General features: G+C 55.8%; 285 protein-coding genes, 9 tRNA genes, 1 other RNA gene, 1 pseudogene and 1 other annotated feature (1 of these 297 running past the window's edge). Of the genes and pseudogenes, 84 read left to right on the top strand and 212 right to left on the bottom strand.

The features are described from left to right. Positions 1-354: 354 nt before the first annotated feature. The 3 genes from clpB to rluD form a co-directional block, all read right to left on the bottom strand. A complete protein-coding gene (clpB, locus tag K5Y32_RS20315) occupies positions 355-2,928 on the bottom strand; it encodes an ATP-dependent chaperone ClpB (protein WP_222185597.1) in 2,574 nt (857 codons plus the stop codon). A gap of 126 nt (positions 2,929-3,054) precedes the next feature. Further along, positions 3,055-3,783, bottom strand: coding sequence for a purine nucleoside phosphorylase YfiH (gene yfiH / locus K5Y32_RS20310; protein ID WP_222185596.1), 729 nt, complete (start codon positions 3,781-3,783; stop codon positions 3,055-3,057). Next, a complete protein-coding gene (gene rluD / locus K5Y32_RS20305; protein ID WP_110868333.1) occupies positions 3,780-4,760 on the bottom strand; it encodes a 23S rRNA pseudouridine(1911/1915/1917) synthase RluD in 981 nt (326 codons plus the stop codon). Before rluD ends, yfiH begins: the two co-directional genes overlap by 4 nt. A 130-nt stretch (positions 4,761-4,890) precedes the next feature. Between rluD and bamD the strand changes: the two genes are divergently transcribed. The 4 genes from bamD (at position 4,891) to pheA (ending at position 7,641) form a co-directional block, all read left to right on the top strand. Continuing rightward, positions 4,891-5,631, top strand: coding sequence for an outer membrane protein assembly factor BamD (gene bamD, locus K5Y32_RS20300; protein ID WP_008109011.1), 741 nt, complete (start codon positions 4,891-4,893; stop codon positions 5,629-5,631). Positions 5,632-5,907: 276 nt separating this feature from the next. Then, complete coding sequence (gene raiA, locus K5Y32_RS20295; RefSeq protein WP_008109009.1) at positions 5,908-6,234, top strand: ribosome-associated translation inhibitor RaiA; 327 nt, start codon at positions 5,908-5,910, stop codon at positions 6,232-6,234. A gap of 96 nt (positions 6,235-6,330) precedes the next feature. Next, positions 6,331-6,455, top strand: a sequence feature (Phe leader region). Continuing rightward, a complete protein-coding gene (gene pheL / locus K5Y32_RS20290; protein WP_100703679.1) occupies positions 6,332-6,379 on the top strand; it encodes a pheA operon leader peptide PheL in 48 nt (15 codons plus the stop codon). It overlaps the preceding feature by 48 nt. Before the next feature lie 22 nt (positions 6,456-6,477). Then, a complete protein-coding gene (pheA, locus tag K5Y32_RS20285) occupies positions 6,478-7,641 on the top strand; it encodes a bifunctional chorismate mutase/prephenate dehydratase (RefSeq protein WP_222185595.1) in 1,164 nt (387 codons plus the stop codon). Positions 7,642-7,674: 33 nt separating this feature from the next. Here pheA and tyrA read toward each other — a convergent pair whose 3' ends face one another. The 7 genes from tyrA to ffh all read right to left on the bottom strand — a co-directional run bounded on the left by tyrA (position 7,675) and on the right by ffh (position 13,782). Beyond that, the gene (tyrA, locus tag K5Y32_RS20280) at positions 7,675-8,796 is read right to left on the bottom strand and encodes a bifunctional chorismate mutase/prephenate dehydrogenase (RefSeq protein ID WP_061719956.1); all 1,122 of its coding nucleotides are present in this window, start codon (positions 8,794-8,796) and stop codon (positions 7,675-7,677) included. Between the two features lie 6 nt (positions 8,797-8,802). Beyond that, entirely contained in the window at positions 8,803-9,882 is a 1,080-nt protein-coding gene (locus K5Y32_RS20275; protein WP_222185594.1) for a 3-deoxy-7-phosphoheptulonate synthase, read from the bottom strand. A 387-nt stretch (positions 9,883-10,269) separates the two neighbouring features. Then, the gene (gene rplS, locus K5Y32_RS20270) at positions 10,270-10,620 is read right to left on the bottom strand and encodes a 50S ribosomal protein L19 (RefSeq protein WP_007893316.1); all 351 of its coding nucleotides are present in this window, start codon (positions 10,618-10,620) and stop codon (positions 10,270-10,272) included. Positions 10,621-10,662: 42 nt separating this feature from the next. Beyond that, positions 10,663-11,427: a tRNA (guanosine(37)-N1)-methyltransferase TrmD gene (gene trmD, locus K5Y32_RS20265; RefSeq protein WP_192236546.1), complete on the bottom strand. Its 765-nt coding sequence runs from the start codon at positions 11,425-11,427 to the stop codon at positions 10,663-10,665. 35 nt (positions 11,428-11,462) lie between these two features. Next, positions 11,463-12,011 (bottom strand): ribosome maturation factor RimM, encoded by a 549-nt coding sequence (gene rimM / locus K5Y32_RS20260; RefSeq protein WP_222185593.1) that lies wholly within the window; start codon positions 12,009-12,011, stop codon positions 11,463-11,465. An 18-nt stretch (positions 12,012-12,029) separates the two neighbouring features. Beyond that, entirely contained in the window at positions 12,030-12,278 is a 249-nt protein-coding gene (gene rpsP, locus K5Y32_RS20255) for a 30S ribosomal protein S16 (protein ID WP_007893313.1), read from the bottom strand. Between the two features lie 142 nt (positions 12,279-12,420). Next, the gene (gene ffh, locus K5Y32_RS20250) at positions 12,421-13,782 is read right to left on the bottom strand and encodes a signal recognition particle protein (RefSeq protein WP_008108995.1); all 1,362 of its coding nucleotides are present in this window, start codon (positions 13,780-13,782) and stop codon (positions 12,421-12,423) included. A gap of 167 nt (positions 13,783-13,949) precedes the next feature. Between ffh and K5Y32_RS20245 the strand changes: the two genes are divergently transcribed. Beyond that, positions 13,950-14,744 (top strand): inner membrane protein YpjD, encoded by a 795-nt coding sequence (locus K5Y32_RS20245; protein WP_008108993.1) that lies wholly within the window; start codon positions 13,950-13,952, stop codon positions 14,742-14,744. A gap of 10 nt (positions 14,745-14,754) precedes the next feature. Next, positions 14,755-16,041 carry an HlyC/CorC family transporter gene (locus tag K5Y32_RS20240; RefSeq protein WP_176973518.1) on the top strand — a complete coding sequence of 429 codons (1,287 nt, stop codon included), beginning with the start codon at positions 14,755-14,757 and terminating at the stop codon, positions 16,039-16,041. A gap of 53 nt (positions 16,042-16,094) precedes the next feature. Here the strand turns inward: K5Y32_RS20240 and luxS are convergent, their stop codons facing one another. The 15 genes from luxS to tam all read right to left on the bottom strand — a co-directional run bounded on the left by luxS (position 16,095) and on the right by tam (position 26,894). Next, positions 16,095-16,610 (bottom strand): S-ribosylhomocysteine lyase, encoded by a 516-nt coding sequence (gene luxS, locus K5Y32_RS20235; RefSeq protein ID WP_007893307.1) that lies wholly within the window; start codon positions 16,608-16,610, stop codon positions 16,095-16,097. A gap of 150 nt (positions 16,611-16,760) precedes the next feature. Next, positions 16,761-18,365: a glutamate--cysteine ligase gene (gshA, locus tag K5Y32_RS20230; protein WP_176973519.1), complete on the bottom strand. Its 1,605-nt coding sequence runs from the start codon at positions 18,363-18,365 to the stop codon at positions 16,761-16,763. Positions 18,366-18,396: 31 nt separating this feature from the next. Further along, a complete protein-coding gene (locus tag K5Y32_RS20225; RefSeq protein WP_061719953.1) occupies positions 18,397-18,825 on the bottom strand; it encodes a YqaA family protein in 429 nt (142 codons plus the stop codon). Then, the gene (yqaB, locus tag K5Y32_RS20220; protein WP_008108985.1) at positions 18,822-19,388 is read right to left on the bottom strand and encodes a fructose-1-phosphate/6-phosphogluconate phosphatase; all 567 of its coding nucleotides are present in this window, start codon (positions 19,386-19,388) and stop codon (positions 18,822-18,824) included. The genes K5Y32_RS20225 and yqaB overlap by 4 nt, the downstream gene beginning before the upstream one ends. Positions 19,389-19,629: 241 nt before the next feature. Continuing rightward, a tRNA-Arg gene (locus K5Y32_RS20215) sits at positions 19,630-19,706 on the bottom strand. Positions 19,707-19,750: 44 nt separating this feature from the next. Then, positions 19,751-19,827 (bottom strand) — tRNA-Arg (locus tag K5Y32_RS20210). A 55-nt stretch (positions 19,828-19,882) separates the two neighbouring features. Then, positions 19,883-19,959, bottom strand: a tRNA-Arg gene (locus K5Y32_RS20205). Between the two features lie 85 nt (positions 19,960-20,044). Further along, positions 20,045-20,121: transfer RNA gene (locus K5Y32_RS20200), tRNA-Arg, on the bottom strand. An 8-nt stretch (positions 20,122-20,129) separates the two neighbouring features. Beyond that, a tRNA-Ser gene (locus K5Y32_RS20195) sits at positions 20,130-20,222 on the bottom strand. A 305-nt stretch (positions 20,223-20,527) separates the two neighbouring features. Further along, positions 20,528-20,713 carry a carbon storage regulator CsrA gene (csrA, locus tag K5Y32_RS20190; RefSeq protein WP_008104508.1) on the bottom strand — a complete coding sequence of 62 codons (186 nt, stop codon included), beginning with the start codon at positions 20,711-20,713 and terminating at the stop codon, positions 20,528-20,530. Between the two features lie 249 nt (positions 20,714-20,962). Then, the gene (gene alaS / locus K5Y32_RS20185) at positions 20,963-23,590 is read right to left on the bottom strand and encodes an alanine--tRNA ligase (protein WP_222185592.1); all 2,628 of its coding nucleotides are present in this window, start codon (positions 23,588-23,590) and stop codon (positions 20,963-20,965) included. A gap of 135 nt (positions 23,591-23,725) precedes the next feature. Continuing rightward, the gene (locus K5Y32_RS20180; protein ID WP_222185591.1) at positions 23,726-24,241 is read right to left on the bottom strand and encodes a regulatory protein RecX; all 516 of its coding nucleotides are present in this window, start codon (positions 24,239-24,241) and stop codon (positions 23,726-23,728) included. Between the two features lie 115 nt (positions 24,242-24,356). Beyond that, positions 24,357-25,427 carry a recombinase RecA gene (gene recA, locus K5Y32_RS20175; RefSeq protein WP_101762617.1) on the bottom strand — a complete coding sequence of 357 codons (1,071 nt, stop codon included), beginning with the start codon at positions 25,425-25,427 and terminating at the stop codon, positions 24,357-24,359. Positions 25,428-25,520: 93 nt separating this feature from the next. Then, positions 25,521-26,015, bottom strand: a complete 495-nt coding sequence (pncC, locus tag K5Y32_RS20170; protein WP_222185590.1) for a nicotinamide-nucleotide amidase — start codon at positions 26,013-26,015, stop codon at positions 25,521-25,523. Positions 26,016-26,117: 102 nt separating this feature from the next. After that, on the bottom strand, positions 26,118-26,894 hold the full coding sequence (gene tam / locus K5Y32_RS20165; protein WP_222185589.1) for a trans-aconitate 2-methyltransferase: 777 nt from the start codon (positions 26,892-26,894) through the stop codon (positions 26,118-26,120). Positions 26,895-27,060: 166 nt separating this feature from the next. On the opposite strand from tam, the gene K5Y32_RS20160 reads away from it, so the two are divergent. Further along, complete coding sequence (locus tag K5Y32_RS20160; protein WP_222185588.1) at positions 27,061-27,948, top strand: dihydrodipicolinate synthase family protein; 888 nt, start codon at positions 27,061-27,063, stop codon at positions 27,946-27,948. Between the two features lie 32 nt (positions 27,949-27,980). Here K5Y32_RS20160 and K5Y32_RS20155 read toward each other — a convergent pair whose 3' ends face one another. Together K5Y32_RS20155 and mltB are read right to left on the bottom strand one after the other, a co-directional pair. Then, complete coding sequence (locus K5Y32_RS20155; RefSeq protein WP_222185587.1) at positions 27,981-28,316, bottom strand: zinc ribbon domain-containing protein YjdM; 336 nt, start codon at positions 28,314-28,316, stop codon at positions 27,981-27,983. Between the two features lie 85 nt (positions 28,317-28,401). Continuing rightward, complete coding sequence (gene mltB, locus K5Y32_RS20150; protein WP_101762612.1) at positions 28,402-29,484, bottom strand: lytic murein transglycosylase B; 1,083 nt, start codon at positions 29,482-29,484, stop codon at positions 28,402-28,404. Between the two features lie 366 nt (positions 29,485-29,850). On the opposite strand from mltB, the gene mutS reads away from it, so the two are divergent. Then, positions 29,851-32,394 (top strand): DNA mismatch repair protein MutS, encoded by a 2,544-nt coding sequence (gene mutS, locus K5Y32_RS20145; protein ID WP_192236515.1) that lies wholly within the window; start codon positions 29,851-29,853, stop codon positions 32,392-32,394. 108 nt (positions 32,395-32,502) lie between these two features. On the opposite strand, the gene K5Y32_RS20140 is transcribed toward mutS, so the two are convergent. From K5Y32_RS20140 to cysG, 15 genes are all read right to left on the bottom strand, one after another. Next, entirely contained in the window at positions 32,503-33,249 is a 747-nt protein-coding gene (locus K5Y32_RS20140) for a GolD/DthD family dehydrogenase (RefSeq protein ID WP_222185586.1), read from the bottom strand. Positions 33,250-33,275: 26 nt separating this feature from the next. Further along, the gene (locus K5Y32_RS20135) at positions 33,276-34,529 is read right to left on the bottom strand and encodes an MFS transporter (protein ID WP_255602706.1); all 1,254 of its coding nucleotides are present in this window, start codon (positions 34,527-34,529) and stop codon (positions 33,276-33,278) included. 424 nt (positions 34,530-34,953) lie between these two features. Beyond that, positions 34,954-35,952 (bottom strand): RNA polymerase sigma factor RpoS, encoded by a 999-nt coding sequence (gene rpoS, locus K5Y32_RS20130; RefSeq protein ID WP_007893257.1) that lies wholly within the window; start codon positions 35,950-35,952, stop codon positions 34,954-34,956. Between the two features lie 48 nt (positions 35,953-36,000). Then, positions 36,001-37,116: a murein hydrolase activator NlpD gene (gene nlpD / locus K5Y32_RS20125; protein ID WP_222185584.1), complete on the bottom strand. Its 1,116-nt coding sequence runs from the start codon at positions 37,114-37,116 to the stop codon at positions 36,001-36,003. Positions 37,117-37,288: 172 nt separating this feature from the next. Next, the gene (locus K5Y32_RS20120; protein WP_008104533.1) at positions 37,289-37,915 is read right to left on the bottom strand and encodes a protein-L-isoaspartate(D-aspartate) O-methyltransferase; all 627 of its coding nucleotides are present in this window, start codon (positions 37,913-37,915) and stop codon (positions 37,289-37,291) included. Further along, entirely contained in the window at positions 37,909-38,670 is a 762-nt protein-coding gene (gene surE / locus K5Y32_RS20115; protein ID WP_222185583.1) for a 5'/3'-nucleotidase SurE, read from the bottom strand. The genes K5Y32_RS20120 and surE overlap by 7 nt, the downstream gene beginning before the upstream one ends. Further along, a complete protein-coding gene (truD, locus tag K5Y32_RS20110; protein ID WP_222185582.1) occupies positions 38,651-39,694 on the bottom strand; it encodes a tRNA pseudouridine(13) synthase TruD in 1,044 nt (347 codons plus the stop codon). The genes surE and truD overlap by 20 nt, the downstream gene beginning before the upstream one ends. After that, on the bottom strand, positions 39,691-40,173 hold the full coding sequence (gene ispF, locus K5Y32_RS20105; RefSeq protein WP_007893245.1) for a 2-C-methyl-D-erythritol 2,4-cyclodiphosphate synthase: 483 nt from the start codon (positions 40,171-40,173) through the stop codon (positions 39,691-39,693). Before ispF ends, truD begins: the two co-directional genes overlap by 4 nt. Further along, entirely contained in the window at positions 40,173-40,889 is a 717-nt protein-coding gene (ispD, locus tag K5Y32_RS20100; protein WP_137386339.1) for a 2-C-methyl-D-erythritol 4-phosphate cytidylyltransferase, read from the bottom strand. The genes ispF and ispD overlap by 1 nt, the downstream gene beginning before the upstream one ends. A gap of 3 nt (positions 40,890-40,892) precedes the next feature. Further along, positions 40,893-41,210, bottom strand: a complete 318-nt coding sequence (ftsB, locus tag K5Y32_RS20095; protein ID WP_101762604.1) for a cell division protein FtsB — start codon at positions 41,208-41,210, stop codon at positions 40,893-40,895. 171 nt (positions 41,211-41,381) lie between these two features. Continuing rightward, positions 41,382-41,702, bottom strand: coding sequence for a DUF3561 family protein (locus K5Y32_RS20090; RefSeq protein WP_222185581.1), 321 nt, complete (start codon positions 41,700-41,702; stop codon positions 41,382-41,384). Between the two features lie 55 nt (positions 41,703-41,757). Next, the gene (cysC, locus tag K5Y32_RS20085) at positions 41,758-42,363 is read right to left on the bottom strand and encodes an adenylyl-sulfate kinase (protein ID WP_008104549.1); all 606 of its coding nucleotides are present in this window, start codon (positions 42,361-42,363) and stop codon (positions 41,758-41,760) included. Beyond that, a complete protein-coding gene (gene cysN, locus K5Y32_RS20080) occupies positions 42,363-43,790 on the bottom strand; it encodes a sulfate adenylyltransferase subunit CysN (RefSeq protein WP_222185580.1) in 1,428 nt (475 codons plus the stop codon). The genes cysC and cysN overlap by 1 nt, the downstream gene beginning before the upstream one ends. Before the next feature lie 10 nt (positions 43,791-43,800). Continuing rightward, positions 43,801-44,709 (bottom strand): sulfate adenylyltransferase subunit CysD, encoded by a 909-nt coding sequence (gene cysD / locus K5Y32_RS20075; RefSeq protein ID WP_007893231.1) that lies wholly within the window; start codon positions 44,707-44,709, stop codon positions 43,801-43,803. A 9-nt stretch (positions 44,710-44,718) separates the two neighbouring features. Further along, a complete protein-coding gene (cysG, locus tag K5Y32_RS20070; RefSeq protein WP_222185579.1) occupies positions 44,719-46,134 on the bottom strand; it encodes a siroheme synthase CysG in 1,416 nt (471 codons plus the stop codon). Positions 46,135-46,382: 248 nt separating this feature from the next. On the opposite strand from cysG, the gene K5Y32_RS20065 reads away from it, so the two are divergent. Beyond that, positions 46,383-47,405: an aminopeptidase gene (locus tag K5Y32_RS20065; RefSeq protein ID WP_101762600.1), complete on the top strand. Its 1,023-nt coding sequence runs from the start codon at positions 46,383-46,385 to the stop codon at positions 47,403-47,405. A 9-nt stretch (positions 47,406-47,414) separates the two neighbouring features. Beyond that, positions 47,415-47,699, top strand: a complete 285-nt coding sequence (locus K5Y32_RS20060; RefSeq protein WP_137386343.1) for a YciI family protein — start codon at positions 47,415-47,417, stop codon at positions 47,697-47,699. Between the two features lie 225 nt (positions 47,700-47,924). On the opposite strand, the gene K5Y32_RS20055 is transcribed toward K5Y32_RS20060, so the two are convergent. From K5Y32_RS20055 to cysJ, 3 genes are read right to left on the bottom strand one after another with little or no spacing between them, the layout of a single operon-like run. Then, positions 47,925-48,659 carry a phosphoadenylyl-sulfate reductase gene (locus K5Y32_RS20055; protein ID WP_192236506.1) on the bottom strand — a complete coding sequence of 245 codons (735 nt, stop codon included), beginning with the start codon at positions 48,657-48,659 and terminating at the stop codon, positions 47,925-47,927. Further along, positions 48,656-50,380, bottom strand: coding sequence for an assimilatory sulfite reductase (NADPH) hemoprotein subunit (cysI, locus tag K5Y32_RS20050; RefSeq protein WP_222185578.1), 1,725 nt, complete (start codon positions 50,378-50,380; stop codon positions 48,656-48,658). Before cysI ends, K5Y32_RS20055 begins: the two co-directional genes overlap by 4 nt. Next, complete coding sequence (gene cysJ / locus K5Y32_RS20045; RefSeq protein ID WP_222185577.1) at positions 50,380-52,182, bottom strand: NADPH-dependent assimilatory sulfite reductase flavoprotein subunit; 1,803 nt, start codon at positions 52,180-52,182, stop codon at positions 50,380-50,382. Before cysJ ends, cysI begins: the two co-directional genes overlap by 1 nt. Positions 52,183-52,479: 297 nt before the next feature. Here cysJ and queD point away from each other — a divergent pair, with 297 nt between their 5' ends. Beyond that, on the top strand, positions 52,480-52,839 hold the full coding sequence (gene queD / locus K5Y32_RS20040) for a 6-carboxytetrahydropterin synthase QueD (RefSeq protein WP_167391191.1): 360 nt from the start codon (positions 52,480-52,482) through the stop codon (positions 52,837-52,839). A 54-nt stretch (positions 52,840-52,893) separates the two neighbouring features. Here queD and queE read toward each other — a convergent pair whose 3' ends face one another. The 6 genes from queE to rlmD form a co-directional block, all read right to left on the bottom strand. Beyond that, positions 52,894-53,565: a 7-carboxy-7-deazaguanine synthase QueE gene (queE, locus tag K5Y32_RS20035; protein ID WP_110868307.1), complete on the bottom strand. Its 672-nt coding sequence runs from the start codon at positions 53,563-53,565 to the stop codon at positions 52,894-52,896. 149 nt (positions 53,566-53,714) lie between these two features. Next, positions 53,715-55,013 carry a phosphopyruvate hydratase gene (gene eno / locus K5Y32_RS20030; RefSeq protein ID WP_101762594.1) on the bottom strand — a complete coding sequence of 433 codons (1,299 nt, stop codon included), beginning with the start codon at positions 55,011-55,013 and terminating at the stop codon, positions 53,715-53,717. A gap of 75 nt (positions 55,014-55,088) precedes the next feature. Continuing rightward, positions 55,089-56,726: a glutamine hydrolyzing CTP synthase gene (pyrG, locus tag K5Y32_RS20025; RefSeq protein WP_007891723.1), complete on the bottom strand. Its 1,638-nt coding sequence runs from the start codon at positions 56,724-56,726 to the stop codon at positions 55,089-55,091. A gap of 241 nt (positions 56,727-56,967) precedes the next feature. Further along, positions 56,968-57,759 carry a nucleoside triphosphate pyrophosphohydrolase gene (mazG, locus tag K5Y32_RS20020; protein WP_222185576.1) on the bottom strand — a complete coding sequence of 264 codons (792 nt, stop codon included), beginning with the start codon at positions 57,757-57,759 and terminating at the stop codon, positions 56,968-56,970. 112 nt (positions 57,760-57,871) lie between these two features. After that, positions 57,872-60,103 (bottom strand): GTP diphosphokinase, encoded by a 2,232-nt coding sequence (gene relA, locus K5Y32_RS20015; RefSeq protein ID WP_101762592.1) that lies wholly within the window; start codon positions 60,101-60,103, stop codon positions 57,872-57,874. Positions 60,104-60,135: 32 nt separating this feature from the next. Then, positions 60,136-61,452 (bottom strand): 23S rRNA (uracil(1939)-C(5))-methyltransferase RlmD, encoded by a 1,317-nt coding sequence (gene rlmD, locus K5Y32_RS20010; RefSeq protein ID WP_222185575.1) that lies wholly within the window; start codon positions 61,450-61,452, stop codon positions 60,136-60,138. Between the two features lie 90 nt (positions 61,453-61,542). On the opposite strand from rlmD, the gene barA reads away from it, so the two are divergent. After that, positions 61,543-64,272 (top strand): two-component sensor histidine kinase BarA, encoded by a 2,730-nt coding sequence (barA, locus tag K5Y32_RS20005; RefSeq protein WP_222185574.1) that lies wholly within the window; start codon positions 61,543-61,545, stop codon positions 64,270-64,272. Between the two features lie 95 nt (positions 64,273-64,367). Here barA and K5Y32_RS20000 read toward each other — a convergent pair whose 3' ends face one another. The 6 genes from K5Y32_RS20000 to K5Y32_RS19975 all read right to left on the bottom strand — a co-directional run bounded on the left by K5Y32_RS20000 (position 64,368) and on the right by K5Y32_RS19975 (position 71,360). Next, on the bottom strand, positions 64,368-65,507 hold the full coding sequence (locus K5Y32_RS20000; RefSeq protein WP_222185573.1) for a glycerate kinase: 1,140 nt from the start codon (positions 65,505-65,507) through the stop codon (positions 64,368-64,370). 84 nt (positions 65,508-65,591) lie between these two features. Then, on the bottom strand, positions 65,592-66,476 hold the full coding sequence (gene garR, locus K5Y32_RS19995; RefSeq protein WP_064738030.1) for a 2-hydroxy-3-oxopropionate reductase: 885 nt from the start codon (positions 66,474-66,476) through the stop codon (positions 65,592-65,594). A gap of 19 nt (positions 66,477-66,495) precedes the next feature. Beyond that, positions 66,496-67,263, bottom strand: a complete 768-nt coding sequence (gene garL, locus K5Y32_RS19990; protein WP_101762587.1) for a 2-dehydro-3-deoxyglucarate aldolase — start codon at positions 67,261-67,263, stop codon at positions 66,496-66,498. A gap of 52 nt (positions 67,264-67,315) precedes the next feature. Beyond that, a complete protein-coding gene (gene gudD / locus K5Y32_RS19985; protein ID WP_222185572.1) occupies positions 67,316-68,647 on the bottom strand; it encodes a glucarate dehydratase in 1,332 nt (443 codons plus the stop codon). 16 nt (positions 68,648-68,663) lie between these two features. After that, positions 68,664-70,004 (bottom strand): glucarate dehydratase family protein, encoded by a 1,341-nt coding sequence (locus tag K5Y32_RS19980; protein WP_222185571.1) that lies wholly within the window; start codon positions 70,002-70,004, stop codon positions 68,664-68,666. A 9-nt stretch (positions 70,005-70,013) separates the two neighbouring features. Then, on the bottom strand, positions 70,014-71,360 hold the full coding sequence (locus tag K5Y32_RS19975; RefSeq protein ID WP_101762584.1) for an MFS transporter: 1,347 nt from the start codon (positions 71,358-71,360) through the stop codon (positions 70,014-70,016). Between the two features lie 509 nt (positions 71,361-71,869). Here K5Y32_RS19975 and garD point away from each other — a divergent pair. Then, positions 71,870-73,429 carry a galactarate dehydratase gene (gene garD / locus K5Y32_RS19970; RefSeq protein WP_222185570.1) on the top strand — a complete coding sequence of 520 codons (1,560 nt, stop codon included), beginning with the start codon at positions 71,870-71,872 and terminating at the stop codon, positions 73,427-73,429. Positions 73,430-73,499: 70 nt separating this feature from the next. On the opposite strand, the gene K5Y32_RS19965 is transcribed toward garD, so the two are convergent. From K5Y32_RS19965 to syd, 4 genes are all read right to left on the bottom strand, one after another. Beyond that, entirely contained in the window at positions 73,500-73,946 is a 447-nt protein-coding gene (locus tag K5Y32_RS19965; protein ID WP_222185569.1) for a flavodoxin, read from the bottom strand. A 12-nt stretch (positions 73,947-73,958) separates the two neighbouring features. Continuing rightward, positions 73,959-74,738, bottom strand: coding sequence for a tRNA pseudouridine(65) synthase TruC (gene truC, locus K5Y32_RS19960; protein ID WP_222185568.1), 780 nt, complete (start codon positions 74,736-74,738; stop codon positions 73,959-73,961). Continuing rightward, positions 74,738-75,064, bottom strand: coding sequence for a YqcC family protein (locus K5Y32_RS19955; protein ID WP_101762014.1), 327 nt, complete (start codon positions 75,062-75,064; stop codon positions 74,738-74,740). Before K5Y32_RS19955 ends, truC begins: the two co-directional genes overlap by 1 nt. A 591-nt stretch (positions 75,065-75,655) precedes the next feature. Next, positions 75,656-76,204, bottom strand: a complete 549-nt coding sequence (gene syd, locus K5Y32_RS19950) for a SecY-interacting protein (protein ID WP_222185567.1) — start codon at positions 76,202-76,204, stop codon at positions 75,656-75,658. A gap of 62 nt (positions 76,205-76,266) precedes the next feature. Between syd and queF the strand changes: the two genes are divergently transcribed. The 3 genes from queF to xni all read left to right on the top strand — a co-directional run bounded on the left by queF (position 76,267) and on the right by xni (position 79,456). After that, complete coding sequence (gene queF / locus K5Y32_RS19945; protein WP_222185566.1) at positions 76,267-77,112, top strand: NADPH-dependent 7-cyano-7-deazaguanine reductase QueF; 846 nt, start codon at positions 76,267-76,269, stop codon at positions 77,110-77,112. Positions 77,113-77,294: 182 nt separating this feature from the next. Continuing rightward, complete coding sequence (gene ppnN / locus K5Y32_RS19940) at positions 77,295-78,659, top strand: nucleotide 5'-monophosphate nucleosidase PpnN (RefSeq protein WP_101762010.1); 1,365 nt, start codon at positions 77,295-77,297, stop codon at positions 78,657-78,659. Between the two features lie 38 nt (positions 78,660-78,697). After that, positions 78,698-79,456, top strand: coding sequence for a flap endonuclease Xni (gene xni, locus K5Y32_RS19935; protein WP_222185565.1), 759 nt, complete (start codon positions 78,698-78,700; stop codon positions 79,454-79,456). A 185-nt stretch (positions 79,457-79,641) separates the two neighbouring features. Here xni and rlmM read toward each other — a convergent pair whose 3' ends face one another. The 4 genes from rlmM to K5Y32_RS19915 all read right to left on the bottom strand — a co-directional run bounded on the left by rlmM (position 79,642) and on the right by K5Y32_RS19915 (position 82,655). Next, the gene (gene rlmM, locus K5Y32_RS19930) at positions 79,642-80,742 is read right to left on the bottom strand and encodes a 23S rRNA (cytidine(2498)-2'-O)-methyltransferase RlmM (RefSeq protein ID WP_222185564.1); all 1,101 of its coding nucleotides are present in this window, start codon (positions 80,740-80,742) and stop codon (positions 79,642-79,644) included. Next, entirely contained in the window at positions 80,735-81,130 is a 396-nt protein-coding gene (locus tag K5Y32_RS19925; protein ID WP_008109570.1) for a DUF423 domain-containing protein, read from the bottom strand. Before K5Y32_RS19925 ends, rlmM begins: the two co-directional genes overlap by 8 nt. Positions 81,131-81,179: 49 nt before the next feature. Beyond that, positions 81,180-82,097, bottom strand: coding sequence for a transcriptional regulator GcvA (locus K5Y32_RS19920; RefSeq protein ID WP_222185563.1), 918 nt, complete (start codon positions 82,095-82,097; stop codon positions 81,180-81,182). 333 nt (positions 82,098-82,430) lie between these two features. After that, positions 82,431-82,655 carry a YgdI/YgdR family lipoprotein gene (locus tag K5Y32_RS19915; RefSeq protein ID WP_008109575.1) on the bottom strand — a complete coding sequence of 75 codons (225 nt, stop codon included), beginning with the start codon at positions 82,653-82,655 and terminating at the stop codon, positions 82,431-82,433. A 206-nt stretch (positions 82,656-82,861) separates the two neighbouring features. On the opposite strand from K5Y32_RS19915, the gene csdA reads away from it, so the two are divergent. Continuing rightward, positions 82,862-84,067, top strand: coding sequence for a cysteine desulfurase CsdA (gene csdA / locus K5Y32_RS19910; RefSeq protein WP_222185562.1), 1,206 nt, complete (start codon positions 82,862-82,864; stop codon positions 84,065-84,067). Between the two features lie 4 nt (positions 84,068-84,071). Beyond that, entirely contained in the window at positions 84,072-84,527 is a 456-nt protein-coding gene (gene csdE, locus K5Y32_RS19905) for a cysteine desulfurase sulfur acceptor subunit CsdE (RefSeq protein ID WP_110867956.1), read from the top strand. Here the strand turns inward: csdE and tcdA are convergent. Beyond that, the gene (tcdA, locus tag K5Y32_RS19900) at positions 84,515-85,321 is read right to left on the bottom strand and encodes a tRNA cyclic N6-threonylcarbamoyladenosine(37) synthase TcdA (RefSeq protein WP_176973561.1); all 807 of its coding nucleotides are present in this window, start codon (positions 85,319-85,321) and stop codon (positions 84,515-84,517) included. The genes csdE and tcdA overlap by 13 nt on opposite strands. A gap of 28 nt (positions 85,322-85,349) precedes the next feature. Beyond that, complete coding sequence (mltA, locus tag K5Y32_RS19895) at positions 85,350-86,498, bottom strand: murein transglycosylase A (protein ID WP_101762003.1); 1,149 nt, start codon at positions 86,496-86,498, stop codon at positions 85,350-85,352. 204 nt (positions 86,499-86,702) lie between these two features. Between mltA and K5Y32_RS19890 the strand changes: the two genes are divergently transcribed. The 3 genes from K5Y32_RS19890 to K5Y32_RS19880 all read left to right on the top strand — a co-directional run bounded on the left by K5Y32_RS19890 (position 86,703) and on the right by K5Y32_RS19880 (position 87,037). Beyond that, positions 86,703-86,779, top strand: a tRNA-Met gene (locus K5Y32_RS19890). Between the two features lie 53 nt (positions 86,780-86,832). Further along, positions 86,833-86,909 (top strand) — tRNA-Met (locus tag K5Y32_RS19885). A 51-nt stretch (positions 86,910-86,960) separates the two neighbouring features. Further along, positions 86,961-87,037 (top strand) — tRNA-Met (locus K5Y32_RS19880). A 73-nt stretch (positions 87,038-87,110) separates the two neighbouring features. Here K5Y32_RS19880 and amiC read toward each other — a convergent pair. After that, entirely contained in the window at positions 87,111-88,346 is a 1,236-nt protein-coding gene (amiC, locus tag K5Y32_RS19875; protein ID WP_222185561.1) for an N-acetylmuramoyl-L-alanine amidase AmiC, read from the bottom strand. A gap of 233 nt (positions 88,347-88,579) precedes the next feature. Here amiC and argA point away from each other — a divergent pair, with 233 nt between their 5' ends. Then, the gene (gene argA / locus K5Y32_RS19870; RefSeq protein ID WP_007891884.1) at positions 88,580-89,908 is read left to right on the top strand and encodes an amino-acid N-acetyltransferase; all 1,329 of its coding nucleotides are present in this window, start codon (positions 88,580-88,582) and stop codon (positions 89,906-89,908) included. Positions 89,909-90,108: 200 nt separating this feature from the next. Here the strand turns inward: argA and recD are convergent, their stop codons facing one another. The 12 genes from recD to rppH form a co-directional block, all read right to left on the bottom strand. Beyond that, positions 90,109-91,947 (bottom strand): exodeoxyribonuclease V subunit alpha, encoded by a 1,839-nt coding sequence (gene recD, locus K5Y32_RS19865; RefSeq protein ID WP_222185560.1) that lies wholly within the window; start codon positions 91,945-91,947, stop codon positions 90,109-90,111. Then, positions 91,944-95,483 (bottom strand): exodeoxyribonuclease V subunit beta, encoded by a 3,540-nt coding sequence (gene recB / locus K5Y32_RS19860; RefSeq protein ID WP_222185559.1) that lies wholly within the window; start codon positions 95,481-95,483, stop codon positions 91,944-91,946. The genes recD and recB overlap by 4 nt, the downstream gene beginning before the upstream one ends. Further along, on the bottom strand, positions 95,480-98,377 hold the full coding sequence (gene ptrA / locus K5Y32_RS19855; protein ID WP_222185558.1) for a pitrilysin: 2,898 nt from the start codon (positions 98,375-98,377) through the stop codon (positions 95,480-95,482). Before ptrA ends, recB begins: the two co-directional genes overlap by 4 nt. 107 nt (positions 98,378-98,484) lie before the next feature. Continuing rightward, on the bottom strand, positions 98,485-101,865 hold the full coding sequence (gene recC, locus K5Y32_RS19850) for an exodeoxyribonuclease V subunit gamma (protein ID WP_222185557.1): 3,381 nt from the start codon (positions 101,863-101,865) through the stop codon (positions 98,485-98,487). A gap of 69 nt (positions 101,866-101,934) precedes the next feature. Beyond that, a complete protein-coding gene (locus tag K5Y32_RS19845) occupies positions 101,935-102,276 on the bottom strand; it encodes a prepilin-type N-terminal cleavage/methylation domain-containing protein (RefSeq protein WP_110867962.1) in 342 nt (113 codons plus the stop codon). Further along, positions 102,209-102,631: a DUF2509 family protein gene (locus K5Y32_RS19840; protein ID WP_222185556.1), complete on the bottom strand. Its 423-nt coding sequence runs from the start codon at positions 102,629-102,631 to the stop codon at positions 102,209-102,211. The genes K5Y32_RS19845 and K5Y32_RS19840 overlap by 68 nt, the downstream gene beginning before the upstream one ends. Further along, the gene (locus tag K5Y32_RS19835; protein WP_222185555.1) at positions 102,628-103,167 is read right to left on the bottom strand and encodes a prepilin peptidase-dependent protein; all 540 of its coding nucleotides are present in this window, start codon (positions 103,165-103,167) and stop codon (positions 102,628-102,630) included. The genes K5Y32_RS19840 and K5Y32_RS19835 overlap by 4 nt, the downstream gene beginning before the upstream one ends. After that, a complete protein-coding gene (locus K5Y32_RS19830; protein ID WP_222185554.1) occupies positions 103,158-103,628 on the bottom strand; it encodes a prepilin-type N-terminal cleavage/methylation domain-containing protein in 471 nt (156 codons plus the stop codon). Before K5Y32_RS19830 ends, K5Y32_RS19835 begins: the two co-directional genes overlap by 10 nt. Positions 103,629-103,840: 212 nt before the next feature. Further along, positions 103,841-104,635: a thymidylate synthase gene (gene thyA, locus K5Y32_RS19825; protein WP_222185553.1), complete on the bottom strand. Its 795-nt coding sequence runs from the start codon at positions 104,633-104,635 to the stop codon at positions 103,841-103,843. Further along, a complete protein-coding gene (gene lgt, locus K5Y32_RS19820) occupies positions 104,632-105,513 on the bottom strand; it encodes a prolipoprotein diacylglyceryl transferase (RefSeq protein ID WP_222185552.1) in 882 nt (293 codons plus the stop codon). The genes thyA and lgt overlap by 4 nt, the downstream gene beginning before the upstream one ends. Before the next feature lie 94 nt (positions 105,514-105,607). Then, positions 105,608-107,854, bottom strand: coding sequence for a phosphoenolpyruvate--protein phosphotransferase (gene ptsP, locus K5Y32_RS19815; RefSeq protein ID WP_110867966.1), 2,247 nt, complete (start codon positions 107,852-107,854; stop codon positions 105,608-105,610). Positions 107,855-107,866: 12 nt separating this feature from the next. Next, positions 107,867-108,394, bottom strand: coding sequence for an RNA pyrophosphohydrolase (gene rppH / locus K5Y32_RS19810; RefSeq protein ID WP_007890933.1), 528 nt, complete (start codon positions 108,392-108,394; stop codon positions 107,867-107,869). A gap of 682 nt (positions 108,395-109,076) precedes the next feature. Here rppH and mutH point away from each other — a divergent pair. From mutH to K5Y32_RS19795, 3 genes are all read left to right on the top strand, one after another. Then, positions 109,077-109,763: a DNA mismatch repair endonuclease MutH gene (gene mutH, locus K5Y32_RS19805; protein ID WP_217549448.1), complete on the top strand. Its 687-nt coding sequence runs from the start codon at positions 109,077-109,079 to the stop codon at positions 109,761-109,763. Positions 109,764-109,867: 104 nt separating this feature from the next. Beyond that, complete coding sequence (locus K5Y32_RS19800; protein WP_101761992.1) at positions 109,868-110,086, top strand: YgdI/YgdR family lipoprotein; 219 nt, start codon at positions 109,868-109,870, stop codon at positions 110,084-110,086. A 144-nt stretch (positions 110,087-110,230) separates the two neighbouring features. After that, positions 110,231-111,271: an NADP(H)-dependent aldo-keto reductase gene (locus K5Y32_RS19795; RefSeq protein WP_222185551.1), complete on the top strand. Its 1,041-nt coding sequence runs from the start codon at positions 110,231-110,233 to the stop codon at positions 111,269-111,271. A gap of 47 nt (positions 111,272-111,318) precedes the next feature. Here K5Y32_RS19795 and lplT read toward each other — a convergent pair whose 3' ends face one another. The 12 genes from lplT to K5Y32_RS19735 form a co-directional block, all read right to left on the bottom strand. After that, a complete protein-coding gene (gene lplT / locus K5Y32_RS19790; RefSeq protein ID WP_192412026.1) occupies positions 111,319-112,509 on the bottom strand; it encodes a lysophospholipid transporter LplT in 1,191 nt (396 codons plus the stop codon). Further along, complete coding sequence (gene aas, locus K5Y32_RS19785; protein WP_222185550.1) at positions 112,506-114,656, bottom strand: bifunctional acyl-ACP--phospholipid O-acyltransferase/long-chain-fatty-acid--ACP ligase; 2,151 nt, start codon at positions 114,654-114,656, stop codon at positions 112,506-112,508. Before aas ends, lplT begins: the two co-directional genes overlap by 4 nt. A gap of 487 nt (positions 114,657-115,143) precedes the next feature. Beyond that, positions 115,144-116,547, bottom strand: coding sequence for an efflux transporter outer membrane subunit (locus K5Y32_RS19780; protein ID WP_370635121.1), 1,404 nt, complete (start codon positions 116,545-116,547; stop codon positions 115,144-115,146). Further along, positions 116,548-119,652, bottom strand: coding sequence for an efflux RND transporter permease subunit (locus K5Y32_RS19775; protein ID WP_222185549.1), 3,105 nt, complete (start codon positions 119,650-119,652; stop codon positions 116,548-116,550). It lies immediately after the preceding gene. Then, entirely contained in the window at positions 119,649-122,801 is a 3,153-nt protein-coding gene (locus K5Y32_RS19770) for an MdtB/MuxB family multidrug efflux RND transporter permease subunit (RefSeq protein WP_222185548.1), read from the bottom strand. The genes K5Y32_RS19775 and K5Y32_RS19770 overlap by 4 nt, the downstream gene beginning before the upstream one ends. After that, entirely contained in the window at positions 122,798-124,045 is a 1,248-nt protein-coding gene (locus K5Y32_RS19765; RefSeq protein WP_222185547.1) for an MdtA/MuxA family multidrug efflux RND transporter periplasmic adaptor subunit, read from the bottom strand. Before K5Y32_RS19765 ends, K5Y32_RS19770 begins: the two co-directional genes overlap by 4 nt. Positions 124,046-124,187: 142 nt before the next feature. Continuing rightward, positions 124,188-125,588, bottom strand: a complete 1,401-nt coding sequence (locus K5Y32_RS19760; protein WP_222185546.1) for an efflux transporter outer membrane subunit — start codon at positions 125,586-125,588, stop codon at positions 124,188-124,190. After that, a complete protein-coding gene (locus tag K5Y32_RS19755) occupies positions 125,575-128,712 on the bottom strand; it encodes an efflux RND transporter permease subunit (RefSeq protein WP_222185545.1) in 3,138 nt (1,045 codons plus the stop codon). Before K5Y32_RS19755 ends, K5Y32_RS19760 begins: the two co-directional genes overlap by 14 nt. A 9-nt stretch (positions 128,713-128,721) precedes the next feature. Then, complete coding sequence (locus K5Y32_RS19750; protein WP_222185544.1) at positions 128,722-129,858, bottom strand: efflux RND transporter periplasmic adaptor subunit; 1,137 nt, start codon at positions 129,856-129,858, stop codon at positions 128,722-128,724. Positions 129,859-130,149: 291 nt separating this feature from the next. Then, a complete protein-coding gene (locus K5Y32_RS19745) occupies positions 130,150-130,338 on the bottom strand; it encodes a hypothetical protein (RefSeq protein ID WP_061719884.1) in 189 nt (62 codons plus the stop codon). A 405-nt stretch (positions 130,339-130,743) separates the two neighbouring features. Next, complete coding sequence (locus tag K5Y32_RS19740) at positions 130,744-132,474, bottom strand: penicillin-binding transpeptidase domain-containing protein (protein ID WP_222185543.1); 1,731 nt, start codon at positions 132,472-132,474, stop codon at positions 130,744-130,746. Between the two features lie 273 nt (positions 132,475-132,747). Beyond that, positions 132,748-135,009, bottom strand: a complete 2,262-nt coding sequence (locus K5Y32_RS19735; RefSeq protein WP_222185542.1) for a molybdopterin-dependent oxidoreductase — start codon at positions 135,007-135,009, stop codon at positions 132,748-132,750. Between the two features lie 196 nt (positions 135,010-135,205). Here K5Y32_RS19735 and galR point away from each other — a divergent pair, with 196 nt between their 5' ends. Then, a complete protein-coding gene (gene galR / locus K5Y32_RS19730; protein WP_036649453.1) occupies positions 135,206-136,207 on the top strand; it encodes an HTH-type transcriptional regulator GalR in 1,002 nt (333 codons plus the stop codon). A 151-nt stretch (positions 136,208-136,358) separates the two neighbouring features. Here the strand turns inward: galR and K5Y32_RS19725 are convergent, their stop codons facing one another. Then, positions 136,359-136,808, bottom strand: coding sequence for a GNAT family N-acetyltransferase (locus K5Y32_RS19725; RefSeq protein WP_222185541.1), 450 nt, complete (start codon positions 136,806-136,808; stop codon positions 136,359-136,361). Further along, positions 136,808-138,061 carry a diaminopimelate decarboxylase gene (lysA, locus tag K5Y32_RS19720; RefSeq protein ID WP_222185540.1) on the bottom strand — a complete coding sequence of 418 codons (1,254 nt, stop codon included), beginning with the start codon at positions 138,059-138,061 and terminating at the stop codon, positions 136,808-136,810. The genes K5Y32_RS19725 and lysA overlap by 1 nt, the downstream gene beginning before the upstream one ends. Positions 138,062-138,171: 110 nt before the next feature. On the opposite strand from lysA, the gene K5Y32_RS19715 reads away from it, so the two are divergent. Then, positions 138,172-139,092 (top strand): LysR family transcriptional regulator, encoded by a 921-nt coding sequence (locus K5Y32_RS19715; protein WP_222185539.1) that lies wholly within the window; start codon positions 138,172-138,174, stop codon positions 139,090-139,092. Here the strand turns inward: K5Y32_RS19715 and K5Y32_RS19710 are convergent. Beyond that, on the bottom strand, positions 139,089-140,252 hold the full coding sequence (locus K5Y32_RS19710) for an MFS transporter (RefSeq protein WP_101761973.1): 1,164 nt from the start codon (positions 140,250-140,252) through the stop codon (positions 139,089-139,091). The genes K5Y32_RS19715 and K5Y32_RS19710 overlap by 4 nt on opposite strands. A gap of 362 nt (positions 140,253-140,614) precedes the next feature. Between K5Y32_RS19710 and K5Y32_RS19705 the strand changes: the two genes are divergently transcribed. Beyond that, on the top strand, positions 140,615-141,241 hold the full coding sequence (locus K5Y32_RS19705) for a hypothetical protein (RefSeq protein ID WP_101761972.1): 627 nt from the start codon (positions 140,615-140,617) through the stop codon (positions 141,239-141,241). Positions 141,242-141,399: 158 nt separating this feature from the next. Here K5Y32_RS19705 and K5Y32_RS19700 read toward each other — a convergent pair whose 3' ends face one another. The 9 genes from K5Y32_RS19700 to prfB all read right to left on the bottom strand — a co-directional run bounded on the left by K5Y32_RS19700 (position 141,400) and on the right by prfB (position 149,498). Beyond that, the gene (locus K5Y32_RS19700; RefSeq protein ID WP_222185538.1) at positions 141,400-142,071 is read right to left on the bottom strand and encodes a DUF1989 domain-containing protein; all 672 of its coding nucleotides are present in this window, start codon (positions 142,069-142,071) and stop codon (positions 141,400-141,402) included. Positions 142,072-142,084: 13 nt separating this feature from the next. Further along, complete coding sequence (locus K5Y32_RS19695; RefSeq protein WP_222185537.1) at positions 142,085-142,750, bottom strand: amino acid ABC transporter permease; 666 nt, start codon at positions 142,748-142,750, stop codon at positions 142,085-142,087. Further along, positions 142,750-143,400, bottom strand: coding sequence for an amino acid ABC transporter permease (locus K5Y32_RS19690; RefSeq protein ID WP_192412037.1), 651 nt, complete (start codon positions 143,398-143,400; stop codon positions 142,750-142,752). The genes K5Y32_RS19695 and K5Y32_RS19690 overlap by 1 nt, the downstream gene beginning before the upstream one ends. 3 nt (positions 143,401-143,403) lie before the next feature. Then, positions 143,404-144,051 carry an urea carboxylase-associated family protein gene (locus K5Y32_RS19685; protein WP_101761968.1) on the bottom strand — a complete coding sequence of 216 codons (648 nt, stop codon included), beginning with the start codon at positions 144,049-144,051 and terminating at the stop codon, positions 143,404-143,406. Further along, on the bottom strand, positions 144,035-144,667 hold the full coding sequence (locus K5Y32_RS19680) for a DUF1989 domain-containing protein (protein WP_101762022.1): 633 nt from the start codon (positions 144,665-144,667) through the stop codon (positions 144,035-144,037). The genes K5Y32_RS19685 and K5Y32_RS19680 overlap by 17 nt, the downstream gene beginning before the upstream one ends. Before the next feature lie 2 nt (positions 144,668-144,669). After that, positions 144,670-145,506 (bottom strand): transporter substrate-binding domain-containing protein, encoded by an 837-nt coding sequence (locus K5Y32_RS19675; RefSeq protein WP_137386385.1) that lies wholly within the window; start codon positions 145,504-145,506, stop codon positions 144,670-144,672. 262 nt (positions 145,507-145,768) lie between these two features. After that, complete coding sequence (locus tag K5Y32_RS19670) at positions 145,769-146,620, bottom strand: MurR/RpiR family transcriptional regulator (protein WP_192236472.1); 852 nt, start codon at positions 146,618-146,620, stop codon at positions 145,769-145,771. A gap of 249 nt (positions 146,621-146,869) precedes the next feature. Next, positions 146,870-148,390 carry a lysine--tRNA ligase gene (lysS, locus tag K5Y32_RS19665; RefSeq protein WP_101761966.1) on the bottom strand — a complete coding sequence of 507 codons (1,521 nt, stop codon included), beginning with the start codon at positions 148,388-148,390 and terminating at the stop codon, positions 146,870-146,872. Between the two features lie 9 nt (positions 148,391-148,399). Continuing rightward, positions 148,400-149,498 (bottom strand): peptide chain release factor 2 gene (gene prfB, locus K5Y32_RS19660; protein WP_110867985.1). Its coding sequence is split into 2 segments (ribosomal slippage): positions 148,400-149,422 and positions 149,424-149,498, totalling 1,098 coding nucleotides; the frame shifts between segments, so codons are not numbered across the junction. A 554-nt stretch (positions 149,499-150,052) separates the two neighbouring features. Here prfB and K5Y32_RS19655 point away from each other — a divergent pair. Then, complete coding sequence (locus K5Y32_RS19655; RefSeq protein ID WP_222185536.1) at positions 150,053-152,815, top strand: autotransporter domain-containing protein; 2,763 nt, start codon at positions 150,053-150,055, stop codon at positions 152,813-152,815. Positions 152,816-153,589: 774 nt separating this feature from the next. Here the strand turns inward: K5Y32_RS19655 and recJ are convergent. Genes recJ through xerD form a run of 3 tightly spaced genes read right to left on the bottom strand, consistent with a single transcriptional unit; the run spans position 153,590 to position 156,953 of the window. Then, the gene (recJ, locus tag K5Y32_RS19650; RefSeq protein ID WP_222185535.1) at positions 153,590-155,317 is read right to left on the bottom strand and encodes a single-stranded-DNA-specific exonuclease RecJ; all 1,728 of its coding nucleotides are present in this window, start codon (positions 155,315-155,317) and stop codon (positions 153,590-153,592) included. A gap of 6 nt (positions 155,318-155,323) precedes the next feature. Continuing rightward, positions 155,324-156,037 (bottom strand): bifunctional protein-disulfide isomerase/oxidoreductase DsbC, encoded by a 714-nt coding sequence (gene dsbC / locus K5Y32_RS19645; RefSeq protein WP_101761962.1) that lies wholly within the window; start codon positions 156,035-156,037, stop codon positions 155,324-155,326. A 22-nt stretch (positions 156,038-156,059) separates the two neighbouring features. Then, positions 156,060-156,953 (bottom strand): site-specific tyrosine recombinase XerD, encoded by an 894-nt coding sequence (gene xerD / locus K5Y32_RS19640; protein WP_008108233.1) that lies wholly within the window; start codon positions 156,951-156,953, stop codon positions 156,060-156,062. 100 nt (positions 156,954-157,053) lie between these two features. On the opposite strand from xerD, the gene fldB reads away from it, so the two are divergent. Continuing rightward, positions 157,054-157,572, top strand: coding sequence for a flavodoxin FldB (gene fldB / locus K5Y32_RS19635; RefSeq protein ID WP_101761960.1), 519 nt, complete (start codon positions 157,054-157,056; stop codon positions 157,570-157,572). Here the strand turns inward: fldB and K5Y32_RS19630 are convergent. Together K5Y32_RS19630 and sdhE are read right to left on the bottom strand one after the other, a co-directional pair. Then, entirely contained in the window at positions 157,569-157,928 is a 360-nt protein-coding gene (locus K5Y32_RS19630; RefSeq protein ID WP_354467272.1) for a protein YgfX, read from the bottom strand. The genes fldB and K5Y32_RS19630 overlap by 4 nt on opposite strands. A 34-nt stretch (positions 157,929-157,962) precedes the next feature. After that, entirely contained in the window at positions 157,963-158,229 is a 267-nt protein-coding gene (gene sdhE, locus K5Y32_RS19625) for an FAD assembly factor SdhE (protein ID WP_101761958.1), read from the bottom strand. Between the two features lie 218 nt (positions 158,230-158,447). Here sdhE and ygfZ point away from each other — a divergent pair, with 218 nt between their 5' ends. Further along, positions 158,448-159,431, top strand: a complete 984-nt coding sequence (gene ygfZ / locus K5Y32_RS19620) for a tRNA-modifying protein YgfZ (protein ID WP_101761957.1) — start codon at positions 158,448-158,450, stop codon at positions 159,429-159,431. Between the two features lie 60 nt (positions 159,432-159,491). On the opposite strand, the gene K5Y32_RS19615 is transcribed toward ygfZ, so the two are convergent. From K5Y32_RS19615 to K5Y32_RS19575, 9 genes are all read right to left on the bottom strand, one after another. Further along, the gene (locus K5Y32_RS19615) at positions 159,492-160,145 is read right to left on the bottom strand and encodes a hemolysin III family protein (RefSeq protein ID WP_222185533.1); all 654 of its coding nucleotides are present in this window, start codon (positions 160,143-160,145) and stop codon (positions 159,492-159,494) included. Between the two features lie 207 nt (positions 160,146-160,352). Next, entirely contained in the window at positions 160,353-161,096 is a 744-nt protein-coding gene (locus tag K5Y32_RS19610) for an SDR family oxidoreductase (protein ID WP_222185532.1), read from the bottom strand. A gap of 185 nt (positions 161,097-161,281) precedes the next feature. Further along, the gene (gcvP, locus tag K5Y32_RS19605) at positions 161,282-164,155 is read right to left on the bottom strand and encodes an aminomethyl-transferring glycine dehydrogenase (RefSeq protein ID WP_222185531.1); all 2,874 of its coding nucleotides are present in this window, start codon (positions 164,153-164,155) and stop codon (positions 161,282-161,284) included. A gap of 99 nt (positions 164,156-164,254) precedes the next feature. After that, the gene (gene gcvH, locus K5Y32_RS19600; RefSeq protein ID WP_192236450.1) at positions 164,255-164,641 is read right to left on the bottom strand and encodes a glycine cleavage system protein GcvH; all 387 of its coding nucleotides are present in this window, start codon (positions 164,639-164,641) and stop codon (positions 164,255-164,257) included. 23 nt (positions 164,642-164,664) lie between these two features. Continuing rightward, the gene (gene gcvT, locus K5Y32_RS19595) at positions 164,665-165,762 is read right to left on the bottom strand and encodes a glycine cleavage system aminomethyltransferase GcvT (RefSeq protein ID WP_110867992.1); all 1,098 of its coding nucleotides are present in this window, start codon (positions 165,760-165,762) and stop codon (positions 164,665-164,667) included. Positions 165,763-166,184: 422 nt separating this feature from the next. After that, positions 166,185-167,387 (bottom strand): FAD-dependent 2-octaprenylphenol hydroxylase, encoded by a 1,203-nt coding sequence (gene ubiI / locus K5Y32_RS19590; RefSeq protein ID WP_222185530.1) that lies wholly within the window; start codon positions 167,385-167,387, stop codon positions 166,185-166,187. A gap of 20 nt (positions 167,388-167,407) precedes the next feature. Beyond that, entirely contained in the window at positions 167,408-168,586 is a 1,179-nt protein-coding gene (gene ubiH, locus K5Y32_RS19585) for a 2-octaprenyl-6-methoxyphenyl hydroxylase (protein WP_222185529.1), read from the bottom strand. Beyond that, positions 168,583-169,905, bottom strand: a complete 1,323-nt coding sequence (gene pepP / locus K5Y32_RS19580; RefSeq protein WP_222185528.1) for a Xaa-Pro aminopeptidase — start codon at positions 169,903-169,905, stop codon at positions 168,583-168,585. Before pepP ends, ubiH begins: the two co-directional genes overlap by 4 nt. Positions 169,906-169,955: 50 nt before the next feature. Beyond that, positions 169,956-170,537 carry a YecA family protein gene (locus tag K5Y32_RS19575; protein ID WP_222185527.1) on the bottom strand — a complete coding sequence of 194 codons (582 nt, stop codon included), beginning with the start codon at positions 170,535-170,537 and terminating at the stop codon, positions 169,956-169,958. A gap of 170 nt (positions 170,538-170,707) precedes the next feature. Between K5Y32_RS19575 and zapA the strand changes: the two genes are divergently transcribed. The 3 genes from zapA to K5Y32_RS19560 all read left to right on the top strand — a co-directional run bounded on the left by zapA (position 170,708) and on the right by K5Y32_RS19560 (position 171,937). After that, on the top strand, positions 170,708-171,037 hold the full coding sequence (zapA, locus tag K5Y32_RS19570) for a cell division protein ZapA (RefSeq protein ID WP_007890288.1): 330 nt from the start codon (positions 170,708-170,710) through the stop codon (positions 171,035-171,037). 39 nt (positions 171,038-171,076) lie between these two features. Further along, positions 171,077-171,260, top strand: a non-coding RNA gene (gene ssrS, locus K5Y32_RS19565) — 6S RNA. Positions 171,261-171,340: 80 nt separating this feature from the next. Beyond that, entirely contained in the window at positions 171,341-171,937 is a 597-nt protein-coding gene (locus K5Y32_RS19560) for a 5-formyltetrahydrofolate cyclo-ligase (protein ID WP_222185526.1), read from the top strand. Between the two features lie 38 nt (positions 171,938-171,975). Here K5Y32_RS19560 and serA read toward each other — a convergent pair whose 3' ends face one another. After that, positions 171,976-173,214, bottom strand: a complete 1,239-nt coding sequence (serA, locus tag K5Y32_RS19555; RefSeq protein ID WP_222185525.1) for a phosphoglycerate dehydrogenase — start codon at positions 173,212-173,214, stop codon at positions 171,976-171,978. 279 nt (positions 173,215-173,493) lie between these two features. Continuing rightward, positions 173,494-174,153 carry a ribose-5-phosphate isomerase RpiA gene (gene rpiA, locus K5Y32_RS19550; RefSeq protein ID WP_222185524.1) on the bottom strand — a complete coding sequence of 220 codons (660 nt, stop codon included), beginning with the start codon at positions 174,151-174,153 and terminating at the stop codon, positions 173,494-173,496. Between the two features lie 181 nt (positions 174,154-174,334). On the opposite strand from rpiA, the gene K5Y32_RS19545 reads away from it, so the two are divergent. Next, the gene (locus K5Y32_RS19545; protein WP_008108259.1) at positions 174,335-175,240 is read left to right on the top strand and encodes a LysR family transcriptional regulator ArgP; all 906 of its coding nucleotides are present in this window, start codon (positions 174,335-174,337) and stop codon (positions 175,238-175,240) included. A gap of 87 nt (positions 175,241-175,327) precedes the next feature. Here the strand turns inward: K5Y32_RS19545 and K5Y32_RS19540 are convergent, their stop codons facing one another. Next, a complete protein-coding gene (locus K5Y32_RS19540) occupies positions 175,328-176,056 on the bottom strand; it encodes an oxidative stress defense protein (RefSeq protein WP_222185523.1) in 729 nt (242 codons plus the stop codon). Between the two features lie 217 nt (positions 176,057-176,273). Here K5Y32_RS19540 and K5Y32_RS19535 point away from each other — a divergent pair, with 217 nt between their 5' ends. Beyond that, a complete protein-coding gene (locus K5Y32_RS19535) occupies positions 176,274-177,581 on the top strand; it encodes an MFS transporter (RefSeq protein ID WP_222185522.1) in 1,308 nt (435 codons plus the stop codon). Here the strand turns inward: K5Y32_RS19535 and K5Y32_RS19530 are convergent. Next, complete coding sequence (locus tag K5Y32_RS19530) at positions 177,568-178,266, bottom strand: transcriptional regulator (RefSeq protein WP_101761942.1); 699 nt, start codon at positions 178,264-178,266, stop codon at positions 177,568-177,570. The genes K5Y32_RS19535 and K5Y32_RS19530 overlap by 14 nt on opposite strands. Before the next feature lie 57 nt (positions 178,267-178,323). Here K5Y32_RS19530 and K5Y32_RS19525 point away from each other — a divergent pair, with 57 nt between their 5' ends. Continuing rightward, positions 178,324-180,582: an FAD-dependent oxidoreductase gene (locus tag K5Y32_RS19525; RefSeq protein ID WP_370635124.1), complete on the top strand. Its 2,259-nt coding sequence runs from the start codon at positions 178,324-178,326 to the stop codon at positions 180,580-180,582. On the opposite strand, the gene argO is transcribed toward K5Y32_RS19525, so the two are convergent. From argO to tkt, 6 genes are all read right to left on the bottom strand, one after another. Continuing rightward, the gene (gene argO / locus K5Y32_RS19520; RefSeq protein ID WP_222185520.1) at positions 180,579-181,202 is read right to left on the bottom strand and encodes an arginine exporter ArgO; all 624 of its coding nucleotides are present in this window, start codon (positions 181,200-181,202) and stop codon (positions 180,579-180,581) included. The two genes, K5Y32_RS19525 and argO, sit on opposite strands and share 4 nt — an antisense overlap. A 128-nt stretch (positions 181,203-181,330) precedes the next feature. Beyond that, entirely contained in the window at positions 181,331-182,206 is an 876-nt protein-coding gene (gene mscS / locus K5Y32_RS19515; protein ID WP_222185519.1) for a small-conductance mechanosensitive channel MscS, read from the bottom strand. Between the two features lie 189 nt (positions 182,207-182,395). Next, the gene (gene fbaA / locus K5Y32_RS19510) at positions 182,396-183,475 is read right to left on the bottom strand and encodes a class II fructose-bisphosphate aldolase (protein ID WP_222185518.1); all 1,080 of its coding nucleotides are present in this window, start codon (positions 183,473-183,475) and stop codon (positions 182,396-182,398) included. 104 nt (positions 183,476-183,579) lie between these two features. Beyond that, on the bottom strand, positions 183,580-184,743 hold the full coding sequence (gene pgk / locus K5Y32_RS19505; protein WP_101761937.1) for a phosphoglycerate kinase: 1,164 nt from the start codon (positions 184,741-184,743) through the stop codon (positions 183,580-183,582). A gap of 51 nt (positions 184,744-184,794) precedes the next feature. Then, a complete protein-coding gene (gene epd / locus K5Y32_RS19500; RefSeq protein ID WP_192236435.1) occupies positions 184,795-185,814 on the bottom strand; it encodes an erythrose-4-phosphate dehydrogenase in 1,020 nt (339 codons plus the stop codon). 340 nt (positions 185,815-186,154) lie between these two features. Further along, complete coding sequence (tkt, locus tag K5Y32_RS19495; protein ID WP_222185517.1) at positions 186,155-188,146, bottom strand: transketolase; 1,992 nt, start codon at positions 188,144-188,146, stop codon at positions 186,155-186,157. 273 nt (positions 188,147-188,419) lie between these two features. Between tkt and K5Y32_RS19490 the strand changes: the two genes are divergently transcribed. After that, positions 188,420-189,172 carry a M48 family metallopeptidase gene (locus K5Y32_RS19490; RefSeq protein WP_101761934.1) on the top strand — a complete coding sequence of 251 codons (753 nt, stop codon included), beginning with the start codon at positions 188,420-188,422 and terminating at the stop codon, positions 189,170-189,172. A gap of 145 nt (positions 189,173-189,317) precedes the next feature. Here K5Y32_RS19490 and K5Y32_RS19485 read toward each other — a convergent pair whose 3' ends face one another. The 8 genes from K5Y32_RS19485 to speA all read right to left on the bottom strand — a co-directional run bounded on the left by K5Y32_RS19485 (position 189,318) and on the right by speA (position 215,547). Then, positions 189,318-189,722, bottom strand: a complete 405-nt coding sequence (locus K5Y32_RS19485; RefSeq protein ID WP_222185516.1) for a YidB family protein — start codon at positions 189,720-189,722, stop codon at positions 189,318-189,320. Positions 189,723-189,776: 54 nt separating this feature from the next. Further along, positions 189,777-190,697, bottom strand: coding sequence for an agmatinase (speB, locus tag K5Y32_RS19480; protein ID WP_128601689.1), 921 nt, complete (start codon positions 190,695-190,697; stop codon positions 189,777-189,779). A gap of 146 nt (positions 190,698-190,843) precedes the next feature. Next, positions 190,844-192,070, bottom strand: a complete 1,227-nt coding sequence (locus K5Y32_RS19475; RefSeq protein ID WP_222185515.1) for an HlyD family type I secretion periplasmic adaptor subunit — start codon at positions 192,068-192,070, stop codon at positions 190,844-190,846. Beyond that, the gene (locus tag K5Y32_RS19470; RefSeq protein ID WP_222185514.1) at positions 192,067-194,238 is read right to left on the bottom strand and encodes a type I secretion system permease/ATPase; all 2,172 of its coding nucleotides are present in this window, start codon (positions 194,236-194,238) and stop codon (positions 192,067-192,069) included. The genes K5Y32_RS19475 and K5Y32_RS19470 overlap by 4 nt, the downstream gene beginning before the upstream one ends. Beyond that, positions 194,235-195,686: a TolC family outer membrane protein gene (locus K5Y32_RS19465; RefSeq protein WP_137386416.1), complete on the bottom strand. Its 1,452-nt coding sequence runs from the start codon at positions 195,684-195,686 to the stop codon at positions 194,235-194,237. Before K5Y32_RS19465 ends, K5Y32_RS19470 begins: the two co-directional genes overlap by 4 nt. A gap of 74 nt (positions 195,687-195,760) precedes the next feature. Next, entirely contained in the window at positions 195,761-211,855 is a 16,095-nt protein-coding gene (locus tag K5Y32_RS19460; RefSeq protein ID WP_222185513.1) for an Ig-like domain-containing protein, read from the bottom strand. Positions 211,856-212,163: 308 nt separating this feature from the next. Then, positions 212,164-212,853: an EAL domain-containing protein gene (locus tag K5Y32_RS19455; protein WP_176972868.1), complete on the bottom strand. Its 690-nt coding sequence runs from the start codon at positions 212,851-212,853 to the stop codon at positions 212,164-212,166. A 714-nt stretch (positions 212,854-213,567) separates the two neighbouring features. Next, positions 213,568-215,547, bottom strand: a complete 1,980-nt coding sequence (gene speA, locus K5Y32_RS19450) for a biosynthetic arginine decarboxylase (protein ID WP_101761914.1) — start codon at positions 215,545-215,547, stop codon at positions 213,568-213,570. A 782-nt stretch (positions 215,548-216,329) separates the two neighbouring features. Here speA and metK point away from each other — a divergent pair. The 8 genes from metK to ruvX all read left to right on the top strand — a co-directional run bounded on the left by metK (position 216,330) and on the right by ruvX (position 223,611). Then, positions 216,330-217,484 carry a methionine adenosyltransferase gene (metK, locus tag K5Y32_RS19445; protein WP_222185512.1) on the top strand — a complete coding sequence of 385 codons (1,155 nt, stop codon included), beginning with the start codon at positions 216,330-216,332 and terminating at the stop codon, positions 217,482-217,484. Positions 217,485-217,948: 464 nt separating this feature from the next. Further along, entirely contained in the window at positions 217,949-219,343 is a 1,395-nt protein-coding gene (locus K5Y32_RS19440) for a sugar porter family MFS transporter (RefSeq protein ID WP_101761913.1), read from the top strand. An 82-nt stretch (positions 219,344-219,425) separates the two neighbouring features. Further along, positions 219,426-219,938, top strand: a complete 513-nt coding sequence (locus tag K5Y32_RS19435) for a SprT family zinc-dependent metalloprotease (RefSeq protein WP_222185511.1) — start codon at positions 219,426-219,428, stop codon at positions 219,936-219,938. Between the two features lie 75 nt (positions 219,939-220,013). Beyond that, positions 220,014-220,721 (top strand): deoxyribonuclease I, encoded by a 708-nt coding sequence (endA, locus tag K5Y32_RS19430; protein ID WP_192236412.1) that lies wholly within the window; start codon positions 220,014-220,016, stop codon positions 220,719-220,721. A 74-nt stretch (positions 220,722-220,795) separates the two neighbouring features. Next, positions 220,796-221,527, top strand: coding sequence for a 16S rRNA (uracil(1498)-N(3))-methyltransferase (gene rsmE / locus K5Y32_RS19425; protein ID WP_008107252.1), 732 nt, complete (start codon positions 220,796-220,798; stop codon positions 221,525-221,527). 77 nt (positions 221,528-221,604) lie between these two features. Next, positions 221,605-222,549 carry a glutathione synthase gene (gshB, locus tag K5Y32_RS19420; protein WP_222185510.1) on the top strand — a complete coding sequence of 315 codons (945 nt, stop codon included), beginning with the start codon at positions 221,605-221,607 and terminating at the stop codon, positions 222,547-222,549. An 82-nt stretch (positions 222,550-222,631) separates the two neighbouring features. Then, positions 222,632-223,195 carry a YqgE/AlgH family protein gene (locus K5Y32_RS19415; RefSeq protein ID WP_008107249.1) on the top strand — a complete coding sequence of 188 codons (564 nt, stop codon included), beginning with the start codon at positions 222,632-222,634 and terminating at the stop codon, positions 223,193-223,195. After that, entirely contained in the window at positions 223,195-223,611 is a 417-nt protein-coding gene (gene ruvX, locus K5Y32_RS19410; protein ID WP_061720236.1) for a Holliday junction resolvase RuvX, read from the top strand. Before K5Y32_RS19415 ends, ruvX begins: the two co-directional genes overlap by 1 nt. 112 nt (positions 223,612-223,723) lie before the next feature. Here ruvX and K5Y32_RS19405 read toward each other — a convergent pair whose 3' ends face one another. After that, positions 223,724-224,716, bottom strand: coding sequence for a type IV pilus twitching motility protein PilT (locus K5Y32_RS19405; RefSeq protein ID WP_222185509.1), 993 nt, complete (start codon positions 224,714-224,716; stop codon positions 223,724-223,726). 16 nt (positions 224,717-224,732) lie between these two features. Between K5Y32_RS19405 and K5Y32_RS19400 the strand changes: the two genes are divergently transcribed. From K5Y32_RS19400 to hemW, 4 genes are read left to right on the top strand one after another with little or no spacing between them, the layout of a single operon-like run. Then, complete coding sequence (locus K5Y32_RS19400) at positions 224,733-225,440, top strand: YggS family pyridoxal phosphate-dependent enzyme (protein WP_222185508.1); 708 nt, start codon at positions 224,733-224,735, stop codon at positions 225,438-225,440. 12 nt (positions 225,441-225,452) lie between these two features. Further along, positions 225,453-226,007 (top strand): YggT family protein, encoded by a 555-nt coding sequence (locus K5Y32_RS19395; RefSeq protein ID WP_008107240.1) that lies wholly within the window; start codon positions 225,453-225,455, stop codon positions 226,005-226,007. Between the two features lie 20 nt (positions 226,008-226,027). After that, a complete protein-coding gene (locus K5Y32_RS19390; RefSeq protein ID WP_210081180.1) occupies positions 226,028-226,621 on the top strand; it encodes an XTP/dITP diphosphatase in 594 nt (197 codons plus the stop codon). After that, positions 226,614-227,756 (top strand): radical SAM family heme chaperone HemW, encoded by a 1,143-nt coding sequence (gene hemW / locus K5Y32_RS19385; RefSeq protein WP_222185507.1) that lies wholly within the window; start codon positions 226,614-226,616, stop codon positions 227,754-227,756. The genes K5Y32_RS19390 and hemW overlap by 8 nt, the downstream gene beginning before the upstream one ends. Positions 227,757-227,785: 29 nt before the next feature. On the opposite strand, the gene K5Y32_RS19380 is transcribed toward hemW, so the two are convergent. The 3 genes from K5Y32_RS19380 to trmB all read right to left on the bottom strand — a co-directional run bounded on the left by K5Y32_RS19380 (position 227,786) and on the right by trmB (position 229,705). Then, entirely contained in the window at positions 227,786-228,502 is a 717-nt protein-coding gene (locus K5Y32_RS19380; RefSeq protein WP_222185506.1) for a DUF2884 domain-containing protein, read from the bottom strand. Between the two features lie 157 nt (positions 228,503-228,659). Next, on the bottom strand, positions 228,660-228,986 hold the full coding sequence (locus K5Y32_RS19375; protein WP_008107231.1) for a YggL family protein: 327 nt from the start codon (positions 228,984-228,986) through the stop codon (positions 228,660-228,662). Further along, complete coding sequence (trmB, locus tag K5Y32_RS19370) at positions 228,986-229,705, bottom strand: tRNA (guanosine(46)-N7)-methyltransferase TrmB (protein WP_008107230.1); 720 nt, start codon at positions 229,703-229,705, stop codon at positions 228,986-228,988. Before trmB ends, K5Y32_RS19375 begins: the two co-directional genes overlap by 1 nt. A gap of 154 nt (positions 229,706-229,859) precedes the next feature. On the opposite strand from trmB, the gene mutY reads away from it, so the two are divergent. The 3 genes from mutY to mltC are packed head-to-tail and all read left to right on the top strand — an operon-like array spanning position 229,860 to position 232,351. Then, positions 229,860-230,945 carry an A/G-specific adenine glycosylase gene (gene mutY / locus K5Y32_RS19365; protein WP_222185505.1) on the top strand — a complete coding sequence of 362 codons (1,086 nt, stop codon included), beginning with the start codon at positions 229,860-229,862 and terminating at the stop codon, positions 230,943-230,945. Next, positions 230,945-231,217 (top strand): oxidative damage protection protein, encoded by a 273-nt coding sequence (locus tag K5Y32_RS19360; RefSeq protein WP_007890330.1) that lies wholly within the window; start codon positions 230,945-230,947, stop codon positions 231,215-231,217. The genes mutY and K5Y32_RS19360 overlap by 1 nt, the downstream gene beginning before the upstream one ends. Positions 231,218-231,271: 54 nt before the next feature. Beyond that, positions 231,272-232,351 carry a membrane-bound lytic murein transglycosylase MltC gene (mltC, locus tag K5Y32_RS19355; RefSeq protein WP_176971521.1) on the top strand — a complete coding sequence of 360 codons (1,080 nt, stop codon included), beginning with the start codon at positions 231,272-231,274 and terminating at the stop codon, positions 232,349-232,351. A gap of 94 nt (positions 232,352-232,445) precedes the next feature. Here the strand turns inward: mltC and K5Y32_RS19350 are convergent, their stop codons facing one another. After that, positions 232,446-234,593 carry an ornithine decarboxylase gene (locus tag K5Y32_RS19350; RefSeq protein ID WP_222185504.1) on the bottom strand — a complete coding sequence of 716 codons (2,148 nt, stop codon included), beginning with the start codon at positions 234,591-234,593 and terminating at the stop codon, positions 232,446-232,448. Between the two features lie 302 nt (positions 234,594-234,895). On the opposite strand from K5Y32_RS19350, the gene K5Y32_RS19345 reads away from it, so the two are divergent. Then, on the top strand, positions 234,896-235,879 hold the full coding sequence (locus K5Y32_RS19345; protein WP_222185503.1) for an MDR family oxidoreductase: 984 nt from the start codon (positions 234,896-234,898) through the stop codon (positions 235,877-235,879). 83 nt (positions 235,880-235,962) lie between these two features. Here the strand turns inward: K5Y32_RS19345 and K5Y32_RS19340 are convergent, their stop codons facing one another. The 5 genes and pseudogenes from K5Y32_RS19340 to K5Y32_RS19320 all read right to left on the bottom strand — a co-directional run. Beyond that, entirely contained in the window at positions 235,963-236,742 is a 780-nt protein-coding gene (locus K5Y32_RS19340) for a heme ABC transporter ATP-binding protein (protein ID WP_222185502.1), read from the bottom strand. Next, complete coding sequence (locus K5Y32_RS19335) at positions 236,735-237,736, bottom strand: iron ABC transporter permease (protein WP_222185501.1); 1,002 nt, start codon at positions 237,734-237,736, stop codon at positions 236,735-236,737. Before K5Y32_RS19335 ends, K5Y32_RS19340 begins: the two co-directional genes overlap by 8 nt. Before the next feature lie 95 nt (positions 237,737-237,831). Further along, on the bottom strand, positions 237,832-238,674 hold the full coding sequence (locus tag K5Y32_RS19330) for a hemin ABC transporter substrate-binding protein (protein ID WP_222185500.1): 843 nt from the start codon (positions 238,672-238,674) through the stop codon (positions 237,832-237,834). Continuing rightward, positions 238,671-239,693, bottom strand: coding sequence for a hemin-degrading factor (locus K5Y32_RS19325; RefSeq protein WP_222185499.1), 1,023 nt, complete (start codon positions 239,691-239,693; stop codon positions 238,671-238,673). The genes K5Y32_RS19330 and K5Y32_RS19325 overlap by 4 nt, the downstream gene beginning before the upstream one ends. Positions 239,694-239,741: 48 nt before the next feature. Further along, positions 239,742-241,964, bottom strand: a pseudogene (locus K5Y32_RS19320) (TonB-dependent receptor domain-containing protein); the annotation flags it as partial. A 331-nt stretch (positions 241,965-242,295) separates the two neighbouring features. On the opposite strand from K5Y32_RS19320, the gene K5Y32_RS19315 reads away from it, so the two are divergent. Further along, positions 242,296-242,583 carry a SelT/SelW/SelH family protein gene (locus K5Y32_RS19315; RefSeq protein ID WP_192412075.1) on the top strand — a complete coding sequence of 96 codons (288 nt, stop codon included), beginning with the start codon at positions 242,296-242,298 and terminating at the stop codon, positions 242,581-242,583. Between the two features lie 59 nt (positions 242,584-242,642). On the opposite strand, the gene K5Y32_RS19310 is transcribed toward K5Y32_RS19315, so the two are convergent. The 3 genes from K5Y32_RS19310 to K5Y32_RS19300 form a co-directional block, all read right to left on the bottom strand. Then, positions 242,643-243,182, bottom strand: coding sequence for a PadR family transcriptional regulator (locus K5Y32_RS19310; RefSeq protein WP_222185497.1), 540 nt, complete (start codon positions 243,180-243,182; stop codon positions 242,643-242,645). An 89-nt stretch (positions 243,183-243,271) separates the two neighbouring features. Continuing rightward, positions 243,272-244,054 carry a siderophore-interacting protein gene (locus tag K5Y32_RS19305; protein ID WP_222185496.1) on the bottom strand — a complete coding sequence of 261 codons (783 nt, stop codon included), beginning with the start codon at positions 244,052-244,054 and terminating at the stop codon, positions 243,272-243,274. A 250-nt stretch (positions 244,055-244,304) separates the two neighbouring features. Beyond that, positions 244,305-244,448: a hypothetical protein gene (locus K5Y32_RS19300; protein ID WP_162129952.1), complete on the bottom strand. Its 144-nt coding sequence runs from the start codon at positions 244,446-244,448 to the stop codon at positions 244,305-244,307. Between K5Y32_RS19300 and K5Y32_RS25075 the strand changes: the two genes are divergently transcribed. Next, positions 244,449-244,505: an SEC-C metal-binding domain-containing protein gene (locus K5Y32_RS25075; protein WP_137386906.1), complete on the top strand. Its 57-nt coding sequence runs from the start codon at positions 244,449-244,451 to the stop codon at positions 244,503-244,505. A gap of 195 nt (positions 244,506-244,700) precedes the next feature. Here the strand turns inward: K5Y32_RS25075 and K5Y32_RS19290 are convergent, their stop codons facing one another. The 4 genes from K5Y32_RS19290 to K5Y32_RS19275 form a co-directional block, all read right to left on the bottom strand. Continuing rightward, a complete protein-coding gene (locus K5Y32_RS19290; RefSeq protein ID WP_101761886.1) occupies positions 244,701-245,567 on the bottom strand; it encodes a helix-turn-helix domain-containing protein in 867 nt (288 codons plus the stop codon). Positions 245,568-245,789: 222 nt separating this feature from the next. Further along, a complete protein-coding gene (locus K5Y32_RS19285) occupies positions 245,790-245,957 on the bottom strand; it encodes a DUF2474 domain-containing protein (RefSeq protein WP_101761885.1) in 168 nt (55 codons plus the stop codon). A 1-nt stretch (position 245,958) separates the two neighbouring features. Further along, positions 245,959-246,963, bottom strand: coding sequence for a cytochrome d ubiquinol oxidase subunit II (gene cydB / locus K5Y32_RS19280; RefSeq protein WP_064738586.1), 1,005 nt, complete (start codon positions 246,961-246,963; stop codon positions 245,959-245,961). A gap of 1 nt (position 246,964) precedes the next feature. Further along, on the bottom strand, positions 246,965-248,386 hold the full coding sequence (locus K5Y32_RS19275; RefSeq protein WP_101761884.1) for a cytochrome ubiquinol oxidase subunit I: 1,422 nt from the start codon (positions 248,384-248,386) through the stop codon (positions 246,965-246,967). A 565-nt stretch (positions 248,387-248,951) separates the two neighbouring features. Here K5Y32_RS19275 and yghX point away from each other — a divergent pair. After that, positions 248,952-249,842 carry a YghX family hydrolase gene (gene yghX, locus K5Y32_RS19270; protein WP_137386438.1) on the top strand — a complete coding sequence of 297 codons (891 nt, stop codon included), beginning with the start codon at positions 248,952-248,954 and terminating at the stop codon, positions 249,840-249,842. 33 nt (positions 249,843-249,875) lie between these two features. Here the strand turns inward: yghX and K5Y32_RS19265 are convergent, their stop codons facing one another. Further along, entirely contained in the window at positions 249,876-250,238 is a 363-nt protein-coding gene (locus K5Y32_RS19265; protein ID WP_222185495.1) for a helix-turn-helix domain-containing protein, read from the bottom strand. Positions 250,239-250,335: 97 nt separating this feature from the next. Between K5Y32_RS19265 and K5Y32_RS19260 the strand changes: the two genes are divergently transcribed. Together K5Y32_RS19260 and treF are read left to right on the top strand one after the other, a co-directional pair. Next, positions 250,336-251,190 (top strand): SDR family oxidoreductase, encoded by an 855-nt coding sequence (locus K5Y32_RS19260; RefSeq protein ID WP_222185494.1) that lies wholly within the window; start codon positions 250,336-250,338, stop codon positions 251,188-251,190. Between the two features lie 323 nt (positions 251,191-251,513). After that, on the top strand, positions 251,514-253,172 hold the full coding sequence (gene treF, locus K5Y32_RS19255) for an alpha,alpha-trehalase TreF (protein WP_222185607.1): 1,659 nt from the start codon (positions 251,514-251,516) through the stop codon (positions 253,170-253,172). Between the two features lie 83 nt (positions 253,173-253,255). On the opposite strand, the gene K5Y32_RS19250 is transcribed toward treF, so the two are convergent. Next, positions 253,256-254,203, bottom strand: a complete 948-nt coding sequence (locus K5Y32_RS19250) for a sensor domain-containing diguanylate cyclase (protein ID WP_222185493.1) — start codon at positions 254,201-254,203, stop codon at positions 253,256-253,258. Between the two features lie 329 nt (positions 254,204-254,532). Between K5Y32_RS19250 and K5Y32_RS19245 the strand changes: the two genes are divergently transcribed. The 4 genes from K5Y32_RS19245 to K5Y32_RS19230 all read left to right on the top strand — a co-directional run bounded on the left by K5Y32_RS19245 (position 254,533) and on the right by K5Y32_RS19230 (position 260,243). Then, entirely contained in the window at positions 254,533-257,775 is a 3,243-nt protein-coding gene (locus tag K5Y32_RS19245) for a transporter substrate-binding domain-containing protein (RefSeq protein WP_222185492.1), read from the top strand. Positions 257,776-257,779: 4 nt separating this feature from the next. Then, complete coding sequence (locus K5Y32_RS19240; protein ID WP_222185491.1) at positions 257,780-258,484, top strand: response regulator transcription factor; 705 nt, start codon at positions 257,780-257,782, stop codon at positions 258,482-258,484. A 118-nt stretch (positions 258,485-258,602) separates the two neighbouring features. Then, a complete protein-coding gene (uxuA, locus tag K5Y32_RS19235; RefSeq protein WP_222185490.1) occupies positions 258,603-259,667 on the top strand; it encodes a mannonate dehydratase in 1,065 nt (354 codons plus the stop codon). Positions 259,668-259,829: 162 nt separating this feature from the next. After that, a complete protein-coding gene (locus K5Y32_RS19230; RefSeq protein WP_222185489.1) occupies positions 259,830-260,243 on the top strand; it encodes an ester cyclase in 414 nt (137 codons plus the stop codon). Here K5Y32_RS19230 and K5Y32_RS19225 read toward each other — a convergent pair. From K5Y32_RS19225 to K5Y32_RS19170, 12 genes are all read right to left on the bottom strand, one after another. Beyond that, the gene (locus K5Y32_RS19225; protein ID WP_222185488.1) at positions 260,226-260,648 is read right to left on the bottom strand and encodes a MarR family winged helix-turn-helix transcriptional regulator; all 423 of its coding nucleotides are present in this window, start codon (positions 260,646-260,648) and stop codon (positions 260,226-260,228) included. The genes K5Y32_RS19230 and K5Y32_RS19225 overlap by 18 nt on opposite strands. Positions 260,649-260,691: 43 nt before the next feature. Next, positions 260,692-261,954 (bottom strand): beta-ketoacyl-ACP synthase II, encoded by a 1,263-nt coding sequence (gene fabF, locus K5Y32_RS19220; protein ID WP_222185487.1) that lies wholly within the window; start codon positions 261,952-261,954, stop codon positions 260,692-260,694. A 42-nt stretch (positions 261,955-261,996) separates the two neighbouring features. Continuing rightward, positions 261,997-262,542 carry a helix-turn-helix domain-containing protein gene (locus K5Y32_RS19215; RefSeq protein WP_222185486.1) on the bottom strand — a complete coding sequence of 182 codons (546 nt, stop codon included), beginning with the start codon at positions 262,540-262,542 and terminating at the stop codon, positions 261,997-261,999. A 172-nt stretch (positions 262,543-262,714) separates the two neighbouring features. Further along, positions 262,715-263,407, bottom strand: a complete 693-nt coding sequence (locus K5Y32_RS19210) for an amino acid ABC transporter permease (RefSeq protein ID WP_192412085.1) — start codon at positions 263,405-263,407, stop codon at positions 262,715-262,717. Positions 263,408-263,422: 15 nt separating this feature from the next. Further along, positions 263,423-264,109 carry an amino acid ABC transporter permease gene (locus K5Y32_RS19205; RefSeq protein ID WP_154155525.1) on the bottom strand — a complete coding sequence of 229 codons (687 nt, stop codon included), beginning with the start codon at positions 264,107-264,109 and terminating at the stop codon, positions 263,423-263,425. Between the two features lie 111 nt (positions 264,110-264,220). Next, positions 264,221-265,036, bottom strand: a complete 816-nt coding sequence (locus tag K5Y32_RS19200) for a transporter substrate-binding domain-containing protein (RefSeq protein WP_101761871.1) — start codon at positions 265,034-265,036, stop codon at positions 264,221-264,223. A gap of 20 nt (positions 265,037-265,056) precedes the next feature. Then, the gene (locus K5Y32_RS19195) at positions 265,057-265,794 is read right to left on the bottom strand and encodes an amino acid ABC transporter ATP-binding protein (RefSeq protein WP_154155227.1); all 738 of its coding nucleotides are present in this window, start codon (positions 265,792-265,794) and stop codon (positions 265,057-265,059) included. 10 nt (positions 265,795-265,804) lie between these two features. After that, complete coding sequence (locus tag K5Y32_RS19190; protein WP_222185485.1) at positions 265,805-266,371, bottom strand: peroxidase-related enzyme; 567 nt, start codon at positions 266,369-266,371, stop codon at positions 265,805-265,807. Further along, complete coding sequence (locus K5Y32_RS19185; protein WP_222185484.1) at positions 266,368-266,850, bottom strand: hypothetical protein; 483 nt, start codon at positions 266,848-266,850, stop codon at positions 266,368-266,370. The genes K5Y32_RS19190 and K5Y32_RS19185 overlap by 4 nt, the downstream gene beginning before the upstream one ends. Continuing rightward, positions 266,847-268,301 (bottom strand): NAD(P)-binding domain-containing protein, encoded by a 1,455-nt coding sequence (locus K5Y32_RS19180; protein WP_222185483.1) that lies wholly within the window; start codon positions 268,299-268,301, stop codon positions 266,847-266,849. The genes K5Y32_RS19185 and K5Y32_RS19180 overlap by 4 nt, the downstream gene beginning before the upstream one ends. A 296-nt stretch (positions 268,302-268,597) precedes the next feature. Next, the gene (locus tag K5Y32_RS19175) at positions 268,598-269,557 is read right to left on the bottom strand and encodes a LysR family transcriptional regulator (RefSeq protein ID WP_222185482.1); all 960 of its coding nucleotides are present in this window, start codon (positions 269,555-269,557) and stop codon (positions 268,598-268,600) included. Positions 269,558-269,716: 159 nt separating this feature from the next. After that, entirely contained in the window at positions 269,717-270,625 is a 909-nt protein-coding gene (locus K5Y32_RS19170; RefSeq protein WP_222185481.1) for a LysR family transcriptional regulator, read from the bottom strand. 130 nt (positions 270,626-270,755) lie between these two features. Between K5Y32_RS19170 and K5Y32_RS19165 the strand changes: the two genes are divergently transcribed. The 7 genes from K5Y32_RS19165 to K5Y32_RS19135 all read left to right on the top strand — a co-directional run bounded on the left by K5Y32_RS19165 (position 270,756) and on the right by K5Y32_RS19135 (position 278,713). Then, on the top strand, positions 270,756-272,066 hold the full coding sequence (locus K5Y32_RS19165; protein ID WP_222185480.1) for an MFS transporter: 1,311 nt from the start codon (positions 270,756-270,758) through the stop codon (positions 272,064-272,066). Positions 272,067-272,080: 14 nt separating this feature from the next. Then, positions 272,081-273,169: a tartrate dehydrogenase gene (locus K5Y32_RS19160; protein ID WP_222185479.1), complete on the top strand. Its 1,089-nt coding sequence runs from the start codon at positions 272,081-272,083 to the stop codon at positions 273,167-273,169. A gap of 158 nt (positions 273,170-273,327) precedes the next feature. Next, entirely contained in the window at positions 273,328-274,734 is a 1,407-nt protein-coding gene (locus K5Y32_RS19155; protein ID WP_222185478.1) for an MFS transporter, read from the top strand. A 413-nt stretch (positions 274,735-275,147) separates the two neighbouring features. Next, on the top strand, positions 275,148-275,330 hold the full coding sequence (locus K5Y32_RS19150) for a general stress protein (RefSeq protein ID WP_110867269.1): 183 nt from the start codon (positions 275,148-275,150) through the stop codon (positions 275,328-275,330). A gap of 70 nt (positions 275,331-275,400) precedes the next feature. Continuing rightward, on the top strand, positions 275,401-275,913 hold the full coding sequence (locus K5Y32_RS19145) for a ferritin-like domain-containing protein (protein WP_222185477.1): 513 nt from the start codon (positions 275,401-275,403) through the stop codon (positions 275,911-275,913). 129 nt (positions 275,914-276,042) lie between these two features. Then, positions 276,043-276,660: a glutathione S-transferase family protein gene (locus tag K5Y32_RS19140; protein WP_222185476.1), complete on the top strand. Its 618-nt coding sequence runs from the start codon at positions 276,043-276,045 to the stop codon at positions 276,658-276,660. Positions 276,661-276,670: 10 nt separating this feature from the next. After that, the gene (locus K5Y32_RS19135) at positions 276,671-278,713 is read left to right on the top strand and encodes a pyridoxamine 5'-phosphate oxidase family protein (protein ID WP_222185475.1); all 2,043 of its coding nucleotides are present in this window, start codon (positions 276,671-276,673) and stop codon (positions 278,711-278,713) included. Positions 278,714-278,719: 6 nt separating this feature from the next. Here the strand turns inward: K5Y32_RS19135 and K5Y32_RS19130 are convergent, their stop codons facing one another. Next, positions 278,720-279,202, bottom strand: a complete 483-nt coding sequence (locus K5Y32_RS19130) for a GNAT family N-acetyltransferase (RefSeq protein ID WP_370635120.1) — start codon at positions 279,200-279,202, stop codon at positions 278,720-278,722. Between the two features lie 29 nt (positions 279,203-279,231). On the opposite strand from K5Y32_RS19130, the gene K5Y32_RS19125 reads away from it, so the two are divergent. Beyond that, positions 279,232-279,735: an STY4534 family ICE replication protein gene (locus K5Y32_RS19125; RefSeq protein ID WP_222185474.1), complete on the top strand. Its 504-nt coding sequence runs from the start codon at positions 279,232-279,234 to the stop codon at positions 279,733-279,735. Positions 279,736-279,758: 23 nt separating this feature from the next. On the opposite strand, the gene K5Y32_RS24930 is transcribed toward K5Y32_RS19125, so the two are convergent. Next, complete coding sequence (locus K5Y32_RS24930; RefSeq protein WP_255602701.1) at positions 279,759-281,870, bottom strand: P-loop ATPase, Sll1717 family; 2,112 nt, start codon at positions 281,868-281,870, stop codon at positions 279,759-279,761. 1,122 nt (positions 281,871-282,992) lie between these two features. On the opposite strand from K5Y32_RS24930, the gene K5Y32_RS19115 reads away from it, so the two are divergent. The 3 genes from K5Y32_RS19115 to K5Y32_RS19105 are packed head-to-tail and all read left to right on the top strand — an operon-like array spanning position 282,993 to position 284,245. Continuing rightward, positions 282,993-283,511, top strand: a complete 519-nt coding sequence (locus tag K5Y32_RS19115; RefSeq protein ID WP_222185473.1) for a DUF2778 domain-containing protein — start codon at positions 282,993-282,995, stop codon at positions 283,509-283,511. Beyond that, positions 283,489-283,749, top strand: a complete 261-nt coding sequence (locus K5Y32_RS19110; RefSeq protein ID WP_222185472.1) for a hypothetical protein — start codon at positions 283,489-283,491, stop codon at positions 283,747-283,749. Before K5Y32_RS19115 ends, K5Y32_RS19110 begins: the two co-directional genes overlap by 23 nt. A 4-nt stretch (positions 283,750-283,753) precedes the next feature. Beyond that, positions 283,754-284,245 carry a type VI secretion system tube protein TssD gene (locus K5Y32_RS19105; RefSeq protein WP_222185471.1) on the top strand — a complete coding sequence of 164 codons (492 nt, stop codon included), beginning with the start codon at positions 283,754-283,756 and terminating at the stop codon, positions 284,243-284,245. Positions 284,246-284,378: 133 nt separating this feature from the next. Here K5Y32_RS19105 and K5Y32_RS19100 read toward each other — a convergent pair. Beyond that, a tRNA-Phe gene (locus K5Y32_RS19100) sits at positions 284,379-284,454 on the bottom strand. A 194-nt stretch (positions 284,455-284,648) separates the two neighbouring features. On the opposite strand from K5Y32_RS19100, the gene K5Y32_RS25000 reads away from it, so the two are divergent. The 5 genes from K5Y32_RS25000 (at position 284,649) to K5Y32_RS19075 (ending at position 288,983) form a co-directional block, all read left to right on the top strand. Further along, positions 284,649-285,971 carry a PAS domain-containing methyl-accepting chemotaxis protein gene (locus K5Y32_RS25000; RefSeq protein ID WP_222185470.1) on the top strand — a complete coding sequence of 441 codons (1,323 nt, stop codon included), beginning with the start codon at positions 284,649-284,651 and terminating at the stop codon, positions 285,969-285,971. 126 nt (positions 285,972-286,097) lie between these two features. Then, the gene (locus K5Y32_RS19090) at positions 286,098-287,321 is read left to right on the top strand and encodes a SpoIIE family protein phosphatase (protein WP_222185469.1); all 1,224 of its coding nucleotides are present in this window, start codon (positions 286,098-286,100) and stop codon (positions 287,319-287,321) included. A gap of 9 nt (positions 287,322-287,330) precedes the next feature. Continuing rightward, positions 287,331-287,882: a SiaB family protein kinase gene (locus tag K5Y32_RS19085; protein ID WP_222185468.1), complete on the top strand. Its 552-nt coding sequence runs from the start codon at positions 287,331-287,333 to the stop codon at positions 287,880-287,882. 7 nt (positions 287,883-287,889) lie between these two features. Next, positions 287,890-288,276: a DUF1987 domain-containing protein gene (locus K5Y32_RS19080; protein WP_222185467.1), complete on the top strand. Its 387-nt coding sequence runs from the start codon at positions 287,890-287,892 to the stop codon at positions 288,274-288,276. Beyond that, positions 288,273-288,983 (top strand): GGDEF domain-containing protein, encoded by a 711-nt coding sequence (locus K5Y32_RS19075; RefSeq protein ID WP_370635119.1) that lies wholly within the window; start codon positions 288,273-288,275, stop codon positions 288,981-288,983. Before K5Y32_RS19080 ends, K5Y32_RS19075 begins: the two co-directional genes overlap by 4 nt. On the opposite strand, the gene mrdA is transcribed toward K5Y32_RS19075, so the two are convergent. The 11 genes from mrdA to K5Y32_RS19020 form a co-directional block, all read right to left on the bottom strand. Then, a complete protein-coding gene (mrdA, locus tag K5Y32_RS19070; RefSeq protein ID WP_222185466.1) occupies positions 288,984-290,858 on the bottom strand; it encodes a penicillin-binding protein 2 in 1,875 nt (624 codons plus the stop codon). Positions 290,859-291,045: 187 nt separating this feature from the next. Next, a complete protein-coding gene (gene deoD, locus K5Y32_RS19065) occupies positions 291,046-291,759 on the bottom strand; it encodes a purine-nucleoside phosphorylase (RefSeq protein WP_008103284.1) in 714 nt (237 codons plus the stop codon). Between the two features lie 33 nt (positions 291,760-291,792). Then, positions 291,793-293,016, bottom strand: a complete 1,224-nt coding sequence (gene deoB, locus K5Y32_RS19060) for a phosphopentomutase (protein ID WP_222185465.1) — start codon at positions 293,014-293,016, stop codon at positions 291,793-291,795. 94 nt (positions 293,017-293,110) lie between these two features. Then, positions 293,111-294,433 (bottom strand): thymidine phosphorylase, encoded by a 1,323-nt coding sequence (gene deoA, locus K5Y32_RS19055; RefSeq protein WP_222185464.1) that lies wholly within the window; start codon positions 294,431-294,433, stop codon positions 293,111-293,113. Positions 294,434-294,495: 62 nt separating this feature from the next. Continuing rightward, a complete protein-coding gene (deoC, locus tag K5Y32_RS19050; protein WP_222185463.1) occupies positions 294,496-295,275 on the bottom strand; it encodes a deoxyribose-phosphate aldolase in 780 nt (259 codons plus the stop codon). Between the two features lie 291 nt (positions 295,276-295,566). After that, the gene (locus K5Y32_RS19045) at positions 295,567-296,346 is read right to left on the bottom strand and encodes a TatD family hydrolase (RefSeq protein WP_222185462.1); all 780 of its coding nucleotides are present in this window, start codon (positions 296,344-296,346) and stop codon (positions 295,567-295,569) included. Further along, positions 296,343-297,395 (bottom strand): patatin family protein, encoded by a 1,053-nt coding sequence (locus K5Y32_RS19040; RefSeq protein ID WP_110867276.1) that lies wholly within the window; start codon positions 297,393-297,395, stop codon positions 296,343-296,345. Before K5Y32_RS19040 ends, K5Y32_RS19045 begins: the two co-directional genes overlap by 4 nt. A gap of 179 nt (positions 297,396-297,574) precedes the next feature. Then, positions 297,575-297,736 (bottom strand): DUF1328 domain-containing protein, encoded by a 162-nt coding sequence (locus K5Y32_RS19035; RefSeq protein WP_007893192.1) that lies wholly within the window; start codon positions 297,734-297,736, stop codon positions 297,575-297,577. A 93-nt stretch (positions 297,737-297,829) separates the two neighbouring features. Continuing rightward, the gene (osmY, locus tag K5Y32_RS19030) at positions 297,830-298,444 is read right to left on the bottom strand and encodes a molecular chaperone OsmY (protein WP_101761824.1); all 615 of its coding nucleotides are present in this window, start codon (positions 298,442-298,444) and stop codon (positions 297,830-297,832) included. Between the two features lie 261 nt (positions 298,445-298,705). Beyond that, entirely contained in the window at positions 298,706-300,295 is a 1,590-nt protein-coding gene (gene prfC, locus K5Y32_RS19025; protein WP_101761823.1) for a peptide chain release factor 3, read from the bottom strand. 258 nt (positions 300,296-300,553) lie between these two features. Further along, positions 300,554-301,657 (bottom strand): M20 peptidase aminoacylase family protein, encoded by a 1,104-nt coding sequence (locus tag K5Y32_RS19020; RefSeq protein ID WP_222185461.1) that lies wholly within the window; start codon positions 301,655-301,657, stop codon positions 300,554-300,556. 238 nt (positions 301,658-301,895) lie between these two features. Between K5Y32_RS19020 and ftnA the strand changes: the two genes are divergently transcribed. Next, positions 301,896-302,402, top strand: a complete 507-nt coding sequence (gene ftnA / locus K5Y32_RS19015; protein WP_101761821.1) for a non-heme ferritin — start codon at positions 301,896-301,898, stop codon at positions 302,400-302,402. Positions 302,403-302,462: 60 nt separating this feature from the next. On the opposite strand, the gene K5Y32_RS19010 is transcribed toward ftnA, so the two are convergent. From K5Y32_RS19010 to K5Y32_RS18990, 5 genes are all read right to left on the bottom strand, one after another. Further along, the gene (locus tag K5Y32_RS19010; RefSeq protein ID WP_222185460.1) at positions 302,463-305,306 is read right to left on the bottom strand and encodes a bifunctional diguanylate cyclase/phosphodiesterase; all 2,844 of its coding nucleotides are present in this window, start codon (positions 305,304-305,306) and stop codon (positions 302,463-302,465) included. A 200-nt stretch (positions 305,307-305,506) separates the two neighbouring features. Further along, positions 305,507-307,243: an iron ABC transporter permease gene (locus K5Y32_RS19005; protein WP_222185459.1), complete on the bottom strand. Its 1,737-nt coding sequence runs from the start codon at positions 307,241-307,243 to the stop codon at positions 305,507-305,509. A 2-nt stretch (positions 307,244-307,245) separates the two neighbouring features. After that, a complete protein-coding gene (locus tag K5Y32_RS19000; RefSeq protein ID WP_255602717.1) occupies positions 307,246-308,211 on the bottom strand; it encodes an ABC transporter substrate-binding protein in 966 nt (321 codons plus the stop codon). Positions 308,212-308,260: 49 nt separating this feature from the next. Continuing rightward, positions 308,261-309,328, bottom strand: a complete 1,068-nt coding sequence (locus tag K5Y32_RS18995; RefSeq protein ID WP_222185457.1) for an ABC transporter ATP-binding protein — start codon at positions 309,326-309,328, stop codon at positions 308,261-308,263. Positions 309,329-309,894: 566 nt separating this feature from the next. Beyond that, positions 309,895-311,595, bottom strand: coding sequence for a lysophospholipid acyltransferase family protein (locus tag K5Y32_RS18990; protein ID WP_222185456.1), 1,701 nt, complete (start codon positions 311,593-311,595; stop codon positions 309,895-309,897). Between the two features lie 276 nt (positions 311,596-311,871). Between K5Y32_RS18990 and K5Y32_RS18985 the strand changes: the two genes are divergently transcribed. Beyond that, positions 311,872-312,492: a response regulator transcription factor gene (locus tag K5Y32_RS18985; RefSeq protein WP_222185455.1), complete on the top strand. Its 621-nt coding sequence runs from the start codon at positions 311,872-311,874 to the stop codon at positions 312,490-312,492. 35 nt (positions 312,493-312,527) lie between these two features. On the opposite strand, the gene K5Y32_RS18980 is transcribed toward K5Y32_RS18985, so the two are convergent. From K5Y32_RS18980 to K5Y32_RS18915, 14 genes are all read right to left on the bottom strand, one after another. Continuing rightward, on the bottom strand, positions 312,528-313,232 hold the full coding sequence (locus K5Y32_RS18980; RefSeq protein ID WP_222185454.1) for a proteasome-type protease: 705 nt from the start codon (positions 313,230-313,232) through the stop codon (positions 312,528-312,530). Positions 313,233-313,249: 17 nt separating this feature from the next. Beyond that, on the bottom strand, positions 313,250-314,050 hold the full coding sequence (locus K5Y32_RS18975) for a transglutaminase family protein (RefSeq protein WP_101761813.1): 801 nt from the start codon (positions 314,048-314,050) through the stop codon (positions 313,250-313,252). Further along, the gene (locus K5Y32_RS18970; RefSeq protein ID WP_222185453.1) at positions 314,047-314,976 is read right to left on the bottom strand and encodes an alpha-E domain-containing protein; all 930 of its coding nucleotides are present in this window, start codon (positions 314,974-314,976) and stop codon (positions 314,047-314,049) included. Before K5Y32_RS18970 ends, K5Y32_RS18975 begins: the two co-directional genes overlap by 4 nt. After that, entirely contained in the window at positions 314,970-316,409 is a 1,440-nt protein-coding gene (locus tag K5Y32_RS18965) for a circularly permuted type 2 ATP-grasp protein (protein ID WP_101761811.1), read from the bottom strand. The genes K5Y32_RS18970 and K5Y32_RS18965 overlap by 7 nt, the downstream gene beginning before the upstream one ends. A gap of 111 nt (positions 316,410-316,520) precedes the next feature. Continuing rightward, a complete protein-coding gene (locus K5Y32_RS18960; RefSeq protein WP_222185452.1) occupies positions 316,521-317,135 on the bottom strand; it encodes a cupin domain-containing protein in 615 nt (204 codons plus the stop codon). A gap of 278 nt (positions 317,136-317,413) precedes the next feature. Further along, on the bottom strand, positions 317,414-318,334 hold the full coding sequence (locus tag K5Y32_RS18955) for a flagellar motor protein MotB (RefSeq protein ID WP_222185451.1): 921 nt from the start codon (positions 318,332-318,334) through the stop codon (positions 317,414-317,416). Next, positions 318,334-319,197: a flagellar motor stator protein MotA gene (gene motA, locus K5Y32_RS18950; RefSeq protein ID WP_222185450.1), complete on the bottom strand. Its 864-nt coding sequence runs from the start codon at positions 319,195-319,197 to the stop codon at positions 318,334-318,336. The genes K5Y32_RS18955 and motA overlap by 1 nt, the downstream gene beginning before the upstream one ends. A gap of 6 nt (positions 319,198-319,203) precedes the next feature. Next, positions 319,204-319,902, bottom strand: coding sequence for a FliA/WhiG family RNA polymerase sigma factor (locus K5Y32_RS18945; protein WP_222185449.1), 699 nt, complete (start codon positions 319,900-319,902; stop codon positions 319,204-319,206). A gap of 9 nt (positions 319,903-319,911) precedes the next feature. Beyond that, complete coding sequence (locus tag K5Y32_RS18940; protein ID WP_222185448.1) at positions 319,912-320,379, bottom strand: flagellar basal body-associated FliL family protein; 468 nt, start codon at positions 320,377-320,379, stop codon at positions 319,912-319,914. Positions 320,380-320,383: 4 nt separating this feature from the next. Next, the gene (locus tag K5Y32_RS18935; RefSeq protein WP_222185447.1) at positions 320,384-321,409 is read right to left on the bottom strand and encodes a flagellar hook-length control protein FliK; all 1,026 of its coding nucleotides are present in this window, start codon (positions 321,407-321,409) and stop codon (positions 320,384-320,386) included. Next, complete coding sequence (locus K5Y32_RS18930; RefSeq protein WP_222185446.1) at positions 321,409-321,711, bottom strand: hypothetical protein; 303 nt, start codon at positions 321,709-321,711, stop codon at positions 321,409-321,411. The genes K5Y32_RS18935 and K5Y32_RS18930 overlap by 1 nt, the downstream gene beginning before the upstream one ends. Then, positions 321,708-322,091 carry a flagellar export chaperone FliS gene (gene fliS, locus K5Y32_RS18925; RefSeq protein ID WP_222185445.1) on the bottom strand — a complete coding sequence of 128 codons (384 nt, stop codon included), beginning with the start codon at positions 322,089-322,091 and terminating at the stop codon, positions 321,708-321,710. The genes K5Y32_RS18930 and fliS overlap by 4 nt, the downstream gene beginning before the upstream one ends. Before the next feature lie 12 nt (positions 322,092-322,103). Continuing rightward, positions 322,104-323,396: a flagellar filament capping protein FliD gene (gene fliD, locus K5Y32_RS18920; protein WP_222185444.1), complete on the bottom strand. Its 1,293-nt coding sequence runs from the start codon at positions 323,394-323,396 to the stop codon at positions 322,104-322,106. Positions 323,397-323,583: 187 nt separating this feature from the next. Further along, positions 323,584-324,423: a flagellin gene (locus K5Y32_RS18915; protein ID WP_370635123.1), complete on the bottom strand. Its 840-nt coding sequence runs from the start codon at positions 324,421-324,423 to the stop codon at positions 323,584-323,586. A gap of 477 nt (positions 324,424-324,900) precedes the next feature. On the opposite strand from K5Y32_RS18915, the gene K5Y32_RS18910 reads away from it, so the two are divergent. Next, the gene (locus K5Y32_RS18910; RefSeq protein ID WP_222185442.1) at positions 324,901-325,836 is read left to right on the top strand and encodes a transcriptional regulator; all 936 of its coding nucleotides are present in this window, start codon (positions 324,901-324,903) and stop codon (positions 325,834-325,836) included. Further along, positions 325,811-326,275 carry a hypothetical protein gene (locus tag K5Y32_RS18905; protein ID WP_222185441.1) on the top strand — a complete coding sequence of 155 codons (465 nt, stop codon included), beginning with the start codon at positions 325,811-325,813 and terminating at the stop codon, positions 326,273-326,275. Before K5Y32_RS18910 ends, K5Y32_RS18905 begins: the two co-directional genes overlap by 26 nt. 2 nt (positions 326,276-326,277) lie before the next feature. On the opposite strand, the gene K5Y32_RS18900 is transcribed toward K5Y32_RS18905, so the two are convergent. The 12 genes from K5Y32_RS18900 to K5Y32_RS18845 form a co-directional block, all read right to left on the bottom strand. Next, positions 326,278-327,306, bottom strand: coding sequence for a hypothetical protein (locus K5Y32_RS18900; RefSeq protein WP_222185440.1), 1,029 nt, complete (start codon positions 327,304-327,306; stop codon positions 326,278-326,280). Positions 327,307-327,311: 5 nt separating this feature from the next. After that, on the bottom strand, positions 327,312-328,220 hold the full coding sequence (locus K5Y32_RS18895; RefSeq protein ID WP_222185439.1) for a flagellin/flagellar hook associated protein: 909 nt from the start codon (positions 328,218-328,220) through the stop codon (positions 327,312-327,314). A gap of 10 nt (positions 328,221-328,230) precedes the next feature. Further along, on the bottom strand, positions 328,231-329,601 hold the full coding sequence (gene flgK / locus K5Y32_RS18890; RefSeq protein ID WP_222185438.1) for a flagellar hook-associated protein FlgK: 1,371 nt from the start codon (positions 329,599-329,601) through the stop codon (positions 328,231-328,233). A 64-nt stretch (positions 329,602-329,665) separates the two neighbouring features. Next, entirely contained in the window at positions 329,666-329,959 is a 294-nt protein-coding gene (locus K5Y32_RS18885; RefSeq protein WP_222185437.1) for a rod-binding protein, read from the bottom strand. Positions 329,960-329,961: 2 nt separating this feature from the next. After that, positions 329,962-331,026: a flagellar basal body P-ring protein FlgI gene (locus K5Y32_RS18880; RefSeq protein WP_255602716.1), complete on the bottom strand. Its 1,065-nt coding sequence runs from the start codon at positions 331,024-331,026 to the stop codon at positions 329,962-329,964. Between the two features lie 61 nt (positions 331,027-331,087). Then, positions 331,088-331,768, bottom strand: a complete 681-nt coding sequence (gene flgH / locus K5Y32_RS18875) for a flagellar basal body L-ring protein FlgH (RefSeq protein WP_222185435.1) — start codon at positions 331,766-331,768, stop codon at positions 331,088-331,090. 54 nt (positions 331,769-331,822) lie between these two features. Continuing rightward, positions 331,823-332,608 (bottom strand): flagellar basal-body rod protein FlgG, encoded by a 786-nt coding sequence (flgG, locus tag K5Y32_RS18870; protein WP_222185434.1) that lies wholly within the window; start codon positions 332,606-332,608, stop codon positions 331,823-331,825. A 14-nt stretch (positions 332,609-332,622) separates the two neighbouring features. Next, positions 332,623-333,354 (bottom strand): flagellar basal body rod protein FlgF, encoded by a 732-nt coding sequence (locus K5Y32_RS18865; protein WP_222185433.1) that lies wholly within the window; start codon positions 333,352-333,354, stop codon positions 332,623-332,625. Positions 333,355-333,356: 2 nt separating this feature from the next. After that, a complete protein-coding gene (flgE, locus tag K5Y32_RS18860; protein ID WP_222185432.1) occupies positions 333,357-334,544 on the bottom strand; it encodes a flagellar hook protein FlgE in 1,188 nt (395 codons plus the stop codon). Between the two features lie 11 nt (positions 334,545-334,555). Next, on the bottom strand, positions 334,556-335,266 hold the full coding sequence (locus K5Y32_RS18855) for a flagellar hook capping FlgD N-terminal domain-containing protein (RefSeq protein WP_222185431.1): 711 nt from the start codon (positions 335,264-335,266) through the stop codon (positions 334,556-334,558). A 2-nt stretch (positions 335,267-335,268) separates the two neighbouring features. After that, positions 335,269-335,694 carry a flagellar basal body rod protein FlgC gene (gene flgC, locus K5Y32_RS18850; protein ID WP_222185430.1) on the bottom strand — a complete coding sequence of 142 codons (426 nt, stop codon included), beginning with the start codon at positions 335,692-335,694 and terminating at the stop codon, positions 335,269-335,271. A gap of 2 nt (positions 335,695-335,696) precedes the next feature. Next, the gene (locus K5Y32_RS18845; RefSeq protein ID WP_222185429.1) at positions 335,697-336,047 is read right to left on the bottom strand and encodes a flagellar basal body protein; all 351 of its coding nucleotides are present in this window, start codon (positions 336,045-336,047) and stop codon (positions 335,697-335,699) included. Positions 336,048-336,132: 85 nt separating this feature from the next. On the opposite strand from K5Y32_RS18845, the gene flgA reads away from it, so the two are divergent. Beyond that, positions 336,133-336,542, top strand: the 5' portion of a protein-coding gene (flgA, locus tag K5Y32_RS18840; protein ID WP_222185428.1) for a flagellar basal body P-ring formation chaperone FlgA. It continues 355 nt past the right edge of the window; 410 of the gene's 765 nt are visible here — the first part of the coding sequence; the start codon lies at positions 336,133-336,135; its stop codon lies off the right edge, out of view.

Raw genomic sequence — 336,542 nt, 5'->3', positions numbered from 1 at the left:
CCTGCGAGTGCCCACACAGATTGTCTGATAAATTGTTAAAGAGCGTTGCGAACAGCGGCTGAACCGTCTGTCGCGAGGTGGCGTATACTACGCTACTCTCCTTCGGAGTCAAACACTTTTTTCAGCGTTTTCATCCGGCGGGATGAATTTCTTCACTCCCTGCTGAGCCGTCTGCGTTGCCGCTTTGCCGTCTCAGTGGTGGCGCATTATAGGGAGTTATTCGGAGCTGACAAGTGCAAATTTCAAGTTTTCGTGCGACCGCTCACTTTCCAGGCTATGCGTTGTAAAAAGCAGCTAATTCTTGCGATAAGGCCAAAAAAAACGGGCCCGCAGGCCCGTTTTAATCAGAAGTGATTACTGATGAGCAACAATCACATTGTCTTTTACATCCATTTCAATGGTTTTTCCCGGAACCAGAGCACCAGAAAGAATCTGCTGCGCCAGCGGGTTTTCAATCTGCTGCTGAATAGCACGTTTCAATGGACGCGCACCATAAACCGGGTCGTAGCCATTCTCGCCGAGCAGTTTGAGCGCCTCATCGGAGATATGCAGCTGATAGCCACGCTCCTCAAGACGTTTATACAAACGTTGCAGCTGAATCTGCGCAATTGAAGCAATGTGTTTTTCGCCCAGCGGGTGGAACACCACCATGTCATCTATACGGTTGATAAATTCTGGGCGGAAATGCTGCCCAACAACCGTCATCACCACCTCTTTCATCTCCGAATAATCCAGAGAACCGAAACGTTCCTGAATAAGATCGGAGCCAAGGTTCGAGGTCATGATCACCACGGTGTTGCGGAAATCGACCGTACGGCCCTGTCCATCGGTTAAGCGACCATCATCCAGCACCTGCAACAGAATGTTGAACACATCAGGATGCGCCTTCTCGACTTCATCCAGCAAAATCACTGAGTAAGGCCGACGACGTACCGCTTCGGTCAGATAACCGCCCTCTTCATAGCCGACATATCCCGGAGGTGCACCCACCAGCCGCGATACCGAGTGTTTTTCCATAAACTCGGACATATCAATACGCACCATCGCGTCATCGCTATCGAACAGGAAGTTAGCCAGCGCTTTACACAATTCGGTTTTACCGACGCCAGTTGGTCCGAGGAACAGGAAGGAACCAATTGGACGATTAGGATCCGATAAGCCGGCACGGCTACGACGAATCGCATTCGAAACCGCTTCTACCGCTTCGTTCTGGCCGATAACGCGTGAGTGCAGTTCCTGCTCCATACGCAGCAACTTGTCGCGCTCACCTTCCATCATGCGTGCGACAGGGATTCCGGTCCAACGCGCCAGTACATCGGCAATCTCCACATCCGTTACGCGATTACGTAACAGCTTCATGGTTTTACCTTCAGACTGCGTAGCGATGGCTAACTGTTTCTCCAACTCCGGAATTTTACCGTACTGTAATTCAGACATCTGACCCAGGTCGCCAACGCGACGCGCTTGCTCCATCGTCAGGCGCGCTTGTTCCAGCTCTGCTTTGATGTTCTGTGTGCCGGTTAATGAGGCTTTTTCCGCTTTCCACTCCTCTTCCAGCTCAGCGTATTCACGCTCTTTCTGGTCAAGTTCACTTTCCAGCATTTCCAACCGCTTCAGGCTGGCGTCATCAGACTCTTTCTTCAGCGCCTGCTGCTCCAGTTTTAACTGGATGATGCGACGCTCAAGGCGATCGAGTGATTCTGGTTTCGAATCCATCTGCAGACGAATACTTGAAGCCGCTTCGTCTATCAGATCGATGGCCTTATCCGGCAACTGACGATCGGAGATATAACGATGCGACAACGTCGCCGCAGCCACAATTGCCGGATCGGTGATCTGCACATGGTGGTGCAGCTCATAGCGTTCTTTCAGTCCGCGCAGAATGGCAATGGTATCTTCAACACTCGGCTCAGCAACAAAGACTTTCTGGAAACGACGTTCCAGCGCCGCATCTTTCTCAATGAATTGACGATACTCATTCAGCGTAGTTGCGCCGACACAGTGCAACTCACCGCGCGCCAATGCGGGTTTCAGCATGTTACCCGCATCCATTGCACCATCGGCTTTACCGGCGCCCACCATGGTATGCAGTTCGTCGATAAACAGAATGACGTTGCCTTCCTGCTTCGCCAGATCGCTAAGCACGCCTTTAAGCCGCTCTTCAAATTCACCGCGATATTTGGCGCCCGCTACCAGCGACCCCATATCAAGAGCCAGCACGCGACGGCCTTTCAGCCCTTCCGGCACTTCGCCATTGATGATGCGCTGTGCTAAACCTTCGGCAATAGCCGTTTTACCGACGCCGGGTTCACCAATCAGCACCGGGTTATTTTTGGTACGACGCTGCAACACCTGAATGGTGCGGCGGATTTCTTCATCACGACCAATAACCGGATCCAGCTTGCCGAGTTCGGCACGCTCTGTAAGGTCGATGGTGTATTTTTTTAATGCCTGACGCTGATCTTCAGCCCCTTGATCGTTCACGCTGTCTCCTCCCCGTATTTGCTCGATGGCCTTAGAGAGTTTTTCCGACGTCGCGCCAGCTGATTTCAAAAGATCAGCCAGCGAGCCACGTGAATCGAGGGCCGCCAATACAAATAATTCAGATGATATAAAGTTATCGCCGCGCTTTTGCGCCAGCTTGTCGCACAGGTTGAGTACCCGAATCAGATCGGTGGATGGCTGTACATCACCATCAGTACCTTCAACCTGCGGTAGTCGATTAATCGCTTGTTCAATGCTGGTACGCAGGCCAGCTACGTCGGCACCCGCTGCGCTGAGCAACGGACGCACCGATCCGCCTTCCTGATTGAGCAATGCGCTCATCAAATGAAGGGGTTCAATGAATTGATTGTCATGTCCCAGAGCAAGGGACTGTGCATCGGCAAGTGCCAGTTGAAATTTATTAGTAAGACGATCCAGACGCATAATTCCTCCCATTACAGGTCAAAATGCTACTGGAGATTAAATGAGGTCATCCCTCAAATTTTTCAAGGTTAATGACCTGAGTTGTGAGCAAAAAATACGCTAACTGGACCGTCTTGTGGCGTAAGGTTATCTCAGCCAAATCAAAGTTGCCATACGCCCGGTGATTCCGTCGCGTCGGTAGGAGAAAAAAACATCGCGCTCATGGAAGGTACAACGCATTGAACCAGTGATGGAATGCACGCCGGCGGCCTGCAGACGCTGACGAGCCAGCAGCCAAATATCGGCGAAGTATTTGTTACCCGCCGGACGGAAAGCCGCTTCCGCTTGTAAATCATGCGCCATAAATGCCGTTCTGACTTCCGGCCCAACTTCAAATGCCTGCGGCCCAATTGCCGGACCAAGCCATGCATGAATGTCATTTGGCGCGCAGTGAAACTGCGACAAGGTCTGTTCCAGCACGCCATTACAGAGTCCACGCCAACCTGCATGCGCTGCCGCGACTTCACTGCCATCCTTGCTACAAAACAGCACCGGCAAACAATCCGCCGTCATCACCGCGCAAACAACCCCGCTTTTACGCGTGATTGCGGCATCAGCGCGTGGTAGCGGATCGTTGGCGGGTAAACGTGCAATCACTTGACCATGGATCTGATCAAGCCATTGTGGCATCGCAGGTAGCGCCAGTTGTTCAACTAAGCGCTGACGATTCTGAGCAACATGCGCCTCAGCGTCGCCAACATGCCCACCAAGATTCAACGAATCCCATGGGGCGGCGCTGACGCCGCCGTAACGCGTGGTGGAACATGCCCGAACATGCTGCGGCGCAGGCCAATCCGGGATGATCCATTCACTCATAGCCAATCCATCTGATCGCGGAATTCGAGGGTATCGGCTTTCAGCGCATCAATTAAATCAACCATATCCTGCGGCAACGGCGCATGCCATTCCATCTCAATACCGGTGATTGGGTGATAGAGACGTAACATCGTGGCATGCAGCGCCTGGCGATCAAAACCTCGTAGCGTAGTGATGAACGCTTCTGACGCACCTTTTGGCGGACGCGGACGGCCGCCGTACAGAGGATCGCCCACCAGCGGATGGTTGATATGCGCCATATGCACACGAATCTGATGCGTACGACCGGTTTCGAGACGCAAACGTAAACGCGTATGGGCACGGAAGTGCTCCATGATGCGATAGTGCGTGGTTGCCGGTTTGCCCATCGGGTGCACCGCCATATGCGTGCGTTTGGTTGAGTGGCGCGCCATGGGCTGATCCACAGTACCGCCCGCAGTCATGGTGCCGATAGCCACCGCTTCATATTCACGCGTGATTTCGCGTAGCTGCAGCGTTTCAACCAGGTGCGTTTGCGCAGGAACGGTTTTCGCGACCACCATCAAACCGGTTGTATCTTTATCCAGACGATGAACAATACCCGCACGAGGTACGTCAACGATTGGAGGATAGTGATAAAGCAGTGCGTTAAGCACCGTGCCATCAGGATTACCGGCGCCAGGATGGACCACCAAACCGCGAGGTTTGTTAATGACCAGAATGTCATCATCTTCATAGACGATATTCAGTGGGATGTTTTGCGCTTCCCAGCGTTGCTCTTCTTCGATCTCAGCATCAATCGAGACATGCTCACCGCCAAAAACTTTTTCTTTTGGTTTATCGATGATAGTGCCGTTGACGCTTACTCGGCGCTCAAGAATCCATTCTTTTATGCGAGAACGTGAATAATCAGGGAACAATTCTGCCAAAGTCTGATCTAAGCGTTGTCCAAGCTGTGCTTCGGACACCGTTGCGGTGAGTTGAACTTGTTGTGCCATATACAGCTTCTTCGTTAACGTTGGGTTTTCACGGCGATGCCGTTTAATATAATGTGCTATCGTACCTGGTCATAACTGGGAGCTATACGGACAGCTTCTGCTACAACACTTTGAGGATAATCATTTCGTCATGACGCGTATGAAACATCTGGTGGCTGCTGCCACACTGAGCCTGAGCCTGGCGCTTGTGGGTTGTTCTGGCTCATCAGATCCAGTCCCGGACAGCCCGCCGTCTGAAATTTACGCCACGGCCCAGCAAAAGCTGCAGGACGGTAACTTTAAAGCGGCGATTAAGCAACTGGAAGCACTGGATAACCGCTATCCGTTTGGTCCTTACTCGCAGCAAGTACAGCTGGATTTGATCTACGCGTATTACAAAAATGCCGATCTGCCACTGGCGCAAGCCGCAATATCTCGCTTTATGCGTCTGAATCCAACCCATCCGAATATCGACTATGTCATCTATATGAAAGGTCTGACGGATATGGCGCTGGATGATTCTGCACTGCAGGGCTTCTTCGGTATCGATCGTTCCGATCGTGATCCGACGCACGCTCGTGATGCTTTCCGTGACTTCTCGCAATTACTGCGCGGTTATCCAAACAGCCAATATGCTGCGGATGCGCAGAAACGTTTGGCATTCCTGAAAGAGCGCCTGGCGAAGTATGAACTCTCGGTGGCGCAATTCTATACCAAGCGCGGTGCCTATGTCGCTGTTGTTAACCGCGTGGAAACAATGATGAAGGATTATCCGGATACTGAGGCGACTCATGAAGCGTTGCCGTTGATGGAAAATGCATACCGCCAGCTGCAATTGACGGCTGAAGCCGACAAAGTGGCAAAAATCATTGCGGCGAATAATCAGTCCTGATTATTACACCCACAAAAAAGCAGCCCACGAGGCTGCTTTTTTTATGTCACTTTGTGGATAACTCAGCAGTTTTAGAGATTTATCGCTGCGGTTATCCTGTCAATCATGCGCCCTTCCCCAGCCGTCTTCAAGCATTTCCCGCCACTTTCCCGGCCTTTCTCACAATTAAGCGGCATTGACAAAAAGTGACATTTCAATGTGATTTAGATCACACATTTTCTTAATATCCGCGGTATGCTGGACCTACCCACACGGAAATGACAGAGAGGTTTAACTATGATTCTGAACATTACCAGCAAACAAATGGAAATCACCGAGGCCATCCGTAACCACGTTGAAGAGCGTCTCGCCAAGCTGGAAAAATGGCAAACACATCTGATAAACCCTCACATTGTGTTATCGAAAGAGCCGAAGGAGTTTGTGGCTGATGCCACCATTAATACGCCCAACGGCACGCTGGTTGCCAGCGCGAAACATGATGATATGTATACGGCCATCAATGACTTGATTGCCAAGCTGGAGCGACAACTCAATAAAGCGCAACATAAACCCGAAGCCCGTCGCGCCAACAGCAGTGTGAAAGATTTTCTTCCTACTGAATAAACAAACATCTTTAGTAACGCGCCTCCGGGCGCGTTTTTTATTGACAGCTTTAAATCACTGCGGTTACTCTCAAGCCACTTCATATATGGAAACAGCCATGAAACATCTGCCGTTCTTCTTCGCATTCTTTTTTACCTTCCCCTGATTGGGAGGCGATTCGTCATGTGAAAATGAATGCGAAGACGAACAACAAAGCCTCCCAAATGGGAGGCTTTTTTATTGGACATTTTACAGGTGAGCCCTATGAATCCCGAAAATCCGCTGCTGGCATTACGCGATAAAATCAGCGCCGTTGATGAAAAACTCTTAGCGCTTTTGTCGGAGCGTCGAACACTGGCCGTTGAAGTTGCGCAGGCCAAACTGGCAACGCATCGCCCTATCCGCGATGTTGAGCGTGAGCGCGCTCTGCTTGAAAACTTAATTTCACTGGGTAAAAAGCATCAGCTTGATGCGCATTACATCACTCGCCTGTTTCAGTTGGTGATTGAAGATTCAGTTCTAACTCAGCAAGCCTTGTTGCAAAAGAATCTCAACCATCCACATGCTCACGCACCGCGCATTGCATTCCTTGGTCCGAAAGGTTCTTACTCACATCTCGCGGCGCGCAAATACGCTACCCGGCATTTTGATTCAATGGTTGAGATCGGCTGCCTGAAATTCCATGACATCATTCATCAGGTGGAAAGTGGACAAGCGGACTACGCGGTGATGCCGATTGAAAATACCAGCTCTGGTTCGATCAACGACGTTTACGATCTGCTTCAGCAAACCACGCTATCGATTGTGGGTGAACTGACCATTCCAATTGAGCACTGTGTGCTGGTCAACGGCAGCACCAATTTGCAGCAGATCGAAACGGTATACAGCCATCCTCAGCCATTCCAGCAGTGCAGCCAGTTCATTAATCGCTTCCCGCAGTGGAAAATCGAATACACCGAAAGCACCGCTGCAGCGATGGAGAAAGTGGCAGCGATGAATTCACCAAAGGTTGCCGCATTAGGTAGCGAAGCGGGCGGTGAGCTGTATGGATTGCAGGTACTGGAGCGCAATCTGGCCAATCAGCAGCAGAACCATACGCGCTTCATCGTGCTGGCACGTAAAGCGATTGAGGTTTCAGGTCAGGTTCCGGCGAAAACAACGCTGATCATGGCGACGGGTCAACAAGCGGGCGCATTGGTTGAAGCGCTGATGGTATTACGTAACCACGGCCTCATCATGAGCAAACTGGAAAACCGTCCAATCAACGGCAATCCATGGGAAGAGATGTTTTATATTGATGTGCAGGGCAATCTGCAATCAGAGAGTATGCAGTTGGCGTTAACCGAGTTGAGCGGCTTAACCCGTTCATTAAAGGTTCTCGGCTGTTATCCAGGCGAGAATGTGGTACCGGTTGAGCCGCGCCTCTAAGCAAAAAGGCATCCTTACGGATGCCTTTTGTTTTTACTGTCGGCTATCGTTCGCCGATCGCAGCATACTTCTGCTTTCTACCAGGAAGCGTTTCGCGTAATCACCAAACCAGTGTTCGACGCGCTCGAAGCTATCGATAAAGGCCTGCTTATCGCCCTGCTCGAGCAATTTGATCGCATCGCCAAATCGTTGGTAGTAACGTTTAATCAGCGCCAGATTACTCTCCGAGGACATGATAATGTCCGCGTAAAGCTGTGGATCCTGCGCAAACAGACGTCCAACCATTGCCAGTTCAAGGCGGTATATCGGTGAAGATAGCGCCAGCAGCTGATCCAGATTAACGTTCTCTTCCGCCAGATGCAGTCCGTAAGCGAAAGTTGCAAAATGACGCAGTGCCTGAATAAACGCCATATTCTGGTCGTGCTCAACGGCACTGATACGATGCAGCCGCGCGCCCCAAACCTGAATCTGCTCGAGGAACCACTGATAAGCTTCCGGCTGACGGCCATCACACCAAACCACAACCTGCTTTGCCAGGCTGCCGCTGTCCGGGCCAAACATCGGATGCAAGCCCAGAACCGGTCCGGTGTGCGCGGCTAGCATCGCCTGCAGCGGGCGATTCTTCACCGAGGCCAGATCGACCAGAATGCAGTCTTCTGGCAATTTCGGCAACTCACCGATGATTTGCTCGGTCAGATGGATTGGCACGCTGATGATCACCATGCCCGCGTCTTTCAGCAGCTCGTCTGAGCGTTCCCAATCGCCTTTATCCAGAATGCGGACCTGATAGCCAGAAAGCGTCAGCATCTTTTCAAACAGACGCCCCATCTGGCCGCGGCCACCTACAATCACCACCGGACGCAGCGTCGGACACAGCGTTTTGAAGCCTTTGTCATTTTCATGCGCATAGGATTCACGCATCAAACGACGCAATACATCTTCAATCAAGTCCGGCGACACGCCGAGCGCTTCAGCTTCCTGGCGGCGTGAAGCCAGCATGCTGGCCTCACGCTCAGGAACATAGATCGGCAAACCGTAGCGGCTTTTAACTTCCCCTACTTCGGCTACCAGCTCCAGTCGTTTTGCCAGTAACCCAAGCAGTGCTTTATCTACTTCATCGATTTGATCGCGTAGCGCGGTCAGTTCAGCCACCATGACTTATTACACCTCGTGTGACAGACGCGCCGACAGCACTCCCTGCAGATCCTGATGGATTTCACGCAGCAGCGTTTCAGTGGTTTCCCAGTTGATGCAGGCATCAGTGACGGACACACCGTATTTCATTTCGCTACGTGGCTGTTCAGAAGACTGGTTGCCTTCATGAATGTTGCTTTCCAACATCAGGCCAATGATGGAACGGTTTCCATCTTTAATCTGCGCGATAGCCGATTCGGCTACGCCAGGCTGGCGACGATAGTCTTTGTTAGAATTACCATGGCTGCAATCTATCATTAAGGCCGGACGCAGTCCCGCTTTCAGCATCTCTTTTTCACACTGAGCGACATCTTCTGGACCGTAGTTTGGTGCTTTACCGCCGCGCAGAATCACGTGTCCATCTGGGTTGCCCTGCGTTTGCAGCAAGCAAACCTGGCCAGCCTGATTGATGCCGACAAAACGGTGCGGCATTGCGGCGGCGCGCATGGCGTTAATCGCGGTGCCGAGGCTGCCATCCGTGCCATTTTTAAAACCAACCGGCATGGAAAGGCCTGAAGCCATTTCACGGTGGGTTTGTGATTCGGTGGTACGCGCACCGATCGCTGACCAGCTAAACAGATCGCCAAGGTATTGTGGGCTATTCGGATCCAGCGCTTCGGTCGCCAGCGGTAAACCCATCTCCACGAGATTAACCAGCAGCTGACGCGCGATATGCAGGCCAGCTTCCATATCAAACGAGTTGTTCATGTAAGGATCGTTGATTAACCCCTTCCAGCCGACGGTGGTTCGAGGTTTTTCAAAATAAACGCGCATAACGATGTACAGCTGATCCTTCAACTGTGCAGAGAGAGATTGCAACTGACGGGCATAGGCAAGTGCGGCTTCAGTATCGTGAATCGAACAAGGACCACAAACCACCAACAGACGCGGATCGCGGCCCGCAATAATGTCGGCAATGGTTTGGCGAGAAGACGCAATTTGCGCTTCCTGCGCCACAGTGAGCGGGAATTTGGCTTTCAGCTCTTGCGGGGTAATCAAAATTTGTTCGTCGGCGATATGCACATTGTTCAGCGCGTCTTTTTGCATGATTGCGATCCTTTTTACTCGTTTATGCGGTTTGGGATCCTCACTGAGGATGGCGCTTACTTTATCACACCCTGTACAGGTTGCAATCCACCTATGTACACATTTATTACCACATCAAATAAAAATCACAGAAAACATTAAAATATCCATTAAAATCATACGAATAACAGAAATGGTGACAAAATGGCAATGTAAACTAAAGGTTACACCTAATTATGTTCTGATGATGCTCTCAACTAAAATTTTGGTATAACATTTTGATTTTCATTATTTTCAGGAAACATACACTGCCCACCCTGGATATTATCCTGCGCCCTTTTACGCTCATAAAAAAAGGGGCTGGCCAAATGGCCAACCCCTTGTTTGCTATTAACTTTGAGAAGTCGCTTACGCGCCAAGACGCTCTTTGATACGAGCTGACTTACCGGTACGCTCACGCAGGTAATACAGTTTGGCTTTACGCACAGCACCACGACGTTTAACAGCAATGCTGTCAATTACTGGAGAGTGAGTCTGGAAGACACGCTCAACACCTTCGCCGTTAGAAATCTTACGAACAGTGAATGCAGAATGCAGACCGCGGTTACGAATAGCGATAACCACGCCCTCGAATGCCTGCAGACGCTTCTTAGAACCTTCTACGACCCATACTTTCACTTCCACGGAATCACCCGGACGGAATGAAGGTACGTCCTGCTTCATCTGCTCTTGTTCAAGTTGCTTGATAATGTTGCTCATAATTAAATCTCTTATCCTGGGTAAACTGATAGTGAGGGAAGATTACTCTCCCGCCTCATCGTTTTGTTGCTGCTGATGTTCACGCTGGAACTCATTTAGCAACCGTGCTTGCTCTTCAGTCAGAGCCAGGTTTTCCAGAAGTTCAGGTCTTCTTAGCCAGGTACGGCCCAACGACTGTTTCAGGCGCCAGCGGCGAATATCGGCATGGTTGCCCGACAGTAAAACTGGCGGAACTTCCATCCCTTCTAACACTTCAGGTCGGGTGTAGTGCGGGCAATCCAGCAAACCATCCGAGAACGAATCCTCATCGGCTGACGCCTGTTTTCCCAGTACGCCGGGTATAAACCGGGCGACCGAGTCAATCAACGTCATGGCTGGCAGCTCACCGCCACTGAGAACGTAATCACCGATTGACCATTCTTCATCAATCTCAGTGTGAATCACGCGCTCATCTATCCCTTCGTAGCGACCACACACCAGAATCAACTTCTGATGGGTCGCCAGTTCGCAAACGCCCTGTTGGTCCAGTTTGCGTCCCTGAGGTGAAAGATAAATCACCTTAGCACCTTCTCCCGCCGCTGCTTTCGCTGCGGAGATGGCGTCCCGTAAGGGTTGCACCATCATCAACATTCCCGGTCCGCCGCCGTAAGGACGGTCGTCCACGGTACGGTGCCGGTCATGCGTGAAGTCACGAGGACTCCAGCTTTGAATGTCGAGCAGGCCATTTTTTACTGCCCGGCCAGTTACCCCGTACTCGGTAATAGCGCGAAACATCTCTGGAAACAGGCTAATAACACCAATCCACATCGCGTTCGCCGTTACGTTACCGGATTGTCCGGAGCTCAAAAACCAGGATCCCAATCTACTTCAATAAGGCCAGTAGAGAGATCGACTTTCTTGATAACCTGTTCATCAAGAAACGGGATTAACCGCTCTTGCGCACCGAATGCATCCTTCAGGTTTGCCTTAACGACGAGAACGTCGTTCGAGCCGGTTTCCATCAAATCAATGACTTTGCCCATCTCGTAGCCTTCGAGGTTCACTACTTTCATACCCATAAGGTCTTTCCAGTAGTAATCGCCTGCTTCCAGCGCTGGCAGCCGCGTGGAGTCGACCGTAATTTCGCAATTGGTCAACTGTGCCGCAGCATCCCGATCGTCAATGCCTTTGACTTTGATGATCAGGTCCTGATTGTGGTGCTTCCAGCCCTCGAGTTCGACCTGCTGCCATTTACCGGCGCGCTGGATGAACCAAGGTTGGTAGTCGAAGATGCTTTCAGCGTCTTCAGTGGAGGAAAACACTTTGAGCCAACCCCGAATTCCGTAAGCCGCGCCCATTTTTCCCAATACAATCGGGTTAACGGGAGGCTGCCCGGCAGGTTTAATGCTCATGCTCACCACCGTGACAGATTAAGCTGCTTTCTTTGCTTCTTTGATCAGCGCGTTAACGCGATCAGAAAGCGTTGCGCCCTGGCCAACCCAGTGCTCAATACGGTCCAGATCCAGACGCAGACCTTCAGCCTGACCAGAAGCGATCGGGTTGAAGAAACCTACGCGCTCGATGAAACGACCGTTACGAGCATTGCGGCTGTCAGTGACGACGACCTGATAGAACGGACGCTTTTTAGCGCCGTGACGTGCCAAACGAATTGTTACCATAACATCCTCATTAGTTAATAAAGCGCTCGGGCCCCATCGAGGAACGGGGCCCGAGCGCGATATAAAAAGCCCGAAAATTTTACTCATTTTGGCGCAAAAAGCAACCTAAGCGTGCCAAATTTCCGGCTTTTAGACGGCCGCCTTAGCGACCAGGGAATCCAGGCGGCATCATACCTTTCATGCCACGCATCATTTTGGCCATGCCGCCTTTCTTCATTTTCTTCATCATGCGCTGCATATCATCGAACTGTTTTAGCAGTCGGTTGACGTCTTGCACCTGCATGCCTGAGCCCAGCGCAATACGACGTTTGCGCGAACCCTTGATAATTTCTGGCTTCTCACGCTCTTTACGCGTCATCGAGTTGATGATGGCTTCCATGCGAACCAGCACTTTATCATCCATCTGCGATTTCACGTTGTCAGGCAGTTGCCCCATGCCCGGCAGTTTGCCCATCAGGCTCGCCATGCCGCCCATGTTGCGCATCTGCTTCAACTGCTCAAGGAAGTCGTTGAGATCAAAACCGTCGCCGGTTTTCAGTTTCTTCGCCAGTTTCTCCGCCTGATCGCGGTCAACTTTGCTCTCAATATCTTCGATCAGCGACAGAACATCGCCCATGCCGAGAATGCGCGACGCGATACGCTCTGGATAGAAAGCTTCCAGCGCTTCGGTCTTCTCGCCCATCCCCATAAATTTGATTGGCTTGCCGGTAATGTGACGAATCGACAGCGCCGCACCACCGCGCGCATCACCATCGACTTTAGTCAGGATCACACCGGTCAGCGGCAGCGCTTCGTTGAAGGCCTTCGCAGTGTTCGCGGCATCCTGACCGGTCATAGCATCGACCACAAACAGGGTTTCCACCGGATTGATCGCGGCGTGTACCTGTTTGATTTCGTCCATCATTGCTTCATCGACGTGCAAACGACCGGCGGTATCCACCAGCAGCACATCGTAGAATTGCACTTTGGCTTGTTTCAGCGCGTTCTGAACAATATCGACCGGCTTTTGGCTCAGATCAGACGGACAGAAATCCACGCCGACCTGCTCAGCCAGAGTTTCCAGCTGTTTGATCGCCGCAGGGCGATAAACGTCAGCAGAAACTACCAGCACTTTCTTCTTGTGCTTCTCGCGCAAGAATTTACCCAGTTTCGCCACGCTGGTGGTTTTACCGGCACCTTGCAAACCGGCCATCAGCACCACGGCTGGCGGCTGAGCATTCAGATTGAGCGCATTATTTTCAGCGCCCATCGCCGCAACCAGTTCGTTGCGCACGATCTTGATGAACTCCTGGCCTGGCGTCAGGCTTTTGTTCACATCGTGGCCAACGGCGGCCTCTTTCACGCGATTAATAAATTCACGCACGACCGGCAGCGCAACGTCGGCTTCCAGCAGCGCCATGCGTACTTCACGCAGCGTGTCTTTGATGTTGTCTTCGGTCAGCCTTCCGCGGCCGCTGATATTGCGCAGGGTTTGCGACAAACGATCGGTTAAATTATCAAACATGCTCTCTCACTTAGAACCGTAGCGAGGCCGCCATAGGCGACACAATGCGGCGGATTATAACACGAAGAAGAAGCGATCTCTGCAATTGACCGTCAGATCGTTTGGAGCCTGCTGCTGCTGGCGCTATACTGCTTTTTTCCTTATCTGACCGATACCTGAAAGGATCTATGTTCGTTTTCGCGATCGTGGCGCTGTTCGCCTACTCCCTCAGCCTTGCATTGATCATTCCCAGCCTGCTTAAACGCAACGGTGGCTGGCGTCGTTTTGCTGTGCTTTCTGCCTGCGTGGCGCTGATTGCGCACGCCGTTGCTCTGCAGCAGCGCATTTTTGCTGTTGATAACGGGCAAAATCTCAGCCTGCTTAATATCGGCTCGCTGGTTAGCCTGCTGATCTGCGCCATCATGACGATTGTCGCCTCGCGCAATCGTGGCTGGCTGCTGCTGCCGATTGTTTACAGCTTTGCATTGATTAATCTGGCCTTTGCCACCTTTGTGCCCAATGCCTTTATTACGCATCTGGAAACCACGCCGGGCATGATGGTTCACATCGGTCTGTCGCTGTTTGCCTATGCCACGCTGATCATCGCGGCACTGTATGCGCTGCAGCTGGCGTGGATCGATTACCAGTTGAAAAATAAGAAACTGGCTTTCACTCAGGATATGCCGCCGCTGCTCAGCATTGAGCGCAAAATGTTCCACATCACGCAGATTGGCGTTGTGCTGTTGACGCTGGTGCTGTGCACCGGTTTGCTCTTCATGCATAACCTGTTTAGCGCTGAGAATGTGGATAAAGCGGTTCTCTCCATCATTGCCTGGTTTGTCTACATCGTTCTGCTTTGGGGACACTATCGTGAAGGCTGGCGCGGACGCCGCGTCGTGTGGTTTAACTGTGGCGGCGCATTGCTGCTAACCATGGCCTACTTCGGCAGTCGCGTGCTTCAGCACCTGCTCACCTCTCACTAAGGATTTTGTGTTGGAACACGTTTCAACCACCACGCTGATCATTACGCTGGTCATCATGGTGCTGGTCTCTGCGTATTTCTCCGGTTCAGAGACCGGCATGATGACGCTCAATCGTTACAAACTGCGCCATAAAGCTAAAAGCGGCAATCGCGGCGCGCGTCGGGTAGAAAAACTTCTGCGTCGTCCCGACCGCCTGATCAGCCTGGTTTTAATCGGCAACAACCTCGTTAATATTCTCGCTTCCGCACTCGGTACGATTGTCGGTATGCGCCTGTATGGCGATGCCGGCGTTGCGATTGCCACCGGTATTCTGACTTTTGTGGTGCTGGTATTTGCTGAAGTGCTGCCGAAAACGGTCGCGGCGCTCTATCCGGAAAAAGTGGCCTATCCCAGCAGCGTATTACTGGCTCCACTGCAGTATGTGATGCTGCCGCTGGTGTGGCTGCTGAATACCATTACCCGCATTTTGATGCGCATGGTGGGCATTAAAACCGACGGTTCTATCAGTTCGGCGTTAAGCAAAGAAGAGTTGCGCACCATTGTGCATGAGTCGCGCTCGCTGATGTCGCGGCGTAATCAGGACATGCTGCTATCGGTGCTTGATCTGGAGAAAGTCAGCGTGGATGACATCATGGTGCCGCGCAATGAGATCGTCGGCATCAACGTCAATGATGACTGGAAATCGATTGAGCGCCAGCTAAGTCATTCGCCGCATGGGCGCATCGTCCTGTTCCGCGATTCACTGGATGACTGTGTTGGCATGCTGCGCGTGCGTGAAGCCTGGCGCATGATGACCGAGAAGAAAGAGTTCAACAAAGATCGCCTGCTGCGTGCTGCTGATGAAATTTACTATGTGCCGGAAGGCACGCCGCTTAACGTGCAGCTGGTTAAATTTCAGCGTAACAAAAAGAAAGTCGGCATGGTGGTTGATGAATATGGCGATGTTAAAGGCTTAGTGACGATCGAAGATATTCTGGAAGAGATCGTCGGCGATTTCACCACCTCCATGTCGCCGTCGCTGGCCGAAGAAGTGATGCCGCAGAATGATGGTTCCGTATTGATCGAAGGCAGCGCCAATGTGCGTGAAATCAACAAAGCCTTTAACTGGACGCTGCCGGAAGAGGATGCGCGCACCATTAACGGCATGCTGCTGGAAGCACTTGAAGAGATTCCGCTGGTCGATACCCGCGTTACGATTGGCGCCTACGATATCGATATCCTTGATGTGCAGGACAATATGGTGAAGCAGGTGCGCATCACGCCGCACCACGCACTAAAATCCTCCATCGGCTCCTGAAGCCTGCAAACAAAAACGCCGCGATAATCGCGGCGTTTTTCATTGTGTCTCAACTAGATGTGCAGCTCTTTCAGCTTTTCAGCTGGTAACTTCAAATCTTCGTTGCGGTTCACGCCAATGTCGTGAGCCAGCACATTGCGCGCGATCTGCTGCGCTTCATCCAGTGAGTGCAACTTGTAGCTGCCGCACTGATATTCGTTCAGCTCTGGAATCTGGCCCTGCTCTTTGACTTTCAGAACATCTTCCATCGCGCCTTTCCAGGCTTTCGCTACACGCTGCTCGTCAGGCGTACCAATCAAACTCATGTAGAAGCCGGTACGGCAACCCATTGGAGAGATGTCGACGATTTCAACACCATCACCATTCAGGTGATTACGCATGAAGCCAGCAAACAGGTGCTCCAGCGTATGAATGCCACGCTCAGTCAGAATTTCAATATTCGGACGGCAAAAACGCAGGTCGAAAACGGTGATGGTATCGCCATGCGGAGTTTTCATGGTTTTTGCTACGCGTACTGCAGGTGCGCCCATGATGGTGTGATCAACAGTAAAACTATCCAGTAGTGGCATACGTCACCTCCTGTTTTGAGATTTTTTTTAAAACGATGAAACTTTTCTGTTCGTCCAGCGTCTGAATATATGAAAGACGCGCATTTGTTATCATCATCCCTGACAACAGAGATGTTTATTTTGGCCACATTGATGTGGCCATTTTCTTTTCTAGCCTTCGCGACCCGCAAGGTAGCTTTCGAAATCCAGCGTATCGCTCTGTTCCAGCTTCTCTTGTGCCTGCACCGACTCCAGCGCCTGACGACTAAAATCTTCTTCAGTCAGAATCTCTAACGACTCTTCACACAGCAGATGACGATATTGCTCTGCTAATGCCACGCCCGCGCCGGTCAAACCGTTTTCTTTGATCGCATGCAGGATGCGCGCCGAATAGGTTAGCTCAGGATCGTCGAAAGATGCCACCAGTTGATCGCAAACCTGTTGATATTGCGTGTTGCCGTGATTGCTGTCGAGCACTTCCGCCACGCGACGCAGATCGGCAAACAGCGCTTTACCCACTTCAACTAGCGTATGTTCTTTTTCGCTGCAACCTACAGCAATGACCTGGCCAGGCTTACGCCCTTCCATCACCACGCGATTCCAGTTTTTACGCGTACACAGCAGCTCATCCGCGCTCATTTCTGGCGCATCCGCCAGCGTACACCAAATCAGGAACAGATCGAGGAAGCGCGCCTGATCGGCATCTACGCCAATCGCGGAGAATGGGTTGATATCCAGCGAACGCACTTCGATATACTCAATACCGCCGCGCAGCAGCGCATCAGAGGGTGCTTCGCCTGAACGCGTAACGCGTTTCGGACGAATCGGCGCATACAGCTCATTTTCAATCTGCAGCACGTTGGTGTTCAGTTGCAGCCAGTTGCCATCGGCATCTTTGGTGCCCATAGCGGCATACTCTTCCGACGGCGTTTTAATCGCCGCTTTCAGCGCTGCAACATAACCTTCCAGCGAGTTAAAAGTGATACCCAAACCGCTCTGCGATTTGTTGGTATAACCGAGGTCGCTCAGACGCAGTGAAGTGGCGTGAGGCAGCCACAGCGTGCCCTTGCCATCACTTTCAAACGGCAGATTGCTCTCGCGCCCTTGCAGGAACGAGGAGCAGATCGCTGGCGATGCACCGAACAGATACGGAATAACCCAGCCGAAACGATAGTAGTTGCGAATCAGACGCAGATAGCCGGCAGAGATGGTCTCTTTACCGCTTTCGGCATCTTTCACATCCGCCCACTCCTGCCAGAACGACAGCGGCAGCGAGAAGTTGTAGTGCACGCCAGAGATAATCTGCATCAGCGCGCTATAGCGATTCTTCAACCCCTGACGATACAGCGTTTTCATTTTGCCGATGTTGGAGCTGCCATACTGCGCCAGCTCTATGCTATCAACGTCATCAATGAAGCCCGGCATGCTGAAAGGCCACAAGCGCTCCTCGCCTAACTCACGCGCCACATGGCGGTGAATATCGCGCAGAAACGCCAGTGAACGATCGATGCTCTGATCAACCGGCGTGATGAACTCCATCAGCGTTTCGGCAAAATCGGTGGTGATCCAATCATGCTTGAGCGCTGAACCGAGTGACTCAGGATGTCCTGTGGTTGCCAGGTGACCATCGGGTTTTACGCGTAATGATTCGCGCTCAATACCACGGCCGATACCCTTTAACGCGTCAGGATGCGCCTCCAGCCAGGAAAGTGCCTTAGATACGTCCGGGATCACGTTAACCTCCCGCTGTGTTAATAATTTATTTTTGTTCAGCATAATGTTAGCCGTAGCCTCGAATCTGTGCGAATCAATGCCACCATTGCATTGTTTGCAATGTGGCGGTCGCGATAACGATATAACGCAGCGTTTTACCAATGGCGAGGAACAGCACTGAAGGCAGCCAGGCAAAGCGCAACCAGCCTGCGAGTACGCAGAGCAAGTCGCCCACTACCGGCAGCCAGCTAAAAATCAGTGCTGCAGGTCCTAATCGGTGTAACCACGTCATTGCTGTGTCGTGCCATCGCCCTTGCCCTTTTGGCGGCATCAGGCGACCAAGAAGAATGTTGGTCAGGCCACCCAGCGTGTTTCCCACTGATGCAGCCAATAACAATCCATAAACCGAACCTTTTTGGGCGATCAGCAGTGCAACCAGCACCGCTTCCGAGCTTCCTGGTAACAGAGTCGCGCTAAGAAAGCTGCTGCCGAATAACGATCCATAGGTCAGAAATTCATTCACAGTAAACGGACATCAACCACGTCCATGCCTGCTGCTTTGGCGGCTTGTACGCCGAAGTCAGCATCCTCAAACACAACACAGCGCTCGGGCGCGATACCCATTAATTCAGCGCAACGTAAAAAGGTATCCGGCTGCGGCTTATGACGCTGTACGTCATCCGCTCCGACCACCGCATCAAACAGGTGGTAAACACCTAACTCTTCGAGTAGGGCTTTTGCCAGGCTGTGTTCACTGCCGGTGCCCACCGCCATCGGACGGCGACCATGATAAGCCTTTACCACGTCCATCAACGGCAGCGGACGCACGTCATCCAGCAACATAGCTTTCAGTGCAGCGGTTTTTTCCGCCGCCAGCAGATGCGGATCGTGCGTTGCATTGTTCTGCTCAAGAATGAACTGCGCCAGTTGCCAGGTTGGAGCGCCATTGAAGCCCACCATTTTTTCTTCATCCATGGTGAAACCATAGCGGCCAAGCACCTGCTGCCAGGCTTTTCGATGTGTCGGCTCAGTATCCAGAATGGTGCCGTCCATATCGAAAATCAGGGCGTCATATTGGTCGTACATTGTCACTCCATCGAGCACCACAAAATGAGCCATTACTTTAGCGTAATGCGCTCAGGTTGTCGCCAGGCGCGCTTAACCGCAAATGCTTTGAAAGCATTAGTTTTTTTCGTTTTCAGAAAAAGGTCAGAGTGCAATGCCGTGGATAAACGCCGGTAAATTCAGCGATTTTTTTACAAGTTGATTTGATTGCTGCAGGATTTAGAAACTGAGAGTCAAAAACAGAAAGGTATCGAAGAAGAGATGGTGCACCCAGGAGGATTCGAACCTCCGACCGCTCGGTTCGTAGCCGAGTACTCTATCCAGCTGAGCTATGGGTGCATTGAGTTACTGCTGAAGAAAATTTTGAGAAGTTTGAAGAGGAATGGTGCATCCAGGAGGATTCGAACCTCCGACCGCTCGGTTCGTAGCCGAGTACTCTATCCAGCTGAGCTATGGATGCATTGAGGTTTTCTTACGATGGACTAACTGAAACAACCTGAGGATGATACGAAGAATGGTGCATCCAGGAGGATTCGAACCTCCGACCGCTCGGTTCGTAGCCGAGTACTCTATCCAGCTGAGCTATGGATGCATCGAGTTAATTCTTGTACAACGCAGGGTGCTAACAACTCACCATGAAAGGAACTGCTCGTTCACTCTTACTTCACCATTCCGAATGGTGCATCCAGGAGGATTCGAACCTCCGACCGCTCGGTTCGTAGCCGAGTACTCTATCCAGCTGAGCTATGGATGCATCGGAAATGGCGGTGAGGCGGGGATTCGAACCCCGGATGCAGCTTTTGACCGCATACTCCCTTAGCAGGGGAGCGCCTTCAGCCTCTCGGCCACCTCACCTTACGCGTTCTTCCGAACCGTGCTTCTGAACTTGTTTCTGCTCATCGGCACTGCGTGGCGCACATATTACTTTCCCGGACTTATAAGTCAAACATTTATTTCCAGCCTTTTGTTTGATTGCACAAATGACACTCAATTCGGATGCTTTAGCGACAAAAAGAGTGATTTATCAACAAAGAAAGCCTGCTGGAGAACACAAATGGGCGTTAAAAGATTTGGGGGATTGAGAAAGGAAAGCGGGAGATGTGCGGGACTGGAGGGGAAAAACCGGTAGCGCCTCGCTCAGGAGCGAGGCGCTGAATCCGTTAGTAACTCGAGGCTTGAGTTTTTTCGGCTTGAATACGCTGATAGATCTCTTCGCGATGTACCGAAACTTCTTTAGGCGCGTTAACCCCAATGCGGACCTGGTTACCTTTTACACCCAGCACCGTTACAGTCACCTCATCGCCAATCATGAGGGTTTCACCAACTCGACGAGTTAGAATAAGCATTCTTTGCTCCTTGAAAGATTAAAAGAGTCGGGCTTGTTCGGTCTCCCGGCCGTATCCATCATATAACGCTGAACAATGCCTATGACAAATACACCATTGTGCTTCGCCATGCCAATACATTCTGCTGATAGTTAGTTTAGCCGAAATACACTACATCAACCGGACTTTGTCATTACCTGGTGTGCACCGCGTTAAAAAAGCGCCAGAAAACGGGCTTCTGGCGCTTATCACAATGCGAAGTTTTATACGTTACAGTCGGTTACTTACCCATTCCTGCACGCCTGCCAGCGCGCCAGCCAGCGCCTGCGGATTGGTACCGCCGGCCTGAGCCATATCTGGACGACCACCGCCTTTACCACCAACCTGAGAGGCAAGTTCGCCAATCAGCTCGCCGGCTTTTACACGGTCAGTGAGATCTTTGGTCACACCCGCAATCAGTGAAACTTTGCCATCATCAACCGTTGCCAGAACGATAATGGCAGACGTTAACTGGTTCTTCAGGTCGTCAACCATGGTACGCAACATTTTCGGCTCAACGTTGCTCAGTTCACTGACCAGCAACTTCGTGCCTTTAACGTCAATCGCCTTACTGCTTAGTGACGCGCTTTCCTGCGCAGCTTGCTGATCGCGCAGTTGCTGCAACTCTTTTTCCAGCGCGCGGACGTGATCAACGAGGCCGCGCACTTTCTCATTCAGGTTACTGCTATTGGCTTTCACCAATTGCGCCACATCCAGCAACTGTTGGCTCTGCGCATTCACTTGTGCCAACGCACCTTCGCCGGTTACGGCTTCAATGCGGCGTACACCTGCAGCAGTGCCCGATTCAGACTGAATGCGGAACAGGCCAATATCACCGGTACGCAGCGCGTGAATACCACCACAGAGTTCGGTAGAGAAATCACCCATGGTCAGCACACGTACGCGCTGATCATATTTCTCACCAAACAGCGCCATTGCGCCCTTCTGTTTTGCGTCATCGAGATCCATGATTTCGGTCTCAACGACAAGGTTACGGCGAATCTGCGCGTTAACAATATCCTCAACCTGACGGATTTCCTGCGGTTTCATGGCTTCAAAATGAGAGAAGTCGAAACGCAGATATTTATCGTTAACCAGCGAGCCTTTCTGTCCTACGTGATCACCCAACACCTGACGCAGTGCTGCATGCAGCAAGTGCGTAGCGGAGTGATTCAAACGGATGCGTGCGCGACGCGTTTCATCAACCTGCGCATGCAAACGGTCACCAACGCGTAACTGACCGCTGCTCAGCTTACCGATATGACCAATCGCTTTACCATACTTCTGCGTGTCCTGAACGCTAAATTCAGCATTCTGCCCAGCCAGCACGCCGGTATCGCCAACCTGTCCACCTGACTCGCCGTAGAACGGCGTTTCGTCCAGAACGACCACCGCGTCCTGACCTGCGCTGATCTGCTCAACTTGCTGACCGTCGACGAACAGTGCTTCGACTGTCGCGTTCAGTTCCAGATGGTCATAGCCTTTAAAGTCGGTTGCGGCATCGATGCGAATGACATTGTTATAGTCGGCACCAAAACCACTGGCTTCACGCGCACGCTGACGCTGCTGCTCCATCGCGGCTTCAAAACCCGCTTCATCGATCTTCAGATTGCGCTCACGGCACACGTCAGCGGTCAAATCCGCCGGGAAACCGAAGGTATCGTACAGACGGAACACCGTTTCGCCATCAAGCGTATCGCCCTGCAGCTTGGCCAGTTCTTCATCCAGCAGCGCGAGTCCACGCTCCAGCGTTTTAGCAAACTGCTCTTCTTCGTTCTTCAGCGCGTTTTCAACATGCTTCTGCTGACGCTTCAGGTCTTCGCCTGCAGCACCCATCACCTCAATCAGTGGCGCAACCAGCTTGTAGAAGAAGGCTTCTTTCGCACCCAGCATATTGCCATGACGCACCGCGCGACGAATGATGCGACGCAATACATAGCCGCGGTTTTCGTTCGATGGGATTACGCCATCAGCGATCAGGAAGGCACAAGAGCGAATATGGTCAGCGATAACGCGCAGCGACTTGTTATTCAGATCGATTGCGCCCGTTACCTGCGCAACCGACTTGATCAATTTGGCAAACAGATCGATTTCATAGTTGGAGTTAACGTGCTGCAACACCGCAGCAATACGCTCCAGACCCATGCCGGTATCCACTGACGGTTTCGGCAGCGGATCCATGGTGCCGTCGGCCTGACGGTTGAACTGCATGAAGACGATGTTCCAGATCTCAATGTAACGATCGCCATCTTCTTCCGGGCTGCCCGGCGGGCCACCCCAGATATGATCACCGTGATCGAAGAAAATTTCGGTGCATGGACCGCAAGGACCGGTGTCGCCCATCTGCCAGAAGTTATCTGATGCGTAGGCGCTACCTTTGTTGTCACCGATACGGATAATGCGCTCACGCGGCACACCAATATCGTTAGCCCAGATTTCGAAGGCTTCATCGTCTGTTTCATAGACGGTCACCCACAGGCGCTCTTTAGGCAGCTTAAACCACTGCTCACCCGTCAGCAGTTCCCATGCATAAGCGATCGCTTCTTTCTTGAAGTAATCGCCAAAGCTGAAGTTGCCCAACATTTCAAAGAAGGTATGGTGACGTGCCGTGTAGCCCACGTTTTCGAGGTCGTTATGCTTGCCGCCGGCACGCACACAACGCTGAGACGTCGTTGCACGCGCGTAGTCGCGCTTATCCTGACCGAGGAAAACGTCTTTAAACTGGACCATCCCGGCATTTGTAAACAGTAAAGTCGGGTCGTTGTTCGGTACGAGGGAGCTGCTGGCTACAACCTGATGTCCCTTGCTATGAAAAAAGTCGAGAAACGCTTGACGGATCTCAGCAGTGCTCTTGCTCATAAAATTCCTGGAATCACGCTAACGAACGTTCCCTTTCGCTGGCAAACCCTATCCATCCGGCCTGCCGCTGACTGAGGAACAAAAAGTGGGAATAAGATAAATTTTCTTCAGTGGGAAGTAAAATCACATCGCCTTTCAGTCGTCACTATTTCTGAAAACAGCCTGAATATCTTCCATCATAAAGCCTTTCGACATCAAAAAACGCTGAACCTTGCTTTTCTCGGCCCAGGTTTGCGGCAAGGGTTCGCCAAATTTGCGTTTGGCAAGATCGGCTGCGCACTGGCTCCAGTCCACTTCGGTATCGAACAGCGCTTGATTGATCTCATCGCGCCCAATGCCTTTTTGCTGCAACTCCATCCGCACGCGCTGTGGCCCATATCCCTTACGCGCACGGCTCTGAATAAAGCGCTCGGTAAAGCGCTCATCGTTGAGCCAACCGCTCTCCTGACACCAGTCGAGTACTTTTTCCAGTAACTCGCCGGGGATTGGCGTGTTTTCCTGCTGCTGCAGATAGGCTGCACGTTGGGAAGATAGCTGCAACTTACGCTTCAGCTCTTCTCGGCTATGATCGCGCTGCGAAAGGATGCGCATAGCGCGGTCGAGTAAACGGGAATATGTTGGCACCGGTGCCGCAGATGGTGATGATGACATAGGATCAACCTTGTTCTAACAGTCGTGCAGGGTCGCAGAGTAAAGCAAGAAGGCAGAGAGGAAAAGCGCTGGCGGGAAAAAGCAAAACGGGAGCATTTCTGCTCCCGTTAATATTTTAGAAATCTTCGTTGGTTTCGCTGGCTTCTTCGCGATCATCCGCGGAGATTTTCGCGGTGTCTGCGGCGGCGACATCACCACTTAGCAGTAAGTCACGCAGCTTCTTGTCGATTTCATTCGCAATCGCCGGGTTCTCTTTAAGGAAGTTGGTGGAGTTAGCTTTACCCTGACCAATCTTCTCACCGTTGTAGCTGTACCACGCGCCGGCTTTCTCAACCAGTTTGTGCTTCACGCCAAGATCCACCAGCTCGCCAAAGGTGTTGATACCTTCGCCGTACATGATTTGGAATTCAGCCTGCTTAAACGGTGCCGCAACTTTGTTCTTCACGACTTTCACGCGGGTTTCGCTACCTACCACTTCGTCGCCCTCTTTAATCGCACCGATACGGCGGATATCCAGACGAACAGAAGCGTAGAATTTCAGTGCGTTACCGCCTGTTGTGGTTTCCGGGTTACCGAACATCACACCAATCTTCATACGAATCTGGTTGATGAAAATCAGCAGCGTGTTGGACTGCTTCAGGTTACCCGCCAGCTTACGCATTGCCTGGCTCATCATACGAGCGGCCAGACCCATGTGCGAATCGCCAATCTCGCCTTCGATTTCCGCTTTCGGCGTCAGCGCCGCCACGGAGTCGACGATGATGACGTCAACCGCGCCTGAACGCGCCAGCGCATCACAGATCTCCAGCGCTTGCTCACCGGTATCCGGCTGTGAACACAGCAGGTTATCAATATCAACGCCCAGTTTTTTCGCGTACACCGGATCCAGTGCGTGCTCAGCATCGATAAAGGCACAGGTTTTACCTTTGCGCTGTGCAGAAGCAATAACCTGCAGCGTCAGCGTGGTTTTACCGGAAGATTCCGGTCCGTAAATCTCAACGATACGGCCCATCGGCAAGCCACCCGCGCCCAGCGCGATATCCAGTGACAGTGAACCGGTAGAGATGGTTTCGACATCCATTGAGCGGTCTTCACCCAAGCGCATGATGGAGCCTTTACCAAATTGCTTCTCAATCTGGCCCAGTGCGGCAGCTAAAGCCTTCTGTTTGTTCTCGTCGATCGCCATTTCCACTCCTAATCATGCTGGGTGAGTCGACATCAAGTATGTCGCTCGTTCTGTTGCCGCTAATTATACTGTATGGTCATACAGTATCAAGTTTTAATTTATCAGAAATTCATCAAGCAGCGTTTGCAGCGCCCAAGCCACTGACTGACGGCGTACCGCATCACGGTCGCCAGCAAAGATCTGCCGCTGCGCTAGTACGCGCCCCTCTGGACCCACAATCGCAAACCACACGGTGCCCACCGGTTTATCGGGCGTGCCACCTTCAGGACCGGCAATGCCGCTTACAGCGATGGCGTATTCTGCCGCTGCCGCTTTAGCCGCACCGTTAGCCATCTCACGCACCGTCTGTTCACTTACGGCGCCATGCTGCTGCAGCGTTGTCTCCTGTACGCCGACCATCTGCTGCTTAGCTTCATTGCTGTAAGTGACGAAACCGCGCTCAAACCAGGCTGAGCTGCCGCTGATATCAGTAAATACTTTCGCAATCCAGCCGCCGGTGCAGGATTCTGCAGCGGTCACCGTGGCCTGACGTCTCTTCAGCTGTTCGCCAATGCGGTGACTTAGCTGCTGTAACTGTTCATCGTTCATCGCCTTCTCCCGTTGTGGCGCTTCACGTTAGCAGTAAATGGTGCGCTGAAAAGCCCTTTTCAACCTTCAGCCATCATTTCTGCGTAGTGGCTTCCAGATACCTCAACCCGTTTTCACTGCAACCATAAACAGACGCGGGAAGGCTAACAAAACCTTGCCGTTACTGCGTGCGGGGTAAGCCGGAATGAGTGCCTGATGATAATCATGGAGAAATGCTGCCTGCTGCGTTTCATCCAGCCCCGCGAGGAAAGGACGCAGCCCAGTGGCACGCAACCAGGTAATGATGCCCTGCGCATCTGCCATCGGGTGATAATAAGTAGTGCGCCAGATATCAACCTGGCAACCCGCCTCGGTCAGCAGATCGTAATAGCGATCGGTGGTTAGCAGACGTTTGCGATCCGCCGCTTGTGGCGAAATCAGCGCCTGCCATTTTTCATTCGCCGCCACTTCACGCATCAAACGGTGTGACGGTTCTTCAAGATTATCGGGCATCTGAATCGCTAACGCGCCACCGATGCCCAATTGATCAACCAGATGCGGCAGCAAGGTGTGATGCTCGGTCAACCACTGCAGCGAGGCGTTAGCATAGATGACCTGCTGCGGCTGTTCGGCCTGCCAGCGACGAATATCGGCCTGCAGGAAATGGCAATTGGGGAGACGTTCGCGCGCCTGCTCTAACATTGCGGCAGAACTGTCAATGCCGGTTATCTGCGCCTCCGGCCAGGCTTGTGCCAGTAGCTCGGTGCTGTTGCCGGGTCCGCAACCAAGATCAGTGGCAAAGCGCACATCATCGAGCGGAATGCGCTCCAATAGCTCGTGCGCCGGGCGGGTTCGCTCGGATTCGAATTGGCGATACAGCTGTGGATTCCAGTCTTGCATGGCAATGCTCCTGTCTTGGCTGAGGGGCTAAACACTACCTGCTTTTCCCGCCTTTATAGAAAGAGAAAAGTGCGATATCTCACCTTTTTACCCTCGCTAGCTGGTTAGCCAGCGCAGATGCCATTAAGTTAAAACGATGTTTCATTTTCCAAATAAGGAGCTTGATATGTCTGCACAACCCGCATTGCCCGGCGTATGGTGTCCGTCAGTAACTCCCTTTGATAGCAACAATAATCTGGATATTGATGCGCTAGGACGCCATTTTGCGCGCCTTAGCCAATCAGGCATTGATACCTTGCTGCTGATGGGCAGCATTGGCGAATTTGCATCGCTCTCGCAGCAGGAGCGCCTGTTAATGATTCGCGAGGCGCGCCAACTCTCACCACTGACCATGGTGGCAAATGTCTCCAGCACCTGTATTGCGGACATGCTGCAACTGGCAGATGCGGCCTGGCAAAACGGATTTGATGCTGTGATGGTGCTGCCTCCTTACTATTACGGGCAGACACAGAAACAGCTGCTGAGCTATTTCAAAGCGCTGGATGCACAGCTGGGCGGCAAGTGGTTCGCCTACAATTTCCCCGCACGAACCGGCTGCGATTTAACGCCGGCGCTGGTCGCAGAACTGGCGGCAGAGCTGCCCAACTTTATCGGCATCAAAGACACCATGGATTGCTTGTCGCACAATCGCGCAATGATTGAAGAAACGAAGCAGGTGCGCAGCGATTTCACCGTGCTTTCCGGCTATGACGAATATCTGTTGCCCAATCTACTGGCTGGCGGTTCAGGTGTGATTTCCGGCTTGAACAATATTGTACCGGAGCTATTTGCCCGTGCGATGCAGGCCTGGCGGGCGGGCGATGTAGCGCAGCTCAGTGAGATTCAACAACGTATTGGTAAACTGATGGCGATTTACACTATCGGCGATGATTTTGTTACCACCATAAAAACGGCTGTTGCACGTCGATTTGATTCAATGCGCAGCGACTCGCGCAATTATGGTGGCGAGCTAACAGTGGAACAGTGCGAGGAAGTGGATCGTTTACTGAGTTGAAACAAACAGGACGGCGCAAAGCCGTCCCATAATTAGTTCTTTTTGACGAACTCAGATTTGAGTTTCATCTGGCCAAAACCATCAATTTTGCAATCAATGTTGTGATCGCCTTCGACCAGACGAATGCTTTTGACTTTGGTACCAATTTTCAGCGTCGAAGAGCTGCCTTTAACCTTAAGATCTTTAACGACAGTCACGCTGTCGCCATCCGCTAACAGGTTGCCGTTGGCATCGCGTACCACCAAACCGTCAGCTACATCATCGGCGCTTGCCGTCCAGATATGGCCGCAAGATGGACAATTCAGGTTCTCGCCATCTTGCCAGGTGTAATCAGCCTGGCATAAAGGACAGGCAGGTAAGGTACTCATAAGCGCTCCTCAGAAGTCGGATGCGGTGAAGATGGCACCGCAAAAGGGGCGCCATCTTATACCCTCACACTTTATATGGACAGCATTAAAACAGGCTGCCCTGACGTGCTTTAGCGACGGCTTCACCCAACTGCCACACCGCCATTGCATAGTGGGTGCTGTGGTTGTAGCGCGTAATGGCGTAGAAATTCGGCAGGCCATACCAATATTGATAGCTGGTGCCGAGATCCAAACGCAGCAGACTGACCTGAGTATTGCCGTCCAGCGATCCCTGCGGCGTTAACCCACTCGCGGCTAAGGTGCTGACCGGGTACTTGGTTTTAAAGCCATTCTCCAATGCCGGAGCCTGCCCGCTGGCTGGCACCGCAACGTTCTCGCCCGCACGCCAGCCATGTTCTTTGAAGTAGTTGGCTACGCTGCCAATCGCATCAACCGGATCCCAAAGGTTGATATGACCATCGCCATTAAAATCGACTGCGTATTGCTTATAAGAGGATGGCATGAACTGTCCATAACCCATCGCACCGGCAAAGGAGCCGCGCAGATCCAGCGGATCGTCTTGCTCTGTGCGCGCCATCAGCAGAAAGGTCTCCAGCTCACCGCTGAAGTAAGCTGCACGACGCGGATAGCTAAATGACAAGGTTGCCAGCGCATCCAGCAAGCGCGTTTTGCCCATTACCCTGCCCCAGCGCGTCTCAACGCCGATAATGCCAACAATGATTTCCGGCGGCACGCCGTAAACCTGCTGCGCACGCTGTAGCGCATCCTGATACTGATTCCAGAATGCCACGCCGTTTTGCACGTTATCCGGCGTAATAAACTTGTTGCGATAGCGAATCCACGCGCCATTCGGTCCGGTTGGCGGCGTATAGCTCGGGGCTTGCTGATCCATCAAACGCAGCACGTAATCCAGACGCTTCGCCTGGCCGATAACCGCATGCAATTGCTCACGGTTAAAACCGTGTTTTGCCACCATTTGATCAATGAACTGTTCAGCGGCGGGGTTACCCGCAAAATCGCCAAACATCGGTTGAACCGCGTGCGAAGGTTCCAGCAAAAAGCCGCCTTTCGGTGCAGGCACAACGGCGGGCTGCTGATGGGATGCAGGCTTACTGCTGCAGGCAGCAAGCAGAGTAATAAGCGGAAGAAGAGCAACCTTAAAACGCATTGGATATCCATAAGCCAGGTGAAACCGGAAGCACTCATGGTAATCGTTCATCGGGGTGACATACAGAGCAATATCTTAAAATTTAGCCGTTTCCCGCCCGTTTCAGCCGGTTGCAACGCGAATTTGCGAAACCGCTCCACACTTTACCTTTTTCATTAAATTTTGCTTTTTACCGTTTGCGGCAATTTGTTAAGGTCGGCAGCCATAAAGCCCCGCAGGCGGATGAAGGTTACGCGGCAAAAATGGTAATATCCCGCTTTCGTTATCCGTCCACGTGATAACGACACTTCCGGGCTGCATTGACCCAGCCTCAGGTAATTAAAAGAATGAATGTTGAGTGAGAATGAGATGAAAGGAGCAGAGCAAATGGACTTTAGTGGCCATACGCCGATGATGCAGCAATACCTGCGCCTGAAGGCCGATCATCCTGACATCCTGCTGTTTTATCGCATGGGCGATTTTTACGAGCTGTTTTACGATGACGCGAAACGCGCCTCGCAACTACTGGAGATCTCTCTGACCAAACGCGGCGCCTCTGCTGGGGAACCGATTCCGATGGCGGGCGTGCCTTACCATGCGGTTGAAGGCTATCTGGCGAAACTGGTCCAGCTCGGCGAATCGGTGGCGATCTGTGAGCAGATTGGCGACCCAGCTTTGAGCAAAGGCCCGGTTGAGCGAAAAGTGGTGCGTATCGTTACACCCGGCACCATCAGCGATGAAGCGTTGCTGCAAGAGCGCCAGGATAACCTGCTCGCCGCCATCTTCCAGAGCCAGCGCGGTTTTGGTTATGCAACGCTGGACATCAGTTCTGGCCGCTTCCGCCTGAGTGAACCCGGCGATCTGGAGACGATGGCAGCAGAACTGCAGCGCACCAATCCGGCTGAACTGCTCTATCCCGAAGATTTCCAGGCAATGACGTTGATCGATCAACGCCGTGGCCTGCGTCGCCGCCCGCTGTGGGAATATGAAATCGATACGGCGCGCCAGCAGCTCAATCTGCAATTTGGCACCCGCGACTTAAGTGGTTTTGGCGTTGAGCAGGCGCATCTGGCGCTACGCGCTGCAGGATGTCTGCTGCAATATGTTAAAGACACGCAACGCACGTCGTTACCGCATATTCGCTCGCTGAGCATGGAGCGTCAGCAGGATAGCGTGATCATGGATGCTGCTACGCGCCGCAACCTGGAGATAACGCAAAACCTGGCCGGCGGCATCGAGAACACACTGGCGGCGATACTGGATAAAACCGTCACGCCGATGGGCAGCCGTATGCTGAAACGCTGGCTGCATATGCCGCTGCGCGATGTCACGACCATTGCTCGGCGTCAGGAGTCTATCGCAGAACTGCAATCGCTTAGTCAGGAGCTGCAGCCGGTGCTGCGCCAGGTGGGCGATCTGGAGCGTATTCTGGCGCGACTGGCACTGCGCACCGCGCGCCCACGCGATTTGGCACGTATGCGCCATGCCTTCCAGCAGTTGCCAGCGTTAAATCAACAACTTGAAGGCGTTGAAGCCACGCAGTTAATTAATCTGCGATCTCAGATGGGCGAATTTACCGAACTGCGTGAGTTGCTGGAACAGGCGATCATTGAATCGCCACCGGTGCTGGTGCGCGACGGTGGCGTGATCGCTCCGGGATACAACGCTGAACTCGACGAATGGCGTGCACTGGCTGATGGCGCCACCGATTATCTTGATCGTCTGGAAATCCGTGAGCGCGAGAAACTCGGGCTGGATACGCTGAAAGTCGGCTTTAACGCGATTCACGGCTACTACATTCAGGTCAGCCGTGGTCAAAGCCATCTGGTGCCGATTCATTACGTTCGCCGCCAGACGCTGAAGAATGCTGAACGCTATATCATCCCTGAACTAAAAGAGTATGAAGATAAGGTTCTGACGTCGAAAGGCAAAGCGCTGGCGCTGGAGAAAGGTCTCTACGATGAGCTGTTTGACCGCTTGCTACCGCATCTTGAAGCCCTGCAAATCAGTGCGGCTGCACTCTCTGAGCTGGACGTGCTAGCGAACCTGGCCGAACGTGCATGGACGCTGAATTATTGCCGCCCGGTGCTGCAAGAAAAAGCTGGCATCCGTATTACTGCAGGCCGCCATCCGGTGGTCGAACAGGTACTAAAAGAGCCGTTTATCGCTAACCCGCTGTCACTCTCACCGCAGCGTCGCATGCTGATCATTACCGGGCCCAATATGGGCGGTAAAAGTACCTACATGCGTCAGACAGCGTTGATCGCACTGATGGCGTGGATTGGCAGCTATGTGCCAGCGGAAGAGACGGTCATCGGCCCAATCGATCGCATCTTCACGCGCGTCGGTGCTGCTGATGATCTGGCTTCCGGACGCTCAACCTTTATGGTGGAGATGACAGAAACCGCCAATATCCTGCATAACGCTACCGAAAATAGTCTGGTATTGATGGATGAGATCGGGCGCGGCACCTCAACTTATGATGGCTTGTCGCTGGCATGGGCCTGCGCTGAAAGTCTGGCGAATCGCATTAAGGCCATGACGCTGTTTGCCACCCACTATTTCGAGCTGACCACGCTGCCGGAAAAAATGGAAGGCGTAGTAAATGTGCATCTGGATGCGGTCGAACACGGAGATACTATCGCTTTTATGCACAGTGTGCAGGATGGCGCTGCGAGTAAAAGTTATGGTCTCGCGGTGGCAGCGCTGGCGGGCGTGCCGAAGGAAGTGATTAAGCGCGCGCGTAACAAGCTGAAGGAGCTGGAAGCGTTATCTGGCAGCTCTGCCGCATCCACGGTGGAAGGTTCGCAAATGCAGTTGCTGGTGGCAGAAACCTCACCGGCGGTTGATGCTCTTGAGGCACTGGACCCAGATAGCTTAACGCCGAAGCAAGCGCTGGAATGGATCTATCGCTTGAAAACGCTGGTGTAGTTATTCGCCCGCCCAGAAGCAACGTTCTGTGCGGGCCATTTTTTCTGTCTTACAATTTCCTGGTGTTAAGCAATTTTAGCGGGCTTATTCCAATCAACTCGCCCGGCGTTAAATCACGCTATATCCCCCATCGATCACTAAATTCTCGCCATTGACCATTGCCGCTTCATTGCTGCTGAGATACAGCACCGTACTCGCGACTTCGTCAGGCGTGGCGAAACGTCGTGATGGGATTTTTGATTTCATCTGCTCCGCTCGCTCCCCATGCCAGTAACGCTTACCTAATTCCGTCTCAACCACCGTTGGTGAAATGGCATTGGCGGTAATGCCAAACGGCCCCAATTCTGCTGCCAACACGCGCGTGAAAGAAACCATGCCTGATTTGCTGGTGCAGTATGCTGCGTGCTCATTGAGTGCAATGACGCTGGCCTGTGAGGCGATGTTAATCAGGCGGCCAAAACCTTGTTCTTTCATATAGTGGGCACAATGCTGAGCGAGGAAGAATGGCGCGGTCATGTTAATCAACATCGTGGTATTCCAGCTGGCGAGTTGCACTTCGCTCACGGATTCCAGCATGCCAATACCGGCGTTATTGACCAGGATGTCAATGCGGCCAAAATCATGGTGAATCTGCTCAACCAGTTCGCCAAGCGCTTCGACGTTAGCCAGATCGAAAACGTAACCTCGCGCAGGGTTGTCCATCTGGCTGGCAACCGTTTTTACCTCTTCTGCGCGATCGATCATCGCCACTTGGGCACCCGCAGCACTTAAACAGCGGGCAATGGCGTAACCAATTCCCGATGCGGCGCCGGTGACGATGGCGACCTTATTTTGCAGTGAAAATGGTGTTGTCATGTTGTGGTCCTTTTCATTGAGGGTATTTATTCGGATTCGCTGGCCGTGGTCTTGAAAGGAGCGTTATGCTCTATTTTTGGTTGGGGATCACGAATAAAGAATGTCATGACGCCGCCAGCAAAATAGAGAACGGAGAAAGTAATAATCACATGCTTGATTTCAAATGACAGGCCGAACATTAGTGCGGCAACCGCCGGACCAATTAGATTACCAAAACCACCACCCAGATTTTGCACCGAAACCGCAGCGCCTTTATGCTGCGGCGCCAGCATCGGGAAAATAGCCCCCATTGGCACAAAGGAGGTGAGCGTTAAGGCTAATAACAGCGCGCAGACAATGGCTAACGCCAGATTACCTGGGAAAAATGAGGGTAAATAATAGAAAGCGGCAGTGGTAATCGTGCATCCGAAGAAACCAAACCAGCGCATCTGAAAAATCCAGCCAATACGATCGCCAATAATGCCCCAAAGCACATTGGTTATTGGTTGAACCAGGAAAAATACGCCCCAGATAGTCGCCCACTCTTTAGTAGAAAATCCTAATTCACGGGTGAAATAGATCGGCATAAATACCGGCAGGCCAAATAATGCCACATTACATAAGATGCGTGTTATCAGCGCAAAGAACATACTGCGGTCTTCGAAGATCAAGGTTATTCCGCGCGATATTTCGCGTAATTTTTCTTTGTGACTGACGCCGTCACTATTTAGATTATGTTCATTCTTATTTTTTACCATGAGCAATATAATTACACCGCCCACCGCAGCAAACAGCAGTGAAAGCCAAAGCGTATTGATGAACCCAATTTCAGGCACCAGAAGGCCGGAGAGGAAGGAAGCTGTAATGCCATAACCAATGGTAAACATCGACCATATCCAGCCGGTTGCGGAGGCAAGTCGATGCTCAGGCGTGCGCTGCACTACTAATACATAGAATCCATAAAAGAACAGCGGATAAGCGAAGCCGCGCAACGTATAACTCACCAACATCCAGGTAAAGTTATTTTCACTTACGCCAAAATAAACAAATACGGCATGTAACACCATCCACCAAATAGCGCCGGTGAGCATAATTTTCTTCGGACCATAAATTTCACTGACGGCACCGGAAAGCCAACTTGAAACTGCGGCCGTTAACGCATAAGCGGTGAAAACTAATGAAACTTGTTTTTCTCCATAGCCGAGATCGTAGAGATATCGGGAGAGATGAGCCAGTTCGATGCCATCGCCGGTCATGAAGGTGGCCATCGCAATATATCCCCATAGCAGAGATATTGGCATTCCGAAAACCACTCTGGAGTATTGTGACTTTGTACTGCTGCTTTGCACACGCATTGTTTTTCTCACTCCCTTTTAGTTATTCATTGCTTGAATATCCTGGTGATACAGCGAGCAAGAAAATGGCATAGCACTGTGTTAAAAACTTTTATCAGAGTGACACGGAGAAAGGAAATAAGGCAAAATTGCAAAGAAAGTCGTGCGCAACATTACAATTCTCTAAATGAGAGCAAGATAAATTGAGCATTTATTAGATGTTTAATTAACATCTAATGGATTTAGTTTACGTTTATCTATTTAGGTGAGGATTTAAGTGATAGCGTTAAAAGATTTTACTTCGATGAATTAACAAGTGCTGTCTGCATATTTTAACCAATAAAAAAGCGGTGGTTTTCACCACCGCTTCTTGTATTAACCACGTATTCTGTTATTCACGAAACAGTGCTTCGATGTTCAAACCTTGCGTCTGCAGAATCTCACGCAGACGACGCAGTCCTTCCACCTGAATCTGACGTACGCGTTCACGGGTCAACCCGATTTCACGACCGACATCTTCAAGCGTTGCCGCTTCGTAGCCTAACAGGCCGAAACGACGCGCCAGCACTTCACGCTGCTTGGCATTCAGTTCAAACAACCACTTAACGATGCTCTGTTTCATATCATCGTCTTGCGTGGTGTCTTCCGGACCGTTGTCTTTCTCATCGGCCAGGATATCCAGCAGCGCTTTTTCGGAATCGCCACCCAAAGGTGTATCGACCGAGGTAATGCGCTCATTGAGACGCAGCATACGGCTCACGTCATCAACAGGCTTGTCTAGCTGCTCGGCAATCTCTTCAGCACTTGGCTCATGATCAAGCTTGTGCGAAAGTTCACGCGCGGTACGCAGGTAAACATTTAACTCTTTAACGATGTGAATTGGCAGACGGATGGTACGGGTTTGATTCATAATCGCCCGTTCAATTGTCTGACGAATCCACCACGTGGCGTAAGTTGAGAAACGGAACCCACGTTCTGGGTCAAACTTCTCTACGGCGCGAATCAAGCCGAGATTACCCTCTTCAATCAGATCCAGCAGCGCCAGACCACGATTGCTATAACGACGGGCAATCTTTACTACCAAGCGTAAGTTACTTTCAATCATGCGGCGGCGAGATGGAATGTCACCCCGCAGTGCACGGCGCGCAAAGAAGACTTCTTCTTCTGCCGTCAGCAGCGGTGAATAACCAATCTCTCCGAGGTAAAGCTGCGTCGCATCCAAAACGCGTTGCGTCGCACCCTGTGACAACAGCTCTTCTTCCGCTACGTCGTTGTTATCACCAGGTTCGTTCTCAACGAGAGCCTTCTCATCAAAAACCTCAGCTCCGTTGTTTTCCTCGAATTCCGCATCTTCATGTAAATCGTTAACTTTCAGCGTATTCTGGTTCATTAGCGGCTCCTACCCGTGATCCAAGGGCAGAACCAAGGTTCTGCCGGATTATCGCTGCGGTAAATAACGCAACGGGTTTACGGATTTCCCCTTGTAACGAATTTCAAAGTGCAATCGTACTGAACTGGTACCGGTGCTACCCATAGTAGCGATTTTTTGCCCCGCCTTAACTTCCTGTTGTTCCCGGACCAGCATAGAGTCGTTGTGGGCGTAGGCGCTCAGGTAGTCATCATTGTGTTTGATGATGATTAAATTACCGTACCCACGGAGCGCGTTGCCTGCGTACACCACTCTTCCCGAAGCTGTGGCGACAACAGGTTGTCCACGCGAACCGGCGATATCGACCCCTTTATTTCCGCCTTCCGCAGCGGAGAAGTTATCGATGATCTTCCCATCAGTCGGCCAACGCCAGCTTCCCACTGGAGTTGTGCTATTAGTCGTGCTGCTGACTGTAGGTGGTGCGACAACCGGAGCTGTGGTCGTTGCCACATTATTTGCTCCTTTCGACGGCAGCAATTTGCTACCCGACGAATTACCCGAATCATCAGAATACGTAATAACAGGTTGCTGTGCAACAGGGGTGGATTTAATTTGCGTCTGGCTCGGTGTAACTGGCACGCCGCCCTGCGTTGCATCGGCTACAGTAATCGCGTTTCCGCCGGTAATGGTCTGGCCGTTACCGTTGCCAACCTGCAGCGTTTGCCCGGCGTTCAAGCCATACGGGGCTGCGATGTTGTTTCGCTGTGCCAGATCGCGGAAATCGTTGCCGGTAATCCAGGCAATGTAGAACAAGGTATCGCCACGTTTTACGGTATAGGTTTCACCACCGTAGCTACCTTTAGGAATATTCCCATAATTGCGATTGTACACAATGCGACCATTTTCCGTGGCCACATTGTTATTGTCACTTACCATTCCACCTGACGGTTGTGTCGATGGTGTGCCGCCGCTTAACATTCCGCCACGTGGCATCGCGGGCACAGCGCTGTTTTGCGAAGAGATCATGCCGCCGCCTGGGGCTGAAGCCATACCGCTATCGCCGCTATTACCACCAATCTGGCTAATGGGTGCCTGTGTATTATCGCCAGAACTACAGCCCGCCAGCCAAAAACCTACCAAAGAAAGTGCCGCCAAACGGCGTAATTGAAATGCTGTGCTTCCCATGCTCACTGATCCCCCGTGATGGCAACCCTGAATATAAATGTGTAACGGCGTTAACCGCATTATCCACTGCGCGTAACGTTAAAAACGGTTTTTAGCATTGATAAACAAGGATAGTAACAATATCAACTGTGCCGTGCCATGTAACAGTTGTGAAGAATTGCGTAATGATGTCCTAGGCCAGATCGCCCTGAACCAACGGCACAAAGCGCACGGGTTCGATGATTTCTTCAATCAATTCATCGCCCTGACGACGCAAACGCTTCAACACCTGCTGATCCTCGCCAACCGGCAGGACCATTTTGCCGCCGTCACCTAATTGCGCTATCAGCAAAGTCGGAATTTCAGGCGGTGCGGCGGTCACGATAATGGCATCAAACGGACCACGCGTCGCCCAGCCCTGCCAGCCATCGCCATGCCGGGTAGAGATATTATGCAGATCAAGTTGCTTGAGGCGACGCTTAGCCTGCCACTGCAAGCCCTTGATGCGTTCGACGGAATAAACATGATTAACCAGATGCGCCAGAATCGCGGTCTGATAGCCAGAGCCGGTGCCGATTTCCAGCACGCGCGATTCCGGCGTGAGCTCTAACAAGGCGGTCATGCGCGCCACCATGTAAGGCTGAGAGATGGTCTGGCCGTTGCCAATCGGCAGCGCAACGTTTTCCCACGCTTTATGCTCAAACGCCTCATCGATAAAACGCTCACGAGGCACATCGGCAATGGCTTTCAGCAGGTGTTCATCATGAATGCCCTGCGCGCGCAGCTGCTCCAAAAGCGTTTCGATGCGGCGATTCACCATGCGAGTTTTACCTCTGCCTGGGTTAGCCAGTCACTCAATACTTCTTGTGCCGCATGCGCGGTCAAATCCACATGCAGCGCGGTCAACGAAACGTAGCCCGCATCCACCGCCGCGAAATCGGTATCCGGGCCTGCATCCAGCTTTTGCCCCGGCGGGCCAATCCAGTAAAGCGGCTGGCCGCGCGGGTCTTCGGTGCAGATAACCTGATCGGCGGGATGGCGGCTGCCGCAGCGGGTCACGCGGAAACCTTTGATCTCCGCTAACGGCAAATCAGGCACGTTGATATTAAGAATACGGCCGGTACGCAGCGGAGCGCGCGACAGCGCACGTAACAGCGTACAAGTGATGGATGCGGCGGTGTCGTAATGCTGATGTCCATTGAGTGAAACAGCGAGCGCAGGCAAGCCAAGATGGCGCCCTTCCATTGCCGCAGCGACGGTACCGGAGTAAATCACATCGTCGCCAAGATTTGGACCGGCGTTGATGCCGGAAACCACGATGTCGGGCCGCGGCTGCATCAGCTTGTTCACGCCGAGGAACACGCAGTCGGTCGGCGTGCCCATCTGCACCGCGATATCGCCGTTTTCATGTGTAAAGGTACGCAGCGGCGTCTCCAGCGTGAGCGAGTTAGATGCGCCGCTACGATTGCGATCGGGCGCGACAACCTGCACCTCGGCAAACTCACGTAAAGCACGCGCCAGCGTCTGAATTCCCGGCGCATGAATTCCATCATCGTTACTCAGCAATATCCGCATCGTTACCTTCTTGTTGGAGAAGCTCACGCACCACGCTGGTGGCAAAACTGCCGGCGGGCAGCCAGAACTGCATCTCCAGCGTCACATCGTCCCACCATTCCCAGCGCAGATCCTTTGGCACCACCAGCATTGCACGACGCGCGGCATCAACGCGCTCGCGCTCAAGCAGTGTAATCAATTCTTCTGCGCCTGCCAGGCTCTGCTGCTCAAAAAGCAGCGCATCGCCTTGTGGACCCGGATCGCCGCGACCTGGCAGTGGCGCAGTGATGCGCAGTTGGTGATTATCAACACGCTGCTGTACGTCAGGCAACTCTTCCGCCTGCGCCACAAACCAGCTGCCGCGACCGGCCAGCTGCACCGCATCGCCTACCTGAACCACATCCAGAGCGCCATCACGCTGCAAACGCGCGCTGGTCACCTGATTAAACAGATGACTGCGGGTCGCTGACAACAGCAAACCTTTCATATTGCGATCGCGCGGACGGAATGTCTCCTTCGCCCACTGTTTCGCCTGCGTCAGGTTGTTGCCGCCGCGACCAAAGCGCTGCTCACCAAAGTAGTTCGGCACGCCGCGCTGTTGAATCTGCTGCAAACGTGCGTCGACTTCACGGCGATCGGAGATCTGACGCACCACTAAGCGGAACGCATTGCCCGCCAGCGCGCCGGTACGCAGTTTGCGTTTGTGGCGAATTACCTGCAGGATTTCAACGCCTTCCAGCTGGAATCCGGCCAGATTCGGCATGCCATTGCCCGGTACGCGGAAACACAGCGTTTGCTCGGTGACTGCATGACGATCTTTCATGCCGGCATAGCTAAGGTCGCGCACCGGCACGCCGAGAAATTTGGCGATGGCTTCAGCGACAAAGCGCGTATTGCAGCCAATTTTGCGGATGCGCACCAACAGCTGTTCACCTTCGCCATCATAGGGATAGCCAAGATCTTCAATCACCACGAAATCTTCGGGATTGGCTTTGATGACGCCGGTGGCAGTCGGCACGCCGTGCAGGTAATGCAGTTCACTCATGCCCGATCGGCCTTTATCAGCAGCGCAACCGCTTCACAGGCAATGCCTTCGCCACGCCCGGTAAAGCCCAGCTTTTCGGTGGTGGTGGCTTTGACGTTGACGTCATCCATATGGCAACCGAGATCTTCGGCGATATTGACGCGCATCTGCGGCACATGCGGCAACATTTTCGGTGCCTGCGCAATGATGGTCACATCAACGTTACCGATGCGATAGCCTTTCAGCTGAATCCGACGCCAGGCTTCGCGCAGCAAACCGCGGCTGTCAGCGCCTTTAAACGCCGGATCGGTATCCGGGAACAACTTGCCGATATCGCCCATCGCCACCGCGCCGAGCAAGGCATCCGTCAACGCATGCAGCGCCACATCACCATCAGAATGGGCAATAAAACCGTGTTCGAAGGGAATACGCACCCCGCCAATCACTAACGGACCTTCGCCGCCAAAAGCGTGAACGTCAAAACCGTGACCGATACGCATCATGCGCTCTCCTGTAACTGAATCTGGGTAAGATAGAAGGCCGCCAGCGCCAGATCTTCTGGCCGCGTCACCTTAATATTGTCGCTGCGTCCACTCACCAATTCCGGGTGATAACCGCAATACTCCAGCGCCGACGCTTCATCGGTAATGGTAGCGCCTTCATGGAGTGCGCGCGTCAGGCAAGCGGTGAGCAGTTGATGCGGGAAAAATTGCGGCGTTAACGCGTGCCATAAATCCTCGCGTTCAACGGTGTGAGCGATGGCGGTTTTGCCCGGTTCGGCGCGCTTCATGGTGTCGCGCACCGGCGCCGCCAGAATGCCGCCAACCTTGCTGTACTCACGTACCGCCAGCAGGCGTGCTAAATCGTCCGGATGCAGGCAAGGACGCGCGGCGTCATGCACCAGCACCCATTCGCTGTGGTGAATGGCGTTTAAGCCCGCCAGCACCGATTCGGCGCGCGTGTCGCCACCGGTCACGCGAAGAATACGGGAATCCTGCGCCAGCGGCAGTGAATCGAACCAGCCATCATCATTGCTGACCGGCACAATCACCTGTTTTACCGCAGGATGTGCCAGCAGACGTGCGACGCTGTGTTCAAGAAGGGTGAATTGACCAATGGTCAGATACTGTTTTGGGCAGGCAGCCTGCATTCGGCTGCCCACACCTGCGGCGGGCACCACGGCAATCACATCCGCAAGGATCGGGCGCTTGTTCATGGCTTATCGTTGTTGATTTTGCGCAGCTTGTTGCGCGTTACGTTTGTTCTGGTCTGGCACCAGACGATAGAAAGTCTCACCGGGCTTAATCATGCCCAGTTCATTACGTGCGCGTTCTTCGATCGCTTCAGAGCCGCCATTGAGATCGTCAATTTCGGCGAATAGCTGATCGTTACGCGCTTTAAGCTTGGCGTTATTCGCCTGTTGTGTCGCGACGTCTTCGTTGACGCGCGTATAGTCATGAATACCGTTCTTACCCAGCCACAGGGAATATTGAAGCCATCCCAGCAGCACGAGTAGCAGTAACGTCAGTTTTCCCATCCCCGCCCCCTGAAAAACGGCCCAATCATCCCATAACTTGACGCTGGACTCCACTGCGACGGCGAAAATGCCGCGCACGGGCGTTTAGCCGTGCAAATAATGCCAGAGTGGGAGGCGAGACGGCAGGTAAAGTTTTGTAACCTGCCGATGCGTTTGCACATCAGCTGGGCGTTACCAACCGGAGAGAAATGAGAACAGCAGCCAGAACAAGCACACCACCACAATCGCCGTGGCGATCCCGCTCAAGAATAAGTGAGTGCGGATCATCAGGCTGAGCACGATACCAATCAGTACCGAAACCGGCAGCAGCGCGAGGAAGAATGGCCAGGTGTAGAGGAAGAAGAACAGCGTGTTGGAGCCGTAGAGCATGAACGGAATCGCCAGTGCGCACCAGTACGAGAGAAAGCCAAACACGCCGCCCGGCAGTGATGAGCGAGACTCATCCGGGGTGCGTTCATCTTTACGGGCTAGCATGGGCGTTACGTTCTGCATAGAGATCCTGTTGACGCTAAGCGCGGCAAACCCAAAGGGATTTGCCGCTGTCGGTTCAGGATCTGATGATATCGCGGTGACGCAGCAGGTCTAACAATTGGCCGGCGAGTTTTGTAACCAATTGTTCGCCATCAAGGTGGATTTCCGGGGCGTCTGGCGCCTCGTAAACGCTATCGATACCGGTGAAATTGCGCAGCTCACCGGCACGAGCTTTTTTGTATAAACCTTTGGGATCGCGCGCTTCGCACACGGCCAACGGCGTATCGACAAACACTTCGATAAACTGCCCTTCAGCCAGCAGATCGCGCACCATGTTGCGTTCCGCGCGATGTGGCGAGATAAATGCGGTCAGCACTACTAAACCGGCATCGACCATCAGTTTCGCCACTTCGCCGACGCGACGAATGTTCTCTTTACGATCGTCATCGCTGAAGCCGAGGTCACGGCACAAACCGTGACGCACATTGTCGCCATCCAGCAGATAGGTGTTCACACCGGCCCGATGCAGCGCCTGCTCCAGCGCGCCGGCCACGGTGGATTTCCCGGACCCGGAAAGCCCGGTGAACCACAGCACCACGCCTTGATGGCCGTGCTGCTGTTCGCGCTCCTCGCGCGTTACCGGATGATCGTGCCACACCACGTTTTCATCGTGTTGCGCCATTACTTGCCACCCAGCAGATCGCGCGCGTTCCAGTGTGGGAAGTGACGACGCACCAGCGCGTTCAGCTCCAGCTCGAAATCGCTGAACTGGCCCGCTTGCGTACGCACATCGGTCAGCGGCTGATTAATCATGCCCGCGCCAACCGTCACGTTGCTCAGACGATCGATAAAGATCATGCCGCCGGTCACCGGATTCTGGCGATACGCGTCCAGCACCATCGGTTCGTCAAAGGTCAGTTCGACCAGGCCAATGCCGTTAAGCGGCAGACTGTCCACGGTGCGCTTCTCCAGCGAGTTGATCTCCACCTGATGGATCACTTTCTCAACGCGCGCGCGGGTTTTCTTACCGGCGATCTTCACTTCGTAACTTTGCCCAGGCTGCAGCGGCTGTTCCGCCATCCACACCACGTCAACGGTGGCGGATTGCACCGCTTGCAGATCGGCTTCTGCATCCACCAGCAGATCGCCACGACTGATGTCGATCTCATCTTTCAGCACCAGCGTAATCGCTTCACCGGCACCCGCTTCAGGCAGGTCGCCATCGAAGGTGACGATGCGCGAGATGGTCGATTCCACGCCCGATGGCAGTACTTTCACGCGCTGACCGACGTTGACCACACCCGAAGCCAGCGTACCGGCATAACCACGGAAATCGAGGTTAGGACGGTTCACATACTGCACCGGGAAACGCATTGGCTGATGATCCACCACGCGGTTCAGTTCAACGGTTTCTAATACGTCGAGCAGCGTTGGGCCGCTGTACCACGGCATGGTGACGCTGGGCGTTGCCACGTTATCGCCTTCCAGCGCCGACATCGGCACAAAGCGAATATCAAGGTCTTCCGGCAGCTGCGCGGCGAAATCGAGGTAATCCTGTTTGATCTGCTCGAAGGTCTCTTGCTTGTACTCCACCAGATCCATCTTGTTGATGGCGACCACCAGATGCTTGATGCCCAGCAGCGTGGAGATAAAACTGTGACGACGCGTCTGATCCAGCACGCCTTTACGCGCATCGATCAGCAGGATCGCCAAATCGCAGGTCGATGCACCGGTCGCCATGTTGCGGGTGTACTGCTCGTGTCCCGGCGTGTCGGCAATAATAAATTTGCGCTTCTCAGTGGAGAAATAGCGATACGCCACATCAATGGTGATGCCCTGCTCGCGCTCGGCCTGCAAGCCATCAACCAGTAACGCGAGATCCAGCTTCTCACCCTGCGTCCCGTGACGTTTGCTGTCGTTGTGCAGCGAGGAGAGCTGGTCTTCATAAATTTGACGCGTGTCGTGCAGCAGGCGACCAATCAGCGTACTTTTGCCGTCGTCGACGCTACCGCAGGTCAGGAAACGCAGCAGGCTTTTATGTTGTTGCGCGGTCAGCCAGGCTTCTACGCCGCCCTGATCGGCAATCTGTTGTGCAATAACGGTATTCATCTGCGTCTCCTTAGAAATAACCCTGACGTTTCTTCATTTCCATCGAACCGGCCTGGTCGCGGTCAATCACGCGTCCCTGGCGTTCACTGGTGGTGGAGACCAGCATCTCTTCAATAATTTCCGGCAGCGTCTGCGCCTCGGATTCCACCGCGCCGGTCAGCGGCCAGCAGCCGAGCGTACGGAAACGCACCATGCGCTGCTTGATCACTTCACCTGGCTGCAGATCGATACGGTCGTCATCGATCATCATCAGCATGCCATCACGCTCCAGCACCGGACGCGGCGCGGCGAGGTAGAGCGGCACGATCTCGATATTCTCGAGGAAGATGTACTGCCAGATATCCAGCTCGGTCCAGTTGGAGAGCGGAAACACGCGGATGCTTTCGCCTTTGTTGATCTGGCCGTTATAGTTGTGCCACAGCTCAGGACGCTGGTTTTTCGGGTCCCAGCGGTGGAAGCGATCGCGGAAGGAGTAGATACGCTCTTTCGCGCGCGACTTCTCTTCATCACGACGTGCGCCGCCAAATGCCGCATCAAAACCGTATTTGTTCAGCGCCTGCTTCAGGCCTTCGGTTTTCATGATGTCGGTGTGCTTGGCGCTGCCGTGCACGAATGGGTTGATGCCCATCGCCACGCCTTCCGGGTTGCGATGCACCAGCAGCTCCGCGCCCATCGCTTTCACGGTGCGATCGCGGAACTCGTACATTTCACGGAATTTCCAGCCGGTATCAACATGCAGCAGCGGAAACGGCAGCGTGCCCGGATAGAAGGCTTTACGCGCCAGATGCAGCATTACCGAGGAGTCTTTACCGATGGAGTACATCATCACCGGATTGCTGAACTCGGCCGCCACCTCGCGGATGATATGGATACTCTCTGCCTCCAGCTGGCGCAGATGAGTAAGTCGATTTTGGTCCATAATTTTTCCTCAAGCCAAATTGACAACGGCGGACTCGCGAGCCCCCTGCTGTGCCGAATGTTGGAACCAGGCCAATTGCCCGTGCAAATTTACGACTTCGCCAATCACTAACAGTGCTGGCGTGGGCGCGGCCGCAGCCAGCGCCTCCAGTTGATCCAATGTGCCGGTCAGCACCTGCTGATCCTGACGCGTGCCGCGCCCAATCACCGCCACCGGTGTGGAGGCGGCGCGGCCATGTTCGATAAGCCCGGCAGCGATTTCCGCCGCTTTCACCGTGCCCATATAAATCGCTAAGGTTTGACGTGCGCGCGCCAGCGACGGCCAATCAATGCCGTCGCCATCCGCGCGACAGTGACCGGTAATAAACAGCACGCTCTGCGCGTGGTCGCGATGGGTCAGCGGAATACCGGCATAGGCGGTTGCGCCCGCCGCAGCGGTGATGCCCGGCACCACCTGGAACGGAATGCCCGCGGCCTGCGCCGCCTGCAGCTCTTCGCCGCCGCGACCAAAAATAAACGGATCGCCGCCTTTCAGACGCACCACGCGTTTACCCTGTTGCGCCAGCGTCACCAGCATCTTATTGGTCTCTTCCTGCGGCACCGAATGCGCACCGGCGCGTTTGCCGACGCAGATGCGGTCGGCATCGCGACGCACCAGCTCAAGCACTTCGTCGCTGACCAGATGGTCATACAACACCACATCGGCCAGCTGCATCACCTGCAAGCCACGCAGCGTCAGCAAACCGCTGTCGCCCGGGCCGGCGCCTACTAGCGTGATTTCGCCCTGATTGTCGCTATCGTTTTCCAGTTCGTGATCCAGCGTACGCCGCGCTTCATGGACGTTACCCGCCGCCATCTGGCTGGCGAACAAACCGTTAAAGGCGCGCTCCCAGAAGCGACGGCGGTCAGACATGCGGTGATAGCGCTGCTTCACCTTGTCGCGCCACTGCCCAGCCACTTCCGCCATCTGTCCGAGATTGGCCGGCAGTAACGCTTCAATTTTTTCACGCAGCAGACGCGCTAACACCGGCGCGGTGCCACTGGAGGAGATCGCCACCACCAGCGGTGAACGATCGACAATCGACGGGAAGATAAAGCTGCACTTCGGCTGATCGTCCACCACGTTCACCAGCTTGTGGCGCGCATTGGCGGCATCGAACACCTGCGCGTTAAGCGCGTTGTCATCGGTAGCGGCAATCACGAGGAACACGCCATCCAGCTGCGCCGGATCAAAGCGTTCAGCGATCCATTCAATCGCCTCAATTTCCAGCAGCGCCTGCAGCTCATGACCGAGTTCGCGCGCGGCGACCAGCACGCGCGCACCGGCACGCCGCAGCAGTTCAATTTTGCGCGCCGCGATGTCGCCACCGCCGACAACCAGCACCGGACGGCTTTTGAGATCGGCAAAGAGAGGCAGATAATCCACGTTAACCTTGCTAGTTTTACAATAAGTTAACGCGACTATACGTCCCGCCCTTCCAGCAGATGAAATTACGAATTGGAATGAGTAGTTACCGAATGGAATAACGACCCAGGATTGCTGATAACATTTTGTGCTTAACAAATGATATTGCTGGTGTTTCGGAGCAAATCAAATTGTGCAAGTTTCGTCACAGTTTCATACTAAGTCGGAATTTTTTTAGCATGACCGGATGTCAGAAAAGGACGCTAACTATGTTTGCCACTCTCCGCCGCACTGTGCTGGCTGCACTGCTCGCGGGCGGTTTGCCTTTCTTTGTTCAGGCTGCGAGCAACAACACGCCAGGACATTTTGCCGAACAGCAGCTTCGCCATATCGCCACCTATTTCCCCGGCCGCATGAGCGGCAGTCCCGCCGAGTTGCTGACTGCCGATTATCTGCAACAGCAGTTCAGCCAGCTGGGATATCAGAGTAATACCCGCCAGTTTAAAACCAGCTATAGCTGGCTGGAGAAAAAGGGTGAGAGCCGCACCCACAAAGTTACGGCCACGTCGGTGATTGCCGCGCGGGCCGGTGAAGTGCCGCAGGAGATCCTGATCGTTACGCATCTGGATACCTGGACGCCGCTCAGCCGCCACGAAGCCGATAACAATCTCGGCGGCCTGCGTTTGCAGGGCGTGGATGACAATGCCTCCGGGCTTGGCGTGATGCTGGAGCTGGCGCAGGCGCTAAGCAAAACGCCGCTGCACTACGGCGTGCGCTTTGTGGCGCTGAGCGCCGGTGAAGCGGGTTTGCACGGCATGGATGATTATCTGGCGCGCATGAGCGCGCAGGAGAAGAAGAACACGCTGCTGGTGATCGATCTGAATAGCCTGATTGTCGGCGATCATCTCTACTTTAACAGCGGCATGAATACGCCAGCGGCAGTGCGCAAACAGACCAGCGCGCGTGCCGTGCAGTTGGCGCACCGTTACGGTATCTCCGCCGCCAGCCACGCGATGACCGCACGCGATTATCCCGGCGTCAATCCGTTCGACAAAGCCGGCATGCCACTGATGGATGTCACCGCCGCCAACTGGACGCTGGGCAACAAAGATGGGCAGCAGCAGCGCGCGCGTTCCAGCCACTTCCCGGAAGGCAATGTGCGCCATCAAACCGAGCGCGATAACCTCAACTACCTCGATCACTGGCTGCCTGGCCGCATCACCCAGCGCACGCATGACAGCGTGAAGATTCTGCTGCCGCTGCTGACCGAGCTTGCTAATCCGACAACCTGAGGATTCCCTATGTACGTGGTATATCTAGACTATTTTCGTCCGGTAGAAGAAGTGGAAGCGTTACTGGAACCGCACATTAGCTGGCTGGATCGCTATTTCGCTAACGGCGTGTTTATTGCGGCGGGACGCAAAGATCCGCGCACCGGCGGCGTGCTGTTGGTGAAGGATATTGATCGTGCGCGATTAGATACCATCCTGGCGGAAGATCCGTTTGTGGCGGTGGCGCATTATGAAGTGACGAAAGTGAATGTGACGCGTGCGGCGGAAGAGTTTGCGGGGTTGCAGGGGGTTTGATTGTGCTGGCAGTCCTCTACTCGATTGTGCTGGCTGTCCCCCATCCCGGCCTTCCCCCGCTAGCGGGGGAAGGAGATGCTGCCACATGCAGCTTCAGAACTCACATATGGCAGCATCTTCCTCCCCCATTTATGGGGGAGGACCGAGGAGGGGGACAGCAAGCACCAACCGAGGAGGGGGAATGCGAGCACAAACCAAGGATGGGGGACAACGAGCACCTACCAATCAACCTTCATGCAACCCGCACTCGCGCTTCAGGCCGAAGAAGCGTGTCTCTTCCTCTGCCATGCCCGGTTCCCACTTTTTGGTGGTATGCGTATCGCCCACTGACAGATAACCTTCATCCCACAGCGGATGATATTTCAATCCATGTTGGGTCAGATACTGATGCACCTGACGGTTATCCCAATCAATGATCGGCAGAATCTTGAACACGCCGCGCTGCACCGCCAGCACCGGCAAACTGGCGCGACTGCCAGACTGATCGCGGCGCAGGCCAGCAAACCAGGTTTGCGCGCCCAGTGTTTCCAGCGCGCGGTTCATCGGTTCCACTTTGTTGATCTGGTTATACTGCTCAATCCCTTCGACGCCCTGCTCCCACAGTTTGCCGTAACGCGCTTCCTGCCATGCCGCTGAGGTCTCCGCACTGAAGATTTGCAGGTTGAGATTGAGCTTGTCGGTCAGCTCATCAATAAAGCGGTAAGTTTCCGGGAACAGATAACCGGTATCGGTCAGGATCACCGGAATGTCCGGCTTCTGCTGCGTCACCATATGCAGCAAAACCGCTGCCTGAATCCCAAAGCTGGATGACAGCACAAATGCGCCTGGCAGCTGTTCTAATGCCCAGCCCACACGTTGTTCAGCGGAGAGTTTCTCCAGCTGCACGTTGCTTTCAGCCAGCGCCATGATGCGGTCAACTTTTGATGAACCATTCAGTGCTGCGAGATCGAGTACCGTCATACTGCCTCCGAGTCCCAGAAATCACGGGCGGGATCAACCACGGCTTTAATGATGCCGGTGCGAATCACGAAGTCGCCGAAGCCTTCGTTAGCGTGACGCTCGGTTGCCCAGCGCGCCACCAGCTCATCAATGCTGGCGAGGATTTCGCCTTCGTTGATGTTCTCGCGGTACATGCGTGGAATGCGCGTACCTTCGCGGTTGCCGCCAATGTGTAAGTTGTAACGGCCCGGCGCTTTGCCCACCAGACCCAACTCCGCCAGCAAAGCACGGCCACAACCATTTGGGCAACCGGTAACGCGTAACACTATGTGCTCTTCGCCGACGCCATGCTTGTGCATGATCTCTTCCACTTTGGTCACGAACGACGGCAGGAAGCGCTCGGCTTCGGCCATCGCCAGCGGACAGGTCGGGAACGCCACACACGCCATCGAGTTCTCACGCTGCGGCGTGACCGCTTCCATCAATCCGTGTTCACGGGCGATGGCTTCGATCTGCGCTTTTTGCTTCTCCGGCACGCCAGCCACAATCAGGTTCTGGTTAGCAGTCAGACGGAAATCGCCCTGATGGATTTTGGCAATTTCGGCGATGCCGCGCTTCAGCGGACGGCCAGGATAATCCAGCAGACGGCCGTTCTCGATGAACAGCGTCAGGTGCCATTTCTTATCGATGCCTTTCACCCAGCCAACGCGATCGCCGCGCGAGGTGAACGCATATGGACGAATCGGTTCGAAGGTCAGACCGGCACGCTTTTCCACCTCCGCTTTGAAGGTTTCAACGCCGACGCGTTCCAGTGTGTATTTGGTCTTGGCATTTTTACGATCGGTACGATTACCCCAGTCGCGCTGCGTGGTGACCACTGCGGCCGCCACGTCGAGGATCTTCTCGACCGGCAGAAAGCCGAATTCGCTTGCGGTGCGCGCATAAGTCGCTTTGTTACCGTGATCGATCGACAAACCACCGCCCACCAGCAGGTTAAAGCCAATCAGCTTGCCCTGCTCGGCGATGGCGATGAAGTTCAGGTCATTGGCGTGCAGATCGACATCGTTATGCGGCGGTACCACAACCGTGGTTTTGAATTTACGCGGCAGATAGGTTTCGCCAAGAATCGGCTCTTTATCGGTGGTCGCAACCTTCTCTTTATCCCACCAGATTTCCGCGTAAGCACGGGTTTGCGGCAGCAGATGCTCTGACAGCTTTTTCGCCCACTCGTAGGCTTCCTGATGCAGCTCTGATTCCACCGGGTTCGAGGTGCACAGCACGTTACGGTTAACGTCGTTGGCGGTCGCCAGCGCATCCAGCCCGACTTCGTGCAGCATCTGGTGCGTCGGCTTGACGTTCTTCTTCAGAATGCCGTGAAACTGGAAAGTCTGACGGTTGGTCAAACGGATGCTGCCGTAAATGGTTTTATCGGTGGCGAATTTATCAATCGCCAGCCACTGCGTTGGCGTGATGATGCCGCCCGGCAGACGGCAGCGCAGCATCATGGCGTGGCGCGGTTCGAGTTTCTGCGCTGCACGCTCGGCACGAATATCGCGGTCATCCTGCTGGTACATACCGTGGAAACGGATCAGCAGGAAATTGTCGCCGGTGAAGCCGCCGGTCAGGCCATCGTCGAGATCGTCGAGGATGGTGCCGCGCAGGTAGTTGCTCTGTTTTTTCAGACGCTCAGCGTCGACCAGCTTGCCTTCAACGACCAGCGGTCCAGGATGTTTTTCGCTCATTAGTAAACGTCTCGCTGATAACGGCGCTCAATGCGCAGCTCACTTAAAAATTCGTCAGCCGTTTCACGATCCATGCCGCCGTGTTCGACCACCACATCCAGTAATGCCTGCTCAACGTCTTTCGCCATACGATTGGCGTCGCCGCAGACGTAAAGGTGCGCGCCTTCCTGTAACCAGCTCCACACCTCCGCACCTTTGGCGCGGATTTTATCTTGTACGTAAACCTTCTCAGCCTGATCTCGCGACCATGCCAGATCAATATGGGTCAGCAGGCCATCTTTGACATACTTCTGCCACTCCACCTGATAGAGGAAATCATCGGTGAAATGCGGGTTACCGAAGAACAGCCAGTTTTTACCGCCTGCGCCATCGTTATCGCGCTGCTGCATAAAGGCGCGGAACGGCGCGATGCCGGTGCCCGGACCAATCATGATCACTGGCGTTTCCGGGTTAGCCGGTAAACGGAAGTTATCGTTGTGCTCGATGAAGACGCGAATTTCGCCTTCTTCCTCAATACGATCCGCCAACCAGGTTGAAGCACCGCCGCCGCGCTGACGACCGTCGATTTCAAAGCGCACCGCACCTACGGTGATGTGCACTTCGGTTTCGTTCTCCGCCTGCGATGAGGCGATGGAGTAGAGGCGCGGCGTCAGCGGACGCAGCAGGCCGGTTAATTGTTCGGCATTCAGTTCGGTCGGTGCCTGACGCACCATATCGACAATCGGGAAGCTCTGCGCATAACTCTGCAGCTTCGGCTTGTCACCGGCCAGCGCCAGCAGCGCGTCATTACGGGACAGCGCCGCATACTGTTCGACGATTTGTGGCGTGTTGACCGTCAGTTCGAAATGGGTTTTCAGCGCCTCGGCCAGCGGCAGGGTTTTGCCCTGCACGTCTACCTGCTCGTCACCTTTCAGCCACACCAGCTGCAGCAGTTCCTGCACCAGCTCGTCATCGTTTTCAAACCACACGCCGAGTGCGTCGCCCGGCTGGTAGCGCAGGCCAGAATCGCCAAGATCGATCTCAATGTGACGCACATCTTTATCCGAATCGCGTCCGGTGATCTTCTGGTTGGCCGCCAGGCTGGCCACCAGCGGCTCTTCTTTGGTGTACGGGCTGCTGTCGACCAGGTTAACGCTGCCCGCCGCGGTGATGGCGGCCTGTGCTGGCGATTCGCTCGGCACACGCGCTTTCAGAATCTCGGTGATCTGCTGACGCCAGGCGTTCGCCTGCTCTTTGTATTCAACATCGGCATCCACACGATCCAGCAGACGTTCTGCACCCAGCTCAGCCAGACGTTCATCGAAGTCTTTACCGGCTTTGCTGAAAAACTCATAAGAGGTATCGCCGAGACCGAACACCGCAAACGCTGTGCCTGCAAACTTCGGCGCTTTCTTCGACAGCAGGAATTTATGCAGCGCCACGGCCTCTTCCGGCGGCTCGCCCTCGCCTTGGGTGGAAGTCACCACCACCAGCAGCTTTTCCTGACCGATCTGCTTGAATTTATAATCGCCGGCGTTAACCAGATTGACGCTCAGCTTGGCAGCCAGCAGGTCATCACGCAGTTGCTCAGCCAGGCGACGCGCGTTACCGGTCTGCGAGGCGGAGATCAGCGTGATGGTCGGGGTTTCTGCCTGCACAGGCGCTGGCGCGGCAGCCGCACCCGGCGTCTGATTGACCATGCCCCAGAAATAGCCGGAGAGCCAGGCCATCTGAGTGGTGTTGAAATCCGTGGTCGCCGCCTGTAAGCGCGCGAGTTGCTCCGGTGATAACGGTAGCAGTGAACCTGGTGCCTGAGTCGTCATTGCGTTAAAAATTCCAGTGTCAGAAGTCCGGATCAATATGTTGCGAAAGAGTGCGTAGGTTACCGGGCTGTATATTAACGATTAAATACGCCTTCGACATATTAAATAACCAAAATGACTAAGTGGTTTTTCGGGTAAAGTTAACCAGCAAAAGTGGTAAATGAAGGCGATATGATTCAATGAGTTAATTAGGCGTTTTGCTTGCGGGATGGCGCAAAATGCCCTTTTCGTTGCCAGCGGGTGCGAAAAATCTGCAATTCAGGTAGACTTCAGCGGTTTTTAAGTCTGAGAGCCATTATGTCTACCACGTTATTTAAAGAGTTCCAGTTTGAATCTGCCCACCGCTTACCTCACGTGCCGGAAGGCCATAAATGTGGGCGTTTGCACGGCCATTCATTCCTGGTGCGATTAGAAATTACCGGCGAAGTGGATGCGCATACCGGTTGGGTGATGGATTTTGCCGAACTGAAGGCGAAGTTTAAGCCGCTGTATGAACGCCTCGATCATCACTATCTGAATGACATTCCGGGTCTGGAGAATCCTACCAGTGAAGTGCTGGCGAAATGGATTTGGGATCAGATGAAGCCGATTCTGCCGGAATTGAGTGCGGTAATGATTAAAGAGACCTGCACCGCCGGCTGCGTTTATCGCGGTTGAGGTCAGTGAAGCCGTAACCGTGAGTGAGGTCGCCATGCATGGCGACCTTAGAACTCAGGCGATATTCAGATATTTGTGCGTCTGCATCGAAAGACGCCAGTTGCGGGCGATACAGGTTTCAATACAGAGTTTAGTTGCTGCATCACCACGGCTGATCGGTTGCAGTGCCACAATGCGCTTTTTATCGTCGTGTAATCCTGCCAGCAACGCATCTAACGCTTCCACATCACGTTCACGCGCCACCGGATGTTTAATCTCATCTGCACGCTGCAGTGCCTGCGGTAAAACATCATAGCCACCGCGCATGTTCACCTTGGGTGAAACCGTCACCCATGTTGCGTCGGAACACTGCACGTCGTGCGTGCCGCTGGTTTCGATCTGGCAGGCAAAACCCGCCGCTTCTAATTGTTCCGTCAAAGGGCGCAGATCAAAAATCGCCGGTTCGCCGCCGGTGATCACCACATGACGTGCGGTCCAGCCCTGACGTTGGATGGTGTCGATCAACATGGCCGCATCGGCGCTGCCCCACGCATCGCTTTCCACGGTTTTGACCAGAATATCACCCAGCGAGGTCTCCCGATCCGCCCGCTTTTCCCAGGTATGTTTGGTATCACACCAGCTACAGCCCACCGGACATCCTTGTAAGCGGATGAACAGCGCCGGAACACCGGTGTAAAAACCTTCGCCCTGCAGCGTCTGGAACATTTCGTTAATCGGGTAGAACATTATTTACTCACGTCTAAAATTCGAGGCGCAGATTATGGCAGATCTTCTGCGCTGAGTAACAGCTGCTTCGTGCCAAATAAAAGCAAAAGCCCCGCACAAGGCGGGGCTTCATTCAGACGATGCTGCCCGCAGGCAGCATACTCAGGCGATTAAGCCTGGCCTTTAACTTCTTTCAGACCGTTGAACGGTGCTTTGCTGCCTAGCGCTTCTTCGATACGAATCAGCTGGTTGTACTTAGCAACACGGTCAGAACGGCTCATAGAACCGGTTTTGATCTGGCCAGCCGCCGTACCTACCGCCAGGTCAGCGATGGTTGCATCTTCGGTTTCACCTGAACGGTGTGAAATCACCGCGGTGTAACCAGCATCTTTCGCCATCTTGATTGCAGCCAGAGTTTCGGTCAGTGAACCGATCTGGTTGAATTTGATCAGGATGGAGTTAGCGATGCCTTTATCGATACCTTCTTTCAGGATCTTGGTGTTAGTTACGAACAGATCGTCACCCACCAGCTGGATTTTGTCGCCCAGCACTTTGGTCTGGTAGGCGAAACCAGTCCAGTCAGATTCATCCAGACCATCTTCGATAGAAACGATTGGGTATTGTTTGGTCAGGTCTTCCAGGAAGTGGGTGAACTCTTCTGAAGAGAAGGCTTTGTTGCCTTCGCCAGCCAGCACATATTTGCCGTCTTTGTAGAATTCAGATGCCGCGCAGTCCATCGCCAGGGTGATGTCTTTGCCCAATTCGTAGCCTGCTGCTTTTACCGCTTCAGCGATAACAGCCAGCGCTTCGGCGTTAGAACCCAGGTTTGGCGCGTAGCCACCTTCGTCACCAACTGCAGTGCTCATGCCTTTAGACTTCAGCACTTTCGCTAGGTGATGGAAGACTTCAGAACCCATGCGAATCGCTTCTTTCAGGGTTGGCGCGCCAACTGGCTGAATCATAAATTCCTGGATGTCGACGTTGTTGTCGGCGTGCTCACCACCGTTGATGATGTTCATCATTGGCAGCGGCATAGAGTATTTGCCTGGGGTGCCGTTCAGTTCAGCGATGTGTGCGTACAGCGGCAGGCCTTTAGAGGCAGCAGCAGCTTTAGCAGCAGCCAGTGAAACCGCCAGAATGGCGTTAGCACCGAAGTTAGATTTGTTCTCAGTACCGTCCAGCTCGATCATGATCTTATCGATGTTCGCCTGGTCTTTGGCATCTTTACCGGTTACAGCGTTAGCGATTGGACCGTTAACAGCCGCAACCGCTTTGGTTACGCCTTTGCCCAGGAAACGAGATTTGTCACCGTCACGCAGCTCCAGAGCTTCACGAGAACCGGTTGATGCACCTGATGGCGCAGCAGCCAGACCAACGAAACCGCCTTCCAGATGCACTTCTGCTTCTACAGTTGGGTTGCCACGGGAGTCGATGATTTCGCGACCGATGACTTTTACGATTTTGGACATTCGATTTTCCTCAGTACAAGTTAGTCAATCCTAAGACAAACAACGCGCGAAAAGTTCGCGCGTTGTTCGTGAAACTTACTTCGCTAAACGCTTCTGGTGTTCCTGCGCGGCTTTCACAAAGCCAGCGAACAGCGGATGACCATCGCGTGGTGTCGACGTGAATTCCGGGTGGAACTGACAGGCAACAAACCACGGGTGGTTCGGGATCTCAATGATCTCAACCAGCTGATCGTCGCCAGAACGACCGGCAATATGCAGACCCGCCGCTTCAATCGGCTTCAGCAACATATTGTTTACTTCGTAACGATGACGGTGGCGTTCGGTAATGATTTCAGAACCGTACAACTGACGCACTTTGCTTTCCGGCGTCAACTGGCACTGCTGGCTGCCCAGACGCATGGTGCCGCCCAGATCGCTCTGCTCAGTACGCTGTTCAACGTTGCCCTCTTCGTCACGCCATTCGGTGATAAGCGCAACCACCGGATACTTACAGTCTGGCACAAATTCCGTAGAGTTCGCGCCTTCCATACCGGCAACGTTGCGGGCGAATTCCATCAGCGCAACCTGCATGCCCAGGCAAATTCCCAGGTAAGGCACGTTGTTCTCACGGGCGTATTGCGCCGTCATCATTTTGCCTTCCACACCGCGGTAGCCGAAGCCGCCAGGGATCAGAATAGCATCCAGATCTTTCAGTAATTCGACACCGCGCGTTTCAACATCCTGCGAGTCGATCAATTTGATATTCACGGTAACGCGATTTTTCAGGCCACCGTGTTTCAAGGCCTCAATCACTGACTTATACGCATCCGGCAGTTCGACATATTTGCCGACCATACCGATGGTCACTTCGCCGCCCGGATTGGCTTCTTCGTAAATAACCTGTTCCCATTCGGCCAGGTTCGCTTCCGGCGCGTTCAGATTGAAACGCTTGCAGATGTAATCATCCAGACCTTGCGATTTCAGCATGCCTGGAATCTTGTAGATGGAATCCACATCTTTCAGGGAAATAACCGCTTTTTCTGGCACGTTACAGAACAGCGCGATTTTAGCGCGTTCATTCGCCGGCACCGCGCGGTCAGAACGGCAGATCAGCACGTCTGGCTGAATCCCGATCGACAGCAGCTCTTTCACTGAATGCTGGGTTGGCTTGGTTTTCACTTCGCCTGCGGCCGCCATATATGGCACCAGCGTCAGGTGCATATACATAGTGTGTTCACGACCGACATCGACCGCCATCTGGCGAATCGCTTCGAGGAACGGCAGAGATTCGATATCACCCACGGTACCGCCGATCTCGACCAGAACCACGTCATGACCTTCGCCGCCTTCAATAATGCGTTCTTTGATGGCGTTGGTGATGTGTGGAATAACCTGAATCGTGGCGCCCAGATAGTCACCGCGACGCTCTTTGCGCAGCACTTCTGAATAGATACGACCGGTGGTAAAGTTGTTACGGCGCGACATTTTAGTGCGGATGAAGCGCTCGTAGTGACCTAAATCCAGATCGGTTTCGGCCCCATCATCGGTAACAAATACTTCACCGTGCTGCGTTGGGCTCATGGTACCCGGATCGACGTTGATGTACGGATCGAGTTTCATGATGGTCACATTCAGACCACGTGCTTCAAGGATGGCTGCGAGGGAGGCTGCGGCAATGCCTTTGCCCAGAGAGGAAACGACCCCGCCGGTCACAAAAATATAATTCGTTGTCATGCTGAACCTGAGAGTTTAGGTTTAAAGACGGTGGAATAACCAAGACGGGAAAATAGTATACTTGAAGTCGTCTTAAGCCACAATTGATGAATCACACCATCGTCCTCCACAGGTAAGCCGGTAACATAGCGGATAGCATGGTGCGAAATGTTGATGTACGTCACAAAGTCGCCGCAAGGCTGAATCGAGTAAGCTCAAGCGGCGAATTTATGCGCAGCGCTGGAATAATCGCCAGATTCGCTTACTGTTTGTTCTCTTTCACTTTCACCTGCTGCCAGGCGGCTTCCATTTGATCCAAGGTAGCATCGCTCATGGCTAACCCATGTGAGGCGATGATGGCTTCAACTTCGCGGAAGCGGCGCTCAAATTTATCGTTGGCTTTCTGCAACGCGACTTCCGCTTTGCTGCCTAAATGGCGCGACAAATTGACGGTCGCGAACAGCAAATCACCGATCTCCTCTTCCAGCTTGTCATTATCCACCACCGCTTGCTGCGCTTCGTGCATCACTTCATCGATCTCTTCATGCACTTTATCCAGCACCGGGCCGATATTATTCCAGTCGAAGCCCACCGTGCTGCAACGCTTCTGAATTTTGTGCGCGCGCATCAATGCCGGCAGCGCTTTAGGAATGTCGTCCAGCGCGGAGTGCTGCGATTTTTCTGCGCGTTCGCTGTGCTTGATGGCTTCCCAGTTTTTCAGCACTTCTTCGCTGGTTGCAGCCTGAACATCGCCAAAAATGTGCGGATGACGGCGCTCAAGTTTGTCGCTGATGGCGTTGCAGATGTCATTGAAATTAAAGCGCTGCTGCTCATCGGCCATCTGCGCGTAGAACACCACCTGAAACAGCAGATCGCCAAGTTCACCGCGCAGATCGGCAAAATCTTCACGCTGGATGGCATCGATCACTTCGTAGGTCTCTTCCAGCGTATAAGGCGCGATCGAGGCGAAGGTTTGCTGACGATCCCACGGGCAGCCGCGCTCCGGGTCGCGCAAGGTTTGCATGATGGTGAGCAGGCGATTTAAGGGCGTCATAAAAGGATCCTTTGGGAAAATTTTGGCAGAGACTGCGCCGGTTACACATACGGCAGCGTCCCCTTCCCCCGCGAACGGGGGAAGGTCGGGATGGGGGACAAACGGCTCTGAATCAATGCAAACGGCGCGCGTCGATAATATCCGGCACCTGATTGAGACGTGCCAGCACGCGGCCAAGCACTTGCTGGTTATAGATCTCAATATCCATATCAATGGTCGCCAGCTGCTTTTTGGTGTCACTGCGGCTGGAGACGCCGAGCACATTGACCTTCTCGTTAGCCAGAATGGTGGTGATATCGCGTAGCAGGCCGCTACGATCGTTGGCGGTAACGCGTACCACCAGCGAGTAACCGCTGGAGTAATCCTCGCCCCACACCGCATCAACGATACGTTCTGGTGCGTGCGAAATCAGCTCGGTTAACTGGTCGCAGTCGGCGCGGTGAATCGAAATGCCGCGCCCCTGGGTGATAAAGCCCACGATATCGTCGCCTGGAATCGGCTGGCAGCAGCGGGCGATGTGGTGCAGCAGATTGCCTACGCCTTCCACCACCACGCGACCGCTCTCTTTGCGCGCGGACGGCGCATGTGACTTCTGCGTCAGCAGGCGCAGCGCCTCGCGATCTTCCTCTTCGGCGCTCGGCTTGTTGAGCTTGCCCTGCAGGAAATTCACCATCTGATTGAGGCGAATATCGCCGCCGCCAATCATCGCCAGCAGCTCATCCTGCGAACTGACGTTATAGCGCGGCAGCAGCAGTTTTTCCGCTTCGCGCATGCTGATATCCATCTGATTTAGCTCGCTTTCGAGGATCTGACGGCCAGCAATGATATTTTTGTCACGATCCTGTTTGCGGAACCAGGCATGAATTTTCGAGCGTCCGCGGCTGGTGGTGATATAGCCGAGATTCGGGTTCAGCCAGTCGCGGCTTGGGTTTGGCTGTTTCTGGGTGATCACTTCAATCTGATCGCCCATCTGCAACTGATAGGTAAACGGCACGATGCGCCCGCTGATTTTGGCGCCAATGCAGCGGTGGCCGATATCGCTGTGAATGTGGTAGGCGAAGTCGAGCGGCGTTGATCCCGCCGGCAGATCGACTACGTCACCTTTCGGGGTAAACACATACACGCGGTCGTCGAATACCTGGCTGCGCACCTCTTCCAGCATCTCGCCGGAATCAGCCATCTCTTCCTGCCAGCTAATCAGCTTACGCAGCCAGGCGATGCGCCCTTCATGTCCCGCCGCGCCGCGCGCATTGCTGGAGGTTGGACCTTCTTTGTACTTCCAGTGTGCGGCGACGCCCAGCTCGGCATCTTCATGCATCTGGCGCGTACGAATCTGGATTTCCACCGTTTTGCCCTGCGGACCCAGCACCACGGTATGAATCGATTGATAGCCGTTAGGCTTGGGATTGGCAACGTAGTCGTCAAACTCACTCGGCAGATGGCGAAACAGCGTATGCACCGTACCAAGCGCGCCGTAGCAATCCTGCAGCCGTTCCGCCACGATACGCACCGCGCGCACGTCAAACAGCTCATCGAACGCTAACGACTTCTTCTGCATCTTGCGCCAGATGCTGTAGATGTGTTTCGGACGGCCATACACTTCGGCACGCACGCCCTCTTTCTGCATCTCGGCGCGCAGATTGGCAACGAAGCTTTCAATATAGCCTTCGCGGTCAATACGGCGTTCATGCAGCAGCTTAGCAATGCGTTTGTATTCATCGGGATGCAGATAGCGGAAGCAGTAATCTTCCAGCTCCCATTTGAGCTGGCCGATACCCAAGCGGTTGGCCAGCGGCGCGTAGATATTGGTGCTCTCTTTCGCCGCGAGCACGCGCTCATCTTCTGGCGCGTCTTTCATTTCTCGCAGATGGGCGATACGTTCCGCCAGCTTGATAACCACGCAGCGAAAATCTTCCACCATCGCCAGCAGCATGCGGCGCACGTTATCCACCTGCTCGGAGGCCATCGAATCGTTGTGAATCGCTTTCAGCTGGCGAATGGCATCCATGTCGCGCACGCCGTGCACCAACATCACAATCTCTTTGCCAAAGGCTTTTTCGAGATCCTCTTCGCTCACCACATCGGCGTTGGCGAGCGGGAACAGCAGCGCCGCGCGCAGGCTGTCAATGTCCATGCTGAGCATGGTGAGAATTTCCACCATCTCAATACCGCGCCACAGCAGCAGAGCTTGATCAGGATGGTTGTGCGTTTCGGCTTCACAGTAGCGCCACGCATCCGCCAGTCGCTGACAGGATTGCGGATTGTTGATACTCAAACTGGCGATCCACTGGTCGAGGGCAAATTCGCCCGCCGTATTTAAATGCGCACTTCTAACCGCAACCATATCCTCTCCTGCCACAGCGATGTGGACATCGCTTATGCTTTGCTAAACAGCACCATGGATTCGAGATGACTGGTATGGGGAAACATATCCAGCATCGCGACCCTTTCCAAATGGTAGCCCGCTGACAGCAATGTCTGACTGTCACGCGCCAGCGTTGTAGGGTTACAGGAAACATAGACCACACGTTGCGGCGCAAGTTTAACCACATGCGCCATTACGCCCGCGGCCCCAGCACGCGCTGGATCCAGTAACACCTTGTTAAATCCCTGCGTCGCCCACGGCTGACGCGATACATCTTCCTCCAGGTTATGCTGGAAAAAGCGAACATTCTTGAGATTAGTCTGCTCAGCATTATACGCTGCCTGCTGCACTAATGCTGCAACGCCCTCCACACCTACAACATTTTGTACGAACTTTCCTAATGGCAAGGTAAAGTTTCCCATGCCGCAGAACAAATCCAGCACACGATCCTCTGGCTGCAAATCCAGCCATTCAATGGCTTTGGCGACCATCTGCTGATTCACACCATCGTTGACCTGAATAAAATTCTGCGGGCTAAAGGATAGCGGCAAATTCAACGAGTGATAAAAAGGTTCGCGCGCATTCAGCGCCTGCAAACTTTCACTGCCATCAGCCAGATAGAGCGACAGTTGCTGCTCATGCGAAAAGCGTTCCAGTTTTGCGCGGTCGCCGGCAGATAATGCATCAAGATGACGCAGCACCATCAGCGGGCCATTATCCGCCAGCACCAATTCTACGTGGCCTAACCGTTTAACCGCCTGTAAATCGCTGAGGCACTGGTGCAGCGGCTGCAGCAACGCTTCAAGTTCGGGCACCAAAACCGGGCATTGCTTCAGTTCAACCAGATCGTTGCTGGCGGCCTGACGGAACCCCATTTGCAAACGCTGCTGTTTTGGCTGCCACTGCAATCCTAAACGTGCCCGGCGACGATAACCCCACGCGCTGCCGCTGATGATCTCATCCACCTTCACCGGCAGCGGCGCTTCGCGGCTTAACATGCGGCTTAATGCGCGCGCTTTACTCTCATGCTGCAAAGCCACCGAGGCATGTTGCTGCTGGCAGCCGCCGCACACCCCAAAATGGACGCAGCGCGGTTTTTCCCGCTGTGGGCTGGGATTGAGGATCTTATTGGCTTTGGCGCGCGCGTATTTGCTTTTATCCTCAAACACCATCACTTCCGCCTGTTCACCGGGCAGCGCGCCGCTAACAAACATCGCCTTGCCTTTATGGCGCGCAACACCTTGTCCGAAAGGATCGAGGTCTTCAATGGTGACGGATATGCGAGCCTTCGTCGTCACACGCTGTTTTGCGGAGTAAAATTGCGCCATAGTATTGTGAAATCTCTACGTTAATTGGGTGTGCAGCCAGTAACCGTGCTCGCACAGGGAAAAAATGCCAGGAGTCGCCAGGCCACAATTATGACCAAATACAGCCTGCGGGCGCGAATGATGATTTTGATACTGGCGCCAACGCTGATGATTGGTCTGCTGCTCAGTACCTTCTTTGTGGTGCACCGCTACAATGAATTACAGCATCAGGTGCACGATGCGGGAGCGAACATCATCGAACCGCTGGCGGTCTCCAGTGAATACGGCATGACGTGGCACAACCGCGATGCGATTCGCGAGTTAGTCAGTCTGCTACATCGCCGCCACTCCAATATTGTCCGTGCCATCACCATTTTCGACAACAACAATCACGTCTACGTCACCTCGAATAACAATCAGAATCTGGCGCTGCTGCAAAAAGAGGACATCTCCACGCTGGAAGATGGTGTCTCGGTGGAGCGGCAAGGCACGATTATGATTCTGCGCACGCCGATCATCTCTGAACGCTATTCGGTAGATGAGTTGCCGGGCGAAGATGCCAAACCTGCCGGGAATCCGCTGGGTTATGTGGCGATCGAGCTGGATCTGCAATCGGTGCGGCTGGAGCAGTACAAAGAGGTGTTTGTCGCCACGCTGCTGCTGCTGTTCTGCCTGTGCATCGCCATGCTGTTTGCCTATCGCCTGATGCGCGACGTCACCGGCCCGATTCGCAACATGGTTACCACCGTGGACCGCATTCGTCGCGGCCAGCTAGACAGTCGCGTGGATGGCTACATGCTGGGCGAGCTGAGCATTCTGAAAAACGGCATCAACGCGATGGCAATGTCGCTCACCGCCTATCACGAAGAGATGCAACAGAACATCGATCAGGCGACTTACGATCTGCGCGAAACGCTGGAACAGCTGGAGATTCAGAACGTGGAGTTGGATCTGGCGAAGAAGCGCGCGCAGGAAGCGGCGCGTATCAAATCGGAGTTCCTCGCCAACATGTCGCATGAGCTGCGTACGCCGCTAAACGGCGTAATTGGCTTTACCCGTCAGATGCTAAAAACCGGGCTGAGCACCAACCAGCGCGACTACATGAGCACCATCGAGCGTTCGGCGAATAACCTGCTGAGCATCATTAATGACGTGCTCGATTTCTCGAAACTGGAAGCCGGCAAGCTGGTGCTGGAGTCGATCCCGTTCCCGCTGCGCGCCACGCTGGATGAAACGCTGGTGCTGCTGGCGCCGTCCGCCCATGACAAAGGGCTGGAAATTACCGTGTGCCTGGAAAAACAGGTGCCGGACAATGTGATTGGCGATCCGCTGCGCCTGCAGCAGATCATGATCAACCTGATTGGTAACGCGATTAAATTCACCGAACACGGTCATATCGATCTGCGCGTTGAGCTGCGTAGCATCAGCACCATGCGCGTCGAGCTGGAGATTCAGGTGCATGACACCGGCATCGGTATTTCCGAACAGCAGCAGTCACAGCTGTTCCAGGCGTTCCGTCAGGCCGATGCCAGCATTACGCGCCGTCATGGCGGCACCGGTTTGGGGTTAGTGATCACGCAGAAACTGGTGAGCGAAATGGGCGGCGAAATTGCCTTCCACAGCCGCCCGAATCAGGGTTCGACCTTCTGGGTGCATATTCATCTCGATCTCAATCCGAACGCGCCAGCCATTCCGCGCATGCTGGATGATTTGCGCGCCACGCCGCTGGCTTATATCGAGCCACATCCGGCGGTGGCGAAAGCGGTGCAGGAGATGTTGAGCATCACGCCGCTGCAGGTGCAGCACTTCTCCAGCCTGGATGAGATGCCCGATACACACTTCCCGCTGCTGCTGATGGGTTTGCCGGTCACCGAGCCACATCCTGCGACGCTGCCGGATGCGTTGATTAAGCATCTGCATGCGCGTGCCGACTCGGTGCTGCTGGCGCTGCCGAGTGAAATGATGCTGTTTGCCGATGACTTACGGGCGCGCGGCATTGCCGGGTGTATCGCCAAACCGGTTTCGTTGACGCGCTTGCTGCCGATGCTGCTGGACTTACATGACTGGCAAAGCGATGCGCTGCCGCGCGGCGCACGTCAGCCGCTGACGGTAATGGCGGTGGATGACAATCCCGCCAACCTGAAACTGATTGGCGCGCTGCTGGAGGAGCAGGTGCAGCACATCATTCTCTGCGATAACGCCGAGCAGGCGATTCGCCAGGCACGCCTGCATAAGCTGGACGTGATTCTGATGGACATTCAGATGCCGGATATCGATGGCATTCGCGCCAGCGAAATCATCCGCAGCCTGCCGCTGCACGCCACCACACCGATTGTTGCCGTTACTGCGCATGCGCTGGATGGCGAACGTGCGCAGCTCATCAACGCTGGCATGAATGACTATCTGGCGAAGCCGATTGATGAGGACAAACTGAGCCAGCTGCTGCAGCGTTACGCGCCGAACCGGGTCATGCCACAGCCGCAACAGCCGCATGTGGCGCCGTCACTGGACTGGATGCTGGCGCTGCGTCAGGCCGCCAATAAACCCGATTTAGCCCGCGATTTGCTGCAAATGCTGCTGGATTTCTTGCCGGAAGTGGAAGAGCGCGTGGAGAGTGCCATGGCGAGTAATGATGTGGTGGGATTGCGCGAGATTATTCACAAGCTACACGGCAGCGCCAGCTACAGCGGCGTGCCGCGCCTGAAGCAGCTGTGCCAGCAGCTGGAGAAGAGTTTGCATCAGGAGAGCGATATCGACGCGCTGGAGCCGGAGCTGCTGGAGTTGAGTGATGAGATGGCGAACGTGGCGCGAGAGGCAAGAAAGTTGTTGGCGTTGGGTTAGTGCGGTGCGGTGATGAACCAGGTCGGCATAAATGCCGACCCTACTACGTCATTATGCGTGCTCATTTGTAGGGTCGCCATTCATGGCGACCAGGCTTACCACGCTTTCCCAACTTTAATCACCGCCGCCACATTACGCGCCGTCAGGCGCACGTTCTGCGCCGCGTTGGCCAGCGCGTCGTCCAACGTGCAGATGCTAAACAGCACGCTGAACACCGCATCCAGCCCGTGTTGATGCACCACGCCGACATCCGCGGTTAAACTTCCGGCAATGCCAATCACCGGCTTATTAAACTGCTTCGCGACTTTTGCCACACCAATCGGCACCTTGCCGTTGATGCTCTGGCTATCAATGCGCCCTTCGCCGGTAATCACCAGATCGGCATCTTTCACCTGCTCGGCCAGGCCCAAGGCTTCAGTGACAATTTCAATGCCGCTGCGTAACTCGGCCTGACAAAACGCATGCAGCGCCGCGCCCATGCCGCCCGCCGCGCCGCCGCCATCAATGTGTAAAACATCAATATCCAGATCGCGATGAATCAGGGTGGCGTAATGTTCCAGTGCTTTGTCCAGCTGCTGCACCAGTTCCGGCGTCGCGCCTTTCTGCGGACCGAAGATCGCCGAAGCGCCCTTATCACCGGTGAGCGGATTACTGACATCGCAGGCGACTTCAAAGCGACACTGCTTAATACGCGTATCCAGCTTTTCGATATCAATGCGCGCCAGCTGCGGCAATGCACCGCCGCCGTAGGCGATTTGCTTGCCGTGCTCATCCAGCAGTTGCGCGCCCAGCGCCTGCATCATGCCGGAACCGCCATCGTTGGTGGCGCTGCCGCCAATGCCAATGATGATGTGATCGACACCGCGATCGAGCGCATCTTTGATCAGCTCGCCGGTACCGAACGAGGTGGTAATCAGCGGATCGCGCTGTGCAGCAGGCACTAACTCCAGCCCGCTGGCCGCCGCCATTTCGATAAACGCGGTTCGCTCATCACCTGACAAACCGTAGAACGCCTCCACTGGCTTGCCGAGCGGTCCAGTAACCGTCAGCCGGACAATGTTTCCCTGCGTTGCCGCCACCATCGCTTCAACCGTGCCTTCACCACCGTCGGCAACCGGTATTTTCACGTACTCAGCTTCGGGAAAGATCTCGCGGAATCCCGCTTCAATCGCCGAAGCCACTTCCAGGGCGGATAAACTCTCTTTATATGAATCCGGTGCGATGACAATTTTCATAGGCAATCCAGCGCGGTTGATGACGGACATCCGTCCTGCGAAGGCAGCGAGCCGCCCGACATCCGTAGACGCCGGACGATTGCACTACCGGGTGATCTCAACTTTCGCTAATTTTTCATAATAGCAGGCCAGCGCGCTATGGTCGGAAGTGCCCTGTCCATCCACTTTCAGGGCCTGCATCATCTCCATCACTGCGGCAGTCAGCGGCAGATGCGCACCGATCTCGTGCGAGGTATCCAGCGCATTGGCCAGATCTTTGATATGCAGATCGATGCGGAAGCCCGGTTTGAAGTTACGATCCAGCACCATCGGCGCTTTGGCATCCAGCACGGTGCTGCCTGCCAGACCACCACGAATCGCCTGATAAACCAGCTCAGGATTAACGCCCGCTTTGGTCGCCAGCGACAGCGCTTCTGACATCGCCGCGATGTTAAGCGCCACAATCACCTGGTTCGCCAGCTTAGTCACATTCCCCGCACCAATGTCACCGGTGTGGACCACCGAACCCGCCATCGCTTTCATGATGTCGTAGCACTGATCAAACACCGCTTTATCGCCGCCCACCATCACCGACAGCGTGCCTTCAATCGCTTTCGGCTCGCCGCCGCTGACTGGCGCATCGAGCATTTTGATGCCTTTCGCCGCCAGCGCATCGTGCACTTCGCGGCTGGCCAACGGCGCAATGGAACTCATGTCGATAACAATCAGGCCCGGCTTCGCGCCTTCGATGATGCCGTTAGCGCCGAGGCACACCTCTTTAACCTGTGGCGAGTTCGGTACCATGGTGATCAACACATCCACCTGTTCAGCCACCTCTTTTGGCGTCTTGGCCACGGTGGCGCCCAGCTCCACCAACTCTGCTTCGTTACTAACATTATGGTCGCGCACCACCAGCGAATAACCGGCTTTCACCAGGTTTTTACTCATCGGTTTGCCCATGATGCCGAGGCCGATAAATCCAATTTTCATTGCCTTTCCTCTCAGTCAGTTATTTTTTAAATTTGTCACACAGCGCCTGCGTGGCGTTACGGAACACACCCAGATCGCTGCCTACCGCCACAAAGCTGGCGCCCCACTCCAGATAGCGGCGCGCATCGGCTTCCACCGGCGCCAGAATGCCGCTCGGTTTCCCCGCCGCTTTGGCGCGTTCGAAGACGTGTTTAATCACTTTCAATACTTCGGGATGCGCAGGCTGGCCCAGATAGCCGAGCGCGGCCGAGAGATCGCCCGGCCCAACGAAGATGCCATCGACGCCCTCCACCGCGGCGATAGCATCAATGTTGTCCACCGCCTGTTGCGTTTCGATCTGCACCAGCACCGTGATGTTGTCGTTAATGGTGCTGTTGTAATCCGGCAGCGTGCCGTACATGTTGCTGCGGTGTGAAACCGACACACCGCGAATGCCCGCCGGTGGATAGCGAGTAGATGCCACCGCGCGAATCGCTTCTTCCTCGGTTTCCACAAATGGCACCAGGAAGTTGTAGAAGCCGATATCCAGCAAGCGCTTGATGATGATCGGTTCGTTGCACGGCGGACGCACCACCGGCGCGCTGTGGCTGCCCTTCAGTGCCATTAGCTGCGGCACAAAGGTGGTGATGTCATTCGGCGCGTGTTCGCCATCCAGCACCAGCCAGTCAAAGCCCGCCAGGCCCAGCACTTCAGTGGTAAGGGGATTAGCCAGCGCGCACCAGCTGCCAATCAGGGTTTCTCCTGCCAGCAAACGGCGACGAAAAGGGTTCGGCCAGGCATTGCTCATTGTCTTCACTCCTGTCGGTTACAGCAGGCTCCCGCGCGGGGAGCCGGAAAAGTTAGCGCACCAGGCACGGACGCTTGTTATCAAAGGTCCAGTTCGGTACGAGGAACTGCATGGCTTGCGCATCATCGCGCGCGCCCAAACCGTGTTTCTGATACAGCGCGTTGGCCTGCATCACCTGATCCATATCCAGCTCGACGCCGAGACCCGGTTTTTGCGGCACCTGCACCATGCCGCCTTTAATCTGTAGCGGCTCTTTGGTCAGGCGCTGATTGCCTTCCTGCCAAATCCAGTGGGTATCGATAGCGGTAATCGCGCCCGGTGCGGCGGCGGCAACGTGGGTAAACATCGCCAGCGAGATGTCGAAGTGGTTGTTAGAGTGCGAGCCCCACGTCAGGCCGAAGTCGTGACACATCTGCGCCACGCGCACCGAACCCTGCATCGTCCAGAAGTGCGGATCGGCCAGCGGGATATCGACCGATTGCAGCGACAGCGTGTGGCCCATTTGACGCCAGTCAGTGGCGATCATGTTGGTAGCAGTCGGCATGCCGGTGGCGCGGCGAAATTCCGCCATCACTTCGCGACCGGAATAGCCTTGCTCAGCGCCGCACGGATCTTCCGCATAGGCCAGCACGCCTTTCAGCTGCTTACCGAGCAGAATCGCTTCGTTCAGCGACCAGGCACCGTTAGGATCAAGCGTAACGCGCGCCTGCGGGAAGCGCTTCGCCAGCGCCGTCACCGCTTCAGCCTCTTCGCCACCGCGCAGCACGCCGCCTTTCAGTTTGAAATCGTTAAAGCCATATTTTTCATAGGCCGCTTCCGCCAGGCGCACCACCGTATCCGGCGTCAACGCTTCTTCGTGGCGCAGGCGATACCAATCGCATTTATCATTTTCCTGGCTCTGATACGGCAGCGAGGTTTTCTTACGGTCGCCGACATAGAACAGATAGCCGAGCATTTCTACCCGGTCGCGCTGCTGACCATCGCCGAGCAACGAGGCGACGTTCACGCCTAAATGCTGTCCCAGCAGATCGAGCAGCGCCGCTTCGATGCCGGTGACCACGTGAATGGTGGTACGCAAATCAAAGGTTTGGTTGCCGCGCCCGCTGGAATCGCGGTCGGCAAAGGTGCTGCGCACCAGGTTGAGGATGTTTTTGTATTCGCCAACGGTTTTCTGCACCACCAGCGCCGCCGCATCCTCCAGCGTCTGACGAATCTTTTCGCCGCCCGGAATCTCACCCACGCCGGTATGTCCGGCATTGTCTTTAATGATGACGATATTGCGGGTGAAAAACGGTGAATGCGCGCCGCTCAGGTTGAGCAACATGCTGTCGTAACCGGCCACCGGAATGACCTGCAGCGATGTAATTTTCGGTGTCTGACTCATTTCCTGCTCCTTAGACTTAGCCGCGACCAAATGCTGGACGCTTGCGGTCGAATGACCAATTGGGAACCAGATACTGCATCGCGGTGGCGTCATTACGTGCGCCCGCCGGCAGCGATTTGTACAAAGCGTTGGCCTGATGCAGGCGGTCCCAATCCAGCTCGACGCCAAGGCCCGGCTTATCCGGCACGGCGATTTTGCCGTTACGGATCTGCAGCGGCTCTTTGGTGAGGCGCTGATCGCCCTCCTGCCAAATCCAGTGCGTATCAATGGCGGTCGGTTTACCCGGTGCAGCTGCACCTACGTGGGTGAACATCGCCAGCGAAATGTCGAAGTGGTTGTTGGAATGACAGCCCCACGTCAGGCCCCAGTCGTCACACAGCTGTGCCACGCGCACCGCGCCGCTCAGCGTCCAGAAGTGCGGATCGGCCAGCGGGATATCGACGGAATTGAGCATCACCGCGTGGTTCATCTCGCGCCAGTTGGTGGCGATCATGTTGGTGGCGACCGGCAACCCCGTCGCACGGCGGAATTCGGCCATGACTTCGCGGCCAGAATAACCCTGCTCGGCACCGCACGGATCTTCGGCGTAGGTCAGCACATCGCCCATGCCTTTACACAAGCGAATGGCTTCATCCAGCGTCCAGGCACCGTTGGGATCGACGGTGATGCGCGCATCGGGGAATCGTTTTTTTAGCGCCACCGCCGACTCAATCTCCTGCTCGCCCGGCAGCACGCCGCCTTTGAGTTTGAAATCTTTGAAGCCATATTTGTCCTGCGCCGCTTCCGCCAGACGCACCACAGATTCCGGCGTCAGCGCCTCCTGATGACGCAAGTGATACCAGTCGTGGCTGGCATTTTCGCCGGTCAGATACGGCAAATCGGTTTTGCGACGATCGCCGAGATAGAACAGATAGCCGAGCACCGTGACCTCATCGCGCTGCTGGCCCGGACCGAGCAGTTCCGCCACCGGCACGCCGAGACATTGGCCGAGTAAATCCAGTAGCGCCGCTTCCAGCGCGGCCACCGCATTGACGCGCAGCTCGAAGGTCCACGCGCCCTTGCCGAAGGTATCGAAATCCGCCGACTGATTGCCTTTGTGCACCTGCTGCACCAGACGATTCATGCGGGCAACCTGCTGACCTTTTACCTGCGGAATCGCCTCAACTAGCGTTTGGTAGATGGTTTCCCCGCCCGGCGCTTCACCGACGCCGGTGTGTCCCGCGCTATCCGTGAGCACCACGATATTGCGGGTGAAGCAGGCGCTGTGCGCGCCACCGATGTTGAGCAGCATGCTGTCGTAACCGGCAACCGGAATCACCTGCATGTCGGTGATGACCGGCGTGCTTTGCGTAGTCATATTCCGTCCTTATGGCCTGGTTTTCAGTTCAACGCGTTTGATATCGCCGGCAATCACCAGGAAACTAAATGCGGCGACAAAGGCATGGATACCGACATAAATCAGCGCGCCCTCGAAGGATCCGCTGGTGGCGATGATGTAACCGATGGCAATTGGCGTGACGATGCCGGAGAAGTTACCGAACATGTTGAACAAGCCGCCGCTCAAACCGCTGATCTCTTTCGGGGCGGTATCTGCCATCACTGCCCAACCCAGCGCACCAATGCCTTTGCCGAAAAATGCCAGCGCCATAAAGAACACCACCACCCATTCGGTGTCGGTGTAGTTACACATCACCATCGAGATGGAGAGCAGCATACCGAGCACAATCGGCGTTTTACGCGCGATGTTCAGCGAACCGGTTTTACGCATCAGGTAATCAGAAATCACGCCGCCCAATACGCCGCCGAGGAAGCCACACACCGCGGGAATCGAGGCAATAAAGCCGGCCTTCAGAATCGACATGCCGCGCGCCTGCACCAGATACACCGGGAACCAGGTAATAAAGAAGTAGGTTAAGGCGTTGACGCAGTATTGGCCGAGATAGATGCCCAGCATCATGCGTGAGGTCAGTAGCTGTTTGATCTGGAACCACTTCTCGCTCCAGCTCACTTTGCGGTCATCCTTTTTGACGTCCATGTTGATCAGCGCGCCGCCCTGCTCCATGTACTCCAGCTCGGCTTTGTTAACGCCCGGATGATCGGTGGGATCGTGGATCACTTTCAGCCAGATAAAGCTGAGGATGATGCCCAATCCGCCCATGAACCAGAACACGTGCGCCCAGCCCACTTCGGAGACCAGCCAACCCATGATCGGCGCGAAGATTACCGTGGCAAAGTATTGCGCCGAGTTAAAGATTGCGACGGCGGTGCCGCGCTCCTGTGCCGGGAACCAGGCCGCAACAATGCGGCTATTGCCGGGGAAGGATGGCGCTTCAGCCAGGCCGACCAGGAAGCGCAACAGGAACAGCGAAATGATAATGCCAAAACCGCTGAACAGATCGACGAAGCCTTGCAGCAAGGTAAACAGCGACCAGAGGAAGATGCTCCAGAAGTAGACGCGTTTTGAGCCGAAGCGGTCGAGCAGCCAGCCGCCCGGAATCTGCCCAATCACGTACGCCCAGGAAAAGGCGGAGAAGATATAGCCAAGGCCGACCGAATCAAGGCCGATCTCTTTGGACATCGCCGAACCGGCAATCGAAATGGTTGCGCGGTCACCGTAGTTGAACGAGGTGACGATAAATAACATCACCACAATCCAGTAACGGGCATTAGTGCGCTTTTGCACTGCTTCCGCTGTCTGGCTGAAACTATTCATGATGCACTCCTGAAATATAGCGAACGCTACATCCACTCTGACTGCATACACATCGCGTTGGGTATCAGAATGAAGTCGGGTTAAACACGGCGATTTTTATATTTGGCAATACGATGATGCGTCGTGACGAATAACCTAACGTTTAAGAACGAGAATCAGTATAGGAACAGCCTGGCGGCGAAACATTGGAAGAAAGCATGAGGATTAAGGTCAAATGATAATGATTTTATGGCATCTGCACATAACGCTGCGGCTTGGCTCACGGAACGCTTTTTTGCTCCCTGATTTTGCCTGGTTAACGTACAGGACAACGGCAGTTTGTGAGTCCCTTCACTTGTGTTTGGATAAACGAACCAAATTCCCCTGATAAATCTCCTTAAAGCCAGTCAGTTGCACAATGCATACGGCAAATACCCCTGCATATACTGAGGCTGGCAAAAAACGATGACGTGATGGACGTATTTTAAACCGCGCTGCTACGTACGGTGCGACGAACTGGAAGGTGAGCAATGAACCGTCCTCTGACAGAAAAACCGCTCTATATCAAAGTGCACGATGCCGATAACGTGGCGATCGTGGTCAACAATCAGGGATTACCGTCCGGCACCCGTTTCGACGACGGACTGCAACTGACTGAGCATGTGCCGCAGGGACATAAAGTCGCACTGAGCGACATCCCACAAGCGGGCGCGATCCTGCGCTACGGTGAAGTGATTGGCTACGCGCTGCGCCCCATCCCACAAGGTAGCTGGATTGAAGAATCACTGGTAGCGCTGCCCGAAGCGCCGCCACTCAACAGTTTGCCGTTGGCAAACAATGTGCCGCCCGCGCTGCCGCCGCTGGAAGGTTATACCTTCGAAGGCTATCGCAACGCGGATGGCAGCGTGGGCACGCGTAACCTGCTCGGCATCACCACCAGCGTTCACTGCGTAGCGGGCGTGGTGGATTATGTGGTGCAGATCATTGAGCGTGATTTGCTGCCGCGCTATCCCAACGTCGATGGCGTGGTGGCGCTGAATCATCTGTATGGCTGCGGCGTGGCAATCAATGCGCCCGCTGCGGTGGTGCCGATTCGCACCATTCATAATCTGGCACTGAATCCCAATTTCGGTGGCGAAGTGATGATCGTCAGCCTCGGCTGCGAGAAGTTACAGCCGGAAAGACTGCTGACCGGCACACCCGACGTGCAGGCAATTTCGCTGGATGACAACGATATTGTGCGGTTGCAGGATGAGCGACTGGTGGGCTTCGGCGCGATGGTGGATGAAATCCTGCAGGTCGCCGAACGCCATTTGAAAAAGCTGAATCAACGTCAGCGCGAAACCTGTTCGGCTTCAGAGCTGGTGATCGGCACGCAGTGCGGCGGCAGCGACGCCTTCTCGGGCGTAACGGCGAACCCCGCCGTGGGATTTGCTTCTGATTTGCTGGTGCGCTGCGGCGCAACGGTGATGTTCTCGGAAGTGACCGAAGTGCGTGATGCCATCCATCTGCTGACACCGCGCGTGGTGGATGAAGCGGTCGGCAAACGGCTGCTGGAAGAGATGGCGTGGTATGACGATTATCTCAGCCAGGGCCAAACCGATCGCAGCGCCAATCCTTCGCCGGGCAACAAAAAAGGCGGGCTGGCGAATGTGGTGGAGAAAGCGCTGGGCTCGATTGCGAAGTCAGGTCGCAGCCCGATCGTTGAAGTGTTGTCGCCAGGACAGCGCCCCACCAAACGCGGGCTGATTTACGCGGCCACGCCAGCCAGCGATTTCGTGTGTGGCACACAGCAGATGGCATCAGGCATTACCTTGCAGGTGTTCACCACCGGGCGCGGCACGCCTTACGGTTTGGCGGCCATTCCGGTGATCAAGATGGCAACGCGCAATGCGCTGGCCGAACGCTGGCATGATTTGATGGATATTAATGCCGGGACCATCGCGACGGGTGAAGAGAGTATTGAACAGGTCGGTTGGCGACTGTTTGAATTGATTCTGGATATTGCCAGCGGGCGCAAGCAGACGTGGTCGGATCGCTGGGGGATTCGTAATCAGCTGGCGGTGTTTAATCCGGCGCCGGTGACGTGATGACCAGGTTGGCATGAATGCCAACCCTATAACGCTTCTGTAGGGTCGCCATTCATGGCGACCTCACTCATTACAGCAACTTACCCCAGCTCTCCACCCAAGGTGAGGTCACTGATTCTGGCTCCGGATCTTCCGTCGCATCCACCAGCAGCACCTCGCCGACACGCTGCGCGCTCTGCTCCTGCAAGGTAGCATCGAAGGTTTTACCGGCACCGCAGAAATTGTCATAGCTGCTGTCACCCAAGCCAATCACGCCGTAACGCAATTCTGGCTGATAACCCAGCTCATCGCGCACCGCAACATACAGGCGGGCGATGTTATCCGGGAAGTCACCTTGGCCGGTGGTTGAGGTGACAATCAACACCACCTCTTTGCTGTATGCCTGCCAATCCGCCATCGACGGATCTTCAAACACCTTCACGTCGTGGCCCTGCTCTTCCAACACCGTCTGTGCTTCTTCCGCTACCAGCAGCGCATTGCCGTAAACCGTACCTGTAAAAATGCCAATCTTTGCCATCTTGCCGCTCCTTTATTCTGTCGGCTTATCCTGGACTGCATCATTGGCAAACTCAACCCTGGGAACATCAGGGATCTGATCCTGCCAGCCAAACTGCTCAAGCATCTGCTGCCAGACGCGATCCAACCCGGCGCGAATCACTAAGGGCTCGCCGGTAACGGGATGGGTAAAGCTGAGTGCGCTGGCGTGCAGCATCAGGCGATTTAGGCCAAAATGTGCCGCCGCACCGCGATTCTGGCGCAGATCGCCGTGCGCGCTGTCGCCAATAATTGGATGACGCAGATGCACCATGTGGCGACGCAGCTGATGTTTACGCCCGGTGTGCGGCGCCATCTCCACCAGCGTATAGCGCGCGGTGTTATAGCGGCTGATGGCGACCGGCATCTCAACGTGTGCCAGCGCCTGGTAATCTGTCACAGCCGGTTGGGCAACAGGTTCCTGGGTGGCAAATTTGTCGGCAATCTTATCCAGCTCTTCCACCAGCGGATAATCCAGCGTCGCGCCGCCTTCCAGCCAGCCGCGCAGCACCGCATGATAGGTTTTCTGCATCTGGTGCTGTTCAAACTGCTGCGCCAGTAAATGGGCGACTTCACTCGATAAGGCCATCAGCAACACGCCGGACGTTGGGCGATCGAGGCGGTGCACAGTAAACACATGCTGGCCAATCTGATCGCGCACCGTTTGCATCACCACCACTTTTTCATTGCGATCGAGCCAGCTGCGATGCACCAGCCAGCCGGCCGGCTTATTCACCGCGACCAGCCACGCATCTTGATAAAGGATTTCGAGCATTAGGCGGAAGGTTCCTGGAACAGCGCATCAAACTTGTTGAGCGTCAGCAATAGCACCGCATAGCCCGGCGTGTCGGCTGGCAATGCGACTTCATAATAGGGAGCGATGGCAAAATTCTGCGGCAACGGCGCGCCGCTTTCGAGCAGCGCATAAAAACGTGGCATGAATACCCATTGCAGCCATTGCAGCGGCTCCATGGTATCAAGACAGAAAGGTTCGGTACTGGCGAAGGCGCCCGCCTCGGGCGATTGTGACTGCCAATGGCCGTGTTCACGCATCACCGCTTCGACCTGCTGCAGGCGCTGAAAAATCATTTGCGACGACATGCGCCACCTCCAGAGAAAAATTGGGCGGCAAGCATACCATCAGTCACGCCCGGCGTAAAAATGGCATAAAAAAGGGAGCACTGTGATTACAGTGCTCCCGGTTTTCGTTTGCAGCATTCCAGCTACTGCTGTGCTCCCTGCTCATCCATGACAACTTTTCCTGCGCTTTCCGTCGCTTGTCATCATGACATTGGTCCTTAGCATCCTGGCCCACCACGTTCCGCGTGGCTCTCATTCTCCGTCCTGGAGGTGTCCTTTATACTCAATCCTGAGTGTCCTGCTTCGTCCTGAAGCCTTCCTTGTGCCGTAAACTCCGTTACGTTCCCGCCTCATGGCTGACATTCTCCTGAACGTCTCTTAATCCCCAGCATCCTGCCAGTGGTGACTATTCTCCCAGAAACCATCGCAATAACAAGCCAGTAAGAAGCGTTAATGGATTGAGTCCTGTCTTAATTTTCAGATTGATGCCATAAGTTCATGATTCACAATATTTTTACATTTAGGGCTGCCGCAAGTCTGCGCAATGATCTAGCGATCTCTCACACGTAACGTGAGAGATCTCTCACAAATCGCAGCCTAAAAATCTGCAAATCACTGAGTAACCGGTTGTAAAGCATTAAGAAAATTCTCAACCGATATTGCCAGGACTTCACGCTTTTTAGTGCCAGGCTCCTCAATAATGACCTCGCCGGTAAGATTGCACAGCGCAATCACATCATTCTCTGAGTCGGTGGTGGCAATAAACAGCGTTGGCGCTTGTCTTAAGCGGCGCTTCATAACCAAATGACCAATCAGGTTTTCCTGCAGGCGAGTGAAATCCGCTTCACTCCATACCTGCAGCAGGGTAATCGGCTGCTGTTCAAAGGTTGCCGTCATATCACCTGCAAACTGGCTGGTATAAAACGCACTGATTTCTGGTTGCAGTTGCAGATCCAGCGCACGCTCTACCGCTTCAAGCGTGGCCGGTAACGTAAACGGCTGCGGCTGCCACAACACGCGGTCATCCAGCGTGCTGATAATGCAGTCGGAGGGCACGCCAAGCAGATCGGCGCTGGCGGGAAAATGTCCGGTTTGTTGCTGCCAATGTTCAACGTAGCGGGCGGTAAACTCACGCAGAGCATCTACGGTTTGCTGCATCATTCATATTCTCGCAAGTGTTAGGTTACACTTAACCACTTTGATGAAATTTAGTGGTAACTGTTATGTCTTCTGAAAACCGGGATCAGGCATTAAGCGGCCTGACCTTAGGTAAGCCCACGGCTTATGTTGATCGCTACGATAACACGCTGCTGCAATCCGTGCCGCGCAGCCTTAACCGTGAGCCGCTGGGGCTGTATCCCGATAGTCTGCCGTTTACTGGCGCAGATATCTGGACGCTGTACGAACTCTCCTGGCTCAACAGCAAAGGCGTTCCGCAGGTGGCGGTGGGCGAAGTGGTGCTTAGCGCCGATAGCCAAAACCTGATCGAGTCGAAGAGTTTCAAGCTCTATCTTAACAGTTTTAATCAGACAGTTTTCGCCGACTGGGGCGAAGTGCGCCAGACGCTGGAGCGCGATCTCAGCGCCTGCGCGAAGGGTCAGGTCAGCGTGGCCCTGTTTCGTCTCAGCGAAGTGGAAGGCCAGCCGATCGGCCACTTCAGTGGCGAAGTGATTGATGAGCAGGATATCGAAATCCACGATTACGCCTTCAATGCGGATTATCTCGCGCAGGCTGCAGGCCGCGAAATCGTTGAAGAAACGCTGGTTAGTCATCTGCTGAAATCGAACTGCTTAATCACCAATCAGCCCGATTGGGGCTCGGTGATGATTCGCTACAAAGGCCCGCGTATCAATCGAGAAGCGCTGCTGCGTTATCTGATCTCATTCCGTCAGCATAATGAGTTTCATGAGCAGTGCGTTGAGCGCATTTTCAACGACGTTCAGCGATTTTGTCAGCCAGAAGCCCTGAGCGTCTATGCACGTTACACCAGGCGCGGCGGTCTGGATATCAATCCGTGGCGCAGTAACGTGCCCTTCTCTCCGGGATTTTCTCGCCTGGTTCGCCAGTAATAGTTTGCGAGACGCCTCGCAGGCCGCTGCACGGATGCGCGGTTCCCCTTGAGCATTCACAGCGGACAACGTTACTCTGTTGAAGGCGCGATCGAAGCATGCGCGACCAGGGATTTTCGTCGCTGCGTTAATAAGTTAAGCGCAGCGTCATCAGCCACGCATTTGCGTGTAAAGGAGTTCTCTTGATTACACATATCAGCCCGCTTGGCTCGATGGATCTGCTCTCCCAGCTTGAAGTCGACATGCTGAAGCGCACCGCTAGCAGCGACCTTTATCAGCTGTTTCGTAACTGTTCTCTTGCGGTACTCAACTCCGGTAGCCAGACCGACAGCAGCCAGGAATTGCTTTCGCGTTTTGAAAACTTCGACATCAACGTGTTGCGCCGTGAGCGCGGTGTGAAACTGGAGCTGATCAACCCGCCGGAAGAGGCATTTGTTGATGGCCGGATTATTCGTTCGCTGCAGGCAAACTTGTTTGCCGTGCTGCGCGACATTCTGTTTGTAAACGGACAACTGGCGGCAACAGAACGCTACCAGAACGAGGAGCCGGAAGACTCTGCGCATATCACCAATCAGGTGTTTTCGATTCTGCGTAACGCGCGTGCACTGCACATCGGCGAATATCCGAATACCGTGGTGTGCTGGGGCGGCCACTCAATCAATGCGGTGGAATACCAATATTGCCGCAACGTCGGCACACAAATGGGCCTGCGCGAACTCAACATCTGTACCGGTTGCGGACCTGGCGTGATGGAAGCACCGATGAAAGGCGCGGCGGTGGGTCATGCGCAGCAACGTTATCATGACAGCCGTTTTATCGGCCTGACTGAACCCTCAATCATTGCCGCCGAGCCACCGAATCCGCTGGTCAATGAGCTGATCATCATGCCGGATATCGAAAAACGCCTTGAAGCCTTTGTGCGTATCGCCCACGGCATTGTGATCTTCCCTGGCGGCGTGGGCACCGCAGAAGAGCTGCTCTATCTGTTGGGTATTCTGATGAATCCGCACAACAGCGATCAGGTATTGCCGCTGATTCTGACCGGACCCAAAGAGAGCGCCGACTACTTCCGCGTGCTGGATGATTTCATCGTCAACACCTTGGGCGAAGCCGCACGCAAGCACTACAAAATCATCATTGATGATGCCGCTGAAGTGGCGCGTCTGATGAAAAAAGCCATGCCGCAGGTGAAAGAGTATCGCCGCGAAACCGGCGATGCCTACAGCTTCAACTGGTCGATTCGTATCGCACCCGAATTGCAGGTGCCCTTCCTGCCGACGCACGAGAATATGGCAAACCTGAAGCTTTTCCCGGATCAGCCTGCCGAACTGTTGGCGGCGGATCTGCGTCGCGCCTTCTCCGGTATTGTGGCGGGTAACGTGAAAGAGATCGGGATTCGTGAAATTCGCGAGAAAGGCCCGTACAAACTGCACGGCGATGCCAATCTCATGCACCGCATGGACGAACTGCTGCAGGGCTTTGTTGCGCAGCAGCGCATGAAGCTGCCGGGCAGCGCCTACACGCCTTGCTACGAAATCATCAAATAACCCATCAGGAAGGCAGCCTGCGGGCTGCCGCTATCGCTATGTCGCTTCATCTTCTTATCATTGATGCACTCAATCTGATTCGCCGTCTGCACGCTGTTCAGGGTTCGCCATGCCGCGACAGCTGCGTTGCCGCCTTGCATCAGTTATTGGGACATACACAACCCACGCACGTGGTGGCGGTGTTTGATAGCCATGAGCGTCAGCCCGGTTGGCGCCATCAGCTATTACCGGATTACAAAGCGGGTCGCCCACCGATGCCGGAGGATTTGCATCTGGAGATGCCCGCGTTGCAGGACGCCTTCCGCGCAGTAGGCGTGAGCTGCTGGGTGGCCGATTTAGACGAAGCCGATGATCTCGCCGCCACGCTGGCGGTGAAAATGGCTGACGCCGGTCATCAGGCAACCATTGTCTCGACCGATAAAGGTTATTGCCAGCTGCTGGCACCCAACATTCGTATTCGTGACTATTTCCAGAAGCGCTGGCTGGATGTGCCTTTTATCGAGCAAGAGTTTGGCGTAACGCCCGCCCAGTTGCCCGACTATTGGGGATTGTGTGGTATCAGCAGCAGCAAAATTCCCGGCGTGCCCGGCATTGGCCCGAAAAGCGCCCGCGAGTTGTTGATGCAGTTTGGCTCGCTGGATGCGATCTATCAGCAATGGGATCAGGTACCAAGCAAGTGGCAGGGAAAATTGCAGGAACAGCGGGAAATTGCAGAAATTTGCCGGAAAGTCTCGACGTTAAAGCGGGATTTGGTATTGCAGGGCAATCTCAATACTTTGAGATATCAAACGAAATAGCGGTCGCCATAAATGGCGCCCCTACAACAATGTCCTGCGAAATAATTTGCGCTACAGCAAGGCGGCAAGTGCGAGAGTCCCCGGGAGCATACATCAGTATGTGACCGGGGCGAGCAAGCGCAGCCAACGCCGCTGTAGTGCAAAGTATGAAGCAGGACCGCTGTAGCGGAAAGTACGAAGCAGGACTAGCGCTCGTCGCGACGGCCGCCAACCGCCGCCCACAGTCGACGTACGTGAACGGTGACTTCTTCGCGGTCGTGATACAGCTGACGCGCCTGAATCTGGGCATTAATGCCCTGCGCTTTCAGCGCGTCATCAATCATCGCCAAGTTCTGCGTCACTTCTTCGTAGCGCTTTTTCATAGGCAGCTTGAGGTTGAAGATCGCCTCACGGCACCAGCCGTTCACCAGCCATTCGGTCATCAGGCTCGCTACGCGCACCGGTTTTTCCACCATGTCGCACACCAGCCAACTGATATTGGTACGCGGCGGACGGAATTTAAAACCATCTTCGCGGCAGTGCGTGACTTGTCCGGTATCCATCAGGCTTGGTGCCATCGGGCCGTTATCCACCGCAAAAACCCACATGCTGCGTTTCACCAGTTGATAGGTCCAGCCGCCAGGGCAAGCGCCGAGATCGACGGCGTACATGCCGCTGGCTAAACGCTCATCCCACTCATCCGCAGGCACAAACACGTGAAACGCCTCTTCCAGCTTGAGCGTAGAACGGCTCGGCGCATCGGAGGGGAATTTCAGGCGCGGAATGCCCATGTAGAATGGCGAGTTGTTTTCCGGCAGCGAAAAGCCGACGTAACAGGTGCCCGGCGCGATAAAGAACACGTGCACCACTGGACGCTTCGGCGTTTCGTAATTAAGCAGGATTTTGCTTTCACGCAGGCTGGCACGCAGCGGCACGGTTAATTTACGGCAGAACTTGGTGAGCTCTTTCGCTTCATTGGTATCCGGCACTTCAACCCGCAGTTCACCGCCCTTCTCCACCACACCGGTCAGCATGCCGACAATCGGCGTGATGCGGTCTTCTGGTGGCAGATCGCGCAGCAACTCTCCCACCACCAGCATCTGCCGCGCAAAGATCAGTTCGGCAAACGGCAGCGTTTGGATCAGCTTTTCAGCATCTTGCTGCTGATAGCACTCAAACAGCACGTAACCCGAGTCATCTTTGACACGCGGGAAGCCGTAAATCTCGCGCTCAGCCGCTTTCGCGCTGATTTCTGCCGCGCACTCTTTCTCAAATCCTGGACGGCAATAGAGTAAAACTTTATTCATGGCGATCTGCCTTTCGTTTCAGACGCAGTGCGCCAATCAACATCAAGAACCAGCCAATAAGGAAGCACAAGCCTCCAACTGGCGTAACAAAAACCCAAAACTTCATGTGCGACAGCGCCAGACAATAGAGACTGCCACTGAACAACACGGTACCGAGCGCCATCGCGGCGCTACTCCAGTAAAACCAGATATTGGCGCGACGCAGCATAGCGGCACCCAGGCCAATCACCGCCAGCGTGTGATACGCCTGATATTCCAGGCCGGTATGTATCCACGCCATTTCGGCTGGGCCGAGCGATTTGCTCAGCACATGCGCGCCGAAAGCACCAAACGCCACCAGCAGAAATCCACTAATGGCAGCAAAAACAAACATGGCACGACTGGACATTAAACAATCCTCAAGGTAATGCGCACATCACTGTGCAGCCAGCAACGCATTAGTGATCGTAGCGAAAGCGGAATTTTTCTTGTTCATTGGCCGCTTTTTCCAGGATCCACTGACGAAAGGCGGCTATTTTACCCAGTTCTGCCTGGCTGTCATGACAAACCAGATAAAAAGCATTTTTACTGACCAATACGTCATTAAAAGGACACACCAGACGACCGGCTTCAATTTCACTCTGCGCCATCACATTATTCGCCAGCGCCACGCCCTGACCATGAATTGCCGCCTGTAATACCATGGCGCTGTGGCTGAAGATCGGGCCCTGTTGCACATTAATGTGCTGCACGCCCAGCTGACGCGTATAGGATTGCCAGTCGCGGCGCGATGCATCATGCAGCAGCGTGCAATGCACCAAATCGGCCGGCGATTTGAGTGGATTATCGCCCGTCAGCAACATCGGTGAGCAGACCGGCAGCAAATATTCGGCATACAATTTCTCAACCCTAAGGCCTGGCCAGTTGCCGCGACCGTAGAAAATCGCCACGTCAACATCGTCCGCCAATTTCTCCTCATCACGGTCCACCGCCTGGATACGCACGTCGATGCCCGGATAAGCCATATTAAAGCTGGAAAGGCGAGGCACCAGCCACTGAATGGCGAAACTCGGCAGCAAACTGACGGTCAGCGCACCCTTAGCGCTGCGCGCCTGCAACTTGCGCGTCGCATCGTTCAGGGCGGAGAAAATCTCCTTAATATCTAAATAGTAGCTTTGACCGTCTTCTGTCAGTAAAAGCGAACGATTCCTCCGGCGGAACAGCTTTAGACCGAGGAAATCTTCCAGAGATTTGATCTGATGGCTGACAGCAGCCTGGGTAACAAACAGCTCTTCAGCGGCTTTGGTGAAGCTCAAATGACGGGCAGCAGCATCGAAGACGCGTAAAGCATTAAGCGGCGGAAGGCGTTTAGACATGGTTTTCCGTATCCGGATTGACAAGGTAATACTTCAACTTATACAAAGTCGCTACGTATTAGTTTTTTTAATCCGAGACATTATAATTTGTCCGTTGAGGAAGCTCCAGCAAATACCTATAGTTGCCGCACTTCCTGAGCCGGAACGAAAAGATTTCTGGAAACGTGCGAGAGATCGCAGACTTTTGGAGAACTTTTGGCTTGTGGTCGTGATGTTGTGTTTGCATTTTGATCTGACGCTTGCAGATCAAGCTTTTAATTCCTGTAGATTTACCCTGTCTGTCCATAGTGATTTTAAATAGCACCGCAAATTGCGGTGCTTTTTTTTATATCTTTACTGCCCCATCTCCACCATCTCTTTGACGTCAGAGCGGTTAATCTGCTGCTTGTTGCCATTGGCATCCTGATAGCTGATCATACCGGTTTCGTCATCAACTTTAGGTTTGCCATCGGCGACGATGGTGCGACCATCGTTAGTGTGCATCACGTAATTGCTGGAACAGGCGGACAGGGTAAAGGCCAGAGTACACACGGCCAGCACTGCGGTGAGTTTATTCATCTTCTATCTCCTTGCAGATTGATTGCATTAAACCACCCGCATGCGCTCACCAAAGGTAGCGCCAGTGAAATCGACTATGAATAGCGACGCGTTATGCGGGTTTCGGTTCAAACCTTGCAATAATTAGCATAACGCGCTTTTCCAGCTTTGCCAGGCAACGGGCCAGCTTTCAGCCTGGTCCTAACATGATTAACAGTGGGCTGAGTATGACCATTTTTTCTCCAGGCGCCTTTCGCCAGCAGTTTCCCGCGCTGAGCGATGCCGGTATCTACCTTGATAGCGCGGCCACTGCGCTCAAGCCGCAGGCGGTGATCGACGCAACGGCACAGTTCTACAGCTTAAGCGCTGGCACCGTGCATCGCAGCCAGTTCGCTGCCGCCCGCGCATTAACGGAAAAATACGAACAGGCGCGCGGATTAGTGGCGCGCTGGCTCAATGCTGCGGACGATCGGCAGATTGTCTGGACGCGCGGCACCACCGAAGCTATCAATCTGGTGGCGAACAGCTGGGTGGCCCCGCGACTGCAGGCTGGCGATGAAATCGTGGTTAGCGAAGCCGAACATCACGCCAATCTGGTGCCGTGGCTGATGGTGGCAAAAGCGGCGGGCGCGAAAGTGGTGAAATGGCCGCTGGGCACCGATCGTTTGCCGGATATCGCGCAGCTGCCAGCACTGCTCAATTCACGCACCCGATTGCTAGCCGTTGGCCAGATGTCGAACGTCACCGGCGGCTGTCCGGATCTGGCGCAGGCGATCCGTTTAGCCCATGACGTCGGCGCCAAAGTGATGGTCGATGGTGCACAAGGCATGGTGCACTGCCCGCCGGATGTACAGGCGCTGGATATTGATTTCTATGCTTTTTCCGGCCATAAGCTTTACGGTCCAATGGGCATTGGCGTGCTGTATGGCAAAGCGGAATTGCTGGAAGCGATGGATCCGTGGCAAGGCGGCGGCAAGATGCTGACGCAGGTCGATTTTAACGGTTTCACACCGCAGCCGGTGCCGTGGCGTTTTGAAGCCGGAACGCCTAACGTTGCGGGCGTGGTGGGTTTAAGTGCCGCGCTGCAGTGGCTGGCGCAGCATGATGGCAAAAAGGCCGAAATGTGGAGCCAGCAGCTGGCGAGCCTCGCCGAGGAGCAACTGAGCGAGATCCCCGGTTTTCGCAGCTTCCGCTGTGGCAATGCCAGCCTGCTGGCGTTTGATATTGCCGGCATTCACCACAGCGATATCGTTACGCTGCTCGCCGAGCATGGCATCGCATTGCGCGCCGGGCAGCACTGTGCGCAGCCGCTGATGGCGGCGCTGGGCGTCACCGGCACGCTGCGCGTTTCGTTCGCCCCCTATAATAATTTGCAGGACGTGGATGCGCTGGTGCGCGCCATGCGCCATGCCGTCGACTTACTGAGTGAATAAGCCCATGACATCAACCCTGCTCGCCCCGCATCCGTTCGGCGATCTGATTACCGCCGCCAGCCTGACGGAAAAATTCACCCATTTTCATCAGTGGGAAGATCGCTATCGTCAGCTGATCCAGCTCAGCCGCCAGCTGCCTGCGTTAGCGGAAGAGTTAAAGACGCCAGATATTGAACTCACGGGCTGTGAAAATCGCGTGTGGCTTAGCAGCCAGTTGCTGAACAACGGCACGCTGCACTTTTATGGTGACAGCGAAGGACGCATCGTGCGCGGATTGCTGGCGGTGTTATTGACGGCGGTGGAAGGCAAAACGCCAGCCGACTTGCTGCAGCAAGATCCGCTGGCGTTGTTTGATACGTTAGGTCTGCGCGCACAGCTCAGTGCGTCGCGCAGCAGCGGTTTACAGGCGCTGGCGGATGCGGTGCAACGCGCTGCACGTCAGCACGCTCAGGCCGTTTGACGCGCCGCCTTCGCCAGAAACTTCTTCAATGCATGAGACACCGCCACAAACCCGAACGTGGCGGTAACCATGGTCGCCGCGCCAAATCCGGCGGCACAATCCATGCGTTTCGGGCCTTCTGCGGTGGAGCGTGAAGTGCACACGCTGCCGTCCGGCTGCGGATACATCAGCGCTTCCGTCGAGAATACGCAGTCGATGCCGAGCTTGCCTTTACTGTTCTTCACCACGTTAAAATCCCCTTTCAATCTCTCACGCAGCTTGGCCGCCAGCGGATCCTGAATGGTTTTTGCCAGATCGCTCACCTGGATCTGCGTGGGATCGATCTGGCCGCCCGCGCCGCCGGTGGTTATTAGCGGGATCTTGTTGCGACGACACCAGGCGATCAACGCGGCTTTGGGGCGCACGCTGTCAATCGCATCAATCACGTAGTCAAAACCCGCCGATAACAGTTCAGCGGTATTTTCCGGCGTGATGAAATCATCGATGCAGATCACTTCGCATTCCGGATTGATGGCGCGCATACGTTCCGCCATCACTTCGGTTTTCGCCTGGCCCACTTTGCCCTGCAGCGCGTGAATCTGGCGGTTGGTATTGGTGATGCAGACATCGTCCATATCAATCAGGGTGATTTTACCGATGCCGGTGCGCGCTAAGGCTTCCGCCGCCCACGAACCCACGCCGCCAATACCGATCACGCAAAAGTGCGCGTCGGCAAAACGCTGCAGCGCGTCCTGGCCATAGAGACGCGCCGTGCCGCCAAAACGTTGTCGCCAAGCGTCGCTTACTACTGTCATAACCAAACCTTTCCGGGAAAACGGGACATTAATTAGAACCTAACAGCAGCGAACCGTTGTTGCCATTTTGTGGGTTGCTAAACAGCGGCTGACCGGTGCCCGGCGCGGCTTTCAGCACCCAGACGCGGCCATAATGGTTGTAGAAGCCGGCCAGATGCGCCGCATCCGGGCCAACGCCCTGATAGATATCGAAGTGCTGGCCTTTAATCGCGCCACCCACGTCTAACGCCACCATCAGACGCATTTCATATTTGCCATTAAACTTGCCCTTCTCGTTCAGTTGCGGCACTTCGGCTAACAGCACGGTTCCGGCCGGAATCAGTGAACGATCGGAGGCAACGGAAGCCTTGGCAATCAGCGGCACCGCGCTGGCACCGCGCACCGGCACATACTCTTCCGGTTTAAAGAAGACAAAGGATTGGTTGGTTTCCAGCACCGAACGCACTTCCTGTGGCGAATGCTCTTGCGCCCACTGACGAATCGCCTGCATCGACATATCTTCGCGCTTCACTTCACCGCGATCGATCAGCTCTTTACCGATGCTGTGGTAAGCCCAGCCATTTTTGCCGCCATAACCAAAGAAGCGCAGCGGACGACCATCACCAAAATCAACGTAGCCGCTGCCCTGCACATCCATCATGAAGTTATCGATCAGCGAGTTGCTGTAGGCAATGATGTAGCGATCGTCGAGCCCACCATTATAGATAGAAGCGCGGCTCGGCAGTTTCTGTCCACGCGGACGCGGTGGCATACGATAAATCGGATACTGGAACTCGCCCTGACGGGTATAACGCGCTTCCACAACCGGCGTGTAGTAACCGGTGAACTGCACGTTGCCGTAATTGTCAGTGCCTTCCATCTGATAAGCATTCAAACCAAACTGGTTGAGCTGGCGCGTATCCGCGCCGGACAGCAGCCAGTTTTGCACTGCGCTGTAAGTACCGTTGTTGCGCCCGAACAGGCCGGATGAGGCGGTTTGAATCTGCACCACCTGATCGCTAAAGTCTTTGCCGTTCACCGGACGCCCTTTAGCATTCGGTTGGTTGACCAGCCCAAGCGGTTGCTCCAGCTTGCCATCGATATACTGTTGACCGCGGTCGGTCGGTTTAGAACTACAGCCCGCTAGCAGCGCGATAAATGCGCCAGTAAGTGCATACTTCGCCCAATGTCCTTTCATAACCTTCTCTTTTTATCGATTGTTTGCCCGGCGACGATAGCAAAGGGGCAGAGAGAATGAAATCTGCCATAAGCGGTCACGCTCACATCTGTACAATAATCCACCCAATGGCGAGTTAATTCATCAACTGACTGTAAATTTGGCGTTTTGTCTCAAAAAGGGGTTGCATCGCCGCGCGTCCAGAGTATAGTGCGCATCCACGGACGCGGGGTGGAGCAGCCTGGTAGCTCGTCGGGCTCATAACCCGAAGGTCGTCGGTTCAAATCCGGCCCCCGCAACCAATTCTTCTTAAATGAAGAGACAATGTGAAGTGTCGTGTAACGCGTCAGTCGGACGCGGGGTGGAGCAGCCTGGTAGCTCGTCGGGCTCATAACCCGAAGGTCGTCGGTTCAAATCCGGCCCCCGCAACCAATTGTCTTAAGAAGAATACAATGTGAAAAGTCGCTTAATGCGACAGACGGACGCGGGGTGGAGCAGCCTGGTAGCTCGTCGGGCTCATAACCCGAAGGTCGTCGGTTCAAATCCGGCCCCCGCAACCAATCATTTAAACACCTTAACGGGTGTTTTTTTGTTTCTGGCGTCCGGAAAAAAGCGGCATTGCTGCCGCCCTCCTCAGCGGTGCGCTAGTGCCGCACCCTTATCAAAATACGCCTTAATCCCATGCAGAATCGCCTCAGCCACCTGATGCTGATAGCGCGCCGTGCGCAGCTTGCGCTCCTCTTCGACATTACTGATAAACGCGGTTTCCACCAAAATCGAGGGAATATCCGGCGCTTTCAGCACCGCAAATCCCGCCTGATCGACGGTGCGCTTGTGCAGGTGATTGATATGTCCCATGCGTGACAGCACTTCTTTACCAAACTTCAGGCTGTCGCTGATGGTTTGCCGCTGCACCATGTCGAACATGGTGTGGTCGAGATAACGATCGCCGCTCATGCTGACGCCGCCAATCAAATCGGCTTCATTCTGCGTTTGTGCGAGGAAGCGCGCCGCCGCTGAGGTAGCGCCGCTGGTCGAAAGGGCAAACACCGACGAACCGCGCGCGGCCCGACTGGTGAAGGCATCAGCATGGATCGAAATAAACAGATCCGCACGCTGCTTTCGCGCCTTCGCCACGCGGACACGCAGCGGGATAAACACATCCTCATTGCGCGTCATATAAGCTTTCATGTTGCGCTCTTTGTCGATCAACGCCTTCAGATAGCGACCGATCTTCAACACGATATCTTTCTCACGCGTTTTGTATTTGCCATGCGCGCCGGGATCTTCACCGCCATGGCCAGGATCGATCATGATGATAATCGGTCGATCGCGCCCCGCTTTGCCCGGCAGCGCCGCCTGCACCGGCTGATCGCGTTCTAAATCGCCCTGATTGTAATTCTGCAGTAATGCCAGTAGCGGATCCTCTTCCCGTGATTGCTGATTAGGATAGAGATCGACCACTAAGCGATGCTTGATACCTGCCACTGGCGCAAGAGTAAATGTCTTGGGCGCAATGCTGCGCTTGAGTTCCAGCACCAGTCGCACCGTGTTAGCGTCAAACTGACCGACGCGTGCGGTTTTGATATAGGGATCGTCCACGCGCACCAGCTTATCGACTCCTTTCAGGACCGGGTTGATGTGCATATTTTCGATGTCAATAACCAGACGATCGGGATTACTCAGCGTGAACTGTTTGTACTTGAGGGGAACATTTGATTCCAGGGTTACGCGGGAGTAAGTCGATGAGGGCCAGATGCGCACCGCCACAATATGCTGGCTGGCAGCCAGCCCGGTACGCGTCACGCTTAGCATTAATAATGCGCCAGCGCCCTGTAATAATCGTCGTCGTGTAAAAGCTTCGGACATGCCGCTCCAACTGCTGTGTTATGTCTAAAAAATCATCACTCGATGGCAAGAAAGTGAAAACTTTACTCGATGAGAATTGTCTTGTCTTGCCGGAAAAACCAGATAATGCAGTCTGTTAGCGCGTGTTGCATCATGAAAATCGTAAAGTAACGTCAGGCCCGGCGCTTGCAATAAAGAGTAAAAGAGCATAAAAATACGAAAATTACGAATAAACATGCATAGAGGGCTTTGCCGTGAAGGAACGCAGTACAGAACTGGTTCAGGGTTTTCGCCACACCGTTCCCTATATAAATACCCATCGTGACAAGACGTTTGTCATCATGTTGGGTGGCGAAGCCATCGAGCATGAGAACTTCTCAAGCATCGTTAATGACATCGGTCTGCTGCATAGCCTCGGCATTCGCTTAGTGGTGGTTTATGGTGCGCGTCCGCAGATTGACGCCAGCATGGCCCAGCAACAGCTGGAACCGATTTACCACAAACATACGCGTGTTACCGATGCGCAATCGCTCGAGCTGGTAAAGCAGGCCGCCGGTCGTTTACAGCTGGATATCACCGCGCGTCTGTCGATGAGCCTCAACAACACGCCGCTGCAAGGCGCGCACATTAACGTAGTGAGCGGCAACTTCATCATTGCGCAGCCGCTGGGAGTGGATGATGGCGTTGATTACTGCCACAGCGGGCGTATTCGTCGTATTGATGAGGAAGCGATCCATCGTCAGCTGGATAACGATGCGATTGTGCTGCTCGGTCCGGTAGCGGTTTCTGTGACCGGCGAGAGTTTTAACCTGACGTCGGAAGAAGTGGCGACGCAGCTGGCAATTAAATTGAAGGCCGAGAAGATGATTGGTTTCTGCTCCGAGCAGGGCGTGACCAATCGCGAAGGCGCGATTATTTCTGAATTGTTCCCGAACGAAGCCCAGGCGCGCATCGACGAAATGGAGAGCGACGGCGATTTCCTCTCTGGCACCGTGCGTTTCTTGCGTGGCGCGGTAAAAGCCTGCCGCAGCGGCGTGCGTCGCAGCCACCTGATCAGCTATCAGGAAGATGGCGCGTTGCTGCAAGAACTGTTCTCGCGTGACGGTATCGGTACCCAGATTGTGATGGAGTCGGCCGAGCAGATTCGTCGCGCCAACATTAACGATATCGGCGGTATTCTCGAGCTGATTCGCCCGCTGGAGCAGCAAGGGATTCTGGTGCGTCGTTCCCGCGAGCAGCTGGAGATGGAGATTGATAAGTTCACCATTATTCAGCGCGATAACCTGACCATCGCTTGTGCCGCGCTCTATCCGTTCCCGGATGAGCAGATCGGTGAGATGGCTTGTGTGGCGGTGCATCCGGATTATCGCAGCTCGTCGCGTGGCGAACTGCTGCTGGATCGCGTGGCGTTGCAGGCGCGTCAGATGGGGCTGAAGAAGCTGTTTGTGTTAACCACGCGCAGCATTCACTGGTTCCAGGAGCGCGGTTTTACGCCGGTGGATATTGAGTCTCTGCCAGAGAGCAAAAAGCAGATGTATAACTATCAGCGCCGTTCAAAAGTGCTGATGGCGGATTTGGGGTAAGTGCGGTTGGTGTGATTGGCAAGGTCGCCATGAATGGCGACCCTACAAAAACCGTTCATATCGACCACACGAAACCATTCCCGTAGGGTCGGCATTCATGCCGACCTGGCCGATTACCGCACCATCCCCTATGACCGCATTCATGCCGACCTTGCACATCACCGCACCATCCCCTATGACGGCATTGATGCCAACCGGTTTTACTCCCCGCTCAATCGCTCCAGCAGTCCGCTGCGACGCTGGGTACGCAACTGCACGGCACGGCGGAACACGCCGTCATCGCTGTACAACGTCAGCTGCTTACGCGCGCGGGTAATTGCGGTATAAATCAGTTCGCGCGTTAACACCGGCAGAAACTGCGCCGGCATCACCAACGCCGTGTGATCAAACTCCGATCCCTGCGATTTATGCACCGTCATCGCCCACGCGGTATCGTGCGTTGGCAATCGGCTCGGTTGCACCGCCTTGATGCTGCCATCCGGCAACGGGAAGAACACCTTCAGCAGACCTTCCTCATCAAACAGCGTAATGCCGATATCGCCGTTAAACAGGCCCAGCGCGCTGTCGTTACGCGTCACCATCACCGGACGTCCCTGATACCAGCGACTGCCGCCGGTTGGACGACGAATCAGCTGCAGCTGCATCAGCTTCTGCTCAATACGCTGATTCAATCCCTGCACGCCAAACGGCCCTTCACGCAGTGCGCACAGCAGCTGATATCGGCCAAACGCCGCGATAATCTCAGCAGGATCAGCGCGTTGGCGAATGAGTGTCAGGAACGGCTGATAACCGGCGGCAATCTCTGTCAGCATCGCCTGATACGCATCAGCATCCTGCAAAGGTTGACGGGTGATATCGCTGAAACCAGCCTTGAATGCGGCTTCAACCGCCTTTGCATCACCGGCGTTAACCGCTGCGGCCAGTTGGCCAATGCCGGAGTTGGCGTCAAAGCGGTAGCTTTTACGCAGCAGGCAAATCGCGTCGCGTACCGCGGGTGCGCTGCTGTCATCGATGCCCGCCACCTCGCTGCCGGTGAGCTCGCTTAGCTGCGTAGCGCGCATTGGGCTGTAACCGGCTTCGGCACAGCGACAGATATCACCGAGCACTGCGCCCGCTTCCACCGATGCCAGCTGATCGCGATCGCCGAGGAACACTACGCGCGCCTGCGCTGGCAATGCGGCAATCAAATTCGCCATCATGCCGAGATCGACCATTGAGGCCTCATCCACCACCAGCACATCCAGATGCAGCGGATTCCCGGCGTGATAGCGCAGGCGCTGCGTTTCCGGCTGCGCGCCTAACAAGCGGTGCAGCGTGGTGGCATCAGCCGGAAAGCGCTGCCGCTCCGCCTCGCTCACCGGCAGCTTTTGCAGCGCCTTGCCCAGCGATTCGGTGAGACGCGCCGCCGCTTTGCCGGTGGGTGCAGCCAATTGAATACGTAACGCGCCTTCACTGAGACGGATCAGCGCCGCCAGCAGTTTTGCCACCGTGGTGGTTTTGCCGGTGCCGGGACCGCCCGAGATCACCGCGGTTTTCTGCGTCAGTGCCACCGCAGCCGCAATCTTTTGCCAGTTATCCGGCTCGCTGCCAAACAGCTGATCCAGCACTTGCCGGACCTGTTCAGGCGCAAAAGGCTGTGCTGTTGACTGTGACTGAAAGAAGCGTGCCACCTGCCCTTCGTTGTGCCAAAGGCGATGCAGATAGAGACGATCTTCGCTCAGCACGATGGGTGCCGCTTGCTCGCTGCTACTCAGCGCCGACCAGCCGGCTAAAATTGCCGGCCAATCCTGCGGTTCGCCTGCCGCTTGCCAGATAGCCTGCGCCAGCTCCGCATGACGCCCTTTAAACAGGTTGTCGCGGCTCAGCTGTGATAACGGCAAACAGACATGCCCATCTCCCGCTTCCGCGCTCAGGCAGGCCGCCAGCAGCAAACGCGCCGGTTGATCATCATCAGCCAGCAGTTGAGCGAACTGGACATCCAGCGAGCGCAGCAAACGCAGCTCAGCCGCCTGTGCTAAAAGCGCGGTCATACCGCTCATGCTGTCGCTCCCGGCCCGCGAAACAGGCTATCCAGTTGTGAAATGAAGTCGAAGGTGGGACGGGTATGAAACACGCCGTTGTCTGGCGAGCTGCCGTCCATGCCACGCAGGAAGAGATAAAATACGCCGCCGAAATGCTGCTCATAATCGTAATCCGGCACGCGATGTTGTAAATAGCGGTGCAGCGCCAGTGTATAGAGCTGGTACTGCAAATCGTAGCGGTGGTCGATCATCGCCTGCGCCATTGCCTGCGGCGTATAAGCTTCATGGCTGTCACCGAGCCAGTTGGATTTATAATCCAGCAGGTAATATTTGCCCTGCCAGCGGAACACCAGGTCGATAAAGCCTTTCAGCATGCCCTGCACCTGACGGAAATCGAGCGGCGGAGCCTGCGCCGATAACGCATCCTGAGTAATCAACGCGCTCAGTTCACGCGCGGTCAGCACATTGTCAATTGGCAGATAGAATGCCATCTCCACCAAACGATCGCTGCTCTGCACCTGCGCCAGATGAATACCCTGCGCGTTAAGTGGCGTGCTCAATACACGCCTGATCCACGTACTGAGCATCGGCTGCCAGTGCAGCGGATAGCCGTTTTGCTGCAGATGTTGCGCCAGCTTCTCCTCGGAGGGCGGCTGCGGGAAATCCAGCGATTCGAACAGCTCATGCAAAAACGTTCCCGGCGCAGCACCGCGCGGGAAGTGATGGGGCGTGAGCGCCGCTTGCCCTTCCTCTTCCCGATCCTCTTCGCCGGCTGCTTCCACATCGAAATTCGGCATCACCTCAAGCAGACGGTGAGAACTGTGCTGCTGCAAACCGGAATAACTGGTGACGCGCCACGGATCGGCCAGCACACGCGTTACGCTTCGCGCCCCCAACTCGCTATCGGCGACCGCCTCAACCTGCCAGCGCTCGGCTTGCATATCTTCAGCCAGCACCACCTCGGTGCCCGCCGCGTCCATGTTATGCAGCAACGCGCCGAGCTGTTCGGCCGTTGCCGCTACACCGCGCTGCAACAGAAAACCGAGCGCGCTTTTATGCAAATCGCTCTCGCCCTCTTTCTTGCGCGTGCCGCGAAACAGCGGTGCCACGCCGACGCTGCAGTGATAGATCGAACGGGTCAACGCCACGTAGAGCAGGCGCAAATCCTCCGCCAGACGCTCCTGTTCGGCCAGCGCCAGGCTCTCTTCGTCGGCTTGCAGGTCCAGGACCGCGTTAAAGCTCTCACGATCGTGATAAAGCGCGGTATCCGCCTCGCGAAAACCGGCGGCGAATGGCAGCCACACTAACGGATATTGCAACCCTTTAGATTTGTGGATGGTGACAATCTGCACCAAATGACGATCGCTCTCCAGACGCAGCTGCTGGCTGGCAGACTGGCTGTCCGGGCGCGCGATCTGCTGTGCCAGATGACGCACCAGCGCATGTGGGCTATCCAGCTGCGCAGCCGCTTCCTGCAGCAGTTCACCGAGATGCAGTAAATCCGTCAGACGACGCTCGCCGTTCTCCGATGCCAGCAGATTTTCCGCCAGCTGACGCTCCAGCATCATCTCGCGCAGCATCGGCAAGACGCCACGCTGCTGCCACACCAGCTGCCAGCGGGCAAAGGTATCCACCAGTTCATCCCAGCCGCGCGCGTCCTGATCCAGCGCATCCAGCTGCGAGGCATCAAAAGCAAACAGCGAGGTTGCCAGCGCGGTGCGCAGCATACGCTCCTGCTCCGGCGCCAGCACCGCTTGCAACAGCCATAACAGCTCACGCGCTTCCGGCGTGGTGTAAACGCTGTCGCGATTCGACAGGTAAACCGACGGAATACCGAGCAGATTGAGTGCTTCGCGAATCAGGTTAGCTTCGTTACGGCTGCGCACTAACACAGTGATGTCAGAGGCTTGTACCGGCCGCAAATTGGGCGCTTTGCCCAGCATCGCGTGCTGCTGCTGCCCGGCCTGCAACCAGCGACTGATATCGGCCGCACACTGCTGCGCCATACGTTGTTGATAATCCCCAACGCTGCAGCCTTCGCCCGGCTGCAGCCAGAAGCGTAACGCCGCTTGCTCAACCTGATCGATACTGAGCGACAGTTGCTGGTTGGGAGGCGCAAACTGCACCGGCTGGAACGGGATCTCAGCGAACAGGAAGGGCGCGTCGAGGCGCGCAAATAGTTGGTTAACGCTGTTGACCATCGCAGGCGACGAGCGCCAGTTGGTATCCAGCGTGTAGTGCGCACTGACTTCACTGCGCGCGCGGATATAGGTAAAAATATCCGCGCCACGAAAGGCGTAAATCGCCTGTTTGGGATCGCCAATCAACAGCAGCGCATGCGCTGGCTGATTGATATAAAGCGTGCGGAAAATACGGTATTGCAGCGGATCGGTATCCTGGAACTCATCAATCAACGCCACCGGGAAACGCTGGCGAATCGCCTGAGCCAGTTGCTCACCGCTCGGCTGCTGCAGTGCTTCGTCGAGGCGGCTCAGCAGGTCATCAAAACCCAACAGTGCCTGCTGACGTTTCTCTTTGCGCACCGCAGCGCGCACCTCTACCAGCGCACGCGCAATCACCAGATCGCGCAGCGACAGCGGCTGAGCAAGGAAAGTGTCGATGGCGTCAAACACACTGTGATGCGGCGGACTGCCCTTTTTGGTCTTCTCTTCAAGCATGCGCTGACCGAAGCGCGCCAGTTCGGCGGGCACCTGATAATCACGCGTTTCGCTCTGCGCCCAAAAGCTGACTTTATTGACCCAAACCGGCAAATTCTTGCTGCTATAGCTGCGCTTATCCACGTCAGATTGCCCCACCAGCGTCAGCACTTCGTCACCCACCGTCAGCCATTGCGCTTTAATCGCGGCGATACGCGCCAGGTTTTCGCTGTGGCGCGAAGCCAGGGTTTCACTGTCGGCAGGCGGCAGACGCAGGCTGGGCGATTCGCCCTGCAACCACGGACGCAAGGTGGAAAGCAACTGCTCCGGGCCGCTCCATTCGCTGACAATCACTCGCGCGACATCCAGCGTCAGCGGATAGCAGTGACGACGCCAGAAATCGGCAGTCGCCTGGCGCAGCAACAGCTGTTCATCCTCAATCAGCTGCTGTTCAAACAGCATGCCGGACTCAAAGGCGTTGAGATTCAGCATGCGCTGGCAGAAGCCGTGGATGGTGAAGATGGCGGCTTCATCCATCTGTCGTTCAGCGGCCAGCAGCAGCGAAGCCGCATCGGCGGGCTGTGGAATCTCCTGCAGCAGCTGCATCAGCATCGGGTTGCCGCTGACGCCGCGCAGGCAGGCCAGCCGCAGCTCGTGAATGTTGGCGCGTATACGCCCGCGCAGTTCAGCGGTCGCGGCCTCGGTAAAGGTCACGACCAGAATCTCTTCTACCGACAGCGGGCGCGAATAAGCATGTTGTCCGCCCAATCCGAGTAGCAGCCTTAGATAGAGCAGGCCGATGGTGAAGGTTTTGCCGGTGCCGGCTGAGGCCTCAATCAGACGCTCACCGCGCAGCGGCAGCGTCAGAGGATTGAGCGATTCAGGTAGCAGACTCATTGGGCATCACTCTTCACGGGCAACGACTGCTGCAGCTTCTGAACTTCATCCCATGTGGTCCAGCCCGGCAGCTGGGCGTAGTCATCTTTGGTCGCGCCATCATGGCTGCCACCGATCTGCGAAATCATCGCCATGCCTTGCTGCGCTAAAACCGCCTGATGGAAGAAGTCGGCCAGGCCGGCTGGCGTCAGCTGCTGAATTTGCTCAATCGCTTTTTCACGCGTATCGAAGGCAAAGTTCTGACGTTTAAAGTCACGGTTAAAGCGGTTCGCCTCTTCATCCAGCGTTTGCGGACGCTGCTTCATATCGTTGATCAGCGCCTGCTGATACTGGGCGAAATCCTCTGCTTTCATGCTGCGCAGACGCTGTTCAGCCTGCGGATAAAATGCCTGGAAGCGTTGCAGTAAAAAGGCCGGCTGCTTGCTGTTACTTTGCAGCAGGAAACCGATGCCCCACTGGCGTCCGATCGGCATCTGGTAAGCAAACACCGCATAGCCGAGTTGCTCTTCGGTGCGCAACTGGTTGTAGAACCAGGGTTGAACGATCTGGCTCAGCATGGTGCTGTTGGCCATGCTTTGATATTCGCTGTAGCCCAACGGCACATACAGCGCGGCCAGCGCCGAATCAGTACTGCTGCCGGCTTTCTGCAGATTGGCCTTCATTGCTTTATCCACCGCCACATAATCACTGTGCCAGTAGCCGTGACCATCGCTGTGCAACTGTTGCTGCAGCTCATCGCCGAGCTGTTTCACGCGCACTGCAGAGAGATTGCCCACCACCATCATCTCCGGGGTTGCATGATGAATCAGCGCATCGCGGTAATCGGTGACCTGTTTCAGCGTGATGTCTTTCACCAGATTGCGGCGCGTTTCACGTTGGGTGTAAGGCAGCTGCGACAACATCTGCATCGGCTGAATCGCCTGCTCAAACGCTTTGCCCTTCTCAGCCGCTTCCAGTCGATCCAGATACCAGGATTTGGCCTGCTCCAGCTGCTGCTGGTCCGGCGTAAAGGTGGCGTAACCCTCCACCAGCTTCTTCAGCAATTCCGGCAGACGTTGGGTAAACCCGCTGGCGCTAAACACGATGCCATCATCTTCCCCGGTGGAGAAACTGATGCCGCCAACCGAAGCCTGCGAATTCAATTCATCCAGCGCCAGGCTGGAGAGATAGTCATTCAACCCAAACAGCACCTGCTGGCGCGCGTCGCTGATCGCCGATTTATTGCGCAGCGCTAAGGTAATAGCGGCTTTCGGTTCGCTGGCAAACTGCTGACTTGGCATCCAGTAAATACGCATGCTGTCGCCATTGGTCAGTGCGACTGGATGATCGTAGGTTTTGCCATCGGAGGGGATAAGGGCGAAATCCGACGGAATGTAGGGATTCAGCGTGGGCATCGACAGCTGGAGCTGCGCGGCACGTTGCTGCCAGTCGCTAATTTGGGCGTCGCTGATTTTGTCCACCTGATAGGGCGCATTCACAAAGTAGGCTTCTTTGTTATGCGGCTCCTGCGGACTGATGTACCAGATGCGCGCGTTCTGCGGCGTCATTTCGTCGAGACGCGTTTTGATTGCCGCGGGATCGAACTGATCGGCCAGATAAGGCGCATCCAGCGTGTGTTCAACCGGCACCCGCAGCATGGTATCCACCAGCCATTCGATGTAATCCATATCACGGGTAATCGATGGGTAACGGAAATCCAGCGCCAGCACGTGGGAGACTTCATCGAAGTACGCTTTGCTGATGCCTTTACTGCGCAGCATATCGAGATAGTTAAACACCGCAGCGACCACTTCATCGCGCTGCGCCAGACCTTTGTCGGTTAACGACACGCTGATAGCGAAGACGCCGCTGTTGCGTTCGGTCATCGGGTCAGCACCGGCGCTGACACCGTCCGCCAGCCCCTGTTTTTGCAGCCAGTCGTTGAGGGTGTTTTTACTGCGATTGCCCAGAATGTAGCTGATCAGCGTATCAGTTTTGCTGCGGAACTGACCGCTGTTGTTCGGGATGCGGAACTCAATTTTCAACTGCTTGCGCGGCTGTGCGGGCACGTAATGGATAATGATGCCCTTCTGCGCGTCGGTCACTACCGGCACGTCAATCTCTGGCACCGTCGTTTGATGATTAGCCACACGACCAAAGGTTTTTGCCGCAATGTCGGCCATCTCTGGCAGCGGCTTGTTGCTGTAGATCACCGCCTTCATCAGATTGGCGGAGTAGTGGCTGTGATAAAAATCGGTCAGCGCCTGATGCAACTTGCTGTCCGGCTTATCGCTCAACGTATCAAGGTTGCCACCGGAGTAGCGCGAGCCGGGATGCGCAGGATTGAGAGTTTCAGCGCCCACCTGCGCCATGCGCAAGCCATCGCGTGAGCGAGCCATGGTCAGTTCTGCGTTAACCGCATGGCGTTCACGATCGGCATTAACCGGATCGAGCAGCGGTTCAGCAATCGCATCGGCCAGTCGGTCTACCGCTGGCTGCAACGCACTGTTTTCCACTTCCAGATAGAACGCCGTACGATACGACGCGGTGCTGGCATTGTGGCTGCCGCCATTTTTTTTCAGGAATTCGGCGAGGTTATCAGGCTGCGGATAACGCTTTGAGCCCATTAACACCATGTGTTCGAGATAGTGCGCCAGACCCAGCTGCTGATTAGGATCATCCAGCGAACCGATCGGTAAGGTCAGCGCCGCCAGTGATTTAGGCGCTTCGGCATCCGAGACCAGCAGCACGGTCATGCCGTTATTTAACGTAATCGCCTGGTAACTGCGTGGATCGTGATCGCTTTTACGAATGGTGTCATTGATGGCTTGCCAGCCGCGATCGGTATCGGCAAAGGCATTCAGCGCTAACGTGCTCAGCAGCAGCGCTCCAATCCAGCGTGCGTAAATCCGCATTTAAACCCCTTACGTTACCCTTTTCCGCTGGCTGTGTGCCCAGCGGTGAAATAGACAAACTTTCTTATCGTGCCAGGAACAACCTCAAACGAGGCCGTATCCCATTGCTATTCATCATTTTGATGCGCCAGGCGCACCGGCAAATACCATTGGCGTGCGGCGGCAGTAATCGCCTGCACGGCATCATCGTCCAATGAGCGACTCAGGCGTTGCAGATAGGGATCGCTGCCCTCGCCTTCCACCTGAAAACCACCCTGCCAGGCTTGCAGCAATTTGTTAAGTGCCTTTTTCTGCGTTGCTTCGTCTTCCAGCAACTGCTGTGACTTGCTATCAAAGCTGGCTTCCAGCCAGGCTCCGCCGGATTTATTCAGCAGCAGCAGCGGCTGAACTAATCCGGCCTGATAACCCGCAACATACTCATGCAGTAGCGACAGCGCCTGTTCAGCAGGCAACGCCGCGAAGCGCCAGTGACTCTGTTTACGACCGTACATGCGGCTCTCACCGCTGCCGCCCAAGGCGCAATACACCAGATGTTCCAGCCATAACAGCAGACCATCATTCATGTTCAGCACGCCCGGACGCCAGCGCAGCAGGCCATCAGCTTGCACCTGCGTTAGCCAGCCGGTCAATTGCACTGCGCCGAGCGTCAGATTGATTTCCCAACTTTCGGCGGGCTGGCGTTGACCACTCACCTCGGCGGCCACTTCCTGCATCTCTTCGGTCTGGCTCTGCCAGAAAAGTTCCCCGAACGCGCCATAAGGCAGATTGCCAGCGGCGCGGTGACGCGCATACAGCTGCGCCGGATCGTCACCGTTGACCAGCGTATTCAGCAATTGGGCGTTGATTTGGTAGCGTTCCAGGCTGTCAGGCGCGAACGGTTCGCTGTCGGGCAGCTCGCTCTCTTCCATCCAGAAAGCCACCCCCAAGCGCTGCTGGAACCAGGCGCGCACCGGATGGCGCCAGAAACGCAGCAGTTGCTCCAGCGACAAGGTATCTATCGGTGCAGGCAGCAAGGGCTGCACAAAATCCGGCTGTGCCACGCCGCTGCCGGTGGCTGCGGGCAACCACTCCGCAGCAAAGCTTTGCCCGTGAGCGCCCGGCTGGAAGTTCTCTGCGGCAAACGGCATGCGGCTATGCAGCTTTTGCAGATGTTCACGCACGCGCTGCTCGCTGATATCAGGTTCGAGCGCTTCATCACCCGGCAGACGGAAGCTTTGCCCCAGGTAATCCACCAGCTCGCTCACTAACACCGATGGATAGCGCTCCGTGTTGTCCTGAATCGCCCGCCCGATGTAACTGATATAGAGCTGCTGCTGCGCCGAGATCAGCGCTTCGAGGAACAGATAGCGGTCATCATCGCGGCGGCTACGGTCGCCTTTGCGCATCTGTTGCTGCATCAGGTCGAAACCCAGCGGCGCTAAAGTGCGCGGATAGACGCCATCGTTCATGCCCAGCAAACACACCACTTTGAAGGGAATTGAACGCATCGGCATCAGCGTACAGAAGTTGATGGGACCGGCGAGGAAACGCTGGCTGATACGCTGTTGATCGAGGCGTGAACGCAGCTCATCACGCAGCAGCGTAACCGGAATCGGCTGTTGATACGCCGCCTGCATGCCCTGCTCGATAATCTGTTTCCACTGCGTTTCCACCAGCAGCAGCGCGGCTTCACTTTCGGCGTCTCCGCTAAAGAAGCACTCAATCAGCTCACGACACAGCGGCTGCCACTCCGCTAACGTGCGCTCTTCTGCCAGACGCGCACGCCACTCTTCGAGTCGCGATAGCAGTTCAGCCAGATGCCCCGCCAGCTCAGCGATCAAACCGCTGGATTCGTCATACGGCAGGATCCCTTGCCAGTCGCCGTTGCGGCTCTCCAGCGCATAGCCGAGCAGCATACGCTGCAGGCCGAAGCGCCAGGTGTGTTGTCCGGTTACCGGCAGCGCCAGCGCTTCCACGCTGGCATCGTCCAGTCCCCAGCGAATGCCGGATTCCATCACCCAGCGGCGCAGCAGGCGCAGCCCGCTTTCATCCACCGAGAAGCGCTGCGCTAATGCGGGAACCTCAAGCAGCGCCAGCACATCTTCGGAGGCAAAGCGACTTTCAGGCAGAGACAGCAAGCTGAGCAGCGCCAGAATTGCCGGGTGCGCCTGACTGGCGCGGCGGTCGGAGATGGCGAACGGCAAATAGCGTTCGCTCGGCGCGCTGGCAAACGCGGCCTGAATAAAAGGTGCGTAGCTGTCGATATCCGCCACCATCACGATGATGTCGCGTGGCTTGAGTTCGGGGTTGGCTTCCATCAGCGTAAGCAGATGATCCTGCAGCACTTCAACTTCACGCTGCGCGCTGTGGCACACCTGCAGCGTGATTGAGCGATCTTCAGGGTCAAGCAGGCGTTTTTCGGCGCTGTTCGCCAGCTCACCGGCGTTGAGGCCAATGACCGCTTTATCGTCCAGATTGAGCAGATCCGCTTGCAAGCTGTGCAGTAGATTGTCTTGAGGCATCTCGACGAAGGCATCAATGTCGTTGGCGGCGGACTCCATCTGGCTCAGCAGAAACAGGTTATCGCGCCCCAGCTTGCCCCATGACGCCAGCAGCGGATTGGTCAACTGCTGCTCGCCGATGTCGTTAAACAATGCCGGCGCGCTAGCCGGATCGCGGAACAGCGGCTGCACCTCATCCGATTGTATGCGGCGGCGCTGGCGGCTTTGCAGCCTGGCCAAAAAGGCATAATCCTGAATGTCGCCCCAATAGTGACGGCATGGGTTGGTGAACAGCAGATGGATATCAATGTGACGGCCCAGCGCTTCCAACGCTTGCAGATAGACCGGCGGCAGCGCGGAGATACCGCAAATAAACACGCGCTGCGGCAAGCCCGGCGGCGGCGTTTGCGCCTGTTCCAGCTTTTGGATGAAGCGCGCATAGAGGTTAGCGCGATGCCACATCGGTTGACCCAGGCTTTCAGTAAAGTTAACCAGATCGCACCACAGCAGCGCCTGCCACTGCTGCGATTCGCCTAAGCCATCAATCCGTTCACCGCGCTCCCAGCTGTTGAGCCAGTCCGAGCGATACACCAGATATTGGTCAAACAGATCGGCAACACGGGCGCTGAGCTGATACAGCTTGCGCTTGTCGTCGTCATCATTGAGGTAGTGACGCAGCGGCTGGAAAGCGTCCTGCTCCAGCAAAGTTGGCAAGCGATGCATCAGCTTCCAGCTCATGCTGGCTTTGGTGAAGGCGCTCTCTTCAGGAATATCGGGCAGCACCTTAACGAACATGTTCCAGATGAAGCTCGCAGGCAGCGGGAAATCAATATTGGCGGCAATACCGAAACTGTTGGCCAGTTCCATTTGCAGCCACTGCGCCATGCCCGGGCTTTGTACCAGCACCTGCTCAGCCGCCAGCGGATCGGCCAGCGGTTGATTTTCAATCAGAATACCTGCCAGATTTTTCAACAGATCAAGCTGATTAGAGTGATATACCCGGAACATATTTCTCCTAAACACAAGACAACAACGCAGCCGAGCCACTCTACCGTTTATCACCTGCGATGCCTACCGCTAGTGGCAATTGAGCTGCGCCAGTGAGGCGGAACGCTGCTGTGGACCCGTAACCGTGACGCGCTCCAGCGTGCAGCCGCCCGCCAGGCTCTGCTGCTGGCGCTGACTCTGCCATCCCTCAACGTCACGTCCAAGCAACGCCTGGCCGGCAACGCGCCACGCCTGACGCTGCTGCCACTGCTGGCTAAAACCCAGCGCCAGCGCGCGATGATATTGCAGCAACGTGCTAATGGTCATCGCCAGCAACAGCATCGCCACCAGCGTTTCTGCCAGGCTAAAGCCCTGCTGCTTCTGGCTGGCACAGCGCCGGCTGCGACAGCGGGCAGTAATCGATCCAGCCATGCGCTTGCGGCTGTGGTTGCGTGTTGGGGATTGATACCCAACGATAGAGCCATAGCGAGCGCCCTTCTCCATGTCCCGATAACAACGCATTGTCATCCTCCATTCGTAGCAGGCAGCTTTGCCACTGTTCTGCTGTCCATTGCTGACATTGCCAGCCGGTGGCCTGCGGCCAGTTTTGCACGCTGCCCCATGCTAACGCCGCCTGCGCCTGCCAGAAATCCTGACTGTGCAGTTGCTCATCAGCCACTAACACCATGTCTTGCGAGAGCTGCGTTCGCGTGGCGTGTAGCGTCAATCCGCCCATCAGTAACATCATCAGCACCATGCCCAACGTGCTATTGCCGCGCTGCTTCACAGATTGATTCCTTCTATCCAGCTTTCCAGCTCTACGCTTTGGCTGTTGGCGTGTCCCGCCAGTTGCAGTACCAGACGCGATCCCTGCCGTTCAAGCTTGAAGGTATCGATGGTGAGAAACGCCGGATCGGAGAGTCTCTCCCAGCCGCTGCTGTTGCACTCATCCACGCCACGCTGCATTTCAAGCTGTCCGCTGCGCAGCCGATAGCCGTAATAGTCACTTTCGCTGTGGCCCACGCCTTCCCAGCGCCCGTTGCTGTTCTCATCCCAGCGCAGTAAAACGCAGCTGCCGCTGGCGGCAATCGTTAGCGCCGAACCGCTGCACTGGCCGTGGCAATAGCCGGCTCGACGCAGCGCTTTTTGCAGCGTATTGGCGATCTGCTGCAGCTCCTGCTGCAACTGCACGCGCTGTTGCAGGCGCAGATTCTGCTCCAGCAGCAGCGGTAAAAATCGCCCGACGCTGATCATCAGCACCGCGCCAATCACCATGGCAATCAGCATCTCCAGCAGGCTGAATCCGCGTTGCGCTATTCGCATCCTTTCTCTCCCGGCTGACAGGCACGGATGCGCGCTCTGACGGAGATGATTAAGCGCCAGCGCCCCGCCGCACTGGCGAGATCGATGCTGCCGGGACGCGCGACATCACGCCGACCGTAAAAACCGACGTCACCATTGATGCCGACAAGGCGCACGCTGTCATGCGGCGGTTTAAATAACCAGCGCGAGGGCAATGCGCAACCTTCTGTAGGTTTAGTTCCCGCGTCAAGACAGCCGTTTTCACCGCTCTGTAGCCACAGCGTGAGATCGCGATTGTGCCAGTTAGCATGGGCGCGCAAGCGCAGCAGAAATCCCTGCAGTTGCAGTACGCTGTCGCGCAGCTGTTGATATTGCTGCCAGCGCTGCCAACCTTGCAGCGCGCCGACGCTAAGTATCCCGGCGATCACCATCACCAATAACAGTTCGGGCAAGGTGAAACCGTGGTTATCGTTTCTGTTCATGGCGGGTAATCTGCCCACTGGGATGAGGTTGAACAAGCGGGAGAAATCGGCGTTGGGAAACGTTGCGCAGGAAATCGTTGAGGCATGCAGAGGGATACAGCGTTTTGTGAGGCGGATTCAGAATTGAGGTGCGATTTGGAGAGTGAGATGCAGTGAGGATTGAGGTGCGGGTGAGTAGAGGTCGCCATGAATGGCGACCCTACGGAGTGTTGTTAAATTGCGACGGGCGCTTTAATCGCTGGGTGCGGATCGTAGCCTTCAATCTCGAAATCATCGAACTGATAATCGAAGATAGAAGCCGGTTTACGCTTGATTACCAGCTTCGGTAACGGGCGCGGCTCACGCGTTAACTGCAGGCGCGCCTGCTCTAAATGGTTGCTGTAAAGATGCGTATCGCCACCTGTCCAGACAAAATCGCCCACATCGAGATCGCACTGCTGCGCCACCATATGCACCAGCAGCGCGTAGCTGGCGATGTTGAATGGCAGCCCAAGGAAGATATCGCATGAGCGCTGATAGAGCTGGCAAGAGAGCTTGCCGTTGGCCACGTAGAACTGGAAGAAGGCGTGGCAAGGCGCCAGAGCCATGTGATCCAGCTCGCCCACGTTCCACGCCGAGACAATGATGCGACGCGAATCCGGTTCACGCTTTAACTGCTCAATCACTTTACTGATTTGATCAATCTCTTCACCCGAGGCGCTGCCCCAGCTGCGCCACTGCTTGCCGTAGACCGGGCCGAGATCGCCGTTCTCATCGGCCCATTCGTCCCAGATGGTGACCTTGTTCTCTTTCAGGTAGCCGATGTTGGTCTCACCTTTCAGGAACCACAACAGCTCATGAATGATGGAGCGCAGGTGCACTTTCTTGGTGGTGACCAGCGGAAAACCGTCCTGCAAATTGAAACGCATCTGGTGGCCAAAGATGGAGAGCGTGCCGGTGCCGGTACGGTCGGCCTTTTCTGCGCCTTCATTCAGCACATGTTGCATTAGGTCCAGATACTGTTTCATTTTACCTCACGAGTTTGTTGCTGCGGGCGACGACGATACGCCCAGATCATCATAATTACACCGGCCAGAATCATTGGGATCGACAGAATCTGTCCCATGCTGACGCCCCCTTCAAACAGACCAAGCTGCGCATCCGGCTGACGGAAGAACTCCACGATGATGCGGAATGCGCCGTAGCCGATCAGGAACAGGCCCGAGACGCTGCCCATGGGGCGCGGCTTGCGAATAAACAGGTTGAGAATGATGAACAGCACGATGCCTTCGAGGCACAGCTCATACAGCTGCGACGCATGACGCGGCAGCACGCCGTAGGTGTTCAACAATTCCTGGTACTGCGGATTGTTGGCTGCCAGCGCGATATCTTCGCTGCGTGAACCGGGGAACAACATCGCGTATTTGAAATCGGGCGCCACGCGGCCCCACAGTTCGCCGTTGATGAAGTTACCGAGACGACCGGCACCCAAACCAAACGGGATCAGCGGTGCAATGAAATCCGCTACCTGGAAGAACGTGCGCTTGGTACGGCGTGCGAAAATCAGCATCACCACAATCACACCAATCAGGCCGCCGTGGAACGACATGCCGCCATCCCAGACCTTAAACAGATACAGCGGATTCTCCAGGGACAACGGCAGGTTGTAGAACAACACATAGCCGATACGTCCACCGAGGAATACGCCGAGGAAGCCCGCATACAGCAGGTTTTCCACTTCCTCTTTTTTCCAGCCGCTGCCAGGTTTGTTGGCGCGTCGCGTCGCCAGCCACATAGCAAATACAAAGCCCACCAGATACATCAAGCCGTACCAGTGAAGCGAAACCGGTCCGATAGAGAAAATTACCGGATCGAATTGGGGAAACGAAATGTAGCCGTCAGTCATCTTTCACCATCATTTTTCTGCCCTGAAACGGGACAATAAAAGGCTGCGCATGATAGCACAGCCACTTTTTTTACAGGTCGTGAAGTTGTAACCGTTAACGCCCGCCGCGAATCAAACCGCCTAAACCACGGCGCTCCATAAAGGTGGAGACCAGATGACGCACTTCCGAGGCAGTATGCGCGGCCAGTCCATGCTCGCTGAGCTTCTGTGCCTCTTCAAAATCGAGATGGCGCAGCAGATATTTCACCCGCGGCACGTTCTTGCCGTTCATGCTGAGATGGTGATATCCCATGCCCACTAACAGCGCGACACACATTGGATCGCCGGCCATTTCACCACACAAACAGAGCTCTAGCTTGGCCTGGCGGGCTTCGCTGGCAATAGTGTGCAGCGCCCGCAGCATCGCCGGATGCAGCGAATCATACAGGTTCGCCACGCGCGTATTGTTGCGATCAACCGCCAGCAGATATTGCGTCAAATCGTTGGTGCCAACCGAGACGAAATCGACGCGATCCGCCAGATGCGGGATCATAAACAGCATCGACGGCACTTCAATCATGATGCCAATGCGCGGCTTGGGAATCACATAGCCGAGCATCTCTTCCACTTCGCGGCCAGCGCGATCGATCAGACGACGCGCATCATCGATCTCATCGATATGGCTGATCATCGGCAGCAAAATGCTCAGGTTGCCAGACGCCACGTTGGCACGCAGCATCGCGCGCACCTGCACCAGGAAGATTTCCGGCTGATCGAGCGTTAAGCGAATGCCACGCCAGCCAAGGCACGGATTCTCTTCGCTGATCGGCATATACGGCAGTTGTTTGTCCGCACCGACATCCAGCGTACGCAGCGTCACCGGTTTGTCGTAGAACAGCTGCAACATGCCCTGATACTGCGCTACCTGCTCCTCTTCGGACGGGAAGCCGTTGTGCAGCATGAACGGAATTTCGGTGCGGTACAGACCGATGCCATCCACCCAGTTGTCAAGCGCCTGCTCGTGTTCCGGGCTGAGACCGGCATTTAACATCACCTGAACGCGCTCACCGCTTTTCAGCTCACCGGGCTGCTCGACCACGCCTTCGGCCATTTTGCTCAGCGCGTTCTCTTCGCTGATTAAACGCTGATACTCCTGCACCAGCACCGGTTCCGGATCGATCAGCACTTCGCCGCGATAACCATCAACAATCAGCAAGCGTTTGTTGAGCTGCGCCGGCAGAATATCCGCGCCCATCACGGTGGGAATACCCATCGCGCGCGTTAAAATCGCCGCATGCGAGTTGGCGGCACCGTCGCGCACCACCACGCCCGCCAGACGCTCCTGCGGCAATTCAGCCAGCGTGGTGGCAGTGAGTTCATCGGCGACTAACACGAAGCGTTCCGGCCAGGCATTGGTGCCGACCAGGGAATCATCGAGGTGGAACAGCAGACGTTGACCGAGCACGCGCAGATCGCCGGCACGCTCGCGTAAATATTGATCCTGCAAGTTGGCGAACTGCTCGGCGAACTTCTCGATCACCGTTTTAACCGCCCACTCCGCGACCGATCCGCGCTCGATCTCATCAAACAGATCTTTTTTCAGGCGTGCATCGGTGAGCAGGTGCGAATAGAGATCGAAGATCGCCGCGCTCTCTTTCTGCACGCTGGCAGCAAAGCGTTTACTGAAGCGGCGGAATTCGTTGCCGGCCTCGCCCATCGCCAGCACCAGACGCTCGCGTTCGCGCTGCACGTCAAGTGTGGACGCAGCGGAAACCTGATCGAGCAGCGGCTGGGTTTCATCCACCCAACCCGGCGCGACCGCCACGCCAGGCGCAGCGGCAATCGCTTTTACCCGCGTCTGACGGAATTGACCAAACAGTTGACCGAGCTGCGACTGCGATAGCAATCCCGCCATTTGCGTGGCGAGCGTGACGAGGAATGACTCTTCGCTTTCATCAAACTGACGGTGTTCGCGCTGCTGGATAACCAATACGCCAAGCAGCTGGCGGCGGCTGATAATCGGGACGCCGAGGAAGGAGCGATAACGCTCCTCTTTAACAGAAGGAATGTATTTGAAGCTGGGATGGCTTTGCGCGTCGGCGAGGTTGATCGGCTCGGCTAAGCGTCCAACGAGGCCAACAATGCCTTCGTCAAACGCCAGCGTGACCGTACGACCACGCGGCTTTTTTAGCCCGCGTGTCGCCATCAGGTAGTAGCAACGACGATCGTGATCGGCGAGATAAACCGAGCAAACCTCGGTTTCCATCGCAAGGCAAATTTCGTTTACCAGAATGTCGAGTGCTTCATTCAGACGTGGAGCACTCGCCACTTTCTCTACTATTTCGCGTAACTGAGTGAGCATAAAGGGCGTGGCCTATCCTCTTTTACGTCGTTGGGCGGCATTATTACGCTGCCCCGCACTCTCCTGCATAGACATCACTACGCCCGCGAATTCTTTCATCACGCGGCGATATACATCGCGCTTGAAAGAGACCACCTGACGTACCGGATACCAGAAGCTAACCCAGCGCCAACCATCAAACTCGGGCGTGCTGCTGTGCTGCACATTGATTTCCGCGTCACTGCACATCAACTGCAGAAGAAACCACTTTTGTTTCTGGCCGATACACACCGGCTTTGTGTCCCAACGCACCAAACGTTTTGGCAACTTGTAGCGTAACCAGTTTCGGGTTGAAGCAAGTATTCGAACATCTTTGCGGTGTAAACCCACTTCTTCGAACAGTTCGCGATACATCGCCTGTTCAGCAGTTTCACCCGGATTGATGCCTCCCTGAGGAAATTGCCAGGAGTGCTGTCCAAAGCGCCTGGCCCACAACACTTGTCCTTGCCTGTTACAGATTACGATACCAACATTCGGGCGGTAGCCATCATCATCGATCACTGGACTACCTCAAAGCTAAATTTGAATAGCCTGATTGTTTCACACTCCTTACAGGCGGTAAACCACTGGATAGCGGGCCGCAGGCGGAATAAAAACAGGATAACTCACAGAGATTAGCCAAGTTATAAACAGATGCCCCCATTTATCGGCGATCTTATTCACCTTTTCTGTGGATAGCTTTGTGCAGAACACGGGAATGAATTGAATAACCCCTTCGGATAAATCTCATCACCCAACATAACAATACGCAAAAAAATCATCATATTCATCGGGATATGACTTATTAACCGTTAAATCGTTACCAGGATCCGTAGTTATACTCCGCTCAGTTTTTTCGATCGGTTAAAGATCCATCATCGACGTTTTTATCCACAGAGAATGCCCTAAACCTGGTCAAAGAAAGGAAAAAAAGCGTTCAAAACGCGAAAGTCAAGGCTGTAAATGGAAACAGGGGTATGGACATAAGGGTGTTACCCCACTTTTCTGTGGATAACCAGGTTCAACACCTGTTCATTGTCGATAACAAGCTGGGATAACCGGGCCATATCACTGGATCGTCCCATTCTATTGAAATAAAAAAGCATGCTGAATCATGCTATTATCACCTTTATTCAACTAACTGCCATGTGGACAAACCCGGCTCGCGCTTACTGTTCACTCTTTAACCAATGTGAGTTTTAGCATGCACCCCTCACCGTTATTGCCATCGCCACCTGAAAACGAAGCTGAATTACTGCAGCGCGCACAGCAGCTGGCGGGACAGACCTTTGCCGCGCTGGCGGCGCAGATTAACTTGCCGATTCCGGCAGATTTGAAACGCGATAAAGGCTGGGTTGGCATGCTGTTAGAGCTGCATTTGGGTGCCAGCGCTGGCAGCAAAGCCGAGCAGGATTTCGCCCATCTCGGCATTGAGCTGAAAACGATTCCGGTAGATGCGCAGGGCAAACCGCTGGAAACCACCTTCGTGTGCGTCGCGCCGTTAACCGGCAATAGCGGCGTAACCTGGCAAACCAGCCATGTGCGGCACAAACTGGCGCGGGTGCTGTGGATCCCGATCGAAGGCGATCGTGCTTTGCCGCTGGCCGAGCGCCGCGTCGGTTCGCCGCTGCTGTGGCATCCGAGTGCAGAAGAGGAGCAACAGCTGCGCGAAGACTGGGAAGAGTTAATGGACATGATTGTGCTCGGTCAGGTGGAGCGCATCACCGCACGGCACGGTGCCTGGCTGCAAATCCGCCCTAAAGCCGCTAATAGCAAAGCGTTGACCGAAGCGATTGGCGAACACGGCGAGCCAATCATGACGCTGCCGCGCGGCTTTTATCTGAAGAAAAGCTTCACCGGTCCGCTTTTGGCGCGACATTTTTTACTGTAAATGCATATTGCTGCCGATAATTTTAGGAATGATGCGATTACTCCTAACGACGAAAGCATTTATTACTACACTTTTGCTGTTGAAGTCGCGAGAAGGAGATAAGAATGAAAGGGTTGGTGAGTGCAGTAGGTTTAACCTTGGTGACGCTGTTATTGAGTGGTTGTAGCAGTGATTACGTCATGGCGACCAAAGATGGCCGCATGATCATGACAGATGGCAAACCCGCCATCGATAAAGAGACCGGATTGGTACAGTACACCGATGAGCAAGGCCATCAGATGCAGATCAATGGTGACGAGGTTTCAACCATCATTGAGCGTTAAGTGCCAAATTGCCCTGCCTGCACGCGTTTTCCCCTTGTGCAGGCGATTTCCCGAACTTTCCCCTCTTCCTTCCGCGCCGCTTCACACGTTATAGTCCCAAAGGACACAACATTCCCTTTCATAATGAAAAAAGGATGCCGGCACATGCACTATCACCGTATTCCCCATAGCACGCTGGAAGTGAGTCAGCTGGGGCTTGGAACCATGACGTTTGGTGAGCAGAACAGCGAAGCCGACGCCCACGCACAACTTGATTACGCGGTTAGCAGTGGCATCAACCTGATTGATACCGCAGAAATGTATCCGGTGCCGCCGCGCCCGGAAACCCAGGGATTAACCGAACAATACATTGGTAGCTGGCTGAAGAAGCGCGGCAGCCGTGACAAAATCATCCTCGCCAGCAAAGTAGCCGGTCCGGTACGCGGCGCGGATGCGTCGATTCGCCCGAACCAGGCGCTGGATCGCAAAAACATCCGCGAAGCGCTGGATGCCAGCCTGAAACGCCTGAACACCGATTATCTCGATCTCTATCAGCTGCACTGGCCGCAGCGTCAGACCAACTACTTCGGCAAGCTGGGTTATCAATACACCGATTCCAGCGTGCCGGTGACGCTGCTGGAGACGCTGGAAGCGCTGACCGAACAGGTGCGCGCCGGTAAGATTCGCTACATTGGCGTGTCGAACGAAACTGCGTGGGGCGTGATGCGTTATCTGCAGTTGGCTGAAAAGCATGAGCTGCCGCGTATCGTTACCATCCAGAACCCGTACAGCCTGCTGAACCGCAGCTTCGAGGTCGGTTTAGCGGAGATCAGCCAGCATGAAGGCGTCGAGCTGCTGGCGTATTCGAGTCTGGCATTTGGTACGTTGAGCGGGAAATACCTGAACGGTGCGAAACCAGCCGGTGCGCGCAATACGCTGTTTAGTCGCTTTACCCGCTACAGCGGCGATCAGTCACAGCAGGCGATTGCTGCTTATGTTGCGCTGGCGAAGAAGCACAATATCGATCCGTCGCAGATGGCGCTGGCGTATGTGCGTCAACAGCCGTTTGTCGCCAGTACTTTGGTGGGCGCTACCACACTGGAGCAGCTGAAGATTAACGTTGAGAGTTTCAATCTGACGCTGAACGCCGATGTGTTAGAGGAACTGGAAGCGATTCATCGCCAGTTTACCTATCCAGCCCCGTAAAACCGTAGGGTCGCCATTCATGGCGACCTTATTAATTACCTCACCATCTACCGCCGCGCTTTCCACCACAACACCGCAATCGCCACGGCGAAAATCGCGCCGAATCCGACGCCGGTCGCCACTGCAGGCGCGCCCAGCTTAATCGCCACGGTATACAATCCCAGCATCAGCAGCATCGCGGTATTTTCACCGAGATTCTGTACCGCAATCGCGTTACCTGAGCCCACGGACGCCTTACCACGCTCCTGTAAAAGCGCATTGAGCGGTACCACGAAGAAACCACCCAGCGCACCAATCAGCATCAAAACCAGATAGGCATTGAGCAAGCTGGTTTGCAACGCGAACACCACCACCATCACGCCAATCAGCACACCGGCTGGCATGCAGCGACGCACGGTTTGCAGCGTCACCAGCTTCGCTGCCGCTGCCGCACCAATCACGATGCCAATCGCCACCATGGCATTCAGCGTGGTCGGGGTTTTGTTATCGCTGATGCCGAGCGCCACCGGCACCCACAGCACCAGCAGGAAACGCAGCGTCACGCCCGCGCCCCAGAACAAGCTGGTGCCGAGCAGCGAGAAGCGCGTTTCGCCGTTGCGCCACAGCAGCTTAGTGGCCGCGATGAAACTGCGCAGCATGGCGCCAAAATGCCAGCTCTGACCGGGACGCGCTGCCGTCAGACGCGGAATAAAGATGTTCGCCACCACCGCCATCGCATAGGTCATGGCACACACCACCAGCGCGGCGACCAGGTTCCAGTCCGCCAGAATACCGCCCGCCACCGAACCCAGCAGAATCGCCGCAATGGTCGAACCTTCCATTAAGCCGTTGGCTTTGACCAGGCGTTCACCGCTGGTGATCTCCGTCAGGATGCCGTACTTGGCCGGCGAATAGGATGCCGCGCCAATCCCCACCAGCGTATAGCCGAGGAACGGATTGAAGCCGAAACAGATAACCAGCGCGCCGAGCAGCTTAAGACTGTTAGCGAACATCATTACCCGACCTTTGGCAAAGCTATCCGCCATCTGGCCCACGAACGGCGCGAGCAGAATGTAAGTGGCCACAAACAGCATTTGCAGGATCGGCTGACTCCAGTCCGGATAGAACTGATTTTTCAGCACCGCCAGCGTCACAAACAACAGCGCGTTGTCGCCAAATGCCGAGAAGAACTGCGCCACAATCACCGCCAGCATGTTGCGCGATAACAGCGGTGCATCCTTATTTAACGCCTGGCTCATGCCTGCTCCTCTTCCGCCAGCTGCTTCAGGCTGACATAGTCCGGTTTGCCGCTGCCCAGCATCGGCAGCTGTTTCATCACGCGGATATCGCGCGGCACCGCCAGTTCCGGCGCGCCAATTTCACGCGCGGCTTTCAGCAGCGTGTCGCGGCCCAACTCGCTGTCGGTAGTAAACAGCACCAACGCTTCACCACGATTACCGTCCGGACGCAGCGACGCCGCATGTTGCTTCTCGTTAGAGGCTTTCAGCGCAATCTGCTCCACAATCTCCAGCGACACCATCTCACCGGCAATTTTGGCGAAGCGTTTCGCACGGCCCTGAATCTGGCAGAAACCGCCTTCATCAAAGCTGACGATATCGCCGGTGTCGTACCAGCCCGCTTCCATCTCGCCTTCGCCGTTATCGGCGACCGGGACTTCCAGCACGCCTGGATTTTCCACGCGCAGATACCCGTTCATTACGTTCGGACCGCGCAGCTGCAGGCGACCGCCCTGCTCAATGCCCGGCACCGAAATCAGACGCGAATCCATGCCCGGCAGAATGCGGCCCACGGTGTGATTTTTCGCCGCCATCGGCACGTTGATCGCCACCACCGGCGCGCACTCCGTCACGCCGTAGCCTTCGAGAATACGGATGCCGTATTTTTCCATGTAGATCTGACGCGTCGCTTCCTGCAGTTTCTCCGCGCCCGCCACCACATAGCGCAGACGCGCAAAATCGTACGGGCTGGCGAAACGCGCATAGTTGCCAAGGAAGGTTGAGGTACCAAACAGCACGGTGCAGTTACGGTCGTAAACCAGCTCCGGCACGATGCGGTAATGCAGCGGGCTCGGATAGAGAAACACCTGTGCGCCGGTCAGCAACGGGGTAAACAGGCCAACGGTTAAACCAAAAGCATGGAACAGCGGCAGCGCCGACATAAAGCGGTCGCGCGGGGTGAAATCCGCCACGGTACGAATCTGCTCAACGTTCGCCAGCAGACTTTTATGCGAGTGCACCACACCTTTGGGATGGCCTTCCGAACCGGAGGTAAACAGCACCATCGCCGCATCTTCCGGCTGCTGCGCCACCAGCGCACGGCGCGGCATCAGCAGATGCGCCACAATCCACAACTTGTCCTGCAGCGTAACGGTATCTTTCAGATCTTCCAGATAGATCCACTGCACTTCGGTCAATCCCTGCGGCAGGTGCCACAGGTTGCCTTTTTCGAGGAACTGCCGCGAGGTAAACACGGTTTTCACCTGCGATGCGGTCAACGCCGCACGCATGCCATTCACGCCTGCGGTGTAGTTGAGCATCGCCGGAATGCGCCCGCGCAGCGAGGCACCGAGAATCGCCGCCGCTGTCACCGTGGCGTTCGGCAGCAGCAGACCGACGTATTCACCTTGCTGGCTGTAACGCTCCAGAATGCGGCCCACGCCAAGCGCTTTCTTCAGCAAACCGGTATAGCTATCCGGTTTGAAGTTGACGTCTTCGATACACGGCTTCATCGCGCCATAACGCTGACGCGCATTGAGGAAAGCCTCGAACAGCGTCTCACGCGGACGCACCGCCATGCGGGCTTCCATCATCACATGGTGCAAGTGCTCGCCCGCCAGCGTGCGACGATCGCGCGCGCGCCTGGCTTCAGGCATCGGGATTACCGTTGGCGGCAGCACCGTTAAGGTGATGCGCGGGAACAGGCGGCGTTTAAACACGCCCGCCAAACGACCAAACGGCGTATATTCCGCGCCTTCGATACGCATCGGCACCACGGTGGCACCGGATTTCGCCGCCACAAAGCCGGCGCCGCTGTAGATCTTCATCAGCGATCCGGTCACGGTGATGCGCCCTTCGGGGAAGATCACCACCGGACGGCCCTGATTGATCATGCGCACCAGATGTTTGATCGACATCGGCTTGGTGGGATCGAGCGGAACGAAGTCGATGATCGGCTTCAGCAGACGCATAAACCATTGATCGCTGATCGAGGAATAGACCGCGAACACCGGTTTGATCGGCAGAAACAGCGCCAGTAATACCCCATCCAGAAACGACGTGTGATTGGGGGTGATCAGCACTTTCTCTTTATGCAGTGCCGCGAGGTCGCCGCGCAGTTCCACGCGCCACAGCAGGCGGAACAGGAAACGGAAAAAAGTGAGTAGCATGCCAGCTCCTTAGCAGTCTTAAAAAATGGCTCTTACGATGCAGGATCTGGGGATTTTCGACAAGTGGCGTGGTGATTTAAACGCAATAGCAGTCGTAGGGCCGCTATTCATGGCGTAATGCTTGTCAGTTAAGCCAACGATGAGTGCGCAGGCCGGGGCCACTTGTGGTCCGGCCTGCTCCGAAGCTTCAGCGAGTGCTGCTAAAAAGGGCTCATTTGCCAGAGGCGCTGGCGCGTCAGCTGCGGCAAAGGGCCATTCGCAGCGCTGAGGCTTTTACGTTGGGCCGGGAGCCTCACGCAGGGATGCGTGAGGCAGTTCGGGGCGGCCAGGACGGCCGATCCACGAACGATCCGTCGGCACGACGTGGAAGCCGAAGGCACCGCGTTAGCGGCGCGAGGACGGCCCGTGACGCAGCAGATGTGTCAGAGCCCGCACCAAAAATGCTTTCTTAACTAACAAGCATTACACCATTCATGGTGACCTGGTTTTACCGCGTATCCGCCTGCCAGCCACCGCCCAGCGCGGCGATCAGGCCGACGCTGCTGACCCACTGCGTGCTCTGCAGCGACAGCAAACTCTGCTGCGCGCTCAGGCTGCTGTTTTCGGTGGTGGCGACGTCGAGATAGTCGATCATTCCGGCGTCATACTGATTGCGCGTTACGCGCGCGGATTCCTGCGCCGCGTCGGTGGCGCGCTGCTGTGCGGCGATTTCGCCCTGCAAAGTATTCAGCTGCACCAGATAATCTTCCACTTCGCCCATGCCGGTCAGCACCGACTGGCGATAGCTGGCAACGCTGGCATCATAGGCGGCGCGCGCCTGTTCGACTTTCGCTGAGGTGGCGCCGAAATCTAACAGCGTACCGCTCAGCTCCGGCCCCAAAGACCAGACGCGATTGGGCAGCGAGAACAAACTGTTGATCGCCGATGAACTCACGCCGCCGCTGGCGCTCAGCGTCAAATCGGGGTAGTAACCGGCAATCGCCACGCCGACCGCCGCATTCGCCGCCGCCACGTTGCGCTCGGCGTAGGCGATATCGGGACGGCGCTGCAACAGCTGCGACGGCACGCTGTTCGGGATCGCGGGCAGCGCGGCCTCCAGCTTCGCCACCGGCAAGGAGAAATCCGCCGGTGCGCGGCCCAGCAGCAGCGCAATGGCGTGCTCCATCTGCGCACGCTGCCACTGGTAATCCTGCGCCGAGGCGCGGGCGCTCTCCAGCTGCATCTGCGCCTGCGCTAAGGTGGCGCGTGATTCGCTGCCCGCCGCGTATTTGTTTTCTATCACCGTCAGATAGCGTTGATAGGCCGCGATACTGCGCTGATAGAGCGCGATTTTCTCGTCGATGATGCGCAGCTGGAAATAGTCCTGCGCCAGTTCGGACTGCGCGCTCAGAGTGATATTCGCCAGCTCGGCCTTGCTGGCTTCGGCGCTGGCATGGTTCTCCTCCAGCGTGCGCCGCAGTTTGCCCCATACATCCAGCTCCCAGCTGGCGCTGAGATCGGCGGCATGGCTGTTGCTGACGCTACGTTGTCCGCTGGCGCTGGCGCGGCTGCCGCTGCGCGTGCTGCTGACGTCGTAGCTTACCGACGGCAACAACTCCGCGCGTGATTGCCCAACTAACGCCTGCGCTTCGCGGTACTGCGCGGCATAGCTGGCAACGTTCTGGTTGGAGATGCTCACCTGCTTCAGCAGACTAGACAGCGTGGCATCGTGATACACCTGCCACCATTCACCTTTGCTGTTTGCATCCTGCGGCGTCGCCTGCGTCCAGCCTTTGGCTTCTTTGAAATGGGTCGGCATCGCCATGCTCGGGCGCTGATAATCGGGGCCAACCGCGCAGCCCGCCAGTAACATCACGGTGAGCAACGACGTAATTTTCAGAGACATTTTCATCTATCGGGATTCCACATGACGCAACCGCAGCCACTGACGTTGCGTGGCGCGGCTTAAACGGTCGAGCCAGAGATAAACCACCGGCGTAGTAAACAGCGTTAACAATTGGCTCAGCGCCAAACCACCGGCAATCGCCAGCCCGAGCGGGCTACGTAAGTCGGCATCGCCGCCGCTGCCCAGCGCCAGCGGCAGCGCGCCAAAGAAGGCGGCCAGCGTGGTCATCATGATCGGCCGGAAACGCATCAAGCAGGCTTGGGTGATCGCCTGCTGCGGCGTCATGCCTTGGCTACGCTCGGCGTGAATCGCAAAGTCGATCATCATGATGGCGTTCTTTTTCACGATACCAATCAGCAGGATGATGCCGATCAGCGCGATCACCGTCAGCTGCGTGTTGGTCAGCAACAGCAACAACAGCGCGCCCACACCCGCCGACGGCAGCGTTGAGAGAATGGTTAGCGGATGGATGTAACTCTCATACAGCACGCCGAGCACGATATACACCGCCGCCAGCGCCGCGATAATCAGCCACGGCATGGTGGCGGTAAGCTGGGCGAAGGCGGCGGCGGTGCCGGCAAAACCGGCCTGAATGGTGGACGGTAAACCGAGCTGCGCCATCGCCTGCTTAATAAGCGCCTGCGCCTGCTCCAGCGACACGCCATCGTTGAGGTTAAACGCCACGGTGCTGGTGGCGGATTGGCCCTGATGCGCCACCGACAGTGGCGCGTTGCCGCCTTTAAAGCTGGCGAACGCGGCGAGCGGCACGCGATCGCCGCTGTCGTTAATCACATACAGCTGCTGCAAAATCGCCGGATCGCGCGTGTAGCTATCCTGCAGCGACATCACCACATGATACTGATTAAGCGTGTGATAGAGCGTGGCGACCTGACGCTGGCTGAAAGCGTTATTCAGCAGGGTGTCGAGCATCTGCACGTTAACGCCAAACCGTTGGGCGCGGTCGCGATCGATGTTGATCACCACTTCCTGACCGCCGGTTTGCGAATCAGAATCGACGCTATTCAGCTGCGGGATCGCCGCCAGCGCCGCCTGCACTTTGGGCGTCCACTCACGCAGCAGATCGAGATCGTCGGCCTGCAAGCTGTATTGATAGGTGGCGTTGGCGCTGCGCCCGCCGATATGCAGATCCTGCGCCGCCATCAGGAACATCTGCGCGCCGGCGATATGGCTGGTTTTCATACTCAGGCGGTTCGCCACTTCGGTGGCGGTGGCATCGCGCTTGTCAAAATCCTTGAGGCGCACAAAGAAGTTGGCGCTGTTGCGCGAGCCGAACATGCCGCTGCCCATCGACGACATCACGCTCTCTACCGCCGGATCGGACTGGATGATGTGGGTGAACTGCAGCATTTTTGGCTTCATCGCCTGGAAGGAGATGTTCTGATCGGCGCGCAGCGCGCCCATCAGCAGGCCGGTATCCTGATTGGGGAAGAAGCCTTTCTGCACCACGGAAAACAGGAACAGGTTGAGCAGCACGGTCAGCACCAAACTAAACATCGTCAGCTTTTGGTGCGCCATCACCCAGGTTAACCCGCGCGAATAAGCCGCCAGCAAAGCGTTAAGTTGGTTTTCGATAAACTGATACAGCGGATGCGGGCGTTGAGTGACTTTGGGTTTCGGCTTCAGCAGGCGCGCGCACAGCATCGGCGTCAGGCTCAGCGAGACAAACATCGAAATCAGCAGCGATACCGTCAGCGTGACGGCAAATTCGCGGAACAAGCGTCCGACGATGCTGCCCATCAGCAGAATCGGGATGAACACCGCAATCAGCGACATGGTCATCGACAGCACGGTAAAACTTACTTCCTGCGCGCCACGCAGCGCCGCGCGTAGCGGACTGAGCCCTTCTTCGATATGGCGCGTGATGTTTTCCAGCACCACAATCGCGTCATCGACGACAAAGCCGGTGGCGATAATCAGCGCCATCAGCGACAGGTTATCGAGGCTGTAACCCAGCAGATACATCACCGCGCAGGTGCCAATCAGCGAGACCGGCAGCGCCAGCGCCGGGATAATCACCGCCTGCACGTTACGCAGAAACACAAACACCACGGCGATCACCAGCAGCATCGCCACCAGCAGCGTCTCTTCGGTGTCATACAGCGAGGCGCGCACCGTCGGCGAGCGATCCACCACCACTTTCAGTTGCGTATCGGCGGGCAGATTTTTTTCCAGCGCCGGCAGCTGCGCTTTGATGGCATCAATGGTGTCGAGCATGTTGGCACCGGCCTGGCGCTTAATGCCCACCATCACCGATGGCATGGCGTTGAGGAAACCGGCCTGATACTGATCTTCAACCGAGTCATACACGGTGGCGACATCATGCAGCCGCACCGCTTTGCCCTCTTGATACGTAACGATCAGATCCTGATACTGCGCGGCTTTATCCAGCTGGCCGTTGCTGTCCACCACCCACGACTGGCTGCTGCCCTGCAAAATCCCTTTCGGCTTATTGCTGGTGCTGTTGGCGATGGCGCTGCGCACCGTATCCAGCGAAATGCCGTACTGCGTCAGCTTCAGCGGCTGCAGATCGATGCGCACCGCCGGTAAGGCGCTGCCCATCAGCGACACTTCGCCCACGCCTTTCACCTGGCCCATCGCCTGCTCGATTTTGCTTTCGGCCAGATCGTAGAGTTCGCCCGGTGTGCGCGTGGCGGACGTTAACGCCAGCATCACAATCGGCGCATCCGATGGATTGGCTTTGCGATAGGTCGGCAGCGACTCCATCGCGCTCGGCAGCAAACTGCGTGCGGCGTTGATCGCCGCCTGCACGTCACGCGCCGCGCCGTTGATGTCACGATCGAGATCAAACTGCAAAATCACGCTGGTCGATCCCTGCGAACTGCTGGAGGTCATCTCGGTGACGCCGGCGATTTGCCCCAGCGAACGCTCCAGCGGCGTAGCGACGGTGGCCGCCATGGTTTCCGGGCTGGCACCGGCCAGGCTGGCGCTCACCATAATGGTGGGGAAATCCACCTGCGGCAGCGGCGCCACCGGCAGCAGCCGATAGCCCAACGCGCCCAGCAGCAGGATCGCCAGCGTCAGCAGTAACGTGGCAACCGGGCGGAAGATAAACAGCCGGGTGAGGTTCATCGCTCGCCCCGCGCCTGCTGCTGCTTGCGCTGCATGTAGCGCTTGCCGCGCTGCGCAATGCCATCAAACCACAGGTAAATTACCGGCGTGGAGAACAGCGTCAGCACCTGGCTGACGATCAAACCGCCAACAATCACCAGACCGAGCGGCTGGCGCAGCTCGGCACCGGAACCGGACGCCAGCATCAGCGGCAGCGCACCGAGCAGCGCCGCCATGGTGGTCATCAGAATCGGGCGGAAGCGCAGCAAACAGGCCTGATGAATCGCGTCCCGCGCGCTCATGTGCTGCTTGTTTTCCGCCTCCAGCGCGAAGTCGATCATCATAATCGCGTTCTTCTTGACGATACCGATCAGCAGAATCACGCCAATCAGCGCGATCAGGCTGAATTCGCTGCCCGCCAGCAGCAGCGTCAACAGCGCGCCGACCGCCGCCGACGGCAGCGTCGAGAGAATGGTCACCGGATGGATAAAGCTCTCATAGAGAATGCCGAGCACCACGTACATGGTGATTAATGCCGCCAGAATCAGCCACAGCGTGTTGCCGGTGGCGCTTTGGAATGCCGAGGTTTCGCCCTGATAACGCAAGGTGATGCTCGACGGCAAATTGAGCTGCTGCGTTACTGTGGCAATCGCCTTCTGCCCATCTTCCAGCGAATAGCCTTTATTGAGATTGAACGACACCATCACCGCCGGGAACTGATTGAGGCGCATGTGCATCAGCGAACCGGTGCGCTGGTGAATGGTGGCGATGGACGTGAGCTTCACCATGCCGGTGGTGGTTGTGGTGGTGTCATCCGTGGTGGAAGTGCTGCTGCTCGCGCTGGTCACCGGCAAATAGACATCATCAAACGAAGCGGGCGATTGCTGATACTGCGGCGCCACTTCCAGCACCACGCGATACTGATTGGCCTGGGTAAAGATGGTGGAGACCAGACGCTGACCGAAGCTGTTGTACAACGCGGTATCGACGTCGGCGGCGGTAATGCCGTAGCGCGCCGCTTTATCGCGGTTCAGCTCGACGTAAGCCACGCGGCCCTGATCCTGCAGGTTACTCACCACGCCGTTAAACTCCGGATGCTGCTGCAAGGCGGCGACCATCTTTGGCGTCCAGCGCACCAGGTTTTCGCTGTCGGCATCATCCAGCGTAAATTGATACTGGCTCGGCGACACCTGATCGTTAACGGTCAAATCCTGCGCCGGTTGCAGATAGAGCTGAATGCCCGCCACCTGCTGCGCCGCCTGTTGCAGCTGTTTGATCACCACGTCGGCTTTGTCGTCGCGCTGGTCAAACGACTTGAGGTTGATCTGGATACGCCCGCTATTCAGGCTGGTGTTGCTGCCATCAATGCCGATGGTTGAGGACAAACTCTCCACCGACGGATTTTGCAGAATCACTTTCGCCAGCGCCTGCTGCCGCTTCGACATCTCGCTAAACGACACATCCTGCGACGCCACGGTGACGCCCTGAATCAGCCCGGTATCCTGCGTCGGGAAGAAGCCTTTCGGGATGGCGATATACAGCAGCGCGGTGAGCGCAAAGGTCGCCAGCGCCACCAGCAACGTCAGCTTCTGATGGTTCAGCACCACCGTCAGCATGCGGTCGTAGCCGCGCACCAGCTTGTCGAACAGTTCGCCGCCTTTACGCGAGAAGCGCGACTGTTTTTCCGGCGGAATGTGCTGCAACAGATAGGCGCACAGCATCGGCGTCAGGGTTAGCGACACCACCATCGACACCAGAATCGACACCGCCAGCGTGATGGCAAATTCGCGGAACAACCGCCCAACCACGTCGCCCATAAACAGCAGCGGGATCAGCACGGCAATCAGTGAGAAGGTCAGCGATATGATGGTGAAGCCAATCTGCTGCGAGCCTTTCAGCGCCGCCTGCATCGGCGTTTCGCCCTCTTCCAGCCGCCGTGAAATGTTCTCCACCACCACAATCGCATCGTCGATAACGAAGCCGGTGGCGATGGTCAGCGCCATCAGTGATAGGTTATTCAGGCTGAAGTCGGCCAGATACATCACGCCGAAGGTGCCAATCAGCGACAGCGGCACCGCCACGCTGGGAATCAGCGTCGCCGCCACGTTGCGCAGGAACAGGAACGTCACCATCACCACCAGCGCCACCGACAGCATCAGCTCAAACTGCACGTCGCTGATGGAGGCGCGAATGGTTTGCGTGCGATCCGACAAGATGCTCATCTTCACGCCGTCCGGCAGCGCCGCCTGCAGCTTCGGCAGCTGCGCTTTGATGCTGTCCACCACCTGAATCACGTTGGCGCCCGGCTGGCGCTGCACGCTGATCACAATCGCCGGACTGTTGTTGGCCCACGCCGACTGGAAGCTGTTCTCCGGTCCCTGTTCGATATGCGCGATATCTTTTAGCCGCAGCGCCGCACCGTTTTGGTAAGTGATGATCAAATTGCCGTACTCATCGGCGGTGCGCAGCTGATCGTTGGCGTCGATGGTCACCGAGTGATATTTGCCGTCGAAGCCGCCTTTCGAGCCGTTCACGTTGCTGTTGCCGATCAGCGTGTTGACGTCCTCCAGCGACAGCTGGTGCGCCGCCAGCGCTTTCGGGTCCATCTGCACGCGAATCGCCGGTTGATGGCCGCCCGCCAGCGTCACCATGCCGACGCCGTTAATCTGCGACAGCTTGAGCGCCACGCGTGTGTTCACCAGATCCTGCACCTGCGTCAGCGGCAGCGTGTCGGAACTTACCGCCAGCGTAATCACGGCGGTATCGGCTGGATTGACCTTTTTGTAAGTAGGCGGATTGGGCAGATCGCTCGGCAGCAAGTTATTGGCAGCATTGATCGCCGCCTGCACTTCCTGCTCGGCGACATCCAGCGACAGATCGAGGCTGAACTTCAGCGTAACGATCGACGATCCGCTTGAACTGGTCGACGTCATCTGGCTCAGCCCGGCCATTTGACCCAGCTGGCGCTCCAGCGGCGAGGTGACGGACGACGCCATCACATCCGGGCTGGCACCGGGATAGAGCGTGGTGACCTGAATGGTTGGGTAATCCACCTGCGGCAGCGCCGAGGTGGAGAGAAAACGGTAGGAGAAGATCCCGGCGATCAGCACGCCGACCATCAGCAAAATGGTGGCGACCGGACGCTGGATAAACAGGCGAGACGGATTCATTTGGCCTCGGCGGTCGCGGTGGTTTTACTCTCATCCGCCAGCTGCACTTTGCTGCCGTTGGTCAGGCGATCGATGCCTTCGGTGACCAGACGATCGCCCGGTTCCACCCCGTTGAGAATCGCCTGCTGATCTTCACCAAACGTTGGCCCGGTGGTGACCGCTTTACGCGTCACGGTGTTGTCTTGATTGATGACAAATACGAAGCTGCCGTCGCTGCTCAGCTGCAGCGCCTGCGCCGGGATCACCGTGACATGTTTCAGGATGTTGGTTTGCAGCCGCAGATTGACGAACTGGTTAGCGAACAGCGATTCGTCTTCATTCGGGAAGGTGGCTTTCAGTTCGATGGTGCCGGTCGCGGTGTCGATCTGGTTGCTGATGAACTTCACCTCGCCCTGCGCCAGCGCGCGGCTGTTGTCCTGATCAAAGGCGGTGGCGGGCAGACTTTGTCCGCCGTGCAGCGCTTTGGTCAGCTGCGGAATGTTGCCCTGCGGCACGCTAAAGGTTACGGCGGCGGGCTGCATCTGCGTCACCACCACGATGCCGGTGGTATCGGTGGTTTGCACCATATTGCCGGGATCGACCAGACGCAAACCGACGCGTCCGCTGATTGGCGAGGTGATGCGCGCATACTCGATATCCAGTTTGGCGCTGGCGATCTGCGCTTCATCGGCGGCGACCGCGCCTTTGTACTGGCCGACGGTGGCGGTTTGGGTATCGAGATCCTGGCGCGACAGCGAGTCCTGCGCCGCCAGTTTCTGGTAACGCACCAGCGTTAACTGCGCGCTTTTCAGCAACGCCTGATTCTGATTGAGATCGCCCTGATACTGCGCCAGCGTCGCCTGATAGCTGCGCGGATCGATCTGCGCCAGCAGCTGGCCGGCGCTAACTTTCTGCCCTTCGGTAAAGAACACTTTTTCCAGCTGTCCGGCGACGCGGCTGGTGACCGTGACGCTGGCGTTAGGGATCACCGTGCCGAGCGCATTGAGGTATTCCGGCACATCCGCGCTGCTGGCGACGCCGCTGTGTACCAGCGTGGCACCGCCCATCATCATCGCCATGCCCGGCGGGCCACCCGCGCCACCGCGATGACCGCCGCGTGCGCCTGGCGGCTTTCCGCCGCCCGGCATGCCGCCATGACCACCGACTACGCGCCAGATCACGCCCGCCACAATCAATAGCACAAGCAACAACAGGAGCCATTTCAGCCAACGAGAAAACGGGGAGCGGGAAGCGTTGTTAGTCATCAGGATCTTCAGGTTAGCCAGAAAACGGAAAATCCCCTGTAAAACAGGGGACTATTTCAAGGGGAAATCATCACTACGCGCATTATCGGTTGAATGCCCGCGCGAATTCCATACGCGAACCGTAAGGGTTTCGTTAAGGTGATTAAGATTTCCAGCCGCCGCCTAACGCCTTGTACAGGGTGATTTTCTGGCTCAATTGGCCGAGATGCGCACTGATCAGCGACTGCTGCGCACTGTAAAGCGATCGCTGGGCCACTAACACATTGAGATAATTGTCGACGCCTTGCTTGAAGCGCAATACGGAATAGTCGTAGTCGCGCTGATTGGCGCCAACCTCCTGTTGCAGCGCCGTCAGCTGATCCTGCCAGGTATCCTGGCCGGCCAGCGCATCGTTCACCTCTTTAAACGCGGTCTGGATCGCCTTCTCATAGTCAGCAATCTCAATGCGTTTCTCGATATGCGCGATATTTAGGTTGGCCTGGTTTTTACCACCGTCAAAAATCGGCAGGTTAATCGATGGCATGAATGACCATGCGCCGGTGCCGCCGCCCAGCAGGCTGCCAAGCGAGCTGCTGGTGGAGCCGCCGGACGCGGTCAGCGTGATGCTCGGGAAGAAGGCGGCACGCGCCGCGCCGATATTGGCATTAGCCGCCTTCAGCGTGTGCTCCGCCGCCATGATATCCGGGCGACGCGTCAGCAGATCCGACGGTAAGCCAGCAGGCGTGGCCGGGAACTGCCAGTTGGCGTCCAGCGTGGCGTGTGACAGCAGCGTGGCGGGCAGATCGGTGCCGACCAGCAAGCGCAGCGCATCGACATCCTGCCGCACCTGACGCGTGTAACTCGCCACGTCCGCCTGCGCCGCCCGCACCGTGCTTTCGGCCTGCGCCAGATCCTGATCGCTGCTGGCACCGCCGTCGTAGCTGAGTTTGGTCAGACGATACGATTCCTGCTGGCTTTGCGCGGTGTGTTGCGCCAGATGCAGCAGATCGTTATCCGAACTCAGCGTCAGCCACGCCGTCGCCACTTCCGCGATCAGTGAAATGCGCGTGGCGCGTTCGGTGGCGGCGCTCGACAGATAGGTTTCCTGCGCCTGATCGCTCAGGCTTTGCAGGCGACCAAAGAAATCCAGCTCCCACGAAGTGACGCTCAAGCCGCTGTTCAGCTCGTGATAGGTCACCGCGCCGCTGGTTTTGGTGTTGTAGAGATTGGCCGGTTCATGTGCCGAGGTCTGGCTGGCCGTGGCGTTGATCGACGGCATCAACGCCGCGCGCTGCACCGTGACGCCCTGCTGCGCCTCTTGCACGTTCAGCGCCGCCACGCGCAGGTCGCGGTTGTTATCCAGCGACAGCTGAATCAGGTTGCGCAGCGTGGCGTCAGTGAAGAAGTTCTGCCACGGTAAATCGGCGACATTGCCAACCGGCGTCGCCTGATCGTATTTAGCGTCCACCGGCAGTGCCGGGCGCTGATAGTGCGGTGCCAGCGTACAACCGGCCAATGCCAGCGCGAGCGGCAACAGCGCCAGACGAAAGTTATTCATGTTCATTTTTAACCACCTTTGCGGATGTTTGTTTTTTACGCGCAAAGAACTGCGAAACCACCACGTAGAACATCGGCACAAAGAAGATGGCGAGGAAAGTCGCGGTGATCATACCGCCCGCCACCGCCGTACCAATCGAGTGCTGACTGCCGGCGCCCGCGCCGTTGGATATGGTCAGCGGCAGCACGCCGAGAATAAACGCCATTGAGGTCATGATAATCGGACGGATACGCAGCCGCGCCGCTTCTACCGCCGCTTCCACCAGCGTTTTGCCCTCGCGCTCATGCAGCTCTTTGGCAAACTCGACGATCAGGATGGCGTTTTTCGCCGCCAGCCCCACGGTGGTCAGCAGGCCAACCTGGAAGAAAACATCGTTCTGCAGGCCGCGCAGCAGCACCGCGCTAATGGTGCCGAGGATGCCGAGCGGCACCACCATGATCACCGAGAACGGAATCGACCAGCTCTCGTACAGCGCTGCCAGACACAGGAACACCACCAGAATCGAGATCAGATACAACTGCGTGGTTTGGCTGCCGGAGGCCTGCTCCTCATACGAAATGCCGTACCACTGCACGCGGAAACCGTGCGGCAGCTGCTTCGCCAGCTGTTCCACCGCCTTCATCGCTTCACCGGTACTCTGGCCCGGCGCGGGCGATCCGAGAATCTCCTCAGCGGTTAAGCCGTTAAAGCGTTCAAAGTGCGGCGAGCCGTACACCCATTTGCCCGAGGCGAAGGCGGAGAATGGCACCATGGTGCCGCTGCTGTTGCGGAAGTACCATTTGTCGAGATCCGACGGTGTGACGCGTGAGTCCGCTTTGCCCATCAGATAGACCTCTTTCACGCGGCCGTTATACATGAACTGATCGATGTAGCTGGAGCCCCACGCCACCGACAAGGTGTTGTTGATGTCGGTCATGCTCAGGCCGAGCGCGCTGGCCTTCTCATCATTGATCTCCAGTTGATACTGCGGCTCATCTTCCAGCCCGTTAAGACGTACCTGCGCCAGATGTGGATCGTTGTTCGCCAACGTAATCAACTGATGCGCGGCATCCATCATCTGCTGATGGCTATGCGCGCCGGTATCCTGCAGATAGAGATCGAAACCGGTGGCGTTGCCCAGCTCCATCACCGCCGGCGGCACCATGGCGAAGATTTTGGCGTTCTGGTAGTTGGCGAAGTGCGCCATCACGCGGTTCGCCAGGTCCTGCACGCTTTGCCCGCTGTGCGTGCGGTCGCCCCAATCTTTCAGGCGCACAAAAGCCATGGCGTTGCTCTGGCCGCGACCGGCAAAGTTAAAGCCCGCCACGCCAAAGGTGGTGGTCACCACCGACGCTTCGTTCTGTTGCAGATAGGCGTTGAGATCGTTAATCACCTGCTGGGTACGCTGCGATGACGAGTTCACTGGCAGCGTGATCTGCACCATCATCAAGCCCTGATCTTCACCCGGCAGGAAGGTGGTCGGTACGCGGGTGAACAAAAATCCCGTCACGCCAACGATCACCAGATAGATCACCAGGAACAGGCCGCGACGGGAAATCACTTTGCTGACGCCGTGGGTGTAGTGCATTGCCCCGCTGTCGAACTTGCGGTTAAACCAACCGGCGAATCCGGTGCTTTTATGTTCCGCCGCTGCCGGTTTCAGCAAGGTGGCGCACAGCGCAGGCGTGAAGATCAGCGCCATGATCACCGACAGCGCCATCGCCGAGACGATGGTGACCGAGAACTGGCGGTAAATCACACCGGTCGATCCGGAGAAGAACGCCATCGGCAGCAGCACTGCCGACAGCACCAGCGCAATGCCAAACAGCGCGCCCTGAATCTGCTGCATCGATTTAATGGTGGCGGCTTTCGGGTCGAGCTGCTCTTCGTGCATCACGCGCTCAACGTTCTCCACCACCACAATGGCGTCATCCACCAGTAGCCCGATGGCCAGCACCATACCGAACATGGTGAGGGTGTTAATGCTGTAACCAAAGGCCGAAAGAATGCCGAAGGTGCCCAGCAGTACCACCGGCACCACCAGCGTGGTGATCAGCGTGGCGCGCAGGTTTTGCAGGAAGATCAGCATCACGAAGAACACCAGCACCACCGCTTCGATCAGCGTTTTCACCACCTCTTCAATCGAGGCGCTGACCACCGGCGAGGTGTCGTACGGATACTGAATCTCGACGTTATCCGGCAGCGAATCTTTCAGGTCGGCGATGGTTTGGCGCACCGCCTTGGCGGTATCCAGTTCATTGGCACCGGTTGCCAGACGCAACGCTATACCGGCGGCCGGTTTGCCGTTCATGGTGGCATCGATGCCGTAGCTTTGCGGCCCGAGCGCGACGCTGGCCACATCTTTCAGCCGCACCTGCGAGCCGTCGCTATTCACCTTCAGCAGCACATTCTCAAACTGCTGCACGGTGGTGAAACGGGTTTTGCCGAGGATCGTCGCCTGGGTTTTTGCGCCCTGAATGGTCGGCAAGCCGCCGAGTGAACCGGACGACACCTGCACGTTCTGGTTATCAATCGCCGTGGTAACATCGCTCGGCATCAGGTTGTATTTGTACAATTTGGCCGGATCGAGCCAGATGCGCATCGCGTATTCGGATCCCAGCACCATGAAGTCGCCGACGCCCGGCGTACGCGAGATCGGATCTTCCAGTTTCGACACCAGCATGTCGGCCAGATCGCCGTTAGTCAGCTTGCCGTCTTTGGCGATCAACCCGATGACCATCATAAAGTTTTTCTGGTACTTACGGATGCGGATACCTTGCTGCGTGACATCGGTGGGCAGCTGCGACTCCGCTAGCGACACGCGATCCTGCACCTGAACCTGGGCGATATCGGGATTGATGCCCTGATTAAAGGTGGCGATGATCTGCGCGCTGCCGTCCGAGGCGCTGCTCGACTCCAGATAGCGCAAACCATCCAGACCGTTCAGCTGCTGCTCAATTACCTGCACCACGGTGTTTTGCGTGGTTTCGGCGCTGGCACCCGGATAAGTTACCGAGATGGAGACCGCTGGCGCGGAGATATTGGGATATTGATTGACCGGCAAACTGATGGCGGCAATCGCGCCGACCAGCATCACGATAATGGCGATAACCCAGGCGAAGATTGGACGTTCAATAAAAAACTTCGACATGCCGCCCCCTTATTGCGCCGCTGCGTCAGTCATCGAAAGACTCACCGCATTGGCGGATGGCGTGTCGTTGGTGTTGGCGGCGCTGGTGGTCACTTTCACCCCGCTGCGCACGCTTTGCAGGTTGTTCACCACCACGTTTTCCCCTTGCTGCAGGCCCGAGGTCACCAGCCATTCTCCTTTGATCATCTCGCCGGTGTGGATGCTGCGCTGCTCGATGGTGTTGTCGCTTTTCACCACAAAGACATACGGCTGACCTTTGGTGTCATGCATGATCGACTCTTGCGGCAGCAAAATGCCTTGCTGCTGAATGCCCTGCGGGAAGCTGGCATGCACGTACATGCCCGGCAGCAGTTCGTTATTGGGGTTCGGGAATACCGCGCGCAGCACCACGGTGCCGGTGGCGGTATCGACGTTCACTTCCGAGAACGCCAGCCTGCCCTGCTCGGCGTACTGGCTGTTATCTTCCAGCGACAAGCCCACGGCGGCGGTGTTATCGGCCACTTTGGCGATTTTGCCGTCGGCCAGCGCGCGGCGCAGGCGCAGCAGATCGGTGGAGGATTCGCTGACATCGACATAGATCGGATCAAGCTGAGTGATGGTGGCGAGATAATCGGTTTGCCCATTGGTGACCAGCGCACCGGCGGTATACAGCGAGCGGCTGATGTGGCCGGAGATCGGCGCTTTCACCAGCGTGTAATCGAGATTCACTTTGGCGGTTTCCACATCGGCCTGCGCTTCACGCGCGGCGGCGACCGCATCGTCGTAGGTTTGCTGGCTGATGGCGTGCGCATTGGCCAGCGGCTGATAGCGCTTCACCACCATCGCATCGTTCTGCCAGGTCGCCATGGCTTTGTCGTAGGCTGCTTTATAGGTGGCCGGATCGATTTGATACAGCGGCTGGCCGGCTTTCACTTCACCGCCCTCGGTAAACAGGATTTTTTCAATCACGCCGCTCACCTGCGGACGCACCTGCGCGGTTCTCACCGCCGTGGTGCGGCCTGGCAATTGGCTGACAAGCGTAACGGGTTGCGCTTTCAGGTTGACCACGCCCACTTGCGGGGTGGCGGATGCGGCGGGCTTTGCTCCGCCCTGGTCACAGGCTGCCAGTAAAAACACCACGCTGGCAGAAAGAAGTTTCAGGCGCATAGTTGTTCTCTAAAAGATAGGAAGGGAATAGTCACGAAGGTAATGACTCAAAAAGCCATTGTAGGGAGGCGGGTTAAGCGGGGTTGTTAAGGTTGCGTAAAATATATTTTCCAAAGGAAAATGGTAAACCTTTCGTGCCATAAAGGGTTGGTATTTTTAGCGTTTTGCGGGTTTTTGATGGGGACTACGTCCGTGCATATCGCACCGTAGGGTCGCCATTCATGGTGACCGTTCCGAAGGCTGCAAAGTGCGGCCATTGGCAAGGTCGTCATGAATGACGACCCTACGGGGTTAACCTTTGGGTTCAATGCCGCGGCGGCGCAGCTCGCGGCGCGCCAGCTCTTTTAACCAGCACGACAGCGTAACGTTGTCGTCGTCGGTCACACTGCGCAGCTGCTCGTGCAGCTCCGGGTGAATACGTAACTGAAACGCCGAAGAACGGCCCTCGCCTTTTGGCGTGCGGTCTTTGGTTTTTGGCATCGCGGGTTGGCCTCAACGAGTCGCAATAAAAAATCGCCCCTTAAAGCGCTACCAACACCGTAAGGGGCTAGCGAACCGCCATGGAATGCGACATCGCGGTGCGTTACCTACAGGTTACACAACCCGATATTTTTATGTTGCCGGGGAAGTGTTAAGACTCAGACAAGAGGTGTGAGCGAGTTCGCACGGCAGTAAATTACAGGCAAAAAAAACCCACGCATCTGCGTGGGTCGGTGTAATAACAGGGTACTGCCAAAGCAGCTTGTTTCACACCCATCAATACCTCTGGGATCTCCATACTCGCACCGTTGAGTCGGTGAAAGACAGGTGCAAAAAGCAACGGTGTTTGGGGAAGTGAAACGAGGTGTGAATATTCTCCACACCTCACTTACACTTTTGATTTAACTAAGATTTGTCTGAAGCAGGTTTACTGTAGATCGCATCGGGTGCCACGTTCATGTGCTTGAGTACCGGGCCCATGATGTTGCCGAAGATCGGTGCTGCCACCGAGCCACCAAAGTGATCGCCCGCGGTGGGATGGTTGATCATTACCACCAGCGCCACTTCCGGATGGCTGGCAGGCGCGATGCCGGCGGTGTAGTTGATATAACCGCCATCGTACTTACCGCTGGTGCCCATCTTCTCTGCGGTACCGGTTTTGGTCGCCAGACGATAACCCGGCACCGCCGCTCTCACCCCGGTGCCGCCCGGCAGTACGTCGCTCTCCAGCATATGCACCACGGTTTGCACCACCTGCGGGTTCGCCACCTGTTTGCCTAACACCGGCGGCGTCACTTTGGTGATCGACAGTGGACGATAAACGCCGTACGAACCGAGCGTGGCGTATTCACGCGCAATCTGCAGCGGCGTGACGCGCAGGCCGTAGCCAAAGGCAAAGGTGGCGCGTTCGATATCAGCCCAGCGCTCGCGGTGCAGCGGGAAGTAACCCACGCTCTCACCGGTCAATCCCAGCCCGGTAGGTTTACCCAAGCCAAACGCCTGATAGGTATTAACCAGCGCTTCAGCCGGCATCGCCAGCGCAATGTGCGAGACGCCGATGTCACTCGATTTCTGCAAAATGCCGGTCATAGTGAGGCGCGGCCAGTGACCAACGTCGCGAATTAAGTGGCCGTTGACGCTGTAAGGCGTGGTATCGATCACCGAATCGGCGCGCACCAGATGGCGCTCCAGCCCTTCCATCACCACCAGCGGTTTCACCGTGGAGCCGGGTTCGTAACTGTCGTTGATCGCCGAGTTACGCATCTGCGCCGGCGTGGCATTTTCATAGTTGTTCGGGTTGAACGACGGATAAGAGGCCATCGCCAGAATTTCGCCGGTATCGATTTTCACCAATACCGCCGCACCCGAATCCGCTTTGTTCAGCAGCACACCGTCGCGCAGTTTGCTGTAGAGCGTGAATTGGTCGAACTTGTCGATGCTGAGCTGCACGGTTGGCGGCTGTTGTGGCGGCTGGTAATCGATCATCGCAATGATGTTGCCTTCACCATCCTGACGATAAACTTCTTTGCCCGGATCGCCCTGCAGCACATGGTCGAAGCCCTTCTCGATGCCGTTCAGGCCGTTGCTGTCGGCCCCTACAATGCCAATCAGCGGCGCAGCTGCTTCACTCATTGGATAGAAGCGGCTGTCGTTATACACCGAGCTGATACCTTTCAGTTTCAGCTCGGCGATATCTTTGGCGATGCCGAGTTCGATTTTGCGGCCCAGATAGAGGAAGCGTTTTTTCGGGTTGGCGGTGATGGCCGCGCGCAGATCTTCCGGACGCTGATTGAGCGCGGCCGCCAGATAAGCCCATTTGGCGCTGGTGAAATCGGGATTCCCCTCCAGCACGCGCATTGGGTCGGCGATGATGTCACGCGCCGGAACGCTCAGCGCTAACGCCTGGCCGTCGCGATCCAGCAAGGTGCCGCGGTTGGTCGGCAGCGTCACGGTACGCAGCGAGCGCTGATCGGCTTCGTGCTCCAGCATTGGATGCTTGATCAACTGCAGGTCACCGACGCAAATCAGCAACAGCACCAGACAGCAGAACACGCCAAGGCAGATCAGGCGAAAACGAAACGGGTTAAAGGGCGCTTTTATCTGGTCTTTTCCCAGAAATTTTTTAATAGGAGGCATGGCAATCCGCTGCTGTAAGTGAATCTGAAGCTTATTGCTTGCAGTTATAAAGAAACGTAAAGCGAGTTGACAGGAAAACTGTGTTTCGATTCGTTAAGCAAAAAAAAACCTGCGCATCTGCGCAGGTCGGTGTAATCAAGAAAACTTTTTGATGTTCACCCATCAATACCTCTGGGACCCTGACTGTAGCAAGGCGGCACGCTGGGAAACCATCGCCTAAACGCAACAGTTACCGGCAAAATGTAACCAGCGATGAGATTATTCGTTGCCCATTCACATCAGATGTTTTTTGATTTCCACCAGGCAACTCATGGCGTTAGGGCCCTGCGTTAACGACGAGGTGCCGATATCCAATGTCAGGACATTCGGGTTGCCGGCGCGATCCCACGGCTGCCAGGCGCGACCAAATCCAGGATCGAACCAGGCGCCGGTGGCGATGATCACCACGCCCGGCGTTAAGCCGTCGGTCAGGCGCACCCCGGCCAGCATGCGCCCGCGCGCATTGCTCACCTCAATCTCATCGCCATCCTGAATATCACGCGTTGCCGCATTCTGCGGATGCATATACAGCGTCTCATGTCCGGCGGTTTTGTTGGCTTGCACCGTGTCGGTGGCATCCATCTGGCTGTGCAGACGATCGGATGGCTGAATCGAGATCATATGCAGCGGGAACTGTGAACTGAGCGGCGCGCCCAGCCACTCTTGCGGCTCGCGCCACTCGGGATGTCCGGCGAAATTCTCCAGCTGATAATCGGCAATAGTTTGGCAGAACAGCTCAATCTTGCCGCTGGCGGTTTGAATTGGATGCGTTTCTGGGTTAGCGCGGAAATCATCCATAAACACGAACGGCTTGCCGCCTTCGGGAATCTCGACAAAACCGCGCTCCCAGAATTCCCCGAACTCCGGGAACGGAATATCACGCCGCGCATGCGCTACCGCGCACTGCTGATACAGATGCTCGATCCACTGCATCTCATTGCGCCCTTCAGTGAACACATCACGATAGCCGAGGCGATCGGCGATATCAGCGAAGATGTCGAAATCATTGCGCGCCTGATGCTGCGGCTTGATTGCCTGATGCATCGCCAGCACGAAGCGATCGCGCGACGATCCGCCGATGTCGTTACGCTCCAGCGTGGTAGTGGCGGGCAACACGATATCCGCCATCTGCGCCGCCGGCGTCCAGACGATATCCTGCACAATCACGGTATCCGGGCGCTGCCAGCCTTCCACCAGACGATTGAGCTGCTGATGATGATGGAACGGATTGCCGCCTGCCCAGTGCACCAAATGGATATCCGGATAGTGCTGCGTTTCGCCCTGGAATGCGTACGGCTGGCCGGGATTGAGCAGCATGTCGCTGATGCGCGCCACTGGAATCGACAAATTGCCCGGATTCGGGCCGGTGCTCATCATGGGTGCCGGGCCATCCTGACGCGGATTGCCGACGCTGTTCATCGAGCCATGACCAAAGGAGAATCCGCCGCCCGGCAAGCCCGGCTGACCGAGCATTGATGACAACGCAATCATCATCCAGTACGGCTGCTCGCCGCGATGGGCGCGCTGTACCGAATAGGAGCAGGTAATAAAGCTGCGTTTGCCGATCAGCTGCTGCGCCAGCAAAGCAATGCGCGCCGCCGGAATGCCGGTAATGCTGCTGGCCCACTCAGGCGTTTTAGCGATGCCATCGCTTTCACCGAGCAGATAGCCGCGCAGCTGCGGCCAGCCGGTGCAGTGGCTGGCGAGGAAGCTTTCATCCAGCGCGTTACGTCGGGTGATTTCAAAACCCAGCGCCAGCATCAGCGCTACGTCGGTGTTCGGGCGAATCGGAATCCACTCGGCATTGACGAACGCCGGGCAGTCATCGCGCATCGGGCTGATGTTGATGATTGGCGTGCCGTTGGCGCTGAGCTGCTCCAGCGCCGGTTTCAGGCTGTGCTGCCCCGCGCCGCCGGATGCGACCTGCGCGTTTTTCAGCGCCAGGCCGCCGAAGGCGATAAAGATGTCGGCGTGCTGCACCACTTCCGGCCAATCGGTGACGCGACCGGTGAGCGGCATGTAGGTGCCAATCACGTACGGCAGGAAAAACTGCGCCGCGCCCCAACTGTAGTTACCTTGCTGGTCGACACCGCCGCCGCCCTGAAAATAGAAACGGCGAATCAGCGTGCGCGCGTGGTTGACGCGTCCCGCCGATGACCAGCCGTAAGAGCCGTTGAAAATGCCCGATGCGCCGTAGCGATCGCGCACGCGGCGATTCTCTTCCGCCACCAGATCCAGCGCGGTATCCCAATCCACCGCCACGAAATCTTCCCGACCGCGCAAGGTGCGATCGCTGTTTTCGCGCGACTTCAACCATGAACGGCGCACCATCGGCTGGCGAATACGCTTATCCGAATAGACCAGTTCAGGAATGGTGTTGAGCATCGGCGAGGGATCGGCATCGGCGAAGAAGGGTTCACAGCCAATCAGGCGATCGTTTTCGGTGACGGCAGTGAATGCGCCCCAGTGCGCCAGGTGCGGCACGCGAGTTTTCATGGTTTTAGGTCCGGCAGGCAGGTGTAATTGTGTCTGGCAGCATAACATGAGCCTGTAACCGAGCTAAAGCGCGGCTGTGAGCGCCTGATTTTCCGTGCTTTTGCGACAGCGCTGGCATTCTGCCGGGTTGCTACAGGGTGGGTTTTCCGTAACACTGGTGGCATGTGTAAACGTTTTCCCGGATGTCGATAATCGCATGGCTACCATTAAGGATGTTGCCCGAATGGCTGGGGTGTCGGTTGCGACCGTCTCCCGCGTCATCAATAATTCGCCCAAAGCCAGCGAGAGTTCTCGCCTCGCCGTTACGGCGGCAATGGAGCAGTTGCAGTATCACCCGAACGCCAACGCACGCGCCCTGGCGCAGCAATCCACCGAAACCCTGGGTTTAGTGGTGGGCGATGTTTCCGATCCGTTTTTTGGCGCGATGGTCAAAGCGGTGGATGAAGTTGCGGGCCAGACCGGCAACTTTTTGCTGATTGGTAACGGTTACCACAATGAGCAAAAAGAGCGTCAGGCGATTGAGCAACTGATGCGCCATCGCTGCGCCGCCTTAGTGGTACACGCTAAGAAAATCCCCGACGACGATTTAGAGATGCTGATGAAGCAGGTGCCGGGCATGGTGCTGCTGAATCGCCTGCTGAAAGGCTTTGAACATCGCTGCATCGCGCTGGATGACCGCTACGGCGCCTGGCTGGCAACGCGTCATCTGATTCAGCAAGGCCATACGCAAATCGCCTTTATCTGCTCCACGCACACCATTTCCGATGCCGAAGATCGTCTGCAAGGCTATTACGACGCGCTGAAAGAGCACGGTTTGCCGTGTAATGACCGTTTGGTGGCGTGGGGCGAACCGGACGAAGTGGGCGGCGAACAGGCGATGACCGAATTGATGGGACGCGGCAAGCAGTTCACGGCGGTGGCCTGTTACAACGATTCGATGGCCGCCGGTGCGCTGGCGGTGCTGAGTGATAACGGCATTCGCGTGCCGGAAGAGATGTCGCTGATTGGCTTCGATGATGTGCTGGTGTCGCGCTATGTGCGTCCGCGTTTGACGACGGTGCGTTATCCGATAGTCACGATGGCGCAACAGGCGGCGCAACTGGCGCTGGCGTTAGCCAATGGCAGCGAGATGCCGGAAGTGACCAATATGTTTAGCCCCACGCTGGTAAGACGGCATTCGGTGAGTGGGCCGGGTTAAATCCTGGTGCGCGCTTTCCCTCACCCTAACCCTCTCCCGCAAGCGGGAGAGGGAATGATTAGGTGGAGTGAACCTCGGATTTACAGCTTGCTCGGGCGGCTCCTTCTCCCGCTTGCGGGAGAAGGCTGGGATGAGGGACAACGCGCACCCATCACAAATCCCGCGAATACACCTTCACCCGCACATCCGGGAACTCCAGCGCGTCGCATTGATACTGCCAGCCAAAACGTTCGTAATAGCCGCCAAAGGTGGACCATAACCACAGCTTGTCATGACCGCGCTGCTGCGCGAAATCGACCACATGCTGCTGCAGCGCTTTGCTCAATCCCTTGCCGCGCGCGGACTCCTCAACAAACAGCGCCGCCACCCACGGCGTGAGATCCTGACGGCTGATCAAATCGCAGCGCCAGAATCCCACCGTACCGAGCGGTATATCGCCGTCGAGCGCCACAAAGGTCACCGGAAAGTCGGCGCCGTTGAGGCTGCTGCGCACAATGCTGTGGTAAAACTCACGCGACGTGCCGTCGCCAAACGCCTGCCACAGCCAATCGGTGATCTGCGTAGCATGATGCGGCACCTCGCTGAGCGCGACGATCTTCATCAGATCAGCTCCAGCGCCAGCAGCTCCTGAATGGTCTGCGCACGACGAATTTCACGCACTGCGCCATTCTCGAACAGCACTTCCGGAATCAGCGGGCGGCTGTTGTAGTTCGACGACATCGATGCGCCATACGCGCCGGTATCGTGGAACACCAGATAATCGCCGACCTGCGCCACAGGCAGCGCACGGGTTTCCACTTTGCCGCCTTCCAGTTGCGTGAACACGTCGCCCGATTCACACAGCGGACCGGCCACTACGCTCTCCACGGTGGCGTCGCCCAGCGCGCGGCCATCGACCGGCAGCAGAGAAATGTGGTGATAGCTGCCGTACATTGACGGACGCATCAAATCGCTAAAACCGGCATCGACCAGCACAAAGTGACGGATGCCCATCTCTTTTACCGCGCGTACCTGTGACACCAGCACGCCCGATTCAGCAACCAGGAAACGGCCTGGCTCAATCTCCAGTTTCACCGGATGACCGAGATGCGCAGCGATACGCTCACGCGCGCCGTTCCACAAGCCGTAATAGTGCTGGGTATCAATGGCTTCTTCGTCAAAACGATACGGAATCGACAAACCGCCACCGGCAGAAATCGCTTCCAAATCCTGCCCAAATGCCACCACCTGATCGACCATCGCGTCACACACCTGCTGCAGATGGCCATAATCCACGCCGGAACCGATGTGCATATGCAGGCCGACCAGACGCAGGCCGTGCTGCTGAATCGCCGCCAGCGCCAGCGGCAGATCGCTGTGCCAGATGCCGTGTTTACTGTTCTCACCGCCGGTGTTGGTTTTCTGGCTGTGACCGTGACCAAAACCCGGATTGATGCGCAGCCACACCGCGTGGCCCGGTGACAGCTCGCCCAGTTGATGCAGCATATCCACCGAACCGGCATTGACCGGCACTTTCAGCTCGGCGATACGCGTCAGGGTTGGCTGATCAAACACATCGGCGGTGAAGACGATATCTTCGCCGCCCGGCTGATAACCGGCGGCAATAGCACGCTCGATTTCACCCAGCGACACCGAATCGACTTTGACACCCGCCGCACGCATCAGACGCAAAATGTGGATGTTGGAGCAGGCTTTTTGCGCAAAACGCACCACGTCGAAGGCGCCGAGCTGCGCAATGCGCTGCTGAATAATCGCCGCATCATAAGCCCAGAATGGGCCGGCATAACGCTGCGCCAGCGGCAGTAAGTTGGCGGCAGTTAACGCGGTTTCGGTGTTGTTGAGTGGGCGTGGCATGTCAATTCTCCTGTGTCATTGAGGCTATTTAGCCACAGCGCATCAATTCAGAAAAATATCTGTTTTAGCGACGTCTATACAAATATGATATGGGTTATCTGGAGGAGACAATGGCAAAAATTAACTGGCGACATATCGAAATTTTTCACGCGGTGATGACCAGCGGCAACCTGACGCAGGCCGCGACGCTGCTGCACACTTCGCAGCCTACGGTGAGCCGCGAACTGGCGCGCCTTGAGCAGCAGCTCGGCCTGCAGCTGTTCGAACGGGTGCGCGGCCGCCTGCAGCCCACGGTACAAGGCTTGCGGCTGTACGAAGAGGTGCAGCGCTCGTGGTACGGGCTAGATCGCATCATGGATGCCGCCGAAGGATTGCGTCAGTTTCGTCAGGGTGAATTGTCGATCGCCTGCCTGCCCGTGTTTTCGCAGTCGCTGTTGCCGCCGCTGCTGCAGCCCTTTCTTCAGCGCTATCCGCAGGTTAGCCTGAATATCATTCCGCAGGAGTCGCCGCTGCTGGAAGAGTGGCTGTCGGCACAGCGTTACGATCTCGGCCTGACCGAAACCCAACACGCACCGGCGGGCACCGAACGCTTGCCGCTGCTGACCTGTGACGAAGTGTGCGTGCTGCCGCCACAGCATCCGCTGTGTCAGCGCGAGGTGCTGACGCCGCAGGATTTCCATGGTGAAAACTACGTCAGCCTGTCGCGCAGCGATAGCTATCGCCAGCTGCTGGATTCCCTGTTTCATGAGCAGAATGTGGAGCGTCGTCTGGTGCTGGAGACGCACAGCGCGGCGTCAGTGTGCGCGATGGTGCGCGCGGGCGTGGGGATTTCGATTGTGAATCCGCTGACGGCGCTGGATTACGCCGGCAGCGGTGTGGTAATGCGTCGCTTCAGTATTGCCGTGCCCTTCATCGTGAGTCTGGTGCGGCCGCAGCATCGACCGGCTTCGGCGCTGGTCGATCACTTCTGCGACCACCTGCAACGGCACGTGGCGGCGTTTCCACAACGTATTGCCGAGCGGCTGGCTTAAGCGTTGACCGCTTCGCCCTGCCCGCCCGCTTTGCGGAAGGTGATCAGGCAGATCACCAATCCGACCGCGGCCAGCGCAGCAGCGGCAACCGGCACCGACGTCAGGCCGTACCCTTTCTCGATCACCGCGCCACCGACCCACGCGCCGAGCGCATTGCCGACGTTGAAGGCGGAGATATTCAGCGTAGAGACCAGATTCGGCGCATCTTTGCCGTGGCGCACCACGTTAATCTGCAAGCCCGGCACGGTGGCGAAGGTCGCCATCGCCCACAGGAACAGCGTGATTTCCGCCAGCCACAGCGCATGGCTGGTCCAGCTGAACAGCAGCGAGAACACTGCAATCAGCACAAAGCTGAGGATCAGGCTGAACGACACTTTCCAGTCGGCCAGCTTGCCGCCGAGGATGTTGCCGACGGTCAGACCCGCGCCAATCAGGAACAGCGTCCAGCTAACACCTCGATCCGAGATACCGGTCACCTGCAACAGCAGCGGGGCAATGTAGCTAAACAGCGCAAACATCGCCGCCGCAAAGAATACCGTCATCAGCAGCGACAGCCACAGTTTGCCGTTGGCCAGCGCGCTGATTTCACTTGCCAGATGCACCGGCTTCTCTTCTTTGTTGGTCGGCAGGCTCACCATCAGCGCGATAAAGGCGAAGATGCCGATGATCGCCACGCCCCAGAAGGTGGCGCGCCAGCCAAACATCTGACCAAACCAGGTGCCGAGCGGCACGCCGAGCACGTTGGCCAGCGTCAAACCGGTGAACATCAGCGCCACGGCAGAAGCTTGTTTACCTGGTGCGACCAGGCTCGCCGCCACCACTGCACCGATGCCGAAGAACGCACCGTGACACAGCGCCGTCACCACACGCGCCAGCATCAGCAGGTTGTAGGTGTAGGCCAATGCACAGAGCACGTTACCGATGATGAAGATGATCATCAGCAGAATCAGAGTACGTTTACGCGGCAGTTTGGCGGTCAGCAACGCCATGATCGGCGCGCCAATAGCAACGCCCAGCGCGTAGCCGCTGATCAGCCATCCCGCAGAAGGAATGGTCACTTGCAGATCGCCCGCCACCTCGGGCAGCAATCCCATAATGACGAATTCCGTGGTGCCGATGGCGAACGCACTCAGCGCCAGCGCCAGTAATGCAACAGGCATAACACACTCTCCCAATAATTTTTTGCAGGCGGGCCGCACTGCGAACGCAGTACGGTGACAACAGACGCTTATTAAAATTTGAACTGCGTCACATTGTTATTAAAGCATAGCCCTTCCATGCCAACCACCCTGCGCGCCGCAAGACTATTTTGCGCCTGTAGCAATAATCCCTGCGCGCGAAAATGTCACTGACTAACAATTGAGACAGATGGAGGTTTCCGCGCTACGCTTGAGAAGGATGTGATCGTTATCACAGTGAGTCAGCTTTTGGCGCAAAATCAAACAGTAAAGGATGGACGTGCACTGCCGATACCTCAATGGATTGCCCGGTTATGGGGTGTCAAAAATCGAGGGGAAAGCGTATGCGATGGCTCATCGCGCTAACGGTTGGCTGCCTAAGCGGCTGCTCTGTTGGGCATTACGAATACAGCAAAGAAGCAGCAAAACGCGTCGATATGACCGTCACCGGCATTCCAACGGTGCTGGGCATTGGTGCGCTTGGCACCACCATTCCTCTCACGCCCGAATACAGCCTGACGGCGGCCCACGTGGCGAAGTATTCACTCTATCGGGTGAAAGCCTGGCATCCCGAATGCGATATCGCCGTGGTGTACCATAAAAACAGCGAAGCCAATTTGCCGCCGCCGTTCCGCAATAGCCATATCGGCGACGACGTGAATCTGTATGGCTACAGCTTTATTTCCGCGATGCCGGTAGCGTCAAGCGGCAAGAATCTGATCAATACCACGCTGGCGAATGACTGGAACAAAGCCAGCTGTGTGGTGGTGGCGGCCAATGCCGGCGTGGTGAAAGGCATGTCCGGCGGCGCGGTGTATAACGCCAGCGATGATACGCTGGCGGGGGTGATTGTCGGTTACAGCAGCCAGATTGATGACAATAAAAGCGGCAAAACGCTGTTTAAGAATGTGGCGCTGTATGTGCCGTACGCCCGGTTTCAGGCGTGGCTGGATGGGGTGGTGAAGTCTTAGATCGTGCTGGCTGTCCCCCTCCTCGGTCCTCCCCCATAAATGGGGGAGGAAGATGCTGCAATATGATAGTTGGGAGCTGCATGTGGCAGCGTCTCCTTCCCCCATTCATGGGGGAAGGCCGGGATGGGGGACAGCGTGCACAGGGACAGCGTGCACCATCAAGCCGGAACCCACGCCCCCTGCAACTGCACCTGCGGGAAACCGCTGGTCAGAATACGCAGTTCGGCATCGCGCGGGGTGTTGTCGCCCTGCCCCTGAATGCTGACGATATCCTGCGGACAGGCGGAAAACGCCACAAAACAGTCCATCTCGGCGCGCAGCACAATATAGTCGCCCGGCTTCGTCACCACCGGCAGCGTCTTCAGCGTGATGCCATCCGGCTGCACCTGAATATTCATAAAGATATTAAACGAGGCCAGATTGCCATGCGGCAGCGTCACGCCCAGCTCACGCATGCCTTCAAACAGATTGTCATGGCAGTTGCGATGCGGTTCGGTGCAGCCGAGCAGCTCATAACGACGCGCATCGCAGGCCGCCATAAAGGTGTCGTGCACGCCTGGCGAGGTATCCGCCACCAGCGTCAAAATCGGATGGCGCTGGCTGGTGATAAAGCTGTCGCCCACTTTGGGATTGAGACGCTGATTCCACACGCGCGTCGCCTCCATACACATATATTCACACACATCCTCAGCGTTGTACGCCCAGCAATCCACCACCTGGGTGCCGTGCAGGTTAATCACCTGCACCGCTTCACCTTGCTTCAGCCGCACCGCTTTACCGTAGCGCGCCGGGATGGTTATCGCTTCACGATGCTGAAATTCAACCGACATGTTGTTCTCCTGATTAATGCTGCATGGCACGACGATAGCGCGTCATGCGAGATTCAAGGCCGCGCGCCAGCCAGTCGATGACGCTGTTGAGCAGCCAGTAACAGAGCGCCACCGTAAGATAGATCTCCAGCGGCGCGTAGGTATCCGAAATCGCCTGTTTGGCGGCGTACATAAATTCCTGCACCGAGACAATCGACAGCAGCGCGGAGTCTTTAATCAAACCGATCATTAGCCCGACCAGCGGCGACAGCATCTGCGGCAGCGTTTGCGGCAGCACCACGTCGCGCAGTTGTTCGCTGCGGCTCAGGCCGAGCACGCGGCACGCTTCCCACTGCCCTTTTGGCAGCGCATCAATGGCGGAGCGGATCACCTGCGCAATGTAAGGCGCGTAATAGAGCGTCAATGCCAGCACGCCCACCACCGGCGATGACAGCGTGATGTCATATTCCGGCAGCACAAAATAGAGCAGATAGATCACCACCAGCAGCGGCAGTGCAAGGGTTAAGCCGCTGTAAAGATTGAGCAACCGTAACCAGAACCGCGATGCGCGCATCAGCAATACGGCCAGCAGCGCGCCCCACAGCAGCGAGCAGAGCGCCGCCACCAGACAGAGCTGTAAGGTGGCGAGCAGGCCGTCACCGAGCGACGGCAAAGAGGTGATAATTGCCTGCCAATCCATTACGCCAACCTCCGTTTCGCTTCTAAACGGCGCGCCGCCGCAATTAACGGCATGGCGATCAGCAGATAACCGGCCGCCACCAGCAGCAGCACCTGCGTGGCTTCGTAGGTGCGGGCGATGACGATCTGTCCGGCGTAGGTCAGTTCGGTCAGCGCCACCACCGACGCCAGCGGCGTGGTTTTCAGCAGAATGGTGAACTCATTCACCAGCATCGGCAGACTGGCGCGCATCACCTGTGGATTGATGACGTACCACCACGTCAGCAAGCGGCTCAGACCCAGCGTGCGCGACGCTTCCAGCTGTCCGCGCGTCACCAGGCTGCGATTCACGCGCAGGATTTCCGCCACGTACGCGCCGCTGTTGAGGCCAATGGCAATCACCGCCGCCAGCATCGGCTGACCGCCCAATCCCAGCCGCGGCAAGGTGAAAAACACCACAAACAGTTGCACAATCGCTGGCGTTCCGCGCATCACGCTGACATAGCAACGCCCGATGGCGCGCCAGATCCAGGCACGACGCAGCTGCAGGAAGCAGCCGAGCTGCCCCATCACCACGCTGACTAATGACGCCAGCACGGTGAGCACCAGCGTCATCAGCAGGCCGTGTCCGAGTTCCGGCAGCGCGGCCACTACCTGTTGATCCAGCCCCATGCGTTACTCCGCGTTAAAGTCGTGCAGGTTTTCCGCCACCGACAGCAGCAGCGGCGCGGGACGATCGTTGCCCTCAATGCCGGTGTTACAGGCGGAGACGATGAACTGCGTGTCCATCACCACGCGACAGGTAATGCTGTCGCCAGCTTGGGTCAGGTTGGTTTCCGGCAGAATCTCGCCTTCTCGCGTCAGCTTGACGTGCATAAACAGATTGATGGGATCCGGCAGCTTCGGCACCACCATGCCCAGACGCGCCAGCTCGCCGCGCAGCGCATCGAGGCAACCTTCGTCCGGATAACCGCGCTCAGCGAGAAACGCCGTGGTGGAGGCCGGCAACAGCAGGTCGTGACGCTTCACGCTGTCTTTGCCCAGCACCATCATCGGACGACGACGGTTGTTCACCAGACGCATGCCGGAACCGAGCAGGTAGCTGTTGCTAAACACCCGCGTGTGATGCACCGACAGCCACACGGCGGGATCGGCCAGGCTAAAGCCAAACAGCGAAGCCACCGCGCCGTCGCCCTGGGCGGTGATGCGCAGTAACTGGCCACGCAGCACGCGAATCGAACCGATGCTGCCCGCTGCAACCTGCACCGGTTCAGCCAGCGTGCGCACGGCGGTTTCCTGATAACTTTCACGCATTAACAGCATGATTCATCTCCTGAGCGTGAAAATGGTCGCTGACCACGATGTCGATTGGCGTCACCTGCAGGCCGTTGCCGGGAATAATGTCCTGCGGGCAGGATGAGACCGCGCAGATCAGATCGCACAGCGCTTCAAAGGTGATGCTATCGCCCGCTTTGCTGTTGGGATCGGTCACTTCCATGCGGCCATCGGCGGTGACCGGGCCGTTCTGGAACAGGTTGAACGGTTCCGGCAGCGAGAAGTAGGTAACGCCAAACGCCTTCATCCCCTCCAGCAGGTTATCCACGCAGTTGCGATGCCCTTCGACACCGAAATCAATGCTGAAACGGGTGCGATCGCAGGCCGGTACGTTGGCATCGTGGATGCCGATGCTGTCGGCAAGAATGCGCAGCATCGGGCGGTTTTCACTCGACCACAACGCGTCACCCGGCTTAAAGAACAGCGAGCGCAGCTGCTGACGCGTGTGCACCGGCGACAGCTTCTCGTTCAGGTCATCGGCGTTCACCGCGACAAAATCGGCCGCCTGCTGCCCTTCGCTATCAATCACGGTAATAAACTGGCCCTTGCGCACGCGGAAGGTTTTGCCAAAGCCGGCAGGCACCGTCAGGTTGGACTGGCACATAATTACTCCTGCGGAATGAAGTCGCTGGCGGGCACGGTAAAGGTGGTGCCGAGATATTGCTGCTGCAGTTTGGTCAGTTCGCCATCTTTCTGCATCGCCAGGATATGGTCGCTAATGGCTTTGTTCAGGCTGCCATCTTCTTTGCGAGTCGCCCAACCCATCCACTGCGACGGGCCGACTTCGCCCACCTGCGCCACTTTGCCGGCATATTTTTTTGCTACCGGCGCCAGTACCGAGATGTCGTCATAAACGAAGTCGGCGCGTTTGGTCATCAGCGTGCTGACGGTTTGATCGAGTGAATCGACATTGATGATGGTGATCGGTTTTTTACCCTCCTTCTTCAACTGTTCGTTGAAGCCCTTCAACAGCTGCTCTGGCACGCTGGCGGTTTTCACCGCACCGCGCAGACCCGACAAGCTTTCCGGACTCAGGGCTTTGCCGCTGAAGGTTTTCGCTTCGGCTTCACGCACCAGCACGCCGTTGACGGTTTTGCTGTACGGCACGGTAAACAGCACTTTTTTCGCGCGTTCCGCCGTGACGTTGAGGGATGAACCTTCGGCATTGAAAGAGCCCGAAATCAGGCCCGGCAGAATGCCGCTGAAGGCGGTTTTCTGAAACTCCAGTTTCACACCGAGATCGTTGGCAAAGGATTGCATGATCGCCACGCTGTAACCGGTGATCTCACCTTTGTCATCGGTGTATTCGTAGGGAGGAAAGGTTGGATCTATACCGACGGTAATTTTGCCGCTGCTTTTGATGTCGGCCAGCGTATCGGCTTGTGCCTGCGCCATGGTGCCGACAGAGAGAAGTGCGGCAATCAGCAGTGCTGTTTTTTTCATTATGGTGTTTCCCTGGTGTTGGTGAAATGTCATTTTCTACTGAGCATATTTTGTGCCAGATTTTTCACTATCATGCAGGGGCAACTGATAAAAACCAGATTTTATTTAGTATAATCAAATGGAAACGCCTGTTTCTTAATTTTTATTTTTAATTTCTACGATTTCACACACGGTAAGACGGGGATAATTGGATGGGTGGGCACTGGACAGAATTGCACCGTTTTGGTGATTTTTCTGGCGCACAATGCGCCAGCAAGGCGCATTATTCCAGTTCGTCCAGGGATTGGTGCAGCGCTTCGATTTGCGCGAGATGATCGTTGCTGGCTTTACCCATTTGCCGGGCCACCAGTGAACAGAGCAGATTACACACGCCAGAGAGCGCGGCGGTGCTGTCGAAAATCAGGCTGCTGTCGGTGTGACAGCGGATTACCCACTGCGCATGGCGCGCCGGTTTGCCGGAAAGCACGTCGGCGATATACAACATCGGCACATTGCGCTCGGCCAGCGCGTTCATCGCCGCCTCCAGCGCGGGCATGCGACGACGCAGACCGACGCAGATCACCACATCCTCGGCGGTCAACGCCGCTATATGTTCCGCCAGCGAATCGCCGGGACGCGGCAGCAGACGCACATCGGAGTGAATATGGATCAGGTCTCGATAGATCAGATGCGCGATGGTTTGGCTGTGGCGCCAACCCATGACCACCACGCGTCGCGCCTGGCTGATGGCGCTGACCGCCTGCTGCAGCTGTTCGCTGTCCAGCGTGCGATAGCTGTTGACCAGGTTGGCGATCTCTCTTTCCAGATGCTGCTGCATGATGCTCGCCAGCGGCGACGCGCTAGGTGCCGGTTGCAGATAGAGCGGTGAACCGCTGCTCTGCATGTCACGCGCCTGGCGACGTGCGGCTTCATAACTTTCATAGCCAAGATGGCGGAAGAAGCGCGTGGTGGTGGCTTTGGACACGCCCGCGCTGTGTGCCAGCTCGGTGGCGGTGTTCATGGCTAACTGGCCTGGTGCGGCGAGTAGCACATCGGCAAGTCGCTGCTCGTGGCTGGAGAGTTGATCCCAGTGCTGACGAATCCGGCCCTCTAACGTTGCCGCTTTTGCACTCATGGTGATTCCCTGAAAAAGAAAAAAACCATCCTGCACAGAGCGTGCCGGGTTGTCATCAGGAATTTTGTGTTGGGAGGGAATGTGCTGGCTGAATCGCTACTCGGTCCGTGCTTGCTGTCCCCCTCCTCGGTCCTCCCCCATGAATGGGGGAGGAAGATGCTGCCATATGGTAGTTGGGGAGTTGCATGTGGCAGCGTCTCCTTCCCCCATTTATGGGGGAAGGCCGGGATGGGGGACTGCGGCGAAATACTACTTACCGGTCGGGCGCAGTGCCGGGAACAGGATCACGTCGCGGATGGTGTGGCTGTTGGTGAACAGCATCACCATACGGTCGATACCAATACCCAAACCAGCGGTTGGCGGCAGGCCGTGCTCCAGCGCGGTGACGTAGTCTTCGTCGTAGAACATCGCTTCGTCATCGCCAGACTCTTTCGCATTCACCTGCTGCAGGAAACGCTCAGCCTGATCTTCTGCATCGTTGAGCTCTGAGAAGCCGTTACCGATTTCACGGCCGCCGATGAAGAACTCAAAGCGGTCAGTGATTTCCGGGTTCTCGTCGTTACGACGCGCCAGCGGTGATACTTCAGCCGGGTATTCGGTGATGAAGGTTGGCTGAATCAGGTGCGCTTCAGCGGTCTCTTCGAAGATCTCTGTAACGACGCGGCCCAGGCCCCAGCTCTTCTCAACTTTGATGTGCAGTGATTGGGCAATCGCTACCGCTTTATCAAAGTCTTCCAGATCGCTCAGGTCAGTTTCCGGACGGTATTTCTTGATCGCTTCACGCATGGTGAGCTTCTCGAACGGCTTACCGAAATCGAAGCTGTGATCGCCATACGGTACTTCCGTGGTGCCCAGCACATCCTGCGCCAGCGTACGGAACAGGCTTTCGGTCAGTTCGATCAGATCTTTGTAATCCGCATACGCCATATAGAGTTCCATCATGGTGAACTCTGGGTTATGGCGTGGCGAAATCCCTTCGTTACGGAAGTTACGGTTGATCTCGAACACGCGATCAAAACCGCCAACCACCAGACGCTTCAGATACAGCTCTGGCGCAATACGCAGGTACATATCGATATCAAGCGCATTGTGATGGGTGATGAACGGACGCGCAGACGCGCCGCCCGGAATCACCTGCATCATCGGGGTTTCCACTTCCATAAAATCGCGGTTAACCATGAACTGACGAATGCCGGCCATGATTTGTGAGCGAATTTTAAAGGTTTTGCGCGAATCGTCGTTGGAGATCAGATCGAGATAACGCTGACGATAACGGGTTTCCTGATCGGCCAGGCCGTGGAATTTGTCCGGCAGCGGACGCAGCGCTTTGGTCAGCAGACGCAGCTCAGTGATGTGGATCGACAGCTCACCGGTTTTGGTTTTGAACAGCTTACCGCGCGCACCGAGGATATCGCCGAGATCCCACTTCTTGAACTGCTCGTTGTAGACGCCTTCTGGCAGATCGTCGCGTGAGACGTAGATCTGAATCTGGCCGCCGACATCCTGCAGGGTCGCGAATGACGCTTTACCCATGATGCGGCGCGTCATCATACGACCGGCCACGCTCACCTCAACGCCCAGCGCTTCCAGCTCTTCATTCTCTTTCGCGTCATAGCTGGCGTGCAGCACATCGGACGTGGTATCGCGGCGGAAATCGTTAGGAAACGCCACGCCTTTTTCACGCAGCGCGCTGAGTTTTTCGCGACGCGCTTTCAGTTCGTTGTTTAACTCAAGGGCGGCATCAGCGCTCTGCGGTTGTTGTTCAGACATGTCGGTTCCTTATAGCCCTGCTTTTAAACTTGCTTCAATAAAACGATCGATATCGCCATCCAGCACCGCTTGGGTGTTGCGGGTTTCTACGCTGGTACGCAGATCCTTGATGCGTGAATCGTCGAGAACATAAGAACGGATCTGGCTGCCCCAGCCGATATCAGATTTGTTATCTTCCGCTGCCTGCTTATCCGCGTTTTTCTTCTGCATCTCATATTCGTACAGCTTGGCGCGTAATTGCTTGAAGGCCTGATCTTTGTTCTTGTGCTGTGAACGGTCGTTTTGGCACTGCACCACAATGTTGGTCGGCAAGTGGGTAATACGCACTGCAGACTCGGTTTTGTTAACGTGCTGGCCACCCGCACCGGAGGCGCGGTAAACGTCGATACGCAGATCGGCAGGATTGATATCGATATCGATGTTGTCATCCACTTCCGGGTAGATAAACACCGAACTGAATGAGGTGTGACGACGGCCGCCGGAATCGAACGGGCTCTTACGCACCAGGCGATGAACGCCGGTTTCGGTACGCAGCCAGCCAAACGCGTAGTCGCCGATGATTTTAATGGTGGCGGATTTGGTTCCGGCCACTTCACCGTCTGACTCTTCAATAATTTCGGTTTTATAGCCTTTGGCTTCCGCCCAGCGCAGATACATGCGCAGCAGCATGCTGGCCCAATCCTGCGCTTCAGTGCCGCCGGAACCGGCCTGAATGTCCATGTAGCAGTCGGCGCTGTCATATTCGCCAGAGAACATACGACGGAATTCCAGTTCGCCCAGCTTCACTTCCAGTGCATCAAGCTCGGCAACCGCTTCGTTGAAAGTCTCTTCGTCGTCGGCTTCCACCGCCAGATCCAGCAGGCCCTGCACATCTTCCAGGCCTTGCGTCATGTGATCTAAGGTTTCCACTACCGCTTCCAGTGAAGCACGTTCTTTACCCAGCGCTTGCGCGCGCTCAGGTTCGTTCCAGACGTCAGGCTGCTCCAGCTCGGCGTTTACTTCTTCGAGGCGTTCTTTCTTGGCATCGTAGTCAAAGATACCCCCGAAGAACGTCGCTGCGCTCACTGAGGTCCTGGATACGATTTTTGACCGGATTAATTTCAAACATGGCTTTTCAGTCTTTTTTGACGATTCGGTGAAAGGAGATAAAAACTAACGCGCTAGTTTACCCGAAAGTGTGCGCACTTTGTAGCATTGCACGCCGCCTGAGTGAGCGCGCCTCCGCCGTAAGAAAAAAAGTTCTTATCCTTCTGGAAAGCTTTACCCGCTACGCTTTCCCAAACACCTCCGCAAATACCTCGCCTTCAGAACCTTCTTAGGAATTTTCCTGCAAAAATTAGGCAATTGGCGCCAGATGACGTCATTAAAGATCATGATTTATAACGATAAATCATTAAGAATTGTCTTGTGAGAAATTTCCTGCAAGAAAGCAGACACGTCTCAAATAACGCCATTAAGCAGCTGATATTCAGCCTATCGATTTATTAGCGCCCTTTTATCATTTTGCTCAGTGACTATCCCCCCGATGGACATCACTGACGTCCAGACCGTTTGTCACCACGATCGCCAGGAATGCGCAGCTTCGACAGGGAATGACACAGTAATCAGCGCCCGTAAACGTGAGCGGGCACAACATGTCCTGAGAGACATGAAGGAGTATCGATGTTTATTCCCGGTTTGCGCACTTCACCGCGCCTGCTTGCCTTGTTAATGCCTTTGTTACTTACCGCCTGCGGAGGCGGCGGCGGCGGCGGAGGTGGCGGTAGCGCGGCAACCTCGCCCACCACCGGCACCCCTGAGACACCCACGCCAGCTCAGCCCAGCGCTTCAGGCAATGCCAGCAAAGTCGGCATTATTGATTCAGGGTTATCGCCCGATCGCAGTGAAATCAATTACGCCAACGTGCAGTTCACCAGCTACGTCGGCGGCGGCAGTAGTTTGAATGATAATCAGGGCATTAACGGTCACGGCACCGTGGTGGCGCTGACGTTATTAGGCCTGTCGCCGGGCAGCACGCTGTATGTGGCGCAGGCATCGCAAAACAATGTTTTTCAATACGACGATACCGCGCGTGCGGTGAGCGGCCTGCTGAGCCAGGGCGTGCGGGTTTTCAATATGTCGTACGCCTCCAGCGAGCGCTTAACCTCCGCACAGGCGCTATCCGATGCGCAGCCGCACTATCAGGTGCTGGTGCAAAGCATGCGTGAGATTGCGGCCGCTAACGGTTTGGCGGTGGTGATCACCGGCAATGGCGGCACTGCAACACCGTCCCCTAACGCGCAGCTGCCGTTGATTTATCAGGACAGCGCGTTGCAAAAGAATATGCTGGCCGTTACCGGCGTGATGGACAGCACCTCATACGACACGGCGAACCGCGCGGCGTTAACCGGGCCGTTTGATGCCTGTGGTAACGCCGCGGCATGGTGCCTGAGCGCACCGGGATACACCGATTATCGCTTTCAGAACGCCGATGGTACCTGGGTAAATGCGCGTAGCTACGGCACCTCGTTTGCCGCACCGCGCGCCGCTGCGGCCGCTTCGCAAGTGTTGCAGCGCTTTCCGTGGATGAGCGGCTACAACCTGCAGCAAACGTTGCTGACCACCGCCACTTATCGCAGTGATGCTTACGCAGGCGCTGCGGATAGCGCAAACGGGCGGCCTTACAACAACACCTTCGGCTGGGGCGACCTCAACCAGGCGAAAGCGCTCAACGGTCCGGCAATGTTCTGGGCCAATGATTTTCACGCCAGCCTGGATGCGGGTAGCTATGTCTTCTCGAATGCCATCAGCGGCGATCGTGGCCTGATACTCGACGGCGCCAATAATGGCGGCGTGCTGCGGTTAACCGCTAACAACAGTTACCTCGGCCAGACCAGCGTTGCCGCCAATACGTTGCTGATTGAGGGTGCGATTGCTGGCAGTGCCAACGTCAGCGGCAGTGGCACTTTAGGTGGCAGCGGTGTGATTGGCGGCAGCTTACTCAATCAGGGAACGGTCAACGGCGGTTTGCAGGTGCAAGGCGATTACCAGCAACGCAGTAATGGCGTGCTCAATATCGCGTTAAACAGCCCACTGCGTGTAGCAGGCCACTCTACGCTGGACGGCACGCTAAACCTCGCGCCCCCCTCATCAACATATGTGGTGAAACAGCAGGAAACGCTGCTGACCAGCGATGCGGGTGTTAGCGGCCAGTTCAGCCAGGTCAATACTGGCGTGTTTCTTGATGGTTCGGTCAGCTACAACGCCAACAGCGTCACTGGCCAGCTGACGCGTAAAAATACCGCAGCAGTAGCGGCAGCGCTGGGCATGAACAGCGCCAGCACTCAGCAAACGGCCGCGAATCTGGAGCAGGCGTTTAGCGTAGCGGACAGCTGGCAGCAACAGGGTTCACTGAGCAGTGCGCAGCAGTCAGCGCTGGGCGCAGCAGGAGCGTTTCAGTCGCTGGCAGATGCCCGCAGTGCGCAGGCCGCCATCAATTCACTTTCCGGTCAGGCGCACGCTTCCAGCAACGCGGTACTGTTTAACGCACTGGATTATCAAAGCCGCCTGTTGAGTAACCGTATCGCCGATGCCAGCGCCGACAACCGTTACGGTTTCTGGCTGGAGAGCGGTCAACTGCGCGGTTCACTGGATCAGGCGGGCTACCTCGGCACCGATTACCGCAACACGCTTACCGCATTGGGCGTGGATAGCGATTTGGGTATTCCTGGTCTGCGCGTGGGCGTGGCCTGGACGCAGAATCAGATCGACTCAACCTACGACCAAAGCGGCGGCACCAGCCGTAATCGCCTGCAAGGCGCGATGCTGTATGGCCGCTACGATTTGACGCCAGCATGGTATCTGCAGGGCAATCTCAGCTATCAACATGGTCGCGATGAGTTAAAGCGTCTGGTGTTGCTGGATGAAGCTTCGCCGGTGTCATCGACCACCAGCAGCAACAGCTGGCAGGCGGCGCTGCAAAGCGGCTATCGCTGGACAATTGAGGAGAATTATCGCCTCGAACCCTATCTCGGCTGGCGTGAAACCGGGCTGGATACCGGTGCGTTTGAGGATAAGGGCAGCGCGTTTGGTCTAAGCGGCGACGGCGACAGCTATCGACGCAGCGTCGGTTATAGCGGTTTGAGTATCAGCGCACGGCAGGATTGGTCGGCTGGATTGTGGAGCATGCTGAGTCTTTATGGCGAATACCAGTACGCATTCAACAATCCGTCGATGGATGTCAGCGCGCGCTGGGGCGGATTTGGCGATGACCAGAACCGCTTCACGATTCCCGGCATGCAGCTTGATCGCCGTTCGCAGTGGTTAGGTGTGCGGTTGGATGTGGCGCAGACGTCACGCGCGCACCTGTTCCTGCGCGCCGATCAGCACTTCGCCGATCGCGGTGACGAGAAAGTGCTGCGCGGCGGTGTGGATGTGAGTTTCTGAGTCCTGCGCATCAATGCGCATCCTGCGGCGCAGGGTCACCGCTAATGGCGTTATGCTTGTCAGATAAGCAGCGCGCTGACATCGCAGGGGTTCCGCCCGCTAAGCATCTGGCAGTTTCAGAATGCATGAAGCAGGCGGCCGGGCTAAGGTCCGAAGGCGCGGACCTTAGCAATCCGCGCCTTGCGCCGTCCTCGCTGTTCCCTCGCTTATCCCTCCGGCTTGACGGACCGCGCGGATTCGCCTTCCTGGCTCATGCCGCGCTTTCGCCGACGTCCTGTCGGCTCATCCTGGCCGTCACTCTGCGCTCGGCGCTGCGGATGGCGCCCAACACCGCCGCCTGTGATGACAGTGCCCGAACGGTTTTTTCGTAGGGTGAGCATTCATGCGCACCAGGTCACCATGAATGGCGACCCTACGGGATTTGTAGCGATGGTGAGTCAAAATAATGCATTGATGCAGCAGCGCGGGTGTTGAGGCGACATCCCAACCCGCTGAGCGAATGAGGGATTCCAGGGCGAGCCGCATGGATGCGGCGAGAGGCGGCGCTGAGCAGGAGCGAATCGACGCCGGTCCGTCAGAAATCGTGAATGAGTGAAGGCACCGCGAAGCGGCGGGTTGGGCTGGCGCAGGGCCCGGGAGTGCAGAGGGCGCGGCCAGGCGTCCTCTGCTCGGTCGCCGCACGAAAGTGCTGCAACTGCCTCAGCACATGGCGAACGAAAGTCGCTCTGCGCTTAACTGAGCGGCATTACGCCATTCATGGCGACCTCACTCACCTTACATCGGCCAGATATGATCGATGATCAGTTGCACCGAACGATTGCCGCGGTATTCATTGATATCCAGCTTATAGGCCAGCTGCACCTGACGCACGCTGCTGTCTGGCCACAGCGTGGTATCCACGTTGAAGGCAATCCCATCCAACAGCGGGCCGCCGCCGAGCGGCTCGACCATCACTTTCAAATGACGCTCGCCCACTAACCGCTGTTGTAACAGCTTGAACTTGCCATCGAACACGGGTTCCGGGAATGCCTGGCCCCACGGACCGGCCTCGCGCAGCATTTCGGCAGTATGCAGGGTAAACTCCTGCGCATGCAGTTCGCCGTCCGACCAAATCACGCCCTGCAACGCTTCGCCATCCAGCCACTCATCAATCAACGCGGCAAATCGCGCACGGAACTCCTCGTACTTCGCGGTTTCCAGTGACAATCCGGCCGCCATGGCGTGACCACCAAATTTGATCATTAAGCCAGGGAAAAGCGTGTCGAGACGCTCCAGCGCATCGCGCAGATGCAAACCCGCAATTGAGCGGCCCGAACCTTTCAGCGTGCCGTCTCCGGCGGGGGCGAAGGCGATCACCGGGCGATGGAAGCGCTCTTTCAAGCGCGACGCCAGAATCCCCACCACGCCCTGATGCCATTCGGGATGGTAGAACGCCAAACCCAGCGGCAGATCGGTATGCTGGCGCTCCAGCTCATCGCACAGCGCCAGCGCTTCGCTCTTCATGCCCTGCTCAATCTCTTTACGCGTCTGATTCAGTGCATCAAGTTCATTCGCCAGCATGCGCGCCTGGGAAATATCTTCGGTGAGCAGCAACGCCACGCCAACCGACATATCATCCAGACGACCGGCAGCGTTGAGGCGTGGACCCACGGCAAAACCAAGATCGCTGGCGGCGAGTTGACGCGCATCACGGTTGGCAATCTCCAGCAGCGCGCGAATCCCGGCGCGGCATTTGCCCGCGCGAATACGACTCAAACCTTGCCACACCAGAATGCGGTTGTTGGCATCCAGCGGCACCACATCGGCTACGGTGCCCAGCGCCACCAGATCCAGCAGCTCCGCCAGATTTGGCTCGGCGCGGCTATCACTAAACCAGTTTTGCTGACGCAGGTGCGCACGCAGCGCCAGCATCAGATAGAAAGCCACGCCAACACCCGCCAGCGAACGTGAAGGGAATTCGCTGTCGTTGAGGTTCGGATTCACAATCGCTTCAGCGGCAGGCAAGGTTTCGCCCGGCAAGTGGTGATCGGTAACCAGCACCGGAATGCCGTGCTGATGCGCGGTATCCACACCGGCATGTGATGAGATGCCGTTATCGACGGTGAGGATCATTTCCGCACCGCGCGCTTTAGCCTGCTCAACCACTTCCGGACTCAAACCGTAGCCATCTTCGAAACGGTTTGGCACCAGATAATCAACGTTGCCGCCGAGGCTGCGCAGCGCCAGCACGGTTAACGCGGTGCTGGTGGCGCCATCGGCATCGAAATCGCCCACCACCACAATGCGTTTGCCCGCCAGCAGCATCTGATGCAGCAGCGTTACGGCGGCTTCGATGCCACCGAGCGTTTGCCAAGGCAGCAGATGTTTAGCGCCGCGCTCCAGTTCCAGCGCCAGTTTCACGCCGCGTTGCAGATACAAGCGGCGCAGCAATGGGTGCAAATCAGCGGGTAAGCTGGCTTCGGTCTCGGCTTCGCGCCGACGCAATTCAACAGAATGAATCACTGTGCGTTAACCGCCACGCTTCTGGCCGTCAAGCACCTGCTTCAGCTCTTGCGGTCCCTGATAGCCAGGAATCATCATGCCGCTATCCGTGAGAATGGCTGGCGTACCCTGAATGCCAAACAGGATGCCGAGTTTGTACTGCTGCTCGATATTGATTTTGCAGGTCGCTGGCGCATCCATCTGCGGCGCATCGCCTTTCATTGCTGCATCGAAAGCTTTGTTACGATCGGCGCTGCACCAGATGGCGCGCATGGCTTTTTCTACCTGACCATTCAGACCTTCACGCGGGAAGGCCAGATAGCGCACGGTGATGCCGAGCGCGTTGTAGTCGGCCATCTGCTCATGCAACTTGCGGCAGTAGCCGCAGGTGATGTCGGTGAACACGGTGATGACGTGCTGCTCTTTCGGCGCTTTATAGACAATCATGTCTGGCGCCAGCGCAGTGACTTTTTTGTCCAGCAGCTGGTTGGTAACGTTGATCGGCTGGGTGCCGCTGACATCATATAGCGGGCCCTGAATCATGTGCTTGCCGTCTTCGGAGACGTAAAGCACACCGCTTTCGGTCAGTACGGTTTTGATACCCGGCAGCGGGGACGGCTGGATTTCAGCCTGCTGCAATCCCAGTTTTTTCAGCGTTTGCTGAATAGCGTTGTCATCGGCATGCGCCAATCCAGTGAATGCACTGACCAGCAGAGCCAGCATCGTTAGCTGCTTTTTCATCTTAAATCCTTGTTACCGCATCTCAAGCGCGCGGATGATGCTGTTGATGTAACAGACGCAGACGCTCAGTGGCGACGTGCGTATAAATTTGGGTAGTCGAGAGGTCGCTGTGGCCCAGCAACATCTGTACGACGCGTAAATCGGCGCCGTGGTTCAGTAAATGTGTGGCAAATGCGTGGCGCAGCACGTGCGGCGACAGCTTTTCGCTATCGATACCGGCAAGGGTCGCATAGTGTTTGATACGATGCCAGAAGGTCTGCCGCGTCATTTGCTGCGCGCGCTGGCTGGGAAACATCACGTCCAGCGTTTGCCCGTTGAGCAGCCACGGCCGGCCATGTTCCATATAGTATTCAATCCAGTAAACCGCTTCTTCACCTAACGGCACAAGCCGCTCTTTGTTGCCTTTACCGATCACGCGCACCACGCCCTGACGCAGACTGATATCGCTGATGGTCAAACCCACCAGCTCCGTTACGCGTAAACCGGTGGCGTACAGCAGCTCCAGCATCGCCTTGTCGCGCAGTTCGAGCGGCACATCAATGCTCGGTGCCTGTAGCAAGCGTTCGACCTGGTTTTCACTGAGATCTTTCGGCAGACGCTGCGGCAGTTTCGGTGCCGACAGCAGCGCGCTGGGATCGTCGCTGCGCACTTTTTCCCGATAGAGATATTGGCACAAGCGGCGAATGGCGCTGAGGGTGCGCGCCGAGCTGGTGGCTTTGTAGCCGCCCTCAACGCGTTCGGCAAGAAACTGCTGCAAATCAAGCGCTTCAAGCGTTAATAGCGTGCGATCGTGGTGATGCAGCCAGCCGGTGAGCGTTTGCAGATCCTGCCGGTAAGAGGCGAGCGTATTCTGCGCCAGATTACGCTCAATCCAAAGCGCATCCAGAAACTGTTCGATCAGATCGCTGTCCTGCACTGTACTCTCCGCCCGTGTGAAATCGTGCTCATTATGCCTGAAAGTAGCCTGCTTCTGGTACAATTGCCCCCGAGTCAGGTTCAGACAGAGCATTAATTGCATGAATATCGGTTTGTTTTATGGTTCGAGCACCTGTTACACCGAGATGACGGCGGAGAAGATTCGCGACTTTATCGGTGAAGAATTAGTCACGCTGCACAATTTGAAAGATGACGATCCGTCGCTGATGGAGCAGTACGATTTGCTGATCCTCGGCATTCCGACGTGGGATTTCGGTGAGTTACAGGAAGATTGGGAAGCGATTTGGCCACAGATTCCGGCGCTGAATTTGCGCGGAAAAATCGTGGCGCTGTACGGCATGGGCGATCAGGGCGAATACGCCGAATGGTTCCTTGATGCGCTGGGCATGCTGCACGAACTGCTGCAGCCGATGGGCGTGCAGTTTGTGGGTTACTGGCCGCTGGAAGGCTATGAGTTCACCAGCAAAAAACCGCTGACCGCCGATGGCACGCAGTTTGTCGGTTTGGCGCTCGACGATGTTAACCAGTTCGAACAGAGCGATGAGCGCATTGAGCAGTGGTGCGAACAGATTCTGACGGAAACCGCAGCGCTGCTTTAAGGCAGCGTTTGACCATCCCTTAGAAAACAGCAGGCGCGCAGCGTGCGCCATTCACCGGGCGGCAGGTTGTCATGCATTAACCATAGCCGCCAGCGTTTTCCCTGCTGATTACGCAGCACCAGCAAAACGCCATACGGCAACCAATCCGCATTACGTTCCGCTCGCCAGCGCACGCCGCGCCACAGCCAATTGCCCTTCACGTCCAGCACCAAATGACCTACGCGCTGAACCAAACGGCGCTCGTTACGCCAGCACTCCGCCAGCAGCAGCACTAACACCGGCGCTTTGCTCCACGCCCACGCGTCAGGCCACTCCAGCGCCAGCAGCAAACCGGTGCACAGTAGAGAAAGCGTCACATTCAGTGCGCGCGCACTGCGTGACGCTCGCAGATCACATTGCCACCGGACCGCGTTCACGGTTGCGCTGCTGAATCAGTTTCACCATACGTTTGAACTCGGGATCAACCGGTTCACCGTGATTCATCAACCAGTTGAACAGATCGGGATCGTCACTCTTTAGTAGCGCGATAAAAACCTGCTTATCGGTGTCGTTCAGCGAATCATATTCAAATTTGAAAAACGGCATGATAGCCATATCCAGCTCCAGCATGCCGCGACGGCATGCCCATTGGACGCGGGCTTTGTCGTTAATTTCCATGTCTCAGGTTCCATGACTAAAAACAGTGGGGCTCAGTGTACCTGCTTTTTTTTCTCGCTGCAGGCGCTGTGCTTAACCCTGTGCAATACCTCGGCGTTACATCCCCCAGTTTGCAATGGGTATCACGCGATTTGTGCGCCATATTCAGTAAACAGGTTGCAAAGCCGCACTGCTCTTTTACCATTGCAACCTATTACCTCATTAATCAGGAAAGAGACATGTCGATTTTTACCCTTCCACCTCGCCAGCCTGCTGCATCGTCACGCCTGCCTTTAACCCTGATTTCGCTCGACGAATGGGCGCTGGTTAAGGTGCAAGGCAACGACAGCACGTCTTATCTGCAAGGTCAGTTGACGCTGGATGTCGCGGCGATGGGCGAGACGCAGCATCGTCCCGCCGCGCACTGCGATGCCAAAGGCAAAATGTGGAGCAACATTCGTCTGTTCCATCGCAGCGAAGGTTACGCTTACGTGGTGCGTCGCAACCTGCGTGAGCAGCAGCTTACCGAACTGAAGAAATACGCGGTGTTCGCCAAAGTCACCATCGTGGCTGACGATGAAGCGGTGCTGCTCGGCGTTGCCGGTTTCCAGGCGCGCGCCGCGCTGGCAGGCGTATTCAGCACACTGCCGGATGCGGAAACGCCGGTAGTACAGCAAGGTGAGAGCACGCTTTTGTGGTTTGATCAGCCAGCCGAACGTTTCCTGCTGGTGACCACGCCAGAACAGGCGAATGCGTTGAAAGAGAAACTGGCGGGAGAAGCGCAGTTCAACGACAGCCTGCAATGGCTGGCGCTGGATATTGAAGCGGGCATTCCGGTGATTGAAAGCGCCACCAGCGCGCAGCTGATTCCACAAGCCACCAACCTGCAGGCGCTGGATGCCATTAGCTTCAAAAAAGGCTGCTACACCGGCCAGGAGATGGTGGCACGCGCCAAATTCCGCGGTGCGAACAAACGCGCACTCTATTGGCTGGCAGGTAAAGCCAGCAAAGTGCCGGAGGTTGGCGGTTCGATGGAGCTGCAGATGGGCGATAAATGGCGTCGCACCGGCACCGTATTGAGCGGTGTGCAGTTGGATGACGGCAGCGTTTGGGTGCAGGTAGTGATGAATAATGATTTGGAGCCAGATAGCGTATTGCGCGTGGAAGGCGACGAAAGTGGCAAATTGACCATTCAGCCGCTGCCGTATTCATTGACAGAATAATTGCGGGCCAGGTCGGCACTAAACACGTAGGGTCGCCATTTATGGCGACCTGGATTGAGCTTACATCACATAAAAATAAATCGCGCAGAAGTGCAATACGCTGCCGCCGAGCACAAAACCGTGCCAGATGGCGTGACTGTAAGGAATACGGCGCGAGACGTAGAATATCACCCCTAGCGAATAGACAATGCCACCGGCAGCCAGCAGCCAAATCCCGCCCGGCGACAGTTTGATCGCCAGCTGATAAATCACCACCAGCGACAACCATCCCATACCGAGATAGGTCACCAGCGACAGCGCTTCAAAGCGGTGGGCAAAGGCGATTTTAAACAGAATACCGGCCAGCGCCAGGTTCCAGATCACCACCATTAAGCCTTGTGCCAGCGGCGAATTGAGCCCCACCAGCAAGAACGGCGTATAAGTGCCAGCAATCAACAGATAAATGGCGCAGTGGTCAAATTTCTTCAGCCAGTGTTTGGCTTTTTGATGGGGAATGGCGTGATACAGCGTTGAGGCGAGATAGAGCAAAATTATGCTGCCGCCGTACAGGCTGTAACTGGTGATTGCGGTAACGTTAGCTTGGGATTCAACGGCTTGCGTCAACATCAACACCAGGCCAATGATGCCGAAAATGCAGCCGATTCCGTGGCTGATACTATTGGCGATCTCTTCGGCCAATGAGTAGCCCTGGGCAATAACTGGGGTTTGTACCATGAGGGGATTCCTGAACAACGGAAAAAGCGAGTGTGCTATTTCTGAGCAACCAGAGTAACCGGGATAATTTTCAGAGTACACATGTACGCTAAAATAAATCTGTGAGTGGGTGTGACAGGCGAGGGTTTGAATGAATCGGTCGCCATGCATGGCGACACTTCGCACGGATACTGTTTTATGGGGTCGGTATTGATACCGGCTTGGTGATTATCGTCCGCCAGCCGCATCAATAAAGGTGCCCGTCACGTAAGACGCCGCATCGCTCGCCAACCAGACAATCGCTGCAGCAATCTCTTCTGCCTGGCCGCCGCGTCCCATTGGCAATGCGCTCGCCAGGCGATCGACTCGACCCGGCTCGCCGCCATCGGCGTGCATGTCGGTATAGATAAGGCCAGGACGCACGCTGTTGACGCGAATGCCTTGCGATGCCACTTCCAGCGACAACCCTTTAGTCAGCGTATCCATCGCCCCTTTTGAGGCGGCGTAATCCACATATTCGCCTGGCGCACCGAGACGTGACGCAGCGGATGACACATTGACGATGGCGCCCCCTTTGCCGCCATGATGCGTGCCCATGCGTTTTACCGCCTCACGACAGCAGATGAACGTGCCGGTGACATTGGTGGCGAACACGCGCTGAATACGTTCGGCATCCAGATCTTCCACCCGACATTGGGTAAACAAAATACCGGCATTATTCACCAGCACTCGCAGCGCGCCCTTTTGCTGATCCAATTCGGCAAACATACGTATGACCTGCGCTTCATCGCCAATATCGGCCTGCAGCGCAAACGCACTGCCGCCCTGCGCTTCAATCTCTGCCACCACGCTTGCCGCTTCGGCTGCACGCTGACGATAGTTGATCGCCACGCGATAACCCGCCTGCGCCAGCGATAGTGCGGTTGCGCGTCCAATGCCGCGACTACCGCCGGTAATCAAAGCCAGATCCATTTTTGCCTCCACAAAAAAGGGCCGAACAATCGGCCCTTTCATAAATATCACCCGCTACTTTAGCCTAAATAATTTGAGATACAGCAAGGCGGCAAGTTCATTCATCCCCGGGAGCTTACATCAGTAAGTGACCGGGGTGAATGAGCGCAGCCAACGCCGCTGTGGCTCAAAGTATGACGGCTAAATTATTGGTATTCGCTCATTGGTACACACGAACAGAAGACATTGCGATCGCCAAATACATCATCCAGACGTTTCACCGTCGGCCAGTATTTATTGGCGCTACCGGCCGGGAATACGGCCAGCTCACGGGTATACGGATGCGCCCAGTCGCCGACGATTTCTGTCTGCGTGTGCGGTGCGTTCACCAGCGGGTTATCTTCCAGCGGCCATTCGCCATCGGCAACGCGATCGATTTCCATGCGGATGGCCAGCATCGCATCGATAAAGCGATCCAGCTCGATTTTGCTTTCTGATTCCGTGGGTTCAACCATCAGCGTACCCGCCACCGGGAATGACATGGTTGGCGCGTGGAAGCCGTAATCGATTAGACGTTTAGCAATATCCAGCTCGCTGATACCGGTCTGCTCTTTCAGCGGACGAATGTCGAGAATACATTCGTGCGCCACGCGGCCATCGCGGCCGGCATACAGAATCGGATAGGCCGATTGCAGACGGCTGGCAATGTAATTGGCGTTCAGGATCGCCACCGAACTCGCTTGCTTCAGACCTTCTGCGCCCATCATACGGATATACATCCAGCTGATTGGCAGAATCGATGCGCTACCAAACGGTGCGGCAGAAACCGCGCCTTGCTGCGTCAGCACGCCATCAATTTGCACCACGCTGTGACCCGGCACGAACGGTGCCAGATGCGCTTTAACACCGATTGGCCCCATACCCGGACCGCCACCGCCGTGCGGGATACAGAAGGTTTTGTGCAGGTTAAGGTGCGATACATCCGCGCCGATGTAACCTGGCGTGGTGATACCGACCTGCGCATTCATGTTGGCGCCGTCGAGATACACCTGGCCGCCGTGCTGATGCACGATCTGGCACACCTCGCGGATGGTTTCTTCATAAACGCCGTGTGTTGACGGATAGGTCACCATGATGCACGACAGCTGCTCACCCACCTGCGCGGCTTTCTCACGCAGATCGCCAAGATCGATGTTGCCTTGTTTATCACACGCCACCACCACAACTGACATGCCCGCCATCTGCGCCGATGCCGGATTGGTGCCGTGCGCCGAGCTCGGGATCAGGCAAACATTACGGCCGCCTTCGTTACGACTTTCGTGGTAACGACGAATCGCCAGCAGGCCGGCGTATTCGCCCTGCGCACCTGAGTTGGGCTGCATGCACAGCGCATCGTAGCCAGTCAACTGCACCAGCCATTGCGACAACTGGCCAATCATCTGCAGATAACCCGACGCCTGCTCAGCCGGGCAGAATGGATGCAGTTCGGCAAATTCCGGCCAGGTGATTGGAATCATCTCCGCCGCGGCGTTAAGTTTCATGGTGCACGAACCGAGTGGGATCATTGCCTGGTTCAGCGCCAAATCTTTTTTCTCCAGGCTGTGCATGTAGCGCATCATCTCAGTTTCGCTGTGATGACGGTTGAACACCGGGTGCGTCAGGAAGGCGCTTTCACGCACCTGACCAGCCGGAATCGCACTGTTTTCCGCAGCAACAGCGGCATCCAGCGCATCAATGTCCTGACCGTGCGCATCGCCCAGCAGAATGGCGAACAGCGCCAGCACATCTTCACGGGCGGTGGTTTCATCCAGCGTAATGCCAACCGCATTGTGGATATCGCTGCGCAGGTTGACGCCGAAGCTCTGCGCGCGGTTCAGCACCGCCGCTTTATCGGCCACTTCAACCGTCAGCGTATCGAACCAGCTGTTGTGGCGCAGCTTGAGGCCACCGTTTTGCAGGCCCGCAGCCAGAATGCTGGTCAGACGGTGAATACGTGAGGCAATGCGTTTCAGGCCAACCGGACCGTGATACACCGCGTAGAGACCGGCGATATTCGCCAGCAGCACCTGCGATGTACAGATGTTGGAGTTGGCTTTCTCACGACGAATATGTTGCTCGCGGGTTTGCATCGCCATACGCAGCGCGGTGTTCCCGGCGGCATCGCGCGATACACCAATAATGCGACCAGGCATCGAGCGTTTGTGCTCGTCGCGGCTGGCGAAGAACGCGGCGTGTGGTCCGCCGTAACCCATCGGCACGCCGAAACGCTGGGCAGAACCAAAGACGATATCTGCGCCCTGCTTGCCTGGCGCCTCTAGCTGCACCAGCGCCATGAAATCTGCGGCTACGCTCACCACCACTTTGCGGCTTTTCAGCTCGGCAATCAGTGAGCGGTAATCGTGCACTTCACCGTGCGTACCCACCTGTTGCAGCAACACGCCGAACAGATCATCGTGATCCAGCGCCTTGTCAGCACGATCAATAATCAGTTCAAAACCAAAGGTTTCTGCGCGGGTGCGCACCACATCCAGCGTCTGTGGGTGGATGTCATTGGCGATGAAGAATTTGCTGGCGGTTTTCAGTTTGCTAACGCGCCTGGCCATCGCCATTGCTTCGGCAGCAGCGGTCGCTTCGTCCAACAGTGACGCGGAAGCGATGTCCAGACCGGTCAGATCCAGCGTCAGAGTTTGGAAGTTGAGCAGCGCCTCAAGACGGCCCTGCGACACTTCTGGCTGATACGGCGTATACGCGGTGTACCAGCCTGGATTTTCCAGCATATTGCGCAGGATGACGGGCGGCGTGATCACCGCGCTGTAGCCCATGCCGATCCAGGATTTATAGCGTTGGTTCTGACTGGCAATGGCTTTCAGCTCTGCCAGCGCTTGCTGCTCGGTCGCCGCAATGCCTACTGCAGGCGGGCCTGGCAGTTGGATGTCGGCAGGCACAATAGAACTGATCAATGAGGAGAGCGAACTGGCACCAATCGCTTCCAGCATTAAGGCCTGTTGTTCCGGCGTAGGACCGATGTGGCGCTCAATGAAAGCACCGTTGTGTTCAAGCTGGCTGAGAGTCTGGGTCATTTGCAGTAAATCCTGAATCGGGCTGGGTTACAAAAATGGCGTTAAATCAGGCAGATAAAAAAGAAGGCGACGCAGCGCGCCACCTTCTGCCACTACCGGTTACTCGTCGATTGCGGCTTTATAGGCATCGGCATCCAGCATCGCGTCGAGTTCTGATTCGTCGCTGGCTTTGATGCGGAACAGCCAACCATCGGCGTACGGCGCGCTGTTGACCAGCTCTGGCGAATCGCCCAGATTGTCGTTCACCGCCACAATCTCACCGCTCAGTGGCGCGTAGATGTCTGAAGCCGCTTTCACCGACTCCGCAACGGCGCAGTCATCTCCGGCCGCGAAGGTGGCACCGACGTCTGGCAGATCGACAAACACCATATCGCCCAGCAGTTCCTGTGCGTGTTCGGTGATACCCACAGTGAAGGTGCCGTCGGCTTCTTTACGGACCCATTCGTGGCTATCGCGGTATTTCAATTCACTTGGCACATTGCTCATTGGCCATTTCTCCTGAAAAAAAATTACTGGGCAACCGGCTTACCGGCGCGAACAAAAATCGGTTTGGTAACTTTCACGGGCATTTCACGGTTGCGGATTTCCACAATCGCCTGCTCACCAATGCCGGCTGGCACACGCGCCAGCGCGATGCTGTAACCCAGGGTTGGTGAGAAGGAACCACTGGTAATAATACCTTGCTGCGGCTGACCTTGTTGATCGGTGAAGCGCACCGTTAACCCGTTACGCAGCACCCCTTTTTCGGTCATCACCAGGCCAACCAGCTGTTCGGTGCCGTGCTCGCGCTGCGCTTGCAGAGCATCACGGCCAATGAAATCGCGATCGGCAGGTTCCCAACTGATGGTCCAGCCCATATTGGCGGCGAGCGGCGAAACGCCCTCATCCATCTCCTGACCGTACAGGTTCATGCCCGCTTCCAGACGCAGCGTGTCACGCGCACCGAGTCCAGCCGGTTTAACGCCTGCGGCCAACAGCTGCTGCCAGAAAGCGGCGGCTTCAGTCGCTGGCATGGCAATCTCATAACCCGCTTCGCCGGTGTAGCCGGTGGTAGCGATAAACAGGTTTTCGGCCTGCACGCCAAAGAAGGGTTTCATGCCGGCAACGGCATCACGCTGAGCGGCGCTCAACAGCGTTTGTGCTTTCTGCTGCGCGTTTGGACCTTGCACCGCAATCAGCGCCAGATCGTCACGTTCGGTCAGCTCAACGCCAAACGGCTGCGCATGCTGTTTAATCCAGGCTAAATCTTTCTCTCGCGTAGCGGAGTTCACCACCAGACGGAAGAAATCTTCGCTCATAAAGTAAACAATCAAATCATCAATGACGCCAGCAGAGGCATTCAACATGCCGGTATACAGGGCTTTGCCCGGCTGGGTGAGCTTGGCGACATCGTTTGCCAGCAGATAGCGCAGGAATTCGCGGGTGCGTGCGCCGTGCAGATCGACGATGGTCATGTGGGAAACATCAAACATGCCGGCATCGTTACGCACCGCGTGATGCTCATCCATTTGCGAGCCGTAATGCAGCGGCATCATCCAACCGTGGAAGTCCACCATGCGTGCACCGCTTGCCTGATGCTGTTCGAATAGAGGCGTTTGCTGAGTCATAACCATCCTGTAAAGACAAGTGAGTGTGACGCGCCTGCGTCGCCTGATGAGGCTGACGCAAACGTTCTCTTAGTGCTGAAGTTATCACCTAATGTGGCAATTAACCATGAGGAAAACGAGGGCGAAACACTACCACCTTTCATCAAATCATCGAACAGTGCCCAGCATAAATCACTGCATTATTGTGATTAGCTTCGCACTAAATACGACTAAATTACTTTCATGCAGCAAATTGAGGGAATACACGCCACAGGATTAAGAAATGGTCCGGCATGCGCAGGGCTATGACATGAATTAATCTAATGCGAATTAAGGCGTCAAATTAGAATAAATCAAACGAGGCGCGATTGCGGTGCATCGCTGCATCATTGGGGTGCAGCAAAGAAAAACGGCGCCCAATGGGGCGCCGTTTGCTAAGATGATTAGCGTATCCATCTGGGTAGATCGTTAAGCCCCATCGCCTGTTTCAGCATCAGCGGTTTAACGCCAGGTAACGTGTCGGCGAGCTTGAGGCCAACATCACGCAGCAGCTTTTTCGCGGGATGGGTGCCAGCAAACAGCTCGCGGAAACCCTGCATCCCCGCCAGCATCATCGCCGCACTGTGCTTGCGGCTGCGCTCATAGCGACGCAGATAGAGATGCTGACCAATGTCTTTGCCTTCCTGATGCAGTCGACGAATTTCACCAATTAATTCAGCTGCATCCATAAAGCCAAGATTTACGCCCTGCCCGGCTAGCGGATGGATGGTGTGGGCGGCATCGCCGACCAGCGCCAAACGGTGCGCGGCAAAGTTACGCGCATAACGTGCCGTCAACGGGAAGGTTTTACGTTCACTCTCGACCTGACACAAGCCAAGACGCATATCAAACGCCACCGACAGCTGCTGATTAAATAGCGCTTCCGGCATCGATTGCAGGCGTGCCGCTTCCTGTGGCGCGAGCGACCAGACGATCGAGCATAAGTGTGGATCCTGCATCGGCAGGAACGCCAGAATACCGTCGCCGTGAAACACCTGACGCGCAATCGCATCATGCGGCATATCGGTGCGGATGTTCGCCACCAGCGCGTGATGCTCGTAATCCCAGAAAGTCAGCGGGATATCCGCTTTATCGCGTAGCCACGAATTCGCGCCGTCGGCCGCCACCAGCAAACGTGCGCTCATCATGCTGCCATCCTGCAACGTAATGAAGGCTTCGTTGTCGCCAAACGCCACTTGCTGCAGCTGCGCCGGGGCAAACAGCGCGATATCGCTGCTCTGACTGGCGCGCTGCCACAACGCGCTGTGAATCACTTCGTTTTCAATAATATGGCCAAGATGCGATAAACCCTGCTGCTCGTCATCAAAGCTGATTGAGCCGAAGCTGTCCTGATCCCACACTTCCATGCCGTGATAGGCGCTGGCGCGCAGCGCCAGAATGCTCGACCACACATCGAGCTTTTGCAGCAGACGTTCACTGGCAGCGTTGATGGCGGAGACGCGAATCGACGCATTGGCCGCCGGATCAAACTGTGGCTCGGGTGCTTTTTCCAGCACGGCAACGCGTAAGCCGCTGCCTTGAAGTCCGCAGGCGACGGCCAAACCCACCATGCCGCCTCCGGCAATTGCCACATCAAAAGTTTGCATTGCTGCCCCTTAATTCGTGCTTAACGCTTAACCCAGCCGAGCGTGCGCGCGGCAAGTGGATTCCGTAGCCAAGGCAGATGGTCCATCGCCACCAGCCCAAGATTTCGTCCTGCTACCAACGGCGCATAGCGGTTAGCAAACAGTCGGACTAAACCGTCAGTGACGCCAACAGTGGCGGCACGATCGGGCTGACGTCGCGCGGCAAAATGCTGTAATACCGCGAAACTGCCGGGATCTTTCTGCTGACGATATGCGCCTGCCAGCGTTTCCGCCAGCGACATCACATCACGCAGACCCAGGTTGAAGCCTTGTCCGGCGATTGGATGCAGCGTTTGCGCCGCGTTGCCCACCAGCGCCAGACGATGTGTCACCTGACGTTCAGCGGTTTGCAGCGCCAGCGGATAATGCTCGCGTTGACCGGTATGCGTGAAGCGCCCCAGACGCCAGCCGAATGCGCGCTGCAGTTCTTGCAGGAAGGTCGCATCATCCCACTGCTTAATCGTTGCTTGCGCCTCAAGCGGGTGGCACCACACCAGCGACATGCGGTTGCCGGACATCGGCAACAGCGCCAGCGGGCCGTATTCGGTAAAGCGCTCAAAGGCGCGGCAATGATGCGGCAACTGCGTCGACACGTTGGCGATAACCGCCAACTGCTGATAATCGTCGCGCTGCCAGGTGATACCGCAGGACGCGCCTAAAGGTGAACGCGAACCGTCGGCGGCCACCAGTAATGCGCCTGCCAGCTGTTCGCCGCTGTTCAACATCACCTGCACATTATCCGCCGTACGCGCTACCGAAGTTACATGATCCGGGCAGCGCAGCGTGACGCCTGACGCTTTTTGCAGGCGTTGAAACAGCCGCTGGCCGACATCAAACAGTTCAACCACCTGACCGAGCGCAGGCAACTGATGATCTTGCGCTTTAAGCGAAACGAAGCCGGTATGACCGCGATCGGAAACGTGAATATCGGTGATGGGCGTGGCGCAATCGGCCAGCGAGCGCCACAGATCGATATCCGCTAACTGCTGACAGGTGCCAGCCGCCAGGGCAATCGCGCGTCCGTCAAAGCCAGGATGTGCGCGGCTGTCGGGCTGGCTGCGCTCAATCAGGGTAACCGGCAGTTGGCCTTGCGTCAGATGTGAAATCGCCAGCGCCAGAGTCGCACCGGTCATGCCGCCGCCGGCAATCAAAATGCTCATGCGTGACGTGCCGCCGCCATCAAGGCTTCAATCGCGTCAGCGTCTTTGACTACGCTGTCGGTGAGATTTTCGTTGCCGTCGGCGGTGATAACGATGTCATCTTCGATGCGAATGCCAATGCCGCGATATTGTGGCGGTACTTTGGCATCTGGCGCGATATACAAGCCAGGCTCAACCGTCAGCACCATGCCCGGCTCAAGCACGCGGTCGCGGCTTGGCGTGCCGTAATGGCCGACATCGTGCACATCAAGCCCCAGCCAGTGACTCAAACCGTGCATGAAGAAAGGACGATGCGCCTGCTCTTCAAACAGCGTATCGATATTGCCATCCAGAATGCCGAGATCGACCAGGCCGGTAATCATAATACGCACCACCTCGTCGTTGACGTCATGGATGCTGATGCCCGGACGGAACATCGACAACGCTTTGTTGAGCGAAGCCAGCACGATGTCGTAGATGGCGCGCTGCGGCTCGCTGAAGGTGCCGTTGACCGGGAAGGTGCGGGTGATATCGCCCGCGTAGCCGTGGAATTCACAGCCTGCGTCAATCAGCACTAAGTCGCCATCGCGCATTTCCGATTCGTTTTCGGTGTAGTGCAGAATACAGCCGTTTTCGCCCGAACCGACAATGGTGTTGTACGAGGGGAAACGCGCGCCATGGCGATTGAATTCGTGATGAATTTCGCCTTCAAGCTGATATTCAAACATGCCCGGACGACAGGCTTGCATCGCTCGCGTGTGCGCCAGCGCACTGATTTTTCCGGCGCGGCGCAGAATCTCAATCTCTTCTGCGCTTTTGAACAGGCGCATGTCGTGCACCCACGGACGCCAGTCGGTAACTGTGTCGGGCGCGCTAAGGTTTTGACGGAAGCCGCGACGCAGTTTGTCCAGCGCGCTGAACACCAGCTGATCGGCTTCTGCGTATTCGCCCTGCGCGTGGTAAACCACATCCAGGCCGTTGAGCAGTTGATGCAGCTGCTCGCCGAGGTCATCCCACGGCAAAGCGCGATCGACTCCCAGTTTCTCCGGTGCGGCATCCTGGCCAAGGCGGCGACCAAACCAGATTTCGGCCGTCAGGTCTCGCACGCGATTGAACAGCACGCTGTGATTGTGCTTATCATCACTTTTGATTAAGACCAGCAGCGCCTGCGGTTCATTAAAACCGGTGAAGTACCAGAAGTCGCTGTTTTGACGAAAGCTGTATTCGGTGTCGTTGCTGCGCGTCACTTCAGGTGCAGCAAAAATTAACGCCGCACTGCCTGGCGCCATGCGGGCAATCAGCGCCTGACGACGTTGTTGAAACGTATCCAAGGTAATCATGTTTGCACTCCCTGTTGAAGACGGGCCACAACGCACCCGCATTGACGCGCTTAATGTAACGTAGGTTTCTGTACTTCTGGTGCCGTTGGCTGATGCGGACGCGTGAAGGTGTCGTGGCACAGCAGAGCGGCAACGCGCACGTACTCAATCACCTCTTCGAGTGACTGCTCCAGCTCTTCCTGATCCTCATCTTCGTCATAGCCAAGTTGTGCGATGGTGCGTAGATCGTCAATCGCTTCGCCAGTTTCGCCGGTCACTTTCTCCAGCTTCGGCTGCGTGACACCCAAACCGAGCAGGAAGTGGTTTACCCAACCGGCCAGCGCATCCGCGCGATCGAATACCGTGATGTCATCGTCTTCCGGCAACATCAGCTGGAACATAAAACCTTCGTCTTCCAGCGTGGTCGTCAAGCTTTCATGCAGCGCCTGCAGCGGCTGAGACAGGCTCTGCGAAAACGCCATGCCTTCGTTGGTGAGATCGTGAACCATGGTTTTCCAGCTGGTATCCTGATTGCCGCCGCACAGAATCCCGGAAAGGAGACCATGCATTTCGGCTGGCGTCATGCCCACGCCCTGCTGTGAAAGGGCCGCGGCCAGCGCGTTGTAACTCGGCGTTGCGTTCTGTAAAGACATAAGCTTTGGTCGTCGTTGGCAGAATAAGTTCGTGTTATGCTACCACCAGGTGCCTCTGGGTTTCCAGAAAAGGGGTTGTAACTTATAACTCGGGTATATATAGTTTCGCACCTCCCAACCCATTGACCGGTAAGGGCGATGCGATCGAAGTAATCAGTTAGGATGGTGGCATGTCTGCACAACCAGTAGATATTCAAATTTTTGGTCGTTCGTTAAGAGTGAATTGCCCGCCTGAACAGCAAGATGCGCTGAATCTGGCCGCAGAGGATCTCAATCAACGGTTGCAAGATTTAAAAGTTCGCACTAGAGTCACCAATACAGAGCAACTGGTGTTCATCGCCGCGTTAAACATCTGCCACGAGTTGGCACAAGAGAAAGGTAAGACGCGCGACTATGCAGCAAACATGGAACAACGTATCCGCATGCTGCAGCAGACCATTGAACAAGCGTTAGTAGAGCAAGGTCGCATAACTGACCGCCAGGGCCCTAATTTTGAATAAAGCTTCATGGTCCTCATGCTAGAGTGACGGTGAAGTAAATTTTCTCTGAGATGTTTGCAAGCGGGCCAGTCCCCTGAGCCGATATTTCATACCAACAGAATGTGACGCTCCACAATTTGTGCGCATGCTCGGTCCGTCCGAGAAGCCTAATAGTTGTGACGGCATGTTCACCTTGAACCAAGGGTTCAAGGGTTACAGCCTGCGGCGGCATCTCGGAGATCTCCATTTAGTAGCAAGTCTGTTTCCCCGGTTCGCATGATATAATCGCTTTTAAGAAGCGATTATTCCGGGGATTTAGATACCATGCCAGCGCCCTCCCTTCTCGACCGTCAAGACATCCGTCAGCATGTGCGCCATTTGCGCCGTAATCTCACGTCTGAGCAACAGGAACAAGCCGCCGATCAGTTGGCTGAACACGCCATCAACATTGCGCCGATCGCTAATGCCCAACGCATTGCGCTGTTTTTATCTGTCGATGGAGAGATCAACACCCGCCCGCTGATCGCCAAACTTTGGCAGCAAAAAAAGCAGGTTTACTTACCGGTGCTTCATCCCTTCTCGCCGGGCAATCTGCTGTTTATCCGTTACACGCCAGAAACGCCACTCGCGCCAAATAAACTTCGCATCCCGGAACCGCCGCTGGATATCACGCAACTGGCCACGCTGGATCAGCTGGATGTGATGCTGGTGCCGCTGGTAGCGTTTGACTATGCTGGCCAACGTTTGGGAATGGGTGGCGGATTCTACGATCGCACGCTGCAAAACTGGCAGCAGCATGGTTTTCTTCCGGTGGGCATCGCACATGATTGTCAGCGCGTAGAAGCATTGCCGGTTGCTGCCTGGGATGTGCCGCTCCCCGCGATACTGACGCCAGCGAAACTGTGGCAATGGGAAGCGTAAACAGGAAAAATAAAGGGCGCCAATGGCGCCCTGTTTAATCAGTACAGCAGACGGGCGCGGATGGTGCCCGGAATCGCCTTCATCGCCTGCAGCGCTTTATCCGCTGCATCCTGCTCAGCATCAATATCGATCACCACGTAGCCCATAATTGGCGTGGTTTGCAGATACTGCGCGGCAATGTTGATGCCCTGCTCGGCAAAAATCTGGTTAATGGCGGTCAGCACACCCGGACGGTTTTCATGGATGTGCAGCAGACGGCTAGCACTTGCCGCATGCATCGGCAGTGAAACTTCCGGGAAGTTAACCGCAGACAGCGTAGAACCGTTGTCGGAGTATTTCGCCAGCTTGCCAGCCACTTCGATACCGATGTTTTCCTGCGCTTCCTGCGTTGAACCACCAATGTGCGGCGTCAGGATCACGTTATCGAACTCGCACAGCGGTGAGTTAAACGGATCGCTGTTAGTAGCAGGCTCGACCGGGAAGACGTCGATAGCGGCACCGGACAGATGTTTATTCGCCAGGGCATCACACAGCGCCGGAATATCGATCACGGTACCGCGCGCGGCGTTGATCAGCAGCGCGCCTGGCTTCATTAACGCCAGCTCTTCGGCACCAATCATGTTCTGAGTGGATTGCGTTTCAGGAACGTGCAGACTCACTACGTCGCTCATGTTGAGCAGCTCGGAGAGATGACGCACCTGAGTGGCGTTACCCAGCGGCAGCTTGCTTTCGATATCGTAGAAGAACACATGCATACCGAGGCTCTCTGCCAGCACACCCAGCTGCATGCCGATGTGGCCGTAACCGATGATGCCCAGTTTCTTGCCGCGTGCTTCAAACGAACCGTTGGCGACTTTATTCCAGATGCCACGGTGCGCTTTGGCGTTGGCTTCCGGAATGCCACGCAGCATTAGCAGCATTTCGCCAATCACCAGCTCTGCAACAGAACGGGTGTTGGAGAACGGCGCGTTGAACACCGGCACACCGCGTTTCGCCGCTGCAGCGAGATCAACCTGGTTGGTACCGATACAGAAGCAGCCGACTGCTACCAGCTTTTCAGCGGCAGCAAAGATCTCTTCAGTCAGTTGGGTACGGGAACGGATACCAATGAAGTGCGCATCGCGGATGGAGGATTTCAGCGACTCCGCATCCAGCGCCCCTTTGTGAAACTCGATGTTGGTGTAGCCTGCTGCACGCAGGTTTTCCAGCGCACTCTGGTGAACGCCTTCCACCAGCAGGAACTTAATCTTGTCTTTTTCCAGTGATACCTTTGCCATTTCCCGACCCTATTCAGAATTCAATGAGGACTACCATAAGGTAGCCTTCTGTCAAAATATCAAAAATTTCGTGCGCAGCAATACAAACGATTGCCTGGGAGCCAGCACGCGCCCACGCGGAGACAGCACAATGCCGTACAAAATCGTGACATCCTTAATAGACGAAGTACGAACTTACTGCTGATGAATCTTTTGTGACATAAGTCACCAAATTTCAGCCTGGTGAGAAAAGATGTTTTGCGGATGGAAATAACCGGCGCACCACGCGCGCCGGACAGATCATTTTACGATGGTTTTCACGCCTTCTGCGGTACCTATCAGTGCGACATCGGCACCACGTCCCGCAAACAGGCCAACGGTCACCACGCCCGGCAGCGCATTGATGGTTTTTTCCAGCTCGATGGGATCGAGAATACGCAGATTATGCACGTCGAGAATAATGTTGCCGTTGTCGGTAATGACGTTCTGGCGATACTCCGGCAAGCCGCCGAGTTTGACCAGTTCACGCGCCACATACGAACGCGCCATCGGAATCACTTCAACCGGCAGCGGGAAATGGCCCAGCACATCAACTTCTTTCGATGCATCGGCAATACAGATGAATTTCTTCGCCACCGCTGCAACGATTTTCTCACGCGTCAGCGCTGCGCCACCGCCTTTGATCATCTGCATCTGCGGATTGATTTCATCGGCGCCATCTACATAAACCGACAGCTCATCAATTTCGTTGAGATCGAAGACGTGAATGCCCAACGCTTTCAGTTTCTCCGTCGAGGCTTCCGAACTGGAAACCGCGCCTTCAATCTGATTCTTCATGGTGCCGAGTGCATCAATGAAATGCGCTGCCGTTGAGCCCGTACCTACACCGACAATGGTGCCGGGCTCTACGTACTGCAGGGCTGCCCAACCTACCGCTTTTTTCAGTTCATCCTGGGTCATGGTATGTTTAAAACCTGTGCGACATCGAAGTGCGCGTAGTATAAAACAAGGCGCTGTAAAAAAGCGCGACTGTTAGACAGCCGATTTAACGCTTTGGAAGCCAGCCCGCAAAAATGCGCCGCAGCACAATTTGACAGTTTTATGGCATAGTAACGTCCACCCTGAACGAGAGAGAACAACAATGAAACGCCCGGATTATCGAACGCTTCAGGCGCTGGATGCTGTGATTCGCGAGCGCGGCTTTGAGCGTGCGGCACAAAAACTCTGCATCACCCAATCGGCGGTTTCGCAGCGTATTAAACAGCTGGAAAATTTATTTGGTCAGCCGCTGCTGGTGCGCACCGTGCCGCCGCGTCCGACCGAGCAGGGACAAAAATTACTGGCGTTGTTGCATCAGGTTGAGCTGCTGGAAGAGGAATGGCTGGGTGATGATAACGGTGGAACCACTCCGCTGTTGCTGTCGCTGGCTGTCAACGCCGACAGTCTGGCAACCTGGCTGCTACCCGCGCTGAAAGACGTGCTGGCCGATTCGCCAGTGCGCCTGAATTTGCAGGTGGAAGATGAAACCCGCACTCAGGAACGTCTGCGTCGCGGTGAAGTGGTCGGCGCGGTGAGTATTCAGCCGCAGCCGCTGCCGAGCTGTCTGGTGGATCAACTGGGCGCGCTCGATTATCTGTTCTGCGCATCACCTGATTTTGCTGCACGCTATTTCCCGAACGGCGTGACGCGCTCTGCGCTGCTGAAAGCGCCGGCGGTGGCGTTTGACCATCTGGATGATATGCATCAGGCGTTTTTACAGCAGAACTTTGACCTGTCGCCGGGCAGCGTGCCCTGCCACATCGTCAACTCGTCAGAAGCCTTTGTGCAGCTGGCGCGTCAGGGTTCGGTGTGCTGTATGATTCCGCATCTGCAGATTGAGCGCGAGTTGGCGCAAGGTGAACTGGTGGATTTGACGCCAGGCCTGTATCAGCGTCGTATGCTGTACTGGCACCGCTTTGCGCCTGAAAGTCGTTTGATGCGCAGCGTCACCGACGCGCTAATTGCGCACGGACATCGTGTGCTGCGTCAGGATGTGTTGCCCGTTTAAGCAATGCGTTGCATATGATTGCAGGTGCGCATCAATGCGCACCCAATAACCGTAGGGTCGCCATTCATGGCGACCTGAATTAAAGTTTTACGGCGTATTCGGTTTGATTTCGAATACCACATCCACCTGATCGTCAAAGTGAATGCTCTGCTGCTCGTAAGTTTGCTGCGCGGTGGTATCAGCAGGTGCAGCGGCGGCTTTATACATGCGCGCCATCGGCATCGGTTGATAGTTCGCAACGTGATAGCGGATGCTGTAAACCGAGCCTAGCTTAGCGTTAAATCCTTCTGCCAGTGCGTTAGCCTGTTGCGTAGCATTAGCGATTGCCACTTTACGCGCCTTCTCTTTATAGCTGTCCGGATTCGCCACACCTAACTCGACCGAACGAATTTCATTCAGGCCAGATTTTAATGCGCCATCCAACAGCTCGTTGAGTTTGTCCAGCTGGCGCAGCGTCACCTGTACCTGACGCTCGGCACGATAGCCTTTCAGTACCGATTTGCCATCTTTGGTGTAATCGTATTCCGGCTGCGTGCTGAGGTTTGCCGCATCAATATCTTTTTTCTCGATGCCGTTCTTTTGCAGGAAATCGAAATATTGCGCCACGCGGTCATCAGCTTGTTTCTTCGCTTTTGCCGCGTCTTTCGACGAAACATTCACCACAATAGCGAGCGTCGCGAGATCTGGCGTGGCATCAACGCTTGCCTGTCCAGAAGTCACCACATGCGGTCCATTCGGCAATTCGCCTGCCTGAACTAAACCGGAAAGTGCGCCCGTGCTCATTACGGCGGCTAGCACCAGTGCTTTCAGTTTCACGAAAGTCCTCCTTGAGAGATTCAATTTGCAGGTCGCCATTATGGCTAAACCTAAAACACATTAACATGTGTGCTTATCTGATTAGTAAACGGCTCAAAAGTTCGAGCAATCTCCTTTTAAACGTAGCCGCGATCGCAAATTTAGCGGTACAGATTCGCCAAAAAAACACTTAAACGTTTCTATTAAAGAAACACCTCTGAGTTCGGGAGAGTTGCCAATGACAGAACAGCCGCTTAGCCAAACTGCCGTTAGCGTTCGCGCGGGACGCACGCGCTTTCTGATGCTCGGTCTGGTGTTTATTAACATCATTATCAACTACATGGATCGTACTAACTTGTCGGTTGCTGCTACAGCAATGGCCGGTGAACTGCGCTTCACTCCGATGGAAATGGGATTGATCTTCTCTGCTTTCGGCTGGATCTACGCTGCGCTGCAAATCCCCGGCGGCTTCCTCATCGATCGCCTGGGTGCGCGCGTGGTCTATGGCATCGGTTTGTTTGCCTGGTCGCTGATCACCGCGCTGCATGCGCTTGCCAACAGCTTTGGCGCGCTGTTTGGTCTGCGGCTCGGCGTCGGCGCCTTTGAAGCGCCAGTGATGCCCTCCAACAATCGGGTGATCTCCAGTTGGTTTCCGGAGCAAGAGCGCGCCAGTGCAATTGGTATTTACTCCTCAGCGCAGTTTGTCGGTCTGGCCTGCATGACGCCGCTACTGTTTCATCTGCAGGATGCATTTGGCTGGCGCGGACTGTTTCTGATTACCGGAGTCGCGGGGATGATTTGGGCGCTGGTGTGGTATTGGCTCTACCGCGAGCCGAATCAACATCAAGGCGTGTCGCAAGCTGAGCTCAGCTATCTTCGCGACAACGGTGCGCTGCTGGAGAGTCGACAAAATACACAGCAACCTAAAGCGCGCTGGCGCGATTTGGCGCAGATGTTCCGCAGTCGCAAATTGGTCGGCATCTATATTGGCCAGTTCACCATTTCCGCCACCTTCTGGTTCTTCCTCACCTGGTTCCCAACTTATCTGGTGGAGTATCGCCACATGGGCTTCATCAGAAGCGGTTATGTGGCTTCGGTGCCCTACTTCGCCGCCTTTTGCGGCGTGCTGCTGGCCGGATTTGCCTCGGATCGCATGATACGTCGTGGCGTCTCCGCCAGCGTGGCGCGCAAACTGCCGGTGATCCTCGGCCTGTTCCTGACGCTGTTTATCCTTGGTGCCAATTACACCGACGATTCCACGCTGATTATCCTGTTTATGTCGCTGGCGTTCTTCGGCAACGGCCTGGCGACCATTACGTGGGTGTTTGTCACGGCGCTGGCACCGCGCCACTTGATTGGTCTGGCGGGCGGCGTATTTAACTTTACCGGTGCGCTGTCATCCATCGTGGTGCCGATTGCCATTGGTGCGTTAATCGACGGCGATAACTTCGCGCCAGCCCTGGCATTTATCGCCGTGCTGGCCGCGATTGGCATCTGCAGTTACCTGTTTATTGTCGGGAAAATCGATCATGTTAGCGCGGGGTGAACACGGTTTGCGCCAGCGATTGCAACTGTTGCAGGCGCTGCGCGAGGTGCGCCTCATCGTCCTGCCAGATTTTGGCGAACGCCAATGCCGCGCGATTGTGATCAATCGGCTGCGCCATGCTGATTTCGCCATCATCGCGATGCCAGATCAGGTAACCCTCAGCACGCTTACGCGCCAGCAGCGGCGCGATTTGCAGCCACTGTTCTTCGCTAAAACGCGGGCGCAGCGCCTCGTCACTTTCCGCCGCCAGCAACGACACGCCAATCACCGATTGCCACGCGGGCAGCATACGGAAACCGGCCAGCGCCTGGCTGGCGTTGATGCGTTCACCGGGTTCCGAGTGCCAGATATAGATCACCTGATCCTCCCACAGCACGCCCAGCGCCACCACGATATCGCGCGGCGCGTGGCGTTCCAGCTGCGGCAACGCCTGCGCGAACAGCGAAGATCCGCGAATCGCCTGTGCCGCCAGCGCGTGAATACCGGGGCCAGGCAGATAGCGTCGATGCTCATCCTGCGTCGTCAGTCCAATCGACGCCATGGTCATCAGCAGTCGATTCACACGCGTGCTGTTCATCCCCATCTGGCGCGCCAGTTCACGGCAACCCACGGCCTTGTCACTGGACACCAGATATTGCAGACAGCGAATACCGTCAATCAGGCTTTGGTTCGGTTGAGAAGACATAGATCACCTGCGGCGGGCAAACTCCAATCTTAGCCTTAGAGTCAGAGGAATGAAATGATGCAGACTTTCTCTACGCAAAATGAGCGCCACTTTCCGCAACAACGACTACAAGCGGAGTTACTGATCGTCGGCGGTGGACTGGCGGGCGTGTGTGCCGCGCTGGCCGCCGCACGCGATGGCCTTGATGTGGTGCTGATTCAGGATCGCCCGGTGCTGGGCGGCAACGCCTCCAGCGAAGTGCGCTTGTGGGCCAACGGTGCGACCTCACACATGGGCAATAACAATCGCTGGGCGCGCGAAGGCGGCATCATGGGCGAGATCATGGAGGAGAACCTGTGGCGCAATAAAGAGGGCAATCCGGTACTGTTCGATATGGTGCTGCTGGACATCGTACAGGCGCAGCCCGGCCTGACTTTGCTGCTCAATACGGTGGTGACCGATATCGAAAAATCTGGCCGCCGTTTGCTGTCAGTGCAGGCGTTTAACGCCATTAATCAAACGCGTTATCGGGTTTCGGCTACACAATTTATCGATGCCAGCGGCGATGGCGTATTGGGCTATCTGGCCGGTGCGGCGCATCGCGTGGGCGCGGAATCGGTGGAGGAGTTTGGCGAGAAGATGGCGCCGGGCGAGAATTTCGGCCACAAGCTCGGTCATTCCATTTACTTCTACACCAAGCGCACGGCACAACCGATACGCTTCGTTGCGCCCTCTTTCGCACTGAAAGAGATCACCGCCATTCCGCGCTATAAACGGCTGAGTTCAGAGCTGAACGGCTGCGATTTATGGTGGCTGGAATGGGGCGGACGGCTCGATACCGTGCATGAGAGCGAAACCATCAAGTGGGAACTGTGGAAAATTGTCTGGGGCGTGTGGGATTACATTAAAAACTCCGGGGAATTTCCCGATGCCGATAACCTCACCATCGAATGGGTGGGCCTGATTCCCGGCAAGCGCGAGAGCCGGCGTTTTCTCGGCGAGACGATGCTGTGCCAACAGGACATCATCGAACAACGCGACCACTATGATGCAGTAGCGTATGGTGGCTGGTCGATTGATCTGCATCCGGCCGACGGCGTCTACAGCGAACACGATGGCTGTCGTCAGTTCCACAGCAAAGGGACTTACACCATTCCCTTCCGCGCGCTCTACAGCCAGTCGCTGGACAATCTGCTGCTCACCGGCCGACTGATCTCCGCTACGCACGTCGCCTTTGGCAGCGCACGCGTCATGTGCACCTGCGGCGTGCTGGGCGAAGTGGTGGGCCGCGCGGCGGCGCTGTGCCAGCAACAGCAGATCACGCCCGCCGAACTGGCGCAGCCTGAGCGCGTTGGGCAGCTGCAGCAGCATCTGCTGCGTCAGGGTGCGTTTATTCCTCGACATCCGTTGGCCAACCCAGCGCGCGATGCGCATGTCATGGTGAGCAGCACCTTACAGTTGTGCGCCCTGCCTGCCGATGCCGGTTGGCAGCCGCTGAAATCCCGCTGTGCGTTACTGCTGCCGCTCAAAGCGGGCGAACGTTTGCCGCCAATCAGCGTGCAGCTGCGCGCCGCCAACACGCAGAAATTACAGGCATCGCTGCTCACCAGCGCTAATCCGGCGAATACCTGCGGCGATTGTCATCTGGCCACGCAAAGCATCACGGTTACTGAACAAGGCACTTATCGACTGAACTTTGATTATCGCGCCGAATGTGATCGCTATCTGTTTATCGCCTTTGAGGAGAACGCTGCGATTGAGGTTGCATTAACCAGCCAGCGTTTGCCGGGCGTGATGATGGTGTTCAACAGTCTGAATACGCGCGTGGCGAAACGCACACGTCAGATTAACGATGGAGATTATGGCGTTGATGAGTTTGATTTCTGGCTGCCGCGCCGGGCTCCACAGCAAATCCTGCTGGCCTTTGCTCTGGAAAAGCCGCTGCAGCTTTGGCATCGCGATTATCTGCTCAACGGCAAGCTGCGCCCGGAACAGCACACCAATTGCTGGGTGCCGGCGCAGGATGACACGCATCCCAACGTCAGCTGGCATTGGAATGAACCGCAGCAGGCGAAATACATTACCTTGCTGTTTGACAACGACTTCGACCATGCGATGGAAACGGTGCAAATGGGCCACGCACAGGCTGTGACGCCGCACTGCACCACACATTATCGCGTATGGCTGGATGAGATGCTTTTGGCAGACGTGACGGAAAATCATCACTCGCTGTGCCATCACATGCTGCCAGAAGGCGTGAGTTTTAGTCAGATTCGGCTGGAGTTGCTCGCCAGTGCGGGCGCGCTGCCCGCACTGTACGGACTACATCTGCATTAGAGAGCAGCAATGCCCTGACGCGCCAGCTGAATGGCGATAAACCACATCACGCCGCCGACCAGCAAATTGATAATGCGCTGCGCCCGCACGGTGCGCAGCCGCAGCGACAGCCACGCGGCCAATAGCGCCAGGCCGAAGAACCAGATGATTGACGCACTCACGGTGCCAAACGCAAACCAGCGACGCGCGTCTTCAGAGGGAAGCTGGCTACCGAGGCTGCCGAGCACCACAAAGGTGTCGAGATAGACATGCGGATTGAGCCAGGTGACCGCCAGAATGGTGGCGATGATACGCCAGCGCCCTTGCTTTATCTCCGCATCGGAAGCCAGCGACACATCACCTTGCCATGCACTGCGCAGCGCGCCCCAACCGTACCACAGCAAAAACGCCACGCCCGCCCAAGTGATCAGCATCAGTAAGAGAGGCGATTGATTCAGCAACGCGTTGCCGCCAAAAATCCCACCACAGATCAATGCGATATCGCTGATGGTACACAGCGATGCGGTCATCAGATGGTAATGGCGCTTAATGCCCTGATTCATCACGAAAGCATTTTGTGGGCCTAGCGGCAAAATCAGCGCAGCACCAAGGGCAAGCCCTTGTAAATAAACAGATAACACGGAAATAACCTTAATAACTGGGGAGATGCGATGCAGTATAGTGACGCGAAGATATTAGAGGAAATTGAAATATTTAATAGGCTATTAGAATGAGTAATAAAAAAGGCACCCGCAGGTGCCCTTCTCTATTATTCGCTGCGTGCAGGCTGTTGTTGCTCGCTCTTCACCTGATGCAGATGCACATCCATCTGCGGGTAAGGAATGCCGATGCCGTTCGCGTCCAGCGTACGTTTGAAGTTCTTCATCAGATCCCAATAGACGTTTTGCAGATCGCTGCTTTTACTCCAGCAACGCACCACAAAGTTGAGCGATGAAGCCGCCAGTTCATTTAGGCCGATCTGTACGCCGAGGTCTTGCAGTACGCGCTCGTCCGCATCAACCACTTCACGCAACAGGCTAATAACCTGATCGACATCCGCATCGTAAGCCACACCGATAATGAACTCGTTGCGACGAATCGGTTCGCGCGAATAGTTGACGATGTTGCCAGCGATGATCTTACCGTTTGGCACCACCACGATTTTGCCATCGGCGCTTTTCAGCGTGGTGGAGAAAATCTGCACGTTCTGCACGGTACCCATCACGCCGCCGAGATCGACAAACTCACCGGTTTTGAACGGACGGAAGGTCACCAACAGCACGCCCGCCGCGAGATTCGACAGCGAACCCTGCAAGGCCAAACCCACCGCCAAACCGGCAGCACCCAGCACGGCAATCACCGAGGCAGTTTGTACGCCAACGCGTCCCAGTGCAGCGATGACGGTAAAAGCGATAATTCCGTAGCGCACCATTGCAGAAAGGAAATCTGCCACAGTCGCATCAATATGACGCGCCAGCAGAACGCGGTTAATCGCATTGGAGACGATGCGCGCAATGAACATACCAATGATGATGGTAATGATCGCCGCCACAATATTGACCGCATAGCTCAGGATCAACGCCTGATTACGTACCAGCCATCCACCCGCACTATTTATGCCGTCGACGACGTTTAAGTCTTCCATTTGTTAGCCCTGTAGTTAAGTTTCCCGCAGGAAATTGCCAAAAACTGCCAGATTGACTCCGACACTCCGAATACAAGGGTAAACAAAAATAAGGCGAAGCGCCAAAAATGGCCTGAATTCGTGGGATTTTCTGGATGAGACGCATAAAAAAAGGCCCTTGCGGGCCCTTTTTTGTACTGTACGGAAAAATTACAGTACGTCGACAGCGTTAAGCTCTTTGAAAGCCTGCTCCAGGCGAACAACCATTGAAGCCTGAGCAGAACGCAGCCACACGCGTGGATCGTAATATTTCTTATTCGGGCTATCTGAACCATTTGGGTTACCCAGCTGGCCTTGCAGATAGTCTTCGTTCTTTTTGTAGTACTGCAGAATACCGTCCCACGTTGCCCATTGGGTGTCGGTATCGATGTTCATCTTGATCACGCCGTAGCCGATAGACTCTTCGATTTCTGCAGCAGAAGAACCTGAACCACCGTGGAACACGAAGTCCAGCGCGTTGTGCGGCAGATTGTGTTTCTTGGTCACGTATTCCTGAGAATCACGCAGGATGGTCGGCGTCAGTTTCACGTTGCCTGGCTTGTACACGCCGTGCACGTTGCCGAATGAAGCAGCGATGGTGAAACGTGGGCTGATTTTGCTCAGCTCGGTGTAAGCGTAATCAACATCTTCTGGCTGAGTGTACAGCGCAGAAGCGTCCATGTGGCTGTTGTCCACGCCGTCTTCTTCGCCACCGGTACAACCCAGTTCGATTTCCAGGGTCATATCCAGTTTGGCCATGCGCGCCAGATACTTAGAAGAGATCTCGATGTTCTCTTCCAGTGACTCTTCAGACAGGTCGATCATGTGAGAAGAGAACAGCGGCTTACCGGTTTTCTTGAAGTGCTCTTCACCCGCGTCCAGCAGACCGTCGATCCATGGCAGCAGTTTCTTGGCGCAGTGGTCGGTATGCAGGATTACTGGCACACCGTACTGTTCAGCCATCAGATGCACATGGTATGCACCCGCGATAGCGCCGAAGATAGCCGCGCCCTGCGGCTTGTCGGTTTTGAAACCTTTACCGGCGATGAAGGCAGCACCACCATTGGAGAACTGAACGATGACCGGCGCTTTCACTTTGGCCGCAGCTTCCAATACCGCGTTAATAGAATCCGTGCCGACGCAGTTAACTGCTGGCAGAGCGAATTTGTTCTCTTTCGCTACCTGGAAAATTTTCTGAACGTCGTCACCAGTGACAACGCCGGGTTTTACGAAATCAAAAATTTTAGACATGTTTGTGTCCCGTTTCGTTACCGTTCATCCCCGAAGGGATTGCGATTTGTGTGCCCCATAAAGGGCTAGCCTTCAGGCGACGCCCAAGCGTCGCCCCCAAAGAGTTACTGCTTCGCGCGCTCTTCCAGCATAGCAACTGCTGGCAGTTTTTTACCTTCCACGAACTCGAGGAATGCGCCGCCGCCGGTAGAGATGTAAGAGATCTTATCTTCGATACCGAACAGATCGATTGCAGCCAGCGTATCGCCGCCGCCTGCCACTGAGAATGCATCGCTATCGGCGATTGCATTTGCCACGATTTCGGTACCTTTACGGAAGTTCGGGAACTCGAACACGCCAACCGGACCGTTCCACAGAATGGTTTTCGCGCCTTTCAGAATCGCGGCCATCGCCTGTGCGGTTTCGTCGCCGAAGTCCATAATCTCTTCGTTATCCGCCACTTCGGAAACCTTTTTCACGGTTGCCGGGGCAGTTTCAGAGAATTCCGTGCCTACGCGAGAATCAGTAGGAACCGGGATACCAAACTGATCACGCAGACCTTTTGCTGCTTCGACGAAGTCTGGCTCGTACAGTGATTTACCGACGTTGTTATCGATAGCCACGAAGGTATTCGCGATACCGCCGCCGACAATCACGGTGTCAGCAATCTTCACCAGCGACTGCAGCACATCAAATTTGGTCGACACTTTAGAACCGCCAACCACAGCAACCAGCGGACGCTCTGGATTACTCATCACTTTGCCCAGCGCTTCCAGCTCAGCTGACAGCAGCGGACCGGCACATGCGATTGGGGCAAATTTGCCCACGCCGTGGGTAGAAGCCTGTGCGCGGTGCGCGGTACCGAAGGCATCCATCACGAACACGTCGCACAGTGCGGCATATTTCTTCGACAGCCCTTCTTCGTCTTTTTTCTCACCTTTATTAAAGCGCACGTTTTCCAGCACAACCAATTCGCCCGCGCCGACTTCAACGCCGTCGAGGTAATCTTTTGCCAGGGTAACGTTGGTGCCGTTCAGTTTATCTTTCAGGTAGTTAACAACCGGCAGCAGGGAAAACTCTTCGTTGTATTCACCTTCGGTCGGACGACCCAGGTGAGAGGTAACCATCACTTTCGCGCCCTGTTTCAACGCCGCTTCGATGGTAGGCAGAGAAGCACGAATACGTGCATCTGACGTCACTTTCCCTTCTTTCACTGGCACGTTGAGATCGGCACGGATCAGAACGCGTTTACCAGCAAGATCCAGATCGGTCATCTTAATTACAGACATGGTGAACCCTCTCGTTGATTCTCATAAGTTTTGCCAGACGCAGTCCGCGTCTTACCTGAAACCGCTTGCGGCCATTGCTAACGTGGTGTCGATCATGCGGTTAGCAAAGCCCCATTCGTTGTCACACCAAACCAGCGTTTTGATAAGGTGATGACCACTGACCCGCGTTTGCGTGCCATCGACTATGGCACTGTGCGGATCATGGTTAAAATCTACTGAGACTAACGGTAATTCCGTATAGTCAACTATACCACGAAACGCCCCTTCTGACGCGTTTTGCAGCAACGCGTTGACCTCACACGCCTTCACCGCTTCGCGCACCGACACGCTCAGATCAATGGCTGTCACGTTGATGGTGGGCACGCGCACGGCAATCGCCTCAAAGCGATCGTTAAATTTCGGAAAAATACGGGTAATGCCAGCAGCGAGACGCGTATCTACCGGAATGATCGATTGGCTGGCGGCGCGGGTACGACGCAGATCGCTGTGATAGGCGTCGATCACCTGCTGATCGTGCATTGCCGAGTGAATGGTGGTCACGGTGCCCGACTCAATGCCAAAGGCGTCATCCAGCAACTTGATCACCGGAATAATGCAGTTGGTGGTGCAGGATGCGTTGGAGACAATGCGGTCAGTTTGTTTAAGAGCTTGTTCGTTAACACCGAACACGACTGTGGCATCGAGATCGTTGCCGCCCGGATGCGAGAACAACACTTTTTTCGCACCCGCCGCCAAATGGGCTTCGCCATCAGCGCGGCTACCGTACACCCCGGTACAATCCAGCACGATATCCACATTCAGTTCGCGCCACGGCAGCGCATCAATTTCAGCCTGATGCAGGATGCGAATGGTGTCGTCGCCAACAAACAGTTGATCGCGCTCCTGGCGCACATCAAAGGCAAAACGACCGTGGCTGGTGTCGTACTTCAGCAGATGCGCCATACCGGCGGCGTCTGCCAACTCATTAATGGCGACCACGGTGATCTCAGCCCGGCGACCGGTTTCATACAGGGCACGCAACACATTACGCCCGATACGACCAAAACCATTTATTGCTACGCGAACGGTCATCTCTACCTTCAACCACACCCGAAAAAACGTGCCGATTAGCCTGAGCGTTTCACACCGGTTTGTACAGGGAATTATTGCTTACCCACATGAGTGAGATGCACGATTTTATTCACGACTGAAACGGTTCAGCTAGAGTAATGCAAGAGAGGAATAACGGGAATGATTGCGATCAAGTGAGTGGCTGAATATTGGATCTACGTCACAAATTTTGCACTGATGAATTATTACTTCAGGAATAATTGAACCGTTTCAGGTTGGAGGCAGTGAAACAATAAGGGTGCCCCAGTTGGGGCACCCTTTATACCCACTCTGTAGGGTCGCCATTAATGGCGACCTCAAATCACAAAATCGATTTCGCCGTGTTTACCACGTTCTCAACGGTGAAGCCGAACTCTTTGAAAAGCTGATCCGCAGGCGCTGACTCACCGAAGCTGGTCATGCCGACGATCGCGCCGTTCAGGCCGGTGTATTTGAACCAGTAATCCGCGATACCCGCTTCAATCGCCACGCGTGCGGCAACCGCTTTTGGCAGCACGGATTCACGGTACGCCGCGTCCTGCTTGTCGAAGGCGTCGGTGGATGGCATAGACACCACGCGCACCTTGCGGCCTTCCGCCGTCAGCTGATCAAACGCCGCTACCGCCAGTTCCACTTCTGAACCGGTGGCGATCAGGATCAGCTCTGGCGTACCTTCGCTGTCCTTCAGCACGTAACCGCCGCGCGCCACGTTAGCCAGCTGCTCAGCGCTACGATCCTGCTGCGCCAGGTTCTGACGCGAGAAGATCAGCGCCGACGGGCCGTCCACGCGTTCAATCGCGTACTTCCACGCCACCGCTGACTCAACCTGGTCGCACGGGCGCCACAGGCTCATGTTTGGCGTCACGCGCAGGCTGGCCATCTGCTCAACCGGCTGGTGCGTCGGGCCATCTTCGCCCAGACCAATCGAGTCGTGGGTGTACACCATGATCTGACGGATCTTCATCAGCGCGGCCATACGTGCGGCGTTGCGCGCGTACTCGACGAACATCAGGAAGGTGGCGGTGTACGGCAGGAAGCCGCCGTGCAGTGCGATACCGTTGGCGATCGCGGTCATACCGAACTCGCGCACGCCGTAATGGATGTAGTTGCCCGCCGCATCTTCATTGATCGGCTTCGAGCCGGACCACATGGTGAGGTTGCTCGGCGCGAGGTCAGCGGAGCCGCCCAGATATTCCGGCAGGATTTTGCCAAAGGCTTCGATGGCGTTCTGCGAGGCTTTACGGCTGGCAATTTTCGCCGGACTGGCCTGCAGCTGCTCGATGAACTTCTGCGACTCGCTGGCCCAGTTCGCCGGCAGCTCATTGTTGACGCGACGTTTGAACTCGGCAGCCAGCTCCGGATGCGCGGCGGCGTAGGCGGCAAACTTCTGGTCCCACGCGGACTCCTTCGCCTGGCCGGCTTCTTTGGCATCCCACTGCGCGTAGATGTCTGAAGGGATTTCAAACGGACCGTGGTTCCAGCCGAGCTGCTTGCGGGTCAGCGCGATTTCATCGGCACCCAGCGGCGCGCCGTGCGAGTCGTGCGTACCGGCTTTATTCGGCGAACCGAAGCCAATCACGGTTTTGCACATCAGCAGCGAAGGCTTGTCGGAAACCGCTTTGGCCTCTTCCACCGCTTTTTTAATCGCGTCCGCATCGTGACCGTCCACGCCGCGCACCACGTGCCAGCCGTAGGCTTCAAAACGTTTGGCGGTGTCGTCGGTGAACCAGCCGTCAACGTGACCGTCGATGGAGATGCCGTTGTCATCGTAGAAGGCAACCAGTTTGCCCAGCTTCAGGGTACCGGCGATGGAGCAGACTTCGTGTGAGATGCCTTCCATCATGCAGCCGTCGCCCATAAACACATAGGTGTTATGGTCTACGATGTCATGACCCGGACGGTTGAACTGCGCTGCCAGCGTGCGCTCGGCAATGGCAAAACCCACTGCGTTAGCGATGCCCTGACCCAGCGGGCCGGTGGTGGTTTCAACGCCTGCGGTGTAGCCGTATTCCGGGTGGCCTGGAGTTTTAGAGTGCAGCTGACGGAAGTTATGCAGCTCGCTCATTGGCAGATCATAGCCAGTGAGGTGCAGCAGGCTGTAAATCAGCATTGAGCCGTGACCGTTCGACAGCACAAAGCGGTCGCGGTCTGCCCACAGCGGGTTAGTAGGGTTATGGTTCAGGAAGTCACGCCACAGCACTTCGGCAATGTCCGCCATGCCCATTGGGGCACCCGGATGTCCCGAATTGGCTTTCTGTACTGCATCCATACTTAACGCGCGAATGGCGTTGGCAAGCTCTTTACGAGAGGGCATCTTCTACTCCAGGTCGGATTAATGCTCCGCCACGCTTAACTTATTGTAATTAATCAGTTATAAGGCGAAGCGAGAAAAAAGTCGCACATCAATGTACATGAAAATCAGGACAAAAGTACATGCATCTGGGTGCTAAATCACGGGTAACCGTTTGCATTTCCGGGCTTGTCTGCTAGTCATTGAACAACATGCGAGCTATAACCAAAGCGTTTAAACACCTGGGCCAGTTTCAGGTGTTTGTTTTCTTTACCTTGTTACCCAAAGGATGCCGATATGAAAATGAGAGCCACAATTGTTGCTCTGGGAATGGCTTCGCTGCTGAGCGGCTGCGAAGGGTTTGATAACAACGCGCTGCTACAATCGGGTGCGCAGGCTTATCAGGCCTATGCGCTGAACGATACGCAGGTGAAAGAGTTGAGCGATCAATCCTGTGCGCAGATGGATAAAGACAATCAGGTTGCGCCCGCTAACAGTGAATACCAGCAGCGCCTGAACAAAATCGCGGCGGCGCTAGGCGACAACATCAACGGCGTGCCTGCCAACTACAAGGTTTATCAGACCAAAGACGTTAACGCCTGGGCGATGGCGAACGGTTGTATCCGCGTCTATAGCGGGTTGATGGATATGATGACCGATAACGAAGTCGAAGGTGTGCTGGGCCATGAAATGGGCCACGTCGCGCTGGGCCATACGCGCAAAGCGATGCAGGTGGCGCTGACGACCACCGCAACGCGCACCGCTGCGGCTTCCGTCGGCGGCGTAATTGGCTCGCTGTCACAATCACAATTGGGTGAAATGGGCGAAAAGCTGGTGAATGCGCAATTCTCGCAAACTCAGGAAACACAAGCCGATGACTACTCGTTCGACCTGCTGAAAAAGCGCGGCATCGATCCGATGGGATTAGCGACCAGCTTTGAGAAGCTAGCGAAACTGGAGCAAGGAAGACAGAGTTCGATGTTTGACTCGCATCCGGATTCGGAAGCCCGCGCCCAGCATATTCGTGAGCGCATTGCGGCTGGGAAATAGATCGTGTTTGCTGTCCCCCATCCCGGCCTTCCCCCGTTAACGGGGGAAGGAGACGCTGCTACATGCAACATCTAAACGTATATATTGCAGCATCTTCCTCCCCCATAAATGGGGGAGGACTGAGGAGGGGGACAGCGGGCTAAGATCAGCGCTTAAACAACCCATCTACCATCGCACCCAAATCCTGGGTATTCGACGTATCGATGTGGCCCTGCGGCGACAGCTTATCAATCACCTGCGGCAACATGGCAGCCAGCGTACCGGACGCACCATTTACATCGGTGCCAAGCTTATCCGCCAACGACTGCAGCTGATCCTGACCGAGCGCATTTTGAATCTCGCCGCCATCAACTGACTGGTTACTGCCGCTGCCAATCCAGCTATTCAGCACCTGCCCGAGTCCGCCCTGCTGAAACTTCTGCAGCAGCACTTCAACGCCGCCCTGCTCCTGCACCCAGTTCCAGATAGCCATCAGCTGCTGCATCTGATTGCCCTGCCCGCTTCCGTTGCTGTTTCCCAGCGATCCAACTAAATCGTCCAGTAAGCCCATAGTCGCCTCCGCAGATTAATTAACCGCCATAAAGTGTAGCCGCAGGTAAAAGGATTAACCTTTATTTGCCGCCTGCACGTGCAGCATGTCCAGCGCCAGTGTGGCTGCGGCCAGCGAGGTGAGATCGGCGTGATCGTAGCCCGGCGCCACTTCCACCAGATCCATGCCGACGATGTTCATGCCCTGCAAACCGCGAATCAGCTTAGTAGCTTTATCGCTGCTGAGACCGCCAATCACTGGTGTACCGGTGCCCGGTGCGTGGGCGGGATCGAGGCAGTCGATATCGAAGGTCAGATACACCGGCAAATCGCCAACGGTGCGCTTCACTTCCGCCAGAATGTCATCAACGCTGCGATCGTTGACTTGTGCGGCATCCAGCACATTGAAACCGAGGCTCTTATCAAACTCGGTACGAATACCGATCTGCACGGAATGTTGCGGATCGATCAAACCCTCTTTCGGCGCGGTGAAGAACATGGTGCCGTGATCGAAGGTTGGACCGTTGGAATAGGTATCGGTATGCGCATCGAAATGAACCAGCGCCATTTTGCCAAAGTGCTTAGCGTGCGCGCGCAGCAGCGGCAGCGTGACGTAATGGTCACCACCAAAGGTCAGCATGCGTTTACCGTTCGCCAGCAGTTTCTCGGCGTGCGCCTGCAGTTTGTCTGAGAGATCCTGTGAATCGCCAAAGGCATAAACCAGATCGCCGCAGTCCACCACGTTCAGACGCTGACGCAGATCGAAGTCCCACGGCCAGCGGCAGCCTTCCCATGCGAGGTTGGTGGAAATCTGGCGGATTGCACCCGGACCTAAACGGCTGCCTGGACGACCTGACGTCGCGGCATCGAAAGGAACGCCAGTAATCACCCACTCAGCATCGCTGTCGTAAGGTTGGAAGTTCACTGGAAAACGCATGAAACCGAAAGCGTTAGAAACCAGGGAGTTATCGTACTGATTGCCCAGGGTGTTATACATAATTCGTCCTCATTAAGGCGGTAATCGTTTCACCAGTTTAGGATATAAATAAAAAATCCCCTCCGCGTCGTTAGACCCGACGAGGAAGGGATTGGTTGGCGCGATTATCGCGGAGATTTCAGTGGCCTGCAATCATGCAGCATCGATCAGCGTTCGCGCATCGCCTCTTTACCCTTATTAAACGGCTTAATCAGATAATCCATCACCGTCTTCTCACCGGTCTTGATATCCACGGTCGAAACCATGCCGGGGCTGATGGAGAAGCGCTTGCCGGCTTTATTCTGCACGTAGTCGTTATCAGTGCGGATAAAGACGCGGTAATAGTAAATTTCCGGCTTAACTTCATCCTGAATGGTATCCGGCGAGATGCTCTCCACCACGCCGTTCAGGCCGCCATAAATGGCGTAGTCATACGCCGAGATCTTCACCACCGCGCGCTGGCCGGGACGGATAAAGGCGATATCGCGCGGTGACAAACGCGCTTCAATCAGCAGACGATCGTTCATCGGCACAATATTCATCAGCTCGCCATTTGGTGGCACCACGCCGCCAACGGTGGAGACTTTGATGTTTTTCACGATGCCGCGCATCGGCGAGCGGATGGTCAAACGCGTCACCGTGTCTTCACGCCCTTTCACCACTTGCGCCATACTGTCGGCTTCGGCGTTGGCTTTCGCCAGCTCCTCGCGCGCCTGCACGTAATATTGCGAACGCATATCGGTGAGTTTCAGCTCCAGATCTGATTTATCGCGCTGCAAACGCAGCACTTCCACGCTACTGGCGGCACCGGTTTTGGCCAGACGCTGCGTGATGGTCAGCTCACGGTTAGCCAGCGCCAGCGACTCTTTAAACTGCGCAGTCGCATCAGTGAGCTGTGCGCGGCGGGTTTTATACAGCCGCGTTTCTGACGCCATCAGATCGGGGAACTTATTCAACTCTGTCGGGAAACTCAGCGGCTGATCGTTCACTTCCGCATTAAGGCGTGAGGCGGCAGCCAAGGCCGCACGATAGCGTGCCGCACTTTCGCCGACGTTGGATTGCGAGCGCGTGGCATCGAGGCGCGCCACCACTTGCCCGGCCTGCACCTGATCGCCTTCGTGCACATACAGCTCGGTGAGGATGCCGCCTTCCAGCGATTGCAGCACCTGATCGCGCGAGCTGGGAATCACTTTGCCGGTGCCAGTTGAGACTTCATCCAGCACGCCAAACCAGGCCCAGATCACCGTAACGAGGATCAGTGCGGTGCTGATGACGATCAGCCGCACCGCGCCGGTGTAATGGGTTTCTGATCGCAGCTCGCCGAGCAGATCGTCGGAGGAATCCACTTCTGCCGCCGTCACTAAGCGCAGTCTTGCCGGTAATTGTTTGATCATGATTGCGCCTCCGGCAGGCTGCCGTTAGCACGCGGTGCCGGCAAGGCGTTCTCTTTCGGGCTGTCCATCACCAGTTGTCCCTCTTTCAGCACCAGCACACGATCCACTAGCGCGAGGATCGCCGCACGGTGCGTCGCCACGATCAAGGTGCGCCCGTTGAGCCACTGACCGAGACGTTCGATAAACTCTTTCTCGGTGTGATCGTCGAGCGCCGCCGTCGGTTCATCCAGCAGGATGATGTTGGGATCGCGCAGCAGCATGCGCGCCAGCAGCAGCGACTGACGCTGTCCGCCCGAAAGCCCAACGCCGCCTTCCATGATCGGATGGTCGAGGCCGAGTGGCAGACGACGAATGAAATCTGCGCCGCCGCTGACGGTAAGCGCGCCAAAGATCGCATCATCGGTGGCGTGCGCCGCGCCCATGGTGAGATTCTCGCGCAGCGTGCCGTGGAACAGCCGCGCGTTTTGCGTCAGCAGGCCAACGTTACGCCGCACATCGGCCACATCAATGTGCGGCAGGCTGAGGTTATCCAGCCGCAGTTCACCGCCGACAAGATCGATGCCGCCAATCATCGCCTGCAGCAAGGTGGATTTGCCCGAACCGTTGCGTCCCAGCACTGCAATGCGCTCGCCCGGTTTGATGGTCAGGCTTTTGATGCGCAGCGCGATGTTCATCGAATCGGTGTAGTAACGGAACATCGCGTCGGTGAACTGGTAGTGACCAAACAGCACCGGCGTATGAATCCGCGTTTCGTCTTTGCTGTTTTCCACCGGCAAATTCATCAGCGCATCGAGGCTGCCTTTTGCCGCTTTCACCTGCTGCCAGCGCGCCAGCACGCCACACAGCGTGGCCATTGGCGCAATCATGCGCGAGGAGAGCAGCGACGCCGCCACAATCGCACCGGTGGTAATATCGCCGTTGATTACCATCGGCGCACCGATCACAATCACGCTGGCGTATACCAAACCCTGCACCGTCACGCCCCAGGTAATCAGCGAGTGCATCACTTTGCGCATCTCCACGCCGGATTGCGCGGTAATGCGAATGTAGCTGTTCCACTGTTGCAGGAAGCGATCTTCCGCCTGCATCAGCTTGATATCTTCCAGCCCTTGCACGCTCTCTACCAGCACCGCATTTCGCAGCGTCGACTCTTTCAGGTTCTGCTGCGCCAGCTTCGCCAGCTTCTTCTGGCTCAGCACGCCCGGCAGGATCATCAGCAGCACCGCCACCGGCGCAATCCACGCCAGCTGCGGCGCAATAATCGCCATCACCAGCATGAACAGCAGGAAGAACGGCATATCGACAATCGCCGTTACCGTGGTGGAGGTGACCATTTCGCGGATCGCCTCTAGCTCGCGCAACTGCGAGATAAAGGTGCCGGTCGAGCGCGGCACCGCGCTGTTACGCAGCCGCAGCGCGTGACCAAATACCCGATCGGAGACGCGCATATCGGCACGCTTGCCCAGCAGATCGGTCACGTGATCGCGTCCAACGCGCAGAATATAAGTGAACACCACCGAGATGATCACGCCGATATACAGCACATACAGCGTGGGATAGGACTGCGCCGGAATCACCCGATCGTACACCTGCATCGAGAAGATAATGCCGACCAGCGCCAGCAGGTTGATCAGGAAGGATCCGAGCATCACGTAGCCGTACGGCCGCAGATCGTGCAGCACCAAACGGCGCAGCCAATCCGGTTTTACCGTGGCGAGATAGCGATCGACGCGGCTATCTTTGGCGGCGGTAACCGGACGCAGCGCGGCGGCAAAGCGGATTTCCGGCAGCAACGTCTCCAGCGCAATTGGTGCTGGCTGTTCATCACCGGCAAAATGCACCCGCACTTCATCGTCGCCATCAAACTGGGTGATAACGCCCACCTGACCGTCGGCCAGCTCGATCGCCAGCGGCAAGCGCCAGCTGGTGATCTCCCACTTATTCTCTTCATATAATTGCAGCGATAAGCCGGCCTGGCGCGCCAGATGGCGTAACGCTTTATCGCGCGACTGTTTGCCCTGCCATTCGGCAGCGGCCATGATCATGCCCGGCGAACAGGGCAAGCGATAATGGCTGGCGATCAGGATGATTGCGGTGGCCCATCCGTGTAAGGGCACGTTTCCCCCGGACGCGCTATCAGGCGCGTCGGGAATCTGTAATTGCGTCATGGCTGGATCTCCACGGACTGGATCCGCTGATTATTCAAAGCAAACGCCGACCGCATATGCCCGGTGCTGTAGAGGCAATCGAGCTGCAGTGAGCGTAACTGGCTGATGGTTTGCTGCAATGTGAAACGGGTCTGGAACACTTCCTGCTCGGCGTTGAGCACGTCCAGCAGCGGACGGGTGCCGAGTTGCAGATACTGATCCTGATAGAGCGACTGGGTTTTCTCGCCCAGCGTCTGTTGCCGTCCCATGATCGCCAGGCTGAGCGCCAGGCTTTGCGACGCGTTCTGCGACTCACTCAACTGCTGACGCGCTTTAAGTCGCGCCGAGTTGACGGCCGCATTGGCGGCCTGCAATGCATTGGCGGCCGCGTCCCGGCTGGCGGTGATGCCGCCGCCCTGATAGAGCGGCATTTCCACTTTCACAAACGCCGAATATTGGGTGCGATCCAGCGATTCGCTGCCGGAATAGTGATTATTGAGATAATGCGTCACCTGCGGTTCCAGCGAGATGGTTGGCATGTTTTGCGCGTTAGCATTATCGAGTTTGGCCTGCGCCTGATTGGCCTGCGCCCAGGCCGCCAGCACCGACGGATTGAGCTTGTCATCGGCTTTCGCCACCTGACAGGACTGGGTGAGTTTAGTGGGAAAATCGTCGCTGACCTTTTTCACCAGCGGCCAGCCAAGATAGGTTGCCAGCGTGGCGCGCCAGCGGTCGAGGTTGGCTTGATACTGCGTTAGGGTGGTACGCGCGCCTTCGATACGCGCATCGGTTTGGGTGGCATCCGAAAGCGACGCCGCGCCCTCTTCATTACGCTGGCGCGCCAGATCGCCAATCTTACTCAACGCCGTGAGCTGCTCACGCGCAATTTTGACCAGTTGCTGATAACCCTGCACTTCCACCAGCGCCGCGGCGGTATCGTGCGCCACGGTATCAATGCTTACCAGCACGTTGGCCTGCTCCTGCGCCACGCCCGCTTCGGCGGAACGCACTGAACTGCTGACCTTGCCGAAGTCATACAACATCTGTGAAACCGACAGCACAAAAGACGGGCTGAAGCCCTTTTCGCTGTAAGCATTGCTGTAGCCGTTGTTCATGCCGGCACTGATTTGTGGATAGTATTTGGCTTTCGCCACATCAACCTGATTAGCCTGCTCCAGCATTTTTCCTACTGCCTGAGCGATATCGGGATGCCACTGAACGGCGCGCTGCACCGCCTGGTTGATGGTGAGAAAGTCGGGGACGTTGGCGAGGGCGGGTTCCGCCACTTCACCGGTTAATGAAGGCAGTTCTTGCTGTTGCGCTAAACCTGCTGAGGTGATGTGCCCCGCCCGGGTTAACGCGTCACTGGCCGCTAAAAGTGGAGAACTGTAAAGTAAAGCCATGCCCGCACAGAGAACGCTGAGCTTAAACGAACGGCGAAAAGTTGCGCCTGAGTGCATCAGTTCCATCGATAGTCCACCAGTCAATAAAGAGAAAGGGGCACATCCCTGCGCCCTAACTGCATCCCTGCATCACAGAGCGATTACGCCGTGTGGTTTTGGTGCGGTTGTTGCAGCAGCTCCTCCAGAGAAACGTTCACGCCTTCCAGCGTAATCAGCTGAGTGGTGCTGTAACCCGTACCGGTACCATCACGGTCAATGGAGAGCACCGTATTGCCATCTGAAGTATGATCCACTTTCACGAAATCATTAATATTACTTGTGGAATCATTCCAGCCGATAAGCAAATTACTGACGTCAATTTTGTCGCCTTGCGCGACATTGAAGTCGGTCCAGGTATCGTGACCGTTACCGCCGGTAGCATCCGCACTCGCCAGTAAGTGATACACCAACGTATCTGCGCCGGCACCGCTGGTGATGGTGTCGTCGTAAGCACCGCCGGTTAGCGTGTCAGCCCCCGTGGTTCCTGTGATAGTAGGATGCAGCTCAATGGTGAACGACTGCGTGGTGATGGTGCCATCACTCGCCGCCAGGGTGTAACTGAACACCTCTTTATGGGTAATGGATTGTCCATCCACACCCGCATTCAGTGAATAGGTGTAGTTACCGTTGGCGGCAATACTCAGCACACCAAAGTCGCCGGCAATCGACGTCGTACCCACGCTGTGAACCGTAGTGATATCGCCGTGTTCATTAGTGATACTCAAGGTTCCGGTGTGCGTGCCCGATGCTGAACCGTAGATGCTGCCGCTGGCGTCATGGTCATTGGTGGCTTCGGCCACCAGACTGTTGGTCGCCAGCAGCGTGCTGGTGGATGCACCGTTGTGCAGGTTCACCGTCAGGCTGGCCGAGGTCACCGCGCCGCTGGCATCACGCACCGAATAGGTGAAGACGTCGGTGGCTGGCACCAGATCGGCATCCAGTCCCGCCTTCAGCGTATAGGTGTAGTTACCGTGCGAATCGATGGTCAGCGTACCGTAGCTGCTGGTGATCACCGTGTTACCGGTGGCCGCAATCGCATTGCCAGTCACCTGGGTGACCACCGTACCGTTCGGCACCGTACCGGCGACGGAGCTGGTATCGTTGGTCAACAGGTTGCCGGTGACAGTTGCCGCCACGGTCAACGCCAGCGTCGTAATATCCGACGTGGTGGTGACGGTAGTCGATGGCAACACGCCAACACCGGTGCTGGTGCCCAACAGCACGGCATAGTTACCTGTACCGAGGTTGCTGTAAGTCACGTTGCCACCGGTTTGTGTACCAATGGTCAGAACCGTGGTGATGTAGTTGGCGTTGCTGGATTTCAGCGCCCAGGTGCCGTTCGCCTGCTGTTGATAGAGGTACAAGGTATAAGTCGATGTCAGCGCCGCCAGGCTGGTGGCCGAGGCGTGTAATGTCACCGTGCGCGTATCCCCTGCGCCAACGTTAAACATATAGGCGTTAGTGCTGCTCAATACTCCCACACCCAGCACGCTGCCGAGGTTAACGCTCAGCAATGCGACGCTGGTCGAACTGGTATTGGCATTGGTGATGGTGCCGATTTGGGTGGTGTAATCCACTTCGTTGACATCATTCGCCGCCACGATTTGAATCGCACCGGTCAGCGGGGTGCTGGTCGATACGTTGCCTGCGCGGTCAGTCTGAATCACCGACAGCGAAGCACCGGTGGTTTGCGCCGTACTCAGGCTCACCGACCATGAACCGCCGCTGCCTACCGTCGTTGTACCCAGCGCGTTACCGCCCGCATCACGTACCGTTACCGTTGCCCCCACTTCACCGCTACCGGTGACCGTGGTACCGGCACCGTTGATTGCCAGGCCACTTACCGCCGCAGGCGGCACAGTATCGACGTTCACCGTCACCGCCGTGTTACCGGTGCTGACGTTACCCGCCGAATCAGTCACCGTTACGCTCAACGGATGCGCACCGTTCGCCAGTGCGCTGGGGGTGTAAGTCCAGCTGCCACCGGCGCCAACCGTTACTGAACCCAGCGCGGTGGTGCTATCGTAGATGGTGACAATCGCGCCCACTTCCGCCGTGCCGTTCAGCACTGGCGTGGTGTCACGGGTGTACGCGCCATTGGTCAGCGTCACCGGCGTGCTGCCGGCGTCGTCGGTAATGGTGAGCGTACTGGCCGTTGGTGCCACGGTGTCGATGCGCAGCGTGGTCGAGGCGTTCGGGCTGACGTTGCCCGCCGCGTCGGTTGCCGTCACGTTCAGCGTATGGGTGCCGTTGTTCAGCGCAGTCGAGACGAAGCTCCATGTGCCACCGCTGCCCACCGTGGTGGTGCCCAGCAGTGTGGTGCCGTCGTACACGCTGATCCGTGCCCCGACTTCGCCGTTACCGGTCAGCAGCGGCGTGCTGTCGTTGGTGATGCCGTTATTCGGAATGGTCACCGCCGTGCTGCCGTTGTTATTGGCAGCGACCAGGTTAGTGACCGCCGCTGGCGGCGTGGTATCGATAATGACCGACGCCGACGTCGTCCCGCTGACGTTACCGGCCGTGTCCGTTACCGTCACGCTCAATGGATGCGTGCCCTGCGTGAGCGCGGCGGTGGTGAAGGTCCATGCGCCAGTGCTGCCCGCAATCGCCGTGCCTAACAAGGTGCCACCATCGTAGATCGAGACGCGGCTGCCCGCTTCCGCCACGCCGCTCAACGTTGGCGTGGTGTCGTTGGTAGCACCGCCGCTCGGCACCACGGTACTGGTGACATCATTGGTGATCACCAGCGTTGACGCCGCTGGAGCCACGGTATCCACCGTAATGGAAACCGTCGCCGATGCCGCACTGGTGTTACCCGCTGCATCGGTCACCGTCACGCTCAGCGGATGGGGGCCGTTGCTCAGGGTCGCGGTGGTGAAGCTCCAGGCACCTGAACCATTGGCGGTGGTGGAACCTATCACGGTGGTACCGTCGTAGATGGTCACAATCGCGTTGGCTTCCGCCGTGCCGCTCAGGGTTGGCGTGGCGTCATCGGTGAAGGCACCGTTCGCCAGCGGCCCCTGAAGAGTGCCGACATCATCATTGATCACCAGATTGGTCACCGGATTCGGCGCCACGGTATCAATCGTCAGGGTGGTTGAGGCGTTCGGGCTCACGTTGCCCGCCGCATCGGTTGCCGTAACGTTCAGCGTATGTACACCGTTGCTCAGCGCCGTCGAGACGAAGCTCCATGTGCCACCGCTGCCCACCGTGGTGGTGCCCAGCAGCGTGGTGCCATCGTAAACGCTGATCTTCGCGCCAATCTCGCCGGATCCGGTCAACAGCGGCGTATTGTCGTTGGTCACGCCGTTGTTCGGAATGGTCACCGCCGTACTGCCGTTATTGTTAGCGGCCACCAGATTGGTGACTGCCGCTGGCGGCGTGGTATCGATGGTTACCGAGGCCGAGGTACTGCCGCTAACGTTACCTGCCGCGTCGGTGACCGTAACGCTGAGTGGATGCGTGCCGGTGGTGAGCACGCCGGTGGTAAAGGTCCATGCGCCTGTGCCATTCGCAATCGCCGTCCCCAGCAACGTCGCGCCATCATAAATCGACACGCGGCTGCCCGCTTCCGCCACGCCGCTCAGCGTTGGGGTGTTGTCGTTGGTGAAGCCACCACTCGGCACCGTGGTACTGGTGATGTCGTTAGTGATCACCAGCGTTGAGGCCGCTGGCGCCACGGTGTCTACCGTGATGGAAACCGGCGTGGTGGCGGCACTGGTGTTACCCGCCGCATCTTTCACCGTTACGCTCAGCGGATGCACACCGTTGCCTAGCGTGGTAGTGGTGAAGTTCCACGCACCGCCCGCGCCGGCCACCACTGAACCCAGCACCGTGGTGCCGTCGTAGATAGTGACAATCGCATTCGCTTCCGCCGTACCGCTCAGCGTTGGTGTGGCATCATCGGTCACCGCACCGTCCGCCAGTGGCCCCTGAATGCCGCCCACATTATCGTTGATCACCAGGTTAGTGACGGGCGCCGGTGCCACGGTATCCACCGTCAGAGTCAGCGTTGCATTCGGGCTGACGTTGCCCGCTGCATCCGTCGCCGTGACGTTGAGGGTGTGCGCCCCCTCCGCCAGCGTTGGCGTGGTGAAGCTCCATGCGCCGTTAGTGCCTGCGGTAACAGAACCGATAATCGAGGTGCCATCGCGGATAATCACCAGACTGCCCGCTTCTGCCGTACCGCTCAGCGCTGGCGTGTTGTCATTGGTGCTGCCGTTATTGGCAATCGCCACCGGCGTACTGCCGTTGTTGTTGGCCGCGGCCAAACCGGACACCGCCCCCGGCGCGACGGTATCGATAATCACCGTGGCCGAGGTGCTGCCGCTGACGTTACCCGCCGCATCGGTGACCGTGACGCTCAGTGGATGAGCGCCTTGCGTCAGCACATCGGTGGTGAAGGTCCATGCGCCGTTGCTGCCTGCCACCGCCGTACCTAGCAGGGTGCCGCTATCGTAAATCGACACGCGGCTGCCGGCTTCCGCCGTACCGCTCAGCGTTGGCGTGCTGTCGTTGGTTGCACCACCATTCGGCACCGTGGTGCTGGTGAGATCATTAGTGATTAACAAGGTTGCGTTGGCTGGCGCCACCGTATCGACATTGACCGTGAAGTTGGTTGCCGCGCTGGTGTTACCGGCTGCATCGCGCACCGTCACGCTCAACGGATGCGATCCGTCGCTCAATGCGGCAGTGGTAAAGCTCCACGCACCATTGCTGCCCGCCACCACAGAACCCAGCACCGTGGTGCCTTCCGAGATAATCACGATGTTGCCAGCGGTGGCATTACCGCTCAGCGTTGGCGTATTGTCATCGGTCGCCGCACCGCTGGTGAGTGCCCCTTGTGTTGCACCTACGTTGTCAGAAACCACCAGATCGGTGACTGGCGTTGGTGCTGCCGTGGTCACAGTGAAGCTGATCGCCGCATTCGGGCTGACGTTACCGGCGAGATCGGTCGCCGTCACGTTCAGGGTATGCAGACCATCAGCCAGCGTGGGTGACGTGAAGCTCCATGCGCCGTTGCTGCCTGCGGTGACAGAACCGATAACGTCGGTGCCATCACGGATCACCACCACGCTGCCCGCATCTGCCGTACCGCTCAGTGCTGGCGTGTTGTCGTTGGTGCTACCCCCCGCAGCGATGGTCACCGGCGAACTGCCGTTGTTGTTGGCAGCAGTCAAACCGCTCACCGCCGTTGGTACGACGGTATCCACAATCACCGTTGCCGTGCTGGATGCCACGCTGGTGTTACCGGCTGCATCTGTCACGCGCACGGTGAGCGGATGGCTGCCTTCGCCCAGTACCGGTGAAATAAAGCTCCATGCTCCGCCTGTTCCGGCAGCAACCGAACCGAGCAAGGTCGTACCGTCGTAAACGGTGATCACACTGCCAACTTCTGCGGTACCGCTCAGCGTCGGCGTGTTGTCGTTGGTCGAACCGCCATTTGGCACCACTGTGCTGGTGACGTCGTTGGTGACCACCAGCGTCGAAGCGTTGGGTGCCACGGTATCGACCGTGAGGTTCACAACATCAGAGCGTGGACTGACGTTACCCGCCGCATCCGTCACGGTGACGCTCAGCGCATGTCCGCCCTGACTCAGCGTTGGCGACGTGAAGTCCCACTCACCGCTACCATTGGCGACCGTTGAGCCGATAACCGTGTTGCCGTCATAAATCGTAACAATGCCGTTGGCTTCCGCGAGACCGGCGAGCCGCGGGGTACTGTCATTGGTGGTGCCATTGTTAGCAATGGGCACGGTTACGCCGTCATTGTTATTAGCGGCAGAGAGGTTAGTTGCTGCAAGCGGTGCCACGGTATCAATAGTGAAGTTCACCGTTGGCGAGGTTGCGCCCGGATTACCCACTGAATTGACCGTGGTGACATAGATGCCGTGCGGTCCATCATTCAGCGTTGGCGTGAAGGTCCACTGTCCGGTCGCACCGACGGTAACGCTACCCAACACGGTAGCACCATCGTGAATGGTAATCACATCCCCTACATCTGCCGCGCCGGTTAATACCGGCGTACCGTCCTTGATATTGGCGCCGTCATTCACGGTAACCAGTGAATTGCCGCTATCGTCGGTGATCACCAGCGTACTGACCGCTGGCGGCAGATCCGCCGTGATATTCAGCGTAAACGCCGGACTGCTTGCCGCGCTGACGTTGCCTGCTACATCGGTCACTGTGAAGGTGAAGTTATGCTCGCCGTTAGAGAGCGCGCTGCCCGGCGTGAAGCTCCATGTGCCGCCAGTAGCGATCACGGTGCCCAGCAGCGTGGTGCCATCGTAAACCGACACGCGGCTGCCCGCTTCAGCGGAGCCGCTCAGCGTTGGCGTGCTGTCATCGGTGGTGTCACCCGACGTCAACGGACCGGTGCTGCCCCCCTCATCGTCTGTTACTACCAGATTGCTGACCGTTGCCGGTGCAGCAGTATCAATATTAATCGTAATCGGTATCGCTTCCGGGCCCGTCGTGCCCGCAGCGTTGGTGACTGAAACGGTGAAGCTGTGCTGGCCATCATCTAAAGCCGCAGTTTCAAAGCGCCACTCGCCGTTCTCGCCTACCGTGGTGGTGCCAAGAAGATCGCTGCCCTCGTAGATGTTGATGATGGTGCCCGCTACACCGGTTCCGCTCAGCAAAGGCGTGTTGTCGTTGGAGTCACCGTCATCCGCCACCTGCACGGTGGTAGTGGCCTGATTATTGTAAATAGCGAAGCTCGACACCGCTGCCGGCGTAGAGGTGTCCACCGTCAGTGATACCGAGGCATTGGCGCTCACGTTGCCCGCCGCATCGGTCACGGTGACATTCAGCGTATGGGTGGCGTCCGTCAGCGCGCTGGTGGTGATGCTCCATGCGCCGTTGCTGCCTGCTACGGCTGAACCCACTAAGGTGGTGCCGTCATAGACGCGAACGATCGCGTTGGCTTCCGCCGTGCCGCTGATGGCTGGCGTGCTGTCATTGGTAATTCCGCCATCGGCAATGGTCACCGGTGAGCCACCATTGTTATTTTGCAGCAGCAGATCGTCAGCCGGTTGCGGTGCGGTGGCATCCACCACCACGGTAAAGGTCGAGGATGGCGAACTGACGTTGCCGACCTCGTCGGTTACGGTGGCGGTCAGCGTATGCGAACCCTCAGTTAAGGTCGGTGAGCTGAAGCTCCAGGTTCCGCCCGACGTTGCGGTGGTCGAGCCGATCACGGTGGTGCCATCATAAAGAGTGACCAGGCTGCCCGCTTCCGCTGTGCCACTCAGCAACGGCGTGTTGTCGCTGGTGGTGGCGCCGTTCGGCACCAGTACGGGCGTCCCGCTGTTGTCATTGTTCACCACCATCGTGGCTGGCGCTGGAACCACGCTGTCGACGGTAAAATCAATCGCCGGTGACGCTGTACTCACATTGCCCGCCGCATCCACCACGGTGGTGCTCAGGCTGTGCGCGCCCTCATCCAGCGTGGGTGAGGTGAAGCTCCACTGGCCGTTGCTGCCCACCGAAGCGCTACCGATGATGGTTGTGCCGTCACGGATAATCACCGTGCTGCCCGCTTCGGCGGTACCGGTGAGGAATGGCGTGTTGTCGTAGGTGAAGCCGCCGTTGGTAATAGCCACCGGCGACGTGCCTTCATCATTACTGGCCACCACGTTCAGCGCCGCATCTGGCGGTGTGGCATCAATCACGACACCAATGGTGCTCGGCGCACTGACGTTTCCTGCCGCATCGCTGGCCGTGACGCTAAAGGTATGGGTTCCATCCGCCAGCGCGCTCGCTGGCGTGAAGGTCCAGGTTCCGCCCGCCCCAACGGTGGTGGATCCCAACACGCCGTTTTGATCGGATACGGTGATGATGCTGCCCGCTTGTCCAGAACCGCTCAGCACCGGTGTGCTGTCGTTGGTGAGCCCGCCGTTCGGAATGCTAACGGGTGTACCAATATCGTTGGTCAGCGTCAGGCCGGTCGCCGCTGGTGGTGCCACGGTATCTACGGTGACGGTGATGGTGCTGCTTGCCGGTCCGGTGTTACCTGCGGCGTCACGCACCGTCACGCTCAGGTTGTGCGTGCCATCGGTCAGACTGGGTGAGAAGCTCCAGGCGCCCTGCGCATCGGCGACGGCGCTGCCCAGCACGGTGGTGCCGTCAGACACAATCACAATGCTGTTGGCTTCTGCGGTACCGCTCAACACTGGCGTGTTGTCGTTGGTGGTGCCGTTGTTAGCAATCGGCACCGGCGAACCGCCGTTGTCGTTGTTCAGCACCAGTCCGGTTGCCGCAACAGGCGCAACGGTATCAACATTAAAGGCAATGGCTGCGGAGGCAGGACCGACGTTACCCGCAGGATCGGTGACGGTCGCCGTCAGGCTGTGCGCACCTTCACCCAGCGTTGGCGTGGTGAAGCTCCACTGCCCGTTACTGCCAACAATCGCGGTGCCCAGCACGCTGGCGCCATCCAGCACGGTAACGGTGCTGCCGGCGGCGGCGGTACCGCTGATCGCCGGTGTGGCATCGTTGGTGGTGCTGCCCGCGGCAATCGCAACCGGTGAACTGCCGTTGTTGTTGTTCAGCGCGATCGCGCCCGGCGCCACCGGCGGCGTGGTATCAATGCTGAAGTTCAGGGCTGCGGACGGCGAACTGACGTTACCTGCGGCATCGGTCACCGTGGTGGTCAGGCTGTGATCGCCCTCACCCAGCTCCGGCGAAGTGAAGCTCCAGCTGCCGCCGCTGCCGACCACAACCGAGCCCAGCACGTTGCTGCCGTCAGAAACAATCACGATGCTGCCTGCTTCAGCGCTGCCGCTCAACACCGGTGTGGTGTCGTTGGTGGCGCCGCCTGCAGCAATCGGTACCGGCGTTTGGCCGGAATCATTGCTCAGTTGCAGCCCTGTCGCCGCATTCGGTGCCTGCGTATCAACGGTAAAGGCGATTGCCGTAGACGGAGCGCTGCTGTTGCCTGCGGCGTCAGTGACGGTTGCCGTCAGGCTGTGCGCGCCCTGGCTCAGCGCTGGCGAGGTGAAGCTCCAGGTTCCATCGGTGCCAACAATCGTCGAGCCCAGCACGGTGGTGCCGTCACGCACGATGATGATGTTGTCCGCCTCGGCGGTACCGCTCAGCACCGGCGTGGTGTCGTTAGTGGCTCCGCCCGAGACGATTGGCGTTGGCGTGCTGCCCTGATCGTTACTGAGTGCTACCGTAATCACGGCTGGCGGCGCGGTGATATCGATGGTAACCGCGTACGGCGTAGAGGCCGGGCCGACGTTACCGGCCGGATCGGTGACGGTAACGGTCAGGCTGTGCGCGCCCTCGTCCAGCGGATTGGCCGGAGTGAAGCTCCATTTGCCATCGGTGCCGACGGTGGTGCTACCCAGTACCTCGGTGCCATCACGCACGGTGACGACGCTGCCCGCTTCGGCACTGCCGCTCAACACTGGCGTGCTGTCGTTGGTGCGACCGCCGGTATCAACAGGAATCGCCGTGCCGCTGTTGTTATTGCTGAGCTGCAGATCGGTGGCGACGGCTGGCGGTGTGGTATCCACGGTAAAGGTAACCGGCGTGGATGCGCCGCTGCTGTTGCCCGCCGCATCGGTGACGGTGGTGGTCAGGCTGTGTGCGCCCTCGCCCAGCGCGATCGTTGGCGTAAAGCTCCAGTTGCCGTCGGTGTCCGCCGTGGCGGTGCCCAGCACGGTGGTGCCATCCAGTACGGTGATGGTGCTGCCCGCTTCGGCGCTGCCGCGCAACAAGGGCGTGCTGTCGTTGGTGATACCGCCAGCGACAATCGCCGTGCCGCCATCGTTACTCAGCTGCAGGCCGGTTGAGGTTGCCGGTGGCTGCGTATCCACGGTGAAGTTAATCGGCGCAAACGGATCGCTGACGTTACCCGATGCGCTGGTGACGGTGGTGGTCAGGCTGTGCGCGCCTTCGCTCAACGCCGGAGTGCTGAAACTCCAGCTGCCGCCGCTGCCAACCACAACGGTGCCGAGCACGGTGGTGCCATCCAGTACGGTGACGGTGCTGCCCGCCGCTGCGCTACCGCTGAGCACCGGCGTGGTGTCATTGGTGGCGCCGCCGGACGCAATCGGCACTGGCGTGCCGCCGTTGTCATTGTTCAGCTCAAGGTCAGCTGCGACTGGCGGTTGGGCGGTGTCGATATTGACGACGATGGGGGCCGATGCCGGGCCAACGTTACCGGCCGGATCGGTGACGGTCGCAGTAAGCGTGTGCTCTCCCGCCGTCAACGGTGCGGTTGGGATCACGCTCCAGCTGCCATCGCTGCCAACGGCTGCGCTGCCGATCACGGTAGTGCCATCACTCACCGTGACGATGCTGCCCGCTTCTGCGATGCCGCTCAGCGCAGGTGTGGTGTCATTAGTGGTGCCGCCCGCAGCAATCGGTACCGGCGTCGCTCCTTCGTTGTTGCTGAGTTGCAGACCCGTTGCCGCCGCAGGTGGCGTGATATCCACGGTGACCACAATGGGCGCAGAGGGCGCACCGGTGTTGCCCGCCGGACTGGTAACGGTGGCGGTCAGGCTGTGATTGCCCTCGTTCAGCGCTGGCGTGGTGAAGCTCCATGTTCCGCCGCTGCCGACAGTGACGGTACCGAGTACGGTAGCGCCATCAGAAACGGTAATGGTGCTGCCCGCTGCTGCGGTGCCGCTCAATACTGGCGTTGCATCATTGGTTGCCGCACCAGAGGGAATAGGAACAGACGTGCCGCTGCTGTCGTTACTCAGCTGCACACCGCCCGGTGCTGGCGGTGCCGTGGTATCGATGGTGAAGGTCAATGGCGCGCTTGCCGCGCCGGTATTGCCCGCCGCATCGGTCACGGTGGTGGTCAGGCTGTGTGAACCATCGCCGAGCGCCGGAGAGGTAAAGCTCCAGTTGCCATCGTTGCCGACGGTCACCGAACCCAACGCCGTGCTGCCATCAGACACCGTCACGACGCTGCCCGGTTCCGCACGACCGCTCAACACCGGCGTAACATCGTTGGTGGTGCCGCCATCCGCGACCGGCACCAGCGTGCCGCTGCCATCGTTGCTCAGTTGCAAATCGGTCGCCGCTGCCGGTGGCGTGGTATCCACAATCACAATCACCACCGACGACGCAGGGCCGACGTTACCGGCCGTATCGGTGACGGTGGTGGTGAGATTGTGCTGCCCTTCACTCAGCGGATCGGTTGGTGTAAAGCTCCAGTTGCCGTCGATGCCGGTGATTGCGGTGCCCAGCACCGTAGTGCCATCGCTCACCGTCACGGTGCTGCCCGGTTCGGCGGTGCCGTTCAGGGTTGGCGTGGTGTCGCCGGTAGTGCTACCTGAAGCCAGCGGTGTGCCATCATCGTTGGTGAACTGCACATTGCCCGCTGCGGCAGGCGGCTGGGTATCGATGGTCACCGTCACCGGCGTAGAAGCCGGGCCGGTATTACCGGCGGCATCGGTAACGGTTGAGGTCAGGCTATGATCGCCATCGCTCAACGGTGGCGTGGTGTAACTCCAGCTGCCATCGTTGCCCACCGTGGTGGTGCCGAGCACGGTGGTGCCATCCGAGATGGTCACTGTGCTGCCAATTTCACCGCTGCCGCTCAAGGTTGGCGTGTTGGTGTTGGTGCTGCTGCCTTCCGAGATCGGCACACCTGCACCATCTTCCAGCGCCACGCCGGTTGGCGCGGTCGGCACCACGGTATCAATAGTGATGTTGATGGTTGGCGAATCGGTCTCCACGCCGGTCGTCGCGTTAGTGGCGACCGCGTGGAAAGCGTAAGTGGCATCGGCCAGCGCCGCAGGTGTGAAGTTCCACTGCCCATCGCTACCCGCGACCGTGCTGCCAATGAGGGTGGTGCCGTTATACAGCGTGATCAGATCGCCCGCGCCCGCCTGGCCGCTAAGAATCGGCGTGGTGTCGTTAGTGCTGGAGTTGTTTGGCAGTTCAACCAGCGTGCTGCCGCTGTCGTCGGTCACCACCAGCAGGCTGCTGGTCGCCGGAACGCCAGCATCGACATTGAGGGTAAATACCGGCGACGACGGGCTAACATTGCCTGCCGCATCGGTGACGGTGGTGGTCAGGCTGTGTTGGCCGTTAGTCAGCGCGGCATCTGGCGTGAAGCTCCAGCTACCGTCGCTGCCCGCTGTCGCTGAGCCCAGTAGCGTGGTGCCGTCATAAACGCGCACCACCGATCCCGCTTCGGCGGTGCCGCTCAGGGTTGGCGTGCTGTCGTCGGTGATGGTGCCCGAAGTCAACGGACCGGTGCTGCCGCCGACGTTATCATTGACCACCAAACCGCTGACCGGCGCTGGCGCGGTGGTATCTACGCTGAAGGCGATCGGTGTGGTCGCCGGGCTAACATTGCCCGCCGCATCGGTCACGGTGGTGCTCAGGCTGTGATTGCCCTCCGCCAGCGTCGGTGTGGTAAAGCTCCAGTTACCGTCGCTGCCGACCGTCACGGTACCCAACACGGTGGTGCCATCAAGGATAGTAACGGTGCTGCCCGCTTCCGCGCTGCCGCTTAAGACTGGTGTCGCATCATTGCTGGCCCCGCCAGCGGTAACTGGCTGCGTAATGCTGCCCGCATCGTTGGTGAGTTCCACGTCGGTTGCGGCATCGGGCGCAATAGTATCGACGGTGATGTTAATGGTTGCGGTATCAGTGACGTTGCCGTTGGCATCAGTAATGGTGCCGTGCAACGCATGCGGACCATTGCCTAAACCGGTGACATAGAAAATCCACTGACCGTTACTGCCCGCCGTGGTGCTGCCCAGCACGGTGGTGCCGTCATACAGGGTTATGATATTGCCGGGCCCCGCCAAACCGGTTAATACCGGGCTGTCATTGTTGGTGCTGCCGCCGTCAGTCAGCTGACCCACGGTATTGCCGTTTTCATCCGTCACTTCCAGCGACGATGTGGCTGGCGGAATAGCCGCATCAACGTTGATCACAATCGGCGGACTGGCTGGGCCGACGTTACCGGCGCTGTCCGTGGCGGTGACGGTGAGGGTATGGCTGCCATTGCTCAACGCTGGCGTGGTGAAACGCCATGTGCCGTCGGTGTCCACGGTGGTGTTACCCAGCAGCGTGGTGCCATCGTAAATACTGATGGTGGCATTCGGCTCGCCGGTGCCGCTCAGGGTTGGTGCGCGGTCATCGGTGGTATCGCCGGACGTTAACGGCCCTTGTACCGCGCCGACGCTATCTTCGATCACCAGATCGGCAATAACGGCTGGCGGCGTGGTATCCACTGTTAAAGTAACGGCTGGCGACGCCGGACCGGTGTTACCGGCCGGATCGGTGACGGTGGTGGTGAGGCTGTGGTTGCCGTCACTCAGGGTTGGCGAGGTGAAGCTCCAGCTGCCGTCGCTGCCCACCGTTGCGCTGCCGATCACGTTGGTGCCATCCAGCACGGTAACGGTGCTGCCCGGTTCTGCGGTGCCGCTCAAGGTTGGCGTGTTGTCATTGCTGGTGCCGCCAGAGGCAATGGGTACCACGGTGCTGCCGCTGTTATCGCTCAATTGTAAGTCGCCCGCTGCCGCTGGCGCGGTGTGATCAATGGTGATGTTGAGGGTGCCGGAATCGGTCACATTGCCATTGGTATCAGTGGCCGTGGCGTGGAAGGCATAAGTACCGTCGGCCAGCGCGGTGGCTGGCGTAAAGCTCCATTGTCCATCCACACCCGCGACGGTGCTGCCGAGCAGCGTGGTACCGTTATATAACTCGATAAGCGCGCCCGCCGAGGCCAGACCGCTCAAGGTTGGCGTGGTGTCCTGCGTGCTGGAACCTTCTGGCAACAGGCGAAGTGTGCTGCCGCTGTCATCGGTGATTTCCAGCGTGCTGGTGGTTGGCGGTACGCCAGCGCTGACGGTGAAGCCAACACCGGTTGTCGCTGGGCTGACGTTACCTGCCGCATCGGTCACCGTTACGCTGAGCGAATGGCTGCCGTTGCTCAACGTTGGCGTGGTAAAGCTCCAGGTGCCGTCGTTGCCAACGGTGACGCTGCCGAGCAGCGTGGTGCCATCATAAATTTTGACGATGGCGTTGGCTTCACCGTTACCGGATAGCGTGGGTGTGCTGTCGTCGGTGGTGCCGCCCGCGGTGATTGGGCCGGTTGCAGCACCGACGTTATCGCTGATCACCACATTACTGGCACCCGCAGGTGGCTGAGTATCCACGGTAAAGGCGATCGGCGTCGAGGTTGGACCCACATTACCTGCCGCGTCGGTGACCGTGGCGGTCAGGCTGTGACCGCCTTCGGTTAAGGTCGGCGCAGTGAAGCTCCATGACCCATTGCTGCCCACGGTTGCCGTACCGAGCACGGTATCGCCATCACGCACGGTGACGGTGCTACCCGGTTCAGCGGTGCCGCTCAGCACCGGCGTGGTGTTATTGGTCGCGCCACCGGCGGCAATCGGTTGTAGCGTGCTGCCATCGTTATCGCTCAGCGTTACGCCACCGGCCGCAGCAGGTGCGACGGTATCCACCGTGATGGTGATGGTTGGCGTTTGCGTCACGCTGCCCGCGTTGTTATCGACGGTGGCGTGCAGCGCGTAGGAACCGTCAGCCAACGCAGTTGGGGTAAAGGTCCACTGACCATCGCTGTCCGCGACCACGCTACCCAGCACTGTGGTGCCGTTATACAGCGTGATCAGCGCACCCGCCGTGGCCAGGCCGCTCAGCGTTGGCGTGTTGTCGTGAGTGCTGGCACCGTTGCTGAGCTGCACCAGCGTGTTGCCGGAATCATCGGTGATTTCCAGCGACGTTGTGGCCGGCGGAATAGCCGCCTGCACGGTGATCTCATAAGGGACAGATGGCGCACTGACGTTGCCAGCCGCATCGGTCACGGTCACAGTCAGGCTGTGGCTGCCGTTACTCAGAGCGCTGGTGGTGTAACTCCAGCTGCCATCGGAACCCACCACCGCCGTACCCAGCAGCGTTTGCCCATCATAAACGCTGACGATTGCGCCCACTTCACCGCTGCCGGTAAGCGTCGGCGTATTGTCATCGGTTGTCCCGCCGTTAGTTACGGTGCCGCCGCTGCCGCCTGAATTATCGTTAACCTGCAGGTCGATGACTGCTGCTGGCGCTTGCGTATCCACGGTGAAAGTGATGGTCGCTGGCGTGCTGACGTTGCCCGCCGCATCGGTGGCGGTGATGCTCAACGTATGGCTGCCCTCACCCAGCGCTGGGCTGGTAAAGCTCCATGCGCCATTGCTGCCCACGGTGACACTGCCGAGCACCGTATCGCCATCGCGGATGGTGATAATCGAGCCCGCTTCCGCCGTTCCGCTCAGCACTGGCGTGGTGTCTTTGGTCGCGCCGCCGTTAGCTATGGGCTGCGCAGTCGAGCCGCTGTTGTTAATAACGCTCAGGTCGCCAACCGTTGCGGGCGCCACGGTATCCACGGTGAAATCCACCGGATTGGTCGCTGGGCTGGTGTTCCCCGCCGCGTCGGTGACGGTAGCGGTCAAACTATGCTGACCCTCCGCCAGCGCTGGCGTGGTAAAGCTCCAGCGGCCATCGGCGCCAACGGTGACAGTGCCGAGCAGCGTGCTGCCATCGTAAATGCTGACAATCGCGCCCGCTTCAGCGGTGCCGCTCAGCGTGGGTGTGTTGTCATCGGTAATGGCACCCGCGCCAATCGCGCCCTGGTACGGACCTACGGCGTCGTTGATCACCAAATCCGTGATGGCGGTTGGCGGCGTGGTGTCGTTTTCACCGGGATCGGTGGGATTGGTTGGGTTGGTGGGATTAGTTGGGTTGGTGGGATTGCCGCCGTTGTTACCGTCATCGGGATTGGTCGGCGAGGCATTACCGCCACCACCACCTGAACCGGCAAACAGCGCACCTAAGCCCGCCAGCGCCGCACCACCGATACCAAAGGCGGCAATGGTGCCGTTATTGGTGGTGTTTTCCGCTAACAGCCCTTCGGTGCTGTCGATTGAAACGTACTGGAAACCTTCTGTACCGGGATCTTCAACCCACCACATGGCGCCGCGATCGTCCTGCAGAACCAGATCGCTATCGCCATTCGGGCTATAAAAATTATGAATAACAACCACTTCACCAGACTTCGTGGTGACGACTAAATCATTACCATTGCGTGTGAAAGACTTAATATCAGACTGATTAAGATGCAGCTTCACCAAACTCGGAGCGGTCAAATTAACTTGATTTCCACTCAGCTCAGAAGCAACGGTCCCACCTTTTGGGGTTACTGAGATATTATTCATGTTATCGAGATCCCGCAGTTTCCATAATCACGCCCGGCATCAGCAGACACCGGCTTTTACAGCGAATAATCACGACGATTATTCACTTCTTCTCTTGATCGATTTCATACAGGCTGAGAATGAAATCGCGTTGAGTTTTGTTTAGCCGCCATCCTGATAACTGATTGGTTTTATTTCTTAAAATCACCACGGGAAAAATATATTTATTCTCAAGCGGCCGGGCACACATGACGTGAAACGCATAAAGCCCAGGCTTTGACATTTTTTTACTTTCCCGAGGGATGAAACCAACCCAATAATTTTCAGGATTAAGCTAATAAATCATCGAGATAGACGCTCTGCCACAAATAGCCCTGCATGCCATAAATTGCTTTATGCGACAGCAGGTCGACCTGTTGTTGATTTTCAACACCCTCAACGATGACGCCGTTGCATAATTCGTTGAGATGGTCGAGCAGAATGTCAAAGGTGCGACCGTCGCCAAATTGCCAAAAAAATTCTTTGTCAATCTTGACGATTTCAAATATTCCGCTATCAAACATGGAAAGGTTAGAATAACCCGGACCAAAGTCATCGAGCCATAAAGGGGCTGGCGTCACTTTCGCGACACCTTTTAAAATCAACAGATCGGCGCTATTAAATCGCGCAGTAAAGAATGCTGATATTTCCAGACGCAACAGCGTCAGTTGAGCCAGTTTTTCTTGTATTTCAGCATCTTTAAAAATGCTGGCTACGATATCTCTATCAACATTGACACTGACAATCTGGTCGAACCCTTTCTGGTATAGCTGAATAAGTTTTTCGATCTGGTGGAGGAATAACTGCCATTTAACGTCAGCAGAAAGCTGACTGAAGAACCCAACATCCCTTTCAGGGTTACGCTTATTATTGATATCTGCGTCGTCTGCAAGACGCGTTAACAATTCCCTGGCAATCACCTGGCCGGATAAATCGTAAACCGGCTCCAACAAGAACACTGTCTTCGGTTGATTGCTCATTTCACATCCTTACTGCAACTGCCTGATAGCCTTAAACTGTCAGGATTTCTCATGTAAGAAGTAAGGTAAACATTGATAAAACTTAATGTCTTAACTGAAGGTTAACGTACTACTTACACTTTGAGAAATAGATTTCAGTAAACACTCTAGGTAACTTCAATCGTTTAAATCAATCAATAACGTAAGTAAATTTCTCTAAAATTCACAAAAGCTCAGAAAATTCTTAATCTAATTTAACTTATCTTTTACTTTAAGAGATCTGTAAAAACATTATCGAATTGAAAAATAATGATAAAAAAAGATTCTGCACGATTTGATAGCTCTCCTTAACTCAAATTGCAAAATGTTTTATCTGGCATCTATGCTTCCAAAAAGCGCCAATAACCACTAATTTCCATAGTGACTATTAAAATCTTAATGTTTAAATTTTTATTATGCATTGCAAAGAATACATAACAGAATAACTGCTTAATCCATGATGAATCAGTAAGTAAGGTAAGGATATTAAGAAAATAATCAGCGTTGCCGACTCGCTTTATTAGAGAAAAGAAGGAGATAGCATTTGGGGAGGTAAATGTGGGATTTACGTGGCGGGTTACAAATAAGCCAAAGGTGATCGTCTTCACAAATCAAATTAAATTATTGTTGCCAGGCGCGGATATAGCAGGAAAAGCGAAAACCGAGCCCTTGCGAGCTCGGTTTAAGAGCAATTAATTACTCATCTTCTAAATAGGTATAACCGTACAAGCCACTCTCGAATTCAGACAAGAACTGCGCGCGCAGCTCTTCATCTATATCCGTTTGTTGCGTTACCTGATCGCGGAACAGCGTCATCAAATCGTTAGGATTCAGCTGCACGTACTCAAGCATATCCGCTACGGTATCGCCCTCATCCGACAGCTGAACTTCCACGCTGCCATCCGGGAACGCAAACACATCAACCGCTTCGGTATCACCGAACAGGTTATGCATGTTGCCGAGAATTTCCTGATACGCGCCCACCATAAAGAAGCCGAGCATCGGCGGATTGTCGATGTCGTATTCCGGCATCGGCATGGTGGTGGCAATGCCATCGCCATCGACGTAGTGATCGATGGTGCCATCGGAGTCACAGGTGATGTCGAGCAACACCGCGCGACGCTTCGGCATTTTATTCAGCCCTTCCAGCGGCAGCACCGGGAACAGCTGATCGATACCCCACGCATCCGGCATTGACTGGAACAGCGAGAAGTTGACGTAAATCTTATCCGCCATGCGCTCCTGCAGCTCATCAATGATCGGGCGATGCGCGCGGTTGCTGGGATCGAGATGCTGCTGAATGTAGTGGCAGATGCTCAGATAAAGCTGCTCTGCCCAGGCGCGCTGGCCGAGATCGTAGGTGCCTGATGAATAACCGGTATGGATGTCGAACAGATCCATTTGGCTATCGTGCAGCCATTCGCGCAGCGAACGACGCACGTCAGGTTCGTGCATCTCCTGCCACGTATCCCACAGGCTCTGAATCGGACGCGGTGAATCGGCATCCGGTGCCACCGGCGTGCTGAACTCGTTACGCTCAACACCAATGATGTTGGACACCAGCACGGTGTGGTGCGCCGTCACCGCACGACCTGACTCGGTGATCACGGTTGGATGTTCCAGCCCGTTCTCTTCACAGGCATCGCCAATCGCCCAAATCACGTTGTTGGCGTATTCGTTCAGACCGTAGTTGACCGAGCAATCTGACTGCGAGCGGGTTCCTTCATAATCCACGCCCAAACCGCCGCCCACATCGAAGCATTTGATGTTAACGCCCAGCTTCGCCAGCTCCACGTAGAAACGCGCCGACTCACGCACGCCGGTCGCGATGTCGCGGATGTTGGACATCTGCGAACCGAGATGGAAGTGCAGCAGTTGCAGGCTATCGAGACGGCCCGCTTTGCGCATGATATCGACCAGCTGTAATACCTGCGATGCCGCCAGGCCAAATTTCGATTTTTCACCGCCGCTCGACTGCCACTTGCCTGAGCCCTGCGACGCCAGACGCGCGCGGATACCGAGACGCGGAATCACGTTCAGACGCTCGGCCTCTTCCAGCACCAGACGCACCTCGGTCATCTTCTCGATCACCAGATAGACTTTGTGGCCGAGCTTTTCACCGATCAGCGCCAGACGAATATATTCGCGGTCTTTATAGCCGTTGCAGACAATCACCGAACGGGTTTTACCGGCGTGAGCCAGTACAGCCATCAGCTCGGCTTTCGAACCGGCTTCCAAGCCCAGCGGTTCGCCAGAGTTGACCAGCGACTCAATCACGCGCTTATGCTGATTCACCTTGATTGGGTAAACCAGGAAGTAGTCACCTTTATAGCCGTAAGATTCACGCGCGCGTTTGAAGGCGGCGTTAATCGAACGCAGACGATGCTGGAGAATCTGCGGGAAGCAGAACAGCGCCGGCAGACGTTGACCGTCGGCTTCGCGCTCTTTCACCAGCTTCGCTAAGTCAACGCGCACTTCCGGCTGATCCGGATCGGGACACACGCTGATGTGCCCCAGCTCGTTGACGTCGTAATAGTTGTTTCCCCACCAGGCAATGTTGTAGGTACGCAGCATTCTGCTCGCTTCCTGATCGTTCATCGCCACCTCCTGCATGGAGCGGAGTACACCTTGTTCGCCAGCTGACGAACCCTTGATATTCTTCATGTCGTCAGACATCGCGAACCTCAATTTTCCGTTGAAATATGAATTTGTTACCGAGTTTTGTCATGGTGGCGCCAGGTAAAAATTGCCTCATCCTGCTTGCTGCCTCTGTAAGGTTGCACTGTGCAATGCTGACTCTAAGTGTAAAACACCGCGCCAAAGTCGGGGCAAATAGCCTGAGACTTCCACGGTCAGTAGACAGCGAAATAGAGTAATAGATGCAGAGAAATGTTAACCGGCGCGCGTGTCGGGAGAATGAACACAACGTCGATAAGAGAAAAGAACGGGTTTGGAGTGTGAAAGGAGTACCAGCGCGCCAAAACAGCGCAGTGAACCAAAGCGAGAGAAAGAGTGGTTCATTACTTTAATCACCTCCATCGCCTGCTTAAAGCATGCGAGAAACGGCTTGGGTGAAGGTCAGATTAAATGGCATCTGACGGCGCGACGCACGGCGGCGTCATCCTTTGCGGCTGTGGTCGACAGCAGCGGCGTTTTATACAGCCACACGGGGTAAATTGCAAAATCTTTGTCAGTAACTGCGCGCGGTGTCAGGAAATGATTCCACTTAGGATGTTGCGGAAAATGCGGGATCGGAAAAAGCACTGGAAAAGTGCTCACTGAGTAACCTAGAATAGCCGTCCAGATGGTTTTCCATCTAAACTGATTAACATCCAGGCGGTGTGAGTTAATGCTCTCGCTGCCACTGCTTGCGGCTTTGCCTGAAGGGGCGTCGAGTCGGTCTGATCCCGCTTACGCTATGCAGTCGTATTCAAACCATTTTTAAGGTAAAGAACAGAATGGCTAAACACCTTTTTACATCTGAGTCCGTATCAGAGGGACATCCTGATAAAATCGCTGACCAAATTTCCGATGCCGTGCTGGATGCGATCCTTGAGCAGGATCCGAAAGCGCGCGTGGCCTGCGAAACTTACGTGAAGACCGGTATGGTGCTGGTTGGCGGTGAAATCACCACCAGCGCATGGGTTGATATCGAAGAGATCACCCGTAATACCGTACGTGAAATCGGCTATGTCCATTCCGATATGGGCTTTGATGCGAACTCTTGCGCAGTGCTGAGCGCGATTGGTAAGCAATCTCCAGACATCAATCAGGGCGTTGACCGTACCGATCCGCTGGAACAAGGCGCGGGCGATCAGGGCCTGATGTTCGGCTACGCCAGCAACGAAACCGATGTGCTGATGCCAGCGCCGGTCACCTACGCGCACCGTCTGGTGCAGCGTCAGGCTGAAGTGCGTAAAAGTGGTTCACTGCCGTGGCTGCGTCCGGATGCAAAAAGCCAGATCACCTTCCAGTACGATGACGGCAAAATTGTCGGTATCGATGCGGTTGTGCTCTCGACCCAGCATGCTGAAGATGTGACCACCGCCGATCTGCGTGAAGCGGTGATGGAAGAGATCATCAAGCCGGTTCTGCCGACTGAGTGGATCACCGCCAGTACCAAATACCACATCAACCCAACTGGCCGTTTTGTCATCGGTGGTCCAATGGGCGACTGCGGTCTGACCGGTCGCAAAATCATCGTTGATACCTACGGCGGCATGGCGCGTCACGGTGGCGGCGCGTTCTCAGGTAAGGATCCGTCAAAAGTCGACCGTTCTGCCGCTTACGCTGCACGTTATGTGGCGAAGAACATCGTCGCGGCTGGCCTGGCTGACCGTTGTGAAATCCAGGTTTCTTACGCCATCGGCGTGGCTGAGCCAACCTCGATCATGGTTGAAACTTTCGGTACCGAGAAAGTCTCCACCGAACAGCTGACGCTGCTGGTGCGCGAGTTCTTCGACCTGCGTCCATACGGCCTGATTCAGATGATGGATCTGCTGAAGCCGATCTACAAAGAGACCGCCGCATACGGTCACTTTGGTCGTGAGCACTTCCCGTGGGAGAAGACTGATAAAGCTGCGCAGCTGCGCGAAGCGGCGGGCTTGAAGTAAGCCCAGAAGCGACATCGTTATTGAGCCCGCCACTGGCGGGCTTTTTTGTACCCGTAGGGTCGTCATTTATGACGACCTGGTCCCCAACCACTCCAGCAACTTAAACCTCCATTTGTCACTTCTTCCCCTCCGTCTACACTTCTTTCACCTCGCTTACAACTTAGTGATAACGATTACATTTTGAAATCCTTTATCAATCGGCAATTTAGAGATTTTTCAGCGTAGTTATTACTCTGAAAATGCGTTATTTTCAGCGTCGTCTGATAGCCGGTATTTAGTGCGATGTCAGAAACTTAAAGGGTGCTATACCTTACTGGTTACGTAACTATTTCGGGCGGAAAATGCTGGATTGCAGGGTTTCAGCGTGTGTAACCGATTACACCAGTGTGATCTTACTCACTTTTTTCCGCCGACAGGTTTCATAACATTGATAACAACAACGATGGATAAACTTTGGAGGCTTCATGCCTGGTAATAATCATAAGAGCAGAACTTCAAATAAGGTCATGACCTTGTTTGTCTGCTTCTTAGCGGCGCTGGCCGGCTTGCTGTTTGGTCTGGATATCGGTGTTATCGCCGGTGCTTTGCCTTTCATCGCGAAAGACTTTAACGTCACTGCACACCAGCAAGAGTGGATTGTCAGCTCAATGATGTTTGGTGCGGCAGTCGGTGCGGTCGGTAGCGGCTGGATGTCATCGCGTCTGGGTCGTAAAAAGAGCCTGATGGCCGGTGCGATTCTGTTCGTTATCGGTTCGCTGTGGTCTGCGGGCGCAACCAGCCCGGAAATGCTGATCGCCGCGCGTGTGGTGCTTGGCCTGGCTGTGGGTGTTGCCTCTTACACCGCGCCGCTGTATCTCTCTGAAATCGCACCAGAAAAGATTCGCGGCAGCATGATTTCACTGTATCAGCTGATGATCACCATCGGTATTCTGGCGGCGTATCTCTCCGATACCGCGTTCAGCGACGCTGGCGCATGGCGCTGGATGCTGGGCATCATCACCATTCCAGCGGTGCTGCTGCTGATTGGCGTGTTCTTCCTGCCGAACAGCCCACGCTGGCTAGCGGCTAAAGGTGATTTCCGTAGTGCTGAGCGGGTGTTATCGCGTCTGCGTGATACCAGCGAACAAGCAAAACGCGAGCTGGATGAAATCCGTGAAAGCCTGAAGATTAAACAGTCAGGCTGGCAGCTGTTCCAGAGCAACAGCAACTTCCGCCGCGCGGTGTTCCTTGGCGTGCTGTTGCAGGTGATGCAGCAGTTCACCGGTATGAACGTCATCATGTACTACGCACCGAAAATCTTCGAAATCGCTGGCTTTGCCAATACCACGCAGCAAATGTGGGGCACGGTGATTGTCGGTCTGGTGAACGTGCTGGCAACCTTTATTGCTATCGGTCTGGTGGATCGCTGGGGCCGTAAACCTACGCTGCTGCTGGGCTTCCTGGTGATGGCGCTGGGTATGGGCATTCTCGGCACCATGCTGCACATCGGCATCCATTCTCAAGAAGCGCAATACTTCGCGGTGGCGATGCTGCTGATGTTCATCATTGGTTTTGCGATGTCTGCTGGTCCGCTGATTTGGGTACTGTGTTCCGAGATTCAGCCGCTGAAAGGCCGCGACTTCGGTATCACGGTTTCCACTGCGACCAACTGGATTGCCAACATGATCGTCGGTGCTACCTTCCTGACCATGCTGAACACGCTGGGCAACGCGCCAACCTTCTGGGTTTACGCCGGTCTGAACGTGTTCTTCATTCTGCTGACGCTGGCGCTGATTCCAGAGACCAAAAACGTCTCGCTGGAGCACATCGAGCGCAACCTGATGTCTGGCAAAAAACTGCGCGATATCGGTCAGAAGTAATCCCGATGAGCGAATGCAAGGGCTGCCAATTGGCAGCCCTTTTTATTTGAGATCGTTCCGGCAACCTTTTATGCTGCCCCACATGAAAACACCGCGCCTTCCCATCGCCTTACAACAAGCCGTTATGCGCTCGCTGCGCCACTATTTACAGCTGGCCAACGAGAAGCTGGAACGCCGCTTTGATGAGCCCTCGCTGGTTTATCAGCAGCGCGGCACCGCTGCGGGCACCGCATGGCTGGAGAAGTGGGAAATCCGCATCAATCCGGTGCTGCTGCTGGAGAATCAGCAGGCATTCGTTGATGAAGTGGTGCCGCACGAACTGGCGCATCTGCTGGTGTGGAAAACCTTTGGCCGCGTGCCGCCGCACGGCAAAGAGTGGAAATGGATGATGGAAAACGTGCTCGGCGTGCCTGCGCGTCGCACCCACCAGTTTGAAATCGATTCGGTGCGCAGTAACACCTTCCCTTATCGCTGCCGCTGTCAGCAGCATCAGCTCACCTTGCGGCGCCATAACCGCGTGCTGCGCGGAGAAAGCGAATATCGCTGTGTGCACTGCAAATCGCTGCTGCAACCCGGTGAGTTTTTAGCAACCTAGCCTAATCTCATATCCCGTGCGTCCTCATTCTGTTACCCTGCCGCCCTTTTTCAGGACCAGGTTAATTTTTGGAATATGTCTCGCAAAACGCTGTTGTTACTTACTTTATTAGTTGCCCCGCTTAGCGCTTACAGCCTCAGTTTCACTCACTATCATCAAAACAATTTTAGTCAGGCCAAAGCGTATGCCGCGCAGATCAACGCTGATGCGCCCGCCGACTTTTACTGCGGCTGCAAAATCAGCTGGCACGGCAAAAAAGGCGTACCGGACCTAAGCAGCTGCGGCTACAGCGTGCGTAAGAACGCCAATCGTGCCGAACGCATTGAGTGGGAACATGTGATGCCCGCGTGGGAGTTCGGCCATCAGCGTCAGTGCTGGCAAAACGGCGGCCGTAAGAGCTGCAGCAAAGATGCCGATTACCGCCGCATCGAAAGCGATCTGCATAATCTGCAGCCAGCGATTGGTGAAGTGAACGGCGACCGCAATAATTTCCAGTACAGCCAATGGAACGGCGGCGAACAGCAGTACGGTCAATGCAGCATGAAGGTCGATTTCAAACAAAAGCTGGCCCAGCCGCCGGAGCGTGCGCGTGGCGCCATTGCCCGCACTTACTTCTATATGCGCGACCAATATCATCTGCGCCTGTCGCGCCAGCAAACCCAGCTGTTTACCGCGTGGGATAAGCAATATCCGGTGACGAGCTGGGAGTGCGAGCGCGACAATCGCATCGCCAAAGTGCAGGGAAATCATAATTCCTACGTACAGCAGGCTTGCCAGCGCTAAAAGCGCTACCCTACACTAGCTTTTTTTCGATTGCGCCGTGTTCGCTGACACGGCATAACGCTGGCAGGAACCGCATGCGTATACCTCGCATTTATCATCCCGAATCTCTCGAAGTTAACAGTGAAGTCTTCCTCGATGAAGATGCCGCTAACCATGTCGGACGCGTGCTGCGCATGACGGCCGGTCAGCAAATTGAGCTGTTTGATGGCAGTAATCTGACTTTTAGCGCCGAAATCACCCAGGCTGATAAAAAGCGTGTAAAAGTAAGGGTCCTTGCCAGTCAGGCTGATGACCGTGAATCCCCGCTGCATTTACACCTCGGTCAGGTGATGTCGCGCGGTGAAAAAATGGAATTCACTATCCAAAAATCGATCGAACTTGGCGTCAATGTGATTACGCCCTTGTTTTCTGAACGCTGCGGCGTAAAGCTGGATGCCGAGCGACTGGCGAAAAAAATTCAGCAATGGCAGAAAATCGCGATTGCCGCCTGTGAACAGTGCGGCCGTAATCGTGTGCCGGAAATTCGCGAGCCGATGACGTTGCAAGCCTGGTGCGCGGAAGCCGAAGACGGCTTGAAGCTCAATTTGCATCCGCGCGCCAGCCACAGCATCAACACGCTGCCGCAGCCGGTAGAGCGCCTGCGCTTACTGATTGGGCCGGAAGGTGGCTTAACCGCCGATGAAATTGCCATGACCGCGCAGCAGGGTTTTACCGATATTCTGCTTGGACCACGCGTGTTGCGCACCGAAACCACCGCACTCACCGCCATTACGGCACTTCAGGTGAGGTTTGGTGACCTCGGTTAAGCGATACTTTCGGGTTCGAACGTAACTTCACAGCACAACGCTTTCGGGGTAAATGCTTCCCCATTTAGGAGAGAATAATGATTAAGCTTGGCATCGTTATGGACCCGATTTCGTCCATCAATATTAAAAAAGACACCAGCTTCGCCATGTTGCTGGAAGCACAGCGCCGTGGTTACGAAATTCATTACATGGAGATGAGCGATCTCTCCCTGCGCGGCGGCGTGAGCTATGCGCGCACCCGTCTGCTGAGCGTTGAGCAGAACTACGACAACTGGTACACGTTTGGCAGCGAGCAGAATATCCCGCTGGCCGATCTTAACGTGGTGCTGATGCGTAAAGATCCGCCATTCGATACCGAATTTATCTACGCCACTTACCTGCTGGAACGCGCAGAAGAGCAAGGCACGCTGATCGTCAACAAACCGCAGAGCCTGCGCGACTGCAACGAGAAGCTGTATACCGCATGGTTCGCCGACCTGACGCCCGATACGCTGGTCACGCGTAATAAAGAACAGCTGCGCGCCTTCTGGCAGGAACATGGCGACGTGATCCTGAAGCCGCTGGACGGCATGGGCGGCGCATCCATCTTCCGCGTGAAGCAGGACGATCCCAACTTCGGTGTGATCACCGAAACCCTGACCAATCACGGCCAGAACTTCTGCATGGCGCAGAACTATCTGCCGGCGATCAAAGAAGGCGACAAACGCGTGTTGGTGGTGGATGGCGAACCCGTACCTTACTGCCTGGCGCGCATTCCGCAAGGCGGCGAAACGCGCGGTAATCTGGCAGCCGGTGGGCGTGGTGAAGCGCGTCCGCTGAGCGACAGCGACTGGGAAATTGCCCGTCGCGTTGGCCCAACGCTGAAAGCCAAAGGGCTGATTTTTGTCGGCCTGGATATTATCGGTGATAAACTGACTGAAGTTAACGTGACCAGCCCAACCTGCGTACGTGAAATCGAGGCCGCGTTCCCGATATCGATCACTGGCATGCTGATGGATGCCATTGAGAAACGCCTGGGCTGATGCCGTCGGAGTCTCCACTCCGTGAACACCCAAAACCGGCGCTGCCGCGGCTGCGCCGGTTATTTTTGGTATACGAGTGATAATGAATTTACAGCATCATTTTTTAATTGCGATGCCGTCGCTGCAGGACCCACTGTTCAAACGCTCCGTAGTCTATATCTGCGAGCACAATGAAGATGGCGCCATGGGTTTGATCGTCAATAAGCCAATGGACAACCTGACGGTCGAAGGCATTCTTAAAAAGCTTAAAATTAGCGCATCCGAACGCGATCCTGCCATCAAACTGGACAAGCCGGTGTTTGCCGGCGGTCCGCTGGCGGAAGATCGTGGTTTCATCCTGCACTCGGCGCAGCGCATTTACTCCTCAAGCATTCGTATTTCAGACACCACGGTGATCACTACCTCGCGTGATGTGCTGGAAGCGATCGGCACCACTTCACAGCCCGATAACGTGCTGGTCGCGCTGGGTTATTGCGCTTGGGAGAAAGGTCAGCTGGAAGATGAGTTGCTTGAGAATGCCTGGCTCACCTCGCCTGCTAACACCAATATTCTGTTCCAGACGCCCATCGCTGAGCGCTGGCGCGAAGCGGCGCGCGGTTTGGGCGTCGATATTCACAACATTGCCACCGATGCAGGGCACGCCTGATGGCCAGTGAAACCTTACTGGGCTTCGATTTCGGCACCAAAAGCATCGGCGTTGCTGTCGGTCAGCAGCTAACGGGCACCGCGCGCGCGTTGACGGCGCTAAAAGCGCAGGATGGCACGCCGGACTGGAAGCTGATCGAAAAGCTGCTGAAAGAGTGGCAGCCCGATTATGTGGTGGTGGGTTTGCCGCTGAATATGGATGGCACCGAACAGGAGCTCACCGCGCGCGCACGTAAGTTCGCCAATCGCCTGCATGGCCGTTTTGGCGTACGCGTCGAGCTGCAGGACGAGCGCCTGAGCACCGTGGAAGCGCGTGCCGATCTGTTTGAACGTGGCGGCTTTCGTGCGTTGCAGAAAGGCCAGGTTGATTCCCAATCCGCCGTGATTATCCTCGAAGATTGGTTTGATACGCATTAATACGCGTTTAAAACCTGGTGCGCATTAATGCGCACCCTACGGTAAATCCACACACGCTGCCGTCATTGGCTTGTCGTAGGGTCGCCATCAATGGCGACCGCTGCCAACGCCTTCAAATCATCCCCGCTAACTGGCGCCCCTGCTCGCTCTGTGCAAATGTCTGCATGCCCGCCTGCGCGCCGGTTTGCAACACGCCAGGCAACTGATGCATCTTGCCTTCACGAATCAGGTTCGCCACCGCTGGCGTCGCCACCAATACTTCAAACAAACCAATACGCCCGCCCGCTTTTGCTGGCACTAAACGTTGCGCCAGCACCGCTTTCAGGCTGCCCGCTAATTGGGTGCGTACCAGGTTTTTCTCCTCGGCGGGAAACACATCCACCAGCCGATCGACCGCCTGAGTTGCGCCGCGCGTATGGAGCGTAGCCAGCACCAGATGCCCGGTTTCTGCCGCAGTGAGCGCCAGGCGGATGGTTTCGCTGTCACGCAGTTCGCCGAGCAGAATCACATCGGGATCTTCACGCAGCGCGGCTTTCAGCCCGTGTTGAAACGAGGCGCAGTGCGCACCTACTTCGCGCTGTTGAATCAGCGAGCGCTGGCTGCGATGCACAAACTCAATCGGGTCTTCCAGCGTCAGAATGTGCCGCGCCTGCTGACGGTTCAGGCAATCGACCATCGCCGCCAGCGTGGTGGATTTGCCGCTGCCGGTGGCGCCGGTAATTAAAATCAGTCCCTCTTCCAGCTGTAACAGCTGGCTCACCACCTCGGGCAGATGCAGGCTGCTGAGATCGGGCGCCTGGCTGGCAATCAGCCGCAGCGCCAGCGATAAGCCGTGACGCTGCATAAACAGGTTGGCGCGCAGCCGTATGCCGCTGGCAAGCGTAATAGCGAAGTCAGCGTGGCCGTTCTCCTCCAGCTCGGCCTGCTGCGACGCCGTGAGCCACTGCTGCATAAAGGCTTCCAGCCAGCCGCCATCCAGCGCGCTCTGCTGCGGAATCGGCTCCAGCACGCCTTGTCGCCGCCAGTGCGGCAAATGTCCGCTGCAAAGGTGCAGATCGGCGGCGTTATGCTTTACACTAAGGGCCACTATTTCATCCAACTCCATTTAACTTCTCCTGACTATGACTTCCATTGAGCACAATTTACAGCAAGTGCGTGAGCGTATCGCCGCCGCCGCCGCACGTTGCGGCCGCGCGCCAGAAGAAATTACGCTGCTTGCAGTGAGCAAAACCAAACCTGCGAGCGCGGTCGCAGAAGCCATTGCCGCTGGACAACACGCGTTCGGTGAGAATTACGTGCAGGAAGGGGTTGAAAAAGTGGCTGAGCTGGCCGCACATCCTGATTTGCAATGGCACTTTATCGGCCCGCTGCAATCCAATAAAAGCCGTCTGGTGGCGGAAAACTTCGCCTGGTGCCACACCGTGGACCGCCAGCGCATCGCTCAGCGTCTGAACGATCAGCGCCCGGCGTCGTTACCGCCGCTTAACGTGTTAATTCAGGTAAATATCAGTGACGAGAACAGCAAATCTGGCATCATGCTGGAGGCGTTGCCGGAGCTGGCGCAGCAGATCGCCGCACTGCCACAGCTGCGCCTGCGTGGGCTGATGGCGATTCCGGCGCCAGAGTCAGAATACGCGCGGCAACTGGCGGTGTGTCAGCAGATGGCCGCCGCGTTTCAAGCCTTAAAACAGGACTATCCTGACGTCGATACGCTTTCTCTGGGAATGAGCGACGATATGGACGCGGCAATCGCCGCGGGCAGCACCATGGTGCGTATTGGCACCGCCGTTTTTGGCGCGCGGGATTATGCGCGACCTTCACAACAATAATTGAGGAACCTCATGTTAACACTGACGTTTTTAGTCAAAACGCTGATCGATTTGTACGTGATGGTGCTGCTGCTGCGCATCTGGATGCAGTGGTCGCGCTGTGACTTCTACAACCCGCTGGCGCAGTTTGTCGTGAAGATCACCCAACCGATTATCAAACCGCTGCGCCGCGTCATCCCGGCCATTGGCCCGATTGATACCGCCTCGCTGCTGCTGGCCTTTGTGCTGACCACGCTGAAATATCCGATCCTGCTGCTGATTCAGGTCGGCGTGTTCTCGGTTGATCCTACCAACCTGCTGGTCGGCCTGCTGTCGCTGGTAAAATCCGCCGGTTATCTGGTGTTCTGGGTGATCATCATTCGTTCGCTGATGAGCTGGATCAGCCAGGGTCGCGGCCCGGTGGATCAGGTCTTGATGCAGCTGACTGAACCGCTGATGTCGCCAATTCGCCGTATTCTGCCGGCGATGGGCGGTATCGATTTCTCTGCCATGATTGTGATTCTGGTGCTGTACGCGCTGAATTTCCTCGGCATGGACCTGTTCCCAGGTCTCTGGTATTTGCTGTAATTCGTCTATCTGGAACTGTTATGCAAAAAGTTGTTCTCGCGACCGGAAATCCCGGCAAAGTCCGCGAACTGGCCGATCTGTTAGCGGCCTTCGGACTTGATATTGTGGCGCAAACCGAACTCGGCGTTGAGTCGGCCGAAGAAACCGGCCTGACTTTCATCGAAAATGCCATCCTGAAAGCGCGTCATGCGGCTGAGATTACCGGTTTGCCAGCGATTGCCGACGATTCCGGTCTGGCGGTTGATGCGCTGGGCGGCGCGCCGGGCATTTACTCCGCGCGCTATGCGGGCGTTGATGCCAGCGACCAGCAGAATCTGGACAAGCTGCTGGTGGCGCTGGAAAACGTGCCGGATGGCAAACGTCAGGCGCAGTTCCACTGCGTGCTGGTTTACCTGCGTCACGCCGCCGATCCCACGCCGCTGGTGTTCCACGGTAGCTGGGCTGGGGAAATCACGCGCGCAGCAGCGGGCGCAGGCGGTTTCGGTTACGATCCCATCTTCTATGTGCCTGAATTAGGTAAAACGGCGGCAGAGCTGAGTAAAGACGAAAAGCGCGCCGTCTCTCACCGTGGTAAAGCATTGACGCTGCTGCTGGAAGCGATGCGCAATGCCTGAGTTACCTCCCTTAAGCCTGTACATCCACATTCCGTGGTGTGTGCAGAAGTGTCCGTACTGTGATTTCAACTCTCACGCGCTAAAAGGCGAGGTGCCGCACATTGAGTATGTGCAGCACCTGCTCAACGATCTCGAACAGGATTTGCCGCTGACCGGCGGGCGTGAAGTGCGCACTATTTTCATCGGCGGCGGTACGCCAAGCCTGCTGAGCAGCAATGCGATGCAGATGCTGATGGACGGCGTGCGTGCGCGGTTGCCGCTGGCGGCCGATGCAGAAATCACCATGGAAGCCAATCCGGGCACCGTGGAAGCCGATCGCTTTAGCGCCTACCAGAAAGCCGGTATTAACCGTATTTCGATTGGCGTGCAGAGTTTCAGTCCGCAGAAGCTGGAGCGCTTAGGCCGCATTCACGGGCCGGAAGAAGCCGTGCGCGCGGCACAGCTGGCGGAAGGATTAGGCCTGCGCAGCTTTAACCTCGATCTGATGCACGGCTTGCCGGATCAGTCGCTGGAAGAAGCGCTGGATGATTTGCGTCAGGCGATTGCGCTCAATCCGCCGCATCTGTCGTGGTATCAGCTGACGATTGAGCCGAATACCTTATTCGGTTCACGCCCGCCAAAACTGCCGGATGACGATGCGCTGTGGGATATCTTTGAGCAAGGTCATCAACTGCTGAGCGCTGCGGGTTATCAGCAATATGAAACCTCGGCGTATGCCAAACCGGGTTATCGCTGCGAGCACAATCTCAACTATTGGCGCTTTGGTGATTACCTCGGCATTGGCTGTGGCGCACACGGCAAGCTGACGCAGGCCGATGGTCGCATCGTGCGTACGGTGAAAACCCGTCATCCGCGCGGCTTTATGAAAGGCAATTACCTCGATAAGCAGCACGACGTGGCCGAAAACGACAAACCATTCGAGTTCTTTATGAACCGTTTCCGTCTGCTAGAAGCCGCACCGCGCGCCGATTTCCGTCGCTATACCGGTCTGGATGAGCAAGTGATTCGCCCACAAATTGATGCGGCGATAAGTGCGGGATATGTGGTGGAGACCGCGGAGAATTGGCAGATTACCGAGAAAGGGAAGCTGTTCCTGAACTCGCTGCTGGAGCTGTTCTTAAGCGAAGATGAGTAAAAAAGGCCGGGAAACCGGCCTTTTTGTTTTTAACCTTTAACGCCCTGCATCAATCCTTTGCGCTGCTCTTCCAGCACGGTTACGCGGTTACATACTTCGTGGCCGAAGTTCTGGAAATCCTGCTCCTGCTTGTTCCATTCCGCTTGTACCGACTGCTGTAAGCCGCCAAGGTTGCCCATGATCGCCTGCAGTGGATTGCTGCCGCTTGCTGCCTGGCTGCTGCCCATTTCGTTGAGGCTATCCTGCATGATGCCGCCAAGCGTGCTCTGCACCAGCTTCTCGCCTTCCGCGCGCACCTGATCGATAGCCTGATGATGGAACGTCAAACCGTCTGGACGATGCTCGATAATGCGGTTCATTTGCTGCTTGAGCTGACCATCCAGCTTAGTGAGACGATTACGCACGTTGCTGTTTGCGCCGAGCTTTTCGACAATCACTTTGTCCAGCGCCACGCGGCTGCGTTCGAGACGCGAGGTTGCGCCGCTATCGATCCACGGCAAATCGCGACGCAGCGCGGTTTGGTAGTCGATGGCTTTCTGGCGCGCAGCGTTATCCACGCTGACCTTCTGGCCATTAAACTGCACGTCGCCCTGTGGAGTGATTTCGAGGTTGCCGTTAGTTCCCACCACCTGCACGCTCTGCGGTTTAATGATCACATCATCCTGTGGCTTGACGCTGCACTCGTATGCAGCCTGAGCCTGAGTTGCCGCCAGCAGCAGCGCGGCGATAAGTACCTTACGAACCATGAAATCTCCCTTTTTTACGCGCTGAAAGGTCGGGCGTTGAGCGTCGCAGCCATTTTTGTGGCGGCCAGCGCGCAGCATCCGGAGCGTACATAAGTACGTGAGGAATGCGAGCACTGCCCGGTGCAAAAAGGGCAAGTAAGCTAGCCCGATACGATCTTTAGTCCCACCAAACGTCGAAGAGTTCAGTCACCTGCACATCCGTCAGGTTATGAGCTTCCAGCCACTTACGCACCAGTTCGCGGTGCTCATCGGTGCATTTGCCGGTTTCCTGCAAGCACACCAGACCTTCCCACACCAGATAACCGCTGCCGTCATACGCCAGACCGTTCGGCGCGATCACTTCATTAATGAACTGATCAACAGTGGCGTCGATTTGCTCCTCGGTGGTGCCTTCGGCGAAACGCCAGGCGACGGAGAAGCCTAATTCCTGAAACTCATCAATATGCAGTTTTTTACGCAAACGACGGCTACGCTGTACGGCCATTATTTCACCCTCTCAAACATCAGATCCCATACGCCATGGCCCAGTCGCTGCCCGCGCTGCTCAAACTTGGTTAACGGACGCGTTTCTGGACGCGGCACGTAATTGTTACTTTCCGACTGATTTTTATATCCGTCGATGCTGCTCATCACTTCTAACATGTGTTCGGCGTAGGCTTCCCAATCGGTGGCCATATGGAACACGCCGCCCAGCTTCAATTTGCGCATCACCAGCTCAGCAAACGGTACCTGTACGATGCGACGTTTGTTATGGCGCGCTTTGTGCCACGGATCCGGGAAGAACAGCTGCACCATGCGCAGCGAGTTATCTGGAATCATCTTCTGCAGCACTTCTACTGCGTCGTGACACATCACGCGCAGGTTCTCCACGCCCGCTTCCTTCGCCGATGCCAGACAAGCACCCACGCCAGGCGCGTGTACTTCCAGGCCGAGGAAGTTCTGATGCGGATTGTTCTGCGCCATGGTCACCAGCGAGGCACCCATGCCGAAACCGATCTCCAGCACTACCGGCGCGTCACGGCCAAACAGCGTCACCAGATCCAGCGGCTCCTGCTGGAACTCCACGCCCATCTCCGGCCATAAATTATCGAGCGCGAGCTGCTGTCCTTTCGTTAAGCGCCCCTGACGGCGCACAAAACTGCGGATACGGCGTAATGGCCGCCCGTTCTCATCAAATTCTGGGGTGATGACGTCATTAATCATGTTGAAGCCTGCTGGTTAGCCTGTTCTGGGAAACGGGCATTATGCAAAGTTAGGAAGCAGAAGCAAGCCTTTGCAATGTTCCGGTTTACACCCTGAGGTCTCTGTGCTGGAATTCCTGCCTGATTGTAGAGTAAACACGGAAAATTTCCTTCTTATGATGCAAGCGCCGACGTTCGCGCAACAAGTGCTGGATTGGTATCAGCGCTTTGGTCGCAAAACCCTGCCGTGGCAGCAGGAGAAAACGCCGTACAAGGTATGGCTCTCTGAAGTGATGCTGCAGCAAACCCAGGTTGCTACCGTCATTCCCTATTTTGAACGCTTTATGGCGCGCTTCCCGACGGTGGCCGATCTGGCGGCTGCACCGCTGGATGAAGTGCTGCATCTGTGGACCGGACTCGGCTATTACGCGCGTGCGCGTAACCTGCACAAAGCCGCGAAACAGGTGGTGGAGATACACGGCGGCGAGTTCCCGCGTAACTTCGACGATGTCGCGGCGCTGCCGGGCATTGGCCGTTCTACCGCAGGCGCGGTGTTATCGCTGTCGCTCGGGCTGCACTTCCCGATTCTGGATGGCAACGTAAAACGCGTGCTGGCGCGCTGCTACGCGGTGGGCGGTTGGCCGGGTAAAAAGGACGTCGAAAAACGGCTGTGGCAGATCAGCGAAGAAGTAACGCCAGCAGCAGGCGTCAGCCAGTTCAATCAGGCGATGATGGACCTTGGCGCGTTAGTATGTACTCGCTCACGCCCGAAATGCGAAATCTGCCCGCTCAACGGCGGATGCGTCGCTTATGCCAACAGTAGCTGGGCTGAATATCCCGGCAAGAAACCCAAGCAGATTTTGCCAGAACGTAGCGGCTGGATGTTGATGATGCAGGATGGCGATGACGTGTGGTTAGAGCAGCGCCCGCCGGTTGGCCTGTGGGGCGGACTGTTCTGCTTCCCGCAGTTTACAAGTGAGCAAGCGCTAACTGACTGGCTAACTGAGCGCGGCATTCATGTTAAACCGCAGCAGCTCACCGCATTCCGCCACACCTTCAGCCATTTCCACTTAGACATTGTGCCTATGTGGCTCGCAAAGCCTTCCGCTGGGTCGCTGATGGATGAAGCGGGCGGTCTCTGGTATAACTTAGCGCAACCACCGTCAGTGGGTTTGGCGGCGCCGGTTGAGCGCTTGCTGCATGAATTGCGCCATCCCCTGCAGCTTACGCGTCGAGCAGACGTGACCGAAGAGGAAGAGTAATGAGCCGCACCATTTTTTGTACTTATCTGCAACGCGACGCTGAAGGTCAGGACTTTCAGCTCTATCCTGGCGAATTGGGTAAGCGCATCTTTAATGAGATCTCCAAAGAGGCCTGGCAGCAGTGGATGTCCAAGCAAACCATGCTGATCAATGAGAAGAAATTGAGCATGATGAACCCGGAAGATCGCAAAGTGCTGGAGAAGGAGATGATCAATTTCCTGTTCGAAGGCAAAGATGTGCACATTGAAGGTTACACCCCGCCAGAAAAATAACCGTTCAGGGCTTCCCTTTGAGGCCCTCTTTTTCGATTCAGGCACGCATTAACAATGAATAAAAAACTGATAGCGCTATTGGTGATTGCACCACTTTTGGTCTCCTGCTCCGGACAAAAAAAATCGCAGTTTCATGAAGAGTGGGTCAAGGACACCAACGGTTTCGATATTTTGATGGGTCAGTTTGCCCACAATATTGAAAACATTTGGGGAATCAATGAAGTTCTGATCGCCGGACCGAAAGATTACGTCAAATATAGCGACGGCTATTACACCCGCAGTCACATCAACTTTGACAGCGGTAGCATCACCATTGAGACCATTTCCGGCACCGATCCGATGGCCAGCCTGCGTCAGGCGATCATCACCACGCTGTTAATTGGCGAAGATCCGGGCAATGTCGATCTCTACTCCGATGCCAACGATATTCAAATCAGTAAAGAGCCGCTGCTGTACGGCCAGGTGCTGGATAATACCGGCCAGCCGATTCGCTGGCAGGGCCGCGCCGGCAGCTTTGCTGATTATCTGATTCAAAACAAACTGCAGAAACGCACCTCCGGATTGCACGTCATCTGGTCGGTTACCATTCCGATGGTGCCAAACCACCTCGACAAACGTGCTCACAAATATCTGCCAATGGTGCGTAAAGCCGCTGAACAATATGGCGTGGATGCGTCATTGATTCTGGCGATTATGCAGATTGAATCGAGCTTTAACCCATATGCGGTGAGCCACGCTGATGCGCTGGGGTTAATGCAGGTGGTGCAGCATACCGCCGGTGTTGATGTGTTCCGTATGAAGGGCAAAGGTGGCAAACCGAGCCGCAGCTATCTGCTTGATCCTGAGAATAATATTGATGCGGGCACCGCGTATTTGTCGCTGCTACAGAGAAGTTATTTAGGTGGGATTCAGGATCCGACTTCACGACGTTATGCGGTAATTACCGCCTACAACGGCGGTGCGGGCAGCGTGCTGCGCGTGTTCTCCAGCGATAAGGATCGCGCGTTCTCGTCGATTAACGGTATGTCGCCAGCGGAAGTTTATCAGACGCTGACCACCAACCATCCATCGGCAGAATCACGGCGTTATCTGTATAAAGTGAGTCAGGCGCAGCGGAGTTATCGTCGGTTTTAAGATAAGGTATTGATTTAAAAAGGTGGGCATAAATGCCCACCTTACGTGTAGGGTCGCCATTCATGGCGACCTTTTTTTAATGACGAATCAAATCTCACACCATCATATTCGCCACCAGATGCTTACGCCCGCTCTCATCTTCCTCGGTGTAAACCCCTTGCAGCTCTGGCGAGAAGCCCGGCAATAAATTAATGCCCTCTTCCAGCGCGAGGAAATAGCGCTGCACCGCGCCGCCCCACACTTCGCCTGGCACCACGCACAACACGCCCGGCGGATATGGCAACGCGCCTTCGGCCGCTATGCGCCCTTCAGCATCGGCAATCTTCACCAGCTCCACTTCGCCACGAATATAGGCCTGATGCGCATCCTGCGGATTCACTTGCACCGGTGGGAAACAGGCTGAGCGGAACATCGCTTTCTGCAGATCCTTAACGTCAAAACTTACGTAGAGGTCGTGCATCTCCTGACACAAGCGGCGCAGCGTGTAGCCTTTGTAGCGCTCAATATTCTTGCGATACACGCTCGGCAGCACTTCCGCCAACAGTGCATCCTCGCGCACGTGCTGCTCAAACTGCACCAGCATCGCCACCAGATGCGCCATCTTCTCTGGCGTTTCCGCTGGCGTCAGCAGGAACAGAATCGAGTTGAGGTCGCACTTCTCCGGCACGATGCCATTCTCGCGCAGATAGTTGGCCAAAATGGTGGCTGGAATACCGAAGCTGGTGTACTCACCGCTGGCAGCATCGATGCCGGTGGTGGTGAGCAGCAGCTTGCAGGGATCAACCAGATACTGTTGCTGCGCGTAGCCTTCAAAACCGTGCCACTTCGCGCCCGGTTCAAGGCTGAAGTATGCCGGATCGGCGGCGATGGCTTCCGTTTCCGCCGCTTGCCACAGCTTGCCGTGCACTTTCTCCGGCAGGAACGGCTGGATCATCTCGCAACGTTCCAGAATCGCTTTACGCGCATCAATGCCGATGGTGACGCACTCGTGCCACATGCTGCGTCCGGCCTCGCCTTTGTGCATGCGGGCGTTGATATCCAGCGCGGCAAACAGCGGATAGAACGGGCTGGTTGAGGCGTGCAGCATAAACGCATTGTTGAGGCGCTTGTGCGGACAGAAACGCTGCTGCCCACGGATGTGATTGTCTTTCTTATGGATTTGCGACGTCTGTGAGAAACCGGCCAGCTGCTTGTGTACCGACTGCGTGACAAAAATGCCCGGATCGTTCTCGTTTAACTCCAGCGTCAGCGGCGAACAGCCGGCCATCAGCGGAATAAACTGCTCGTAGCCAACCCACGCCGAATCAAACAGGATGTAATCGCACAGATGTCCGATGCGATCGACCACCTGACGCGCGTTGTACACCGTGCCATCGTAAGTGCCGAGCTGAATAATCGCCAGGCGGAATGGACGTTGATCGTTGGCACGATCGGGCGCCACTTTGGCAATTTGATCACGCAGATAAGCATCGTCAAAACAGTGCGCATCAATGCCGCCGATAAAGCCAAACGGATTACGCGCCGCTTCCAGATACACCGGCGTGGCGCCCGCCTGAATCAGTGCGCCATGATGGTTGGATTTGTGGTTATTGCGGTCAAACAGCACCAGATCGCCGCGCGTCAGCAGCGCGTTGGTGACCACTTTATTGGCGCTGGAGGTGCCGTTAAGCACGAAGTAGGTTTTGTCGGCGTTAAACACTTTCGCCGCGAACTTCTGCGCATCTTTGGCTGAGCCTTCGTGGATCAGCAGATCGCCGAGCTTGACGTCGGCGTTGCACATATCCGAACGGAAGACGTTCTCGCCGTAGAACTCATAAAACTGACGTCCCGCCGGATGTTTGCGGAAGAAGGCACCACCCTGATGTCCCGGGCAGGCAAACGTGCTGTTCTGCATATCGACGTAGCGCGTGAGCGTGTCGAAAAATGGCGGCAGCAACTCGGCTTCATACGCCTGCGCGGCGTCCTCCAGCGCGTTCCACTCTTCTGGCGCGCCGTTGATTTCGCCGGTGACGCCCGGCAGCTTCAGCACTTCTTCATCGAACGCATTGGCGACAAACACCGGCAGATTAAAGCCGACCTTGCGCAATAGCGTCAGCACGCCACTGCGCGTGTCCGACAAGGTGATCACGACCGCAGCGACATCGGTAAAGTCGGTATTGTCCAGCGTCACCACGTCGCGCGCAGTGTTGAGACTAAGGGTTGGCGCTACAGCAACGCTGGCAGCAATTTTCAATGGGTTCATAACACAAATCCCTGAGAGAGGATGAGTGGGTGCCGATGGCACAGCAATGAGGAGGTTTCCTCGGCGAAGTCAATCTGGGAGTTGAACACTAACTGGGGCGCAATCATGTCATCTTTTTTTTGCCGGAACAACCGCTGCGCTGGCCCCTCACCCCAGCCCTCTCCCGCAAGCGGGCGAGGGCTGGGGTGAGCGAGAGTTAAGGTATGCTGGATCAGTTCCCTATCCCACCTGTGGGAGAGGGTTAGGGTAAGGGCAAAAAAGGAGTACTATACCCCCACTTTCCTCAACCAGCCGGAGGCTGCATGTTCAAGGCATTGGTCATTGAAAATGATGAACAGGGATATCGCACATCCCTGAAAGATCTGTCAGAAAAACAACTGCCCGATCAGGATGTCACCCTCGAAGTAAGCTACTCCACGCTCAACTACAAAGACGCGCTCGCCATCTGCAACAAAGGCCCGATTGTGCGGCAATTCCCGATGGTGCCGGGCATCGACTTTGTTGGTCGGGTGATCAGCAGCCGCCATGCTGAATGGCAGCAGGACGATGTGGCGCTGCTCACCGGCTGGGGCGTAGGCGAAAAGCATTGGGGCGGACTGGCGCAGAAAGCCAGCGTCTCGGGCGACTGGCTGGTACAAGTGCCGGCCGCACTGAGCCCGCTGCAAACCATGGCAATTGGCACCGCGGGCTTCACCGCCATGTTGTGCGTGCTGGCGCTGGAAAAACAGGGCATCACGCCGCAGCACGGCCCGGTTTTAGTCACCGGCGCGAGCGGCGGCGTTGGCAGCTTTGCCGTTAGCCTATTGGCACGTCTCGGCTATGAGGTTATTGCTTCCAGCGGTCGCGCCAGCGACAGCGATTACCTGATTAACACGCTGGGCGCGAAGTCGATTATCGATCGCGCAGAGCTGAGCGAGCCGGGCAAACCGCTGGCGAAAGAGCGCTGGGCGGCGGCGATTGATAGCGTCGGCAGCCACACGCTGGCCAATGTGTTAGCGGGCATCAAGCGCGATGGCGTGGTAGCGGCGTGCGGCATGGCGCAAGGTTTGGATCTGCCGACCAGCGTCGCGCCGTTCATCCTGCGCGGTGTGGTGCTGGCGGGCGTGGATAGCGTGATGTGCGCAAAACCGCTGCGGCAGCAGGCGTGGCAGCGCCTGGCGGAACTGGTGGATGGCGACCTGTTGCAGCAGTTAACCAAGGTGATTCCGCTGAGCGAAGCGCGCGAAGGTGCCGAGCAGCTGCTGGCCGGTAAAGTACGCGGCAGATTGATCGTCGATTGCCGCTGATGTTTTCGTAGGGTCGCCATTCATGGCGACCTTATACACATCAATCACGGCCAGGTGGGCATAAATGCCCACCCTACGAAACATTATGCACGTAACTGAATCTGCGGCCTGCCCTTCTCATCCTGCAGCATCACATCCAGCTCCGCCTGATACCAGCGCGTCAGCGTGCTTTCGGTCATCACTTCATGCGGCGCGCCTTCTGCCACCAGCTTGCCCTGATGCAGCAACAGCACGCGATCCGACCACAGCGACGCGAGGTTAAGATCGTGCAGCACGGTGCAGACGCTGAAGCGTCCGTTGCGCGTCAGGCGATGCAGCAAACGCAAACTGTGCTGCTGCCAGAACAGATCCAGCGCGGAAGTGGGTTCGTCGAGAAACAGCCAGCCGCGTGGCCCGTCATCGTGCCACAGCTGAGCCAGCACGCGCGCCAGCTGCACGCGCTGCTGTTCACCACCGGAAAGCGATCGATAATCGCGCTGTGCCAGCTCAAGGCTGCCGGTAATGTGCATCACCTCGTCAATCACCGCCCTGGATTGAGCGCGCGGCCAGGGTGCGCGGCCCATCGCCACCACATCGGCAGCGGGCAGCGGAAAACTGACGCTATTTTGCTGACGCATCACCGCGCGGCGCTGCGCCAGCGGTTCGCGCGGCCAACTATTTAGCGGACGATCGCCGAGCCAGCACTCGCCCGCTTGCGGCGTGAGAAAGCCGGTCAGCAAGCGCAGCAGCGTGGATTTCCCCGCGCCGTTGGGGCCGATCAGCGCGATCATTTCGCCAGGCTGCAAAGTCAGGGAAACGTCGTCGATCAACGCGCGTGAGCCGTGGCTAAATCGCAGCCCGCGTGCCTGCATGCAGTCACTCATTCATCCCCCTTTGCTCACGCAGAATCAGCCAGAGAAACCACGGGCCGCCCAGCAGGCTGGTTAACAGGCCAACCGGCATTTCCGCCGGCACCACCACGGTGCGCGCCAGCGTATCGGCCAGCAGCAGCAAAATCGCGCCCGTCAGCGCCGAACCCGGCAGCATCCAGCGATGATCGCTGCCGAGACAGAAACGCATCAGGTGCGGCACCACTAAACCGACAAAGCCGATAATGCCACTCACCGCCACGGCGGTGCCTACCAGCAGTGCGCTCAGCACCAGCAGCTGACGCTGCGTGCGCTTAACGTCGATGCCCATGTAATGTGCATCCTCTTCGCCGAGCTGCAGCAAATTGAGACGACGCGCGCGCAGCTGAATCGCTATCAGCGCCGGCAGAATCAGCACCGCGCACACCGCCAGGCTCGGCCACTGCGCCGCACTCAAACTGCCCATGCCCCACAACGCCAACTGACGCAACTGCTGATCGTTACTCAGCCACGACAGCACGCCGACCGCCGCGCCGCATAAGGCATTGATGGCGATACCAACCAGCAGCAAGCGCGACAAATTGCCCAGCGCCAGACGGCTAAAGCTGAAGATCAGCAGCGTCACCACCAAACTACCCATAAAGGCGGCGAGTGTTGGCAGCCACAGCGCCAGCAGCGGCGGCAAGCCGAGCGGGATAACGATCGATATCGCCACCGCTAAACCCGCTCCGCTGCTAATGCCGAGCAAACCGGGATCGGCCAGCGGATTGCGAAACAATCCCTGCATCACCGCGCCGGACACCGCCAGCGCCATGCCGAGCAGCACCGCCAGCAGCACGCGCGGCAGACGGATGTTGATCCAGATTTGCCACGCCATATCGCTGAGCGGCGCACGCAACAAAGTGCGCATTGAAAGCGGCATCGCGCCGAAGTTGGCCGCCATCAGCATTAATATCAGCGTGCTGATGGCCATCAAACCGAGCCAGCGCATTACGGATGTATTCGCCATATTTTTCCCCTAAATAATTCAAGGTGCAGGAAGGCAGCAAGTGTTCGAATCCCCAGGAGCTTACACAAGTAAGTGACTGGGGTAAGAACACGCAGCTAACGCGCCTGCGGCTTGAAGTATGACGGGGAAGCCGCTTCGGCTGCGTGGCGCAGTTTGATAATCGCGCCCGGCGTATCAAGGCCAAAGCTCAGCAGCGCCATCTCATCCACCACCAGCAACGCGCGATGCTGACCGGCTGGCGTCAGTGCCAAACCGGGCAGCGACCACACTTTCTCTTCGCCGCCCAGCGTACGCAGGCCATCTTCACCCACCACGATCAAATCCGGTGCCGCCGCAACCACGCCTTCCTGCGACAGCTGCTGATAGTGCGGCACCGCTGCCATCGCGTTGATCAGACCCGCGCTGCGAATCGCGCCGTCCGCGCCAGTTTGTGCGCCCGCCGCCTGAGTGCGCATGCCGCCGTGCGCCATGATAAACAGCACTTTGATCGGCAACGGTTTTTGTGGGATCTGAGCGCGCTGCTTGTTGACCTTCTCGATCAGCGCGTTGGCTTCCTCTTCACGATGCAGCGCATTACCGATGGTGGCGATTTTTTCCGCGATGGCGTCGAGGCTGTTTTTGCCGGTGACATCCACCACTTTTACGCCAGCTTGCGCCACTTGCTGCAGCACCAGCGACGGTTTTGCCAGCTCGCTGCTCAGCACCAGCGTCGGTTTCAGCGCCAGAATCCCTTCGGCATTCAACTGCCGCATATAACCAACATTCGGCAGCTTGTTGGCCTGCGCCGGATGCTGGCTGGTGCTGTCACGCGCTACCAGATCCTGCTGCGCATCCAATGCATAGATGATTTGCGTGACGTCACCGCCAATCGAGATCACCCGCTCGGCCGCAACAGCGGGCAGCGCCAGCGCAGTTAGCAGCAACAGAAGTTTTCTCATGCTAACGCCTCCAGCGACATCACCTGCTCGCGCCAGCGCGCCTGCTCCGGCGTGCCTTCGCTGCGCTGACCGTACAACTGCGCGATCTGCGTGCCGTCGGCGGCAAACAGTTCCAGGCTGGTGACAAAGCCGTCGCCGCTCGGTTTGCGCGTCACCCAGCTTTCGCTGATGTGATCCGCCATCAAATGCAGCGTGAAGGTGGGATTGAAGATGTTGATCCAGCTATCCATCGGCATCAGTTTCTGCACTGCGCCGGTGAAGATCTGCGTGCAGCCACGGTTGCCGATAAAAATCATAATTTCGTTGCCATCCTGCTGCGCCAGATCCAGCAGCTGCGCCAGCGAGTCATTGCTCACCTTACGCGCCAGATCGTCCGCCACCGCGCGGAACGCCTGCGGGCGCGAGATGTTGTGGCGCTTCAGCAGACCAAAGAACTGATGCACATCGGTGATGGCGCGCCATTCGGCTTCCACTTTGCTGGCATCAACCGCACTGCTGTATTGCGGCGCGCTGGCGGGCTGCGGATCTAACACCGCTGCGTTCTCCAGCACAAACGCCGCAATCAGCGCATCCCACGCGGCGAAATCGGTGTTGTCGGTGGTGTAGATTTTCAGCACCGCATCAGCGTGGCGATCAAAAATCTGGATGCTTTGACGTTCACCGTGGGCGCTCTGCTCACGCAGGAAGAACGCGCTGTGCCACTGATGCGGGAACAGACGCTGATCGAGCGCGCGCGGGTTGAGAATCAGTCCGGCGTGTTCGCCGAGGTGCAGGTTTTCATATTTGCCCACCTGCTCGTGAACCGCATATGCATTGCGGGTGATGCTTTTGGTTTCACCTACTGCCGCCAGTGCTGCCAGCAGCGCAGGGAAATCAGCTTTTAACGCCTTTGCATCCTGGCCGACACGCGCTTCACACAGCTGCGCTTCGCCAATGCCCATCAGCGCGGCGAGATCGCGCGCGTACTTTTTCGGATGCTCGCCTTTCAGCGCCAGATAGTGATCGTAACGTGAGTTCATTGCCTTGCTCCATGAAAATGCCCTGCGCTGCCGCAGGGCGAAAAGGGATTAGAAATCGACGTTCACACCCAACTGGAAGGTGCGGCCTGGCATCACCGCCAGGTTGATGTCGTTGCGTTCCTGGGCGTTGCTGCTGGTCAGCGTGCGGCTGCTGGTGTAATCCCAGTATTTGCGATCGGTAATGTTGTAGATACCGCCGCTCAGCTTGACGTTTTTCGTCGCCTGCCAGTAAGCCGTTGCATCCACCATGCCGTAACCTGGCACGCGCATATATTCCGTGGTGGAATCGGTGATCGACGTGCCGGTGTTGGTGTAGCTTTCCCGGTTGGTCGCCGTGGCCTGCTTGCCTTTCACGAAGGTGGCGGTCAGCGCGGCGCCGTAGCCGCGCGCTTTGTCATCCCACGCCAGGCCTACAATCGCTTTCAGCGGCGCGACGCTATCGAGATCGATGTACTTGTCACCGGCGTAGCTGGACTTGGATTTACCTTCGTTAAAGCCCAGCGCAAAGGTGCTGCTCAGACCATCGACCTGCGGGAACCAGGTGCCGTAATTCACTTTGGTGGAGATCTCAGCACCATAAATGTAGGCCTTATCGCGGTTTTCAGCCTGATAGCTGGTGTAGATGTTGCTCGGGACGTTGACGAACATCTCCGGATTGGTGGCGCGGCGATAGCGGGTGTAGGCGATGAAGTTTTTGTACTGGTTATAGAACACCGAGGTGTTGACCGTTACGCCTTCTGTCGCCTGGCCTTTCAGGCCCCACTCAAAGTTGTTGCTGGTTTCGGTTTTCAGATCGGTGTTACCAATCAGCGCATATTGCGCGCTACCCGCATAGCTGGAACCCAGGTTCCATGAGCCATACAGCTGGCTGGTGGTGGGGAACTGCACGCCGCGTTTGTATTGCAGATAGGTGGTCAGCGCTGGCGTTAAATCGTACTGGAAGGTCAACGATGGCAGCACCTGCGTATCGGAGTTAGTTTTGCCATACAGCGCATCAACCTGCTCTTCAGTCAGCACCGTGCTGCCGGTGGTGAGGTCGCCGAGATTTTTCGGCTTGGTGCTTTGATACATTACGCGCACGCCGGGAATAACCGCGAAGTTGTGGCTATCAAGATCGAAATTGATCTTATCTTGCAGGTATCCTGCCACCGCGAAAGTGCGGCTGTCAGACTGCGGCTGTGTGATGGCGCTAAAGGCGCTCGGCGCTGGCTCCTGACGGAACGGACGCTCGCTGTTGTCCAGGCGCGCGTTCACACCGGCACTCAGCTCGTGGCGGCCCAGCGTTTTGGTGCCGCGCGTGTCGAAGCCATAGCTATCGACGTTGAAATCGGAATAGACAAAGCCGTACTCGCTGGCGCTGGTCGGCAGATAGGTATTGTCGTGCGCCTGAGTTTGCTGCCAGTAAAGGCGCGTGGTGAGCGTATCGATAAAGTCGTTGTACGGCGTCCACTCATCCGCCAGATTAATGCCCCAACGGCGCGTATCGCTCTGCTGCTGCGCGGTGCCCCAAACGGTGTTGCCGCTGGTGTCCCAGGTATCGTAATGGCTGTGGTTGGTTTTGTGATAGTAATCAAAAGTGGCGCTCAGCTTATGCTGATCGTTCGGCTGCCAGATACCGGACGTCATAAAGGCGTCAGAGTGCCAGTTGGCCGGATAGGCCTGTTTCACATCGCTGTTGTTGCGGGTTTCCTGGCCGTCGCGACGGCTGTAAACAAACAGGCCGCGCAGCTCGTCATCGCCAGCAGCGGCGGTGATGCCGTTGTGCCAGCTGCGATTCGATGAGTCGTAATCGCTCTGGTAACCGAAGTAACTATTTTTGTCGCTGCTAAGGTAATCGTCAGCGGTTTTATTGTGGAACGAGACGTTACCGCCAATCGAGGTATTCGGCTGATCCACCGCCGTGGCACCCTTCTCAATATCAACGCTGCCGAACATGTACGGATCGATGTAATCGCGGCCAATACCAAAGGTGTTGTTGCCGGTGCGGCTAACGTAAGGGCGGCCGGTGGCATCCGGAATCGGAATGCCGTCGATATCCATGCCGACGCGATTACTCTCCAGACCACGAATGTTGTAACCGGTGTAACCCGCGCGGTCGAAACCGCTTTTGCCGGCAGAGGATCCGCCGCTGGATCCGGTGGCGCTGATCAGCGGCTCATAACGCATGATCGAACCGAAATCGTTCGCACCGCGTTTTTGCAGCTCTTGTGCTGTGATGGTGGTTTTATTGCCGGCCTGCTGTTTTGGCGCGGTGACGGTGAGAACCGGTTCATTGCTGGTGCTATCGCTGGCGGCAAAGCTGCAAGCGGCATGAATAGCTGAAGATAAGATGGCAACTTTGAAAAGACGTTGCTGGGCTTTTCCCTGAAAGAGTGAAGACATGCGCGAAATACCTGGTTAATTGTTAGTATTCGCTCACTTGCTTGCTGCCGGAAAGTACGGACCTTGGTTAAAAGACCGTAAAAATTATGGACTTATTTTTTGTAATAAATGATGTCGAAAGGAATGTAATGCAAGTGGTAATCATTATCAACTAGCAGTAAGCTAAGATGTATCTTGGACCGCACATTTTGTTAACTTCATTATCTAAATGAGACACGTTATGTCACAGAAACCAGCGATTACCATTCATTACTGCACACAATGTAACTGGCTGCTGCGTTCCGCCTGGATGGCGCAGGAGTTGCTGCATACCTTTGCCGAGGATTTAAGCGCGGTAACGCTACAGCCGGGAACCGGCGGCGTGTTTGAGATTACCATTGATGGTCAGGTGATTTGGGAGCGTAAGCAGGAAGGCGGATTCCCGGATGCGGCAGCGCTGAAGCAGCGCGTGCGCGATGTTTGCTGGCCGGATCGCGCGTTGGGGCATGTGGATAAGAAGAAGAGTTGATTTGGGTTGGTGCGGTTTTCTGGACGGTCGCCATGAATGGCGACCCTACGTTCGACCTTCTAACTTTTAGCGATCTTTTCCGCCGCTTCATGCAGCGCGCTGATCACTATCTCCAACGCCTCATCCGAAATATCTTCCTGCGCCAGACGATGATTCAGGGTGTGTTTGATCAGATGAATCGCCTGCTCAACCTGCGGAATGCTGCGGTTATTCACCAGAATCGCCAGCGAGGTTAAGCGCTCGATAATCGCATTCACATTGTCACGATTCTCCGCCAGCAGCGCCTCGCCGCCTTCATTCAGCGCATAGGCTTTACGCGATGCCTGCGCATCGACCACGCGAATCGCATCCATCTCTTCGAGCAGCGTCAGGTTGGGATAGATAATGCCGGGGCTTGGTGAGTATTCACCTTTGGAGAGCTCTTCAACCGATTTGATCAGCTCATAACCGTGCGCAGAGCTGATGGCGAGAAAGTGCAGCATTAACAGGCGGATATCGCTGGCATCCAGCATCCGCTCCCGACGCTTTTTACGTGCGCCTGCACAGACGGTACGCTGTGCGTGATCGGACTGCCATGGAAAATCCCGCTGCTGTTTCATTGCCTTCCTGAGCGCTAATTAAGGGAGGTTGATAGTAGTCTGCCACCTGGCAAAATTCAACACAGGCGGCAGCGCGTGCGGCGTTGGCGTTATTTCTGATGCCAATAAGCTACGGCGCGCACGAAATCGGTATGTGCACCGCGTCCCTGGGTGAAGTAATCGCTCAGCAGTTTCACCGCTTCGCCCTCGCCCGTCAGCCAGATGAAGTATTCAGTGGCAGGCAGCGCAATCCTATCCAGCTGCGCCTTAATCGGTGCCAGGTTATCGGCCTGCATGGTGCCGCTGCCCAACCAGCTCACCTGCACATTTGGCAGATCACCGAGATAATCGCGGCCGGTGGCTTCATCGGCATAGGCCAGCAGGTGAATTTCCTGCGCCTGGATTTCGCTGTAACGACGTTTAAAGGCGGGCAGACCGGTCTCATCACAGACGTAAATCTGGCAGGCATAATCCGCCGGGATCACCAACGAACCGCGCGGGCCGCCCATCGCGATTTGATCGCCCACTTTGGCTTGGTTTGCCCAGCTGCTGGCAACGCCGCCATCGTGGATGTAGAAATCGATGGTCAGAGAATCGACGCCGTTAAATTCCAGTGGCGTGTAATCACGCGCGGCAGGACGCACGCCATTCGGCCAAACGATGCCTTCATCGGTGATCTGCGGCAGCGCCAACTCTGCACCGGCATGTTCCGGGAAGAACACTTTGATGTGATCGTCAAACGATGGCGAGTTGAAGCCGGCCAGATCGCTGCCGTTGAAAACAATGCGCCAGAATTCACCGGCAATCAGCGTCTTGCTGACCACGCTGATGTGGCGGAAACGCAGTTCATTGCGCACACGACGTGGCGCGCGTTCGGAAGGGTAAGTTTGCAAGTGGTGTCTCCCTAAAAGATAGTGAAAGTCATTCTCATCTGATGGGGAGAGAATAGTTATGATATATCTTCGGCGCAATGCCGAAAAATGCTATCTGTGTGTTTGGTCGCCATGAATGGCGTCATTGAGAGTTGTGCGATCGTTAAAAAGGTCGCCATAAATGGCGACCCTACGGGAGGAACGTAGGGGCGTCATTTATGACGACCTTTATAGAAGATGCAGCAGATTGGGATTGTGTTGCGGGAGGAGATTACGCCTGGTGATTGCCGCAGGTAACGAAACTGCCATCATCCTGGCTATGTTTCGGCAGCACATTGTCGCCCAGAATTTCATGCTGCGCACAATGCGGTTGATGCGGATGCAGTCCGCCCGGCGGTGAAAAAGGCTCAGCCATTTGTGCACTTGCCAGCGAAGAAAACGCTACAAGCGCTGTCATGAGGAACAACGGTAGAAGTCGCATAATTTTTTTGTCTGTTCACTATAGCGGCCCGGAATGGACCAGAAATGCAGGTGATTATCCAGCCTGATGTGTGGCGGCTGGTGATTTACGCGGCCAATCAGGTTTCAATGAAGAATTTTACGCTCATTACGCCAGTGAGTTTATAAAATCGTGCGGTTTGTCACGGTTTACCGCACGAATTATGCATTACTTATCCGTCACCGGAATATAGAAGGTGCCTTGCAGCAGATCGGGCGTGCTGTATTTCAAATCCAGCTTAAGCAAATCTTTACCCGCACGGCGTGCCACGCCCAGCGCTGGCAAGTGGTTGTAGTAAATCTCCGCGGTGAACGCGTTGATCTCTTCCGGCGCGCCGTGCCAGTCAATCTCCGCATACAAACCCCTCTCGCCGGTCCAGTTCTGCACGTTACGCGGCAGCACATCGGCGTATTGACTCTCCAGCGCCTGGAACAGGCTGATGTGTTGCTGGTCGGCAGAATGCACGCCCGGACTGAACTGAAAGCCCAGCCAGCCGCGGTTCACATGCTGACCGGCAAAAGCGATGAAATCGCGCGTATGCTGCGCCACCACATGATTTTGATGATCGATGTATTCCCCGAAACGGCATTCCCACTCAATCACTTCGCCACACAGCTGAATCTCCGGCTTCTGCGCCAGACGCGCATTGACCCACTCACGCTGCGTGGAGATGCGGCTGTGGAAATCCTTCATCAGCATTTCCGGAATGCGACGATAAGCACCCGGCGTCATCGAGAAGTGACTTTTAAACACACGGGTAAAATTCTGCTGATTATCAAAACCAAAGCGCACCGCAATATCGATCAGCGGCATGCTGGTCAGACGCAGCGCCATCGCCGCCATGGTCAGACGACGTTTGCGCGTGTAGGACGCCAGCGTTTGTCCGGTCATCTCTTTGAACATGCGCTGCATGTGCCATTTGGAGTAACCGGATTTCAGGGTAATCAGATCGATGTTGAGCTCGTCGGTCAGGTTCGCTTCTATCCAGTCCACCAGATCGTTGATGTACTGTTTTTTTACATTCAGGCTGAGCATGATTTTGATAGTCGAATGAGGTGGTTAACGTCATGAATTTGCGTTATTCGTCACATAAATATAACAAAAACGTATTACCAACGTAAGGAAGAGTAAAGGTAGCGCAGCGGGAAAAGCATTAATTGCTTAGGTTACTAACGTTTTTTTGTGTGCGGAAAGGAAAAAGGTCGCCATGAATGGCGACCCTACGGGGATATCAGCGGGTTCTGTCAATGCCGGAACTCAATGCGAACGCATGCCCGCTGCCGTCATCATCATACGAAACAGTGATGCCACCACACCAAGTGCCAGCACGCTTGCGCCGTAAATGACTACCAGCCACATCACCTGCTTCCACCACGGAATCTTCGTTTCAGAGTGAGTTTTCATGTTGCTGACCTCGGTTTTCATATCAATGGTATCCTTCGTCGGCTTTGATTTTTCCGCGGAACACGTAATAACTCCAGAAGGTGTAACCCAGAATTACCGGAATAATCAGCAGGCCGCCCACCAGCATAAACGCCTGGCTGCTCGCCGGAGACGCCGCCTGCCAGATGGTGATTGACGGTGGAATGATGTTCGGCCAGATGCTGATACCGAGGCCCGAGAAGCCAAGGAAAATCAGCGCCAATGTCAGGATGAACGGCGAGTAATGCGCTTCACGTTTGATGGCGCGCACAATCCCCCACGAACACAGCACCACCAGTACCGGAACCGGCAGGAACCAGAACAGGTTCGGACGCGAGAACCAGCGCTGGGCGATATCCGCGTGCGTCAGCGGCGTCCAGATACTGATAATGCCCACCACCAGCAGCAGCGTCAGCGTCAGCGGCGTCGCCAGCGCAGACATCTTACGGTGCAGATCGTGTTCGGTTTTCATGATCAGCCAGGTACAACCCAGCAGTGCATAGGCGATGACCAGACCGACGCCGCAGAACAGCGGGAACGGCGCTAACCAGCTCATCGCTGAACCCGCATATTCACGGCCCACCACCGGGAAACCATTCAGGATCGCGCCCACGGCCACGCCCTGACTGAAGGTGGCCAGCAGTGAACCGGCGATGAATGACTTATCCCAGAACGCACGGTGTTCTAGCGTGGCTTTAAAGCGGAACTCAAACGCGACGCCACGGAAGATCAGGCCAATCAGCATCGCCGTCAAAGGAATCGACAGCGCATCCAGCAGCACCGAGTAGGCCAGTGGGAACGCGCCATACAGCGCCGCGCCGCCCAGCACCAGCCAGGTTTCGTTGCCATCCCAAACCGGGGCAACGGTATTAACCATCATGTCGCGTTCGATGGGATCTTTATTGAACGGTAACAGCAGGCCAATGCCGAGATCGAAACCATCCATCACGATGTACATCAAGGTGCCAAACACGATGATGGCAAACCAGATAATTGAAAAGTCGATCATCTTAGTGCTCCCCACTCTTTTCGCTATGGGTTTTGGCCGCCGACAACGGACGCGCTGGCGTGTGATGCTGACCCGGGCCACCGTGATCAACCTCTTTACCTTCGCCGGTCACCGGACCCTCTTTGATCAGACGCATCATGTAGAGGTAACCGACACCAAACACCGACGAGTAGACCAGAATGAACGCCAGCAGGCTGATGCTCATGTGCATATCGCCATGCGCCGAGACCGCATCAATGGTGCGCTGCACTCCATATACCACCCACGGCTGACGCCCAATCTCGGTGGTAAACCAACCGGCCAGAATGGCGATCAAACCCGATGGCCCCATCAGCAGCGTGAACCACAGGAACGGACGCGAGTGATACAAACGGCCTTTGAAACGCAGCCACAAAGACACCACGCCGAGCGTAATCATCAGCAGGCCCAGCGCCACCATCACGCGGAATGACCAGAAGATAATGGTGGAGTTTGGACGGTCCTCTTTCGGGAAGCTCTTCAGCGCAGGGATTTGCTTCTCCAGGCTGTGCGTCAGAATCAGGCTGCCGAGGTACGGGATTTCCAGCGCGTACTTGGTGCGCTCCTGCTCCATATCCGGCACACCGAACAGAATCAGCGGCGTGGCTTCACCCGGCTTGTTTTCCCAGTGTCCTTCAATTGCCGCGATTTTCGCAGGCTGATGCTCAAGGGTGTTCAGGCCGTGCGCATCACCGATCATCGCCTGAATCGGTGCGACGATCAGCGCCATCCACAGCGCCATCGAGAACATTTTACGAATCGCTGGATTGTCGTTACCGCGCAGCAAATGCCATGCGCCCGACGCGCCAACAAAGAAGGCGCTGGCCAGGAAGGCACCGACCGACATGTGGAACAAGCGATAAGGGAACGAGGGGTTGAAGATAATTTTCAGCCAATCTTCCGGTACCACGATGCCGTTCTGGATGATGTAGCCCTGCGGCGTATGCATCCAGCTGTTTGACGCCAGAATCCAGAAGGTGGAGAAGATGGTGCCGAGCGCGACCATGCAGGTTGCAAAGAAGTGCAAGCCCGGACCGACGCGGTTCCAGCCAAACAGCATCACGCCAAGGAAGCCCGCTTCAAGGAAGAAGGCGGTTAACACTTCATAGGTGAGCAGCGGGCCGGTGATACTGCCAGCAAACTGCGAGAAACCGCTCCAGTTAGTACCGAACTGGTACGCCATCACCAATCCGGATACCACGCCCATGCCGAAGTTAACGGCAAACGCTTTCGACCAGAAATGGTAGAGATCGCGATAGGTCTCGTTACGGGTTTTCAGCCACATCCCTTCAAGCACCGCCAGGAAACTGGCGAGACCGATGGTGATGGCTGGAAAGATAATATGGAAGGAAACAGTAAATGCGAACTGAATCCTGGCCAGATGAAAGGCGTCTAATCCAAACATTGCTTACCTCATTGCCACAAATTACACCGAATTTTTACTTATAATTAACAAGCAGAGCGCAGCGGTTATTTCGCCGTGCTTAAAGAAATGTCGCGCCAATGTAAAAGGAAGTGGTGCGAACAAAAAGATACAGGGGAAGTCGGTAAAACTATAACAGTGTTTTTTGATTTCGATCATTGTTTTCAGCAGAAACTAATACTTTAAAAATCACGACGTTAAGGTTAATCACCCTCATTCATTGTGACAATATTGTTATTGTTTTCCGCCTATTCCCGCTGTGCTTATCAGGTAAGCACTTCATTTATTTATTTTTTAGTGCGAAGAAAAATGGCGTTATTTACGGTAAATACGTTGAGCATGTAAATATTTCCGGACAGCGCAGGATGATCAGGATTGTTAATTAAAAGCTAATATTTTTAGAACAAAAAGATATATTTCTGCTGTTTATTAAACAGGTGATGTAAACGCAGTGACGTTAACCTACTGCGGCATGGTATTTGCCAGCGGCGACAAGCTGTGCTTTTTTAGAGCAGTAATCAACCAGTTAAACAGCGAAGGAGAGGTTATGGCCCGTCTTACTGCACAGGATTTCCCTCAGGAACTGCTCGAGCTTTACGATTACTACGCCCACGGCAAAATCAGCAAACGTGAATTTATTGCGATGGCGGCGAAATTCACCATCGCTGGCATGACCGGCGCCACGCTGCTCAGCGCCATGAGCCCCAATTATGCGCTGGCGCAGCAGGTGGAATTTACCGATCCAGCGATCAAACCGGAATACATTCACTATCCGTCACCACAAGGTCACGGCGAGGTGCGCGGCTATCTGGTGCGACCGGCCAATGCATCCGGCAAAGTGCCTGCGGTGGTAGTGGTGCACGAGAATCGTGGCCTCAATCCCTATATCGAAGATGTGGCACGACGGGTAGCGAAAGCCGGTTACATCGCGCTGGCACCCGATGGTTTGAGCTCGCTGGGCGGTTATCCGGGGAATGATGATGAAGGCAAAGTGATGCAGGCCAAAGTCGACCCCACCAAGTTGATGAATGACTTCTTCGCCGCGATTGATTTCCTGATGCACCACGAAGAGGGCACCGGCAAAGTGGGTATCACCGGCTTCTGCTACGGCGGCGGCGTAGCCAATGCGGCGGCCGTCGCGTTTCCTGATTTGGCCTGCGCGGTACCGTTCTACGGCCGTCAGCCTAAAGCGGAAGATGTGCCGCGCATCAAAGCGCCGCTGTTGCTGCACTACGCCGCGCTGGATAAAGGCATCAACGAAGGTTGGCCAGCCTATGAAGAGGCGTTGAAAGCCAATCACAAAATCTATGAAGGCTATGTTTATCCCGGTGTGAATCATGGCTTCCACAATGATTCGACGCCGCGTTATGACAAAGCCGCCGCCGAATTAGCGTGGAGCCGCACGCTGGGTTGGTTTGAGAAGTATTTACGCGCTTGAGGGTGCGGCGGTCGCCATAAATGGCGGCCCTTCTCAATGCGCCTTCAAAATCCGATGCACATTGCTCTCCAGCCAATCCGCCAGTCCGGTCACCTGCCCTTCCACTTCGCGGCCTAACGACGTTAAACGATACTCAACGTGCGGTGGCACCACGTCATAGGCAATGCGTTCAACAAAACCATCCTCTTCCATATGGCGCAGCGTCTGCGCCAGCATACGTTCGCTGACGCCACCAATCTTGCGGCGCAGCTCGCTAAAACGCAGGGTTTCTTCGCGCAGCGCCAGCAAAATCAGTACGCTCCAGCGGCTGGTAATGCGCTTCAACACGTCGCGTGACGGGCAATTCACGTTCAGCAACTCACCGCGCGTAAATTTTTCACTCAACTTTTCAGACATTTAACTCAGCTTCTCCAAACTAACCAATCTGTAAGTACTTACTAAAAGTTAGTTTATCGCTTAGGCTGTTTTCATACCAGTTCAACAGGAGAACAACATGATTGCGATTACAGGTGCCACAGGCCAACTGGGCCGTCTGGTGATTAATGCGTTATTGAAAAAAGTGCCGGCTAGCGAAATCATTGCGGCGGTGCGTTCGCCCGAGAAAGCGGCCGATCTGCAGGCGCTGGGCGTAACGCTGCGAGCGGCGGATTACAGCCAACCGGAAACGCTGCAAAGCGCCTTTGCCGGTGTCGATAAACTGCTGCTGATCTCTTCCAGTGAAGTCGGCCAGCGTGAAGTGCAGCACAAGGCGGCGATCGATGCGGCTAAAGCCGCCGGCGTTGGCTTTATCGCCTACACCAGCTTACTGCATGCCGATACCTCGCCGTTGGGTTTAGGCGTTGAGCATCGTGCGACTGAAGCCCAGCTGAAAGCCTCGGGCATTCCTTTCGCGCTGCTGCGTAACGGCTGGTACACCGAAAACTACGCGGCGAGTATTGCGCCCGCGCTGGCGCATCATGCCTTTATTGGTGCGGTCGGCGAAGGTCGCATCGCTTCCGCGGCGCGCATTGACTATGCGGCGGCAGCGGCCGAAGTGATTAGCCGTGACGATCAAGCGGGCAAAGTGTATGAACTGGCTGGCGATGACAGCTACACACTGGCGCAGTTCAGCGCCGAGATTGCTAAACAGTCTGGCGAGCAAGTGGATTATATCAATCTGCCACAAGCCGAATTTGCCGCCGCGCTGAAAGGTGCCGGTTTGCCAGATGGCTTGTCTGAGATGCTGGCGGATTCCGATGCCGGTGCCGAAAAAGGCGGTTTGTTCGATGATAGCCATACGCTGAGCAAACTGATTGGCCGCCCAACCACGCCGTACGCGGACGTGATTAAGGCAGCGTTGCAGAAGTAAGGTTGACCAGGTCGGCATTTATGCCGACCTGGTCAATCACCGCTGCGTTTGCCATCAATTGATCAAGTCATCCCACGCTTTTCCGCGCAAATTTTAGCGATTTTCTTAAATACAGATAATTCTGTGCAGCTATTTAAACATCCATCCTAAAAGCCGCTTTCATTTCCTGAAATATAGTGCGTTGTAATCGCTGAAAAATCATAAAAACACCGGATCCATCGACATGATTTATTACGTTCATAGATAAATCGCATTGTTGTTTCGCCCGTTCAGAGCTCTATAATTTGTTCTTTACGCATTCAAGAATTTACCAGGAGGCTGCTATTAATACTAACCAACAGCAATATAACGCTTTCGAGGATCGACGCGCTGATGCTGAACTGGAGTATCAATATAATCCTCACGAGTTCGTTCGCGAAGGTATGCAGGATTCAGAGCCGGAACCCGAGCTGATTGAAGGTTTGCCCGCGCCGGATGCGCTGACGCCTGCCGATCGCTACATGGAACTGTTTGAGCAGGTGCAGACGTCGCACATATTTGCCGACAGCAAAACGTTTCCGGACTGCGCACCAAAATTCGATCCGCTGGATATTTTAATCCGTTTTCGTCGTCGTAAACGCGCAGCGGATTTTGATCTGGAAGCATTCGTGCACGAACATTTTTATTCACCTCAGGTGAATGAGAGTTTCTATGTTTCCAATCCAGATAAAACCTTAACCGAACATATTGATGATCTGTGGCCGGTGTTAACCAAAATGCCGCAGCAACATTTAGCGCACTCATCGCTGCTGCCGTTGCCGAAACCTTACGTGGTGCCCGGCGGCCGATTTGGAGAAACCTATTACTGGGATTCCTACTTCAGCATGCTCGGCCTCGCCGATGCAGGCCGCGACGATCTGCTGCGTCATATGGCGGATAACTTTGCCTGGCTGATTGATAACTACGGCCACGTGCCGAACGGCAACCGTACTTACTACCTCAGCCGCTCGCAGCCGCCGGTGTTTGCGCTGATGGTTGAACTGTTTGAAGAGGATGGCATTCGCGGTGCGAAACGCTATCTCGATCAGCTGATGAAAGAGTACCAGTTCTGGATGGATGGCGCGGGCGAGCTGATGCCGCATCAGGCTTATCGCCATGTGGTGCGCATGCCAGATGGTTCGCTGCTGAACCGTTATTGGGACGATCGCGACACGCCGCGCGATGAGTCGTGGCTGGAAGATATCGAAACCGCGAAGAAATCGGGTCGTCCGGCCAGCGAGGTTTATCGCGATCTGCGTGCCGGTGCCGCATCGGGCTGGGATTACTCTTCCCGCTGGCTGCGCGATCCGCAGCGCCTGGCGAGTATCCGCACCACGCAATTTATTCCGATCGATCTCAATGCTTTCCTCTACAAGCTGGAGCTGATGATTTCGACGCTGTCACACGCCAAAGGCGAAGAGCTGACGGCGCTGGCATGGCAGAAAAAAGCCGATGCGCGTAAGCAGGCGATTCATCGCTATCTGTGGGATAACACCGCCGGGGTGTACCGCGATTACGACTGGCGCCGCGAACGCTTTGGCGCATTCACTGCCGCTGCGGTGGTGCCGCTGTTCCTTGGCCTCGCCTCGCCTGAGCAGGCGCACTTGCAGGCCGTGGCGTTGCGCCATCTGTTACTGACGCAAGGCGGCTTGTTAACCTCGATGGTGGAGAGCGGCGAGCAGTGGGATAAACCCAATGCCTGGGCGCCGTTGCAGTGGATGGCGGTGGTCGGTTTGAATCACTACGGTGAAGAGACGCTGGCGACAGAAATTGCCGTTAACTGGCTGAATACGGTAAATAATTTCTATTCACTGCATCATAAGCTGGTGGAGAAGTATGACATCAGCGGCGATCGCGCCCGTCCGGGTGGCGGCGGTGAGTATCCGCTGCAGGACGGCTTCGGCTGGACTAATGGTGTGACCCGCAGGTTGATGACCATGTATGGGCATTTGCTGGCGGATTGATTAATGCGCACTGTAGGATCGCCATTTATGGCGACCAAATGCGCAATATGTGAAACGGTCGCCATAAATGGCGACCCTACGGTTTACCCCGCCAACCCAAACCCCTGCTTACCATTCTTCTTAATCTGATACATCGCCTCATCGGCTCGTGTCAGCGCCTCATCAAAGCTGTCACGCTCCTGCACTTGCGTAATACCAATTGACGCACCAATCTGCGCGTGGCCGTTATCAATATCAAACGGTGTCAGCGCGGCATCCAGCACTGCCTGCATCATAATGCGCACTTTCGGATAGTCGATCAGGAACGGCATCAGCAGCACAAACTCATCGCCGCCGAGTCGGCCAATCACTACATTTGGTGGCACCACGTCGATAATGCGCTGGCTCAGCTGAACCAACACCTCATCACCACTGCGATGTCCCAGCGTATCGTTGACGTGTTTGAAGTTATCGAGATCGATAAACGCCACGCACAACGGCCCCAGCGCTTTCATCTTGCTGAACTGCGTATTTAGCGCATGGCGATTGGTCAGTCCGGTAAGCGGATCGTGATGCGCCAGCGATGAGAGCTGCGCTTCGTACTGCTTCTCTTTGGTCATATCGATGTGCGTGCCGGTGACTTTGATCGGATTGCCCGCTGCGTCCCATTCGGTAACGCGTCCACGATCCAGTACCCATTTGATATTGTCGTTTTTGCCCAGCATGCGGTGCAGCGCTTCGTAGTAAGGCGCACGCCCTTCGATGTGATCGTAAAAGGCTTTCAGCACTTCATCAGCGTCATCCGGATGCAGGCAATCGCGCCATACATCGAACTGCGCTTTGGTCTCTTTCGGCTGAAAACCGAGCATCGCTCCCCATCGTCGGTTAAAAATCACCAGCTTGCCGCTGGGAATATCCAGCTGCCATAAACAAAGACCGGTTCCGTCCAGCGCTGCACTCAGCTTGTTACGCGCGTCATGCGCTATACGCTTTAAACGCGCATTGTGCTTTTTCAGGTTATGAATCTGCTGACGCAGCGCTTCTTCTGACATGGTTGGCTGAAGGAGAGGAAATAAGCACTATTTTGCCTACCAGGAAATTTCTGTAAATAAAACCAATGAAAAGCCGATTAGCAGCGGCAAATTGGAGAAACTTCAGGAGTAACGTCGAAAGTTTCCTGTCAAAACAGCCGACTAAACTTACTTAAGTGCCCGTCTTTAGTAAGTACAGTCGCTATTTATAAGAAATTCCTTAGTTGCTATTTAATTACTGTTTAGGTTCGTGCCGCTGTGAGTTGTCACCTGGCGCAGCAAAGGCGTGCCAGTAGGTTGCACCGCCGCGTCGCAGTGCAAGATGCAGGATTAAAATTGAGAACGGGTTCGTGGGTAAACGCATTCTAAACATGATCTTCCTTATGGGCTTCTGTTTCTCCGCCTGGAGTGCCTCCCCTTTAAATTTCACGCCGCGTTATGGTCTGGTTTCCCCTGAAGTGACGCTGAATGAAGAGAGCCAGCAGTGGCTAAAACGTCATCCCGTGCTGCGCGTCGGTATATGGAGCCACACGTTACCGCCCTATTCGGTTGAATTTGAAGAAGAGACCTTTGAAGGTCTGTCCGCCGACTATCTGGCCATCATCGCGAAAACGCTGAACCGCCCGGTCGAAGTTAAACGCTATAACACCCGTCTCGATCTGGTGAACGCGCTCAATAACAATCAAGTCGATTTAATTCCTTACTACCCGCAGGCTGCTAATCACGAAACCAAACTGGCACTGAGTATTCCCTATTCGCTGGCGCAAAGCGTGTTGATTAGCCGCCGCCAGGCAAAATTTGATCGTCAGCTAAATGACAGCCGCTATCGCCTGATGTACTACGGTGACGACGAACTCAAAGCGCTGCTCCATAAACGCTATCCCGAAGCGACTTTAGCGCCCGCCACACCGCCACTCTGGGCCTATACTGACACCGCTTTCAATGAGGACACGGTGTTCTGGAGCAACTCTGCCACGCAACGCTATTTGTCGCAGCGCGGCTTGCAGAACATTATTGAAGGGCATAGCACGACTTACATGAATGATGTGGATGCGCGCTTTGCCACCCGCGCGGACAATGATTCGCTGATCACCGCCATTAATGAAATCCTTAAAAATATCCCGCTACGTAACGCCGTACAAATTGCCGAAGCATGGGGGCTTGATTACCGGTCGGTGGTGAAGAATCATCCATTGGACCTTAGCGAAGCTGAGGCTAAATGGCTGGCTGGTCACCGCGATATCACGGTGAATTACGATCCTGCACATCTACCTTTCACCTTCCTGGATGGCAAACAGCGTGTTGCCGGATTAAGCGTTGATTTGTTAAATCTCATCTCGCAACGCACCGGTATTCGTTTTCATTACAATCCCATGCGTGGCTTGAGCAATATGCGCGATGCTCTGGTGAACCAGCGAGATGCACTCATCGTGGTGAGTGATGCGGCTTCACAGCAGAGTAAACACATCAAGTACACACGTTCGTACATTTATTCGCCTTGGGTGGTGATGACCCGCAGCGACAGTAACTGGCGCAGTTTCGAGGAAATGGCAGGGAAACGCATCGGCATCTACGAGCGTTCTTATTATCGCTTTGATCTGCGTCGCCGCTGGCCAACCATCGATTTTAATGAAAATGCCGTTTCGCTCGACTCCCTCGGACAGCTCCAGGAGAAGCAGGTTGACGGCTTTATCGTGCCCTACGAATCAGCGCAATATTTGCTGAATAACCACTTTAATGACCGCTTTAAAGTGGCGTTCGTTGCGCCATTGCCGATGTTCCGTATGGCTATGGCGACCAACGCAACGGATGAGCATTTGCTCTCAATCCTAAATAAAGCGCTGTACGATATTCCACAGCCGACCATGCAATCGCTAATGGAACGTTGGATCAAGTACACGCCTCCCGCCACCAGTACGTCCTGGCAGAGCTATCGCAGTTACGTGCTGCGTATTGCTGCGGTGGCCGGCATTTGCCTGCTGTTTTTCCTGTGGCGCAACCACTTGCTGAAATCGTCGCTGGCGAAGCAGCGCCAGCATGAGCGCGAAATGAGCAACCAGCTGCACACCATCGAAACGTTGCTGGAAGATGTACGCAAAGCAAAACGTGCCGCACTGCGCTCCAGCGAGGCAAAAAGCACTTTCCTTTCGCATATGAGCCACGAAATCCGCACGCCGCTGGCGGCGCTGATTGGGCTTTTGGAAATTGAGCATTTAGGTCAAAGCGACGAATCTCAGCGTCAGAAGAATATCGATCTGGCGTGGGAATCCTCCCGTTCACTGCTCTCGCTGGTCGGCGATATTCTCGACCTGGCGAAAATCGAATCCGGTCATTTCAGCATTCGCCACATGCCGATGTCACTGAGCGATGTGGTTTATGACACCGAAGCGCTATTCCGTCAGGTAGCACTAAATAAAGGGTTGTCGCTCAATGTCATGCTGGATATCGATCAGGACTGCGTGCTGTTTGATCCGGTGGCGTTGAAGCAAATTCTCGCCAATTTGGTGAGTAACGCCATTAAGTTTACCGCGCAGGGTGAAATTGAGGTGGCGCTGTATCAGGCAAATACCAGCAAACCCGAATACGTGCTGGAAGTGTGTGACAGCGGCATTGGCCTGACGCCCGAACAGCAAAAAGCGATATTTGAGCCCTTTATTCAGGTTGAACAAAACACCAATCGTGTTAGCGGCACTGGGCTGGGTCTCAATATTTGTCGTCGCCTGGCGGTGATGCTGGAAACTGAACTGCACGTTGAGAGCGAGCCCGATGTCGGAAGCGTATTTATGCTGCGCTTTACCGCCCAACCTGCCACTGCGTTTGAAGCAGAAAGCGAACATCCACCGCTGGAAGCACTGGCGCAGATTTCGTTACGTATGCTGATTGTTGACGATAACGCCACCAATCGTCTGTTGCTGGCACAACAGTTGCGCTACGCCGGACATCATGTGCTGGTTGCGGAAGGCGGCGAAGCGGCGCTGGCGCTGTGGCGTGAACATGAGATTGATCGCGTGATTACCGATTGCAATATGCCTGGCATGGATGGTTTCGAATTTACCCGCCAGTTGCGCATCGAAGAGAAATTACTCAATCGCCGCGCGGTGCCGATCTACGGCCTGACGGCGATGGCGGAAGAGCGTGTCGCACAACTTGCGACGCAGGCGGGCATGAATGGTTGTCTGTTTAAACCACTGGAGCGCACGCAGCTGCTTAAAGTGGTAACCGGTGCGCCGACCAGCCAGATACGTTCTGACGCCTTACTCACACTGGAAAACCTGGCAGCCAACGATCCGCAAGCCTGGCACGATCTGGTGACAACAGCCCAGCAGCAAAACGCGCGCGATCTCGCACAGCTGCAGCAGGCCGTTGAGGAGATGAATTTCGCCAGCGCGCGCCACGCGGCACATCAACTGCTTGGCAGCGCAAAATTGCTGCACGCCGATGCACTGCAACGCAGTTGTCTTGCGGCGGAACAAGCAGCAGAACAACAAGATGGAGCATGCTTAGAGCAGCAATTGCCAGCCGTGATCGCTGCTGTCGCTGAGTTGGAAAAGCTGTTCCAAAACGCACTCGAAAACACCCCATTGATGAGGTAAACCCATGAAAGATAGCACCATTTGGCAAGTTGCCGTATTAGATGATCACCCACTTATTGGCAAAGCGATACAGTATCGATTAGCGCAAGAGCCCGAGCTGGAGTTGGTTGGCACTTTCGCACAGCGCCAGCAGTTGATGACTTTCCTGCAGCGCAATGCCGTCGACGTGTTAGTGCTGGATTATATCCTTGGCGATGATGAGCTGGATGGCTTGCAGATGGTGAAGCAGCTACGAATGCGCTATCCGCAGCTTAAAATTCTCGTCTCCTCCGCCGTCGAAAAACCGGCGATTGTGCAGCTATTGTTGAAAGCCGGCGTGCATGGTTTTGTCGGTAAAAGCGAAGATCAGGAAGTGCTGATCAAAGCGCTGCATCAGGTATGCCGCAACAAACGTTTCCTCACCGCAGACATGCTGCTAGAGATGGATAAGTTCAAAGAGAGCGATAAGGAGATGCACGATTATCTGCTACCGCGCGAGATGTGTGATGACATTACGTCGTTAATGCGTGAGCTGAGCCCACGTGAGATCGAAGTGATCCGCTGCTATCTGGATGGGTTGAGCATCACGCAGATCGCAGGCAAGTATGCACGAAGCCGTAAAACCATCAGCGGGCAAAAACAGACTGCGCTGCGCAAATTGGGTCTGCGATCTGATTTGGAATTATTTAAATACAAAGAGCATTTCAGTGAAATTGTGCTGCATCACTAATGCAAAAATTGTGTTCTGTGACGCGGATCAAGGCTTATTCACCGCACCGCGCTGTCATGATGTTTACTAGAATGGTAGTTTATCAGTTATCACAGACACGATAACGGTGGATGACATTATGCAACTGACAATGCGTTGGTTTGGTCCGAAAGAAGATAAAGTTTCGCTGGAATATATTCGTCAGGTGCCGGGCGTGCGCGGCGTTGTGGGCGCGCTGTACGACGTACCGGTGGGCGAAACATGGCCGAAAGAGAAGATTAACGCGCTGGTTGAGCAGGTTCATGCCGCCGGGCTAACCGTGGAAGTGATCGAAAGCGTCAACATTCACGATGACATCAAAATCGGTCTGCCGAGCCGCGATCGCTATATCGAAAATTATAAGCAGAGCATCCGCAACCTGGCCGAGGTCGGCGTGAAGGTGATTTGCTACAACTTCATGCCGGTGTTCGACTGGATGAAGACCGACATGAACTACGTGCTGCCAGACGGCTCGCTCACCATGGCGTTTGAGAAGAAAGGCATTGATAAGAGCCTCGACGAGGTGGTGCAGGAAGTGCTGGGCAACGCCAATGGTTTCGCCCTGCCGGGCTGGGAACCGGAACGTCTGGCAAAAGTGCAGGATCTGTTTGCCCAATACAAAGATGTTGATGACGCGAAACTGCGTGAAAACCTCGCTTACTTCCTGAAAGCGGTGATCCCGGTGTGTGAAGAAGTGGGCGTCAAGATGGCGATTCATCCGGACGATCCACCGTATTCGATCTTCGGCCTGCCGCGCGTGGTGAAGAACCGCGACGATCTCGACTGGATCTGTAACGTGGTCGATTCCGAGGCTAACGGCATCACGCTGTGTACCGGATCGATTGCCGAAGATCCGAATAATGATGTGTACGCCATTCTGGCCGAGTTCTCGCGCCGCAAACGCATCCCGTTCGCGCATGTGCGTAACATCAAGATCATTCAGGATAAAGATTTCTACGAGTGCGCACACCCAACCGAATACGGTTCGCTGGATATGTATAAAGTGCTGCAGTCGATGCATGACAACGGTTTCGATGGCTACATCCGTTCTGATCACGGCCGCTTTATCTGGGGCGAAACCGGCCGTCCAGGCTACGGCTTGTACGATCGCGCGCTGGGCACCACCTATCTGCTGGGATTGTGGGAAGCGCTGGGTAAGCGCTGAGTTTTACGCAGTGCGCATAAATGCGCACATTGCGCCGTCGTAAGGTCGCCATTCATGGCGACCTTTTCACGTTAATCTCACCGCACAACCTGGCAAACTCTCCATCCCAACTTGCCGTTAAATATATACAGTTAAACTGTACATATTCAGCGGAGACTCACCATGTCAGAACAAAACAAAGCCGTTGTACGTCGTTTCAATCAGCAGGTGATTGCCGAAGGCGATCGTCAGGCTTTCAATCAACTTGTCGGCGAAAACTTCATTAACCGATCAGCGCCAGCTGGCGCGCCCAGCGATCGCGAAAGTCTTTGGCACACCTTCGATCAGATCCTGCGCCCCGCTTTCCCCCATCTTCAGGTGCACATTGAAGATCAAATCGCCGAGCGCGATTGGGTCACCACGCGCAAAATCATAACCGGCGTCCACAGCGGATCGCTGATGGGCATCGCGCCCACCGGTTTAGCGGTAACGATCGCGGTGATCGATATGGTGCGAATTGAAAAGGGAAAATACGCGGAGCATTGGGGCATGAACACGCTGGCGGCAGTAATGACGCAGCTAAAGCAGTTTGCGTAATGCAGCCAGCCCTTTTTGCAGATCGTCGCGATCCTGCTGGTCGAGCGTTGCATCGATGCGCGCAGCAATCCACTCGGCACGCTGTTGACGTGCGGCCGCCAACGCAGCGCGTGCCTGATCGCTCAGCACGATCACCTGCGCCCGTGCGTCCTGCGCGCTTTTTTGCCGCAGCACCAAACCTTGCGCCTCCAGCTCATTTACCACCAAACGCATACTTTGATGTTTCACGCCGCGCAGCCGCGCGAGATCGGCGATAGAAAGCGCGTCATGGCTGTCGAGCAGATCTAAGGTTTCATATTGCGAGGTGCGCACGGTCGCGGTGCTGACGCGGACGTTACGTACCAAATGACTGACCATCTTACGGAGCTCTTCCGCCAGCTGCTGGGTTGCAATTTCAGTGCTCAAAGGGGCGATTCCTGCGCGCTATCGTCGGTCCATTATAGGAAACCTATTGCCAGGCTTTAAACAACAAACTGGCATTCACGCCGCCAAAGCCAAAACCGTTGGAAAGCGCATAGGTCATTGCCGTCGGCTGTGGCTTGAGTGCCACCAGATTCAGCCCAACAGCCGCTTCATCCGGATGCTGCAGATTGAGCGTCGGCGGAGCAACCTGATCGCGCAGCGCCAGAATCGAGAAGATCGCTTCCACACCGCCCGCCGCACCGAGCAGATGTCCGGTGGCCGATTTAGTGGAGGTGATCGCTACCTCGCTGCCAGCGAACAGCGAGCTAATTGCTGCCAGTTCGCCCTTGTCGCCGACCGGCGTCGACGTAGCATGTGCATTGATATGCTGCACCTCGCTCGCCGTTATGCCCGCCTGCGCCAGCGCGGTTTCCATTGCCCGGCGTGCCCCTTCACCATTTTCCGGACCGGCAGTGAGATGGTAAGCATCTGCGCTGGTGCCGTAACCCACCAGCTCCGCCAGCGGTGTCGCGCCGCGCGCCTGCGCATGTTCCAGCGATTCAATCACCAGCAATCCCGCGCCCTCGCCCATCACAAAACCGTCGCGGTCGCGATCAAACGGACGCGAAGCCTGCTCTGGACGATCGTTAAAGCCACCCGACATCGCTTTCGCTGCGGCAAATCCGGCCAGGCTCACGCGATGGATCGCCGCTTCGGTGCCGCCGCACAGCGCAATATCCGCTTCGCCGCTGCGAATTAGCCGTGCTGCATCGCCAATCGCCTGGGCACCCGCCGCGCACGCCGTCACCGGCGCGCCAATTGGCCCACGAAAACCATGTGCAATCGAAACGTGTCCGGCAGCCAGATTGGCGAGAAACGAAGGAATGGTAAACGGCGACAAGCGACGCGGCCCACGCTCGGCGGTGGTTTCAACCGCGTTGGCGATTTCGTTAAAGCCGCCGATGCCGGTGGCGATCACCGTGGCGGTGCGCTGCTGTTGCGCACTGTCCTGCGGGAACCAGCTGGCCTGCGTCAGCGCTTCATGCGCCGCCACCAGCGCGAACTCGATAAAGCGATCCATTTTCTTGCGATCTTTGGCGGCGATAATGCCGTCGGGATTAAAACCGTGCTGGGGATCCTGCTCCAGCGTCGGCACCTGTCCCGCCACTTTGCAGGTGATATCCTGCACCATCTCCGGCGGCAAGGCGCTGATGCCCGATTTTCCCGCCAGCAGCGACTGCCAAACCGCTTCCGTGCCGCAGCCCAGCGGCGATACCAGCCCCATGCCGGTAATGACAATTCGTTTCATTTTTCATTCCTTAATCTGCGGATGCTTACTTGCGCGTTAGCGTTATGACTGCGGCTGGTGCAGCGGCGGCGGCGCAAATTTCTGGGTGTTATCTCCAGCGCGTTTTTTCTGCAGATAATCATGGCGATAGTGCATCATCGGCTCCGCTGCCGGGCCGGGCACCATCTGATAGTTATCCAGCGTCAGCGGCTGGCCGTTTTCGCTATCGACCAGCTGCATCTTCACCGGACGCTGCGTAGCGCTTTCCACCAGCTGCATCTGGCGACCTTCCGGCGAGAAATGCGTGCTGCCCCACTCGGTGAGCGCCAGAATTACGCCGCGAAAATCGCGACCGACGGCCGTCAGGTGATATTCGAAGCGCGCCGGGCTGGTGCTGTAACACACCTTCTCCAGCAAGCCATCGTCCACCAGCTCTTTCAGCCGCCGCGACAATATGTTGGGCGCTACACCGCTGCTTTTCTGGAACTCATCGAAGCGCGTAAAACCGGCCAGCGCATCGCGCATAATCAGTATGCTCCAGCCATCGCCAATGCGCCCAAGGCTGCGCGCGATGGGACAAGGCATGTTGTAGAGCGGTTGGTTTTTCAAGGTAGGCTATCCCACATCGGTTTGATGGCGGATACTGTTGCAGAGTGACTTTCATTTTGCAAGTAACTTGCAGAATGAAAGTGATTCGGCGATGGCTTCTTTGCACAACAAAGTGCGCCGCTACGGTTGGGCGCACTTGATCGTAGCGGCGCGATTTATCGCGCGAATTTGGTCAGGTCCGTACCCGCAATCTCGCCTCAATCTTATCGGCGATCTTGGTCACCACATAGGCAATCACCATGTAAAACACCACCGCCACCAGGAAGGCTTCGAGGTAGTAGAAATTCAGCGCCGCGGTCAGTTGCGCCTGGGCGAAGATATCCACCACTTCGATGGCAAACGCCAGCGACAGCGCTTTCATGATCACCATAAAGGCGTTGGCCAGATCGGGAATCGCCGCCACGATAATCTGCGGGAACATCACGCGGCGGAACAGCTGGCCGCCGCTGTAACCGAGCGACAGCGCCGCATCCGATTGTCCGCTATCAAAGGAGTTGAGCGCGCCCTTCCACACTTCCGCCTGAAACGCTGCAACACAGGCGCTTAGGGCAACGATGATGATCACCCAGTTCGGCAGCGAGTGCGCATTCACTTTCACGCCAATCAGCGTGGCAACGAAATCCAGCGCCGGCGGCAAACCGTAATAGGCGAGGAAAATCACCACCACCATCGGCACGCCTTTGAAGGCAATTTTGTACGCGATCACCAACTGACGCAGCACCGGAATGCGGCGATGTTCAATAAAGGCAAACAGCCCGCCGAGCAGCGTTGAACAGATAAACACCGTCACCGCCATCAGCAGCGTCACCGGCACCGCATCGAGAATGCTCCAGAAGTCCGGCAGTAAAACCTCAAGATCAAACATGGTTTCTCTCCCTTATCAGACGCTGGTGAATTTGACGCGTGCAGCAGTTTTCGAGCTGTACTTCGCGTGACGTTGTTCGAAGAAACGGATAATCAACCAGGCCACGCCGCACAGCAGCGAATAGAGCACCGCCAGCACCAGATAAGTGCCGAACTGATATTGGTTGTAGTCGCGTTCCATGATCAGATGCGCAGTCGCCATCACATCCGCCGCACCGATGTACATCACCAGCGCCACGTTATGAATCAGATAGATAATCGCATTGCCGTAACCCGGCAGCGCATAGTGCACCGCTTGCGGACCGACAATACGCAGCATTTTCTGGCGGAAGCTGTAGCCCATGCTGTCGGCGGCGTCATGCTGGCCGCTCTCCACGGCGAGAAACGCCGGGCGCATCACTTCCGACAGATAACCGCCGTGATACAGGCTCAGGCCAATCATCGCCGCGATGTTGGCGGTGACAAAATCGCTGAAGCCAAACTGCTCGGCCACCAGCGGCAAGCCATAAAACGCGACAAACAGCTGCAGCACCACCGGCACGCTGCGCGCGTATGAGACGTACAAATCCACAAACTGGCTGATAACCGGGATGCGGCGCACGCGGAACACGGTGGCGATCAGCGCCAGGAAGAACCCGACGATCATCGCGACAAACATTATGCCAAGCGTCAACGGCAGCGCCGAGAGCAGCTCGGGAATCATCGAAGTCAGATTCACAGTGAAACACTCCTGCTAAAAAAGAGCCGGTGAATGCGGCGTAGGGGCGGCCTTCGGCCCGCCCTTTTCAACGCATCATCGAGCACGGTGAATCTCTTACTTCATGTACTTCGTGACGTCTTCGCCAAACCACTTCTGCGCCAGCTTATCCAGCGTGCCGTCCGCTTTCAGCTGCTGCAGCGTTTTGTTGATGTCATCGTTCAGCGCCTGGTTCTCGGCTGAACGGTGAATCAGCACGTAAGTGTTGTTAATGGCAACCGGCTCGCTGGCTTTGATCGCCAGTTTCTGGTTGTCGATCACCGTTTGCTCGCCGAGGTTCGAAGGCAGGATCAGCGCATCATATTTGCCACGCTGCACCTCTTTCAGACGATCCGGATAAGGCACGCCTGCGCTCGAAGCTTTGATCTCAACTTTGTCGTTCGGGTTGTCCTGCTGCCACTGCGTCACAAATTTGTAAACGCCGCCGCCTGCGGTAACCGGCACAATCTTCTTGCCGACCAGATCTTTCATGCTGTTGATGGTGCTATCGCTGCGGCTGTAGATTTTCATCAGGCTGGCACCGATCGGTGCATCCGGAATCAGGAACTGTTTGCTGCGCGTTGGCGCTTTGTAATAACCGCCGGTCGCCATGTCATATTTGCCGGTGGCGAGGCCGGTTTCCTGGGCGATATCCGCCGCACCTTCCATCACAAATTTGTACTGCGGCAGTTTAGCGTTGATGGCTTTCAGCACGTCCGGCTCGTAGCCCTGCGGCTCGTGACCAATCGCGCCCCACGACAGCGGTTTAGACTCCGCCGCAGTGGCGATTTTGATAGTGCGCACCGCGTCGGCGAAGCTGTTACCGCTGATGAGTGCCAGCGCGATGATGCCAGGCGCAGCCAGGCGACGTAAAGTGGTTTTGATTGCAGGCATGTCGTTGATTCCTTTAATTATTAGAATACGCGTTCTGAATTGAGGAACTGAGCAAGTCGCGGCAGGGTTGGATTATCAAACATCTCAGTCGGGCTGCCCTGCGCGGCCACCACGCCCTGATCCATAAAGACGATGCGGTTCGAGATACTTTTGGCGAACTGCATTTCGTGCGTCACCAGCAGCGAGGTAATGCCGGAGGACGCCACATCTTTAATCACTTTCAGCACCTCGCCCACCAGCTCCGGATCGAGCGATGAGGTCGGTTCATCAAACAACATCACATCAGGACGCACCGCCAGCGCGCGCGCGATGCCGGTACGCTGCAGCTGACCGCCGGAAAGCTGCGACGGATAGTGATCGAGTTTGGCGCCCAATCCGACGCGCTCCAGCTCCTGCACGGCGATATCGCGCGCTTGCTGTTTGCTTTTGCGTTGAATGACGATCAGCGGATCCATCACGTTTTCCAGCACCGTCATGTTTTTGAACACGTTGAACTGCTGGAACACCATCGCGGTGCGCAGGCGGATCGCCTGGATCGCCGCTTTATCCGGTGACTGATAATCCATGCGGATCTGATCGAGCTGAATGGTGCCCGACGCCGGTTTCGCCAGATAGTTAATGCAGCGCAGCAGCGTGGTTTTGCCGGTGCCGCTTGGCCCGATGATCGACACCACATCGCCGCGTTTCACCGACAGATCGACACCTTTCAGGATCGGCGTGCTGCCGTAAGAGAGCTTAATATCGTTGAGTTCTAACATGCAGCAGCCCTTATTTGTTCAGGTCAGCATGGCCAAGCACATGCATCAGACGGTTGGCCCAGCCAAAAATGGCGATGGCGTGGATCAGATCGATAATCTCCTGATCGTTCATGCCGACCGCGCGCAGTGCCGCCATATCTTCGGCGCTGGCTTCTGACGGCGTCACCGACAGGCGACGGGCAAAACGATAGATCGCCGCATCACGCTCGCCGAGCACATCCGCACGATCAAAATAGATGGCGCTCACCACCGCATCACTTTCGGCCAGCTGCGCATGGCGACGCGCATGCACCACCGCGCAATATTTGCAGCCGTTGACGATCGACGCGCCCAGCGCGCCGAGTTCACGATCCGCGCGATCCAGCCCGCCATCGACATACATAATGGCGTTGAACAGCACGGTACGCGCCACGTAGCTGTCGGGATCGTGCGCTAACGTGCGCACATATTCGGAGATTTTCTTGTTGGATGGCGTCACTTTCATCGCATCGAGCTGCGCGGACGTGGCCTCTTCTACCTCAACCGGCGCGATATACGGATGCCAGTGCAGCGGCTTGAGATTAACCGACGGAATCATGCAGACCTCAACAAGCGTAATCCGGCCGCGACGCGCGTCTGGAAGTTAATAAAAGCAATCAGCTCGGAGAGCGCCACAATCTGTGGATGAGTCAATCCGGCCTGCTCCAGCAGGCGAATGTGCTGCTCGGTGGCGTGCATTGGCTGCCGGGTAATGAGATCGGCGTGGCGCGCGATGGTCGCCAGCGGTTCTGGCAGATCGGTGGCGCCTGCCGCCAGCGCCAGCAGCGCCTCTGACGGCTGCAACGCCGCCAGCTGCGTCTGATAATCCTGTTGCAGCGCGACATCGTTATTCAGCTGCGCCATGCGCTGAGCCAGCGCTAAACGTACATCCGGCGCTAAACCCTGATCGTCGTTGGGTGCCAGCACCGAGATGCGGCACTGCTCCGCGCCGTCAACAAATTCCGGGCGCAGGCGGCGCGTGCCGTACAGCGCATCTTCAGCGTTTAAGCCGACTGCGCGATCAATTGCGTCACTCACTGCGCGTTCTCCTGGTTGAGTAAGGGCGTAGAATCCACCCATTCATCGCCCTGCAATTCAGGGGTGTCAAAAGCCTGTAAGTTGGCGTAATGCTGCTCGACGTCTTCGGCAAACAGCGAAGCGGTAATGCCGCGCACCAGACGATCGGCACCGGCGCTCACCGCCGGGATATCGCCGGAGACTTTGCCGTGCGTCAGCATCGCGGCATCGTTGAAGCAGTGAATGTGCGCCAACAGCGGGCATGCGCCTGGTGTCAGTTCGCGGAATTCAAAGGCGGGGCCGAGATCCGGCGCTTCCAGCAGATTGGCTCGCGGCGCGCCCATTTCGGGCTGATAACGTCCGTCGCGCCAGCTGCGGATATGTGGCGCGAGCGCGGCAAACTCCGGGCGGTCGTGGAAATCGTTACTAAAGCCGGTAGCCGCAATGAGGTAGTCGTAGCGCAGCGCGCCTTGCGTGGTTTCGATCAGCAGCCCATTGACCTCTTGCTTGACCGCTTTGATGCCGCAATCAAGCAAGAAGCGAGCATTGGCATGACGCGATACGCGCAGCGTCGATGAGCGCGGCGGCGGCGTTTGCGTGGTGGCGGTGTAATCGACAAACTTCCACTTCCACGCGTCCGGCAGCTGATGCATGCCGTGCACCACGCCCTGACTGCCAATGCCGGTCATTTTGTTGATGCGCGGCATCTGCTTACGACGAATCAGCAGATCCACCGCGCCCGCGCCGTTTTCCAGCGCGGTGGCGGCATTATCCATTGACGATGCACCTGCGCCAATCACCGCGATGCGTTTGCTTTTTAGGGCTGAGAAATCAATGTCGTCGGCGGAGTGCGCCCAGAACTGGCGGCTAATACCTTGCAGGAATTCCGGCACGGCGAAGCCGCCAAGACCAGAACGTCCGGTGGCCAGCACCAAACGGCGCGTGTAAATGCGGCCGGTTTCGGCACCGCTAACATCGAGCGCAATCAGATCGCCAGCAAAGCCAATATGGGTGACGCGCACTTTGTTGCGCACCGGCAGATTCAGCACCTTGCGATACCAAATCAGGTAATCCATCCACTGCGCTTTGGGAATTTTATCCAGCGCTTGCCAGGCTTCTTTGCCCCACTGCGCGGTGAACCACGCGCGGAACGTCAGTTGCGCCATACCGAGCGCCGGGCCGTGCAGGGATTTCGGTGAACGCAGCGTTTCCATGCGCGCAAAGGTCACCCACGGACCTTCCAGCCCGGCGGGTGCGGCGTCATACGCCACCACATTGCTGATGCCGCTGAACTGCAATTTCGCCACCGCCGCCAGCCCGCACATGCCCGCGCCGATCACCACCACGTCACGCACGGGTGCGCCATCCTGCGTGCGCTCGGGCACCCAGGATTTAGCGGGCAGTTCAAGATATTCCAGATCCTGCTGAAGCTGAGCTTCCAGCGCGGCAAGGCCATCGGCGGCATAAGTCATACATGTTTTCCCAGAAATAAGCGGCGGCCAGGGTGCGGACGAAACCACCAAAGCGCGTTAGTGACTATGCATTTCCATTATCCTGATAACACATAGTTAACGGTTAATAATCAATAAATCACATAGTAAGAGCTAAGGCTTCGCATAATCCTCTTGCCCTAAAACAGAGTCAATAATCGCGCTCAGCTTTTGACCAATGGATTTCTTATATCTTATGCCGGAAATGTTATAAGCGGGTTTTGCGAACGTGCGTAGGGTCGCCATTCATGGCGACCTCGCTAATAACCGCACTAATTTTAATCCTGATTAATCAACCGCATAATACGCGGATGCTCGCTGGCGGGCAGACGCTCAAAACCCGGCAGCAAATCGGCGGCAGCGCTGGCTAACGCCTCCACCAGCGCCTGCGCGGCAGCAGAAATCTGTCTTCCCTGCGGCGTAATCACGCCAAAGTAATAAGGAATATCCTCCTCGATTGGACGGATCGCCACACCGGCCAGCGGCATGCCCCAACCGGTGACCGGTTCGAGGATCGCCACGCCCAGCCCGGCGCGCACGCAGCCAAGAATATTGGCGGAAGAGTTGGTTTCGATGGTTTCGTGCAGCGGCGTTTTGACCTTTTTCAGCGCTTTTTCGTAGCGTCCGCGCAGCCGCTGCGGGCTCCAAGGCGCAATCAAACGGCGTCCCGTCAGGCTGCTCAACGACAGCTGAGACTGCGCCGCCAGCTCGTCATTCTCCGGCAGCGCCACTACGCACTGTGATTGCCCAATCCAGTGCAACTCCACTGCGTGATGCTCTAGCGGCAAACTGCATAAACCGAGATCGGCTTCGGCGGTGATCACCGCATGCGCCGTCTGCACCGCCGATTCGCTGATGATCTGCACTTTGTTCTGCAGGTTCAGCGCGGCCAGCGCCTGCGGCAGCAAACCCGCCGCCAATGCCGGCGTGGCGGCGATGCTCAGCGGACGATGTTGCTGATGGGCGATCTCCTGCGCGCGCAGGCGAATCTGCTGCAGCGAGAGCAGCGCTTTCTGCACGTATTGATGCAGCTGCAGCGCCTCTTCCGAAGGATGAATGCGCGGACCGTTGCGAATAAACAGCGGATAACCCAGCGATTGTTCCAGTTCCTGAATCAAACGCGACACCGCCGGCTGCGAGCGATTGAGCGCCTTTGCCGCCGCCGTGACGCTACCGGCAGAGATCACTGCCGAGAAGGCTTCCAGCTGCCGCAAATCCAGGTCGTTTAAAATGGTCATCGCGCGATTTTTCCCTAACTCATTGATCGTTCCCGACATTGGCGCGGGAAAGTTTTCATCATAGAGAGAGTCGTGGGAATTAGCCACAGGGTGGAAAGTGCGCTTTGCCCCTCACCCTAACCCTCTCCCGCAGGCGGGAGAGGGTTAGGGTGAGGGAAATCACAACTTCTCCGTCAGCTCACGTTGATGCTCATGCAACAGGCGCAGCATCTCGCGCAGAAACCGATCTTCGTTGCCCTTCTGCCAGGCAATACTCAGCGGCAAACCTTTAATCTCTTCCGGCAGATCCAGCGCGATATAACTGACGCTGTCGCTGTTCATGGTGCGATACGAAGCCGGCACCACCGCCAATCCCAAACCGGCAGCCACCAGGCTCAGAATGGTTTGTTTCTCTTCGGCAAACTGCGCGATGTGCGGCGTGAATCCCGCAAGTTTGAACAGGCTCATGGTGAGATCGTGACTGTGCGGACGTGTGCGCCGGTCTGGAATGATCATCGCTTCGTGTTGAAAATCAGCCACCGCCACCTGTTCACGACCCGCCAGTGCATGCTGAATTGGCACCGCCAGCACGCAGCTTTCGCGGGTGATAAAGCGCACCGCTAATGACGCATCAATACTTTGTGGCTCGCGAATAAAAATCATATCCAGCCAGCCCGACTTTAATTTCGGGATTAAATTAATGGTTTTGTCTTCAATAATATGAATATCGCTGTGCTGATGCAGCGGAACAAATAAATTAAGTAATGCCGGAACTAATCCACGCGCGGCACTATCAATTGCGCCAATACGTAATGTGCGACGTTCATCTTTTAATCCCACTTTAAAACGTTTAGCCAGTACATCAAATTGATCGATTAATTTACTGGCATCGTCAAAAAAGAGCGCGCCTTCGGCGGTTAATGAAACATTACGCGTCGATCGATTTAACAGACGCACGCCAAGGTCCTCTTCCAGTAAACGAATGAAGCGAGAAAGTGACGCAGGCATCATTTCCATCTTTTGTGCGGCGCGGCCAAAATGCAGTTCTTTACCCACCGCAACAAAGCAACGCAATTGATTTATATCCACATTCCCCTCACCCGTTGATTATGCAAATAGTTTATATAATCCACATCTGATGATAAGCCAAAGCAAAACTGCATACTGAACTCGATTACAAAAAAATAACACCACCCTACACAATCTGGAGCACTTTAATATGAACTCTCACCTCGAAAAAAGGGTGATGCGTAAAGTGACGTTACGCATTGTGCCCTTCATCATGCTGCTCTACTTCATCGCTTTTCTCGATCGCGTCAATATTGGTTTTGCTGCATTAACCATGAATCAGGATTTAGGTTTCTCGCCCACGGTATTTGGCTTTGGTGCCGGGATCTTTTTCCTTGGTTATTTTCTGTTTGAAGTGCCGTCGAATTTAATTCTGCATAAAGTCGGCGCCCGCATCTGGATTGCACGCGTCATGATCACCTGGGGATTGGTTTCCGGCTGCATGGCTTTTGTGCAGGGCACTACCAGCTTTTACGTGCTGCGCTTTCTGCTGGGCGTGGCGGAAGCCGGATTCTTCCCCGGCATCATACTCTATCTCAGCTACTGGTTCCCGGCGGCGAAACGGGCGCAGGTCACCGCCATCTTTATGGCTGCCGCGCCGCTTTCCACCGCGCTGGGATCGCCAATTTCTGCTGCGTTATTGGAGATGCACGGCCTACTGGGCTTTGCCGGTTGGCAATGGATGTTTGTGCTGGAGGCGATTCCGGCGCTGCTGTTCGGCATCGTGGTGCTGTTTTACCTCACCGACCGCCCGGCAAAAGCCAAATGGCTGACCGATGAGGAGCGTGCATGGCTGGAAACCACCATGCAGGCCGAAGAGCAGGCGCGCGCCGTGAAAAATAGCCACAGCAGCGCATGGCGCGGATTGATGGATAAACGGGTGTTAGCGCTGGCGCTGGTTTACTTCGGTACGTCAGCGGGTTTGTACACGCTCGGCATCTGGTCGCCGCAGATCATCCGCAGCTTCGGCGCATCCTCGATGGAAATCGGCTTCCTTAATGCCTTCCCGGCGGTGATCGGCGTGATCGGCATGATCCTGTGGGCGCGTCACTCCGACCGCACCAAAGAGCGCAGCTGGCATGTGATTGGTGCCTGTTTGCTGGCGGCGGCTGGCCTGATTTATGCCGGTAACGTCAGCACGCTGTTCACCGTGATTATCGCGCTGACGCTGGTCACCGTCGGCATCAGCGCCTCAAAACCGCCGCTGTGGAGCATGCCGACCTTATTCCTGAGCGGCCCGGCGGCGGCGGCGGGCATCGCCACCATCAATTCCATCGGCAACCTTGGCGGCTTTGTCGGCCCGATGATGATTGGCGTAATCCGCCAGCAAACCGGCAGCTATACGTGGGGCCTCTATTTCGTGGCTGGACTGCTGGCGCTTTCGGCCATTGTGGTTCTGCTGCTCGCCGCCAGCGGTAACCGACCGCAAACGGCGAAAATCCCTCATCCTCATACTCATTGATCTGGAGAAACAACATGCGTAACTACTCGATTGCCGCAATCCCTGCGGATGGTATTGGCCCGGAAGTGATCTCTGCTGGAGTGGAAGTGCTGCACGCGTTGACGCGTCACGATCCTCATCTCAAATTCAACGTGCAGACTTTTGACTGGGGCTCGGACTACTACAAGCAACACGGCGTGATGATGCCGGAAGATGGCCTGCAAACGCTGAAGACGTTTGATGCGATTTATTTTGGTGCGGTCGGCGCGCCTGACGTGCCGGATCACATCACGCTGTGGGGTTTGCGTTTGCCGATTTGTCAGGGCTTTGACCAGTACGCCAACGTGCGTCCGACCAAAATTCTGCCGGGTGTCACTTCACCGCTGCGCAATCGCGGCCCCGGCGATCTCGACTGGGTGATTGTGCGGGAAAACTCAGAAGGCGAATATTCCGGTAACGGCGGCCGCGCGCACCGTGGTTTGCCGGAAGAAGTCGGCACCGAAGTGGCGATCTTCACCCGCGTTGGCGTGACGCGTATTATGCGTTATGCCTTCAAACTGGCGCAGTCGCGTCCACGCAAGCTGCTGACGGTGGTGACCAAATCCAACGCCCAGCGTCACGGCATGGTGATGTGGGATGAGATTGCCGCCGAAGTGGCGCAGGAGTTCCCGGACGTACAGTGGGACAAAATGCTGGTGGATGCGATGACGCATCGCATGACGCTGCATCCGCAGAGCCTTGATACCATCGTCGCCACTAACCTGCACGCCGATATTCTGTCGGATCTGGCCGGTGCGCTGGCGGGCAGTTTAGGCGTGGCGCCCACCGCCAATATCGATCCTGAACGTCGCTTCCCGTCGATGTTCGAACCGATTCACGGCTCGGCGTTTGATATCACCGGCAAAGGCATCGCCAACCCGATAGCCACGTTCTGGACAGCGGTGCAGATGCTGGAGCATCTCGGCGAACGCGACGCAGCGGCGCTGATTATGCAAGGCATTGAATATGTCTGCGCTAAGGGCATTTTGACACCGGATGTGGGCGGCACGGCGAACACGGCTGAGGTAACGCGTGCGGTGGTGCAGTTTATTGAGACGAAAGCTACTGTGGCAGAAACAGCGTGATGTAACCTGGTGCGCATGAATGCGTGCCGGGGCATTGTTGTGGTCGCCATGAATGGCGACCCTACGACGGCATCAACATTTTGCTAAACATTTCGGTTTGCACCTGCCGCGCTTTTCATTAAAAGTCTTTGCATCCTTCTGTTTTAGCAGGACCTCGCATGATCGACTCAGGCAGAGAAGCCAGACCAAACTCCCATCGCACCCTGCTGTTAGCGTTGTTGGTCGCCGTGACCTTCTTTATGGAAAACCTCGATGCCACGGTGATCACGACTGCGATTCCGCAGATGGCGCGCGACTTCGCTTCCAGCCCGGTGGCGCTGAACATTGGCGTCAGCGCCTATTTACTGGCGGTGGCGATTTTCATTCCGATGAGCGGCTGGCTGGCGGAGCGCGTTGGCGCGCGCACGGTATTCGCTAGCGCGATCCTGATTTTCACCCTCGCCTCAATCCTGTGTGGCTTAAGCGACACGCTCGCGATGTTCACGCTGAGCCGCATTCTGCAAGGCATTGGCGGTGCGATGATGGTGCCGGTGGGTCGCATGGTGGTGCTGCGCGTCACCGAAAAAAAGGAGATGGTGAAAACCATTGCCTTTATTACCTGGCCGGGCTTGATTGCGCCGGTGCTTGGCCCGCCGCTGGGCGGTTTGATTGTCACCTACGGGCATTGGCCGTGGATTTTCTGGCTCAATATCCCGCTCGGTATTATCTCCATCATCGCCACCGCTTATCTGGTGCCGCAGTTCAAAAGCGAACAGCTGCGACCGTTTGATGTGCGCGGCTTTGTGCTTACCGCCACCGCCTGCACCTCATTAATTATCGCGCTCGAAGCGCTCGGGCAGATGCATCTCAGTTTTGGCATTCCGTTGCTGCTGCTGGGCGCGCTGTGCAGCTGGCTGGCGTATCGTCACAGCTTCCGCCATGCGCAGCCGCTGCTGCCGTTTAGCGCGATGAAAATTGCCACCTTTCGTAATGCGGTGATTGGCGGCTCGTTCTTCCGCGCCTCGATCAACGCGGTGCCCTATTTGCTGCCGCTGCTGTTTCAGCTGAGTTTTGGCTGGAGCGCGGCGCAGGCCGGTGCGATGGTGCTGTGGGTATTTGCCGGAAACCTGGCGATGAAGCCGGCGACAACCTGGTTAATGAAGCGCTGGGGCTTTCGTCGCGTGCTGATGTTCAACGGCGTGATCAGCCTCGCGGCAATGCTCGGCTGCTTGCTGCTCACTCCGTCGCTGGGCTACTTCGCCATCGCCGCGATTCTGTTTATTGGCGGGCTGTCGCGCTCGTTGCAATTCAGCTGCTACAACAGTTTGGGCTTCGCCGATGTGCCGCAAAACAAGATGAGCGATGCCTCGGTGGTGTTCAGCATCTTCTTCCAGTTCAGCATGAGCGCGGGTATTGCGCTGGCGGCGCTGTTCCTGCGCGCATCCATGTTGTGGCAGGAGCATAGCGAAATTGCGCAAAGCGATATTCATATCGCCTTCGCCGGCGTCGCATTGTTGGTGCTGCTATCGCTGTTTGACGTAACGCGACTGGAGAAAAATGCCGGTGCGCAGGTGCTGGTAAAATAATCCCAATGCACTATTTACCGTTAAAAAGGGTAAATAGTGCGCTTCGCTTAAAAATAATCACTTTCACATAAGCAATTATATTTTTTAAAGCCCTTTTAAGATAATGGCTAATGATCTATCCGCCACTCTCTCCTTAGGGAAAAATGAAAACATCAGGAATACTGATTCATTTCATCACATTGAAATAAAAATAACTCACAAGCGCAGCGGTTAATTATTCTACCCCCCTATTAATCGCGAAGATTTAATTATCATTTAGCAAAATCAATATATTTAATGCATGAAAAATAATTGAACAATTTCAACATCGATAAGATAAATCCTAATTGCTTTTGGTTGTACGTTTGGCTTTTAGGGCTAACCTTAAGTAGCAAGTGAAATACGCGTTATCCCCTTTATCTGAGGTATTGATTATGACAACACCACGTGGCGGTTCTGGCAATTTTGCCATGGACCCGGAAAGAGCCCGCGAAGCGGGTAAAAAAGGCGGCCAATTAAGCGGCGGCAATTTTCGCAATAATCCAGAACGTGCGATTGAAGCAGGACGAAAAGGCGGTAAAAAAAGCCGTCGAGTCGTCGATAAATCTCCCGCATAACGTTATTGCGGCTGGCCGGTAATTCGGCAACAGCCGCAGTATCCTTTTATTTATTTGTCAGGAAAATATTATGAGCCACAGCAGCGAAGAGCACTTTCTCGATTGGGTAAAAGATGCCCATGCCATGGAAAAACAGGCTGAAAGCATGCTGGAAAAAATGGCCTCGCGCCTTGAACACTATCCCGAACTTAAACTGCGTATCGAACAGCATATTGTGGAGACTCGTGAACATCAGACGCTGGTGCAGAGCGTGATTGATCGCTACTCCACTTCCCAATCGGTATTGAAAGATCTTGCCGGCAAAATCTCCGCTTTTGGTCAGTCGATTGGCGGCGTGATGGTGGAAGATGAAGTGGTGAAAGGCGCGATCAGCGGCAATGTGTTTGAACACCTTGAGATTGCCAGCTACACCTCACTGATTGCGGCGGCGCAGCATCTTAACGATCACGAAAGTGCCGATATCTTCTCTCGTATCCGCGAGCAGGAAATCGCCATGGCCGACTGGACCTTGACGCATTTACCTGACGTGACCGAACAGTATCTGATTCGCTCCGCTACGCCCGGCGTTGAAGCCAAGAAGTAGCTCCCGCACGATTCTTCCATTTTTCGCAACAATGACTTCGCTAACCCGGCTATTCTGCCGCTAAATTGTCTGTGCGAACCTTATGGCAAGGCTCGGGATTATCCCGAGCAACACCTAAGGAACCGCAACATGAAACTCTATCATTTCCCGCTTTCTGGTCATGCTCACCGCGCACGTCTGTTCCTGTCGCTGCTGGATTTACCGCATGAAGTCATCGATGTCGATCTCAAATCTGGCGAAAACAAAACGCCGGAATTTCTCGCTATGAACCCGTTTGGTCAGGTTCCGGTACTGGAGGATGACGGCGTGTTTATTGCCGATTCCAATGCCATTCTGGTCTATCTGGCGAAGAAAACCGGCCGCAGCGAATGGCTGCCGGAAGATGCGCTGGGCGCGGCGGCGGTACAGCGCTGGCTCACCGTGGCAGCCGGTGATATCGCCTTTGGTCCAGCCGCGGCGCGTTTGATTACCGTGTTTGGCCGCCCGTTCAATCCAGAAGAGGTGATTGCCCGCGCGCATCTGGTGCTGTCACGCATTGAGCAGCATCTCGAAGGTCGCGAGTGGCTGGTCGGCGATCGCCCGACTATCGCCGACGTCGCGCAGTACAGCTATATCGTGGGTGCGCCAGAAGGCAATGTCGATCTCTCTGGCTATCCGGCGGTGAACGCGCTGTTGCGTCGCATCGAAGCGCTGCCGGGCTTTGTGCCCTTCCCTCAAACTGCGGCTGGCCTGCGCAGCATCGCCTGAGTCCACCATCATGAGCAAGAAACGGCCGGTTTGGCATCAGGGTGAAATTGCGCTTCAGCAACAGGCGGGTGTGGCGGAGCGCATGGCGGACGTCGGCCAGCGCGTGATCCGCGATCACATGCCCGATCAACACCGCGACTTCTACGCGCAGCTGCCGTTTATTGTGGCGGGCAGCGTGGATGCGCACGGCGATGCGTGGGCCACGCTGCTGGAAGGCCAACCCGGTTTTATCTTCTCGCCCAATGCCACCACGCTGGATATCGAGGCGCGTCCGCATCAAGGCGATCCCGCGGCGGCGGGCATGCAGGATGGCGCGCCGGTTGGGCTGCTCGGCATCGAACTGCATACGCGGCGACGTAACCGCATGAACGGCGTGCTGCAGGCGATTGGCGCTGGTTTTCGCGTGCAGGTGGAGCAGAGTTTTGGCAACTGCCCACGCTATATCCAGCTGCGTGACTTTCACTTTGCACATCCTCCCGCTGAACCTTATCGCGGTGAGGTGGAAATCCTGAGCGCGCTGGATGATGCCGCGCGCGCCAGCATCGGCGCGGCGGATACCTTCTACGTCGCCACCTATGCCGAACGCCAGCTTGATGCCTCGCATCGCGGCGGCAAACCGGGTTTCGTGCGCGTCAGCGAAAGTGGTCTGCTGACCATTCCCGACTTCAACGGCAATCTGTTTTTCTCCACGCTGGGCAACATTCACCATAATGGCAAAGCGGGATTGCTGTTTGTTGATTACGCCAGCGGCGACACGCTGCAACTGAGCGGCGATGCCGAAGTGATTCTCGACTCGCCCGAGACCGCCGCCTTTCAGGGTGCCGAGCGGCTGTGGACGTTTCGCCCGCGCCGTATCGTGCGTCGTCGTGCCGCCCTCGCCTTACGCTGGTTAACGCCGCCGGATGGCGTCGCACCCAGTTCGCTGATGACCGGCGACTGGCAAGCCGCCGCCGAACGCCTGCGTGCAGCAGATCTGGCTTCGCGCTGGCGTCCGTTCAAGGTGATTAAGGTGGTGGATGAGAGCGCTACGATCCGCTCGTTTCATTTAGTGCCGGATGATGGCGCGGGTCTGTTGCCGCATCTGGCTGGTCAACATCTGCCGATTCGCCTGCAGTTGCCCGGTACGGATAAGCCGCTGATGCGCGCCTACACGCTTTCGGTCGCGCCATCGGAGAATTTTTACCGCATCAGCGTCAAGCGCGATGGCGTGGTATCGCGTTACCTGCACGATCATCTCCACACCGGAGATACGCTGGAAGCGCGTGCGCCGGCGGGTGATTTTACTCTCGACGCCAGCGAACCGCGTCCGGCGGTGCTGCTTGCCGCTGGCGTGGGCATCACGCCGATGCTGGCGATGCTGCGACATCTGATATACGAAGGAGTGCGCAAACAGCGCCTGCGCCCTACGTTTCTGTTCCAGTCGGCGCGCAGCAAAGCCGAGCGCCCTTTTGTGCGCGAACTCGACCAGTTGCTGGCGGCGGCGCATGGCGCGGTGAAGCTAGTGCGCGTGCTGAGCCAGACGGCGGACGCAGAACCGGATGTTGATTACGATTTTGCCGGCCGCATCGATATGGCGCTGCTCTCGCGGGTGCTGCCGTTTAACGATTACGACTTCTATCTGTGCGGTCCGCCGCAATTTACCCAGGCGCTGTACGACGGGCTGCGCGCCTTGAATATCGCCGACGATCGCATTCACGCCGAAGCCTTTGGGCCGTCGTCACTGCAACGCACCAACGATATTGTTAAAGAAGAAAAACCGCTGTTGCCCGTAGCAACCCAATCGGTGCCGGTGAAGTTCATGGATTCACTGAAAGAGGCGCGCTGGACGCCGGATACCGGTTCGCTGCTGGAGCTGGCAGAAGCGCGTGGCCTGAGCCCGGCGTATAGCTGTCGTGCCGGACATTGCGGCAGCTGTAAAACTAAACTGCTGCAAGGCGCGGTGACTTACCCAACGCCACCGAGCGCGCAAGTGGCGGATGATGAAGTGCTGATCTGCTGCGCGCGGCCTGCGCAGCAGGAGGATGAGGTGCAGGCGATTCAGCTGGCGCTGTGAGATTTATCACGCTTTGTTTTTGTAGATATCAGGCCGGGTAATCGTCCACGCGTGATTCGGCTGGTTAACCGGTTGATAGCCAAACTTTTCATACAGCCACGGCGCCGTGCTGGTGAACAGCGTAATTCGGCGCAGCCGCGCGAAAACCGGATGCGCATGAATACACGCCATCAACCAGCGTGCCAGGCCGTTTCCCTGATACGCGTCGAGCACATAAACATCGCACAGATAAGCGAAGGTGGCGTAATCCGTGATGAGCCGCGCAAAGCCAATCTGTAAGCCTTGATGATAAAGACCGAAGTTAAGGCTGTTTTGTATCGAAGCATTAACCGTATCTTCATCAATACCTGCTGCCCATGTCGAAGTGGTGAGATAAATGCGGATATCACCTGTGTGATGAGGTTCTTTGTACTTACCAGCCAGCGCGGCATAGCTATCCGCGCTTCCTGACGGAAAGCATTTATCCGTCAGGGATGAATGTTTCTCCATCACTATTTCCCACTTCTGGAGTAAACATCATGACTGCTACCACTACTAACAACGCTGCAAACAACGCCAACACCACTTCTACCAAAGCTGAATACTTCAATCTCAACATCAAAGGCCTGGGTTATCTGAGCAACATTCGCAGAATTGAAACCCTCAATGGCGGTTTTCTTAGCGTGGTGATTAATGCGCTGAGCGGCCCCACTGACAGCCCAACCTATGTACGCTTCGATGCCACGGTCGCCGGTAAAGAAGCAACGGATCTTATAAGCCGCTGCCAGAAAGCCGTAGAAGAGGACCAGAAAGTGCTGCTTGGGTTTACTCTTAGCAACCTAACGTCAGACATTTTCACGCTTAACAAAGGTGAACATGCAGGCGAACAGCGCGTTAGCCTGAAAGCCAGACTGATTAAGGTCGATTGGATCAAGATTGGTCAGGCGATGGTTTATAAGGCTAAGTGTGTGGAATCAACGCACCGTCCCAAGCTAAATCAAGCCAAATTCATGTTGATAACACCTTTTAACAAAATGCCCTGAGTTACTCAGGGCATTTTTTCGTATTATCTTTTACGAGATGATTTGGAGGCTCTTGACGACTTAATGCTGAGATAGCTTGTTTCATAAAGCGTCAGCAGTTTACTCATTTGCTCATCAATTACATCATGTCTCTCTGGGCTTCTTAATTTTTGCAATAGCTTAGCGATATACTTCGCAGGGAATTTCATAATGATCACATTATGTGACTGGAACATCTCTTTAGTCCAATCAAGCTCTTTTCCTGCATGCAATTGCTCGGTCTCGTCTCTATTAATTATAAAACCTAACTTTCCATACACTCCAGTCAAATAAGATTGTAACTGCCTGTACTCTGTTGGACCTATGTCGACGTAATTTTTAGCATCAAATACAATATGCCTTGATTTATAGTCATTTAATACACGCCCCCAGAAGTCAGATTTCCCTCTATTCGTCCCTATAATATCACGACGCTGAACTGATGCGCCATTTGGATGGTGCTTGATATCCATCAAGTGCGCTGCAAAAATAATCCTTAGCGCATCCAGACACCACAGTTCAAATTCTGAATCACCCTCTTTACCCGTGGGAATTTGATTCAAATGAGTAACTATCTGTCCAATTTTTGCATTGCGGACGTCTGAATTTTCAGAAACAACCTTGATTTCATATTCATCATTTATTTCTTGAGCTTCATCGGGAGATAAAGCATCTTTATTCAAATTCAACCCTAACCAGTAACAAGGATGAATCAAAATTTTATCAGTATCATTGAATCCTTTGTCAGGAGTTCTCCCATCATGACAAAAGGAATATGCTCCTGAGTTCTTATCCTTAATGCCAAAAAAACCCACACTATAGAGGCTTTGTAATATTCCTGAAGATTTTAGCAAGCTAAACTCTGATTCTAATTTCGGATCTTCAGACTCACTGATTGCTTCAAATGCAGCATCTATTTTTCTTTTGGCTATAGCAACTGTTTGCTCAGGCTCAGCAGACTTAAAGGCATTGGTACAAATATGAATTGAAGGAAAAATCTTTTGATATTCTTTCCAAAGATCCTCTAACCGCGCTATAGATATTGATTTGGCCGCATATTCAAGGTCATCTTGTACAGCGGTATGCCTTTGGTGGCGAAAAGCACAGAAAAAAGCTTCATTCAAAAGAGATAGCAAATCTCTAGGTCTATACAAAGTGAACTGCAAACAACGTTTGAATCCCTCTCGACCAACTAACTCACCGGCCACACATCGATCCCACACTCGCTGGTCCTTTTCAATATCGAGCGAGAAATGAATTTTAAGCCGTTTTGCCGCAAGACCTAACAGTTGAGCCCAATCCCAATGTAATCTAATTACTTGGCCTTCCACATTTCTAGAATAATCAGGATCTAATTTAGCGAGCGCTCTAAATATATTATCCCTTAGAAATATAATTGGTCTGATATATTTGGTTTTCTTGTTCAATTCAATTGAAGCATAAGTCAACCCAGCAATGATACCAATACCTATTGAATCTGGCTCATATCCTTCATCTAGTCTATCCATCAGTATAACTATATTTTTTTCGTTCTTATCTAATGCTTTAACTACCTTTTCCTCAATCATTGATAACTCTAGTTCATACTGAAGATCACCAATTGAAGATTCGGGATCAGAGTTAGAGAGAAACTCAGCAGCTATTGTACGGCATTTTTTAAGAACATCTCCGCGCACTGAAATCCATCGATCAATGTGCGTTCGCAGTTCAGGGTCAGATTTGATATCTGAAGATAATTTATAGTGTGAATGAAAATATGAAACTATCTCCATCAATAGAGAATACTTCCATAAAATCCTTGTAGCTGCTCTTGATAAATTAAAAGAATCAGAAAAGGGTCTTAAAAGAGATCTAAATCCTATAATTTGAGTATCTTCGGGAGAGAATGTAAAAACTTTCGTGGTTTTATCTCTCTCCCAATGCTTATTCAACTGATAGAAAAGAGCACTTTTACCAGTTCCCCTTCGGCCAACCACAACTGTTCTATCATCGGATTCAATGAGAGTTCTAAAATCAGCAGTCTCGATAAATGCCTCAGACAGCATGCGGTTGTCATTCTCGGCAGTGGTATCGCCTAACGGATTAGATTTTAATAATTTGTCACTAAAATCAACCATTTGATGCTCCATATCAAATCATCAATGAGAATTATGTCTAACGACCTAAGATAAGTCCCAGTGGCATGAGAGTGCAAACAAACATTTCATAAAAATGCACTAATTTTTACCGCTCTTTAGGCAATTTGGGCAAAGCTGGCTTATCAATGAAAATGTTCGTTTAGGAAATTAATTATCTCTTTGTTCTTCACGTAAACGATGTTCACATCACCTCAAGTAACAATAAGAGGTGAAAAATGAAATATAAATTAAGATCAACTATTTACACGTTGGCATGCTTACTATGTTCTGAGTCAAAAGCATTAGAGATCGAACAAACAGAAACAGATTCTGTCTCGTCCATAAGCATAGAAAGTTCAAAAAATTCAAGCGACTTTCTCAGATAGGATGAGTTGATCAAAGGATTGAGAGTAGAGTTATCGCCCAATATAGATAAACTCACCGCTTTGGGCATCTAAGCCCGCAACAATATAGAACGTCGCCACTACGCCGAACTCTAGGTAAAACAAGAATACGATCGTACCGAAACGAGCTCAAATTCCAGCACGAAGTTGATGCTGCCTGGAAACGCCTGATGCCCAACATTCTGCCGGTCAACATGAGGGCAATTCCGTAGGTATCGCGCATGACTCAGGTGGTCGCTTAGCGCTGATCGTGCGCGAAGCGGATTGTCAGCGCTGCGATGCCCAACAGTCCTATGTTCTCACTGATGAACTTCACAATATTATCTAACTGGTAGAAATCAAAGCGATGTTCAGCACCTGCAATTTGCGGTCATGCATTGGATGAGGGGCTAACACACCGGATGCCACGATTTGCATCCGCTCTTCAGGAATTTCTTTTAGCCAAACTTGCTGTAGTTACAAAAGCTCCTGTTATCAATCTGGCGATATCACCACTGGCACTTGAAGTAGCAATGCTAGTTTAAGTAACCCTCCCCTGGCATTAACGCAATTAAGATATTGATTTATTTGTCATATTAAACAATCTCAACCGCACCATTCAAAAAATCATTAGTTCAAAACGTTAGATTAACTCATAAGAAAAACTAATAATTATTGGCACTATATTCCATTCATTGTTACTATCACCCACAGTTATTACATGGATATTGAGGGAACGATGGCACTGAATGGAACACTTATTCTGAACGGCGCGGATTACGCACCGTTAAACATCTATGGCGTCGGCGTTTTCATGGCGTTTTCTGGTAACGGCGCTTATCGAAATCGAGGTGGATGCGGCGCAGTTTCGGGCGACGGCCCATTGCCACCCGGGAAATACTGGGTTGTCGATCGCGGCGCGGGTGGTTTCTTTGGTAAGCGAAAGGCGGAATTACAGGACGCCTGGAACAAGTACACGAAAGGCGTGGCCTTTGGCCGAAGTGAATGGTTTGCACTCTATCGGGAGGATGCAGCCATTGACGACGAGACATGGTATGAGGGCGTGCGCCGCGAATTATTCCGGCTTCATCCGGGAACCGTGTCAGAAGGTTGCATCACCATTCCCCACAACTCCGATTATGCGCGTATCCGCCAGGCGTTTATGAACACATTAATGGTGCCCGTGCCAGGCAAACCTTCGCTGATGGCCCGAGGATTAATTGAGGTTGTTGCCAATGGCTCAAACACTTGCCCGTAGGGCCGCAAAATGCGTTTTCTTCATACTAGTAACGCTGGCTGTGGGCAGATCGCTCGGTGGCGCTGAAACGTACATCTCACAGAATTTCGCACGAAAGGTTGCCGTGTTAATAAGCGGCGAATCCAACATTGAAACTCTCTACGACGCCTATTTCTACATTGATGTTGTCATCGTGGTGTCCATCACCACGGCTGTTTACTTAATAACCATGAAGTTAATTAAAAAAATAAGGAGCTAATGAAATGCCTATCCCTCCGTATATGTGGCTTAAAGACGATGGTGGAGCAGATATTCGAGGATCTGTCGATGTTCACGACCGTGAAGGCAGCATTGAAATTATCGGCATGAGCCACGGCATTAACCTGCCGGTGGATGGCTCTAACGGTAGGATCACCGGTACACGCCAGCATTCATCAATGATGATTGAGAAAGAAGTGGATAGCTCCACGCCTTATCTGTACAAGGCAGCGGCCACCGGACAGACGTTAAAAAACGCGCAACTGCGCTTTTATAACATCAGCGATGCAGGTCAGGAGGTTTGCTATTACACGGTGCTGATGGAAAACGTGAAGGTCACTGGCGTTAACTGCGGCGTGGCAAATGTGAAGCTTGCAGGCAATGACAAACTAAACCATACGGAAAGCGTCAGTTTGCAGTATGAAAAAATCACGTGGCGTATTGTGGATGGCAACATCCAGTACACGGATGCATGGAATGAGCGTCCAACCGCTTAGAACAACCTTTTCTGCTTTTGAGATGCAGAGACTCAAGCACCGCATCGAGCCGTAATCGTCACAAAATTGTATGAAGAGTGATGAAACCCAGAAAAGCAAAAACCCAGCCATAAAGGCTGGGTTTTCAGAATGTTGGTGCCCGGACGCGGAATCGAACCACGGACACGGGGATTTTCAATCCCCTGCTCTACCGACTGAGCTATCCGGGCAACGGGGCGCATTAAACCCTACTCGCGCAGCACCGTCAAACGCTTTTAGGCAAAAATCGGCTGACTGATGCCTTTTAAAGCAACCTCCAGACCAACAGGTAAAAAATTATTCGCCTATCGCTGTTATAGGTGAATTTTTAATCGCTTGTGCCGATAACCGTGCTGACATCCTATACCAATAATAAGGTTCTCCCATGTTCAGCACTATTACATCAGGAATACTGTCACGCCTTGCGTGGCAAAAACGCGGTCACAGCAGGGCAACGCTTAGTTCATTACAAGATGCCATCGCCATGGTCGAATTCACCCCAGAAGGAAAGATCCTTACCGCCAACGAGCTGTTTCTCGAGCGCATGGGTTACACGCTCAAAGAGATTGTTGGTCAGCATCACAGCATATTCTGCACCGCCGATATGCTCAACTCACCGCAATACCGTGACTTCTGGCGACGCCTGAATCGCGGCGAAGGCTTCAGCGATAAATTCCTGCGTGTGGCAAAACACAGCCGTCCCATCTGGCTAGAGGCGAATTACGTGCCGGTGCAGGATCGCAGCGGTCGCGTGATTAAAATCGTCAAGCTGGCGAGCGATATCACCGCGCGCATCATGGACGCACAAGAGCAGCGCGCCATGACCACCGCAATTGAGCGTTCGATGGCGGTGATTGCCTTCAATCTCAAGGGCGAAGTGTTGATGACCAACGACAACTTCCTGAAAACCATGGGATACAGCGCGTCTGAGGTGATTGGCGTGCATCACAGCCAGTTCTGCCCGCCAGAGATGCGCAACAGCGACGAATATCGCCGCTTCTGGCACAAACTGAATCAGGGCGAATTTATCTCTGGCCAGTTCCAGCGCGTGAATAAACGCGGCCAAACGGTGTGGCTGCGCGCCACTTACAACCCGGTGTTTAACGAAACCGGCGAGTTGTACAAAGTGGTGAAGTTCGCCACCGATGTCACCGCGCAGGTGGAGAAGAACCAGCAAGAGCGCGAAGCGGCGCAGCAGGCGTATCAAACAGCGCTGCAAACCAGCGAAAGCACGCGTCTCGGCGCGACAGTGATCGAGAACAGCGTGCAGACCATGAATGATTTGGCGGGCGAGCTGCACGGCATTTCCGGTGATATCAACGATTTGAGCGAATCGTCGGATCGCATTGGCGCCATTGTCGAGAGCATTCGCCGGATTGCCGATCAAACCAACCTGCTGGCGCTGAACGCCGCGGTGGAAGCGGCGCGTGCCGGTCAGCATGGTCGCAGCTTTGCCGTGGTAGCCAATGAAGTGCGCACGCTGGCGGCCAACATTAACCGCGCCACCACCGAAATTGAGAACATGGTGCAGAAGAACCATACGCTGGCGGAGAAAGCGCTGAAAGGTATCGCATCGAATCTAAAACGCGCCGATCAGGGCGTGGTGTTGGCGAAAGAAGCCGGCGGCATGATGGCGGATATTCGCGGCAGTTCCAGCGAAGTGGTACGCGCGATTGGGCACGTTACGGCGGCGTTGAAGGAAGAGTGATTTGTAGCCAGGTCGCCATGAATGGCGACCCTACGGAACCGTGCGAGTTTTGGCGCGGCCATGACATAAAACTGTCACAGCCGCGCAGTAATCTAAGATAATTCCTAATCAACGTCAGATTCTCCTATGCAGCTGCCTGATTTACGCGCAGGCCTTGCCTCCCTGTCGAGTCGTTCTCGTGCGCGTTCGCTGTGCATGGCGGTGCCGTTTGTCAGTCCCGCGATGGACAACACGGCGGTGATGGCGTTGTTTACCGAGCACAAAGATCTGATTGGTTTGCCGGTGATCGAAAACGGCACGCCGTTTGGCATGATCAACCGCCATATTTTCCTGTCACAAATGTCGCGCCCGTTTTTCCGCGAACTCTACGATCGCAAAAGCTGCATCGCCTTTATGGATAAAGAGCCGCTGGTGATTGATGCCGATACCGAGCTCGATCAGGTAGCGCAGCAAGTGGTAGCGACCGGCGATAAGTCGGTCACCGACGGCTTTATCCTTACCGAACAAGGGCGCTACATCGGCATCGGGCTGGGCATCGACCTGATCCGCACCGTGTCAGATTTGCAGCATCAACAGCATCAGCAAATTTTGCAAAGCATCGATTACGCGCGCGTGATTCAGGACGCGATGCTCGATCGCTCAACGCAGCAGATGGCGCAGCAGCTCAACGATTGGTGCCTGCACTGGCAGCCGCGCGATGGCGTCGGCGGCGACTATTACGCCTTCCATCAGGATCAACACGGCTGGCTGGCGCTGATTGCCGACTGCACCGGCCACGGCATTCCCGGCGCATTTATGACGGTGATCCTGCAATCGGCGCTGGAAAATGCGCTGCAGCAGAATCGGCGCGCGCCGTCCGATGTGCTGCAATCGCTTAATCGCCATATCAAACAAACGCTGGGGCAGCTCAATGCCTCGCAGCAAACCTCGCTGTCGAACGACGGCTGCGATGCCATCGCGCTGCGCCTCGATAGCGAAAATCATCAGCTTTGCTGGTCAAGCGCACGCATGCACGCGCTGCTGCATACCGCTGGCGGCGAGGCGGAATCGCTGAAGGCCGATCGCGTTGGCGTCGGATATACCGATACGCCGCAGGATTACGTCTGGCCGCAGCAGCAGCGCACGCTCAATCCCGGCGACATGCTGCTGGTGATGACCGATGGCGTTACCGATCAGCCCGGCGGTGAACGTCAGATAATGTTTGGCAAAAAGCGCATTCAGACGCTGCTGAATCACTATCAAACGCTGCCGATGCCGGCACTTTCCGCGGCATTCGAGCAGGAATTTCTTCGTTGGCAAGGCAACCAGCCGCGACGCGATGACGTCACCTGGTTTGGCTTCCGCTATTAGAGTCACGTTATGAATCCAGGTTCGAATCTCAGCCGCATCCCGCCCGACAGCGTGGCGCTGCACTACACCGGCCTCTTTTCGCCGCAGAACATCACCGCGATGGGCGAAGTGATCAAAGTGTTTCTGGAGAATCAGCAGGCGCCGGTCAAAGTGCGGCGTCGCCTGTTCTCCAGCTTTGTCGAGATCGTGCAGAACATCCTGCGCTATTCGCAGGATAGCCGCAGCACCAGCCATGCCGAGCAGGATTTCCGCTTCGGCACGGTGACACTGCACGTTGAAGGCGATAACTACGTGCTGGAGAGCAGCAATCAGGTGGATCAAGTGGCCTGCGAGCAGCTGCGCTACTGGCTCGATCTGCTGCGCACCATGAGCAACGAAGAGATCAAACAGGCGTATCGCGTGGGTTTGCGCGCCGAGAGCCCCGCCACCAGCAAAGGGGCCAACATTGGATTATTAACGCTGGCGCGCGACGTCAGCGAACCGCTGGAGTATGAACTGCGTCCGTTGGCTTCCAACGGTTACGCCACGTTTTGGCTGAAAGCCACCATTCACCAGGATTGATCAATTGATGCAAAACCTTGTTATTGCTGCCACAGAGAGCACGCCCGAAGTGAGTTTTGATTTTGCCGCCGGTCAGTTTGCCCTGCGCGGTGAATCCTGGCCGGAGAACGCCGCGGCGTTTTATCGTCCGCTGCTGGATGCGTTAGAGAACTGGCAGCCGCAGCCGGGCGGCGACGTTGAAGTGAATATCGCGCTGCGCTACTTCAACAGCTCCAGCACCAAAATGCTGTTCAGCCTGTTTGATCTGTTCAACCAGCGCGCGCAGAGCGGCCAGAACGTGGCGCTCAACTGGTTCTTTGACGCCGAAGATGATGTCTCGGAAGAGTTTGGTCAGGAGCTGGCGCTGGACTTCACCGAACTGCAGGTGAAACTGCAGGCGGAAATGGCATCGTGATGGACCTCAACGAGCTGTTCCGCGAAGAGAGCGATGTGCTTAATCGCTCGCAGGATGTGGCGGCTCAAACCACGCTCAGCGCTGAGGATTATCGCGATGCGCTGCTGATGGTGAATCGCCATTATCAGCGCCTGATGCGTGAAACCTATCGCATGATCTCCCGCAGCGACCGCGCCGAGCGTGAGCTTAATCGCGTCAACGAACAGCTGCATCAGCTGGCGCAGGAGCTGGAGTACAAAGCCAGCCACGATCCGCTGACGGCGGTGTGGAATCGCGGGGCGATTATTCAGCGCATCAGCCAGACGCTAAGTCACGGCGCTGCGGCGCTGATCATTCTGGATATCGACCACTTCAAACGCATTAACGACGAGTTCGGTCATCCGATGGGCGATAAGGTGATTTGCGCGCTGGTGTCGCGTATTCAGGCGCACTGCCCGGCGGAAGCCAGCATTGGGCGCATTGGTGGCGAAGAGTTTACCGTGCTGCTGCCGCACTATCGCTTGTCCGATGCGGTGATTGTGGCGGGCGCGATTCACGCCTCGCTGAATGCTTCGCCGCTGGCGGTGTTGCCCGGCCAGCTGGTGACCGCCAGCCTTGGCGTTAGCTATGGCAAGCCGGGTTCTGATTTCGAGACGCTGTATAGCAATGCCGATGTGGCGCTGTACGACGCTAAAAATCACGGCCGCAATCGGGTGTTCTTCCGCTGATTACTGCGCGGCGGTCACCACCGGCGGCGGTGTGGCTTCTGGCACAAAGATGTGGTCGAGAATATTGCGCATCAGCGGTGCCGCCGTGACGCCTTCGTTGCCGCCGTTTTCCAGAATCAACGCCACCGCCACTTTGGGATCGTTAAACGGCGCAAACGCGGTGTAGAAGATGTGGTCACGCAGGCGCATCGGCGTCATTTTGGCGTTATACACCTGATTCTGCTTCAGGCTGAACACCTGCGAGGTGCCCGATTTCGCCGCAATGCCGTAAGGCGCGGTGTGGAAGTATTTGTAGCCGGTGCCGTTCGGCGCATTCGCCATGCCAAACATGGCGTGGCGCACCAGCGACCAATACGGCGATTTGGCATCACCAATCTGCGGCTGCGGTAATTTTGCCTGATACGGCTGCACCACCGTGCCGCGCTGCGATTTCTCCAGCAGATGCGGATTAATCACGCGGCCATTATTCAACAGCGCCACCAGCGCTTTCACCATCTGAATCGGCGTCGCCACCCAGTAACCTTGCCCAATGCCAACCGAAACGGTATCGCCCTGATACCACATCTTTTTGTGCACTTTTTGCTTCCATTCACGGCTTGGCAATAATCCGGCGTACTCTTCGTTGAGATCGATGCCGGTCGATTTGCCATAGCCAAACTGGCTCAGCATGGTGTGGATACGATCGATACCCATCATAAACGCCACCTGATAGAAGAAGCTATCCGCCGACTCTTCGATCGCTTTCGTCACGTCCAGCATGCCGTGACCGGTTTTTTTCCAGTCGCGATATTTACGATCGGTACCCGGCAGCGTCCAGGTGGGCGCGCCAAATAGGGTAAAGCTCGGCGTGATGACTTTGGTCAGCAGCGCCGACATCGCCATATAAGGCTTCACCGTGGAAGCCGGCGGATACAAGCCTTGCGTGACGCGGTTGATCAGCGGCAGGTCTTTATCCTGCAGCAGGGCTTTATAGGCTTTGTAGCTGATGCCTTTGACGAACGGATTGGGATCGTAGCTCGGCGCGGAAACCATCGCCAGCACGCTGCCGTCGTGCGGATCTTCAATCAGCGCCGCCGCGCGTTGCCCGGCTAACTGGCTCTCGACGTACTGTTGCAGATGCAGATCGAGCGTCAGCGTGATGTTCTGACCGGCCACCGGCGGCACCTCTTTCAGCACGCGCACGATGCGGCCGTGGTTATCCACTTCCACTTCCTGATAGCCGGTTTTGCCGTGCAGCAGCGATTCGTAATAGCCTTCAATGCCCTGCTTACCGATGTTGTGGTCCGCCGCGTAATTCTCGCCAACGCCTTGCGCATTCAGGCGTTTGTAGTCGTTATCGTTGATTTTCGAGACATAGCCAAGCACGTGCGCCAGGTCGGCACCGTAAGGATATTCACGGTCCTGATAGGTATCGACGGTGACGCCGCTAAAGCGGAATTGATTGACGGCGAAGCGCGCTACTTCTTCGTCAGTCAGTTCCGCTTTCAGTTCAACCGGCTTGTAGCGGCTGTTCTGTTTGAGCTCGTGCTCGAAGGTTTCAATCTCTTCCGGCGTGAGATCGACAATCGGCGTCAGCTCTTTCAGCGTTTCCTGCATGTTGTCGATTTTGTACGGCGTGATGTGAATGTCGTACCAGCTGACGTTGCGCACCAGCGGGATGCCGTTGCGATCGAAGATCAATCCACGCGTGGGCGCGATGGGGATCATTTTGATGTCGTTCTCGTTGGAACGTGTCTGGTAATAGCTGTGCTGATCGACCTGCAGGCGATACAGGTTGATGCCTAAAATGGTAAAGCAGATGACAACCAGGGCAAAAGCGACAATCGCACGGCGGGCAAACAGCTTTTCTTCTGCTTCGAAATTACGGAAATTCATCAGGTGGGCTTAGTCTCTTTGTTATCACGCTAATGATAAGCAGAGATTGTTTCAGAGCCAGCACGAAGATGCACAAGCCTGGGTAAAAGTGTGTCAGATGTTTACGGGGGGAAGCCAGGTCGCCATGAATGGCGCCCCTACGACGAATGTAGGGTCGGCATTTATGCCGACCTGGTTAACGCAGTGATTAATCGCCCAGCAGCACTGACTCCAGCGCGATCTTAATCATATCGTTGAAGGTGGTCTGGCGCTCAGCCGCCGTGGTCTGCTCGTGGGTGCGGATGTGGTCCGACACGGTACAGATGGTCAGCGCTTTCGCACCAAACTCTGCTGCCACGCCGTAAATACCCGCCGCTTCCATCTCCACACCCAGAATGCCGTACTTCTCCATCACGTCGAACATCTGCGGATCTGGCGTATAGAACAGATCGGCGGAGAAGATGTTACCCACGCGCGCATCAACGCCCAGCGCTTTGGCGGCGTCAACGGCGTTACGCACCATGTCGAAGTCCGCAATCGCCGCGAAGTCGTGATCCTTGAAGCGCATGCGGTTCACTTTGGAATCGGTGCAGGCACCCATACCAATCACCACGTCGCGCAGTTTCACGTCTGCGCGCACTGCGCCGCAAGAACCGACACGGATAATCTTCTTCACGCCGAAATCGGTGATCAGCTCTTTGGTGTAGATCGAGCAGGATGGAATGCCCATGCCGTGACCCATCACCGAAATCTTGCGGCCTTTATACGTACCGGTGTAACCCAGCATGCCGCGCACGTTGTTCACTTCCACCACATCTTCGAGGAAGGTTTCCGCAATGTGCTTAGCGCGCAGCGGATCGCCCGGCATCAGTACGACGTCCGCGAAATCACCCATTTCTGCATTAATATGAGGCGTTGCCATGGTTATTTTCCTTATTAAATTTGGGGCGCTGTTTTACAGCATGCTCTTGCCGTAGTCCATGCTGGACAGGCCAAAATATTTTGCGATGGTCTGGCCGATATCAGCGAAGGTATCGCGGTATCCCAGCGATCCTAGCTTCACATTCGGGCCGTAGATCAGAATCGGAATGTGCTCACGCGTGTGCTCGGTGCCTTTCCAGCTTGGATCGCAGCCGTGATCGGCGGTGAGGATCAGAATGTCGCCCTCTTTCACCAACTCCATCAGCTCTGGCAAACGACGATCGAACAATTCCAGTCCGCCCGCATAACCGGCGATATCGCGACGATGTCCCCACGTTGAGTCAAAATCAACGAAGTTAGTGAACACAATCGAATTATCTGGCGCTTTCTTCATCTGTTCGATGGTGGCGTTGAACAGCGCGTCTAAGCCGGTGGCTTTGACCTTCTGCGTGATGCCCTGCTCGGCATAGATATCGGCGATTTTACCCACCGAAATCACTTCACCGCCCTTCTCGTCAACCAGCTTTTTCAGCATGGTCGGCGCTGGCGGTTCCACGGCCAGATCGTGACGGTTGCCGGTACGCTCGAAGTTACCCGCTTTGTCGCCAACGAACGGACGCGCAATCACGCGGCCGATGTTGTAGCCGCCATTGGTCAGCTCTTCACGGGCGATTTCGCACAATTCGTACAGGCGATCGAGGCCAAAGGTCTCTTCGTGGCAGGCAATCTGGAACACCGAATCCGCCGAGGTGTAGAAAATCGGCTTGCCGGTTTTCATGTGCTCTTCGCCGAGCTGGTCGAGGATCACCGTGCCCGATGAGTGACAATTTCCGAGATATCCCGGCAGATCGGCACGTTTCACCAGAATATCCAGCAGCTCCTGCGGGAAGCTGTTCTCTTTGTCGCTGAAATAGCCCCAATCAAACAGCACCGGCACGCCGGCGATTTCCCAGTGGCCCGACGGCGTATCTTTACCGGACGACAATTCGCTGGCGTAAGCATACGCACCGATGATTTCCGCGTTGGGATCGAGGCCTGGCGGGAAACGACCGGTAGAGAGCTCAGCCGCTTTGCCGAGGCCCAGTTTGGTCAGGTTAGGTAAGTGCAGCGGGCCTTCGCGACCTTCATTGGCGCGGCCTTCGAAACAGGCTTCGGCGATATGGCCGAGCGTGTCCGATCCTTCATCACCGAATTTATCGGCGTCTTTGCTGGAGCCGATCCCGAAGGAGTCGAGAACCATAATAAAAGCACGTTTCATGCAAGTCTCCTGCGCAATGCGCGATGACAAGTCAAAAAAAAGCGATCAGATCAGTATACCCGAACGGCCGCTGCCTGGCACGAAGAAGCGCCAGTTATTCGCTAATGCGACGATAAACTACCGGCGTAATCGCTGGCGCAGTATCGCTCAGCGTGATGGCTGCTTTAACGGCGGCGGCGGCCTGCTGCCACTGCGCTTCCGACGCGGCGTGGATAATTGCCAGCGGACGCTGCGCGTCAATCTGCGTGCCGAGCGTGGTCACGTCGCTCAAGCCCACGCTGTAATCAATGCTGTCGCTGGCGCGCTGGCGCCCCCCGCCGAGCGCAACCACCGCCATGCCGAGCGCACGCGTATCCATTGCGCTGACGATACCGGCGCCATCGGCGTATACCGCTTTGCTCAGCGTTGGCGCGGGCAGATAGCTGTCCATGCGCTCGATGAAATCCACCGGACCCTTTTGCGCCGCCACCATGCGGGCAAACACTTCGGCGGCTTTGCCATTATCCAGCACCTGCTGCAGCTTTTGGCGCGCATCGGCGTCATTTTCGGCCAGTTTGCCGGAGATCAGCATTTCCGCGCACAGCGCCATCGTCACTTCCAGCAGACGCGGATTGCGCGCCTCGCCGGTCAGGAACTGCACCGCTTCACGCACTTCCAGCGCATTACCGGCGGTGGAAGCCAGCACCTGATTCATGTCGGTGAGTAGCGCGGTGGTTTTACAACCTGCGCCATTGGCGACGCCAACAATCGCCTGCGCCAGATTTTCTGAGGCTTCGAAGGTCGGCATAAAGGCGCCGGAGCCCACTTTCACGTCCATCACCAGCGCATCCAATCCTTCCGCCAGTTTTTTGGCGAGGATCGACGCGGTGATCAGCGGAATGGAGTCCACGGTGGCGGTGATATCGCGCGTGGCGTAAAAACGTTTGTCGGCCGGCGCCAGCGAATTGGTCTGACCGATAATCGCGATGCCGACGTCTTTGATAATCTGGCGGAAACGATCGTCGCTCGGGAAGATATCAAAGCCCGGAATCGCTTCCAGTTTATCCAGCGTGCCGCCGGTGTGGCCGAGGCCGCGCCCGGAGATCATCGGCACATAACCGCCGCACGCCGCTACCATCGGGCCGAGCATCAGCGAAGTGACATCGCCAACGCCGCCGGTGGAGTGTTTATCAACAATCGGGCCGTTGAGATTCAGCGATTTCCAGTTCAGCACCGTGCCGGAGTCGCGCATCGCCATGGTCAGCGCCACGCGCTCGTTGAGCGTCATATCATGGAAATAGATGGTCATCGCCAGCGCGGCAATTTGACCTTCCGAAACGCTGTTGTCGCGCACGCCGTTGATAAAGAAGCGGATCTCCGCTTCACTCAGCGCCTGGCCGTCGCGTTTTTTACGAATAATTTCTTGTGGCAGGAACACGGTTGCCTCCCCGGAATAGAGAGGTCGCCATAAATGGCGACCCTACGAACATCGATATGAACTTAGTAACCCGCTTTGCTGGTCGCGGTTTCGTGGCCCAGCGTATTCAGCAGGCTTGCCAGCAGGCTGGAAGCGCCAAAGCGGAAATGACGCGCATCCGCCCAGCCTTCACCCAGAATGTCGTCCGCCAGCTGCAGATAAAGCGCCGCGTCTTCTGCAGTGCGCACGCCGCCCGCCGGTTTGAAACCAACCTGCTGCTTCACACCTTTGTCGCGAATCACTTGCATCATGATCGCCGCCACTTCTGGCGTCGCGTTGACCGGCACTTTACCGGTGGAGGTTTTGATGAAATCGGCACCCGCATCGATAGCGATTTCCGAAGCGGCACGAATCAGCGCTTCGTCTTTCAACTCACCACTTTCGATGATCACTTTCAGCAGCACGTTCGCCGCCGCGCAGGCTTCTTTACAGGCTTTCACCAGCTCGAAACCGATATCACGGTTACCGGCAATCAGCGCACGATACGGGAACACCACATCCACTTCGTCAGCGCCGTAGGCGATGGCCGCGCGGGTTTCAGCCAGCGCGATCTCAACGTCATCGTTGCCGTGCGGGAAGTTAGTGACGGTGGCGATGCGGATTTCTGGCGTGCCCTGCTCGCGCAGCGCTTTACGAGCTGACGGGATGAAACGCGGATAGATGCAGATGGCAGCGGTGTTACCGCCTGGGGATTTCGCCTGACGGCACAGCGCGATCACCTTCTCGTCGGTGTCGTCTTCGTTCAGGGTGGTTAAATCCATCAGTTGCAATGCGCGCTGTGCTGCTGCTTTCAGGTCGGTCATGATGCTCTCCAAAATTCAGATCGGCGGGCACAACCCACCGGGGAATGTGATAATTCTAACAACTACCGTGACGATGAATTGCGCTTCACGTCACACTAAAAAGAAAACCTGTCATTTAAATACAATTATTTAGTGACATTCATCACAAATAACCGCGAATCGAGCGGGAATGCGCCGTGATGGTCATTGTTATTATTATCACAAAAATGGGCGTAAAAGTGTACTCTCAGCTTTATTAATGTAGCCAATCAGGCGTAAGGCAGCGTAAATGCAGAATCTGTCGGGGGAGAATCAGGCGGGCAAAGCGAACAACTGCTGGCTGTTATGCCACAGCGCGTCGGCGATCGCTTCGGGGGATTCGCTGCGCAGCTGACACAGCACGTCAAACACGTTGCGCGCCCGCTCCGGACGATTAGGCTGGCCCTGAAAACCGTGCAGCGGCATATCGGGCGCGTCGGTTTCCAGTAATAACGCCTTGAGCGGCAGGTTGGCGATGGTGTTGCGGGTTTTACTGGCGCGTTCATAGGTGATGGTACCGCCAACGCCAATTGCATAACCAAGCTGGATAAAGCGCTCCGCCTGCTGCTGGCTGCCAGCAAAACCGTGTACCACGCCACGGCGCGGCAGATCGTGACGACGTAAATGCAGCGCCAGCTGATCGTGGGTGCGGCGCGAGTGCAGGATCACCGGCAGATCGTACTGCTTCGCCAGCTGGAGCTGCTTATTGAGCAGGCGCGTCTGTTTGGCAAATTGCGCATCCTCCATATAGAGATCGAGACCGATCTCGCCGATCGCCACACGCTTGCTATTCGGCTTTTTCAGCCAGCGCTCTAACTCATCAAGATGCGCATCTTCCTGATGCTCAGCAATATTGATTGGATGCAGACCCAGCGCGGCATATAGCGCCGGATGCTGCTGCGCCAGTTGCGTCACAAGCGCGAAACGGCTGGCATCCACGCTCGGTACAATGATGCGTTCCACGCCGGCTTGCGCAGCGCGTGCAATGCTGGCGTGCGCATCATCAACGAACGGCGGGAAATCGAAGTGGCAATGCGTGTCGATAAACTTCATGCCAGCGAGCCTTTATCAAAATCGGCATCGTTTTCCGCCAGCGCGGGCGTAATCAGCGGGCGATTGTCAGGCGCATTCGCCACCGCTGCCGGCGGCGTAACCGTGGTTGAACGCACCAGCGGCTCAGCATCGCTTAGCCATTGACCGAGCGTGGCGAGGAAATAGCGCCCGCTGCGGCGGCCTAAATGATAATCCTGATTCAGCGATGACAAGCGGCTGCCGAGCGCCATGCTTGCCAGCGGTTTCGGCGGACAGATTTCAATGATGCGCAGGTTATCCGGCGGCTGCTCAATGAACTGCTGAATTTCGCGATAGCTCTCTTCATGCTGATGCAGGATGTTGATCATCGGCTGCAATGCGCTGTCGGACAAAAAGCGTTCCATGCGTTTAAACCACTTCGGCGTGTAGGACACCTGCGACGGCACGGTGCGGATCACCACAATGGTGTCCGCGCCACGGCGCGCAGCTTCGCGTACCGGAATGGCATCGCTGATGCCGCCGTCAAGATAGCTCACGCCGTCCATCTGCACGCCGCTGCGGTAAAAACCGGGGATCGCGCTGGACGCTTTTAGGATGTCGTGCCAGTTGGTGCTGATCGGGTTGAAGTACTCGGCGCGGTAATCGTCGCTGCGGCAGGCACACATATAGAATTCGCTGCCTTTGGCAAACAGCCCTTCGGCGGTGTTGAGCGCCAGCGGGAATTCCTGTTTGGTGATATCGATCAGCCAATCGAGATCGATAAGATGCCCGCCGCGCACGAATCGTAGCGGATCAAAGAACAGTTTGCTGGTGGTGTAACGGGAGATCACGCGTCGCGCGTAGCCAGGCTGGCCACAGACAAATGCCGACAGGTTTTGCGCCCCGGCCGAGGTGCCGAGTAACAGTTGAAAAGGATTGAAGCCTGCGCGTTGAAATTCGTCCAGCACGCCTGCGGTAAAGATGCCGCGCTGACCGCCGCCTTCGCACACCAAGGCGATTTTATTCGATTTAAAAGGAGTTAAAGCCAGCGGTTCGAATGAACCTAATGTCAACGGAATACGTGTGCCCAATGGATGTCCCTCAGTGTTGCTTGCTCTGAGGGAGTCGCCGAAGCAGCATCCCGGAGAACCAGTCATTGTCGTTCCCTGACCAATTGCTTCTGCAATCGTTGCGGCTTCGTAGTATGCCGCACAAGACCGGTCTCCGCTTTAGGTGACTCGCGGGTTAGCGTCTATTGAGACGCAAGTAGTCAGGGTCGTTTGCGCCCGGTAAACAGGCTCACGAGGAACAGAATAATACCGACAATGAAGACAATTTTAGCTGCCCATGCTGCCGTACCCGCCAGACCGCCGAAACCTAATGCCGCAGCAATCAGAGCGATGACCAGAAAGATAATACCCCAACGAAACATAAGCCTCTCCTTTACCATTGTGAAAATCGAACTGCTTATTTACACCTTTGTTTTTATTACGAAACGGCACCTGCTGGTGCCGAGTCGCTCGCGTTAAGATTTCACCTTCAGGTCATTCTTCACGCTTTTCACGCCTTCAATGGCTTTGGCGATCTTCTCAGCACGATCGGACTGTGCCTGATTCGCCACTTCCCCTGATAACTGCACCACGCCGTCGGTGGTTTCCACCTTAACGTTGCGTGATGGCACGATATCATCTGCTAAAAGCTTAGCTTTAATTTCGCTGGTGGTTGCGGTATCGCCCGCATAACCTTTCAGAGAAGCATTTTTGCTGTCTTTAACGTGTAGTTTGTCGCTGACGGATTTCACACCTTCGACTTTCTGCACCAGCGCGACGGCTTTTTCAGCCTGATCCTGAGAAGCCACGAAGCCGCTCAGTGTCACCACGCCATCGTGCGTTTTGACGGAGATATCCGTGCTTTTAATTGCGTCATCATCCACCAGCGCCGCTTTGGCTTTAGCCGTGATGCCGCTGTCATCCATATAACCATCGACTTTTTTCATAGAGCTATCGATCTTCGCACCCGCGCTGTCGGAGGTTTGCTGTGCTTTCTGCGACAGTGATTCATCTGCAAATGCCGCACCGCTCAGCAGAGCAGAACCGGCCAGGGCAGCAATCAGGGTTTTAGCAATCTTAGTCTTATTCATCGATATCATCCTTCTATCAGTTAACTCATCCGTTATCGCGGATGCGCCAGCAACGAACGGCGTTGCTGAGTTACTGGACGTAATGAAACCCGCAAGGTCTCTTTTCTCGTCCGACAGGATAATAGTAGTAGGGATTACAGCTTTTGCTGGCTCTTGTGGTTGATATATCGCCAAAAAGAGAAAAAAACAGCGGAATTAGGAGGAGTCTGTAACAAACAAAACAGGGCCAGTGAAAATCACAGGCCCTGCTGGCAACGGCGATTAGTGCTCGCGCGTTTTGCGGAATCTCACGTCAGGATAGCGTTCCTGAGTGATGTTGAGGTTCACCATGGTTGGCGCGATATACGTGAGGTTATCACCTCCATCGAGCGCCAGGTTCACTTCATTTTTACGCTGGAAATCGTCGAATTTCTTCGCATCATCACACTCAACCCAGCGAGCGGTTGAGACGTTGATGGCTTCGTAGATCGCTTCAACGTTGTATTCGCTTTTCAGGCGTGCCACCACCACTTCGAACTGCAGCACACCGACCGCGCCCACAATCAGATCGTTATTGTGCACCGGACGGAACACCTGCACCGCGCCCTCTTCCGACAGCTGAACCAGCCCTTTCAGCAGCTGTTTCTGCTTAAGCGGATCGCGCAGACGGATACGGCGGAACAGCTCTGGCGCGAAGTTCGGAATGCCGGTGAACTTCATGTTTTCACCCTGCGTAAAGGTGTCGCCAATCTGAATGGTGCCGTGGTTGTGCAGACCAATGATGTCGCCCGGATAGGCTTCTTCTACGTGCGAACGGTCGCCGGCCATAAAGGTCAGTGCATCGGAAATCACCACATCTTTACCGGTACGCACCTGACGCAGCTTCATGCCTTTTTCGTACTTGCCGGATACCACACGCATAAAGGCGACGCGGTCGCGGTGCTTCGGGTCCATGTTTGCCTGGATCTTAAACACGAAGCCGCTAAATTTCTCTTCCTTTGCTTCCACCAAACGCGCGTCGGTGTTGCGCGGCATTGGACGCGGCGCCCAGCTAACCAGGCCATCCAGCATATGATCAACGCCGAAGTTACCCAGCGCGGTGCCGAAGAACACCGGCGTGATTTCGCCACTCAGGAACAGCTCCTGATCGAACTCGTGCGAAGCGCCCTGCACCAGCTCCAGCTCATCGCGCAGCTGCTGTGCCAGATCTTCGCCTACTGCGGCATCCAGTTCTGGATTCGCCAGCCCCTTAACAATGCGCACTTCCTGAATGGTGTGGCCTTTACCGGTTTGATACAGGTAAGTTTCGTCGTTGTAGAGGTGATAAACCCCTTTGAACAACTTGCCGCAGCCAATCGGCCAGGTAATAGGTGCGCAGGCGATCTTCAGCTCACTCTCCACTTCATCCAGCAGCTCCATGGGATCGCGGATGTCACGGTCGAGTTTGTTCATAAAGGTGATGATTGGCGTATCGCGCAGGCGCGTCACTTCCATCAGCTTACGGGTGCGATCCTCAACACCTTTCGCGGCGTCGATTACCATCAAACAGCAGTCAACCGCCGTCAGCGTACGGTAAGTATCTTCAGAGAAGTCTTCGTGTCCTGGCGTATCCAGCAGGTTCACGAGGCTGTCGCGATACGGGAACTGCATCACCGAGGTGGTGATGGAGATACCACGTTGTTTCTCCATCTCCATCCAGTCCGATTTCGCGTGCTGGTTGGAGCCGCGGCCTTTGACGGTACCGGCGGTTTGAATCGCCTGTCCGAACAGCAGCACTTTTTCGGTGATTGTGGTTTTACCGGCGTCCGGATGCGAGATGATCGCAAAGGTACGGCGGCGCGCCACTTCTTCTAAAAAGGAGGCATTAGACATTGAGTGAATTCTTCTTCAAGGGCAACACGCGGACAGCGCGCTGCGAATAAATCGTTTCGAGGTCATTCCGCAGGATAACGCGGCCAATGGCGACGCAGTGGCGTCGGTTCACAGCAAGAGGTGTGCGATCTACATTGGCGGCAGTCCTGAATCCCGTCAGCATTGAGGCGGCATAGCATACAATATTTCGCCGAGTGGGGAAATCGTCGCATGGTAGTGCCCTTGTAGGGTCGCCATTCATGACGACCGATTCACATTTCAGCCCAACACCCGCACCACCGCCGCCTTAAAGATCTTCACCCCAATCTCCAGCGAACTCAGCTCAAAGCGCATCTCAGGATGATGCAAACCCGGCACCAGATTGGTTCCCAATCCCCAGAAACCGGCTTTCACCTGCGGATTTTTTACCGGGTAATAGAAGAAATCTTCGCTGCCCGGCGTGGTTTTGGTATCCAGCAAACCCTGTTCGCCCAGCACATCGACAATCGCCGCGCGAATCACCGCCGTGGCTTCCTCATGAATCTCTGCTGCTGGCATCTCTTTCAGCACCACCACGTCCGCCGTGGCACCCAGCGCCGCCACGCTGTGCTGAATCGCCAGCGTCACTTTCTCTTTCAGCACCTCCATTGGCGCGTTTTCCTGCGAACGCAGATCCCACACCACGCGCGCCTCATCCGGCACCGAGTTGGTCACGCCCGCATCGCACAGAAAGCGTGTAGCTTTCACGCTCCAGGTCAAACCCGGCGGCAGATGGATGGCGTTGACGGCCTGTACCGCTTGCACCGCCGCATCCAGCGCGTTGACGCCCAAATGCGGACGCGCCGCATGCGCCGGTGCACCTTTGATGGTGGCTTCCAGCGTGCTGCAGGCGGAGTAGATCACCGCTGGCGTCGCTTGCCCCACCTGACACTCTTCCAGCGGACGCACATGGAAGCCGAGAATCATCTCCACATCCTCCAGCGCGCCGCCCTCAATCATCGCCAGCGCACCCGCACCGAGCTCTTCAGCCGGCTGGAATAGTAGCTTGAGCCGCCCTTTCTTGATCGCGCCCTCTTTCATCAGCTCTTGCGCTGCCGTCAGCACCACCGACGAATGACCATCGTGGCCGCAGGTGTGGCGCGCACAGGCTACGCCATCAATGATATGACCGAGCGCATCCATATCCGCACGCAGCGCCAGCACCGGACCGGGCACGCCGCTGTCGATTTCCGCCACCATGCCGGTGGTGTTATTGATGCCGCGCGTCACTTTAATTCCGGCGCTTTCCAGCTGATCGGCAATATAAGCAGAGGTTTTGAATTCCTGAAAACCCAGCTCGGGAATTTCATGCAGAAAATGGTAATGCTCTAAGACGTTCGACACCGCTAAGCTCCTGACAAGTAAAGGCAAGCCTCAGCATCGCCCGATGCGCAGCTATAATCAATCAAGCGTGAATGAAAATTAGTCAAATATGAGAACTCTTCGCATTCAACATGTGGAATAATTCCATTTACAATCAATAAGATAAATTCAACCTTTTTGCGAAAAACCCTTCACAAAAAAGTATAGATTGATGCATAATTCGCCGTACTTCACCTGACAAATTAAAAAGGACTCAGCCATGTTAACTGCTGAAATGACCTCACGTTTAAACGACCAACTGAACCTCGAATTCTTCTCTGCCAACCTCTATCTGCAGATGAGCGCCTGGTGCAGCGATAAAGGCTATGAAGGTGCCGCTTCATTCCTGAAAATGCATTCTCGCGAAGAGATGCAGCACATGCAGAAGCTGTTCGACTACGTCAGCGATGCCGGCGCTTTGCCGGTGCTGGGCAGCATTGCGGCTCCGGCGATTAGCTGGACTTCACTGAATGACGTGCTGGAAGAAGCGCTGAAGCATGAGCAGTTGATCACAAAAAAAATCAACGAGCTGGTGCACACCGCATTAACTACGCAGGATTACTCCACCTTCAACTTCCTGCAGTGGTACGTTGCCGAGCAGCATGAAGAAGAGAAGCTGTTCAAAACCGTGCTGGATAAACTGGCGATGGTCGGCAACAAAGGCGAAGGCCTGTTCCTGGTGGACAAAGATCTCGGCCACATGTCCGTCGACGGCCACGGCGCATAATAATAAAGATTACACACAGCAAAATAGAGAACGCCCGACATGTCGGGCGTTTTTTTATGCCTATTCCAACTCTTTCAACCGCAACTCCGATGGCTGCGGACGGCCAAAGAAATAACCCTGAAACAGCGTACAACCCTCTTCACGCAGTTTGGCGTACTGCTCGCCGCTCTCCACGCCTTCGGCGGTGATCTGAATATCGAGGCTGCGGCTCATGCCGGTAATGGCGCGGATAATCGCCAGCGCCTCGCGGCTGTCGCCCATATCGTTGATGAACGACTTGTCGATTTTGATTTTGTCGAACGGGAACGAGCGCAGATAGCTAAGCGATGAATAACCGGTGCCGAAATCATCCAGCGCAATCTGCACGCCGAGAGCTTTCAGGCTTTGCAGCGTGCGGATGTTGCCGAGCGTGTCGTCCAGCAGCACCGACTCCGTGATCTCCACTTCCAGCCGATGCGGGGCAAGCCCGGATTCACGCAGCGCACCTTCCACCACCGACACCAGCGAGCTGTTCTTAAACTGCAGCGGCGACAGGTTCACCGACACCGATTGTTCGGTGTTCCAGCTCTGCGCTTCGCGGCAGGCTTCATACAGCGCATAAGCGCCGAGCATATGAATCAAGCCGGTCTCTTCAGCGATCGGGATAAAATCGTTCGGCATGATCAGCCCTTTAATCGGGTGATGCCAGCGCATCAGCGCTTCATAGCCGATGATGCCCTTCTCGTTGGTGATCGGCTGGTAATAAAGCTTAAGCTGACGACCAGAAATCGCATCACGCAGATCGTTTTCAATCACGCGACGGCTGCGCGCCTGATTGTCCATCTCAATGGTGAAGTGTTCGAAGCGATTGCGGCCATTACGTTTGGCTTCGTACAGCGCCATATCGGCGCAGCGCAGCATATGTTCCGGCGTGTTAGTGGCTTGCGAGGTAAGCGCAATGCCGACGCTCAAGCCCACCGACAGATTATGCCCTTCAACGTTGATCGGCGGACGGATCGCCTCGATCAGCCGCTGCGCCACCACCGCCGCTTCATCGGCAGCACGCACATTGGGTAACACGATGGCAAACTCATCGCCGCCAATGCGCGCCAGCGTATCGTGATCGCGCAGCGCGCTGCGCAGGCGTTTCGCTACCACGCGCAGCAGGTCATCACCAATCTGGTGGCCGAGCGCATCGTTGACGTTTTTGAAGTTATCGAGATCGAGACACAGCGTGGCGCTGACCTGGTGGTTCTGACTATCGACGCGCAGCGCTTCACTCAGCTTCTGGCGGAACAGCACGCGGTTGGGCAGGCTGGTGAGATTGTCGTGATGCGCCATATGACGAATACGCGCATCGGCTTCGCGCTGATCGGTCACGTCCTCGACAATCAGCATCACGTAGTTCTGACGCATATCTTTGCCGCTGATGGTGGTGGCGCGCGTATGCAGAATGCGCTCGCCACCCGCTGTCAGCAGCAGCTGTTCGCGCGAGTGAATGCCTTCGCTGCGCAGCGCCACATCCGCCAGGCTGTTGAAGTAATCACCCAGCTCCGCCGACATACATTCGTGCGGGCGCTTGTGCATGATCAGCGCTTTGTTGATGCCAAACAGCTGCTCAGCTTTGTCATTCACCATCAGGATTTCACGGCTGATGGCATCTTCAACGATCACGCACGAGGGAATATTGCTGATGATGGTGTCGAGAAAACCCGACAGCTCCGACATTTTCGCGCTCTGCGACTGCGCCAGATCCCGTGCGCGCAGCAGTTGCTGCTCGTTCTCACGCCGTTCGGTGATATCGCGGGTAATTTTGGCGAAGCCGATCAGTTTGCCGTTTTCATCATAAATCGCTTCGATAACAACGTGGGCCCAAAATGCCGAGCCATCTTTGCGGTAGCGCCAGCCTTCATCTTCAAAACGCCCGGTTTTCAACGCAATGCCGAGGTTAGCTTCGGGCGCATTGGCATGACGTTCCGCTGAACTGTAAAACACCGAGAAGTGCTGACCGACAATCTCGTCAGCCAGATAACCTTTAGCGCGCTGTGCACCGTTGTTCCAGTTCACCACGCGGCCCTGCACATCCAGCATATAGATGGCGTAATCGCGCACGCCTTCCACCAGCAGACGGAATTTCTTCTCCTGCTCGTGTTGTTTACGCAGCAGCGCCTGTTGTTCGGTGCAGTCGCGGGTGATTTTGGCGTAGCCAATCAGCTTGCCGGCATCATCACGGATTGCGTCAATGATGACATGTGCCCAAAACGCGCTGCCATCTTTGCGGTACCGGTAGCCTTCGTCTTCGAAACGACCGGTTTTGAAGGCGGTGGTGAGGTTTTTTTCCGGGATATGGTTTTTACGATCCTGGGCGCTGTAGAAGCGTGAGAAGTGCTGTCCAACAATCTCTTCGGCAACGTAGCCTTTCGCGCGCTGTGCGCCTACGTTCCAGTTTTCCACGTTGCCGTCCAAATCGAGCATATAGATGGCGTAATCACTGACGCCTTCCACCAGCATGCGAAAGCGCTGTTCCTGCTCGCGCTGTTTGCGCTGCTGCTCTTGCTGCTCGGTGCAGTCACGGGTGATTTTGGCAAAACCCAGCAGCTCACCAAACTCATCGCGGATAGCGTCGATCACCACATGCGCCCAAAACGCGCTGCCATCTTTACGGTAACGCCAGCCTTCGGTTTCAAAGCGCCCGACCGCCGTCGCTGTCGCCAGACCACGCTGCGGCGCGCCGTTTTTGCGATCCTCTTCGCTGTAGAAGAGCGCAAAATTCTTCCCTACGATTTCATCGGGCGTGTAACCTTTGGCGCGCTGCGCGCCGCTATTCCAGTTCGCCACCGTGCCATCGGGTTTGAGCATGTAAATGGCGTAATCCACCACGCTCTGTACCAAAAGTCGGTACATGACGTCAGAGTTATTATTCATTGTTATTCGCCTATTGCTGGGCTGGTATCGTCGAAACTTAAGAAAATTCTTAATTATCAAGCAGACTTAAGCGCAAATACGCAGCGCTGACAAGCGCTATTCATCCGCAGACAAATGTTGGTAGGTATGTTATCGGCAGTGGCGAGAAAATGTTCAGTAGGATACTTCACAAATCATCATACGTTGACGGCAGGCTGGCGTTACGCTTGCCACGGTAAAATGCCGTGCGGCAAGCGTCGCGTCAGGCGTGTGGCAACCGCCATTAATAAGCAAACCACCACAATCATCAGGCAGCCCACCGCCGCCGCCAGCGACGCGGATCCGCCTTCATCAAGGAATACGATGGTCGGTCCGATGGTTTGCGTTTGCGAGGTGACCAGCAGCACCGAAACCTGGATTTCATTCAGCGCGGTGAGAAACACCAGCACGCTGCCCGCCAGCGCCGACGGTGCCGCCAGTGGCAATAAGATGTCGCGCATGCGGCGCAGAAAACCGGCGCCGCACAAACGTGCCGCTTCATCTAATGCCGGTTCCAACTGGGCGAATCCGGCCAGCGTTGGGCGCAGCACCAGCGCGAGGAAGTTCGCCAGATAGGCGGCAAGGATGATCCACACCGTGCCATACAGCGAGACATTAACGATCGGCAGCGGACGCAGGAAAAACAGCATCGCCGCCACGCCGGTGACAATGCCCGGCAGCGCGTAGGTCAGTTCACTCGCCAGCCACAAACCGCGCACTAATTTGGTTCGCCGCCAGCTGAGGAAATAGGCGAGAAACAGCGCGCAAACCGTCAAAATCAGCGCCGCCAGCGTGGTCAATCCGAGGCTGGTGAGAAATGCCTGCCGCACCGCCGGATAACCCCACAACGCGGCGCGGAAGTTCTCCAGCGTCAGCGTTTGCCAGCTGAGCGCCTGGCCAAAACCGCTGGTGAGCGCGGTGATCAGCAGCGCGCTGAGCGGCAACAGCAAGGTCAGCGCCATCCACAGCCAGGCGACACTTTCAATCGCCACACGCCCGCGCCCCAGCGATTGCTGCCACAGGCGCGGCGCACCGTTGACGCGCACATCATGGCGTCCGCCCAACCAGGCGCTGGCCGCCATGCCCGCCAGCGTAATCACCGCAATCAATAACGCATACACCGCGGTGTTTGGCAGCGCGCTCGGACCAATGCCGTTCAGTTGCTGATACACCAGCGTGATCAGCGTTGGCACGCGCGCCGGAATCCCCAGCATCGCCTGAATACCGAAGTTGCCCGCCGCCGCAACAAAGGTCAGCGCGGCACCGGCAAAAATTGCCGGGCGCGCCAGCGGCAGCACAATGGTGAACAGGATGCGCGCGCGTGACGCACCGCTGGCCTGCGCCGCTTCCACCAAATCGGCGGGCAAACGGCGCAAACCGGCGCGCACGGTGAGGAACACCAACGGCGCATTGTGCGTGCCAAGCAGCAGCACAATGCCGGTTAAGGAGTAGAGCGGCTGCTCGCCGGGCGCAAACCACGGCAACTCAAGCGTGGCAAACAGCAGCGCCAGCGGACTGCTTGGTGCCAGCGCCTGTAGCCAGGCCAGCGCCGTCACCTGCGGCGGAATCATCAGCGGCAGGATAAACGCAAACACCCACGCGGTTTTGGCACGTAGATCGCTAAGCGCCACCAGCCACGCGGCGGCAGTGCCAAGTACCACGGAAATCAGGGTAGAACTGAGCGCGATGAGCAACGTATTGCCGCTGGCGATCAACACCCGATCGCTCGCCAGCAGGCGCGTTAAGCGCGCGATATCCGGCACGCCGTTGGGCGCAATGGCGGTCCACACCAGCCGCATCAGCGGTGCCACCGACAGCAAACCAATCAGCAGCACCAGCATTGCCAGAATCAGCCGTTCGCTGTTAAAGCGTGGCGCTTTGCGCGCCGCGCTGCGCCATTCGTTGCTCAACACGCTCATGCTTAGCCGCCAAACAGCGCGGTGAACCGATCGCGCACTGCCGCATCTTCTTTGATCGCTTTCGCCACGTCCGGCGACAGCAGCTTGATTTTATTGATCGGCGTGAAGCCTGCCGGTGCTGAGACGCGATCATCCACCGGACGGTTGCCCTGCTCGACCACCAGCTTCTGGCCTGGCTCGGAAAGCATAAAGTTAACGAAGGCTTTGGCGGCCGGCAGGTTGTGCGCGGTTTTCATGATGGCAACCGGTTCGGTGACATACGACACGCCCTCTTTGGGATAGACCAGATCCACCGGTGAACCCTTTTTCTTCGCCAGAATCACGTCGGCGTCGGTGATGATGCCGTACTTATCCAGCCCGCTGGCGACCGCCTTCAGCGCCGGGCCGTTGCCGCCCTGCGGCGCGATGCCGATGGCCGCCAGCTTTTTGTAGAAGCTCCAGCCAATCGACGGCGTGTTGATATCGGTGTGCAGCTTGTAGAGCGCCGCGCCGGAGTAAAGCGGGCTTGGTACCGCAATCTGCCCTTTGTTGGCTTCCACCGCCAGCGCGTTCCAGCTATCAATCGGCTGCGCATGCTGGGTGTTGTAGGCAATTACCGTGGCGATGATTTTGGTGCCGAAGAAGGTTTTGTCTTTGTCGTAAAACGATGGATTGATGTGGCTAAGCGGCGCATCGCTGTAGCTGTAGAGATGGTTTTCGTTTTTCAGCGCGCCGAGGTTGATAGCGTCGGCAATCAGCAGCACATCTGGCTTGGCTGCGCCGCTCATCATTTCGGTGCGCAGCACGTTCATTAACTGCGTGGTGCCGTTGCGCGTCCACTCGACCTGCACATTGGGATAGGCGGCTTTAAACGCATCCATGGTTTGCTGGGCAATTTCGGGTGCCTGCGAGGTATAAACCACCAATTTCCCTGCTGGCGCCTCGTCGGCAAAGCTGGCGGCAGAGATCACGAATCCACTGGCTAACATCAACACGTTTAACGTCGTACGCATAGCATTTCCCTGAAGGTTTAGAAGATTAAGAAGGAAGAATCCAGCCGTCACGCAGCGTCACACCCACAGTGGCGTCGACAACGGGTAAAGGCTGATCGGCCAGCAGCAGCGTGATGCTGCATTCGGGCGCGGCCAGCGGCGTCACGTTGAGCTGATAGTGGCCGCCGCGATAGATCACCCGCTGCACGCGCGCGGCAAACCGTGGTTCGCCCGGCGCGGCTAAGTGGAAATCGACTGCGTGAAAACTGGCTTGCGCCTGCGGTTGCGGGCGCTGATGCGGCGCGCAGCGTAACGACACGCGCATACCGCACAGCGTGGCATAAGCGCGGCCCTCGCCGAGCGGTTCGATATCGCTGATCGGCAGCACTTTGCCGTCGTCAATAAAGCGCGCGACCATGGCGTTCGCCGGTTCGCGCCACAGCGTTTGCGGCGTGGCGAACTGCATCACACGGCCGGCATCCATCACCACGATGCGATCGGCCAGCGCCATCGCTTCATGCTGATCGTGGGTGATGTAGAGCAAGGTGGCGTGACTGTGATGATGGAAGCGGCGGAACTCCTCTTCCATGGTGGCGCGCAGGTGGACATCGAGGTTGGCGAGCGGCTCATCGAGCAGAACTAAGGTCGGTTGCGCCACTAAACAGCGCGCCAGCGCCACGCGCTGACGCTGACCGCCGGAGAGATCGGCGGGACGACGGGCGGCGAACGCTTCCAATCCCACCAGCTCCAGCGCCTGCTCCGTGCGGCGCTCGCGCTCGGCACGCGCGACGCCGTTCACTTTCAGGCTGTAGGAAACATTTTCCGCCACCGTCATATGCGGCCACAGTGCATAGCTCTGGAACACCACGCCAAGCTGACGATCTTCCGGCGGCAGATGCACGCCCGGCGCAGCGAAGCAGCGGTCGCCAACGTGGATTTCTCCGGCATCGGCGGTTTCAAAACCGGCCAGCAGGCGCAGCAATGTAGTTTTGCCGCAGCCCGACGGGCCCAATACGGCGATGAATTCTCCCTGCGCAATCTGCAGCGAGATGTCTTGCAATACCGGCTGCGCCGCAAAGGATTTGCGCAGCCCGCGCAGTGTGATTGATGCCATGTTTCTGGCCTTTCGCTAACAGTCCGGCTAAGACCCTACGACACTGTGATGACGATTCCATGACATTGAAGCGGGTCGCCATAAATGGCGTAATGCTTGTCTGATAAGCAGCACGCTGACATCGCAGGGGTATCGCCCGCTAAGCATCCGACAGTTTCAGAATGCCTGGCTTGGTTTTTCGAGAGTCTGCATTTCTGCGCATCTGGTTGCCATGAATGGCAATCCCAGGGGATTCATAGCGATTTTGAGTTAAGGATACGCACCACTGCTGCAGCGCGGATGTGGGGGCGACATCCTAACCCGCTGAACGAATAAGGGATTCCAGGGCGAGCCGCAGGGATGCGGCGAGAGGTGGCGCTGAGCAGGAGCGAATCGCCACCGGTCCGTCAGGAATCGTGAATGAGTGAAGGCACCGCGAAGCGGCGGGTTGGGCTGGCGCAAGGCCCGGGAGTGCAGAGGGCGCGGCCAGGCGTCCTCTGCTCGTTCGCCGCACCGAAGTGCTGCAACTGCCCAGGTTCAAGGCGAACGAAAGCCGCTCCGTGCTTAACTGAGCGGCATGACGCGATTCACAGATGCATGCCGATATAACGCTCATAACGCGCGGGCTTCACCCGCGTCAGATCCACCAACACCAAACCATCGATACAATTGTTGAAATCGGGATCGCTGCCGAAATCGATAAACTGCACGCCGCCCGGCTCGCACACCTCGGAGTATTGCTTGTAGAGCGTGGGAATGGCGGTGCCGAGATTCGCCAGCAGATGTTTCAACCGGCGTAAATCTTCGCTGTAGTTATCGCCGGTGAACTGCGCCAGCACTTCCGGTAGCGAGGCCGGATAAGGGCGGCGTGAGGTCGCCAGCGGCAGTTCGGTAGGGAAATAGAGACGATAGAACGCCACCAGCAAATCGCGCGCCGCCAGCGGCATGCCGCCCGAGATCGAGACCGGACCAAACAAGTAGCGGGTTTCGGGATACTTAGCGATGTAGGCACCAATACCCATCCACAGATAATCGAGGCCGCGCTTGCCCCAATAGGCGGGCTGAATAAAACTGCGACCCAGCTCCAGACCCTGATTGATGATTGGCAACATGCGCTCGTCGTAGTGGAACAGGCTGTCGCTGTAGATGCCTTCCAGCCCACGACGCTCCAATTGCTCGGCGCCCGGAATAAAGCGATAGGCACCGACGATCTCCAGCGCATCGTCATCCCACAGAATCAGGTGATAGTAATCGTCATCGTATTTGTCGAGGTCGCGACGCCGCCCGCAGCCCTCGCCCACCGCGCGGAACGCCACTTCACGCAAGCGCCCGAGTTCGCGCAGCAGCGGCACCCAGCTGGCACCGTTGCGTCGCCACAGATAGATCTGCTTGCCATCCGGCAGCGTGCCGAGTCGCTCGCTCTCCATCAGCGCTTTCTTCAGTTCGGCACGATCTTCCGGGCGCGCAATCGCCGCTTCGGTCTGGAACAGGCCGCGTCGTCCCTGACCAATGCGATACAGATGTTTGCGCAGCCGCTTCGCCAGCTCTTTGCCCGGCGTGTGGCCATCATGCCAGTTGGCAAACGGGATCTGCTCGCCGATGTGCAGCTTGATGCGCGAACCGCGCTGGCGAAACATTTCACGCACCAGCATCAGTAACGCCAGCGGCGAGGCAATTTTGGCGGCGGCGTAGAACGCCAGGCTGTTGCGCCCCACCACATGCACCGGCACGATTGGCGCACGAGCGCGGGCGGCGAGGCGTAAGAAGCTGTGATGCCAGTGACGATCGCGCACGCCACGGCTGGAAAGGCGCGACACTTCGCCCGCCGGGAAGATGATCAGCACGCCCTGATTATCGAGATGCTGCTGCATGTGCGTCAGCTGTTCGCGGCTGGTGCGGTTGCCCATGTTATCCACCGGCAACATCATGTTGTTGATCGGCTCCAGCATCATCAACATGCGGTTGGCGACAATTTTCACATCGCGTCGCACCTGCGAAACCGCCGCCAGCAGCGCTAAGCCATCCAGCGCCCCGAGCGGATGGTTGGCAACAATCACCACCGGCCCACGTGTGGGAATCTGCTCCAAATCGCGCTCGCTCAGTTCACAACGCACGTCGAGATGATCCAGCACCTGCTCCACCATATCCACACCTTTGAGGTGACGATAGCGGGCGGCAAAGGCCTGGAATTCATGTTCGCGAACCGCCCATTTCAGGGCGCTTTTCTGCCAGTTCGCCGGTTGATGACCTGGCCAGTAAGTATCGAGAAGCTGATCAACTGAAAACATCATTCACCTTTTATACGCAGCGGTTTATCGCCTCGACGTTAAAACGGCTTGTTTTCAGATTTATGACTGCTGTACAGCCAGAGCGTAAAAAGCAGCTGCCTGCTTTGTTCTAACGCATAAAAAACAACAACTCACCTTAAAATCCTAAATTCGAGACATGGCTTAAAGCTAATTCTTAAGCAGCGTGAATTAATCTGGTCACACCAGTATTTCGTGTTTAATCATTGGTGTTTTAACTTTGCATTTATTTTTTATTTTCTCCTTTGGACTACACATATGATTCACTCAGTATTTATTGTTGATGATCACCCGTTGATCTGTACGGGTATCCAGGCGCTATTGCAGTCATATCATTACTCCATTGTCGGAATAGCCGAAAAAGGCGATCTCCTGATTACTCAGCTTCATCAGTCACGTCCAGATGTCCTTCTACTCGATCTCACCATGCCCGGCCGTGCGGGAATTCCACTGATTGCAGATATTAAGCGCGCTATGCCAGAGCAAAAAATCATTGTCTTTTCCGCTTCAGAAAGCCTTTTTTATCAAAGGTGTTGTTTACAGTTGGGGGTGGAAGGGTACGTTTATAAACGCGGAGAGCTAGAGACGCTTCTTAGCGCAATAAAAGAAGTTGAGCGCGGCAACCGGTTTTATCCGATCACGCATACGGTCGCGGACATGAATGAGTTCATTGAGAGTGAAAAATTGATGAGCCTCACACGCCGGGAATTGATGGTATTAGTTAAGCTGGCATCAGGAATGAGTAATAAAGAGATTGCCTCCCAATTGCAGCTAAGCAGTAAAACTGTGAGTACTTATAAAATAAAAATTTTGCACAAGCTTGGATTGAAAGGGATTAGCGGGATTAATATGACGGCAAAATTGAATGAGTTAGTGTGAAAGACCAGGTCGCCATTCATGGCGACCCTACACAGTTATAGCTTTAACGGCGGCAGCTGTGAGAAGACGCTGAGCAGACCTTTGCTCCACAACTGCCGAATTTGTGAAAAATAGGGATGCTGTTCGGTGATGTGATATTGCTCGCTGTCGCTGAAACTGTCGGTGCGATACACCATCACATCCAGCGGTAATCCCACCGAAATATTACTCGCCAGCGTGGAATCCATTGAAATCAGCGCGCACTGCATCGCCTGACTGAGCGATGTTTCGTAGCGCAGCACGCGGTCGATAATCGGTTTACCGTACTTGCTCTCACCAATCTGGAAATAAGGCGTATCAACGCTGGCTTCGATGAAGTTGCCTTGCGGATAGATCTGGAACAGACGCGGCTCCTCGCCACGAATCTGCCCGCCCAGCAGCAGCGTGCCGCCAAACTCCTCGCCATCGCGCTTGATCACCTCGCGCAGCGTTTCGCCCACCATCAGCGCAATGTCATACAACGATCGTCCATTCAGCAAATTAGGTTGATCGTTATCGCCGTTATGCCGTCGCAGCAGGCTCAGCACGCTCTGCGTGGTGGCCAGATTGCCGGCGCTTTGCAGCACCAGCGTGCGTTCATCATCGACCTGAAACACATGCAATTTACGGAACGAGGAAATATGATCGACGCCCGCATTGGTCCGCGAATCGGATACAAAAATCATCCCTGAAGATAAACGCATTGCCACACAATAAGTCATAGTTACGCCTGTTCTGATTACTGCTGCGCATGCACCTGAAGCACCGCAGCCACCGCCAGCATATCTTCACCGCCGCCGCCCAGCCGCATACCGCGCACCGGACAGGCATCGAGATAATCCACACCAACCGCCAGACGTAAATGCTGGCGCGTGCTGCGGGTATTATTGGTGATATCAAAGCTGTGCCAACTGCCATCCAGCCAGGCTTCAACCCAGGCGTGAGTGGCGACGTGCTCAACGTTTTCAGTATAGAGATAGCCGCTTACATAGCGCGCCGGAATTCCCAGAGTGCGACAGCAGGCGAGAAACACGTGGCTGTGATCCTGGCAAACGCCACTGCCGGCGGCAAATACTTTCGCGGCGGTATCGGTTACCTGGGTGCTGCCGGGACGATACGGCATCTTCAGCAGCAATTCATCCATCAACTTTTCCAGGCTGGCGAGCGGCTTTTCCGGCCGCCAGTAGCGCTGGGCAAACTCGCGGATCTCGGGATTGGGCAGCGTCAGCGGCGTGGCGCGCAGAAACACCAGCGGCGACAACGCGCACTCCGGATCGGGTGCCCACTCGCCGGCATCAAGGATCTCCACCACACCGCGCGCGGCGATATCGAGTTGCTGATGCGGCGTATCCAGTGTTAGCACATGCATCACGTTGCCGTAAGCATCCTGCGTGCAGGTGGCTGCGCAGGGCAGCTCCAAATCCCACGAGATAATTTGCTGATGCACCGAATTTTGCGGCGTCAAACGCAGATACTGGGTGCTGAGTGTCACCTGCTGCTCGTAGGCGTAACGGGTTTTGTGCTCGATGTTCAGTCTCATTTCGCCTCCAGATAGGTGTGATTGATGCTGTCTGCCAGCGCGTTCAGGCGCGTCAGGAATGCATTGAGCCAGTACGTTAACCCTTCCTGCGTCAAGCTTTCCCAGGTGCTGAAACGCATCTCGGCCAGCAGCACGGTGATCAGATAACGCGGACGATCTTCGCCGCTGCTGCCGATCTGTTCGAGCTGGGTGGCGATCTCATCAATACAGGAGTGCAACGATCGCGGACTTTCGCTGCGCAGGATCAGCATCTCATTCACCAGATCCGGCAAAAGCTGCTGCTTGAAAATGGCGTTGTAGGCTTCACGCGCCGATACCGCGCGCAGCAAGGTGTCGAGGCGATAATATTCGCGCACCGAATCGGACTGCTGCTCCAGCAGTTGCTGATTGACGCTCAGCAAACGCGCGGTGCCGTCGCTGCGCTCCATCAGCGTGCCGATGCGGATAAAACTCATGGCATCGCCGCGCAGCAAGGTGCCGAACATCGCGCCACGAAACAGGTGCGAGCGCTCTTTCACCCAATCGAAAAAGCTATCGGCGTTGGCGCTGGTGATGCCGCGCCGCCGCGTGTTGCGCATCTCAATCCACGTCGAGTTGATGCTCTCCCACACTTCCGACGACAAACTGCCGCGCACCGCATGCGCGTTGTTCCACGCCTCCTGCCAGCAGCTGAAAATGCTGCACGGATTGCGGTCGTCAAGGGCGAAAAAGTTGAACAGCTGCGGCATGGTGAAGCGGCCGTTGAGGGTTTCAAACAGTTCACGCGTGCCGGTGAGATTGAGCGGCAGCAGCAGATCGTCGCCCTGATCACCGCGCACCGGCATTAACGACAAACGGTTGGTGACGTCCAACACGCGTGCGAGTTGTTCTGCGCGCTCAAGATAGCGCGCCATCCAATAGAGGCCACTGGCCGTGCGGCTTAGCATGATGCGTCATCCTCCAGAACCCACGTGTCCTTGGTGCCACCGCCCTGCGACGAGTTCACCACCAGCGAACCTTCGTTCAGCGCCACGCGGGTTAAGCCGCCGGGCACCAGACGAATATCCGCGCCGCACAGCGCAAACGGGCGCAGATCGATGTGGCGCGGCGCGAGGCCGTTATCGATAAAGGTTGGACACGTGGAGAGCGATAGCGTGTCCTGCGCGATGTAGTTTTCCGGGCGCGCTTTGAGGCGATCGCGGAAATCACTCAGCTCCTGCTGGCTCGCCACCGGGCCAATCAACATGCCGTAACCGCCTGCGCCGTGCACCTCTTTCACCACCATTTTCGCCAGGTTGGCCAGCACGTAGGTGAGATCCTGCGGTTTGCGGCATTGCCAGGTGGGTACGTTATTGAGGATCGGATCCTCATCGAGATAGAAACGGATCATGTCCGGGACGTAGGGATAGATCGATTTATCATCGGCGACGCCGGTGCCGATCGCGTTCGCCAGCACCACGTTGCCGGATCGATACACCGACAACAAGCCCGGCACGCCGAGCATCGAATCCGGGCGGAACGCCAGAGGATCGAGGAAGGCATCATCAACGCGACGATAGATCACATCGACTTTGCACGGCCCGGCGGTGGTACGCATCATCACCGCGCCATCTTTGACGAACAGATCGGCGCTCTCCACCAGCTCAACGCCCATCTGCTGCGCGAGGAAGCTGTGCTCGAAGTAGGCGCTGTTAAAGCGGCCCGGCGTCAGCACCACCACCACCGGATCGTTGACCGGCGAGCTTTCGCGCAGGGTTTGCAGCAGATGCGAAGGATAACGTTCTACCGGCGCGATGTGCTGCCCGGCGAACAGTTCCGGATAGAGGCGCATCATCATCTTGCGGTTCTCCAGCATATAGGAGACGCCAGACGGCGTGCGCAGATTGTCCTCGAGAACGTAATATTCGCCGTCATTATTGCGCACCATGTCTACCCCAACAATGTGTGCGTAGATGTGGCGATGCAGATCGACGCCTTGCATGCAGGGCTGATATTGATCGTTCACCAGCACCTGTTCAGCGGGCACGATGCCGGCTTTGAGGATCAGTTGCTGATGGTAGATGTCGTGCAGGAAGGCGTTAAGGGCTTGTACCCGTTGGCGAATGCCGCGATCGAGCATCGCCCACTCGCTGGCAGGAATGATGCGCGGCACGCTGTCGAAAGGAATTAAACGTTCCGCGCCGCCGTCATCACCGTAGACGTTAAAGGTGATGCCGACGCGATGAAACAGCAGTTCCGCTTCTTCACGTTTGCGCGCCACGGCCTCTTTGTCCGCCTGTTGTAACCATTCCCAGTATTGCTGGTAGTGAGCGCGGTGTTGGCCATCGCTCAGCCACATCTCATCATAGAATTGTGATGCTATCTGGTAGCTTTCTTTCATGATTTACCCGGCGCTTGTCAGAGGACCTCACTCTCTCCTGCACAAACTGTGCCAGAGTCTTGCCCCGGTAAGGCACACGCGCCGCGTCAACGGAAATGGCTGTTTTGCACTTTACTGGTGCATTAGCTGCTGCGCGATTGGCAGCCAGATCTCCGTCATCGCGCCTTCGCCACCGGTACAAGGATCGCGGGATGGCAGCGGCACCTGCTGGATCTTCTCCTTCGACGTACGTAAACGCGACGGCTCATCACGCACGGTTTCCGGGGACATGCCTTCAGGATAGGCGCCAACGGTGAAAAAATCCTCTGAGGCAAACACCTGTTTGTGGCCGACGCCCGCGGGGATCAGCACCGCATCGCCTTCGCGCAGCGTCACCATGCGACCGCTGTCGCCGCCGAATAGCACTTCCGCCCAACCGGCAGCCACGCCCAACACTTCATGGGTGTTTGGGTGATAGTGCGTATAGGGAAAAATCGGCGAACGCCACGCGGCGGGCCAGCCGTTGCGGGTAAAGGTTTTTTCAAACCAGGCGGCGCTGTCTTCGGTTGGGTTTTCATCGTCATACGGCACAATGCCGGGCCAGATGATCAGCGGCAGCGGACTGTTGGGCACGCCGCCCGACGGCAGTGACAGCATCAGATGTTGCGGATTGCTGGAGGATCCAGCAGCGAAGGTGCCGGCGGCGAAAGACATCAGTAACAGCAGGCTGGAGTGGTTGGCAGTCATACTCTTTCTCCGGTTAATCACGATGCTTAATTGTGGCTTACCAAAGTGGCATTGCAATGTGCGCCCACTAACAAAATTTACAAAAAAGAATGATTTAGCTAACTAAAGCCAAATTTATTGGCAACATTATTAACATCGCGTGCTGGTGATTGATAGTCGCCATTTATGGTGACCTGGCAAGCATGAATGAACATATTTCGCACAAATTTTAGGCGAAAAAAAACCGGTGGATTTCGCCACCGGTGAATCAAAATTAGCGATTCAAAGGCACTGACAGGTTATCGTAGGCGCTCAGCGATGGGTTTCACGACGTTCTCCCCCTCGCGGCCATAAAACTGGAATAGGGATTCAGCAGCGGCATCGGTTAGCACCAGAATTTCAATACGTCGATTGCGTGCACTCATCGGATCGTCTCGATCTCGCGGCATGCGTGACGCCATGGCATTGACCTGCAACACGCGCGCACTCTCCAAACCGCCCCGCTCCAGCGCGCGACGTGCGGCCAGCGCACGATCGCCAGACAGATTCCAGTTGTTATAGGCGGCATTGCCGCTGTACTGCGCGGCATCTGTGTGGCCGCTGATCATGATTTTGTTGTCGATGCGGTTAAACACCGGACCAAGTTCGGTCAACAATTTCTGGAAGAACGGTGTCAACACTGCGCTACCGCGAGGGAACATCATGCGATCCTGATCGTCCTGAATCAGAATGCGCAGCCCTTGTGGCAAGGTTTCCAGCATCAGGTAATTTTGCGCGTTATAGCTGTTAATCATCCGTTGCAGCTGGTTGTGTAACAACACCAACTCCGCATCCGAGCGTGACAGCACGCTGTCTAAATCTTCCTGTGGCTTGCTGCCGGCGTTCAAACTGATGTCAGCCTTACCTTGGCTGACAGTCGCTGGTTGCGTCGGCGGGGAAATTGCCATGGTTTCGCCGATAATCGCCGATCCGCCAGAGTTCTCAACGTCAAAAGGATTGAAATTGGTGCCATCAAAAACCGACGTGCCGTTCAATTGCGCGACAATCTCTTTACGCTCCTCTTCACTCACCGCGCCCATGATCCACAGCACCATAAACAGCGCCATCATCGCCAACGTGAAGTCCGCAAAGGCCACTTTCCACGCGCCGCCATGATGCGCATGGTGTGCCTTTTTGCCGCCGCGTTTGATGATGGTGGTGTGATGCGCATTGTGTTTCATTACGCACCTTCAGTGAGCTGATTGACCCAGCCATCCAGCGTGGCAAACGTCGGTTTGGTATCGAGTGGCAACATTTTACGTCCGGCATCCACCGCCAGCAGCGTCGGCTTGCCCGCCACCTGATTCACCAGCACGGTACGAATGCACTCCAGCACCGCCAGACGTTTTTTCTGGTTCTGCTCCATGGCATTCGCCAGCGGATCCAGCAGGCAGTAACAGAAGAATACGCCGAGGAAGGTACCAACCAATGCGGCCGCCACTTTCACGCCGATCAGCGCGATTGAGCCATCAATCGACTGCATGGTGATAATGATGCCCAGTACTGCAGCACAAATACCAAAGCCCGGCATCGCTTCCGCAACGCGTTGCATTGAGCGTGACGGCTTCAATAATTCTTCTTCCACGGCATGCAACTCAGATTCAAGAATGCCTTCAAGCTCGTGTTCGTTGATCTTGCCCATCGCCATCAGGCGGAAATTATCCGAAATAAAAGAGATAAAGCTTCGATCGGCGATGATCAGCGGATATTTCTGGAAAATTTCGCTATTTTCCGGCACTTCAATATGTGCGTCTAACGCTTTCAAGCCGCCGTCTTGCACCAGTTCCAGCAGTTCATACAGCAGCATTAGTAGCTGCTGCTGAAACTCTGCGGTGTAAATATTGCCTTTAACAGTGCCGCGTACCTGCGACCACATATCTTTCAATACGGTTTTGGAGTTACCAATCACCAACGCACCGGCCCCCGAGCCGAGAATGATTAACAGCTCGCCAGGTTGCCAGAAGGCGCTAAGCAAGCCACCGGCGTGCGTATAGCCGCCAATCACACTGCCCAGCACCACAATTAATCCAATCAGTTTCTGCATGATGTTTTACTCGAAGAATTGTTTGATCTTTTCGCCGATCTTTTTATTGATCTGGCAAACACGGGCTTCAGTCAGATCCAGCACCAAAGCGATCTCTTTCAGGCTCATTTCGTGCTGGTAATAGAGGCTGAGAATCAGCTGTTCACGCTCGCAAAGTGATGCCAGCGCCGTTTTCAGCGTGCGCTGGATGCCCACTTCTTCCTCCAGCGCGCGGCCGCTCAGCGCCTGGCCGAGGCCTAAGCCTTCGCCTGCTAGCAGCTCATCAAAGCTCTCCATGGCACTGGCCGATTCCAGTAGCAGATACTCCTGCACCTCTTCCGCAGTGAGCTTGAGATGCAGACGCAACTCTTCTTCGTTTGGCTCGTGACCGAGATGGCGCGTCAGTTCACGCACCGCATCATTGATTTTGTGGGTTTTCTGACGCAGACGACGTGGACGCCAGTCGTGCAGACGCAGCTGATCCAGCACGGCACCGCGCACGCGCTGCAAGGCATAACCGGCAAAATGATCATCCGGTTGGCCGTAACGGCGTAAAGACTCTAATAGGCCCATCAAGGCGATCTGCTCCAGATCTTCCCGATCCATCACGGCATCGGTCTGCGCCGAGAGTTGGCGCACCACACGCTTGACCAGCGGCAGCCACTGCTGAAGATAGCGGCTCTCTTCGACAGGCGTGAGTTCAGCGACTTCATTGAATACGCTCATGACATCCCCTTACTGGAAGACCATTTTGGAGATCATCACGTCGGAGAATGGCTGATCGCTGCCGAACACGCCTTCATAGCGCGCCATCATCTGCATATGGATGTCATCAACGGTCATGGTGCGCACCGCGTCGTATTCCATGCCAGAGAACATCGCGACCAGCACACTTTTCATCTTCGGCAGGTTGTGTTCAGCGGCTTTCAGGCTCTCATCGCTGTTAGCGACGTAGGCCAGATCGAGCAGCAGATAACGCTCTTTGCTGCCGTTGCCTTTCAGGGTGATGACCTGGTTTTTGACTTCCAGATAAAGAACTTGCGTGGGTGCCTCTTTTTTCTCAAACAGCGAAGAGAAGCCTCTGGATTCGCCGGTGCTGCTGGCGGGGTGAATCAGTTCAGTGCCTGCTACAACCAGCGCGGCGGTCAGCACGGAGCTGCTCAACACCAACGCAAAATTGCGAGCGATTGTTTTAGTTTTCATTAAGTTATACCGTTGTCAGTATGGAAAGATCGCGGTGACATTGTTCTTCCGTCACTTCTGCAATGTTGTTACTCAGCACCACTTCCTGTTCGGGCTGTTGACGCGGCGCCTGGCGTTGTTCGCCCTGCTGCTGCGAAATCTGGACGTTAACCGCCACCTGGTTTTGCTCGCTCAGCGCGCCACGTAATTCCTGGCTCACCTGCTGCAATGCGCGGTAAACGTCAGGCTGTGCCGCCTGAATCTGGACCTGCAATTTGCCGCCCTCGTAATGCAGGGCAATATCCAGCTTGCCGAGGTTGGGTGGATCGAGGCGGATGGTGGCTTTCTGCGTGCGCTGATCGACCTGCATCTGCAAGCGATCACCTAAGGCTTCACGCAAAACAGCGGCTTTCTCGTGCGCGGCTTCCGGTAGCGCCAGTGGCGCCTGTGTTTTGAAACCAGGTTGCACGTTCAGCTTGTTTGTAGCGATCGGCTGCTGGCTGTGTGCAATCACCTGCGCGGGTAACATTTTTGCCAGCGGCTCCTCCGGCGATGCCTGCATCATCGCCAAAACCTGCTTGCTGGCATCCCGCGCATCCTGCGGCGTGCGCAGTTTGACCGGTTGGCTAGGCAAAGTTTCAGCCGGCGTTATCACTTGCCCCGCCAGCATGGCCGGTTGGGCAGATTGGGCGTTTTGCGGCAGTACCGCTGGACGCGCCAGCGCCGCCAGTTCAGGCAATTGCTGCGGTGCGCTGTACTGCAAAGGCGTCGGCGTGACGATCGGTGGCTGCGGCGCAATAACCGGCGCGGAGAGCGCGGGATCCAGCAACAGCTGCATCAACTGTTCAGGATCGCCGCTCTCTGGCAACGCATCCTCTTCAGCGACCTGCAGCGGCGGAGCCTGAACCGGTGCTGGCACGCTGCCACCGAGCATAAACATTGGCACCAGCGGCAGCGGCGTATTCGCCAGCTCAGTCGCCCCCGGCGTACCGGGGGCGACTGATGGCGCGCTACTGCCTGACAGAACGAAAGAAGTGAGTGACGGAATCATCAAACACCTCCAACTTCGTCGCCAAACAAGCTGTAAGCCTGCCGGCCTTGACGCTGCGACTGATGCTGCTGCAGTTTGTGGCGCAGCTCATCAATGCGCGTGCGACACTGCGCCGCAACCTGCTGATGGCGCTGCTGGAGCATTTTTACTTGCGCTAACGTGGCTTCGCTCAAACTTTGCTGGCGCAGTTGCAGCAACAGATCGTTGATCTGTTTGTCAATCTGCATGACCTGTAGCCAATCATCATTTTGCGCGGCCTGCTCTAACGCCGTGCTTAATGCCACAAACTGCTGCTGGCTCATGGCTGCATGCCCTCCCAGCCTTCGCGCAGTGTCAACAAAACCCCTTCAACTTCTTCAATCTGGGCAACAGACAAATTGTGGCTGGCGTCGTACAGGCGATAAACGCAATAGTCGTAAAGCGATGCCAAACGTAGCGCCAGTTCGCCACCGCGCTCGAAATCCAGAGCGCTGGTCAGCGCATTGAGAATGTCGATACTTTTGGAAATGCTGCTGGCTTTACGTTCAAAGCGTTTCGCAATTACGTGCCCTTTGGCACGCACCAGCTCATCCTGTAAACCGGTGAACAGCATCAGCACCAGCTGATGCGGCGTGGCGGCGGCGGTGCGGATCGCCAGATCTGCATCGTTATAGCCATGAATTTCGGAAGTATTACCGTACATATTTCACCTTCATTAGCCGAAGAAGTTCCCCAATGTGCTCTCCATCTGCGACATAGCAGCCTGCGCACGCGTGAATTGCTTCAGATAGCGTGCATAACTGGAGTCATAGCGCGTCTGGATTTGATCGGCTTTGGTTGTCAGTTGCGTATTTTGGCGGTCGAGTGAATCCTGACGGCTTTTAATCGAGCCGGTCGAGGTGCTGAGGAAGCTATCAAGACCTTTGTCCATCTTCTTGATCATCCCGTCCGCGCCACCGAACATCGCATCGAGTGCTGCGGGGTTGTCTCGCACCGCTTCAAGGAATTTTTCGCTGTCGATTTCAAGCTTGCCGGCTTTATCCGTTGAGACGCCAAAATCGCTCAGCTTTTTGCCGTTGGTGGTTTGACGCAGCAGTGAAGTCATCTGCTGTTCCAGCACGCGCAGGCCGGAATCGCCCGCCAGTGCGCCGCGCTTCTCTTTATCGCCGCCGCTTTTGGTCAGTTCGTCGAGTTTGGCAAACAGCGCGTTGTAGGCATCGGCAAATTTCTGCGCCTGCTCTTTGGTTTGTGTCTCATCGTTTTCCACGCTGATCACCAGCGTACGAGCAGGATCCGTTTTCTGCACCACATTGATTTCAACGCCGGGAATCACATCTTTAAAGGTGTTGGAGTCACTGGTGATCGCCATTTCACCGATCTTGATAACCGCGTCACGAGCAGCCGAGATCGTTGTGGCGTTGCCGATCGCCTGGCCGAACTCAGACGTTGGATCACTGGTGGTGATCTCAAAGCTATTTTTCTCACCGGTTTTTTCACTGCCCATCAACATGCGGGTTTCACCGTTGACCTTCATCAGTGATGCCGTTACGCCGGGATTGTCTGGATGTTTGTTAATGGCATCACGCAGGTCCGCCATACTCTCAACGCCGGTCAGATCGATATCGATCTCTTTACCATCCACGGCAATCGTCATGGTGCCAGTGGCATTTTTGACTTTGTCATCGGTCATCTCCGCAAATGAGTCTTGCTTTGCGGCGGCAGTTTCATTCACTTCAACCTGGTACAAACCTTTGCTGGCATTGGCGCTGGCTTTGAGGTTGACGTAGCCTTCCATGTTTGGCTTAGCGCTGTTCTTCACCAATTCGCCATTGGTACCAAAGCCTTTCAGCGCGGTACGGAAATCAGTCAGGGCCGTTTTCAGCGCAGTTAACGCACTCTGCTCGTTGGTGACTTTTTTCTGCTGCGCCTGCAGACGAGACTGCATCGCGGCAATGCTGTTAGTGGCGAGGATTTCCGCCCATTGGGACGGCTCCATATTCATGTTCATGCTTTTCTCCTACGGAATGACTTTTTAATAGCAATCAGCGTGCCAGTTTTAATTTTTGTTTTTATTCAAATAGTTATATAAAAATTAAGGAAAGTTTATTTCCGCCTGAGGGGAAGAAATAGTCATCGCAGGCGGAAATAAAAACACCGCCTCAAGAGCGGTGTTTTTTTAATTACAAATAGAGGGATTAGCCCAGCATGCCCAGAACCATCTGGCCCATGCCTTTAGATTGGCTCAGCATCATCTGGCTGCTCTGCATCAGCATTTGATGACGGCTCATTTTTGAACCTTCTTCTGCGAAGTCAGCATCACGGATGGTGCCGAGGTTCAGCTCAGTGTTGTCTTTCATGTTTGCCAGGTTAGCCGCAGTGTGACCCAGACGGTTGATGTTGGCACCCAGGTCAGAACGGATTTTGCCAACTGAGCCCAGTGCATCAGTCACTTTCGACAGCATGGCGTTAGCACCTGAAGCACTACCAGAAATACCGCCTGTGGCCAGAGCGGTCAGCTTAGTTGATACGCCACTCAGTGAAGTGCTCAGATCAACTTTCAGGACTTCGTCCTTAGATGCGCCGATCTGGAACTGCATTTCCTTAGTCAGCTTGCCATTACTTGCATTGCCGGTAAGCAATTTCTCAGTACCGTAAGAGGTGTTTTTCATGATGTTGCCCAGTTCTGCATTCAGTGCATCAAACTCAGACTGCATCGCGGTACGGTCATCTTTGTTGTTGGTGTCATCCGCAGCCTGAGTTGCCAGGTCTTTCATGCGGAATAGGATGTTGTTGACTTCATCGAACGCACCTTCAGCGGTCTGCATCATGGCAGTCGCTTTCGCGATGTTGTTCTGTGCAACGCCCATACCACGCGCCTGACCATCGAGGCGGGTTGCGATCTGCAGGCCAGCTGCGTCGTCAGCTGCAGAGTTGATACGTTTGCCGGTGCCCAGACGCTCCATTGCGGTAGACAGTGCAGAGTTTGCACGATTCATGGAGTTAGTAGAGGCCATAGCTGCTGAGTTTGTAAACATAGTTAACATGAGGTTTATCTCCAAAGGTTGGAATCCGTTGATTCCGTTTCAAGTAACAGGAGAAAACGGCACGCTAATTGAATCTCTTAAATCAACTTAAAATATTTTAGCGAAAAAAATATTATTTTCTCGCTGCAGTTAAAATAAGAGGAAATAAAGGCGACAGCGTTAACATATAAATTAAATCATAAGGCCACGACAATAAAAAACCCATAACAATATGAAAGTAATAACTTTTATTCTATAATCTACATTGAGCCCTATTATTTTGTTTTATTTAAGAGCTGGACTTTTTTTTAAGACTACCTTATCCCGATTAATTGCATCTCAACGCATCCTTGTTAAATTGACGGATTGAAATCACTCGTTTTTGAGACTAATCTTGCTGATTAAAATAATTAACATCTTGCCATGTGTTTTGACGCCGCGCCGATGGGCGATGACGATGCCCAACACACCAAGGGAAACAACGTAACGATGACGTCAGATTGCATTATTAATCACTGGTTACTTGATATTGCCAGTGCTTCATTAATTCACCAGAAGAGCGGCGAACAGCGGCGACTCGGTGAATATCAGCTGAAATTGCTGGTGGTGCTGATTCAGCATGCCGGACAAATCTTATCGCGCGAAGAGTTAAATCAGCTGGTTTGGGAACGCCGCGTTATCGGCAGCAACAGCTTGCCAAATGCCATTCATGCGCTGCGCATCGCGCTGGAAGATGACGGTAAACAGCAGCTGATCATCAAAACCGTGCCGAAGAAAGGCTATATTCTCGAAGCGGAATTTTGCCATTTCCAGCGACGTATAAATGAAGAGGATGAAGAAGAGAGCAGTGTGCAGTTATTGACTATAACGCCGTCGTCATCGATGCCTGCAGAAATCCTTCAGGTATCGCATGAATCCCTGGAAATGCCAGATACGGCATCTTCACCGTCTGCGACAGTGATCAACCCGCCACCGCAGGTTGAATCCTCCCCTGGTTGGATCGCGCTGTTTGGCCTGACGCTGGTGATTTTTCTGATGTTGGCAGGCTGGGTGCTCCAGTCTGCCCTACACGATAAACCGCAAATGGCAGAGATACCGATTGAAGGGGTAACACAGATCCGACTGCTGCACCTGACAAAGACGCCATTGGATATCAGCAGCCTGGAACTGGACACGTCAAAACAGATCAGTGATACGTTGCGTCAGCTCAATACCACCTTGAAAGAGCGTAATGTGCGTATGGATATCTACTATTCTGCCACTGGCAGCGCCGTTAATCTCACTCTGAACCTCAACAGCACTTGTGCGCATCAGCAATTGGCCATGGCAATTTTTAATGCGACTGAGAACCCACAGGCGCTGAATCAATTGTTAACTGAAGAAACGGAGAGAAAGCTGAATGAAATGGCGCCTTGCAACTCTTAGCCTGGCCTCAGTGACCCTGTTGCTGCTGGCTACAGCATCGCTACGCGGCTGGTTGCCATCATTTAGTCACCAGGTATTTGATGCAGACTTCACCGGAAACGATGTAGAGATGGGTATTTATGATGTGGAAAACGGTCAGCAGGAATTTTATCTGCCCTTTTTTGCCGTTAAGTCTGAAAGCGTGATGATGACCTTATCCAGCAAAGCAGCCGATAGTCAGTTTATTGCCAGAATACTGTTAAATCCTCAGGCTGAGACACGCATTGGCATGATTTATAGCTATCAACCGCTGGTTGTTCACTCCATCAAAGATAAGCCGCTATTAAGGAGCATTTTTAACTTCAATGCTCACAACGGCGTTAGCTTTAATAGTGTTGAATTTGAGGGCAATCGTATACTGGTAATGCCTTCAGGATTGCTGATAAACCAGCAGCATTAATCTCAGGCGCGCAGCAACGCTGCGCTGCCCAACACGTTTTTCACGGTAGCGCGCGGCACGTTAGCTTGCGCGCCCAGTGCATCCGCTACACTGCCATAATTACGCTGACCTAACTGCTGCGCGACATCCTGAGCGGCGCTATTCGCCCGCGCACTGCTGAAATTCGACATACTATCAATACGTTGTTGCACCAGCGCTTTGGTGCGGACTAACTGCTTACGCTGATGTGTCAGTTGCTCCAGCGTGCTATCGAGCGCAGGCTGCAACGATTCCAGCTGTGCCGGATTCGCCAGCACGCGCGCCACTTCATCCTCAAGCGTGGTTTCAGCCTGCGGTTTAATTGGGAAAAACTGACTATGTGGATAACGTTCGCCGCCGCCCTGCACGCTCAGATGTTGGTTCACGCGCGACCAATGCTGTTCATCGACCTGAAACTGGACTTCGCGTTGCGCATCCAGCTTGCCGTGAATGCCCCATTTGCCCAGCGCCTTGTTTAGACTCAATAACGTCTGCTGCGGCGTGCTGTCGGCAGCAATCGCCGCCGCGCTAATTTCGCGCTGCTGGCCTGCCAGGGAAAACGTCAGCAGTTCTGGCTGCGGATTATTAACCAACGCCTGGCCATCGCGCAGCTGGAAGTTAACCTGCGATTTCCCCTCTAGCGACACGTGCAGCTGGCGATTAACACTGCCGCCGGAAAGCGTTTGGCGTTGTGCCAGCAGCGATTGCAACGTCTGCGTCTCGGCTAACGCCGTCTGGCGATCGCCGCGACGGCTTATCGCATGGTTCACTTTCAGCAGCTGAGTTTCGGTCGCCTGCAGAAAGTGATCGGCCTGCTGCACACGCGTCAGCTGTTGATTCAGCTGGACGTTATAGCGCAGCGGCTGTGAGGAAATCAGCGGCGCATCGGGAAAGTTACTGGTTTGACGCGTAGCGGCGTTGGCAACATTACTGACCGGCGCTTTTGCGTTAAGCGGTGTGCTTTGTAGCACGGGACGCAAGCCCGATGATAAACGATTCTCCACCTGCATCATGCTCATTACCTTAAGTTAAACAGCGACAGTGAGGAAACCTGGTTGTAGACCTGATAAGAAGACTGCGCCGAAACCATGTAACGATTAAGATCGAGCATCGCAGTAGGCATATCCAAGCCCTGCAGCTCTCCTGCTACTTCATCATGAATCATTTTATTATCCTGATGCGCTTCCTCTAATAACGTCATGTTGTTCTGACGTCCGCCGAGCTCGGTGAAAATCGCCGCAACGTTATCGGAGGTGGATTGCACCTGACCAATCATGGCCGTGAAGTCATCGGCATAGTCTTCTGGCGCAATGGTCGGATCGGACATTTTCTCCAGTAACGACTCCAACTGGTTAAGCAGCTTCATGTCATCGCCAAAGGCTGCCGCCAAATCGGTGTTGGATTTCGTCAGGACACCATGCGCCACCGGCGTGTAGTTACTTTCGTGGTTGCCGGCAAAGGTCCATTCACCGGTAGTCGCATCGCGCACCACGGGTTGCTGATTGGTTTTGGTGCCCGCAAACAGATAGCGACCGCTTTCATCACGGCTGTTCATCTGCTCCACCAGCATATCTTTCATGGCGCTGAGCTCGGTGGCATAACCGGCCATATCGACTGCGCCGTGGCTGCTATTGTTAGCCTCACGCAACTTATCCAGCATGCTCAGTAGCTGCTTACTGCTCGAATCTACCAGCGTTTCCTGCTGGCCAAGGCTGTGTCCCAGACGTTCAATGTTGCGCTGATACTGACCGATCGACGCCTGCTCCCGACGAATCTGCGCCAGTTGCGTGCTGGCAATCGGATCGTCAGAAGGATTGATAACGCGCTTTTGCTCGTTAATCTGCGTCATCAATTTGTTGAGCTGGTTGGTGTTGCGTCCAAGACTGTTCAACATGGTGTTAGAGAAACTTAAGCTATTCACTCGCATGGTATTTTCCTTAGAACAGCGCCAGCAGATCGGTGAAGATTTGATCGCCGGTAGCAATCACTTTCATATTGGCCTGATACGCTTGGGTGTAGTTGGTTAGGCTGATGTACTCTTCGTCGTAGTTCACCGCGCTATAACTATCACGCTGCATCACCGCATCTTCTAACAGTGCAGCCGCTGCCGTGAGCTCGGTTTGATTCTGACGACTTTTAATGCCGATGGTGCTGATCAGCGATGCGCTGGCGCTATCCAGCGTTGAGTCACCAATGCCCGGAATGTTGAAGGTTTGGGTTTTAATACCAATCAACGCCAGCAGGTTTTTATTGTCGCCGGTGGCCGTCGCATCGCTGGAAAATGCCAGTTCATCCCAGGCGAGATCGTTAACCTGCAGCATGCCGTTAGGATTGCTGAGATCGAAGTCAAACAGCGGTTTGCCGGCATTGCCTTTCAGATCGAAACCTAAGGCGAGCTGATCGTTGAAGGCATTGGCCATCGATTCCGCCATGCCAATAATGCTCTCTTCAATACCGTTGAGGGTATTGACCTGATAATCATGCAGCGCGCCAAACGCGCCACCGGTTTTCATATCCACCTGATAGCGGCTGCCAGCAAAATTCAGCTGCAGGAAGGGCTCACCGCTGGCGTCCTTCTCCATCGACAAGCTTCCCACATCACTGCCGCTTACTAACGGCTGACCCGAAGGGAGCATCAAGCTGTATTCGCCTTTCTCATTCTCCTGCACGCGCACGTCGACGTAGCCGCTGAGCTCGTTCACCAGTTCATCACGCTGATCGCGCAGGATGCTGGTATCGCCGCCCATCGCTTCGGTCTCTTTGATGCGCTTGTTGTACTCCGCGATGTTGCCGCTCACGCTGTTGATTGAGACGGTTAAATCACGCTGCTGCTGCTGGCTGTTAGTGCGCTGCTTTTGCAGAAAAGATTGGATGTTGTTGAAACGCGTCGACAGCGCGCGTGCTTCGGTCAACACATCCTGGCGCATCGCCTGGTTGTCCGGCTTCTCACTGGCGCCGCTCAGGGATTTAAAGAAATTATCTAAACCGTCACCGATGCCGCTGGTATCCGTACCCAGTAACTTCTCAAGCGCACCGAGGTAGGTTTGTCCCTGGTCGAAATAGCTGGTTTGCGTGTTGGCACGCCAAACCTGACCGATACGGAATTGATCGGCCATGCGGCGGATATTCGTCACTTCCACACCGTTGCCGCTGGACAAGCGCAGATTTCCCATCGGGCCAATTGCCTGCTGCTCAACACGCTGGCGGCTGTAGCCGTGAGTGGCAGCATTGGCAATATTCAATGCGGTCACGTTCATGCCGATACGTGCTGCGGTCGCGCCGCTATAACCGATATTAATGATGCTCATTTTTTCCTCTCGCACTCACCGTTTCTGCCTGGGCAGAGCGACAAGAATGCTACGTTTATTAAACCTACTTCGGCGATAACTGCTGAATGAGTACGTTGGCGATGCCAGTGCTGCGCTGGCTTGCCAGTTCCTGCGCTAGCGCATCGTCATAAAAATCACGCAGATTGCGCGCTTCGCGGCTGCTGAACATGCCGCTTTCACCGGCAAATGCATCGGTGCCTTTACGCATTTCACTCAGCATGGTGCGCAAGAACATCGCTTCAAATTTCTCGGCCGCCTGCTCCAGATTATTAGGTTGCGCACTGCCCGAGATGCCATTGGCCAGCGGGCTAAATGGCGTTGAGATACGATCAATCATGATTAGATCACCACCAGTTCTGCATCGAGGGCGCCCGCTTCATGCAGCGCCTGAAGAATTGCCATGGTGTCGTCCGGAGCCGCGCCGAGGCTGTTGATAGTATTCACAATGCTGCGCAAGCTGGTGCCTGCAGGAACGGTCACCATCTGGCCGTGACCGCGATCGACGCTGATATCCGATTCCGGTGTCACTGCGGTTTGGCCATTGCTGAACGGGTCTGGCTGGCTGACGTTTGGACGCTCGGCAATGGTGACGGTGAGATTGCCGTGTGCGACAGCGGCGGCACGTACCACAATGCCTTCACCCAACACGATGGTGCCGGTACGCGCGTTGAACACCACGCGCGGCGGCTGTTTACCGGCGTTGATCTGCACTTCTTCCAGCATCGACATAAAGGCCACGCGCGCGGATGGATCACGCGGCGCGTTGACCGAGACGTTGGTGCCACTTTTTGCTACGGCAGTACCAGCACCAAATGCCTGGTTCAGCGCCACGGCGATGTTATTGGCGGTTTTAAAGCTTGGGCGCTTCAGGTTCAGCATTACATCGCTGTTCTCCTGGAAATCGCTCGGCACTTCGCGTTCAACCGAGGCACCGTTAGGAATACGGCCTACGGTTGGCGTATTGATAGTGACGCTGGAACCGCTGTCGCCTTCGGCTTTCACGCCGCCGACCACCACATTGCCCTGCGCCAGCGCGTAGACTTCACCATCGGCACCGCGCAACTGCGTTAACAGCAAGGTGCCGCCACGCAGGCTTTTCGCATCGCCAATCGATGAAACGGTGACGTTGATGGTCTGGCCGCGTGCATACATCGAAGGCAGCGTGGCGCTCAGCGCTACCGCCGCGACGTTTTTTACTTTCGGGTCGATTTTTGGCGGCATCTGCACGCCAAACTGGCGCAGCATGTTGGCCAGCGACTGGCCGGTGAATTTCACCTGGCTGCGATCACCGGTGCCGTCGAGGCCGACGACGAGGCTGTAACCCACCAACTGGTTATCACGCACGCCCTGAATATCGACCAGCGAACTCAGCGCCTGCGCTTTGGCGTGATTAGATGCCATCATTCCGGCCGCGAGGAACAGCGGCAGCAGATAGCGAACGGTCATTCTGATCATGTTCTTCACCTTAAATCGGGAACAGCGGATGGTTGAAGAAGCGTGTGAGCCAACCCGCTGAATTGGCATCACTGAGCGCACCGCGCCCGGCATAGGAGATACGCGCATTGGCAATGCGCTGGGATGAAATACTGTTATCGCGTTCAATGTCATCGGCCCGCACAAGGCCGGTTACGCGCATGTACTCATCGCCCTGATTGAGCGTTAACCACTTCTCGCCGCGAATCGCCAGCACGCCATTCGGCAGCACTTTATGCACCGCAACGGAAATCGATCCGCGCAACATGTTCTGCTGCGCCGAGGTGGCGTTACCGTTGAAGTTACGGCTGCCCTTAATTGAGCCGCTTAAATCATCAAAGGTTTTGCCCATCGCCGACGGTACGCCGAGCTCGACATCGTTCTTTTTGCCGAAGTTGGTGCGCGCCTGTTTGCTCGACTGCGTCGATTCATCAAGGCGCACGGTGAGGATGTCGCCCACGCGATAAGCACGACGATCCTGCATCAGCGACCATTGATATTGGGTGTTGTAGAGTCCACCACCGCTAACGCGCGTATCTGGCTGTGCCAGATCCTCTGGCGGCGCATAGGCGGCGTCATCTTTTTGCACCAGCAGCGCCGGACTTTCACAGCCGGTCAGCAGCAGTGCGGCGGTGAGTAAGAAACCGCCGGTGAGTTTTTTTGTCAGTGTCATTGTTGTTATGGCCTTGCAAGGTGGGCGGAAGAACACCTTCCGCCCAAAAAAAAATTACATCTGCTGCGTGACGAACTTCAGCATGTCATCGGCAGCCGACACCATTTTGGCGTTCATCTCGTAAGCGCGTTGCACGGTGATCATGTCAACCATCTCTTCCACCACTTGCACGTTGGAACCTTCCAGCGAGCCTTGTTCCAGCTGGCCAAAGGCTTCTTCGCCCGGTACGCCTTCTACCGCTTCACCGCTGGCGGCGGTTTCGCGATACAGGTTGCTGCCGGTTGCTTCCAGCCCGGCTGGATTCACGAAATTCACCAGGGTGATTTGGCCGAGTTCAACCGGATCGGTTTCGCCCGCCACGGTGGCGCTGACGGTACCGTCCTTACCGATGGTGAGATTTTTGGTGCCTTCCGGCAGCTCAATCTGTGGAATCAACGGCAAGCCCTGCGCGTTGGTCATCACGCCATCTGCGCTGATTTTCAGGTTGCCTGAGCGGGTATAAGCGATGTCGCCCTCAGCGGTTTCTACCTGGAAAAAGCCCTGGCCGGCAATCGCCACATCCAGCTCCTGCTGGGTGTTTTTCATCGCGCCCTGGGTGAACTGCTTCTGCGTACCGAGGATCTTCACACCGCTACCGAACTGAATGCCGGTTGGCGTCTGGTTGTTCTGGTTCAACTGGGTGCCCGGCGCACGCTGCGTTTGATAGAACAGATCTTCAAACACCACGCGATCGCGTTTGAAGCCGGTGGTATCAACGTTCGCCAGGTTGTTGGAGATGGCGGCCATTTTGGCGTCCTGCGCCGCCAGACCGGTTTTACTGACCCAAAGAGCTGGATTCATTTCTTCGCTTCCTGTTAGCTGCCGCGGATCAGGCGATTGCCTGCCTGCACGAGGGTTTCTGCGGCTTTCATCATTTTGATTTGCGCTTCAAATTGACGGCTGAGCGAAAGGGTTTGCACCATCTCATTCACCGCCGAGACATTACTGCCTTCCAGATGCTGGCTCGCCAGCTGCACATCTTCGCTACGCGGCGCGGCAAGGCGGTTAGCCGTCAGCCAGCCGTCGTTGCTTTTACGTAGCTGATTGGCGGGAATGTCCACCAGCTTGATGCGCTCGACATCCATCGCCGCCGCCACGTTGCCATCTTCTGGAATGATGGTGATGGTGCCGTCATCGCCAATCGCGACCTGCGAAAACGGTGGCAGCTGAATCGGCCCGTTTTCACCGATCAGCGGTTTGCCGCCGATCGACAGGTTGCCCATATCATCGATGTCAATGTGGCCATTGCGGGTGTAAAGCTCTCGACGCCCTTCACGCACCGCAATCAGGCCATCGCCTTTGATGCCGATATCCAGCTCACGACCGGTTTCCTGCAGTGCGCCATGCGCCATGTTGATGCCGCCGCTCTCGCTGCGCACCTGATGACGGCTGTTGTAGCCACCACCCGCCACGGCTTGCGTGGTGGCACGTTCGAGATCGGCACGAAATCCTTCGGTATTGGCATTCGCGAGGTTGTTGGAGTGAATCATCTGCTGCGTCAGGCTGCGATTGGCGCCGCTGACGGCGGTATAAATCATGCGATCCATAATTACAGCGCCTGGAACAGGGCGTTCATCATCGAATCATTGGTCGAGATGACTTTGGTGTTTGCCTGATAGTTACGCTGCGCGCTCATCAATCCAACCAGCTGTTCTGTCATATCGACGTTCGAACCTTCCAGCGCCGCAGATTTAATAAAGCCGTTTAAGCCACTTTTCGGAACGCCAAGAATCGCCTGGCCGGACTGATTATTTGCAGACCATGCCGTGCCATCTTCGGAGCTTAGACCATTAGGATTAGCGAAGTTGGCCAGCACCAGTTGGCCTTGCAGCATGCGCTCGCCGTTGCTGTAGGTGGCATAGACTTTGCCATCGTCATCAATGCTCTCACCGTTTTTCTCACCGGCTGCATAACCGTTCGGGCTATTTTTAGATACATTAAACTCCGAGCCATACTGGCTGGTTCCCGCGTAATCCAATGCAATTGCAAGGTCAGCTGCGCCTGGAATTGTCGCGGTAATGTTTGTCGCACTGGTCGGTGACGTCAGTACCCCATTATTGCTGAACTCCAGCGCCTGTGAAGCAGGCGTGGCGGCTTTGCCATCGACAAAGTAGTGCGCTTCCCATTTGTTTTCGGCGGTTTTGACGAAGTACTGCTCCAGGGTGTGTTCACGGCCAAGGGAGTCGTAAATTTTGCTGGTGTAGGTGTTGTTATAGCTTTTACTGTCATCTTTATTGAATGTCGTAACGGAGGGCACTTCAGAATTGGCATTCAGGTTGCCAGTAAAGCCCATGCTGTCGGTGGCCTTTGCGGGAATGCTGCCTGCAGAAATTCTCAGGTCGCCAATCACGCCCGTTTGTAACTGTCCGCTGGCATCCACCGGATACCCCTGCAGGCGCTTGCCTTTAGAGGAAAGATAGCCCTGGCTGTCCGTTTCAGTGGTGCCATCGCGGGTGTAGCTGAGGTTGCCGCTGCTGTCACGAGTCATAAAGAAGCCGTTACCAGAGATCGCCAAATCAAGGCTACGTCCTGTTCCATTGAGGCCGCCGTTTTGGGTGATGCTTTGGGAAATGCTATTGACACCGACGCCCATGGCCTGGCCACCAGCATAAAGAGAGGAGAACTCAGCACGCATCGATTTGTAACCCACGGTGCCACCGTTGGCGATGTTGTTACTGATGGCGCTCAGCTGTTTGGTAACCGCATTCAGGCCAGAGGTTGCAATATTAAAGCTCATGAAAAAAATCCTTAGGAAAAGCGACGTAAAGCATTCACGTCAGGAGAAGGGAGCGGCGTAGGCGCCGGATTTTTACTACTGCCAAACTGACGAAGGGTGTTGTAAGCCACTTCGCCGAGGCCAGGAATATTGATCATCGGTGCACCCGTCTGCGGATCGAAACGCACACTGTTCACGATGCCCGCGATCTCAATCGGGATGTTGGCTTCACCCACATCGGTGACTACGCTCAGGGTGTACTCGCCATCGGCAAGACCAAGCGCGGCGGGATCGATAGTAAAATTGACATCGCCTTGTGGCTGCTTACCCAGCTCGAGCTTGGTCTCTTTACCCGCGCTGTCCTTGATGTGCAGCGTGACGTTTTCCGCCGGATGCTGCAGATTGATACGTCCATCAATGTTGTTGCCTTCCAGCTTGATGCTGTTGCTGCTGGCATATACCTGCTGGCCTACCAGATTCGCCATCCCCATCGCCTGCATGCTTTCGGCCATGTAATAGACGCCGGTCATGGTGTCGGTGAGCGTCTGCATCGATTCCATCTGCGACATCATCGACAACTGATTGATGTACTCCGCGCTGTCGGTGGGATTGGTGGGATCCTGGTTCTGGATCTGCGCCACCAGCAATGTCAGAAACATGCTGCTGGTGCCGCCGTTGCTTTGCGGAGTCTGCCCATAGGTATCCACGCCCGCGCCGCTATTGTTTACGTTATTCACGCTCATACTTAAGCTTCTCCCAGACGCAGCAGGCTTTGCTGCATGCTTTTCACACTGTTCAGCACTTCCACGTTGGTTTCAAAATTGCGGGAAGCGGACATCATGTCGGCCATCTCTTCTACCGTATTGATATCGGGATAGAAGACATGCCCCTGTGCGTTGGCTAATGGATTGCCTGGCTCGTAGCGGCGCACCGCACTGCCGGTTTCCACCACATCCAGTACCTGCACGCGCGCACCCGCCAAAGCAGGTGCATCCATCAGCTTGCTGTTCTGATAGATGGCGGCAAACACCGGACGGCGCGCCTTGTAAGTTGCAGCTTCGCTTGCTGCCGGTGATTCCGCGTTCGCCAGGTTACTGGCGATGGTGTTCAGGCGGACGGTTTGTGCCGTCATCGCTGAACCCGAAACGCGATAAATGTCGTTGAAAGACAAAATTATTTCCCTTCAATGGCCTGCTTCAGGCCGATAAATTTGCTGCTGAGAAATTGCAGGCTGGTTTGGTAATCCAGCGAGTTTTTCGAGAACTCGGCCTGCTCAACGTCCAGCGCCACAGTGTTGCCATCGGACGATGGTTGATACGGCACGCGATACTGAATTTCTGGCGAAGAAGTGAACGAATTTTTCAACATTGAACGTTGCATCTCTGCGGCAAAATCAATATCTTTAGCCTGGTAATTCGGGGTATCCACATTTGCCAGGTTAGCCGTTAACAGTTCTGCTCGCGAAAGTCGAAGCTGTAGTGCGGCGGGATGCATCCCCAGCGCTTTGTCAAAACTTATCCCCACTTGGTGTTCCTCATCAGTTGCGATTCACACGCTTTAAAGCAAACAGCGTGCCAACTTATTAATCTATTGATTTGGTGAGATATTCATGAACACACTGTGTTACACCAGGAAGTTATTTTTCCGTCTAATCCCGCTCAGCCTGCTGATTTTTTCAACACCCATTTTGGCCGCACCTGAAGCGCAAACCGCACGTAAGCAGATCTACAATCAGGCCGTCGCCAACGCGACCGCCGATATCCAGCGCATTGCCAAACAGAAAGGCTGGAAAGATTTCAGCAGCAAACTCAATGTCTTTATTCCTACTGAAGTGAGCCGTTTTCAGCGCTGCCCGCGTCCCTTAACCTCGGCATTACCGGCGGGCGACCGCATGGATTTGGCGCGTCTGCGTTATGACATTCGCTGCGACGGTGCCAACGGCTGGGAAATCGCCGTGACGGTGAAACCGGATGTCTACCTGCCGATTCTGGTGGCGAAAAATATGCTGGATCGCGGCAA

The sequence above is a fragment of the Pantoea sp. DY-15 genome (genome assembly GCF_019795935.1).
GTDB lineage: Bacteria > Pseudomonadota > Gammaproteobacteria > Enterobacterales > Enterobacteriaceae > Pantoea > Pantoea leporis.
The sequence above is the reverse complement of the archived record's forward strand: the minus strand, read 5'-3'. Positions and strand labels throughout refer to the sequence as shown.

What these genes read in the sequence shown, in the direction of transcription:
- clpB (WP_222185597.1), bottom strand. Translation starts at nt 2,928, where the DNA reads ATGCGTCTGGATCGTCTTACTAATAAATTTCAACTGGCACTTGCCGAT.
- yfiH (WP_222185596.1), bottom strand. Translation starts at nt 3,783, where the DNA reads ATGAGTGAATGGATCATCCCGGATTGGCCTGCGCCGCAGCATGTTCGG.
- rluD (WP_110868333.1), bottom strand. Translation starts at nt 4,760, where the DNA reads ATGGCACAACAAGTTCAACTCACCGCAACGGTGTCCGAAGCACAGCTT.
- bamD (WP_008109011.1), top strand. Translation starts at nt 4,891, where the DNA reads ATGACGCGTATGAAACATCTGGTGGCTGCTGCCACACTGAGCCTGAGC.
- raiA (WP_008109009.1), top strand. Translation starts at nt 5,908, where the DNA reads ATGATTCTGAACATTACCAGCAAACAAATGGAAATCACCGAGGCCATC.
- pheA (WP_222185595.1), top strand. Translation starts at nt 6,478, where the DNA reads ATGAATCCCGAAAATCCGCTGCTGGCATTACGCGATAAAATCAGCGCC.
- tyrA (WP_061719956.1), bottom strand. Translation starts at nt 8,796, where the DNA reads ATGGTGGCTGAACTGACCGCGCTACGCGATCAAATCGATGAAGTAGAT.
- K5Y32_RS20275 (WP_222185594.1), bottom strand. Translation starts at nt 9,882, where the DNA reads ATGCAAAAAGACGCGCTGAACAATGTGCATATCGCCGACGAACAAATT.
- rplS (WP_007893316.1), bottom strand. Translation starts at nt 10,620, where the DNA reads ATGAGCAACATTATCAAGCAACTTGAACAAGAGCAGATGAAGCAGGAC.
- trmD (WP_192236546.1), bottom strand. Translation starts at nt 11,427, where the DNA reads ATGTGGATTGGTGTTATTAGCCTGTTTCCAGAGATGTTTCGCGCTATT.
- rimM (WP_222185593.1), bottom strand. Translation starts at nt 12,011, where the DNA reads ATGAGCATTAAACCTGCCGGGCAGCCTCCCGTTAACCCGATTGTATTG.
- rpsP (WP_007893313.1), bottom strand. Translation starts at nt 12,278, where the DNA reads ATGGTAACAATTCGTTTGGCACGTCACGGCGCTAAAAAGCGTCCGTTC.
- ffh (WP_008108995.1), bottom strand. Translation starts at nt 13,782, where the DNA reads ATGTTTGATAATTTAACCGATCGTTTGTCGCAAACCCTGCGCAATATC.
- K5Y32_RS20245 (WP_008108993.1), top strand. Translation starts at nt 13,950, where the DNA reads ATGTTCGTTTTCGCGATCGTGGCGCTGTTCGCCTACTCCCTCAGCCTT.
- luxS (WP_007893307.1), bottom strand. Translation starts at nt 16,610, where the DNA reads ATGCCACTACTGGATAGTTTTACTGTTGATCACACCATCATGGGCGCA.
- gshA (WP_176973519.1), bottom strand. Translation starts at nt 18,365, where the DNA reads ATGCTGAACAAAAATAAATTATTAACACAGCGGGAGGTTAACGTGATC.
- yqaB (WP_008108985.1), bottom strand. Translation starts at nt 19,388, where the DNA reads ATGTACGACCAATATGACGCCCTGATTTTCGATATGGACGGCACCATT.
- csrA (WP_008104508.1), bottom strand. Translation starts at nt 20,713, where the DNA reads ATGCTTATTCTAACTCGTCGAGTTGGTGAAACCCTCATGATTGGCGAT.
- alaS (WP_222185592.1), bottom strand. Translation starts at nt 23,590, where the DNA reads ATGAGCAAGAGCACTGCTGAGATCCGTCAAGCGTTTCTCGACTTTTTT.
- K5Y32_RS20180 (WP_222185591.1), bottom strand. Translation starts at nt 24,241, where the DNA reads ATGTCATCATCACCATCTGCGGCACCGGTGCCAACATATTCCCGTTTA.
- recA (WP_101762617.1), bottom strand. Translation starts at nt 25,427, where the DNA reads ATGGCGATCGACGAGAACAAACAGAAGGCTTTAGCTGCCGCACTGGGC.
- pncC (WP_222185590.1), bottom strand. Translation starts at nt 26,015, where the DNA reads ATGAACGATGAACAGTTACAGCAGCTAAGTCACCGCATTGGCGAACAG.
- tam (WP_222185589.1), bottom strand. Translation starts at nt 26,894, where the DNA reads ATGCAAGACTGGAATCCACAGCTGTATCGCCAATTCGAATCCGAGCGA.
- K5Y32_RS20160 (WP_222185588.1), top strand. Translation starts at nt 27,061, where the DNA reads ATGTCTGCACAACCCGCATTGCCCGGCGTATGGTGTCCGTCAGTAACT.
- K5Y32_RS20155 (WP_222185587.1), bottom strand. Translation starts at nt 28,316, where the DNA reads ATGAGTACCTTACCTGCCTGTCCTTTATGCCAGGCTGATTACACCTGG.
- mltB (WP_101762612.1), bottom strand. Translation starts at nt 29,484, where the DNA reads ATGCGTTTTAAGGTTGCTCTTCTTCCGCTTATTACTCTGCTTGCTGCC.
- mutS (WP_192236515.1), top strand. Translation starts at nt 29,851, where the DNA reads ATGGACTTTAGTGGCCATACGCCGATGATGCAGCAATACCTGCGCCTG.
- K5Y32_RS20140 (WP_222185586.1), bottom strand. Translation starts at nt 33,249, where the DNA reads ATGACAACACCATTTTCACTGCAAAATAAGGTCGCCATCGTCACCGGC.
- K5Y32_RS20135 (WP_255602706.1), bottom strand. Translation starts at nt 34,529, where the DNA reads ATGCCAATATCTCTGCTATGGGGATATATTGCGATGGCCACCTTCATG.
- rpoS (WP_007893257.1), bottom strand. Translation starts at nt 35,952, where the DNA reads ATGAACCAGAATACGCTGAAAGTTAACGATTTACATGAAGATGCGGAA.
- nlpD (WP_222185584.1), bottom strand. Translation starts at nt 37,116, where the DNA reads ATGGGAAGCACAGCATTTCAATTACGCCGTTTGGCGGCACTTTCTTTG.
- K5Y32_RS20120 (WP_008104533.1), bottom strand. Translation starts at nt 37,915, where the DNA reads ATGGTGAATCGCCGCATCGAAACGCTTTTGGAGCAGCTGCGCGCGCAG.
- surE (WP_222185583.1), bottom strand. Translation starts at nt 38,670, where the DNA reads ATGCGGATATTGCTGAGTAACGATGATGGAATTCATGCGCCGGGAATT.
- truD (WP_222185582.1), bottom strand. Translation starts at nt 39,694, where the DNA reads ATGAGTGAACTGCATTACCTGCACGGCGTGCCGACTGCCACCGGCGTC.
- ispF (WP_007893245.1), bottom strand. Translation starts at nt 40,173, where the DNA reads ATGCGTATCGGTCACGGTTTTGACGTTCACGCTTTTGGCGGCGAAGGT.
- ispD (WP_137386339.1), bottom strand. Translation starts at nt 40,889, where the DNA reads ATGAACAAGCGCCCGATCCTTGCGGATGTGATTGCCGTGGTGCCCGCC.
- ftsB (WP_101762604.1), bottom strand. Translation starts at nt 41,210, where the DNA reads ATGGGAAAACTGACGTTACTGCTACTCGTGCTGCTGGGATGGCTTCAA.
- K5Y32_RS20090 (WP_222185581.1), bottom strand. Translation starts at nt 41,702, where the DNA reads ATGCAGAACGTAACGCCCATGCTAGCCCGTAAAGATGAACGCACCCCG.
- cysC (WP_008104549.1), bottom strand. Translation starts at nt 42,363, where the DNA reads ATGGCGCAACACGATGAAAACGTGGTGTGGCACGATCATCCGGTAACG.
- cysN (WP_222185580.1), bottom strand. Translation starts at nt 43,790, where the DNA reads ATGAATACCGTTATTGCACAACAGATTGCCGATCAGGGCGGCGTAGAA.
- cysD (WP_007893231.1), bottom strand. Translation starts at nt 44,709, where the DNA reads ATGGACCAAAATCGACTTACTCATCTGCGCCAGCTGGAGGCAGAGAGT.
- K5Y32_RS20065 (WP_101762600.1), top strand. Translation starts at nt 46,383, where the DNA reads ATGTTTGCCACTCTCCGCCGCACTGTGCTGGCTGCACTGCTCGCGGGC.
- K5Y32_RS20060 (WP_137386343.1), top strand. Translation starts at nt 47,415, where the DNA reads ATGTACGTGGTATATCTAGACTATTTTCGTCCGGTAGAAGAAGTGGAA.
- K5Y32_RS20055 (WP_192236506.1), bottom strand. Translation starts at nt 48,659, where the DNA reads ATGACGGTACTCGATCTCGCAGCACTGAATGGTTCATCAAAAGTTGAC.
- cysI (WP_222185578.1), bottom strand. Translation starts at nt 50,380, where the DNA reads ATGAGCGAAAAACATCCTGGACCGCTGGTCGTTGAAGGCAAGCTGGTC.
- cysJ (WP_222185577.1), bottom strand. Translation starts at nt 52,182, where the DNA reads ATGACGACTCAGGCACCAGGTTCACTGCTACCGTTATCACCGGAGCAA.
- queD (WP_167391191.1), top strand. Translation starts at nt 52,480, where the DNA reads ATGTCTACCACGTTATTTAAAGAGTTCCAGTTTGAATCTGCCCACCGC.
- queE (WP_110868307.1), bottom strand. Translation starts at nt 53,565, where the DNA reads ATGTTCTACCCGATTAACGAAATGTTCCAGACGCTGCAGGGCGAAGGT.
- eno (WP_101762594.1), bottom strand. Translation starts at nt 55,013, where the DNA reads ATGTCCAAAATCGTAAAAGTCATCGGTCGCGAAATCATCGACTCCCGT.
- pyrG (WP_007891723.1), bottom strand. Translation starts at nt 56,726, where the DNA reads ATGACAACGAATTATATTTTTGTGACCGGCGGGGTCGTTTCCTCTCTG.
- mazG (WP_222185576.1), bottom strand. Translation starts at nt 57,759, where the DNA reads ATGACGCCCTTAAATCGCCTGCTCACCATCATGCAAACCTTGCGCGAC.
- relA (WP_101762592.1), bottom strand. Translation starts at nt 60,103, where the DNA reads ATGGTTGCGGTTAGAAGTGCGCATTTAAATACGGCGGGCGAATTTGCC.
- rlmD (WP_222185575.1), bottom strand. Translation starts at nt 61,452, where the DNA reads ATGGCGCAATTTTACTCCGCAAAACAGCGTGTGACGACGAAGGCTCGC.
- barA (WP_222185574.1), top strand. Translation starts at nt 61,543, where the DNA reads ATGACCAAATACAGCCTGCGGGCGCGAATGATGATTTTGATACTGGCG.
- K5Y32_RS20000 (WP_222185573.1), bottom strand. Translation starts at nt 65,507, where the DNA reads ATGAAAATTGTCATCGCACCGGATTCATATAAAGAGAGTTTATCCGCC.
- garR (WP_064738030.1), bottom strand. Translation starts at nt 66,476, where the DNA reads ATGAAAATTGGATTTATCGGCCTCGGCATCATGGGCAAACCGATGAGT.
- garL (WP_101762587.1), bottom strand. Translation starts at nt 67,263, where the DNA reads ATGAGCAATGCCTGGCCGAACCCTTTTCGTCGCCGTTTGCTGGCAGGA.
- gudD (WP_222185572.1), bottom strand. Translation starts at nt 68,647, where the DNA reads ATGAGTCAGACACCGAAAATTACATCGCTGCAGGTCATTCCGGTGGCC.
- K5Y32_RS19980 (WP_222185571.1), bottom strand. Translation starts at nt 70,004, where the DNA reads ATGACTACGCAAAGCACGCCGGTCATCACCGACATGCAGGTGATTCCG.
- K5Y32_RS19975 (WP_101762584.1), bottom strand. Translation starts at nt 71,360, where the DNA reads ATGAATAGTTTCAGCCAGACAGCGGAAGCAGTGCAAAAGCGCACTAAT.
- garD (WP_222185570.1), top strand. Translation starts at nt 71,870, where the DNA reads ATGAACCGTCCTCTGACAGAAAAACCGCTCTATATCAAAGTGCACGAT.
- K5Y32_RS19965 (WP_222185569.1), bottom strand. Translation starts at nt 73,946, where the DNA reads ATGGCAAAGATTGGCATTTTTACAGGTACGGTTTACGGCAATGCGCTG.
- truC (WP_222185568.1), bottom strand. Translation starts at nt 74,738, where the DNA reads ATGCTCGAAATCCTTTATCAAGATGCGTGGCTGGTCGCGGTGAATAAG.
- K5Y32_RS19955 (WP_101762014.1), bottom strand. Translation starts at nt 75,064, where the DNA reads ATGTCGTCGCAAATGATTTTTCAGCGCCTGCAGCAGGTCGAAGCGGTG.
- syd (WP_222185567.1), bottom strand. Translation starts at nt 76,204, where the DNA reads ATGATGCAGCAAACCGTAGATGCTCTGCGTGAGTTTACCGCCCGCTAC.
- queF (WP_222185566.1), top strand. Translation starts at nt 76,267, where the DNA reads ATGTCTTCTGAAAACCGGGATCAGGCATTAAGCGGCCTGACCTTAGGT.
- xni (WP_222185565.1), top strand. Translation starts at nt 78,698, where the DNA reads ATGTCGCTTCATCTTCTTATCATTGATGCACTCAATCTGATTCGCCGT.
- rlmM (WP_222185564.1), bottom strand. Translation starts at nt 80,742, where the DNA reads ATGAATAAAGTTTTACTCTATTGCCGTCCAGGATTTGAGAAAGAGTGC.
- K5Y32_RS19925 (WP_008109570.1), bottom strand. Translation starts at nt 81,130, where the DNA reads ATGTCCAGTCGTGCCATGTTTGTTTTTGCTGCCATTAGTGGATTTCTG.
- K5Y32_RS19920 (WP_222185563.1), bottom strand. Translation starts at nt 82,097, where the DNA reads ATGTCTAAACGCCTTCCGCCGCTTAATGCTTTACGCGTCTTCGATGCT.
- K5Y32_RS19915 (WP_008109575.1), bottom strand. Translation starts at nt 82,655, where the DNA reads ATGAATAAACTCACCGCAGTGCTGGCCGTGTGTACTCTGGCCTTTACC.
- csdA (WP_222185562.1), top strand. Translation starts at nt 82,862, where the DNA reads ATGACCATTTTTTCTCCAGGCGCCTTTCGCCAGCAGTTTCCCGCGCTG.
- csdE (WP_110867956.1), top strand. Translation starts at nt 84,072, where the DNA reads ATGACATCAACCCTGCTCGCCCCGCATCCGTTCGGCGATCTGATTACC.
- tcdA (WP_176973561.1), bottom strand. Translation starts at nt 85,321, where the DNA reads ATGACAGTAGTAAGCGACGCTTGGCGACAACGTTTTGGCGGCACGGCG.
- mltA (WP_101762003.1), bottom strand. Translation starts at nt 86,498, where the DNA reads ATGAAAGGACATTGGGCGAAGTATGCACTTACTGGCGCATTTATCGCG.
- amiC (WP_222185561.1), bottom strand. Translation starts at nt 88,346, where the DNA reads ATGTCCGAAGCTTTTACACGACGACGATTATTACAGGGCGCTGGCGCA.
- recD (WP_222185560.1), bottom strand. Translation starts at nt 91,947, where the DNA reads ATGAGCGGTATGACCGCGCTTTTAGCACAGGCGGCTGAGCTGCGTTTG.
- recB (WP_222185559.1), bottom strand. Translation starts at nt 95,483, where the DNA reads ATGAGTCTGCTACCTGAATCGCTCAATCCTCTGACGCTGCCGCTGCGC.
- ptrA (WP_222185558.1), bottom strand. Translation starts at nt 98,377, where the DNA reads ATGCGGATTTACGCACGCTGGATTGGAGCGCTGCTGCTGAGCACGTTA.
- recC (WP_222185557.1), bottom strand. Translation starts at nt 101,865, where the DNA reads ATGTTCCGGGTATATCACTCTAATCAGCTTGATCTGTTGAAAAATCTG.
- K5Y32_RS19845 (WP_110867962.1), bottom strand. Translation starts at nt 102,276, where the DNA reads ATGGCTGGATCGATTACTGCCCGCTGTCGCAGCCGGCGCTGTGCCAGC.
- K5Y32_RS19835 (WP_222185555.1), bottom strand. Translation starts at nt 103,167, where the DNA reads ATGCGAATAGCGCAACGCGGATTCAGCCTGCTGGAGATGCTGATTGCC.
- K5Y32_RS19830 (WP_222185554.1), bottom strand. Translation starts at nt 103,628, where the DNA reads ATGAACAGAAACGATAACCACGGTTTCACCTTGCCCGAACTGTTATTG.
- thyA (WP_222185553.1), bottom strand. Translation starts at nt 104,635, where the DNA reads ATGAAACAGTATCTGGACCTAATGCAACATGTGCTGAATGAAGGCGCA.
- lgt (WP_222185552.1), bottom strand. Translation starts at nt 105,513, where the DNA reads ATGACTGACGGCTACATTTCGTTTCCCCAATTCGATCCGGTAATTTTC.
- ptsP (WP_110867966.1), bottom strand. Translation starts at nt 107,854, where the DNA reads ATGCTCACTCAGTTACGCGAAATAGTAGAGAAAGTGGCGAGTGCTCCA.
- mutH (WP_217549448.1), top strand. Translation starts at nt 109,077, where the DNA reads ATGCACCCCTCACCGTTATTGCCATCGCCACCTGAAAACGAAGCTGAA.
- K5Y32_RS19800 (WP_101761992.1), top strand. Translation starts at nt 109,868, where the DNA reads ATGAAAGGGTTGGTGAGTGCAGTAGGTTTAACCTTGGTGACGCTGTTA.
- K5Y32_RS19795 (WP_222185551.1), top strand. Translation starts at nt 110,231, where the DNA reads ATGCACTATCACCGTATTCCCCATAGCACGCTGGAAGTGAGTCAGCTG.
- lplT (WP_192412026.1), bottom strand. Translation starts at nt 112,509, where the DNA reads ATGAGCCAGGCGTTAAATAAGGATGCACCGCTGTTATCGCGCAACATG.
- aas (WP_222185550.1), bottom strand. Translation starts at nt 114,656, where the DNA reads ATGCTACTCACTTTTTTCCGTTTCCTGTTCCGCCTGCTGTGGCGCGTG.
- K5Y32_RS19780 (WP_370635121.1), bottom strand. Translation starts at nt 116,547, where the DNA reads ATGAAAATGTCTCTGAAAATTACGTCGTTGCTCACCGTGATGTTACTG.
- K5Y32_RS19775 (WP_222185549.1), bottom strand. Translation starts at nt 119,652, where the DNA reads ATGAACCTCACCCGGCTGTTTATCTTCCGCCCGGTTGCCACGTTACTG.
- K5Y32_RS19770 (WP_222185548.1), bottom strand. Translation starts at nt 122,801, where the DNA reads ATGAATCCGTCTCGCCTGTTTATCCAGCGTCCGGTCGCCACCATTTTG.
- K5Y32_RS19765 (WP_222185547.1), bottom strand. Translation starts at nt 124,045, where the DNA reads ATGACTAACAACGCTTCCCGCTCCCCGTTTTCTCGTTGGCTGAAATGG.
- K5Y32_RS19760 (WP_222185546.1), bottom strand. Translation starts at nt 125,588, where the DNA reads ATGAACATGAATAACTTTCGTCTGGCGCTGTTGCCGCTCGCGCTGGCA.
- K5Y32_RS19755 (WP_222185545.1), bottom strand. Translation starts at nt 128,712, where the DNA reads ATGTCGAAGTTTTTTATTGAACGTCCAATCTTCGCCTGGGTTATCGCC.
- K5Y32_RS19750 (WP_222185544.1), bottom strand. Translation starts at nt 129,858, where the DNA reads ATGCGCCTGAAACTTCTTTCTGCCAGCGTGGTGTTTTTACTGGCAGCC.
- K5Y32_RS19745 (WP_061719884.1), bottom strand. Translation starts at nt 130,338, where the DNA reads ATGCCAAAAACCAAAGACCGCACGCCAAAAGGCGAGGGCCGTTCTTCG.
- K5Y32_RS19740 (WP_222185543.1), bottom strand. Translation starts at nt 132,474, where the DNA reads ATGCCTCCTATTAAAAAATTTCTGGGAAAAGACCAGATAAAAGCGCCC.
- K5Y32_RS19735 (WP_222185542.1), bottom strand. Translation starts at nt 135,009, where the DNA reads ATGAAAACTCGCGTGCCGCACCTGGCGCACTGGGGCGCATTCACTGCC.
- galR (WP_036649453.1), top strand. Translation starts at nt 135,206, where the DNA reads ATGGCTACCATTAAGGATGTTGCCCGAATGGCTGGGGTGTCGGTTGCG.
- K5Y32_RS19725 (WP_222185541.1), bottom strand. Translation starts at nt 136,808, where the DNA reads ATGAAGATCGTCGCGCTCAGCGAGGTGCCGCATCATGCTACGCAGATC.
- lysA (WP_222185540.1), bottom strand. Translation starts at nt 138,061, where the DNA reads ATGCCACGCCCACTCAACAACACCGAAACCGCGTTAACTGCCGCCAAC.
- K5Y32_RS19715 (WP_222185539.1), top strand. Translation starts at nt 138,172, where the DNA reads ATGGCAAAAATTAACTGGCGACATATCGAAATTTTTCACGCGGTGATG.
- K5Y32_RS19710 (WP_101761973.1), bottom strand. Translation starts at nt 140,252, where the DNA reads ATGCCTGTTGCATTACTGGCGCTGGCGCTGAGTGCGTTCGCCATCGGC.
- K5Y32_RS19705 (WP_101761972.1), top strand. Translation starts at nt 140,615, where the DNA reads ATGCGATGGCTCATCGCGCTAACGGTTGGCTGCCTAAGCGGCTGCTCT.
- K5Y32_RS19700 (WP_222185538.1), bottom strand. Translation starts at nt 142,071, where the DNA reads ATGTCGGTTGAATTTCAGCATCGTGAAGCGATAACCATCCCGGCGCGC.
- K5Y32_RS19695 (WP_222185537.1), bottom strand. Translation starts at nt 142,750, where the DNA reads ATGGATTGGCAGGCAATTATCACCTCTTTGCCGTCGCTCGGTGACGGC.
- K5Y32_RS19690 (WP_192412037.1), bottom strand. Translation starts at nt 143,400, where the DNA reads ATGGGGCTGGATCAACAGGTAGTGGCCGCGCTGCCGGAACTCGGACAC.
- K5Y32_RS19685 (WP_101761968.1), bottom strand. Translation starts at nt 144,051, where the DNA reads ATGCTGTTAATGCGTGAAAGTTATCAGGAAACCGCCGTGCGCACGCTG.
- K5Y32_RS19680 (WP_101762022.1), bottom strand. Translation starts at nt 144,667, where the DNA reads ATGTGCCAGTCCAACCTGACGGTGCCTGCCGGCTTTGGCAAAACCTTC.
- K5Y32_RS19675 (WP_137386385.1), bottom strand. Translation starts at nt 145,506, where the DNA reads ATGAAAAAAACAGCACTGCTGATTGCCGCACTTCTCTCTGTCGGCACC.
- K5Y32_RS19670 (WP_192236472.1), bottom strand. Translation starts at nt 146,620, where the DNA reads ATGAGTGCAAAAGCGGCAACGTTAGAGGGCCGGATTCGTCAGCACTGG.
- lysS (WP_101761966.1), bottom strand. Translation starts at nt 148,390, where the DNA reads ATGTCTGAACAACAACCGCAGAGCGCTGATGCCGCCCTTGAGTTAAAC.
- K5Y32_RS19655 (WP_222185536.1), top strand. Translation starts at nt 150,053, where the DNA reads ATGTTTATTCCCGGTTTGCGCACTTCACCGCGCCTGCTTGCCTTGTTA.
- dsbC (WP_101761962.1), bottom strand. Translation starts at nt 156,037, where the DNA reads ATGAAAAAGCAGCTAACGATGCTGGCTCTGCTGGTCAGTGCATTCACT.
- fldB (WP_101761960.1), top strand. Translation starts at nt 157,054, where the DNA reads ATGAATATCGGTTTGTTTTATGGTTCGAGCACCTGTTACACCGAGATG.
- sdhE (WP_101761958.1), bottom strand. Translation starts at nt 158,229, where the DNA reads ATGGAAATTAACGACAAAGCCCGCGTCCAATGGGCATGCCGTCGCGGC.
- ygfZ (WP_101761957.1), top strand. Translation starts at nt 158,448, where the DNA reads ATGTCGATTTTTACCCTTCCACCTCGCCAGCCTGCTGCATCGTCACGC.
- K5Y32_RS19615 (WP_222185533.1), bottom strand. Translation starts at nt 160,145, where the DNA reads ATGGTACAAACCCCAGTTATTGCCCAGGGCTACTCATTGGCCGAAGAG.
- K5Y32_RS19610 (WP_222185532.1), bottom strand. Translation starts at nt 161,096, where the DNA reads ATGGATCTGGCTTTGATTACCGGCGGTAGTCGCGGCATTGGACGCGCA.
- gcvP (WP_222185531.1), bottom strand. Translation starts at nt 164,155, where the DNA reads ATGACCCAGACTCTCAGCCAGCTTGAACACAACGGTGCTTTCATTGAG.
- gcvH (WP_192236450.1), bottom strand. Translation starts at nt 164,641, where the DNA reads ATGAGCAATGTGCCAAGTGAATTGAAATACCGCGATAGCCACGAATGG.
- gcvT (WP_110867992.1), bottom strand. Translation starts at nt 165,762, where the DNA reads ATGACTCAGCAAACGCCTCTATTCGAACAGCATCAGGCAAGCGGTGCA.
- ubiI (WP_222185530.1), bottom strand. Translation starts at nt 167,387, where the DNA reads ATGCAAACTTTTGATGTGGCAATTGCCGGAGGCGGCATGGTGGGTTTG.
- ubiH (WP_222185529.1), bottom strand. Translation starts at nt 168,586, where the DNA reads ATGAGCATTTTGATTGCCGGCGGCGGCATGACCGGTGCGACTCTGGCG.
- pepP (WP_222185528.1), bottom strand. Translation starts at nt 169,905, where the DNA reads ATGATTACCTTGGATACGTTTCAACAACGTCGTCAGGCGCTGATTGCC.
- K5Y32_RS19575 (WP_222185527.1), bottom strand. Translation starts at nt 170,537, where the DNA reads ATGTCTTTACAGAACGCAACGCCGAGTTACAACGCGCTGGCCGCGGCC.
- zapA (WP_007890288.1), top strand. Translation starts at nt 170,708, where the DNA reads ATGTCTGCACAACCAGTAGATATTCAAATTTTTGGTCGTTCGTTAAGA.
- K5Y32_RS19560 (WP_222185526.1), top strand. Translation starts at nt 171,341, where the DNA reads ATGCCAGCGCCCTCCCTTCTCGACCGTCAAGACATCCGTCAGCATGTG.
- serA (WP_222185525.1), bottom strand. Translation starts at nt 173,214, where the DNA reads ATGGCAAAGGTATCACTGGAAAAAGACAAGATTAAGTTCCTGCTGGTG.
- rpiA (WP_222185524.1), bottom strand. Translation starts at nt 174,153, where the DNA reads ATGACCCAGGATGAACTGAAAAAAGCGGTAGGTTGGGCAGCCCTGCAG.
- K5Y32_RS19545 (WP_008108259.1), top strand. Translation starts at nt 174,335, where the DNA reads ATGAAACGCCCGGATTATCGAACGCTTCAGGCGCTGGATGCTGTGATT.
- K5Y32_RS19535 (WP_222185522.1), top strand. Translation starts at nt 176,274, where the DNA reads ATGACAGAACAGCCGCTTAGCCAAACTGCCGTTAGCGTTCGCGCGGGA.
- K5Y32_RS19530 (WP_101761942.1), bottom strand. Translation starts at nt 178,266, where the DNA reads ATGTCTTCTCAACCGAACCAAAGCCTGATTGACGGTATTCGCTGTCTG.
- K5Y32_RS19525 (WP_370635124.1), top strand. Translation starts at nt 178,324, where the DNA reads ATGCAGACTTTCTCTACGCAAAATGAGCGCCACTTTCCGCAACAACGA.
- mscS (WP_222185519.1), bottom strand. Translation starts at nt 182,206, where the DNA reads ATGGAAGACTTAAACGTCGTCGACGGCATAAATAGTGCGGGTGGATGG.
- fbaA (WP_222185518.1), bottom strand. Translation starts at nt 183,475, where the DNA reads ATGTCTAAAATTTTTGATTTCGTAAAACCCGGCGTTGTCACTGGTGAC.
- pgk (WP_101761937.1), bottom strand. Translation starts at nt 184,743, where the DNA reads ATGTCTGTAATTAAGATGACCGATCTGGATCTTGCTGGTAAACGCGTT.
- epd (WP_192236435.1), bottom strand. Translation starts at nt 185,814, where the DNA reads ATGACCGTTCGCGTAGCAATAAATGGTTTTGGTCGTATCGGGCGTAAT.
- tkt (WP_222185517.1), bottom strand. Translation starts at nt 188,146, where the DNA reads ATGCCCTCTCGTAAAGAGCTTGCCAACGCCATTCGCGCGTTAAGTATG.
- K5Y32_RS19490 (WP_101761934.1), top strand. Translation starts at nt 188,420, where the DNA reads ATGAAAATGAGAGCCACAATTGTTGCTCTGGGAATGGCTTCGCTGCTG.
- K5Y32_RS19485 (WP_222185516.1), bottom strand. Translation starts at nt 189,722, where the DNA reads ATGGGCTTACTGGACGATTTAGTTGGATCGCTGGGAAACAGCAACGGA.
- speB (WP_128601689.1), bottom strand. Translation starts at nt 190,697, where the DNA reads ATGTATAACACCCTGGGCAATCAGTACGATAACTCCCTGGTTTCTAAC.
- K5Y32_RS19475 (WP_222185515.1), bottom strand. Translation starts at nt 192,070, where the DNA reads ATGATCAAACAATTACCGGCAAGACTGCGCTTAGTGACGGCGGCAGAA.
- K5Y32_RS19470 (WP_222185514.1), bottom strand. Translation starts at nt 194,238, where the DNA reads ATGACGCAATTACAGATTCCCGACGCGCCTGATAGCGCGTCCGGGGGA.
- K5Y32_RS19465 (WP_137386416.1), bottom strand. Translation starts at nt 195,686, where the DNA reads ATGGAACTGATGCACTCAGGCGCAACTTTTCGCCGTTCGTTTAAGCTC.
- K5Y32_RS19460 (WP_222185513.1), bottom strand. Translation starts at nt 211,855, where the DNA reads ATGAATAATATCTCAGTAACCCCAAAAGGTGGGACCGTTGCTTCTGAG.
- K5Y32_RS19455 (WP_176972868.1), bottom strand. Translation starts at nt 212,853, where the DNA reads ATGAGCAATCAACCGAAGACAGTGTTCTTGTTGGAGCCGGTTTACGAT.
- speA (WP_101761914.1), bottom strand. Translation starts at nt 215,547, where the DNA reads ATGTCTGACGACATGAAGAATATCAAGGGTTCGTCAGCTGGCGAACAA.
- metK (WP_222185512.1), top strand. Translation starts at nt 216,330, where the DNA reads ATGGCTAAACACCTTTTTACATCTGAGTCCGTATCAGAGGGACATCCT.
- K5Y32_RS19440 (WP_101761913.1), top strand. Translation starts at nt 217,949, where the DNA reads ATGCCTGGTAATAATCATAAGAGCAGAACTTCAAATAAGGTCATGACC.
- K5Y32_RS19435 (WP_222185511.1), top strand. Translation starts at nt 219,426, where the DNA reads ATGAAAACACCGCGCCTTCCCATCGCCTTACAACAAGCCGTTATGCGC.
- endA (WP_192236412.1), top strand. Translation starts at nt 220,014, where the DNA reads ATGTCTCGCAAAACGCTGTTGTTACTTACTTTATTAGTTGCCCCGCTT.
- rsmE (WP_008107252.1), top strand. Translation starts at nt 220,796, where the DNA reads ATGCGTATACCTCGCATTTATCATCCCGAATCTCTCGAAGTTAACAGT.
- gshB (WP_222185510.1), top strand. Translation starts at nt 221,605, where the DNA reads ATGATTAAGCTTGGCATCGTTATGGACCCGATTTCGTCCATCAATATT.
- K5Y32_RS19415 (WP_008107249.1), top strand. Translation starts at nt 222,632, where the DNA reads ATGAATTTACAGCATCATTTTTTAATTGCGATGCCGTCGCTGCAGGAC.
- ruvX (WP_061720236.1), top strand. Translation starts at nt 223,195, where the DNA reads ATGGCCAGTGAAACCTTACTGGGCTTCGATTTCGGCACCAAAAGCATC.
- K5Y32_RS19405 (WP_222185509.1), bottom strand. Translation starts at nt 224,716, where the DNA reads ATGGAGTTGGATGAAATAGTGGCCCTTAGTGTAAAGCATAACGCCGCC.
- K5Y32_RS19400 (WP_222185508.1), top strand. Translation starts at nt 224,733, where the DNA reads ATGACTTCCATTGAGCACAATTTACAGCAAGTGCGTGAGCGTATCGCC.
- K5Y32_RS19395 (WP_008107240.1), top strand. Translation starts at nt 225,453, where the DNA reads ATGTTAACACTGACGTTTTTAGTCAAAACGCTGATCGATTTGTACGTG.
- K5Y32_RS19390 (WP_210081180.1), top strand. Translation starts at nt 226,028, where the DNA reads ATGCAAAAAGTTGTTCTCGCGACCGGAAATCCCGGCAAAGTCCGCGAA.
- hemW (WP_222185507.1), top strand. Translation starts at nt 226,614, where the DNA reads ATGCCTGAGTTACCTCCCTTAAGCCTGTACATCCACATTCCGTGGTGT.
- K5Y32_RS19380 (WP_222185506.1), bottom strand. Translation starts at nt 228,502, where the DNA reads ATGGTTCGTAAGGTACTTATCGCCGCGCTGCTGCTGGCGGCAACTCAG.
- K5Y32_RS19375 (WP_008107231.1), bottom strand. Translation starts at nt 228,986, where the DNA reads ATGGCCGTACAGCGTAGCCGTCGTTTGCGTAAAAAACTGCATATTGAT.
- trmB (WP_008107230.1), bottom strand. Translation starts at nt 229,705, where the DNA reads ATGATTAATGACGTCATCACCCCAGAATTTGATGAGAACGGGCGGCCA.
- mutY (WP_222185505.1), top strand. Translation starts at nt 229,860, where the DNA reads ATGATGCAAGCGCCGACGTTCGCGCAACAAGTGCTGGATTGGTATCAG.
- K5Y32_RS19360 (WP_007890330.1), top strand. Translation starts at nt 230,945, where the DNA reads ATGAGCCGCACCATTTTTTGTACTTATCTGCAACGCGACGCTGAAGGT.
- mltC (WP_176971521.1), top strand. Translation starts at nt 231,272, where the DNA reads ATGAATAAAAAACTGATAGCGCTATTGGTGATTGCACCACTTTTGGTC.
- K5Y32_RS19350 (WP_222185504.1), bottom strand. Translation starts at nt 234,593, where the DNA reads ATGAACCCATTGAAAATTGCTGCCAGCGTTGCTGTAGCGCCAACCCTT.
- K5Y32_RS19345 (WP_222185503.1), top strand. Translation starts at nt 234,896, where the DNA reads ATGTTCAAGGCATTGGTCATTGAAAATGATGAACAGGGATATCGCACA.
- K5Y32_RS19340 (WP_222185502.1), bottom strand. Translation starts at nt 236,742, where the DNA reads ATGAGTGACTGCATGCAGGCACGCGGGCTGCGATTTAGCCACGGCTCA.
- K5Y32_RS19335 (WP_222185501.1), bottom strand. Translation starts at nt 237,736, where the DNA reads ATGGCGAATACATCCGTAATGCGCTGGCTCGGTTTGATGGCCATCAGC.
- K5Y32_RS19330 (WP_222185500.1), bottom strand. Translation starts at nt 238,674, where the DNA reads ATGAGAAAACTTCTGTTGCTGCTAACTGCGCTGGCGCTGCCCGCTGTT.
- K5Y32_RS19325 (WP_222185499.1), bottom strand. Translation starts at nt 239,693, where the DNA reads ATGAACTCACGTTACGATCACTATCTGGCGCTGAAAGGCGAGCATCCG.
- K5Y32_RS19315 (WP_192412075.1), top strand. Translation starts at nt 242,296, where the DNA reads ATGTCACAGAAACCAGCGATTACCATTCATTACTGCACACAATGTAAC.
- K5Y32_RS19310 (WP_222185497.1), bottom strand. Translation starts at nt 243,182, where the DNA reads ATGAAACAGCAGCGGGATTTTCCATGGCAGTCCGATCACGCACAGCGT.
- K5Y32_RS19300 (WP_162129952.1), bottom strand. Translation starts at nt 244,448, where the DNA reads ATGGCTGAGCCTTTTTCACCGCCGGGCGGACTGCATCCGCATCAACCG.
- K5Y32_RS19290 (WP_101761886.1), bottom strand. Translation starts at nt 245,567, where the DNA reads ATGCTCAGCCTGAATGTAAAAAAACAGTACATCAACGATCTGGTGGAC.
- K5Y32_RS19285 (WP_101761885.1), bottom strand. Translation starts at nt 245,957, where the DNA reads ATGAAAACCGAGGTCAGCAACATGAAAACTCACTCTGAAACGAAGATT.
- cydB (WP_064738586.1), bottom strand. Translation starts at nt 246,963, where the DNA reads ATGATCGACTTTTCAATTATCTGGTTTGCCATCATCGTGTTTGGCACC.
- K5Y32_RS19275 (WP_101761884.1), bottom strand. Translation starts at nt 248,386, where the DNA reads ATGTTTGGATTAGACGCCTTTCATCTGGCCAGGATTCAGTTCGCATTT.
- yghX (WP_137386438.1), top strand. Translation starts at nt 248,952, where the DNA reads ATGGCCCGTCTTACTGCACAGGATTTCCCTCAGGAACTGCTCGAGCTT.
- K5Y32_RS19265 (WP_222185495.1), bottom strand. Translation starts at nt 250,238, where the DNA reads ATGTCTGAAAAGTTGAGTGAAAAATTTACGCGCGGTGAGTTGCTGAAC.
- K5Y32_RS19260 (WP_222185494.1), top strand. Translation starts at nt 250,336, where the DNA reads ATGATTGCGATTACAGGTGCCACAGGCCAACTGGGCCGTCTGGTGATT.
- K5Y32_RS19250 (WP_222185493.1), bottom strand. Translation starts at nt 254,203, where the DNA reads ATGTCAGAAGAAGCGCTGCGTCAGCAGATTCATAACCTGAAAAAGCAC.
- K5Y32_RS19240 (WP_222185491.1), top strand. Translation starts at nt 257,780, where the DNA reads ATGAAAGATAGCACCATTTGGCAAGTTGCCGTATTAGATGATCACCCA.
- uxuA (WP_222185490.1), top strand. Translation starts at nt 258,603, where the DNA reads ATGCAACTGACAATGCGTTGGTTTGGTCCGAAAGAAGATAAAGTTTCG.
- K5Y32_RS19230 (WP_222185489.1), top strand. Translation starts at nt 259,830, where the DNA reads ATGTCAGAACAAAACAAAGCCGTTGTACGTCGTTTCAATCAGCAGGTG.
- fabF (WP_222185487.1), bottom strand. Translation starts at nt 261,954, where the DNA reads ATGAAACGAATTGTCATTACCGGCATGGGGCTGGTATCGCCGCTGGGC.
- K5Y32_RS19210 (WP_192412085.1), bottom strand. Translation starts at nt 263,407, where the DNA reads ATGTTTGATCTTGAGGTTTTACTGCCGGACTTCTGGAGCATTCTCGAT.
- K5Y32_RS19205 (WP_154155525.1), bottom strand. Translation starts at nt 264,109, where the DNA reads ATGATTCCCGAGCTGCTCTCGGCGCTGCCGTTGACGCTTGGCATAATG.
- K5Y32_RS19200 (WP_101761871.1), bottom strand. Translation starts at nt 265,036, where the DNA reads ATGCCTGCAATCAAAACCACTTTACGTCGCCTGGCTGCGCCTGGCATC.
- K5Y32_RS19195 (WP_154155227.1), bottom strand. Translation starts at nt 265,794, where the DNA reads ATGTTAGAACTCAACGATATTAAGCTCTCTTACGGCAGCACGCCGATC.
- K5Y32_RS19190 (WP_222185485.1), bottom strand. Translation starts at nt 266,371, where the DNA reads ATGATTCCGTCGGTTAATCTCAAGCCGCTGCACTGGCATCCGTATATC.
- K5Y32_RS19180 (WP_222185483.1), bottom strand. Translation starts at nt 268,301, where the DNA reads ATGACTTATGCCGCCGATGGCCTTGCCGCGCTGGAAGCTCAGCTTCAG.
- K5Y32_RS19175 (WP_222185482.1), bottom strand. Translation starts at nt 269,557, where the DNA reads ATGACCATTTTAAACGACCTGGATTTGCGGCAGCTGGAAGCCTTCTCG.
- K5Y32_RS19165 (WP_222185480.1), top strand. Translation starts at nt 270,756, where the DNA reads ATGAACTCTCACCTCGAAAAAAGGGTGATGCGTAAAGTGACGTTACGC.
- K5Y32_RS19160 (WP_222185479.1), top strand. Translation starts at nt 272,081, where the DNA reads ATGCGTAACTACTCGATTGCCGCAATCCCTGCGGATGGTATTGGCCCG.
- K5Y32_RS19155 (WP_222185478.1), top strand. Translation starts at nt 273,328, where the DNA reads ATGATCGACTCAGGCAGAGAAGCCAGACCAAACTCCCATCGCACCCTG.
- K5Y32_RS19150 (WP_110867269.1), top strand. Translation starts at nt 275,148, where the DNA reads ATGACAACACCACGTGGCGGTTCTGGCAATTTTGCCATGGACCCGGAA.
- K5Y32_RS19145 (WP_222185477.1), top strand. Translation starts at nt 275,401, where the DNA reads ATGAGCCACAGCAGCGAAGAGCACTTTCTCGATTGGGTAAAAGATGCC.
- K5Y32_RS19140 (WP_222185476.1), top strand. Translation starts at nt 276,043, where the DNA reads ATGAAACTCTATCATTTCCCGCTTTCTGGTCATGCTCACCGCGCACGT.
- K5Y32_RS19135 (WP_222185475.1), top strand. Translation starts at nt 276,671, where the DNA reads ATGAGCAAGAAACGGCCGGTTTGGCATCAGGGTGAAATTGCGCTTCAG.
- K5Y32_RS19130 (WP_370635120.1), bottom strand. Translation starts at nt 279,202, where the DNA reads ATGGAGAAACATTCATCCCTGACGGATAAATGCTTTCCGTCAGGAAGC.
- K5Y32_RS19125 (WP_222185474.1), top strand. Translation starts at nt 279,232, where the DNA reads ATGACTGCTACCACTACTAACAACGCTGCAAACAACGCCAACACCACT.
- K5Y32_RS24930 (WP_255602701.1), bottom strand. Translation starts at nt 281,870, where the DNA reads ATGGTTGATTTTAGTGACAAATTATTAAAATCTAATCCGTTAGGCGAT.
- K5Y32_RS19115 (WP_222185473.1), top strand. Translation starts at nt 282,993, where the DNA reads ATGGCACTGAATGGAACACTTATTCTGAACGGCGCGGATTACGCACCG.
- K5Y32_RS19110 (WP_222185472.1), top strand. Translation starts at nt 283,489, where the DNA reads ATGGCTCAAACACTTGCCCGTAGGGCCGCAAAATGCGTTTTCTTCATA.
- K5Y32_RS19105 (WP_222185471.1), top strand. Translation starts at nt 283,754, where the DNA reads ATGCCTATCCCTCCGTATATGTGGCTTAAAGACGATGGTGGAGCAGAT.
- K5Y32_RS25000 (WP_222185470.1), top strand. Translation starts at nt 284,649, where the DNA reads ATGTTCAGCACTATTACATCAGGAATACTGTCACGCCTTGCGTGGCAA.
- K5Y32_RS19090 (WP_222185469.1), top strand. Translation starts at nt 286,098, where the DNA reads ATGCAGCTGCCTGATTTACGCGCAGGCCTTGCCTCCCTGTCGAGTCGT.
- K5Y32_RS19085 (WP_222185468.1), top strand. Translation starts at nt 287,331, where the DNA reads ATGAATCCAGGTTCGAATCTCAGCCGCATCCCGCCCGACAGCGTGGCG.
- K5Y32_RS19080 (WP_222185467.1), top strand. Translation starts at nt 287,890, where the DNA reads ATGCAAAACCTTGTTATTGCTGCCACAGAGAGCACGCCCGAAGTGAGT.
- mrdA (WP_222185466.1), bottom strand. Translation starts at nt 290,858, where the DNA reads ATGAATTTCCGTAATTTCGAAGCAGAAGAAAAGCTGTTTGCCCGCCGT.
- deoD (WP_008103284.1), bottom strand. Translation starts at nt 291,759, where the DNA reads ATGGCAACGCCTCATATTAATGCAGAAATGGGTGATTTCGCGGACGTC.
- deoB (WP_222185465.1), bottom strand. Translation starts at nt 293,016, where the DNA reads ATGAAACGTGCTTTTATTATGGTTCTCGACTCCTTCGGGATCGGCTCC.
- deoC (WP_222185463.1), bottom strand. Translation starts at nt 295,275, where the DNA reads ATGACCGACCTGAAAGCAGCAGCACAGCGCGCATTGCAACTGATGGAT.
- K5Y32_RS19045 (WP_222185462.1), bottom strand. Translation starts at nt 296,346, where the DNA reads ATGAAGTTTATCGACACGCATTGCCACTTCGATTTCCCGCCGTTCGTT.
- K5Y32_RS19035 (WP_007893192.1), bottom strand. Translation starts at nt 297,736, where the DNA reads ATGTTTCGTTGGGGTATTATCTTTCTGGTCATCGCTCTGATTGCTGCG.
- osmY (WP_101761824.1), bottom strand. Translation starts at nt 298,444, where the DNA reads ATGAATAAGACTAAGATTGCTAAAACCCTGATTGCTGCCCTGGCCGGT.
- prfC (WP_101761823.1), bottom strand. Translation starts at nt 300,295, where the DNA reads ATGTCTAATGCCTCCTTTTTAGAAGAAGTGGCGCGCCGCCGTACCTTT.
- ftnA (WP_101761821.1), top strand. Translation starts at nt 301,896, where the DNA reads ATGTTAACTGCTGAAATGACCTCACGTTTAAACGACCAACTGAACCTC.
- K5Y32_RS19010 (WP_222185460.1), bottom strand. Translation starts at nt 305,306, where the DNA reads ATGAATAATAACTCTGACGTCATGTACCGACTTTTGGTACAGAGCGTG.
- K5Y32_RS19005 (WP_222185459.1), bottom strand. Translation starts at nt 307,243, where the DNA reads ATGAGCGTGTTGAGCAACGAATGGCGCAGCGCGGCGCGCAAAGCGCCA.
- K5Y32_RS19000 (WP_255602717.1), bottom strand. Translation starts at nt 308,211, where the DNA reads ATGTTAGCCAGTGGATTCGTGATCTCTGCCGCCAGCTTTGCCGACGAG.
- K5Y32_RS18995 (WP_222185457.1), bottom strand. Translation starts at nt 309,328, where the DNA reads ATGGCATCAATCACACTGCGCGGGCTGCGCAAATCCTTTGCGGCGCAG.
- K5Y32_RS18990 (WP_222185456.1), bottom strand. Translation starts at nt 311,595, where the DNA reads ATGTTTTCAGTTGATCAGCTTCTCGATACTTACTGGCCAGGTCATCAA.
- K5Y32_RS18985 (WP_222185455.1), top strand. Translation starts at nt 311,872, where the DNA reads ATGATTCACTCAGTATTTATTGTTGATGATCACCCGTTGATCTGTACG.
- K5Y32_RS18980 (WP_222185454.1), bottom strand. Translation starts at nt 313,232, where the DNA reads ATGACTTATTGTGTGGCAATGCGTTTATCTTCAGGGATGATTTTTGTA.
- K5Y32_RS18975 (WP_101761813.1), bottom strand. Translation starts at nt 314,050, where the DNA reads ATGAGACTGAACATCGAGCACAAAACCCGTTACGCCTACGAGCAGCAG.
- K5Y32_RS18970 (WP_222185453.1), bottom strand. Translation starts at nt 314,976, where the DNA reads ATGCTAAGCCGCACGGCCAGTGGCCTCTATTGGATGGCGCGCTATCTT.
- K5Y32_RS18965 (WP_101761811.1), bottom strand. Translation starts at nt 316,409, where the DNA reads ATGAAAGAAAGCTACCAGATAGCATCACAATTCTATGATGAGATGTGG.
- K5Y32_RS18960 (WP_222185452.1), bottom strand. Translation starts at nt 317,135, where the DNA reads ATGACTGCCAACCACTCCAGCCTGCTGTTACTGATGTCTTTCGCCGCC.
- K5Y32_RS18955 (WP_222185451.1), bottom strand. Translation starts at nt 318,334, where the DNA reads ATGAAACACAATGCGCATCACACCACCATCATCAAACGCGGCGGCAAA.
- motA (WP_222185450.1), bottom strand. Translation starts at nt 319,197, where the DNA reads ATGCAGAAACTGATTGGATTAATTGTGGTGCTGGGCAGTGTGATTGGC.
- K5Y32_RS18945 (WP_222185449.1), bottom strand. Translation starts at nt 319,902, where the DNA reads ATGAGCGTATTCAATGAAGTCGCTGAACTCACGCCTGTCGAAGAGAGC.
- K5Y32_RS18940 (WP_222185448.1), bottom strand. Translation starts at nt 320,379, where the DNA reads ATGAAAACTAAAACAATCGCTCGCAATTTTGCGTTGGTGTTGAGCAGC.
- K5Y32_RS18935 (WP_222185447.1), bottom strand. Translation starts at nt 321,409, where the DNA reads ATGATTCCGTCACTCACTTCTTTCGTTCTGTCAGGCAGTAGCGCGCCA.
- K5Y32_RS18930 (WP_222185446.1), bottom strand. Translation starts at nt 321,711, where the DNA reads ATGAGCCAGCAGCAGTTTGTGGCATTAAGCACGGCGTTAGAGCAGGCC.
- fliS (WP_222185445.1), bottom strand. Translation starts at nt 322,091, where the DNA reads ATGTACGGTAATACTTCCGAAATTCATGGCTATAACGATGCAGATCTG.
- fliD (WP_222185444.1), bottom strand. Translation starts at nt 323,396, where the DNA reads ATGAACATGAATATGGAGCCGTCCCAATGGGCGGAAATCCTCGCCACT.
- K5Y32_RS18915 (WP_370635123.1), bottom strand. Translation starts at nt 324,423, where the DNA reads ATGTTTACAAACTCAGCAGCTATGGCCTCTACTAACTCCATGAATCGT.
- K5Y32_RS18910 (WP_222185442.1), top strand. Translation starts at nt 324,901, where the DNA reads ATGACGTCAGATTGCATTATTAATCACTGGTTACTTGATATTGCCAGT.
- K5Y32_RS18905 (WP_222185441.1), top strand. Translation starts at nt 325,811, where the DNA reads ATGAAATGGCGCCTTGCAACTCTTAGCCTGGCCTCAGTGACCCTGTTG.
- K5Y32_RS18900 (WP_222185440.1), bottom strand. Translation starts at nt 327,306, where the DNA reads ATGATGCAGGTGGAGAATCGTTTATCATCGGGCTTGCGTCCCGTGCTA.
- K5Y32_RS18895 (WP_222185439.1), bottom strand. Translation starts at nt 328,220, where the DNA reads ATGCGAGTGAATAGCTTAAGTTTCTCTAACACCATGTTGAACAGTCTT.
- flgK (WP_222185438.1), bottom strand. Translation starts at nt 329,601, where the DNA reads ATGAGCATCATTAATATCGGTTATAGCGGCGCGACCGCAGCACGTATC.
- K5Y32_RS18885 (WP_222185437.1), bottom strand. Translation starts at nt 329,959, where the DNA reads ATGATTGATCGTATCTCAACGCCATTTAGCCCGCTGGCCAATGGCATC.
- K5Y32_RS18880 (WP_255602716.1), bottom strand. Translation starts at nt 331,026, where the DNA reads ATGATGGCATCTAATCACGCCAAAGCGCAGGCGCTGAGTTCGCTGGTC.
- flgH (WP_222185435.1), bottom strand. Translation starts at nt 331,768, where the DNA reads ATGACACTGACAAAAAAACTCACCGGCGGTTTCTTACTCACCGCCGCA.
- flgG (WP_222185434.1), bottom strand. Translation starts at nt 332,608, where the DNA reads ATGAATCCAGCTCTTTGGGTCAGTAAAACCGGTCTGGCGGCGCAGGAC.
- K5Y32_RS18865 (WP_222185433.1), bottom strand. Translation starts at nt 333,354, where the DNA reads ATGGATCGCATGATTTATACCGCCGTCAGCGGCGCCAATCGCAGCCTG.
- flgE (WP_222185432.1), bottom strand. Translation starts at nt 334,544, where the DNA reads ATGAGCTTTAATATTGCAACCTCTGGCCTGAATGCGGTTACCAAACAG.
- K5Y32_RS18855 (WP_222185431.1), bottom strand. Translation starts at nt 335,266, where the DNA reads ATGAGCGTGAATAACGTAAACAATAGCGGCGCGGGCGTGGATACCTAT.